The organism is Bradyrhizobium sp. CW1 (genome assembly GCF_023100665.1).
Taxonomy (GTDB): Bacteria; Pseudomonadota; Alphaproteobacteria; order Rhizobiales; family Xanthobacteraceae; genus Bradyrhizobium; species Bradyrhizobium canariense_D.
Map to the genome: position 1 here is coordinate 4,984,333 of NZ_CP064684.1, position 459,818 is coordinate 5,444,150.

Annotated in this window: 425 protein-coding genes, 5 pseudogenes and 3 riboswitches (2 of these 433 only partly in view); of the genes and pseudogenes, 199 read left to right on the forward strand and 231 right to left on the reverse strand. The window is 63.7% G+C overall.

Going from position 1 to position 459,818, the window contains the following annotated elements; genetic code table 11:
• A protein-coding gene (locus IVB54_RS24530) for an exopolysaccharide biosynthesis polyprenyl glycosylphosphotransferase (RefSeq protein WP_245288453.1) crosses the window boundary here: on the forward strand, positions 1–1,223 show its 3' portion. It extends 133 nt beyond the left edge of the window; the window shows 1,223 of its 1,356 coding nt (coding positions 134–1,356); its start codon lies beyond the left edge, outside the window; its stop codon occupies positions 1,221–1,223.
• 68 nt (positions 1,224–1,291) lie between these two features.
• On the opposite strand, the gene IVB54_RS24535 is transcribed toward IVB54_RS24530, so the two are convergent.
• Complete coding sequence (locus tag IVB54_RS24535; RefSeq protein WP_026233240.1) at positions 1,292–1,660, reverse strand: H-NS histone family protein; 369 nt, start codon at positions 1,658–1,660, stop codon at positions 1,292–1,294.
• A gap of 713 nt (positions 1,661–2,373) precedes the next feature.
• Between IVB54_RS24535 and IVB54_RS24540 the strand changes: the two genes are divergently transcribed.
• Entirely contained in the window at positions 2,374–2,760 is a 387-nt protein-coding gene (locus IVB54_RS24540) for an H-NS histone family protein (RefSeq protein ID WP_026233241.1), read from the forward strand.
• A 144-nt stretch (positions 2,761–2,904) separates the two neighbouring features.
• Here IVB54_RS24540 and IVB54_RS24545 read toward each other — a convergent pair whose 3' ends face one another.
• From IVB54_RS24545 to IVB54_RS24555, 3 genes are all read right to left on the reverse strand, one after another.
• Complete coding sequence (locus IVB54_RS24545; protein ID WP_083926444.1) at positions 2,905–3,984, reverse strand: nucleotidyltransferase family protein; 1,080 nt, start codon at positions 3,982–3,984, stop codon at positions 2,905–2,907.
• Positions 3,971–5,086 carry a hypothetical protein gene (locus IVB54_RS24550; protein WP_018456760.1) on the reverse strand — a complete coding sequence of 372 codons (1,116 nt, stop codon included), beginning with the start codon at positions 5,084–5,086 and terminating at the stop codon, positions 3,971–3,973. Before IVB54_RS24550 ends, IVB54_RS24545 begins: the two co-directional genes overlap by 14 nt.
• Positions 5,087–5,299: 213 nt before the next feature.
• Positions 5,300–5,545, reverse strand: a complete 246-nt coding sequence (locus tag IVB54_RS24555) for a hypothetical protein (RefSeq protein ID WP_018456761.1) — start codon at positions 5,543–5,545, stop codon at positions 5,300–5,302.
• Positions 5,546–6,242: 697 nt separating this feature from the next.
• On the opposite strand from IVB54_RS24555, the gene IVB54_RS24560 reads away from it, so the two are divergent.
• From IVB54_RS24560 to IVB54_RS24595, 7 genes are all read left to right on the forward strand, one after another.
• The gene (locus IVB54_RS24560; protein ID WP_083926445.1) at positions 6,243–6,458 is read left to right on the forward strand and encodes a hypothetical protein; all 216 of its coding nucleotides are present in this window, start codon (positions 6,243–6,245) and stop codon (positions 6,456–6,458) included.
• A 2,404-nt stretch (positions 6,459–8,862) separates the two neighbouring features.
• Positions 8,863–10,251, forward strand: coding sequence for a hypothetical protein (locus IVB54_RS24565; protein WP_247363387.1), 1,389 nt, complete (start codon positions 8,863–8,865; stop codon positions 10,249–10,251).
• A gap of 123 nt (positions 10,252–10,374) precedes the next feature.
• A complete protein-coding gene (locus IVB54_RS24570; RefSeq protein WP_026233243.1) occupies positions 10,375–11,394 on the forward strand; it encodes a TAXI family TRAP transporter solute-binding subunit in 1,020 nt (339 codons plus the stop codon).
• Complete coding sequence (locus IVB54_RS24575) at positions 11,391–11,942, forward strand: hypothetical protein (protein ID WP_157642984.1); 552 nt, start codon at positions 11,391–11,393, stop codon at positions 11,940–11,942. Before IVB54_RS24570 ends, IVB54_RS24575 begins: the two co-directional genes overlap by 4 nt.
• A gap of 34 nt (positions 11,943–11,976) precedes the next feature.
• The gene (locus IVB54_RS24580; RefSeq protein WP_026233244.1) at positions 11,977–12,573 is read left to right on the forward strand and encodes a DsrE family protein; all 597 of its coding nucleotides are present in this window, start codon (positions 11,977–11,979) and stop codon (positions 12,571–12,573) included.
• Positions 12,574–13,054: 481 nt separating this feature from the next.
• Positions 13,055–13,351 (forward strand): hypothetical protein, encoded by a 297-nt coding sequence (locus tag IVB54_RS24585; protein WP_026233245.1) that lies wholly within the window; start codon positions 13,055–13,057, stop codon positions 13,349–13,351.
• A 1,326-nt stretch (positions 13,352–14,677) separates the two neighbouring features.
• Entirely contained in the window at positions 14,678–14,836 is a 159-nt protein-coding gene (locus tag IVB54_RS24595) for a hypothetical protein (RefSeq protein WP_018456767.1), read from the forward strand.
• 672 nt (positions 14,837–15,508) lie between these two features.
• On the opposite strand, the gene IVB54_RS24600 is transcribed toward IVB54_RS24595, so the two are convergent.
• A complete protein-coding gene (locus IVB54_RS24600; RefSeq protein WP_018456770.1) occupies positions 15,509–15,724 on the reverse strand; it encodes a hypothetical protein in 216 nt (71 codons plus the stop codon).
• Positions 15,725–15,804: 80 nt separating this feature from the next.
• Here IVB54_RS24600 and IVB54_RS24605 point away from each other — a divergent pair, with 80 nt between their 5' ends.
• The 4 genes from IVB54_RS24605 to IVB54_RS24620 all read left to right on the forward strand — a co-directional run bounded on the left by IVB54_RS24605 (position 15,805) and on the right by IVB54_RS24620 (position 19,185).
• Positions 15,805–16,230 carry a hypothetical protein gene (locus tag IVB54_RS24605; RefSeq protein WP_157642985.1) on the forward strand — a complete coding sequence of 142 codons (426 nt, stop codon included), beginning with the start codon at positions 15,805–15,807 and terminating at the stop codon, positions 16,228–16,230.
• 772 nt (positions 16,231–17,002) lie between these two features.
• Positions 17,003–17,371 carry a hypothetical protein gene (locus IVB54_RS24610; protein WP_143274148.1) on the forward strand — a complete coding sequence of 123 codons (369 nt, stop codon included), beginning with the start codon at positions 17,003–17,005 and terminating at the stop codon, positions 17,369–17,371.
• Positions 17,371–17,586, forward strand: coding sequence for a hypothetical protein (locus IVB54_RS24615; RefSeq protein WP_143274149.1), 216 nt, complete (start codon positions 17,371–17,373; stop codon positions 17,584–17,586). The genes IVB54_RS24610 and IVB54_RS24615 overlap by 1 nt, the downstream gene beginning before the upstream one ends.
• A gap of 1,386 nt (positions 17,587–18,972) precedes the next feature.
• The gene (locus IVB54_RS24620) at positions 18,973–19,185 is read left to right on the forward strand and encodes a hypothetical protein (protein ID WP_018456774.1); all 213 of its coding nucleotides are present in this window, start codon (positions 18,973–18,975) and stop codon (positions 19,183–19,185) included.
• Positions 19,186–19,284: 99 nt separating this feature from the next.
• On the opposite strand, the pseudogene IVB54_RS24625 reads toward IVB54_RS24620, so the two are convergent.
• A pseudogene (locus tag IVB54_RS24625) lies at positions 19,285–19,480 on the reverse strand (cold-shock protein).
• A gap of 395 nt (positions 19,481–19,875) precedes the next feature.
• Positions 19,876–20,175, reverse strand: a complete 300-nt coding sequence (locus IVB54_RS24630) for a hypothetical protein (RefSeq protein ID WP_026233247.1) — start codon at positions 20,173–20,175, stop codon at positions 19,876–19,878.
• A gap of 1,138 nt (positions 20,176–21,313) precedes the next feature.
• On the opposite strand from IVB54_RS24630, the gene IVB54_RS41705 reads away from it, so the two are divergent.
• Entirely contained in the window at positions 21,314–21,619 is a 306-nt protein-coding gene (locus IVB54_RS41705) for a hypothetical protein (protein WP_345947049.1), read from the forward strand.
• A 1,676-nt stretch (positions 21,620–23,295) separates the two neighbouring features.
• On the opposite strand, the gene IVB54_RS24640 is transcribed toward IVB54_RS41705, so the two are convergent.
• Positions 23,296–23,775 (reverse strand): hypothetical protein, encoded by a 480-nt coding sequence (locus IVB54_RS24640; RefSeq protein ID WP_240543874.1) that lies wholly within the window; start codon positions 23,773–23,775, stop codon positions 23,296–23,298.
• Between the two features lie 629 nt (positions 23,776–24,404).
• Here IVB54_RS24640 and IVB54_RS24645 point away from each other — a divergent pair.
• Positions 24,405–24,743, forward strand: a complete 339-nt coding sequence (locus IVB54_RS24645; RefSeq protein WP_247335413.1) for an H-NS histone family protein — start codon at positions 24,405–24,407, stop codon at positions 24,741–24,743.
• Positions 24,744–25,872: 1,129 nt separating this feature from the next.
• Here IVB54_RS24645 and IVB54_RS24650 read toward each other — a convergent pair.
• Positions 25,873–26,121, reverse strand: a complete 249-nt coding sequence (locus IVB54_RS24650) for a hypothetical protein (RefSeq protein WP_158091481.1) — start codon at positions 26,119–26,121, stop codon at positions 25,873–25,875.
• Between the two features lie 1,233 nt (positions 26,122–27,354).
• Here IVB54_RS24650 and IVB54_RS24655 point away from each other — a divergent pair.
• Positions 27,355–28,095, forward strand: a complete 741-nt coding sequence (locus IVB54_RS24655; RefSeq protein WP_018458808.1) for a Crp/Fnr family transcriptional regulator — start codon at positions 27,355–27,357, stop codon at positions 28,093–28,095.
• 408 nt (positions 28,096–28,503) lie between these two features.
• The gene (locus tag IVB54_RS24660) at positions 28,504–28,695 is read left to right on the forward strand and encodes a hypothetical protein (RefSeq protein WP_026233663.1); all 192 of its coding nucleotides are present in this window, start codon (positions 28,504–28,506) and stop codon (positions 28,693–28,695) included.
• A 248-nt stretch (positions 28,696–28,943) separates the two neighbouring features.
• Here IVB54_RS24660 and IVB54_RS24665 read toward each other — a convergent pair whose 3' ends face one another.
• The gene (locus tag IVB54_RS24665) at positions 28,944–29,207 is read right to left on the reverse strand and encodes a hypothetical protein (RefSeq protein ID WP_007592736.1); all 264 of its coding nucleotides are present in this window, start codon (positions 29,205–29,207) and stop codon (positions 28,944–28,946) included.
• Between the two features lie 1,137 nt (positions 29,208–30,344).
• On the opposite strand from IVB54_RS24665, the gene IVB54_RS24670 reads away from it, so the two are divergent.
• On the forward strand, positions 30,345–36,224 hold the full coding sequence (locus tag IVB54_RS24670) for an AAA family ATPase (RefSeq protein WP_247363388.1): 5,880 nt from the start codon (positions 30,345–30,347) through the stop codon (positions 36,222–36,224).
• Positions 36,225–36,752: 528 nt separating this feature from the next.
• On the opposite strand, the gene IVB54_RS24675 is transcribed toward IVB54_RS24670, so the two are convergent.
• On the reverse strand, positions 36,753–36,953 hold the full coding sequence (locus tag IVB54_RS24675) for a hypothetical protein (protein WP_018458805.1): 201 nt from the start codon (positions 36,951–36,953) through the stop codon (positions 36,753–36,755).
• Between the two features lie 1,435 nt (positions 36,954–38,388).
• Here IVB54_RS24675 and IVB54_RS41565 point away from each other — a divergent pair.
• The 4 genes from IVB54_RS41565 to IVB54_RS24695 all read left to right on the forward strand — a co-directional run bounded on the left by IVB54_RS41565 (position 38,389) and on the right by IVB54_RS24695 (position 39,922).
• Complete coding sequence (locus IVB54_RS41565; protein ID WP_275991566.1) at positions 38,389–38,889, forward strand: dodecin family protein; 501 nt, start codon at positions 38,389–38,391, stop codon at positions 38,887–38,889.
• A 31-nt stretch (positions 38,890–38,920) separates the two neighbouring features.
• Positions 38,921–39,232, forward strand: a complete 312-nt coding sequence (locus IVB54_RS24685) for a hypothetical protein (RefSeq protein ID WP_018458802.1) — start codon at positions 38,921–38,923, stop codon at positions 39,230–39,232.
• A 152-nt stretch (positions 39,233–39,384) separates the two neighbouring features.
• Positions 39,385–39,555 carry a hypothetical protein gene (locus tag IVB54_RS24690; RefSeq protein WP_018458801.1) on the forward strand — a complete coding sequence of 57 codons (171 nt, stop codon included), beginning with the start codon at positions 39,385–39,387 and terminating at the stop codon, positions 39,553–39,555.
• A gap of 37 nt (positions 39,556–39,592) precedes the next feature.
• Positions 39,593–39,922 carry a GcrA family cell cycle regulator gene (locus tag IVB54_RS24695; RefSeq protein ID WP_018458800.1) on the forward strand — a complete coding sequence of 110 codons (330 nt, stop codon included), beginning with the start codon at positions 39,593–39,595 and terminating at the stop codon, positions 39,920–39,922.
• 128 nt (positions 39,923–40,050) lie between these two features.
• Here IVB54_RS24695 and IVB54_RS24700 read toward each other — a convergent pair whose 3' ends face one another.
• The 4 genes and pseudogenes from IVB54_RS24700 to IVB54_RS24720 form a co-directional block, all read right to left on the reverse strand.
• Positions 40,051–40,365, reverse strand: a complete 315-nt coding sequence (locus tag IVB54_RS24700; protein ID WP_157643069.1) for a hypothetical protein — start codon at positions 40,363–40,365, stop codon at positions 40,051–40,053.
• Between the two features lie 1,485 nt (positions 40,366–41,850).
• The gene (locus tag IVB54_RS24710) at positions 41,851–43,512 is read right to left on the reverse strand and encodes a cytochrome b5 domain-containing protein (RefSeq protein ID WP_247776482.1); all 1,662 of its coding nucleotides are present in this window, start codon (positions 43,510–43,512) and stop codon (positions 41,851–41,853) included.
• 551 nt (positions 43,513–44,063) lie between these two features.
• A pseudogene (locus IVB54_RS24715) lies at positions 44,064–44,384 on the reverse strand (MBL fold metallo-hydrolase); the annotation flags it as partial.
• Positions 44,385–44,398: 14 nt separating this feature from the next.
• Complete coding sequence (locus tag IVB54_RS24720; RefSeq protein WP_051113050.1) at positions 44,399–44,596, reverse strand: Myb-like DNA-binding domain-containing protein; 198 nt, start codon at positions 44,594–44,596, stop codon at positions 44,399–44,401.
• Positions 44,597–44,811: 215 nt separating this feature from the next.
• On the opposite strand from IVB54_RS24720, the gene IVB54_RS24725 reads away from it, so the two are divergent.
• On the forward strand, positions 44,812–44,964 hold the full coding sequence (locus IVB54_RS24725; RefSeq protein ID WP_157643068.1) for a hypothetical protein: 153 nt from the start codon (positions 44,812–44,814) through the stop codon (positions 44,962–44,964).
• A 141-nt stretch (positions 44,965–45,105) separates the two neighbouring features.
• On the opposite strand, the gene IVB54_RS24730 is transcribed toward IVB54_RS24725, so the two are convergent.
• The gene (locus IVB54_RS24730; RefSeq protein ID WP_018458793.1) at positions 45,106–45,324 is read right to left on the reverse strand and encodes a response regulator; all 219 of its coding nucleotides are present in this window, start codon (positions 45,322–45,324) and stop codon (positions 45,106–45,108) included.
• A 265-nt stretch (positions 45,325–45,589) separates the two neighbouring features.
• On the opposite strand from IVB54_RS24730, the gene IVB54_RS24735 reads away from it, so the two are divergent.
• Positions 45,590–45,883: a response regulator gene (locus tag IVB54_RS24735; RefSeq protein WP_345946553.1), complete on the forward strand. Its 294-nt coding sequence runs from the start codon at positions 45,590–45,592 to the stop codon at positions 45,881–45,883.
• Between the two features lie 92 nt (positions 45,884–45,975).
• Here the strand turns inward: IVB54_RS24735 and IVB54_RS24740 are convergent, their stop codons facing one another.
• Complete coding sequence (locus IVB54_RS24740) at positions 45,976–46,275, reverse strand: hypothetical protein (protein ID WP_143273925.1); 300 nt, start codon at positions 46,273–46,275, stop codon at positions 45,976–45,978.
• Between the two features lie 319 nt (positions 46,276–46,594).
• Between IVB54_RS24740 and IVB54_RS24745 the strand changes: the two genes are divergently transcribed.
• The 4 genes from IVB54_RS24745 to IVB54_RS24760 all read left to right on the forward strand — a co-directional run bounded on the left by IVB54_RS24745 (position 46,595) and on the right by IVB54_RS24760 (position 49,063).
• Positions 46,595–47,017 (forward strand): hypothetical protein, encoded by a 423-nt coding sequence (locus tag IVB54_RS24745; RefSeq protein ID WP_018458790.1) that lies wholly within the window; start codon positions 46,595–46,597, stop codon positions 47,015–47,017.
• Positions 47,018–47,025: 8 nt separating this feature from the next.
• Positions 47,026–47,451 carry a hypothetical protein gene (locus IVB54_RS24750; protein ID WP_247410094.1) on the forward strand — a complete coding sequence of 142 codons (426 nt, stop codon included), beginning with the start codon at positions 47,026–47,028 and terminating at the stop codon, positions 47,449–47,451.
• A 5-nt stretch (positions 47,452–47,456) separates the two neighbouring features.
• Positions 47,457–47,612 (forward strand): hypothetical protein, encoded by a 156-nt coding sequence (locus IVB54_RS24755; protein WP_018458788.1) that lies wholly within the window; start codon positions 47,457–47,459, stop codon positions 47,610–47,612.
• 248 nt (positions 47,613–47,860) lie between these two features.
• Positions 47,861–49,063 carry a hypothetical protein gene (locus tag IVB54_RS24760; RefSeq protein ID WP_018458787.1) on the forward strand — a complete coding sequence of 401 codons (1,203 nt, stop codon included), beginning with the start codon at positions 47,861–47,863 and terminating at the stop codon, positions 49,061–49,063.
• Positions 49,064–49,132: 69 nt separating this feature from the next.
• Here the strand turns inward: IVB54_RS24760 and IVB54_RS41480 are convergent, their stop codons facing one another.
• From IVB54_RS41480 to IVB54_RS24790, 7 genes are all read right to left on the reverse strand, one after another.
• Positions 49,133–49,264 (reverse strand): hypothetical protein, encoded by a 132-nt coding sequence (locus IVB54_RS41480; RefSeq protein ID WP_018458786.1) that lies wholly within the window; start codon positions 49,262–49,264, stop codon positions 49,133–49,135.
• Between the two features lie 105 nt (positions 49,265–49,369).
• Positions 49,370–50,995 (reverse strand): FGGY-family carbohydrate kinase, encoded by a 1,626-nt coding sequence (locus tag IVB54_RS24765; RefSeq protein ID WP_018458785.1) that lies wholly within the window; start codon positions 50,993–50,995, stop codon positions 49,370–49,372.
• A 24-nt stretch (positions 50,996–51,019) separates the two neighbouring features.
• Positions 51,020–51,748, reverse strand: coding sequence for an SDR family oxidoreductase (locus IVB54_RS24770; protein WP_018458784.1), 729 nt, complete (start codon positions 51,746–51,748; stop codon positions 51,020–51,022).
• Positions 51,749–51,775: 27 nt separating this feature from the next.
• The gene (locus IVB54_RS24775) at positions 51,776–53,032 is read right to left on the reverse strand and encodes an ABC transporter permease (protein WP_018458783.1); all 1,257 of its coding nucleotides are present in this window, start codon (positions 53,030–53,032) and stop codon (positions 51,776–51,778) included.
• On the reverse strand, positions 53,029–53,853 hold the full coding sequence (locus tag IVB54_RS24780) for an ATP-binding cassette domain-containing protein (RefSeq protein ID WP_018458782.1): 825 nt from the start codon (positions 53,851–53,853) through the stop codon (positions 53,029–53,031). The genes IVB54_RS24775 and IVB54_RS24780 overlap by 4 nt, the downstream gene beginning before the upstream one ends.
• Positions 53,854–53,913: 60 nt before the next feature.
• Positions 53,914–54,987: a sugar ABC transporter substrate-binding protein gene (locus IVB54_RS24785; protein ID WP_026233659.1), complete on the reverse strand. Its 1,074-nt coding sequence runs from the start codon at positions 54,985–54,987 to the stop codon at positions 53,914–53,916.
• A gap of 206 nt (positions 54,988–55,193) precedes the next feature.
• Complete coding sequence (locus tag IVB54_RS24790) at positions 55,194–56,081, reverse strand: AraC family transcriptional regulator (protein WP_018458780.1); 888 nt, start codon at positions 56,079–56,081, stop codon at positions 55,194–55,196.
• Between the two features lie 170 nt (positions 56,082–56,251).
• On the opposite strand from IVB54_RS24790, the pseudogene IVB54_RS24795 reads away from it, so the two are divergent.
• Positions 56,252–56,425 (forward strand): annotated as a pseudogene (locus IVB54_RS24795) (acetyl-CoA C-acetyltransferase); the annotation flags it as partial.
• Positions 56,426–56,443: 18 nt separating this feature from the next.
• On the opposite strand, the gene IVB54_RS24800 reads toward IVB54_RS24795, so the two are convergent.
• From IVB54_RS24800 to IVB54_RS24830, 7 genes are all read right to left on the reverse strand, one after another.
• Positions 56,444–56,740, reverse strand: coding sequence for a YciI family protein (locus IVB54_RS24800; RefSeq protein WP_018458779.1), 297 nt, complete (start codon positions 56,738–56,740; stop codon positions 56,444–56,446).
• Between the two features lie 152 nt (positions 56,741–56,892).
• The gene (locus tag IVB54_RS24805; protein ID WP_018458778.1) at positions 56,893–57,903 is read right to left on the reverse strand and encodes a nitronate monooxygenase family protein; all 1,011 of its coding nucleotides are present in this window, start codon (positions 57,901–57,903) and stop codon (positions 56,893–56,895) included.
• Positions 57,904–57,925: 22 nt separating this feature from the next.
• On the reverse strand, positions 57,926–59,113 hold the full coding sequence (locus IVB54_RS24810; RefSeq protein ID WP_018458777.1) for an acetyl-CoA C-acyltransferase: 1,188 nt from the start codon (positions 59,111–59,113) through the stop codon (positions 57,926–57,928).
• A gap of 14 nt (positions 59,114–59,127) precedes the next feature.
• Positions 59,128–60,258, reverse strand: coding sequence for an acyl-CoA dehydrogenase family protein (locus IVB54_RS24815; RefSeq protein ID WP_247776483.1), 1,131 nt, complete (start codon positions 60,256–60,258; stop codon positions 59,128–59,130).
• Between the two features lie 23 nt (positions 60,259–60,281).
• On the reverse strand, positions 60,282–61,463 hold the full coding sequence (locus IVB54_RS24820; protein WP_018458775.1) for an acyl-CoA dehydrogenase family protein: 1,182 nt from the start codon (positions 61,461–61,463) through the stop codon (positions 60,282–60,284).
• Between the two features lie 9 nt (positions 61,464–61,472).
• On the reverse strand, positions 61,473–62,210 hold the full coding sequence (locus tag IVB54_RS24825) for an SDR family oxidoreductase (protein WP_018458774.1): 738 nt from the start codon (positions 62,208–62,210) through the stop codon (positions 61,473–61,475).
• A gap of 14 nt (positions 62,211–62,224) precedes the next feature.
• Positions 62,225–62,470, reverse strand: a complete 246-nt coding sequence (locus tag IVB54_RS24830; RefSeq protein WP_157643067.1) for a hypothetical protein — start codon at positions 62,468–62,470, stop codon at positions 62,225–62,227.
• A gap of 229 nt (positions 62,471–62,699) precedes the next feature.
• On the opposite strand from IVB54_RS24830, the gene IVB54_RS24835 reads away from it, so the two are divergent.
• Both IVB54_RS24835 and IVB54_RS24840 read left to right on the forward strand, forming a co-directional pair.
• Positions 62,700–63,443 carry an SDR family NAD(P)-dependent oxidoreductase gene (locus tag IVB54_RS24835; RefSeq protein WP_026233658.1) on the forward strand — a complete coding sequence of 248 codons (744 nt, stop codon included), beginning with the start codon at positions 62,700–62,702 and terminating at the stop codon, positions 63,441–63,443.
• Position 63,444: 1 nt separating this feature from the next.
• Entirely contained in the window at positions 63,445–64,122 is a 678-nt protein-coding gene (locus tag IVB54_RS24840; RefSeq protein ID WP_026233657.1) for a glutathione S-transferase family protein, read from the forward strand.
• 33 nt (positions 64,123–64,155) lie between these two features.
• Here the strand turns inward: IVB54_RS24840 and IVB54_RS24845 are convergent, their stop codons facing one another.
• Together IVB54_RS24845 and IVB54_RS24850 are read right to left on the reverse strand one after the other, a co-directional pair.
• Positions 64,156–65,355 (reverse strand): CaiB/BaiF CoA-transferase family protein, encoded by a 1,200-nt coding sequence (locus IVB54_RS24845; protein ID WP_018458770.1) that lies wholly within the window; start codon positions 65,353–65,355, stop codon positions 64,156–64,158.
• A 98-nt stretch (positions 65,356–65,453) separates the two neighbouring features.
• Positions 65,454–66,086, reverse strand: coding sequence for a 2-hydroxychromene-2-carboxylate isomerase (locus tag IVB54_RS24850; RefSeq protein WP_018458769.1), 633 nt, complete (start codon positions 66,084–66,086; stop codon positions 65,454–65,456).
• 238 nt (positions 66,087–66,324) lie between these two features.
• Here IVB54_RS24850 and IVB54_RS24855 point away from each other — a divergent pair, with 238 nt between their 5' ends.
• Complete coding sequence (locus IVB54_RS24855) at positions 66,325–66,837, forward strand: helix-turn-helix domain-containing protein (RefSeq protein WP_018458768.1); 513 nt, start codon at positions 66,325–66,327, stop codon at positions 66,835–66,837.
• A 26-nt stretch (positions 66,838–66,863) separates the two neighbouring features.
• Here the strand turns inward: IVB54_RS24855 and IVB54_RS24860 are convergent, their stop codons facing one another.
• From IVB54_RS24860 to IVB54_RS24880, 5 genes and pseudogenes are all read right to left on the reverse strand, one after another.
• On the reverse strand, positions 66,864–68,666 hold the full coding sequence (locus tag IVB54_RS24860) for an AMP-binding protein (protein WP_018458767.1): 1,803 nt from the start codon (positions 68,664–68,666) through the stop codon (positions 66,864–66,866).
• A gap of 57 nt (positions 68,667–68,723) precedes the next feature.
• On the reverse strand, positions 68,724–69,923 hold the full coding sequence (locus IVB54_RS24865; RefSeq protein WP_018458766.1) for an ABC transporter substrate-binding protein: 1,200 nt from the start codon (positions 69,921–69,923) through the stop codon (positions 68,724–68,726).
• A gap of 430 nt (positions 69,924–70,353) precedes the next feature.
• A pseudogene (locus IVB54_RS24870) lies at positions 70,354–70,731 on the reverse strand (efflux RND transporter permease subunit); the annotation flags it as partial.
• Positions 70,732–70,801: 70 nt separating this feature from the next.
• Entirely contained in the window at positions 70,802–71,242 is a 441-nt protein-coding gene (locus IVB54_RS24875) for a nuclear transport factor 2 family protein (RefSeq protein ID WP_247776484.1), read from the reverse strand.
• A gap of 39 nt (positions 71,243–71,281) precedes the next feature.
• Positions 71,282–72,364: an efflux RND transporter periplasmic adaptor subunit gene (locus IVB54_RS24880; RefSeq protein ID WP_247299695.1), complete on the reverse strand. Its 1,083-nt coding sequence runs from the start codon at positions 72,362–72,364 to the stop codon at positions 71,282–71,284.
• Positions 72,365–72,450: 86 nt separating this feature from the next.
• Here IVB54_RS24880 and IVB54_RS24885 point away from each other — a divergent pair, with 86 nt between their 5' ends.
• From IVB54_RS24885 to IVB54_RS24895, 3 genes are all read left to right on the forward strand, one after another.
• Positions 72,451–73,029 (forward strand): TetR/AcrR family transcriptional regulator, encoded by a 579-nt coding sequence (locus IVB54_RS24885; protein WP_026233656.1) that lies wholly within the window; start codon positions 72,451–72,453, stop codon positions 73,027–73,029.
• 35 nt (positions 73,030–73,064) lie between these two features.
• Positions 73,065–74,225: an iron-containing alcohol dehydrogenase gene (locus IVB54_RS24890; protein ID WP_018458761.1), complete on the forward strand. Its 1,161-nt coding sequence runs from the start codon at positions 73,065–73,067 to the stop codon at positions 74,223–74,225.
• Positions 74,226–74,366: 141 nt separating this feature from the next.
• A complete protein-coding gene (locus IVB54_RS24895) occupies positions 74,367–74,663 on the forward strand; it encodes a hypothetical protein (protein ID WP_231188681.1) in 297 nt (98 codons plus the stop codon).
• Positions 74,664–74,888: 225 nt separating this feature from the next.
• Here the strand turns inward: IVB54_RS24895 and hydA (IVB54_RS24900) are convergent, their stop codons facing one another.
• Positions 74,889–76,298 (reverse strand): dihydropyrimidinase, encoded by a 1,410-nt coding sequence (gene hydA, locus IVB54_RS24900; RefSeq protein ID WP_026233655.1) that lies wholly within the window; start codon positions 76,296–76,298, stop codon positions 74,889–74,891.
• A gap of 11 nt (positions 76,299–76,309) precedes the next feature.
• Positions 76,310–77,050 carry an aspartate/glutamate racemase family protein gene (locus tag IVB54_RS24905; RefSeq protein WP_018458758.1) on the reverse strand — a complete coding sequence of 247 codons (741 nt, stop codon included), beginning with the start codon at positions 77,048–77,050 and terminating at the stop codon, positions 76,310–76,312.
• A 206-nt stretch (positions 77,051–77,256) separates the two neighbouring features.
• Here IVB54_RS24905 and IVB54_RS24910 point away from each other — a divergent pair, with 206 nt between their 5' ends.
• Together IVB54_RS24910 and IVB54_RS24915 are read left to right on the forward strand one after the other, a co-directional pair.
• On the forward strand, positions 77,257–77,973 hold the full coding sequence (locus IVB54_RS24910) for a GntR family transcriptional regulator (protein ID WP_018458757.1): 717 nt from the start codon (positions 77,257–77,259) through the stop codon (positions 77,971–77,973).
• The gene (locus tag IVB54_RS24915) at positions 77,970–78,719 is read left to right on the forward strand and encodes an aspartate/glutamate racemase family protein (RefSeq protein WP_018458756.1); all 750 of its coding nucleotides are present in this window, start codon (positions 77,970–77,972) and stop codon (positions 78,717–78,719) included. Before IVB54_RS24910 ends, IVB54_RS24915 begins: the two co-directional genes overlap by 4 nt.
• Here the strand turns inward: IVB54_RS24915 and IVB54_RS24920 are convergent.
• Positions 78,716–80,107: an amidase gene (locus IVB54_RS24920; protein WP_247776485.1), complete on the reverse strand. Its 1,392-nt coding sequence runs from the start codon at positions 80,105–80,107 to the stop codon at positions 78,716–78,718. The genes IVB54_RS24915 and IVB54_RS24920 overlap by 4 nt on opposite strands.
• A gap of 88 nt (positions 80,108–80,195) precedes the next feature.
• Here IVB54_RS24920 and IVB54_RS24925 point away from each other — a divergent pair, with 88 nt between their 5' ends.
• The 4 genes from IVB54_RS24925 to IVB54_RS24940 are packed head-to-tail and all read left to right on the forward strand — an operon-like array spanning position 80,196 to position 84,063.
• On the forward strand, positions 80,196–81,290 hold the full coding sequence (locus IVB54_RS24925) for an ABC transporter ATP-binding protein (protein ID WP_018458754.1): 1,095 nt from the start codon (positions 80,196–80,198) through the stop codon (positions 81,288–81,290).
• A 30-nt stretch (positions 81,291–81,320) separates the two neighbouring features.
• Positions 81,321–82,367: an ABC transporter substrate-binding protein gene (locus IVB54_RS24930; protein ID WP_007608710.1), complete on the forward strand. Its 1,047-nt coding sequence runs from the start codon at positions 81,321–81,323 to the stop codon at positions 82,365–82,367.
• Positions 82,368–82,384: 17 nt separating this feature from the next.
• Entirely contained in the window at positions 82,385–83,248 is an 864-nt protein-coding gene (locus IVB54_RS24935; protein ID WP_026233654.1) for an ABC transporter permease, read from the forward strand.
• Entirely contained in the window at positions 83,248–84,063 is an 816-nt protein-coding gene (locus tag IVB54_RS24940) for an ABC transporter permease (protein ID WP_018458752.1), read from the forward strand. Before IVB54_RS24935 ends, IVB54_RS24940 begins: the two co-directional genes overlap by 1 nt.
• Here the strand turns inward: IVB54_RS24940 and IVB54_RS24945 are convergent, their stop codons facing one another.
• On the reverse strand, positions 84,064–84,399 hold the full coding sequence (locus IVB54_RS24945; RefSeq protein ID WP_026233653.1) for a hydroxyisourate hydrolase: 336 nt from the start codon (positions 84,397–84,399) through the stop codon (positions 84,064–84,066).
• Between the two features lie 26 nt (positions 84,400–84,425).
• Between IVB54_RS24945 and IVB54_RS24950 the strand changes: the two genes are divergently transcribed.
• Entirely contained in the window at positions 84,426–85,622 is a 1,197-nt protein-coding gene (locus tag IVB54_RS24950) for an MFS transporter (RefSeq protein ID WP_026233652.1), read from the forward strand.
• The gene (locus IVB54_RS24955; protein WP_018458749.1) at positions 85,603–86,970 is read left to right on the forward strand and encodes an amidase; all 1,368 of its coding nucleotides are present in this window, start codon (positions 85,603–85,605) and stop codon (positions 86,968–86,970) included. Before IVB54_RS24950 ends, IVB54_RS24955 begins: the two co-directional genes overlap by 20 nt.
• A gap of 33 nt (positions 86,971–87,003) precedes the next feature.
• Here IVB54_RS24955 and IVB54_RS24960 read toward each other — a convergent pair whose 3' ends face one another.
• Together IVB54_RS24960 and IVB54_RS24965 are read right to left on the reverse strand one after the other, a co-directional pair.
• Complete coding sequence (locus IVB54_RS24960; protein WP_247299698.1) at positions 87,004–87,882, reverse strand: MurR/RpiR family transcriptional regulator; 879 nt, start codon at positions 87,880–87,882, stop codon at positions 87,004–87,006.
• A gap of 101 nt (positions 87,883–87,983) precedes the next feature.
• Complete coding sequence (locus IVB54_RS24965; RefSeq protein ID WP_247337525.1) at positions 87,984–88,181, reverse strand: hypothetical protein; 198 nt, start codon at positions 88,179–88,181, stop codon at positions 87,984–87,986.
• An 18-nt stretch (positions 88,182–88,199) separates the two neighbouring features.
• On the opposite strand from IVB54_RS24965, the gene IVB54_RS24970 reads away from it, so the two are divergent.
• The 25 genes from IVB54_RS24970 to IVB54_RS25090 all read left to right on the forward strand — a co-directional run bounded on the left by IVB54_RS24970 (position 88,200) and on the right by IVB54_RS25090 (position 116,021).
• Positions 88,200–89,741: an ABC transporter substrate-binding protein gene (locus IVB54_RS24970; RefSeq protein ID WP_026233651.1), complete on the forward strand. Its 1,542-nt coding sequence runs from the start codon at positions 88,200–88,202 to the stop codon at positions 89,739–89,741.
• 78 nt (positions 89,742–89,819) lie between these two features.
• Positions 89,820–90,764 (forward strand): ABC transporter permease, encoded by a 945-nt coding sequence (locus IVB54_RS24975; protein ID WP_018458746.1) that lies wholly within the window; start codon positions 89,820–89,822, stop codon positions 90,762–90,764.
• Positions 90,765–90,775: 11 nt separating this feature from the next.
• Positions 90,776–91,621, forward strand: a complete 846-nt coding sequence (locus tag IVB54_RS24980; protein WP_240543193.1) for an ABC transporter permease — start codon at positions 90,776–90,778, stop codon at positions 91,619–91,621.
• Between the two features lie 3 nt (positions 91,622–91,624).
• Positions 91,625–92,599 (forward strand): ABC transporter ATP-binding protein, encoded by a 975-nt coding sequence (locus IVB54_RS24985; RefSeq protein ID WP_026233650.1) that lies wholly within the window; start codon positions 91,625–91,627, stop codon positions 92,597–92,599.
• Between the two features lie 29 nt (positions 92,600–92,628).
• Positions 92,629–93,561: an ABC transporter ATP-binding protein gene (locus tag IVB54_RS24990; RefSeq protein ID WP_247363395.1), complete on the forward strand. Its 933-nt coding sequence runs from the start codon at positions 92,629–92,631 to the stop codon at positions 93,559–93,561.
• 339 nt (positions 93,562–93,900) lie between these two features.
• A complete protein-coding gene (locus IVB54_RS24995) occupies positions 93,901–95,151 on the forward strand; it encodes an ABC transporter substrate-binding protein (RefSeq protein WP_026233649.1) in 1,251 nt (416 codons plus the stop codon).
• Between the two features lie 130 nt (positions 95,152–95,281).
• A complete protein-coding gene (locus IVB54_RS25000) occupies positions 95,282–96,109 on the forward strand; it encodes an AraC family transcriptional regulator (protein WP_018458741.1) in 828 nt (275 codons plus the stop codon).
• A 200-nt stretch (positions 96,110–96,309) separates the two neighbouring features.
• Positions 96,310–97,320 (forward strand): branched-chain amino acid ABC transporter permease, encoded by a 1,011-nt coding sequence (locus IVB54_RS25005; RefSeq protein ID WP_018458740.1) that lies wholly within the window; start codon positions 96,310–96,312, stop codon positions 97,318–97,320.
• Position 97,321: 1 nt separating this feature from the next.
• Positions 97,322–98,443, forward strand: coding sequence for a branched-chain amino acid ABC transporter permease (locus IVB54_RS25010; RefSeq protein WP_018458739.1), 1,122 nt, complete (start codon positions 97,322–97,324; stop codon positions 98,441–98,443).
• A complete protein-coding gene (locus tag IVB54_RS25015; protein WP_007593014.1) occupies positions 98,436–99,218 on the forward strand; it encodes an ABC transporter ATP-binding protein in 783 nt (260 codons plus the stop codon). The genes IVB54_RS25010 and IVB54_RS25015 overlap by 8 nt, the downstream gene beginning before the upstream one ends.
• Complete coding sequence (locus IVB54_RS25020) at positions 99,211–101,424, forward strand: ABC transporter permease (protein ID WP_018458737.1); 2,214 nt, start codon at positions 99,211–99,213, stop codon at positions 101,422–101,424. Before IVB54_RS25015 ends, IVB54_RS25020 begins: the two co-directional genes overlap by 8 nt.
• Before the next feature lie 3 nt (positions 101,425–101,427).
• Positions 101,428–102,261 carry a phosphoenolpyruvate hydrolase family protein gene (locus IVB54_RS25025; protein WP_018458736.1) on the forward strand — a complete coding sequence of 278 codons (834 nt, stop codon included), beginning with the start codon at positions 101,428–101,430 and terminating at the stop codon, positions 102,259–102,261.
• 25 nt (positions 102,262–102,286) lie between these two features.
• Entirely contained in the window at positions 102,287–105,190 is a 2,904-nt protein-coding gene (locus tag IVB54_RS25030) for a flotillin family protein (protein ID WP_026233647.1), read from the forward strand.
• Positions 105,191–105,199: 9 nt separating this feature from the next.
• Positions 105,200–105,637, forward strand: coding sequence for an SRPBCC family protein (locus tag IVB54_RS25035; RefSeq protein ID WP_018458734.1), 438 nt, complete (start codon positions 105,200–105,202; stop codon positions 105,635–105,637).
• Between the two features lie 5 nt (positions 105,638–105,642).
• Entirely contained in the window at positions 105,643–106,092 is a 450-nt protein-coding gene (locus tag IVB54_RS25040) for an SRPBCC family protein (RefSeq protein ID WP_018458733.1), read from the forward strand.
• On the forward strand, positions 106,089–106,907 hold the full coding sequence (locus IVB54_RS25045; RefSeq protein WP_018458732.1) for an FAD binding domain-containing protein: 819 nt from the start codon (positions 106,089–106,091) through the stop codon (positions 106,905–106,907). The genes IVB54_RS25040 and IVB54_RS25045 overlap by 4 nt, the downstream gene beginning before the upstream one ends.
• A gap of 5 nt (positions 106,908–106,912) precedes the next feature.
• Positions 106,913–107,389, forward strand: a complete 477-nt coding sequence (locus tag IVB54_RS25050; RefSeq protein ID WP_007593025.1) for a (2Fe-2S)-binding protein — start codon at positions 106,913–106,915, stop codon at positions 107,387–107,389.
• 11 nt (positions 107,390–107,400) lie between these two features.
• Positions 107,401–108,996 (forward strand): molybdopterin cofactor-binding domain-containing protein, encoded by a 1,596-nt coding sequence (locus tag IVB54_RS25055; protein WP_247299701.1) that lies wholly within the window; start codon positions 107,401–107,403, stop codon positions 108,994–108,996.
• A gap of 1 nt (position 108,997) precedes the next feature.
• The gene (locus IVB54_RS25060; protein ID WP_247776486.1) at positions 108,998–110,020 is read left to right on the forward strand and encodes a molybdopterin cofactor-binding domain-containing protein; all 1,023 of its coding nucleotides are present in this window, start codon (positions 108,998–109,000) and stop codon (positions 110,018–110,020) included.
• A gap of 7 nt (positions 110,021–110,027) precedes the next feature.
• On the forward strand, positions 110,028–110,909 hold the full coding sequence (locus tag IVB54_RS25065; RefSeq protein ID WP_018458729.1) for a MoxR family ATPase: 882 nt from the start codon (positions 110,028–110,030) through the stop codon (positions 110,907–110,909).
• Positions 110,906–112,027 carry a VWA domain-containing protein gene (locus tag IVB54_RS25070; RefSeq protein WP_018458728.1) on the forward strand — a complete coding sequence of 374 codons (1,122 nt, stop codon included), beginning with the start codon at positions 110,906–110,908 and terminating at the stop codon, positions 112,025–112,027. Before IVB54_RS25065 ends, IVB54_RS25070 begins: the two co-directional genes overlap by 4 nt.
• Positions 112,024–112,908, forward strand: a complete 885-nt coding sequence (locus IVB54_RS25075) for an amidohydrolase family protein (RefSeq protein ID WP_018458727.1) — start codon at positions 112,024–112,026, stop codon at positions 112,906–112,908. The genes IVB54_RS25070 and IVB54_RS25075 overlap by 4 nt, the downstream gene beginning before the upstream one ends.
• A 41-nt stretch (positions 112,909–112,949) precedes the next feature.
• Entirely contained in the window at positions 112,950–113,798 is an 849-nt protein-coding gene (locus tag IVB54_RS25080) for an MBL fold metallo-hydrolase (protein ID WP_007593031.1), read from the forward strand.
• Positions 113,799–113,816: 18 nt separating this feature from the next.
• Positions 113,817–115,391, forward strand: coding sequence for an isochorismatase family protein (locus IVB54_RS25085; RefSeq protein ID WP_085394193.1), 1,575 nt, complete (start codon positions 113,817–113,819; stop codon positions 115,389–115,391).
• A gap of 3 nt (positions 115,392–115,394) precedes the next feature.
• Positions 115,395–116,021: an NAD(P)H-dependent oxidoreductase gene (locus IVB54_RS25090; RefSeq protein ID WP_026233646.1), complete on the forward strand. Its 627-nt coding sequence runs from the start codon at positions 115,395–115,397 to the stop codon at positions 116,019–116,021.
• Between the two features lie 23 nt (positions 116,022–116,044).
• On the opposite strand, the gene IVB54_RS25095 is transcribed toward IVB54_RS25090, so the two are convergent.
• The 6 genes and pseudogenes from IVB54_RS25095 to IVB54_RS25120 all read right to left on the reverse strand — a co-directional run bounded on the left by IVB54_RS25095 (position 116,045) and on the right by IVB54_RS25120 (position 121,909).
• Positions 116,045–117,094 (reverse strand): LacI family DNA-binding transcriptional regulator, encoded by a 1,050-nt coding sequence (locus IVB54_RS25095; protein ID WP_026233645.1) that lies wholly within the window; start codon positions 117,092–117,094, stop codon positions 116,045–116,047.
• Positions 117,091–117,735, reverse strand: a complete 645-nt coding sequence (locus IVB54_RS25100) for a ThuA domain-containing protein (protein WP_026233644.1) — start codon at positions 117,733–117,735, stop codon at positions 117,091–117,093. The genes IVB54_RS25095 and IVB54_RS25100 overlap by 4 nt, the downstream gene beginning before the upstream one ends.
• Before the next feature lie 10 nt (positions 117,736–117,745).
• Entirely contained in the window at positions 117,746–118,843 is a 1,098-nt protein-coding gene (locus IVB54_RS25105; RefSeq protein ID WP_247299704.1) for a Gfo/Idh/MocA family oxidoreductase, read from the reverse strand.
• 22 nt (positions 118,844–118,865) lie between these two features.
• Positions 118,866–119,713 (reverse strand): annotated as a pseudogene (locus IVB54_RS25110) (carbohydrate ABC transporter permease).
• On the reverse strand, positions 119,706–120,599 hold the full coding sequence (locus IVB54_RS25115) for a sugar ABC transporter permease (protein ID WP_088930799.1): 894 nt from the start codon (positions 120,597–120,599) through the stop codon (positions 119,706–119,708). Before IVB54_RS25115 ends, IVB54_RS25110 begins: the two are co-directional and overlap by 8 nt.
• A 50-nt stretch (positions 120,600–120,649) precedes the next feature.
• Positions 120,650–121,909, reverse strand: a complete 1,260-nt coding sequence (locus IVB54_RS25120) for an extracellular solute-binding protein (RefSeq protein ID WP_018458720.1) — start codon at positions 121,907–121,909, stop codon at positions 120,650–120,652.
• A gap of 163 nt (positions 121,910–122,072) precedes the next feature.
• On the opposite strand from IVB54_RS25120, the gene IVB54_RS25125 reads away from it, so the two are divergent.
• Positions 122,073–122,831, forward strand: coding sequence for an SDR family NAD(P)-dependent oxidoreductase (locus IVB54_RS25125; RefSeq protein ID WP_018458719.1), 759 nt, complete (start codon positions 122,073–122,075; stop codon positions 122,829–122,831).
• 34 nt (positions 122,832–122,865) lie between these two features.
• Here IVB54_RS25125 and IVB54_RS25130 read toward each other — a convergent pair whose 3' ends face one another.
• Complete coding sequence (locus tag IVB54_RS25130; RefSeq protein ID WP_018458718.1) at positions 122,866–124,014, reverse strand: ABC transporter substrate-binding protein; 1,149 nt, start codon at positions 124,012–124,014, stop codon at positions 122,866–122,868.
• Between the two features lie 1,067 nt (positions 124,015–125,081).
• Between IVB54_RS25130 and IVB54_RS25135 the strand changes: the two genes are divergently transcribed.
• Positions 125,082–126,218: a GNAT family N-acetyltransferase gene (locus IVB54_RS25135; RefSeq protein WP_018458717.1), complete on the forward strand. Its 1,137-nt coding sequence runs from the start codon at positions 125,082–125,084 to the stop codon at positions 126,216–126,218.
• 30 nt (positions 126,219–126,248) lie between these two features.
• Here the strand turns inward: IVB54_RS25135 and IVB54_RS25140 are convergent, their stop codons facing one another.
• Entirely contained in the window at positions 126,249–127,472 is a 1,224-nt protein-coding gene (locus IVB54_RS25140; protein WP_018458716.1) for an NAD(P)/FAD-dependent oxidoreductase, read from the reverse strand.
• 433 nt (positions 127,473–127,905) lie between these two features.
• Here IVB54_RS25140 and IVB54_RS25145 point away from each other — a divergent pair, with 433 nt between their 5' ends.
• The 3 genes from IVB54_RS25145 to IVB54_RS25155 all read left to right on the forward strand — a co-directional run bounded on the left by IVB54_RS25145 (position 127,906) and on the right by IVB54_RS25155 (position 132,295).
• Entirely contained in the window at positions 127,906–129,252 is a 1,347-nt protein-coding gene (locus IVB54_RS25145; protein WP_018458715.1) for a polysaccharide biosynthesis C-terminal domain-containing protein, read from the forward strand.
• Between the two features lie 301 nt (positions 129,253–129,553).
• Entirely contained in the window at positions 129,554–130,729 is a 1,176-nt protein-coding gene (locus IVB54_RS25150; protein WP_018458714.1) for a glycosyltransferase family 4 protein, read from the forward strand.
• A gap of 30 nt (positions 130,730–130,759) precedes the next feature.
• Positions 130,760–132,295 (forward strand): hypothetical protein, encoded by a 1,536-nt coding sequence (locus tag IVB54_RS25155; protein WP_026233643.1) that lies wholly within the window; start codon positions 130,760–130,762, stop codon positions 132,293–132,295.
• On the opposite strand, the gene mdlC is transcribed toward IVB54_RS25155, so the two are convergent.
• The 7 genes from mdlC to IVB54_RS25190 form a co-directional block, all read right to left on the reverse strand.
• On the reverse strand, positions 132,292–133,899 hold the full coding sequence (gene mdlC / locus IVB54_RS25160) for a benzoylformate decarboxylase (protein ID WP_018458712.1): 1,608 nt from the start codon (positions 133,897–133,899) through the stop codon (positions 132,292–132,294). The genes IVB54_RS25155 and mdlC overlap by 4 nt on opposite strands.
• A gap of 35 nt (positions 133,900–133,934) precedes the next feature.
• Positions 133,935–135,383 carry an aldehyde dehydrogenase gene (locus IVB54_RS25165; RefSeq protein ID WP_247776487.1) on the reverse strand — a complete coding sequence of 483 codons (1,449 nt, stop codon included), beginning with the start codon at positions 135,381–135,383 and terminating at the stop codon, positions 133,935–133,937.
• A 208-nt stretch (positions 135,384–135,591) separates the two neighbouring features.
• The gene (locus IVB54_RS25170) at positions 135,592–136,812 is read right to left on the reverse strand and encodes an IS701 family transposase (protein WP_247285483.1); all 1,221 of its coding nucleotides are present in this window, start codon (positions 136,810–136,812) and stop codon (positions 135,592–135,594) included.
• Positions 136,813–136,857: 45 nt separating this feature from the next.
• Positions 136,858–138,183 carry an MFS transporter gene (locus IVB54_RS25175; RefSeq protein WP_026233642.1) on the reverse strand — a complete coding sequence of 442 codons (1,326 nt, stop codon included), beginning with the start codon at positions 138,181–138,183 and terminating at the stop codon, positions 136,858–136,860.
• Positions 138,184–138,272: 89 nt separating this feature from the next.
• Complete coding sequence (locus IVB54_RS25180; RefSeq protein ID WP_026233641.1) at positions 138,273–139,982, reverse strand: FAD-dependent oxidoreductase; 1,710 nt, start codon at positions 139,980–139,982, stop codon at positions 138,273–138,275.
• A gap of 46 nt (positions 139,983–140,028) precedes the next feature.
• Complete coding sequence (locus IVB54_RS25185; protein ID WP_018458708.1) at positions 140,029–140,496, reverse strand: MarR family transcriptional regulator; 468 nt, start codon at positions 140,494–140,496, stop codon at positions 140,029–140,031.
• A gap of 43 nt (positions 140,497–140,539) precedes the next feature.
• Positions 140,540–141,463 carry a LysR family transcriptional regulator gene (locus tag IVB54_RS25190; RefSeq protein WP_018458707.1) on the reverse strand — a complete coding sequence of 308 codons (924 nt, stop codon included), beginning with the start codon at positions 141,461–141,463 and terminating at the stop codon, positions 140,540–140,542.
• Positions 141,464–141,571: 108 nt separating this feature from the next.
• Here IVB54_RS25190 and IVB54_RS25195 point away from each other — a divergent pair, with 108 nt between their 5' ends.
• The 11 genes from IVB54_RS25195 (at position 141,572) to IVB54_RS25245 (ending at position 152,446) form a co-directional block, all read left to right on the forward strand.
• Positions 141,572–141,895: a Dabb family protein gene (locus IVB54_RS25195; protein ID WP_018458706.1), complete on the forward strand. Its 324-nt coding sequence runs from the start codon at positions 141,572–141,574 to the stop codon at positions 141,893–141,895.
• Positions 141,892–142,971, forward strand: a complete 1,080-nt coding sequence (locus tag IVB54_RS25200) for a maleylacetate reductase (protein WP_018458705.1) — start codon at positions 141,892–141,894, stop codon at positions 142,969–142,971. Before IVB54_RS25195 ends, IVB54_RS25200 begins: the two co-directional genes overlap by 4 nt.
• A gap of 4 nt (positions 142,972–142,975) precedes the next feature.
• Positions 142,976–144,346, forward strand: coding sequence for an amidohydrolase family protein (locus IVB54_RS25205; RefSeq protein ID WP_018458704.1), 1,371 nt, complete (start codon positions 142,976–142,978; stop codon positions 144,344–144,346).
• Between the two features lie 20 nt (positions 144,347–144,366).
• Positions 144,367–145,269, forward strand: coding sequence for an NAD(P)-dependent oxidoreductase (locus IVB54_RS25210; protein ID WP_018458703.1), 903 nt, complete (start codon positions 144,367–144,369; stop codon positions 145,267–145,269).
• Positions 145,270–145,284: 15 nt separating this feature from the next.
• Positions 145,285–146,169, forward strand: coding sequence for an intradiol ring-cleavage dioxygenase (locus tag IVB54_RS25215; RefSeq protein WP_085352397.1), 885 nt, complete (start codon positions 145,285–145,287; stop codon positions 146,167–146,169).
• Between the two features lie 57 nt (positions 146,170–146,226).
• Complete coding sequence (locus IVB54_RS25220) at positions 146,227–147,621, forward strand: FAD-linked oxidase C-terminal domain-containing protein (RefSeq protein ID WP_026233640.1); 1,395 nt, start codon at positions 146,227–146,229, stop codon at positions 147,619–147,621.
• Complete coding sequence (locus tag IVB54_RS25225; RefSeq protein WP_018458700.1) at positions 147,618–149,144, forward strand: sugar ABC transporter ATP-binding protein; 1,527 nt, start codon at positions 147,618–147,620, stop codon at positions 149,142–149,144. The genes IVB54_RS25220 and IVB54_RS25225 overlap by 4 nt, the downstream gene beginning before the upstream one ends.
• A complete protein-coding gene (locus tag IVB54_RS25230; RefSeq protein ID WP_018458699.1) occupies positions 149,137–150,087 on the forward strand; it encodes an ABC transporter permease in 951 nt (316 codons plus the stop codon). The genes IVB54_RS25225 and IVB54_RS25230 overlap by 8 nt, the downstream gene beginning before the upstream one ends.
• Positions 150,084–151,061 (forward strand): ABC transporter permease, encoded by a 978-nt coding sequence (locus IVB54_RS25235; protein ID WP_018458698.1) that lies wholly within the window; start codon positions 150,084–150,086, stop codon positions 151,059–151,061. The genes IVB54_RS25230 and IVB54_RS25235 overlap by 4 nt, the downstream gene beginning before the upstream one ends.
• A 42-nt stretch (positions 151,062–151,103) precedes the next feature.
• Positions 151,104–152,078 (forward strand): sugar ABC transporter substrate-binding protein, encoded by a 975-nt coding sequence (locus tag IVB54_RS25240; protein ID WP_085352393.1) that lies wholly within the window; start codon positions 151,104–151,106, stop codon positions 152,076–152,078.
• A gap of 80 nt (positions 152,079–152,158) precedes the next feature.
• On the forward strand, positions 152,159–152,446 hold the full coding sequence (locus tag IVB54_RS25245; RefSeq protein WP_018458696.1) for a YciI family protein: 288 nt from the start codon (positions 152,159–152,161) through the stop codon (positions 152,444–152,446).
• A gap of 179 nt (positions 152,447–152,625) precedes the next feature.
• Here IVB54_RS25245 and IVB54_RS25250 read toward each other — a convergent pair whose 3' ends face one another.
• From IVB54_RS25250 to hydA (IVB54_RS25310), 13 genes are all read right to left on the reverse strand, one after another.
• The gene (locus tag IVB54_RS25250) at positions 152,626–153,618 is read right to left on the reverse strand and encodes an oligopeptide/dipeptide ABC transporter ATP-binding protein (RefSeq protein WP_018458695.1); all 993 of its coding nucleotides are present in this window, start codon (positions 153,616–153,618) and stop codon (positions 152,626–152,628) included.
• Positions 153,615–154,604: an ABC transporter ATP-binding protein gene (locus IVB54_RS25255; protein WP_026233639.1), complete on the reverse strand. Its 990-nt coding sequence runs from the start codon at positions 154,602–154,604 to the stop codon at positions 153,615–153,617. Before IVB54_RS25255 ends, IVB54_RS25250 begins: the two co-directional genes overlap by 4 nt.
• Positions 154,605–154,623: 19 nt before the next feature.
• The gene (locus IVB54_RS25260; RefSeq protein ID WP_247776488.1) at positions 154,624–155,547 is read right to left on the reverse strand and encodes an ABC transporter permease; all 924 of its coding nucleotides are present in this window, start codon (positions 155,545–155,547) and stop codon (positions 154,624–154,626) included.
• Positions 155,544–156,485: an ABC transporter permease gene (locus IVB54_RS25265; protein WP_085352392.1), complete on the reverse strand. Its 942-nt coding sequence runs from the start codon at positions 156,483–156,485 to the stop codon at positions 155,544–155,546. Before IVB54_RS25265 ends, IVB54_RS25260 begins: the two co-directional genes overlap by 4 nt.
• A gap of 17 nt (positions 156,486–156,502) precedes the next feature.
• Positions 156,503–158,104 (reverse strand): ABC transporter substrate-binding protein, encoded by a 1,602-nt coding sequence (locus IVB54_RS25270; RefSeq protein WP_018458691.1) that lies wholly within the window; start codon positions 158,102–158,104, stop codon positions 156,503–156,505.
• Between the two features lie 141 nt (positions 158,105–158,245).
• Positions 158,246–159,916, reverse strand: coding sequence for an ABC transporter ATP-binding protein (locus IVB54_RS25275; RefSeq protein WP_018458690.1), 1,671 nt, complete (start codon positions 159,914–159,916; stop codon positions 158,246–158,248).
• Positions 159,913–160,761 (reverse strand): ABC transporter permease, encoded by an 849-nt coding sequence (locus IVB54_RS25280; RefSeq protein WP_018458689.1) that lies wholly within the window; start codon positions 160,759–160,761, stop codon positions 159,913–159,915. Before IVB54_RS25280 ends, IVB54_RS25275 begins: the two co-directional genes overlap by 4 nt.
• A complete protein-coding gene (locus IVB54_RS25285) occupies positions 160,758–161,792 on the reverse strand; it encodes an ABC transporter permease (RefSeq protein ID WP_007593101.1) in 1,035 nt (344 codons plus the stop codon). Before IVB54_RS25285 ends, IVB54_RS25280 begins: the two co-directional genes overlap by 4 nt.
• A 54-nt stretch (positions 161,793–161,846) precedes the next feature.
• Positions 161,847–163,466, reverse strand: coding sequence for an ABC transporter substrate-binding protein (locus IVB54_RS25290; RefSeq protein ID WP_026233638.1), 1,620 nt, complete (start codon positions 163,464–163,466; stop codon positions 161,847–161,849).
• 119 nt (positions 163,467–163,585) lie between these two features.
• Positions 163,586–165,022: an NAD(P)/FAD-dependent oxidoreductase gene (locus IVB54_RS25295; RefSeq protein WP_018458686.1), complete on the reverse strand. Its 1,437-nt coding sequence runs from the start codon at positions 165,020–165,022 to the stop codon at positions 163,586–163,588.
• Positions 165,019–165,768 (reverse strand): SDR family oxidoreductase, encoded by a 750-nt coding sequence (locus tag IVB54_RS25300; protein WP_018458685.1) that lies wholly within the window; start codon positions 165,766–165,768, stop codon positions 165,019–165,021. Before IVB54_RS25300 ends, IVB54_RS25295 begins: the two co-directional genes overlap by 4 nt.
• Before the next feature lies 1 nt (position 165,769).
• Positions 165,770–166,744, reverse strand: coding sequence for an NAD(P)-dependent oxidoreductase (locus IVB54_RS25305; RefSeq protein ID WP_247776489.1), 975 nt, complete (start codon positions 166,742–166,744; stop codon positions 165,770–165,772).
• Between the two features lie 16 nt (positions 166,745–166,760).
• Positions 166,761–168,230, reverse strand: coding sequence for a dihydropyrimidinase (gene hydA / locus IVB54_RS25310; RefSeq protein WP_026233637.1), 1,470 nt, complete (start codon positions 168,228–168,230; stop codon positions 166,761–166,763).
• A gap of 56 nt (positions 168,231–168,286) precedes the next feature.
• Here hydA (IVB54_RS25310) and IVB54_RS25315 point away from each other — a divergent pair, with 56 nt between their 5' ends.
• Complete coding sequence (locus IVB54_RS25315; protein WP_094183570.1) at positions 168,287–168,949, forward strand: aspartate/glutamate racemase family protein; 663 nt, start codon at positions 168,287–168,289, stop codon at positions 168,947–168,949.
• Here IVB54_RS25315 and IVB54_RS25320 read toward each other — a convergent pair.
• From IVB54_RS25320 to IVB54_RS25350, 7 genes are all read right to left on the reverse strand, one after another.
• Complete coding sequence (locus IVB54_RS25320) at positions 168,946–169,614, reverse strand: flavin reductase family protein (RefSeq protein ID WP_026233636.1); 669 nt, start codon at positions 169,612–169,614, stop codon at positions 168,946–168,948. The genes IVB54_RS25315 and IVB54_RS25320 overlap by 4 nt on opposite strands.
• 5 nt (positions 169,615–169,619) lie before the next feature.
• Positions 169,620–170,552: an N-carbamoyl-D-amino-acid hydrolase gene (locus IVB54_RS25325; protein WP_018458680.1), complete on the reverse strand. Its 933-nt coding sequence runs from the start codon at positions 170,550–170,552 to the stop codon at positions 169,620–169,622.
• 137 nt (positions 170,553–170,689) lie between these two features.
• Complete coding sequence (locus tag IVB54_RS25330) at positions 170,690–171,985, reverse strand: aminotransferase class III-fold pyridoxal phosphate-dependent enzyme (RefSeq protein ID WP_018458679.1); 1,296 nt, start codon at positions 171,983–171,985, stop codon at positions 170,690–170,692.
• 10 nt (positions 171,986–171,995) lie between these two features.
• On the reverse strand, positions 171,996–173,576 hold the full coding sequence (locus tag IVB54_RS25335) for a hydantoinase B/oxoprolinase family protein (RefSeq protein ID WP_018458678.1): 1,581 nt from the start codon (positions 173,574–173,576) through the stop codon (positions 171,996–171,998).
• Positions 173,573–175,582: a hydantoinase/oxoprolinase family protein gene (locus IVB54_RS25340; protein ID WP_018458677.1), complete on the reverse strand. Its 2,010-nt coding sequence runs from the start codon at positions 175,580–175,582 to the stop codon at positions 173,573–173,575. The genes IVB54_RS25335 and IVB54_RS25340 overlap by 4 nt, the downstream gene beginning before the upstream one ends.
• A 469-nt stretch (positions 175,583–176,051) precedes the next feature.
• Entirely contained in the window at positions 176,052–177,488 is a 1,437-nt protein-coding gene (locus tag IVB54_RS25345) for a PepSY domain-containing protein (protein ID WP_018458676.1), read from the reverse strand.
• Positions 177,489–177,499: 11 nt separating this feature from the next.
• Complete coding sequence (locus tag IVB54_RS25350) at positions 177,500–179,857, reverse strand: TonB-dependent receptor (RefSeq protein WP_026233635.1); 2,358 nt, start codon at positions 179,855–179,857, stop codon at positions 177,500–177,502.
• Positions 179,858–179,972: 115 nt separating this feature from the next.
• Positions 179,973–180,175: riboswitch (cobalamin riboswitch) on the reverse strand.
• 72 nt (positions 180,176–180,247) lie between these two features.
• Between IVB54_RS25350 and IVB54_RS25355 the strand changes: the two genes are divergently transcribed.
• The gene (locus IVB54_RS25355; RefSeq protein ID WP_018458674.1) at positions 180,248–180,820 is read left to right on the forward strand and encodes a histidine phosphatase family protein; all 573 of its coding nucleotides are present in this window, start codon (positions 180,248–180,250) and stop codon (positions 180,818–180,820) included.
• Here the strand turns inward: IVB54_RS25355 and cobT are convergent, their stop codons facing one another.
• The 8 genes from cobT to IVB54_RS25395 all read right to left on the reverse strand — a co-directional run bounded on the left by cobT (position 180,821) and on the right by IVB54_RS25395 (position 188,027).
• Positions 180,821–181,873 carry a nicotinate-nucleotide--dimethylbenzimidazole phosphoribosyltransferase gene (cobT, locus tag IVB54_RS25360; protein WP_247300151.1) on the reverse strand — a complete coding sequence of 351 codons (1,053 nt, stop codon included), beginning with the start codon at positions 181,871–181,873 and terminating at the stop codon, positions 180,821–180,823.
• Positions 181,874–181,888: 15 nt separating this feature from the next.
• Entirely contained in the window at positions 181,889–182,638 is a 750-nt protein-coding gene (gene cobF / locus IVB54_RS25365) for a precorrin-6A synthase (deacetylating) (protein WP_018458672.1), read from the reverse strand.
• 45 nt (positions 182,639–182,683) lie between these two features.
• Complete coding sequence (locus IVB54_RS25370; protein ID WP_018458671.1) at positions 182,684–183,361, reverse strand: energy-coupling factor ABC transporter permease; 678 nt, start codon at positions 183,359–183,361, stop codon at positions 182,684–182,686.
• A gap of 36 nt (positions 183,362–183,397) precedes the next feature.
• Positions 183,398–183,618, reverse strand: a riboswitch (cobalamin riboswitch).
• Between the two features lie 45 nt (positions 183,619–183,663).
• Complete coding sequence (gene cobA, locus IVB54_RS25375) at positions 183,664–184,395, reverse strand: uroporphyrinogen-III C-methyltransferase (RefSeq protein ID WP_018458670.1); 732 nt, start codon at positions 184,393–184,395, stop codon at positions 183,664–183,666.
• Positions 184,392–185,702: a cobyrinate a,c-diamide synthase gene (locus IVB54_RS25380; RefSeq protein ID WP_018458669.1), complete on the reverse strand. Its 1,311-nt coding sequence runs from the start codon at positions 185,700–185,702 to the stop codon at positions 184,392–184,394. Before IVB54_RS25380 ends, cobA begins: the two co-directional genes overlap by 4 nt.
• A complete protein-coding gene (gene cobM, locus IVB54_RS25385) occupies positions 185,702–186,484 on the reverse strand; it encodes a precorrin-4 C(11)-methyltransferase (RefSeq protein WP_018458668.1) in 783 nt (260 codons plus the stop codon). Before cobM ends, IVB54_RS25380 begins: the two co-directional genes overlap by 1 nt.
• Positions 186,481–186,849, reverse strand: a complete 369-nt coding sequence (locus tag IVB54_RS25390) for a cobalamin biosynthesis protein (RefSeq protein WP_018458667.1) — start codon at positions 186,847–186,849, stop codon at positions 186,481–186,483. Before IVB54_RS25390 ends, cobM begins: the two co-directional genes overlap by 4 nt.
• Positions 186,846–188,027, reverse strand: coding sequence for a bifunctional cobalt-precorrin-7 (C(5))-methyltransferase/cobalt-precorrin-6B (C(15))-methyltransferase (locus tag IVB54_RS25395; RefSeq protein ID WP_018458666.1), 1,182 nt, complete (start codon positions 188,025–188,027; stop codon positions 186,846–186,848). Before IVB54_RS25395 ends, IVB54_RS25390 begins: the two co-directional genes overlap by 4 nt.
• Between IVB54_RS25395 and IVB54_RS25400 the strand changes: the two genes are divergently transcribed.
• On the forward strand, positions 188,026–188,772 hold the full coding sequence (locus tag IVB54_RS25400; RefSeq protein WP_018458665.1) for a cobalt-precorrin-6A reductase: 747 nt from the start codon (positions 188,026–188,028) through the stop codon (positions 188,770–188,772). The genes IVB54_RS25395 and IVB54_RS25400 overlap by 2 nt on opposite strands.
• Here the strand turns inward: IVB54_RS25400 and cobJ are convergent.
• From cobJ to IVB54_RS25435, 7 genes are read right to left on the reverse strand one after another with little or no spacing between them, the layout of a single operon-like run.
• Entirely contained in the window at positions 188,748–189,482 is a 735-nt protein-coding gene (gene cobJ, locus IVB54_RS25405; RefSeq protein ID WP_018458664.1) for a precorrin-3B C(17)-methyltransferase, read from the reverse strand. The two genes, IVB54_RS25400 and cobJ, sit on opposite strands and share 25 nt — an antisense overlap.
• Positions 189,479–190,210 (reverse strand): precorrin-2 C(20)-methyltransferase, encoded by a 732-nt coding sequence (locus IVB54_RS25410; RefSeq protein WP_026233633.1) that lies wholly within the window; start codon positions 190,208–190,210, stop codon positions 189,479–189,481. The genes cobJ and IVB54_RS25410 overlap by 4 nt, the downstream gene beginning before the upstream one ends.
• Positions 190,211–190,212: 2 nt before the next feature.
• Positions 190,213–190,842, reverse strand: coding sequence for a precorrin-8X methylmutase (locus tag IVB54_RS25415; protein ID WP_018458662.1), 630 nt, complete (start codon positions 190,840–190,842; stop codon positions 190,213–190,215).
• Positions 190,842–192,005 (reverse strand): precorrin-3B synthase, encoded by a 1,164-nt coding sequence (gene cobG / locus IVB54_RS25420; RefSeq protein WP_018458661.1) that lies wholly within the window; start codon positions 192,003–192,005, stop codon positions 190,842–190,844. Before cobG ends, IVB54_RS25415 begins: the two co-directional genes overlap by 1 nt.
• Positions 192,002–195,250: a cobaltochelatase subunit CobN gene (gene cobN / locus IVB54_RS25425; protein ID WP_018458660.1), complete on the reverse strand. Its 3,249-nt coding sequence runs from the start codon at positions 195,248–195,250 to the stop codon at positions 192,002–192,004. The genes cobG and cobN overlap by 4 nt, the downstream gene beginning before the upstream one ends.
• Positions 195,250–196,299: a cobalamin biosynthesis protein CobW gene (gene cobW / locus IVB54_RS25430; protein ID WP_018458659.1), complete on the reverse strand. Its 1,050-nt coding sequence runs from the start codon at positions 196,297–196,299 to the stop codon at positions 195,250–195,252. Before cobW ends, cobN begins: the two co-directional genes overlap by 1 nt.
• Positions 196,296–196,679: a DUF1636 domain-containing protein gene (locus IVB54_RS25435; RefSeq protein WP_018458658.1), complete on the reverse strand. Its 384-nt coding sequence runs from the start codon at positions 196,677–196,679 to the stop codon at positions 196,296–196,298. The genes cobW and IVB54_RS25435 overlap by 4 nt, the downstream gene beginning before the upstream one ends.
• A gap of 94 nt (positions 196,680–196,773) precedes the next feature.
• A riboswitch (cobalamin riboswitch) is annotated at positions 196,774–196,992 on the reverse strand.
• A 40-nt stretch (positions 196,993–197,032) separates the two neighbouring features.
• On the opposite strand from IVB54_RS25435, the gene cobO reads away from it, so the two are divergent.
• Both cobO and IVB54_RS25445 read left to right on the forward strand, forming a co-directional pair.
• Positions 197,033–197,668: a cob(I)yrinic acid a,c-diamide adenosyltransferase gene (gene cobO / locus IVB54_RS25440; protein ID WP_026233632.1), complete on the forward strand. Its 636-nt coding sequence runs from the start codon at positions 197,033–197,035 to the stop codon at positions 197,666–197,668.
• Positions 197,669–197,678: 10 nt separating this feature from the next.
• Positions 197,679–199,127 carry a cobyric acid synthase gene (locus IVB54_RS25445; RefSeq protein ID WP_018458656.1) on the forward strand — a complete coding sequence of 483 codons (1,449 nt, stop codon included), beginning with the start codon at positions 197,679–197,681 and terminating at the stop codon, positions 199,125–199,127.
• On the opposite strand, the gene cobD is transcribed toward IVB54_RS25445, so the two are convergent.
• Both cobD and cbiB read right to left on the reverse strand, forming a co-directional pair.
• Entirely contained in the window at positions 199,116–200,078 is a 963-nt protein-coding gene (gene cobD / locus IVB54_RS25450; protein WP_018458655.1) for a threonine-phosphate decarboxylase CobD, read from the reverse strand. The genes IVB54_RS25445 and cobD overlap by 12 nt on opposite strands.
• Before the next feature lie 11 nt (positions 200,079–200,089).
• Positions 200,090–201,031 carry an adenosylcobinamide-phosphate synthase CbiB gene (gene cbiB / locus IVB54_RS25455; protein WP_026233631.1) on the reverse strand — a complete coding sequence of 314 codons (942 nt, stop codon included), beginning with the start codon at positions 201,029–201,031 and terminating at the stop codon, positions 200,090–200,092.
• Between the two features lie 121 nt (positions 201,032–201,152).
• Here cbiB and cobU point away from each other — a divergent pair, with 121 nt between their 5' ends.
• From cobU to IVB54_RS25485, 6 genes are all read left to right on the forward strand, one after another.
• Positions 201,153–201,656: a bifunctional adenosylcobinamide kinase/adenosylcobinamide-phosphate guanylyltransferase gene (gene cobU / locus IVB54_RS25460; RefSeq protein ID WP_018458653.1), complete on the forward strand. Its 504-nt coding sequence runs from the start codon at positions 201,153–201,155 to the stop codon at positions 201,654–201,656.
• Complete coding sequence (gene cobS, locus IVB54_RS25465; protein WP_018458652.1) at positions 201,653–202,435, forward strand: adenosylcobinamide-GDP ribazoletransferase; 783 nt, start codon at positions 201,653–201,655, stop codon at positions 202,433–202,435. The genes cobU and cobS overlap by 4 nt, the downstream gene beginning before the upstream one ends.
• A gap of 4 nt (positions 202,436–202,439) precedes the next feature.
• Positions 202,440–203,072 carry a 5,6-dimethylbenzimidazole synthase gene (gene bluB, locus IVB54_RS25470; RefSeq protein ID WP_026233630.1) on the forward strand — a complete coding sequence of 211 codons (633 nt, stop codon included), beginning with the start codon at positions 202,440–202,442 and terminating at the stop codon, positions 203,070–203,072.
• 177 nt (positions 203,073–203,249) lie between these two features.
• Positions 203,250–204,281 (forward strand): ABC transporter substrate-binding protein, encoded by a 1,032-nt coding sequence (locus IVB54_RS25475; RefSeq protein WP_018458650.1) that lies wholly within the window; start codon positions 203,250–203,252, stop codon positions 204,279–204,281.
• Positions 204,278–206,953, forward strand: a complete 2,676-nt coding sequence (locus IVB54_RS25480; RefSeq protein ID WP_018458649.1) for a hybrid sensor histidine kinase/response regulator — start codon at positions 204,278–204,280, stop codon at positions 206,951–206,953. Before IVB54_RS25475 ends, IVB54_RS25480 begins: the two co-directional genes overlap by 4 nt.
• A 46-nt stretch (positions 206,954–206,999) precedes the next feature.
• Positions 207,000–207,911, forward strand: a complete 912-nt coding sequence (locus IVB54_RS25485) for an alpha/beta hydrolase (RefSeq protein ID WP_245288510.1) — start codon at positions 207,000–207,002, stop codon at positions 207,909–207,911.
• A 52-nt stretch (positions 207,912–207,963) separates the two neighbouring features.
• Here the strand turns inward: IVB54_RS25485 and IVB54_RS25490 are convergent, their stop codons facing one another.
• Positions 207,964–208,875 (reverse strand): LysR family transcriptional regulator, encoded by a 912-nt coding sequence (locus tag IVB54_RS25490; RefSeq protein WP_018458647.1) that lies wholly within the window; start codon positions 208,873–208,875, stop codon positions 207,964–207,966.
• Between the two features lie 130 nt (positions 208,876–209,005).
• Between IVB54_RS25490 and IVB54_RS25495 the strand changes: the two genes are divergently transcribed.
• Both IVB54_RS25495 and IVB54_RS25500 read left to right on the forward strand, forming a co-directional pair.
• Positions 209,006–209,944: a ring-cleaving dioxygenase gene (locus IVB54_RS25495; protein WP_018458646.1), complete on the forward strand. Its 939-nt coding sequence runs from the start codon at positions 209,006–209,008 to the stop codon at positions 209,942–209,944.
• Positions 209,941–210,567 (forward strand): alpha/beta hydrolase, encoded by a 627-nt coding sequence (locus IVB54_RS25500; protein WP_018458645.1) that lies wholly within the window; start codon positions 209,941–209,943, stop codon positions 210,565–210,567. Before IVB54_RS25495 ends, IVB54_RS25500 begins: the two co-directional genes overlap by 4 nt.
• Before the next feature lie 42 nt (positions 210,568–210,609).
• Here the strand turns inward: IVB54_RS25500 and IVB54_RS25505 are convergent, their stop codons facing one another.
• The 7 genes from IVB54_RS25505 to IVB54_RS25535 form a co-directional block, all read right to left on the reverse strand.
• Positions 210,610–211,584 carry a magnesium transporter CorA family protein gene (locus tag IVB54_RS25505; RefSeq protein ID WP_247776490.1) on the reverse strand — a complete coding sequence of 325 codons (975 nt, stop codon included), beginning with the start codon at positions 211,582–211,584 and terminating at the stop codon, positions 210,610–210,612.
• 354 nt (positions 211,585–211,938) lie between these two features.
• A complete protein-coding gene (locus tag IVB54_RS25510) occupies positions 211,939–213,435 on the reverse strand; it encodes an ABC transporter substrate-binding protein (protein WP_247776491.1) in 1,497 nt (498 codons plus the stop codon).
• 55 nt (positions 213,436–213,490) lie between these two features.
• Positions 213,491–214,495, reverse strand: coding sequence for an oligopeptide/dipeptide ABC transporter ATP-binding protein (locus IVB54_RS25515; RefSeq protein ID WP_018458642.1), 1,005 nt, complete (start codon positions 214,493–214,495; stop codon positions 213,491–213,493).
• A complete protein-coding gene (locus tag IVB54_RS25520; protein WP_026233629.1) occupies positions 214,492–215,505 on the reverse strand; it encodes an ABC transporter ATP-binding protein in 1,014 nt (337 codons plus the stop codon). Before IVB54_RS25520 ends, IVB54_RS25515 begins: the two co-directional genes overlap by 4 nt.
• Positions 215,506–215,507: 2 nt before the next feature.
• A complete protein-coding gene (locus tag IVB54_RS25525) occupies positions 215,508–216,401 on the reverse strand; it encodes an ABC transporter permease (protein ID WP_018458640.1) in 894 nt (297 codons plus the stop codon).
• The gene (locus IVB54_RS25530) at positions 216,398–217,348 is read right to left on the reverse strand and encodes an ABC transporter permease (RefSeq protein WP_026233628.1); all 951 of its coding nucleotides are present in this window, start codon (positions 217,346–217,348) and stop codon (positions 216,398–216,400) included. Before IVB54_RS25530 ends, IVB54_RS25525 begins: the two co-directional genes overlap by 4 nt.
• A 99-nt stretch (positions 217,349–217,447) precedes the next feature.
• On the reverse strand, positions 217,448–218,869 hold the full coding sequence (locus IVB54_RS25535) for an amidase (protein ID WP_026233627.1): 1,422 nt from the start codon (positions 218,867–218,869) through the stop codon (positions 217,448–217,450).
• A gap of 121 nt (positions 218,870–218,990) precedes the next feature.
• On the opposite strand from IVB54_RS25535, the gene IVB54_RS25540 reads away from it, so the two are divergent.
• Positions 218,991–219,878: a LysR substrate-binding domain-containing protein gene (locus IVB54_RS25540; protein WP_018458637.1), complete on the forward strand. Its 888-nt coding sequence runs from the start codon at positions 218,991–218,993 to the stop codon at positions 219,876–219,878.
• A 7-nt stretch (positions 219,879–219,885) separates the two neighbouring features.
• On the opposite strand, the gene IVB54_RS25545 is transcribed toward IVB54_RS25540, so the two are convergent.
• From IVB54_RS25545 to IVB54_RS25665, 25 genes are all read right to left on the reverse strand, one after another.
• The gene (locus IVB54_RS25545) at positions 219,886–220,821 is read right to left on the reverse strand and encodes a carbohydrate kinase (RefSeq protein WP_018458636.1); all 936 of its coding nucleotides are present in this window, start codon (positions 220,819–220,821) and stop codon (positions 219,886–219,888) included.
• Positions 220,822–220,826: 5 nt separating this feature from the next.
• On the reverse strand, positions 220,827–222,473 hold the full coding sequence (locus IVB54_RS25550; protein WP_026233626.1) for an FGGY-family carbohydrate kinase: 1,647 nt from the start codon (positions 222,471–222,473) through the stop codon (positions 220,827–220,829).
• A gap of 38 nt (positions 222,474–222,511) precedes the next feature.
• On the reverse strand, positions 222,512–223,285 hold the full coding sequence (locus tag IVB54_RS25555; protein ID WP_018458634.1) for an SDR family oxidoreductase: 774 nt from the start codon (positions 223,283–223,285) through the stop codon (positions 222,512–222,514).
• Between the two features lie 30 nt (positions 223,286–223,315).
• Positions 223,316–224,323 (reverse strand): ABC transporter ATP-binding protein, encoded by a 1,008-nt coding sequence (locus IVB54_RS25560; RefSeq protein ID WP_018458633.1) that lies wholly within the window; start codon positions 224,321–224,323, stop codon positions 223,316–223,318.
• A 16-nt stretch (positions 224,324–224,339) separates the two neighbouring features.
• The gene (locus tag IVB54_RS25565) at positions 224,340–225,170 is read right to left on the reverse strand and encodes a carbohydrate ABC transporter permease (RefSeq protein ID WP_026233625.1); all 831 of its coding nucleotides are present in this window, start codon (positions 225,168–225,170) and stop codon (positions 224,340–224,342) included.
• A gap of 3 nt (positions 225,171–225,173) precedes the next feature.
• Entirely contained in the window at positions 225,174–226,046 is an 873-nt protein-coding gene (locus IVB54_RS25570) for a sugar ABC transporter permease (protein ID WP_247776492.1), read from the reverse strand.
• Between the two features lie 90 nt (positions 226,047–226,136).
• Positions 226,137–227,447: a sugar ABC transporter substrate-binding protein gene (locus IVB54_RS25575; RefSeq protein WP_026233623.1), complete on the reverse strand. Its 1,311-nt coding sequence runs from the start codon at positions 227,445–227,447 to the stop codon at positions 226,137–226,139.
• Positions 227,448–227,818: 371 nt separating this feature from the next.
• Positions 227,819–228,769: a sugar-binding domain-containing protein gene (locus IVB54_RS25580; protein WP_247300158.1), complete on the reverse strand. Its 951-nt coding sequence runs from the start codon at positions 228,767–228,769 to the stop codon at positions 227,819–227,821.
• 8 nt (positions 228,770–228,777) lie between these two features.
• Entirely contained in the window at positions 228,778–229,437 is a 660-nt protein-coding gene (locus IVB54_RS25585) for an HAD family hydrolase (protein ID WP_018458628.1), read from the reverse strand.
• Positions 229,438–229,504: 67 nt separating this feature from the next.
• Complete coding sequence (gene mmsB / locus IVB54_RS25590; protein WP_018458627.1) at positions 229,505–230,695, reverse strand: multiple monosaccharide ABC transporter permease; 1,191 nt, start codon at positions 230,693–230,695, stop codon at positions 229,505–229,507.
• On the reverse strand, positions 230,692–232,269 hold the full coding sequence (mmsA, locus tag IVB54_RS25595) for a multiple monosaccharide ABC transporter ATP-binding protein (RefSeq protein WP_018458626.1): 1,578 nt from the start codon (positions 232,267–232,269) through the stop codon (positions 230,692–230,694). The genes mmsB and mmsA overlap by 4 nt, the downstream gene beginning before the upstream one ends.
• Before the next feature lie 185 nt (positions 232,270–232,454).
• Entirely contained in the window at positions 232,455–233,528 is a 1,074-nt protein-coding gene (chvE, locus tag IVB54_RS25600; protein ID WP_018458625.1) for a multiple monosaccharide ABC transporter substrate-binding protein, read from the reverse strand.
• Positions 233,529–233,598: 70 nt separating this feature from the next.
• Positions 233,599–234,477: an SMP-30/gluconolactonase/LRE family protein gene (locus IVB54_RS25605; RefSeq protein ID WP_018458624.1), complete on the reverse strand. Its 879-nt coding sequence runs from the start codon at positions 234,475–234,477 to the stop codon at positions 233,599–233,601.
• Positions 234,477–235,553: an aldose epimerase family protein gene (locus IVB54_RS25610; protein WP_247776493.1), complete on the reverse strand. Its 1,077-nt coding sequence runs from the start codon at positions 235,551–235,553 to the stop codon at positions 234,477–234,479. The genes IVB54_RS25605 and IVB54_RS25610 overlap by 1 nt, the downstream gene beginning before the upstream one ends.
• A 2-nt stretch (positions 235,554–235,555) precedes the next feature.
• Complete coding sequence (locus IVB54_RS25615; RefSeq protein WP_018458622.1) at positions 235,556–236,482, reverse strand: Gfo/Idh/MocA family oxidoreductase; 927 nt, start codon at positions 236,480–236,482, stop codon at positions 235,556–235,558.
• Positions 236,479–237,258, reverse strand: coding sequence for a FadR/GntR family transcriptional regulator (locus IVB54_RS25620; RefSeq protein ID WP_018458621.1), 780 nt, complete (start codon positions 237,256–237,258; stop codon positions 236,479–236,481). The genes IVB54_RS25615 and IVB54_RS25620 overlap by 4 nt, the downstream gene beginning before the upstream one ends.
• Positions 237,255–238,235 (reverse strand): galactofuranose ABC transporter, permease protein YjfF, encoded by a 981-nt coding sequence (gene yjfF / locus IVB54_RS25625; RefSeq protein ID WP_247776494.1) that lies wholly within the window; start codon positions 238,233–238,235, stop codon positions 237,255–237,257. The genes IVB54_RS25620 and yjfF overlap by 4 nt, the downstream gene beginning before the upstream one ends.
• A complete protein-coding gene (locus IVB54_RS25630) occupies positions 238,232–239,224 on the reverse strand; it encodes an ABC transporter permease (RefSeq protein WP_018458619.1) in 993 nt (330 codons plus the stop codon). Before IVB54_RS25630 ends, yjfF begins: the two co-directional genes overlap by 4 nt.
• Positions 239,221–240,765, reverse strand: coding sequence for a sugar ABC transporter ATP-binding protein (locus IVB54_RS25635; RefSeq protein WP_018458618.1), 1,545 nt, complete (start codon positions 240,763–240,765; stop codon positions 239,221–239,223). The genes IVB54_RS25630 and IVB54_RS25635 overlap by 4 nt, the downstream gene beginning before the upstream one ends.
• 119 nt (positions 240,766–240,884) lie before the next feature.
• Positions 240,885–241,850 (reverse strand): galactofuranose ABC transporter, galactofuranose-binding protein YtfQ, encoded by a 966-nt coding sequence (gene ytfQ, locus IVB54_RS25640; RefSeq protein ID WP_018458617.1) that lies wholly within the window; start codon positions 241,848–241,850, stop codon positions 240,885–240,887.
• A gap of 445 nt (positions 241,851–242,295) precedes the next feature.
• On the reverse strand, positions 242,296–243,468 hold the full coding sequence (locus tag IVB54_RS25645; RefSeq protein ID WP_026233621.1) for a fumarylacetoacetate hydrolase family protein: 1,173 nt from the start codon (positions 243,466–243,468) through the stop codon (positions 242,296–242,298).
• Between the two features lie 111 nt (positions 243,469–243,579).
• Positions 243,580–244,557 carry a HEAT repeat domain-containing protein gene (locus IVB54_RS25650; protein WP_085352336.1) on the reverse strand — a complete coding sequence of 326 codons (978 nt, stop codon included), beginning with the start codon at positions 244,555–244,557 and terminating at the stop codon, positions 243,580–243,582.
• A gap of 2 nt (positions 244,558–244,559) precedes the next feature.
• Positions 244,560–244,793 carry a ferredoxin family protein gene (locus IVB54_RS25655; RefSeq protein WP_007593252.1) on the reverse strand — a complete coding sequence of 78 codons (234 nt, stop codon included), beginning with the start codon at positions 244,791–244,793 and terminating at the stop codon, positions 244,560–244,562.
• A 28-nt stretch (positions 244,794–244,821) separates the two neighbouring features.
• Positions 244,822–246,564 carry a fumarate reductase/succinate dehydrogenase flavoprotein subunit gene (locus tag IVB54_RS25660; RefSeq protein ID WP_026233620.1) on the reverse strand — a complete coding sequence of 581 codons (1,743 nt, stop codon included), beginning with the start codon at positions 246,562–246,564 and terminating at the stop codon, positions 244,822–244,824.
• Between the two features lie 104 nt (positions 246,565–246,668).
• Positions 246,669–247,442, reverse strand: a complete 774-nt coding sequence (locus IVB54_RS25665) for a ferredoxin--NADP reductase (protein WP_018458612.1) — start codon at positions 247,440–247,442, stop codon at positions 246,669–246,671.
• A gap of 209 nt (positions 247,443–247,651) precedes the next feature.
• Here IVB54_RS25665 and IVB54_RS25670 point away from each other — a divergent pair, with 209 nt between their 5' ends.
• From IVB54_RS25670 to IVB54_RS25690, 5 genes are all read left to right on the forward strand, one after another.
• The gene (locus IVB54_RS25670; protein ID WP_018458611.1) at positions 247,652–247,948 is read left to right on the forward strand and encodes a gamma-butyrobetaine hydroxylase-like domain-containing protein; all 297 of its coding nucleotides are present in this window, start codon (positions 247,652–247,654) and stop codon (positions 247,946–247,948) included.
• Positions 247,949–248,143: 195 nt separating this feature from the next.
• Positions 248,144–248,920, forward strand: a complete 777-nt coding sequence (locus tag IVB54_RS25675) for a Crp/Fnr family transcriptional regulator (RefSeq protein WP_198293387.1) — start codon at positions 248,144–248,146, stop codon at positions 248,918–248,920.
• Positions 248,921–249,101: 181 nt separating this feature from the next.
• Positions 249,102–250,523: an ABC transporter substrate-binding protein gene (locus IVB54_RS25680; RefSeq protein WP_018458609.1), complete on the forward strand. Its 1,422-nt coding sequence runs from the start codon at positions 249,102–249,104 to the stop codon at positions 250,521–250,523.
• 68 nt (positions 250,524–250,591) lie between these two features.
• Positions 250,592–251,428 (forward strand): ABC transporter permease, encoded by an 837-nt coding sequence (locus tag IVB54_RS25685; protein WP_039800458.1) that lies wholly within the window; start codon positions 250,592–250,594, stop codon positions 251,426–251,428.
• A complete protein-coding gene (locus IVB54_RS25690) occupies positions 251,425–252,297 on the forward strand; it encodes an ABC transporter ATP-binding protein (RefSeq protein ID WP_026233618.1) in 873 nt (290 codons plus the stop codon). Before IVB54_RS25685 ends, IVB54_RS25690 begins: the two co-directional genes overlap by 4 nt.
• Positions 252,298–252,371: 74 nt before the next feature.
• Here IVB54_RS25690 and IVB54_RS25695 read toward each other — a convergent pair whose 3' ends face one another.
• Positions 252,372–253,430, reverse strand: coding sequence for a putative sulfate exporter family transporter (locus IVB54_RS25695; protein WP_247776495.1), 1,059 nt, complete (start codon positions 253,428–253,430; stop codon positions 252,372–252,374).
• Between the two features lie 149 nt (positions 253,431–253,579).
• Complete coding sequence (locus IVB54_RS25700) at positions 253,580–253,798, reverse strand: hypothetical protein (protein ID WP_007593267.1); 219 nt, start codon at positions 253,796–253,798, stop codon at positions 253,580–253,582.
• A gap of 201 nt (positions 253,799–253,999) precedes the next feature.
• Between IVB54_RS25700 and IVB54_RS25705 the strand changes: the two genes are divergently transcribed.
• Complete coding sequence (locus IVB54_RS25705; RefSeq protein WP_018458605.1) at positions 254,000–254,635, forward strand: DsbA family protein; 636 nt, start codon at positions 254,000–254,002, stop codon at positions 254,633–254,635.
• A gap of 9 nt (positions 254,636–254,644) precedes the next feature.
• Here IVB54_RS25705 and ald read toward each other — a convergent pair whose 3' ends face one another.
• A complete protein-coding gene (gene ald, locus IVB54_RS25710) occupies positions 254,645–255,760 on the reverse strand; it encodes an alanine dehydrogenase (protein ID WP_018458604.1) in 1,116 nt (371 codons plus the stop codon).
• Positions 255,761–255,894: 134 nt separating this feature from the next.
• Between ald and IVB54_RS25715 the strand changes: the two genes are divergently transcribed.
• The 4 genes from IVB54_RS25715 (at position 255,895) to IVB54_RS25730 (ending at position 260,230) form a co-directional block, all read left to right on the forward strand.
• The gene (locus tag IVB54_RS25715; RefSeq protein ID WP_018458603.1) at positions 255,895–256,374 is read left to right on the forward strand and encodes an Lrp/AsnC family transcriptional regulator; all 480 of its coding nucleotides are present in this window, start codon (positions 255,895–255,897) and stop codon (positions 256,372–256,374) included.
• Positions 256,375–256,513: 139 nt separating this feature from the next.
• Entirely contained in the window at positions 256,514–257,005 is a 492-nt protein-coding gene (locus IVB54_RS25720) for a (2Fe-2S)-binding protein (RefSeq protein WP_018458602.1), read from the forward strand.
• Positions 257,002–258,018, forward strand: coding sequence for a xanthine dehydrogenase family protein subunit M (locus IVB54_RS25725; RefSeq protein ID WP_018458601.1), 1,017 nt, complete (start codon positions 257,002–257,004; stop codon positions 258,016–258,018). Before IVB54_RS25720 ends, IVB54_RS25725 begins: the two co-directional genes overlap by 4 nt.
• A gap of 7 nt (positions 258,019–258,025) precedes the next feature.
• Positions 258,026–260,230 (forward strand): xanthine dehydrogenase family protein molybdopterin-binding subunit, encoded by a 2,205-nt coding sequence (locus IVB54_RS25730; RefSeq protein WP_018458600.1) that lies wholly within the window; start codon positions 258,026–258,028, stop codon positions 260,228–260,230.
• 60 nt (positions 260,231–260,290) lie between these two features.
• On the opposite strand, the gene IVB54_RS25735 is transcribed toward IVB54_RS25730, so the two are convergent.
• Together IVB54_RS25735 and IVB54_RS25740 are read right to left on the reverse strand one after the other, a co-directional pair.
• Entirely contained in the window at positions 260,291–260,503 is a 213-nt protein-coding gene (locus tag IVB54_RS25735; protein WP_007608382.1) for a hypothetical protein, read from the reverse strand.
• 185 nt (positions 260,504–260,688) lie between these two features.
• Positions 260,689–261,738, reverse strand: coding sequence for a hydroxyacid dehydrogenase (locus tag IVB54_RS25740; RefSeq protein WP_018458598.1), 1,050 nt, complete (start codon positions 261,736–261,738; stop codon positions 260,689–260,691).
• Positions 261,739–262,016: 278 nt separating this feature from the next.
• Between IVB54_RS25740 and IVB54_RS25745 the strand changes: the two genes are divergently transcribed.
• From IVB54_RS25745 to IVB54_RS25755, 3 genes are all read left to right on the forward strand, one after another.
• Entirely contained in the window at positions 262,017–262,583 is a 567-nt protein-coding gene (locus tag IVB54_RS25745; protein ID WP_026233617.1) for a thiamine pyrophosphate-binding protein, read from the forward strand.
• A gap of 11 nt (positions 262,584–262,594) precedes the next feature.
• Positions 262,595–263,197 (forward strand): thiamine pyrophosphate-dependent enzyme, encoded by a 603-nt coding sequence (locus IVB54_RS25750; protein ID WP_018458596.1) that lies wholly within the window; start codon positions 262,595–262,597, stop codon positions 263,195–263,197.
• 76 nt (positions 263,198–263,273) lie between these two features.
• The gene (locus tag IVB54_RS25755) at positions 263,274–263,651 is read left to right on the forward strand and encodes an antibiotic resistance protein VanZ (RefSeq protein ID WP_018458595.1); all 378 of its coding nucleotides are present in this window, start codon (positions 263,274–263,276) and stop codon (positions 263,649–263,651) included.
• Between the two features lie 43 nt (positions 263,652–263,694).
• Here the strand turns inward: IVB54_RS25755 and IVB54_RS25760 are convergent, their stop codons facing one another.
• The 11 genes from IVB54_RS25760 to IVB54_RS25810 form a co-directional block, all read right to left on the reverse strand.
• Positions 263,695–264,078 (reverse strand): DUF1236 domain-containing protein, encoded by a 384-nt coding sequence (locus IVB54_RS25760; protein WP_018458594.1) that lies wholly within the window; start codon positions 264,076–264,078, stop codon positions 263,695–263,697.
• Between the two features lie 115 nt (positions 264,079–264,193).
• On the reverse strand, positions 264,194–265,081 hold the full coding sequence (locus tag IVB54_RS25765) for a 2-hydroxy-3-oxopropionate reductase (protein ID WP_018458593.1): 888 nt from the start codon (positions 265,079–265,081) through the stop codon (positions 264,194–264,196).
• 12 nt (positions 265,082–265,093) lie between these two features.
• Positions 265,094–265,879: a hydroxypyruvate isomerase gene (hyi, locus tag IVB54_RS25770; RefSeq protein WP_018458592.1), complete on the reverse strand. Its 786-nt coding sequence runs from the start codon at positions 265,877–265,879 to the stop codon at positions 265,094–265,096.
• Positions 265,880–265,891: 12 nt separating this feature from the next.
• Positions 265,892–267,682, reverse strand: coding sequence for a glyoxylate carboligase (gene gcl, locus IVB54_RS25775; RefSeq protein WP_018458591.1), 1,791 nt, complete (start codon positions 267,680–267,682; stop codon positions 265,892–265,894).
• Between the two features lie 153 nt (positions 267,683–267,835).
• Positions 267,836–269,638: an adenine deaminase C-terminal domain-containing protein gene (locus IVB54_RS25780; protein ID WP_018458590.1), complete on the reverse strand. Its 1,803-nt coding sequence runs from the start codon at positions 269,636–269,638 to the stop codon at positions 267,836–267,838.
• An 85-nt stretch (positions 269,639–269,723) separates the two neighbouring features.
• Positions 269,724–270,524 (reverse strand): NYN domain-containing protein, encoded by an 801-nt coding sequence (locus IVB54_RS25785; protein WP_018458589.1) that lies wholly within the window; start codon positions 270,522–270,524, stop codon positions 269,724–269,726.
• Between the two features lie 52 nt (positions 270,525–270,576).
• Complete coding sequence (locus IVB54_RS25790; RefSeq protein ID WP_018458588.1) at positions 270,577–272,076, reverse strand: tripartite tricarboxylate transporter permease; 1,500 nt, start codon at positions 272,074–272,076, stop codon at positions 270,577–270,579.
• Positions 272,076–272,561 (reverse strand): tripartite tricarboxylate transporter TctB family protein, encoded by a 486-nt coding sequence (locus IVB54_RS25795; protein ID WP_018458587.1) that lies wholly within the window; start codon positions 272,559–272,561, stop codon positions 272,076–272,078. The genes IVB54_RS25790 and IVB54_RS25795 overlap by 1 nt, the downstream gene beginning before the upstream one ends.
• Complete coding sequence (locus IVB54_RS25800) at positions 272,558–273,526, reverse strand: tripartite tricarboxylate transporter substrate binding protein (protein ID WP_018458586.1); 969 nt, start codon at positions 273,524–273,526, stop codon at positions 272,558–272,560. Before IVB54_RS25800 ends, IVB54_RS25795 begins: the two co-directional genes overlap by 4 nt.
• Positions 273,527–273,629: 103 nt before the next feature.
• Positions 273,630–274,472 (reverse strand): IclR family transcriptional regulator, encoded by an 843-nt coding sequence (locus IVB54_RS25805; RefSeq protein WP_018458585.1) that lies wholly within the window; start codon positions 274,470–274,472, stop codon positions 273,630–273,632.
• A 61-nt stretch (positions 274,473–274,533) separates the two neighbouring features.
• Positions 274,534–276,663 carry an acetate--CoA ligase family protein gene (locus IVB54_RS25810; protein WP_018458584.1) on the reverse strand — a complete coding sequence of 710 codons (2,130 nt, stop codon included), beginning with the start codon at positions 276,661–276,663 and terminating at the stop codon, positions 274,534–274,536.
• 348 nt (positions 276,664–277,011) lie between these two features.
• On the opposite strand from IVB54_RS25810, the gene IVB54_RS25815 reads away from it, so the two are divergent.
• The 4 genes from IVB54_RS25815 to IVB54_RS25830 all read left to right on the forward strand — a co-directional run bounded on the left by IVB54_RS25815 (position 277,012) and on the right by IVB54_RS25830 (position 281,414).
• Positions 277,012–277,704: a GntR family transcriptional regulator gene (locus IVB54_RS25815; RefSeq protein WP_162496371.1), complete on the forward strand. Its 693-nt coding sequence runs from the start codon at positions 277,012–277,014 to the stop codon at positions 277,702–277,704.
• Between the two features lie 78 nt (positions 277,705–277,782).
• The gene (oxc, locus tag IVB54_RS25820; protein ID WP_007608367.1) at positions 277,783–279,516 is read left to right on the forward strand and encodes an oxalyl-CoA decarboxylase; all 1,734 of its coding nucleotides are present in this window, start codon (positions 277,783–277,785) and stop codon (positions 279,514–279,516) included.
• Positions 279,517–279,580: 64 nt separating this feature from the next.
• Positions 279,581–280,858 (forward strand): formyl-CoA transferase, encoded by a 1,278-nt coding sequence (frc, locus tag IVB54_RS25825; RefSeq protein WP_018458582.1) that lies wholly within the window; start codon positions 279,581–279,583, stop codon positions 280,856–280,858.
• A 373-nt stretch (positions 280,859–281,231) separates the two neighbouring features.
• The gene (locus tag IVB54_RS25830; RefSeq protein WP_007608360.1) at positions 281,232–281,414 is read left to right on the forward strand and encodes a hypothetical protein; all 183 of its coding nucleotides are present in this window, start codon (positions 281,232–281,234) and stop codon (positions 281,412–281,414) included.
• Positions 281,415–281,478: 64 nt separating this feature from the next.
• On the opposite strand, the gene IVB54_RS25835 is transcribed toward IVB54_RS25830, so the two are convergent.
• The 3 genes from IVB54_RS25835 to IVB54_RS25845 all read right to left on the reverse strand — a co-directional run bounded on the left by IVB54_RS25835 (position 281,479) and on the right by IVB54_RS25845 (position 282,307).
• A complete protein-coding gene (locus tag IVB54_RS25835; protein WP_026233616.1) occupies positions 281,479–281,703 on the reverse strand; it encodes a hypothetical protein in 225 nt (74 codons plus the stop codon).
• A gap of 54 nt (positions 281,704–281,757) precedes the next feature.
• Positions 281,758–282,000 carry a hypothetical protein gene (locus IVB54_RS25840; RefSeq protein WP_026233615.1) on the reverse strand — a complete coding sequence of 81 codons (243 nt, stop codon included), beginning with the start codon at positions 281,998–282,000 and terminating at the stop codon, positions 281,758–281,760.
• A 97-nt stretch (positions 282,001–282,097) separates the two neighbouring features.
• Positions 282,098–282,307: a cold-shock protein gene (locus IVB54_RS25845; protein ID WP_007593324.1), complete on the reverse strand. Its 210-nt coding sequence runs from the start codon at positions 282,305–282,307 to the stop codon at positions 282,098–282,100.
• Between the two features lie 398 nt (positions 282,308–282,705).
• Between IVB54_RS25845 and IVB54_RS25850 the strand changes: the two genes are divergently transcribed.
• Positions 282,706–283,149: an SRPBCC family protein gene (locus tag IVB54_RS25850; RefSeq protein ID WP_026233614.1), complete on the forward strand. Its 444-nt coding sequence runs from the start codon at positions 282,706–282,708 to the stop codon at positions 283,147–283,149.
• 39 nt (positions 283,150–283,188) lie between these two features.
• Here IVB54_RS25850 and IVB54_RS25855 read toward each other — a convergent pair whose 3' ends face one another.
• Positions 283,189–284,520 carry an Hsp70 family protein gene (locus IVB54_RS25855; protein WP_018458577.1) on the reverse strand — a complete coding sequence of 444 codons (1,332 nt, stop codon included), beginning with the start codon at positions 284,518–284,520 and terminating at the stop codon, positions 283,189–283,191.
• 278 nt (positions 284,521–284,798) lie between these two features.
• Between IVB54_RS25855 and IVB54_RS25860 the strand changes: the two genes are divergently transcribed.
• The 13 genes from IVB54_RS25860 to IVB54_RS25920 all read left to right on the forward strand — a co-directional run bounded on the left by IVB54_RS25860 (position 284,799) and on the right by IVB54_RS25920 (position 300,506).
• Positions 284,799–284,936 (forward strand): hypothetical protein, encoded by a 138-nt coding sequence (locus IVB54_RS25860; RefSeq protein WP_018458576.1) that lies wholly within the window; start codon positions 284,799–284,801, stop codon positions 284,934–284,936.
• Between the two features lie 251 nt (positions 284,937–285,187).
• Entirely contained in the window at positions 285,188–286,474 is a 1,287-nt protein-coding gene (oxlT, locus tag IVB54_RS25865) for an oxalate/formate MFS antiporter (RefSeq protein WP_026233613.1), read from the forward strand.
• A gap of 255 nt (positions 286,475–286,729) precedes the next feature.
• The gene (gene oxlT, locus IVB54_RS25870; RefSeq protein WP_018458574.1) at positions 286,730–288,052 is read left to right on the forward strand and encodes an oxalate/formate MFS antiporter; all 1,323 of its coding nucleotides are present in this window, start codon (positions 286,730–286,732) and stop codon (positions 288,050–288,052) included.
• A gap of 174 nt (positions 288,053–288,226) precedes the next feature.
• Positions 288,227–288,652, forward strand: a complete 426-nt coding sequence (locus IVB54_RS25875) for a CBS domain-containing protein (RefSeq protein WP_018458573.1) — start codon at positions 288,227–288,229, stop codon at positions 288,650–288,652.
• A gap of 103 nt (positions 288,653–288,755) precedes the next feature.
• Positions 288,756–289,775 carry a 2-dehydropantoate 2-reductase gene (locus IVB54_RS25880; RefSeq protein WP_018458572.1) on the forward strand — a complete coding sequence of 340 codons (1,020 nt, stop codon included), beginning with the start codon at positions 288,756–288,758 and terminating at the stop codon, positions 289,773–289,775.
• Positions 289,775–290,560 (forward strand): fumarylacetoacetate hydrolase family protein, encoded by a 786-nt coding sequence (locus tag IVB54_RS25885; protein ID WP_204510720.1) that lies wholly within the window; start codon positions 289,775–289,777, stop codon positions 290,558–290,560. The genes IVB54_RS25880 and IVB54_RS25885 overlap by 1 nt, the downstream gene beginning before the upstream one ends.
• Before the next feature lie 274 nt (positions 290,561–290,834).
• Complete coding sequence (locus tag IVB54_RS25890) at positions 290,835–292,241, forward strand: hypothetical protein (RefSeq protein WP_018458570.1); 1,407 nt, start codon at positions 290,835–290,837, stop codon at positions 292,239–292,241.
• A gap of 183 nt (positions 292,242–292,424) precedes the next feature.
• Entirely contained in the window at positions 292,425–292,625 is a 201-nt protein-coding gene (locus IVB54_RS25895; protein ID WP_007608336.1) for a hypothetical protein, read from the forward strand.
• 70 nt (positions 292,626–292,695) lie between these two features.
• Positions 292,696–293,343, forward strand: coding sequence for a hypothetical protein (locus IVB54_RS25900; RefSeq protein ID WP_085352311.1), 648 nt, complete (start codon positions 292,696–292,698; stop codon positions 293,341–293,343).
• Between the two features lie 1,027 nt (positions 293,344–294,370).
• A complete protein-coding gene (locus tag IVB54_RS25905; RefSeq protein ID WP_018458568.1) occupies positions 294,371–295,366 on the forward strand; it encodes a nitronate monooxygenase family protein in 996 nt (331 codons plus the stop codon).
• Between the two features lie 25 nt (positions 295,367–295,391).
• Entirely contained in the window at positions 295,392–296,360 is a 969-nt protein-coding gene (locus IVB54_RS25910) for a zinc-binding dehydrogenase (RefSeq protein ID WP_018458567.1), read from the forward strand.
• A gap of 214 nt (positions 296,361–296,574) precedes the next feature.
• Positions 296,575–297,948 (forward strand): cation-efflux pump, encoded by a 1,374-nt coding sequence (locus IVB54_RS25915; protein WP_085362399.1) that lies wholly within the window; start codon positions 296,575–296,577, stop codon positions 297,946–297,948.
• Between the two features lie 227 nt (positions 297,949–298,175).
• Complete coding sequence (locus IVB54_RS25920) at positions 298,176–300,506, forward strand: PAS domain-containing sensor histidine kinase (RefSeq protein WP_018458565.1); 2,331 nt, start codon at positions 298,176–298,178, stop codon at positions 300,504–300,506.
• Between the two features lie 3 nt (positions 300,507–300,509).
• Here IVB54_RS25920 and IVB54_RS25925 read toward each other — a convergent pair whose 3' ends face one another.
• The 14 genes from IVB54_RS25925 to IVB54_RS25990 all read right to left on the reverse strand — a co-directional run bounded on the left by IVB54_RS25925 (position 300,510) and on the right by IVB54_RS25990 (position 317,506).
• Positions 300,510–301,403: a LysR family transcriptional regulator gene (locus IVB54_RS25925; protein ID WP_018458564.1), complete on the reverse strand. Its 894-nt coding sequence runs from the start codon at positions 301,401–301,403 to the stop codon at positions 300,510–300,512.
• Positions 301,404–301,555: 152 nt separating this feature from the next.
• A complete protein-coding gene (locus IVB54_RS25930) occupies positions 301,556–304,546 on the reverse strand; it encodes a bifunctional [glutamine synthetase] adenylyltransferase/[glutamine synthetase]-adenylyl-L-tyrosine phosphorylase (RefSeq protein WP_247300167.1) in 2,991 nt (996 codons plus the stop codon).
• Complete coding sequence (locus IVB54_RS25935) at positions 304,543–305,997, reverse strand: ATP-binding protein (RefSeq protein WP_018458562.1); 1,455 nt, start codon at positions 305,995–305,997, stop codon at positions 304,543–304,545. The genes IVB54_RS25930 and IVB54_RS25935 overlap by 4 nt, the downstream gene beginning before the upstream one ends.
• Positions 305,981–306,661 (reverse strand): response regulator transcription factor, encoded by a 681-nt coding sequence (locus IVB54_RS25940; protein WP_035969420.1) that lies wholly within the window; start codon positions 306,659–306,661, stop codon positions 305,981–305,983. Before IVB54_RS25940 ends, IVB54_RS25935 begins: the two co-directional genes overlap by 17 nt.
• Positions 306,662–306,944: 283 nt before the next feature.
• Entirely contained in the window at positions 306,945–308,528 is a 1,584-nt protein-coding gene (locus IVB54_RS25945; protein ID WP_018458561.1) for a Do family serine endopeptidase, read from the reverse strand.
• A 232-nt stretch (positions 308,529–308,760) separates the two neighbouring features.
• Entirely contained in the window at positions 308,761–309,243 is a 483-nt protein-coding gene (locus IVB54_RS25950; RefSeq protein ID WP_026233610.1) for a cytochrome c-type biogenesis protein, read from the reverse strand.
• Between the two features lie 4 nt (positions 309,244–309,247).
• On the reverse strand, positions 309,248–311,230 hold the full coding sequence (locus IVB54_RS25955) for a heme lyase CcmF/NrfE family subunit (protein WP_018458559.1): 1,983 nt from the start codon (positions 311,228–311,230) through the stop codon (positions 309,248–309,250).
• Positions 311,227–311,736: a cytochrome c maturation protein CcmE gene (gene ccmE / locus IVB54_RS25960; protein ID WP_026233609.1), complete on the reverse strand. Its 510-nt coding sequence runs from the start codon at positions 311,734–311,736 to the stop codon at positions 311,227–311,229. Before ccmE ends, IVB54_RS25955 begins: the two co-directional genes overlap by 4 nt.
• A gap of 37 nt (positions 311,737–311,773) precedes the next feature.
• Positions 311,774–312,889, reverse strand: a complete 1,116-nt coding sequence (gene ccmI / locus IVB54_RS25965; RefSeq protein ID WP_026233608.1) for a c-type cytochrome biogenesis protein CcmI — start codon at positions 312,887–312,889, stop codon at positions 311,774–311,776.
• 131 nt (positions 312,890–313,020) lie between these two features.
• Positions 313,021–313,290 (reverse strand): hypothetical protein, encoded by a 270-nt coding sequence (locus tag IVB54_RS25970; protein ID WP_007593394.1) that lies wholly within the window; start codon positions 313,288–313,290, stop codon positions 313,021–313,023.
• Positions 313,291–313,390: 100 nt separating this feature from the next.
• Positions 313,391–314,791, reverse strand: a complete 1,401-nt coding sequence (locus IVB54_RS25975) for a hypothetical protein (protein ID WP_018458556.1) — start codon at positions 314,789–314,791, stop codon at positions 313,391–313,393.
• Between the two features lie 158 nt (positions 314,792–314,949).
• Positions 314,950–316,326 (reverse strand): sensor histidine kinase, encoded by a 1,377-nt coding sequence (locus IVB54_RS25980; protein ID WP_018458555.1) that lies wholly within the window; start codon positions 316,324–316,326, stop codon positions 314,950–314,952.
• A 121-nt stretch (positions 316,327–316,447) separates the two neighbouring features.
• Positions 316,448–317,119: a response regulator transcription factor gene (locus tag IVB54_RS25985; RefSeq protein ID WP_018458554.1), complete on the reverse strand. Its 672-nt coding sequence runs from the start codon at positions 317,117–317,119 to the stop codon at positions 316,448–316,450.
• A gap of 231 nt (positions 317,120–317,350) precedes the next feature.
• Positions 317,351–317,506, reverse strand: a complete 156-nt coding sequence (locus tag IVB54_RS25990) for a hypothetical protein (protein ID WP_007593402.1) — start codon at positions 317,504–317,506, stop codon at positions 317,351–317,353.
• Positions 317,507–317,739: 233 nt separating this feature from the next.
• On the opposite strand from IVB54_RS25990, the gene IVB54_RS25995 reads away from it, so the two are divergent.
• The 7 genes from IVB54_RS25995 to IVB54_RS26025 all read left to right on the forward strand — a co-directional run bounded on the left by IVB54_RS25995 (position 317,740) and on the right by IVB54_RS26025 (position 323,337).
• Positions 317,740–318,723, forward strand: coding sequence for a Ku protein (locus IVB54_RS25995; RefSeq protein ID WP_018458552.1), 984 nt, complete (start codon positions 317,740–317,742; stop codon positions 318,721–318,723).
• Positions 318,724–318,780: 57 nt separating this feature from the next.
• Entirely contained in the window at positions 318,781–319,017 is a 237-nt protein-coding gene (locus IVB54_RS26000) for a hypothetical protein (RefSeq protein WP_018458551.1), read from the forward strand.
• A 169-nt stretch (positions 319,018–319,186) separates the two neighbouring features.
• Positions 319,187–319,369 (forward strand): hypothetical protein, encoded by a 183-nt coding sequence (locus IVB54_RS26005; protein ID WP_018458550.1) that lies wholly within the window; start codon positions 319,187–319,189, stop codon positions 319,367–319,369.
• A 192-nt stretch (positions 319,370–319,561) separates the two neighbouring features.
• On the forward strand, positions 319,562–319,726 hold the full coding sequence (locus IVB54_RS26010) for a Flp family type IVb pilin (protein WP_018458549.1): 165 nt from the start codon (positions 319,562–319,564) through the stop codon (positions 319,724–319,726).
• Positions 319,727–319,911: 185 nt separating this feature from the next.
• Positions 319,912–321,474 carry a hypothetical protein gene (locus tag IVB54_RS26015; RefSeq protein WP_247776496.1) on the forward strand — a complete coding sequence of 521 codons (1,563 nt, stop codon included), beginning with the start codon at positions 319,912–319,914 and terminating at the stop codon, positions 321,472–321,474.
• A gap of 175 nt (positions 321,475–321,649) precedes the next feature.
• Complete coding sequence (locus IVB54_RS41710) at positions 321,650–322,645, forward strand: glycosyltransferase family 2 protein (RefSeq protein WP_018458547.1); 996 nt, start codon at positions 321,650–321,652, stop codon at positions 322,643–322,645.
• 8 nt (positions 322,646–322,653) lie between these two features.
• Positions 322,654–323,337 carry a class I SAM-dependent methyltransferase gene (locus IVB54_RS26025; RefSeq protein ID WP_018458546.1) on the forward strand — a complete coding sequence of 228 codons (684 nt, stop codon included), beginning with the start codon at positions 322,654–322,656 and terminating at the stop codon, positions 323,335–323,337.
• A gap of 1 nt (position 323,338) precedes the next feature.
• On the opposite strand, the gene IVB54_RS26030 is transcribed toward IVB54_RS26025, so the two are convergent.
• Entirely contained in the window at positions 323,339–324,718 is a 1,380-nt protein-coding gene (locus IVB54_RS26030; protein ID WP_247543045.1) for a hypothetical protein, read from the reverse strand.
• Positions 324,719–324,982: 264 nt separating this feature from the next.
• Here IVB54_RS26030 and IVB54_RS26035 point away from each other — a divergent pair, with 264 nt between their 5' ends.
• The 3 genes from IVB54_RS26035 to IVB54_RS26045 all read left to right on the forward strand — a co-directional run bounded on the left by IVB54_RS26035 (position 324,983) and on the right by IVB54_RS26045 (position 329,868).
• Positions 324,983–325,402 carry a hypothetical protein gene (locus IVB54_RS26035; RefSeq protein ID WP_026233607.1) on the forward strand — a complete coding sequence of 140 codons (420 nt, stop codon included), beginning with the start codon at positions 324,983–324,985 and terminating at the stop codon, positions 325,400–325,402.
• A gap of 215 nt (positions 325,403–325,617) precedes the next feature.
• Positions 325,618–327,252, forward strand: a complete 1,635-nt coding sequence (locus IVB54_RS26040; protein WP_018458542.1) for a thiamine pyrophosphate-requiring protein — start codon at positions 325,618–325,620, stop codon at positions 327,250–327,252.
• Positions 327,253–327,366: 114 nt separating this feature from the next.
• Positions 327,367–329,868: a GAF domain-containing protein gene (locus IVB54_RS26045; RefSeq protein WP_018458541.1), complete on the forward strand. Its 2,502-nt coding sequence runs from the start codon at positions 327,367–327,369 to the stop codon at positions 329,866–329,868.
• A 6-nt stretch (positions 329,869–329,874) separates the two neighbouring features.
• Here the strand turns inward: IVB54_RS26045 and IVB54_RS26050 are convergent, their stop codons facing one another.
• Entirely contained in the window at positions 329,875–331,455 is a 1,581-nt protein-coding gene (locus IVB54_RS26050; protein ID WP_018458540.1) for an MDR family MFS transporter, read from the reverse strand.
• Positions 331,456–331,610: 155 nt separating this feature from the next.
• Positions 331,611–332,126, reverse strand: coding sequence for a YcgN family cysteine cluster protein (locus IVB54_RS26055; protein WP_026233606.1), 516 nt, complete (start codon positions 332,124–332,126; stop codon positions 331,611–331,613).
• 295 nt (positions 332,127–332,421) lie between these two features.
• Between IVB54_RS26055 and IVB54_RS26060 the strand changes: the two genes are divergently transcribed.
• From IVB54_RS26060 to IVB54_RS26075, 4 genes are all read left to right on the forward strand, one after another.
• The gene (locus IVB54_RS26060) at positions 332,422–334,710 is read left to right on the forward strand and encodes a PBP1A family penicillin-binding protein (protein ID WP_247776497.1); all 2,289 of its coding nucleotides are present in this window, start codon (positions 332,422–332,424) and stop codon (positions 334,708–334,710) included.
• Positions 334,711–334,718: 8 nt separating this feature from the next.
• Positions 334,719–335,297 carry a DUF1214 domain-containing protein gene (locus tag IVB54_RS26065; RefSeq protein WP_018458537.1) on the forward strand — a complete coding sequence of 193 codons (579 nt, stop codon included), beginning with the start codon at positions 334,719–334,721 and terminating at the stop codon, positions 335,295–335,297.
• Positions 335,294–335,878 carry a DUF1254 domain-containing protein gene (locus IVB54_RS26070; protein WP_018458536.1) on the forward strand — a complete coding sequence of 195 codons (585 nt, stop codon included), beginning with the start codon at positions 335,294–335,296 and terminating at the stop codon, positions 335,876–335,878. The genes IVB54_RS26065 and IVB54_RS26070 overlap by 4 nt, the downstream gene beginning before the upstream one ends.
• Before the next feature lie 424 nt (positions 335,879–336,302).
• A complete protein-coding gene (locus tag IVB54_RS26075) occupies positions 336,303–336,479 on the forward strand; it encodes a hypothetical protein (protein WP_018458535.1) in 177 nt (58 codons plus the stop codon).
• A gap of 81 nt (positions 336,480–336,560) precedes the next feature.
• On the opposite strand, the gene IVB54_RS26080 is transcribed toward IVB54_RS26075, so the two are convergent.
• From IVB54_RS26080 to IVB54_RS26115, 9 genes are all read right to left on the reverse strand, one after another.
• Positions 336,561–337,463: a universal stress protein gene (locus IVB54_RS26080; RefSeq protein WP_018458534.1), complete on the reverse strand. Its 903-nt coding sequence runs from the start codon at positions 337,461–337,463 to the stop codon at positions 336,561–336,563.
• A 253-nt stretch (positions 337,464–337,716) separates the two neighbouring features.
• The gene (locus IVB54_RS41485) at positions 337,717–337,845 is read right to left on the reverse strand and encodes a hypothetical protein (RefSeq protein ID WP_018458533.1); all 129 of its coding nucleotides are present in this window, start codon (positions 337,843–337,845) and stop codon (positions 337,717–337,719) included.
• Positions 337,846–338,253: 408 nt separating this feature from the next.
• The gene (gene mnhG, locus IVB54_RS26085) at positions 338,254–338,604 is read right to left on the reverse strand and encodes a monovalent cation/H(+) antiporter subunit G (protein ID WP_018458532.1); all 351 of its coding nucleotides are present in this window, start codon (positions 338,602–338,604) and stop codon (positions 338,254–338,256) included.
• Entirely contained in the window at positions 338,601–338,882 is a 282-nt protein-coding gene (locus tag IVB54_RS26090; protein WP_018458531.1) for a K+/H+ antiporter subunit F, read from the reverse strand. The genes mnhG and IVB54_RS26090 overlap by 4 nt, the downstream gene beginning before the upstream one ends.
• On the reverse strand, positions 338,879–339,367 hold the full coding sequence (locus IVB54_RS26095; protein WP_018458530.1) for a Na+/H+ antiporter subunit E: 489 nt from the start codon (positions 339,365–339,367) through the stop codon (positions 338,879–338,881). Before IVB54_RS26095 ends, IVB54_RS26090 begins: the two co-directional genes overlap by 4 nt.
• A complete protein-coding gene (locus IVB54_RS26100; protein WP_018458529.1) occupies positions 339,364–340,995 on the reverse strand; it encodes a monovalent cation/H+ antiporter subunit D in 1,632 nt (543 codons plus the stop codon). Before IVB54_RS26100 ends, IVB54_RS26095 begins: the two co-directional genes overlap by 4 nt.
• Positions 340,992–341,333 carry a Na+/H+ antiporter subunit C gene (locus IVB54_RS26105; protein WP_018458528.1) on the reverse strand — a complete coding sequence of 114 codons (342 nt, stop codon included), beginning with the start codon at positions 341,331–341,333 and terminating at the stop codon, positions 340,992–340,994. Before IVB54_RS26105 ends, IVB54_RS26100 begins: the two co-directional genes overlap by 4 nt.
• The gene (locus tag IVB54_RS26110; protein WP_247776498.1) at positions 341,333–344,254 is read right to left on the reverse strand and encodes a monovalent cation/H+ antiporter subunit A; all 2,922 of its coding nucleotides are present in this window, start codon (positions 344,252–344,254) and stop codon (positions 341,333–341,335) included. Before IVB54_RS26110 ends, IVB54_RS26105 begins: the two co-directional genes overlap by 1 nt.
• Before the next feature lie 163 nt (positions 344,255–344,417).
• Complete coding sequence (locus IVB54_RS26115; protein WP_018458526.1) at positions 344,418–344,573, reverse strand: hypothetical protein; 156 nt, start codon at positions 344,571–344,573, stop codon at positions 344,418–344,420.
• Positions 344,574–345,051: 478 nt separating this feature from the next.
• Between IVB54_RS26115 and IVB54_RS26120 the strand changes: the two genes are divergently transcribed.
• From IVB54_RS26120 to IVB54_RS26130, 3 genes are all read left to right on the forward strand, one after another.
• Positions 345,052–345,543, forward strand: coding sequence for a GreA/GreB family elongation factor (locus IVB54_RS26120; protein WP_018458525.1), 492 nt, complete (start codon positions 345,052–345,054; stop codon positions 345,541–345,543).
• 9 nt (positions 345,544–345,552) lie between these two features.
• Positions 345,553–345,966 carry a nucleoside diphosphate kinase regulator gene (gene rnk, locus IVB54_RS26125; RefSeq protein WP_039800433.1) on the forward strand — a complete coding sequence of 138 codons (414 nt, stop codon included), beginning with the start codon at positions 345,553–345,555 and terminating at the stop codon, positions 345,964–345,966.
• A 657-nt stretch (positions 345,967–346,623) separates the two neighbouring features.
• A complete protein-coding gene (locus tag IVB54_RS26130; RefSeq protein ID WP_026233604.1) occupies positions 346,624–346,818 on the forward strand; it encodes a hypothetical protein in 195 nt (64 codons plus the stop codon).
• A gap of 36 nt (positions 346,819–346,854) precedes the next feature.
• Here IVB54_RS26130 and IVB54_RS26135 read toward each other — a convergent pair whose 3' ends face one another.
• From IVB54_RS26135 to IVB54_RS26145, 3 genes are all read right to left on the reverse strand, one after another.
• Positions 346,855–347,250 (reverse strand): response regulator, encoded by a 396-nt coding sequence (locus tag IVB54_RS26135; RefSeq protein ID WP_085352290.1) that lies wholly within the window; start codon positions 347,248–347,250, stop codon positions 346,855–346,857.
• A 264-nt stretch (positions 347,251–347,514) separates the two neighbouring features.
• Complete coding sequence (locus IVB54_RS26140) at positions 347,515–347,703, reverse strand: hypothetical protein (protein ID WP_018458521.1); 189 nt, start codon at positions 347,701–347,703, stop codon at positions 347,515–347,517.
• Between the two features lie 236 nt (positions 347,704–347,939).
• Complete coding sequence (locus IVB54_RS26145) at positions 347,940–349,901, reverse strand: PAS domain-containing sensor histidine kinase (RefSeq protein WP_247300173.1); 1,962 nt, start codon at positions 349,899–349,901, stop codon at positions 347,940–347,942.
• A gap of 408 nt (positions 349,902–350,309) precedes the next feature.
• Between IVB54_RS26145 and IVB54_RS26150 the strand changes: the two genes are divergently transcribed.
• Complete coding sequence (locus IVB54_RS26150; RefSeq protein WP_083926524.1) at positions 350,310–350,570, forward strand: DUF1127 domain-containing protein; 261 nt, start codon at positions 350,310–350,312, stop codon at positions 350,568–350,570.
• Positions 350,571–350,683: 113 nt separating this feature from the next.
• On the opposite strand, the gene IVB54_RS26155 is transcribed toward IVB54_RS26150, so the two are convergent.
• The 7 genes from IVB54_RS26155 to IVB54_RS26180 form a co-directional block, all read right to left on the reverse strand.
• The gene (locus tag IVB54_RS26155; protein WP_026233603.1) at positions 350,684–351,184 is read right to left on the reverse strand and encodes a heme-binding protein; all 501 of its coding nucleotides are present in this window, start codon (positions 351,182–351,184) and stop codon (positions 350,684–350,686) included.
• Positions 351,185–351,213: 29 nt separating this feature from the next.
• Complete coding sequence (locus IVB54_RS26160) at positions 351,214–351,807, reverse strand: hypothetical protein (RefSeq protein WP_039800453.1); 594 nt, start codon at positions 351,805–351,807, stop codon at positions 351,214–351,216.
• A gap of 238 nt (positions 351,808–352,045) precedes the next feature.
• On the reverse strand, positions 352,046–352,795 hold the full coding sequence (locus tag IVB54_RS26165; RefSeq protein ID WP_018458517.1) for a sulfite exporter TauE/SafE family protein: 750 nt from the start codon (positions 352,793–352,795) through the stop codon (positions 352,046–352,048).
• A gap of 90 nt (positions 352,796–352,885) precedes the next feature.
• On the reverse strand, positions 352,886–353,020 hold the full coding sequence (locus IVB54_RS41490; RefSeq protein WP_018458516.1) for a hypothetical protein: 135 nt from the start codon (positions 353,018–353,020) through the stop codon (positions 352,886–352,888).
• 403 nt (positions 353,021–353,423) lie between these two features.
• Positions 353,424–353,735: a conotoxin gene (locus IVB54_RS26170; RefSeq protein ID WP_240543400.1), complete on the reverse strand. Its 312-nt coding sequence runs from the start codon at positions 353,733–353,735 to the stop codon at positions 353,424–353,426.
• A gap of 153 nt (positions 353,736–353,888) precedes the next feature.
• Positions 353,889–354,797 carry a DUF1259 domain-containing protein gene (locus tag IVB54_RS26175; protein ID WP_018458514.1) on the reverse strand — a complete coding sequence of 303 codons (909 nt, stop codon included), beginning with the start codon at positions 354,795–354,797 and terminating at the stop codon, positions 353,889–353,891.
• A gap of 16 nt (positions 354,798–354,813) precedes the next feature.
• Positions 354,814–355,047: a hypothetical protein gene (locus IVB54_RS26180; RefSeq protein ID WP_026233600.1), complete on the reverse strand. Its 234-nt coding sequence runs from the start codon at positions 355,045–355,047 to the stop codon at positions 354,814–354,816.
• Positions 355,048–355,527: 480 nt separating this feature from the next.
• On the opposite strand from IVB54_RS26180, the gene IVB54_RS26185 reads away from it, so the two are divergent.
• From IVB54_RS26185 to fetB, 3 genes are read left to right on the forward strand one after another with little or no spacing between them, the layout of a single operon-like run.
• Positions 355,528–356,571, forward strand: a complete 1,044-nt coding sequence (locus IVB54_RS26185) for a Cj0069 family protein (RefSeq protein ID WP_026233598.1) — start codon at positions 355,528–355,530, stop codon at positions 356,569–356,571.
• Positions 356,565–357,161, forward strand: a complete 597-nt coding sequence (locus tag IVB54_RS26190; RefSeq protein WP_018458508.1) for an ABC transporter ATP-binding protein — start codon at positions 356,565–356,567, stop codon at positions 357,159–357,161. Before IVB54_RS26185 ends, IVB54_RS26190 begins: the two co-directional genes overlap by 7 nt.
• Positions 357,158–357,958, forward strand: a complete 801-nt coding sequence (fetB, locus tag IVB54_RS26195; protein ID WP_247776499.1) for an iron export ABC transporter permease subunit FetB — start codon at positions 357,158–357,160, stop codon at positions 357,956–357,958. The genes IVB54_RS26190 and fetB overlap by 4 nt, the downstream gene beginning before the upstream one ends.
• Positions 357,959–357,970: 12 nt before the next feature.
• Here fetB and IVB54_RS26200 read toward each other — a convergent pair whose 3' ends face one another.
• From IVB54_RS26200 to IVB54_RS26210, 3 genes are all read right to left on the reverse strand, one after another.
• Positions 357,971–359,152, reverse strand: coding sequence for an MFS transporter (locus tag IVB54_RS26200; RefSeq protein WP_018458506.1), 1,182 nt, complete (start codon positions 359,150–359,152; stop codon positions 357,971–357,973).
• A gap of 115 nt (positions 359,153–359,267) precedes the next feature.
• A complete protein-coding gene (locus IVB54_RS26205; protein ID WP_018458505.1) occupies positions 359,268–360,635 on the reverse strand; it encodes an NAD(P)-binding domain-containing protein in 1,368 nt (455 codons plus the stop codon).
• A gap of 50 nt (positions 360,636–360,685) precedes the next feature.
• A complete protein-coding gene (locus tag IVB54_RS26210; RefSeq protein ID WP_018458504.1) occupies positions 360,686–361,003 on the reverse strand; it encodes a helix-turn-helix domain-containing protein in 318 nt (105 codons plus the stop codon).
• Between the two features lie 129 nt (positions 361,004–361,132).
• Between IVB54_RS26210 and IVB54_RS26215 the strand changes: the two genes are divergently transcribed.
• From IVB54_RS26215 to arsC, 3 genes are read left to right on the forward strand one after another with little or no spacing between them, the layout of a single operon-like run.
• Positions 361,133–361,495, forward strand: a complete 363-nt coding sequence (locus IVB54_RS26215) for a metalloregulator ArsR/SmtB family transcription factor (RefSeq protein ID WP_018458503.1) — start codon at positions 361,133–361,135, stop codon at positions 361,493–361,495.
• On the forward strand, positions 361,488–362,192 hold the full coding sequence (locus tag IVB54_RS26220) for an MIP/aquaporin family protein (RefSeq protein WP_018458502.1): 705 nt from the start codon (positions 361,488–361,490) through the stop codon (positions 362,190–362,192). Before IVB54_RS26215 ends, IVB54_RS26220 begins: the two co-directional genes overlap by 8 nt.
• Positions 362,189–362,590, forward strand: a complete 402-nt coding sequence (gene arsC / locus IVB54_RS26225) for an arsenate reductase (glutaredoxin) (protein WP_018458501.1) — start codon at positions 362,189–362,191, stop codon at positions 362,588–362,590. Before IVB54_RS26220 ends, arsC begins: the two co-directional genes overlap by 4 nt.
• Before the next feature lie 34 nt (positions 362,591–362,624).
• Here arsC and IVB54_RS26230 read toward each other — a convergent pair whose 3' ends face one another.
• From IVB54_RS26230 to IVB54_RS26250, 5 genes are all read right to left on the reverse strand, one after another.
• The gene (locus IVB54_RS26230; RefSeq protein WP_247375655.1) at positions 362,625–364,004 is read right to left on the reverse strand and encodes a carbohydrate porin; all 1,380 of its coding nucleotides are present in this window, start codon (positions 364,002–364,004) and stop codon (positions 362,625–362,627) included.
• A 177-nt stretch (positions 364,005–364,181) separates the two neighbouring features.
• A complete protein-coding gene (locus IVB54_RS26235) occupies positions 364,182–365,159 on the reverse strand; it encodes a tripartite tricarboxylate transporter substrate binding protein (RefSeq protein WP_026233596.1) in 978 nt (325 codons plus the stop codon).
• 75 nt (positions 365,160–365,234) lie between these two features.
• The gene (locus tag IVB54_RS26240) at positions 365,235–366,140 is read right to left on the reverse strand and encodes a VOC family protein (RefSeq protein WP_018458498.1); all 906 of its coding nucleotides are present in this window, start codon (positions 366,138–366,140) and stop codon (positions 365,235–365,237) included.
• Between the two features lie 16 nt (positions 366,141–366,156).
• Positions 366,157–366,645, reverse strand: coding sequence for a zinc-binding dehydrogenase (locus tag IVB54_RS26245; protein ID WP_247776500.1), 489 nt, complete (start codon positions 366,643–366,645; stop codon positions 366,157–366,159).
• Complete coding sequence (locus IVB54_RS26250) at positions 366,642–367,148, reverse strand: alcohol dehydrogenase catalytic domain-containing protein (RefSeq protein ID WP_247776501.1); 507 nt, start codon at positions 367,146–367,148, stop codon at positions 366,642–366,644. Before IVB54_RS26250 ends, IVB54_RS26245 begins: the two co-directional genes overlap by 4 nt.
• A gap of 112 nt (positions 367,149–367,260) precedes the next feature.
• Here IVB54_RS26250 and IVB54_RS26255 point away from each other — a divergent pair, with 112 nt between their 5' ends.
• The 3 genes from IVB54_RS26255 (at position 367,261) to IVB54_RS26265 (ending at position 369,522) form a co-directional block, all read left to right on the forward strand.
• Positions 367,261–367,962, forward strand: coding sequence for an FCD domain-containing protein (locus IVB54_RS26255; RefSeq protein ID WP_018458496.1), 702 nt, complete (start codon positions 367,261–367,263; stop codon positions 367,960–367,962).
• Between the two features lie 93 nt (positions 367,963–368,055).
• Positions 368,056–368,919, forward strand: coding sequence for a fumarylacetoacetate hydrolase family protein (locus IVB54_RS26260; RefSeq protein WP_018458495.1), 864 nt, complete (start codon positions 368,056–368,058; stop codon positions 368,917–368,919).
• 9 nt (positions 368,920–368,928) lie between these two features.
• Positions 368,929–369,522, forward strand: a complete 594-nt coding sequence (locus IVB54_RS26265) for an amino acid synthesis family protein (RefSeq protein ID WP_018458494.1) — start codon at positions 368,929–368,931, stop codon at positions 369,520–369,522.
• A gap of 9 nt (positions 369,523–369,531) precedes the next feature.
• Here IVB54_RS26265 and IVB54_RS26270 read toward each other — a convergent pair whose 3' ends face one another.
• On the reverse strand, positions 369,532–370,359 hold the full coding sequence (locus IVB54_RS26270) for an MBL fold metallo-hydrolase (RefSeq protein WP_247776502.1): 828 nt from the start codon (positions 370,357–370,359) through the stop codon (positions 369,532–369,534).
• A 95-nt stretch (positions 370,360–370,454) separates the two neighbouring features.
• Here IVB54_RS26270 and IVB54_RS26275 point away from each other — a divergent pair, with 95 nt between their 5' ends.
• Positions 370,455–371,312, forward strand: a complete 858-nt coding sequence (locus tag IVB54_RS26275) for a LysR family transcriptional regulator (protein ID WP_018458492.1) — start codon at positions 370,455–370,457, stop codon at positions 371,310–371,312.
• Here IVB54_RS26275 and IVB54_RS26280 read toward each other — a convergent pair.
• Together IVB54_RS26280 and IVB54_RS26285 are read right to left on the reverse strand one after the other, a co-directional pair.
• Positions 371,309–372,070 carry a hypothetical protein gene (locus tag IVB54_RS26280; protein ID WP_247776503.1) on the reverse strand — a complete coding sequence of 254 codons (762 nt, stop codon included), beginning with the start codon at positions 372,068–372,070 and terminating at the stop codon, positions 371,309–371,311. The genes IVB54_RS26275 and IVB54_RS26280 overlap by 4 nt on opposite strands.
• A 15-nt stretch (positions 372,071–372,085) precedes the next feature.
• Positions 372,086–372,274, reverse strand: a complete 189-nt coding sequence (locus IVB54_RS26285; RefSeq protein WP_018458490.1) for a hypothetical protein — start codon at positions 372,272–372,274, stop codon at positions 372,086–372,088.
• A gap of 253 nt (positions 372,275–372,527) precedes the next feature.
• Here IVB54_RS26285 and IVB54_RS26290 point away from each other — a divergent pair, with 253 nt between their 5' ends.
• The gene (locus tag IVB54_RS26290; protein ID WP_018458489.1) at positions 372,528–373,514 is read left to right on the forward strand and encodes a DUF2336 domain-containing protein; all 987 of its coding nucleotides are present in this window, start codon (positions 372,528–372,530) and stop codon (positions 373,512–373,514) included.
• On the opposite strand, the gene IVB54_RS26295 is transcribed toward IVB54_RS26290, so the two are convergent.
• Genes IVB54_RS26295 through IVB54_RS26305 form a run of 3 tightly spaced genes read right to left on the reverse strand, consistent with a single transcriptional unit; the run spans position 373,511 to position 376,515 of the window.
• Positions 373,511–373,855 carry a DUF1491 family protein gene (locus IVB54_RS26295; protein ID WP_018458488.1) on the reverse strand — a complete coding sequence of 115 codons (345 nt, stop codon included), beginning with the start codon at positions 373,853–373,855 and terminating at the stop codon, positions 373,511–373,513. The genes IVB54_RS26290 and IVB54_RS26295 overlap by 4 nt on opposite strands.
• Before the next feature lie 55 nt (positions 373,856–373,910).
• Positions 373,911–374,606: a peptidoglycan-binding domain-containing protein gene (locus tag IVB54_RS26300; protein WP_018458487.1), complete on the reverse strand. Its 696-nt coding sequence runs from the start codon at positions 374,604–374,606 to the stop codon at positions 373,911–373,913.
• Positions 374,599–376,515 (reverse strand): PAS domain-containing sensor histidine kinase, encoded by a 1,917-nt coding sequence (locus IVB54_RS26305; RefSeq protein WP_088930786.1) that lies wholly within the window; start codon positions 376,513–376,515, stop codon positions 374,599–374,601. The genes IVB54_RS26300 and IVB54_RS26305 overlap by 8 nt, the downstream gene beginning before the upstream one ends.
• 384 nt (positions 376,516–376,899) lie before the next feature.
• Here IVB54_RS26305 and IVB54_RS26310 point away from each other — a divergent pair, with 384 nt between their 5' ends.
• Together IVB54_RS26310 and IVB54_RS26315 are read left to right on the forward strand one after the other, a co-directional pair.
• Positions 376,900–377,325, forward strand: a complete 426-nt coding sequence (locus IVB54_RS26310; protein WP_018458485.1) for a DUF5330 domain-containing protein — start codon at positions 376,900–376,902, stop codon at positions 377,323–377,325.
• 68 nt (positions 377,326–377,393) lie between these two features.
• Positions 377,394–377,825, forward strand: a complete 432-nt coding sequence (locus IVB54_RS26315) for a SufE family protein (protein WP_018456863.1) — start codon at positions 377,394–377,396, stop codon at positions 377,823–377,825.
• Between the two features lie 5 nt (positions 377,826–377,830).
• Here IVB54_RS26315 and IVB54_RS26320 read toward each other — a convergent pair whose 3' ends face one another.
• Together IVB54_RS26320 and IVB54_RS26325 are read right to left on the reverse strand one after the other, a co-directional pair.
• On the reverse strand, positions 377,831–378,247 hold the full coding sequence (locus IVB54_RS26320; RefSeq protein WP_018456864.1) for a MucR family transcriptional regulator: 417 nt from the start codon (positions 378,245–378,247) through the stop codon (positions 377,831–377,833).
• 189 nt (positions 378,248–378,436) lie between these two features.
• Positions 378,437–379,312: a hypothetical protein gene (locus IVB54_RS26325; RefSeq protein WP_018456865.1), complete on the reverse strand. Its 876-nt coding sequence runs from the start codon at positions 379,310–379,312 to the stop codon at positions 378,437–378,439.
• 313 nt (positions 379,313–379,625) lie between these two features.
• On the opposite strand from IVB54_RS26325, the gene IVB54_RS26330 reads away from it, so the two are divergent.
• Together IVB54_RS26330 and IVB54_RS26335 are read left to right on the forward strand one after the other, a co-directional pair.
• Entirely contained in the window at positions 379,626–381,275 is a 1,650-nt protein-coding gene (locus tag IVB54_RS26330) for a glycosyltransferase family 39 protein (RefSeq protein WP_247300178.1), read from the forward strand.
• Positions 381,276–381,462: 187 nt separating this feature from the next.
• Positions 381,463–382,242 carry a class II aldolase/adducin family protein gene (locus tag IVB54_RS26335; protein ID WP_018456867.1) on the forward strand — a complete coding sequence of 260 codons (780 nt, stop codon included), beginning with the start codon at positions 381,463–381,465 and terminating at the stop codon, positions 382,240–382,242.
• A gap of 196 nt (positions 382,243–382,438) precedes the next feature.
• Here the strand turns inward: IVB54_RS26335 and IVB54_RS26340 are convergent, their stop codons facing one another.
• The 4 genes from IVB54_RS26340 to IVB54_RS26355 form a co-directional block, all read right to left on the reverse strand.
• A complete protein-coding gene (locus IVB54_RS26340; RefSeq protein ID WP_018456868.1) occupies positions 382,439–383,833 on the reverse strand; it encodes a M20/M25/M40 family metallo-hydrolase in 1,395 nt (464 codons plus the stop codon).
• A 53-nt stretch (positions 383,834–383,886) separates the two neighbouring features.
• On the reverse strand, positions 383,887–385,215 hold the full coding sequence (locus IVB54_RS26345) for a glycosyltransferase family 87 protein (RefSeq protein WP_026233257.1): 1,329 nt from the start codon (positions 385,213–385,215) through the stop codon (positions 383,887–383,889).
• Positions 385,216–385,348: 133 nt separating this feature from the next.
• Complete coding sequence (locus IVB54_RS26350) at positions 385,349–386,977, reverse strand: helicase HerA-like domain-containing protein (protein WP_018456870.1); 1,629 nt, start codon at positions 386,975–386,977, stop codon at positions 385,349–385,351.
• 60 nt (positions 386,978–387,037) lie between these two features.
• A complete protein-coding gene (locus IVB54_RS26355; RefSeq protein WP_247363435.1) occupies positions 387,038–387,241 on the reverse strand; it encodes a hypothetical protein in 204 nt (67 codons plus the stop codon).
• Positions 387,242–387,323: 82 nt separating this feature from the next.
• Between IVB54_RS26355 and IVB54_RS26360 the strand changes: the two genes are divergently transcribed.
• From IVB54_RS26360 to IVB54_RS26430, 15 genes are all read left to right on the forward strand, one after another.
• Positions 387,324–387,689, forward strand: coding sequence for a hypothetical protein (locus IVB54_RS26360; RefSeq protein ID WP_018456871.1), 366 nt, complete (start codon positions 387,324–387,326; stop codon positions 387,687–387,689).
• A 26-nt stretch (positions 387,690–387,715) separates the two neighbouring features.
• Positions 387,716–388,123: a DUF4332 domain-containing protein gene (locus IVB54_RS26365; RefSeq protein WP_018456872.1), complete on the forward strand. Its 408-nt coding sequence runs from the start codon at positions 387,716–387,718 to the stop codon at positions 388,121–388,123.
• A gap of 271 nt (positions 388,124–388,394) precedes the next feature.
• Positions 388,395–389,255 (forward strand): dihydropteroate synthase, encoded by an 861-nt coding sequence (gene folP, locus IVB54_RS26370; protein ID WP_247776504.1) that lies wholly within the window; start codon positions 388,395–388,397, stop codon positions 389,253–389,255.
• Positions 389,252–389,620, forward strand: coding sequence for a dihydroneopterin aldolase (folB, locus tag IVB54_RS26375; protein WP_018456874.1), 369 nt, complete (start codon positions 389,252–389,254; stop codon positions 389,618–389,620). Before folP ends, folB begins: the two co-directional genes overlap by 4 nt.
• Before the next feature lies 1 nt (position 389,621).
• Positions 389,622–390,113 (forward strand): 2-amino-4-hydroxy-6-hydroxymethyldihydropteridine diphosphokinase, encoded by a 492-nt coding sequence (gene folK, locus IVB54_RS26380; RefSeq protein ID WP_018456875.1) that lies wholly within the window; start codon positions 389,622–389,624, stop codon positions 390,111–390,113.
• A gap of 81 nt (positions 390,114–390,194) precedes the next feature.
• Positions 390,195–392,066, forward strand: a complete 1,872-nt coding sequence (locus tag IVB54_RS26385) for a methylmalonyl-CoA mutase subunit beta (protein ID WP_018456876.1) — start codon at positions 390,195–390,197, stop codon at positions 392,064–392,066.
• Entirely contained in the window at positions 392,063–392,527 is a 465-nt protein-coding gene (locus IVB54_RS26390; RefSeq protein WP_007608185.1) for a GFA family protein, read from the forward strand. Before IVB54_RS26385 ends, IVB54_RS26390 begins: the two co-directional genes overlap by 4 nt.
• A gap of 9 nt (positions 392,528–392,536) precedes the next feature.
• A complete protein-coding gene (locus tag IVB54_RS26395) occupies positions 392,537–392,722 on the forward strand; it encodes a hypothetical protein (RefSeq protein WP_018456878.1) in 186 nt (61 codons plus the stop codon).
• Positions 392,719–394,875: a methylmalonyl-CoA mutase gene (gene scpA / locus IVB54_RS26400; protein ID WP_018456879.1), complete on the forward strand. Its 2,157-nt coding sequence runs from the start codon at positions 392,719–392,721 to the stop codon at positions 394,873–394,875. Before IVB54_RS26395 ends, scpA begins: the two co-directional genes overlap by 4 nt.
• A 366-nt stretch (positions 394,876–395,241) precedes the next feature.
• Positions 395,242–396,234 (forward strand): tripartite tricarboxylate transporter substrate binding protein, encoded by a 993-nt coding sequence (locus IVB54_RS26405; RefSeq protein ID WP_018456881.1) that lies wholly within the window; start codon positions 395,242–395,244, stop codon positions 396,232–396,234.
• A gap of 174 nt (positions 396,235–396,408) precedes the next feature.
• A complete protein-coding gene (locus IVB54_RS26410; protein WP_007608177.1) occupies positions 396,409–396,903 on the forward strand; it encodes a tripartite tricarboxylate transporter TctB family protein in 495 nt (164 codons plus the stop codon).
• 4 nt (positions 396,904–396,907) lie between these two features.
• Positions 396,908–398,422, forward strand: coding sequence for a tripartite tricarboxylate transporter permease (locus tag IVB54_RS26415; RefSeq protein WP_018456882.1), 1,515 nt, complete (start codon positions 396,908–396,910; stop codon positions 398,420–398,422).
• 51 nt (positions 398,423–398,473) lie between these two features.
• Positions 398,474–399,463 (forward strand): methylmalonyl Co-A mutase-associated GTPase MeaB, encoded by a 990-nt coding sequence (gene meaB / locus IVB54_RS26420; RefSeq protein ID WP_018456883.1) that lies wholly within the window; start codon positions 398,474–398,476, stop codon positions 399,461–399,463.
• Positions 399,460–400,113, forward strand: a complete 654-nt coding sequence (locus tag IVB54_RS26425) for a pyroglutamyl-peptidase I (RefSeq protein ID WP_018456884.1) — start codon at positions 399,460–399,462, stop codon at positions 400,111–400,113. The genes meaB and IVB54_RS26425 overlap by 4 nt, the downstream gene beginning before the upstream one ends.
• Before the next feature lie 103 nt (positions 400,114–400,216).
• The gene (locus IVB54_RS26430) at positions 400,217–401,587 is read left to right on the forward strand and encodes a TIGR03808 family TAT-translocated repetitive protein (RefSeq protein WP_018456885.1); all 1,371 of its coding nucleotides are present in this window, start codon (positions 400,217–400,219) and stop codon (positions 401,585–401,587) included.
• 27 nt (positions 401,588–401,614) lie between these two features.
• On the opposite strand, the gene IVB54_RS26435 is transcribed toward IVB54_RS26430, so the two are convergent.
• The 4 genes from IVB54_RS26435 to IVB54_RS26450 all read right to left on the reverse strand — a co-directional run bounded on the left by IVB54_RS26435 (position 401,615) and on the right by IVB54_RS26450 (position 405,748).
• The gene (locus IVB54_RS26435) at positions 401,615–402,256 is read right to left on the reverse strand and encodes a TIGR03809 family protein (RefSeq protein WP_018456886.1); all 642 of its coding nucleotides are present in this window, start codon (positions 402,254–402,256) and stop codon (positions 401,615–401,617) included.
• Positions 402,257–402,764: 508 nt separating this feature from the next.
• On the reverse strand, positions 402,765–404,471 hold the full coding sequence (locus IVB54_RS26440; protein ID WP_026233259.1) for a S8 family serine peptidase: 1,707 nt from the start codon (positions 404,469–404,471) through the stop codon (positions 402,765–402,767).
• 15 nt (positions 404,472–404,486) lie between these two features.
• A complete protein-coding gene (locus IVB54_RS26445; protein WP_026233260.1) occupies positions 404,487–405,182 on the reverse strand; it encodes a hypothetical protein in 696 nt (231 codons plus the stop codon).
• On the reverse strand, positions 405,179–405,748 hold the full coding sequence (locus IVB54_RS26450) for a sigma-70 family RNA polymerase sigma factor (RefSeq protein ID WP_007593582.1): 570 nt from the start codon (positions 405,746–405,748) through the stop codon (positions 405,179–405,181). Before IVB54_RS26450 ends, IVB54_RS26445 begins: the two co-directional genes overlap by 4 nt.
• Positions 405,749–406,183: 435 nt before the next feature.
• Between IVB54_RS26450 and IVB54_RS26455 the strand changes: the two genes are divergently transcribed.
• Together IVB54_RS26455 and IVB54_RS26460 are read left to right on the forward strand one after the other, a co-directional pair.
• Positions 406,184–407,341 (forward strand): GGDEF domain-containing protein, encoded by a 1,158-nt coding sequence (locus IVB54_RS26455; RefSeq protein WP_018456889.1) that lies wholly within the window; start codon positions 406,184–406,186, stop codon positions 407,339–407,341.
• Between the two features lie 63 nt (positions 407,342–407,404).
• Positions 407,405–408,508 carry a DUF2336 domain-containing protein gene (locus tag IVB54_RS26460; protein ID WP_026233261.1) on the forward strand — a complete coding sequence of 368 codons (1,104 nt, stop codon included), beginning with the start codon at positions 407,405–407,407 and terminating at the stop codon, positions 408,506–408,508.
• 10 nt (positions 408,509–408,518) lie between these two features.
• On the opposite strand, the gene IVB54_RS26465 is transcribed toward IVB54_RS26460, so the two are convergent.
• Both IVB54_RS26465 and IVB54_RS26470 read right to left on the reverse strand, forming a co-directional pair.
• On the reverse strand, positions 408,519–409,157 hold the full coding sequence (locus IVB54_RS26465) for a DUF1109 domain-containing protein (protein WP_018456891.1): 639 nt from the start codon (positions 409,155–409,157) through the stop codon (positions 408,519–408,521).
• Positions 409,158–409,159: 2 nt separating this feature from the next.
• Positions 409,160–409,705 carry a sigma-70 family RNA polymerase sigma factor gene (locus tag IVB54_RS26470; RefSeq protein ID WP_018456892.1) on the reverse strand — a complete coding sequence of 182 codons (546 nt, stop codon included), beginning with the start codon at positions 409,703–409,705 and terminating at the stop codon, positions 409,160–409,162.
• Positions 409,706–409,998: 293 nt separating this feature from the next.
• On the opposite strand from IVB54_RS26470, the gene IVB54_RS26475 reads away from it, so the two are divergent.
• From IVB54_RS26475 to IVB54_RS26500, 6 genes are all read left to right on the forward strand, one after another.
• Positions 409,999–410,655, forward strand: coding sequence for a hypothetical protein (locus IVB54_RS26475; protein ID WP_018456893.1), 657 nt, complete (start codon positions 409,999–410,001; stop codon positions 410,653–410,655).
• 150 nt (positions 410,656–410,805) lie between these two features.
• Positions 410,806–411,585 carry an enoyl-CoA hydratase gene (locus IVB54_RS26480; protein ID WP_018456894.1) on the forward strand — a complete coding sequence of 260 codons (780 nt, stop codon included), beginning with the start codon at positions 410,806–410,808 and terminating at the stop codon, positions 411,583–411,585.
• Positions 411,586–411,807: 222 nt separating this feature from the next.
• A complete protein-coding gene (locus IVB54_RS26485; RefSeq protein ID WP_247776505.1) occupies positions 411,808–413,205 on the forward strand; it encodes a TolC family outer membrane protein in 1,398 nt (465 codons plus the stop codon).
• Positions 413,206–413,229: 24 nt separating this feature from the next.
• On the forward strand, positions 413,230–413,787 hold the full coding sequence (locus IVB54_RS26490) for a hypothetical protein (protein ID WP_018456896.1): 558 nt from the start codon (positions 413,230–413,232) through the stop codon (positions 413,785–413,787).
• 51 nt (positions 413,788–413,838) lie between these two features.
• Positions 413,839–414,801: an amidohydrolase family protein gene (locus IVB54_RS26495; protein ID WP_018456897.1), complete on the forward strand. Its 963-nt coding sequence runs from the start codon at positions 413,839–413,841 to the stop codon at positions 414,799–414,801.
• 257 nt (positions 414,802–415,058) lie between these two features.
• On the forward strand, positions 415,059–415,628 hold the full coding sequence (locus IVB54_RS26500) for a LysE family transporter (RefSeq protein ID WP_247776506.1): 570 nt from the start codon (positions 415,059–415,061) through the stop codon (positions 415,626–415,628).
• 9 nt (positions 415,629–415,637) lie between these two features.
• Here IVB54_RS26500 and IVB54_RS26505 read toward each other — a convergent pair whose 3' ends face one another.
• The 3 genes from IVB54_RS26505 to IVB54_RS26515 form a co-directional block, all read right to left on the reverse strand.
• Positions 415,638–418,754: a CusA/CzcA family heavy metal efflux RND transporter gene (locus IVB54_RS26505; protein ID WP_018456899.1), complete on the reverse strand. Its 3,117-nt coding sequence runs from the start codon at positions 418,752–418,754 to the stop codon at positions 415,638–415,640.
• Between the two features lie 38 nt (positions 418,755–418,792).
• Complete coding sequence (locus IVB54_RS26510) at positions 418,793–420,037, reverse strand: efflux RND transporter periplasmic adaptor subunit (protein ID WP_018456900.1); 1,245 nt, start codon at positions 420,035–420,037, stop codon at positions 418,793–418,795.
• Between the two features lie 145 nt (positions 420,038–420,182).
• Positions 420,183–421,595, reverse strand: coding sequence for a CoA transferase (locus IVB54_RS26515; protein ID WP_018456901.1), 1,413 nt, complete (start codon positions 421,593–421,595; stop codon positions 420,183–420,185).
• A gap of 54 nt (positions 421,596–421,649) precedes the next feature.
• On the opposite strand from IVB54_RS26515, the gene IVB54_RS26520 reads away from it, so the two are divergent.
• Positions 421,650–421,937, forward strand: coding sequence for a hypothetical protein (locus tag IVB54_RS26520; RefSeq protein WP_007593600.1), 288 nt, complete (start codon positions 421,650–421,652; stop codon positions 421,935–421,937).
• Positions 421,938–422,113: 176 nt separating this feature from the next.
• Positions 422,114–422,884, forward strand: coding sequence for an SDR family oxidoreductase (locus IVB54_RS26525; protein WP_018456902.1), 771 nt, complete (start codon positions 422,114–422,116; stop codon positions 422,882–422,884).
• Between the two features lie 115 nt (positions 422,885–422,999).
• On the opposite strand, the gene IVB54_RS26530 is transcribed toward IVB54_RS26525, so the two are convergent.
• Genes IVB54_RS26530 through IVB54_RS26540 form a run of 3 tightly spaced genes read right to left on the reverse strand, consistent with a single transcriptional unit; the run spans position 423,000 to position 428,642 of the window.
• Positions 423,000–426,368 carry an error-prone DNA polymerase gene (locus IVB54_RS26530; protein ID WP_018456903.1) on the reverse strand — a complete coding sequence of 1,123 codons (3,369 nt, stop codon included), beginning with the start codon at positions 426,366–426,368 and terminating at the stop codon, positions 423,000–423,002.
• Positions 426,365–427,957 (reverse strand): DNA polymerase Y family protein, encoded by a 1,593-nt coding sequence (locus tag IVB54_RS26535; RefSeq protein WP_018456904.1) that lies wholly within the window; start codon positions 427,955–427,957, stop codon positions 426,365–426,367. The genes IVB54_RS26530 and IVB54_RS26535 overlap by 4 nt, the downstream gene beginning before the upstream one ends.
• On the reverse strand, positions 427,854–428,642 hold the full coding sequence (locus IVB54_RS26540) for a DNA replication/repair protein (RefSeq protein WP_018456905.1): 789 nt from the start codon (positions 428,640–428,642) through the stop codon (positions 427,854–427,856). Before IVB54_RS26540 ends, IVB54_RS26535 begins: the two co-directional genes overlap by 104 nt.
• A gap of 161 nt (positions 428,643–428,803) precedes the next feature.
• Here IVB54_RS26540 and IVB54_RS26545 point away from each other — a divergent pair, with 161 nt between their 5' ends.
• From IVB54_RS26545 to IVB54_RS26555, 3 genes are all read left to right on the forward strand, one after another.
• Positions 428,804–430,039 (forward strand): putative DNA modification/repair radical SAM protein, encoded by a 1,236-nt coding sequence (locus tag IVB54_RS26545; RefSeq protein WP_018456906.1) that lies wholly within the window; start codon positions 428,804–428,806, stop codon positions 430,037–430,039.
• Positions 430,039–431,481, forward strand: coding sequence for a UdgX family uracil-DNA binding protein (locus IVB54_RS26550; protein WP_247776507.1), 1,443 nt, complete (start codon positions 430,039–430,041; stop codon positions 431,479–431,481). Before IVB54_RS26545 ends, IVB54_RS26550 begins: the two co-directional genes overlap by 1 nt.
• Positions 431,482–431,579: 98 nt before the next feature.
• Positions 431,580–433,208, forward strand: a complete 1,629-nt coding sequence (locus tag IVB54_RS26555) for an inorganic phosphate transporter (RefSeq protein ID WP_018456908.1) — start codon at positions 431,580–431,582, stop codon at positions 433,206–433,208.
• An 87-nt stretch (positions 433,209–433,295) separates the two neighbouring features.
• On the opposite strand, the gene IVB54_RS26560 is transcribed toward IVB54_RS26555, so the two are convergent.
• The gene (locus IVB54_RS26560) at positions 433,296–434,468 is read right to left on the reverse strand and encodes a M20 aminoacylase family protein (RefSeq protein WP_018456909.1); all 1,173 of its coding nucleotides are present in this window, start codon (positions 434,466–434,468) and stop codon (positions 433,296–433,298) included.
• Positions 434,469–434,668: 200 nt separating this feature from the next.
• Between IVB54_RS26560 and IVB54_RS26565 the strand changes: the two genes are divergently transcribed.
• The 5 genes from IVB54_RS26565 to IVB54_RS26585 all read left to right on the forward strand — a co-directional run bounded on the left by IVB54_RS26565 (position 434,669) and on the right by IVB54_RS26585 (position 439,236).
• Entirely contained in the window at positions 434,669–436,288 is a 1,620-nt protein-coding gene (locus IVB54_RS26565) for a GMC family oxidoreductase N-terminal domain-containing protein (protein WP_018456910.1), read from the forward strand.
• Between the two features lie 186 nt (positions 436,289–436,474).
• Positions 436,475–437,419 carry a metallophosphoesterase gene (locus IVB54_RS26570; protein WP_018456911.1) on the forward strand — a complete coding sequence of 315 codons (945 nt, stop codon included), beginning with the start codon at positions 436,475–436,477 and terminating at the stop codon, positions 437,417–437,419.
• A gap of 23 nt (positions 437,420–437,442) precedes the next feature.
• Entirely contained in the window at positions 437,443–437,778 is a 336-nt protein-coding gene (locus IVB54_RS26575) for a cupredoxin family copper-binding protein (protein ID WP_018456912.1), read from the forward strand.
• A gap of 157 nt (positions 437,779–437,935) precedes the next feature.
• Positions 437,936–438,484: a sigma-70 family RNA polymerase sigma factor gene (locus tag IVB54_RS26580; RefSeq protein WP_018456913.1), complete on the forward strand. Its 549-nt coding sequence runs from the start codon at positions 437,936–437,938 to the stop codon at positions 438,482–438,484.
• Positions 438,481–439,236: an anti-sigma factor gene (locus tag IVB54_RS26585; protein WP_018456914.1), complete on the forward strand. Its 756-nt coding sequence runs from the start codon at positions 438,481–438,483 to the stop codon at positions 439,234–439,236. Before IVB54_RS26580 ends, IVB54_RS26585 begins: the two co-directional genes overlap by 4 nt.
• 15 nt (positions 439,237–439,251) lie before the next feature.
• Here IVB54_RS26585 and IVB54_RS26590 read toward each other — a convergent pair whose 3' ends face one another.
• Entirely contained in the window at positions 439,252–439,656 is a 405-nt protein-coding gene (locus IVB54_RS26590) for a GFA family protein (RefSeq protein WP_018456915.1), read from the reverse strand.
• A gap of 115 nt (positions 439,657–439,771) precedes the next feature.
• Positions 439,772–441,163: an aminobacteriohopanetriol synthase HpnO gene (hpnO, locus tag IVB54_RS26595; RefSeq protein WP_026233264.1), complete on the reverse strand. Its 1,392-nt coding sequence runs from the start codon at positions 441,161–441,163 to the stop codon at positions 439,772–439,774.
• A 141-nt stretch (positions 441,164–441,304) separates the two neighbouring features.
• Here hpnO and IVB54_RS26600 point away from each other — a divergent pair, with 141 nt between their 5' ends.
• Positions 441,305–441,937 carry a DUF2147 domain-containing protein gene (locus tag IVB54_RS26600; RefSeq protein WP_018456917.1) on the forward strand — a complete coding sequence of 211 codons (633 nt, stop codon included), beginning with the start codon at positions 441,305–441,307 and terminating at the stop codon, positions 441,935–441,937.
• Here IVB54_RS26600 and IVB54_RS26605 read toward each other — a convergent pair.
• On the reverse strand, positions 441,905–444,493 hold the full coding sequence (locus tag IVB54_RS26605) for an MMPL family transporter (RefSeq protein WP_018456918.1): 2,589 nt from the start codon (positions 444,491–444,493) through the stop codon (positions 441,905–441,907). The genes IVB54_RS26600 and IVB54_RS26605 overlap by 33 nt on opposite strands.
• Before the next feature lie 461 nt (positions 444,494–444,954).
• Between IVB54_RS26605 and ispH the strand changes: the two genes are divergently transcribed.
• Positions 444,955–445,881, forward strand: coding sequence for a 4-hydroxy-3-methylbut-2-enyl diphosphate reductase (ispH, locus tag IVB54_RS26610; RefSeq protein ID WP_035993095.1), 927 nt, complete (start codon positions 444,955–444,957; stop codon positions 445,879–445,881).
• 35 nt (positions 445,882–445,916) lie between these two features.
• Complete coding sequence (hpnH, locus tag IVB54_RS26615) at positions 445,917–447,077, forward strand: adenosyl-hopene transferase HpnH (protein WP_007593619.1); 1,161 nt, start codon at positions 445,917–445,919, stop codon at positions 447,075–447,077.
• A gap of 81 nt (positions 447,078–447,158) precedes the next feature.
• Here hpnH and IVB54_RS26620 read toward each other — a convergent pair whose 3' ends face one another.
• From IVB54_RS26620 to IVB54_RS26645, 6 genes are all read right to left on the reverse strand, one after another.
• Positions 447,159–447,908: a phosphorylase gene (locus IVB54_RS26620; RefSeq protein WP_026233265.1), complete on the reverse strand. Its 750-nt coding sequence runs from the start codon at positions 447,906–447,908 to the stop codon at positions 447,159–447,161.
• The gene (gene shc, locus IVB54_RS26625) at positions 447,905–449,872 is read right to left on the reverse strand and encodes a squalene--hopene cyclase (RefSeq protein WP_018456921.1); all 1,968 of its coding nucleotides are present in this window, start codon (positions 449,870–449,872) and stop codon (positions 447,905–447,907) included. The genes IVB54_RS26620 and shc overlap by 4 nt, the downstream gene beginning before the upstream one ends.
• Before the next feature lie 76 nt (positions 449,873–449,948).
• Entirely contained in the window at positions 449,949–451,202 is a 1,254-nt protein-coding gene (hpnE, locus tag IVB54_RS26630) for a hydroxysqualene dehydroxylase HpnE (RefSeq protein ID WP_018456922.1), read from the reverse strand.
• A complete protein-coding gene (hpnD, locus tag IVB54_RS26635; RefSeq protein ID WP_018456923.1) occupies positions 451,202–452,041 on the reverse strand; it encodes a presqualene diphosphate synthase HpnD in 840 nt (279 codons plus the stop codon). Before hpnD ends, hpnE begins: the two co-directional genes overlap by 1 nt.
• Positions 452,031–452,915 carry a squalene synthase HpnC gene (gene hpnC, locus IVB54_RS26640; protein WP_018456924.1) on the reverse strand — a complete coding sequence of 295 codons (885 nt, stop codon included), beginning with the start codon at positions 452,913–452,915 and terminating at the stop codon, positions 452,031–452,033. Before hpnC ends, hpnD begins: the two co-directional genes overlap by 11 nt.
• A gap of 193 nt (positions 452,916–453,108) precedes the next feature.
• Positions 453,109–453,342 (reverse strand): hypothetical protein, encoded by a 234-nt coding sequence (locus IVB54_RS26645; RefSeq protein ID WP_007593627.1) that lies wholly within the window; start codon positions 453,340–453,342, stop codon positions 453,109–453,111.
• 459 nt (positions 453,343–453,801) lie between these two features.
• Here IVB54_RS26645 and IVB54_RS26650 point away from each other — a divergent pair, with 459 nt between their 5' ends.
• Positions 453,802–454,299: a hypothetical protein gene (locus IVB54_RS26650; protein ID WP_018456925.1), complete on the forward strand. Its 498-nt coding sequence runs from the start codon at positions 453,802–453,804 to the stop codon at positions 454,297–454,299.
• A gap of 120 nt (positions 454,300–454,419) precedes the next feature.
• Here IVB54_RS26650 and IVB54_RS26655 read toward each other — a convergent pair whose 3' ends face one another.
• From IVB54_RS26655 to IVB54_RS26670, 4 genes are all read right to left on the reverse strand, one after another.
• Positions 454,420–456,786 (reverse strand): MMPL family transporter, encoded by a 2,367-nt coding sequence (locus tag IVB54_RS26655; RefSeq protein ID WP_018456926.1) that lies wholly within the window; start codon positions 456,784–456,786, stop codon positions 454,420–454,422.
• A 206-nt stretch (positions 456,787–456,992) separates the two neighbouring features.
• Positions 456,993–457,778 carry an ethanolamine ammonia-lyase subunit EutC gene (gene eutC, locus IVB54_RS26660; RefSeq protein ID WP_018456927.1) on the reverse strand — a complete coding sequence of 262 codons (786 nt, stop codon included), beginning with the start codon at positions 457,776–457,778 and terminating at the stop codon, positions 456,993–456,995.
• A gap of 6 nt (positions 457,779–457,784) precedes the next feature.
• The gene (locus tag IVB54_RS26665) at positions 457,785–459,371 is read right to left on the reverse strand and encodes a B12-binding domain-containing radical SAM protein (RefSeq protein WP_026233266.1); all 1,587 of its coding nucleotides are present in this window, start codon (positions 459,369–459,371) and stop codon (positions 457,785–457,787) included.
• 151 nt (positions 459,372–459,522) lie between these two features.
• A protein-coding gene (locus IVB54_RS26670; protein WP_247363438.1) for an ethanolamine ammonia-lyase subunit EutB crosses the window boundary here: on the reverse strand, positions 459,523–459,818 show its final stretch. Its footprint extends 1,087 nt past the window's final position; the window shows 296 of its 1,383 coding nt (coding positions 1,088–1,383); its start codon lies beyond the right edge, outside the window; its stop codon occupies positions 459,523–459,525.

The following is a 459,818-nucleotide window of genomic DNA, read 5'->3' on the forward strand; positions in this document are numbered from 1 at the left end:
GTCTGGTTTGCCTCTTGAAGACCCACGGCCTTTATCGGCCAGCTGAGCTTCTCGTCCTGCGAAGTCAGATGCGCGCCGTCTGGATTGCATGGACGTCATTGTTGCTCTTGATATGGGCCGTGTACGGCTTTGCAATTGGTCCGGGCTCTTCTCACCAAGCGGGCACACTTTTCGCGGTCCTGGGCCTCGGCTTGCTGATGGCCGAGCGGTGGGGAGTGAGAGCGCTTCTCGGGAGGGGCCTGAGCGGCAGAAAATTCGCTATCACAAACATTATTCTGGTTAGCGACCAGCCGCAATCGAAAAACGCCGGACTGTCTGAAACGCTCGCGATGCATGGTTATTGCGTCCGAGGCCGATTCAGCTTGCCCCCAATCGGCTTCGGTCCTGCCTGTCGAAGGCGGCTCACGACTCGCGTGATTGACTACATTCGCAGCTCCGAGCTCGACGAGGTGGTTGTGGAAGCGAACCCGGAACGATGGCCCGAACTCCGAGCCTTCGTTGCCGATTTGCGGGTCTTGCCGCTACCGGTTGTGTTCGTGCCGGTCGGTACGACATCCGAATTGCTTCGACACCCCACGCGAAGCCTTGGAAGTGCGGTTTGTGTTGAACTCCAGCGTGGTCCGCTTACGCAGCTGGACTGTGCGACCAAACGAATCATTGATCTTTTCGGCGCCGCGCTCGCCTTGACGATACTTGCCCCGCTGCTTGTGCTGGCCGCACTTGCAATCAAGCTGGACTCGCCCGGCCCCATATTCTTTCGACAGCAACGCTGTGGTTTTAATGGCCGGATCTTCCTGATCCGCAAATTCCGGACGATGCATGTGCTCGAGGACGGGCCCGCGATCCTTCAGGCCCATCGCCTCGACCGACGCGTCACCCGCGTCGGCAAATGGCTCCGTCGGACAAGCTTCGACGAACTGCCACAGCTGCTAAATGTTCTCGACGGCAGCATGTCGCTGGTCGGTCCCCGTCCTCATGCCTTGGCTCACGACGGAGAATTCGACAAGCTCGTGCGGAACTACGCCTTGCGCCGCAGGGTCAGGCCAGGATTGACCGGATGGGCCCAAGTCCATGGCTGCCGTGGTCCAACCCCCACATCCATCACGGTGGAAACACGCGTACAATACGATCTGTGGTACATCGACAACTGGAGCCTTCGGCTTGATCTCGTAATCCTGCTGCAAACTCCCATCGAAGTGCTGCGGGGACGCAACGCCTACTAGGCGCACAGGATTACGGCGCTGCCCCGGCCACTTGACCGCAACCATCCCGTCGAGCAATGCAGATTAGGTTATGCGCGCTGACGAAGCTTCGGACTTGCATCCCCTATGCGAAAGTCCTCAATTCTCCGGCCAGACTTCATAGCAGCAACCAACCACCGGGGCCGCTTGCCACGCCCCGACCAGGTCTCTGACGTCTGGGGGTTCCGGTATTTCGGCAGCACCCGCGGATATTTGCGTCTCGCTTTGGCGGCCGGAGACACGCCGGACGCGCTTGAACCCGCCAAAACGGCCGTCCCGCCCCCGAGAACCGCCAGGCGCTTCTCCAATTCGTGCTTTTCTGCCTTAATCCGATCCGATAGGATCCCGCTAATTTCCTCATGAAGCGACCAGAGATCGTCAAGGGACATTGATTCTAATTCGAGTTTCTTAGCTGGCATGCTCGCATCCTGTAGTTGCGCCAAACTTGATATGCCCCAGATCCACATTAATCAAGATGGTGAACTCGATTTACCCAACAAAATGTATGGAACCGCACTTAAATCCGCATTCCAGATAACTGCGTCGCAACAGTCAATCAAGGCAAAAAAATAGGCTATCCTCATAACTTAATCTCGGAGGGGTAAATTTCACACGTCCAGCGGGCAGCCGTGGAACCATTCAAGCGAACTGATATGACGGGATCACATCAAGCGCCCTACGCGTCATCGCGACGCAATGTTCTCGATGGATAGGTTGGCGTAGGCTGCCCTTTGTTCTGGGCAATCTCGATATTGCAGCCTTCGAATATGCGCCAGCGCCAACGAACTCAATGTCCCTCAGCGCTAGCTGCCTGACCGCGATTTGAGCTTCACGTCCCGAATATCCGAGGGTGCAGCCGGGGAAGGATGCCCCGAGTTGAAGACGCCGGGAGGAACTCGATTGAGATACTCCCCTTTCTTGCTTGCAGCAAGTCATTGGGCTGCCAAGCCCCCATTTAATAAAATAACCCTAGTAATAATTATTAAATCATATATTATTTATTTATTGTAGCGTCGATTTGAAGCACTGGCTTTGGTCCATCGTTTGATTTTGGGCGTTCGGGCAGATGATGTGCTCGTAAGCTGAGGATGACAGATGGATCAGGCGTCAGTCGAACGGTGACGAGAATGCTATGCGTCGGCAAGATCTCGAAGCCATGGACTTTGAGGAACTCTGGCTCCTTCACGAAGAGCTGACAAAGATACTTGCCGAAAAGATCACAGTCGAGAAGCGAGAGCTCGAAAAACGTCTTGCGCAACTCAACCAGCCGGATCAATTCGGTGAAGCTGAAAGCCGGGCCGCCAACGCCGGAACGAGCGAGCCGCCGCGCCGCAAATACCCGAAAGTCGTGCCAAAATACTTCAATCCACTCCGCCCGACAGAGACTTGGTCGGGACGTGGTAAACAGCCTCGCTGGCTAGTTGCCGCGCTCCAATCGGGGCACACGCTCGAAGAGTTCAGGATTCGCGAGAACGACGAGTCGTCTGATCGGAATGCGGGTGGTCAAGGGCATTCCTAGCACTGCGCAACTGCACAAATGTTGGGCCCTGAGGATTCCGAAAATCTGCCACCTGATGCGCGCTCTGGAGGCGGCTGATGGAAAACTCCGTTCCGTTGAGGAATCTCCAATCCCCCGAAGGCGCTCGTGTGACCGTTACTGGCATTAGACTTTTCCGGCACGAACCGTCGTGGTCGCGCTCAACAGAAACTGTAAAGTGGACCCTCTTGGCACAGACCACAATCCACGCACGCGCATGCCGGCTTGCGCGTAGCCAGAGGTCATCCTCCTCCGGTAATTTCTGAGGTCCAAGACCGTCATTGCGAGGAATGGCACACGTGTGGCCGGAAAGCGTGCTTGGATCAATTGTCGCATGAACTGCAGACGAGGAATCAGTCGGCACCGCATCGAGTGCGGGACCTCGACTCCAAGCAGCGCAGCGAGAGCAAGTAGCTGGGTTTCGACTGCGTTCTTCATCAATCCGCCCGAGACATGAGAGGTAAGCTCACTCCAATCGATGCCCCCGACGGAACTGTTCAGATCTCGCAATTCAAGAAGATGTCGCAGATCGAGGTCACCGAGCCAATAACCAAAGTCTTGAAACTGATCGTGGATGATCAACATAAGCGCTCGGTAGGTGGCCGTGGGAACATACGCGCTCCCCCGCCCCAAGCGCGCAGGGACGCAATGGTTCAGAGCATTTCCCGGGCCACGGTCAAAGTACGCCGGGTCTGAAGCGCCCTGCTGCAGATCAATGGTTCCGACATCCCGGGGCCGGTTCAACTCGACATACCATCTCTTGCTGTTGGGAAGGGTCCGCTCATGAATTTGATAGCCAATTGCGCCCAGAGCGGCGACCGCCCTTTCAGCTTCGTCCGGCACGACCATAATATCCAGATCACACATCAGCCGAACTCCTCGTCGCTCGACAGGTGCTGTGGCTAGCGTTGCCGCACCCTTGAGCAACACCGGCGTAACTCCCTGGCCGTTCATCGCAATGACGGCCTCTTCCAATTGACCGGCCAACCGATCGTTGCGCAGCACGTTTCGGCGATGGATCTGGCGGATATAGGTGCACACGTCCTCTGGCAACACCGATGCAAATTGATCGACGAAGTCAATGAGCGCAGGCGTCGTCAACGTCTGGTTTGCGAGCCCGATGACGGAGGTCCACTCCACTTCGACGGGCGGCAAGCCTCGCAAGCAGTTGCATAGGCTTGTCAGTGCCGCACTATGCCTTGTCATCGCACAAGTCCATCAGCAGCTGTCGAGCCTGCGCCGATTCCGAATAGATAAGTTGGAACGATCGTGCGCCCGCAACAATCCGCTTCAAAGCGAAAAAGCCGGACTGCGACAGCTTCCCGTCTGCGGCAAAAGCGCCCTCAATGAGCCGCTTGATCGAATCAAGCTGATCCAGGGGGGTCAGCTCGACGGGGCCGCTTGCAACCCGGTTCAGAAAGATGATCCAGTTGGCAGAGAGGCTCCCATTGTGCGCATCGGGAATCGGCAGATACCGCACGTCGGCGCCATCGGACCGGCGGTGCGTCACGTCGTTCCAATCGCCATACAGTCGGGATAGCAACCGCCACGATCCCTGCTTGAGGGTGAGGGCAAATGGGATGCCGCAGATCGTTCCGTCAGCCCCAATCAGCGCAACGTCATCGCCGGCATACTGAAATCCAGCGTCTACCAGTTCTAGTGCAAGAGTCGACTTGCCGGCTCCCGGTTGGCCGCACAGCAGCAAGCCCATGCCGCACTTTGCAAGAGAAGCGGCGTGGAGCGCGAAAGCCCACTGATTGCTTCGGATAAGTCGCTCGGTGATGTGAGCTTTGATTGTAGGGGCCAGAGCTGCGGCTTCACATCTTTGGATGCTCGCGTCATTCCCGCGGAAGAATACTCGGTCGCCGAGCATCATTGTCTCGATCGCAATATCCTCCTCCTCGCCGCTGTCGTCCGTAACACAAAATAGCGAAATCAACTGTTGCGAGAGCTCCCGATTTGCAGCCCGGACGCTGATCCTGCGCTGAGCAAGAACCGTTGAGAAGGCACAATCGGCCGACATTCGCCAATCGAGATCGAGCACCCCTCGATCGATCCAGACGTTCATCGCCTGCCACGTGAACTCGCGCGCTGCGCGCTCGCCAATGCCTAGCTGCACAAGCTCCTGATGGACGTCTTCCAAAGAAGCACATTGTGCCAACTTGCACCAAATGAATGCCCCTAGCTGGTCCAACTCATAGAGCTTCTGCCTTGTCTCGCTGAAAAGCACTGATCGACCGTCCACCAGCGCGAAGATTGCACCCGCGGCGGGTCTCAACACCATCTCTGCCGATGTTTTTTCCAGCATGGCTATTCCCGATAGCAACGATATCTGTTTCGCCGCCGTGTCGACGCGGTGGCGACAACATCCGGCACTGTCCTGTCCGCGGCGCGTTCAAACGAGCTGCAGTTGCCGAGGAAGTTCGGCTTGATGGCCGTGCTGCAGCGGCGTAAATCCACCTTCAGTGCGGATGCACATCGCCTGACTGAGATTCGTTTCGAATGACCATACGGCCCCGGGTCACGCCGCCAGCTGACCACCCTCGTTCACCCCAGATGGAGAAATATTCAACACTTGTCCTCCGAGAAAGGTCGCCCGCGCGGTCAACCGGTGAGAGTCCAGCAGATAGCGGTAAACTTCGCGAGCAGCACTCCGCTCTCGTAGAACGCGCTCCCTCTCGCTGATGCTCGCTAGCTTCTCGCGCATTTGAGCCAACTGCTTCGCAGCCGAGGTGGAGTTGCGCTTCTTCTGGACTGATTCCCACATCGTCTCCTCCGACCAAAAAATTGACGAAAACAGCTTACGTCATTGACAACAATTAACAACGAGATTTATATGATCCCAATATAATCAATATTTATTTCATGTTTGAACCGGATGCAACCATTCAAATACCAAGAAGCGGGCCCTGCGTCGAAATAACAGCCGACCGAGAAACAGCGTCGCAGAAATCGCCGCGATGATCTTGACCTCCCGCGTGCAGGGCAGCGCAAAATAAAACTCGACGAGAGTCGCAAACCAGACCGACAGCGCAAGGCGTAATTTGCAGGATTAAATCCTAACGAAAAATATTTCGCTGACGAGAGTGGAGTGAAACCGGTGATCGAATTAGCCAATTTGCCCATCACGGGCGATATGATCGTCTTCGTCGCGAGCGGCACAGCACGCGCAAAACTCCCACCCGCTCAGATTGGCCCATTTTCAGTGGCGCCCCAGGAGCTTTCGAGAGACGCATAATCAACGCCCGCGCTGCCGAGCCAAAGAGCGGCGGCGTCCAAGGAATCGCTCAAGCAGCGATCCGGCCGGTTGGAAAAACGTCGTCACGAGCAACCCGCCCTGCTCGAACAAGCACTCCCAGTGTGCGATGCCCCCCAAGTAACCCACACTGAGATGACGACGCACTCCAGCCGGCCGGGTTCTCTTTCGTTTGACAACGAATAATAATTTCCTAGGGAGGTCTCGCATGGGAATGATCATGGTCAAATGTCCGCAAACCGGTCGCGCGATTCCTACTGGTATTAGGTCGGACCGTGAGGCTTTCCTGCGGAGCGTTGTGTTTTATGGCAATACTCGTTGCCCGGTCTGTCGCGCCAATCACAACTGGTTCGCTCGCGAGGCCTGGGTCGATGAGCCGGTCGTGCGGCCAGGGGAGATATTCGAGGAAGCGCCGCTGGGTTGATCCGTCGCGGGCTTCGGCACAGACGCGGAGCCGAACTGACTAGCATTACACGAATTTGGGCCGACCGCCTCATTTGACGCCGCGTGTGCGGAGTTGATCTTTTGTGACATGGCTGCCGCACCAGCTGGGAACTAGTCTTGGCACGGACTGGATGCGCTCAATCATCGCGCAGCGTTCATCTATATTCCTGTCTCGGCGGCTATTTCTGCAGGGCTTACTGGAGGGATGCGAAATATTTTGGCCTATCGTCGTAAAGCGAACTGACGCCCTCATGAACCGTAAGTTAAGCGTCACACCGGCAGGTCGGCGCAACCTAACGATTCCGATCGCTGACCCTGCAAGGGCCTGTTTGGGGGTATTGTAGTGAGTAGTGGGGTTTGCAGCCGCTTGGCTGTTCTGCGTCAAACGGCGATGGAGCTCGTTAGCCTGCTTGCCCAATTGCACAGGCTACGAGAGCAAGTGCGAAGGGCGGAAGGGCGAAGCCTCGGAGAAAGAGCGAGACTAGGGCCGGTGTCACGGATGCGTAGGCCCCGGTTTGGGACGACTTGCCGCACGCGGATTCAATGATGGCGAGCGGCGCGCGTAGTTTCAGCGAACGCGAAGACGATCGTTTCACGGATCGATCTTGAAGCCTCCGGTAACCCTTTGGCACAGCTCCAAGCCGCCCGATCGCTCCCCAATGAGGCGTGCGCGCAGCGGAGTTTCAAGGCAGGCCGATGCGAGTGAAGGCTCTGCGCCAGGAAAAGTGCTGCACTTGGATCCGGCGTCCCTTTCCGGCTTCTGCCCGAGGTCATCCACGCGCGGCATGCTGCGGGTTATGTCCCGCACCTGAGTCTGATTTTTTTATCTGTTTTTAGTTTTATGAAGCAGCGCTTCATCTGAAAGACAACTTGGAAGCAAAGCGAAAGCCGTTCGCGTCAAATCGTTTCGCTAGTCGCGCCACGGAAGGCAAATTTAGTTATCCGGTATAATCATAATTAATATGACACAAAACAGAAAATAAGGTGGGGAAAAATAATGGGAGGAGTGGATGGAGACCGTACGCCGCTTGCGCGCGATGGCGTCGCTGTGCCGACAGACTTCTGCGCATCATCCAGATCGAAGCTGGAAGCTTCTCGCCGAAGCTGAGTTCTGGGAGCACTTGGCTAATGACGTGCTTCGCGATCATTTCGAACAATGCACGGCTGGCTCCTCGCTCCGGCCGATCGGACGTGATCCGAATGCCGCGGAATCGAGCGCTCGCATAACCGCGTGAATGCTCTCGCCTAGCCCAATCCCGCTCGGCCGTGTGCCGGGCGTCAGTCCTCTTCAAGGCGCCCCATGGAGAACCAAGCCCTGCCGGCGCCTTCGTCGGGCGGCGCGCAGACCTGAGCAGGGACGCCAAAGCGCGCTCGGCTGCCCAGCTCGGTCCGCTCAGACTACCGAGGTCTGTTTTCTGAGTCGGGAATGCGCTTATGCGAAACTGTCGTTCGCCGTTGGACTTGCACTTTGGCGTCCAGCACTTTTTCCCCAGGTCGTGCGGTGCGCGGCCGGCTCACCTGGTCCGAAAGGCTGGAGCCCCTACCAACTATTCCAGCGATATTTCCGTCGACCTTCGCTGCCGGTATTTTTCGGTTAGGTGAGGATCCAACGATCATCTGCTCCTCGTTGCTCGTGCCGGTGCCAATAGCTCCGATCGGCAGACCATTTTGAGCGTGGCCAGCGCCGGCATTTCTCTTGGCCTGCGCCGCCGCCCGCGACTTCGACGTGCTGGGTTGAACGTCCGGGCTGTTGGTTTGACTGGTGCGGTTCAGGTTTGCACCGGTACCAACGTCTCGTGTCCCTATTCCTAGAGGCGCCGATGGACCAGGGTTGGCGCTGCTCGCATTTGTACTCATGCCGGACGGAGCTGACCCACCAGTGTTGGCGCTGCCCGTGCCCGTCCCAGTGCCGGCACCCGCGGAGCCCGCCACTGCGCCGCCTGCTTGGGCCAGGGCCAGCACAGCTACGCTCGTGATAATCGCGATGATCAGCGAAGGGAGTCGGTGGAGCATTGGACGATCTCCTTCCCAAGCGACCGGCAGCACTGGCCGAACATTTAATTAGCGATAAATGATTGAATAAAATAAAATATGGTTTATTTTTTGCCTATGGGTAAATTGAAATTGAGAAACGGATTGACGCATTAATGTCGCGGATGTGGGCACAAGCGCCGATGCAGGCAGGGTCTGGCCTTGGATCGCCCGTTCGCCGCGCAGACGTGTGGATTGCCTCGGATTGTGTTCGTAACTGTGCGCGCACCTGCGCAACAAGGTCGGCGTGGGTTGCACCGACTGTCCTGACGGTAATATCGGTTTTGACCATACCCGTTCTCGCGCAGCAGCCTAATTGGCCGGCGAGCGACGCCCATGTCATGGCGACGCACTTGCGCGGCACGACCGGCTCGGGAGGGTGGCGCGCGGCGAGGCTGAAACCATCTGCCGACACGACACCCCTGAAGCTCGCACAAGCCACAACCAGCAATACCGAGCGATCGCGGCAAGTGCTCGCCACAGAACAGGAGAGGATACGGGCCCTTGCTGCTGACCTTCGAACATGCCGACGGGAGCAGGATACGGTGCTGGGGCTGTTGCAGCATGCACGCGAGCAATGGACCAGCATTGCGGAGGCCACCGAGAATGAAACCGATGAGCTGCAGAAATCGCTCCGGGAGGAGCGCTTGCACACGCAGCGTCTGGAACGGGAACTTGTCAAGGCGCGCAACGATTTCGAAGTGCAGGCACGGCTAAGCCGCGAAATAGGCACCGAGGGTCGCGAACCCGAACGCCGGGCACAGAATGATCCGAGAGAGCTGCAACAAGCTGTCGAGCGGGAGAAAGATCGGGCAAACCGGCTGGAGCAGAATCTGACAGCCGCTCATCACGACCTGGAGACCCAGTCCGCAGAGGTAACCAGACAAGCCGCAGAGATCAGCGCAAAAGAGGCAGCGGAGGCTCAGGTACAGGCAAGCCTCCGACAGGAGCACGATCGTACCAAACAGCTGGAGGAGACGCTCGCGACGACGCGAATCGAGCTCGACAACCGATCCCAGCAGATCGCGAAGGCAACCGAAGAAACGATGCAGACCAAACGAACAGCGGAGAATACCTCGGCTAAACTGGAGCTCTCATTAAAGGAGGAGCACGAAAGAGCAGATGCGCTGGCGCAAGAGCTCTCGTTGGCGCGTTCCAAGCTGTTCGCCTATGAAGCGCAAGCCGCGGCAAACGATGATCGAGCCGAACAGTTGAAAAAGCAGCTCCGGCGAGAATGCAAACAATCCGGCCGAGATGAGCAAGAACTTGCCGCAGCGCGCCCGAGTATCGGACCGTGGCTACCCGCCGGGGTGTCGGGTGAAGGCGGAGCCGGCAATTCGCCAACAAGGGAACTGCTCCGAACACTGCTGCTGGGATCGCCGCAGGCGCCGCCCGCGCAATTCGCGCGAGAGCTCGTGATCACAGCAGCTGAGCCGAAGGCGCCATCCCCGGTTCTCGGGAACGAAAACGCCGCCGAACTCGTGCGATTGATCGCTCGCGCAACCGGATTGCTTCGACAAGGCGATATTGGGGCGGCACGAGTTGTCCTGGAGCGTGCTGCTGAATTAGGGAGCGCACCGGCAAGTTTCGCCCTCGCGGAAACGTATGATCCGAGCCTGCTTGCAAAATGGGGCGCGAGCGGAACGCGCGGCGACACGTCCAAGGCGCGAGAGCTTTACGCCAGAGCAGCAGCCGGAGGGGTCAAGGAGGCAAGGGAGCGATTCGACGCACTTGGTCATTAGCAGCATCGGTGCAGACAAATGGTCGTGCGCTGTATCGACTAGCAGATCGAACTTAAACTTACGTGTCGAAGTGAAGAGCGCAGCGGACAAAACAGAGTAGACGTTCCTAGGGGAGCCGGATCGATGAAGCAGCTGGTTGGAATACGCTCTTGGTTTCTCCTCATCGTGATAGCCGCTCCGCTTTTGATCATGGGCTGTTGCCCAGCAATGGCCCAGCAGACTCCGCGGGCGCGTGCGGATCATGCAAGGGCGGAAATTGCGGCCATGAACGATTGGACTGTCGGAATAGCCGGAGGTCTGCTGGAAGGAGCTCCCATTCGGCTTGCCGCGGAAATGGCGCGAGTGGCCGATGATGGAACGGACCTCCACGTGCTGCCCATCGTGACCCGTGGCGCAACCGAAAACGTCAATTCGCTGCTGTATTTGCGGGGCATTGATGCAGCAATCATCAATTCCGACGCACTTGACGAGTACAAGAGCCAAGTGCCGGACATCCAGCGACGGATCACCTATGTGCTCAACCTGTTTCCATCTGAACTGCACGTATTCGTCAGGCCCGAAATTCAGAGCTTGAGTGATCTGGTCGGAAAGAAGGTCAATTTCAACACCCAAGGTACCGCCGCAGCTTATTCGGGCCCGCTGATCTTCAGCCGGCTGGGGATCGAGGTCGATAAGGCATTCATCCCCCATCAGGTTGCGATGGAACAAATGCGCAGGGGTGAGCTGGCCGCCGTCGTTTTCATAACATCGAAGCCGGTGGATGCATTCATACGTGGTCGCTGGGATGCCGGCTTCAAGTTCTTGCCGGTCCCCTACGAGAGCAAGTTCGAAGATTATTATCTGCCATCTTGGCTGGACGCAGCTGATTATCCAAACTTGATCAGGCAGGGGGAACGCGTGACAACTATTGCCGTTCCAACCGTGCTGGTCGCTTTCAATTGGCCGATCAAATCCAATCGCTTTCATCGTGTGGCGCGCTTTGTTGACCGCCTGTTCTCGCGGATCAACAAGCTGCAGGAGCCCGGTTTCGATCCCAAATGGAAGTCGATCAACTTGGCGGCGACGGTCCCTGGCCTGACGCGTTCTCCCGCGGCGCAGGCCTGGCTCGATCGTCTGCCGCGTTCGAGCCAGGCGGCACAATGACGTTCACCCTGATCGCTCTCGTCGTGACGCTCGCGATCGCAAATGACCTCGCTCGGGCTCGAGGCGCCGAAGACCCTGTGGCGCCGGTTCGCGTCTCTGATCGGCCCGCAAATGGAGCCGGGGCGTGGATCGTCAGCGAGACCACCTCGCCAGTTGATTATTCATCGATCATCAAGGCGACACTACCATCTCAAGGGGACGCAGCAATGAGCCTGTCGATACGCTGTCGCGGCGGCCTGACCGAAGTGTTGCTTGATGGAGCCGGCCTGTCGGGCCGTCGCGAGGATTACACCCTATCCCTGCGCATCAATGATGATCCACCTTTTCAGGTCTCAACAATTACGTCGGTGCGCGGTGTCGCGCTTGAAGGCGATGTCGTTCGCCTGTTGCAATCGATCCCCGGCCACACCAAACTTTCCGTGCATGTGTCACGCCGAACGGGGACCAGCGCCGGTGCAGTGTTCGCTCTCGATGGTATCGAGAGCGTACGTGCAAAATTTGCGGCAACATGCAAATGGCCACGCGCGATCGCGAAGCCCAACAATTGATCATGAACCTCAGCTTGCTTGGAGAAACAACATAATGCCAAAATTTCCGAAGATTATCACAGCGATGATCGCGACAATCATCTCGCTCCTGGTCGGGCTGTCTAGTTCCGCGGCACAGGAGACTCGCCTGCTCTCGGCACAGCCCAGTTTGCCTGCAGCCTCAACACATGGCGCGGCAAGAACGCACGCGAATTCATCAGCGCGGGCCGCGACGCCAAAACAATTTGAGCTGGCGCGCATCGCGCCATCGTCTGCTGCCAAGAAAGAGCACCGCTTAATCCTTCAGGTCAACACAAGCGACTCCGCGTCAATGAATCTTGCATTGAACAATGCACTCAACGTCGCGCAATACTACAAGGAGGTTGGTGAAGAAGTGAAAGTGGAGGTGATTACCTTCGGCCCCGGCCTCCATATGCTCCGCGATGACACGTCGCCGGTGAAAGCGCGAATTGAGGAAATGGCTCTGAGCACACCGGAAGTATCATTCAAAGCCTGTGGAAACACGCAAGAGAAAATGCAAAAGGCCGAAAATAAAGACATTCCGATCGTTGCCCAAGCCCAAGTGGTGAGGTCGGGCGTCGTTAGGGTGATGCAGTTGCAGGAGCAGGGATGGACCTACGTCAAGCCATGAAATGGCGACCAGACAATGCCTATTGAGCGGCTAGGTGCCGGCCTGCGGTCGCGACACCCCGATCGAGTGGGTCGCCGCAGCCGACGCAAATTGACTGGCCTCGATCGGGACAGATCTATCGCGCGCTATTGACCGGGCAGCGCCAGACCGACTGTCTGATCATGCGCACGAGAGCGACTTCGGGAGCGGGTTGAGCGAACATCGGTTCGTCTCAGTCACTTGCGAGGTCTGGTAGCAATTTTCCGGGGCAGCCCCTGCCCCGTCCATCCTACTCGGCCGCCTGCTAAGGTCGATTGTCCCGTAGCGCATAGGGTATCGGAGATGCAGGGCGGCGCGAGCTGTGACGCACGGTGCTTCGATTTACGTCAGTTCTGATGACCTCTTTTTCGAGGGCAAGCGATTAAATTCCACTGGATTTTATTTTGTTAACGCGTCAGATTTCTAAGCTTAAAGCGAGTCGATTTTACGTTGGGGATGTTAAATGGCAAAACCTGCCGTTTCCCGTAATGCCTTTCGAGGGTTGTTCGCTTTTTATGCGAAAGCTGATCACAAGCACGATGGCGATTATTGTGTGTTGAAGCTGCCTGGATCCGCTCAAGGCATTCCTGATCGGCTGCTACAGCAGTGGTCGCACCAGGCTGATCTACCCGGCGCTGAAGCCATCGCCAGCACACTGGAGCCGCGCACCCGGGAGATCGTGAATGGTCGTAAACGCTATGACCACGCCAGCGACTTTCTCCACGTGCTGCTGAGAGACCTAGAGCTAAGGGAACACTGAAGAGACGTCGCTGCGTCAGGCTCCGCGAGATCTTGCAGACCTGAATGATAACGCCTTTCGCCTCCGCGCTCTATATGCACCAGTCTGCTATTCCAATGCCGGGCAGCCGGCCCATTTTGTCGATATGGTGCTCGCATGCCGAGGTCGATTTACCAGCCATTGCATGAAAGGCTGCGAACGGAGAACGGTCAAAGTCTCCGCCTGACCTTTTCAGAAATTGAAGCGATCTTGGGGAAGCCTCTGCCGAGATCGGCCTACACCTTCACTGCGTGGTGGAGCACACTGAAGAGAGCAGGTCCTCAAGCGAGAGCGTGGATATCCGCTGGTTATCGTGTCCGGGTCTCAATGAAGCACCGCATCGTCGAATTCTATCGTTCTGATGTGAACACCAATGATCGTCATGGAACGCCCTGGCTGCATTGAAGCTTCCCATGATGGCGGACCTATCAACCTCGGTGTTCGGGACAAACTGCGAGAACAAGCCGACGCAGAATCAAGTTGCAACTTCAGGGCCGCAGCGAAAACTGCTGCGGCCCTGTTTTTGAGCGGAAGCCGCGAACCGGATGCTCCGGAACGTGGCGAGAAACTCTAACGGGAACGCTGCGCGATGGCTTTAGGCCGCATGAGGGTTGACGATGGTGTACCCTCGCAGGGAGCGCGGGTGAATTCGCGTTGCGTGCCCACCTGAGTTGGCATCGTACGCTTTCCAGATGTCACCAGCGATGTGCTGTTCAAGGACGAAGACGTGTCCACGTCGCGCGGCAACCATTCCCGGTGCTGGCGAGGTGCGGGGAAAGCGCAGCCAATTGGCTGCGAGGTTCAGTTCCGGTACTACCCGACCAAACACTCGGATCGCCGCACCACATCCGCAGAACGATCGAGGGCAACCGGCCGGACGACCGCTAACGATCTCACTACTTAAGGCCCCTGAGCTGGCCACAGACATCCGTAGGCTAGCAACGGCACCTCGCTGCAGGCGCGGTGCCGGTCTCGTGTATCTCTGCGCCTGCACCAGCGAAGATGAAAAGTCGCATGGCATAATCACGTTGCATTCAGGTGGCAAAGCGGCGCGCAAGGGGCGCGCCTCAGATGAAATGGATGTCGCAAAAGCGAGCAATAAAGCTACGACTACTCGAGTGAACATGCAGGACTCCGGGTTAATAGCCCTGCCCCAACGCGCAGAAAGCGCCTTTTAATTTGGCGAAAATAAGTTGCAAAACCAGCATTAAATAGGATTTTATGGCCGAATTAAATCAAGAAAGGAACGTTTCGATTTGCCTCGAGTCCTGCTTGGGCGACCGATCCCTTCTTGTCGTGGATCGATAGATGGAAAAGGCAGTCGCCTACGCAATCTCAGCGGCCCTCGTAGGTATCGGTGTTTTGATACTGGTCGTTGGCCTGTCCTCCAGCTCGCCCGCTTTGTGGGTGATGGTCGCGCTCGTGCCGATCACGATCGGGATCGTGAGCGCTTTTGGCCCCGTGTAAGGATGGGGAAAACGGCCGATGCGTCAGATCGTCTGCATTTTCCGAATCGCGCCTCTGTGCACGCTCTCAACTGGTTTCAGATTTGCGGGTACACGCGCGTGAGCCATTTCGTCTCTATGCTTCTGCTTGCCCTCGCCCTGACGCTGACCTTGTGCTTCGGGGTGGCAGCCTGGCGCGTGTCGGCCGGCAATGACGTCGAGATCACCGCAACGATTCCGCATGGGGAATACGGATGGAGATCGAGGTCGAGGAACTGAATGCCTTGCGCTCACCCTTCGGCTACATCCTGGCGACTATGAACGTGGACCTTGACGACTCGCCATCGAGCGGAGGCTGCCCCGCGTCTCCTACCGTTCCTGCCTCGGGCTCGCCGACGGGCCTTTAGGACCGCAGGTCGTCCGTTCGCAACATAGCGATCAGGTTCGCGACCGCCAGCTCCAGGTGCGGCAGGGCATCACAGGGCTCTGCGGCATCGAGATCGTCCACGTGCCAATTCTGGACCCGGTCCGCGATGGCCAGGAAAGCGGCGTTCGACCATCGATTGATGCTCCGCCTCTTTTAATCCTATGACGATATCTGCTTGCCGGAAGTCAGGTAAGGTGCACGGCAGCGGAAGTTCATCAGCATCGTTGCCGAAAAATCCCCGACACGCGGCGAGGTCATAGCTTACCGTCAACTATTCTGACGAAGGAGGAATGGCATCAGCTTCTCAAAGATTTCTATCCGAAAGCGATCAATCTCCCAACTGAGCGCATCGCTGAATCCCGCGGCATACGCATGGATGATCGCTCGGTCCGCAGTCACTTTGGTCGTCACGCCATTTACGACCACCGAGCCTGTCAGGATCTTTCCGTCCCATTCAACAGCGCGACCATAACCCACCGACATGGCAACTCCAAACACAAGAAGGGTTGGTCTTATGCCGCACCAGGCGGTTATCTCACACCCACGTCGTCGCTTGTTTGTTCGTGCTGCCGCTCATCGTCCTCATCTCGGATAAGTTTGTGAGATTAGCGCAAACCAAAGCAAGGCACGACTGCGCACCACAGTCAGTTCCTTCCGATTCTCTCGATGAATTCCAACGCGGCTGGCGCAATGTCATCGAACTCGACAAAGCAGCGGCGCAGTTCATCTGCGATCTCTACGGTTACATCACGCGACCATCCCTCAACCGTGTTGAAGACCACGATCCGAGCAGGGTGCTTGTATTGACCTTCCATTATTTGGCGCATCAGCGTCGCTCGACCAGTGTCGTCTTCGGAGGTTTCGCTCCAGGCACGGCCGAGCCCACCTCCATAATCCTCGAGCACAAGATAGACGTCACGTGGATATGGATGAGGCACGATGGACGGAGAATGAGGCATGATCCCAAAACTCTGAAAATCGTCATTTAATTTCTCTATTAAACTATATTAAATATGGAATTTCAATCTAATTTACAGCCGTCCGGCTGCGCTTTCGATCGGTCGACACTGCCTATCGAGCGACCCACTCGCCGGCACACGCGCTTTTGGAGGCGAGCAAAAAGCGAGCCGTGGGGTAACGGCGGCGGCGATGGCTGTTCCGACGGCAAGGACGACAGGGGCCGCTAACGTTTTTCGGAGGCACGGCGGTTGGTACGGGCTCGCCAATTACCGCGTTTGCCCGATTCCTCTCCCCAAGTGGGCGATGCAGTCGGGCCCCAGCTTTCCCCATTGCCCCAAGGCAAGGCTCATTTTGTTCGGCTTGGAACGACTTACTGATTGCCAAGTTTTCCCGTGCCTCCCCAAGGGGCAGCTGCCTTCACCAAGGCGGCTCGATAGCCCCAGCTTCACCGCCCTGAGGCTGGGGTCCTTTTGCTGTCTGGATAGCTGCAGACTCAGGAGGGCGTTGATGCAGGGTTATAGCTCGATCCTTCTTGTCCAACGGTTGAACGACCTCGTTTGTCAACTGTCAGAGCTGGAAGATCTGCGGCTTAAAGTCCAAGAGGCGGAGCGACGCGCCTCGGCTGTACCTGCATTGCAGTCGCCTCCGAGCACTCAATCGCAGCGACGGCGAGCCGCGGGGGAGCGGACCCCCGAGGAGTGACTGGAACCCGATTTATCCTGCGTTAGCGAACGAGCGTAGAGGCTGTGCAGCTCGACTGCCCTGAAGGGAGTGAACTTCACGATCCTCGCGTGGTGAGGCTTGAGCAAGGGGCTTCGCATTCCGCATTTATCTTCGGCTTTCTCGCGCGACAACACGCGCCAGTCAATTATCCGCGCAGAGCGACTGGCCGCCGAACTGATTGAAAATATCGATCGGCTGTTTGCCCCTCTTCCTCTCGATGAGGGAAATAGGGCGCAGCGCGCTCGAGCCGTCGACCAGCGCAAGCGTGTATTGGCGGATTGGCGCAGGCCGCACGCGACAGCAATGGCGATGAGACAGCATGGCGTTCTGAAGCCTTGCCCCACGCTGATGTTCGTCAATGGCGCCAGCGAACTCGACAAAAGCACGACCAGGACTTACGTGATACCTGCGTCATGCTGCTCGATCGGGCTGGCTGCGACTTGCTGATGACCTGCGACATCACTGGGCATTCATACCGAAGCGCGCAGACCATTGTGAAGCACTACCGCGCCCGGAAGGCGGCTCAGGCCGAGTCCGGCATCGCCTGGCTTGAATTGCAGGTGCGGAAGGAAGGGCTGAACCTGGATCGTCATTCTGTCGGTGTTTTTCAGCGGTGCATGGCTCCGGCCAAAGCCTTCGGCTATGCGCGCTCTCGGGCGTGAGAGAGGTGCGCGTGAGCTAGTTCATGTCCGCGCTGCTAGTGGTGACTGCGTTGACGCTGACCCTATGCTTCGGCCTGGCAGCCTCGCGCCAGTCCACCGGCAGGGCAGCCGATTTCACCATTGCCTCCCAAAATTCCAGACTGGGACGCGGATGGGATGCCCCTGAAGACTAATGGCCTCGCCTCGGAAGCAGTAGCATGGCTTCCATTGACGGGGGCTCCCCACCTATCGTGAGCACCGCATCATCAACCGGCAATAAAGGATCTGGAACTATCTTACACGTAGGTTCTTCCGTTCTGATTGGTCACTGGAGGCTAACAGATGACGGATGAACAGCTAGCTCTTCAGGCTGTGAGTGACGCCCAGCGCATTTTGGAAAAATACTTAGAACCGAGGCCGGAATAACGAGCGCATCATCTTGGACAAGCTGGTGGAGGTGCTCGAGCGGCCAGATCTTCTGGTCGCTGTTCATCGGATGCAGCGCGGCTCGTAAGCGCGCCGTTGCTGGTCGGCTCGTGCGAATTCGAGCCAGTCCTCAGCAAGCTTTAGCCACGGCTCCGCGTCGACGGGACTGACGGGCTTGCGCCGTCCGTTCCCTGCACACGTCAGCTAACTGGTAGAAGCGAAGTACATCTTCAGACATGCAAAATGACGCGACTAGGCCCATCACCCCGCCTCAAGAGTATCGCCACTTCCGACACTGCCTGTCGAGTATCTTACATATCATCCTGATTGGGTGACTCCTCGCCCACTGTGCTAACTGGCAACCCCGCCGGCCCGCAGACGCTTTCAAGTGCCGGCTTTGCCGGTTGCCAGCACCATATAGGCAGACGCCGCGTCACAACTCAGCAGGTGGCGTACCAGCCATCAGGAAACGGGAGCGGAGGCCATTCGCCCGCGGTGTCATTCGCGGCCTCCGGCTCGGCGTCGATTGGTCCACCTGCCGAAGGACGCCACGCAGGAGGCGCACCCGGCTCGCGATCATAGGGGTGCTGGTCGGAAGGCGCTGTGCTGCCGAAGTGCATAGACTCTATCGAGGGCATAAGTGCACCCCGCGCTCTTGATATCTCGCAATTAAATAGACAATGCATCTATTAAATATATTAAATGTTTGACTTGTTCAATCGCGAAATGATTGAATAGGTTTGTCCTACGGCGCCCGTGAGCGCGGTATTTTGAGGCCAGCGACCATGTCCTTGGCATTCCCGCACTGGCTGATGATCGCAGGGCGGGGTGACGGCTATATTGGTGTCCTCGTCAGCGGAAAGAAAGCGAACCGGGTTGATCGACCGCCAGGCGAGCCGATCGATGTGCCGGCTTTACCGCTCCTCAACTCGCATGACCCGCAGTAGCTCGCGCGCGTTCCGCTAAGAGCGAGGGTTAGCAATGGCTGTCAGAATTGAATGGGGTCCGCTTGAGGCGATAACGAACGTCCGCAACGAAGCCTGCAAGGCCCGAGACTTCATCATCCAATCCCATGATGGACACGTGCAGGGGCAGATTGTCGTGCCTGACGACGCCGATCAGTTCGTCATGGGGGCATGTGAAATCCGGCTTCTCGAGCTGCTAAAGGACGCCATCAAGGAACTGGAGCGGTGAAAGCGCCGAAGATTGCCGCCAAAGCGAGTACTAAATTCGATACGTGGTCAAAGCGCCCGGCCCGCCTGTGCGAACCGGCGGGCCCTGTCCCAGCCACGCCTACCGTCTCAGATTACCTGCGGACTGCTCGCCCCGATCGCTCACGATCTCGTAGCTCACCTTTGCACCTTCTGCCAAACCACTGAAGCCAGCCTTCTCCACCGCTGAAATGTGGACAAAGACGTCCTTCCCGCCGTCGTCGGGCTGAATGAAGCCATAGCCTTTGGTTGAGCCACTTCACAATACCTGTCGCCACGCACGTCTCTCCTAAATGACCGTCGCCACATGACAGAAGCTGATAAAAACGAAAAGCCACCAACTTAGGATTTAGTTCAAAATGCGAGTTGGATGAATGACCGCCTGTACTGGGACAGGCGTCATGTTGCCCACATGAGGAAGGCAGCCAACGTGAACCGGCGCCCTCCCGTCAATTTCCCACGGTGGACCAGCAGGGAACGAACACCTCGATAGGGAGCTTGAGAATCTTGCCGGCTCCTCGCGAGCTAACTGAGCGGCCGCGGCCACCCAAAAGTCGGCCTGAAGCCGGAGCAATCTCACTGCTGGCGCCTACACAGCCGGGACGAACTCGTCGGCTTGGAAATGGCCCGCAGTGTGAACCGGCGAATTTTTGTCGCAATCAAATGCGACGCGCTAACGCACTGAGCGCAGATAATGGTCTGGTCGGTTGGCGCGATTCATCTCAGCGAAGGCCTTCCCCAACTCTTCCGCCGTATGCTTCGCCTTGAAATTCTCCCATGCGATCATGAACCGCCCCTTCGCTTCATCGAGTGAGCCAGCTTTCCCGAACGGCGGACCGGGAAGCGTCACGATGCACGTCCACAACCAGAACCCCGGGGAGCATTCGTTGGCATAGCGGATGCGCCCGACTAGCTGCCGGTCCTCGTGAACCGTGTAATCATCCAGGCCTATCATCCGCAGTGTCAGAGGCATTGTGGCTTGCCGCAGGGTAGAAACGAAGATAAAGCGCGGCGGATTACATTGTGCCAATTAAACCTCGCCTGACCTGCGCGGCGAGGAACCCGTGTCCTCCACTGCGCCGTTGCTGTCTCGCTGGCTTGCCCAAGCTGGCGGAGCGGCTCCGGCGTACCTCAAAAGCCAACCCTGAGGCCGGGGCCGTCTCTCCGCCATCGGTCTTTTCGGAGCATATGCTGTTGCGCGGCGCACAACGCAGGTCCTACCGCCATAACCCCAGCTTGAGTCACGACCGCGTGCAGGAAACCGTTTCGAGCCTCACACGCAATGACGCGAAACAACGCCCTCCAAGACTGAACGGCATTGACGTCCTCTCGAGTAGAGTAAGATGAGGAAACTATTTTTCGGTGCGGCCTTACTCGCGATCGCATTCGTGGGGTGTTCAACGATTATCTCGGCCGCTCTTTCTGCAGCCCGGGAGCCAAGGCCGCAACATTCTCCGAACGCTTTGCGCCCGCGCTGAAGTCCGCCTCGAGCGGCTAAATGCACTCATAGCCGTTATGAACCTGATCTGGCGGCGCCTTACTTACATGATACTGGCCGGCATGCGGTCTAAGCTCGTGAGAGCAACGACTAAAACGACCGGTGTGACCGGCGGGTCATTTTTCCACTTTGACAAGATAAATCGACCGCACGATGCGGCGAGCTGACTGAGACGATCATGCGTGATCGCGCGCCGCTTCTCATCGGCTGTTAGTTTCTCGCGTCAGTCAAATCGTGACGAGAACAATAATAATTGCGATTTCAACCAGTAACACCGCTGCTGTCATGGTGGGGACGATAAAAACGTAGCCATGCGGAGGATGATCCGCCTCACCATCGGCCAAGAAACGGCCCCTCACATCTCATGGCGTAAGCAGGGGCGGGATGCGGGAGCCGTTTCTCGGTGGCCAGACGCGTTCGTCCGGCGCCAGGCACTCTCAAATTAATTCTATTTTAAATATCGGTCAACATTTAAATTGGCATTATATTATTTATTTATTTAAAAATGGCCCTGTGCTTTAAAATCGCCCAGCTTGCCTTAGAGCGAGCGCATCCGTCGTTCCCCATCCTTTGCTGCCTCGCAAGAGAGCAGGACGTATCCCCGGACAAACGCGTGCCGGCCGCTATCGCGCATGGCACGGATTGGATCGAGCGTTACCCATGCATTGCCGCGGCCGCTCTGAAGAACCGCCAGAAGCACTTCGTCGTCGAGGGTGAGGAGGTAGTGCTTGGCGTCGATGACGTTTCCGATTTCAACGCCCTGCACTCTCTGCCAGGCAGCTTCAATTTCCCGTCTCCGTTGGATTTTTTCAAAGATCCGGTGGCTATGGGCAAGCAGATCCTCGCGCAGTTCGACCCGTCGAAGATACTCCCGAAGGCACCGAATCTGCCGATGCCTGACCCCGCCCAATCCTACTAAAGCGGGCCGCGACCTGGACCAGGTTCAATTGCACTTTCAGCACGAGGACGAGAAATTGCTTCCTCGCTTCTTGTCAAGCAAAACGGCCTCGGGACTTAATGGCGCGGTTTCTGCATCCAGGCTCGTTTGTTTTAGGGACTGACCGCTCGATGAATCCCCGGCTCCATGCCTATGAACTCACTTCGGAGAACGACACGTATGGCGCACGAACTGCAATTTCTCTTTCTCCACGAGATCACGCAGGAGCAGCCCACTGGAGAGGTTCCGAAGCACGACCCAATCCCGCTCCTGATACTCTTTCTTGATCCTCCCAACCGTGTTTGCTGCAAAGTCTTGCGCAACCCGTTGGCTCCTTCGCTTAGGCCGCCCACATACGCCATGATGAGAACTGTCGGCGCGAAGCCCAGCAGGCACGCGACATCTATTGCTTCTGGCCCTCTTGATGCTGTCTTGGTTGCCATCACCTTGAAAGCCAAAGAAGGATAACTGTCTCGGTAGCCGTCGCACGTGCCCTGGAGGCCGGCGAGAAGAGTCCTCGGCTAGGATTTCTGACGTTCCGATGCTCGCGCACGAAGCTTCGCCTCTCGTGTTGCTGCCCCGCGCACGTTTCTCGTTCACTTGAGCGCGCAACAGCGCCCCGCGAGCAAGCATTCGAAATCCATGTGAAGCTTAAACCGAAACCAGTTCCCGGTCGGCTTACAAATGGAACCAAATTGACCGCCATTAAATGAGAAATTTGATTATGTCATATAATCATGATGACTCCATCGCAAAAACGAAAAATATGTTGGGGGAAAACATGGGAGGTCGAAATGGAAGCTGCCCGCCGCCTGCGTGCAATGGCGCTGCTTTGCCGACAGACTGCCGCACTCCAACCTGAGAGAAGCTGGAAACTGCTTGCAGAGGCAGAGTACTGGGAGCATCTGGCGGCTGCGGCTTCAGTTCATTGAGCTTCGGTGGAGTATTCTTTAGCTTTCGCTTTTCGTCGACTTCTTACTTCAAATCATTTCTGAGGCATGTGATGTCGAGTACGCGTCAGATTTTTTCTAGTGCTGTTCTGAATGAACGGCACCAGGCGCTTCTGGAGGAGCTTAGAGAGGTGGAAAAGCTTCGAAGTAAGCTCCGACATGTAGAAGCAAGAACAAGAAGAAAGCGTACCAAAGCGAGCGGCAGAGCAAGAGCCGTTTAGAGACGGCCGGGACCGCAGTAGCGAGCCCCGGTGACGACGTCGCTGCGACATGTCGGCAACCAGCCAGGCCGCGGTGCCTCACAATGCTCGAACTAACTCGGCGGCGAGACCGGCCGTCTATTCAGGATCGCGCGTTAGCTCCGACCTTCATTCGACGTTGCACTTCGGAACACAGCAACGAGTCGATCGCCTTGCCAAAGCTCAACGTCGTGCTCGTCATGCATTTGCTCGGCTCGGCGTCTCGCCGCCTGCTCGTCAATGCAGTCGAGCTTTGCAGCGCAGATCAGTTGCCGGCTGCCGTCCACCACGAACACCTTGTACCGCATAATGCAGTCCGATCCCAAAGGCGACCGTCATCGTACTCGAATGTCCGTCTAAGCCGGTGCCAAACTAGGCGTGGCGCACGGAATCTTTGTACGTGTGGCAGTTCGGCTATACCGGCTCGTGGAATCCATTGATTGCGCGGCGGATGTACCTCGCATCTAAGCTAACGTAATCTCCACGCATGCCGAAGCGTGCGGCTCGAGCTCAAGAGCGAGAGGCCACCAAGCGTCATCAGCAGTACACCGAACCAGGCCGTCCAGCTGCGCGCTTCGCCGTGCGCCTCTGCAGTGCGCGCGCCCAGCGGCATATCTTGAGGTGCGTCGGCGAGAAGCTGCCCAACGTCGACTTGGCCCGGCACGGAGTGTTCGGAGGTGATCTGGTTGGGAAGATCGACAATGGGGGCCGCCGACCCCGTGCCGAGATTGGAAGCGGCATCAGCTACCTTCATTTCGGGTACAGGCGGCTGAGATTGCTCGGGCGGTGCGGAGCGCAGCACCTCCGCGCGCGCATCAACGACCGCGCTCCACCTCGTCCCGTTCTCGTCCAAACTGGCGCTGCGGTCTTTGGCCATGCGAGCCCGAATGGGCTTCTTCACCGTCGCGATGCCCTCGGCCAGGAACCAGCATTTGCGGCGACCGTCCATTCGGTAGACCCAATGCTGTCCACCAGTGGTCGAGGTACCGGGACGCGGCACGCATTCGGCTTGCGGCGGAGAGGTTACCGTGGGTTGGGGCGTAGCAGTATTGAAGAAGTCGGCAAGAGGGTTGGCAGACGCAGGCGCCGCCGATAAACCTCCGACAAGCACCAAACTGGCGAAGTATAATCGCAAATGACCGGACATCGAAAACTCCCGGGTGCGCCCCACCCCCGCTCGAACCTTAGCGGCGACAACGGCTCCCATGCGGCTTAAATCGGGCGGCGCGATGAATTAATTAATTGTACTCTTGGCTACCTGATTAATATGCCGGTCACGAGGCAGTGCGATTCATCGAGCCGTCCGCGCCGCCGTCCGGTCGATCGCCATCTTTGCGCTCGTCCCCGAGCACGAAAGCGCAACTGGCCGAGGGTGAGTTTGTGGAGGTCACGAGACGTGGCTACCCCTTCGCAGAGAATTAAATACTCCGCCACGATATTACCACTGTCGCGCCTTTCTCCCTGCTACCTCTCGTATTAAATGTGGATTGCATGATCAATATTTCACTGAGGGCTTGTCTGCTCCCGGATTCCCGACTTGTCTGCCTGGGCCTTCTGCCCAAGATTAGGGATGGAGCCATGAACACCGCGCATTTCAATTCGCTCTCCGTTGACGAGCTCTGGATATTTCACCAAGAGGTCGCCGCCAAACTCACTCAGAAAATGTTGGTGCAAAAAGCACATTTGGAGGAACGGCTCCACAGGATTGGACTGGCCAACGAGGCCACGCGGTTCAATCGCGAGCGCCGTCCATACCCGCCCGTTCGTCCCAAATATCGCAATCCGAAGAACCCGGCGGAGACATGGTCGGGTCGCGGCAGGCTGCCTCGATGGCTGCGGCCGCAGCTTCGAGGCGGCCGAAAATTGGACGATTTCCTAATCGATCGGGCTTCAGCCGAAAAGCGGCAGACCAATTGAGCGCGCGTTGCGGCATTTTGGGATGGAAATGCTGGCGCCGGCTGTTCCCCCTGGGCTCTGAGCTTCTCACATCATCGTTGAAGCGCGGGTCATAACCATGCTTCGAGGCATGGCCATAGCGAGAGCGCTGGGCTGATGGTCTCGCTGAATCGCTCGGGGGGCCCGCGGCGCAGTGAGGACATCGACGAGACTCTCAAGCGCGCGATGGCCCGCATCTAGTCGTGGTGCCCTCTGAAGTGCCGCCTAACCGCATTCCACGCTCGAAGGACTGGAAGGATGAGGACGACGAAAAGAACCCTGATTGCAACCGGCGTCATCCCGCGCAGCAGGAGTGGTGGGTCGTGATCGTCCGAGCGACCGGCCGTCGTGTTAATCGTCACCGGAGATGGAATTCCTGCTCGCCGAGCAGGTGCCGGTCTGCGCGAGGGCAGGACAACTACAACGAACAGAACGTTCACCAGTAGCCATATTCCCACAATGAGAAGAAAAGTACGCACGAGAACGACCATCGTTGATCTAAATCTGCCGAGCTTACTCCTGCCTCATACCCGGCACGCAACCGGCAACACTGCGTTCGCGGACGGAGCCGCTTCAGCGCAGCCGGCACATTTTCGCATCTCCCCGAGGCCGTTGGGCCCCGAGCGCTTTGCGAGCGTCCAGGATCGCTCGCAGCCTAGTCCGGCGCAACACTCGCGTCTGTGCGCTTTCGAACATTCATGCCCCTTCAGGTATGCTAGTTCTATGCATCATCCGGCGAGAGCCGGACAGGGATGGCTCATCAGCCAAGACGGCCGTCCTCAGCCCGCAATCCCTGAACAGCGGCTGGGTCATGCAGCGGGGCCAAATATCGCAGAACGATGAGCGGCGAATTTGGCGGTCCGCATAGAACCAGTATCGAGTTTCGGCAGTTGACTCCGGGTGGATCCGAACCAGCAAACTGATTTGTTCGGGCCAAGGATAAGTTTAAGCTAAGCCGGCACACATGAAGGACCTCCGACGACGTTTGGAAAAGGTCCGCGCTGACGCCAGAGAGTTTATGCTGATGAGCCAGCAAGCGACGGACATAGAAAAGCGCGAGCTGTTTAAGCGCTTGGCGGATGAACTCGCCTTCGAGGCTCTCGAGCTTGAGCTAATCGTCAAGAAAAATGAGCGAGCTAATCCGTGCGACCAGCACGAGGTCGTGGAGTTTAAGCCGCCCTCTCAGCGAACGCGTGGCTGATGCGGAAGAGGTCAAGCCGGCTAGATCGGCGTGACAACGGAACTTTGCGCATGGCTCCGCCAGCGAACGCTGCTCCGCCTTCGCCGCATCGCATTGCGGTTGGGAGGGGCCCAATCCGGAAGCGGTGATGTCATTGTACGCCGCCAGCAGTTCATCCATGTGGTCCTTCCGTCGATTTCGAAGAACAGCGGGGTTTCAGGCAAGGCGCCGAGGCTACGGAAGTGGTCGACTATTTCTCGGTGAACCTCGATCGCAGCCCACGCGAAAGCTGAAGGGACCGGACCTGCCTCGGTAGAAGGAGGAAGCGTTCCCATGCGTCCGAGCCGGTCGAACTCGGCCGCCCGTTCTTCAGGCCCGCTGTCCCGCATCGCCCGCTTGTGGCATCGACCTGACTTTCAGAAAGTTCGCCGCGCTTTCGCGGCTGAGACAATCCGTACGAGCGCTCGAACCGCTGCCGTCAGAGTACAACATCGCAGAAGATCGTACTTTAGCGTACAAAGTCGTTGCCATGTTGGTGGCGATACGACTCGAATCCCGACCCGAACATTCTGGTTTTGGTTCTGCATCAACGGTATCTTTCTGCGGCAGACAGAACAGATCGTCCGTTTTGCCCGCTGCAATAGCCCCGCACGTCCGAACAATCCTTGCACCGCATGTAACGCTCCAACTCGTGGATCGGCGTCGTCTTCGTTCGTCGCACGACTGCGCTCACACCGTCTAATGGGACGTAAGCTCTGACAGATTGCGACGCGCGCAAGCAGGAGCCAGCGTGCAGCTTTAAACGTTTATGGGCGTGGATCGATCTCGAAGATGATCGACATGGACCGGACCGAGCGCTTCTTTGCCGGATGACTGTCGTGGGCACGATCTGCCTCTGCGCCGCGTTTACGATGTGGATGCTCGTTTGAGCCGCCACTCATGCGCCAACGGAGGCGCCCTATTTCGGTGGCTGCCATCTTGGCAAGGTCAGCCACTCGGTTATCTGAGACGTGAATTCGTTCTGCCGGGCCTTCCTAAGCAGACTGTCTCGTTTGTCCTGGCGGAAATGACCCGGCTTCATCACGTAGCTGTTGAGCTTCTAGGTCAAGCCGAGCCCCACACTTCCGAGATCGCCGCAGCGCTTGCCGCGTCCCGGAAAGCGGAACTCCCTATGGTGTTACCCATGCGCATTTCGCAATTGTGCAGCGGGGCGCTGGGACCTAACTCCTAAATCATCCTGAGAGACAACAATTCGCCTCCGAGGCGCGTGTGGTTGGAGTTTTTGAGATTGAGAGCTTCCGCAGCTGAATTGGACTTCGGGGCGCGAGGCGTAGGCGGATTCAAACAAAGTTCGAGTTGGCCGCCCTATGACGCTCGAAATGCGATGCGGCGGATCGTTCGAGGTAGGCCGCAGTGACGCTTCCCGCCGAAATTGGCAACCGACTTCTGGCAACACTGCCGGCGGCGGACCTCGAACTGCTGGCGCCCGAGCTAGAGATGGTAGCGCTCGATCGGGATGCGGTCGTCTCGCAGGCGGGTGACCAGACCGAGCACGTCCTCTTTCCTCATAGTGGCGCCATTTCTGTGATGATCGACATGGCCAACGGACAGACGGTCGCCAGCGCCGCAATAGGGCGCGAGGGAGCAGTAGGCACTCTTTCCGTGCTAGGGCCGTCCCCTTCGGCCGTTACCGCCGTCGTTCGTGCCGCGGGCATCGCCTCGCGGATCCCCTCATCGCGATTCCACGCCGCTTTTAGCCGAAGCCCCGCGATCCGCCACGCAGTCCAGATTCATTTCAAAGCGATGCTGATACAGCTACAAATCGGCGGCGCCTGCAATGCGCTGCATCCGGCCCAAGCCCGCATGGCACGCTGGCTGCTCCATCTTCGCGACCGTGCCGACCACGACGTCCTCGCACTCACCCAAGAGGCGCTTTCGCAAATACTGGGTGTGCGACGAACGACAGTGACGCTCCTGATGCGCAACCTGCGCGCTTCCGGAGCGATCAGATCTGAACGGCGAGGAGAAATCGAGATTGATCCATTGCGGCTCGCAGCGGTGGCGTGCGAATGCCACGATACCATGCGTCTCGAAATCGAGGGGATCTTCTCTATGAATGCAGCCCGGTCTCGCGCTTTGGTTCTGCCGACGTAGTAACTGAAACGGGGGGATGCCGCAAACCATCGCGCCTTTCGGCGTGATAGCCCGTTATCCCGGACATGGACGATGTGGCCAATGTGCAACGGGCGCCTAGCTTCTCCACGGCAATGTCCGCAACCGAACAATCCCGCTCATGAGGTACGCGTACTATCGGCGCGCCATGTACTGGAGGCCTGTGGATGACCTTTTCAAACGAAAGATCAGACCTTATTGTCTCTTTGGGAAAGCGTGCGGCGACAGGTGTTGGCTGATCGCGCAAATGGCGGACGCTCCCGCGTTGTTGGCGACAATCTGCGCACCTATGCTGAATCGCTCCGTTCGGAAATGGATCGGCGGGAGCTCAAGTACGCCTCAATCGGTTCAACTGAATGAAGCCGAGGGTGCCTTTGGGGCACACAGACGATGAGAGACATGCAAGAGCAGCTGGAGAACCTCCTCAAAGACGCAGCCGACTGCAAATCGATCAGCGATCTGGCCACCGACCTGCAAAAGCGAGAGTTGTTCGCGAGGCTTGCCGATCATCTGAGCGTGTTGGCTTCCGAGGTCGAGCGTGCAATTGCTGCGACAGCCTTTGGCACCAAATTGGAGCGATAAGAGGATATGGCCCGACACCGATGATTGGGAATCAGCATGCGATGAGCGGAGGAGGACATGACTGCGGAGCGGCCTCGCGTGCGAGTGTGCAATCGCGCGCTCGCCTGGCCACTAGTCGGAAGGCCTATCTGCGCGTGCAAGGCAATCAGCTAACTTCGATCGTCAGCTGCGACCGCGGGTAGGCGTACAGCCCCGACCTTGCAGGATATCCCCGGCCAGCGCGCTTTATTACGAAGGCTGCGTCATGCTCATTCGCTATAGGACCTGCGTTGCCCTGTTTCGGCAGCCTCATTCGAGGCCAAGCAACGCCGCGCCCGCTCGATCTGGGCGCCGGTGGCCCCGTGGTTACGGGCATACATCTCAGCCAGGGCCGCCGAATACTTAGCAACGTAGTATTTGACCTCTGAGCAAGAAATCCGCTCTCCCGGTCTGTGCTGGCGCGCAGCATAGGCTTCAGAGCTAAGCGTCATCAGAAACAAGGCAGCAGCGCCAATCGCACGCGTGACAGTCATTGTCATCCCCCGCAGCTACTAGGTTCGTTGCAGAGAGCAGGCCTGAATCGTCCCGATCGCGCAAATTAACAGTGGTGCGCTGGTGCAACGTGTTGTGGATTGTTGCTTTCATGCCCCAGCTTCGTGAGCACCGGCCCGCCTATGCTGGCGAACCCCGTACAAATCCAGGCTCGTCGACACAGATGTGCGACAATTGACGTCCCCATGTAAGCTGCATTGCGCAACGGGACAGGCCGCTCTGATCATCTCAGGAACCCAAGGGGGCGACACGCCGGCCGGCGCCGCTGTTAACGGGCTCTAACCTCTCCCGCGCCGCCTGGGGAGGACCTCACGATGCCGACCAGCAATTCAACCCTCTGCGCGGATGACCACCGGTACGATCATCCTCTCTCGCTCCGGTCCATCATGGCAAGTTTGAGCTACTTTCAGGAAGTGTCCTCGGACGTCGTACTATCTCACAAACGTTCGAACCAACGAACCAACGACACAGCCGCATAAGTGCAAATCAGGACCTGCAACTATCTCAATCTGCTATTTGAGGCTGTGGCCTGCACGGTCGACGGATCGGCCGATCCGCGCACAACATGAGAACCGAAACGCCAGCGCCGAAGCCAATCGACCCCGCGAGATGTAAAGGGCGCTGTCAGCGGCTGGCGCGCCTACATCCGATAGCTCTGAATTCTGAATGATGGTGACATTAACCACGGATTGTTACGACTGAGTAGGATGAAGGCCGGCGACCGAAATCAAAGGCGGTGCGCGTCCGCTTTATGAGCCAATCAGCTCGTGGGCCGCACCGCACAGCAATCCGGTGCCCAGACCACACCTGAGCCGCAGAAGCCGTTCGCATTCGAGCCGGTCCGGACGGCCAGCAGAAGTTGTGGCGACGCATCGGGCAGCATATTTCGAGTTCGATACACCGCTGAATTCGCCCGCCGGCTCGCGCGCGATCACGGTTGATGTCCGGCTAGCGCCGCTTCGGCTTTCTCGCCGTCATCTGCCTGGCGCCGCAGCTTACGCTGGGCAGAACCCCGCTTTTATGGCAGTGTCGATGTGGCCACAGAGCGCAACACAGTACCTCCTCACCTGACATTGGTCACGCGGAGGCTTCGGGGTTGAACCCAGTGTTTTGGGTTGATGCGCATGGACAGCAGGTTCCAAGTGCTATGGGAGGACGATGACCGCATCTTTTGTCGGCCATTGCGTCCGGCTTCCGATGGCGCATGCAGAACTGTATTGGCGGTACTTCCCAAGGCGAAACACGCTTCGTCCGGCCTCCTCGATCGTCTTGATCACGAGTTTGCGCTGAAAGACCAATTAGATGAGACCTGGGCAATGCGGCCGCTCGGGCTGGAGTGCGATGGTGACCGTCCAGTGCTGCTGCTTGAGGATCCTGGTGGCCAGCCGCTCGAACAGTTGCTTGGTGCGCCCATGGACATCGGACGCTTTTTGCAGCTCGCGATCGGCATCGCCGCAGCCCTGAACAAGGTGCACCAACGCGGCCTCGTCCACAAGGACGTGAAGCCGGCGCATATTATGGTGAACTGCGAGGACGAACGGGTCCGGTTCACCGGGTTCGGTATCGCCTCGCGCCTCGCCCGCGAGCGACGCGCCCCTGGGCCGCCGGAATTCATCGTGGGCACGCTGCCCTACATGGCGCCCGAACAGACCGGATGGATGAACCGCTCGATCGATTTCCGCAGTGACCTCTATTCACTTGGCGTTACGCTCTATCAGATGCTGACCGGCTCGTTGCCGTTCTCAGCGGCACATTCCATGGAGTGGGTGCATTGCCACATTGCGCGAAAGCCAGTGGCGCCCGGCGAGCGGGTAAGCACTGTACCGGCTGCAATCTCGACCATAGTCCTCAAGCTGCTCGCCAAATCCGCCGAGCAACGCTACCAGAGCGCTTCAGGCCTCGAACATGATCTACGCCGCTGCCTGATCGAATGGGAAACCGGAGGCCGCATCGAAGAGTTTGCGCTCGCACAATACGACACGCCCGACCGACTGCGGATCCCTGAGAAGCTCTACGGACGGGACCGCGAGATTGAAGCCATGCTGGCCGCCTTTGACCGGATGATCAAGAGCGGCGCGCCGGAATTGATGCTGGTTACCGGCTATTCCGGCGTTGGTAAATCCTCGGTAGTCAATGAGCTCCATCGTCGCCTTGTTCCGTCCCACGGGCTGTTCGCATCAGGCAAGTTCGACCAATACAAACGCGATATTCCCTATTCAACGGTAGTGGAGGCTTTTCAGAGCCTCGTGCGGTTCCTTCTGAGCAAGAACGAAGCCGAGCTGACGCACTGGCGCCAAGCGCTTCATGGTGCGCTGGGCGCCAATGGACGACTCGTTACCGACCTGATCCCTGAATTGCGGCTGATCGTGGGAGAGCAGCCACCCGTCCCTGAGCTCCCCCCGCAGCAAGCACAGAACCGCTTCCGTCTCGTGCTCCGGCGCTTCATAGGGGTGTTCGCACAGTCCGAGCATCCATTGGCGTTGTTCCTCGACGATCTCCAGTGGGTCGATGCCGCCACGCTCGATCTGGTTGAGGACCTTTTAACCCGCTCCGATCTGCAATACCTGATGCTCATCGGCGCCTTTCGCGACAACGAGGTCACTTTCGCTCATCCATTGTGGTACAGGCTTGAGGCCATAAAGAGTGCTGGCGCTAACGTGCAGCAGATCATTTTAGCGCCGCTTGCCAGCTCACACATTTCGCGTTTGATTTCCGATGCTCTTCGCTGCGATTCGAAGCGTGCCGCGCCACTCGCGAAGTTGATTCACGATAAGACGGCCGGCAACCCATTCTTTGTGATTCAATTCCTTCAGGCGCTTGCCGAAGAGGGATTGGTCCGCTTCGATCATGACGCACGGTTCTGGTGCTGGGATCTCGCTCGCATTCGCGTCAAGGGCCACACCGACAATGTCGTGGATCTGATGATCGCAAAGCTGACCCGCCTGCCTGCCGAGACGCAGATCACGCTGCAGCGGCTGGCCTGTCTCGGCAACGTCGCCGACACGAGGACAATTTCGATCGTCCTCGGTCGCTCCGAGCAGCGGGTACACGCGGATCTGTGGGAGGCCATTCGCCAGGAATTGGTCGAGCACCAGCCAGGAGTGTATCGGTTTGTCCACGATCGAGTGCACGAAGCCGCCTACTCGCTGATTGCTGATGATCAACGCGCGGCGCTGCATTTGCGAATCGGTCGGGAGCTACTGGCGCAGACCCCCCGGGAGAAGTGGGAGAAGGCTATTTTCGAGATCGTCAACCAGCTCAACCGTGGCGAGTCCTTGATCACCTCGCGAGACGAACGCGAGCAACTCGCAGAGCTTAATCTGACAGCCAGCCTGCGCGCGTGGGAGGCGGCGGCCTACGCGGCATCGCTCAACTATGCCGCTGCCGGTGCCGCATTGTTACCAGACGACTGCTGGGAACAACGCCAGCAGCTTGCCTTTGCGTTCGAGTTGCATCGCGCCGAATGCGAGTTCGTGACTGGCTCGGTCCTGGAGGCAGAACAGCGCTTACAGGAGCTGACGACGCGAACCGCGACCGCTGCCGACCTTGCTGTCGTCGCGCGCCGTCGGGTGGATCTGTATACGGCGCTCAGTGAGCCGGACCGCGCGGTTAGCGCCGGTCTCAGCTATCTGGAACAACTCGGGATTCGATGGGTAGTCCACCCAAGCGATGATCACGTCCGACGCGAATACGAGCACGTCCGATCTCGGCTCGGGAATCGGTCGGTCGAGGAGCTATTGGATCTGCCGCTAATGAGTGATGCACTCGCACTAGCGACCATAGATCTTTTGACGGCGCTCATGCCGCCGGCGTTTTTCACTGATGCGAACCTTCGCTCACTGGTGGCCCTAAAAGCGGTGGAGATCAGCCTCGAGTGGGGGAACAACGATGCTTCATGCGTTCCTTACGTCATGTTCGGCGCCATTGCCGGCGCGCGCTTCGGCGACTATCAGGCGGGCCTTCGATTCAGCCGTATCGGCACTGAGCTGGTCGAGCGGTGCGGATTTTCGCGCGTGCACGCCAGGACCTACCTGAACTATGGCAACCTTGTCCTTTCATGGACCAAGCACCTCCAGCATGCCCGAGACGCCTTTCAGCGGGCATTTGAGGCCGCGAGCAGCAGTGGCGATGTCACGTTCGCGGCCTTCAGTTGCGCCAGCTTGAATACGAATTTCCTTGCGGCGGGCGATGCGCTTGCAGAAGCGCAGCGCGAAGCCGAGCACGGGTTGCAGTTGAGCAAGAAGGCGAAGTTTGCGTTGGTGGCCGACATCATAATGCCGCAGGTTGCGCTAATCCGTATGCTGCGCGGCCTGACGCGGCGTTTCGGCGCTCTGCACGACGACCCGTCCGACGAGCTTCGGTTCGAACGGCGTTTGGCCGCCGATCCGGCATTCGCGCTGCCCGAGAGCTGGTATTGGATCCGCAAGCTGCAAGCGTGCTTCTTTGCCGGCGACTATTCGCTGGCCGTCGACGCCGCATCGAAGGCACGGAGACTGCCGTGGTCACCACCGCAGCTACTCGAGACGGTGGAATACGAGTTCTATGCAGCGCTATCGCACGCTGCATGCTGGAATTCGGCACACCCCGAACAACGTCAAGGGCACCTTGAGGCCCTGACTGGGCACCACACACAGCTCGATTTGTGGGCACAGAATTGCCCGGAGAATTTCGCGGACCGCGCTATTCTAACCGGCGCCGAGATCGCCCGTCTCCAAGGCAGAGAACTGGACGCGGAGCGTCTCTATGAACAAGCCATCCGCTCCGCTCGCGACAACGGCTTCGTCCACCACGAGGCGCTCGCTTATGAATTGGCCGCGCGGTTTTACGGCGAGCGTGGTTTCGAAGAATTTTCTGGCATCTATTTGCGGAGAGCGCGCGACTGCTATGTTCGTTGGGGGGCAGACGGCAAAGTGCGGCAACTTGAGGATATGCATCCGCACCTCAGGGAGGCGAGATCAGAGCCAGGCCCGATGAGCACGATTGGAGCGCCGGTCGAGCATCTCGACCTCGCCACTGTCATCAAGGTGTCGGAAGCGGTGTCAGGTGAGATGGTTCTGGAGACGCTTATCGAGACGCTCATGCGCACTGCCATCGAACAAGCAGGGGCTGAACGCGGTCTGCTGATCCTGTCGCACGACACCGAGCCGCGCATCGAAGCGGAAGCCACCACAACCGGCGATAAAGTTACTGTTGAAATGCGCAATACAGCGGTGACCGCGGATCTCCTTCCCGAATCCGTTCTCCATTACGTACTGCGAACCAGAGAGTGCGCGGTTCTCGAGGATGCCACGGTCCAGCCTCCCTTTGCCACGGACCCCTACGTTAATCAGCGCAACGCTCGTTCCATTCTCTGCATGCCCCTGATCAACCGTGCGAAAGTTATCGGCGTGCTTTACCTCGAGAATACACTGACGCCCTACGTTGTTGCACCGGCGCGAATTGCGGTGCTGAAGCTGCTCGCCTCACAGGCAGCAATCGCGCTGGAAAATGCGGCTTTGTACCGCGATCTCGGAGAACGGGAAGCGAAAATCCGACGCCTTGTCGATGCCAACATCATCGGAATCATCATCTGGGAGCTTGAAGGTTCGATTCTGGAGGCCAACGATGCGTTTCTCAGCATCGTGGGATACGACCGTGAGGATCTCGTCTCGGGCCGCCTGCGCTGGACTGACCTGACGCCGCCTGAATGGCTCGACCGCCACGAGCGATGGTGGATCCCGGAACTAAAAAAGATGGGTAGCGTGCAGCCGTTCGAGAAAGAGTATTTCCGCAAGGACGGAAGCCGCGTGTCGGTGTTGATCGGCATGGCTGCGTTCGACGAACAACGAGACCAGGGTGTCTCCTTTGTCGTTGACCTGACGGAGCGCAAACGATCGGAAGTGGCTCTGCAGGAGAGCGAGGAGCGTTTCCGGACTCTCGTACAGTTCTCTTTCGACGTGTACTGGGAATCCGATGCGCGGCATCGTTTCATTCGCCAGGAATTCGCCGAAGGCATGGTCGACGCACCCGCGTCGGTCTCTGAACTTGGTAAGACGCGCTGGGAAGTGCCCTACTTGGAGCCCGACGAGGAGGCTTGGCGCAAGCATCGGGAGACGCTCGATGCCCACCTGCCGTTCCGCGATTTCGAGCTCGCGCGCCCTACGCCCGATGGCGGCAAGCGCTACGTGTCCGTCTCCGGGCTACCGGTGCTCGACAAGTCCGGGCACTTCATCGGTTATCGCGGCGTTGGACGGCACATCACCGAACAGAAGCGGGCCGCAGAGGCGCTGCGCGAGATACAGAAGGAGCTTGCGCACGCTAACCGCCTCGCCACCATGGGCGAACTCACGGCCTCGATCGCGCATGAAGTGAGCCAGCCGATTGCCGCGGCATCCATGAATGCTGGTGCGGCCGCGCGCTTCCTGGACAGAAATCCGCCGGATCTTGACAGGGTCAGGGAATCACTGGACTGGCTTATGAACGATACCGCTCGGGCCAGCGACATCATCCAACGAATTCGCGATCTCGTAAAAAAAGCACCGCCCCGGAAGGATCGCTTGGACATCAATGAGGCGATCAGGGACGTTATTGAGCTTACCCGCGGCGAAGCGATGAAGAACGGCATCTCAGTGCAGACGGAATTTGCAGACAGCTTACCGCTTGTCGAGGGCGACCGCGTCCAATTGCAACAAGTGGTTCTCAACCTGATTATCAACGCTGTCCAGGCAATCGGCACGGTCGCGAATGGAGCCAAGAAAGTGCTGATCACCACCGCGCAGGGTGCACCGGACGGTGTTCTCGTCGAGGTGAAGGACTCGGGACCGGGGATGAGCTCTGAAACCTTCGAGCACGCCTTCGCCCCCTTCTACACGACGAAGCCCAGCGGTTTGGGGGTGGGACTGTCGATCTGTCGTTCGATTATCGAAGCGCATGCCGGACGCTTGTGGGTGACGCGCAACCAGCCCCACGGCGCAATTTTTCACTTCACCGTACCAGCCCACCCTGCCGACGCTTCTTGATTATGGCCGGATTGCTGGTTCCAACTTCGAGCACGCACCTCGCGCTTTGCGATCGAGAAGATCAAGTCGATCGCAGCCCTGCCGATCCTGGCTGCCGCGACGGGGATTAAATCACCAAGCTGTCGCAGAAACGGTCGAGGGATCACGAGGCGACTAGGCAAAACAGGTTGTGCATTTGCGCGCCTTAGTATCCTATTCTACGACGAGCGCGTAATCGACCTGTGCCGTTTAATCTGCACACCGTTTCGCATTGCGCGAAGATGCAGAAACAAAGGAAAAGCATAAGTCGCACTGCTATCCGGGGCACGATACGCAAAAAATGTCGCACGAGATCCGCCTTGTTCTCGTCGACCCCATCCGTAATTTAATTGAATACGAACAGTTTTGATATGGTTGGCGCACCAGGGCTCGAACCGGGGATCCGCTGATCCAACATCGCCGCTCGTTCTCATCGCTCTGTTCGCGCTCGTCACGTCAGCCACTGCGGCAATCGAGCCTATGGCCGACTCGGTGCCCGTAAGCCGTGCCTCAGGGGACCTCGATCACTGGCAATGGATCGATTTCCGCTTTTCCGAATTGCCCCGACGAAACAGGGCGCGGTTGGGCGTGATTGTTGCGATAGACCAGCGTGTCGATCTTGGCAGCGGACTTGTTGCTGAGCAGCGTCAGGCCGCCCCGCAGCGAGCCCTGAACCGCTCGCGCCAGTGCATCACTTCGTCCTAAGTGCATCCGCCTTCCACTAGATCGAGCATGGAAAGGCCATAGATCACGAGGAGGTAAGGATTAGTGGCCGCTCGCACACGGCTTCGATGGCAAACCACATCGATTCGGGGCACGCCCCCCAATCATCCTCACGCTGATTGGCGCGCGGCGCTGCAAACTGGTTGATCCGGTAACCCTAGGGCCCATTACGGCGCACACAGAGGAAATTGGCGCCCTGCGCGTCGGGCGCCCCTTGACACTCGTGTCAGTCGCCGGCGTTGCACGGCGCACCACATGGCGCGCGGTCGTAGGCGGCGCGGCCGTTGGCGCGGCCGCGGTAGGCACGGCATGTCTCCGCGTTCTGGTTAACGGTCGCTACGGCTGCCGCTGATAGCTGTCGGTTCTAGCTTCTGAAGAGCGCATCCTGCGGGATGAGGCTCATGCAGGATGTGCTGTTCAGGTTTCAGGGGCGCTAGCGACAGGGGCCAAGGCGCGACAGAGCAGAGATCGAGAGCTCCAGCGTCGCCAGCATCGCGAGCATGTCGCGTTGTCCTGCTCCAGGGCGGCGGGGATCGGCAGAACATCTTGACGCTCTTTGATCTCTGGCCGAGCCGAAAGGCATGAAGCTCGAGGCCGAGTGATCCATAAAGGTCGAACGCAAATCGCAAGCAAGAAGGAACGACGCGGCCACGGAGGGCTTCTGCTCCTCGTTCAAGACCGAATGGACAGTGAGCAAGATCTATTGCACTGCGAACACCGATATTCGCGCCAATGCGTCCCCACCGGCAAAGCCTTCGCGGCGATATGGGCCCCATGCGGCTTAAATCTGGCAGCGTGATGGATTAATTGCGGGCCTGGCCTCCGAATTCATAAGCTCACTTTGGCGGCAATACGCGGCAGCGCGCTCAATTAATCGAGCCGTCCACGTATCGCCGGGCGACGATCCTGTCCACGGTCCGCGACGCAACCACCCGGTTGATGGGCGACGCTGCGGTAAGATTTGGGCCGGTCTCCACGCTGGCATGGCAATGTGAAAGCGCAACCGGTCGGGAGGCAAGATTGTGGATATGATGCCGGTCTGCGGGCCTGAGCGAGGGTTGTCTCTAGCACTAAGTTAAATGCTCCGCCACGATGAGGTCGAAGACGACGATCATCGCCACGACGATCCTCGATCGCCAGATCAATGTAGTGCTCGTGCTTCCGCGGCAAGTCATGAGATCTGACCGATAGCTATCTACAGACCGTCGCTAAAGCAGGTGGACAAGGGCAAGCCTGCGCGGATGCGAATCCTGCCTCGTAGCAAGCGCCGGAGCCAGGGGCTTGGACGGCTTAGCCGGTCCGTATTTTTGGTTAGTCTCAGCAGCCGCGATCGAGTGACCCGAGACTGAAATGGTCGGCACCGGGTCAAACAGGAAAGTGACAGGCAATCGGACGTTTTTCCGTCTGCTCGCTAGGAGCGGACATGATGGCGCTGGCCCGGCAGATTGGCTCCGGCCAAAAGCTGCCCCCGCCAAATGCAATTTTGTCCCTTTCCGGCTCCGGACGGCATCCCCGTATCGGGGTCGAGATCCTGATGCTAGATTTCCTTCGTCATCCCGGACAGGAGGACGACACGCCTGATAGCGTCTACAAGGTCATTGAACTGGTCGGTACCAGCAACGACTCGTGGGAGAAGGCCGCCGCAAATGCGGTCGAGCAAGCTGCAAAATCTCTCCGAGATCTTCGCATTGCAGAGGTCGTCAAGCTGGATATGCAGCTCGATGACAAGGGAAAGGTCGAGGCCTATCGCGCCAAGCTCAACGTATCGTTTCAAGTTCGAGGGCTCCTGAGCCTCAGCACCTCGCCCCATGCGCAGGGCGAGGAGGACTCATTGGAAAAGGCGCGTTGCCCGGTTCGCCTAGCCGGACACTGTGGCCCGGTCTCGGAAGTTGGCCCTAGTCCGACCGGGACCGATATGCTTTGATGCGTCGAGGCGTGTGGTGCATGGTGGCCTCATGTACATGGTCATTCGCAAGTACACCAAGGTTCGTTCGGTAGCGGACGCCGCTCGCCGCGCCAAGAGCGGCGTTGGCCAGATCCTAAGGCAATCGCACGGCTTCAGATCTTACCAAGTTCTGGATGCGGGCGACGGCGTTGGTATCGCCGTGATGATATTTGACGATCGCGAAAGCGCCAATGCAGCGAACGCCAAGATACTCGCGTTTGTTCAAGCAAGTCTACATGACCTCGATCTTGGAGTTCCCGAAATCACCACCGGCGAGGTTTTGGTGAACATAGAGCCGAATGAGTTCTCGGGCATAAAGTAGCTGAAAACGCCGCCATTTGCGTGCCGGTTGCCCTCCTTTGCTCATGTCGTCGACTTGATGTTTCCATCTCGTTTGCACCGATCGCGCCCTGGACGCGCGTGCCGTCCGCCATGAATATGCGACTACGCGTATTCTCGAGGAGTAGCAGCCACATGAAGCAACATACCTTCGAAGCATTTTCCACCACCGCGATCTACTGGACACCGCTTGTGCTTATGGGCACCGCGATGCCGCCAAGAAATCCCGATGAAGACGACGAGGACGACGAAGAGGAAGATGACGCCGACGAACCGCCGGTCGTGCGCGAGCCAGACGAAGACTAGACTGGCGTGTTCGGCAGTCGGCGCTATAATATCTCTCATGGGCTGGAATGCGAAAGACATAGCGCTCCTCAACAGGCTCTGGTCCGCAGGACAGAGCGCGGCGCAGATTGCGCGTCGTCTCGGGTGCAGTCGTAATGCGGTCTGCGGCATGCTGACCCGTCTGGGCTTGAAGCGCGGCCACAAGCCGCCCACAGCAACGCCCGAGATAAGGCCGCGCCCGAAGCTGAGGCCGACCTCGTCGGCAGCCTGCGCCCGTCCAGTCGCACCGAAGGTGTCGCGGAACGCAGTGCAGAGGCAGCCGCCCAAGGAATTCAGCAAGCAGCAGCTCTACTCCATGCTGGCAGAGGCGGTCAGAAACACTGGCTAAGAGCTCACCAAGAATGTGGTTGTGCTCCCGCAAGTCCCCGGCCCAGTTCGACGGGTTCGGCAGTCGTATACCCATCCCAAGGCTTCATCTGCTTGGATTCAAAAGCAGCGGTAGATGCTAGGCTGAACTTACTTGTGGTTTGCCGCCGAAAGCCGACATGTCACCGATTCAAGAGATCTTCGACTAAGCGGCCTGAAGTGGAAGCCGTAATGCCGGATCTGGCCCTTTGAATGACCTGCCGTCGATATCGATGACGCCGCAACGTCGATGGCGATCGTCGTGCGCTCGAAAAGCGATGCTTGGCAACGATAAGGCGCTGCTTGCGGCCAACTCACCTGTTCCGCCGCGAGGAACGATTGCATCAGCCGTGCTTTAACCGTCCGCACCTTTAATTGTTCGATCAGCAGTTTGCGAAAGCCGCCGCCGATCGAAGAGCCAGTCAATGCGCATCCGTCTCGTTGGTGGCACGGGGCTTGTTCGATCGGCAATCCAGGCCAGACTGTCCGCCGAAGGGCCCGAATGCGCATTGGTGTCGCGCCACCCACCGCACCTGATACGCACCACATCACCCTCGATATGGTCGGACCACCGACGCTTTGGAAGGACGCTCTTGCCGGCGTTGATGTCGTTGTCAATGCGGCGGGTGCCCTGCAGGAACGGGACATGCAGGCGGTTCATGTTGCTGGCAGCGCGGCGCGGGGGCCAATGCAACAGTGCGAAGTCATTGGAGGTCTCAGCAGGCAGTTGCTGGGCCCGGCCCGGACCTAGCAGAATCCCGCGCTAGCTTCATTGTATGCGGCGCGCGAACCGTTGGGGCTGACTGACATCAGCGCCGAACTGAACCAAGGCTGGAGCCGAGTGACTTCCGCAGTTTGCCCGAAGCTGCAAATCAGAGTCCTCTGCTCTTGTCGCCGTTTGACCCTGAACGGACGTGCTAGGCATAAACAGCTGGACGCGGTGTGGTGTGAGGTCTTGGCTTTGGTTTGCTCGGACGTCCGCATCACGGACTGACGCGCTCGCACCAAACCCCTGTCTTACTGGGCTTGATCGCAGGCCTGCAGGATCCGGACAAAATCAGCCATGCTGGATCGATCTTCAGCCATAGCTGCAACCTGAGTATTGGACACGCGTTGGCTTCCCCGTCTGAACCACATCAGGAGGTCGGCGATGTTTCTCATGGCGAACACTCTGCACTAACTACGGCCGTAAGCGTCAGTTGAGCGGCGAAGCGCCGCTAGATCGGGAGAAGGGCCGGCGGGCGCTACGCCGCCGGTCTCGTCCCGCAACCGCCGGCTCGCAGGGCCGGTTCCGTTGCTTTTCAGTGAATGTATCAGTAACATTAGCCCTCGGCCGGCGCCATCGCGCGCAGGTATGAAGTGACCATACTTAGGTAGACTTGGGTTAGTGAATCGGGATCGGGAGCCATCCCGACCGGCACCGTTCGAATTGGAGGCTGCCGCCGACCAGGCCATCGCTGCCTGCGGTCGAGACACCCGGGAGGCGGTCAAGGCGCTCATTGTCGCGAACGGCTTCCTCGAGGCGCAGGTCGAGGATTGCGAGCCTCGGTTTCCCCCGGCTACTCGCGCGGCCGGTTCGTCGTCCGCGCGACCGTCCCCCGAATTGATCAAGTAGGACCTCGAAACCGCCGTCGAAAAGGCGTCCTCGATCAAGCTGCAGATCCGAGCTTCATCCTCCACGACCAGAACTCGAATGGCATTACTCGCCTCGGCGACCGATGCGGTCGTCTCGCGTGACGGTAAGTGCGTTGGCCCGCGAATGTCGTGCGCCTCAGCCGTCGCGAGCCGGCACGATATTTGAAAGTCTACCGGTTGTCGGAATGCTCTTCGCGATGTGCGAGGCGGGTCGACGGCGCGGCTCGGATGCGGCCTACGGCAGTGCCGCCAGGTGCCCGGCTACGACGAGGTGGTTCAATTCTCGACGAGAGCGCCCACGCAAAAATTTGCCATGTGCGCGACGGCCTCGGTGCTGTGATAGTCACCGAATTCGGCAGTGGCCTCCCTGCCAGCGTACATTCGTGCGATTCCAGCGCCGCCAGGGTGATGAGGGGCCCACTCGGTGATGTCATAAACTTTTCCCGAGATGATGATCCAGCAGTCGTTCTGTGTGTTGTGCAGAGCGATCTCTTCGCGCGTGACGCGGCGCGTACCCTTCGCCGGATTGGCGGGCATCCAGAGCTTGATCCCACCGTACCTTACCTTGGCGGTTCGGCGGAAGTCCCACGGACCTAGCCTCTTGGCAGGCAACTCGCTGCCGATCTTGCGGGCGTCATAGGCGTAGATCCAGGAATCGTCCTCGCCGCCGCGCTTATCATGGGCAAAGGCAGGACTCACACGCTCATCGAGTCTCTCCAGTAGCGCCTTCTGCTCAGCGGTGTCCTTCGCTCGCAAATGGTCGAAGGCGAATTTGGATCCCAATTGAAAGCGGGTAGCGCGGTAATGCCGCACGCGTTCGTAGTGCAACAAGGCTGTAGGCACATCGCGCTGGTGAAGCGCAAAGGCGCTGGCAAGGGCGCCGGCGTCTTCGAAGGACTGAGCAGCTCCTTGACCGAATGTGGGAAGCATCGGGTGCGCCGCGTCACCGAGCAGGCAGATGCGGCCCTGCACCCAGGTTTCGAGCGCATCGCGATCGTAGAGACCCCACTTGGTAGGACGAACGATCGCCCCCGACAGAGCGATGAGGTCGTCTCTGCTGGGATGGCCCGCGAATGCCTCGCCGACCTCGCGAACGATCTCCTGCTGACTGACGGGAAACCAGTCGCCCTCCTCCTGCTCGAACGCGGCGGACTCAGGCTCATAATGCGCGATCCACACGTTCAACAACTCGCCGCCGCGTACCCAGTACGTGGTCGCGCCGCTCCTATCCGCCCGATGGCGGTCCATGCTGAAGGAGTTGATGGGATTGTGGTCCAGCGGGTTACCGTTCGCTTTGCGGAGGGACGCAACCCCCGTCCGCGGAATGAGTCCTCGAAAGCAGGTTACCTCCGTCCAACGCTTGGGACGCGAATTCGGCCACGCCAGCTGTAACGTCGCAGAGTTGATCCCGTCCGCACCTACGAGAAGCTCTCCCGTGGCGGTTCGACCATTCGAAAAGGTCGCTAGTACCTCGCCTGCGGTCTGACGCAGCTGCGTCAGTCTGCAGTCCATGTGCACCGCGATCGGGCATGGCGCGCCGCTGTCGATACCGAAGTCGGACACTCGCTTGTACAGGCACATCAAAAGGTCCAGCCTGTGCATGTGATGAAAGCCGGCGCCGTCGCCTGCGGCGGTGACATGATCGAATGGCCTCTTTGTCACGCTCCCATCTGCGTTGAACTGTCGTGTCGACTCCAGGATTGCCGCGCGGCCGCCGTCAATGACCCCGTCGGGGCCTTTGGAATCTCCCCCATCCAGGTCGACGCCTAGCCAACGACATATTCGCGCCCCGTTGGGCGGGATGTTCAACCCGGCGCCTGCGGTGCTAGGCACCTTCGTTTGCTCGTAGACATAGACCGATGCGAACGCTCCCGACTGACGCAGCGCCAAGGCCGTCATCAACCCGCCCATTCCCGCACCGACGATCACTGCCCTCATCCATCTTCCTTCCGATGCAATCGAACGCCCCTCAACTCGCGGCTGGAATAAGTTTAAGGCGCCTCAATGGGCTCGAGACTAGCGCCGGGCTGATTGGCAATAAAGGATCTTGTGGCACGCCAAATAGAGTTCTGGAGTTCCTCGGTCATCGGCCTCCGTGAGCAAACACGCCGACCGAGCGCCAACTTCCATTGAGGATGAGCCAGTCGCGTCGGCTTGGCGCTGCGTTGCAAACCTCGGTCCTCGTCTACGAACCGACATTTGGCGCCGCCTTCCGAAGGGAGCGACCGGGCAGTGCGAAAGGTCGTCGGACCTACCCGATCCTTTCATTGGCCCTCGCAGCCAGCAGCCAGACGGTGCGGTATACTCGGCGGTACAGGCATCATCGGCAGCACCGGCACGAATGGCGGCGCCCTGGCGCCCGGCAGCGGGTCCGGTACCCTGCGGCCCAAGGCAGCCTGGTATTCACGGCAGCATCGAGCCATTTGGTCGAGGTCTCGTCGGCGAGCAGCGACCGCACCGATGTAACGTGCACAGCTACGCTTCCCGGCATCCTCGACTTCGAACGAATGCGACAGCCGAGGATAAAGCATGTAGCGCCCGGTCGCACAGGCAAGCTCGCGCTCCTGAAGGTGAAACCGCGCATGCGCAAATCGGTCGAAATTGCCGGCGTGGTCGTAGTGCAGATGCGTGAGAATCACGTCCTTGACGTGGGCAGCGTCGATATCGAACGCGGCAAGCGTCTCTACCGGGCAGCGCAGGTAATTTCGCCTGCGCTGCTTCGCGACCTCGGCATTGAACCCGGTGTCGATGACGAAGATGCGGCCGCCTCCCCTCGCCAGCCACACGAAATAGTCCATCGGCATTGGTCCAAACGCGCCCTTGATCATGGGCCGTTTCGCTTTTGCATCACCAGTCGCAGCGGGATGTTATGCAGGTTGGCGCGGCCTCGCACGGCCGGCTCTGTCCTGCCGAGCGCCTGGGCGATCTCGTCGGGTCGGCGCCCAGCCGCCGCCATCACCAGCAGCTGTTGATGCTCTTCCGGTGTCCACCTCCGGATCAACGGATAGCGTGACTGTGCCATCGTCCCGCGTCCCCAGCCTGTTGCCAGGTTATCGGGCTGCAATTGCTGAGTCGCGCTTTAACATATGATGCCTATCTCGCAGGACGAGGCGAGCGGATGGCGCCGGACTGAGCGAGCACAGGGCTTGGATGGAGGCTCCACGGCGGGGCAAGCCGGTAGTTTTCCGGGCCGTAAATTTTCGTCGGCTTTAATAATTCGAGCGAATGATCGCTCCGATGACCGGAGACCTTGACCATCAAGCAGAGGCCATCGCCGCAATGCGCAAAGCGGTCGCCGCGACCTGTGCTGCCGAGCGTTTGAAGTGGTTGAGGGCCGCTTTGGCGTGGAAACATCTTGAAAGCTTGGCGAAGGGCAAGTTGGCAGCGTGAAACTCCCCGCGAGCGGCCTGTTCGCTGGTCAAGACCTGGCGCAGTTTTCGATCATCTCCGCGAGCGCGGAGCAGAGGACGGGCTTCTCCAATCGGGGAGCATTGCGGAAGCCGCCCGGCAATCCATCGGATGCGTGGCCGGTCAGGAGAAAAATTGCAACCCGCGACCACGAGTGATCTCCGCCACCAGTTCAGTTGTTTCATCGGCAAGCCTCAGGTCGAGAATGGCCAGATCGAAGTCAGCCACCCGCGCGACTTCGATCGCTTCCTTCAGGGTGCCTGCTTCGGCGATGACCTTGTCGCCCAACTCCTCCAGCATGTCGCAGACCATCATGCGGATCGGCGCTACGTCCTCCACCACGGAAGATTGAGAGTGCGCCCATGCTCCGTCTCGTCGGCCTTGATATCCGCCATGCAGCCGGCCAGCTCCCTGGGGCCCTCGGATCGGCCTATGTTCACTTTTGGACACATTTTCAGGGAACAAAGCGCCGCAACATAGTAGGTTCAGCGTTCCGAGACGGAGTGAACATGACAGCGCCGTCGCCTCTCATCTTGGTGGTGGAGGATGAATACCCATTGCAGGCGGTGTCGAGGAAGCCCTGCTGGAGGCAGGCTTCGCGACTGACATCCTCTCGTCTGCCGAGGAAGCCCTGACTCTCTTCAGAAGCGGCATGAAGGAGTACCGGGCGGTCGTCGCGGATGTGAACCTCAAGGGCACGCTCAGCGGCTGGGAATTGGCCAGACAGCTCAGACAACGAGAGCCGACGTTTCCCGTGGTCTACATGACGGGCGCTGCAGCGAACGATTGGGGTTCGCAGGGCGTCTCAAATAGCATCCTGTTGCAGAAGCCGTTTGCACCGGCCCAGCTTGTCACTGCGGTCTCGAAGCTCCTCAATGAGGTCCCACCGACGCACAAGTAAAAACCGCCGCCGTCACTGGCTCGCACAGCAAGCCAGCGTCCCAACCGTCCATGGCGGCAGGAACGAAGCTCGGCAATGAACATTTTTTAGTCTCAGTTGCCTCGTTCGCTCCGCCTGCAATAGCGCAGGGTATGCTCACGTGCGGCAAATGCGATGAGATCGACAACAAGATCGCGCGCCATAGTCGGTTGTTGTCTCTTGTCACTGACAAGATCGCGAGAGACGGTATCGCCGACTTGATCCAGGAAATGACGACGGCGAAAGCGGCACTTCATCCCAACCAGAGGAGAAGTAAGCTCGCACTCGAACGCGCCAATCGGCGGTAGATCCTCGCCGACAGTTCCATCAACATTCTCTTTCTCGCGGCCGCGACCGCAGATCGATGCGAGCAATCAAACTCTCTCCTGAATTCTTGCAAATCTCTGCCATTTACCAAGGGCAGATTTGCTTCCGGTGAACCGTGTCGATCAAGCGTGTCGCAAGACTGGTGCACACGTCCGGCCCGCTACCGACATGAAATGGGAGTTACGCCATGCAGCATCTGCCGAACGATACCTTCGACGTCATCCTTGACCAGTTTGGTCAAATCGAGACCGTGTACGGAGATCTCGGATTTCCCGCAGCCAAGGACGTCTCGGGCGGCAACGACACCGTGACGGCAACGTCACCGAGCTCAATACGAGGCTCACGATCTTCGGCGATGACCAGTCGATGCTGCTTGGTCACTCGCAAGGCGGAAACGACACATTGTTCGCCGATATCGGCGGCGGCTGGAACACCGCTCTCGTGGTGGGCGATGCCAAATCGATGATCGACGACGCCAAGGGCGGCAATGACACCATCGTCGCGGATGCCCATGGCACGGCCTATACCACTGTCTCGGCCTTCGGCGACGTCGCGGGGGACATGTCGGGCAACGCGCAGGGCGGCCATGACGAGATAACCGGCTCGATCGCGTGGCGCGGTGGCGCCAACCTGTTCGCCGGCGATGCCGGCGGTTCCATGATGACACCTCGCACGGCGGCAACGACACGCTCGATGTCAGCGTGCTCACCACGGACGGCGTGGCGACCGTCAGTGGCGACGCCATCGGCGCCTTGCGCGGCCTCGCGCAAGGCGGCAATGACAATATGACGGTCACCTTGAACGGCGACAGCGCCATAGCCGGCGCGACCTTGTCGGGGGACTCGTCGACGTCCCTGATGGATCTTACCGAGGGCGGCGACGATGTCCTGACCGTCAAGATCGAAGGCCAGTACGCGGATGCGGTCTCGTCAGTGTACGGCGACGCGCCGATCATGGCCGGTCATTCTCATGGTGGCAACGATATCAATGGCGGCGTCGGCCGGGATTTCATGTATGGCGATGCAGGAATCTATGAACCGGCGGCGCCAGGCTCGATCACCGGCGGCAGCGACACGCTGAACGGCGGAGCGGGCGACGACTGGATGTGGGGCGGAGGAAACAGCGACTTCTTCGCCTTCAGCACCGGCTCCGGCAACGACACGATCGCCGACTTCGATCAGGGCACAAGGCCGTCGGCAGCACCGCAGCGGAACACGATCTGATCGATGTGCAGGATTACGGCTTCGCGGACTGGGCGGCGCTGTCGAGTCTGATCAGCGACAATGCTTCCGGCGATGCCGTGATTCATCTCTCCGGCAACGACTCGATCACGCTGGACGGGATTCACGCGGCGAACCTGCATCCGACCGACTTCATCATCTGAGGGAATAAATCAAAGCGGCGATGTCGTACCCCGACGCGCGGGGCGACATCGCAATCGCGAGTGCGCAACGACCAGTTTCGCCGCACGGCGCAGCGAAACCTGTCGCGAACAAACTCTGTCCCGAATTCCAGCAAATCTCCGCCATCGACCAAAACTAGATTCGTCTCCGTGAAGCGTGGTCACAGCACTTCGCGCAAGAGTTTTGCCGATGTCAGGCCCGCCTCCGACAATGAAATGGGAGTTACGCCATGCAGCATCTGCCGAACGACACCATCGACATCCTGCTCGACCAATTTGGCCAAATCGAAACCGTCATCGGAGATCCGAACTTTCCGACCACCACGGACGCCCGGGGCGGCAACGACACCGTGACCGCAACCATCACTCAGCCCGAAGCAGAGGTCACGATCTTTGGCGACGACAACACGACGCTGCATGGCCAGTCCCACGGCGGCAACGACACGCTCACGGTCAACGTCAACTACGGCTGGAACGCCGCCCTCGTGGTCGGCGATGCCCAGGCGATGACCGACGACGCCAGGGGCGGCAACGACACGATCGATACCCAAGACCACTCGATGTACACCAACGTGCATGCTTTCGGCGATGTCGCCGGCGACATGTCCGGCAATTCGCACGGCGGCAGTGACACCATCACGGGCGCTGTGGGCTGGCGAGGCTTCGACAATGTGTACGCCGGCGATGCCGGTGGCTCCATGAGCGGCCCGGCGCAGGGCGGCAACGACACGCTCGACATCAGCTTGAACACCCGGGAGGGTTCAGCGAGAGCCAGCGGCGATGCCATCGGCTCCATCAGCGGCGATGCGCATGGCGGCAACGACAACATCATCTTGACCATGAGCGGCGAAAACGTCTGGGCCGGTGCGTCGCTGTCGGGAGATTCCTCCACGTCCCTGACCGACAACGCACAGGGTGGCGATGACATCCTCACGGTCAAGATCAGCACCGAGTACACCGACGATGCGCGCGATCTGCTGTTCGGCGACGCTCCGACCATGTCCGGCAATGCCCATGGCGGCAACGATATCCTCACCGGCGGAGCGGCCACCGACTTTCTGTATGGCGATGCGAAGGTCTATGATCCCGCAACACCGGGCTCGATCACCGGCGGCAAGGATATGCTCAACGGGGGCGCCGGAAATGACCAGCTTTCGGGCGGCGGAAACAGCGACACCTTCGTCTTCAACACCGGGTCCGGCAACGACCTCATCACCGACTTCGATCAAGGAAACAAGGCGGCCGGCAGCACCGTGACCGAGCACGATCTGATCAACCTGCACGATTACGGCTTTACGGACTGGACGGCGCTGTCGAAGCTGATCAGCGACAATGCCGACGGCGATGCCGTGATTCATGTATCGGCGAGCGACACCATTACACTCGACGGTGTCCACGCCGCGAGCCTGCACCCGACCGACTTCCTCATCTGAGAAAAGCAGGCATCTCGCCCCGCCTACAGCGGGGCGAGACCCGGGTTCCTCCCCGCCCACAGGATCCCTTCAGCCGCCCCCTGACGCTGGCCACCCGCCTTTGGCCGCGACGAGCGAGTTGATGTCGTCGAACTTCTCCGTCAGGTCCGCGACCAGATGCGTCGTGCCGGGATGTAGCGGTCCTGCCTCATTGGCGGTCACCGTTCACGAACTTGCCCCATGGGCTCTCCGAACCGCGGATAGTCTAGGATCGCGGCTCGGCCCGGGTCAGATGCCGTGCTTGGTGCCGGGTCCAGTTGGCAAGAGCTAAGAAGCTCTTCTAATTGCCCGGCCGACCTTCTGCAGAGCCTCGAAGGCTCCCATGCGCTGATCAACCCAGCCTGCCAAAGCGGCCTGGGGTTGATGGATGTCTCCCAAGACCGACATCGCCTGCATCGCCTCACTGAGGTCGGAATGGTCGCCCGAGGCAACTGATCCAAGCATCGCGGAGCCGAGCAGGACGGCCTCCGGAGAGGCTGGCGCAGCGACCGTCAAACCCGTCATATCGGCGAGGACCTGCCGCACGAGGCGGCTCTTTGCGGCACCGCCGCTGACCACGATCGTATCGACCGCAATGCCCTTGTCTTGCTGAGCGCGAACGATCTGCCGGGCCCCGCAGCCGAGGCCGCAAAGCCCTGCAAGATAAAGCGCGAGCAGACTCTCCAGATCCGAGCGCATATCAAGGCCCGCAATCAGTGCGCGCGCGCCGGGATCGGCGAACGGCGCTCGATTGCCGAGGAATTCGTGGACGACATGAAGCTGGCCGACCAAATCCGGGAGCATTTCGGCACCGCCGCGTGATTCGATTTCCGAGGCAAGCCAATCGGCAAGCGTCTGCTGCTTCTGGCCCGCAGCCTGTGTCGCTTGCGCGGAATTCGGATGCATCTGCAACAGATGCTCGATCGCAGCGCCGGCGGCCGACTGTCCGCCTTCATTGAGCCAAAGCCCAGGCACCATGGCCGAGAAATAGGGTCCCCAAACGCCAGGGACGAAGAAGGGGTCCGGTGTGGTCGACATGGTGCAGGCGGACGTTCCGAATACATAGGCCATGCGCGTGAGCACCGTGCCCGCCGCTCCGCGCGCCCCCACCGTACCAACACCGCCGGCATGTGCATCGATGAGGCCGGCGGCGACCGGCGTACCCATCGCGAGTCCGAGATCGGCCGCGGCCTTCGCCGTCAGGCCCGCTGCCAGCCTGGTCCCGCCGGGCACGATCTCGGTCCCGATCCTGCGGAACTGCTCATCCGGCAGCACGCCGAGGCCAATCCTGCGGAAGAATTGATCGTCCCAGCGGTCTTCGTGGCCCAGATAGGTCCACTTGCACGTCACGGTACAAATGGAGCGGGACAAACTCCCTGTTGCACGCCAAGTGAGAAAATCAGTCAAGTCCATAAACTGCCACGCATGGGAGAACGTCTCGGGCATGTTTTCGGCGAGCCACAACAGTTTCGGCGTCTCCATCTCGGGAGAGATCGTTCCGCCGACATAGTCGAGAACTTTCTCGCCCGTCTGGTTGATACGGCGCGCCTGATCCGCAGCGCGGTGATCCATCCATACAACGACGTTGCGAGCAGGATCGCCGGACGGCCCGACGGGCAGCGGCACACCCGCCTCGCCAAGCACCACCAGCGAGCAGGTCGCGTCAAAGCCTATGCCGGCGATACTGTCCGCCGCGATACCCGCCTGCACCACCGCGCTACGCACGCTGCGGCATACGGCACGCCAGATATCCTCGCTCGACTGCTCGACGACGTCGCCAGCCTCCCGCCAAAGTGCAACAGGGGCGCTGTCACTCGCCAGGAGCCTGCCAGAGCGGTCGAAGAGTCCGGCCCGTGCGCTGCCGGTGCCGACATCGATGCCAAGGAAATGGCGGTTATCGGGTTGCTTGTTCATCTCAGGATCGCCGATCGGAAGATGTTACAGATCGTTGCTCTGCGGCAGAATGACGAGGTCGCGGATGGTGACGTTTCTCGGGCGCGTCAACATGAAGAGCACTGCCTGCGCGACTTCCACCGGCTGCATCAAGCCACCGGCCGCCATTTCCTCCTCGATCTTCTCTTTGGGCCAATCCTTGATGAGCGCGGTCACGACTGGACCGGGCGCAACGGCGCCGACGCGCAAACCGTGTTTCGCGACCTGCCGGCGCAGAGTATGCACAAAAGCCTGCACGGCGTGCTTGGACGCGGTATAGATCGGTTCCCAGACGACAGGCACGAGACCTGCGATCGAACTGGTGACGATGATGTCGCCGCTCTTGCGCTCAACCATGTGCGGCAGCACCGCATGGATCGACCGGAACAGCGCATTGACGTTCAAATTGAGCATGCGGTCCCACGCGTCGGGATCGCCGCCAAGCACCTCGCCGCCGACATAGGCACCAGCATTCGCATGGAAGATGTCCAGTTGACCCGCTTTCTCCAGCACCTGCGGCATCATCGCTTCCATGCTCAGGGGATCGGTGAGGTCGATACGTAACGGAATCGCCTGATCGCCCAGCGCAACGCAGGCGCTGCTCAGCGCCTCTTCCGCCCGATCGATCAGCACCACCCGCGCGCCGGCCCCGATCAATGTTCTGGCGCATTCGAGACCGATGCCCGATGCGGCGCCGGTGATCGCCGCGACTTTTTCTGCAAGTTCCTGGGCCAAGGCTTGTCCTTTTCCTATGAGAGTTGTTCAAGCTCGGCCGTGGGAAAGGCGCGAGCGCCGTGCCAGCGAATCGACGATGACTGCAATGGCAAGGACCGCGCCCGTAATCATGTACCGCAGCGACGAGGAGAGATCGAGCAGCGTGAGGCCGCTCGCGATGGACTGGATGACGATGACGCCGAGGAGCGCGGAATAGGCGCTCCCGCGGCCGCCAAACAGGCTTGTGCCACCGATGACCGCGGCGGCGATCGCGTTGAGGTTCACATCCCCGGTCCCGGCCTGCTGGCTGGAAGATGCCAGCCGCGCTGCGGCCAGAATGCCGCCGGCCGCGGCCAGCGTGGAGCACAGCATGAATGCGGTCGAATAGACCCGGCGAACGTTGATGCCAGCCCGACGGGCCGCCTCGCGATTGCCGCCGACGGCAGACATCGAGCGGCCCCATTTGGTTCTCGTCAATGCGTAATTCATGATCACGCACAAGCCGACGAACAGACCAAACATCCAGGGAATGCCGCGCCCGAGATTGAGATAATAGACAACGAATTCGAGCACGATGGTGACCAGCAGCGCCTTCAGCACCATGCGACCAAGCGAACTGGCCGATAGCCCCGCCGCCCGCCGGCGCGCGGCCGTTCGGTAGCCGGTCACGAACATAACCACGCTCGCGACCGCCGCCAGCACGTAGGATACGATCGACGGCATGACGAGCATCTGTCCGAAATTGACCAGCGCCGATCCATACGGAAGGTTGATCGAGCCGGAGGAGCCGAGCAGATACAGCTGCAGGCCGAGCCACGTCAGCAGGCCGGCCAGCGTCGAGACGAAGCTCGGCATACCCAGACGATTGAACAAAAATGCATAGAGCGCGCCGATGGCAGCGCCCAGCACCAACGCCGTGACGATCGCCACGGCGACCGGCCAATCCTGAGCGACCCAAAGCACGCCGACGAGCGCCGAAGAGAACCCGCTCACCGATCCGACCGACAGATCGATCTCGCCGACCATCAGGATACAGACGATGCCCAGCGAGATCACACCCACTGTCGCGCAATCGAAAAGCAAATTGACCAGATTGTTCGGCGCGAGAAAAACAGGGTTGAGGGTCTCGAACGCCGCGCAGATGACGATGAGCCCGACGACCACCGGCAGCGATCCGAGATCGCCCGACCGCACACGGTCCACAAAGGCGCCGATCGTGTTTCCAAGCGTGTCCGCGTGCTTGACTCGTTCGTCACTGCGGTCGAGCAACCGCGCCGTCGAAACCTGTTGCGTGTCGTCGGTCATCGCCCAAGCTCCGGCGACTGATGGGCGCGGCGCCGCCTGGCGCGGCGCGAGACAGAATTTTCGTCCGCTCCGGTAATCGCCGTAACGAGATCCTGATTGGACACGTCGGGATCGAACTCGCCGTTGTTGCGACCGAGGCGCAGCACCACGATCCGATCGGCAACCGCGCGGACGTCCTCCATGTTGTGACTGATCATGATGACGCCGAGACCGCGTGCGCGAACGCGTTCGACGAGGTCTAGCACCTCAGCGGTTTGGGCAACGCCGAGCGCCGCAGTCGGCTCGTCGAGCAGAATGAGTTTCGGCTCAGTCAGCAGCGAGCGCGCGATCGCCACGGTCTGGCGCTGTCCGCCGGAGAGCGACGCCACGGGCTCTCGCACGCTCGGGATCCGCGCTGACAGCTCGTTGAGCAAGGTACAGGCGCGAAGCTCCATGGAGACCTCGTCGAGCCGCAGCGGGTTGAGCTCGCGGCCGAGGAAGATGTTTGCGACCACGTCGAGATTCTCGCAGAGGGCCAAATCCTGGAAAACGGTGGCGATGCCGAGGCCGAGTGCCATGGATGGGTCGGACAGGACAACATGTTCACCGCCGAACGTGATCGTTCCGGAGGTGGGTTGGTGCACGCCGGCAAGGATCTTCACCAGCGTGGATTTTCCTGCACCGTTATCACCCACAAGTGCCACGACTTCGCCGGCATGCACATCGAGATCAACATCGGTCAGGGCGGACACGGCGCCGAAATGCTTGGAAATTCCGCGAAGACTCAAGACCGGCTTGCGCGGTCCGCCCTGCGCGTCATCGGCATCCGAGATCGTGGTCATGTCCCAATTCGCCCTCTCATCCTTCGTCCCGGCCGCCGGAAGCGGCCGGGACCGACGTCGTCACTGCGTGATGCCAAGCTTCTTGCAACCCGCGGCATATCGGCCCGTGCAGAGCTGATCGGCCGTCTGGATCTTCTTATCGATAATCTCCGCCTTCAGGTTCTCCTGAGTGACGACGGCCGGCACGAACAACTTCGATGGCGCATTGAATAGCGTAGCTTCCGCCTTGGGCATCTCTCCGGAGAGGAATTTCACCGCCGCTTGCGCCGCAGCAGCTGCCACGATCTCACTGGGTTTGGAGATCGTGTTGTACTGATCGCCTGCGATGACGAGCTGAAGCGCGGCAATCGTCGCATCGTTGCCCGTCACCGGCGGCACCGGCTCGATACCTGCGGCCTTGAAGGCGGCAATTGCGCCACCGCCCGTGCCGTCATTGGCAGCTACGACGCCGAGGATCTTCTTGCCGAAGCGGGTGATCTGGCCACTCGCCCATTGCTGCGCCTTCGGCGGCGCCCAGTCCGGCGTGTCGTATTCGGCCAGAATTGGATAGCCGCTCTTATCAAGCCCCTCGTGGATCCCCTTCTTGATGAGTCCCGCAGCGGCATCGGTCGGCGATCCATTGATTTCGAGTACGCCTTCGCCCTCCTTCGCCGTCGCGTTGGCGGCCTTAAGATGCTTGACGAGCGATTCGGAGATAGCCTTGCCGATGGCTTGATTGTCGAAGGACACGTAAAAATCGACCTTGGCGTCGGGGACCGGCCGGTCATAGGCAATGACCTTGATGCCTTGCGATTGTGCCATCTTGACCAGGGATGCCGCGGCAGTGGAGTCGACGGGGTCGAGCACGATTACCTTGGCGCCCTGCGAAATCACCGAGTTGAATTGCTGTTGCTGCCGCGCGGCATCCGCGCTGGCGTTCTGGTAGATCACCTTGCAACTGTCGCACAGCTTCTTCATCTCTGCGACGAAGCCCGGATAATCATGTTGTTCATAGCGGGTGGAGGCCTGGTCCGGCATCAGGAAGGCGACGGTCGCGTTCTTCACCTCTGCGGCCCGCGAAGAAATGGCTGTTGTGCCGAGCAGCGAGAGGGCTATGCCAATTGTGCCCGCATATTTAGCAGAGAACTTTCTCATTTCAGATTTCCTTTCCAGACTGGGTGTCAGGGTGTCGTCGTTGATCCTTCGAAGTCAGGCCCTCGCTGCTTCCGTTTCCGACGGCACGATGAGCGCCGGTGCTCGGAGCCGCGCAGAATTCTGGTCGAACGATTGCTGTCGCGGACCGCCGTCGGCGTGTCCGCGTCATTCTTCCGTAACGATCCTCCTTCTTTGCTCCTATGCGGCTAGGCCGCGTGCGCCTCATCGATGTTGTGCGCCAACAATCGTCTGAAGCGCGAAGGGGGCATGCCTTTCTCGGCCAGGAACTGCCGGTTAAAATTGGAGAGATTGTTGAAGCCGACCTCGAAGCAGATGTCGGTGATGGAAGCCTGCTCGTCGCTCATCAATATCTGACAAGCGAGATTGATACGCAGCCGCTTAACGTATTGCACCAATGACATGCCCGTGTGCCGGCGGAACGAGCGCGAAAATGCGCTTTGCGATTGACCGGCGATCGCAGCAAGCTCCGCTTCGCCGAAAGGTTGCGTCAGATTCTTCCGGATGAATGCGAGTGCCTTGTTCATTCCCACGGACATGTAGCCAGACGGATCGGGCAGATAGTTTGGGCTGGACAGCGGACGCGCCTGTCGCGCGGCGCGACAGAGTATCCCCAAGATCATCAAGAACAGCTCGATCCGGCGCACGCCGTTCGCCGTGACGATCTCCTCCATGAGTGGGACGAGCGCATCGCTCGTGCTGCGGGTGAACAGCGCACCACGCCGGGAAAAATCCAGCAGTGCGGCAAGGCCCGAAAGCTCAGGCATGACCTTCATCAGGTCGCCGATGAATTCTTCGCTGAATTGAAGGATGCGTCCGCGTAGCGGGATGGCGCACTCTGCCGGCAGATCGCTCACCCAATTGTGCGGCAAATTGGGGCCGGTGAGCACGAGATTACCTGGTTCGAAGTCGCCGATGAAGTCACCGACGAAATAGCGTCCGCTGGTGGCCACGACCTGATGGAGCTCGTACTCGGGATGGAAATGCCAGCGGACGGTGTGGAATGGGTAGCCGTGCGACCACGCCTTGAATGACTCGCCGCGCCGTATCTGGACAACTTCCAGGTCCGGTTCCATGTCCCCTCCCTTCAGGCCGGTGCGGCTTGTAATGATCCGCCTCCGCTCCCTTATCGGCTGATTGGTTCAGCGCTTCCTCTCGTTGGCAGAGTAGCGACCAGTACCTAGGCACGCCACCACCATTTCAGATGTGAACTGATACTTTTTTGACGTGCAGCACGCCGTCCGGCCAAGTTCCCGGATTGAAGGCAGCGTTCCGCACCAACGGCACTATTACGCCGGCCGCCTCCCCCGCCAATGCCGACGGCGCCGCGGCTCCCATCCTTGCAAAACGCTGTCTCGCCGATCGCGATGGCCTACCCGTGCTGGCACAGATCAAAGGTCATGCCACCCACGCTGCCAAATTGGTCCAGGGGAGGATCTCAGCCGCGCGCCTTCAAATGCATCATCGGGTAATGCTCATAGTGGCCGGCGCCGTTCTTCACGACAGGATCTTCCGAGGTGACCGCCTCGATGTCGAGATCGTTTGGGATCTGATAGAGCGACACGCCATAACCGCCACGCGGGTCCGTGACGGGACCGTGCGCGACGATCTGCCCCTTTGCGAGCAGATCATCCAGGAACGCACCGTGCTGCTTCATCCATTGTTTCTCAGCGGCGCTCATGGTCGCCAGGAAATCCGCCCGGGGCGGAATGTACTTGCAGAGATAGTACTTCATTGGCCGCTCCTCGGTGAAAACGACATTTCAGCTTGCTTGTCGGCCTGGCCCGCCCCCCCAACTTGAGAGATCAATCGGTCACGCCGATCCGCTGCTCAATGCGATCAGCGAGCATTGATCTCGGCACTGAAGCGCTCGCATGCAAACCTTTGTCAAGCAACGGCGCGCGTGGCCAGATCGGCGACAGTACCGTCAAGAAATCCAGTCAGCCGCTGCCGGATGATCTGCTCGGCTTCCCTCATGATGCGGTCGATCAGCTCCTTCACCGTCGGGATATCGTGGATCAGTCCGACCACCATGCCGCAGCTCCAAGCACCGGCATCCATGTCACCATCGACCATCACCCTGGGGTAGACACCCGCGACCTGCTCATGGATGTCCTCGATCTTGAGGCTCGCCCCCTTCTCGCGCTCGACCTCGAGCAATTGATCGACACCCTTGTTCTTCAGCACGCGCTCGGTGTTACGCAGCGCGCGCATGACCAGCACGGTATCGAGTTCGGTGGCTTTGACGAGGGCCTGCTTGACGTTGGCGTGGACGGGAGCTTCCCTGGTTGCGACGAAGCGGGTACCCATGTTCATGCCGGCGGCGCCCATCGACAGCGCAGCAACGAGGCTGCGCGCATCCGCCATGCCACCCGAGGCCACGAACGGAATCTTCAGTTCATCCGCCGCGCGCGGCAGCAGGATCATGTTCGGGATATCGTCCTCGCCGGGATGGCCGCCGCATTCGAAGCCGTCGACGCTGACGGCGTCGCATCCGATCTTCTCGGCTTTCAGCGAATGCCGCACCGAAGTGCATTTGTGGATCACCTTAATGCCGGCAGCCTTCAGCGCGGGCATGTACGCTTCCGGGCTGCGGCCGGCGGTCTCCACCGCCTTGACGCCACCTTCCTTGATGGCGGCGATATATTCCGGATAAGGCGGTGCAGTGAAGCTCGGCAGGAAGGTCAGGTTCACACCGAACGGCTTGTCGGTCATGTCGCGACAGCGCGCGATTTCCTTCGCCAGCAGCTCCGGCGTCCGCTGGGTCAGGCCGGTGATGATGCCGAGACCGCCGGCATTCGAGACCGCGGCGGCAAGCTCGGCAAAGCCGACATAATGCATGCCGCCCTGGATGATCGGATGCTGGATGCCGAACAGTTCAGTGATTGCTGTCTTCACGTGCGCTTTCTCCGCTTTCCGATCAGTTGACGAGTTCAAATAGGCCGGCCGCGCCCATGCCGCCGCCGATGCACATGGTCACCACGCCGTACTTCGCCTTGCGCCGCCGCCCCTCGATCAGGATATGGCCCGCAAGCCGGCTGCCCGTCATGCCGTAGGGATGGCCGATCGCGATCGAGCCGCCATTGACGTTCAGCTTGTCCGGATCGATGCCGAGCTTGTCGCGGCAGTAGATCACCTGGACAGCATAGGCTTCGTTCAGCTCCCAAAGATCGATGTCATCGATCCTCAGGCCGTGGCGCTTGAGAAGGCGCGGGATCGCCGCGACCGGACCGATGCCCATTTCGTCCGGCTCGACTCCGGCGGCGACGAAGCCGCGGAAGATGCCGAGCGGCTTAAGGCCCTTCTTGGTGGCGGTCTTGTCGCTCATGAGCACGCAGGCCGATGCTCCGTCGGAGAGCTGGCTGGCATTGCCGGCCGTGATGGTCTTGCCTTCGAATACCGGCTTGATCTTCGCCAATCCTTCCGCCGTGGTCTCGGGGCGCGGCCCTTCGTCCTTCGACAGCGTCACCTGCTGATAGGAGACCTCCCTGGTGTCCTTGTTGACGACGGCCATCGTCGTTGTGATCGGGACGATCTCGTCATTGAAGCGACCGGCCTGCATCGCGGCACCAATGCGGCGCTGACATTCGAGGCTGTATTCGTCCTGCCGGTCGCGACCGATCTTGTAGCGCTCGGCGACAATCTCGGCAGTGTCGAGCATCGACATGTACATCTCGGGCTTCATCGCCATCAGCTCGTCGTCGACGGCGTGGAACCTGTTCATGTGGTCGTTCTGCACCAGGCTGATCGATTCGATGCCGCCTCCGATCGCGATCTCGACGCCATCCAGCATGATCGAGCGGGCCGCGACCGCGATCGCCTGCAGGCCGGAGGCGCACTGCCGATCGATCGTGGTGCCGGCGACGGTGACCGGCAGGCCGGCACGAACCGCCCCCTTGCGTGCGACGTTCATCACCATGGTGCCCTGCTGCATCGCGCAACCCATCACCACGTCTTCGACCTCGTCCGGCTCAACGCCCGCGCGCCTCACCGCTTCGGCCATCACATGGCCAGCCATGGTCGGCCCCTCGGTGTTGTTCAGCGCACCGCGATAGGCCTTGCCGACGCCGGTGCGGGCGGTGGAAACGATAACTGCCTCTGTCGTCATGGCTGCCTCTTTGGTTACGCTGCCGCGTCGAGCTGCACATAACGCAGCAAGTGGTGAGCGGGATCGCCGAACTGGATATTGATCGAGGAGATTCGCTTAAAGTAGTGACCGACGTTCAATTCGTCGGTCATGCCCATGCCGCCGTGGAGCTGCACCGCCTGGTCGGCGATGAACTTGCCGGCATAGCCGACCCTCGACTTGGCGCCGGAGGCGAGGCGCGAGATGCCACTTTCGCCGGCACCGAGGCTGAGACTGAGATGCTGCATCAGGGAAAGCGCCTCCTGATGCGCGATGAACATGTCGACCATCCGGTGCTGCAACACCTGGAAGCTGCCGATGGTGACGCCGAACTGCTTTCGGGCCTTGGCGTATTCCAGCGTCGCAGAGTTCAGTTCGGCCATCGCGCCGACCGCCTCGGCGCAGAGCGCGCCGATGGCCCTGTCGCGGCAGCCTTCCAGCAGGGCGACGCCTTCGCCCTCGCTGCCGAGCAACTCGCCGCGCACATCGCGGAAAGTGATCTCCGCGGCACGGCGGCCGTCGATGGTCTTGAAGCTCCGCAATTCGAGATTCGCCGCCCGGGCGTCGACGACGAACAGGCTGACGCCGCCACAATCGTCGCGCTTGCCGGCAGTCCGGGCGGAGACGATGAGATAATCGGCCCAAGGCGCCGCTATGACGGCGGACTTCTCACCACTAAGCGTGTGGTCCTTTCCCTCTCGCCGCGCCGTGGCCGCGACATTGGCGAGATCGAAGCGCGAGTTTTTTTCGGTCCAGGCCAGCGCCCAGATCTTGTGTCCGGCGATGATATCGGGAATGAAGGCCTGCTTCTGCTCTTTCGTCCCTGCCTGCTCGATCAAGCCGCCGACCAGCACGACCGTCTCCACGTACGGCTCCACGACAAGGTGGCGGCCGAACTCCTGGGCAACGATCATAGTAGAGAGCGGGCCGCCACCAAGTCCGCCGCTCTCCTCGGAGAATGGCGCGGCGAGCAGGCCGAGCTCCGCAAAAGCGCCCCACTGCTTGCGGCTCCAGCCCTCTTCGCTGGCCACGATCTTGCGGCGCGCCTCGAAGCTGTATTGGTCGCGTAGCATACGCTGTACGCTGGAGCGCAACAGTTCCTGCTCTTCCGTGAACTGGATATCCATCCGATCCTCTTGTTGCGCTGTTGCTAGAGACCGAGCACCGCTTTGGCGATGATGTTGCGCTGGATCTCGTTTGATCCACCGTAGATGCTGAGCTTGCGCGCGTTCAGGTATTTCTCCGACGCTGTGTGGCCGTAATCGGCACCCGGCATGAACTGGTTTGCGCCCGACGGTTGCTCGCGAAGCGCCAGGCCATAGTTGCCGATGGCACGATGTGTGAGCTCGGTAATGCCCTGGAAGATCTCGGTGCCGCGGATCTTGAACAGCGAGGCCGCGGGCCCCGGATCGATGCCGCGCGCCATCTGGGCAACGACCCGCAGCTCGGTGGCCTCGAGCGCGAGCACATCGAGCTCGAGCCGGCCGATCTCCTTGCGAAATTCGAGATGCGCCGGATCGTCCGCTGCGATCTCCGCTTTCACGATCTTCTTCAACCGGTCGAGGTAGCGCGTCGACCGGCCGATCCCGGCCATGCTGGTGCGCTCGTTGCCCAGCAGGAATTTTGCGTAGGTCCAGCCCTTGTTCTCCTCGCCGATCAGGTTCTCGACGGGAACGCGGACATCCTCGAGGAAGACGTCATTGACCTCGTGCGAACCGTCGATCGTGATGATCGGACGCACGGTCACGCCTGGCGACTTCATGTCGATCAGGAGGAACGAGATGCCCGCCTGAGGCTTGGCGCTCGAATCAGTACGCACCAGGCAGAAGATCCAGTCGGCGTGCTGCGCCAACGTTGTCCAGGTCTTGTGACCGTTGACGATGTAATGGTCGCCGTCGCGCACAGCCTTGGTCCGGACGGTGGCGAGGTCTGAGCCTGAGCCCGGCTCGGAATAGCCTTGGCACCACCAGTCTTCACCCGACAGTATCCGCGGCAAGAACTTCTGCTTCTGGGCATCATTGCCGAAGGTGTAAATGACCGGACCAACCATGGTGACGCTGAACGCCAACGGCGGCAGCGTCCCGGCCCGGCTGGTCTCCTGCTCGAAGATGAAACGCCGGGTGATCGACCAGCCGGGGCCGCCAAATTCCTTGGGCCAAAGCGGCGCGATCCAGCCCTTCTCGTAGAGAATTTGGTGCCAGAGCAACGATTGCTCTTTGGTCAGGTCGGTCTCCGGATTAGGGACCCGCATTTCCTTCGGATAGTTTTCGGCGATGAAAGCGCGCACCTCATCACGGAAGGCCGCATCTTCGGGAGACAGTGCGAGTTCCATCTGCGCTTCCTACCACTTCTCACCGAAGGGGCGGATTTCCAGCTCAAAGGTCCAGGCGCTCTTCGGCTGCTGATACAGCTGCCAATAGGACGCCGCGACCGAGGCCGGCGGCATCAGCAGATCCGGATCGTCGAGCGCATTAGGCCCGAGCGCTTCCAGGCGCCGCTGGCGGACCCATTCGGTGTCGACGCCGGAATCGATAACGAGGTGCGCGACGTGGATATTCTTCGGGCCGAGTTCGCGCGCCATTGCCTGCGCCACAGCGCGCAGTCCGAATTTGGCGCTGGCAAAGGCGGCATAGCCGCTGCCACCGCGCAATGAAGCGGTCGCACCGGTGAAGAAGATGTTGCCCTGGCCGCGCGGCAGCATCAGCCGGGCCGCCTCGCGCCCGGCGAGGAAGCCGGAGTAGCAGGCCATCTCCCAGACCTTGCGGAACACGCGCTCGGTCGTCTCGAGGATCGGGAAGTTGACGTTGGCACCGATATTGAAGATGCAGACATCCAATGGTGCGTGCTTGTCGGCGTCGCTCAGAAAGGAGACGATCTCCTCCTCCTTGCGCGCGTCGAGCGAACGTGCGTGGATCTCGCCGCCGGCAGCCTCGATCTCCTTGACCAGCGGCGCCAGCTTGTCGCCGTTGCGGCGACCCGCGAAGACAGTAAAGCCCTCGGAGGCAAATTTCTTGGCGATCTCGCCGCCGATGAAATCGCCCGCGCCGATCACGGCGACGGTTGCATTTCTCTTTTTCAAGGAACTTCTCCCAGTTAGGTTAGGCGCGCTGTGTGCGAAGCAGTTCTATCGGCCCTGGTGGACCACATTTTTTGAGCGAGACCAGAACGATCGGGATTCGCCATCGCGCCGATCGAGGCTACCATGGTCGTGGCGCAGTCCTCGATCGGCCCGATCTGGTCCACCGCTTTGGCAAGATGGCGATCTGTCGATTGGTCGATGCGGCCAGCAAACCGAAAAGCGGTTTGATCGAGACCGAGTGCTTGCGACAGCTTCGCCACGACTAACCGCCTCCCGACTGAAAAACATCGGCGCCTTTTTCAGCATTGCGCCTCGAAGCGAAACATGCGTTCTTTTTTAGAACTCGTCAATCGCTATTTTGTTGTCACGATCGGATCAGAAAACGGCAAGCTTACTGCCCTGTTCCAGCGCTCTTGAGAACACCGTTTACAACCGGACTTCCAACCGATACCCATAGCGTATCAAATAAGAACTTATGGGAGAGGCAGCATGGGAGAAAGTCGCGGGGTCGCGATGCTGGTCGGCGCGGGTGATGCCATCGGCGCTGCCGTTGCGCGGCGGTTTGCCAGCGGCGGCTACACTATTTGCATCTGCAGACGCGATCCGACCAAATCTCAGGCGCTTGTCGACGAGCTCAGGGCGAAAGGCCACAACATCCACGCCTTCAGCGTCGACGCCCGTCAGGAAGCAGAAGTCCAGAAGCTATTCGCGGGCGTCGAGCGCGACATCGGTCCGATCGAGATCTGCCTGTTCAATGCCGGTTCGAACGTCAACAAGCCCCTGCTGGAGACTACCGAAAAGCTCTTCTTCAAGGCCTGGGAGCTGGCCTGTTACGCCGGCTTCCTGGTCGGACGCGAAGCCGCGCGCGTCATGCTGCCGCGCCGATGCGGCACCATTCTTTTTACCGGTGCGACCGCAAGCATCCGGGGCAGCAAGGGATTTGTCGCGTTCTCGTCGGCAAAATTCGGCCTTCGCGCGCTGGCCCAGGCGATGGCGCGCGAGCTCGGGCCCAAGAACATTCACGTCGTCCATCTCATCATCGACGCTGGCGTCGATAGCGAGGCTATTCATCAGCGCATGAAAGCGGCCAGGGGGATCGAGGCCAGTGAGATCCCGCCCGACAGCCTGACCAAGACCTCCTCAATTGCCGAAGCGTATTGGTTTGCCCATCAGCAAAGCCGCGACGGCTGGACCCATGAACTCGATCTTCGCCCCGCCGTAGAGAAATGGTGACATGAGCGACAATCCAGACCTCACTTTGTGGGGCGTCGGGACAAGCCGCACCGTTCGGCCGCACTGGGCGATGCACGAGCTGGGGCTGGCCTACGAGATCAAACCGATCGGCCCACGGACCGGCGAGACCAAGACCGCCGAATATACCAGGCTCAATCCGCGCCAGAAGATTCCGCTGCTGCAGGACGGTGATTTCCGCATCGGCGAGAGCGCCGCGATCGTCGCTTATCTGTCGCGGATGTACTCAACGCCGGAGCGTGCATTGATCCCTGAATCCACCCGCGACTATGCCGCGTGGCTGGAATGGTGCTTCTTTATCGTCACCGAGCTCGACTCGACTAGCCTGTATGTGATGCGCCGTCACAGCGCCGATGCGCTCGGCCCAATTTACGGCGTCGCGACGGAGGTCGTAGCTCAAGCCGCAGAATACTTTCGGGCGCAGCTGCGCCATGTCGAGGTCGCGCTGGCCGACGGCCGACATTTTATCATGGGCGAGCGATTCAGCAGCGCCGACATCCTGCTGACGACGTGCCTGGACTGGGCGGTCGCCTACGGGGTAGGCATCTGCGACAATGCGCGGCCCTATCTCGAGCGCATGCGAAGCCGGGAGGCTTACCAGCGAGCGGTTGCCGCGAATGCTCCGCGCGCACCAATTAAACCGACGCCTGCCAAGGCCTGAGAACCGTTCGCCGGACGCGCGAAGCGCTTCGACCTACATGGCCACGCGTAGCGTCCGTGCAGCGACCATATCGTCGATCGCGCCATCATCGTAGCCCAGTTCGCGCAGCACCTCGCGCGAGTGCTCCCCGACGCGCGGGGCCGGTCCGCCGATGGCAGCCTGGTTGACCTCGAAGCGGGCCGCGGGTTTGGGCTGGCGCACACGACCGACCTTCGGTTGGTCGAACTCCGCGATGATTCCTCGCGCCACGACCTGCTCATTGTGGATGATCTCGCCGCGCCGCAGGATCGGCGCGCAAGGGACATCCGCAGCGTCCAACCGCTCCAGCCATTCGGCGGTCGTGTGCCGGCCGATATACTCCGCCATCTTGTTGATGCGCGCCGTGGCGTTCACCGAACGCGCGGACGGGGTCGCAAACCGGGCATCGTTGGCGAGCTCGGGATCGCCGGACGCGCGGCAGAAGCCCTGCCATTCGGAATCTGAGATGGTGCCGGCCGTGATGTAACCATCGCTGGTCTTGAACACGAGATCCGGGCGGTCGTTGGGATCGGCGGCAGCGGCCTCGGCTCCGACCACCGTGTACTGCATCATGCCTTCCGGCCAGAGGTAGGAAATCATCGCGTCCAGCATCGCGACCTGGATATGATCCCCCTGCCCCGTCTTCTCACGCGCGTAGAGCGCCGCCGCCACCGCCTGCGCGGTGAACACGGCGGTGGTCTTGTCGCACACGATGGTGCGGATCATCTGCGGGCGATTGGTGACCGGCTGCGACTGGATATCGGCAAAGCCCGACAGGCCCTGAATGATTGGATCGTAGACGCGCTTCTTCACATAGGGCCCGGTGTCGCCGACGCCGCTGATCGAGACATAGATCAAGCGCGGATGACGCTGGCGCAGTTCTTCGACGCCGAGGCCGAGGCGCTCCATGGTGCCGGGCCGGAAGTTCTGCACCAGAACATCGGCCTGCGCGACCAGCTTGGCCAGCACCTCGTGCCCGGCGGGGCTCTTGACGTCGATCGAGAGCGAACGCTTGCCGCGGTTGGACGAGATGAACAGCGCGGAGAACTCGCCGTCCTTGTCGATGGTGGCCCGGCTGCGACGGGTGATATCGCCACCGATCGGCTCGATCTTGAGCACGTCGGCGCCCTGGTCCGCCAGAAACATGGTCGCAAACGGGCCCGACACCACGCCGGTCAGATCGAGGACACGAACGCCGCTAAGCGGACCAGCCATTTCACTCTCCTGGATTGTTTTTCTGCCGACGGGCTGAGGATAAACTCCGGCTTACCGTCAGCCCTTCGCCTCAACCCGCACGGACCGCAAGTCGGTAACTAGCCGGTCTTGGAAACGGGCTGCCGGGTCTGTTCGACGATCGATTCCTCGACGTCCCGGAGTTGATCCTTGCCGAAAAACATCTCCTTACCGACGAAGAATGTCGGCGAGCCGAAGGCACCGCGGGCGACCGCGTCATTGGTCAGGTCAATCAGCTTCTTTTTGACGTCATCCTGCTGCGCGCGCGTAACCAGCCTGTCGATGTCGATCCCCGAGGAGGCAAATGCGGTCCGGAACACTTCGGGATCATCCATCTTCTTGGGCTCCTCCCACATGTGATGATAGGCGGCGCGGAAATAGGGTTCGAATACGCCTTCGAACTGGGCCGCGACGGCGCCGCGCATCAGCATCAAAGTGTTGACTGGAAAGAAGGTATTCTGACGAAATTTCGTGATGTTGTGGCGGCGGATAAACCGCTGGGTCTCGAGCGCCTGGTATTCCGGCTTGTTCTTGATCCCGCGAAGCGAGTCGAACGGGGACATGTTGCCGGTCGCCTTGTAGATCCCGCCGAGCAGGACCGGGACGTACTCGAATTTTACCCCGGTCCGCCGCTCGATCCCGGGGATGGCGACCTCCGCCAGATACGCGTTTGGGCTGCCGAAATCGAACTGGAATTCAACCTTGAGGGTCATGACCGCTTCTCCCGCAGAGCGTATTGGATGGTCAGGGACCGGCGATCCAATCGCATGGCTTGCCTGTTCTCACTTCTACAGTTCTAAAAACGAACTGTCAAATTCGGCTAGATTTATGCTGGTTTGACCGTTTCATCGGGTATTGTTTGGAATTCAGTACCTATCTAGAATGCAAGGCAAACATGGCGGCCTCGGCAGCGATTCGAGCGGGTCTCGCTGGGATGACTGGAGAATACGGATGAAGTGGAAAGAACTGGAGGAAGAGCCGTGTTCGATGGCCCGGACCATCGGCGTGATCGGTGACCGCTGGACCCTTCTGATCCTGCGCGAATGTTTTTTGCGCACGCGGCGCTTCGAAGGATTCCAGTCGGCGCTCGGAATTACACGTCATCTCCTCGCCGAACGGCTGAAGAAGCTGGTCCGGCAGGGCATTCTGCGCCGCATTCCCTACCAGGAGGCGCCAAAGCGGCACGAATATATCCTGACCCAGAAGGGTCTCGATCTTTATCCGATCATGATGGCGCTCGTGCATTGGGGCGACACTCACATGGTCGACGAGCGCGGCCGGCCGCTGCTGCACCAGCACCGCAAGTGCGGAAAGGACTTCGACCCGGTCATGGTGTGCTCTGAATGCGGCGAGCCGCTCTCGGCCAAAGAGGTTCATACCCATCCAGGCCCCGGCGCCCAAAGCCCGCTGACGACAGCCGCACCTGACAAGCCGAAGGCAAAGGCGCGCCGCAGCGCCGCTTGAGCCGGCCACCGGCGTCAGGCACTGAATCAGACTCGAATCACGGCTGCGTCGGGTTCGTTGCAGTGGAGACGGTCCGCTTGTTCAGCCCGGTGCTTGAGCACAGCACGTTGATTGACATAGGCCTTGTCGGTGATTTCTCCCGCGGCCAATGAGGGCGGATCCTTCAGCAGGGTGAACGTGCAGATTTTTTCGCTGCTTCCGACGGCCTCATTGTATTCCTGCAAACGATGTCTCAGGAATTCGAGCACCTTGGGGTCGCAGGTCAAATCCGCAGCCGGCGCGTTCGAAATCCGCGCCGCCTCGGTTGGATTCAGCCAGCATAGCAGCGCGCAGGCATCACGGTTTTCTCCGGCAACGACAATGTCCAGTAGGACGCCGCGCGTTGCGGCCAGGATGGCGGCACGCATATTGCCGATCGCAACCCAGGTGCCGTTCGCGAGCTTGAAGTTCTCCGAAATTCTGCCGGTGAAACGCAGACCGAACTCCGGCTTCTCGGGATCGATAAACGACACGGTGTCGCCGATGCGGTAGAACCCCTCCTCGTCGAAAGCCTTCTCCGTCAGATCGGCTCTGCCGAGATAACCGGGGGTGACGTTGGGGCCCTTGACCCTGGCCTCGTACGTGTCGGAAACAGGGATCAGTTTCAGCTGCACGCCCGGCGCGGGAAGGCCAATCTCGCCCGGCCGATCCGTTGCCCAATGCGTCGTGCTGATTGTCGGCGCCGTTTCGGTCGTCCCGTACCCCGACATCACCGGAATCCGCCGGCCCGTGACCGATGAAGTCAGCCGATAGAGTTTTTCGAGCGTTCCTTGCGAAATGGCAGCCCCCGCGTAGCTCAATCGATCCAGCCGTTTGCAGATGCTGGCGCCGAGGGCGAAGTCGTTCTCGATGGCATCGCACAACAGGTTATAGCCGGCGGGAACGTTGAACATCGCCGTCGGCGAGATCTCCTTGAGGTTCGCCACCGATTTGTGAAAGAGCTGAGGCAGCGGCCGACCGTCATCGATGTAGAGCGTCCCGCCGTTCCTGAGAATGCCGTGAAGAATGACGTTGCTGCCCATCGTATGGTGCCACGGCAGCCATTCGACCTGAACCGGCGCCTCCGGAGGCGACACCAGCAGGCTCCCCATTTGCAGCGAGCTCGCCATCATGCGATGCGTGTTCAGCACGCCCTTTGGCAGGCCGGTCGAACCGGAGGTGAAGAGAATTTTTGCAACGGCGTCGCTGGGAATTGCACCCGACGCACGCGTGAATCCTTCACGGTCCGTTCGATCCGTCAGGACCCGGAAGGGCGTCGTCTCCGGCGCGCCATCGACGCTGATCCAGGTCGAGTCTGCCAATTCGGGAATGGAACGGGCCGCGGAAAAGTCGCGTCCACTCTGAACGAAAACGAAGTTCGGACGCAGCACCTGCGCGATGTCCTTGAGGCGCGCAAGGCCGCCGGGCATCAGCGTGTAGTTCGGCGATATAGGCGCCAGAATGACACCTATCGACATCGCCGCAAAGGAGATCACCGCGTTCTCGATGGAGTTGCCCGAAAGCACTGCCAGCCTGTCAGCCGGCTTTGCGCCCATGTCGATCAAGCTCTGGCCGACCGCCTGCACCTGCGACCATGCCTCGCTATAGGTGATCTCGTCCCATCCCCCTTTGGGATTGCGTTGCGCGAGGAATATTCTGTCCGGAGCCGCGTTTGCCCAGCGCGGCAGAAAATCGGTGACGCGCCAGTCGCATGGCCCCAATTCGAGCGGCGACCTCAATATGAGCGTGCCGTCGGTGCGGCGCTCGACAGAGAGCTCCCGTGGCGCAAACGTCAATGGCTTCGCCGACATCGAATACGATCTCCTGAATTACCGCGGATGGATAGAACGGGCGGGCTGCGCCAAGCGTCACTCCGACCTGGCGTCCAAGACGTCTCCGAACGCTTGCCACGTCGTGCCGGTCCAGCGCTGCAGCCGCATCTGCGTCCAGATCATGTTCTCGGTCTCGCTCGTGTTGACCTTGATCCCGGGCAGCACAGTCGGAACGACGACGTCTTTCAGGTTCTTCGCCTGCGCCAGAATATTCTTCCGCGACAGATCATCACCGCATTGCTTGAGGATCCGCTCGAGCAGGACGCCTTGCTGATAACCGGTCAGATAGCTGCCGTTGGTGATATCGGCGCCCATCAGATACTTTTCGAAAAACGCCCGGTAGGCCTGCATACCCCGGTCGTCTTTCCATGTCTCGTCCAGGACGTCCTTGTTGGTGGTCCCGACCATCACGCCGACCGATTTGTCGAGGCCGGCCGGTGCGAGCGTGCCTCCGACCGATCCGGACGGGAAATTGATGATTACGGTCGCCTTCCAGCCAATCACCGAAGCTTGCCGGATGGCCTGCGCCGCAAACTTCGGCGTCCCGGCGATCACCAAGGCCTCGGCACCCGAGCTCTTCAGATTGGTAATCTGTGAGTCAATCGTCGGTTCAGTGACCTCGTAGGAAGCACTGACGACCTTGCGGTCGAAATCCTTGCCGAGAAACGCCTTGAAGGCAGCGACGTAATCTTTGCCAAGATCGTCGTTCTGATAGAGGATGGCATACTTGGCGTTCGGTAGCGTTCTCGTCAGGTATTTGGCGTAGATTTTTCCTTCGGTGTCGTAGCTGACAAGACCCGTGGTGATCAGCGGGTAATTGGCGACGTCCGTGAACTTGGACGAGCCGCTGACGATGGCGACACTCGGTACCCCTTTGGCCCTCAGGTATTTTGCAGTGGCCGAGATGCCGGGCGTGCCGAGCTGGCCGAACATGAACGACACTTCGTCGCTTTCGACCAGCTTGCGGACGTGCTCCACCGCTTTGGGAGGACTATATCCGTCGTCATAGGCGATGTAGTTGATCTTGCGTCCTTTGACGCCGCCGCGGTCGTTCAACGCCTGAACGTAGGCCATGAGCCCCTTGCCCACGAGACCGATCGATGATGCCGGTCCGCTGAAGGGAAAAACCCCGCCAATCTTGATTTCGGTAGCAGAGATTCCCGGCTCGTCGGCGGCGAATGCGGGACCACTCAGGAATAGAGCCAGAGCCGCGACGATCTTCCATCTCACCAGCATTGCGTCCTCCCAAACTTGCACCCCTTCTCGAGTGTGCGGCTTTGTTTTGTTGCGCCGGTGGCGGCTCGTCGCGCCCTTTGCGAAGAGGCATCGCGCAGAACAGGTCCAGCCGCAAATCCGGCACGTCGCGGCCGTTGCGTTCGGCCATCTCGTGCGCAGCCTACAGTTCTTTTTTTGAACTCGTCAAGCGATTAGATGCTCACGTGCCGTGACTTGGACGACAGGCCCCGTCCTCGTACTTGGAAATAACTTGGTCTAAATCCTGCGTATAAGGCCGCGTTTTCGGCTGTTCTAGGACAGGATCGCTGGCGCATTTCCATGCTGCTGCACACATTCTTTTTTTGAACTATAAGGCCGCCGCGAGACCACGCAGTGCCTGGCTTATCTAGCCAGGCACCCACGGCGCAGCAGGGATAGATTTCGCCGAGCCCTACTCGGCGGCGATTGCTGTTCGCAATTCTGCATCCTTCGCCGAACGCTCATAGGGGGCTGGCTTGATGCGAAACCAGGCCACATAAAGCGCAGGAAGGAACAGCAGGATCAGGACCTTGCCAACTGCCGTGCCGCCAATCAGCGTATAAGCCGTCGATCCCCAGAACACGGAATGCGTCAGAGGAATGAAGGCCAGCACGGCGGCAAGTGCGGTCAGGATCACCGGCCTGGTGCGTTGCACGGTGGCTTCGATGACGGCGTGATAGTCATCGAGGCCGGCAGCACGATTCTCCTTGATCTGTTCGGTCAGGATCAGGGTATTGCGCATCAGGATGCCTGCCAGTCCGATCAGGCCAAGAATGGCGTTGAACCCGAACGCAGGATGATGAAGACAGGGTAACGGCCCGTTCGCGAACGGCGATCGCGGAAAGATTAAGGTTCATCTGCTAACTTACAATTGGCTGGGCGGCAGCTTCCTTGAGGCCAGCTGCCGCTTGGGCGGCAAGCCCGCGCGCGGCTTCCTGTGAATCTTGAAATTCCTCGAGGGCATGGACTCTGCCCCACCGCAGGGTGAACACGTGGAGACCGCGGTTGACGTACGAGCCGTCGCCATCGAGCAGCGTTGCGGTGCCGTCCCATTCGACAAACACGGTGGTGTTCCAGGGCCAGCCCTTCACCCAGACGTTGTTGACCCTGATATGGAGCGTGGGCAGGACGCGTCCGAGCCGCTCGAACCAGCGGCGCAGGGCCGCTTTGTCGTGGCGCTCCCCGCCCAACGCGTGATGGCCGGAAACACGGTGATGGATGTGCGGCGCGACCGCCTTCACCGCTTCATCCCAGCGATGGTTGTTGACATGGATTTCCTGCTCGACGATGTAGCTGTACATGTGCTTCTCCAGCGGCTGGGGCGGAACGATTGAGACTCTTCAGTTGCTCCGGCTTTCAGCGGCGGTCCTGACACGAGCGCCCTCCTGCAGGAGGTGAGCGCCGAGCGAAACAATTGGATCACCAGAATTCAAGCCGGAGATCACGGCGGTTTCGTCGGTCACCCGAACAAGCTTGATCGGCCGAAAGCGTACGGTTGAGGTGGCGCTGTCGAGGATCCAAACTCCGGTCTTGCGGCCATCATCGAGCACTGCTCGGAGCGGCACCTGAACTTGCGGCTCGCTCGTTTGGCTCGGTAGCCGAATGGTCACCGTCGCGCCAAGTGGTGCGGCCGCGGCTTCACCGTCCAGGACATACCGGGCTTCATAGGTTCGGGTCTGGGCATCGGCGGCGTCGGACAATTGCCGCAAACGCGCCGTATAGCGCCACCCTTCGGCTGCTCCGTACACGCTGGCCTCGGCCACGGAGTCGATTGCCGGCCGGATCGTTTCAGGGAGCGCGACCACCGCCTCGCGAGGACCGGCCTTGGCAATCCGAACAACCGTCTGGCCGGCCGAAACGACCTGCCCGGGCTCGCCAAGCGTTTCGACCACCGTTCCGTCCGCGTCCGCGACCAGGATCGAGTACGTCGCCTCGTTCTCGGCAACCCGTGCATCGGCTTCAGCGCTCGCAAGCTGCGCCTCGGCCGTATCCAGCGCGGCCTTGGCTTGCTCGTAGCGCTGTCGGGAAGCCCAGCCGTTGCTCACCAACTTGGCGTATCGCGGTTCGTCCGCTTCGGTCTGCACGACGGACGCGCGCGCGGCAGCAACGGCGTTGCGCTTCGCCGTGACCGCAAGACGAAGGTCGGTTTCGTCGATCCGCATCAGCGGCTGACCGGCTTTGACCTGCTCACCGGTATTCACAAGCCGCTCCACGATCTTGCCGGGAACGCGAAAACCGAGGCTGCTCTGCACCCGCGCCCCGATCCGGTCACCCGCGCCCGCGGCCGCGATCCTGACGATCGGGGCTTCTTGCCTCGGATCGCTCACGGCCGAGGCCGCCGGCGCGCGAAGCGTAACGAATGCGGCCACCGCGCATCCCGCGATCAGGACGCTCCCCAGCACGATCATCTGTCGCTTTTTCATAACGTGGCCTCATGCCAGATAGATTGCGTTCGAGCTCTATACCGGATAATAGATGTCGAACGCAATCTAAAATGGGGAGACCAATGATGCGAGTGAGTCGCATTCAGGCTGAGGAAAACCGGCAAAACGTCATCAATGTCGCAAGCCGCCTGTTTCGGTCGCGGGGATTTGACGGCATCGGCCTCAAGGACCTGATGGAAGCTGCCGGGCTGACCCAAGGCGCATTCTACAAGCAGTTTGAGTCAAAGGAGGACCTGGCCGCGCAGGCGTCGACGCGCGCGCTGGAGAGCGCCACGCTGCGATGGTCGACCGCCATCGCCGCGGCCCCTGAGGATCCCCTCGGGGCGGTGATGGGGTTCTATCTCAGCACGGATCATCGCGACGAAAAGATGGACGGTTGCCCGATCGTGGCGCTCGGCTCGGATGTGGCCAGACAGAGCAGCGAGGTGAAAGCGTCGTTCGAAGGCGGGATCAAAGCGCATATCGAAATCCTCAGCCGCCTGATTGCCGAAACGAGCGACGAGGAATCCAGGAGCAAAGCCATGGCCATTCTTTCGACGATGGTCGGAGCGTTGACACTCTCACGCGTCGTCAACGATCCCGATCTCGCTCAGGCCTTTCTGGAAACGGCGTCGCGACAGATTCGCGACACTGTCGCCGCTTGAAGATCGGTGCTTGATAACTCACAGGGAGAACGCAAATGCGCAAAGCAGGGATACACAATTTTCCGGCGATCGACCGTGTCGTTTACGGCAAAGCTGCGTCTGAGGCCTTGAACGATGAAGCGGTGCGGCTGGATGCCAAGCGCGTCTTCCTGATCGTCAGCCGCACCTTGAATACCAAGACCGACGAGATCGAGAAGATCCGGCGTGCGCTCGGCGAAAGACATGTCGCGACCTTCGATGGAATTGCAGAGCACACCACGCGCAAGCAAGCTGCCGAGGTTGCCCGTCAAGCCAAAGACGCCGGAGCCGACCTGGTGGTCGCCGTCGGGGGAGGCTCGGCGATCGATCTCGCCAAGATCGTCATCATGGCGATGGAACATGACATCCGTGACGAAGCGGGTTTCGATCCATTTCCCATGGGCCCGGGCGTCACCGTCTCTCCGTTCCGATCGCCAAAGGTTCGACAGATCGCGGTGCCATCCACGCTGAACGGCGGCGAATACAATGCAGCAGCGCTCGTCACCGATGAACGCAGCAGGCTGAAGCAGATCTTCTTCCATTCTCTGATGATGCCGGTGGCGATCATTCTCGACCCTGCCCTTACCGTCCATACGCCCTCGAAGCTCTGGATGGGATCGGGAACGCGCTCGATGGACCACGGCATCGAAGCATTGTGCTCACCCGCCGGCACGCCGCTTAGCGACGAGGTGGTCCTGGCCGGCATCCGCACGCTTCGGGAGGGAATGCAACGGACCTTGCAGCAACCCGATGATCTGGAGGCGCGTCGACTGTCTCAATATGGCGCGTGGCTCGCCGCTTTCGGCCTCCAGGCGCGGGTCCCGATGGGAGCCAGTCACGGCATCGGCCACGTGCTTGGCGGGACCTTCGGCGTACCACACTATTATTGCACACCGGTCATCATGCCGAGCCTACTTCGCTACAACAAGGCGTTCACAGAGGATGCGCAAACGCGCTTAGCAGCGGCTCTTGGCGAGCCGGGCATGGAAGCGGCAGCCGCCTTCGCAGAATTCACCAGGAGACTTGGACTACCCGGTCGCCTTGCCGACGTCGGGATCGGCGAAGACAATTTCGAGCAGATCAGCAAGATTGCGATCAATCATCGCTTCGTGCAGGCCAATCCGCGGCCTTTTAAAAGCGAAGCCGACATCGTCGATCTGTTGCGAATGGCCGCCTAGCCAAATCCGAATGAACTGATACTTGCCCAAATTGACGTGCGGGAGAATCCAGCCATGACATCAGCTCCGCGCCCACGCCGGCAAGTAGGGCCGGCGACGCGCCGGCAACCGTCTATCAACTGTCCATGCAGGAGAGCGCGGATGCTGCCCGCTGGCATGAACATCCACGGTGGAGAAAGCCGTAAAGACAAGGAGGCGATCCCTTGCTCAACCTGTCACATGACTTCGACGCAAGTAAACGAACCGGCTCCCGCTCCGCCCCGCGCCGGCATCGACTGGCAACTCGCTCCCGTTGACTTCATCCGGTTCGGAAAAAGCGGCGCCGAGATCTGCGCGCAAATGAAGGATCCCAAGCGCAATGGCGGCCGCGATGCCGCCGGGCTGGTCGAACATCTGCGCCATGACGCTTCGTTGAACGGCTTCATTCCGCACGGCTGAGCGCCCGGCACAGGTCGGACGACGCCACCAGGCAGCTTCGAGAATCGTGTCAAGGACGTCGCCTTATGGGGGACGGCCTGACAACCTTGTCCGAATTGATTAGATTCGTTTTGCTGCATGCGAAGGCTGGATACGAACATATGACCGGCATGATCTGTGGACTTGAGACGGCCGTCGCGCCGCGCGCACGGGCGCCATAGCTGAGCAGCAACGCGTTGAGTCCGATCAGATCAGGCTCGACCTGCCGCGGCTGAGAATGTCGCCTGCGCCTTTGTCGCCGACGATCCTGCCGTGTTCGTACACCACCCGGCCACGGGCGATCGTCGTTACCGGCCATCCGGTGACGTCGAACCCTTCCCATGGCGTGTAGTCCGAACCGTGATGCAGATCGGCCTGCCGAATAGGCTTCTTCAATTTGGGATCCCAGAGCACGATATCCGCATCGAAGCCGACGCCGATCGAGCCCTTGCGCGGATAGAGGCCGTAGATGCGCGCATGGTTGGTCGCGGTCAGCTCGACGAATTTTTGCAGGCTGATCCGTCCCTTCGACACGCCTTCGGAGAACAGAATCGGCAGCCGGGTCTCGACACCTGGAATGCCGTTCGGCACCCAGCGGAACGAGGTGCGGCCGTTCGGCGTCAGCTTGCCCCTGGGATCGTCGTAACGGAACGGGCAGTGATCGGACGAGAAAGTCTGGAACACGCCCGTGGTGATGCCTTCCCAGATCGCCTGCTGGCTTTCCGCGTCGCGCGGCGGCGGCGAGCAGACATATTTCGCGCCTGACATGTCCATGTTCAGACCCTTCATGTCGTCAGCCGTCAGCGTAATGTATTGCGGGCAGGTCTCGGCATGAACAGGCAATCCGCGCTGCTGAGCCCAGCGCACCTGCTCCATCGCCTCGCGCCCGGAGACGTGCACGATCATGATGGGAACGCCGATCACCTCGGCATGACTGATGGCGCGATGCGTGGCTTCGCGCTCGACCGCCTGTGGCCGCGACACGCCGTGATAATAGGGCGCGATATGGCCCTCGCGTTCCAGCTTGGAGGTCAGGAAACGGATGGCGTCGTAACCCTCGCAATGGACCATCACCAGCGCCTCCTCGCGGCGCGCGACCTCGAAGACCTCGAGCAGCTGCTTGTCACTGAGCACGAGGTCGTCATAGGTCATGAACACCTTGAACGAGGTGTAGCCGTCCTTGACCAGGGCCGGCAGCTCCTGCCCGAGCACGACCGCGGTCGGATCGGAGATGATGAGATGGAACGCCGTGTCGATATAGCACTCGCCTTCGGCAAGCTTGCGGTAGTTCTCGACGCAGGTCCGCAGCGACGTGCCCTTCTGCTGCAGCGCGAACGGCAGCACCATGGTGTTGCCGCCGGCGGCTGCCGAACGGGTCGCTGAGGCGAAGTCGTCGGCCATCACCACGTCGGGGCCGGAGGCCTGCGAGATGTGGACATGGCTGTCGATCCCGCCCGGCAGGGCCAGCAGCCCGGTCGCGTCGATCTCGCGCGCTGCGCCTTCGAGATGATCAGCAATGCTGACGATGCGGCCGTCGCGAATGCCGATATCGGCGCGGAACTCGTCGCTGGCCGTCACGATGGTGCCGCCGCGAATAGCAAGATCGAGCTGCGTCACAGGAGTCTCCATCACTTGATGACCGTCGATGTCTGGAAGATCCGCCCCCAGTCGGCAAGAGCCCCGGCATCGCCGCCGGCGAGCTCCAGGGTTCGCCACAGCGTGACCGCTACCGAATCGACCACCGCGACATTCAATTCCCGTTCGAGCGAAGCCGCCAGCGCGGCGCCGTCGAGGTTGGTGCAGAGGATGACGACAGCATCGGCGCCGTCAGCCGCCACAGCGCGGATCATGCCAGCAATCGTCGCAGGCGCGACCTCGCCGAAAGAGAAATTGTCGCGCAGTCCGAGGTGCCGCTCCGCGTGCGGGGCGATCCCCTCCTCGGCCCAGACGTGACCGATCCGCCGCTGCACGTCGTCGGTATAGGGCGAGACCAGGCCGACACGTTTGGCGCCGAGCGCGCGAGCGGCATCGATGCAGGCGAGCGTGGAGGTCGTCGCCGGCACGCCGGTGCGCACCGTGATTGCCTCGCAAAGGCTCCGGTCTCTGCCGATGCCGAGCCAGCTTGCGGACGTACCGTTCCAGGCGATGGCATCGACCTTCGCATCGGCCAGCAGGTCCGCCGCAGGCAGCATCACCGAGGCGTCGAACTGGTTCAGCGCGGCGGCGTCGAGTGCGATCTCGGTGACGCGGAAACGCGAGAAATGCGCGGTGACATCGGCCACGCCGGCGAGCATCGCACTGGTGACGGGCTCCAGCACCGAATTGGAGGACGGCGTGATCATGCCGAGGCGTTTGCGCACAATTGACATCGATCGCAGTCGCTCCGTTGCGGCGAAAGCGCTCCTCCGCTTCCTCAAAAGGATCATCCGCGTCCGCATCGGTCCACGCAACCCGCAATCTGCATGCTGCATACAATTTATTCGATATGCACGTGTTTTGAGCCACATACGTCTTCTATTTGGGCACCTCACGTGAAGGAAATTAGCTACGATCGCACGTCAGCAGGAAGGCCGGCGTGCCGCAAAAATCCGAACCCAACCCGGGCCGAAAGTCGCCCAAACTCAAACGGATGGGCCTGCATGAGCGCGCCGCCGCGCGGATGCGGACGATGATCATTCGCGGCGAGCTGCCGCCGGGATCGCAGACCCAGGAAACCAGGCTGTCGAAGGAGCTGGGCGTATCGCGCACTCCGCTGCGCGAGGCGATGAAAGTGCTCGCGGCCGAGGGATTGATTGAGCTCCGCCCCAACCGCAGCCCGCGCATCGCCGACCTCGCCGTCGACGGCATCTCGGAATTGTTCGAGGCGCTGGCCGGCATCGAGCGGCTGGCCGCCGAGCTCGCCGCCGAGCGCGCCACCGAGCGCGATCTCGCCCGCCTGCGCACGCTTCAGACCCGCATGGAAGGTCATCATCGCAACGGCAAGCTCGACGAGTACTTCGCCATCAACGGCGAGATCCACGACACCATCGTCCGCATGGCGCGCAACACGCCGCTGCGCGAGGCGCACGTGACGCTAATCTCCCGCGCCGAGCGCGCGCGTTACCTCGCGCTCGGCGCCGACCGGCGCTGGAGCAATTCGGTCGACGAGCACGCCGGCGTCCTTGCCGCGCTCGAGGCGCGCGATAGCGAAACCGCAGGACGCCTGCTCGGCGCCCATGTTCGGCGCACCGGCACGGCGCTGCTCGAAGTCATCGCGGCCTCTCAAGCCAAGCAGACGGCGGCGCAATCATGAAGCTGCTGCTGCTCAACCCGAACACCAGCACCGCAGTCACCCAGTTGATGACGGATGTCGGGCAGCGCGCGGCTGCGCCCGGGACCGAGCTGATCCCCTGCACCGCGACCCGCGGCGTGCCCTATATCTCGACACGCACCGAGGCACAGATCGGCGGTGCCATTGCGCTGGAGATGCTGGCCGGGCAGCATCGCAAGGTCGACGCCGCGATCATCGCCGCCTTCGGCGACCCCGGCCTGTTCGCCGCGCGCGAAACCTTCGACATTCCCGTGGTCGGCATGGCGGAAGCGGCGATGCTGACCGCCTGCATGGCCGGACGGCGTTTCGCCATCGTCACCTTCGCCCAGGCGCTCGGCCCCTGGTACGAGGAATGCGTCCGCGCCCACGGGCTGTGGGAGCGCTGCGCCGGCATCCGCATGCTCGATACGCCGTTCCAGGCGATCTCCGAGGTCGGCACCGAGAAGGAGGATGTGCTGGTCGATCTCGCCAGGCGCGCGATCGTGGAGGACGACGCGGACGTCTTGATTTTTGCAGGTGCGCCGCTCTCGGGCCTCGCCGAGCGCGTGGCCGACCGGATCCCCGTCCCAGTCGTCGATCAAGTCATCGCGTCGGTGAAGCAGGCCGAGGCCCTGGTCGCGCTTCGCCTGCGCAAGGCAACCGCAGGCACGTACCGCCGGCCCGCCGCCAAACCCACCCTTGGTCTTGCCGATGCGCTCGCCGCCCGGCTCGAGCATCGCGATAACTAGGGGAGCTGCGGCCAGCGATGCGAAAAACCAAGCTTGTTCTCAATCGTACGGCCGAAGGCAAACAGGCGGGATTCGCATCCCGGCGGTGCAATGATCTGGATACCGAACGGCAGCTCGTTCTGCGCTCGGGGGGCCGGCAGGGTCAGCACCGGGAAACCGACCAGCGACACGATGAAGGTGACGGCGAGATAATCGATCGGCGTCTCCAGCGCCGCGCCATCGATCGTGGTGACGTCGCTGATCTCATTCGGCCAGGGCAAAACGGACGCCGCCGGCGCTACCAGGAAATCGGCGCGGCTGAACAGCTCGCGAAAGCTGCGATAGATCGCGGTGCGGCGACGCTCGGCATTGAGATAGTCCTCCGCGGAGAGCTTTGCGCCCGCCTCGATATTCCAGATCACGGTGGGCGTCAGCTCGGCGCGGCGCGACTTCAGCAGCTCGCCATAGCCGTTGGCGATGTGCGCGGCGCGCAGCGTCCGAAATGCCTCGATCGCACCGCCGCAATCGGGCGCGGACGGCACCACATCGGCCACGGCTCCGAGCGCCTCGCAGGCCGCGGCGAAACGTGCACGGACATCGCGCGCGACGGCCGCGATCCCGAAATCGGGCGTCGCTGCGATCCGGGGACGCACTGCAACCGGCCGATCCTCATTGACGACACCGATCGAGAGTGGGTCGTGCACATCGCCTCCCCCACAGATCGACAGCGCAAGCTCGAGATCGTCGACGCCGCGGGCGAGAAAACCGTGGGTGGCGAGCATGTCCCAGCCGAGGGGGCGATGCGGCGCCGGGATGCGACCGGGCGTCGGCCGGATCGAGGCGACGTCGCAAAAACTTGCGGGCGTGCGCACGGAGCCACCGAAATCGGTGCCATGGGCCAACGGCACCATGCCGGCCGCGACCGCAACCGCGGAGCCACCGGAAGATCCACCCGAAGTCAGTACCGGATCGAACGGATTGCGCGTCGGCCCGCACAATTTGTTGGTACAGACCGCGCCGAAGCCGAATTCGGGTGTGTTGGTCTTTCCCAGAATGATCGCGCCAGCGCGCCGCAATCGCGCGACCACGAGATCGTCTTCGGCCGGAATATGATCGCGGAACAGAGCCGATCCGTACGTGGTCGCAACCCCCGCAGTGTCGGTGAGGTCCTTGATCCCTATGGGCACCCCATGCAGCGGGCCGACCCGCGTTGGCGCGGCGTCGCAGATATCAGCGGCACGGCGGGCCCCCTCCGCATCGACAGTCACGAAGGCCGCCAATTGGCTATCAAGACTCGCGATCCGCGCCAGATGCGCCTCGACCGCGTCGCGCGAGGAGAGTTCGCCCTTCGCGAGGGCGCCTGCGAGGGCCGTGGCAGTGAGGTCGCAAACCGATCGATCCGACGTCATCACCCCACCATGCCAAACCTCGCGGCGAAAAGCGACCGGTGCGGGCATGAGACTTGCTTTCTACTCCGGGGCAACGGGAGGCAACACCATGGCTGAAGCGCAAGGCGGCCGATCGCTCGTGGTCGACGCCGTCACCCACCGCTATCCGAGCGGCGCGCTCGCGGTCGAGAACATCAATCTCAACATCAAAGGGGGCGAGATCATCGCCCTGCTCGGCCCCTCCGGCTGCGGCAAGACTACCCTGCTGCGCATCATCGCCGGCTTCATCGCGCAGACGCAGGGGCGGATCATCATCGGCGACGACATCGTCGACGCGCTACCGCCGAACCGCCGCGCGGTCGGCATCGTGTTCCAGAACTACGCACTATTCCCCCATCTCAGCATCAGCGAGAACGTCGCTTATGGGCTTGCCGCGCGCGGGATCGACAAGGCGACCCGCCAGCGCGAAGCACAGCGCTTGCTGGATCTGGTGCAGCTGCCGACCATGTCGGAACGGTTGCCACGGCAGCTCTCCGGCGGCCAGCAGCAGCGCGTCGCGCTGGCCCGCGCGCTCGCGATCAAGCCGTCAATCCTGTTGCTCGACGAGCCCTTTGCCGCGCTCGACAAGAATCTGCGGCTCGACATGCAGATCGAGGTCAAGCGGCTCCAGCGCGTCTCCGGCATCACCACGCTGATCGTGACCCACGACCAGGAAGAAGCGCTGTCGATGGCCGACCGCGTCGCCGTCCTGAGCCACGGCAAGCTCGAGCAGTTCGGGTCGCCGTCGGACGTCTACGACCGGCCGCAGACCCTGTTCGTCAACACGTTCGTCGGCGCCAGCAACCGCATGCCCGGCGTGGTCGTCTCGGCAGACCGCACGGCCGCAAAAGTCCGCCTCGATGCCGGCGCGGAAATCATTGCGCGTCCCGCCGGCGGCGCTCTCACCGAGGGCGGCCGCGTCACCGTGTGCATACGCCCCGAGCATCTGCAATTCGTTGGCGACGAGACCGGCTTTGCCGGCGTGGTCGGCATGTCGCTGCCGTTAGGAGCCACCGTCGTCCACGAGGTCACCACCGCGGACGGCTCCGGCGTCAAGATCTCCCAGGCGCGCATCGGCGAGACGCGCACCCTGGAGAGCGGCGCCGCGGTGCGCCTCGCGCCGCTCGCCCCGTCGCTCGCAAACGCTTTTCCTGCAACGCTTTGAATTCAGTTTTTGTCCAGAGGGAGTTCGACCATGATCATGAACCGCCGAAGCCTGATGACGACCGCACTCACACTCGGCGCCATGAAGGCGTTTCCCGGACTGAGCTACGCCCAGGCCCGCCCGCTGGTGTTTGCGACCTTCACCGGAAGCTGGGAGGAGGCGCACAAGGCCGTGCTGGTGCCGGCCTTTCGCAAGGCGAACGCCGATGCCGCGATGGTGCTCGACCCCATGCTCTCGGTCGACCAGATCGCCAAGGTGAACGCCGCCAAGGCCAATCCGCCGATTGACGTCATGCTGCACGATCCCGGCCCGGCCCTGGTCGCAATCGGCCAGGATCTGGTCGAGCCATACCCCGTCGAGAAGAGCGCCTATTACAAGGACCTGATCGCCGAGGCCCAGGAGCCGATGGGCCCTGCCCCCTTCTTTCAGGTCGTCGGCCTCACCTACAATCCGGAAGCCGTCAAGACGCCGCCGACCTCCTGGGCCGATCTGTGGAAGCCCGAGTTCAAGGGCCGCGTTGGCATCACCAACCTTAACTCGACGCTCGGCACCGGCTGGCTGGTCGAGATCGCCAAGATGCGCGGCGGTTCGGAAGCCAATGTCGATCCCGGCTTCAAGGCGATCGAGGAGCTGAAGCCCAACCTCGCCGCGGTCGCCGCCAATCCCGGCGCGCTCGCCACCCTGTTCCAGCAGGGCCAGATCGATATCTCGCCCGGCAATTTCAACGCCATCCAGATCCTGAAAGCGCGCGGCGTGCCGGTCGAGTTCGTGGCCCCGAAGGAAGGTGCCATCGCCTTCAAGACCACGATCCACATCGTCAAGAACTCGCCCAACCGCGAGCTCGCCTTCAAGCTGATCGAGGCGTCGTTGACCCCGGAAGTGCAGACCACGCTGATGAACCCGCCCTACCTGATCGTGCCGACCAATTCCAAGGTGGCGATGGGCGGCGAGATCGCGCGCGTGCTCGCCAAGGACACGGCCGAGCTGAAGCAGAAATTCGTGTTCCAGGACTGGAAGAAGATCAACGAGCAGCGCTCGGCCTGGATCGAGCGTTTCAACCGCGAGATCAAGATCTAGAGCTTCAAGGACTCATGATGGGCACAGCACCGGCATCACGAGACGTCACGTCCTACGGGATGGGATTGGCAGCGCCGCTGGCGCTGTTCTTCCTAGTGTTCTTAGTGGCGCCGCTGCTGCAATTACTGTGGCTCTCGTTGCACAACGACACGGCCGCGCTCCATTGGGGACTCGGCCAGTATCTGCACTTCCTCACCGATCCCTTCAGCCTCAGCGTGCTCGGCTCGACGCTGCTGCTTGGGGCCGAGGTGACGGCCGTCTGCCTCGTGCTCGGCTTTCCCATCGCCTGGCTTTACCAGCGGGTCGGGCCGCGGCTTCAGACCATCATCATCCTGATCGTGCTGCTGCCGCTTTTGACCAGCGTCGTGGTCCGTACCTTCGCCTGGATCGTCATCCTGGGCCGCCAGGGCATCATCAACGCGACGCTGCAATCGCTCGGCATCATCGAGACGCCCCTGAAACTGCTCTACACCCAGTTCGGCGTCGTCCTCGCGCTGGCGCAGGTGCAGATGCCGCTGATGACGCTGCCGCTGATCACCGCGCTCGGCCGGATCGATTCCAATCTCGACGACGCCTCCTGCTCGCTCGGCGCTGGAAGCTGGCGCACGTTCTTCCGGATCGTGCTGCCGCTGTCGCTGCCCGGCGTGATCGCCGGCTGCACGCTGACCTATGCCGCCGCGATCACGGCCTTCATCACCCAGTCGCTGATCGGCGGCGGACAGATGCTGTTCATGCCGATGTATCTTTACCAGCAGGCTTCGACCCTGCAGAACTGGCCGTTTGCCTCCGCAATCTCGATCATCTTTTTGCTCGCGGTGCTCGCGGTCGTCTCCGTCTTCACCACGCTCGGCCGCCTGTCGCGCGGCTATGGAGGTGCGTGATGAGCGGGCGCAAGCGCACCCTGGAGGCGTTCAGTTTCGAGCTGGTCATGAGCCTGATCGCCGCGATTGCGCTGATCATCATCATCGCGCCGTCGCTGGTGGTGCTGATCGTCTCGTTCACCAGCGGCTTCTCGCTGCGTTTTCCGCCGCCGGGCTATTCGCTGCGCTGGTACGCCGAATTGTGGAACGCCTGGCAGCTGCACTTCGCAGCCAAGAACAGCCTCATCGTGGCACTGTGGGCGACGGGCCTGTCCGTGGTGCTCGGCGTTGCCGCCGCGCTCGCGATCTCGCGCTCACCGACGCTGTCGGCGCGGCTGCTCGATTCCCTCTTCATGTCGCCGCTGGTTCTGCCGGCGCTGGCCTTTGGCCTTGCCGCGTTGATGCTGTTCTCGCTGGTCGGCCTGCCGGTGTCGCCGTTGACGCTGGTAATCGGCCACACCGTGGTCTGCGTGCCCTATGTCGTGCGCAATACGATTGCGGCGCTTGCCCAGCTGGAGCCGACCCTGCTGGAGAGCTCGGCCGTGCTGGGCGCCGGCCGCATCTACACGTTCCGGCGCATCGTGCTGCCGCTGATCCGGCCGGGCATCATCGCGGGCGCCTTCATCGCCTTCATGTCGTCCTTCGACAACGTGCCGGTGTCGCTGTTCCTGCGTGATGCCGCCACCGACATGCTGCCGATCCGGATGTGGCAGGACCTCGAGGGCAAGCTCGACGTCACCATCGCCGCGCTGTCGGGCGTGCTGATCATTGCAACCGTCGCGTTGGTCGCGATTATGGAGCGCGTCACGGGGTTATCGCGGCGGCTGACCAACTGATCAGGCGCCGCGGAACAGCGAATAGCCCCAGCGCGTGAATTTCAGCGGCAGGTGAAAATGCTCGTCAACATTCTTGATGCGAAAGCGGAACGGCGTCACCGTGAGAAACCCGTCGCGCTCGCCAAAGAACTCGCCGAGATGAAACAGGACCTCATACTCGCCCGCCGTCACGCCCGCCCCCTGCGCAACGGGATGATCGAGCACGCCGTTGACACCAAGCCGTCCGTCGGCGACGCGCAGCGAGTCCGGATCGATCCGCCAGATCTCGACGCGCAGACCCTGCGCCGGGCGTCCGCTCGCCACATCGACCGCGTGAATGGAAATGCCACCTGCCACAATGTTCCCCCCGAGAGCGCTGCACCATGGTAGACGCAAACACGGCCGTTCGACCAGCGCCCGCATTGCTGCCCGCGCTTGGCGCCACGACCTCATTGCAGGCGCTGGTGGCTCTGGCTCTGTTCGCGCCGGGCGTGGTGGCACCGCGCGCCCATATCGAGGTCTGGCAGCTCTCGATGTTCTCCTGCGCCGTGTTCGCGGTCGGCATTCCCGCCTCGTTCTGGGGCGGCGGCTTCATCGCCCGCCTGGGCTCGATGCGGATCGCGAGCCTCTGCGCGGCGGCGATCATCGCCAGCATGGCGCTGGCTTCGCTCGGCTCGACGGCGGCCCTGCTCGCAGCCGGCCTCTGTCTTGGCCTCGCCTTCGGACCGGAGACGCCCGCAAGCGCGGTGCTGCTGGCGCGGCTCGTGACGGCCGAGCGGCGCGCGTTCGTGTTCTCGGTTCGCCAGACCGGAAACCAGATCGGCGCCGTCTGCGGCTCGCTGGTTCTGCCCGCGATCGCAATCTCGCTCGGGCCCGCCTGGTGCTATGCCGCCGTGGGCGCCTGTGCGCTGCTGGCGATAGCGTGGTTCGAGCGCCTGCGGCCCGCCTACGCCGTCAAGGTCGTGCCACTGCCGGAGCTTAGCCTTCGCACGCGGCTGGCACTGGTGATCGCGGACCGGCGCATCGCAATGCTGGCGCTGGCCTCGATGCCCTTCAGCGCGATGCAGGTGTCGCTCAATACGGTCTTCGTCACGCTCGGCACCCGCGAGCTCGGCCTCAGCCATGTCGAGGCCGGCATGGCGCTTGCTTGCGCCCAGGCCGGCGGCCTGATCGGCCGGCTCGGCTGGGGCTTCGTCGCAACGCGCCTCAATGCCTCGCGCGGAGTTCTCGTCGTCATCGGCCTCGGTATGACGTTCTGCGCCGCGCTGCTGGGTCTCGATGGCGTATCGCTCGGGCGGACCGGCCAGTTCGCGATTGCAACTCTGTTCGGCCTGACGGCCTCCGGGTGGAACGGTGTCTTCGTCGCCGAGATCGCACGCCTCGCCCCGCAGGACAGGATTGGCGAAACCACCGGCGCGGTGCTGACCGCATCCTACGCCGGCCTCTTGGCAGCACCGGCGCTGGTGTCCTTCCTGGACAGCGCAGCCAGTCTCGGTGCCGCCTTCTTCGCCTTGGCTTGCCTCGCCCTCTGCGGCACATTGGCACTGGTCTGGGGAGGCCATGACAAAGGGAAGAAGTAGCGCGTGCGAGATTGCGGCCGACGTCTCCGCCGGACGAACGAGTGCGGTCGAGACCGCCAAGGCCGCGCTTGCGCGCATCGAGGCCGCCAAGGCGCTGAACGCAGTGGTGACGACCGCTCCTGCGCGTACGCTTGCCGACGCCGCAGCGGTCGATGATCGCCTGCGTGCCGGCGAGACGATGCCGCTCGCCGGTGTCCCCGTCGTCGTCAAGGACAACATCTGGGTCCGTGACTGGCGTGTGACACAGGGCTCGCGCCTGTTCGCCGAATTCGTCGCGCCGCAGGATGCGATTGCGATCGAGCAGCTGCGCAAGGCCGGCGCCGTCGTCGTCGGCATCGGCGCAACGTCGGAATTCGCCTGCAAGGGCGTGACCACCTCGCCGCTGTATGGGCCAACGCGGCATCCGCTGGATCCCACGTTGACGCCCGGCGGCTCGTCGGGCGGCCCTGCCACGGCGGTTGCGGCCGGCCTCGTGCCGCTAGCGATCGGCACCGATGCGGGCGGCTCGAGCCGCAGGCCGCCGGCCCATGTCGGCGTCGCGGGGTTCAAACCGTCCTATGGCGCGATCCCCTATGGGCCAGGCTTCGCCGAACCGTTTTTCGGCCTCTCCGTCATCGCGCCGATCGCCACTGACGTTGCCGATATCGCGCTGGCGTTCGAGGCCATGGCCGGCGTCGATCCGCGCGATCCGGATTCAGCCGGCATCGCTCAAGAGGCCAAAAACATCGCCGGTCTGCGCATCGCGTTCTCGCCGCGCCTTGGGCTCGACGTCGCCGTCGACGATGTTGTCGCTGAAGGGCTCGCTTTCGCCATCGCGCGTCTCTCCGCCGCTGGCCTCAGCATCGCGCAGCGCGATCCCGTCTGGCCGGCGGGCGCGACGGAAGAGGCTATCATGCCGCTTCAGCAGGCCGGCCTCGCCGCACTCTATCGAGATGCCTTCCGCGAGGATCCGACCGTGTTCGATCCTGACATCGCCAGACAGATCGAGCGAGGGCTGTCGTGGTCGGGCGCCGACGTTGCCGGTGCGCTGCTGGCAAGCGCCGCAATCGCCAATGCTTTCGCGGCATTCTTCACCGAGGTTGATCTGCTGCTGGCGCCAACCGTTCCCTGTGTCGCCTGGCCATTCACCCAGCTCGGACCCGACATGATCGGTGGCCGCGCGGCGAGCCCGCGCGCGCACGCGGCGTTAACGCCCTTTGTCAATCATGCTCGTCTGCCGGCGATTTCGCTGCCGTGCGGAACGGATCGGTGCGAACTTCCATTCGGCCTTCAGGTCATCGCCGCGCGCGGACAAGACCGCACGCTGCTTGAAGCAGCGCAAGAGATCGAGGCCATATTGCGAACATAATCCCGAGAGGCGGGCGGTGGGCTAATTGCCCGCTCAGTCTCCCAGCGGCCCTTTGGCGTCCCCGTCGCTCCCCTTCAGCAACTCGTATTTGATCCGCCGCATGCGCGCCTGGGCTTCGAGCGGTTTGCAATAGGCAGTTGACGCCGCAAGCAGATCGATGGTGGCGAGAAATGCATAGCGCGACGCCGTCGGCTTGAGCGCGTCGGGCGCCTCGGGCACGTGTACGCCAAGCGCAATATCGGCGATCGAGGCCAGCCTGCTTTGCGGCTTGGTAATTGCGATGACCAAGGCGCCGTATTGCTTGGCGATACTGGCTGCCTCGATCACCTCGTTGGCTGCACCGGTGGTCGAGATGGCAACGACGACATCATCCCGTCCGAAGGTCGCGGCAATCATGCGCATCAAGCTCGGATCGGAGGCATGCGAGACGGCAATCCCAAGACGAAAGAACCGGTTCTGAACCTCCGCCGCCGCAAGAGTGGAACCGCCCCCCACCCCGAACGCTGCAAGCTTCGAACAGCGGGAGATAGCTTCGGCAGCCCGCTCGATGTCCTCCTTGCGAAGTCCCTCCTCGGCAGCGGCAATTGCACGGCGAATTTCCTGAAACACCGACCGCCAGAGCGCGGGGCGCGCCAGATCGGTCCCGACATGCGGGGGAAGCTCAACGTAAATCCGCCCGACCGCCATTGCTTGAGCCAGCCTCACCTTGAGGTCGCGGACGCCCCGGCAACCGACGGAGCGGCTGAACCGGGTTACCGTCGGCTCGCTGACGCGCGCCCGACGGGCCAACTCGGAATTGCTGGCGTGAACGGCAAACTCCATATCGGCCAGCAGCACCGTGGCAACGCGTTGCTCGGACGGGCTGAGGCTTAGAGCGCTCTGCCTGATGAGGGAGATGATGTCGCCGGCCACGACATTGTCGTCGCCGGGCGGCTTCGAGATTGCTGCACCAACGGCTCTCGCCGGGTGATTTCGCTTTGCACGCGCCATTGCCCGCCCTTTCCCAGGTCAGATCAACCTGCGCCCTTGGCAAGAAGCTGCCGTAAGAAACCTTCAGCATCGACCAAACGTATATCGGCATGCCACATCAATAACAGCATTTTCTGCTTGATAATTGCCAAATTGTGTATGTAACTTTCAAACAAGCAATAGCGTGCCGTCAGCCCAACAGCTGAAAGGCACATCCCTGCACCGGGAAGCAGGCGGCTCAACAAGGCGGGAGGGCGATCATGAGATACGGTCCAAGTGTCTTGATGCGTGGCGTCGTGGGGCTGGCCACCGCGTCATTTTTGATTGCGCAGGCCAATGCCGCCACCCTGCTACGCGAAGCCACCATCGGAGAACCGCCGCCGCTCGATGTCATGCTGACGACCGCCGACGTCGCATCGGTCATCGGCCGCCACATCTTCGAGACCCTGTATGCGCTAGACTCGACCTATACGCCGCGTCCGATGCTGGCCGAGAGCGATCGCACGGAAGACGGCGGTCGGACCATCGTCATCAAGCTCCGCGAAGGAGTCCTCTTCCACAACGGCAAGGAGATGACCGCCAAGGACGTAGTCGCCTCGATGACGCGATGGGGCAGTTTCGGTGCACGCGGCAAGCTCCTGATGGCGGCGGCTACGTCGGTCGAGGCGACCGGAAAGTATGAAGTCACGCTGAAATTGTCCGCGCCGAACGGCGCCTGGAAGGCTCTCATTGCGGACGTCAATGGCGGTCTTGCGATCTATCCGGAAGACATAGCCGCCAAAGCGGGGAACCGGCCGATCGAGCAGAAGGACTATATCGGCACCGGGCCCTACAAGTTCGTGGAGTGGCGGCCGAACCGCTATGTCGAGGTGGAGAGGTTCGAGGGCTACAAGCCGGTGAAGGAAAAGGGTGACGGCTTCGCCGGCGCCCGCGTTGCGAGCTTCGACAAGATCCGGTTCATTCCGGTGCCTGACGTCGGCACGCGCGTGAGCGGCGTGCAGGCGGGTGACTACGACTATGCGGAAATGATCTCCGGCGATCTGTACGAGTCCCTGAGCAAAGATCCATCGGTCCAGGTGCAGCGTACCAACGCGCCGATCTTCGGCCTTTTCTTCATGAACTCGAAGCAGGGAATCCTGAAGGACAATTACAAGCTCCGCCGCGCCATCCAGACCGCGCTGGACAAGTCGCAGGCGCTGCGCGTCGCCTTCGGTCCCAAAGACCTGTGGAATGCCGAAGGATCGATCTTTCCCAATGGCACCCCCTGGTACTCGACGGAAGGCGCCTCAAATTATAGTGCGCACGATCCGAAGAAGGCCAAGGAGCTCGCAAAGGAGGCGGACTACACGGGGACGCCGATCCGCCTGCTGGTCTCGACGAACTATCAGGCACACTATGACGAAGCCTCCGTCTTCACCCGTCAGCTGGCCGACGCCGGAATCAATGTTCAGATGATGGTCGTCGATTGGGCGACCCTTCTGAAGATGCGCGGCCAGCCGGAACAGTGGGACATCTTCGTCACGCACCATTCCTTCGCGCCGGACCCGCTGCTGCTCACGTTCCTGAATGCGAGTTATCCCGGCTGGTGGGACAGCCCCGAGATCGGCTCGCTTCGGGCCGAGTTGATCAACACGACCGATCCAGCCGCGCGCAAGTCGACATGGGACAAGATCCAGTCGCTGATCTATGAGCAGGTACCGGTGATGAAAGTAGGCGATGCCTACACCTACGACATTGCTTCTCCCAAGCTCAAGGGGCTCAACCCAAACGGTCCGGTGTTCTGGAATGTGTCCACGAAATAAGGACGGGCAATGAGGCCGCGAGGACTGTCGAGCGCCGGCGCCGGCGCGCATCGTTGCCGCTGACAGGCGCCCAATCACATGTGGTCTTACGCATTCAAGCGCGCAGGAACGACGGCGGTGACGCTGCTGGCAGCGTCCATCATCATCTTCGCGTTCATCCATATCGTGCCGGGTGACCCGATCTATGTTTTGCTCGGTGATACCGCGACTCCCGACCAGATCGACGCCTTGCGACACCAGCTCGGTCTCGACCAGCCGATCATCCTGCAATATCTCACTTGGGCCGGCCATGTGCTCGAGGGCGACCTCGGGCGGTCGATCTTCTTCCAGGCGCCCGTGCTGTCGATGATTGCCGATGGCGCCGAGACCAGCACCTTGCTCGCCACCATGACGATGATCTGGGTTGCCGTCATCGGCGTGCCGATCGGAATGATTGCGGCGGTCCGGCACGGCACGTGGCTCGATCAGGGATTGTCCGGTGGGGCGATGCTGATGGCCTCGATACCCACGTTCTGGGTCGGGCTCTATCTGATCCTGATCTTCGCCGCGTGGCTCGGCTGGTTTCCGAGCTCCGGCTATCCGTCGATCTTCGAAGGCGGTGTCGTCAATCTCCGCTATCTCGTCCTCCCCAGCCTGGCGCTTGCGGCTCCGAATGCTGCTTTGATCCTGCGGCTGACGCGCGCCAGCATGCTCGACGTCTCCCGGGAGGACTACGTGCGCACGGCGCGGGCAAAGGGAATCCGGCCGTGGCAGGTCGTGCGCCGCCACATCTGGCGCAATGCACTCCTGGCGGTCGTCTCGGCCTTCGGCTTCACCTTCGCCGCGCTGCTGTCCGAGGCGGTGGTGACCGAAACCGTGTTTGCCCTGCCCGGCATCGGCCGCCTCGTCGTTCAGTCGATCCTTCGCCGAGACTACCCTGTGATCCAGGGCGTCATCCTGGTCATCGTGGTGGTTTATCTCCTGATCAATCTGATCGTCGATCTGAGCTATCGTCTGCTCGATCCGCGGGTTGAACTTCAATGAGCAGCAACAGCGTGACATTGTGGCTCAAGCCGTTCATCGCCCGCCCGATCGCGCTGGCCGGGCTCGGCGTCCTTCTGGCGACTGTGCTCGCCGCGGTCTTCGCACCCTGGCTGTCGCCTTACGATCCGTATGCCATCGATCCCCTGATCCGCCTGACGCCCCCGAACATGACCCACTGGTTCGGCACCGACCAATTCGGCCGGGATACCCTGTCGCGCACCATTCATTCAGCACGCATGGCACTTTTGATCGGCTCGGGCGTGGTCGTCTTCGCTCTCGCGACAGGCGTTCCGGCCGGCGTACTTTCCGCACTGTTCCCGCGGCTGGGTCACCTGCTGATGCGCATGGTCGACGTGCTGATGGCCTTCCCGACTCTGCTTCTCGCACTTGGCCTGATTGTCATCTTGAGCCCGAGTGTGGCCACCGTCATTCTGGCCATTGGGATCGGCTACATGACGACGACGACCCGCATCGTCTACGGACTGACGCTGCGCTTGCGCGCGGAAACCTATGTCGAGGCGTCCCGCAGCATGGGCGCCGGAGCGGCATGGCTCATCAGTCGGCACATCTTGCCGAACCTGGTCTCGCCACTTCTCGTGCAGGCCAGCTTCGTCTTCGCGTTCGCGCAGCTCGGCGCGGCTTCACTCGATTTCCTGGGCCTCGGCGCCCCTCCGGACATTCCGAGCTGGGGCAATATGCTGGCGGAGTCACGGACCTTCATCACCCGCGCGCCGTGGCTGCTCTTCTTCCCGGGCATGATGATCGTGGCGACGGCATTTTCTCTGAACCTGGTCGGCGATGCATTGCGCGATCGACTCGATCCGCGGTTCCGTCAAGTCTTTGGTGAGAAGGGTTAGGCCGTGCTGACAGTTTGCGACCTTACGGTGTCAGTGGGGCCGGAAACCGCGCCGGTCGACATCGTCGCGGGCGTGTCCTTCGGCTTGGCCAAGGGCGAAATCCTCGGCCTCGTCGGCGAGTCCGGCTGCGGAAAGAGCATGACCTCGCTTGCGGTCATGGGATTGCTGCCGCAGCCCGGTCCCCGAGTCCGGGCCGGGCGCGTCCTGTTGGAGGGCTGCGACGTAACGCAGCTGCAGCCCTGGCAACGTGTCGAAGCGGGCCACGGCCGCATGGCAATGATCTTTCAGGAGCCGATGACCTCACTGAACCCTGTTCGTCGGATCGGCGATCAGATCGCCGAAGCCGTACGCGTGCATGAGGGAATTTCGGGCGCAGCGGCGCTGGTCCGTGCGCGCGAACTGCTCGAACTGGTACGTATGCCGGACCCCAAAATGCAGCTGTCCGCGTATCCCCATCAGTTGTCCGGAGGCCAACGCCAGCGGGTCATGATCGCGATTGCGCTGGCCTGCAGGCCACAGGTGCTGGTCGCCGACGAACCGACCACTGCGCTGGATGTCACCATACAGGTTCAGATTCTCGGGCTCTTGCGCGAGCTCTGCAATCGGCTCGATATGGCGATATTGTTCATCACTCACGACATGGGAGTCATTGCGCAGCTCGCCGATCGTGTCGCTGTCATGTACGCCGGCCAGATCGTGGAAACCGCTTCAGTCGATGCGCTGTTCGGCGCACCCCGTCATCATTACACCCGCGGACTGATGGATTGCATGCCGTCGCGAAATTCCGGCGCGCGCCGGCTGCCGACCATTTCTGGTCAGCCGCCGCTGCCAGGTTCGGTCGCCGCTGGCTGCGTGTTTGCCTTGCGTTGCGCAGCGGTGCGCGATGAGTGCCGCGTGGCGACCCCGCCCCGCCTGGAGGCTTCCCAAGGGCACGAGGTGCTCTGCGCGTTTCCGCTGGCCGGCGGAGAGCTGCCATGAGCGGCAATGTAATCCTCGAGGTCCGGGACATGATGGTCTCGTTCAGTGCCAGGCGGGCCGGTCGGAAATACCGGGTGCAGGCGGTGGATGGTGTATCGCTGTCGCTGGCCGAAGGCGAGGTCCTCGGGATCGTGGGCGAGTCCGGCTGCGGCAAGACCACGCTGGGCCGAGCCCTCGTCGGGCTGGTCCAGCCCGACAGCGGCAACTTCAATTTGAAGGGAACCGAAATGATCGGAGCCCGCGGCTCCGGCCTCCGCGAGATGCGTCTGAGCGTCCGGATGGTTTTCCAGGACCCCAATGCATCGCTCAACCCGCGGCGCGCAATTGGAGATTCGGTGGCGGAGGCGGCCGACATCAGCGGCTTCTTCAAGAACCGCGCCGAGCGCAGCGCGGCCATAGCTGCCACCTTGACGGCCGTCGGGTTGAACCCGTCTTTCGCCGCTCGCTACCCCTACGAACTGAGTGGCGGGCAACGGCAACGGGTCGGAATCGCACGCGCCATTCTTCCCACGCCGTGCATCATCGTCGCCGACGAGCCGGTCTCGGCCCTCGACGTGTCCGTGCAGGCCCAAGTGCTCAATCTGATGATGGATCTGCGTGACCAATTGAGACTGTCGATGCTCTTCATCTCGCACGACCTTGGCGTGATCGGGCAGATCAGCAGCCGCGTTGCTGTCATGTATATGGGCCGCATCGTGGAGCAGGCCGGGACGCGGACGGTCCTGGATCATCCGCTCCATCCCTATACGCGCGCGTTGGTGGCGGCAATTCCGAAGCCCGATCCATCGAAACGGATCCAGGGCGCGATCGAAATGGGTGAACCGCCAAGCCTCTTCACGCGACCGCACGGCTGTGCATATGCGCCCCGCTGCCCTATGGCCAGCGATCGCTGTCTCGTCGATGTGCCACAACTTCGATTTGTCGGTGCGGACGGTCGGACGATCGCCTGCCACAACGTATAACCAGCGAGTGCCGCGCGCCGCGAAATGACGCAACGCCTACGATTGATTTCTCCTCTATTCGAGCGATCCAATTCAAGCGGCGGCAGTCCGCGGCCGCCATGCGGCTGGCGGGTGCAAATCGGGAAGCCTGACGCCTGTTGCACCGCGATGTTAATCGCGACGCAACATTCAAAATGAGACTGCCCGTTAAGCCGCGCACGGCTCCAGCACGTGCGCTGCATCGGAGTTCGGTTAGCCTCCGTTTCAAGCACCGTTAGCCTTGTCCGAACGCCGCACCGCGCGGCGGGCGCGTCAAGGCGCGGTGAAAAACAGTGACAAGAACGCCCAGGGAGGAGAGCAATGTTGAAAGGCAGTCTAGGACTGATCGCGTTGAGCAGCCTGTTACTTTCGGGCACCGCCTTCGCACAGGAGAAGATCAAGGTCGGCGTCACCGCGACGCTCGAAGGCACCTACACCGTACTCGGCGAGGACGGCATCCGCGGCTTCCAGACGGCCCTCAACGTCCTCGGCAAGAAGGTCGGCGACAAGGAACTCGAATTTGTCATCGCCTCGACCGACGCGACGCCGGACTCCGCCGTACGAGCCGTGCGCAAGCTGATCGAGCAGGACAAGGTACAGATCCTGCTGTCGCCGCTCTCTGGTGACGAAGGCATCGCGGTCAAAAATTTTGCAAAGACCCATCCCGAACTGACCTTCATCAACGCCGCCTCCGGGGCCCAGGAAACGACCTATGTCGATCCGGCTCCGAACTTTTTCCGCTACAACATGGACGGTGCGCAGTGGCAGGTGGGCCTCGGCAAATATGCTTATGACGAAAAGAAGTATCGCAAGATCGCGACCGTCGGCGAAGACTACTCCTTCATCTATACGCAGGTGTTCGGCCTCGTGCTCGAGTTCTGCGGTGCCGGCGGACAGGTCACCAACCGGCAATGGGTGCCGCTCGGCACCAAGGACTTTGCCTCGGTCATCGCCGCACTGCCCGACGACGTCGACGCAATCTATCTCGGCCTCGGCGGCGCCGACGCCGTCAACTTCCTGAATCAGTACCAGCAGGCCGGCGGCAAGGCGCATCTGATGGGCGGCTCGATCATGATCGACCAGACCATCCTGTCGTCCAAGGGAAACGCCAAGAATGCCCTGATCGGCACGCTGGCCGCGAGCGGCCAGGCCGACACTTGGGAGAACCCAAGTTGGCAGAAGTTCGTGAAGGACTATCAGGACGCCTTCCCGCCCAACAAGCGCTTCCCGAGCCCATCGCTGCTCGCCACCAACTATTACGGCTCGACCATGGCGCTGATCCAGGCGCTCCGCCAGGTCAATGGCGATCTCTCCAACAATCAGGCCAAGTACAAGGAGGCCCTTGCCAAGATCGAGATCGACGCACCCAACGGCAAGATCAAGCTGGACTCCAACCGCCAGGCGATCGGCACCAACTTTGTCACCGAGGTCGTCGACGACGGCAAGGGCGCGCTGTTCTCAAAGGTCGTGAAGGTGATCCCGGACGTCAACCAAACGCTGGGCTACGATCCCGCGGTGTTCGCCAAAATCGGTTTGCCGAGCCGCACAGTACCGGAATGTAAGAAATACTGACCTAGTCTCATTCGCGAGCGATGACCGGCCGGGGAGAGATTTGCCAGAAGCGCGACACGTGCGCCCTTGCATTCTCTCCTCGGTTGTTGAACGCTACCAAAAAATACCAAGAGCTTTTGGGAGGAGAGGCATGAGCCGGGCGCTCGCCGTCTTCCACGGCCGCTTTGGTCGGGCGACGGTCTATCAGTTGAACCGCCCTTTCAACATCCACGCACATCGCGAAGGTCATTTGATCTTCCATGTCGGCGGGCGTTCCGCATGCATCGATGTCAGTGACGGACGTTACGAGCTCACCGAAGGTTCCGTCGTCGCGGTCAATCCGTGGGAGCCGCATAATTTCCTGCCGTCCGATCTCGAAGGCGGCGCCGTTTTCTTCGTGCTCTACGTCAATGCGGAGTGGTTTGCGCCCGACGCGCCCGGCGCCGACCGCCTGCGCTTCGGCCGCACCCAGTTCACGCGGTCCGTTGCGCTGGACAAGCACATCAGGCACGCAGCCGCCCTCGTGTGCGGCGCTCCCTCGCTCAACAGCCTCGATGGCGAGCTGAGAAGCCTGATCGACATCTGTTATGACGAAAGCTGGCAACAGGCGGTGACCGCGCGCGATCCGCGCGCAAACGGTTCCGTCACGGATTTTCGTGTGCGCAAGTGCATCAAGATGATGTCGGAGAGTCCTGGCGCCGAGATCGAGCTCGATACCATCGCGCGCGAATCTGGCCTTTCCCGGCCGCATTTCTACCGGCTCTTCCGCACCCAGACCGGCGTCACGCCACACCTCTATCTCAACACGCTGATGATGGAGCAGGCGCTGGAGGCGCTGGTGGCGAGCGAAGCGCCGATCGCCGATATCGGCTTCGATCTCGGCTTCTCGTCGCAGAGCGGATTCACCCGCTTCTTCGCTGCCAATGTCGGCATGGCGCCGACCGATTATCGCCGCGCGGCCAAGGTTTTGCGCGCCTGAGGTCACGCGAAAAGATACTCACGATCAAGCGCCTCCGTTACAGCCGCATTAGGATGCGACAAACGCGATCCCGAAACGAGGATCGCGCGCGATAGGGAGCGCACGTTCATGGCAGGGCTTGCGGCCGGCGACGGTCTGCGTGCCCCTCCGCCCCGCTTGCGGGGTGAGAGATGGGGTGACGCGAAGACGGAGCGGCGATCATGACCCGCTTTGTCGAACGCCATCCCGCCTGGGCACTGATTGTCATCATCGCAATCGCGGTAGCACTTTGGCTAATTTTCGCAGTGTGGCCGCAGAGCGTCGAAGATGCGTTCGGCCGCAAGCGGGTCTTCCTCAACGCGCTCTTCAACGGCATCACGCTCGGCGGTCTCTATTTCCTCGTCGCCAGCGGCTTTACGCTGATCTTCGGCTTAATGCGTAACGTCAACCTCGCGCACGGCTCGCTCTATTTGTTCGGCGGCTATGTCGGCTACGCCATCAGCGTCGCGACCGGTTCATGGGTCCTCAGCTTCATCGTCGCTTTCATCCTGACGGCACTGGTCGGCGTCCTGCTCCAGGTCCTCGTCTTCCGCCGCATGGAAGGCCAGGACCTGCGCCAGACCATGGTGACGATCGGACTCTCGATCGTGTTCGCCGATTTGATGCTGTGGGCATGCGGTGGCGATTTCTATCAGATCCAGACCCCGAACTGGCTGATCGGACCTGTGGAGCTGCCGCTGGTCACTGCGGTCAAGTCCTCAGGTGAGCCGGTCTATCTCCGCTATCCCCTGGTCCGACTCGTGATCTTCGTCGCCTCCGTCGTGATCGGCGTGGCGATGTGGCTGGCGCTCAACCGCACGCGCATCGGCATGATCATCCGCGCCGGGGTCGACGATCGCGACATCCTGGCTGCGACCGGAGTACGGATCCAACTCGTTTTCGTGGTGGTGTTTGCGCTCGGCGCCGGCCTCGCTGGCGTTGCGGGCGTTGTCGGCGGAACGTTCCAGTCGCTCTCACCCGGCGAGGATATCCGCTTCCTGCTCGCCTCCCTCGTCGTTGTGATCGTCGGTGGCATGGGCTCGATCCCAGGGGCTGCGCTGGGCGCGCTCATCATCGGCCTCGCCGAACAGCTCGGCTCGGTCTACATCCCGACCTACGCCATCGTCGTGACCTTCCTGATCATGGTTTTGGTGCTGGCAATTCGGCCGCAGGGCCTGTTGACGAGGCGCTGACATGTCCCTCGCCCACGACGCCCGCGTCCCGGTTCGTCCCGCCACTGCGGTGCAGCGCTCGAAATTGCGCGGATGGCCGGAGATCGACAATCCGGCGGCCTGGGCCGTCGCGGCCATTCTCCTAATCATGCCCCTGATCGCCAACGGCTTCTTCCTGATCGAGATCTTTGCGACCACGCTGATCCTCGGAACCATGGCGCTGAGTCTGATGTTTCTTGCCGGCTATGGCGGCATGGTCAGCCTGATGCAGCTCACCATCGCGGGTTTCTCCGCCTATATGGTCGCGGTGTTTGGCGTCAGCGGCAACGCCAATATCAGCCTGGGCTGGCCGTGGTGGCTTGCGGTCCCAATGGCGCTCGCGCTCGCGACCATATTCGGCACGCTCGGCGGCGCGCTGGCGGTGCGCACCGAGGGCATCTACACCATCATGATCACGCTCGCGATCGGCGCGGCGTTCTATTATTTCACTAACCAGAACTGGGCGATCTTCAACGGTCATACCGGCATCAATACCGTTGCCACACCGCATTTCTGGGGCGTCAACTGGCGCGCCGACATTCCATTCTACTATATCGTCCTCGCAGTAGCCGCGCTGTGCTACTTCGCCGTCGACTACATCTCCCGCGCACCGTTCGGCCTCGCGTTGCAAGGTGTCCGCGACAATCCCCGCCGCATGGCGGCACTCGGCTTCAACGTCAATGCGCATCGCGTCGCGGCCTACGTCTTCGCGTCCTTCGTCGCGGCGCTGGCAGGGGTACTCCAGGTCTGGAATTACCGGCAGATTTCGCCGGGATCCGTGAGCGTTGGGGCCTGCATCGATATCCTCATCATCGCAGTCGTCGGCGGCATCACGCGTCCCATCGGACCCTTTATCGGCGCGCTGATCTTCGTACTGCTGCGGACCTTCGCACTCGACTTCCTGGTCAAGCTGGGGCTCGACGGCAACCGCTTTCGGCTCCTGATCGGCCTCGGCTTCCTCGCTATCGTGTTCTGGTCCTCGGACGGCGTCATCGGACTCTGGCAGAGCTGGCGGCGCCGCCAACGCTCCGGCGCGGCAAGTTCAAGCGGACGACGTGGCCGAGAATCTGACCAAGGATCCAGCCAAGGATCCCACCATGGATAGCGTCGCGCAACGCCTCTCTGTCGTGGGCGCCGGCGCGGCGCTGGAGCTGCGCGGCGTGACACGTCTGTTCGGCGCGCTGGCGGCACTCACCGACATCACCATTACCGTCCGCCCCGGCGAACGGCGCGCCGTGCTTGGCTCTAACGGCGCCGGCAAGACTACGCTGTTCAACTGCATCACCGGCGACTTCCCACCTTCTTCCGGCACCATCCGCTTCTTCGGCGAGGACGTCACGCACTTCCCGCCCTATGAGCGCATCCGCCGTGGCCTGCGCCGGACTTACCAGATCTCCGCGCTGTTTCCGGGCCTTACCGTCCAGGACAATGTCTACCTCGCCTGCCGTGGCGTCTCACGGGGACGCTTCTCGTTTCTCCGCCCCGGTCAGAACGATGCGTTGATGCACGCGGCCGAAAATCTCGTACAGGCCGTCCATCTCTCGGGCGTGAAGGATCAGCGCGTTGCCGAGCTCGCGCATGGCCAGCAGCGCCAGCTCGAGATCGCACTTGCGCTTGCCGGCGCGCCGCGATTCGTCCTGTTCGATGAACCCGCCGCGGGGCTGTCGCCGACCGAGCGTGCCGAGCTGATCGAGATATTGACCTCCCTGCCCGCGCATATCGGCTACATCATCATCGAGCACGACATGGACGTCGCCCTGCGCGTCGTCGAGAGCGTCACGATGATGCACAACGGGCGGATCTTCAAGGAAGGCCGTCCGCAAGAGATCGAGTCCGATCCCGAAGTGCAGGAGCTTTACCTCGGAGGCGGCCATGAATGAGGTCCGCAGTACCGCCGCCGCGCTCGAAGTCCGCGGCCTGGACGTCTATTACGGCCATTCGCATGCGCTGCAGGGCGTGGATCTGACGCTCGAGGCCGGCGTGTTCTCGGTCGTTGGCCGCAACGGCATGGGCAAGACCACGCTATGCAAGGCCATCATGGGGCTGGTGCCGGTCAGCGGCGGCTCGATCCGCATCCGCGGGGATGAGATCACCCGACAGCCGCCTGCCCACATAGCCCGACTCGGCGTCGGCTACGTTCCGCAGGGACGGCGGCTGTGGCGTTCACTCAGCGTCGATGAGCATCTGCGGCTTGCCGCCGGCTTGCGCCGCGGCGCCTGGACGGTCGAGCGCATCTACAAGACGTTTCCGCGGTTGGCCGAGCGCAAGGATCACGGCGGCGGCCAGCTCTCCGGCGGCGAGCAACAGATGCTTGCGATCTCGCGCGCGTTGCTCACCAACCCGCGGCTCCTGATCATGGACGAGCCCACTGAGGGGCTCGCGCCCGTCATCGTGGCCCAGGTCGAGGAGATGCTGCTACGACTTGGCGAGGACGGCGACATGTCCGTGCTCGTGATCGAGCAGAATATCGGCGTGGCGACCGCCGTGTCGCGCAATGTCGCGATCATGGTCAACGGCCGCGTCAACCGCATCATCGATTCGGTGCGGCTTGCCGCCGATCGCGAACTGCAGCAGCGCCTGCTCGGTGTCGGAATGCACGCCGGACTCGAGCTCGACCTCGACGTGCCACCGGCGGATACGGAAGCGAAGCCTCGTCCGCAGCAGACGCGTCCAGGCGGCGCGATCCGCATCTACATGTCAAACCCGACGCCGCCGACACGGTGGTCGCAACCTGTGCCGATCGCCCGCATCGAGGCTGCGGCCCGCATGTTCTCGACACAGGTGATGCGACTCGACGAGACGGCACGGCGACGGCGCGAACCGGTCGCCGCACAAACGCAGGGCCCTCCGGTCGTCCTCGTCGTCGGTACGCTCGACACCAAGGGCACGGAGCTCCGCTTCATCCGCGACATCATCGCCGGGACCGGCCTGCGAACCCGATTGGTCGATGTCTCCACCAGCGGCAGGCACGCGGCCAGCGACGTCTCCGCCCAGGAGATTGCCTTGAACCATGGTCGCGGCGGATCGGCGGTATTCGGACCCGACCGCGGCGCCGCCGTCGCCGCGATGGCCGAGGCCTTCGCCAGCTGGTTGCGACGCCAGAACAATGTTGCCGGCGTGATTTCTGCCGGTGGCTCGGGCGCAGCGTCGCTGGTCGCGCCCGGTATGCGGATGCTTCCTGTCGGGGTGCCGAAGCTCATCGTCTCGTCCGTCGCCTCTGGCGACGTCGGGCCCTATGTCGGCCCCGCGGACATCACCATGATGCATTCGGTTACCGACGTTCAGGGCCTCAACTCGATCTCGCGCGCCGTGCTGGCCAACGGCGCCAACGCGCTGGCCGGCATGGTCAAGGCGCGCCTTGATCAGCATTCGCGGAAGGATCGCGGCGACAGCGGATTGCCGTCGGTCGGCATCACCATGTTTGGTGTCACCACGCCGGCGGGGCAGAAGATCGCGGCCGACTTGCGCGAGGATTTCGAGTGCCTGGTCTTCCACGCCACCGGCGTCGGAGGACGCTCAATGGAGAAGCTCGTCGATTCCGGACAGCTCGCAGGCGTCATCGACCTCACGACCACGGAGGTCGGCGATCTCCTGATGGGCGGCGTGTTCCCGGCCATCGACGACCGCTTTGGCGCCATCATCCGCAGCCGGGTGCCTTATGTCGGCTCGGTGGGCGCTCTGGACATGGTGAATTTCGGCGCCCCCGAGACCATCCCGGAGCGCTACCGCGGCAGGAAATTCCACGTCCACAACCCGCAGGTCACGCTGATGCGCACCACTGCAGAGGAGAACGAGCGCATGGGGCACTGGATCGCCGACCGGCTCAACCGGATGGACGGCCCGGTGCGCTTCTTCCTGCCTGAGGGCGGTGTCTCCGCGCTCGACGCGCGAGGACAGTCATTCTGGGATCCGGACGCCGATGCGGCGCTGTTCCGCACGCTGGAGCGCAACGTGCGGCAGACCGCCAACCGTCAGCTCATCCGCATTCCCAAGAATATCAATGACCCCGAGTTCGCCTCCACCATCGTCAGCGCGTTCCGAACATTGTTCGGCCGCATTGGGGCGCGCCGGAGACTAGCGAGGTGACCGATGGCCCGGTTTGAACGCGCTGCACTGTTGAATCGCTTCCGCGAGATGGCAAGGCGCGGCGAGCCCATCGTCGGCGGCGGCGCCGGCACCGGCCTGTCGGCCAAGTGCGAGGAGGCCGGCGGTGTCGACCTCATCGTCGTCTACAATTCCGGCCGCTACCGCATGGCCGGCCGAGGCTCGCTCGCGGGATTGATGGCTTACGGCGACGCCAACGCCATCGTGCTGGAGATGGCCGGCGAAGTGCTGCCCGTGGTGACCAGGACGCCAGTGCTCGCCGGCGTCAATGGCACGGATCCGTTCCGCGACATGGATCTTTTCCTGGACCAATTGAAAGCGCTCGGATTCGCTGGCGTACAAAACTTTCCGACCGTCGGCCTTATCGACGGCGTGTTCCGCGCCAATCTCGAAGAGACCGGTATGTCCTATGCCCTCGAGATCGACATGATCGCAAAGGCGCGCGAGAAGGACCTGCTGACGACGCCCTACGTCTTTAGCGAGAAGGAAGCTGCCGCGATGGCGATCGCAGGCGCGGATATCATCGTCTGTCATCTGGGCCTGACGACCGGGGGCAGCATCGGCGCGCAGACCGCACTCAAGCTGACCGATTGCCCAGCGCACATCGACACCTGGGCCTCCGCCGCGCTCGGCGTCAATCCGGACATTCTGGTGCTCGCTCACGGCGGACCAATCTCCGATCCGGACGATGCCGATTTCATCATGAGGAACACACGCAACTGCCACGGCTTCTACGGCGCCTCCTCAATGGAACGGCTGCCGGTCGAGCGGGCGCTGACGGATCAGGTTCGCAAATTCAAGGCGATCGGCGCGCGATAACGCCGAAAGGTCGAGGGAGAGAAACATGTCAGGGACTCTGGTCGGTGAATTGATCCTCTGGCTGATCGTCGCCGTCGTGGTGATCGTGGTCGGCGTCTACATCGTGAACTGGCTCTATCACCGCTCGTCCAAGGAGACCTCATTCGTCCGGACCGGCCTGCTCGGCGAGCGCGTTGTGATCAACGGCGGCGCCTTCGTGCTGCCGTTCATCCACGACTACACGCCCGTCAACATGAACGTGCAGCCGATGGGCATCGTGCGCTCCCGCCAGGACGCCGTGATCACCCGTGACCGCATGCGCGTCGACATCGAGGCCGATTTCTATGTCCGCGTGCAGGCGACCCGCGAAGCCGTGTCTATCGCGGCCGCCACACTCGGCCGCCGCACCATGGAGCCCGAACAGCTCCACGCCCTCCTCGCCGGCAAATTCATCTCGGCCATTCGTTCCGTTGCCTCGGAGATGACCCTCGAGCAGATGCACGAGCAGCGCGGTGAGTACGTCGCCCGCCTCAAGGCGAACGCCGCAGAGGCCCTCGCCCAGAACGGGCTCGAGCTGGAATCAGTCGCGATCACCGATCTCGACCAGACCGATCTCGAATTCTTCAACCCCTCGAACCGCTTCGACGCCGAAGGTCTGACCCGCCTGATGGAGGACATCGAGGCCAAGCGCAAACTGCGCAACGACATCGAGCAGGATTCGATGATCAAGATCCGCTCCCGCAACCTGGAGGCCGAGCGGCAGGCTCTCGAGATCGAACGCGAAAGCGAGACGGCGCGCCTCGAACAGGAGCGTGACATCGAGATGCGCCGCGCCCTGCAACGCACCGAGGTCGCACGCGAACGGGCCCTGCGCGAGACCGAAGCTGAGCAGGCGCAGATTTCCGCCCGTGAAACCATCGAGAAGGCGCGAATCGCCAACGACCAGGCGATCGCCGAAGCCCGTATCGCCTCGGAGCGTGAGACCCGCCAGCGGGAGATCGAGCGCACCCGCACCATCGAGGAGAAGGAACTGCTCGCACGGGAGGAAATCGAAAAAGCCCGGATCGCCAACCAGCGCTCGATCGATACCAGCCGCATCGCTTCCGAGCGCGAGGTGCGCCAGCGCGAAATCGAGCGGATGCGGACCGTCGAGGAAGCCGAGATCACCGCCCGCGAAGCGATCGAGAAAGCGCGTATCCAGCAGGACCGCGTCGTGACCGACGCCCGCATCGCTAACGAAGAGGAGACCCGGCGCCGCGAGATCGACCGGACCCGCGCCGTGGACGAAGCCGAGATTGCTGCCCGCGAGACGACCGAAAAGGCCCGCATCGCCCAGACCATGATTGTCAATGTCGAGCGCATCGCATCCGATGAGCGCACCCGTGCGCTGGAGATCCAGCAGGTGCGTAACATCCAGGAAGCCGAGATTGAGGCGCAGCGCGCGGTCGAGGCGGCGCGAATCGACCGGGAGCACAGGCTCGCCGTCGAGCGCATCGCGGTCGAGCAGAATACCCGGCAGTTGGAAATCGAGCGAAATCAGACGCTGGAAGTCGCAGAGGTCGCGGCGCGCGAAGCCACCGAAGCTGCCCGCATCACCCAGCAAGAGCGCGTGCGGTCGCTGGAAATCGCCCGCAACCGCGCCGTCGAGGAAGCCGACATTGCCTCGCGGGAAGCCATCGAAGCCGCCCGGATCGCGCAGGAGAAGTCCGTTGCAGCCGAGCGTATCCAGGCCGAGCGTGACACACGCGCGCTCGAGATCGAGCGCTCAGCCGTGCTCGAGGCGGCCGAGTTGAAGCGCCGCGACGCCATCGAGCGCCAGCGCATCGGCGTCGATCTCGCGCTCGAGGCCGAGCGGATCACGTCCTCCAAGAAGCGCGAAGTCCTCAATATCGAGCACAAGAAGGCGATCGAGATCGCGGATGAGGACCGCGTCATCGCGCTCTCGACCAAGAAGTCCGAGCGCATCGACGCCGACCGCCAGGTCAGGCAGGCCGAGATTGTCGCGCGCAAGGAGGTCGAGACCACCGACGTCTCGCGCGAGCATGCGCTAGAGGCGGCGCGAATCGAGCGCCGCCGTTCGATCGAACAGCTCGAAGTCGCTCGCGTCCAGTCGCTCCAGGAAGCCGAGATTGCCGCGCGGGAAGAGGTTGAGCGCTCCCGCATCGCCTCCGATCGCGGCCTCGACGAGGCCCGCATCGGCCGCGAGCGCGAGTTGCGCAAGCTCGAAATCAATCGCGAGAAGGAGGTCGAGACCGTCTTGATGGAAAAGGCGATTGCTATCCACCTCAAGTCGCTGGAGGAATCCGCGGCCAAGGCCTCGGCTGAGGAAGCGCGGGTGCATGCCACTGAAGCCACCGAGCGCGTCATAACCGCGCGCGAGAGCGAGATCGCGAAGCGTCGCAAGACCGTGGAGATCCTGATCGCCGAGAAGCAGGCCGAGGAGACGCGAATTGCCGCGGAAGCCGAACGGATCCGCGCTGCAGTCGAGGCCGAGGCGCAGCGTATGCTCAACGAGGCCGAGAACGTGCTGACCGACCAGGCGCGCTACTCGCTATTCCGTAGAAAGCTGCTCGACCGCATCGAGGGCATCGTCCGTGAGAGCGTCAAGCCGATGGAGAAGATCGAGGGCATCCGCATCCTGCAAGTCGATGGTCTCAACGGCAACGGCCATGGCGGGAATGGCGGCCGTAGCGCCACCGACGAGGTGATCGACTCGGCGCTGCGCTACCGCGTCCAGGCGCCGCTGATCGATTCGCTTCTGGCGGACATCGGCGTCGAAGGTGGCAGCCTCGCCAAGATGCCAGGCCTGATCCGGGAAGCTCGCGACATGCAGGGCATCAAGGACTCCGCGCGCAAGAGCGGCGGCGGTGGCGAGAAGCCAGCCGCTGCACCCTCGCCTGCAGCCGACGGCGAGCCGCCCGCCGAGCGCAGCCCCCGAAAGAAGAGCTGAGGTCGCACCATGGCCCGCGTCTACGTCTCGACCGTCGTCAAGGCGCGCAACGATCGCGTCTGGGCGCGAGTGCGCGACTTCAACGGTCTGCCGAACTGGCATCCCGCGATTGCGGAAAGCCGCATCGAGGGTGGCGAGCCCTCCGACAAGATCGGCTGCGTCAGGGATTTTCGCCTCCGCAACGGCGATCGCATCCGGGAAAAGCTGCTTGGCCTGTCCGATTACGACATGTTCTGCACCTACTCGATCCTCGAATCCCCGATGGGGGTCGAGGACTACGTCGCGACGCTTCGGCTGACGCCGGTCACGGATGGCGACCAGACCTTCATGGAATGGACCGCTGAGTTCGAATGCGCACCCGAGCGGGAGGCGGAGCTTGTCGCGAATATCGGCGGCGGCGTGTTCCAGGGCGGCTTCGACGCCCTCAAACGCCAGTTCGGAGGCTGAGCGCAGTGCCGCATATCGTCAAGAGCACGATCCTGGATGCGCCGACCGGGTCCGTGTGGGCGGTGCTGCGCGATTTCAACGGGCACGATCGCTGGCATCCGGCGGTCGCGGCCTCCACCATCGAGCGGGCGCAGGCCTCGGACAAGATCGGCTGCGTCAGGCGGTTCAAGCTGCAGGACGGCTCGGAGCTGCGCGAGCAATTGCTGACGCTGTCGGATCTGGAGCAGACCTTCAGCTACTGCCTGCTCGATACGCCGGTCCCGATGTTCAACTACGTAGCCCACGTCCGCCTGCTGCCCGTGACGGACGGCGACCGTACCTTCTGGCACTGGGAATCGCGCTTCTCGACGCGGCCGGAGGACAAGGATCGTATCACCCACATGGTCGCGGAAGATATCTACCAAGCGGGATTCGTAGCGATCCGCCGACACCTCAAGGAGGCTGTGTCAACATGACTGTGACGGTGAAGACCTTCACAAGCTCGAGCGAGGCCGCCGCCGCGCTGTCGTCCGATCGCACCGCTCGCTATCTCGGTGGCGGCACGCTCGTGATGCGCGCTCTGAACGAAGGCGATATCTCGCTCTCGACCATCGTGCGCGCCAATGACCAAGCCTTGACGCGCATCGACCCATCTGGTCCGCGGATCACCTTGGGTGCTGGCGTAACTTTCGCCCGGATTCTGGGCGAGCGTGACCTCGCTTTCCTGCACGCCCCTGCCCGCTCGATTGGCGGCCCGGCGGTGCGCAACATGGGTACGGTGGGCGGCAATCTGTTTGCGCCTAATCCCTATGGCGATTTCACCGTCGCCCTGCTTGCGCTCGATGCCACGGTGGCCCTGCAAGGCGGCTTTGGATCGCGCGACATTCCAATTGAGGAGTTTTTGCAGTCACGTGAAAGGCAGGCGGGCGCGCTCGTGCTGTCGGTGTCATGCACGCGACCGACTAGCGCGGAGGCTTTTCGCTACCGCAAGATCGCACGGATCAAGCCCAAGGGCGGCTCGGTCATCACGCTCGCCGCACATCTGCCCATCAGTGGCGGGCGGGTCGCCGGGGCACGAATCGCATTGGGATCGATGGCGCCGACGCAAATACGTGCGCGGGCGGCCGAACGCGCTCTGGAAGGTCGCTCGCTCGATGCCGCGACCGTTGCGGCCGCAGCCTCCGCAGCGGCGGAAGGAACATCGCCCTCCGACAACGCGCTCGGCAGCGCCTGGTACCGCCGCGAGATCGTCGGCGTCCATCTGCGTCGTCTTCTCTTGGGTCAGGAATAGATCGTATGGCCAAGACTGCCCTGCAATTTCGTCACAATGGCAGCGATGTCGCCATTTTCGTCGATGGCGGCACCAACCTGCTCGTCGCGCTTCGCGAATTGATCGGCGACATGACGCCGAAATTCGGCTGCGGCCAGGGGGGCTGCGGCACGTGTAGCGTCCTGATCGACGGCGAGCTCCATCTCTCCTGTCTGACGCTGGCCGAGACCGTCGCCGGCCGCTCTGTCGAGACGCTGGATAGCCTGAAGCAGGGACCGAACCTCCATCCGCTGCAGCGCGCCTTCGCCGAGAATTTTGCTGCCCAGTGCGGCTATTGCACGCCGGGCATGCTGATGGCTGCCAAGGCGCTGCTCGACCGCAATCCCTCCCCGAGCCGCGCCGAGATCGTGGAGGCGATCTCCGGCAACATCTGCCGCTGCACCGGCTACGAGCCGATCATCAACGCCATCCTCGCCGCCTCCGGCGGCAGGGTGAGCGCCTGAAGGACCAGATCATGCTGGAACTACGCAAGGACATCTTCGCCGACGAGCGCGACGATAATCTCAACGAGATCGGCAAGGGCACACAGCGCCAGGACATGCTTGGCCATGTCACGGGCACCTCGAGCTATTTCAACGACCACAAGCTCCAGGGCATGCTGCACCTGAAAGTCGTTCGCTCGACCCATTCGCATGCAAGGATCCGGCGGATCGATACCGCGGACGCCGAGCGCTCAGCCGGCGTGCGCCGGATCATCCGCGGCTCCGACGTGCCCCGCAACCTCAACACACTTTTGAGCCTGATCAATTTCGGCAAGGACGACGAACCATCGCTGGCCGTCGACAAGGTCCGCTACAAGGGTGAGCCGATCCTGGCCATCGTCGCCGACAGCGAGCGCGAGGCGTTCGAGGCGATCGCAAAGGTGCGGATCGACTATGAGCCGTTGCCAACCGTGTTCGACGTGGAAGATGCGCTGAAGGCCGGCGCGCCCGTCGTCAACGATACCTATCCGAAGAATGCCTTCATTTATCACGACACATACGACCACCAAAAGCTCCGCTTCGGCGATGCCGATGCCGCACTCGCGACCGCCGATCACGTGCTTGAACAACGCTACCAGATGTCACCAATCGAGCACGCGCCGACCGAAACCAATGGGTCGATCGCGGCGCCCGACACCAACGGGCGCTATGTCGTCTATACGTCGACGCAGGCGCTGTTCTTCTCGGTCGACACCTGCGCCAAGATCCTCGACGTCCCTTCCAACACCTTCCATTTCATTGGCGGCACCGTCGGCGGCGGCTTTGGCGGCAAGGTCGACACGCTGACCGAACCGTTATGCATCCTGGGTGCGATGCTGACGGGACGTCCCGTGCGCTACGTGTTCGGACGCGAAGAAGAGATGCAATACGGCCCGCCGCGCGGCGCCGAGCGCATCTACATCAAGGACGGCGTGATGCGCGATGGCCGCGTCGTCGCGAGAAAGATCCGCGCATATTTCGACAGCGGCGCATATACGCGGCTCTCCAGTTATGCAGCGGTGAAATGCGCAGCCCATCTGCCAGGACCCTACACCATCCCGAACGTCTATGGCGACGTCTACTGCGTCTTCACCAACCGTACGCCTGCAACCGCGATGCGCGGCTTCGGCGTCACCGCCATGGACTTTGCGATCGAATGCCAGATGGACAAGCTCGCGAACCTCGTCGGCATGGACCCGATGGAGTTCCGCATCCTCAATGCCTATCGCGACGGCGACATGAAGGCGCATCGGCGCGAGGCCAAGAACACGGCGCTGATCGAGTGCGTCCAGGTCGCGGCCGAGAAAGCCAAATGGCCGATCCGCGACGAGTTCAAGCGCGCCTCCTCCCGCAAAGACGGAGGCGGCAGCCGCGCTGCCATCCCGCGGACGCCTGCCGACATCCACGTACGGACGACCGCGCCGGCGCAGCAGCGCACGAGCTATGATCGCCTGCCAACGGCCGCGTCGCGCGAACCCCCGCGCGAGCCCCCACCGCCCGCGCCGCCACCGCCATCGCCACCGCGACCAACATCGCCCTCGCATGGGGCGGGCCGATTCTCATCCGTGTTCGGCACCAGGAGGCGTTGAGATGACGCGACATCGCGGACGCGGCATCGCGTCGGTCAACTATCCCATCGGCATGAACCTCGGCGGCGATCCCAGCCAAGCCCTGGTTCATTCCAATCCAAGCGGCAAGTTCACCGTAGCGCTGTCCTCGATCGACCTCGGCCAAGGCATGAAGTCGGTCACGCGGCAGATTTGCGCAGAGACGCTCGGCGTACCCGTCGAGGACGTCTATGTCGATACCGCCGATTCCGATACTGGCCCGCATTGCATGGGCTCGTTCGCCTCGCGCGGCACCCATCGCGTCGGCAATGCAGTGATGGCGGCGGCGCGCGAGGCGCGCGGCGTGATGATGGAGGCGGCCGCAGAAGAACTCGAGGTCAACGCCGCCGATCTCGAAACCGACGGACGTGGCAACATCCACCTCAAGGGCGCGCCGCACCGCTCGATCTCCACCAAGGACGTCGCCATCGCCGCGCAGTTCAAGCAGGGCAAGACCATCGCCGGCCGCGGCATCTTCCTGGTTCCTCTGTCCAATGTCGATCCGGAAACCGGCGAGATGTCGCCGGCGACCTGTTACGCCCATGCCTGTCTCGTCGCCGAGGTCGAGGTTGACGACGAGACCGGCGAGGTCACGATGATCCGCATGGATTCTGCCTATGAGCTCGGCCGTGCGCTCAACCCGCGCCTGGTCGAGCAACAGCTCGTCGGCGGCGCCTGGATGGGCGTCAGTCACACGCTCTACGAGACGCCAGAACCCTATTATCCCGACCCGGTCCACGGCCCTCGCGACTTCGTCGAATATGTCATGCCCGGTCCTGGCGATATCTGCCCGCACGACATCGCCGTATTGGAACGCCCCGCTCCCGATGGCCCCTTCGGCGCCAAGGGGCCCGGCGAAATGTGCGCGAATCCCGTATTGCCGGCCGTTGCGAACGCCATCTTCAACGCCGTCGGCGTGCGCATCGACGATCTGCCGATTACGCCGGAGAAGGTGCTGCGCGCGATCAAGGCCGAGGGCGGCGCGCGCCCTCAGGCGCGGCGCTGAGGTCTCGATGGCCGTCCGCAGCAACATCGTCGGCATCGACAGCCCAGAGGCACTGGAGAAAGCGCTTCGGGCAGCCTATTACCTTGCCGACGAGGGGCTGGCGACCGCAGCCTATCTCGGGCTGGCACTCGGCAAGCCATTGCTGCTCGAGGGCGCGCCGGGCGTCGGCAAGACCGAGGCCGCCAAAGCCATTGCCGCGGTCCTCGGCCGCCGCCTGATCCGCCTGCAATGCTACGAAGGCATCGACGCATCTGCCGCACTCTACGAATGGAACTATCCGCGCCAGATGCTCGCAATCCGCCAGGCCGGCGATGAGAGCGTCGACATCTACGGCGAAACGTTTTTAATCGAGCGACCGATGCTGGCGACGCTGCGCGCACCTGACTCAACTGTGCTGCTGATCGACGAAATCGACCGCGCCGACCAAGAATTCGAAGCCTTCCTGCTCGAGTTCCTGTCCGACTTCCAGATCTCGATTCCGGAGCGCGGTACGGTTCGCGCCTCTGAGCGCCCGGTTGTCGTCCTGACCTCGAACCGCACGCGGGATCTTCATGAAGCGTTGCGGAGGCGATGCGTCTATCACTGGATCGACTATCCCTCCGCCGAGCGCGAAGCGCGCATCGTGATGATGCGGGCCTCCAGCGTCGCCGAGGGGACCGCGCGGGCCGTCGTCGCCGCCGTCGAGAAGCTGCGACGCGAACCACTCAGCAAGGCGCCCGGGATCGCCGAGGCCGTCGACTGGGCCGAGGCCGCCACGCTGCTGCACAAGGGCGGCGCACGGTGGCCTGATGCCTTCAGGCGCTCGATCGGCGTTGCCTTGAAAGACGAGGAGGATCTGCACTTCATTTCGCCGCGCCTCGATGCCCTGCTGGCGGAGGCCTCTGCATGAGCGCCGAACCCGAACTGCCGCGCGCTGCGCGTGTATTCATCTCGTTCGTCGGCTTGTTGCGAACGAACGGATTTGCCGTCGCACCGGAACAGACGACGTCGTTCCTTGCCGCAATCCAGTTGCTCGGTCCCCGCAGCCTGGAGGACATTCGGCAGGCAGCCCTCGCAACACTGGCTCCTCCACCGGAGCGTCGCGCAACGTTCGACCGGCTGTTCGATCTGCACTTTCGCGGAAACGAGGCAATCGAGCGCGTCGATGACGGTGAGGACGACGAGACTGTTCGGCTGCAAGAGGAGGCCCGTGGAAACGACGAGCCGCTGTTGTCGGACGAGGCCAACGAGTCCGGTCTCGCAGCTGCGCGCGCCGAAACCCTGGTCGAGCGCCGCTTTGCGCAGCTCTCGACCACCGATGCGCTGCGCCGGCTGTCCCGCGAGGCGCCGAGGCGCCTGCCGAAGCGGCGCGGCCATCGCCGCATGCGGGCTCGCAGCGGACCCTACGCCGATTTGCGCCGCACCCTGCGCGACTCCGTTCGCAGCGATGGCGAAATTCTCCGGCTGGGGCGTTTGAAGCGGCGGCAGCGCCCACGCAAGATGTTGCTTCTGATTGACGTCTCCGGCTCGATGAAGACCCGCACCGAAGAGAATATGAAGTTCGCGCACACGTTGGTGCAGGCGGCGCCCAGCGTCGAGGTCTTCACCTTCGGCACGCGGCTGACCCGCATCACCCGCCCGTTGCGACTCAAACGCCGAGAGCAGGCGCTCAGGGCGGCGGCCCATGCGGTCAGCGACTGGGACGGCGGCACCCGAATCGGCGATGCGCTTCAGGCGTTTCTCGCCGTGCCCCGCTTCGGTGGATACGCGCGGGGCGCTGCCGTGATCATCGTTTCCGACGGCCTGGAACGGGGCGAACCCGATGCGCTGCGCGATGCGGTCGCGAAACTATCGCGCCGTGCGTGGCGCGTGAGCTGGCTGACACCGCTCGCGGCTGGTCCCGACTTTCGCCCGCAGACCGAAGCGCTGGTCGCGATCGAACGCTTCGTCGACGACCTCGTCGATGGTGGCTCGAGCGCGTCGATCGTCGCGCATGTGCTGGCGCTGGGACAAAGGAGAGTTGCGTGACCGACGTCGTCGATGGGCACCATCATATCTGGCGCCAGACCGACCTGCCCTGGCTGGTGGGTCCGATGCAGCCGCGCATCTTCGGTCCGTACGAGCCGATCCGGCGCGATTACCCGATCGAGGAATATCTCGGCGACATCGAGGGCAGCGGCGTTACCCGCTCGGTCTATGTCCAGACCAACTGGGCCAATGACCGCTTCGAGGACGAGGCCGCTTGGGTGCAGCAGACCGCCGAGGAGCACGGCTGGCCGCATGCCATCGTAGCTTACGCCGACTTTTCGGTGGACGACGTGCGTCCACAGCTCGACCGCCTGAAGCGTTATGCCCTCGTACGCGGCGTTCGCATGCAACTGCATTGGCACGAGAACCCGCTTTATCGCTTTGCCGCGCGGCCGGACCTTTGCACCGATCCCGTGATCCAGCGCAATATCGCCCGCCTTGCGGATTATGGCTGGAGCTTTGAGCTTCAGGTGTTCACGCCACAGATGCCTGACGCTGCGCGCCTTGCGGAATCCTGCCCGAAGGTGACCTTTATCCTCCAGCACGCCGGCATGCTGGAGGACCTTTCACCGGCAGGCCGCGCCGCGTGGCGCGCCGGGATGGCCCGCCTCGCCGCATGCCCGAACGTCGTGTCGAAACTATCGGGGCTCGGAACCTTCATCCACCGCAACGACCCCGCGCATATCGCATCCGTCCTGACCGATACGATTGCGATCTTCGGCGCCGAACGCTGCCTGTTCGGCTCGAATTTTCCGATCGAGAAATTGTGGACCAGCTATCGCGCGTTGATCGATGCATTCCGTGCCGCCGCGGCGCCGCTACGCGATGATCAGCGCGAAGCCATTTTCAAGACCACCGCTATGCGCGTCTATCGGCTCTGAGCGCCGAGGAAACAACGAGAACGGACACAGGGAGGGACGGAATGCCGCTGGAGATCAAGATTTTGGACTATGGCGATATTGAGCTGGAATCGAGCTTTTTGGTTCTCGGCCGCGATTGCGGCCGCACCCGCCGCGTCCTCACCCTCGGTTTCCTGATCCTCGGCGGCAAGTATCCGGTCGTGGTAGACACCGGTTACCGTTCCAACCAGATCATGGAAACGCTGGGGATGCGCGGCCTGCAGTATCACGAGCACATGATCGAGAACCAGCTTGCGCGGCACGGCGTGCGGATGGGCGATGTGCGTTTCGTCTGCCACACCCATCTGCACATCGACCACGCCGGCAAGGACGATCTGTTTCCGATGAACACGACCGTCGTCCTCAACCGTCGGGAGCTTGAATATTCTGTGTCCGGCCTGATGCATCCGCAATATCCGGCACCGGATATCAAGCATCTGATCGACCGTCTGCACACCAAGAGTGCGCTGCGCTTTCTCGACCTCGAGATCACAGGTCCCATCGAGTTGATGCCGGGTGTCTACTGCGACGCCGCGAATGCGCATACCGAGGGATCGATGAATATCATCGTCGAAACGGCCGACGGCATCGCCACCATCTGCGGCGACGTCATCTATGATTTCAACGACCAGATCGTGACGCCCTTCAACGAGATCCACGACTGGGAGCCGCGCACCACTGGCAACCACGGCACCACCAAGCGGGCCGAGAAGGCCGCCATCAAAAAGCTGCTCAGCAATTCGCGCTATCTGCTGCCGGTCCACGACCGCCCCGCCAAGATCGAAGGCGGCAACGTCGTCGGCCGGCTGCACGACCAGGTGCCTGGGCCGGTCGTGCAGTCTCTGCCCCAGCGCAACTGGTTTCCGGCCTAGACGCCAGAGGATCGACCGATGACCCACGTCACCTTGCGCTCCGAATTCGAGACCCTGATCGATCCCTACGCACCAGTCGCGCAAATCGGCACCGGTTTTGACTTTACGGAAGGACCGATCTGGCATCCGGTGGATCATTATCTGCTGTTCTCAGACATGCCGGGCGACGTGCGCCGGCGCTGGGATGCGCGGCGCGGCGTCGCCGAGGTCAAGCGTCCCTCGAACAAATGCAACGGCATGACCTATGACGCCGAGCTCAATTTGATCGTTTGCGAGCACGCGACATCGTCGTTGATCCGCGAGCGGCCGGACGGACGGCGCGAGGTGCTGGCCTCGCACTTTGGGGGACAGGAGCTCAACAGCCCCAACGACGTCTGCGTGCACTCCTCCGGCGCGATCTATTTCTCGGACCCCTGGTATGGCCGCATGCCGGTCTATGGCGTCGAGCGGCCGAGGCAGCTCGGTTTCCAGGGCGTCTATCGCGTCGTGCCCGGCGCCGACCCGAAGCTCGTCGTGGACCGCAATCTGTTCGACCAGCCGAACGGGCTGTGCTTCTCGCCCGACGAGAAACTGCTCTATGTCAACGACACCGTGCAGGCACTCATCCGCGTGTTTGATGTCAATTCTGACGGTTCCCTGTCGACCGCGCGGGTGTTCGCGAGCGCCATCCGCTCCGAGCTCGAGCCCGGCTTGCCCGACGGCATGAAGTGCGACCAGCACGGCAACGTCTGGGTTACGGCACCCGGCGGGGTCTGGGTCTATTCGCCGCGGAGCGAGCTGCTCGGCAAGCTCCGCCTGCCCGAACTCGTCGCCAACCTTACCTGGGGCGGGCCGGATTTCCGCACGCTGTACCTGACTTCGACGCACTCGGTCTATGCAATTCCCACCAGGGTCGGACCGCGCCACGAGCCCTATATGAGCGGCAAGCGAGGCAGCGGCACTGCGGCCGCGGGCTCTGCTTCCGCTGCCCCCATCCTTGCCGACGGCGAAATGCAGCTCGACCCGCGACGCTGCGCCATGATCATCCAGGATCTCCAGAACGACGTCATCATGGATGGCGGCGCCTTTGCCGATTCCGGCGCGCCAGGTCACGCGAAGCAGCAGCGCGTCGTCGAGAATGTCCGCCGCCTAGCCGAAACGGCGCGGGCGCGAGGCGTGGCCATCATTCATGTCTGGTTCGTCGTCGAGCCCGGCGCGCCCGGCGTGACGCTGAATGCGCCGCTGTTCGAGGGTCTCGTCGACAGCAAGGCGATGGTGCGCGGAAGCTGGGGGGCGGCACCGGTGTCAGGTCTCGAACCACGGCCCGGCGATTTCGTGGTCGAGAAGGTGCGAATGAGTGCCTGGGAAGGCACGAGGCTCGAAACGATCCTGAAAGCCACCGGCCGCGACATGATCATCAACACCGGCGCCTGGACCAACATGTCAGTTGAGCACACAGCGCGGACCGGTGCCGACAAGGGCTACTTCATGATCGTTCCCGAGGATTGCTGCTCGACCATGAACGCCGATTGGCACGCCGCGTCGATCAATTTCGCCATGCAGAACGTCGCCGTCGTGACCAAGGCCGATGCGGTCATCAAAGCGCTGGGATGAGCGGTGGCGAAGCTCCTGCACCTGTCTTGCTCGCCCCGCGGCGACTCCTGGTCAGGCGCCGGCGCATGCGTTTTCCTCGACGGCTTTCGCCGAGCTCGGCCCGACTGGGACGTGGACGTTATGGATCTCTGGCGCGAGCGCTTGCCGGAATTTTCAGGCCCCATTGTCGAAGCCAAATATGCACGGATGAAGGCGCAGGCCTTCAACGACGCGCAGCGGGACAGCTTCGCGGAAGCCGAGCGGATGGCGGTGCGCTTAGCGCTCGCCGAGCGGGTGCTGATTTCGACGCCAATGTGGAACTTCGGCATTCCCTATAAGCTCAAGCAATGGTTCGACATTATCGTCCAGCCCGGGCTCACCTTTCGGTTCGATCCGTCGCTGGGGTATATCCCGTTGCTGAAGGACCGGCCGACCATCGTCATCATTGCCAGTGGCAGCGATTTCGCCACCGGAATGAATCGCGGGCGCATCGACATGGCAGCGCCTTACCTGCGCGAAATTTTGCGTTTTGTCGGCATCAGCAATGTCCGTTTCATTCCGATCGGACCAACCACCGGACCGCAACAGCCCATTGAGGTGGCTCGCGAACGAGCCCATCGACGCCTGGCCGCAATGGCCGAGAGCTTCTGATGCGCCCCGCAGGTCAGTCGAGGCTACGGCAGATTGTCCCGCAGAAAAATGTCGATGCGGATGCGCTCCTGGTCGGGGCTGATCGGCTCACCCGAACAATGCGCGAGCAGGACTCGCGCCGCAGACCGTGCCTCGTGGCCGGGATCCTGGTTGATGATGGCATCGAGCGTGCCGCGGACCAGGAAACGCCGCGTGTATTGGGTCAGCTCATGGGCAATCCAGACCACCTCGCGCGCCCGTCCCGAGGCCTCAAGCGCGTCGGCGATGCCACGGTTCCCGGCGCCGCAGCAGTATATGCCGCGCAGATCGGGCTGGCGCGCGAGCAGTGCCGCAGTGAGCTCCCGGGTGCGCTCGCTGTCGTCGCGGCCCTCGATCACCGGCAGCGCGACTAGGCTCTGATATTCGCTGGACAGGATCTGGTGGAAGCCGAATTGCCGTTCGGTGTGATCGCGCAGCGACAACGATCCCGCGATGACGGCCACCGTCCCCTTGCGACCAGTGAGGAACCGTCCCATCAGCGTTGCAGCGGTGCGGCCTGCCGCCGGGTTGTCGATGCCGACATAGTGCAGCCGGCGCGAGCTCGGCGCGTCCGACACGAGGGTCACCACAGCGACCCCGCGCGCAGTGAGTTCGTCGATCGCGGCGCGCACCCTGGGATGGTCGAGCGCGATCACGGCGACGCCCTGATAGGCAGGCGAGAGATTTTCCAGCGCGGCGGCGAGTACGTCCGGATCGAACACGTCGACACGCAGGATATCAATGAAGCCGCGCTGGCCGGCGAGCCAGTCTGCGGTGCGCTGGACCTGCTCGGTCAGGTTGGTCATGAAGCTGTTGCTGCCCGTCGGCAGCACAAAGGCAAAGCGGAACGTCTGCCCGCGGGCAAGCCGCGCGGCCGCGACGTCGGCTCGATAGCCGAGTTTTGCCACCGCGGCCTCGACCCGCGCGACGGTCTTGGCGCGCACGCCCTCGCGCCGGTTGACGACGCGGTCAACCGTGGCGAGCGAAACACCCGCCGTGCGCGCAACGTCCTCAAGCGTGGCACGAATCACCGGCTGGCTCGCACCAGCATTCATTCGCGCGCCGCCCACAGCATGCCGCGGGTCATCAACGTCCGGATCTCCGGTACGTCGAGCTCGTAGGCGCGGTGGCCGAGCGAGGAATAGAACACCCTGCCCGCGCCGTATCGCTTCTTCCAGACCACGGGCATTACCACGCCCTCGATCCAGGGCGCGTGCTCGCCGGTGAAGGTCGTCGTCGCCAACACCTCGTTGGCGGGGTCGACATGCATGTAGTACTGCTCGGAACGATGCTCGAAACTCTTCAGGCCCTTCATGATGGGATCATCCGGCTTCGTCAAGTCGACCTTGTAGTCGATGATGTTGCCGGGATGCGCAACCCACTGCCCGCCGCACAGGAACTGGTAGTCGACGGAATCGCGGAACGCGTCACCCATGCCGCCATGATGGCCGGCGAGCCCGACGCCGCTTCGGACCGCAGCGCAGAGATTGAGCGCTTCCGCCTTCTCGATCTTCGACATGGTGTAGATCGGGATGATCAGTGACAGGTCGTGAATCGCGGGATCGGCGAACGCGGCGGTGGTGGTTTCGATCCGCACCTCGAAGCCTTCAGCCTTCAGCCAGCCGCGGATCATCGAAGCGCAGAGATCGGGATCGTGTCCCGGCCAGCCGCCCCATACAATCATTGCCTTGCGCATGGTCATTCCCTCAGTCGATCTGTCCGGTTTCGCGCCCGGCCGGCAGCATCGCCGGCCGCTCGACGCGGCTCTCGATCTTGACGCGCCGGCCTTCGTCGGCAGAGATCTGGAACGCCTCCATCACCTCCAGCACGTGGAAAGCGAGCGCGCCGCTCGCACGATGCGGCCGGTTGTTCAGTATCGCGGAGGCCATATCGGCGGCGCCAATGGAACGGAACTCGCCATCGACATGACCGTGGGTCAGCGGGACCGGCTCCCAGTCGCCGCCAGCCTTGGCGACCTGCACCTCGCCGCCGAAGCGGTTCGGGTCCGGCACCAGCATGCTGCCCTTGTCGCCATAAATCTCGATCGGCGCGTGCCGGTGCTTGGGCACGTCAAAGCTCATCGCGATCGAGACGATCGCCCCGCTCTCGAATTCGAGCGTGCCGGCGACATGGGTCGCAACTTCGACCGGGATCAGCGTTCCGTTCATCGGCTGGCTGGTGACCAGCCGTTCGGATTTCGGGCGCGCGGTCGAACCCATCACGCTCGCCACGGGGCCGAGCAGCTGCACGAGATCGGTGATGTAGTACGGGCCCATGTCAAGCATAGGCCCGCCGCCGCGCAAATAATAGAAACCCGGCGCCGGATGCCAGCGCTCGTGGCCGGGGCAGCCGAAGAAGGCGCTGCCGGCCACGGGCGTGCCGATCGCGCCATCGTCGATCAGCTTGCGCGCGGTCTGGTGCCCACCGCCAAGGAACGTATCGGGTGCGCAACCGACGCGAAGACTCTTCTGCGCAGCGAGCTCCATCACCTTGCGCGCTTCCGTGACGTTGATGCCGAGCGGCTTCTCGGAATGAACGTGCTTGCCGGCGTTCAGCACTGCGAGACTGACGTCGGTGTGGGCGAGTGGCACGGTGAGATTGATGACGATCTCGACGTCGTCTCGCTTGAGCAGCTGATCAACCCGCATCGCCGGCAACCCGAAGGCGGCGCCCTGCCGCTCTGCCGCATCGCTGCGCATATCGGCGAGCGCCTTGATTTCCATGACCGCGAAGCGCTGGGCCGCCTTCAGATAAGCGGTGCTGATATTGCCGCAGCCGATGATGCCGATGCCGACTTTTCTCATTGTGATCTCCGTGAGGTACCGTTCATCCCTTGACCGCGCCGGCGGTGAGGCCTGCGACGATGTGCTTCTGCGCCAGGAGGAAGAGAATGATCGTCGGCAGGATGGTCAACGTGATGAAGGCCAGGATCAGATGCCACTCGGACGAATACTCGCCCTGATAAATCATGATACCGAGCGGCCAGGGATAGAGCGCGTCGGTGTTGAGCATCACCAGCGGCAGCAGATAGGCGTTCCAGCTGTTGACGAAAGTGATGGTACCGACGGTCGCCCGATATGCCGGGACAAAGGCAGGGTCACATAGCGGAAGAATTTGATATAGCTGCAGCCGTCGACCAGCGCGGCCTCCAGCAATTCGTACGGGATGTCCTTGAAGAAACGCCGCAGCAGCAGCACGCTCATGGCGAGACTGAAAGCCGTCTGCGGCAGCGCAACGCCAAAGTATGTATCGAGCAATCCGAGATCGCGGACCTTGATGAAGAGCGGCAGCACCGCTGTCGCGGCTGGAAACAGCAGGCCCAGCGTCAGGTAGCTCAGCAGCATCGAGCTGCCATAGAACCTGATATGGGCGAAGGTGAACGCCGCCATCGAGGCGACGATCAGGGTCAGGGCCACCGTGAGGGTCGAGATGATCAGCGAGTTGCGCAAGAGCTGCCAGTAGCGTGCCGAGAACAGGATGTCGGCGTAATTCTGCCACTCCCAGTGACGTGGCAGGCCGAACGGATTGACGCGCAGCTCGCCGAGCGATTTGAAACCACCGAACAAGGTCGCAAGCAGCGGGACCACTACGATGATGGCGACGACGGCGAGGAACACCAGCTTGAACAGCATTGCGGGATCGAATGGCGCGCGGATCGCCTTGGCATTACTCATCGCGCATGAACCATCGCTTGTACGTGAAGGCAAAGGTCACGCAGATCGCAAACAAAATGACGCCGATGGCACTGCCGTAGCCGACCCGCATGCGCGAGATGCCGTTGTTGTAGAGAAAGCTCACCATCGTGTTCGAGGAGTCCGCTGGCCCCCCGCGCGTCAGCGGCATGACGAGGTCGAACAGCTGCAGCGAGCCGACGATGGCGAAGAACACGGATAGCCTTATCGTCGGATAGAGCAAGGGGATGACCACATGTCGCAAGGCTTGCGATCGGGTCGCGCCGTCGATACGCGCCGCCTCGACCAGGCTCTTGTCGAGGCCCTGGAGCGCTGCGATGAATAGCATCATGTGGAAGCCAAAGTACTTCCAGACGACCACGATCAGCACCGCCAGCATGGCCGTATCCGTCGATGCAAGCAGATGCGGCGGCTCGGCGCCGAAGCTGCGCCAGATCGAGGCCACAAGGCCGTAGTCGCCATCATAGACGAAGCTGAAGATCAGCCCGGTTGCGATCTCCGCCAGGATATAGGGCATGAAGACCAGCATGCGCAGCGCCACCGCCCCTCGAAAGCGTTCGGCGAGCATCAAGGCCAGGGTGAGCGCAAGCGGCAGCTGGATGGCGAGCGAAACAGCGATGATCAGGCCGTTGTTGCGCAGAGCGAGCCAGAAGGCGCGGGTCTCCAGCACAAAGCGGTAATTGTCCAGGCCAATCCAGTTGGTCGGCCTGCCGAATCCGTTCCAATTGAAGCCCGAGTACCAAGCTGCTTCGCCGATCGGCAGCACAACGAACAACGTGAACAACAGCAGCGCCGGCGGCAGGAACAGGATGAGCACCGTCAGCCTGCCGTCCCAACTCGGGCCACGGACCGTGACCTGCGGGACCATCTCGCCAGCAGCGCCGATCGCCGACACGCTCGCGGTCCGCCGCGTCACCGTCAGTTGCCCTGTTTCCACGCCGCCTCGATCGCCTTGGCAGCCTCTTGCGGGCTCATGCTGCCGCCGGCGATCTCGGCCGTGACGTCGTTGACGACGCGGCCGACGGACGGACCCAGGCTCTGGTCATAGAAGTTCTGGTGGTAGTTCGACTTCGCCAGATTGGCGGCGATCAGCTTCATGAAGCCGTTGTTGAGGCCGACATCCGCGCCCTGCACCACCGGGATGATGAAGTTGCCGGCGGCAAGCCGCGTCTGCACCTCTTTGGAGACGAAGTACTTCAGGAAATCGACAGCCTCCTTCGGCGAGCCTTTCGTAATCAGCCAACCGGTGATGCCCCCGAGCGTATCGGTCGGCGCGCCCTTACCGCCGGTCACGACCGGGAAGTCGAACCAGCACATCTTGTCCTCGGTCAATCCGATCTTGTCGGCGGCGAGAGCGCGCTGCAGATGATAGACCGTGCTGATCGCGAGCGTCATCGCCGCCTTGCCGTCGCCGAAATAGCCGACCGCCTGCGGGTTCTTGAAACCCAGGAAGCCATTCTGGAACGGTTGGAGATCCACGAGTTGCTTGAACAGCTCGCCGGATTTCTGGAAGGTTTCCCCGGCAAAGCCGCCGTTCTCGCCACGCAGCGCCGCATCGAACGCCGCCTTGCCGCCGATGCGCACAGCAAGATGCGTCCAGTAGAAGTGCAGTGGCCACTTATCGGCGCCGCCGACCACGATCGGGGTCACGCCGGCGGATTTCAACGTCTTCACGGCAGCAAGCAGATCGTCCCAGCTCTTGATCCCGGCAGGGTCGACCTTCGCCTTGGCCATCAGCTCCTTGTTGCAGAGGAAGCCGACCTGCGAGAGCGCCGTGGGCAGACCATAAACACGGCCGTTGCTGGTGAAGGCGGCGAGCGCCGCGGGTGTGAGACTGTCGCTGTAGCCCTTCACGGAATCGGTGATGTCGTCGAGCACGCCGGCCTCGATCTGCGTCTTCAGGACACCGCCGGACCAGCTGTAGATGATGTTGGGCCGGTCCCTGGATTGCAGGATGGTCGGCAGCTTGGCCTTGTAGGCCTCGTTCTCGAGGAACTGCATCTCGACCTTGACGCCGGGATGCGACCCCTCATAGGCGCGCGCAACCTCCTCCCAGATTTTGACCTGGGCCGGGTTGGCCTCGATGTGCAGCCACTTGACCGTCGTTTCGGCCGCAGCGAGTTTCGCTCCGAACAGGCATGCGACAACGGCTAGTCCCAGTTTCCCGAGCAGTCTCATCACATTCCTCCCAAGGGCCCTTATTCTTTGATGCAATCCTGCCTTCGATTTTTGAGGTACGCAACTGAAATTCTGACCTATGCACCTCACGAGGGAGGTCGCTAAGGTGAGCGGGAGAGTCGGGCCGCGTCGCGCTGCCCCCAACGCAAATCGAGGGATATCCATGGCTGCCGTTTATTCCGACCTCGCCGGCAAGGTCGTTCTCGTCACCGGAGGCGCATCGGGAATTGGCGCTGCGATCGTGCGGCGCTTCGCACAGCAGAAATCCAATGTCGTGTTCTTCGACATCAATGTCGACGCGGGCCAATCGCTGGCACGCGAGCTGTCGGATCAAGGTCTTAGCGCGCGTTTCATGCGTGTCGACTTGACCGATATTGCCGCGTTACGTGCCGGTGTCGCGGAGGCGCGCAATGTGCGCGGCGCGATCAACATCCTCGTCAACAATGCCGCGCATGACGAGCGGCACAGCACCGAGGAAATGACACCGGAATATTGGGACGACCGCATCGGGGTCAACTTGAAGCACCAGTTCTTTGCTGCGCAGGCCGTGTTGCCGGACATGAAGGCGGCGAACGCCGGCGCTATCATCAATTTCGGCTCGGTATCGTGGATCGCCGGACAAGGCGGCATGGCCGCCTACACCGCCAGCAAATCGGGTGTGATCGGTCTCACACGCTCTCTGGCGCGCGATTACGGCGCCTACAATATCCGCGTGAACGCGATAGCGCCGGGATGGATCATGACTGAGCGCCAGCTCGATAAATGGATGACACCCCAGGGCGAGGTCGAGCTCATGCAACGACAATGCCTGAAGCGCAAGCTCATGCCCGACGAGGTCGCGAAGTTCACCATCTTCCTCGCTTCCGACGAGGCTTCTGCCTGCACAGCCCAGCACTACATCGTCGATGGCGGCTGGGTCTGAGGCGGACCAGACCAGATCGTGCATCGGCGCGCCGCTACTTTGCCAGGCGGAACTTCCCGCCTTCGACCTTGATGAGAAAGGCCGAGCGCTCATCATAGCCGTTGTGATCGGCCTTGCTCATGTTCGACAGCCCATTGTTGAGATAGATGTTCTGCCCACGCTCGAGTGCGTCCCGCAGCGCCGCGCGAAATTCGATTGTGCCAGGCTTTGCCGTCTTCAGCGCATCCGGTGCAGCTTTTCCGATCAGTGCCACGACATCCCAGAGGTGAGCAGCGAACATGTTGGGCTTTTGTCCGTTCGCCGCTTCATACGCGGTCACGAACTCCTCCGTCGAACGACGGAACGGATCTCCTGCGGGAAGATCGGCGGCAATGGTAAAAGCTTCGCCCGCGAATACCGCACCTTCGACGTTCGCGCCGCCGAGCTTGATGAACTCCTCACTGGCCACGCCGTGTGTCTGAAATATCTTCCCGGCGTATCCGCGCTCGCGGAGCGCCTGCTGCGGCAGGACGGCCGGAGTTCCTGCGGACGCGATGAAGACGGCATCGGGATTGGTCGACATCACCTTCAGCGCCTGACCGGTGACGCTGGTGTCGGCGCGCGCGTAGACCTCATGTGTGGCTACGGTCAGCCCCAACGCAGGCGCGAGGCGGCTCACCTCCTTGTAGTAGCCCTCGCCGTAGCCATCCGAAACGCCGATATAGCCGAGCGTCTTCACGCCTGATGTCGCGATATGCTTGAGGATGGCGGCCGCCATGAGGTCGTCATTGGGAACGACCTTGAAAGCCCAGGCACGCTTCTCATCCATCGGTTGAACGATGGCCGTAGCGGCAGCGAGCGACAGCAGCGGCGTCTTCGATTCGAGCGCGACATCCAGCATCGGCATGGTCACCGGGGTCAGAGAGGAGCCGACCAGCACGTCGACCTTATCCTGGATCACCAGCCGGCGTGCGTTCTGGACCCCTTTGGTCGAATCCGACTCGTCGTCCAGGACGATATAGGTCACCTTCTCTCCACCGATCTCTTTCGGAAGAGCTGCAACCGTCTTGAGCTGCGGCTGTCCCAGAGCGGATCCCGGGCCGCTTGCCGAAATCACAATTCCAATTTTGATGTCCGCGTGAGCAGCATTTCCAAAAAGGACGCATGCCACAAGAAGCGAGGCTCGCGCGAAACCGATCTTCATGTCCCGTTCCTCCCTGTCCGCTTTGATGACTCCGCCGGCTGCATCGGGCGCCCCGGCTCGAGCTTGCACTGCTCTCCGGGACGCACCGACGCTGCCCAGAAGGCACGTCGTCCGACATACGCGTTCCCTCCTGCGGTCCCGAGCAAGCGGGCGGATCATGCTAAGCGGATCGCGGCAACGTGTCTGTCCCTAGCGTTAGGGACAAGACATCGGTGCTCGAACCGGAATCTCGAGGTAGACGGACACGCCTTCGCGTTCTCGCGGCGCATTTCGCCCGAGCTTTGCTTGGTCGCTTCACCCTCTTGTCCAAGAGGGCGCAGGGAAGGCCGGGTGCCGGCTGGCACCCGCGGTCCGCTGCGCGAAAAGCACACGCAGGAAAACCGCACAGCAGCATACAGGTGTAGCCAATCACTCGGCCTTCCCTGCGCGATGGTTGGACGGCTTATGCCGTGCTCTCCCGGGAGCCGAGTTCTCTTTGGCCTCCCTCGTCCCAACGAAAGTCACCGCCACCGCGCCGGTTGACGCAGATGCCGCATTCGCCAGGGCTTGACCGTAGCAACGACGGCTAGGACCACACGGTTTTTGCCGTACGCACGGTTCGCCATTTCGCCGCAGTTTTCCCAGCCCTGTCGACGGAGCCGGAAACTTACAGACGAGACGAAGCCTAGCAGCGCCGCTCGTCGGAACGCAGCCTGGGCTCACGGAGAGCAATCCGCCCTGCCCTTAGCCTCTCGCACCCGAACGCTGCCGCGTCCACCGCAAGCCCGGCTCGCGAACATGACGACCACAAGATCGCCCCTCAAGGATGAGCCGGGATGGACGACACATACGCTAAAACCGAATTTCGGTAAAGTGGAATATTTCTGACGAGGGGGGTTGACGCGGTCGTGGCTGTTTCGGCTGCGAGGCCGCTCGATGAGGAATTAGCGGTTTGGTAACCATACGCGCCTCGCTCGAAGGATTAATGCAAATCATACGCCGCCGGTGTCTCCCCCGTAACGACCCTGCTATAGAGCGTAGATCCGGCTCCATCAATCGTCCCGAGCCATCTGCTTTCTTGGTTGCGTATGAACAGACCTAGCAACACATTCGACATCGCCATCGAGCAGGGATTCGACTTCCTGTCGCCGGACTACGCGGAGCTGTTCGACAACTCGGCCGCCACCGCGTTCCAGCATCCGCTTTGGCTCGACACCCTCTACACCAGGCTCGCGTCTCATGTGAGCGCAACTCCTCTGGTTGTCGTGGTCCGCCACCGCGCGACGGGCGCCCTTGCGATGGTGTTGCCCTTGCTGCGGATCCGGCGCGGCCCGATACGGACCGTCGAATTCGCCGACCTCCGCGTTTCCGACTACCTCGCGCCCGTATGCAGCCCGCAGGTATTTTCCGAGCTGCTCAAGGACGAGAGTGCCTGCGCAGAAATCCGGTGCCTCGTCCGCCCGTTCGATCTGCTCCGGATGACCAAGCTGCCGGATGGACGGCTTCCGATCGAGAACCTGCTGGCTGCGCCCCGCCGCATAGCGATGGACACCAATGCCTATGCGACCGTTCTGGTCGCGCCGTTCGAGCAATGGCGCGCCAGTGCGCTGGACCGTTCCTACCAGAAGGAGCTCGCAAAGAAAGCCCGGCAGCTCCAGAAGAAGGGGGACTTGAGTTTTTCATGCTGCCGCGACAGTGCCGCTGTCTTGGAGGTGCTGGACGTGATGAAGAAATTTCGCGGGCCGCGCTTTCAGGCACACGGCGACGGAGATCTGCTCCAGCGCCCCGAATATTACGGCTTCTATTCCGACGTGGCGCAGCGCGGCCTCGGCTCCTTTGTCCGGCTCTATGCGATGAAGATGAACGGCGAGGTCATCGCAGCCGTGCTCGGACTCAGCCATCACGGCAGCTTCCTCGTGATCATGGGCGCCTTCGACATTGCCGGATACAAAAGCCAGTCCTTGGGCGCGCTGATGTTCGAGCAGGTGGCGAAGGATTGCATCGAGCGCGGGGATCAGATGCTCGATTTCACCATCGGCGACGAGCCCTACAAGAAGCAGTTCGGCGCTCAGCCTTCACCGATGTGGACGGTCACGCAGGCGGGCAGCACCACGGGCGCCATCTCCTTGTTCGCACTGAAACAGGCGCCTTGGCTCAAGCTGGCCGCCAAGCGGATGTCGGAGTTCAGGTTCCTGCCGACCCGGACCTCAACGCCGACGCGCTGACCGGTGCGAGGGGCCGACCGGGTGCCGCTCTCAGGCGCGTAGCGCGCTTCGAACCTGCGCGAGCCAGCCGGGCCGCATCTGATCGAGCCGGTGGGTGATACTGCGTCGCAGGAAGTGCAGCCGCCGCCGCACGTCCCAGCCAATATCGTTGCGGGACGTCAGGGCCTGCCGGAAGCGCGCCATCTTCAGTGACTGCTGGTCCGCCGCGACCTTGTCGGGATCGGAATAGAATTCAGAAATCTTCTCCCGACCCATGCCCTCGGTCCCGAGCCAACGCGGCGCATATTCGGTGCAGAGGCGCTCGACGTCGACCAGCAGACGGGCGACGCCCGTGCCGGCGGCCGGACAATTCGTTTGGAACGCATCACCGATGAGCACGACTCCGGGCTGGAGATGTCCTTCCACGACGGACAGGTGCATCACCCAATTCTGCACCCGGTCGATCACGTGGAAGTCGCCAAGGTAGGGCCGCAATCCCGGAAGCAGGCGCAAGACCGTCGCCTCCGGTTCACGGCGCAGCTCGCGCATGATCGGATCGGTCGGGTCTCGGAACATGAAGAGATTTGCCCGCATGCCGGCACGCACGGGAAACAGGCTGAGATAATCGATGCCGTCCGCTGTGCGCTCCCCATAACAGGTCAACGCCTCGAAATCGAACGGCGCGTGGTCGCGGCGGGCGATCGTGAAGCCGAACGAAACCGAATGGCGCTCGGCCAGCACGCGCCGCTTGATGCCGAGCTTGTAGCCGAGCACGCCCGCCATGCCCGTGGCCAGCACGACGAGGCGCGCAGTTATGCGCCCCCCTGACGCGAGCTCGACATGTTGGAGATCGTCGCGACAATTGACCGCAGTGACCTCATCGACAATGAGGCTGGACGGATCAGGCAGCTGGCTGCGCGCCATGGCGACGAGATCGGCATATGGAAGCCCGTAAGCCCGGCCGACGCTGACATCGACCACCTTGCCTTCCCTGATGTTGAGCACCTGATCATATCGACAGGCCACGTTGTCGAGCGCATCGAGGAAGCCCAGCTTGCGCAACATCTCCAGCTGACGGCCGCCTATTTTTTCGACCCGAAACTCGTCCGGATGGACCGCGCGCTTGTCGACGAGAGCGACACGATGCCCTGCCCGCGCGAGCACGGCCGCCGCGAGCGAGCCCGCAAGGCCGCCGCCGACGATCGCGATGTCGACGACGATCGCCGCGGTCGCAGATCCAGCGCTCGGCTCGGTCACGTTGCTATCCGCCGTCATGGTCCAGGCTCCCACGGTCAACGATGGTTGCCCGTGCAATTCTCTCGCCTGATGTCGCATCGCAGGACCAAACGCGATCATTTCTCGATATCTCGGTTAACGCAGCGGAGACCTGCCCGGCCCGATGAGATCCGGCACGCGCCTTGCTCGGGATGGCCATTCCCGCCGAGCCGGTCCGCATTCCAACGGCTCATCTCGCCTCATCGGCCGTCGATGCGGCGCTCTGCCGCCACGCGACCGGGCCGCACTTTGCTCTATCTGGGACAATGGGGTCAGCGATGTTCCATAGTGAAGCAACAGGCATGGCCGCGACGTCGCCGCGGCCGGCGGGATCATGGAGGCCGTCCATTAACACTCACGGTTTTTCGGCATGCTAGGCTGTCGCAGGTAATCGGAAAATGTCTCTTCAGGGGAAGTTGCCCCTTAAATCTCCATGATCGAATCCATCGTCCAGTTCATGCGGCGCGACGTGACGCGCGGTGTTGCCGGAACCATCCTTCTCAAGGTTGGTAGCGGCGCGCTTGCGTTCGCGTTGTTCTCGCTTGCGGCACGAACGATGTCGCCCGATGGGTTTGGCATCTTTGCGACCTGGCTTTCGGTCGCCCAGATGGCAGCGGTCGTCGGTCTGGTGGGCCAGGAATCGCTGCTGGTGCGATTTCTGAACGAGTATCGGGTGGGAAATCAGCCTGATCTCACCAAGGGCGTGCTGCTATCGAGCTTCAAGATTTCCTCCGTCGCGATGCTGATTGCGATCGGCGCAATCGCGATCGGCGCGAACATCAAAGGCGCCTCGTGGCTGCTGGTTGTCGCGGTGTCGGCCTACACAGCCGTGAATGCCGGACTGATGCTTGGCAGCCAGATCGCACGCTCGCTGGTCAGCATTCTCATGGGGGAAGGAAACAGGGAGTTCTTCTGGCGAGTCAGCGTGGTGCTGTTTCTGCTCGCAATCATGTTCGGCCATCGGCAGCTTGATCCCGCCGAATTGATCGCCGTGATGACGATTGCCATGTCGGTCGGACTGGTCGCACAGATCATCGCGATTGCGCGAGTTCTACCGGATTTCCGCGGCACGGCGGTGCGTTCCGAGCCGTCGCGCTGGAGATCGAGCGCGCTTCATTTCTGGGTCGCATCCATTCTCGAAGCCGCGAACCAGTATTTCGACGTCATTCTGGTCTACTGGATGCTGGACCCGGCAACCGCCGGAATTTATTTTGCCGCTTCGCGCCTGGCCAACATCTTCGCCATGCTGTCGGCCGCATTGTACAGCTTTGGCGCACGTCGGCTCCCCTCGCTGTACTTCAGCAAGAACCATCAGGAATTCGAGCGAACGTTGCGGCTCATGGCGGAAGTGACCGCGGTGTGCGTGGTCAGCGGACTCCTCCTGATCTGGGTTGGAGGTCCCCATCTACTCAACTTGTTCGGGCCACATTTCGCTGCGCAGCACTGGGTCCTGATCGTGCTCGCGATCGGAACGGCGGTCCAGGCGGCGGGCGGTCCGTCTGCGGCGATATTGCAACTGACCGGCCATGAGCGCGAGTATGTCCCCGTGATTGCCGGGAACGTAGCGCTACGGCTGGTTGGATTTCTCGTCCTCATTCCCTGGCTCGGCGTTCTTGGCGCAGCGATCTCGGCCACTGTGTCGCTCGCGTTAGCGACCATCGTCCTCAACATCCTCTGTCGCCGGCGAACCGGCGTCGATCCTTCGATTCTAGGGCTTCTGCGCTTCTCCGCATCGAAGCCCAGCGCCTACGCGGTCCGTGGCGCGGACTCCGGCGAATAGAGCGTCAGCATATGTCGCGCGTGTCCCGCATGAAGGAGAGCGCACCAGCAGCCGTCGGCGCACCGGCGGAATGTGCGTCGTTTTCATATGCTTTAGTGGGCCCGCTCCAACCCAAATATCGATGGTTAATCGGCGGTTGCCCGCGTCCTCTGCACTTCGTCGGAACCAGCGGAATTCCCTCATGCCCTTGCGGCAGGGCGCATTAACTCCGTTTATTGCTAGTCGGTGTCCGCGCGATGCCCGCATGGTAGATACGGAGTTAAGAAGGTGAAAAATTCGCTTCTCTAATGGGTCGGGATCCGTGCTGCATTACCAGCCAAACAAGGCGTTGGGCGAGACGACTGCGACAGCACTCCCGTCGCCCAACGGTGGCGGACGCAAGCCGCACGTGCTGCTCGTACAGACCCAGGCTGAGAACGCCGGTGCGCAGGAGATCTCGCGCCTGCTTGGCGCCGGGCTGACCGCCCGCGGCTATCGCGTCACCAATCTTTTCTTCTTCCGCAAGTCGGATTCGTTCGATGAGCCGCCCCACACGGTCTATTGCGCGTCGAGCCGGCCGGGAAATCCGCTGGCGCTGCTGCAAATGCTGTGGACGCTCGGCCGCCATATCAGGGCCACCAGGCCTGACGCCGTTCTGACCTTTCAGCACTTCGGCAATGTCATCGGCGCCGGTGTGGCGCGCCTGATCTGCCGCGCACCTGTCATCGCCAATCAGGTTTCATCCGCGCTGTCGATGAGCTGGCCGGTCCGTACGGCCGACATCGTCATGGGCAGCCTCGGCTTCTTCGACCGCATCACGCTCAACTCGCTGGACATGCAGCGCGAGTATTCGCGCTACCCCAGGGCTTATCGCGCGCGCATGGTGCATGTCCCGCACGGCTTCGACGACAAGGCGCTCACCCTGTCGAAGCAAGCTGCGCGACAGAAGTTCAATCTCCCGCCGGATAGCCCCCTGCTCGGCTGCGCAGCAAGATTGCACCCGCACAAGCGGCTCGACGCGGCGATACGTCTGTTGCCGGATCAACCATCCTGGCATCTCGCGCTGGCCGGCCAGGGAGCCGACGAGGCCCGGCTGCGGCAGTTGGCGGATGAGCTGAGAGTATCGGACAGGCTGCATCTGCTCGGCGAAATCACCCCGCGCCAGATGGCGGAGTTTCTCGCCGCTCTCGACGTGTTCGTATTTCCGACGCAGGCGGAGACCTTCGGCCTCGCCGCTGTGGAGGCTGCAAACGCCGGCGTTCCCTCGGTCGTCACCGATCTTCCGGTCTTGCGCGAAGTGTTGTCCGTCGAAGGGAAGCCGACAGCGCTGTTCGTCGATACCTCCGATCACGCCAAGCTGTCAGCGGCCGTCTCGAGGCTCCTGACGGACCAAAGACTGAGCGACGAACTGCGGCAAAACGCCAAAGGCCTGAAGCTGCGCTATTCAGTGGACGCCATGGTGGAGGAATACGTTCGAATTCTCGGCCAGGTCATTTGATCGGGGCGCATGGAAACGGATCGGCTCGACATGACCATCGAGTTTCGCTGTGAAATTGAGAATGCGCGGCGGTGGATGGGCCGCGAGACGCTGTCGATCGACGGGCGGGATGTACCGGTCCAGATCGCGTGGACGGCAACGGCGGAGCCGCGGCCGGCGGGTCTCGACATGCTGTTCGAGCTCGAACGTTTGGTGTTGCACAAGGGCAAACACAGCGGCACCGAAAGGCTGAAGATCAGTCCGGACCGGATGCAGGCTCGCGCCGGCACGGCAGACGTCGTCGTCGATTTCACCGGTGGCGCGCGGGATCCGAACTGCTCCGCCCGGCAGTATCTCCGCCCGCTGTTCAATGGAGTGGCAGGCGAAAACGCAGCTCTTGCCGCCATTCTCGCCGGCGATCTGCCGGTGATCGAAATCGTCGACGAGGTCGACGGTGCAGTCCTCGATCGTGGCCATCCCTCCGCCGAAATCGCGGCCGGTCTGAGCGGGGGCCTGGAAACGGTCATGGCGCGAACCCTGACCATGGTGGCCGCCATCCTGTCGGGACGACCGCGCATCGTGCCGCAGCTGGCACGACCGGCCCGAGCGGACAACGGCCGCCCGCCAACGGCTTATGTCGCGCGCGGCCTCACCATATCGATCGCCAAGGAGATCTATCGCCTCTGCTGCTATGCCCCGCATTGGCATGTCGGATGGCGCATCAACAAGGGCGCAGGCGTCTGGCAGACCGGAGACCTGTCAGGGCCTCGCTGGAACGTCCTTGCCGATCCCGGAAACCACTTCTACGCCGATCCTTTCCCCATCACGTGGCAGGGAAGAACATTCGTCTTCTTTGAGGATCTCGATCACCGGATTGGAAAAGGAATCATTTCCGCGATCGAGTTCGACGATAAGGGCCCGGTCGGAGCGGTCGTGCCCGTATTGGACGAGCCCTGGCACCTCTCCTATCCGTTCCTGATCGAGGACGATGGCGCATTGTGGATGATCCCGGAGAGCTCGACCAATGGGGACGTCGCCATCTATAAATGCGTTCGGTTCCCGGACAAATGGGAGCGCCACGCGACGCTGCTTTCAGGACTTGAACTCGCCGATGTGACGATCACGCGGCACAACGGCCTGCACTATCTGTTCGGAGCCTGGCGCGATGGCACTGGCGGGTATTCGGATTCGTTGGCGATCTATCACGCCGAGCACCTCATGGGCCCGTGGTTGCCGCATGCCAGCAACCCGGTCCTGATCGACCGCGCGAGCACGCGGCCTGCGGGGAATTTCGTCACCATCAATGACAAATTGTGGCGCCCGGTCCAGGATTGTGCCGGCGGATATGGGGCAGCGCTCGCCCTGGCGGAAATCGTCGAACTGTCGCCGACGACGTTCAAGCAGATTATCCGCCACTCTCTGCGGCCAGGGCCAGCATGGCCCGGCAGGAAGTTGCATACCTTGAATCGCTGCGGACAACTCGAGGTGATCGACGGGTCGCGTGTCCAACCGAAGACCCGTGCCTTCGGAGGCAAATTTCCATCGGCTGTCTTGTCGCCGCGGACCAGCCCCTCTGCCGCCAGCTAGCGCGGATGGCTGAACAGGTCCGTCGTGGCGTCGTCGACGGCGATATCGACCAGCGCGGGACCGCTTGATGCCAACGCTTCGGTCAAGATGGCGTCGACGTCGCCGACATCGGTCATGCGCTGCCCCGGACAACCCATTCCCCTTGCGAGCGCCACGAAGTCGAGCCCGGGCAGGTCGATCCCGGGCGGGCGATGCGCCTGCATCAGCTGGCTGAAGGCGCGCATCGCGCCATAGCCTGAATTGTTCATGATCACGAAAGTGATCGGCAGGCGGCGTTGCACCGCGGTCCAGATTGCCTGGATGCAATACATCGCCGATCCGTCACCGATCAGGGCGACGATGCGGCGGCCCGGCCGCGCCAGCGCCACGCCGACCGAGGCCGGCAGGCTATAACCAAGTCCGCCGCTCGCCATCGTGTAGAAGCTGTCCGCGCCGGGCCGAGGCAGGAATTGCTGAATGGCGGGGCGATGCGACGGCGCCTCCTCGACCACGATCGCATCGCCCGGCATCAACGCCGAGAGCCGGGCGAGCGCATAGCCCGGCGGAATCGGATTTTGCGCGGCAGGAGCGGCAGGCCGCAACCGCGCGGCCGGCACCTCGCGCTCCGCGATGTCAGGCATCACCGACAGCAGCCCAGCCAGCGCCTTCGGGAGCGTGCTGATGATGGTGTCACCGACAGAAGCGGATGCGGCTTCCGTCGGATCATCCGTGATCTGCCAGACCGGCGTTCCATCGTCGAGCAATTCGCATTGTCCTTCGACATGGAAAGTAAACACCGGCGCGCCGACCACGACGATCAGATCGGCGCCGCGCAATGCGCGGGCGAGCCCTCCCGGTGCTGCCGGAAGGAAGCCGGCGAACAGCGGATGCAATTCCGGAAAGCTCGAACGGCTCGACATCGGGCTTGCCCAAACGGCCGCGCTCGCCTGCTCGGCCACAGCGACCATCGCGTCGACGCAGCCGCTGCGATCGATCTCGGGTCCGACAACGAAGATAGGTTTTTTGGCGGCTCGGATCGCCGCGCCGAGCCGAACGATCGCCGCCGGATCGGGCGCAAACTCCGTCGCGATGCAGCGGACCGGTGGAGCGGTTGCGGGCCGCGCCCAATCATCCGACGGGACCGACACGAATGTCGGACCGCGGGGATGCTGCATGGCGGTGAGGAAGGCCTGCGCGATCGCCGCTGGAACATCTTCGGCGCGCGCCGGTTCGGCGCTCCATTTCACATAGGGCTTTGGAAACTGTGCGGCGTCCTCGGAGAAGAGATAGGGTCGCATCCGCAATAGGCTGCGCGCCTGCTGCCCGGCTGTCACGACCATCGGTGTCTTGTTGCGGAATGCGGTGAAGAGATTGCCGAGGGCATGACCGAGCCCAGCCGCCGAGTGCAGATTGACGAACGCCGCTCGTCCCGTGGCCTGCGCATAGCCGTCTGCCATGCCGACGACGCAGGCTTCCTGCAATCCGAGCACGTAGTCGATGTCGTCGGGCCAGTCGCCAAGGAAGGCAAGCTCGGTCGAGCCGGGGTTGCCGAAAACGCGATCGACGCCAAAGGAGCGAAGCACACCGAGGGTCGCTTCCCGAACCGTGAGAACTTTCGAATTCATGAATAGCGTCCTGATGGGCTTCGCTTGTTGCGCGGTCAGAAGGGATAGTGCTGCGGCTGGGTCTCGATGGTGATCCAGCGCAGATCGGTGAACTCGGCGATCCCGGCCTGACCTCCGAAGCGGCCGTAGCCCGATCCCTTCATGCCGCCGAACGGCATCTGCGCCTCGTCATGCACGGTCGAGCCGTTGACGTGGCAGATGCCGCTTTCGATCCGCTGCGCCACCGTCAGCGCACGCGCGACGTCGCGGCCGAACACGGCGGCCGAGAGGCCGTACTCGGTATCGTTGGCAAGCCGCACCGCGTCATCCACGCCACTTGCCCGGATCACCGAGACGACGGGACCAAAGCTCTCCTCGGTATAGATGCGCATGCCGGGCACCACGCGGTCGAGCACGGTGGCCGGGACGACCGTGCCAACCCGGTCGCCGCCCGCGAGCTTGACGGCGCCTTTGGCGACCGCGTCGTCGATCAACGCAACGACATGCTTGGCCGGCGCCTCGTCGATCATCGAGCCGACGACAACGGGACCGGAGCGCGGGGCGCCGGCCGGAAGCGCAGCCGTTTTCTTCGCGAGCTTGTCGACAAAGGACGCCGCTACCGCCTCGTCGACGATCACCCGTTCGGTCGACATGCAGACCTGGCCCTGATTGATGAAGGCGCCAAACGCCACGGCCGCGACGGCGGCATCGACGTCGGCATCGTCGAGCACGACCAGAGGCGCCTTGCCCCCTAGTTCGAGCAGCACTGGCTTGAGCTGGCGCCCGGCCAGCTCGGCGATGACGCGACCGACGCGGGTCGAGCCGGTGAAATTGATCCGCCGCACGGCCGGATTGGCGATCAGGCGCTCGACCAGAGCGGGCGCATCGGCCGGTGCGTTGGTCAGAACATTTACGACACCGGGCGGAAAGCCTGCGTCCTTGAAGACCTCGCCGATCAACCGGTGCGTCCCCGGGCATATCTCGGAGGCCTTGAGCACGACGGAATTGCCGCAGGCGAGCGCCGTCGCCACGGCGCGAACGCCGAGAATGATCGGCGCATTCCACGGGGCGATGCCGAGGCACACGCCGGCGGGCTGTCGAATGGAGATCGCGAGGCATCCCGGCTTGTCCGACGGGATCACCTCGCCGGCGATCTGCGTGGTGAGCGACGCCGCTTCGCGCAGCATGCCGGTCGCGAGCTTGACGTTGAAGGCCGACCAGATCTCCGTCGTGCCGATCTCGGCCATCATGAACCGGACGAAGGCGTCGCGCTTGGCCTCAAGCGCATCTGCGGCCTTCAGCAACAGGGCTCGCCTCGCATTCGGGCCGAGCGCCGACCATGCGGCAAACGCGGCGGAGGCCGCCGCCACCGCGGCGTCGGCATCGGAAGCGGTCGCGGCGGCCGCGCGGCTTGCGACCTCCTGCGACAGCGGATTGCGCCGCTCGAACACCTTGCCGCTGGAAGCGGCCTGATCCTGCCCGTTGATGAGAAGACTGACGTCCATGAAAAACCTCCCTGGGGTTGATAATGGCGCTCGCTCTAGCATTACAGTTGCTTTTTTGATTTGAAGTGGGCGCGTTGAGCGGCAGCCTGGTGAGCTCTGCGCCAGAAGGACCATGCGATGATGTGTGCGGGTTGAATCCGCTTCCGCGCAAGTCTGATAGCAATGCGGCGGATTTCCTGGATTGACCAACGGATCAGTGGTGGGGTGGTTATGTTTTGGCTTTTGCCGGGGGGCGCCGTTTCGTTTTTTTGGGCGGTGGCGGATTAGCGCGATGTCGGATCGCGGCCATCATGGCGAAGGCGAGCATCACCAAGGACACATGACGGTGCCAGCCATGCCAGGATCTGCTCTCGTTGTGATCGAGCCCGAACTCGTTTTTCGCCGTTTCAAAGCTGTCCTCGATCGCCCATCGATGGCCTTCGACCGCGACCAGCGTTTCAATGGCTGTTCCCGCTGGGCACCAGGTGGTGAAGAAGGCGAGGTCATCATCGGCAATGCGACGACGGATCAGTAGACCGCGTGTCCACAAACCGTCATTTGCACTGTTGGACTGCTCGGCCTCGAGATCCGCCAATTCGAGATAACACCAATCGTGCAGCCGCGGTCCTTTGGTTCCGGCTCCCGCCGACAGGCGCTTCCAGTCGGATGAGCGCCGCGTCCGGGCGAGGTCTGCAGCCGTACCGGCGACCGGCGGTCGCTTGCCCCAGGATCGAAACACATGAGCGCTGCTGACCCCAAGCACGTAGCCTTTGCCTGCCCGACGTAGTTGCTGTTCGATGTTGCCAACACCGTAGACGGTATCACCGGCAACCCACTTGAATGGTACAGACCCGGCTATCGCGCGTGCGATCATTCTCGTCGCAAGCTTTGGTTTGGTCGCAAAGCCGACATCGGCAGGCACATATGTGGCTTCCAGACGATCTGGATCGTCGGTCCATTCCTTCGGAAGATACAACGCGCGATCGATGAACGCATGGCCATGACGCGAAACGTAGGCAGCGAAGACGCCGATCTGGCAGTTCGTGATCTTTCCTGCCGAACCAGTGTATTGCCGCGCCACTCCGCATGACGCTTTGCCCTGTTTGAGAAAACCGGTCTCGTCGATCACGAGCACCGCATCGTCATCCGCCAAATGCTCGATGACATAGTCGTGCACGATATCGCGCAGGGCATCAGCGTCCCAGTCTCCACGACCCAGAATCGCCTGCTGCCGCCATGGGCCGGGATCGCCAGCCGCCTCCGCGCGCATCCAACCGGTCTTGCGCTGCTCATCTCCGAGCAGACCTTCCAGGAACAGACCTGCATTCGTCGCAACACGCTCTTGCGTGAACAACGGACGTATCCGTTGCTTGATCTCTCGAAGCGACGCCGCCCACAACGCAAGCGTCGCCTCAACCGACGCGGCCCGCGCCCACGACATTCGAATCATGGTTGCCCATGGATTCAGAAGCCCGCAACAAAAGCAACTGTAATGCTAGCCGAGCAGCCGCGATTTTCCGGTTTCACGCGCAAAGCCGAGCGCAATCATCGCCGCGAGCGCGAGCGCAACGTAGTATCCTGTGATCGCGTAGGTGGAGCCCGTCTGCGCAAACAGGCTGGTGGCGACCAGCGGCGCAATGCCGCCGCCGAGCACCGTCCCGAGCTGCTTTCCGATCGACACGCCGGTGAAGCGAATGCGGGTCGGAAACAATTCCGGAAAATAGCTTCCTTCGCTGCCGAACATCAGCGGATGGATCACCCCCGCGGCGAGGATCACCGCGCCCGTCACCAGCACCGTGTCGCGGCTCGCGACCACACCGTAGAATGCAAACATCGAGATGGCTGCAAGCACCACGCCGGCCAAGAACAGACGCTTTCGTCCGATACGGTCGGACCAGGCTCCGATGAGTGGCATCGCAACGAGCCCGACGAGATTGGCGAACAGCACGGCCTGCGTGATGACGTCTTTCTGGACGCCGAGCTGACGGGTCGCGAAGGAGATGGTGAAGATGGCTGTCAGATAGAAATAGGACGTCTGCGCCATCTCGGCGAAGAATACGATGAGGATCGGCCGCCAATGTTCCCGCAGCGCTTCGACCACAGGCGCTACTTCCGTCACCTTCGCCTTTCGGAATGTCGCGCTCTCCTCGATGCGCAGGCGCATATAGACGCCGAGCGCGACCAGAACCGCGCTGATCAGGAACGGCACGCGCCAGCCCCATGACAGCAGGTCCGCTTCCGGCAGCCGCGCGATCGTGAGCGCCGCAAACGAGGCGAGCACGACACCGACGGGTCCTGCGGCCTGGATCACCGCGGCCGAGAAGCCGCGCCGGTGCCCGGGCGCCGTCTCGATCGCCATAAGGATCGCCGCAGTCGATTCGCCGCCGAGCGCAAACCCCTGAACGAAGCGCAACGCCACGAGCGCGACGGTCGCAGCCACGCCTGCACTGGCGTAGGTCGGCAACAATCCGATCGACATGGTCGCAAGTCCCATCATGAGCAGCGTACACAGCAAGACGGACTTTCGGCCGAGACGGTCACCGAAATGGCCGAATACAAGCCCGCCGAGCGGACGCGCCAAAAATCCGACGGCAAACGTCGCGAACACCGCAATCGTCGCCGTGAGCTGGTCGAACTTCGGAAAGAACAATTGATCGAACACCAGCGGCGCGATCAGGCCGTAGATGAAGAAGTCGTACCATTCGATCGCGGTGCCGATGGTGCCGGCGATCAGGATACGCCGGCGGCTGCTCGCCGTCTGCTCGGCAGTGGCGCCGGCGGCGGCATGGTCGTCGTAGTGCTCCAATGCTCTTGTCGTCACGGTTTCCTCCTCCGGTGTCATTTGTCGTTTTGTTGTCTTGTTGTTATTGGCCGCCGCAGCCGCTGGTCGGATGCAACGGCGAGAGTCGATCAGCTTGCCAGCCGTGCGCCGTCGCTCGCGTTGTGTCCGAGTGCTCGGGCAAGGACGCGCCCGATCGTACCAGCCTGTGACGCGCTGCCGCGCCAAGCCACGATCTGGTCGGGGCGTATCAAAGCCAGATCCGCCTCATAGAGATCGCGCAGGGATTTCGGCAGCGTGACGAGTTTCACATCAACCCCGATCGCACGGATGGTCTCGACGACTGACGCTTGAGAGGTCATGACCTCGCCGAACTGGAGCAGCGTCCACTCGAACCCGAACAGGTCGTACAGCGAGACGCCGTCCTCCAACCACGTATGCGGGGCGCGGCCGCCGGGACAGGCGCTCGGAACGTAGACGTTCGCGGCATCGGGCGGCGGCTGGCTGCCGTCGGAGACGATGATCGGCGAGCCGTCGTAGCGCCCACCGAAGGTGACGCCGGGAATGTTGAATTCCGCGCGGGCGTGCTGTTCGAGATAGACGCCCGCCGTCCGCCGCGCCTCGTCGCCGGCCTCGGTGGCGTCCTCGATGTCAGGCGCGGGAGCGAACAGACCGAGCGAGTCGGCAAAGCGACGCGCATAATCGGTGTTGCGCAGCGCCACCGGACGCCGCTCGACCTCATAGCTGTCGAGCAGCCCCGCCGGGCTCACACCCTTGACGACGCTTGCGAGCTTCCAGCCGAGGTTGACCGCATCCTCGATCGCGGTGTTGTAGCCAAGGCCTCCGGTCGGCGTGAACAGATGCGCCGCGTCGCCGCCGAGGAACACTCTGCCCCGCTGCATTCCGTTCGCGACCAGCGCGTGGCCGGCGGTCCAGGTCACGAATGACAGCACTTCGCAGTCAATCGGCGCGTCGCAAGCGCGCTGGAACGCTGCTTTGGCCTCGTTGATTGTGATCGCAATCTCGTCTTCCCCGGGCCGAAGCTGCGTGTGAAACGCAAATTCGTCGCGACCATTCACGGATGCCATGAAGGCGCGGCGGTCGCCGTTGAAGCAATTGTACATCCACGCCTTGGCATGCGGGATGCTCGCGTAGAAGCCAGGCGAACGGAGATAGACCGCCAGCATGCGGCCGCCCATGAAATCGCGCTGCGTTCCGGTTTCGCCGCCGTAGACGATCTCGAGCGATTGCCGGACCATCGAGCGCGGCCCGTCGGCTCCGACCAGGAAGTCGGCCCGGACCTGAAAGCGGCTGTTGTCATCGAGACATTCGATCTCGGCGATAACGCCGTCACCGCTCTCGACGTAGCTGATCAGACGATGACCGTAGCTGAGCCGTATTCCGGGAAGCCGTTCGGCGTGGCGGCGCAGCACCGCCTCGACGTATTTTTGCGAGACCCGATGCGGCAGCTCGGCGGCGCTCCAGGAGCCCGACATGCCCTTGACGAGCTCGCCCGCGCGTGACGATGACGGCAATTGAAATCGGGCCAGCTCGTAACCGGTGTAGCGCGTGAAATACGCAACGTCGGTCGGATAATCCGCAGGCAGACCTTCGCGTCGGATCTCGTCGGCAAAACCCAGCCGCCGATAGTGCTCCATTGAGCGCGCTTGCGTCGCATTGGCTTGCGGATTGAATGCCGTGCCCGGCTTTTCATCGACCAGGATCGCGGACACGCCGCGCCGGCCGAGCTCGTTGGCGAGCATCAGGCCGCAGGGCCCCCCACCCACGATGAGCACCGAGGCCGTCAGACATGTTTCCAAGGCGCTTCTCCCAACCAGCATTATTCCGCATGGTAAGGTCGCCTGACGATGTCGTCAAGTAGCCTGACTACTTGGCGTCATCGAGCGTATCGAACGTCGCGCCATAGACCGCCAGTCCCTTCAGGATTGCATCCATCGTGGCCTTGCCGAGTTCGGCGCGCATCTCCTGCTCGGCGACGTCGACCGCGTCGCGGAACGCATCGAGCCATTTGCGCCCGGCCGGCGTGAACATGACGATGCGCGCGCGGCGATCGGTCGGATCGGCGATCCGATCGACCAAGCCGAGCTCGGCGCATTGATCGACCAGCTCGCCCATCGCCTGCTTGCTCATGGAGGCGCGGCGGGCGAGCTCCGTCAGTCTGGTCCCCTCCACGTCGAGATTACGTGTGAGGCCGACATGCGCGATCCTCGTTTCGCCATGCCCCTTCTCGCTCATCAGTTCGAGCACACGACCTTCGAAGCGCCGCACCGCGTTGTTGAGCAGCCGACCGATGTTGGCATGCCGCCATGCGGTGCCGGATGTCCTGGCTTTCAATGGATGTGCCTTCTACAAAGCCGCCTGAATTCGAAAATGTCGCTCACTTCGCCGCGTCGATCCAGATCCCCGGCTGCGAATGCTCGCGGATGTGGGTGACCAGGAAGTCGGAAAAGACCCTGATCTTGGCAGGCAGTCCGGCACGGTTCTGGTAGGCGATGTTCATCGTGAGCAGCGGCAGCTCCCAGTCCATCAGAACGGGGACGAGGCGGCCCGCAGCGATATCGCTTTGCACGATATAGAGCGGCTGGATGAGGATGCCGAGCCCCGCCAGCGCGGCGCCGCGGATGACCTGGCCGTCATTGCTGTCGAGCGTCGACGTGATGCGAACAGTCTGCGCGCCATTGCCCTTGCGCAGGCGCAGCGAATAGGGATCGTTGGCGAGATTGTAGATCAGCATGTTGTGGCGCGCGAGATCGGCGGGCTGCTCCGGCTCGCCGCAGCTTGCGAGGTAGGACGGCGCAGCAGCGAGCACCCGCCGCATCTGGCCGATGCGGCGGACGATGATGTTGGAATCCGGCTCCTGCTCGCGCGTCCTGATCGCCACGTCGATGCCGGCCTCGATGAAATCGGAGTACCGGTTGGCGGTGGTGATCTGCATGTTGAGCTTCGGATAGCGCGCGCGGAAGGCTGGCAGCATCGGCGCCAGATAGATCACCGCAAAGGACAGCGAGCTCGTGACCCGCAGCATGCCTTGCGGCGACAGCGCCCGATCGCTGACGATGTCCTCGGCCTCGGCCAACTCGCTCAAAACCCGGCTCGAGCGCTCCAGCAGCTCCTGCCCCGCCTCAGTCAACCACAGCCGACGGGTGTTGCGCTCGATCAGCCGGACTGCAAGGCGCTCCTCGAGAGCGCTGAGATGGCGGCTCGCGGCAGCATTCGACATCCGTAGGGCTTCGGCAGCTTTGGACATGCTGCCGAGCTCGGCCGTCTTGGCGAATACTTCCAACTGGAGCAGGCGGTCCATTTTTTCGCAAACAGGAAAAGAGACTTACGATTATTGAGCTTTATTTCCGTATCCCGCAAGTCAAAATGGCCTAAACACAAGCAAGATAGCAGGCGAGGAAACAGGGAAATGTCGGGCCCGATCAGGCACATCGTGATGTGGCGGCTGCGCGGCGAGACGCCGGCGGAGCGTTCTGCCGCCCGGGTCAAGGTCAAGACCCTGTTCGAGGGGCTGCGCGGCCGGATCGACGGCCTCACCCATATCGAAGTCGGTCTCGATGTCAGCGATGTCGACTACGCCTGCGACGTCGTTCTGTTCTCCGAATTCACCGACCACGCTGCGCTCGCGGCCTATGCCACCCACCCGGAACATCTGCGCGTGCGCGAGGCGCTGGGCGACTTGCGGATCGGACGCTTCCAGGTCGATTATCCCATCAAAGAGACCGGCGCATGATCGGTACGTTCACCTTTGAAAACCTGCCCTGCCGCGTCGTGTTCGGCAGCGGAGCTTTGGCCTCGGCCAAGGCCGAGGTCGAGCGGCTCGGTGGCAAGCGCGCCCTGGTGCTGACGACGCCGCAGCAGGAGGCGCAAGGCAAAAGTTTGGGCGCGGCGCTCGGTCCGCTCTACGGCGGCATCTTTCCGGGCGCGACCATGCACACGCCGGTCGAGGTCACGGAGCGGGCGCTCGCGGCGATGAAGGCGTGCGAGGCCGACTGCGTCATTTCCCTCGGTGGCGGATCCACGACCGGCCTCGGCAAGGCGCTGGCCTTGCGCACCGGCATCAACCAGCTTTGCATTCCCACGACCTATGCCGGCTCGGAGATGACGCCGATCGTCGGCCAGACCGAGAATGGCCTGAAGACCACGGTCCGCGACGCCGCCATCCTGCCGGAGACCGTGATCTACGATGTCGATCTCACTTTGACGCTGCCGGCGAGCCTGACCGCGACATCAGGCATCAACGCCATCGCACATGCGGTAGAAGCGCTCTACGCGCGCGACACCAATCCCGTCACCTCGCTGATGGCAGAAGAAGGCATTCGCGCCTTGGCGCGTGCCCTGCCCGCCATCGCCGCCAAGGGCGACGATCGCGAGGCTCGCACCGAAGCGCTCTATGGCGCCTGGCTGTGCGGCGTCTGCCTCGGCACCGTCGGCATGGCGCTGCATCACAAGCTCTGCCACACGCTCGGCGGCACCTTCGACCTGCCGCATGCCGAGACCCACACCATCGTGCTGCCGCACGCGCTGGCCTATAACGCGCCGGCCGTGCCCGATGCGATGGCGCGGATCTCACGCGCAATCGGCGCCGCCGATGCACCGCAAGGACTTTTCGAGCTCGCGAAGCGGCTGGGTGCGAAGGTCGCATTGCGCGACATCGGCATGCCCGAAGGCGGCATCGACAAGGCTGCCGACCTCGCGGTCACCAACGCCTACTGGAACCCGCGCCCGCTCGAACGCGACGCCATTCGCGACCTGATCGCGCGCGCCTGGGCCGGCGAGCCGCCCGGCGCCATCAAAACGGCAGTTTGATTCGATGCGGCGCACGCTCATCAAATCCGCCGTCATCATCAGCATGGATGACACGATCGGCGATTTACCTGGCGGCGACGTGCTGATCGAGGGCAGCCGCATCGTTGATGTGCGTCCATCGATCGACGTCGGCGGCGCGACCGAGACCGAGATCGTCGATGGCACCGGCCGCATCGTCATCCCCGGCCTGATCAACGCCCATATGCACACCTGGCAGACGGGCTTGCGCGGTTATGCCGCCAACTGGACGCTGCTGGAATATTTCCGCCGCATGCATGCTGGTCTCGCTACGGTCTTCAGGCCCGAGGACATTTATATCGCGACCTTGGTGGGTGTGCTGAACCAGATCAATCACGGCACCACCACGCTGGTCGACTGGTGCCACAACAATCCGACGCCCGATCATACCGACGCCGCGGTGCGTGGCCTGATCGAATGCGGTATCCGGGCGGCCTTCTTCCACGGCTCGCCCAAGCCCGAACCGAAACCGGGCGAACCGCATTTCTCGGAGATCCCGCATCCACGCCGTGAGGTCGAGCGACTGCTGGCGGGGCCCCTCGCCGACCGCGACGGCCTCGTCACGCTTGGACTCGCGATCCTCGGCCCGCACTATTCGACGCTGGACGTCGCCATGCACGATTTTCGCATGGCGCGGGAACTCAAGCTGATCGCATCGATGCATCAGGGCGGTGGTCCTGCGAAGACGCCCGGTGGCTGGGAGAAGCTGATCGAGGCGGGTCTCGTGGGCGCCGGAATCAACATCGTCCATGGCAATGACCTGCCTGACGAACTGCTGGACCGGATGGTCGATCTCGGCGTCTCCTTCTCGGTGACGCCGGAGAACGAAATGATCCAGGGCCACGGCTTTCCGATCACCGGACGGCTGCTCAAGCGCGGCGTGCGGCCGACCATCGGCATCGATCTGGAATCCGTACTGGCGGGCGACCTCTTCTCCGCCGCGCGCGTTGCGCTCTCGATGCAGCGGGCGCTCGACAACGCCGAGTCGCGCAAGGCCAGCGGCACCATTCCGGCGACGACCACGATCCCCGTCCGCGAGGCGCTGCGCTGGATCACGACGGAAGGCGCCCGCATGCTCGGCCGCGAGGACCAGATCGGCTCGCTGACACCGGGCAAGCTCGCCGACCTCGTCATCATCAATTGCTCCGATCTCAACCTCGTCCCGGTGCACGATCCCGTTTCCACCGTGGTGATGCAGACGAGCCTTGCCAATATCGAGGCCGTGATGATCGGCGGCGTGTGGAAGAAGCGGAATGGTCGGCTGCTGGCCGAGGGCCTGGGGGCGAAGAAGGAACTGCTCGTGCAATCCGGCCGGCGACTGGTGCACGACATCGAACGACAGGGACACGCCGCCTGAGGGCGTCAAGGACAACAACAATGACGGACGCTTCGAAACACATCGCTTTCATCGGGATCGGCAAGATGGGCTTGCCGATGTCGGTGCTCGTCGCCAAGGCCGGTTATGCGGTGACCGCGTTCGACCGGAGCGCCGCACGGCTCGAGGAGGCTCGCACGCAAGGCATTTCGATTGCCGCTTCACCGGCCGAGGCCGTGGACGGCAAGGCCGCGATCGTCACGTCCTTGCCCGATGACGCTGCCTTGCGCGGCGCATTGCTCGGCCCAACCGGCCTCATCGCCGCGATGGCGGCTGGATCTGTTGTGATCGAGACCAGCACCGTGAGCGTCGAGGCGTCCGCAGAGGTCGACGCCGCCGCCCAGGCGCGCGGTGTCTTCTACCTGCGGGCGCCGGTCTCGGGCAATGCCAGTATCGTCCACACCGGCGCGCTGAGCTGCTTCGTCTCGGGCCCGGAGGACGCCTACGAAAACGCAAAGCCGCTGCTTGCCGCCTTCACCCGCGCCCAGACCTATCTTGGGCCCGGCGAGGAAGCGCGATATGCGAAGCTTGCGGTCAATCTGATGATCGCGGTGTCGGCCGCGATGATGGCGGAGAGTCTGGCGCTGGCGCGCAAGGGCGGCATCGGCTGGCAGGACATTCTGAAAGTCCTCGACGACAGCGCGGTCGCCTCGCCGATGGTGAAATACAAGACCGCGCCGCTGCGCAGCCGCGATTTCGACTCGACTTTCTCCTGCAGGCAGATGGCCAAGGATCTCGACCTGATCCTCGGTGCCGGCCACGCCGTCGGCGTGCCGCTTCAGCTCGCGGCCCAGGTGCGCGAGACCTATGGCTCGCTGGTCGCGCAGGGCGACGGCGACGCCGACTTCATCGCGACCGTCAAGCACCTCGAGCGGCTGTCCGGCCTTGGCGAGCCCAAACTCTGATTCACGGAGGCACCTATGCGAAATTTCAACGAGAACACGATCACGGACGCGGTGCTGGATCGGATCGCAGGCGCGACCGATCCGCGGATCAAGCAGGTCAGCGAAGCGCTGGTGCGCCACCTTCATGCCTTCGTCCGCGAGGTGCGACCGACCCAGAAGGAATGGGAATACGGCATCGAGTTCCTGACCCGCACCGGCCACATGTGCGACGACAAGCGCCAGGAGTTCATCCTGCTGTCGGACGCGCTCGGCGTCTCCATGCTGGTCGACGCGATCAATCATCCCGTGCCGGAAGGCGCCACCGAAACCACGGTGCTCGGTCCGTTCTTCGTGCAGGCGTCGCCCGAGAAAGACAACGGCGCTGACATCTCCGGCCCGATGGAAGGCGATCCGATGCTCGTCACCGGCTCGGTGTCGACCGTCGACGGACGGCCGCTTGCCGGCGCCGTCGTGGATGTCTGGCATTCCGACGATGATGGCTATTACGACGTGCAGCAGCTCGACAAGATCGGCGACCTTGCGATGCGGGCGCGCTTCCACACCGACCAGAACGGCCGCTTCAATTTCTGGTCGATCAAGCCGGCTGCCTATCCGATCCCACATGACGGCACAGTTGGGGACATGCTGGCGGTCCAGGGCCGCCATCCCTGGCGCCCGGCGCACGTGCATTTCATGATCTCGGCGCCCGGCTTCGAGCAACTCGTGACCCATGTGTTCGTGGCCGGCGACCAGTATCTCGACAGCGACGTGGTGTTCGGCGTCAAGGACAGCCTGATCCGCGAATTTGTGCAGTGCCCGCCCGGCCGTGCGCCCGATGGTCGCATGGTAGACATCGAGTATTTTCACCTCAACTATGATTTCGGCCTGAAGCAGGTCGCTAGCAGCGCAAGAGCCGCTTAAGCTGAACGACGGCGGACCAGACAAGAGTCCGACAACAGGGCCAGACAGGGAGTAAGAATGGGACCGCGAGTCAGCACGAGCATATTGGCCGATCGCCTCACAGGCATGATCGGCCCGCGCGCGAGCGTCGCGCGTGGCGTGCTCGATCAGCATGGGCAGAGCGAGTCGCATTATCGCAACCTGCCGCCCGACATCGTCGTCTTCCCTGAAACCACGCAGGAAGTCGCGGAGATCGTCAAGCTGTGCGCTGGCGCGAATATGCCCATCGTACCGTTCGGCGCCGGGACCTCGCTCGAAGGCAATGCGGCCGCGGTCGCGGGCGGCGTCTGCTTCGACTTCGCACGCATGAACAAGGTGCTGACGGTGCACGATAGCGACATGGACGTCGTCGTGCAGCCCGGCATCACCCGAAAGCAGCTCAATGCGGAGCTGCGCGGCACTGGGCTTTTCTTTCCGATCGATCCCGGCGCCGACGCCTCGATCGGCGGCATGACGTCCACGCGAGCTTCCGGCACGATGGCGGTGCGCTACGGCACCATGAAGGACAACGTCATGGCGCTGGAGGTGGTTCTGGCCGACGGCCGCGTGATCCGGACCGCCAGACGCGCGCGCAAGTCAGCCGCCGGTTACGACCTGACGCGCATGTTCGTCGGCGCCGAGGGCACGCTCGGTTTAATCACCGAAATCACGCTGAAGGTGCATCCCGTGCCGCAGGCGATCTCGGCCGCGGTTTGCAGCTTCGACACCCTGCCCAACGCCGTGGACAGCGCGATCTCGATGATCCAGTCCGCGATCCCCGTGGCGCGTATCGAGCTGCTCGACGACGTCATGATGCGCGGCATCAACGCCTATGCGAAGCTCGGCTATCGCGAAGCCCCGACGCTGTTCTTCGAATTCCACGGCTCCGAGGCCTCTGTTGCCGAACAGGCCGAGGCCGCAGAGGCGATCGCCGCCGACCATGGCGGCCACGGTTTTGCCTGGGCCAAGGCGCCGGAGGATCGCAGTCGGCTCTGGCACGCCCGCGACAATACGCTCTATGCCGGCCTGGGCCTGCGACCCGGCGCGCGCGCAGTGATCACCGATGTCTGCGTGCCGATCTCGCGGCTCGCCGAATGCTTGACCGAAACGCGGCGCGACGCGGACGCGCACGGCTTCACCGCGCCGATCGTCGGCCATGTCGGCGACGGCAACTTTCACATGCTGATCCTGGTCGACCCGGCCAGGCCCGAGGAAGCCGAAGGCGCCAAGGCGCTGCAGGCCCGCATGGTCGCCCGCGCGATTGCCATGGACGGCACCTGCACCGGCGAGCACGGCATTGGGCTCGGCAAGATCGATTATCTCACCGACGAGCTCGGCGAGGCCGTCGATGTGATGCGGTCGATCAAGAGCGCGCTCGACCCTGACGGACTGATGAACCCCGGAAAGATCTTTGCAGGCGGAGCGCAGGCATGAGCACCGCCGCATTAGCCGTCGAGCCCGCCTCACCTGTCCCGCTCCTTGAGCTGCGCGGCATCAGTAAGGAGTTTCCCGGCGTCAAGGCGCTGGACGACGTCTCCTTTGCCGTCTTCCCCGGCGAAGTCCACATGCTGCTGGGCGAGAACGGCGCCGGCAAGTCGAGCCTGATGAAGGTGCTGTGCGGCGCCTATCGCGCCGATGCCGGCGAGTTCTACTACAGAGGCGAGCCGGTCGCGATCCACTCGGCCGCGGACGCGCAGAAGCTCGGCATTGCCGTGATCTTCCAGGAATTCTCCCTCGTCCCCCATCTCGATATCGCCCAGAACATTTTTCTCGGCCGCGAGCCGAAGGGCCGCATCCCCGGCACGATCGATCGCCGCAAGATTTTGGCCGACGCGGCGCGCGTGCTCGGCACGATCGGCTTTGACATCGATCCCTCCACCATCGTTGACAAGCTGGGGGTGGCGCAGCAGCAGATGGTCGAGATCGCGAAGGCGATCAGCCAGAACGCCCGCATCCTGGTGATGGACGAGCCGACTGCGGCGCTATCCGATCGCGAGACCGAGCTGCTGTTCGCGCTGATCGCGCGGCTGAAGGCCGACGGCGTCTCGATCGTCTACATCTCGCACCGCATGGCGGAGGTGTTCGCGCTCGGCGACCGCATCACCGTGCTGCGTGACGGCCGCCGCATCGACGGCGTCAAACCTGCTGACGTCACGCCGGACCAGCTCGTCCGCATGATGGTCGGTCGCAACGTTGACATGACCTACCCGCGCAATTTTGCCGACAAGCCCGGCGAGCTGCTGCTCGAGGTCAAGGCCTTGAGTTCATCGACGGGGATCGCCGACATCAACATCGAGGTGCGCCGCGGTGAGATTGTCGGCCTGTGTGGCCTGGTCGGCTCCGGTCGCAGCGAAGTCGCGCGCGCGATCTTCGGTGCCGATCCCGTGACATCAGGCGAGATCGTGTTCGACGGCAAAGTCATTTCCGGTGAGCCCGACCTCGCCGCCCGCCGCGGCATTGCGCTGATCCCGGAGAGCCGCAAGAGCGAAGGTCTCGCGCTGCTGCGATCGGTGAGCGACAATCTGGTAGTGTCGGCGCTGCGAAAACTGTTCCCGAGCGGGTTGTTCGACCAGCGCAGTGCGCAGCGCACTGCCGACGGCCTGATCCGTCAGCTACGCATTGCGACGCCTAGCGCACGGCAGACCGTCGGCCTGCTTTCAGGCGGCAATCAGCAGAAGGTCGTGATCGGCAAGTGGCTCGCCGCCGGCTCAAAGCTTTTCATCTTCGACGAGCCGACCCGGGGCATCGACATCGGCGCCAAGGCCGAAATCTTCGCCCTGATCGACCGCCTTGTCGCGGAAGGCGCGGCGGCGCTGATGATCTCGTCCGAACAGGTCGAGATCTGCCACGTCTGCGACCGCGCCTATGTGATGCGCGAAGGGCGCATCGCCGGGCATCTCGCGCGTAGCGAGCTGACCGAGGAGAACATCGTGCGACTGGGGATGCATCATGCGTGAGGCCGCGGTCGTCTCTCAACCGAATCCGCTGCAACGGATTCCCGGCGTTGCCATCGTGCTGGTGCTGCTGATCGCGCTGTTCAGCACGATCGCGCCCGGCTTCCTGTCGGTCGCCAACCTCTCCAACGTGCTGGTGCAGTCGACGATCCTGACCATGCTCGCGCTGCCGATGACCTTGATCATCATGACCGAGGGGCTGGACCTGTCGATGGGCGCGGTGCTGACGCTGACCTCGCTCTGCGTCGCCATCGTCTCGCTCACCACCCACTCGATGTTGCTCGGCCTCGGTGCCGGGCTCCTCGTCGGCGCGGCCTTCGGCTTCGCCAATGGCTGGCTGGTCGCCATCGTGGGCATCCCGCCCTTCGTTGCGACCTTGGGCACGCTCGGCATGGCGCAGGGCCTATCGCTGATCGTCAGCGACGGCCAGAGCGTGGTCGGCATCCCCCACAGCGTGCGCGACATCTATTCGGCGACGCTTTTGGGAATTCCCGTGCCGATCGTGATGGCACTCGTGACCTACGCGGTCTTCCACGGCCTGCTCTATCACACCCGCTTCGGCACCTACATCTTCGCGCTCGGCGGCAACCGCGAGGCGCTGCGCTACGCCGGCCTCTCACCGAATAAGCTGCTGATCGCGGTCTATGCGATCGGCGGCGCCATGGCCGGCATCGCCGGCCTCTTGATGACTGCGCGGATGAATTCCGGGCATCCAACCGCGGGCCTCGGTCTCGAATTCGATGCGATCGCGGCCGTCGCCGTCGGCGGCACGTCGTTCGAGCGCGGCAATGGCTGGCTGCTCGGCACGCTGCTCGGGGTGCTCTCGGTCGGCGTGCTGCGCAACGGGCTGAACCTGATCTCGCTGCCGTCCTCGGTGCAGGTCGCAAGCGTCGGCGTCCTCGTCATCGTTGCCCTCTTCCTTGACGGCCTGCGGAGCCGCGCATGACCGACATCAGCAAAGACGCCATCGCGCCGCCCCGCTCGTTCCTGTCGCAGGACGCGATCCAAATGTTCTATCGCCTGCTTGCGGCGCTGCTGATCTGTGCGGTGCTCGCCGTGCTCAGCGATTCCTTCCTGAGCCTCGGCAACATTCTCAATGTGCTCAGGCAGGCGAGCCTGACCTTCTTCATCGCCTCCGGCCTGACCCTGGTGGTGCTGACCGCGGGCCTCGATCTCTCCGTCGGCGCCAATGTGGCGCTGTCCGCCTGCATCGCCGGGACCGTGATCCACAAGACCGGCTCGCCGGCGCTCGGCATACTCACGGGGCTTGCCTGCGGCGGCATCGTTGGGCTCCTCAACGGCGTCATGGTCACCGCGCTGCGCATCCCCTCCTTCATCGCCACTTACGGCATGCTCTGGGTGCTGAACGGCCTCACCTATTGGTACATGGCGGGCGAAACCCTTCACGGCTTCCCGGCCGGCTTCCGCCAGATCGGCAGCGGCTATCTATTCGGCCTGCCGATCCCGGTCTATCTGCTGCTGGTGTTCCTCGGGATCGGAACGCTGTTTGCGCAGCGAACGATCTGGGGCCAGGAGATCTACGCGATCGGCGCCAATCCGGTCGCGGCGCGGCTCTCCGGCATTCCGGTCGCCCGACGCCTGCTGCTGGTCTACGCCGTCTCCGGCACCATGGCGGGGCTCGCCTCGATCATCTTCCTGTCGCGGCTCAATTCGGCCGAGGCCGACATCGGCGAAAGCCTGACGCTGCCCGCGATCGCCGCGGTGCTGATCGGCGGCACCTCGCTGTTTGGCGGCGTCGGTACCGTGTTCGGCACCTTCATCGGCGCACTGATCCTGACGCTGGTGCTGAACGGCATGAACCTCTTGTCGGTCAGCGCCAACTGGCAGCCGATCGTCACCGGCATCATCGTCATTCTCGCGGTCTGGCTCGACATGAAGACCCGCCGCCGCGCGCAATGAGTTCTTGAACGACCAACAAGCAAAACGAGGGATGGAGGCAACATGAAACAGACACTGGGCTATTTGGCGCTGCCGCTGCTGATGGCGGCTGCGCTCACCACGCAAGCGCGAGCCGACGGCGAGACCATCGCCGTCTTCACCAAGAACCAGACCAACCCGTTCTTCCAGACGGTGCGAGTCGGCGCGGACAACATGGCGAAGACGCTGAACGCCAAGACGCTGCAGTACATCCCGACCAAGCCCGACAGCATTCCGGAGCAGCTCAGCCAGATCGAAGACGTCGTGGTGAAGAAGCCGAGCGCCATCGTCTTCACGCCGGTCGACTACAAGGCGATGGTGCCGGGCGTCGAGAAGATCAACGACGCCAAGATCCCCGTCGTCAACATCACCGACCGCTCGGCCGGCGGCAAGTTCCTGTCCTTCGTCGGCGCCGACGATTACAGCCTCGGGCTCGAGACCGCGCGCTTCCTGCTCAAGACGCTCGGCGGCAAGGGCAACATCGTCATCATCGAGGGCGTCAAGGGCTCGCTGACCAATGTCGACCGCGTCCGCGGCTTCAACGACGCGTTGAAGGAAAACGCCGGTGCGAAACTGCTGGCCTCGCAGCCCGGCAATTACCAGCGGCTCCAGGCGCTCCAGGTGATGGAGAATCTGATGCAGTCGAACGCGCAGATCGACGGCGTGCTCGCCGCCAACGACGCCATGGCGGTCGGCGCGATCGAGGCCCTCGACGGCGCCAACCGCAAGGCGCAGGTGATCGGCATCAACGGCACCAAGGAAGCGATCGACGCGATCAAGTCCGGCAAGCTGCTCGCGAGCGGCGATTACAACGGATTCTTTCAAGGCTGCCTCGGCACCATGATGGCGATCCGCTCCTTGCGCAACCAGCCCGTCATTGCTGAGATCGTGCTGAAGCCGACCGTGATCACCAAGGACAATTACCAGCCGTTCGACGTGCCGCTGGAGCAACGGAGCTGCCCGACTTTCGAAGAAGCCAGCAAGCTCGGCGGCAAGTAACCAACCGCCGCCATCACGACAAGCCCGGACGGCCGCAGCCGCGGCCGTCCCAAGAAAACGTGATATAAACGGAGACCATCATGCTGTTCGCCATTCACGCCCTCGACCGCGCCGGCGCGCTGCCGATCCGGCTCGCCAATTACGACGCCCACAAGGCTTTCCTGAGCGACACCTCGCGCTTCGGCGTCAAGATCGTGATGTCAGGGCCGCTGGTCTCCGACGACGGCGAGAGGATGATTGGCAGCCTGTTCCTGATCGAGGCGCCCGGCCGCAGCGAGGTCGAGGCTTTCAACCAAGCCGATCCGTTTGCCGCGGCCGACATCTGGGAAAAGGTCACGATCACGGGCTTCCTGCGCCGCCAGGGTTGAAGGCGGCTAAAACAAAAAACGCGAAAACAACCCCATGCACAGTAGAATGAGGTTGTTTTTACACATGAATTTTCGTCGCAAACGTTTTTGACTCGTCGGGCAAAACAGGAGCAGAGTGTCATCCTCGCCCGATTGACGCCCCTGCGCCTCGATCCAGAGCTTTGCGACCGCCCAGACGGCTAGCCGCTCGTCACCGTCGCACCTTCTTCGAGATGACAGGCCACCCACTGCTCGGGTCCAGCCGCGCGCAATGTCGGCTCCTCGGTCCGGCAGCGATCGAATACGTATGGGCAACGGGTGTGGAAGCGGCACCCGCTCGGCGGGTTGATCGGACTCGGCACGTCTCCCTTGAGGATGATGGGATTGCGCTGAGCGCCAGGCTCGGGCAGCGGCACCGCCGAGAGCAGCGCCTTGGTGTAAGGATGCTTTGGCGCGGCGAAGATCTCGTAGCGCGGCGCCACCTCGACGATCTTGCCGAGATACATCACCGCGACGCGATGGGTCATGTGCTCGACGATCGCGAGGTCATGGCTGATGAACAGCAGCGCCAGGCCGAACTCGCGCTGCAGATCCTGCAGCAGATTGACGATCTGGGCCTTTACCGAGACGTCGAGCGCCGACACCGCCTCGTCGCAGACGATCAGCTCGGGCTCGGCGGCGAGCGCACGCGCGATGCCGATGCGCTGGCGCTGGCCCCCGGAGAATTCGTGCGGCCTGCGGTTCAGCGCCTCGCGCGGCAGGCGCACGGTGTCCATCAGCGCCGTCACGCGTGTCTCGAGATCGATCGCGGATTTGGCGAGGCCGAAATTGCGGATCGGCTCGGCCAGGATGTCGCGCACGCGCATGCGCGGATTGAGGCTCGAGAACGGGTCCTGGAACACCACCTGCACGCGGCGGCGCATCTGGCGCATCGTGCTCGGATGGGCGTCGTCGATTCGCTGGCCGTCGAGGATGACCTGCCCCGCCGTGATGTCGAACAGGCGCAGGATCGCGCGGCCGACCGTCGATTTACCGCAACCGGACTCGCCGACCAGCGACAGCGTCTCGCCGCGCGCGATCTCGAACGACACGCCATCCACCGCATAGACCCATTCGGACTTGCGGCTGAACAAGCCTTTTTTGACCGGGAAGTGCTTCTTGAGGTCGTTGACCTGGAGCAGCGGGGGACTCATGCCGCGACCGCTCCCTTGGCCGCATAGTGGCAGGCCGCAACGTGACGTGGCCCCTTCTCTTCGAGCCCCGGCGCATACTGCCGGCAGAGATCGGTCGCGAGCGCACAACGTCCGGCGAAGACGCAGCCGACGATGGGCTTGCGCAGATCAGGCACCTGCCCCGGAATCTCTGCAAGCCGCCTCGCGGTGCCGGTCAGCGACGAGCCGAGCCGCGGCACTGCGCCGAGCAGGCCCTGCGTGTAGGGATGACGCGGCGACCGGAACAGGTCCGCCACCGGCGCTTCCTCGACCTTGCGGCCGGCATACATGACCATGACGCGCTCGGCGATCTCGGCGACGACACCGAGATCGTGGGTGATCAGGATGATCGCCGCGCCAACCCGGTGCTTGAGATCCAGCATCAATTTCAGGATCTGCGCCTGGATCGTCACGTCGAGGGCTGTGGTCGGCTCGTCGGCAATGAGAAGCTTTGGATTGCAGGCGAGTGCAATGGCGATCATGACGCGCTGGCGCATGCCGCCGGAGAGCTGATGCGGATATTCCCGCACGCGCCGCTTCGGCTCGGGAATGCCGACCAGAATCAGCATCTCGATCGCGTGCGCCTCGGCGGCCTGCTTGTCCAGCCCCTGGTGAATCATCAGCGTTTCGCGGATCTGACGGCCGACGGTCAGGACCGGGTTGAGGCTGGTCATCGGTTCCTGGAAGATCATCGAGATGTCGTTGCCGCGGATCGCGCGCATCTCGCGATCCGACATTTGCAGCAGGTCCTTGCCCGCGAAGCGGATGCTGCCGGCGATCCTGCCGGGCGGTTCCGGGATCAGCCGCATCAGCGACATCGAGGTCACCGACTTGCCGCAACCGGACTCACCGACGATGGCGAGCATCTCGCCCTCGTTGACATGGAACGACACGCCTTCCACCGCGCGGTTGATGCCGCTGGGCGTGCGGAAGTGGGTCTGGAGATTTTCGACTTCAAGCAGTGCCATCGCGATCAACCCCTCGCCATCACAGGCTCTTGGCCGTGCGCGGATCGAGCGCATCGCGAAGGCCATCGCCGAGCAAATTCACGGCGAGCACGGTGACGGACAGAAACGCCGCCGGAAAGAACACGATGTAGGGCTTGACCTGCCACAGCGCCCGCCCCTCGGCCATGATGTTGCCCCAGGACGGAATGGTCGGCGGCGTTCCCGCGCCGATGAAGGACAGGATCGCTTCCGTGATCATCGCACTGGCGCAAATGTAAGTCGCCTGGATCAGCATCGGCGCCAGCGTGTTCGGCAGGATGTGGCGCAGGATGATCATCGGTGTGCGCGTGCCGCAGGCTACCGCTGCATCCACGTAAGGCTGCTCGCGCAGCGACAGCACCACACTACGGACAAGACGGGAAACCCGCGGGATTTCGGCAACCGTAATCGCCAGAATGACGTTGCCGACGCTGCCGCGTGTCAGCGCCATCAGCGCGATCGCCAGCAGGATCGGCGGGATCGACATCAGGCCGTCCATGAAGCGCATCAAGATGCCGTCGGCCCAGCGGATGAAGCCGGAGACGATGCCGATGGCGAGACCGGCCGCGGAGGCGAAGATCGCAACGGACAAGCCGACCGTGAGCGAGACGCGCGCGCCGAACAGCACGCGTGAATAGATGTCGCGACCGAGCACGTCGGAGCCAAACCAGTAAAGCGCCGACGGCGCGCGGGTGCGCTTGGCCGGCGCAAGTGCGGTCGGATCCACCGTGCCAAGATAAGGCGCAAAAATCGCGATCAGGACGAGTATCAGCAGCAACGTGCCACCGATGGCGACGGTGGGATGGCCCCGCAGCAGGCCGATGAAGCCGCGCCGGATCACGACGGGCCGAAGAATCTCCGGCAGTTGCGGCGCGAGGACGAAGCCCGCCGGCAGCGCTTGCGGATTGACGGTCGTGTCGGTCAATAGCGGATCCTCGGGTCAACGAGCGTATAAACGACGTCGATCATCAGATTGACGAGGACGTAGACGAAGCTGAACAGCAGCACGATGCCCTGGATGACGGGATAATCGCGGCGCAGGATCGCGTCGATCGTGAGCCGGCCGAGGCCGGGAATCGCGAACACGCTTTCCGTGACGACCGCGCCGCCGATCAGAAGCGCAATGCCGATCCCGATCACCGTGACGATCGGCACTGCCGCGTTCTTCAGCGCGTGGACGAACAGGATGCCGCCCTGCCCGAGGCCCTTGGCGCGCGCGGTGCGGATATAATCCTGTTGCAGCACTTCGAGCATGGTGGCGCGCGTGATACGCGCGATCAGCGCGATGTAGACACAGCCGAGTGCGATCGACGGCAGGATCAGGTTTTGCAGCCAGGGCCAGAGGCCCTGGGCGAGCGGCGTATAGCCCTGCACGGGAAGCCATTCGAGCTCCAGCGCAAAGACGTAGGCGAGGACATAGCCGACGACGAAGACCGGCAGGGAGAAGCCGAACACGGCAAAGGCCATGATGGCCCGGTCGATCAGGCTTCCCGCCTTCCAGGCCGCCAGCACGCCGAGCGGCACCGCGACCACGATCGTGAGCAGGAGCGTGACCATCATCAGCGACAGCGTCGGCCCGAGACGCTGGCCGATCATGGTCGAGACCGGCAGATTGGTGAAGATCGAGGTGCCGAGATCGCCGTGCAGAATGCGCCAGACCCAGCTGCCGAACTGGATCAGGAAGGGTCGGTCGAGCCCGAGGCTCTGACGGATGCGCTCCACATCCTCCGGACTTGCCTGATCGCCCGCGATCACCACGGCGGGATCCCCCGGCGCGATGTAGAGCAGGCTGAACACGAACAGCGCGACGATCGCCATCACGGGCAAGGTCGAGGCGATACGCCGGAGGATGTAGGAGAGCATCTGGCTTCAGCGCAGGGTCATGCGGATTTCGACACGCCCCAGAAGAACGGCAGCGGCCCTTTCGTGATGCCGGAGACGTTCTTGCGCCAGGCCGTGTAGCTGAGGAAGAAGCCGGTCGGCGCGTAGACGACGTCCTCGAGCGCGACCTTGTTGAGGCGAGCGACCGCGGCCTTCTCCTCGTCGAGGTTCTTGGCCTCGAACCAGGACGTGACCTCCTTCTCGGTGCCGGGGCTGCTCGGCCAGCCGAACCACGCCTTGTCGCCGTTGGCGCGAATGGCGGTGTAGGGCGCCGGATTGATGCAGTCCGAACCTGCATGCCAGGTGTGGAACATGTTCCAGCCGCCCTGCCCGGGCGGTGTCTTCTGCGCGCGGCGGGAGCCGACGGTGCCCCAATCGGTCGCGACGAAGTCGACATTCATGCCGAGCTTCTTCAGGAGATCGGCGGTCACATCGCCGAACGCCTTGGTGATCGGCTGATCCTGCGCCACCAGGCACGTCACCGGCTGGCCGGAATAGCCGCTCTCCGCGAGCAGCTTCTTGGCGGCGTCGAGATCGCGCTTGCCCTTCAAGACTTCGCCGCCCGCCTCGGTGTAGAGCGGCGTATCGGGCGTGAAGAAGCCCGGCAGCGACTTCCACAGCGAATTGTCGTCGCCGACGAGCGCACGCATATAGTCTTCCTGGCTCATCGCCATCAGCACTGCGCGCCGCGCCCGCACGTCGTTGAAGGGCGGATACAGGAAGTTCATGCGGAACGAGCCGACATTGCCGAGGGGATCGCCGATGTCGACGCTGATGTTCTTGTTCTTCTTCAGGACCGGGACGAGGTCCGCGATGGGGTTCTCCCACCAGTCGATCTCGCCGTTTTGCAACGCGGCCGCGGCGGTCGCCGGATCCGGCATCACGATCCATTCGACGCGGTCGAGCAGCATCTGCTTGCCGCCGGCGAGCCACGATGCCTTCTCCTGCCGCGGCACATAGTCGGCGAATTTTTCGAACACGGCTTTGGCGCCCGGGACCCACTCACCCTTGGCGAACTTCATCGGCCCCGAGCCGACATAATCGCCGATCTGCTTGAACGGGTCGGTCTGCGCAATGCGCTCCGGCATGATGAAGGCGCAAGGCGAATTGTTCTTGCCAAGCGCGTAGAGCATCTTCGGGAACGGCTGCTTCAGCACCCATTTGAAGGTGCGGTCGTCGACAGCGGTGAGTTCCTGCTGCAGCGCCTTGAGCATCAGCCCCATCGGATCGCGTGCCGCCCAGCGAGTGAGACTCGCAACGACGTCCTTGCTCAGCACCGGCTCGCCGTCGTGGAATTTGAGCCCCGGCCGCAATTTGAACGTCCAGGTGGTGCCGTCGTCGGTCACTTCCTCGGACTCGACCATCTGCCGCTGCGGCTGCAGCGCGGAATCGACGCCGTAGAGCGTATCCCAGACCAGCGCGGCGGCATTGCGCACGACATATTGCGTGCCCCAGATCGGGTCGAAATTGGCGAGATTTGCTTGCGGCACGAAGCGCAGGGTGCGCGCGGAGGCGCCTTGTGCGATCGCAGGGGCCGAGAGGCCGCTCAATGCCAGACCGCCCGCGCCGGCCAGTCCCTTCAATACGGTCCTGCGATCCATGAAATCCTCCCAATAGTGCCGTGATGCCGGCCATCGTTGGCCAAGAACAGGTGAAACCAGAGCTCATTGGCGTGCAAATGGTATGCCACTAACCAGACCTTCGCCAGCGCGATATCCGCACTAGCTGGGCCAGTCGAGACCTCAAAGCGCGGCCGCCAGCACCGGGCCGGTCTCGATATGCGGGATCGCCTCGACCAGCTTGCGCGTGTAGTCGGTCTTGGGATTGTCGAACAACGCCCGGCTCTCGCCCTGCTCCACGATGCCGCCATTGCGCAGCACGATGGTGCGGTCGCAGAGCATCCGCACCACGTTGAGATCGTGGCTGACGAACAGCAGCGCGATGTCGTTCTCGCGCCGCAGGCGGTCGAGCAGTTGCAGCACCACGGCCTGAACGGAGACGTCGAGCGCAGCGGTCGGCTCGTCCAGCACCAGAAGGCGCGGCCGGCAGGCGATGGCACGGGCGATGCCGACGCGCGCCTTCTGGCCGCCGGAGAGCTGATGCGGAAAGCGCGGCAACAGATCCAGCGGCAGCCCCACGCGATCGGCGCAGTCTTCCACCCGCTTGCGCAGCGCATCGCCCCCACGCATACGATCGAGCCGCATCAGGGGATGGGCGATGCAGTCGAAGGCGGTGAAGCGCGGATTGAGGCTCTCGTTCGGGTCCTGGAACACCATCTGGATATCTTTGCGGAACTGCGAGCGGTGAAAGTCGCGCGACGCCACATGGCCGATCGCCTGGCCGTCGAACACGATCTCGCCCTCGCTCGGGTCGATCAGGCGGCAGATCATGCGCGACGTCGTGCTCTTGCCGGAGCCGGATTCACCGACGAGGCCGACGCTCTCGCCGCCCGCCATCGTCATCGAGAAGTCCGCCACCGCCGCAGCGCCCTCGTCGAAGCGTTTTGCGAGCTTGCGCACCTCCAGCAGCGGCGGAGTCCCGTGGACGGGCTCCCGTCTGGGCCTGCCGATGACAGCCGCGTAGCCTTCCCGCTCCTCTTCCGTCACGAGGTCCGCGATCCCGGAGGTCGCGGTTGGCGACGCCGCCACCAGCCGCCTGGTATAGGCGTGCTGCGGCGCGCCGAAGAGCGTCCTGGGGCTTGCCTCTTCGACGATGCGGCCGCGTTCCATCACCGCGATACGGCGGCAATATCGCGCCGCTAACCCGAGATCGTGCGTGATCAGGATCGTCGCCATGCCGCGCGCGGCGGCAATCTCCGCCAGGAGGTCCATCACCACCTTCTGCGTGGTGACATCGAGTCCGGTCGTTGGCTCATCGGCGATCAAGAGCGCGGGATTGCAGGAAATCGCGATCGCGATCATGACGCGCTGGCACATGCCGCCGGAAAGTTCGTGCGGATAGGCGTTCATCCGCGTCTCGGGGTCGCGGATCTGGACGGCGCGCAACAGCTCCAGCGCTTCGGCGCGGGCGGCATCCTTCGATATCCGCTTGTGCGTGAGGATCGCGTCCGCGATCTGCAAACCGATCGCGCGGATCGGATTGAGCGCCGCCCGCGGGTTCTGGAAGATCATCGACATCGCGGCGCCCTGGAGCTGCCGGAGATCGTCACCCCTGAGTTTTGTGACGTCCTGCCCGCGAAACAGTATCTTGCCTGCGGTGACGCGGCCGGCCGCATCGAGCAGCCGCGTCGTGGCAAAACCGGTGACCGACTTACCAGAGCCGCTTTCGCCGACGAGGCCAAGCATCTCGCCGGCTTCGACCGTGAGCGTCACACCGCGCACGGCCTCGACCATCCCTCGTCGCGTCGAGAATTCGACGTGGAGGTCGTCGATCCTGAGCAATTCCTCGCTCATGTGCGCATGCGCGGATCGAGAATGTCCCGCATCCCGTCACCGAGGAGGTTGAAGCACAGCACGGCCATCATCAACGCGAGGCCCGGAAAGGCCACCAGCCACCACCGCCCCGTCGAAATGAAGCGCGCGCCCTCCGCGACCATGATGCCCCATTCCGGCGTCGGCGGCTTGATGCCAAGGCCGATGAAGGACAGGCCGGCGGCGTTCAGGATCGCCCAGCCGAGGTTGAGCGAGATCTGCACCGCCATCGCCGGCAGGATGTTCGGCAACAGGAAGCGCAGCACCACCGAGAAATGGCTCTCGCCGCAGGAACGCGCCGCCTCCACCCAGCCGACATTGCGCCGGACGTTGACCTCGGCACGGGCGAAGCGGATGTAGAAGGGCAGATTGATGATCGCGGTCGCAATCACGATGTTCTCGATCCGGTTGCCGAGCGCCGCAACCATCGCCATCGCCAGCACAAACAGCGGAAAGGCCATCATGACATCGACGAAGCGGCCGACCGAGCGGTCGAGCCTGCCGCCGGCATAGCCGCAGAACGAGCCCACGACGGCGCCGATGACGAAGGAGATGCCGACCGCCGAGACCGCGATGGCGAGGTCGAGCCGTGCCGCAACGACGAGGCGGCTGAACACGTCGCGCCCGAGCTGGTCGGTGCCGGCAAGGTGCGCCGCGCTCGGCGGCTGCAAGGCCTCCGAGACATTGGAGACGATGGGATCATAGGGCACGAGCCACGGTCCGAAGATCGCGACCAGGACGAACAGCAGGACACCGGCCGCGGCGACGCCGGTCAGCGGGTTGCCGCGCAAAATCCAGACCGAATGGCGGAGGGTTGCGCTGATCATCCGATCGACACCCTGGGATCGGCGATGCCGTAGCAGATATCGACGACCAGATTGACCAGCACGAAGATGCCAGCCATCAGCAGCACAAAACCCTGCACCGGCGCATAGTCGGACGACAGCAGCGCATCGAGCGCGTAGGAGGCGACGCCCGGCCAGGAGAACACCTTCTCCACCAGGACATTCGCGCCAAGCATGGTCGAGAACACGATGCCTGCAATGGTGATGACGGGAAGGATCGCATTGCGCAGCGCATAGGTGACGACGACCTTCTGCCAGGACAATCCGACGGAGCGCGCGGTGCGCACGAAATCGCTACCGAGCGAGACCAGCATCGAGGCACGTGTGATCCGCGCCAGCGGCGCGATGACGAACAGGGCCATGCTCAGCGCCGGCAGGATCAACTGCTTGCAGGCCGCCCACCAGCCTTCGATGTCCCCCGCGAGCAGGAAATCGATCGACAGGAACCCAGTGCGCTGCGGCGGCAGTGAGGTGAAGACGTCGATCCGCCCGGTCGGATCAGGCGCAAGACCGAGCAGATAGTAGAACACATAGATCAGCAGCAGGCCCGAGACGAAGGTCGGCACGCAGACGCCGAGCGCACAGAACAGCCGCACGCCGTGATCGACCAGCGATCCCGGTTTCAAGGCTGCGACCACGCCGAGCGGGACCGCCGCGATCAGCGCGATCAGCAGCGCCGTGAAGGTGAGCTCCAGCGAGGCCGGCAGCCGTTCGCGAAGGTCCTTCAGGACCGGCTGGCCGGTCATCATGGAGCGGCCGAGATTGCCGCGCCCGATATCGGACAGATAGAACACGAGCTGCTCCGGTACCGACTTGTCGAGCCCCATCTGCTTGCGGATCTGCTCGATCTCTTCCTTGCCGGCATTGGGCCCCGAGGCGAAGAACACCGCGGGATCTCCGGGGAGGACCCGCATCAGTAGAAAGGTGAAGACCAGCACGCCGAACAACGCCGGCAGCGACGACAGAAGCCGCCTCCCCGCCCGCGCCACCGTCGCACCAAGACCTGTCATCACCTTCAGAGCCTCTGGTTTGCAGACATGATTTCTTGCTCAAGTTACTTTTTGAAGTCACTTGCGGCTGACGTCGCGATAGTCGACCTGACGATGGAATTCATAGGTGTAGCCCTCGATCGACGAGGCCATCACGGCGTCCTGGTTGGGCTGCCACAGCGGGATCTGCGGCATCTCGCTGAAATGGATCGCGTTGAGCTTGCGGCCGGCTTCCTCGTACTTGGCCTTGTCGGGCTCGAAGCGCGCTTCCTGCGCGATCGTCGCCAGCTCCGGATTGTTGATCGAGCTGTAGTTCCAGCGCTGATTGCCGGTGTAGAAATTGCGGTAGAAGTAATCGGTCGAGGGCAGCCAGGCGACGATGCCTTCCGTGAACAAGGGCAGCTTCTTCTCGTTGATTTGCGTGGACATCTGCGCATCCGGCAGCTTCTGGATGTCGACCTTGATCCCGATCTTGGCAAGCGATTCCTTCACGAGGGCCGCCATCGGCTCGGCGGTCGAGGCCTGGCCGACGTTGAAGCTGAAGGTGGTCGAAAAACCCTCCGGGAGTCCAGCAGCTTTCAGATACTCCCTCGCCTTGTCGAGATCGGTCTTCACCGGCGCCTGGAACGGATAGATGCCGTTCAACGGCTTGCCATCCGGCCAAGTCGCACCGAACAGCGGGGCTCCGCGACCGAACAGGGCAGCCTTGAACATGTCCTCATAGGGCAGCGCGAAGGCGACGGCGCGGCGGACGTTGACGTTGTCGAAAGGCGGGATCTGGTTGTTCATCGAGACGAAGGTGATCGAATTGTATTGCGGCGTCGAGATCACCTTGAGCTTGCCCTTGACTTCGAGCGACTGCACGTCGCTGGCCTGGAGATCAACGACGAGATCGGCATCGCCACGCTCGACCAGATTGGCCCGGGTCGCGGGCTCCGGCACGGACTGCACGATCACGCGCTTGAAAAAGGCTGGCTTGTCGGGCGAGCCGCGGTTCCAGGCCTCGTTGCGCTTGATGATCACCTGCTCGCCGGGCTTGAAGCTCTCGATCACATAAGCACCGCTGCCGGCGGTGTGCTCCTTCAGCCAGGCCGTGGCCCATGGATCCTCTGGTGTCGCATGCTCCTTTGCGACTTTCGAGTTGATGATCAGCGGGTAGACGGTCGCGAGATTCGGCAGCGCGAGCTTGTCGGGTTTCGGCAGCGTCACTTCGATTGTGAGGGGATCGATCACCTTGAACTGGTCGGCCGACGTCAGCGATCCCGTCAGCAATTGCGCCTTGCCGAGGATCGGCGCGGTGACGCAGCGATCGAGCGACCATTTCACATCTTCGGCGGTCACGGGCGAGCCGTCCTGGAACTTGGCGTCCTTGCGCAGACGGAATGTCAGCTTCAGTCCGTCCGGACTGACGTCGTAGGATTCGGCGAGCTCGCCGGCGATCTTGTCGAGATCGAACACCCATTTGCCGTTGAGCTGCTTGCGGCCGAACGCCACAAGGCGGTCGTAAGTGCTCATGCTCAGTGCGAAGGATTCCCGCGTCGAGCCCGGGATGTTGGGATCGAGCGTGTTGACCGATGCACCGGTGACATAGCGCAGCGTCTCCACCCTGGTTTGCGCTTGCGCAGGCGCAGCGGCGACAAGCAGAAGCGCAGTGGTGGCGAGCACGGAGGATGCCATCCTGAAAGACACAAAACGCATTCGTTTTCCCCAAAATTTTCGACAAGAACGCCGACAGGACAGGTTAAGAAAGAAGCAAGTTGCGCGCCAGTCTCTTGATGCGCTCTTGTGGACGCTTTGTCGCGGCGGCGCATGGACGATCATCGCGATTCCTCCAAGTTTCGCGCTGCCCGCGTCACCACGGCCTGCGGCACGTCATAGGCGCGAAGCGAGGCCCAATGCCGTTCGACATCGGCACGAAACAGGCCGCGCGTCAGGCCATTCACCAGCTTCGGCGCCGCGGTCGTCATCGCGTTGATCGACGATCCCGACGGACCGAAACTCATGGTGGAGGCGATGGCGAAGAGATGGATATTCGAGATCCACGGCGTATCGCCCGCGACACGCTCGGTGAAGGCATAATCGTCTGCGAGATAGGGAAAGCGACCGAGCCGCGCGCTGCGCTCGCTCTCCGGGGGCTGGTAGCGGTCGGCCCAGGTTGCGATATTGCCGGCAAATGCGCGCAACTCGCCACGGCCGGAAAAATCCATGTCGATGCCGGTGCCGCAGATGACGAAATCCGCAGGTATGGCGCCGCGCGGCGTCTGCAATTCCACACCACGATCGGTCTCGCGGGCCGCCTCGATCGGCGCGCCCTCGTGCAATGTGAAATTGGCGTGATTTGCGCAGCGATCGTAAGTTGCCTGCGGAAAGCCCTCGCGCATCTCGAGGATGGTGCGCATGAAGCGCCAGCGCCAGGCATCGTCGAGATCGCTGAAATGGCGCAGGAAGCCGCGGAAGGTCAGCCAGCGATAGGGCTGGATCAGCTGGATCTGCGCACGACGACACAGCAGGTGCACCTCCGCCGCGCCAGCCTCCAGCGCGGTTGCCGCATTGTCGAAGGCGGATGCGCCGGCGCCGATCACGGCGACGCGCTTGCCGCGAAGGTTTTCGAAGTCGATGTCGTCGGCGACGGTTGCGACCGAGCTCATGGGCAGATGGCTCAGCGGCTCGGGGATCATCCAGTTCCCCATCCCCTCCTGCCCCGTCGCAAGCACGATCTTGCGCGCATGGAGTGTCTCGACGCCATCGCCACGTTTCACGCGTGCGGCCAGCAAACCATCCCGCGCCGGCCGGATTTCCAGAAGCTCGCTCCCGTTGCGCACCGGCAAGCCGACTGTGCGCCGCAGCCAGAGCAGATACTCAGCCCAGTGGCAGCGCGGGATCAGGTCGAGTGTCTGCCAGCTCTCCGTGCCGAAGCGGGCCTCATGCCAGGATTGATAGGTCAGGCTGGGGATGTCGAGGTCAGGTCCCGTATAGTCCTTCGGGCTGCGCAGCGTCGGCATGCGGGCATAGGCGAGCCATGGCCCCTCCTTCCCCTCCTCGGCCTTGTCCAGCAGCAGGATGTTGCTGACGCGGGAGCGCAGCAGGCCGAAGCCGATGGCGATGCCGGATTGGCCGGCGCCGATCACGAGCACATCCAGCGCCGGCTTGCCATCCGGTCCCGTCTTCGGTTCGAGCCAGGCGGCACCGGGATGCGCGATCCGCGCGAGATCGGCGCGAACGTTCGCTTCCAGTTCTGTCAGCGCATCACTCATGCCGCGAGCCAGCCTCCGTCGACCACCATCACGGTGCCGGTCGTAAACGAGGAGGCATCGCTTGCGAGGTGGAGCGCGGCCTGCGCGATCTCATCGGCCTGGCCGAACCGCTTCATGGCATGGCGGTCGCGGGAGGCTTCGCGCACCTCGTCCGCATTGGCGTGGCGCGCAAAGCTGCGGCGAAGCATCGGCGTGTCGATCGCACCGGGCGCGATGGCGTTGACGCGAATGCCGTCCGCCGCGAAATCCACCGCCATCGTCCGGGTCAGGCTGACAATCGCGCCCTTGGCGGCGATATAGGCACTGTTGCCCTTGCCGCCGGCAATCGCAAGCTGCGACGCCAGCGTGATGATCGAACCGCTGTTCTGCCGCTGCATCTGCGGCACGGCTGCCCTCGCCCACAGCCAGGTGCCGCCGACATTGGTGCGGAACACCGCATCCCAATCGGCGGGGTCCGTTGTCAACACGGTGCCGCCACAGGAGAAGCCAGCGGCAGTCATCAGGATATCGAGCTGGCCGTGCCGTGCTACCACATCATTTGCCACCGCCTCGGCGAAATCGGCATCGCCGACGTCGCCAATATGCGTCATGGCCTCGCCGACCAAGCTCAACGTTTCCTGAAGTCCGGCTGGATCGCGATCGACCAGAGCAAGACGTGCGCCCTCTTCCGCGAACAGCTTTGCACTGGCGCGGCCGATGCCGGAGCCTGCGCCCGTGATGATGGCCGTGCGCCCCTGCAGCCGCATCTCAGATCCACTCCTTATGCTGCGTCAACCAGGCGCTCATCGCGGCCGCCGACTCGGCGCAGCCGAACTGCGCGCGCCAGCCGAATTCATCCGCCATCCGGTTCACCGACAGCGGCGCGCGATAGGGCCCATGCAGCTTGATGACGGTTTTCTCGCCGGGCGCCGCGACCCGGCACTCCAGGCCTGGATGCAACGCCGCAAAGGCCTCGCCCCATTGCAGCGCAGGCCAAAGTTCTCCGCGGGAGATGTTGTAGAGCCGGTGGCGCGGCCGCTCGGCTTCGATCAGCAGTGCGACGGCCTCGGCCGCATCCGGCGCGTAGATCCAGTCCCGCATGCCCGCTTCAGGCATGATCGCCGGCTCGCCGCGCGCGAACGCGGCCAAGATCTGGAACTGGAGGCTTGGCGTGTCGCGCACGGAACTCGGTCGCTCCCACGGTCCGAATAGCGCGCTCAGCCGCACATTTAGGAAATCACCGCCGAAGAGCTCGGCGTGACGCGCAACCGATCGCTCCGATGTGAACTTGCTGATCGCGTAGAACGAGACCGGATCGCAAGGCGTGTCCTCGTCCAGAATCTCGACCCGCGCGCCCGCGGCGCCATAGGCCGATGCCGAGGAGAGATTGACGACCCGGCGCACGCCATGCCGGATCGCGGAGAGCAGGATCGGGATCTGCGCCATCACGTTGATCTCGAGAACGCGCGCGGTCGATGCCCTCTCCAGTTCATCACCGGCGGTGATGGCCGCGCCGAGCACGATCGCATCAACTCCTTCGGCGATGAGGGCATCGATGGCATCTGCGTCGGTGATATCGCCCTGCACCGCTTTGATCCGTGCGCCGTAGTCGGCAAGAGACCGCCGCGCGGATGGCGGCAACTCTGCACGGTCGTACAGCGTCACGTCATGGCCGCGCGCGAGCAGCGCCTCCGCAACATTGAGCCCGACAAAGCCGGTGCCGCCGAAGATGACGATCTTCATCGCGCGCGATCCACCGTCACAGTAGCTTCGCTCCGAAATTGCGCTCGGGATCCATGTCGGCCACGAGCCGCCCCGTCGGCATGGCCGCCTCGCCGCCGCTGCGTGCCAGGAACTGGCCGCTGCCTGCGCTCGCGAGGCACTTGTTGCCATCGATGATCACTCGGCCACGCGACAGCACCGACACCGGCCAGCCCTTCAGCTTGCGGCCTGCAAACGGCGTGTAGCCGGCAAGGTCGTGCATCATCTCATCGGCGATCTCGACCTCGCGATTAGGATCCCAGATTGCAATATCGGCATCGGCGCCGACCGCGATCGAGCCCTTGCGCGGATGCAGATTGTAAATCTTGGCCGGCGCCGTCGACGTCAGTTCGACGAACTTTTCCAGGCCCAGCCGCCCGTTCGACACCATCGCGTCGAACAGCAGCGGCAGGCGCAGCTCCAATCCCGGCAGGCCATTCGCGACCTGCTTGAAGTTCGGATTGGGGCCGGCGCGCAGCTTGCCGGTCTCGTCATAGCGATACGGCGCGTGATCCGACGAGATGGTCTGGAGATCGCCGAGCGACAGCGCCTGCCACAGCGCCTCCTGGTCTGAATGCGTCCGCGGCGGCGGGCTGCACATCCACTTGGCTCCTTCCACCTCGGGCTTGTCGAGATCGGCTGCGGTGAAGAACAGGTATTGCGGACAGGTCTCGGCAAACACCTTCAACCCCTGCCCGCGCGAATCGCGGATCACCTTGGCGCCTTCGGCGGTGGAGACGTGGAAGATCATGATGGGCTGGTCGATCAGCGCAGCCATGCCGATCAACCGGGTAAAGGCTTCCGCCTCCGACACGCGGGCGTGGCTGACGGCGTGATATTTCGGCATTGTGTAGCCGCGCGCGAGCAGGCGCTTCACCATCCAGGCGATGATGCCGTGGTTTTCGGCATGGGCGCACAACATCGCGCCGGACTGGCGCGCGGCAAGAAGGATGTCCAGCAGCGGCTCATCATCCACCTTGAGCCGGTCGTAGGTCATGAAAATCTTGATCGAGGCGTGGCCCTGCTTCACCAGCGCCGGAATGTGCTCCTCGACCGTTTCCCGGGTCGCATCCGCAATGATCATGTGAAAGGCGTAGTCGATCACTGCGCCCTTCTTGGCGAGGGCGTGATAATCCTCCACCACCTGCGGCAGCTTCATGCCGACATGCTGGGCCGCAAACGGGATCACCGTGGTCGTGCCGCCGAAGGCCGCCGAGACGGTCGCGCTCTCGAAGGTGTCGGCGTTCATGATGCCGGCAGCGGACAATTGCTCGATATGGGCGTGGCTGTCGACGCCGCCGGGTAGAACGAGTTTCCCGCGCGCGTCGATCTCGCGCTTCGCAGCCGGAAGCCCGCGGCCGATAGCGGCGATGGTCTCACCGGAGATGGCGACATCGGCTTCAAAGACGTCGGTCGTCGTCGCGACGCGCCCACCGCGAATGATCAGGTCGTAAGCGGGTTCAGTCATGAGGCACTCCATGATAGGCTCAAGTTAAGTGATCGAAATTTTGCAGGAAGACCAGCATGTCCCGACCGCGCATTCTCGTCATCAATCCAAATTCCAACCCTGCGGTCACGCGAGGGCTGGAGGACGCGCTGAAGCCGCTCGGTTTCGAGGGCGGGCCGGAACTGGTCTGCCAGACGCTGGCCGAGGGTCCCTTCGGCATCGAAAGCCAGGCCGATGTCGATGGCGTCGCCATGCCGCTGCGCCGGCTGGTCGAGGGCGACAACAGCTCGGCGGCCTTTGTCATCGCCTGCTACAGCGATCCCGGGCTTCAGGTCTGTCGCGAAGGCACCGACCGGCCCGTGTTCGGCATTGCCGAGTGCGGCGTGCTGACCGCGATGGCCCGCGCCGAGACCTTTGGCGTCATCGCGATCGCCCAGCGCTCGATCCCGCGTCACATGCGCTATCTCAGGCAGATGGGACTGACCGAACGTCTTGCCGGCGAGCGGCCGCTCAACATGAGCGTCGCGGAAACCGCCTCGGGCGAAGGCACGCTGGCCAAAATGATCGAAATCGGCCGCGCGCTGCGCGACGAGGACGGCGCCCGTGCCATCGTGATGGGCTGCGCCGGCATGGCACGGCACCGCCGCCCGCTGGAAGAGGCGCTCGGCATTGCCGTGATCGACCCGACACAGGCGGCCGTCACCATGGCGCTGGGTACGGTGCAGTTCTCGAACCACTAGGCGTCCTTCAGCTCTTTGGCGTCCTGCCGCGCGAGCCATTGCGCGTGGCTCTCCCGGACAAGCGCGAACGTATCCCGCTGCGTCGTGTAGAGATTGCCGAACATGCGGCCGATCGGCCGGTAGGCGTCGAGATCGACATACATGTTGGCCTCGTCGACGAGGCCCTCGCGGGCGTGAACCCGGAGCACCTCGCCGACCAGCAGTTCGCGATCGGGCGAAAAATTTAGGGCGACATGGCGCCGGCATTCGAGCGCAAAGGGTGCCGCGGCGAGGCGCGGCACCTTCACGTCTACAGAGGGAAGCGTCGCCAGCCCTGCCGCGGCGACCTCGCTGTCACCGGACGGGAAATCGACCGCGCAGTCATTCATCGCCGCGGAGAGCGCCTCATCAACCATGTGAACGACGAACTCGCCGTCGCGATGGATGTTGCGGGTGGTGTCCTTCGGGCTGTGATCCGGCTTGTGCTGAAGCCCGAGCACGATCAGCGCCGGAGTCTCCGAAAACACGTTGAAGAAGCTGAACGGCGCGGCGTTGACCGCCCCGTTGGCATCGAGCGTCGTCACCAGCGCAATCGGCCGCGGCACCACCACGCCGCAGAGCAGCTTGTAGCGGTCGCGCGGATCGAGCTCGCGCAAGGATATGCCGGATGTGCTCTGGCCAGTCATCGACGTCACGTCTCCGGCGGCGGCACCGCGCCGGTACGGCTGGTGATCAGGCCGTAATGCTCGATGCGGCGGTGCTGCGCGAAATTGAAGATCGTGGTCTTGCCGAAGGTGGTGGCATCGAGGTCGCAAGGATGGACCAGCAGTTCGTCCTCCTCCGTCTTCGCTTCGGCGACGATCTCGCCGTTGGGATCGACGATCAGGCTGCCGCCGAACAGCGGGTGTCCGTCCTCGTTACCGGCCTTGGCCACCGCGACAACCCAGGTCGCGTTCTGATAGGCGCCGGCCTGCGCCGAGAGGCGGTTATGGAACAACCGTTTCTCGACGCCTTCATCGCTCCTCTCCGCATTCACCGACGGCGTGTTGTAGCCGATCAGCACCATCTCGACGCCCTGCAGGCCCATCACGCGATAGGTCTCGGGCCAGCGCCGGTCGTTGCAGATGGCCATGCCGATGATGCCGCCCAGCTCGCGCCAGACATTGAAGCCGAGATCGCCCGGCTCGAAATAGCGCTTCTCCAGATGCTGGTGCGAGCGCTTGGTGTCGTATTCCACATGGCCCGGCAGATGGATCTTGCGATATTTGCCGACGATCTTGCCGGATTTGTCGGTGAGAACAGCAGTGTTGAAATGATGCCCGTCCGGCGTCAGCTCCGCATAGCCGAAATTCATCGCCATCTGGTGCTGCGCCGCGCGCTCGAACAACGGTTTCGTCGCCGCGTTCGGCATCTCGCGCTCGAACCAATTGTCGAACTCGGCCCGGTCCTCCACGTACCAACGCGGAAAGAAGGTCGTGAGCGCCAGTTCCGGATAGACGATTAGGTCGGCGCCCTTGCTCTTGGCCTCATCCATCAGCGCGATCATGCGCTTGACCACGGCCTCGCGGCTGTCCGCTTTCTGGATCGGGCCCATCTGGGCGGCGGCAACATTGACGATACGCATCAGCGATTTCCTGGTGATGTCTTTGAGCTAAGCTACAGTTTCAAGCACGTGCCGGCGCGCGCAGCATAACGCAGCATCGCCCGGACTTGCCAGCCGGCGCCTGCACATCGGCATCGTGTGCGCTGCACGCTCCATCCTCATGTCTGCTCCTCATCCGCAATATCGAGACCGTGGTCCAGCGCGTCCAGAAGCTGCCCGGCCTCATGCTCGGAAATCACGAGTGGCGGCGCGAGGAACAGGGAAGTCTGCTCGCCGCTGGTCCCGATCACGGCGCCCGCCTCCAGCGCCCGCTCCGCGACGCGCGAGGCAATCGGCACCTCGGTGGTGTCGGCATGCCAGGAGCGCCAGTCCGGCCCGTGCAACTCCACGGTCCAGTGCAGCCCCTGCCCCGCCAGGCGCTGCACGCTTGGATGTTTCTGCGCGATGGCCAGAAGGCGGCGGGTGAACAGCTTTTCGAGACCCCTGACGTGCTCCAAAATCTCGTCATCGCTGATGACTTTCAGATAGGCGCTGACGGCAGCCATGCTGATGGGATGCCCGCGCAACGTGCCGTAATTCTGCCAGCTCGTGCCCTTGAGCCGCTCGACGATGTCTTTCGACACCACGACCGCGGCAACCGCCGCCGCGCCACCGCCGAGCGATTTTCCGAGCGTCACGATATCGGGACGACTTTCGGCTCCCTGGAACGCGAACCAGCGCCCGGCACGGCCCGCACCAGTCACCACTTCGTCGGCGATCCAGTAGGAGCCGGCCTGCCGCGCGCACCGCGCCACCTCGTCCTGATAGGCGCCATCGTAGTAGATGCCGCCTTGCGTGTAGTCGATGATCGTCGCTGCCGTATCCGAAAGCAGGCGCGTGGCATCGGCCAGATATTCGCTGGGGGGAACATTGTTGGCCGGCGCGCCGTAGATCGCGCCCTGCGGCGCCGGCAATATCCGCACCGGCGCCATCGGCGCCGGCAGCTTCGAGCCGCCTGAGTGCACCGCGAGGCCGCCATGCCATTGCGGCTGCACGGTCATGCTGCGCGACAGGCCCGTAATGCCGTGATAGGCGCGTTCGCGCGTCGCCAGCGCGGACCGCTGCGTCAGGGCCTGACAGAGCGACAGCGCCATGTCATTGGCCTCGCTGCCGCTGATGCAGAAGCGCACCGCACCGACCCAATCGTCTTCGCCCTTGAACGCGGTGGCCATCAAGTCGTCAGCCGCCTGCTCGCGGCCGACCCAGGTCCAGCCCTCGTTCACGACGGGCGTATCCGCGGCGCGGCGGATCGCCTCCACCATCGCGGGATGACGATGTCCGAGACCGCCGCCGGTGTTGCTGCCGTCGATGAGCTTGCGACCATCCGAGAGATGAAAATAGACGCCCTCGCCGCCGACCACGTCCATGGGCGCGCTGTCGCCGGCATTCAGCCCGGTTCGCAACAATCTGCTCATTGCAATCCCCTCATTCCGCAGCCTCGGCGCCGTAGCCACCGCCACCACAGGTCTCGATCGTGACGAGATCGCCTTGCTGCAGCACCAGGTTCGACTTGCCGTCGATCGCGACGTTCGCGCCCTGCCGGATCAGCGAGATGCGGCAGGCCTTGCCGGGCTTACCGCCCTGCATGCCGAACGGCGCCATCACCATGCGCTCGATGCAGGTGGTCAGATGGATTGAGGGTGCCAGGATGCGATAGCTACGAATGACGCCGTCCCCGCCGCGATGGGCGCCCGCGCCGCCGGACTGCCAGCGAATGGCCTGCTGCTCGATTTGGATCGCGTAATTCGCCTCGATCACCTCGACCGGCGTGTTTGAGGTGTTGGACAGATGCACCCGCGTCGCCGAGATGCCGTCGCGATCATGCCGCGCGCCCTCGCCACCGCCGTGCACCTCGTAAAGCATCTTCCACGAACCGTTCTGCCGCGGTTCGGCGAAGAAGAGGACGCCCGCCGTGGTCGCCCCGCCCGCAGACAGGCGCTCCGGAATAGTGTCCTGCATTGCCCGAAAAATCGCATCGACGATGCGCATCGAGGTCTCATGATTGCCGGCAGCAACCGAGGCATTCCAGCCCGGCTCCAGGATCGAGCCAGGGCGCGTGATGATGGTCAGCGGCCGCAACGCGCCCGCGTTCTGGTTCATGTCGCGCCCGCTCATGATGCGCGCGGCATAGGCCACCGCCGAGCGCGCCATGAACGGCGTCGTGTTGCAGAAATTCGAGACGCGGTCGCAGCTTCCTGAAAGATCGAAGGTCGCTTCGTCGCCGGCGATGGTGATCTTGACATGAATGCGCGCGGGCGCGTCGTCGACGCCGCCGTCGTCCAGATAGTCCTCACCCTCGTAGACGCCATCAGGCAGATCGCGCAACGCCTCGCGCATCTCGATTTCGGAGAGATCGTGCAGGCGCGACTGCGCCGCCGTGAAGACCGCCTTGCCGTGCTCGCGGCAGAGCTCGACGATGCGCTTCTCGCCGGCTTTCGTTGCGGCGATCTGTGCGAGAAGATCGCCCTCGCAGGATTCGGGATCGCGAACATTGGCCTTGAGCAGCTGCACGATCGACGTATTGACGCCGCTTGCCGTGGCGATCAGAACCGGCGGAATGCGCATCGCCTCCTGGAAGGTGTCGATGGCTTTCGCAAAATAGCTGCCGGGCCAGGTGCCGCCGATATCGGGCCAGTGTGCGAGGCTGACCGCGAACGCGACGATCTCGCCATCGACGAAGACGGGCCGCACGACCTTGACGTCGTTGAGATGATTGCCGCCGAGCGGGCCGACATTGTAGATCAATGCGTCGCCGTCGTTCAGGCTGTCGCGCGGCACCACTTTCAGCAATTCGAGGACCGTGTAGGCCATCGCGCCGAGATGGATCGGGATGTCGCGGCCCTGCCCGACCAGGTCGCCGCGGGCGTCCGTGATCGCCGACGACAGGTCGCCGGCCTCGCGCAGCAGCGGCGAGCGCGCCGAGCGCGTCATCACCAGGCTCATTTCCTCGGCGGCGGCCGAAAGCCCGTGCCGGATGACTTCGACGACGAACGGATCGAGCTTCATGCGGCCCCCCGCGTCAGGAACAGATTGCCTGAAACATCAGGCCTCGCCTGCCAGCCGGGCGGGACCACCACGGTCGACCATGCGTCTTCAATGATGGCCGGGCCGCTGACGATTTCGGTCAGCGAGGCACGGTTGATGATGCTTGTGGCGATGTCGTGAAAGCCATCGAACGAGCAGATGCGCTCGCCTTTGGAGACCGTTCTGACCGCGATGGCCGGCCGGCTCACGACGGTCGTCGATGGACGGCGCGCCTGCACCCGCACGGACTCGATGACGCAGCTCTCGCCCGTCGCATAGCCGAACAGCTCGTGGTGCCGGGCCAGAAAATCCTTCTTCAGCGTGATGACGTCGAGCGGTCGCGCGAACGGCACCGGAATGGCGTCGTTCTGCGCCGCGTAGCGCATCAAGGCCACCAGCTCGATCTGAATCTCGGTCGCGGCAACCCCGTTGGCGATCAGCGGCGCCGAGGCATCGTCGATCAGCACCCCGATCCGCTCCGACACACGGGCGAGGTCGATGCCATCGAGCGCAGCGCGCAGAGTTTGCTGCTGGAGGAAGCTGAAATCGGCAGTGAGACAGCCCAGTGCCGAAAACGCACTCGACGCGCTGGGAACGACGACCTCGGCAATCCCGTAGAGATCTGCAAGGCCCGCGGCATGCATCGGGCCACCACCGCCAAAGGCGAGCAGCGTGCAGTCGCGCCCGTCGATGCCGCGCTCGACGGTGACGCGGCGGAGCGCGCGCGCCATTGTCGCGTTCGCGACCTTGATGATGCCGAGCGCGGTTTCGGTCAGGCTCAGCCCCAGAGTGCGCGCGATCGGCGCGATGACATCACTGGCTGCCTTGATGTCAATTCCGATCCGGTCGCCGAGTTTGGCGTCCGGATTGAGATAGCCGAGCACGGCGTTGGCATCGGTGATGGTCGGCTCGGTACCGCCGCGGCCGTAGCAGGCCGGTCCAGGCTCGGAGCCGGCGCTTTCCGGTCCGACCGTCAGGCCACCGGAGCCGTTGCGCACGATCGAGCCGCCGCCCGCCCCGATCGAGTGCACCGCGAGCATCGGCTGGCGCAGCGGCTTGTCGCCGAGCATGCGGCCGTCGGTCATCTCGGCCTGACCGTCGACGATCAGGCACACGTCGGTCGTGGTGCCGCCCATATCGAACGTCAGCATCCGGGACGTGCCGAGCTGGCGCGCGATGCTGACCGATGCGGAGACGCCGGCCGCGGGGCCCGACATCGCCATCACCAGCGGCCGCCGCTTCACGGCCGAGATCGGCACCATGGCGCCGGCCGAATGAAACACCTGCAGGCCGGGACCGATCGGCAGCCGCAGCTCCAGTTCGCTGAGATATTCCACCGCAATCGGCATCGCCGCGGCGTTGAACACGGTCGCCGAAGTCCGCTCGTATTCGCGCGCCTCGGGATTGACCTCGTGCGACAGCGAGACGTGGGCAACGACGCCCTTGAGCCGCTCGCCGAGCATCTTCTCGTGCACCGGATTGGCATAGGCATGCAGCAGCGCGACCGCGACACTCTGCACGCCGGTCCCCTTCAGCCAGGCCACCAGACGCTCGATCTCCGCGTCATCCAGCGCCTTCAGCACCCGGCCCTCGTGATCGAGGCGCTCAGCAAGCCCGAAGCATCGTTCCGGCGGCACCAGCGGCAGCGATTTTGGCGGGACGTCGAGACGATAGAGATCGCGGCGGCGATAGCGCGCGATCTCCAGCACGTCGGCAAAGCCTTCGGTCGCCACCAGTGCCACTTTCGGCAGCCGTCCTTCGACGATGGCGTTGGTCACGCGCGTGGTGCCGTGGACGAAGCGCTTGACCTCGCTCTTGCGCAGGCCGACCGCCTCGATCGCCTCCAGCATCGCCTGAACCGGAGCTTGAGGTCGCGACGGCACCTTCGCGATCCGTGCCTCCGCGGGGGAGTGTCGGATCGCGATGATGTCGGTGAAGGTGCCGCCGATATCGGTGCCAACTTCCCAGTGATTTTCGTCAGTGCTCATGTGTGGGTCAGCTGCGGACGACATTCGAACCGGACGCCGGGTGGTTCCCGTCCTTCGCGAGGTTCAATCGCAAACCGAGAGCGCTCATCATCATCCCCTGTCATGCCACCGCTTGCGAGCGTGGGACAGAGCGATGGCCTCGGGATAGGGCCAGAGTTGTCGCAATGCACTGGACCAGCCCGCGACCGGCGCGGCGCGGCGAGGCACATTTTAGTGCAGCCCTGCCCGCATGGAGAGCACGTCGGTGTGGATCGTTCGACGCGACATAAGTGCGGCGCACCACGAATTTTCCCGGACGAAACACCACATCCGCTGCAGCGCAATCCACGCGCCCCGCACGCACTGTCTAATTTGCAGGCGATCGACCGGCCCTACGGACCATGCGATTGCTTATGAGCTATGCATGGCAGTCGGCTCAGCCTCTCTTTATTGTACGATCAGTAAGCGGTGGTTTTGCCCGCTCCGGCTCTCAGGCCGCGAAGGACGGACGCAGGCGGCGCCAGCCGATGATGATGCCCGTGATGGAGAACAGAAAGCCAAGGGAGCAGAGCCCGACGACCAAGCCGTCGCGCAGCAACGGATGCGCGACGAGAACCGGAAAATCCAACGTATGCAGCGCGCCGTAGAACCAGCGATAAGCTCGCCGCGATGAATCCAGCCTTTGCAGCAAATTGCCGTCGGCGCCGTCGATGTCGAACCAGAGGTCACCGCAATACGAGCGGTAGACCGGGGCGCCCGGGACAGTGGACCGCGCGGGATAGTTGTCGTCCTCGGCAAGTACAGACGGACCGCCGCAGCCGGCCGCGAGGCGCGCGGTCAGCCCCTGGACCTCGTGCACATCCAGAGATCTCGTTGGTCCATCGCGGGGCGCATCCCCTGCCTCGATCAAGGTCTGACCGGCAAGGGCGATCCGATCCCGCCGATAGAGATTGCCGTTGAAGGCAAACCATTCGATCTCACGGGCCGACGGCGATACAGGCTGCCGATCGAACGATGGAGCCGTCGTCCAGTTCGGTGAGGCGTTCATCACGCGTGATTCAGCGGAGATCAATTGCCCACGCGAGAACAGCCGCCCGTGATCCATGGAGAGCCAGCCGCTGAAAATCCAGGTCAGCACGAACACCATCGCCGCGAGGCCGATGAGATGATGCAGCGCATGCCAGCCGCGACAGGGCGAGCCGATCAGACCGCTTCGAGGTTTGATCCGCGCAAGGCCGAGCACAGCGCCCAGCAAGGCCGCGATCAGGGCCAGCAGCGACAAGGTCCAGACCACGCGATCCCACAGCGACCAATTGCTTCGCAGGATCGTTGGATAGATCCAGTGCAGCACGCTGCCGACGAGATTCCAGGTCCGCTCGCTGCGCGTCGTATCCAGGACGATCTCGCCGGTGAGCGAGGAGACATAGACCTCCGTTCCAGCGGCGTCGCCCAGGGCAACCCGAAACAAGGGCCGGTGGCGGTCAAAGCCGTTCGGCACGCTCCATTGGTCATAGTCCGCGCGCGCAAGGATTGCGGCCCGCGCGGCATCCAGCCCGCGGCTGCGCGCGTGGTCTCGCGCGATGGCCAGCGCGACGTCGGAAGATGCGACCGAGGCGCCGGCTCCGTCGGAGGCACGCACTGCGCCCGCGCGCGACGGCCCCGAGACGACATAGACCGGTCCGTCACTGCGCTGGATCAGGCGAACGCGAGTCGCATCAGCAATGCCGCTCGCGGCCACGGCATCGGCGACCGCAAGCTGCCTCGTCTCGGCGCCATCCAGCGGCCCAAGCCCGGCGAAGCGTTCCGCTTCCGTCAGAGACGGAAACGGAACGAAGTGCATCACGATTCCCGTCGCGAACCACATCGCGAACAGCAGGCAGAACGCGATCCCGAGCCATCGATGCAGCAGGACGATCGCGCGCATCATCGATCAGCATCCTACCATTTGAATGCGGCCGAGAGTTCATAGGTGCGCGGTGCACCCAAGAGGATCTGGTCGGGATAGAACGGATCGCCCCAGATCGCATAGCGCTTGTCGGCGATGTTGCGCACCCGGAAAGTCAGGCGAGCCTGGTCGACCGCGTTGAACACCGTCTTCGGGATGTCGACGAAGGCATAGACGTCCGCGACAGTGTAGGCCTTCATCGTCACGACATTCGCATCGGTGTTGTAGCGGTCGCCGACGTGACGGCCGGTGACGCCGACTTCCACGGGCCACGGCGTGAAGAACCGATACGACGCTCCGGCATTCGCCACGACGCGCGGCACGTTCGGCGGCGTGTTGCCGGAGAACGAGCCGCCGACAAAATTAAAGTCGGCGTAGCGCGCATCGACATAGGCGATGTTGCCCCAGAGACGCAGGGGACCGATCGGACGCACGGACGCGGCAAGCTCGACGCCCTTCGATTCCTGCCGTCCGGCAAGGTTGAGCTGCATGCCGCCGGCCGCGGCATAGACGTTCTTGCGCAGGATGTCGTAGGCCGAGAACGACCACTCCGCCCGGTTGTCCCAGAACAGGTGCTTGACGCCGGTCTCGTAGGTGCGCGCGGTGGTCAGGTTCAGCGGATCGGTCGGATTGAGCAGGAAGATGTTGTTGGCCGAGATGTCTGCGCCGGTGGCGTATTGGCTGAAAAAGGTCAGGCCCGGTACGGCTTCCCAGGTGTAGCCGATACGGCCCGTGGTCGGGACCCAGGATTGCGAGAACGGGAAGTTCGCCTTCTCCAGACCGAACTTGTCGGTCGAATTGCGGTCGAGCCCGATATGCTCGACGCGCAGGCCGCCGACCAGCGCAAAGGTCCGTGTCAACTTCAACCGGTCCTCGAACGACAGCGCCTCATTGTCGATGCGCGCGGTCTGCTGCTGAATGGTGAGCAGGCCGTAATAGCCGCGAGGCGGATCGACCAGCGGAACGGAATCGCCGGGGAAATTTGCGGCGCCCGGCCTCACGAAATCAAGGTAGCTTGAGGAAAGCGTCGTGACCAAACGGTTGTCAAAGCCGGCGATATTCGCATCCCAGATCAAATCGGTGACGTTGCCGACCAAGCGTTGGCTGTGCGCGACATAGAAGCGCTCACGATCGACCATGTTGGTCCCGGAATTGAACGCCTCTATCTCATTGTTGAACCATGTGCGCTCAGCTCCGTAAGCATAGGCTTGACTTTTCAGCGTCAGGTCGGGCGCCAGATTCAGCTCGAAACCGCCGCGCAGCCACACCTCCTTCGCTACGTTCCTGTTGTCGAGGACGTTGTAGTTAGTATTGAAGGTGCGGTCGTCGATCGTGACGGCACCGAGATCGGTTTTGTTGTAGTTCGAGACGTAATTGCCGGAAACGATCCCCGTCGTCGCATGCGAGCCGCTGAAGGCAATCGGCACCAGCGGCGCACCCCAATAGGCTTTCGAGCGATCTTCCCGATACTCGATCGCGCCCCAGACCTTGAGGCTGTCGGAGATGCGGTAGTTGAGCTGGCCGGAGACATTGAGCGTCTTGGTGTTGGTGTCGTCGGCAAAGCCGTTGAGCGAGGAACGGCTGACGTCGAAGCGGTAGTCCAGCCCCTGCACATTGGTGCTGCCGCCCGAGCCGTAATGCGCCCGGAACGAGTTCAGCGAGTCCCAGGAGAAATCCGCCTCGTTCCGGATCGGACCGGTGTGCGGCTGCTTGGTGACGAAGTTGATCGCGCCGCCGGCGGCGCCCTCGCCTGACATCAGTGATGCCGGACCCTTCAGGAATTCGACAGCCTCCAGATTGGCCGTGTCCATGATCCGCGAGGTCATGTTCTGCGGACCGATCTTGATGCCGTTGTAGAGCGTGTTGATCTGGCTGTTGGTGAAGCCGCGCATGGAGAAAGCCGAAGGCTCGGCCGGATTGTCGCCGGCTGTGACGCCCACCGCTCCGTGCGCGACGTCGGAGACTGTGCGGTAGCCCTGCTCGCGCATGGTTGCGGCCGAGATCACCTCCACGGTCGCGGGTGTTTCTCGCACGGTCAGGCCGAGGCGCGAAGCGCTTTCGGCGACGGCATTGGTGTTGAGCGGCGTCTGTGCCGCCGTGGTCGGCACGACGGGCTTGGGCACTGCGGATGCAGTCCCCGGCCGGCGCGCTGCTGCGCGGCGTGAGCTCTGCGCGTCCCGTCCGGCCGGGCTGGACTGCCTGCGGGATTGTGGCGCCGACACCTCGACGGGCGGCAGTGGCTCGCGGGCCTGCTGCGCCAAGGCCGCTGGCATGTCGATGGCGACGAAAGATGTGAGAGCGGCGGATGCCAGTAGGAAACGGCGTGGTCGTACGATACGAAGGGAATACACGGTCTTGGACCTCGGAGTGACGTCAGTGGCACGTCACCGCGAACCAGGGTCCCATCGTCCGGCTTGCAGCCTTCCGATGAAGCCGAATGTCTGTACTCCCCGACCGACATCTTCGCGTGTGACCACGGCTGACGGCAGGTCTCCTGGCTCGCGGGTCAGTACCTTGCATCGCCTTCCCGGGACCGAGATACCCAGTGGCTCGTGACGCAAGATTCGCCGCTTACAGTTGCGGGGGCAGCCACGGCATTGGGGACAAACTCCCCGCACCGCATTCCCTTTTCATCCCCTCTCGGGGAAACCGTCGCGAGCATCTAGGATTACGATCCAGACAGAGTCAATGTGCCAGTTGCGGCGTTATTGCCACAACGACCAGTTTCCTTGGAGATAAGCATGGGAGGCGAGACCTTCCTCTGGCTGATACGGCACGCGCCCGTCGATGGCGTCGCGGGGACGATCCATGCGGCCGACGCACCGGCCGATCTCGGCGCTCGGGCGCAGCTGGAGGCACTGCGGCAGCGCCTGCCACGGGACGCCGCGAGCTATGCGAGCCCGTCGCGGCGCACCGTCGAAACGGCCCGCGCGCTGGGGCTCGAGCCGCTGCAGCTGGACGAATTCAGCGAGCAAGACTTTGGCGACTGGACCGGCCGTCGGCATGACGAACTCGCCGCGACCGGTGGCGAGGCCTATGCACGGTTCTGGAGCGATCCGGCGCGCGGACGGCCGTCCGGCGGCGAAAGCTTTGAGGAACAGGTCGCGCGGGTCCGCCTGGGTTTGTCGAAGATCGGCACCGGGGCCGCAACGCTCGTCGTGCATTCCGGCACGATCCGGGCGGCGCTGTGCATCGCGCTCGACCTGACGCCACAAGCGGCCCTGCGCTTCGTGATCGATCCGCTGTCGCTGACCAGGATTGACCGGCTCGCGACCGGCTGGCGCGTCGTCTCCGTCAATCAGCGGACGATTTGATCAGGCCGGACGATCAGGCACATTGGCCTGCGCAAAGGTCGCCATGCCGTTGTGGAGCGCGCAGGCCGACCGCACAAGCGGCAGCGCGATGGCCGCGCCCGATCCTTCGCCGAGCCTGAGATCCAGGCTGATCAGCGGCTGCACGTTCAGCGCGCGGAGCACCAGCCGATGCCCCTGCTCCGCCGACTGGTGCGAGGCCAGCAGGAACAGCTGGCACGAAGGGTTGAGCCGCACCGCCGCCAGCGCCGCGACCGACACGATGAAGCCGTCGATCAACACGGGGATGCGGTGCTGTGCAGCCGCGATAACGGCACCGCAGATGGCGGCGATCTCGAGACCGCCGACGGCGCACAGGATCTTTTCGGGCGCAGCGCCCGCAATGTCATGGCGTGCGATTGCAGCGTCGATCACCCGCGCCTTGTGCGCACGGCCGGCCGCGTCGATGCCGGTACCGCTGCCCGCGATCTCCGCGGCGCTCACGCCGAGCAAGCCGGCCGCGATCGCCGCCGATGTCGTGGTGTTGCCGATGCCCATCTCGCCGAAGATCAGAAGATCGGGCTGCCCGGCCTGTGCGCGCGTCACCGCACGTCGGCCGGCTTCGAACGCAAATGCCAGCTCCGTGGGGGTGAGCGCAGCTTCGACGCTGAAATCGCGCGTACCGCTGCGCGGCTTGTCGGTCACGATTCCAGCCATCTCCTCCTGCGCCAGCGTGCCGGCGTCGACGACCTCCAGGCTGGAGCCCAGCTCACGCGCCAGCACCGAGATTGCGGCACCGCCGGAGGCGAAGTTCGCCAGCATCGCGATCGTCACTTCCTGCGGATAGGCCGAGACGCCCTGCGCGACGATGCCGTGATCGCCGGCGAAGATGATGATCGGCACCCGCGCCGCGCGCGGCTGCTCGGTTGCTTGCAGGCCCGCAAGCTCGATCGCGAGCTGCTCGAGCCGGCCGAGCGCGCCGGTCGGTTTCGTCAGTTGCGCCTGCCGCGCCACCGCCGCCCCGCGATGGACTGCGGAGATATCGGGGCATTGTTGGGTGACCCATTCGGGGAGCATGCTGCCTCGCTTGCCTCACAGCCTGCGCTTGAGGATGTAACTGTCCATGATCCAGCCGTGCCGTTCGCGCGCCTCTTGCCGCACGGCGACGATGCGCGGGCCGATCTCGGCCAGCGCGCCGGACATCACGATCTGATCGGGCATGCCGAGATAGGCCCCCCACCAGATGTGCAGGCCCGCCGGATCAAGCGACTGGAACGCCGTGCCGCCGTCGAGCATCACCACCACGGTATCGACACCTGCCGGCCAACCGCCATCGCGCAAGCGGCGTCCGGTCGAAACTAGAAAGGGCTCGCCGATGTCGTTGAGCGGCAACGCATGCGCCGCACACAGCGCCTGGATCGAGGTGATGCCGGGCACGACCTCGATCTTTGGCGAGGGATTGAGCCGCCGCGCAATGCGCAGCGAGGAATCATAAAGCGAGGGATCGCCCCAGATCAGCAGCGCGACCTTGCCCTCTCCTTCGAGATGATCCCCGATCGTCTGCGACCAGACGGCGGCCACGGCATCATGCCAATCGTCCACGCCCTTGCGATAGTCCGCTTCAGCGGCGTCCCGCACGGGCAGATCGAACTCGGCAATGCGGGTCGTGTCGCTGGTGAGCAGATCGGCGCAGATCGTCCGCCTGAGATCGGCGAGGTCGGACTTGGCCGTCCCCTTGCGGGGGATCAGGACGAGATCGGCCGCGTTGATGGCAGTAATCGCGGCACGCGTGAGCTGCTCGGGATCGCCGCAACCGATGCCTATCAGAGAGAGCGTGAGCATGGTGGCTGCGAAGGGCGGCCATCATGGCCGCCCGTTCGCTTGTCTCTAGGCCGCGCTGTGCAAACGCGGCGTGACGAGACCGGGCGCGGTGACGCCGCGCAGCGACTTTGCCAGCGCGAGCACGCCGAGATCGGCGAGCGGCTCAATCACGATGACCAGCGCATAGGACGCCGCGAAGGTCGCGATGTTGGCGAGGTTGGTCGCGCCGAAGCCGGAGCCATAAATCGCCCAGAACGCCACCCAGGCGATGACGCCCGCCTGATAGGTCGTCGAAAGCGCCAGCGCCTGGCGGTACTTCAGATCGACATAGGCCGTGTTGCTCGAAATGATCCGCGTGGCGATCGCCTGGATTCCGAACAGCGGCACCAATAGCGTGGTGACGTTCATGCCATATTGCGGCAAGTCGGGCGGCTCGAAGAAGATGCCCTGGAACAGCAGGCCAAACGCGAGGCCGAAGGCCGCAGGCGCCGCGCCAAACAGCAGGAACAAGGTCGAGCCGAGGATGAAGTGCACTTCGGAGACGCCGACCGGGAAGTGCGGCAGGATCTCGAAGAAGATAAACACAAGTCCCGTGGTGGCGAGCGTCCGCGCCGCGAACGACGTGATGCCCTGCTCGCGCACGGTCTCAACCGCGAGCTTCAAGGCAACGCCGCCGACGGCAATGCCGGTTGCATAACTCAGCACGAGCTTGGCGTCCGAGACTAGTCCGGGTTCGATATGCATGGCTCAGATCCTTCTTGCCGTCACACCCGACGGCCTTGGCCTCAAAACATGCACGGCCGGTCTCCTGGCTCGCGGTTCACTGGGAGTCTCCGGCCTTCCCGGGCCTCGCGGCCCAGTGGCTGATCGAAGTCCCTCACCGCTTACAGTCGCGGGGGCGGCTGGGGTTTTGGGCGCCGCAACTGGGTCCGCCCATCCCCATTCCCGATTATGCTCCGGCGCTTTGCGCCGCATCGAGCACCATGCGTCTCCTGTGTGCCTCTTTCGCCGGCCGGGCGTCAAGGGGCGACGGGCGGACGAGGCGGTCATGACGGATAATTCCCCGCCAGCGCGCCGAACAGGATGACGGCCGCCGTGGAGGCCGCTCCGCCCCGCGCAAGCTGCTCTGCAAGTTCCGAAATGGTGGTGCGGACCAGCCGCTCATCGGGACGGCCGAGCGATTCGGCAAACAACGCCGGCGTGGTTGGGGCGAGCCCGTGCTCGATCAATTTGACGACCAACGCCGGAAACGTCCGCCGGCCCATATAGACCACGGTCGTCGCCTCCGGATCGGCCAGCGCCGCCCAATTGAGATCTGGCGGCAGCTCGCCGGTGACGTCCGCCCCGGTCACGAACTGCACGCGGCGCGAGGTGTGACGCCGGGTCAGCGGAATGCCGGCTTGCGCGGCGGCGACACAGGCCGAGGTGACGCCGGGAATGATCTCGTAGCCGATGCCCGCTTCACGCAGCGTCTCGAGCTCCTCCTCGAGCCGGCCAAAGATGCCGGCATCGCCCGACTTCAACCGGACCACGCGCGCGCCTGTCACGGCATAGTCGACCAGCAGGCGGTTGACATGGTGCTGCTTGGTCGAGGCCCGCCCTGCCCGCTTTCCCACCGCGACGAGATTGGCGCCGGGCCGGGCCAGATCGAGGATCGCGCCTGAAGCAAGATCGTCATAGAGCACAACGTCGGCCTCGCGCAGCCGCGCTGCACCCTTGAGCGTGAGCAGCTCGGGATCGCCGGGCCCGGCGGAGACAAAGGAGACAAAACCGCTCACCGGTCCTCCGCGATCAGATGGAAGAACGTGCCGGTGGCTTGTCCCCGCCGCGAGCCGGTCTCGGCAATGACCGCACCTGTCGCGTCGTGCACGACCGCCAGCGCCGTGTCGGGCTGCGCGACTATGGTCGAATAGTGGAATTCATGGCCACGCAGGCGTGCACCCGCCTGATGACCCGGCATCGGCGCGGCGAGCTCGGCCAGACGATAGCCCAGATGCATGCGGCGCTTGGCAAAGCTCGTCTCCAGGCCGAGCAGGCCCGTCATCTCGTGGCTGATGCCATCGGCGTCGGTCAAAGCGGTGCCCAGCACCATATAGCCCCCGCATTCGCCGTGCACCGGGCGCGTCTCGGCGAAGGCGCGCAATCCGCTGCGGAAGCGCGCATTGGCAGCGATCCTGCCGGCCTGCAGCTCGGGATAGCCGCCAGGCAGCCAGCACACATCGGCGACCGGATCAGGGGCTTCATCGGCGAGCGGCGAGAATGTCGAGATCTCCGCACCCGCCGCGCGCCACGCTTCCAGCATGTGCGGATAGACGAAGGAGAACGCGGCATCACGGGCAAGCGCAATGCGCTGGCCGGGCGGCGTCACGTTGACGCCGCTTGCGGCAGGTTGCGGCGACCAGGTGGCCGCCGAACGCAGCACCGCGTCGAGATCGACATGCTCGGCAACGAAGCGCGCGGCCTCGTCGATCAGCTTGCCGATTTCCGCCTGCTCCTCGGCCTGCACCAGTCCGAGATGCCGCTTCGGCAGGCTGATCTCGGCATGGCGCGGCAGCGCGCCGAATACGGCGATGCCGGCATCCAGCAGCGCGCGCCGCACGAGGGCTTCGTGGCGCGGGCTGGCAACGCGATTGAGCACGACGCCTGCAAGGCGCACACCGGGGCGGTAGTCGCGAAGGCCCGCCGCGATCGCGGCCGCCGTTTGTGCCTGTCCTGAGGGATCGATCACCAGCAGCACCGGCCAGTCCAGCATCTCCGCGATGTCGGCGGTCGCCCCGGTGCCGCAGACGCCACGCGCGGCGACGCCGTCGAACAGACCCATCGAGCCTTCGGCCAGCACGACATCGGCGTCAATGCCGCGACTGACGAGATGCGAGATTGTCCCGCGATCCATCGCCCAACTGTCGACATTGACCGAGGCGCGTCCCGTCGCGGCGGCATGAAACGCGGGATCGATGTAATCGGGGCCGCTCTTGAAGCACTGCACCCGCAATCCGCTGTTGCGCCAGGCGCGAGCAAGCGCCAGCGTCAGTGTGGTCTTGCCGACGCCGGAGGCCGGCGCGGAGATAACGAGCCCTGCCGCCATCACGACACCTCCGGAAAGCGCGGCTCGGCGCCGACCGGCCGATAGCGGCGGTCATAGTCGGCAGCATAGAGACGGCTCTCGGAAAAATCCGCCGAGCCCAGCGTCTTGCCGACCAGGATCAACGCGGTGCGCTCCATCTCGCCCCCGACCGCAGCGTCGAGTGTTGCGAGCGTGGCGCGGATGATGCGCTGCTCGGGCCAGCTCGCACGCCAGACGATCGCGACCGGGCAATCCGCGCCATAATGCGGCGTCAGCTCAGCGACGACCTTGTCGAGCAGATGAATCGACAGATGGATCGCGAGCACCGCGCCGGTGGCGGCGAAGGCGGCAAGCTTCTCGCCTTCGGGCATCGCGCTGGCGCGGCCCGGCGTGCGCGTCAGCACCACGGTCTGGGCAAGGCCGGGCAGCGTCAGCTCGGCCTCCAGCGCAGCCGCGGCGGCCGAGAAAGAGGGAACGCCGGGCGTGACCGTGTAGGGAATGTCGAGCGTGCGCAGGCGGCGGAGCTGTTCGCCCATCGCCGACCAGATCGAGAGATCACCGGAATGCAGCCGCGCAACGTCCTTGCCATCGGCATGGGCGGCGGCGATCTCCGCGACGATCTCATCGAGCGACAGCGGCGCGGTGTTGACGATCCGCGCCCCGGGCGGGCAATGCGCCAAGACGCCCTCGGGCACAAGTGAGCCAGCATAGAGGCAGACCGGACAGGCGGCGATGAGATCGCGGCCGCGCAACGTCAGCAAGTCAGGAGCGCCTGGCCCTGCCCCGATGAAATGCACCGTCATGCGCCGTCTCCTTCCGCGATCGCCGCGGTCGCGGTGCGATCCTGCGAGACCACCCGCGTCGCAATCAATCGCGCGCGAGGTCCGGCCGCTGCGAGCGCCGCCGCCTCGGCAACCGATCCCGTCCCGAACTTTTCCACGACGAGCTTTGACTGCGTCGGCGTGTCGATGCCAACAAGCATTTCGGCGGCAACCGCCTTGATCGGCAAGCCGCATTCGCGCGCGAGCTGCTTCAACACCTCCTCGTCGGCCTTATCGCTGACCGTCGCCACTGCTGCGAGGCCTTCGGGACCACCGGCCGCCAGAAGCGCCTCACGCAGCGAGGCCAGCGTGACGTCCCGCTTGAATCCGAGCCCGGCGACCTTCATCGGACCGCGCTCCATTGCACCACGGGCCGCACGGCCTCCCAGGACCGGTAGCGGCCGAGCGAAGCGGCATGCGCAATCTCGACCCGCATCAATTCGCCGCCCTGGCGCTGGTGCAGCTCACCGAGCAACGCTTCCGTCTCCAACGTTACTGAATGCGCGACCAGCCGCGTACCGGGCGAGAGCCGCGGCCAGATGGCGTCGAACATCGCGATGTCGAGACCGCCGCCGATGAACACGGCGTCAGGCCCGTCCAGCGTAGCAAGGGTTTCAGGCGCTTTTCCCGCGATGACTGTGATCCGATGTGCCAACCCGAACGCCGTCGCATTGCTGCGAATGTTCGCTGCGCGATCCTCGCGCGCCTCGACGGCGATCGCGGTGCCCCCGCACAGCGTCCACTCGACCGAGATCGAGCCCGAGCCCGCACCGATGTCCCATAGCCGTTCACCGGGACGCGGCGCCAGCGCCGAAAGCGCGAGCGCACGGACCGGACGCTTGGTGATCTGGCCGTCATGGACGAAGAGTTCGTCCGATAGTCCCGAGCTGTGGGGGATGCCCTGCGCGCCCGCCGCCTCAACGGCTACCGCGACCAGATTTCCGGCAAGATCGCCTGCGAAGCTGTCGGCGCGATGCGCGTTGATCCTTTCGCGCGGCCCGCCAAGCGCAGCGAGTGTCCAGAATGCCGAGGCACCCCATCCGCGCGCCGTCAGCCATTTCGCGAGATCGCCTGCCGCCTTTGCGTCGCGCACGAGACAAATGATGCGTGCCCCTCGCGCCAGGTGTGGCACGAGACGCTCGAATGGCGCGGCGTGGAGACCGAGACAGGCAACGGATTCCAGACGCCAGCCAAGCCGCGCAGCAACGAGCGAGAATGTCGAGGGAGCCGCATACGCGATCCATTCGTCGCCATGGAGCTTCTCGGCGAGGCTCGCGCCGGCCCCGTGCCAGAACGGATCGCCGGAGGCGAGCACCGCCGTCGGGCGACCACGGCAGCTCAACACGATTTCTGCATCGAACGGCACCGGCCATGGACGGCCGCGCCCGGTTATGCCGGCGAGTGCAAGATGCCGTTCACCGCCAAAGACAGTTTCGGCATCATCGAGCGCCTTTCGGCTTGCCTCGGACAGCCCGGCAAGGCCATCTTCGCCGATACCGATGATGGTCAGCCAGGGATCAGCCATGACGCGCGCCCTCATTCTGGGCGGAACGGCCGACGCGAGCCTGCTCGCGGCGGAGATCGCGCGCGCCGGCGTCGATGCCGTGTATTCCTATGGCGGCCGCACCCGCGCGCCCGCCGGTCAGCCGTTGCCGACGCGGATCGGCGGTTTTGGCGGCGCAAGCGGACTTGTCGATTACATTGGTCGGGAACACATCACGCATGTAATCGACGCGACGCATCCCTTTGCCGCCGAGATGAGCCGCAATGCGGTCGCGGCATGTGCGGAAACCGGCACGCCGCTGATCGCTCTCGAGCGAGCGCCGTGGACCAAAGCGCCCGGCGACAACTGGATCGAAATACCTGATGTCGACGCCGCGGTCACCGCACTGCCTGAAGTGCCGGCAAATGTGTTCCTCGCCATCGGCCGCCAGCACATCGCGCCGTTCGCGACCAAGCCGCAGCACGCCTACACGCTGAGATTCGTCGATCCGCCCGATGCGCCGCTGCCCTTCGCCGCGGACGTCATCGTGTCGCGTGGGCCGTTTACGCTTGAGGGCGAACTGGAGATGCTGCGCGCGCGAGGCATCACCCGGATCGTCGCCCGCAATTCCGGCGGCGACGGCGCGCGCGCCAAGATCGACGCCGCCCGCAGGCTCGGCCTGCCCGTGATCATGATCTCGCGGCCGCAACTGCCGGAACGCTTGCGGGTCGAGAGCGTGGCCGAGATCATGCAGTGGCTCGGTCATCGGGCCTGCCTCGGCGCATAGACCCAGCGGCCGACGCGGCGTGTCTGCGAGTTGCCGACGATCACCAGCGTGCGCATGTCGGCCATCTCGGGCCGGGCTTCGTTCAGCCTGACGGTCTCGATCTTTTCGTCGGCGGCGCTGATCGCGCGCGCGAAAATCACAAGACGGTCGCCACAGCCGGCCTCGTTCAGCACCGCGAGCGCACGGCCAAATCCTTCCGGCCGGCTCGCCGAGCGCGGATTGTACATCGCGATGGCAAAATCGGCTTCCGCGGCGAGCCGCAGGCGCTTCTCGATCACCGCCCACGGCTTGAGATTATCGGAGAGATTGATCGCGCAGAAATCATGGCCGAGCGGTGCGCCGGCGCGCGCGGCAGCCGCCAGCATCGCAGTGACGCCGGGCAGCACGCGGATCGGCAGCTCCTGCCATTGCGGCGCCTGTTCGAGCGCCTCGAACACGGCGGACGCCATCGCGAAGACGCCGGGGTCGCCGGAGGACACGATGACGACTTGGCCGCCTTCGGCGGCGAGCCGCAGCGCCTCGCTCGCGCGCTGCAGCTCTTCGCGATTGTCGGAAGGATGCAAAGTGAGCCCTGCCCGCGCTGGCACGCGCGCGACATAGGGCGCGTAGCCCAGAATGTCGGTCGCGGCGGCAAGCGCGGCGGAGACCTCGGGCGTCACCAGCGCAGCGCTGCCCGGGCCGAGGCCAGCGATGGTCAGCGTGCCCGTCATTCGGCGGCGTCCGGATGCCGGCCCTTGCCGTGCACGAGCACGATCGCAAAATAGGGGCAGTCGGCGGCGTCGATCTCCGCAAGCCGCACCACGCGCTCGCCCGGCATGGTGCCGCGCTCGACCAGCCACGCATCGTCCAGCCGTCCGGCGGCAGCGAGCGCGCGGCGCACTTTCGCGAGATTGCGCCCAGTCTTCATGATCACGAGCGCATCGGAATCGCGCATGCGGCGTTCGAGCTCGTCCTCGGCGAGCGTGCCCATGAGCACCGTCGTCACGTCGTCGCCGAGCGCAATCGGCTGTCCCACGCCATTCCAGCAGCCGACCATGCCGGGAATGCCGGCGATCACCTCGATCTCGACGCGGCCCTGCAGGCGCATGTGCAGATGCATGAAGGAGCCGTAGAAGTAAGGATCGCCCTCGCAGAGCACGACGACGTCGACCGCGCGCGCCAGCCGCGCCAGTCGCTCCGCCCATTCGTCGTAGAAGCCGGCAAGCAACTGGACATATTCAGGCGTGTCGAAGGCGATCTCGGTCGTAACAGGATATTCCATCGGATATTCGGTGACGTCGGCAGCCAGCATGCCCTCGACGATGCGGCGCGCCTGGCCGGGCCGGCCCTTTTTGCGGAAATAGGCGACATGCCTCGCGCCGCGCACCGTGCGATCGGCGCGCACGCTCATCATATCAGGGTCACCGGGGCCGAGACCGCAGCAGATGATGCGTCCCATCGCTATTCGCTCCGGCTCGCCAGCGCGTTCACGGCGGCGACCGTGATCGCGGAACCGCCAAGGCGGCCCTCGACCGTCAGCGCCGGCACCGGGGAAACGGCCATCAGCGCAGCCTTGGATTCGGCCGCGCCGACGAAGCCGACCGGACAGCCGATGATTGCCGCGGGCCGTGGGCAGTCCCGGTCCTCCAGCATGTTGAGGAGATGGAACAGCGCGGTCGGCGCATTGCCGATCGCCACGATCGCGCCGTCGAGATGCGGCCGCCACAGCTCCAGGGCCGCGGCCGAACGGGTGTTGCGCATGGACTGCGCGAGCGCGGGAACGGTCTCGTCGCCCAGCGTGCAGATGACGGCGTTGGCGGCGGGAAGCCGCGCCCGCGTAATTCCTTCAGAGACCATGCGCGCGTCGCACAGGATCGGTGCGCCCTTCTGCAAGGCCGCGCGTGCGGCGACCGCCATGCCTGATGTGAAGCGGATATGCGCTTCGAGGCCCACCATGCCGGCGGCATGGATCATCCGCACCACCACCTGCTCCTCGTCCGGCGTGAAGCGCGCAAGATCGGCTTCGGCCCGGATGGTGGCAAAGGACTGCCGGTAGATCGCAGCGCCGTCGGTCTCGTACGTGTGCGGCATCAGTGCCCTCCCATCAGGATGGAGGGATCTTTGACGATGTCGTCGCGATTCAGCCCGCGCAGGATGGGCTCATCGCGCGTCGACCCGGCGCGCACGAGATCGAAGCCTGCGCCGGTCGCGACCAGAGTGATGGCGGCGGGACCAGAATGGGCGCAGCCCTTGGCACAGCCGGAGACGTGTAGCCGTGCGGCCGCGCCGATGTTCGGCGCCAGGGCCGCGGCAAGGCCACGGGTATCGGCATGCGCCTCGCGACAGCGTGGCGCACCGCTACAGGCGATGACGCGCAGCGCAGGGTCGTAGGCCTCGGTGATCAGGCCGGTCGCGTTCGGCATCACGCGCTTGGCTTCGCTCAAAACCATCCGCCACGGCGTCATGCGCAGCGCATGTCCGCAACCGGCGAACTGGTTGAGCGTTGCATGCGCCATCTGTCCGAAGGCGACCCCGACCATCGCACCTTGCGCATAGAGGCCGGGACGCGCCGCGGCCATGATCGGCGCCGGCTCGGCCTCGCCGCGCAATGCCGCCGGCAAGATTGCACCGGCTGCAAGATGCGCCGCCATCCGCCCTCGCCCGCCTCTCGCGCCGCCGGAGGTCACGAACCAGCCGGCGAATGCGAGCGCGGTGGTCACGGCCTCGCCACGTGGGACCGAGCGGCCGAGTTTGTCGCCATCAGCCCGTACCAGCAGTCCGCCGGAACCATCGCGCTCGATCCGCACGTCGGCGGAATCGCCCGCAAGCACGCGTGAGGTGCCGTCGTCGATGGCGAAGCCGAACTTGGTTGGAAGTTCGAGCTGGCTGTCGGCGAGCGCCTCCTCGAGCTCGGCGGCGAGCGATTGGGTCTCGTCCCCGCTACGCCAGAACGGCGTCACAAGAATGTTGCGACGGGATTCGGTCTCCGCATCCGGGTCGAGCAGCGCCAGTTGGGAAAGGCCATCGAGCAGCAGCCTGTGGCTGGTCTCGTTGACGCCCCTGATCTGGAGATTGGCCCGGCTGGTCACGTCGATCAGGCCATTGCCATGGCGTTCGGCGAGATGAGCCAGTCCGGAGATCTGCGCCGCGTCGAGCCGTCCGCCGAACGGACGCACGCGGGCCACCAGCCCGTCGCCCGATTGCATCGGGCGCAGCGCGCCGGGACACCAGCCCTTGACCACGGAAGCACTCATGAGGCCTCCCGCAGCGCAGCCGCAATCGAGTTGCGGCGCGTTCGCCAGAGCGAGGCTTCATGCAGGCGCGTGAAACACGTTTCCATCGCGGCGAGTGCCGCCGGATTTTCGCGGGCCATGAAGGCGTGGACGTCGTCATGGCCGAGCGTCGCATCGTAGTAGAGGTCGAACAGATGCGGCGGCACGGCGCCGGCCAGATGCGCGAAGGCGGCCATGTGCTCGAGCGTCGCGGTGATCTCGGCCGCCCCGCGAAAACCGTGGCGCATCATGCCCGCGATCCAGGCCGGGTTGGCCGCGCGCGCGCGGACGACACGGGAGATTTCCTCGGTCAGCGTACGCGCATGCGGCTGCTCGGGGCGCGTCGCATCGAGATGATAGAGCGATGGTCCCGCCGCGCCGAGATGGGCCGCGGCAGCCGCAATGCCGGCCTCATGCGCGGCATAGTCGGCCGCGAGCAGAAGATCGGTTTCCGGCAAATCCTGCATGTGAACAAAAGCATCGGCCGATACGATCCGCTTCTCGATACCGGCACGATCGAGCTTGATTTCGCCATCGGCCGAGAACGCCCATGACGATGCCGAGAGCCACGCTTCGCCGGCGGCTTCGCGCGTCTCGGGCGTGAAGGCGTCCGGGATTGCCGAGAGACCCACGCCGTATTGTCCGGGACGCGGCGCGAACACGCGCGATGTGCGATGGCGATATGGATTTTCGTCGCCCTCGTCCTCGCGGACCGACAGCGCCGCGGCTGCCGCCTCGAACAATTGCGCAAGGCCTGAGAAGACGTCGCGGAACAGGCCCGAGACGCGCAGCGTGACGTCGATGCGGGGCCGGCCAAGCTCCGCAGGCGCGATGATGTCGTAGCCGGTCACACGGCCGGAAGCATGATCCCAGCGCGGTGCGAGGCCAGCCAGATGCAGCGCCATGGCAAACTCTTCGCCCGCGGTGCGCATCGTCGCCGAGCCCCAGAGATCGACGACAAGGCCCTTTGGCCAGTCGCCATGATCCTGCAAATGACGACGTAGCAGTTCTTCGGCGAGCTTGATGCCTTGCACGTGCGCCGACGGCGTCGGCACCGCGCGTGGATCGACGGCAAAGAGATTGCGACCCGTCGGCAGCACGTCCTGACGGCCGCGATAGGGTGAGCCTGACGGCCCCGGCGCGACGCGCCGGCCCGCAAGCGCGGCCCGCAAAGCGTCGCGTTCCGCGTCGCCGCAGGCGCCGCGGCCGAACACGTGCAGGCCGTCGCCGAACTGGCTTTCCTTGAGATCGCAAACGAAACGGTCGATCCGCGGGATCGCTTCGGCCGGCGCGGCCGCTGCATCGAGGCCAAGATCGTCTTCGAGGCCGGCCGCGCGTGCCTCATCGCGGATCGCGGCGATCAGACGCTGGCGGCGGGCGGGATCGAGGCCATCGGCCGTCGAGTACTCGTCGAGGAGCTGTTCGAGCCTGCGCAGCCCGTCCGGCACCGCTGATGCGGCGAGTTGCGGCGGCAGATGGCCGATCGTGACGGCACCCAGGCGCCGCTTGGCCTGCGCGGCCTCGCCGGGATCGTTGACGATGAAGGGATAGATGACGGGCAAATCGCCGACCAGGGCTTCCGGCCAGCACGCCTGCGACAGCGCCACGGATTTTCCGGGCAGCCATTCCAGCGTGCCGTGCGCGCCCATGTGCACGACGGCATCACAGCCCTGCTCGCGGAGCCAGAGATAGAACGCGACATAGGCATGGCGCGGCGTGCGGGCGAGATCGTGATAGTCGGCATCGCGCGCGGTCGCATCGCCACGCTCCGGCTGAACCGCGATGATCGACCGGCCGCATTGAATCGCAGCGAAATGGAACGCGCCGTCGCGACAACCCGGATCGGTCTCCAGCGCGCCCCAGGCTTGCGCGAGATCATCCTGCAACACTTGCGGAAGGCGCGACAGTGCAGCACGGTAATCGGCGACGCTCCAGCTCAAGGTCTGCTTGAGCAGCGTCTCACCGAGCGCATGGACCGGATCGAGATCGAAGCCGGCCTCCGCGAGATCGGACACCAGGGCCTCGACCGACGCCAGCGCATCGAGACCCACCGCGTGCGCGATCTGATGCGGACGGCCCGGATAGTTGGAGAGCACGAGTGCCATCCGCTTGTCAGCGGCCGGCGTCTCCGCAAGACGCCGCCAGGCCGCAACGCGCGCGGCCACGGCCTTCACGCGCTCCTCGTCGGGCTTGTGTGCCAGATGCGAAAATTGCAAATCGGGATCGCGCATCGCGGCAGACTTGAAGCTCACCACGCCCGCGAACAGGCGGCCGTCGACCTCGGGCAGCACCACATGCATCGCGAGGTCGCCGGGCGACAGGCCGCGGAGCGAGCTCGCCCAGTCCTCGCGGCGGGCCGTGGAGAGCGCGACCTGGAACACGGGGCAGGATGCGGCATCGAACGGCGTCGTGCCGTCGTCGCCCATCGCCGAGAACGCCGTCGCATTGACGATCGCGGCCGGAGGATTTTGCGCAAGATGCACCCGCAACCAATCCGCGACCCCCGCGGCTTTCAGCGAGGTGACGAACACACCAAACACGTCGAATCCCTTCTCGCGCAATGCGGCGATCAGGGCATCGACCGGGCCGGTGTCGGCAGCGGTGAGATAGGAGCGATAGAAGGTCACGAGCGCGCGCGGCCTGCCCTCACCCGACGTCGGCGCGGCGACGACGCCGCGCGCGGGGTCGTAAAAGCCCATCTCGGGCACTGTCATCTCGCCGATAACTGGCCCCGCATAGAGTCCGGAGGCCAGCGCAAGCTGCGCGATCGCGGCTTGCGCCGCGACGGGGCCGCCGGTGTCGCAGAGCACCTTGAGCCGCCGCAACGTCGAGACCGGCAGGGTCGAATACGCGTCCAGCCGCGTATCGTCGCGGCCGTCGGCCGGCAGCACGGCCAGCACGATGCCGCGCTCCTTCGCCAGCTGCTGCAGGGCCGCGAGCCCATACGGCCAATAGGATTCCCCGCCGATCAAACGCACGAGAATGCCGCGCGCGTGCGCAAGCGTGCGTTCGACATAGGTGTCGACCGAGAGCGGATGACGAAGTTCTGCGAGATTGACGAGCCGCAGCGACGGCAGGCTGTCGCGGCCACGGCGCCAGCCGGCCGCGAACGCGGCAAGATCGGAATCCGAATACGAGAGCACCACGAGATCGGCCGGGTCCTGGCCAATGTCCCTTGGTATCGCGGTCTCCTCGAGACCGCGGCTCTCGCGGAAGACGACGTGCATCAGATACCGGATCCTGAAAGACCGAGTCCCGCCTTGATCGCGGCCTCGTCGATATCGCCGTGCTCGCCGATCACGACCAGCTTTGACTGCCTCGCGCCCGCGCCCCAGGGCTTGTCGAACTGGTGGCGCACGCGCTCGCCCACCGCTTGCAGCAAGAGGCGCATCGGCTTGCCTTGCACCGCGATGTAACCCTTGACGCGCAGCACATTCTGCTCGCGCGCCAGACGCTGAACGGATGCAACCAGCGCTTCGATATCGGTGACCTCAGGAAGATCGATCACGACGGACGCAAAATCGTCGTGCTCGTGATCCTCTTCGCCGTCGTGATGCGAGGGACGCGCGGCGAGATCGTTCTCGGCGGCAGCACCGAGGCCGAGGATGAGGCGCGCGTCGATCGCGCCGTCGGTGATCGCCAGCATCGGCACGCGGCGCGACATCTCGGCGGTGATCGCCGCCTTGGCTGCTTCGAGGCCTGCCGCGCCCGCAAGATCGGCCTTGGTCAGCAGCACGATGTCGGCGCAGGCGATCTGGTCTTCGAACACTTCGGACAGCGGCGTCTCATGGTCGAGATTGCCGTCCGCCGCGCGCTGCGCTTCGACGGCGTCAGGGTCGGGCGCAAAACGGCCGGCGGCGACAGCTTCGGCGTCGGCCAGCGCGATCACGCCGTCGACCGTGATGCGCGAACGGATCTCCGGCCAATCGAACGCCTTGAGCAACGGCTTGGGCAGCGCCAGGCCCGAGGTCTCGATCAGGATGTGATCGGGCTTGACGGCCCGCGACAGCAGCTTCTCCATGGTCGGAATAAAATCGTCGGCGACGGTGCAGCAGATGCAGCCATTGGCGAGCTCGATGATGTTCTCTTCCGGGCAATTCGCATCGGCGCAGGATTTCAGAATCTCGCCATCGACGCCCTCGCTGCCGAACTCGTTGACGAGCACCGCGAGCTTCTTGCCATTGGCATTGGCAAGCAGATGCTGGATCAGCGTGGTCTTGCCGGAGCCGAGAAAGCCCGTGACGACCGTGACCGGGACTTTTGCGAGCGAATTCATTCGGCGGCCTCCGGCACGACGGCCAAGGGGGAAATGGGGGGAATGCGGGCAAGCGATTGCTTGCGGAATATCTCCGGGCGGCTGCGCCAGGGCACGAGGCCGTCGGGCGCGGCCGCATAGGCCGCGGCGCCCGCGACCACATCGCTCGCATTCGCATCCGACAGACGGCCATAGACATAGGACCAGCGGCCGGGCGCGCTGAGCGCGACGGAGCAACCCTGGTTGCATGCAGACAGGCATTCGACGGGAACCACGCTGACGCCGTCGGGCACGCCGGCCTCGAGGATCGCGCCATGCAGGCGCTTGCCGGGCGTCGTCTCGCCTTCGCCAAGTGTCTCGCCGGCGCGGCAGGTAATGCAGACATGAAGTGTGACGGTCATCGCTTCTTCCAGAATAAACAGCGGGAAGCGATGAGGCCCACGAACCGTTCTTGCGAAGGCCCGTTTCCCCGTCGCGGAACACCCCGTCCGCCGGTCCAAAATCGTCCGCGTTGGCAGGTCTCCCGGCTTGCGGAGCAGGGTTTCCCCTTCGATCCCCGCCTTCCCGATCCCCAGGGGATCAGTGGCTTCGGGCATCTCTCCGGTCACGGTCGCGGGGGCGGCTGCATTTTGGAACCAAATCTTGCCGATTCGGACCCTATCGCATTCCCTCTTCGCCTGTCGTAGGACAGGAACCAACGCCGGGCCACCATTTGCCCCCGACCGCCTCTTGTCAAGCCGAAGGACCCCGTCCGATGACGTCAGAACCGGATACCCAGACGGCCGACGAAACCGACGCCCGCCACGCCTCAAAAATGGCGAAGAAGAAGGTCGCCCGCGACAAGATCATGGCGACCAAGAGCGGCGAAAAGGGCCTGATCATCATCCACACCGGGGCCGGCAAGGGCAAGTCCTCTTCGGCCTTCGGCATGATCGTCCGCTGCGTCGCCCATGGCTTCCCCTGCGCGGTCGTGCAGTTCATCAAGGGCGCCTGGGACACCGGCGAGCGCCGCATGCTGACCGGCCATTTCGGCGACCTCTGCCAATTCCACGCCATGGGCGAGGGTTTTACCTGGGAGACGCAGGACCGCGCCCGCGACATCGCCGCCGCGCGCGCCGGCTGGGAGAAGGCCAAGGAGCTGATCCTCGACCAGAATCTCCGCATGGTCGTGCTCGACGAGATCAACATCGCGCTGCGCTACGACTATCTTGACATCGCGGAGGTCGTCGAATTCCTCACGACGCAGAAGCCGCCGATGACGCATGTCGTGCTCACCGGCCGCAACGCCAAGGACGAGCTGATCGAGATCGCCGATCTCGTCACCGAGATGACGCTGGTCAAGCATCCCTTCCGCTCGGGCATCAAGGCGCAAGCCGGCGTCGAGTTCTAAGAAACTCGCGATGGCGCGCGCATTGATGATCCAGGGAGCCGGCTCGGACGTGGGCAAGTCGCTCATCGTTGCCGGCCTCGCACGCGCCTTTGTGCGACGCGGCCTGCGCGTGGTCCCGTTCAAGCCGCAGAACATGTCGAACAATGCAGCCGTCACCGTTGACGGCGGCGAGATCGGCCGCGCCCAGGCACTCCAGGCGCTCGCCGCCGGCGTCGAGCCGCACACCGACATGAACCCGGTGCTGCTCAAGCCCGAGACCGATGTCGGCGCGCAGGTGATCGTGCAAGGAAAACGCATCGCGACCGCGCGCGCGCGTGAATATGCGGCGATGAAACCGTCATTGATGGGCGCCGTGCTGGAGAGCTTCGAGCGGCTGAAGGCGCGCGCCGATCTCGTTCTGGTGGAGGGTGCCGGCAGTCCGGCCGAAGTGAACCTGCGCAAGGCCGACATCGCCAATATGGGTTTTGCGCGCAAGGCCGATGTGCCGGTCGTGCTGGTTGGCGACATCGACCGCGGCGGGGTCATCGCGCAACTCGTCGGCATCAAGACGGTGATCGACCCGGACGATGCCGCGATGATCCAGGGATTTGTCATCAACAAGTTCCGCGGCGATCCCACATTGTTCGACGACGGCTACAGACTGATCGAAGAAAAGACCGCCTGGCGCGGCCTCGGCGTGCTGCCCTGGTTCGCGCGCGCCGGCGAGCTGCCGGCCGAGGATGCGCTGGGCCTGAGCGATGCGCGCAAACCGGGCCAATGCAAGATCGCCTGTCTCGCGCTGTCGCGAATCGCCAATTTCGACGATCTCGATCCGCTCAAGCTCGAGCCTGGCGTCGATCTCGTGATGGTGCGGCCGGGCGAGGCCATTCCCGGCGACGTGCGCCTCGTCATCATTCCCGGCTCGAAATCCACCCGCGGCGACCTCGCCTTTCTGCGCGCGCAGGGCTGGGACATCGATCTCCTGGCGCATTACCGCAGAGGCGGCCATGTGCTCGGCCTCTGCGGCGGCTATCAGATGCTCGGACGCAGCGTCGCTGATCCCGAGGGGATCGAGGGCCCCGCCGGCGACACACCGGGTCTCGGACTTCTGGATGTGGAAACGGTGATGAGCTCGGAGAAGACGTTGACACGCGTCGCGGCGCTGCATGCCGCCACCAATCAGCCGATCGAGGCTTATGAAATCCACATCGGCCGCACTGATGGGCCGGATCGCGCGCGGCCATTCGCAAGGCTGAATGGCGAACCGGAAGGCGCGATCTCGCGCGACGGACGCGTGCAGGGCAGCTATCTGCACGGCCTGTTCACGTCGGATGATTTCCGCAAGGCCTTTTTGGCGAAGCTCGACATTCCCGCCGGCGACGAGCCCTATCACGCCAGGGTCGAGAGTGCGCTCGACGCGCTCGCCGATCACATCGAGCGACATCTCGACGTCGGCGGCCTGCTCGCGCTAGCGCGCTAGAGCCTCGGCCAGGCGCGACCATTCGGGTTCGCCGCCCGGAAGCCCGAGGCGCAGCCATGTCGGCTCCCGCGCGAATACGCGCGACCAGATATGGCGACGCGCCAGCTTCTCCTGCGCGGCAAGGGCGTCGGGCGTCTCGTAGAGACGAAACAGCTGCGTCCCGCCAACGAGCGTCCAGCCTTGCGACTGAACAATGCGATCGAGGCGACCGCAGTCTCGCGCGAGCCGCGCGGAGGTGGCCTCGGCCCAGGCATCGTCACCCAAAGCGCGGCAACCGATCGCGATTGCCGCTCCCGAGACGGGCCAAGGTCCCGACATCGCCGCAAGCCTAGCGATATCGGACGAATTGCCGAGCGCGAAACCGAGCCGCAGGCCGGCAAGGCCGTAAAACTTTCCGAAGGAGCGCAGGATCAGCAGCCCCGGCCGATCCTCGGATGCAAGCGATAGCTGCGGGGCCACATCGGCAAAACTCTCGTCGACGACGAGACGGCCGACGCGCGGCAGCAGCGCCAGCAAATCCTTTGGCGTATGACATCGGCCGTCGGGATTGTTGGGATTGACGACAATGGCGAGGTCGGCGCCCGCGAGCGCGTCGAGCGCGCTGACCTCTTCCACCTCCCAGCCCGCGGCCGAGAGCACACCCGCATATTCGTTGTAGGTCGGCGCGAGGATGCGCGCGCGGCCGGGCGGCGCAAGTTGCGGCAGCAGTTGAATCGCCGCCTGTGCGCCGCCAAGCGCGACAACCGCCGCGCTCGTGCGGTAAGCGTGCCGCGCCGCCTGATGCAGCGCCTCGATCTCGGCGCGCGACGGCAACGCGCTCCACGCGCGCGAACTCACCTCGCCCACGGGATAAGGCAGGCGGTTGATACCGGTCGACAGATCGATCCAGTCCTCCGCGCGACCGCCGAAGCGCTGCTGGGCCTGATCGAGATTTCCACCGTGCTCGCGCATGCGCTGTTCTTTCACGCGAAGGCCAGGATCGCAAGGATGCCGGCGAGCAGCAGCATGGTGCGGCGGTAAACCGTCAAGCCTCGATCGATGTCGGCGGCAAGCGGATCGCGCGCAGCTTCATTCAGCCATGGCTCGTTCGTGATGCTGCCGTGATAGATCCGCGGACCGCTGAGCCGCACACTAAGCGCGCCCGCCATGGCCGCTTCCGGCCAGCCGGCATTGGGCGAACGGTGACGGCGTGCATCCCGCGTCATGCACGACAGCGCCTCTGATCGCCGTGGCGCCAGCAGCACGAACAGAAGTCCGGTCAGCCGCGCCGGAATGAAATTGGCGACATCGTCGATGCGCGCCGCGGCCCAGCCGAAGGCTTCGTGGCGTTCAGAGCGATGGCCGATCATGGAGTCCAGCGTGTTGATCGCCTTGTAGCCCAAAATGCCGGGCAGACCGAACAGCGCGCCCCAGAACACCGGTGCGACGATGCCGTCGGACGCATTCTCGGCGAGGCTCTCGATCGCAGCGCGCGCGATCCCGGCCTCGTCAAGCGCGGCGGGATCGCGGCCGACGATGCGCGAGACCGCCTCGCGTGCGGCGGCGATATCACCGGCCCGCATGGGATTTGCGACGGCAGCAACGTGGTCGTGCAACGAGCGCAAGGCGATCAGCGGCCAGGCCAGAACCCCGACCAGCACGAGCTGGATCAATCCCAAGGGAAGCAGAGACTGCAGCACCCAGCCGAGCGCGACAGCGAGCGCGATCACGACGAGTGCTCCGGCAAGACCCGCGGCGCGGCGAAATGCCGGCGGATCGGACGGTCGATTCCACGAGGTGTCGATGGCAGAGATCAGCCCGCCCAGCCAGGTGACGGGATGGCCGATCCGCGCGAACAACCACAACGGCCAGCCCAACAGGGCATCCACCACCATCGCCACCGCCATCGCACCCGCAAAACCCACACCCGCCTCCTGTCCCGCCCCTGTTGCGCAAACGACGGCCGGAGCGCAAGCCCCCGGCTGGCGGATTTCGGCTTTGTTTTTGGCCGCGTTTGGTGATTAGTCAGACCCACAGGAGATTTTTATGGCCGTCATCTTGATCACGGGCGGAGCGCGATCGGGCAAGAGCGCCCATGCGGAAAAACGCGCACGCAGCTTTCCGGGCCGACCCGTCTACATCGCTACGGCCGAGGCGCTCGACGCGGAAATGGAAGCACGCATCGAAAAGCATCGCAGACGCCGCTCAACCGATTGGATCGAGCGGGAGGTACCGCTCGATCTTCTGCAGGCGCTGATCGAGACCGATGGCGGCGGGCCTAGACTGGTGGACTGCCTGACCCTGTGGCTCTCCAACATGATGCTTGCGCAGCGCAACTGGGATCACGAAGTCATGAAGCTCGCCCTCTTCCTGCGCGGCCAGAAGAGCCCCGTCGTCTTCGTCACCAACGAAGTCGGCCTCGGCATCGTCCCCGACAATGCGCTGGCGCGGAGCTTCCGCGACGCCGCCGGCTTCATGAACCAGGCCATCGCCGCCGTTGCGGACGAGGCCGAGTTCGTCGTCGCCGGCCTGCCGATGAAACTGAAATGATGCCGCGCGACCAATTTTTGCGAGACGTCATCGCCGATCTCAGGATGGCGGCATCGTTCGTGACAATCCTCCCCGTCGCATTGTCGAAGCCCGCAGCTGACGGCGCCGTCGCACGCGCGACCTGGGCTCTTCCAGTCGCGGGACTGCTGGTCGGCCTTGCCGGCGCCTTGGTCTACAAGGTCGCGAGCCTGTTGGGTCTGTCGCCGAACCTTGCCGCCCTGCTCGCGCTGGCCGCGACCGCCCTCGTCACCGGCGCGCTGCACGAGGACGGCCTTGCCGATACCGCCGACGGGCTCGGCGGCGGCCGCACCCGCGAGCGCAAGCTCGAGATCATGCGCGACAGCCGGATCGGCACCTATGGCGTCTGCGCGCTGATCCTGTCGTTCGGCCTGCGCTGGAGCGCGCTCGCGACGATCGCCAATCCGTGGGCCGTCGCGCTCGCACTGTGCGCTGCGCACACTGCGGCCCGCGCGGGCTTGCCGGCCTTCATGTCGCAGGTCGCGCCTGCGCGACCTGACGGCCTGTCGGCGAGCGCCGGATCACCGCCGAGTCGAAGCGTTGCGATCGCATTCGCTGTTGGAATCCTCGCGCTCGTGCTCGCGCTTGGGCCGGGCAAGGCGCTGGTGAGCCTGATCCTGCTCGCCCTCTCCGGCCTGATGCTGGCGCGACTTGCCATCCGCCAGATCGGCGGGCAGACCGGCGACATCCTTGGCGCGTTCGAGCAGACCGGCGAGATCCTGATCCTGCTGGTTGCCGCAGCTGTCCAGATCGGAGGCTGACGTGATGGTCGAGTTCGACGACACCTTTCGCCAGCACTTGCGCGAGCTGTTCGTGTGGCGCCGCGACGTGCGCCGCTTTCGCGCCGATCCGTTGCCGGACGGCGCCATCGATCGCCTGATCGAGACGGCCTGTCTCTCGCCCTCGGTCGGCCTCAGCCAGCCCTGGCGCTTCGTCATCGTCGATGACGCCGCACGGCGTCGCGCCGTGATCGACGACTTCAAAGCGTGCAACGCGGACGCGCTGAATTCCTATGCCGGTGAGCGCGCAGCACGCTATGCCACGCTGAAACTGTCGGGTCTCGAACAGGCCCCCGGCCACCTCGCCGTGTTCGCGGACAAGGCCAGCGACACCGGTCACGGCCTCGGCCGCGCGACGATGCCGGAGACGACGGAATATTCCGTGGTTGCGGCGATCACCGCGATGTGGCTGGCCGCGCGCGCCGAGGGCATCGGGCTTGGCTGGGTATCGATCCTCCATCCGGATCGCATCCACGCCATTCTCGACGTGCCCGACACCTGGAAATTCATCGCCTATCTCTGTATCGGCTATCCGGAAGTCGAATGCGACCGGCCCGAGCTGGAACAGGCGAAGTGGGAGCAGCGGCGGGGGGCAGAGGAATTCACGCTGCAGCGTTAATCAGGCCACGCCGGAGATCCATCTTCTGTGTTGCGAGCGACTGCCGACGTAGGAATACGGTATCGGACTGCCAAACGCTGCGAATGAGCAGTCACAAACGCATTTTTTCGTCAATTGTGGATGCCGGCCGTTCGCGCTAAGCATGCGCCTGGGGCTAGCCACCATGCAAAGAATGTCATGACCGAACGGCCTTCCGCTCTCGCGGTCGATCGCCGCGGGTTCATTCGCCTTGCCAGCACGACCGCCGCGGGGTGGCTGGCGCTCGGCGCAACATCTGATCGCGTACGGGTCGTGGGATCGCTGACGGCATTGCCGCTCGACGACGAACTGACCAGAAGGAGCATGATCGACAGCCCGACCTCCCGCCTGGGTGGCCTCATCGTGGGCTTGAGGCAGCGAGGCTGGGTCGAAGGCGTCAATTTCCGCCTTGAGCTCCGTTCGACCTTCGGCGCGCCGGATAGACTGAAGACCGCGGTTCAGGAATTGCTGGCGCTCAAGCCGGATGTGATCCTGACCGGCTCGACGATAGAAACCGCAGCAGTCCTGGAAGCCACCAAAACCATTCCGATCGTATTCGCGACGGCCAACGATCCCGTCGGCAATGGCTTCGTCGAAAGCCTCGCCCATCCCGGCGGCAACGTGACCGGCTTCACCAACAGCAGCGCCGAGATGGGCGGCAAATGGCTTCAGCTCATCCGCGAGGCCGTGCCGGATCTTGCGCGCGTCGGTATCCTGTACAACCCGGCGACCACTCCTCGCGGCGGCCGTTTCTTCCTCGATTCCATCGAGCAAGAGGCAGCACTGGCCGGCGTGTCCGTGATCCCCGCCCCCGTCAGCGCGCCAACGGAGATCGACGAAGCCGTCAGGCCCTTTTCCGCTCCCCCCAAGGCGGCAATGATTGCGCTGGTCGACAGCTTCCTGGTGGTCCACCGGCAGGCGGCGGTGGCGGCGGCGGCCAAATATCGCGTCCCTGCGATTTACCCGTTCTATTATTTCATGGATGCGGGCGGGCTGATGAGCTACGGGCCGACGCTCGAAGTGCGCTCGGCCGACTATGTCGATCTCATCCTGCGCGGCACCAAGGCCGGCGATCTGCCGGTGCAATCGCCACGGAAATACGAACTCCTGATCAACCGCACGGTCGCCCGCACGCTGGATTTGACGATACCATTCACGCTGCTGGCGCGCGCCGACGAGATCCGCGAGTGAACGAGACGATCGACCAGGGAGATTTGCGGCCACCTCCCGGCCGGCTGTTCCGCAAATACCTCTACTCGATCGTCGCGCTCGCTTTCGCCGCGCTCGCCATCAACACCGGCTTCGACGTCTGGTTCTCCTATCGCGAGCAGAAGCAACTCCTGGCGGCGACCCAGCGCGAGCAGGCAGCAAGCGCCGCCGTCCAGATCGGCCAGTTCATTGGCCAGATCGAAAACCAGATCAGATGGCTCTCGCGCCTGCCCCCGGAGCTGTCCACGAACGAGGACCAGCGCCTGAACGCCATCCGCCTCCTGCGCCTCTCGCCTGCGATTGCGGACATCGCCGAGCTCGACGCCCAAGGCCGCGAGCAGGTGCGCGTGTCGCGCCGTGTCGCGGACAGGATCGGCAGCAAGACCGACCTCTCCGCCTCGCAGGCCTTCCGCGGCGCCAACGAAAGCCGCGCATATTACGGGCCGGTCTACTTCCTCGGCGACACCGAGCCGTTCATGACACTCGCCACGCGCGGAACGGGCCTGGCGCCGGATGTGATTGTCGCCGAGGTCAATCTTCGCTTCATCTGGGACCTCGTCGCCGGAATCAGGGTCGGCAACACCGGGAAGGCCTATGTGGTCGATCGCATGGGTATCCTGATCGCGCATCCCGATTTGTGGCGGGCGCTGCGCCGCAGCGATCTCTCCGGCCATCCCGACGTCCGGGCCGCGCTCGATGGCATCGGGCCGCCCTCCGGCGGCCTGGTCAAGGAGGATCTGTCCGGTCAACGCGTGCTGTCGACCTATGCGACGGTCCCCTCGTTGGGCTGGCTGGTGTTCGTCGAGCTGCCGCTCACCGAGGCCTATGCGCCGATCTATGCGTCGATCGGGCGCTCGACTTTTCTCCTGGTCATCCTGCTGGCATGTGCGGTGCTGGTCTCTCTCTTTCTGAGCCGGCGCATGACCGTGCCGATCCAGATCCTGACGCAGGGCGCGCGGCGGATCGGCAGCGGCGACCTCAGCCTGCGGCTCGCGATCAAGACCGGCGACGAGCTGGAGGCGCTCGGCGATCAATTCAACCGGATGGCCGCTCACTTGCGCGAATCCTATGCGACGCTCGAGCGCAAGGTGATCGAGCGCACCTCCGAACTGGAAAAGACCCGCGACCAGACCCTTGCCGAGCACGATGCCGCCGAGCGTGCGCGCAGCGCGGCGGTCGCGGCCAACGAGACCAAATCGCGCTTTCTCGCGGTCGTCAGCCACGAGCTGCGCACGCCGCTGAACGGCGTCATGGGCGTGCTGCAACTGCTCGACGACGGCAGTCTCGGCGAAGCGCAGCGGCGCCACCTCACGACCGCGGCCGCGTCGGGCGAAACGCTGATCGCGCTGGTCGACGGCATCCTCGAATATGCGCGCCTGGAGGCCAGCGCCGAGACTCTGGAGACCCGCGATTTCCGCCTCGACCAGCTCATCGAGACGGCCGCCGATCTGATGCGTCCGCAGGCCTCTGACAAGGGCCTGACTTTCGATCTCGCCTGCGATGCGACGGTCAATACCTCCGTGCACGGCGATCCGGTGCGGCTCAATCGCATCCTGCTCAATCTGATCGGCAACGCGATCAAGTTCACCCCGCGCGGCGGCATCGGCTTGAGCGCGGCCGCCGAGAGACATGACGATCATGTCCTGCTGCGCATCACCGTGCGCGATACCGGCATCGGCATCGCGCCCGACATGCACGAGCGGATTTTCGAGGATTTCGTCCAGGCTGACGACAGTATCGCGCGGCGGTTCGGCGGCACCGGCCTTGGACTGGCGATCGCGCGGCGCCTCACCCGCCTGATGCGCGGCGAGCTGACGGTGGCGAGCACGCCGGGTACGGGCAGCTCCTTCATGCTTGAGGTACCGCTTGGCCTCGCCACCACCGACATCGCGCAAGGCGCGGTTCAGCCGCCATCGCGGCAGCTTCGCGTGCTGCTGGTCGACGACGACCCCGTCAATTGCGAGGTCGGTGAAGCGATGTTGAAGAGGCTCGGCCACCGCGCCACCATCGCCACGAACGGCGCGTCGGCCGTCGCGCTCCCCCGCGATCAGGCGTTCGACATCATCCTGATGGATCTGCACATGCCCGACATGGACGGCGTCGAGGCGGCATCGCGGATCCGCAAGCTCGGTCTGCCGACCATGCCGCGCATCATCGCGGTAACCGCGGACATGTCGGGCCGCGCCCGCGAGCGGCTCGCGGGGGCAGGCATTGCCAGGATCGTCAGCAAGCCGATCCTGATCAATGCGCTGCGCGAGGCGATCGAGGACGATGCCCAGAACCAGCCGGCCGCGCCGCAACTCGCCGCAGGCGCATTGATCGACCGGCATTTCCTTGATGACCAGAAGGAGCTGCTGGGCGCGGCGCAGATCGCAAAACTCCACGACCTGCTGGAACTGACGAGCGAAAAGCTGGTCGAGGAGATTGCCAAGGCTGCGGCGACTGACGATCCCGCGCAGCTCGCGCGCTGCGCGCACCAGCTCGGCAGCGGCGCGAGTGCGCTCGGCCTCGTCCGCCTTTTCGAATTCTGCCGTGAGGTCGAGCTGGCGGCAGTCACGATGTCCCGGCCCGAATGCGAGAGAGCCGCCCGCGAACTCGCCGCGCTTCGAGAGGCCTCGATGAGCGCGCTGGACGATCTGCTCCGGCCGGCCTAACAGCGTTCGGTCACTGGACTGAAATACAAGATGATCGGAGGCGCCGGTGCGCGCAAGATGTCTCGCCATTCTTCTCATGCTGCTCGCCCCTGCCGCGCGCGCCGAGGTCGAACAGTTTCCGTCCGGCTTCAAGACCAAAACCATCGCGGCCAACGGCACGCAGATTCATGTTCGCGTCGGCGGTCAGGGGCCTGTCGTGATCCTGATCCACGGTTTTGGTGATACCGGCGACATGTGGGTCAAGCTCGCCGCTGATATCGCGCGCGACCACACCGTTGTCGTGCCCGATCTTCGCGGTATGGGCCTCTCGAGCAAGCCCGACAATGGCTACGACAAATGGACCCAGGCTGCCGACATGCGGGCCGTTCTCGCAGCGCTCGGCATCGAAAAGGCCGTCGTCGTCGGCCACGACATCGGAACCATGGTGGCCTATGCCTACGCGGCCCGTTATCGCGACCTGGCCGAGAAGCTGATCGTGATGGATGCCCCGGTGCCTGGGGTGCCGCCATGGGACGAGGTGGTTCGCAGCCCGCAGCTTTGGCATTTTGATCTCGGAGGCCCGGACATGGAGCGGCTGGTCAAGGGCCGCGAGCGCATCTACCTCGACCGCTTCTGGAATGACTTCGCGGGGACGCCTTCCAGGATCGCGGACGCAACACGCCGTCATTACGCAGCGCTCTATGCGCGGCCGGGCGCCATGCGTGCTGCGTTCGCCCAGTTCAGGTCGATCCGAACCGACGCCGAGGACAACAAGAAGGCGATCGCGACCAAGTTGACCATTCCCGTGCTGGCTGTCGGGGGCGAAAAATCCTTCGGTGCGACAGAGGCCGTCGTGATGCGAAACGCCGCGACTGACGTCACCGAATTGGTCATTCCGGACGCCGGTCATTGGCTGATGGAAGAGCAACCGGCGGTGACCGTGAAGGCGTTACGCCAATTCCTCGATACCAAAAAATAGAGCAGCGAGCCGCGCGGAGCCGACATATCTCGGCTCAGCCCTTCCGCGCGGGTCATTTTGATCGGGTTGACGCCTCGCCCTCCCGGCCAAAGCGCTCGACTAGGAAATCAATGAACAGCCGCACTTTCACCGACAGATGTCGGGTCGGCGGATACACCGCATAGAGCGCAAGCGGCGGCGCAGAATACTTGTCCAGCACCGTCCGCAGCTCGCCTGTCCTCAAGGCGTCGGCGGCGATGAACTCCGGGAGCAGCGCGAGCCCCCTGCCCTTGATCGCGACATCGCGCAGCACCTCGGCATTGTTGACGCAGAGCGACCAGGCCGGCTGGATCCAGTGGTCGCCGCCCGCTCCCGTGAGCTTCCACTGATTGCCAGTGAGCAGGAAGCCGTAGGTCAGCGAGACATGTTCGCGCAGATCCTGCGGATGTTTTGGGGTGCCGTGACGCGCCAGATAATCGGGCGAAGCGCAGATCATGCGCGCCACCGGGATGATCTTTCGCGCGATCAAACTCGACGATTCCAATTCCGCGATGCGCAAGGTCACGTCAAAACCGTCCTGCACGGGATCGAGCAGGTCGTCGCTGAGCACGAGCTGGAGCTGCAGCTCCGGATATCGCGCCATGAAATCGGCAAGCACCGGCCCGAGCCGCAGGGTGCCGAACGACATCGGCGCGTTGACGCGCAACAGGCCGCGCGGCGCCGATTGCGCTTGCGCCACGGCCTGGTCGGCCGCCTCGATCTCCGACAGGATCACGACCGCGCGCTCGAAATAGCGCTGGCCGTTCTCGGTCGGGCTCGCATGGCGCGTGGTCCGGTTCAGGAGCTGCACGCCGAGGCTTTCTTCGAGGTCGGCGATGTATTTGCTGATCGCCGAGCGTGACAGCCGCAACTGCCGGCCCGCCTCGGCAAAACTGCCGCTTTCGACCACCTTTACGAAGGCTCGCAGGCTGGCGACCTTATCCACGGGCTGGCGCCGGCGATTGTTTCCAAATCGTAGACATAGCCGTCATATTTGCATGGATTGTCTCCAATCCAAAGCGGAACGATATTTCCCTGCAGAGCAAGACCGCTCCCCGAGCTTTGGAGGACCGACAATGTCTGGACTGCACCATGTGACCGCGATCGCGGGCGACCCCATCAGGAATTTCGGCTTTTACACCCGTGATCTCGGTCTGCGCTTCGTCAAGAAGACGGTCAATTTCGACGATCCCGGCACCTATCACTTCTATTATGGCGACGAGACCGGCCGCCCCGGCACCATCCTGACGTTCTTTCCTTGGGCCGGCGTGCCGGCCGGGCGCCGCGGCGTCGGCGAGACGCACCAGACCGCCTTCCGCGTGCCGCAAAGCTCGCTCGGCTATTGGACGCAACGCTTCGTCGAGAAGGGCATCGCTTATGAGGCGCTGGAGAAGCGTTTTGGCGAGTCCGTGCTGCCGTTCACAGACCCTGATGGCATGGCGCTCGCGCTCGTCGGTATCCCCGGCGCCGAGAGCGAGCCCGGCTGGAGCAATGGCGAGGTGCCGGCCGAGCATGCGATCCGCGGCTTCCATGGCGTGACCTTGCTGCTCGACAGCGCGGCAAAAACGGCTGCCGTCCTCACCGACGTGTTCGGCTTCAAGGAGACGGCGCGCGAAGGCTCGGTGATCCGCTTCAAGGCACCGGGCGATGCCGAAGGCAGCGTCGTCGACATCTACGAAGCCAAGGGCTTCCTGCGCGGACACCAAGGTGGCGGCTCCGTGCATCACATCGCCTTCCGCGCGGCCGATGACGCCGAGCAGGGCAAGATGGCGCAAAGGCTCGTGAGCAATCACGGCCTGCACCCGACCGAACAGCGCGACCGCAACTACTTCCGCTCGATCTACTTCCGCGAGCCCGGCGGCGTGCTGTTCGAGATCGCGACCGACATCCCAGGCTTCGCCGTCGACGAGCCCGTGGCAACGCTGGGACACGACCTGAAGCTGCCGAGCTTCCTCGAAGCACAGCGCAAGCAGATCGAGGGCGTGTTGCCGAACCTGGAAGAGAGGGTGTCGTGACCGAGAGTTCATTCATCCATCGTTTCGAGCCCGCGCGTGACGCGGGCTCTCCTCCTCTCCTGCTGCTGCACGGCACCGGCGGCGACGAGAACGACCTGCTCGGGCTCGGCAAGATGATCTCGCCCGGCTCGGCCCTGCTATCGCCGCGCGGCCGCGTGCTCGAACACGGCATGCCGCGCTTCTTCCGCCGCCTCACTGAGGGCGTGTTCGACGAGGACGACGTGCGCCGCCGCGCCCTTGAGCTCGGCGACTTCGTTGCGGAAGCGCGGCAGCGATATGGCCTCGCCGCGCCGGTCGCGGTCGGCTTCTCCAACGGCGCCAACATCGCAGCCGCGCTGTTGTTGCTGAAGCCGGACGCGCTTGCTGGTGCGATCCTGCTCCGCGCCATGGTGCCGCTGTCGGATCCGCCCAAGGTCAACCTCGCAGGCAAGCCGATCCTGCTGTTGTCCGGGCAGGCTGATCCGATCGTGCCGGCGAGCAATTCGGCCCGGCTCGCATCACTGCTTTCCGAAGCGGGCGCGCAGGTCGGTCACAAGGTCCTGCCGGCGGGCCATCAATTATCGCAGGCCGATTTGACGCTTGCCCGCGACTGGATCGGCAAATTCGCCGCCGAAGTCGCCTGACAGAAGAAGCGGCGCATCGATTTCGAACGGTGCGCCGCGGCTTCATTCGAACCAGCCGCGCCGCTTGAACCAGATCAGCGGCAGCACGCCGCTGGCAATGATGGCGAGCCACGCCAGCGGATAGCCGAAGGTCCAGTCCAGCTCCGGCATGTGCTTGAAATTCATGCCCCAGATGCCGACCAGAATCGTGGGCGGCACGCCGACGACCGAGACGATCGTCAAGATCTTGAACAGCTCGTTCTGCTGGATGTTGATGAAGCCGAGCACGGCATCGAGCAGAAGCTGGATCTTGTCCGACAATCGCGTCTCGTAATCGCCGAGCGAAGCGACATCCTTGGAGACGGCTTCGAGCCGCTTCTTCGACGCGGCGGTGATCCATTCACCCCCGACATCGCCGGCGAATGAAGCGATGCGGCCAACGCCAAGCAGGACATCGCGCGCCTTGGCGAGCCGATCCGCCAACTCGCCGATGTTTTCCAGCGCCTCGCGCATCCGCCGGCTGGAGCGGACCGGCCGCTTGCTGCGAACGAGCCCGCCCTTGAAGACGTCCCGCGAGAGCCTGTCGACCTTCGCGCCGAGATGCTCAAGGACATCGGCGCCGCGCTCGACCATGGCCTCGATCAGGCTGGTGAACACGCACATGCCGTTCTCCAGGCTGTCATCGGAACCGATGCGCTTGCCGATGTGCTCGAAGATCGGCAGCTGCGCGAAACGCACCGTCACCAGCACGTGCGGTCCGATGACGAATCCCACCGGCGTGATCTCGGCCTCGTTGTTCTCGTTGAGCCGGACCGCCGGCGAGCTGAGATAGAGCGTGCCGTTGTCGAGGATCAGGCGGCTCGACGCTTCGATCTCGCTGAGCGAATCCTCGGACGGAACGCGTATCCCGAGCAATCGTTCGACGAACTGCTTTTCCTCCGCGGTTGCGTCCAATAGATCAGCCCAGATGATCTCGGAGGGCATCTCCGCGCCGATCTTCTGCCAGTCGTCGGATGGCCACCTGTATAGTTTGAGCAAGAACCGAACTCCGCATACCCTCGCGCCGGATCGCACGGCCTGCGGCCATCCTGCGCCGAGCTAACGCATGAGGGTTCCGAACGTTCAAAGTCGGGGGAGCATCGAGCGGCCCAATCAAACCAAGCGGGCGCGGCCTTCTTCGATGATGCCATCATGCCAGTGTTTTGCCCGACGCGTCAACGGCATCGCGCGACGCGCAACTCATCAATCGCGTCGCGCGCAAGTCATTGAAATCACTACCCTCGGCTACTGTGCATGGGGTTGTTCTTCAGGTTTTTTGTTTGGACCGGTCTCGTGACGATCTCTTCCGTTGGGAGAGATCGTCACCGACATCGCGCAATCGACATGCGCGCCCTACTCCCACGCCCATGTCGAGAAATCGTTCTCGTATTGGGGTACGTCCTTCCAGACGCCCTTCAGCTTCTTGTTGGTGATGGTGATCAGCTGCGGCTGGTACAAATAGCCCGAGACTGCATCGGTGGCCAGCATGCGCTGGGCGTCGCCGAGAAGCTTGGCACGGGCGGCTTCATCCGGCGTCGACACGATCTGCTTGTAGAGCGCATTGAAGGCGTCGTTGTTGTAGCCGAGATAGTAGTCCGGCTCGGTGATCTTGACGAGATCGAACGGCTCGACATGGCTGACGATGGTGAGGTCGAAATTATGCGGACCATTGCCGGCAAACACCTGCGACAGCCATTGCGCCCATTCGACGTTCTCGATCTTGGCGATGATGCCGACCTTGGCAAGCTGGGCCGCGAGGACCTCGCCGCCCTGGCGCGCATAGGACGGCGGCGGCAGCTTCAACGACAGCTCGAGCGGGGTGGTAACGCCGGCTTCGGCCAGCAGCTTCTTGGCCTTCTCGGGATCGTAGGGGTTGATGCCTGTCGTGTCGACATAGCCGAGCGCGCCCGGCACGTAGAAGCTTCCGATCGGCGTGCCGAAACCGTCGACCGCACCGTCGATCATCGCCTTGCGATCGATCGCGGCGAGGATGGCACGGCGCACGCGAACATCGTCGAGCGGCTTTTTGCGATGGTTGATACCGACGATGGTCTTGGCCCTGGAGCCGCCGACCATAACGTTGAAGCGCGGATCCGCCTTGAACTGCGCGATGGTGCGCTGGGCCGACACCCGGGGAAACGCGTCGACGTCGCCCGACAGCAGCGCCGCCGTCTGTGCGGACGGATCGGAGATGAAGCGGATCGTCACCTTCGCGAGCTTGATCGCGGCGGCGTTGCGATAGTCAGCCCATTTGGTCAGGGTCATCGAGGAGCCCTTGGCCCAGGCGCCCAGCTGATAGGGCCCGGTCCCGACCGGCTGCGTGATATTGGTGGCAGCGCTCTTCGGCTCGACGATCGAGCCGCTCGCCTGCCCCAGCAGGAACGGCAGGTTCGGCTCGGAATTTTTCAGGCTGATCACGACCGTGTCGGCGTCGGGCGCATCGACCTTCTCGAAGCTCTGGAACAGGCTCTTGTCCTTGTTGGTGCTGGTGGGGACCGCGTTGCGCTCGAACGAGAACTTCACGGCTGTGGAGTCAAACGGCTCGCCGTTGTGGAACTTGACGCCCTTGCGCAGCTTGAACGTATAGGTCTTCAGATCGGGCGCTGCAGTCCAGCTCTCCGCCAGCAGGGGCGAGGTGGTGCCGTCCTCGTTGATCTTGGTCAGGGTCTCATAGATGTTGTAGAGCGTGACCTCGGCGATCGCGGCGGCGGCGGCGTTGGTGGGATCGAGCCCCGGCGGTTCCAGCGCCATCGCCATGACGACGCTGTCCTTCTTGCTCTGAGCCAGCACCGGCAACGGAGCAGCGGCAAGTGCGGCGGCGAATGCGACGATCGATAGTTTCCTGAACATGCGTAACTCCCCGGCCTTGTCTTGTCTCAAGCCTACGCCAATCCTGCCGCGGACGCTAACCTTCCACGGGCAATTGCGGCAACGCCATCACGGCTTCCGCCTTGTGGCAAGCGGCCAGATGCGTCTCGCCCACCTTGCGTAGCTCAGGCAGAACCTCGCGGCAATGCTGGTCGGCTAGCGCGCACCGCGAAACATAGGGGCAGCCGGTCGCGGCCGCCGATTGCGAGGCGATCGCCTGGGCTCCGCGCCGCCGCCGGCCTCCGCCGGCGCGCACCCGCGGCACGGCCTCCAGCAGCGCTCGCGTATAGGGATGGGCGCAACGCTCGAACAAATCCTCAGGCCTGCCCTGTTCGACGATCCGGCCCAGATACATCACCGCGACCTCGTCGCAGAGATAGTCGACGACGGCCAGGTCGTGGCTGATCAGGACGTAACTGAGGCCGAACTGCTCCTGGAGGTCCTGCATCAGGTTCAAGACTTGCGCCTGCACGGAAACGTCGAGCGCGGAGACCGGCTCGTCGGCGACGATCAGCTTCGGCTGGGTGATCAGCGCGCGCGCAATGGCGATGCGCTGGCGCTGGCCGCCGGAGAACTCGTGTGGATATTTCTCCATGTCGGCATCGCGCAGACCCACCTGCCGTAGCACTGCGGAGACGCGGGCACGTAGCGTCGTGCGATCAATCCCCTCCAGCACGGTGAGCGGTTCGGCGACGATGCGCGCGATGGTCTGGCGCGGGTCGAGCGATCCGTAGGGATCCTGGAACACCATCTGGAAATCGCGGCGGGCGCGGCGCAACTCGTCGGCGGAGATGCGGTTGAGGTCGCGGCCGAGCAGCGCGACCTGCCCCGATGTCGGCCGCTCCAGCGCCATCACCACCCGCGCGAATGTCGACTTCCCGGAGCCGGATTCGCCGACGATGCCGAGGCTCTTGCCGGCGTCGACCCGCACGCTGACACCGTTGAGCGCGCGCACCTGCCCGGGCGGGCGGAACACGCTTTCGCGCGGCAACGTGTAGCGCTGCTCGAGATCCTTCACGTCGAGAAGAGGCGCCGTGCTCATACGGTCAGCGCTCCGACGCGTTCGGCCATCGACACGTCCGTCCGGATGCAGCGCACGAAATGGCCCGGTCCGACGTCCACCATTGCTGGAAGCGCAGCCCGGCACTGCTCGATCACGAGCGGACACCGATCGGCGAAGGTGCAACCGGAAGGCAGATCGGCGAGCTCCGGCACCGTGCCCGATATCGTCGTCAGCCGCGTCCCCTTGCGTGCGCCGAGTTTCGGTCGGGCGCGGAACAGGCCCTGCGTGTAGGGATGGCCCATCCGGCGGAACACCTCGTCGGTCGGTCCGCTCTCGATGATCGTGCCGCCGTACATCACCATCATGCGCTGCACGTTCTCGGCGATGACGCCGAGATCGTGCGAGATCAGGATCATCGACATGCCGCGCTCCTCGACGAGATCGGCGATGAGGTCGAGGATCTGGCCCTGGATGGTGACGTCGAGCGCCGTGGTCGGCTCGTCCGCGATCAGAAGGTCGGGCTCGCAGGCGAGCGCCATCGCGATCGTGACGCGCTGACGCTGGCCGCCGGAAAACTGGTGCGGATAAGCGTCGACGCGCCTGGCCGGATCAGGCAACCCGACGCGGTCGAGCAAGGCGATCGCCTCTCGCCGCGCCTGCGATGCCGAAAATTTCCTGTGACGCCGCAGCGGCTCGGCGACCTGGTTGCCGATCGTGTGCATCGGATTGAGCGCGGTCATCGGCTCCTGGAAGATCATGCTGATGCGATTGCCGCGCAGCCGACAATATTCCGCGTCCGACAAACCAGCGAGTTCGCCGCCATCCAGCTTGATGCTGCCGGTGACGGACGCGCTATCCGGCAGCAGCCCCATCAGCGACAACGCGGTGACCGACTTGCCGCAGCCGGATTCGCCGACGAGCCCGAGCGTCTCGCCGCGCTTCAGCGCAAAGCTGACGCCGCGCACGGCCTGCGCCGGCCCGCGGCTGGTGTTGAGGCGCACGCCGAGATTGACAACCTCGATCAACGGCATGGACGAGCGCTCGCTCATCATCATCGCTCCCGCGCCAGTCGAGGGTCGAGCAGATCGCGCAGTCCGTCGCCGAGCAGATTGAGGCCGAGCACCGCGATTGCAATCGCAGCACCCGGGTAGACGGCGAGCATCGGCGACTGGAACAGCAGCGACTGCGCGTCGTTCAGCATCCGTCCCCAGGACGGCTGCGGCGGCTGCGTGCCGAGACCGAGATACGACAAGGCGGCTTCGGCAAGGATCGCGAGCGCAAACTGGATCGTCGCCTGTACGATCAGAATCGACATGATGTTGGGCAGCACGTGCTCGATGGTGATGCGAAAGCGCCCTTTCCCCGCGGCGCGCGCGGCCAGCACGAATTCGCGCGCCCAGATCGCGTTGGCCGAGCCGCGCGTCAGCCGGATCAGCGTCGGGATCTGGAAGATGCCGATGGCGACGATCGAGGTCACCATGCCGGGCCCGACGACCGCGGCGAGCATGATCGCCGAGAGCACGGCCGGAAAGGCGAAGGTGAAATCGGAGAAGCGCATGATGATCTCTTCGGTCCAGCCGCGCCTGGCCGACGCGATGAGGCCGAGACAGACGCCGAAGGTGAGGCCGATGCTGACCGCGATGATGCCGACCATGATGGTGGAGCGGGCGCCGGCGAGCAGCAGCGAAACGATGTCGCGGCCGAAGACGTCGGTGCCGAGCCAGTGCGCGGCCGAGGGCGGCCGGAGCTTTGACGCGATGTCGATCTCATAGGGCGACCAGGGCGTCCACACCAGCGACAGCAGCGCCGAGGCGAGAACCAGCAGGCTCAGCGCGCCGCCGAGCACGAAGCTGCGATGACGCAGCGCGCGGCGCCAGAAGGTCCGGGCCGGCAGAGGGCGCGCTACGGCCGGCGCGTCGACGAGGGTGGTCAACGGCGCGCTCACAGATCGTGGACCTTGATGCGGGGATCGACGAAGGCATAGAGCACGTCGACCACGAAATTGACGATGACCACCATGGTCGCGAGCAGCATCACGCAGTTGCGCACCACGATGAGGTCGCGGTTGGCGATCGACTGAAAGATCAGGCGGCCGAGCCCCGGCAGATAGAACACGTTCTCGATCACGATGGTGCCGGCGAGCAGATTGGCGAATTGCAGGCCCATGACCGTCATCACAGGGATCATGGCGTTGCGCAGCACATGACTCCACAGTACCTCGCGCTTGCCGAGGCCCTTCGCGCGCGCCGTGCGGACGAAGTCTTCGCGCAGCACTTCCAGCACAGCCGAGCGCGTGACGCGTGCGAGGATCGCGGCCTGCACGACCGCAAGCGACACCGCCGGCAGCAGCAGCGACTTGATGCCGAGCCAGACGCCGTCCTCCCAACCGGGAAAGCCGCCCGCGGAGAGCCATTGCAGCCGTACCGAGAACAGTAGCACCAGCAGGATTGCGAACCAGAAATTCGGCAGCGCGATGCCGATCTGCGTCAGCGACATCACGCCGACGTCGCCGAGCTTGTTGTGGTTGGCGGCGGTGTAGATGCCGGCCGAGAGCGCCAGCGTCACCGTGATCAGCATGGACATCATCGCGAGCGGAATGGTCAACACCAGCCGCTCCACGATCAGGCTGGCGACCGGTGTGCCGTAGACATAGGAGTTGCCGAGATCGCCGACGAGCAGCCCTTTGATCCAATGCAGATAGCGAACCGCCAGCGGCTGGTCGAGCCCGAGCTTGACGGTGAGCGCGCGGACCGCATCTGGCGAGGCGTCGGCGCCCATCAGCATCTGCGCGGCGTTGCCCGGAAGCGCATCCAGCACCAGGAAAATGATCACGGACGCGCCGACCAGCGTCGCCAGCAGGGTCAGCACACGTCGGAGGACAAATACGCTCATGCGCGCTCGGATTCAGGGCTCATCCGCAGCACGATCAACATGTCCGAGCATCGGAGGCAAGTGCTTTGCAAACAAGTCCCTTGCGGCATGTGCCTCACCTCAGCCGGGCCAGCGGGACAGGAGGTCATGCGACGCCTCGAACAGCGCGCTCACGCGCAGCAAGTCCGCATCAGCGCGGAAGCGGCCGACGAGTTGCAAGCCGATCGGCAGGCCGTCGCGGCCGAAGCCGCAGGGCAGACTGAGCGCGGGGTGTCCGGTCATGTTGAACGGCATGGTCCAGGGGAACCAGTGCGGCCGGACGCTGTCAAACTGCTTGCCGTCGATCTCGATGGTGCCGAACAGGTCCTGATCGATCGGCAGGGCGGTGCGGGTGAGGGTCGGCATCGCCAGCAGATGCCCATGCGCAAGCAGGGACTGCACCCGGCGGAACAGCGCCGTGCGCGCGAACATCGCCTCCTGATAGGCAACGCCACTGAAGTCGGTGGCGAGCGCAAGCTGCCTGAGGAAGGCCTCGCTCAGCGCGTCCCCATGCTCGGCCGCGAATTTTGCAAAGCGCGTCCGCCAGACCGTGTGATTGATGGCGCGCCAGATCGGCTCGATGTCGAACCCCTCGCCCGAAAACTCCTCGAGCTCGGCACCTAGGCCCGCAAGTCGATCGAGGCTCGCCTTGAAGCCGGCCTCGACGTCGACAGATACCGGGCGTCCGGGTGGCGACAGGCAATACAGGATTTTCTGCCCACGCAGATCGCCACGCGGGGCGGCCGTGCCGATGAAGTCGGGCACGGGAACGCCGATCGACCAGGGATCGCAAGAATCCTCGCCGGCCATCGCCTGCATCATCAGCGCGGTGTCGGGGACGGACCGCGTCATCGGCGTGACATAGGTCTGGTTGCCGAACACGTCCAGCGCCTGGCTATGCGGGATGACGCCATTGCTCTGCTTCAGCCCGACCACGCCGTTGCAAGCGGCGGGAATCCGCGTCGAGCCGCCGCCATCGGTTGCGATCGCAAGCGGCGCGATGCCGCTCGCCACCGCCACCGCCGCGCCGCCACTGGAGCCGCCCGACGAGCGCTCGGCGCTCCACGCATTGCGGGTGCGGCCGAACAGCGGCGAGTCGGTCAGGCATTTGCTGCCGAATTCGGGCGTCGTGGTCTTGCCGATCAGAATGGCGCCTTCCGCACGCAGCCTTGCAACCGCGACGGCATCCTCGTTCGGAACATTATCCTTGTAGGGAATGGCGCCGAAACTGGTCGTGACACCCCTGGTGTTGACGATGTCCTTGACGGTTGCGGGGATGCCGTGCAGCAGGCCGAGCGGCTCGCCCGCCATCAGCTTGCGCTCGGCTTCGCGCGCGGCGGCAAGCGCCTCGTCGCCGCAGATCGTGATGAAGCAGTTCAGCTCAGGCTGGAGCGCTTCGGCGCGGGCGAGCACCGCGCGGGTGAGCTCGACGGGCGAGATCTGCTTTGTCGCGATGAGACCGCGCAGCACGGTTGCGGATAGCAGGCAAGGATCGCCGTTCATCGTCACATCGCTCCGAAGCGGGCCGCCGTTGGCCGATAGCATTGACAGCCAGGATGACAGTTTTGTTAACTCGCCGTCCAATACGATTTTGAGCACCAACCCATACGATTTCGGTATGCCAATGGATCTTCGCCGGCTCCGCTATTTCGTTGCCGTCGCCGAGGCGCGCAGCGTCGGCAAGGCGGCCGAGCGGCTGCGGATGGCGCAGCCGCCGCTCTCGGTCCAAATCCGCAAGCTGGAGGCCGAGGTCGGCGCGCCGCTGTTCCGCCGCGGCACGCGCGGCATGGATTTGACCGAAGCGGGCCAGGCGCTGCTGGCGCGCGCCGGCGAGGCGCTGGCGCTGGCGGCCGACGGCATCGAGGCCGCGCGCGCGGTCGCGGCCGGCAGCCGTGGTCGGCTGTCCGTCGGCTACATGTTCGTACTGGCGAACGCGATGCTGCCGCGTCTCATCCCCGAGTTGCGGCGATCCGTTCCCGGCGTCGATCTCGATTTCGCCGAGCTCAGTGCCACGACGCGCGAGCCGCGTCTGCTCGACCGTAGCGTCACGGTCGCGCTGTGCATGCCGGCGATCCACCATCCCGAGATCCAGGTGGCCCGAATCGGCGCGCAGCCGTTCGTGCTGGCGGTGCGAAACCGTTCGCCGCTTGCGCGCCTGAGCGCGGTGTCAATGACACGACTACAAGGCCGTCCGCTGATCGCGTTGCCGCCGCCGGAGCGCGACCCCTCCTCCTCCGCGGTCGCGGCCCTGCTGCGGCGGCATCAGATCGTGATGCCGATTGCGAGCCGGGTAGAGACAGTGCATTCGGCGATGAACCTGGTTCTCGCCGGTGAAGGCCTCGCCATCCTGCCCGCCTGCGCCCAGCTCGGGGCGCCGCGCGGCATCGTGTTCCGGCCGTTGCGGGATGCGACCGATTCCATCGACATCGCGGTCTGCTGGCGGCGGGATTCTCACAGCCCGCTGATCCGGACCTTCCTCAAATGCGCCGAGAAGGTCGTGGCACCGCTGTGACGCGACGCTACAAGCTCCAGATAATCTCGTGACTCCACGGCGGATCGGCACCGGGACGGGTGCAGGTGAGACCGGCGCAATTGGCAGCAAAGGATAGTGCACCGCGAAGCTCGTCCGCGCCGATATCCTTCAGTTGCTGTCGGGCGAGGCGTCCCTGCTTGTGCAGGGCGAACAACAACGCCGCCTGAAAACTGTCACCCGCGCCGATGGTGTCGGCGACCACGACCTTGGGGGCGGCGACCTCGATCTGTCCTGCCCCCGCATGCCACGCGATCGCACCGTTGTCGCCACGGGTGATGACGACGAGGCTCGCGCCGCGTGCAAGCAGCGTGCTCGCACGCTGGTGATACGGCTCGTCGGCGAACAGATAGGTAAAATCGACGTCTGACATCTTGATGAGATCGGCACAGCCGGCAAACTCGGCCATGCGGGCGAGATAAGCCGGCTTGTCCTTCACGAGGTTGGGCCGGCAGTTCGGATCAAAGGAGATTGTCGAGGACGCTCGTGCGTCCACGATCAGGGCCATGGTCTCGCTCGCGCCCTGGTCATTGACCAGCGTGGTCGAGCCGACATGGAGAACTTCGACCGTATCGAAGGGAATAGAGCCGCGCCGGTAGGTCCAATTCCGCGTCGCGGTCTCGGCGTCGTAGAAAGCATAATGCGACTCTCCCGCAACGATACGCACGAAGGCGAGCGTGGTCTGGTGATCGCTGCTTGTGGCGAGACCGAGCTCGACATTGGATACAGCGGCGTGGTCGGCGATCATGCGCCCGAACATGTCCGTCGAGATCCCGCCGACAAAGCCGGTCGGCGCGCCGAGCCGCGCCATGCCGATTGCGACGTTGAGGCAGGAGCCGCCGACCGCCGGCATCACCGCTTCGCGCCCGTCGGTATTTCGCGTCGGGACAAAATCGATCAGCGCGTCGCCGCAGGAAATCAACATCCGTTTCAACCTCCGGCCATTCCACGCATCGCCGCGCGGCTGCCGCGATCGACCTCGCGCAGCAACTTGTAGACCTCGCGCTTGCGGGCGTGAAAGGCGGCAATGTCGGGCGTAGTGGGCTCGCTCTTCCGTCCCAACGCCGACATCTTGGCCATGGTTTCGCCGATCGAGGCATAGGCGCCGCCGGCGACTGCGCCGAGCATCGCGGCGCCGAGCAGCACGGGCTCCCTGGTCTGCGGCAGCGCCACGGTGAGGCCAGTCGTATCCGCCATGATCTGCCGCACCAGCGGACTGCGGCTGGCGCCGCCGCCCATGATCATGATGCTGGAATGGACGCCATGCGCGGTAAAGGCCTCGATCACCTCGGCAAGCCCATAGGCGAGCCCGCACAGACCGGCGACGAACAGCCGTTCCATCGAGGCGATGTCGGTGTCGAGATCGAGGCCCGCGATCACCGCGCGCGTGTCAGGGTCGGCATAGGGCGAGCGGTTGCCGATGAACTCAGGAAGCACATGGACGTTGCGGGCCAGCAGCACGGCGCGGCTGGCGCCGCCTGCGCGCGCGATGATGCGGCGCTCGAGAAACTCGATGAGGTCGAGGCCCTCGCTGCGCGCCGCCACGCTCGCCTCGGCGTGGCCGGGATGCGACTTGAGAAGATGGTCGATCGCAGCGCCCGCAGCCGACTGCCCGCCCTCGTTGAGCCAGAAATTTGGTACCATGCCCGAATAGTAAGGACCCCACACGCCCGGTACGAAGCACGGTTCTTTCGTCGTCGCCATGATGCAGGCCGACGTTCCCATGATGTAGGCGAGGCGGTCGCAGACATCTGTCGCGCCCTCCGATTCATCGCGGCCGCCGATGGCGCCGATGCCGCCGGCATGGGCATCGATCAGGGACGCTCCGACCGGCGTGCCCGGTGACAAGCCGAGATCGGCAGCTGCCGTACCGGTTAGACCGGCGCCGAGCCGCGTGCCAGGCGCGACGATCTCGGTGCCGATGCGGGCGTATTTCTCGTTGACGAAGTCCGACAGGCCGATGCGCTTGAAGAATGGCGCGCTCCAGCCACCGCCGTCATGCGCGAGGTAGTTCCATTTGCAAGTGACCGTGCAGGTCGAGCGTTGCAACGAGCCGGTGGCGCGCCAGGTCAGGTAATCCGCCAGATCGAAGAAGTGCCCTGCGGCGTCGAAGCTCGTGCGCATGTGCCGCTTCAGCCACAGCAGTTTCGGCATCTCCATCTCGGGCGAGATCGAGCCGCCGACATAGCGCAGCACGGCATCACCGGTTTCGTTGATCAGCCGCGCCTCGGCCGTGGCGCGGTGATCCATCCAGACGATGACGTTGCGCTGCCGGTCGCCGGAGGCGCTGATGGTGAGCGGCTCGCCTTGCCGGTCGAGCACCACGAGGGAGCAGGTGGCGTCGAAACCGATACCGCCGACGCTGTCGGGCGCGATTGCAGCTTCCGCCATCACGGCCCGAACCGACGCCGTGCAAGCGTCCCAGATATCCTGGGACGACTGTTCGACGATGTCACCGGCCTCGGGCCATATCCTGATCGGATGCCGTGCGATAGCCAGCAAGGTGCCCGCCTCGTCGAACACCCCTGCCCGCGTGCTTGTGGTCCCTACATCGACGCCGATATACGCTCGCGGCATTGTCGCCCCCGGAAGCTCTCGTCAGTTTTGACGCAAGCCTACCAGCAAGTGTAGCCGCCATCCACCAGCACGATGCTGCCGGTCATCAGGCTCGCGGCCTCGGACGAGAGAAAGAGCACCACGGAGGCGATCTCCTCGACCTGCCCCATCCGCGCCATCGGGGTTCCACCGATCCAGGCGTCGTACATTCTCGGATTGCTCTTCACGAAGGCGTTGAGCGGCGTCTCGATATAGGTCGGCGCCACCGCGTTGACGCGGATGCCGCGCGCGCCCCATTCGGCGGCGAGCGATTTCGTCAGATGGTGCACGCCGGCCTTGGACGCATTGTAGAAGCACTGCTCCTGCGGCTTGTTGACGATGAAGCCGGACATCGAGCCGACATTGACGATGGCGCCGCTCTTCGCCTTGAGCATGTGCTTGCCGAACTCGCGGCAGCACCAGAAGGTGCCGTTGAGATTGACGTCGATCACATTGAGCCAGTGCTCGTCGGTCACGGTCTCCGCCGGCGTCTCGCTGCGGGCGATGCCGGCGTTGTTGACGAGGATGTCCACCTTGCCGTGCCGGGCAACGACGTCGTTGGCCACTTCCGCCACGCGCTTGGTATCGGTGACGTCCATGATCGCCGTCTCGGCGTCATACCCCTTCGCCTTCAGGCTGGCTTTTGCACTGTCGGCGACCTTACTGTCGCGATCGCCGATGACGACCCTGGCGCCGGCTTCAGCCAGCGCTTCGGCGCAGGCGAAGCCGATGCCTTGCCCGCCGCCGGTGATGAAAGCGGTCTTGCCGTTCAGCTTGAATTTTTCCAGGTACATGTTGCTTTTTCCGATTCTTGCCGTTTCTTGTCAGCCCCGGATGGCGCTGCCGCTTGCGTCGAAGCGATGGATGCGCGCGGGCTCCGGCAGCAGCGATACATGGTCGCCGGCGTGCAGGCTCAACTCACCGATGTAGCGCGCCGTCAGCATGCCGAGCTGACCGGCATCGACATAAAGGAAGGTGTCGCTGCCGAGGTGCTCGGCCACCGCGATCGTTCCCTGCCAGCCGCCGGCACCGTCGCGCTCGATCTTGAGATGCTCAGGCCGTACGCCGATCGTTGCTGCGCTCTTCTGCAAGGCGTGCTCGCCGGTCACGAAGTTCATCTTGGGCGAGCCGATGAAGCCGGCGACGAAGAGGTTGGCCGGCTTCTCGTAGAGCTCCAGCGGCGAGCCGTATTGCTCGATCTTGCCGCCGTTGAGCACCACGATCTTGTCGGCCATGGTCATGGCCTCGACCTGGTCGTGGGTGACATAGATCGCGGTGGTGCCGAGCTGCTTCTGGAGCCGCGTCACCTCGATCCGCATCTGCACGCGCAGCGCCGCGTCGAGGTTGGAGAGCGGCTCGTCGAACAAAAACGCCTTGGGCTCGCGGACGATGGCACGCCCGATCGCGACGCGCTGGCGCTGGCCGCCGGAGAGCTCGCGCGGCTTGCGATCGAGATAGGGCGTGAGGTTCAGCGTTGCGGCGGCGGCCTCGACCTTACGGTTGATCTCGTCCTTGGCCAGCCCCGCCATCTTCAGGCCGAAGCCGATGTTGCCGCGCACGCTCATATGCGGATAGAGCGCATAGGACTGGAACACCATCGAGAGCCCGCGCTTGGCCGGCGGCGTGTCGACCACGTTCTTGCCGTCGATCAGGATCTTGCCGCCGGAGACGTCCTCGAGCCCCGCGATCAGCCGCAAGAGCGTGGTCTTGCCGCAGCCCGACGGCCCCACGAACACCACGAACGACCCATCGGCGATCTCCAGGTCCGCGCCCTTGATGATGTGCACGGGGCCGAAGGATTTCTGCACGTCCTGAAGTGTGATCTGACCCATGATCCGGCAGCCCTTCCTACTTTACCGCGCCAAAGGTGAGCCCGCGCACGAGCTGCTTCTGGCTGAACCAACCGAGGACGAGAATGGGCGCGATCGCCAACGTGGAAGCCGCCGACAGCTTTGCCCAGAACAGCCCTTCCGGGCTCGAATAGGACGCGATGAACGTGGTGAGCGGCGCAGCGTTCGAGGTCGACAGATTGAGCGTCCAGAACGCCTCGTTCCAGGCCAGGATCAGGTTCAGCAGCATGGTCGATGCGAGCCCCGGGATCGCCATCGGCGTCAGCACGTAGATCAGCTCGCGGCCGATGGTGGCGCCGTCCATGCGCGCGGCTTCCAGGATGTCGCGCGGAATCTCCTTGAAATATGTGAACAGCATCCAGATCACGATCGGCAAGTTTCCGAGACACAGGATGAAGACGAGGCCGATGCGGGAATCGAGCAGGCCGAATGACTTGTAGATCAGGTAGATCGGCACCAGCACGCCGACCGGCGGCATCATCTTGGTCGAGAGCATCCAGAGCAGGATGTCCTTGGTGCGCTTGGTCGGCGAGAACGCCATCGACCAGGCCGCGGGGATCGCGATCAAAAGCGCGATCAAGGTCGAGCCGCCGGCGATGATGATCGAGTTCATCGCGTGGAGGACATAATCGCTGCGCTCCTGCACCGTCGCGTAGTTTTCCGTGGTCCAGTGGAAGAACAGGAAGGACGGCGGGATCGCGAAAGCCTCGAGCTCGGTCTTGAAGCTCGCCAATACCATCCAGAGGATCGGGAAGAAGATCAGGAAGCCGAAGAACCACGCCCCGATGGTCGAGACCACCACCCGCTGCCTCGTCGCCGTACGCGCCATGTCTTATGCCTCCAGGTTGCGACCGACGATACGGACGAGGAACAAGGCAACAACGTTGGCGATCACGACAGCGACGAGGCCGCCTGCCGAGGCAGTACCGACATCGTACTGGATCAGTGCCTGCGAATAGATCAGGAAGGCGATGTTGGTGGTCGAGAGTCCCGGGCCGCCGCCCGTGGTGACGTAGATCTCGGCAAAGACGGTGAGCAGGAAGATCGTCTCGATCAGGATCACCACCGTGATGGGGCGCGCGAGGTGCGGCAGCGTGATGTAGATGAAGGTCGAGACCGCGCTGGCACCGTCCATTTCAGCGGCTTCCTTCTGCTCCTCGTCGAGCGACTGCATCGCGGTGAGCAAAATCAGGGTCGCGAACGGCAGCCATTGCCAGGACACGATCAGGATCACGGCGAGCAGCGGCGCGTCGGTAAACCAGTCAATCGGCGTCAACCCGAACAGCGAGGCGATCCAGGCAAACAGCCCGGACACAGGATGCATCAGCAGGTTCTTCCAGACCAGCGCGCTCACCGTCGGCATCACGAAGAACGGCGCGATCACCATCAACCGCACGATGTTGAGGCCGATCACCGGCTGGTCGAGCAATAGCGCCAGCGGAATTCCGAGCAGGACGGTCAGCGCCAGCACCGAGCCGACCAGCACCAGCGTGTTCTGTAGCGAGGCGAGGAACGCGGGGTCGGTGAGGAAGTAGCGGAAGTTTTCCAGCCCGACGAACGCTTCCGAGCCGGGATCGAGTAAGCTGTAATGCAGCGTCGAGAAATAGATCGTCAACGCGAGCGGGACGATCATCCAGATGAACAGCAGCCCGACGGCCGGCGTCAGGAGCGTCCGTGCGAGAAGCTGCGTCTGCCGGGTTGCCATTCTTGGCTTCTCCGCTTGCGGGAAGAAGGCGGCCATCCACCTGGAGCGGTGGATGGCCGCAAGTCTGAGCTCAGGAGGGAGAGCTCGAGCTCACTTGATGTAACCCGCGCGCTTCATCTCGCGCTCGGTTGAAGATTGCGCCGCGGTGAGCGCGGCATCGACCGTCATCGATCCCGCAAGCGCGGCCGAGAATTGCTGGCCCACCTGCGTACCGATGCCCTGGAATTCGGGGATGGCCGCATATTGCACGCCGACGTAGGGCACCGGCTTCACCGTCGGCTTGTTCGGATCGGCGGCATCGATCGAGGCCAGCGTCAGCTTGGCGAACGGGGCGACCTTCAGATAATCAGGGTTTTGGTAGAGCGAGGTTCGGGTGCCCGGCGGCACGTTCGCCCAGCCCTCCTTCGCAGCCACGACCTTGGTGTAATCCTTGCTGGTGGCCCAGGCGATGAACTTCTCGGCGGCTTCGGCCTTCTTCGAGCCGGCGGGAATTGCGAGGCTCCAGGCCCACAGCCAGTTGGCGTTCTTGCCGAGCCCGGTGTTGGGCGCCAGCGCGAAGCCGACCTTGTCGGCGACCTTGGAGTCCTTCGGGTTGGTGACGAACGACGCCGCGACGGTGGCATCGATCCACATTGCGCACTTGCCGGCATTGAACAGCGCGAGGTTCTCGTTGAAGCCGTTCGAGCTCGCACCGGGAGGGCCGGCCTGCTTCATCAGGTCGACATAGGTCGTGAGCGTCGCCTTCCATTCCGGCGTGTTGAACTGCGGCTGCCACTTCTCGTCGAACCAGCGCGCGCCGTAGGAATTGGCCATGGCGGAGAGGAACGCCATGTTCTCGCCCCAGCCGGCCTTGCCGCGCAGGCAGATGCCGTAGACGCCGGCGCTCTTGTCGGTGAGCTTCTTGGCGGCGTCGACGACGAAATCCCAGGTGGGGCTTTCCGGCATCTTGAGGCCGGCCTTGTCGAACAGGTCGGTGCGGTACATCACCATCGAGCTCTCGCCGTAGAATGGCGCGGCGTAGAGCTTGCCGTCGACCGAGACCGCATCCTTGATCTTGGGCAGGAGGTCGGCGACGTCGTAGTCGGCGCCGAGATTGGCGAGCGGCACCAGCCAACCCTTCTTGGCCCAGATCGGCACCTCGTAGGTGCCGATGGTGAGGACGTCGAACTGGCCGCCCTTGGTGGCGATGTCGGTTGTGACGCGCTGGCGCAGCACGTTCTCTTCCAGCGTCACCCATTTGACGCTGATATCGGGGTTCTTCTTGGTGAATTCACCCGTCAGCCCCTGCATGCGGATCATGTCGCCGTTGTTCACGGTGGCAATCGTCAGGGTCGTTTCGGCCATCGCGGGGACAGCCAGCAGGACAGACGCGCCACAGACGGCGCCGAGGACGTGTTTCACGGTGACCTCCCTAAGCTCGCGCTTTTGAGCATATGCCCACGCGTTGGGCGTATGTTCGGCTGAGGGCGGGCCGTTGTCAAGCAGGCGCGCGGACGTTTCGGCAACTTATGAGTGCTGCGACGCGGGGGAGCTCGTGCGTCGCCCTCCCCGTCATGCCCCGCGAAGGGGCATCCAGTACTCCGTGCCGTCTGTCGGTTTGCCTCAGCGGCGCTGCGGCGTCCTGGATCGTCCGCCTGCCGCCTTCGCTAAACCTTCGGCGCCCCCAGACCTCAACCCCGGCGAAGCCTTGGCGTAGCCGGGTCGCGGACGACGACAGCGGCGTGGGTGGCGAAATCCCTGCCTCGCGCCCCGCGCGGAAACGACGAACCGCCTCAGCGCTCCAGAATCGCCCTTGCGGTCGCCTCGTCCGTAATCAGACCGTTGATCAGCCGCCCATTCAGCGCCGCCGCGATCGCCGGCACCTTGGCTGCGCCGACGGCGGCGCCGATCGTCGTGGTCTTCGCCGGGACCTCCGGCGGAATGCTGGTCAACCGTTTGTTGGTGCCGGCCTTCAGCAGGCGGCCCTTGGAATCATAGGCCCAGCCCGTGATCTCGCCGATCGCCCCTTGCCGCATCATCTCGAACAATTCGTCGCGGGTGACGAAGCCGTCGACATGGACCTGCGCCTTCTGGTCCATCTGGCCGATGCCGACGAGGCGCAAATCCGCCTTGGCCGCGACGGCCTTCACCTTCGCGATCGGCTCGATCCGGACCATCTTGTTGCGCTCGTCCTCGGACGACATCAGGAACGGTAGCGGCATCGGGTAATGCCGTGCGCCGGTGCGATCGGCGAGCCGGCCGACGGTATCGTAGAAGCTCGCAGAACCGTCGGCGGAGATGTTGCCGACGAGCGAGACGATCTGGTGATTGGGCCGGTCGATCGGCGTGACGCGCTCGACCGCGGCGCGCACGGCGCGTCCCGTCCCGAGCGCGACGATGACGGGGGTTTCCGAACGCAGAGTGGAATCGAGCAGGTTGGCGCAGCGTTCGGCTATGCCCGCTGTGGCCTGCGGCGCGGCGGGATCAGCCGGCACCACCTCGCAATAGGTAAGCTCGAAACGCTCCTTCAGACGCGCCGCCAATTCCATGCACGCGGCGATGGGGTGTTCGAGCCGGAAGGTGATGAGCCGTTCGGCGAGACATAGCGACACCAGCCGCTGCGCCGACGCGCGCGACACCTGGAGCATCTTCGCGATCTCGTCCTGGGTGTGACCGGCAATGAAATAGAGCCAGCCGGCACGCGCGGCGTCGTCGAGCCTGGACTTTTCGTTCTCGGCGGCCATGGCAGGCGTCAGTCATCCTTCCAGAAATCGATCATGCGCGCGAAGACCCGGTCGGCCCCCGCACCCGACAATATAGCCTGCCCGTCGCGTCCGCGATAATGGCTGCCGCCGGCAAATCCCCAGACCGTCATGCCGGCCGCCTTGCCCGCCTGCACGCCGCTCGCACTATCCTCGATCACCAGCGTGCGCGCAGGTTTCGCGCCCATCTGCTCGGCCGCGTAGAGAAAGAGATCGGGCGCCGGCTTGCCGTGCCTGACCATCTGCGCGGTGTAGATCCGGTCGCCGAAATGCGCCCGCAGGCCGGTGACGTCAAGGGAGAGCGCGACACGGTCGATGTCGCTGGAGGAAGCCACGCAGAATGGTGCCCGCAGGCCCGACAAGATCATATCGACATCAGAAACCGGATGAAGCGCCTTTTCGAACGCCATCAACACGCGCGACTTCAGCCGGGACGGAAAATCGACCGGCATTGCGTGGCCGAGCTCGCGATAATGCCGAGTAATTGCGCTCGTGCTTCGTCCAAGGAACAGCTCCAGCGCTTGTGCAAGTGTCAGCGATATCCCGGATTCGGACAGCTCGTCCGACAGGCATTGACAGCTCAACAGCTCGCTGTCGACGAGCACACCGTCGCAATCGAAGATAATGAGATCGAACTGACCAGGATCCATCCGGCCATTCGATCATATGCTCACCTGTTGAGCAATAGCTCACTGAAGCCGATCGTAGTCGGCGGCCTCATCTCCGCTGATTATAAACGTCGATGCACACCGCCCCGAGCAGGACCAGGCCCTTGATGACCTGCTGATAGTCGATGCCGATGCCGAGGATGGACATGCCGTTGTTCATCACGCCCATGATCATGGCGCCGACCACGGCGCCACCGACGCGGCCGACACCGCCATAGGCCGAGGCGCCGCCGATGAAGCAGGCCGCGATGACGTCGAGCTCGAAGCCGAGGCCCGCCTTCGGCGTTGCTGTGTTGAGGCGCGCGGCGAAAACGAGGCCGGCGAGCGCAGCGAGCACGCCCATGTTGACGAAGGTGAGGAAGGTCAACCGTTCCGTCTTGATGCCCGACAGGCTTGCCGCTTTCGCATTGCCGCCAACCGCGTAGACCTGCCGACCGATGACGGTGCGGCGGGTGACGAAACCGTACAGCGCGATCAGCGCGGTCATGATGACCAGCACGTTCGGCAGACCGCGATGCGAGGCGATCAGATAGGTGAAATAGAGCACAGCGCAAGCCAGGAGAATGCTCTTGCCGAGGAAGAACGCGTAAGGCTCGACCTCGATGCCGTGCAGCTGCTCGCGCGAGCGCCCCTTGGAGCTGGCGTAGACGAGGCCGAGCGCGAGCACCGCACCGACCAGCATCGACGTCGGATGCAGCGTGCCGGCCTCGGGCAGCATCTCCGGAATGAAGCCGGAGGACAGCTTCTGGAAGGTGGCCGGGAACGGTCCTAGTGACTGGCCTTGCAATACCGCAAGCGCGAGGCCCTTGAACACCAGCATGCCGGCCAGCGTCACGATGAAGGACGGTATCTTGAAATAGGCCACCCAATAGCCCTGCGCGGCGCCGATTGCCGCGCCCAGCAGCAGGCAGGCGATAAAGGCGAGCGTGTAGTCGACCTTGTAGGTCACCATGAGCACGGCAGCCACCGCGCCGACGAAGCCCGCGACCGAGCCGACCGAGAGGTCGATATGGCCGGTGACGATGACGAGCAGCATGCCGAGCGCCATGATAACGATGTAGCTGTTCTGGAGCACCAGATTGGTCAGGTTGAGCGGCTGCAGTAGCGTGCCGCCAGTCATGACCTGAAAGAACAGCATGATCGCGATCAGCGACATCAGCATGCCGTAATTGCGCAGATTGTTCTTGATGAAGCTGCCGTGCCGACCCTCCTCGGGCAGCGAAACCGTCTTGTCGGTCATGGCTGTGATCCTCCCATCTCCGCACCCGCAAGGGCGCTGCTTCCATAATTTCTGTCGTTGCGCATGATGGCGCGCATGATCTTTTCCTGCGTCGCATCACGTCCCTTGAACTCGCCGACGAAGGCGCCGTCGTTCATGACACAGATGCGGTCGCAGATGCCGAGTAGCTCGGGCATCTCCGAGGAGATCACCACCACGCCACGGCCGGCTTCTGCAAGCTCGTTGATGATACAGTAGATCTCGTATTTGGCACCGACGTCGATGCCCCGGGTCGGCTCGTCCAGGATCAAGACCTTGGGGTCGGTCATCAGCCATTTCGACAGCACGACCTTTTGCTGGTTGCCGCCGGAGAGCTGGCTGGTCTCCTGATAGACGTCGGAGCAGCGGATGCGCATCCGGTTGCGGTAGTCGCTGGCGACCTTCAGCTCGGCGATGTCGTCGATGACGTGGCGAGGAGCGACCTGGTCGAGGCTTGCGAGCGTGATGTTCTTGCGGACGTCGTCGGCGAGGATCAGTCCCAGCTGCTTGCGGTCCTCCGTGACATAGGCAAGGCCGGCGTCGATCGCGGCCGCCACGTTGGGCAGCACGATCTCATGATCCTCGAGCCGGATGCGACCGCTGATCGTGGTGCCCCACGACCGGCCAAACAGGCTCATGGCGAATTCGGTGCGGCCGGCGCCCATCAATCCGGCAATACCGACGACTTCGCCGCGCTTCACGCTGAAATCGACGTTCTTGATCACCTGCCGCTCGGGATGGATGGGATGGTAGACCGACCAGCTCTCGACGGTGAGAACGGGCTCGCCGATCTTTGCGCTGCGCTCCGGAAAGCGGTGGGCGAGATCGCGGTTGACCATGCTGCGGATGATGCGGTCTTCCTGGATCGGCTCGGCGTGGCAATCGATGCTGTCGACGGTGCGGCCGTCGCGCAGCACCGTGATGTGGTCAGCGACCTTGGCGACCTCGTTGAGCTTGTGCGAGATCAGGATCGAGCCGATACCCTGCGCGCGGAACGCCATCAGCCGCTCCAGCAGTGCGGCGCTGTCGGCCTCGTTGAGGCTCGCGGTCGGCTCGTCCAGGATCAGCATCCGCACCCGCTTGGACAGCGCCTTGGCGATCTCGACCAGCTGTTGCTTGCCGACGCCGAGATCGGTGATCAGCGTATCCGGCGATTCCTTGAGGCCGACCTGCGCGAGCAGGTCGCGCGTGCGCCGATACACCTCGTCGCGGTCGATGACGCCAAGCTTTGACGGCGGATGCGACAGGAAGATGTTTTCGGCAATCGACATCAGCGGGATCAGCGCGAGCTCCTGATGAATGATGATGATGCCGAGCGCCTCGGAATCGTTGATGTCGCGGAAGCGGCGCTCCTCGCCATCGAAGATGATGGTGCCCTCGTAGCTGCCGGCCGGGTAGACGCCGCTGAGGACCTTCATCAGCGTGGACTTGCCGGCACCGTTCTCGCCGACGAGGGCGTGGATCTGCCCGGCTTCAACCGAGAAGTTGACATCACGCAGCGCCTGCACACCGGAAAAGCTCTTGCTGACGTTACGCATCTCCAGCATTGCGGTCATGATTTCACGTCCCTCAATCAGTGTTAGATCACCTCTCCCCGCTCGCGGCGAGAGGTCGGATCGCATCGTTCGATGCGATCCGGTGAGGGGGAGTCTCCGCGAGACGCACTGCTTCCTTCCTCGCGGAGGCTTCCCCTCACCCTAACCCTCTCCCCGCAAGCGGGGAGAGGGAAAAGAAAAGAAGCCTACTGGAACTGCGACTTCTTGTAGTAGCCGCTGTCGACCAGGACCTTCTCCCAATTGTCCTTGTAGACCACGACCGGCTTGAGCAGATAGGACGGCACGGTCTTGGCGCCGTTCTCGTAGGTCTTGGTGTCGTTCACGGTGACCTGCTTGCCGGCAAGCGCAGCGTCGACCATGTCGGCGGTCACCTTGGCGAGATCGCGGGTGTCCTTGAAGATGGTCGAATACTGGTCGCCGCGCAGCATCGCCTTGATCGAGGGCACCTCGGCATCCTGGCCCGAGATGATAGGCATCGGCTGGCCGGCGCTGCCATAACCGACGCCCTTCAGTGAGGAGATGATGCCGATCGACAGGCCGTCATACGGCGACAGCACCGCGTTGACCTTCTTGTTGCCGTAGTAGGCACTGAGCAGATTGTCCATGCGGGCCTGCGCGGTGGCGCCGTCCCAGCGCAAGGTCGCGACCTTATCCATGCCCGTCTGGCCGGAGACGACGACGAGCTTGCCGCTGTCGATGTACGGCTTCAGCACGCTCATCGCGCCGTTGTAGAAGAAGTAGGCGTTGTTGTCGTCGGGCGAGCCGCCGAACAGCTCGATGTTGAACGGGCCCTTGCCGTCCTTAAGACCGAGGCCCTGCACGATCGATTCGGCCTGGAGCACGCCAACCTGGAAATTGTCGAAGGTGGCGTAATAGTCGACGTTCGGCGTGCCGCGGATCAGGCGGTCATAGGCGATCACGGTGATGCCTTTTGCTTTCGCCTGCTTGAGCACGTCGGAGAGCGTGGTGCCGTCGATCGCGGCGATTACCAGCGCTTTCGCGCCTTTGGTCACCATGTTCTCGACCTGCGAGAGCTGGTTCGGAATGTCGTCCTCGGCATATTGCAGGTCGGTGTTGTAGCCGCGCTCCTTCAGCACCTTCACCATATTGTTGCCATCGTCGATCCAGCGCGCCGACGATTTGGTCGGCATGGCGATGCCGACTGTTGCTTTGTCCTGGGCCGAGGCGGTGACGCCCGCGGCCATCGTCGCAGCGCCGGCCAGCGCCAGCGCGAGGAAGGTGGTCTTCAGTTTCAACATGTTTCACTCCCTTGGATGTCAGACTGTTTTTTCGTGTCGTCGAGAAATTTGGTGTGCGGCTTCTAGCCTCCTATGCGAGCTTGACGTCAGGCTCCGCGCGACCGCGCGCGGTGGCCTCCAACAGGAAGGTGTAGCCGGCTTGCGGATCGGCGGCACGCGCCGCCGCATCCATGTCCTGCCAGGCCGAGGTGACGAGGAGACGCGACAGACCAGGACCGACAAAAGCGGGGCAGCTCGCCTGCTTTGCCGGCACGCTCAGCGAACGCAGGCGTTCGCCTTGCGGAGAGTAGACGTCGATGCGGCTCGCGCCCCAGCACGCGTTCCAAATCTGCCCGTCGGCATCGCACACCGAACCGTCGAGGCCGCCAACGCCGGTGTGGCGCAGCAGCACCTCCGGCTCGCCGCGCGGCAGGCCGGTGACGGGATTGAGCGGCACCGCGTAGAGCACCGCGCGCGCCGTGTCGGCGAAGTAGCCCGTGGCGCCATCGGGCGAGAAGCAGATCGAGTTGGGAATGCTGATGCGCGGAAACAGCATCGATATCTCGCCGTGATGGAACGCGTAGATCGCGCCTGCCCCTGCTTCCGCCTTCCGGCCCATAGTGCCGATCCAGAACGTGCCGGAGGGATGCACGCGGGCATCGTTGGAGCGGGTCGCGGGATTGTCGGCTTCAAGCGGACAGAGCAGCCTCATCGCGCCGTCGGCAATTTTGCGGATATAGAGGCCGTCTTCCGCGACGATCAACTGCCTTTCGGCATCGATCCGCCCAAGCGCGCTCGCCATCCGGCCCAGCGCATGAACGCGAATGCTGCCGCTGCCGAGCTGCGCCTCGAACAGTCGCCCCTCCCGGATATCGAACCACCAGGCGGTGTCCGTGGTCACGTCATAGGTCGGCCCCTCGCCGAGATGGCAAGGATCGTCCGAAAGAACCGAGGTCGGCACCTGTTCCATCAGGACGTCCTCACCGCAAAGCGATAGACCGTATGATGGCGATAGACCTCGCCGGGCGCTAGGCGCGGGCTCGGGAAATCCGGCCGGTTCGGTGCGTCCGGCCAGATATGCGGCTCCAGGCACATCGCGTCCGACTGCCGGTAGAGCTTGCCGCCCTTGCCCGAAATCGTGCCGTCGAGATAATTGCCCGAATAGACCTGCAGACCGGGCTGATCGGTGAACAGCTCCATGATGCGCCCCGAGCGCGGCGCCTCCAGTCGCGCCGCGAGACTGAGCTTACCGTCGCGCGCGAGACAGTAGGTATGGTCGTAGCCCCTGCCGTTGCGCAATTGCTGGTCGCTCTCGCGGACGCGCTCGCCGATCGGCCGAGGCTCCCGGAAATCGAACGGCGTGCCGGCAACGCTGCGCGGCGGCTCCGGCAACGGAATGGCCGTGGGGTCGATCGCGAGGAAATGCCCGGCCGCGACCGTCAGCTTGTGATCGAGTATGGGCGTGCCTGATGTCGCGCCCTCCAGATTGAAGAAGCTGTGGTTGGTCAGGTTGACGATGGTCGGCCGGTCGGTCCGCGCCTCCATGATCAGGGATAGCTCAGCCGGGCCGGTAACACGATAGGTCAGGCGCACATCGAGCCGACCGGGATAGTTTTCCTCGCCATGCGAGCTCGTGTAGGTCAGCGTGACCGCGGGCTCGGCGCCATCGTCGACCTCCGCAATGTCCCAGAGCTTGCGGTCGAAGCCGTCGAGGCCGCCATGCAGCGCATTCGGACCGTTGTTGACGGGAAGCTGCACCGTCTCGCCGTCCAGCGAAAATTGTCCGTTGGCGATGCGATTGGCGTAGCGGCCGACGGTGGCGCCGAAGAACTTTCGTTCGGCGAGATAGCCGGCAAACCCATCATGGCCGAGCACGACGTCGTCGTGGCCGCCCTTGCCGTCCGGCGCGATCAAGGCCTGCAAGACTGCACCATGGGTGATGATGCGCGCCTCGAACCCGCCCTCGCCGCGCAGCACGATGCGGTCCACCTTGCGGCCGTCCGGCAGCGTTCCGAACACGTCTCTTTCTGCTTTCGATCCAGCCATGATCAACCCACAAACGGTTCGACGATCGTGCGCCTGCCGAGCAGGAAGGCGTCCGCGACGAGACGAAGCGGCGCCAAATCGACGTCGCTCGCGCCTGTCGCGGCGAGCGCGACGAAGTGCCGGTAAAGCTCCCGATATTCCTCATCGGGCGCCTCGGCAACGGTCTTGCCGTCGATCGCCATGATCCGGCCGCCGCGTGATAGCGTCATCCGGCCCTGGTCGGTTTCGACGAGGATATCCCAGCTCTGCGGCCCGGTCTGGCGGAAGTCGAACTCGGCGGTCACAGGTAGGCCGTCGATGTCGGTCAGCGTCAGCTTCGCGGCGATCGGCGCCTGGCAATTGGCGGGGAAGGCGAGCTCGGCCGCGTTGACGAACACGGGCTTCGGCAGGATCCTGGTCAGGATCGACAGCGCATTGATGCCGGGATCGAACACCCCGAGCCCGCCCGGCTCCCAGATCCATGCCTGCCCGGGATGCCAGACGCGGACGTCCTCTTTCCAGTTGACGTGCACGGAACGGATGCGGCGCGCGGCGAGCCACTCGCGCGCCGGCTCGACTGCCGGCGCATGGCGCGAATGCCAGGTCGCAAACAGCGTTCGCTTGGTCTCACCCGCCATCGCGATCAGCGGATCGAGCTCGGCAACGCCGGCGCCGGGCGGCTTCTCCAGCATGACGTGCTTGCCGGCCCTCAGCGCTGCGACCGCCTGGGCGCGGCGCACTTGAGGCGGCGTGCAGAGCGACACCGCGTCGATCGGCGGACCTTTTTCCAGCAGCTCCTCGATGGTCGCGAAATGCGGCAGATCCGGCAACGAGGCATTGCGGCTGGCGACGGCGGCCAGCGTCGCGCCGGGAACCGCTGCAATGGCGCCGACATGCTGGTCGCGCGCGATCTTGCCGAAGCCGACGATGGCGATGCGAAGTTCAGTCACGATGTTTCTCCAGCTTCCGCGGACGGCAGCGCTTCGGCCGGTACAGTCTCGATCACTGTACCCTCGTGGCGGCGCATGCCGTTGTGAATGACGTAGACCATCGCCTCCGACGCAGTCGTGGCATCACCGGCGGCGATGGCATCGACGATCTTCTGATGCCAGAGCAGAACGGTGTCGCGGTCCTCCGGTTCGACCGGTGCGCTGAGCAGGAATGAGGCGCGCAACGCAGCCTCGATGACGTGCCCGATCGAGCGCATGAACAGATTTCCGGAGGCGCGCGCTACGGCGACGTGGAGCGCGAGGTCGGCATCGGCGAAGCCAACGGAGTCGGAGGCTTCAAGTCGCATCCGCTCCATGCAGCGCCGAAGCTCGGATAGATCCTGCTCCGACCGCTGCGCCGCCGCCAACATCGCCGCGCGCGGCTCGACCGCGAGGCGGATCTCGGCCAGGTCGTTGAGGAAACGCTTGTCGATCCCGGCGTCCAGGTGCCAGGCCAGCACGTCGGCGTCGAACATATTCCAGGCGACGCGTTCGCGCACGACGGTGCCGACGCGGGCCTTGGTGGTGAGCAGGCCCTTGGCGACCAGCGTCTTGACGCTCTCCCGTAGTACCGGCCGCGACACCCCGAACATCGCGATCATTTCGGCATCGCCAGGCAGGCGCGTTCCCTCCGCGTAGCGACCGGCGATGATGTCAACGCCGATCGAGCGGGCCACCTCCGCGTGATTGGAGTGCGCCCGGCGCGTCGGGATGACGAGGATGCGCGAGGTGGTCATGAGACTGCTCCCAGGCGCTTTGCCACGGGTCGGCGCGCGAGCGCGACCAACCCCTGTTGCAAGGCGATGAAGGCGAACAGCAGCACGCCGGTCGCGATCTTGGTCCACCAGCTCGACAGTGTTCCGTCGAAATTGATATAGGTCTGAATCATGCCCTGGATCAGCACGCCCAGGAAGGTGCCGATCACCGAGCCCTGCCCGCCCGTGAGCAGCGTGCCGCCGATCACGACGGCCGCGATGCTGTCAAGCTCGACGCCGACGGCGGACAGCGAATAGCCGGCGCTGGTGTAGAAGGAGAAGACGATGCCGGCGATGCCGGCGAGCAGGCTCGACAGCATGTAGATCTTCACCGTCATCTTGCCGACGGCGACCCCCATCAGGCTAGCGGTCGCCCGGCTGCCGCCGAGCGCATAGACATTGGCGCCGAACCGGGTGAGCTGCAGCAGCAATGCGCCGCCGATCACGATCGCAAGCATGATGATCGCGACCGCCGTCAGCCGTCCACCGCCGGGTAGTCGCAGTGCGAAGTCCGACACGGTGGAATAGACAGGTGCTGTGATCGGCACCGATTCCGTCGAGAGCAGGAAGCTGGCACCCCGGGCCAAGAACATGCCGGCGAGCGTCACGATGAAAGGCGGCAAATCGAAGACATGGATCACCGCGCCCATCGCCGCTCCGAAGGCGGCCGAGAGCGCGAGAATGGCGACGAAGGCGACCAGGGGCGGCATTCCCCAGCGCTCGATCGCCAGCGCGACGAACACCGTGGTGAAGCCGATTACCGAGCCGACGGAGAGATCGATGCCACCGGAAATGATGACGAAGGTCATACCGGTCGCGACGATGCCGAGGAAGGCATTGTCGGTCAGGAGATTGCCGACCACGCGAGTGGAAGCGATGTTGGGAAACTGCATCGCGCAGAGCGCAAATCCCGCGACGAGCACGACCGCGGTAATGAGGACGGGCGGCAGGTCTTTCATGCCTTGGTCCTCCGCAGCCGCGTCACGACGCCGGCAAAGCCGGACAGCTTCGGCGATTGCAGCAGCAGCACGGCGAGCACCACCACCGCCTTGACCAGCAAATTGAACTCCGGCGGATAGCCCGACAGCAGAATGCCGGTGTTCATGGTCTGGATGATCAGCGCGCCAAGTACGGCCAGCACGAGACTGAAGCGGCCGCCGAACAGCGAGGTGCCGCCGATCACCACCGCGAGGATGGCGTCGAGCTCGAGCCAGAGGCCGGCATTGTTGGCATCCGCCCCCATGATGTCGGCCGCCGCGATGACGCCGGCAAGCGCAGCGCAAACGCCGCACCAGACATAGACCGCCAAAATCATCGCGCGCGTGCCGACGCCGGCGAGTTCGCTTGCCCGCGCATTGCCGCCCGTGGCCTCGATCAGCAATCCGAGTGCCGAGCCGCGCACCACCGCGCCGGTGAGGATCAGCATGCCCAGCGCAATCGCGACCGGCACCGGCACGCCGAGGATGGAGCCGTTGCCGAGCCAGACCAGATCGGGCGAGGAGAAGGTCACGATGCGGCCCTCGGTAATGAGCTGGGCGATGCCGCGCCCCGCAACCATCAGGATAAGGGTCGCCACGATCGGCTGCATGCCGAGCACCGCGACGAGAAATCCGTTCCACAACCCGCAGATCAGGCCGGTGCCGAGCGCAGCCGCCAGCACCACGACCAGACTGTGGTTGTCGGCGAGGCTCGCCGCGATCGCGCCCGAGATCGCCATCACAGCGCCAACTGACAGATCGATGCCGCGCGTCGCGATCACCAGGACCATGCCGAGCGAGAGCAGCGCCACCGGCGTGCCGCGGTTGAGCACGTCGATCAGGCTGCCGAACAGCCGGCCGTCCTGGAGGCGCAGATCGAAGAATTGCGGCGATACCACGCGATCGACCGCCAGGATGACGATCAACGCGAGGATCTGGGCAAGGCCGCGGCGCGGCAACAGCGCGGTCATGCCCTGCCCTCATGCGCGACACTGGCCCCATCGGCGGCGATCGCGGCGAGAATGCTGCCGACGTCGATGGCCTCGCCGGCGAGCTCCTCGACATGAGCGCGGTCGCGCAGCACCACCACGCGGTCGGAATAGGTCACGATCTCGTCGAGCTCGGAGGAAATCACGAGCAGCGCAAGTCCGTCGTCGCAGAGCTCGCGTATCAGGCGGATGATCTCGGCATGCGCGCCGACGTCGATGCCGCGGGTCGGCTCGTCCAGCACGAGCAGCCGTGGCGAGGTCGCAAGCCACCGTGCCAGCAGGACCTTCTGCTGATTGCCGCCGGACAGCAGGCCAACGGGACGCTCCGGATCGGGCGGGCGAACGTCGAGCATCTTGACGTAACGGCTTGCGATCTCGTCCTGCTCGCGTCGCGACAGCGGCCGATGTAGACCGCGCTTGGCCTGGAGCGCGAGCACGATGTTCTCGCGCACGGTGAGCTCGGCGACGATGCCGTCGGTCTTGCGCTCCTCAGGGCAATAGCCAAAGCCGTGGCGCACGCCGTCGCGCGGCGAGTGAAGCCGGACAGGCGCGCCTTCCACCCTCGCCTGCCCGCCATCGGCGCGCTCGGCGCCGAACACCAGCCGCGCCGTCTCGGTCCGGCCCGAACCGAGCAGGCCGGCGAGGCCGACGACCTCGCCATGGCGCAGCTGGAGATTGAACGGCGCGACATAGCCTGATTTGCCATAATTCTCGAAGCTTGCGCAGACTTCGCGGGCCTGATGGTCGCGCGTCGCGGCCCGCGCGCTGGTGGTCTCGGCCAGTTCGCGGCCGAGCATCATCCGGATCAGCTCGAGCCGCGACAGCGACGCGGTCTCGCGCTCGCCGACAAGGCGACCATTTCGCAAAACGGTGATTCGATCGGAGATCTCGTAGACCTGGTCGAGGAAATGGCTGACGAAGACGATGCCAATGCCGCGCTTGGCAAGCTGACGCATGATGCGAAAGAGGATCTCGACCTCATGGCGGTCGAGGCTCGCGGTCGGCTCGTCCAGGATCAGCACGCGCGCGGAGAGATCGACGGCGCGCGCGATCGCGGTGACATGCTGGATCGCCACCGAGTAATTGCCAAGCGGCGCTGATACGTCGATGTCGAGACCGAAATCCGCGAGCAGCGACTTCGCGCGCCGTCGCATCTCGCCCTCGAGCACGACGCCGAAGCGCGTCGGCTGCCGGTCCAGGAACAGGTTCTGCGCCACCGAGAGATTCGGCAGCAAATTGACTTCCTGGTAGACCGTCGCAATGCCGGCCTGAACCGCCGCCTTGGCCGAGCGCGGCGCGACCTCTTCGCCGCCCAGTCTGACGATGCCGGCATCGCGCGGAAATACGCCCGTCACGACCTTGATCAGCGTGGACTTGCCCGCGCCGTTCTCACCAAGCAGCGCATGGATCTCGCCGGCGCGAAGCGTGAAGTCGACCTCCTGCAACGCACGCACGGCGCCAAAGCTCTTGCTGATCCCACGCACCTCCAGCAGGGAAGCAGCGGAATCCTGGCTGTTCTCCATGACATTCACTCCCAAGGGCGCCCGCTGACAATGCGGACACGGAGCCTGTTCGTTCGCGCAGCGGTTTCGAGCGGGATCGCCGGACTGCCGAAGCACGGCCGTCCGGCGACACTCTCGCCTCAGTAACCGAGGCCCTTCTTGCTGTCGTAGATCTTCTGCGGATCATCGGTGGCGGTGTAGAGCTTGGATTCCGTCTGGATCCATTTCGGCGGAACGGTACCCTTGTCCTTGAAGGCCGCGATGGCATCGAGAGCGGGGCCTGCCATGTTCGGCGTCAGCTCGACCGTGGCATTGGCTTCGCCGGCGACCATCGCCTTGAAGATGTCGGGGACTGCATCGATCGAGACGGTGAGAATCTCCTTGCCCGGCTTGAGCCCAGCTTCCTTCATCGCCTGGATCGCGCCGACCATCATGTCGTCGTTGTGCGCATAGACCGCGCAGATCGACTTGCCGCCACCTTCGGCCTTGATGAAGCTTTCCATCACTTCCTTGCCCTTGGCGCGGGTGAAGTCGCCGGTCTGGCTGCGCACCACTTTCAGGTTCGCATGCTTGGCGATAGCGGTGTCAAACCCCTTCTTGCGGTTGGCGGCGACGCTCGCGCCGACCGTGCCCTGCAATTCGACGATGTTGCAGGCCTTGGCGCCGACGGTCTTCGCCAGCCAGTCACCCGCGACCTCGCCTTCGTGAACGCTGTCGGAGGTCACGGCGGTGAGATAGAGCTCCTTGCCGGAGGGATCGATGTCGCGGTCGAGCAGCACGACCGGGATCTTGGCCTCCTTGGCTTCCTTCAGCACCGAGTCCCAGCCGGTTGAGACGACGGGCGCGAGGAAGATCGCATCGACATTCTGCGCGATGAAGGAGCGGATCGCCTTGATCTGGTTCTCCTGCTTCTGCTGCGCGTCGGCGATCTTGAGATTGACCTTGCGCTTGGTGGCCTCCTGCTTGGAGACCGAGGTCTCGGCCGCGCGCCAGCCGGATTCCGATCCGATCTGCGAGAAGCCAATGGTGAGCTCGGCGGCATTCGCCGGCAGCGCGAGCAGCAACGCGGCCGTCGCGCTGGCCGCAAAGAGGGCTTTGACGATCATCAGGCGTGTCTCCCAAAATGTTATCCGGGGGCGCCGATTGGTAGCATCGCACCCACAGGCCGACCTTTGAGGTGGCGGGAGGGACTATTTCACGGAAGTTTGGTTCCGACTAGTCATATTATTTGACTATTGAGGGGGAAAGCGCGCGCGAGCGGATGAGCGACTTCTATGTCACGCGCAGCGCGATTTTATTCCACGGATGCAACGCGGAGATGAACGAAATGATGCGGCAGTTGGGGCGAAGACACTGTCTAGGAGGATGGTGAAAGGCGAACCCGCAACCCCTCCCCCCATCACCGCGAGCGCAGCGAAGCAATCCTGAGTCTTTCCGGGGAGGGATTCTGGATTGCTTCGCTGCGCTCGCAATGACGGTGGGGAGAGAGTTTCTGCGTCGATCGAGGCAAAGCGACTCGTGGAGAGTCCCCCACATCCGGCGTGCAGTGAGCTAGATCAGCTTGCGCTGCGCGAGATTCTTCATCAGCGCGCCGATGCCGAACGTCCAGGGCTCGCATTCGTCGCTGGCCCGCATGCGGTTGACGAGTTTGCCGAGCTGGGGCGCCGAGATCGTGACGATGTCGTCGCGTTTGTGGGTGAACCCCTGTCCCGGCGCGTCGCGATCCTTAACCGGCGCGAACATGGTCCCGAGGAACAGCACGAAGCCATCGGGATATTGGTGCACCTTGCCGATGGTCTGCTCGACCAGATCGGTCGGATCGCGGCTGATCATGCTGATCGAGGAATGGCCGTCGAGGACGAAACCGTCCTGCCCCTTGACGTTCAGGCTGATGTCGAGCTTGCGGGCGTCGTCGAGGGTAAAGCTGTCGTCGAACAGGCGCAGCAGCGGGCCGATGGAGCACGAGGCGTTGTTGTCTTTGGCCTTCGACAACAGCAGTGCCGAACGGCCCTCGAAGTCGCGCAGATTGACGTCGTTGCCGAGGGCGCCACCGACGATCGTGCCGCGGCTCGAGACGAACAGCACCAGCTCCGGCTCGGGGTTGTTCCAGGTCGACTTCGGATGCAGCCCCGCATCCATGCCGGTGCCGACCGACGACAAGGTCGGCGCCTTGGTGAAGACCTCGGCATCGGGGCCAATGCCGACCTCGAGATATTGGCTCCAGGCGTTCTGGTCGATCAGCACCTGCTTCAGGTGCATCGCCTTGTCCGAGCCCGGCTTGAGCTTCGACAGATCGTCGCCGATCAGCCGGGTCACTTCCTTCCGGATCGCTTCGGCCGAGGCCGGATTGCCCTTTGCCCGCTCCTCGATCACGCGCTCCAGCATCGAGATGGCAAAGGTGACGCCGGCCGCCTTCAGCGTCTGGAGATCGACGGGCGCAAGCAACCACGGTTTTTTCGGATCGCGCTGATCGGGAGGCGTGTTGGCGACGATGGCCTCGAGATCGCCGATGCGCTCGCCCTTGGTCGCGGCAAGCGCCTTCGCCGGATTGTCTTCCTCGCAGAGTGCGCTGACGGTCGGGAATTTTGCGGTGACGTCGAACACACCATCGCCGCGCACGGCGACCACGGCCGGGCCATTCGCCTGCGGCAGCCAGACGCGGCCGACGAGCGTTCCCCGCGTGCCGTCCTCGGGAAGAAGGTCCTTTACCGTCAATGTCGTCATGGGCGTATCCTCGCTCTTTTCGGATCGGCCTCGCTCGCGGAGGCCTATCACATTGGCGAAGACCAATAAACGTCTGGGACGGGAAGTCCAGCGCGGCAGCCCGCCGCGCTTCTATGCCCCCGCCCGCGCTTTTCGGGCCGCAATCTGCTGAAGCGCCCAGCGCGCGTTCTTGCGCACCTCGGGATCGGGATCGTCGGCGATGACGGCAAGGAACGCTTCGCCGTCGTGGTGGGCGATCTCGCCAAGCGCAGCCGCCGCCTCTTTCCGCAGATTGGCCTGCTCATGGTTCACGCAGTTGCCGATCGGGCGCACCGCGCGCTCGATTTTCATCCGGCCAAGGCTGCGGATTGCCTTCAGCCGCACCTGCCAGAACTCGTCACTGAGCGAAGCGATGAGCTGGTCGGCGGCAATCGATCCGTTGACGTTGAGGCCCAGCGTTTCCGCGGCCATCTCCCGCACCATCCAGTCCGAATCCTTCAACGCGCGCGTGATCATCTCGGCCGCGGGCTTCATCTGCGAGAAGGCGAGCGCGCTGACGGCGGCACGGCGCACATGCGCGTCGGGATCGTTGATCAGCGCGGTCAGCGCCGGAATTGATTCCTCCAGCTTGAGGAACCCGATCACGCCGATCGCCTGCACCCGCACGGCGGCATCGGAATCCTGGAGCGCTTCCAGCGCCGGTTTCAGTGTGTCCTTGCAGCGCAGCTCCTTCAGCGCACGCAACGCGCCCATGCGGACGAAGGCGTGGGCATGCTTGACCAGCGGCAGGATGATCTCGGCGCAAGCCGGATCCTTGAACTCCGCCATGCTGTCGGCCGCGGCGGACGCAACGATTCGTTCAGGATCGACGAGCAGCTTCACCAGCGCAGCCGCGGCCTCCGGCCCGTCGAACTCGCCGAGCGCCATCGCGACCTGCTGGCGGACGCCGGCATCAGGATCGGCGACCATTTTGGCGAGATGGCCGACGGCGGCGGGATCGCCGGAATGGCCGAGCGCGATGATCGCGACGCGGCGCTCCCCTGGATCGGCAGCCTGGAGCCGCTCGTCGGCGTCTTCGAGATCGTCGTAGGATTCGAACGGGCTCGACATGGCTACCTCAGGAGATAAGGAATGTTGACGGTGACGGCGCCGGTCGGGCAATCCGCCTCGCAGGGCATGCAGTACCAGCATTCGTCATAGGCCATGTAGGCCTTGTTGGTCATATCGCTGATACGCAGTACGTCGAGCGGACAGACGTCGACGCACACCGTGCAGCCCTTGTCCGCGATGCATTTGGCGTCATCGACGACCACCGGAACCGATGTCTGATAGGAAGCGAGAGGCATCGTATGTCTCCTGTATTTGTGCGGCGGGTCAGGCTGTCGCGCGGATGCGCTGCTTGTCGTAGAGATCCTTCTCATCGTCGGCGATCGGTACGATATAGGGCTCCACGGCACGCTTCTCGCTGGTCATCTTGCCATCCTGCTTGCTGAGCAACGTGTGGCAGAACCAGTTCTCGTTGTCCTTCTCCGGGAAATCCGTCCGCCAGTGATAGAGGCCCCAACGGCTTTCTTCGCGGTAGAGCGAGGCATGCACAGCCATGTCCGCGCAATCCATGATCGACTGGACTTCGAGCGCGCGGAGCAGTTCGTGCGCATTGCGCGCGATCATGCGCTCCTGCATGTCTTCCCTCGCTTCAGCGAGCCGGCGCATGCCGAGCTCGTATTTGCGCGTGACTTTCGGCGGCTGGAGATAGTCATTGACGAGACGCCGCGTCTTGTACTCGATCTGGTTCGGCGGAATACCGTCCTCGCGTTTGGTCGGCGCCATGACGCGGTCACGTTCGCGGGCGACCTCAGCCGCGTCGAATTCCGCGAAGTCGTGATTGTCCGCAAACTCCATCGCGTCGACGCCGGCGACCGAACCGTTGGTGAAGGCGCCGAGCATGTAGTTGTGCGGCACGCTCGCCATGTCGCCGGCGGCATAGAGGCCCGGGACGGTGGTGCGCGCGTTGTCGTCGACGAACACGCCCGACGCGCTGTGACCGGAGCAGAAGCCGATCTCGGAGATGTGCATCTCGATCGACTCGCTGCGGTAGTCGACCCCGCGCCCCTGCTGGAACAGGCCGCGCGTGGGACGTTCGACCTTGTGCAGCGTCGATTCGATCTCCGAGATGGTGTCGGGGTGAAGATGCTTGAGCTGGAGAAACACCGGGCCCTTCCCGGACAACAGCTCGTTGTAGAACTCCAGCATCATCTGGCCGGACCAGTAATCGCATTCGATGAAGCGCGATCCCTCGTTGTTGGCGGTGAAGGCGCCGAAGGGACCGGCGACGTAGGCGCAGGCCGGGCCGTTATAGTCCTTGATTAGCGGATTGATCTGATAGCATTCGAGGTTCGCCAGTGCTGCACCGGCGTGATAGGCCATGGAATAGCCGTCGCCGGAATTGGCCGCGTTCTCGTAGGTGCCGAACATGTAGCCCGAGGTCGGCAGGCCGAGACGGCCGGCGGCGCCCATGCACAGGATGACGGCCTTGGCCTTGATCACCAGCATCTCGGCGGTGCGGGTGTTGACGCTGATCGCGCCGGCGATGCGGCCATCGGCGGATTTGAGCAGCCGCGTCGCCATATAGCGGTTGGAGATCAGGATGCGGGCACGCCGGAGCTGGCGATACAGCGCCTTCTTCACGGTCTCGCCGTTCGGCATCGGCAGCACGTAGGTGCCGATGTGGTGCACCTTCTTGACGGCGTAGTCGCCGTTCTCGTTCTTCAGGAAGCGGATGCCGAAACTGTCGAGTTCCTCGATGATCGAGTAGCAGTTCTGCGCGTATTTGTAGACCGCCTTCTGATCGACGATGCCGTCATTGGCGATGGTGATTTCCTTGGTGTACTGCTCCGGCGTCGCGTAGCCGGGAATGACGGCATTGTTTAAGCCGTCCATGCCCATCGAGATCGCTCCGGAGCGCTTGACGTTCGCCTTTTCGAGCAGGACGACGTTGGCCTTCGGATTCTTCAGCTTCGCCTTCAACGCCGCCATCGGGCCGGCAGTGCCGCCGCCGATAACGAGCACGTCGCAGGAAACCTCCGAAAGTCCGTCGACGATCTGATCTAGTGACATCGCTTGCTCCTGGTCCGCCGGCAGATCCGGCGCCTTTGCATCAGATTTGTTCAGCAGGCGTCCCGGCGATAGCAATTAGTTGTCGCCGGGCTGCGATTTGCGCCTCAGCGCTCGACAAAGGCCTTTTCGATCACGAAATGGCCGGGCCGGCTGTGATTGCCCTCGACAAAGCCGCGCGCAGAAAGCATCGCGGGAAGTTCCTCCAACATCGCCGGGCTGCCGCACAGCATGATGCGGTCGGTCTCGATGTCGAGTCCCGACTGCCCGATATCGTCGAAGAGCTGGTTCGACGCGATCAGGTCGGAGATGCGGCCGCGATTCCTGAACGGCTCGCGGGTGACGGTCGGGTAGTAGACGAGCTTGTCACGGATAAGCGGCCCGAAGAACTCGTGATCTCGCAGGCCTTCCACGAGGTGCTCGCCATAGGAGAGCTCGGAGACCTGGCGGCAGCCATGGGCGAGCACGATGGTTTCATAATTCTCGTAGACGTCGGGGTCCTTGATCAGGCTGGCGAACGGCGCGAGTCCCGTTCCGGTCGAGAGCAGCAACAGGCGTTTGCCGGGAATGAGATTGCCCGTGATCAGCGTGCCCGTGGCCTTGCGGCCGACCAGGATGACGTCTCCCTCCCTGATCTTCTGAAGGCGTGAGGTCAGCGGACCGTCCTGTACCTTGATCGAGAAGAACTCGAGCGCCTCCTCGTGATTGGCGCTCGCCATGCTGTAGGCCCGCAGCAACGGCTTGCCCTCGACTTCCAACCCGATCATCGCGAACTGGCCGTTCTGGAAGCGGAAGCCCGGATCGCGCGTCGCGGTGAAGCTGAACAGGCTATCGGTCCAGTGCCTGACCGACAGGACCGTTTCCCTCTGAAATGCACTCATTGTCTCTCCTGATCTCGATTGCGCACAAGGTTTCGGAGAGACAGGAATCCGGCAACGCCGAACTGAAATTGCCGGTCGATTAGTTTCACATTTCGTGGGCGATGATCGAACAGCAGGCAGCGACGATCAGCGCCGCGCACCCTGCGCCTGGCAATTAGTTGCTATCGCGGCAGTGCTGCGGCAAGGTAGAGAAGGGTCGGAGACACGTCATGACCTTGGTGGGACCGACCGTGGCAGATTACGAAGCAAGCGCCGACCTCGCGACGCTCCGCGTCCGCACCGCTCAGGACGACACGCTGGACTTGGCGGCGGAAACGCTCCGCCTCTCCTGCAAATGCGCCCACTGCACCCGCGCCCGCTTCGACGGCCGCTTTCCCGAGCGGTTTCCAGGCATCGCGATCACCGAGATCGGCGATCTCGGTTACGGGCTGAACATCTCGTTTTCGGATGGGCACAATCGGGGGATTTACCCGAAGCCGTATTTGCTGAGCCTGGTGGGGCGGTAGACGCCACAGGTCGTCTTCCAAGCTTCGCTGTCATTCCCCGCGAAGGTGGGAATCCAGTACGCCGCGGCTTCTCGATAGCCCATTGACGTCTCTGGAATACTGGATCGCCCGGTCAAGCCGGGCGATGACAGCGGAGTGAATCTGGCACGGACATTGCTCCTCTTTAGAACGGTTTGAACGTTCCGGAGGCAGATGATGTTGCAGGCGGCGGCCAATGTGGTTCGCGGGACGGTTCCCGCAACGGTCCGGCCTACCGGCGGTTCCTCGCTGCTGCTCACCGAGAACCAGCAATGGATCGGCGGACCGCCGCCCTTGATGGACAAGCTCAGCCAGCGCGAGCGGGAGCTGGTGCTGAAGCAGGGCCGCCGAAAAGTGCTCAACCGTGGCCAGACGCTGTTCAGCCAGGGTGGCAAGCATGACGGTATCTGGCTGATCGAGAGCGGCCGGATCCGGGTGTTCTACACCTCTCCGCTCGGCCGCGAGATCACGCTGGCCTATTGGCATGTCGGCAATTTCGTCGGCGGGCCGGAAGTGTTCGAAGGCACCGTGCATCAATGGTCCGGCGTTGCATCCAGCAATTGCAGCGTGGTGCATCTGCCCGGAAAGGAGCTACGATCCCTTGCGGTCGAGATCCCGAACCTCGCGATCGGCCTGATCGAAGGCCTGACCTTCAAGGGCAAGTGCTATTCGGCGCTGGCCCAGATGTTGGGAACGCGCTCGATCACACAGCGCCTTGCGCATCTGTTGCTGCATCTCGTCGACCTCTATGGCGTCGATGACGCCGACGGCCGGGTGATCGCGGCCGCCTTCACCCATGCCGATATCGCCCACATGGTCGGTGCCACCAGGCAATGGGTCACGATCAGCCTGAAGCGCATGCAGGAAAAGGGAATCGTGCTGACCAAGCGCTCGCAGATCGTGGTCTGCCGGTCCGACGTGCTGGAAGAAATGCGAGGGCAGGCGGCCGACTGACCGAGCTTGCGACCAGGGCCGGTGCCCATGCAAGCGGCTTAATAGTGCAGGACTGCCCAAGGAGTATGCAATCAACTTTTCCCGGCAACTAATCGACTGTGGCGCTCATTCCGGATTTGCCCTGCCCACGCCCTCACCCAATCATGGCAACCACAGCACATCCAACCGAATGAGGATGAGAATGGTCCGCCATCTTCCCACGCTCTCGATCGCGATGTCGGTGACGTCGCTGGCGCTTCTCCTCGCGCAGCCGGCCGCGGCGGAAACCGTCACGCTGGGCATCGGAACGCAGGACACCACGACCAACACGGTGACCGCCGGCGTCGTCATCCGCCAGCTCCATCTCCTCGAAAAATATCTGCCGAAGGACGGCAAATACGCCAACATCAAGTTCGAGCTGGAGTGGCAGAACTTCACCTCCGGCCCGCCCGTCACCAACGCGATGATGGCCAACAAGCTGCAGATCGGCATGATGGGCGACTATCCGCTGATCGTGAACGGCTTCACTTTCGACAGCAATCCCGAGAGCAAGAGCCGGCTGATCGGTATCGCCGCCTACAGCCTGTCGGGCTCCGGCAACGGCATCGTCGTTCACAAGGATTCGCCCTACTACGATCTCGCCGATCTCAAGGGCAAGCTCGTGAGCGTGCCGTTCGGCTCTGCCGCGCACGGCATGGTGTTGAAGGCGATGCAGGACCGCGGCTATGCATCTGATTTCTTCCAGCTGGTCAGCCAAAGCCCGGAGGTCGGCTCGACCAATCTCCAGGAGAAGAAGATCGACGCGCATGCCGACTTCGTTCCGTTCGCCGAGTTGCTGCCGTTCCGCGGTTTCGCGCGAAAGATCTTTGACGGCGTCGAGACCAATCTCCCGACTTTCCACGGCATCGTCGTGCGAACCGATTTCGCCGAGAAATACCCGGAAGTCGTCGTCGCCTACTTCAAGGCGGTGATCGCCGCCAATCAATGGCTGCGGGACGATCCCAAGCTCGCCGCCGAGAAGATCCAGGAATGGACCGGCATCAGCAAGGAGGTCGTCTACATCTTCCTCGGCCCCAGCGGCAACATGACCACCGATCCCTCGATCAAGCCGGCGCTGATCGACGCCGCCGCGGCTGACGTCAAGGTGCTGCAGAACCTCGGCCGGATGAAGGAGTTCGAGCCGAAGAAATGGGTCGACGACAGCTACATCCGTAAAGCTTATTCCGAGATGAAGCTCGACTACGACGCGCAGCTTGCGAGCACCAAGAATTACGAGATCTCCGGCGACGATTCCTTCTGCAAGAAGCCGATCGCCGATCCGCGCAAGGCCGGCGAGGTCTGGGTCGACGATTCAGGCATCGTGCCCTTCTCGTCAGCCAGCTGCACGCTCGGCGCCTATGCCGACTACAAGGCCAAGGGCAGGAAGATCAACGTCGCCTACGTCTTCGATACCACCCGCGGCATCAAGCTGTTCGCAGACCAGGCTTTCTTCGCGGTCGGCAATGGTGAGGTTGCGCCGTTCCTGCTGAAGAAGGACGCCGAAGCCTATGCCGCCAAGATCAGCGGCAAGGTGCTCGGCTTCGACGACGCGGTGAAGGCGGCGGTCGGCGGGGGCAAGACGTGAGCAGTCCCGCCCTCCTCAGACATTCCGAGGACAGCATGCCGGCAAGTGCAATCGCGGAGGCAAGCGCCATGCCCGCCTCCACGCCACCCGCGTCTCCACCCTCCTTCGGCACGCTCGCACTGCGCTGGTACCGGCTCAACCGGGGCGGGCTGCGCGCGACCGCGATCGGCATCATCTCGCTGCTCGCCTTCCTGCTGGTCTGGCATCTGCTGACAACCTATCGCGTCGTGTTTTTCGTGCGCTTCACCAACGTGCCCTCGCCGCTCGCGGTCTATGCGAGCTTCACCAAGGCGATCCACGATCCAAAATTCCTGCTGCACGTCCTCTTGAGCTGCCGCCGCATCTTCTTCGGTTTCTCGCTCGCGGCGATCGTCGCGGTGCCGCTCGGCCTGATCATGGGCCGCTTCAAGCCCGTCCACGAGATCATCTTTCCCGTGGCGGAGGTGCTGCGGCCGATCCCGGCGATCGCCTGGGTGCCGATGGCGATCATGCTGTGGCCGACCAACGAGCAGAGCATCGTCTACATCACGTTCCTCGGATCGTTCTTCCCGATCCTGGTCAACACGCTGCACGGCATGTCGCTGGTCGATCCCGTGCTGGTGCGTGCCGCGCAATGTCTCGGCGCGCGGGAGCGCTCGATCTTCCGCGATGTGTATTTTCCGGCCTCGCTCCCGCACATCTTCACCGGCCTCACCGTCGGCATGGGCGTGGCCTGGGTGTCGCTGATCGCTGCCGAGATGATCTCCGGACAGTACGGCATCGGCTATTTCACCTGGGAGGCCTATTCGCTGGTCCAGTATGCCGACATCGCGCTCGGCATGATCGCGATCGGCGTGCTTGGCCTCGGATCGAGCATGTTGATCCGAGGCGCCGGACAATTGGTGATGCCGTGGAGGTCAAGATGAGTGAGATCGTTGTCAAGGCACCGCAGGGCCATATCGAGGTCAAGAACTTCTCCCTCAGCTACGACAGCATCGAGGGGCCGGTCGAAGCCGTCGCCGATACGCAGATTCATGTGAAGCCTGGCGAGTTCGTCTCGATCGTCGGGCCCTCCGGCTGCGGAAAGTCGACGCTGCTCAACGCGGTTGCCGGCTTCCTCAAGCCGACCACGGGCATCGTCACCGTCGACGGCGAGAAGGTGAACGGCCCCAGCGCGGAGCGCGGCATGGTGTTTCAGCAATATTCGCTGTTTCCCTGGAAGACCGTGCGGGAGAACGTCGAGTTCGGCCTGAAGATGCGCGGCATGCCGCGCTCGCAGCGCGAGCGCGCCGCCCGCACGCTGCTGGGACTCGCGGGCCTCGAAGCCTTCGAAAAGCATTACCCCGAGAAACTCTCAGGTGGCATGAAGCAGCGCGTTGGCATCGTCCGCGCGCTCGCGACGGGACCCAAAGTGTTGCTGCTCGACGAACCCTTCGGCGCGCTCGACGCGCAGACCCGGGTCATCATGCAGCAGATCCTCACCAACATGTGGCAGCGGCTGAAGATCTCGGTGCTATTCGTCACCCACGACATCGACGAGGCGATCTTCCTGTCCGACCGTGTCTACTGCATGACCGCACGCCCCGGCTCGATCAAGGCGGAGATTCCGATCCCGCTGGAGCGGCCGCGGCAGCAGTCGATGATGATGTCGTCGGAATTCCTGGCATTGCGCCGCGGACTGATGTCGCTGATCCGCGAGGAGAGCATCAAGGCGATGGGCGGCGAGCTCAACGACATGGGCATGCAGGGGCTGAACATCGAGCTGCACGGGCATTCGCTCGCGGATGTGATTTAGGGATCTTCGACTTGCGCGCTGACTTCCTTCTCCCCTTGTGGGAGAAGGAAGTGGAGTATGCGCAGCAGCTTGCCTTACTTGAACCAGTGCACCAGCGCGATGCTAATGCCGAGCAGCAGCAGTAGCGACAAGGTCACGGCCGCCGTCACCCGTCCCCCGACATTGGCAAGCACCTTCACATCGACGCCGAGGCCAAGCGCGGCCATCGATACCACCGTGAGAAAACCCGTGATCCGCGTGATCGGGGCAATCACCGTGGACGGCACGATCTCGAGCGAGCGCAAGGTCGCCAGCGCAAGGAAGCCGAGGATGAACCACGGGACCAGGCGGAAGAAGCCGACATTGGCCTTCTTGGCATCGCTGTGCCAGCGCGACGCCGTCAGCGAGAGGCCGACGACCACCGGCCCGAGCATCAGCACGCGCATCAGCTTGACGAGCGTGCCGATCTGCGTCGAGACGAGTCCCGCCGGCACCGTCGCAGCCAGCACCTGCGGCACGGCATAGACAGTGAGGCCTGCAAGGATGCCGTATTGCGTAGCCGATAGCTGCAGCAGCGGAATCAGCAGCGGCAGCCCGAGCACCATCATCACGCCGAGGATCGCGGTGAAGGAGATGGAGGATGCGATCTCGTCATTGTTGGCGCCGATGATCGGCGCCACCGCTGCAATCGCCGAATTGCCGCAGATCGAGTTTCCGCAGGCGATCAGGATCGAGAGCCGCGTCGAGAGACCAAGCAGCCGGCTGATGCCGAAGGAAACGCAGAGCGCGACCACAACGACGGCCGCGATCGAGGCCAACAGCGCGACGCCGGACGCCGCGATAGCAGCGAAGCTGATCGAGGCCCCCAGCAGCATGACGGCGACTTCGAGCAGCTGCTTGGCGCTGAAGGCGATGCCGGACTGCCAGCGCGGCGCGGGCTTCCAAAAGCTGCGCACAGCCATGCCGAGCAAGATCGCCATCACCAGCGCCTCGACATAGGGATGTTGGAAGATGCCCAATTCCGCCCGTTCGAGCAGGGCCGAAACGCCGGCCACGGCGATGCAGAGGAGGATCCCGGGAATCAGCGCGACGATGCGGCTGATGGCCGTGGTCCGCTTGGCGTCGGCCGGGCTGGATGCTTGATTCTGCGACACAAATCTCTCCCCAAGGAGAAGGATTTATACGCAGCGCCATCCGATTGGGGAATAAGTTTTCGACATATCAGGGCCGAGGGAAGTTCTATCCTCAATCCGGAATAATCTGGCTCGGAAGATCAGGCGCCCGTTGGAAGATCAGGCGCGCCTTAGAAGATCAGGCTCTTGGCCAGCGAGGCGACGCGGCTGAAGCCGTCATAGACGCCGGGCTCGAAGAAGGCCGCGCGCGCCAGCACGATACCGGCGACCAGCGACCAGAACAGCCCGGTGCCGACCCGCAGCAGCAGCTTTGACCCGCGCGAGCGCGGCTGGGTGTCCGTTGCGGACACCAATTGCTCGCCGAAAGGTTCAAACCTGGTGCGTTCCATGGCAGTCAATCCATCAATTTCTCACGGAAATGTCGTCGTTTCGGCCCCAAACAGCAATGGAAGCGATTGGCTTTTTTGCCTCCCGAAGAGGAAACTCCTTCCGCCGGACGGACCCGGGGCAATAGTTTTCTTCTTCCGGCCTATTTGAGCACCGGCGCCACGGCGAGCAGGTAGCGCCGCGCGTATGAAAGGAATCTGCCAATGCCAAACCCCCGCGTGCGCGTCTACACCGACTACAAGAGCTCCTACGCGTTCGTGGCCAACAAGCGCCTATTCGAACTGCAGGAGACGCACGGCGTCGAGCTCGAATGGCTGCCCTATACGCTGCGCGTTGCCGAATTCATGGGGACCGTGGAAGAGCGCACGCCGCATTTCTGGCGCAAGGTGCGCTACGCCTATATGGACGCCCGGCGCTATGCCAATGCGCAAGGGCTCGTCATGAAAGGGCCTAGGCGGATCTACGACGCGTTCTATTCCAGCGTCGGCATGCTGTTCGCCCAACAGCACCGCTTCTTCCGTCCGTATCACGACACGGTGTTTCGTCGGTTCTGGAGGCATGAGCTCGAGATCGACGATCTCGCCGCAATCACGGACGTCATCACGTCCTGCGGTGGCTCGGCCAGCGAGTTCGAAGCCTACGTCCATGGCCCCGCACGCGCCGAGCATGACCGCATCATCGACGAGGCCGAAGTGCTCGGCGTGTTCGGCGTGCCGACCATGGTGTTCAACGGCGAGCTGTTTTGGGGCGGCGACCGCATCGACATGTTGATCGAACGCATCGAGAAGCCCGGGACGATCGAGGCAGCTCTCGGCAGCCGCCATCGCAAGCCGGCATGAGCAGCAACGCTACGCCGCTAGCCCGCTCTCCACCGGAGCAAACTCCAGCCCGAGGCTCTCCGCCACCGCCTTGTTGGTGATACGGCCGCGATGCACATTCAGCCCGTTGCGCAGGTGTGGATTTTCCAAGATCGCAGCAAAACCCTTGTTCGCGAGCATCAAGCCGAACGGCAGCGTCGCGTTGTTCAGCGCCTGGCTCGACGTCACCGGCACCGCGCCGGGCATATTGGCCACGCAATAATGCACGATGCCGTCGACAAGATAGGTCGGATCGGCATGCGTGGTCGGGTGCGAGGTCTCGAAGCAGCCGCCCTGATCGATCGCGACGTCGACCAGCACGGCGCCTGGGCGCATCGATGTCAGCATCGCACGCGTGACGAGCTTGGGCGCACTCGCGCCCGGCACCAGTACCGCGCCGATCACGACGTCGGCGGCGAACACCTCCTCCTCGACCGACTCGATGGTGGAGAAGCGGGTGCGCACGCGTCCGACAAAGAGATCATCAAGCTCCCGCAACCTTGGAATGGAGCGGTCGATCACGGTGACTTCGGCGCCAAGGCCCGCGGCCATGCGCGCGGCTTGCGTTCCCACCACGCCGCCGCCGAGCACGACGACCCGCGCCGGCTGCACGCCAGGGACACCGCCCAGCAGCAGCCCGCGACCGCCAGCGGAGCGCTTGAGCGCGGCGCCGGCGGCCTCGATAGCGAGGCGGCCGGCGACTTCGCTCATCGGCGCAAGCAGGGGGAGGTGACCGGCCGCGTCGGTGACGGTTTCATAGGCGATCGCAGTACAGCCGGAGGCGAGCAAACCCCTGGCCTGTTCGGGATCCGGCGCAAGATGAAGGTAAGTAAACAGGATCTGGCCTTCGCGGAGCTGGGGCCACTCGCTTGTCTGCGGCTCCTTCACCTTCACGATCATGTCGGACTTCGCGAAGATGTCGCGCGCGCTCTCGGCAATGGTGGCCCCTGCCCGCCGGTAGTCTTCGTCGGAGGCGCCGATGCCGCCGCCCGCACCGGTCTCGACCGTCACCTCGTGCCCCGCGGCGACATATTCGCGGACCGCACCCGGGGTGAGCCCGACGCGATATTCCTGCACTTTGATTTCCTTGGGCACACCGACGCGCATCCCGGGCCTCCTTGTGATTCACCTCATGATCGTAGCGACGTGCCCTGTTTGGTTTCGTGCAAATATCCGCTAGCTTTGGCCTCCCTGCGCCGGTTTCCGGCGCGCAAACGCCCTTTCACGCTGGAAACGAAACCTTGGCCCTCGACAGGAAAGATCTCGCCATCCTCGCGGAGCTCACGACCAACGCGCGGGCCAGTCACACCGAGCTCGCGCACAAGGTCGGGCTATCAAGCACCGCGCTCGCGCGGCGGCAGAAGGCGCTGCAAGACGACGGCTATATCCAGGGCTATCAGGCCACGCTCGACCTCGCGCAGTTCGGCCTCACCACCACGGTGCTGGTCCGTATCGCGCTGGAAAGCCAGAGCGATGAGGCGCTGAAGGCGTTCGAGGCGGAGGTGGTGAAATGCCCGTCCGTCGTGCGCTGCTTCCTGATGTCGGGGACCGACGACTACATCCTGATCGTGCTCGCCCGCGATATCCAGGATTTCGAGCGCATCCACCGCATGGAGCTGTCGCGCCTGCCGCGCGTCGCGAGGGTACAATCGAGCTTCGCGCTGCGCGAAGTTGTCGACCGCGCCGTGCCGAATGTGGTGTTCGGCGAAGCAAAGCGCTGACCGCAACCTCTCGGAAAGGCGAACTGCTGGCAAGGAACCAACCGGTCGGTGGTCCGTTGGGCGCTATTGGCCGGCGGAGGCGTGCCCCCGCGTCAACACGGCTGACGTCCGGCACGGTCGCCGTCGCAGGGAGCAGGACATGGGCGATGTCACGCATCAGATTTCCGAACGCATTCCGATCCATCTTGTCGTCAACGGCGTCAGTCACACGCTCGATCTCGTGCCATGGACCACATTGCTCGATGCCTTGCGGGACCATCTTGCACTGAGCGGCACCAAGAAGGGCTGCGACCATGGTCAGTGCGGCGCCTGCACGGTGCTGGTGGACGGCCGGCGCGTCAATTCCTGTCTCACGCTCGCCGTCATGAAGGACGGCGCGGAGATCACGACTGTCGAAGGTCTTGCCAAGGATGGCGCGCTGCATCCCCTGCAACAGGCGTTCATCGACCATGACGCCTTCCAGTGCGGCTATTGCACGCCGGGACAGATATGCTCGGCGGCCGGACTGCTCGCCGAAGGCCGTGCCAAAGATACCGACGAGATCCGGGAGCTGATGAGCGGAAACCTTTGCCGCTGCGGCGCCTATCCAAACATCGTCGCCGCCATCCAGCAGGCAATGGGCCAGCCATGAACAACTTCCAGTACGCTCGAGCCACTGATGTCGCCGACGCCATCCGCTTGCTCGCCGCCGGTCCCGGCGCCAAACTGATTGCCGGCGGCACCAATCTGATCGACCTGATGAAAGAGAATGTCGAGCGCCCCTCCCGGCTGATCGACATTTCCCGCCTGCCGCTCCGCAAGGTCGAAGAGACGCCCGACGGGTCCTTGCGCATCGGCGCCTTGGTGCCGAACTCGGACCTCGCCTATCATCCATTGATCGAGCAGCGCTATCCCCTGCTCGCCAGCGCCATCCTGGCCGGCGCCTCGGCGCAACTGCGCAACATGGCATCGGTCGGCGGCAATCTGATGCAACGAACGCGCTGCGCTTATTTCTATGACACGGCCACGCCGTGCAACAAGCGACATCCCGGCAGCGGCTGCTCGGCAATGGACGGGCTGAACCGCAACCATGGGATCCTGGGCACGAGCGCCGCCTGCATCGCGACCAATCCATCCGACATGAGCGTGGCGCTCGCCGCGCTCGATGCGCTCGTGCACATCGCGGGTCCCTCCGGCGAACGCACCATCGCGCTGACCGATCTCCATCGGCTGCCCGGCGACAAGCCTCATGTCGATACCAATCTCGGCACCGGCGAGATCATCACCGGGATTGAGCTTCCGCCGCGCGGCTTTGCTCAAAACTACAGCTATCTAAAAATTCGCGACCGGATGTCTTATGCTTTTGCTTTGGTCTCGGTTGCCGCCGCGCTCGAATTGGAGGGCAACGCGATCAGCGGGGCACGCGTGGCGGTCGGCGGCGTGGCTCACAAGCCTTGGCGCAGCCTCGAGGCCGAAGCTACGTTGCGCGGCCAGGCCGCAACGCCCGATCACTTCTCGCACGCCGCGGATCTCTTGCTCCAGGGAGCAACAGCCCGCTCACATAACGGCTTCAAGGTCGAGCTCGCACGCCGCGCCATCGTGCGGACGCTGACACAGGCGGCGAACGCCACGCCGCAATCTCAGGCGCACAAGAAGATCGCGTGAGGACCCCATGAACGCTTATGTCGGAACGCCAACGTCGCGTGTCGACGGCCGGGCCAAGGTCACCGGCGCCGCCAAATACGCCGGCGAATTTCCAGCCGACAAGCTCCTCCATGGCTTCGTGGTCGAGGCCATCATTCCATGCGGGCGCATTGCCCGCCTCGACGCGAGCGAGGCGTTGAAGGTCGAGGGCGTACTCAACGTGCTCACGCATGCGAACCGTCCGCCGCTGGCCGACAAGGACGAGGCGTGGAAGGACGAGGTGGCGCCCGAGGAAGGCTCGCCTTTCCGTCCGCTTTATGATGACAAGATCAAGTTCAATGGCCAGCCGATCGCACTTGTCGTCGCAGAGGACTGGGAAACCGCGAAATTCGCCGCGACGCTCGTGCGGGTCGAATATGAGCAGCATGGTTTTGCAACCGACCTCGAAGGCGAACGCAGCAACGCCGCCGAGAAGAACGAGCCGCATAAACCGCGGGGCGACGCCGCAGCCGCCCTTGCGGGAGCTGATGTGCGCCACGAGGCGGACTACGTGATACCGACCGAGCATCACAACCCGATGGAGCTCTATGCGACCACGGCGGTCTGGGACAGCAATGGCAAGCTCACGATCTACGACAAGACCCAAGGCGTCCAGAACGTCCACAAATTTCTCTGCAGCGTGTTCGACAAGAAGCCGGACGACATTCGCGTGGTCTCGCCGTACGTCGGCGGCGCCTTCGGCTCCGGCTTGCGGCCGCAATATCAGGTGGTGTTGGCAACACTCGGCGCGCTCGCGCTGAAGCGGTCCGTTCGCGTCGTACTGACGCGGCAGCAGATGTACGGGCTCGGCTACCGGCCGATGACCATCGAGCGCGTCGGGCTCGGCGCAAGATCCGATGGCGCCCTCGACGCGGTCACGCACGAGGCGATTGCCGTCACCTCGCGCTATGAGGATTTTGCCCGCAACGATACCGGCTGGGCCGAACAGCTCTACAAGAGCCCGAACAGCCGCTTCTCCCACAAGCTGGTGCACCTTGACGTCTCCACCCCCTGCGACATGCGCGCACCGGGCGCTGCGTCGGGCGTCTGCGCGCTGGAATGCGCGATGGACGAGCTCGCCGTCGCACTCAAGCTCGACCCGATCGAATTGCGGCTGAAGTGCTACTCGGATCGCGACCAGAGCGAAAACCTGCCCTACACCAGCAAGCAGTTGCGCGAATGCTACGCGCGCGGCGCGGACGCCTTCGGCTGGAGCAGACGCGATCCTGCGCCGCGCTCGATGCGCGACGGCAAGGATCTGATCGGCTGGGGCATGGCGACGGGTGTGTGGGAAGCACTGCAGATGCCGGTCGCCGTCCGTATCGTGCTGACGTCGAACGGACATGCCGAGGTGTCCTGCGCCGCATCCGACATCGGCACCGGCACCTACACCATTGTGGCTCAGGTCGCAGCCGATGCGCTCGGCCTGCCGATTGAGAACATCAGCGTCCGGCTCGCAGATTCCAGTCTGCCGCAGGCGCCTGTGGAGGGCGGCTCCTGGATGGCCGCTTCGAGCGCGCATGCGGTGCTCGCAGCCGCCGAGGAAGTGCGCAAGGAACTGTTACGCCTGGCCGGGAAGATGCCAGGCTCGCCGCTCGCCGGCGCCGAGCTAGCCGATACGGTGCTGACCGACGGCAGCATTGCCAGCTCCAGCAACAACAGCCGCGCGGTCTCGATCGCCGACGCGATGCGTCACGGCGGCGTCGAACGCATCGAGAAGGAAAAGCTCAATCAATTCGGCGAGGACAAGAAGCACGCGCGTAACACCCACTCGGCCGTCTTCGCCGAGGTCAAGGTGGACGAAGAGCTAAACGTCATTCGCGTGACGCGGGTCGTGAGCGCCGTCGCGGCCGGGCGGATTCTCAACACCAAGACAGGCCGCAGCCAGATCATGGGCGGCGTGGTCTGGGGGATTGGGATGGCCCTGCACGAGGAGACGGTGATGGATCACCGCTTCGGGCGGATCATGAACGCGAACATCGCCGAGTACCACATTCCCGTGAATGCCGATGTTCACGACATCGACGTGATCTTCGTCGACGAGCCGGACGCGCACATCAACGCGCTCGGCATCAAGGGGCTGGGAGAGATCGGCATCGTCGGCGTTCCCGCCGCGATCGCGAACGCCGTCTATCACGCCACCGGCAAACGCATCCGTCGATTTCCGATCACACTGGACAAGCTGCTCGACTGAGACGGTGCAGCAGTCCCCTCTCGGCGCCGGCGTCACCTCACGGCGCCCGGCCGCCAGGCCTCACGAGGGAAAGTCAGCCGGTCTGACTTGGATGCGGTCGGCATGCAGCGACCAGTGGTGCAACGCCTGATCCTCGCAAAACCTCGCCTTCGCCCGCTCTCTGGCTTCGTCCTCGTCGGAAGCGTCGATCTCGAGCGTGCCCTGGCACACCTCGATCTGCCGGCCGTACTGGCCGAGCACGTCCTTCATGAACCTGACCACATAAGTTGACATGGGACCTCCTGCCTGCCCCGGCGGCGCTCACTCTTATCCCATTTAGGCGGAATCCGGGAGGGAGATTTTGACACGGATCAAAGTCGGGCGCGGTTCCCCCCGCCGATCGTTCCGTGGCGCGTAGCGCTAACCGGGACATTGGGCAGCAGGAGCATCGCACCCCGGAAGGACAGAGCGACTGTCAACTACGCCGGCGTCACACCAAACGCCTGCTTGAATCGCTCCACATAGCGTGGCCAGACCTCCGGATTGATGATGCGCGGCGGCCGCTTGCCATCGAGCGTATCCAGCACCTGCTCGGCCGCGATGCGGCCCATGTTCTGCCGCGCCTCGATCGTGACGCCCGCGGTATGCGGGCTCGCCAGCACGTTGTCGAGCTGGAGCAGCGGATGCTCCGGCGGCGGCGGCTCCTTGGACCAGACGTCGAGACCGGCGCCCGCAATGCGCTTCTCGCGCAAGGCCTGGAGCAGCGCATCCTCATCGTGGATGAAGCCGCGCGCCGTGGTGATAAAGTACGCATGCGGCTGCATCAACGCAAATTCGCGCACGCTGATCATGTTGCGGCTGCGCTTGTCGAGCGGGCAGGAGATGGAGACGAAATCGGCGCGGCGCAGCAGCTCGTCGAGCTCGACCTTCTCGCCGCCCCGCTCGGCCATCACCTCGGCCGTGAGGTAAGGATCGTAGGCCAGCACCTTCATGCCGAACAGGCCCTTGCACAGCGCGGCGATGCGGCGACCGACATTGCCGAGGCCGACGATGCCGACGGTCTTGTGCTCGATCTCGTTGCCGACGAGTTCGTTGCGGTTGACGTTGGACTCCCTGCGGAGCTTGCGGTCGGACTGGATGATGCGCTTGGACAGCGTCAACATCATCGCCAGCGCATGCTCGGCGACCGAGTGGGCGTTGCCGCCGGACTGGTTGACGACCAGCACGCCGGCATCGGTGCAAGCCTCGACATCGACAGGATCGAATCCCGCGCCGTTGCTGGAGACGAGCAGCAGGTTCGGCGCGCGCCTCAGGAAGGCAGCATCGACATGGAAGTGCGGGGCCAGTTCGTCACGGGCGGCGCCGATCTGGTAGACATGAGCCGCCTCGATGATCGGCGCGAAATATTCCTCGGGGCTCTCGTTCTCGATGCGATCGAGCCGGACGTCGGGCCGCGCCTTCAGGATGTCGATATAGATCGGATTGGCCAGATATTTGACGTAGAAGACGCGCTTGCTGTTGACGGACATCAGGACCCTTCCGGCTTTCTCCAGGAGATCCGCAGGGCCAGCGCTTCGCGCGCTGCTGTCATGCGTTCCTCCGTTCTCTTGTTGTTGCCGCTTATGACACGGCGGCACCGGCTGCGGCAGGCCGTCTGGCGCAGATCACGGTGCAGTCCGGACATGTTGACAATCCCGCTGCCTGCGTCAAGTTCGGCAGACCGCCGCGACGGCCAAGACAAGGGCTAAGACGACGCCTAAGACAATGGCAAAGACCAAGAAGCATGCGCGGCCGAAGGGAGAACGCAATGCCGATTGCGGAGCAACAAACCTCGTCCGAGGCGGCGCAGACCTCCAGTGACAAGAGCTGGCACGGCATCATCCTGCAAACCTTAAAGCGGAATGAGATCAGCCTCGTCCCTTACGTGCCCGACCGCGTGCTGACGCCGCTGATCAAGAACCTGCACGCCGATCAGTTCTTCACCACCTTTGCCACCGCCCGCGAGGAGGAGGCCGTCGGCATCGTCTCGGGCGCCTGGATGGGCGGACGGCGCGGTGCGGTGCTGATGCAGACCTCAGGCTTTGCGACGCTCGCCAACGTGCTGGCCTCGCTCGCGGTGCCCTACCAGATTCCGCTTATCATGTTCGTGTCCGAGCGCGGCACGCTCGGCGAGTTCAACTACGGCCAGTCACTGGTCTGCCGCACCATGCGTCCGGTGCTGGATTCGCTGGCGCTGGAGCATCACACCATCACCCGGCTCGACGAGCTCGAATTCATTGCCGATCGTTCGATCAAGCAGGCCGTCACGACGCAGGCGCCAGTCGCGCTGATCCTCAACCCGCTGCTCACGGGCGGCAAGGTGTTCGACAAGTGAGTCCGGCCCAAATGAATACAGACGTGCGCAACACCAAAGTGATGAACCGCTTCGACGTCACCTCGCGCCTGATCGCGAAACTCGAGCACGAGGAAGCCGTGATCGGCGGCATCGGCAACACCAATTTCGACCTCTGGGCCGCCGGCCACCGTGCGCAAAATTTCTACATGCTCGGCAGCATGGGGCTCGCCTTCCCGATCGCGCTGGGCGTGGCGCTGGCGCAGCCGGACCGGCGCGTCTTTGCGCTCGAAGGCGACGGCTCGCTGCTGATGCAGCTCGGCGCACTCTCGACGATCGCGGCGTTGAAGCCGAAGAACCTCATCATGATCGTGATGGACAACGGCATCTACCAGATCACGGGCGCGCAGCCGACACCGGCCGCGAACGTGGCTGACATCGTCGCCATCGCAACCGGCTCCGGGCTTGCCAACAGCGCCTGGGCCGCGGACGAGGCGGATTTCGAGCGTCTGGTCGAGGAAGCCATGTCGGCCGGCGAGCCCAGCCTGATCGCCGTCCGCATCGATGACAAGCCCGGCGTCGGCGCCACCCGACGCGATCCCGTACAAATCCGGGAACGCTTCATGCACGGCCTTGGCGTGCGCGAGCCACTTTAACGGTTCGTCATTAACTACACGGCGATCTGATCCTGGCGCCTCGGCAGGCTGCTGCAATCCGTGCTAAGCGGTGCGGATGTCCATTTTGCTTCGCTCCTCTGCCTGGCTGCTTGCCGCCGCCGTCGCCTTTGCAACCCTCGGCCCGCCAGGCCTACGGCCCCATTCCGACCTTGGCCAGGACGGCGAACATGCCCTTGCCTTCGTCCTGGTGGGACTAGCCTTCGGCCTCGCCTATCCGCGCCGCCGCCTGTCGGCCACAGCGATCGCCGTGGTGCTGATCGGCCTGCTGGAACTGATGCAATTCTGGGCACCGGGACGGCATGCGCGGCTGGAGGACTTTCTGGTCGATGCCGGCACCACCTGCATCGGTTTCGCGCTGGCGGCCATCGCCGATTGGGCCATGACGCGGTTTCGCGCAAATCCGGCCCTGACGAGTCAAGGCCCCGCGGAGTGACGCTCCGCAGGGCCCGTCTCTTCAAAGCTCACGCTCCGGTCGATCAGTCGATGATCTTAACGACGCGGCGCGTGCGCGGCTCCACGATCACGCGGCGATCGTTCACGACCGCATAGCGATATTCGGTGTAGTTCGGCACGGGCCGCAGCACCACGGTCGGCGGCAGTGGCTCGCCGACCACGACGCGCTCGTGGACCACGACGGAATCATCGCGCGGAATTCCGCCGAGGATCGCATTCGGGATTTCCAGACCAGCGCCGACCGCCGCACCGACGGTACCACCGACCATCGCTCCGACCGGGCCGCCGATGTCGCCGCCCGCGCGAGCGCCGTCCCTGGCGCCCTGTTCGGTCGTCGACTGGGCAAAGGCTGCACTCGACGCCAGCAGCGACGCGGCAGCGAACGTAATCGCAAGACGGGTCTTCATGTGCTTATGTCTCCAGTGATTGTTGTGCGCCTTCAACCGCGGGGCCGGATCATTGTTCCGGTTCCCCGCCGGATCTAGGCAGAACTACAAGTGGAGACTGTTACCTGGTAACAGTTCAGGCTGCGGCGATCTCGTGCCGCGCCATCAGTTCCAGCGCACGCACCATTGCCGAGTGATCCCAACCCTTGCCGCCATGTGCGGTGCAAGACGAGAACAATTGCTGCGCCACTGCCGTGCTTGGCAGTGACAGGCCGAGCGCGCGGGCGCCTTCAAGCGCGAGGTTGAGATCCTTCTGATGCAGCTCGATGCGGAAGCCGGGATCGAAATTGCGCTTCACCATGCGCTCGCCATGCACTTCGAGAATCCGCGACGACGCAAAGCCGCCCATCAGGGCCTGCCGCACCAGCGCCGGATCCGCACCGGCTTTCGACGCGAACAGCAGCGCTTCGCTGACCGCCTCGATCGTCAACGCGACGATGATCTGGTTGGCGACCTTCGTCGTCTGGCCGTCGCCATTGGCGCCGACCCGGGTGACGTTCTTCCCCATCCGGTCGAAGATCGGCTTCATGGTGTTGAAGGCGCGCTCGGGGCCACCCACCATGATGGTGAGGCTTGCCGCCTTGGCACCGACCTCCCCGCCTGACACCGGTGCGTCGAGATAATCCGCGCCGAGCGCCTCGATCTTCTTCGCAAACTCCTTGGTCGCCAGCGGCGAGATTGAGCTCATGTCGACCACGATCTTCCCCTTGGAAATGCCGCCCGCGACGCCGTCCTTGCCGAACAGCACGGCCTCCACATGCGGCGTATCCGGCACCATGATGATGACCGCATCCGCCTCCTCCGCGACCTCCTTGCTTGACTTGCAGCCAACGCCGCCGGCCGCGATCAGCCCGGGCGCGACCGGCCCGACATCGTGCAGGAGAACGCGATGGCCTGCGGTCAGAAGATGGCCGGCCATCGGCCGTCCCATGGTGCCAAGTCCGATAAAGCCGATGTCGATCATGTCAACGTTTCCTCAGGTCTCGAACGTCTGCGCCGCGTGCCAGGACAGGCCTTCCAGCGTCGTGGTGCGCGGCTTGTATTCGCAGCCGACCCAGCCGCGGTAACCGATCGCGTCGAGATGGCGGAACAGGAAGGGATAGTTGATCTCGCCGGTGCCAGGCTCGTGACGGCCGGGGTTGTCGGCGAGCTGGATGTGCGCGATCTGCGGCAGGTATTCCTGCATAGTACGGGCGAGGTCGCCCTCCATGATCTGCATGTGGTAGATGTCGTACTGGACGAACAGATTGTTCGAGCGCACCTCGGAGATCAGCTGCACGGCCTGCTCGGTGCCGTTCAGAAAGAAGCCGGGGATGTCGAGCGTGTTGATCGGCTCGATCAGCAGCTTGATGTTTTCCCGCGCCAGCGTCGACGCCGCAAAGCGCAGATTCCCGACCAGCGTTTCGTTGAGCTCACGCGGATCGGCATCCGCAGGCGCGATGCCGACGAGACAGTTGAGCTGCTCGCAATCGAGCGCCTTGGCATAGTCGATGGCGCGAAACACGCCGTCCCTGAACTCGCTGATACGATCAGGCAGGATCGCGATGCCGCGCTCGCCCGCCGCCCAATTGCCGGCCGGCAGATTGTGCAGCACCTGCGTCAGCCCATGGCCGTCGAGTTGCTCGCGCAGCTGCGCCTTGTCGAATTCGTAGGGGAAGAGGTACTCGACCCCGCCGAAGCCCGCTGCTTTGGCCGCTGCGAAGCGGTCCACGAACGGCATTTCGTTGAAGAGCATGGTGAGGTTGGCGGCGAATTTCGGCATGATGCTATCTCCCTATTCCGCCGGCTGCAGCACGCCGGGCCGCGCGGTCGCGACCTCGTCGAGCGGCAGATCCAGCACCTCCTCGAATTCGACGATGTTGTCGATTTCCGTGCCCATCGCGATGTTGGTGACGCGTTCGAGGATGAACTCGACCATCACGGGCACGCGATGCTTGGCCATCCATTCGCGCGCGGTCGCGAACGCCGCCTGCGAGTCCTTCGGGTCGGTGACGCGGATCGCCTTGCAGCCGAGCCCTTCGGCGACAGCGACGTGATCGACACCGTAGCCGCCGAGCTCGGGCGCGTTGATGTTCTCGAACGAGAGCTGGACGTGATAGTCCATGTCGAAGCCGCGCTGGGCTTGGCGGATCAGGCCGAGATAGGAATTGTTCACGACGACGTGGATGTAGGGCAGATTGAATTGCGCCCCGACTGCGAGCTCCTCGATCAGGAATTGGAAATCGTAGTCGCCTGAGAGCGCGACGATATCACGATCCGGACACGCCGCGCGCACGCCGAGCGCCGCGGGTAGCGTCCAGCCGAGCGGGCCCGCCTGCCCGGCATTGATCCAGTTGCGCGGCTTGTAGACGCCCAGGAACTGCGCGCCGGCGATCTGCGACAGGCCGATCACGGAGACGTAGCAGGTGTCACGGCCAAACGCCTTGGTCATCTCCTCGTAGACGCGCTGGGGCTTGATCGGGACGTTATCGAAATGGCTCTTGCGCAACATTGTCTTCTTCCGGTCGCGGCAGGCAGCGGGCCACGCCTGGCGCTCGCGCAACCTGCCGGACCGGCGCCACTCCCTGGCGACGGTGACGAAGAGTTCGAGAGCGGCCTTCGCGTCCGAGACGATGCCGAGATCGGGATTGAACACGCGCCCGATCTGCGTCGGCTCGATGTCGACATGCACGAAGGTGCGCCCCTTGGTGTAGGTCTCGACCGAGCCGGTGTGGCGGTTGGCCCAGCGATTGCCGATGCCGAGCACGAAATCGGATTCGAGCATGGTGGCATTGCCGTAACGGTGGCTGGTCTGAAGACCGACCATGCCGGCCATCAGCACGTGGTCGTCGGGGATGGCCCCCCAGCCCATCAGCGTCGGCACGACCGGCACGTTGGCAATCTCGGCGAATTCCACCAGCAGATCCGAGGCGTCGGCATTGATCACGCCGCCGCCCGCGACGATCAGCGGCCGTTCGGCCGCATTGAGCATCTCCAGCGCCTTCTCGACCTGCTTGCGGGTCGCGGTCGGCTTGTAGACCGGCAATGGCTCATAGGTCTCGTCGTCGAACTCGATCTCGGCGAGCTGCACGTCGAGCGGCATGTCGATCAGCACCGGGCCGGGCCTTCCCGAGCGCATCACGTGAAACGCCTGGCTGAACACGCGGGGCACCAGCGCCGGCTCGCGCACCGTCACCGCCCATTTGGTCACGGGCTTTGCGATCGACTCGATGTCGACGGCCTGGAAATCCTCCTTGTAGAGCCGCGCGCGCGGCGCCTGCCCGGTGATGCAGAGGATCGGGATGGAATCAGCGATCGCGGAATAGAGCCCGGTGATCATGTCGGTCCCGGCCGGCCCCGAGGTGCCGATGCAGACGCCGATATTGCCGGCCTTGGCCCGCGTATAGCCCTCGGCCATGTGCGAGGCACCCTCGACATGGCGCGCCAGGATATGGCGGATCGAGCCGCGCTTCTTCAGCGCCGAGTAAAGCGGATTGATCGCGGCCCCGGGAACGCCGAAGGCAGTCGAGATGCCCTCCTTCTCCAGAATTCGCACGGCAGCATCGATGGCTCGCATCTTCGCCATATCGGACCTCGCTTGAGTTGCATTGGCTTGAGCGAGATCATCGGGCCCGCGAGGGCTTCACTCAACGAGATCGATTTTATTTTCCACGATGCGGCAGCCGCGGAAAAAACGTGGCGGTCTCAATCGGTTAGATCGAGATATCCGTGAAAGCGATCACTCGAACAGCGGCGCCAGCTGCATCTGCGGCACCAGCACGAGGCCCTTGTCGGTGATACGAATTTCCGGAATGACCGATAGCGGAATCAGATTGAAACCCATGTAGGGGATGGTGCAGCCGGCCTCCGCCCATTCCTTCTTCAGCGCCTTGACTTCTTCCGCCACCTCCGTGACGCGCTTGTCGGACAAGAGCCCAGCGATCGGCAGCGGCACTAGCGCCCTCACCTTGCCCTCGGCGACGAGGCAGACGGCGCCCTGTTGCTCCTTGATGGCGGCGACCGCGACCTGCATATCGGCCTCGTTGGTGCCGGCAACGATGATGTTGTGGCTGTCGTGCCCGACGCTGGAGGCGACCGCGCCGCGCTTCAGTCCAAAGTCCTTCAACAGGCCGTAGGCGACATTGCCGGCCGACTTGCCGTGGCGTTCGACCACCGTGACGAAGCATAGGCCGTAGCGGGCGAACAGTGAGGGCCAGTCCTTTGCGGGCTCGATCGCGATCTTCTCATGGATCAGCGTGATGCCGGGCAACGCGGTCTTGATCGCGTTGACAGTGCAGGCCTTCGCCGGCAGCTCCGGCGTCAGCTTGACCTTCTCGGGCAGCTTCACCGTCGCATAGGCCGCCTGCGGATATTGATAGCGCTGCGACAGCGCCTGCTCGAGCTTCGGCGTGATCTTTCGGTTTTCGACCACGAGTTCGCCGCCATACCAGGTGCATTGCGGCTTCAGATTGTCGTCCATCAGCACCAGATCGGCGCGGCGCCCGCCGCCGAGCCCGCCGATATCGCTGTCCATGTTGAAGCGCGTCGCGCCATGCAGCGAGCCCATCGACCAGGCCTGCTCCGGCGACATCCCTGCTTTCACGGCTTCGCGCACCACCCAGTCGAGACCGAACAGCAGGAGATCGTCGGCGTCGCGATCGTCGGTGCACACGGCCGTGCGCTTGTGCGAGGCGCCGAGCTCGGTGATGGTCCGGATCGCCTGCGGCAGCGAGTGCCAGGGCGTGGTCGGCGGTCCCCCGCGCAGGAACACCCAGACCCCGGCATCGAGCAGATCGTCGGCGATGTCGCGGTCGATCGCCTCATGGGTGTCGGTGATGCCGCTCGCCGCATAGGCCGCAACGAAGTCGCGGCCATAGATATGGCCGGACACCGGCCGGCCGCGCTTCAGGGCGGCAGCGAGGATGGCGTGGCTTCGCTCATCGCCCATGGTGACAGGCACGAAATCCATCTTCTCGCCGAGCCCGACGGCTTCCGGCCAACGGTCGAACAGGCCGGCGATCTTGTCGGGCGTCAGATCGCCGCCCGCAGTCTCCAGTGCGGCCGAAGTCGCAGGAACCGTCGAGGGCACCGTCAGGAAGATCGAGAGCGGAGCCTCGCGTGCGTCCTCCAGCATCGCCTCGACGCCGACGACGTCCATGACGTTGCCGATCTCGTGGCTGTCGCAGAAGATTGTGGTGGTGCCGTTGAGCAGGGCGGCCTCGGCATAGGCGCAGGCCGTCACCATCGAGGATTCGATGTGGATGTGCGGGTCGACCAGCCCCGGCGCGATGATGCCGCCCGCCGCGTCGTAAACCGGCACGTCGCCGAAGACATTCTTCGCAGCGCCGGCCGGCTTCATCGCAGCAATGCGGCCGCCGGTGATCCAGATTTCGCGGTTCGCAAGGATGCGCTCCGAATAGGTCGAGAGCACCCGCGCGCCGGTGACGACGAGATCCGGCGCGACACGCGCCGAGGCCACATCGGCGAGACGCCGGGTCATCGAATGCAGCGGTGCGACGGCGAAGCGGGTAAGTCTGGTCATCAGAACCCTCGCGTGGCGTTATGGCCCTGCGATGGTTACGCCCTGCGCCCGACCGGGCAAGCGCAAATATAACGGCAGGCTCTGCTTACGCTTTAGGCGGAGAAGCGCCTGCCGCCGCTGGCCTCGCAGGTCTGCGCGAGTTCCGTCGTCGCGGGGCCGGTGCGGCAGCGGGCTTGACCCGAATCCGCATCGACCTCCCGTTCTGCTCGTCAATCTCGAACGCATTCGTCTTGCGCACGAGGTCACTCAGCTTGCGGAAGCCGAACGTTCGCGGATCGAAATCGGACGCGAGATTGGCGAGCTGGCGGCCAACTTCCCCGAGCGTCACCCAGCCGTCCTCGCTTTCCATCTGGGTGATGACCTTCTTGATGATGGGGGTTGCGGCATCGAGCGGCTGAAGCGACGTCGATCTCGAGGCGGCGTCCTGGGTGTTCGCTGGGGCGGCAAGCAAGTTCTCCGTGTAGACGAACCTTCGACAGGCCTGCCGGAAGCTCTCCGGCGTCTTCTGTTCGCCGAACCCAAAGACGTCGATGCCCTGCTCCCGGATGCGGGCGGCCAGACGGGTGAAATCGCTGTCCGACGACACCAGGCAAAAGCCATCGAACCGGCCGCTGTGAAGCAGGTCCATTGCGTCGATGACCAGCGTGATGTCGGAGGCATTCTTCCCCGTCGTATAGGCGAACTGCTGCTGCGGGATGATGGCGTGTTTGGACAGGATGTCGGCCCAGCCCCTCGACCTGGCATTGGAGAAGTCGCCGTAGATGCGGCGAACGCTGGCCTCGCCGATCTTGGCAATCTCGTCGAACAGCCCATCGGCGATTTTTGCCGAAGCATTGTCTGCATCGATCAGGACAGCGAGACGGGGCGAACGGAGCTCTGACGGCATGACTTTTCCCACGAGATGAACGTAACATTAGAAGACGCTCGCGGCGGAATGGCTAGTCCTCGTTCGCCTTGAAGCGTCCCATCCCTTTCAGCACGAAGGGTGCCAGCAGCGCGATGAACGCCAGCGCAAGCAGCGTCGCCGAGATCGGGCTCTGGAGCAACGTCATGGGATCGCCGAGACTGATCGCGAGCGCGCGACGCAGCTGGCTCTCGGCGATCGGGCCGAGGATCAGGCCGACCACGACGGGCGCGATCGGAAAATCGAACCGCCGCATCAGAAAGCCGAGCACGCCGAAGCCGGCCAGCATCGACAGTTCGACCACCGACGGCTTTGCGGCGATGGTGCCCATGGTCGCGAACACGAGGATGCCGGCATAGAGCCACGGCTGCGGGATCGCCAGCAGCCGCACCCACAGGCCAACCAGCGGCAGATTGAGCACCAGCAGCATGCAATTGGCGATGAACAGGCTCGCGATCAGGCCCCACACGAGGTCGGGCCGCTCGGCGAACAGCAGCGGCCCCGGGTTGAGGCCGTATTGCTGGAAGCCCGCCAGCATCATCGCGGCCGTCGCCGAGGTCGGCAATCCCAGCGTCAAGAGCGGCACCAGCGTGCCGGCAGCCGAAGCGTTGTTGGCGGCCTCCGGTCCTGCGACACCTTCGATCGCGCCCTTGCCGAATTCTTCGGGGTATTTGGTCAGTCGCTTCTCGCAGGAATAGGACAGGAAAGTCGGGATCTCCGCGCCGCCGGCAGGCAGCGCACCGATTGGGAAGCCGAACATGGTGCCGCGCAACCACGGCTTCCACGATCGCTTCCAGTCTTCCTTGGTCATCCACAGCGAGCCGCGCACCGGCTCGAGCTTCTCTTCGGTGTGGTGGCGGCGCGATGCGACGTAGAGCGCCTCGCCCACCGCGAACAGGCCGACCGCGAGCGTCGTCACCTCGACGCCGTCGAGCAGCTCGGGCACCCCGAACGCAAGCCGCGCCTGACCGGTCAGCTTGTCTATACCGACGAGACCTAATGTCAGACCAATAAATAGGCTGGTCAGGCCGCGGATCGGAGAATCGCCGAAGGTCGCCGACACCGTGACGAAGGCGACGCACATCAGCGCGAAATAATCCTCCGGACCAAAGCGCACGGCGAAATCGACCAACCACGGCGCGAGAAAGGCAAGCCCGATGGTGGCAATGGTGCCCGCGACGAAGGAGCCGATCGCGGAGGTCGCGAGCGCCGGTCCGCCGCGGCCGGCCTTGGCCATCTTGTTGCCTTCGAGCGCCGTCGCCATCGAGGCGCTCTCGCCGGGCGTGTTGATCAAGATGGCCGTAGTCGATCCGCCATACATGCCGCCGTAATAGATGCCGGCAAACATGATCAGCGAACCGCCGGGATCGAGCTTGTACGTCACCGGCAGCAGCAGCGCGACCGTCAACGCCGGGCCGATGCCGGGCAGCACGCCCACGGCCGTGCCAAGGAACACGCCGATCAGGGCGTAGAGGAGATTCATCGGCTGGACGGCGACCGCCATGCCGTGGGCCAGCGCCGCGAAAGTTTCCATCACAGCAGTCGCTCCAGGGGGCCGGCCGGAAGGCTCAACGTCAACAGGCGGTCGAACGCGAGGTAAATGAGGGTCGACATCACGAGGGCGATGGCGGAATCGACGAGGACAGCCCGGCGCCCAAATGCCGCCGAGGTCGTGACGAACAGCGCCGACGTCGCCAGGATGAACCCGCCGCCGAAGCCGATGATGCCGATCAGCAGCGCAAGGCCGGCGAGGATGAAGACCACAGGCACGGGATCGGCGCTTTCGCGCTCTGGCAGATTGCCGCGCAGCGCGTCAACGAGATTGCCGATCGCGAGCAGCGCGAGGCCGGAGGCGATCACGACCGGCATGGCTTCCGGCCCCATCCCGTACATCGCGGTCGATTGCAGGCCGTGCGCATCCCAGACCAGCACCGCGGCAAGACCTGCGAGCAGCGCGGCGATGACGACGCCGGCGCGATCGATGCGCCGCGGTGGCTGGACGGGATCGCCTGTGGTCATGACTTGACCAGGCCGACTGATCTCAGCACGTCCGTCACACGCACCGTTTCTTTCTTCAGGAAATCGGCGAAGGCGTCACCGCCGAGATAGGCATCCTCCCAGCCCTTCTGCTTGAGGATGTCTTTCCAGGCGTCCGACTTCACCATCTTCTCGACCGCGTCGCTGAGCGTCTTGCGCTGCTCCGGCGTGATTCCGGGAGGCGCGACCACCGAGCGCCAGTTGGCGATCACGAGGTCGATGCCCTGCTCCTTGAAGGTCGGGATGTCGCTGCCTGGAATGCGCTTCTCCGAGGTCACGCCGATCGCGCGCAGCTTGCCCGACTTGATCTGCCCATCATATTCGCTGAGGCCGGAAATGCCGGCAGTGACCTTCGCGCCGAGAATGGCGGCGAGCGACTCGCCGCCGCCCGAGAACGGGATGTAGTTGATCTTCTTCGCGTCGGCGCCGACGGCACCAGCGAACAATGCCGCCATCACGTGATCGACGCCGCCGGCCGAGCCGCCGGCGAAGGTCACCTTGGCGATGTCGGCCTTCACCGCGGCGGCCAGATCCTGCGCGGTCTTGATCGGCGAATTGGCCGGCACCACGATCACCTGGATTTCCTCGGTGAGGCGCGCGATCGGCGTCACCTGCTCGAGCGTGACGGGTGATTTGTTCATGGCGAGCGCGCCCACCATGACGAAGCCGTTGACCATCAGCTGGTTGCCGTCGCCCTTGGCGCCGTTGACGAACTGCGCGATGCCGACACTGCCGCCTGCGCCGGGAACGTTGGTGACCTGCACGCTGCGTGCGACGCCGGCAGCGACCAGCGCCTGCTGCATCGAGCGCGCGGTCTGGTCCCAACCACCGCCCGGCGCCGCAGGTGCCATCAGCTTGAGCTCGAGCTGCTGGGCAAAGGCCGGCGTGGCTGCCGCAAGGGTCAGCGCGACGGCTGCGCCGACGAGGCGCGCGGGAAGTTGAAACATGGGACGTCTCCGGGCTCATGCGGACGTTTGCCGCATCGTGTCGTTTGGTCGCATATCAGCCAAAACGGCCGACACTGTCCAGTGACATACCCCCGGTTTCCGATTAGCGGGGCGTCGGAATTGCCCCGCCGAGCGCTGCCGTCAGTTCGGCGGCAACATCACGGACGATTTGCCCGATTTCCGGTAACCGCTGATCGGTCAGCCGGCTGGTCATGCCGGACACCGAAATCGCAGCAAGCGGCTCGGCGCAGGCGTTGTAGACCACCGCTGCAACGCAGCGCAGGCCCATGCAGGCCTCTTCATCATCCAGCGCGTAGCCTTGCTTGCGGATCTTTTCGAGCTCCTTGAACAGGTCGCTCGGCCGCACGATCGACTTCTCGGTCAGGCGTGGCATGCCGTGATGGCGGATGACGGCGCCGACGTCCTCGTCGGAATAGGTCGCGAGCACCGCCTTGCCGACGCCGGAGGTCACCATCGGAACGCGGCCGCCGACTTGGGTCAGCGAGCGCATGATCTCGCGGCTCTCCATCCGGGTCAGCACGATGATGAACTCGTCGTCGACCACGGCGAGATTGGCGGTCTCGCGGGTAAGATCACGCAGCTTGCGCAAGTAAGGAATGGCCTGGGCACTGAAATTGCGCCGCCGCGCAAAGCTCGCGCCCACCGTGAAGCTGCGCACGCCGACATGCCATTTGGATTCGGCGCGGTCGAACTGCACGAAGCGGCGGCTTTCCAGCGTCGCCAGCAGGCGATGCACGGTCGAGGCCGAGAGCCCGGTGCGGACGGCGAGATCGCTGAGGCGATAGCCTTCGTCGTCTTCGGACAATGTCTCGAGGATCGACAGCGCGCGATCGACGGACTGCACGCCGCCGTCGCGCGCGTCGTGATCGGCCGCCGATGGCGATCGGGGCTCGATCGATTTGCGCCGGATCACGTTCCTGCCCATCGCGACCTGACTGTTCTCACCTCTCCCCGCGCGCGGGGAGAGGTGAAGCGGCATCGTCGGCTCAGAGCAGCCCTGCTCCGCGCGCCCATTTGTACTTGGCACCGAGGACCTCGACCGGCAGTTCGGTCGAGTAGGCATAGGCCGGAATGCCGTTCTGGTAGAGATATTCGGCGGCTTCCTCAACCTCGACGTCGCCGGCGAGCGAGGCGACGATCGGCTTCACGAAGCCCTTGGCCTCCATCTCCTTCTTCACCTCGACCATGTTGCGGGCGAACACCATCGGCGGCGTGACGATGGTGTGCCAGTAGCCGAGGATCAGCGAGTGGATGCGCTCGTCCGTCAGGCCGAGTTTTACGGTGTTGACGTAGGTGATCGGCGGCTCACCGCCGGTGATGTCCACGGGATTTCCGGCCGCGCCAAACGGCGGGATGAACTTGCGGAAGGCCGCATCCAGATCCGGCGGCATCGACATCAGCGACAAGCCGTTGTCGACGCAGGAGTCCGACAACAGCACGCCCGAACCGCCTGCACCGGTAATGATCAGCACGTTCTCGCCCTTCGGCGTCGGCAGCACCGGCACGCCGCGCGCGAATTCGAGCAGCTGCCGCAAGCTACGGGCGCGGATCACGCCGGACTGGGCCAGGACATCCTCGTAGATCTTGTCGTTGCCGGCGAGCGCGCCGGTGTGCGACGAGGCCGCCTTGGCACCGGCGGAGGTGCGGCCGGCCTTGAGCACGATGACCGGTTTTTTCTTGGAGACGCGTTTTGCGGCTTCCGCAAAGGCGCGGCCGTCCTTGAGGTCTTCGCAGTGCTGCGCGATCAGGTTCGTGTTCGGATCCTGCTCGAAGAAGGCGAGCAGATCGTCCTCGTCGATGTCGGACTTGTTGCCGAGGCCGACGATCGCCGACACGCCCATCTTGGCCGAACGGGAGAAGCCGATGATGGCCATGCCGATGCCGCCCGATTGCGAAGACAGTGCCGCGTGGCCCTTGACATCATAGGCGGTGCAGAAGGTCGCGCAGAGGTTGGCAGGCGTATAATAGAAGCCGTAGATGTTCGGTCCCATCAGGCGGATGTCGTACTTCTTGCCGACTTCGACGATCTCGGCCTGGAGCTCCGGCGCGCCGGCTTCCGCGAAGCCCGACGGAATCAGAACCGCGCCGGGAATTTTCTTCTCGCCGCATTCGGTGAGCGCCGCGGCCACGAACTTCGCGGGAATTGCGAACACCGCGGTGTCGATCACGCCGGGCACGTCCTTGACGCTCTTATACGCCTTGTAGCCGAGGATCTCGGCGGCCTTGGGATGAATCGGGTAGATGTCGCCCTTGTAGCCGCCGTTGATGAGGTTCTTCATCACGGAATTGCCGATCTTGCCGTCTTCGGCTGAAGCGCCGACCACTGCAACCGCCTTCGGCTGCATGATGCGGCTCATGGCCGCGACGATCTCTTCGGTCGGGCGCGGCTTCGGCTTGGGCACGTAAGCGAAGTCGACGACGATGCGGACGTCGGCCGCGATGGCGTCCTTGGCCGTCGCGAACACCGGGTTGAGATCGAGCTCGACGATCTCGGGGAAATCCGTGACGAGCTGCGAGACCTTGACGATGACATCCGCAAGCGCGGTGCGGTTCACCGGCTCGCCACCGCGAACGCCCTTCAAAATCTCATGCGCCTGGATGCCGTCGAGCATCGACAGCGCATCTTGCTTGGTCGCGGGCGCGAGGCGGAAGGTTATGTCCTTCAGAACTTCGACCAGCACGCCGCCGAGGCCGAAGGCAACCAGCTTGCCGAACGAGGCGTCGGTGATCGACCCCACGATCACTTCGGTGCCGCCGGCCAGCATCTGCTGCACCTGGACACCCTCGATCTTGGCATCGGACTTGTACTTCCTGGCGTTGGAGAGAATCGTCTCGTAGGCCTTCTCGGCGTCTTCGGCCGTCTTGAGGCCGACGATGACACCGCCGGCTTCGGTCTTGTGGAGAATGTCCGGCGAGACGATCTTCATCACCACCGGAAACCCCATCGAGGCGGCCATTTTGCCGGCCTCGCCGGCCGACTTCGCCACACCCTCCTTCGGCACCGCAATGCCGTAGGCGTCGCAGACCAGCTTGCCTTCCGGCGCGGTCAGGCTGGTGCGCTTGTCCGCCTTGACCTGGTCAAGCACCTTGCGGACGGCATCTTTGGAATTGGACATGTGGCTCTCCCTTGACCTTGGTTCTTGCGTTCTCAAAGCGCGCGCGCGTTGCGGCTGCCCGTGATGCTTTCCATTCGCCGCGCTCTGTTCCATGTCGCGGAACGGAGTGGCATAAAGCCGAGATTACTCCGCCGGCTTGGATCAAAAATGGCTGGCGATGGCATTTGGTATGCCAGAAGCCAACTTGTCAAGCTGCAGCGCACCTTAGAACGCTGCAAAAAATAGGCAGCTTGACATTCTGGTATTTGGTATGCCAAAAACTTTCCCGTTAATAATCCTGTAAAAGACGACTCCCACTGGAGGAGATTCGTCGTGTCACTGCGGAAACCAACCAAGGCGTTGCCGAACATGGCCGAGGCAGATATCGCAATCGTTCGTATTGCCCCGGAGTCGAGCTTCAAGAACAAGGCGTATGACGCCTTGAAGGAAGCCATCCTCAAGATGGACATCTACTCGACGCCCGAACCCGTCATGCTCGACGAGCGCGCGTTGTCCGAGCGCCTCGGCGTGAGCCGCACGCCGATCCGCGAAGCCATCGCGATGCTAGAGCAAGACGGTTTCGTGAAGACGGTTCCTCGCCGCGGCATCATGGTGGTCCGAAGGACCAAGAGCGAGATCGTCGACATGATCCGCGCCTGGGCGGCGCTGGAGAGCATGGCGGCTCGCCTCATCACCGCCACAGCGCGCAAGAAAGACATCACGGCGCTGCGCGACTACTTCAAGGAATTTGGCAAGGATCGCCTGCCCGAGGATCACGTCGAGGAATATTCGCGCGCCAACATCGCCTTCCACCAGGCGCTGATCTCGCTGTCGGAATCACCGGTGCTGGTCGATCTCACCAACGACTTGCTGCTGCATGTGCGTGGCTATCGGCAATTGACCATCGGACGCAAGGACCGCACCGCGACGTCGCTTCCCGAGCATCTCGGCATGATCGAAGCCCTGGAGGCGCGCGATACCGAGCTCGCCGAGAAGCGCGCCCGCGATCACACCCTTGGCCTTGCCGCTTACGTCGAAGCGCATGGTCAGGAACTCTTCTAGCCGGCAACGTTCACCAAAGGGCGAGGCATCGCCCCCAAAAGCCTGAAACGGCATCTTGAGACCAGGGAGACAAGGCCCATGCTGAATACCGCGACCAAGTCCGAAGCACCGGGCACCGAGCAGGAATTGACGGATGGTTTTCATCTCGTCATTGACGCGCTCAAGCTGAACGGCATCAACACCATCTATAATGTGCCGGGCATCCCGATCACGGATTTGGGCCGCATGGCGCAGGCGGCCGGTATTCGCATGATTTCGTTCCGCCACGAGCAGAACGCCGGTTATGCGGCGGGCATCGCCGGCTACCTCACCAAGAAGCCCGGCATCTGCCTCACCGTCTCCGCGCCCGGCTTCCTCAACGGTCTCACCGCGCTCGCCCACGCCACCACCAACTGCTACCCGATGATCCTGATCTCGGGCTCCTCCGAGCGCGAGATCGTCGACCTCCAGCAGGGCGACTATGAAGAGATGGACCAGCTCGCGATCGCCAAGCCGCTGTGCAAGGCAGCCTACCGTGTGCTGCACGCCCAGGACATCGGCATTGGTCTTGCCCGTGCCATCCGTGCCGCCGTCTCCGGCCGTCCGGGCGGCGTCTATCTCGACCTGCCGGCAAAGCTGTTCGGCCAGGTGATGAACGCCGATGCCGGCCAGAAGTCGCTGGTCAAGGTAATCGACGCGGCTCCCGCGCAGATCCCCTCGCCCGCTTCGATCAAGCGCGCGCTTGATGTTTTGAAGAGCGCAAAGCGCCCTCTCATCATCCTCGGCAAGGGCGCGGCCTACGCGCAGGCCGACGAGGAGATCAAAACCTTCGTCGAGAAGAGCGGTATCCCCTTCCTGCCGATGAGCATGGCCAAGGGTCTCCTCTCAGACACCCATCCGCAGTGCGCAGGCGCTGCCCGCTCGACGGTGCTGAAGGAATCCGACGTCGTCCTGCTGATCGGCGCCCGGCTGAACTGGCTGCTCTCGCACGGCAAGGGCAAGAACTGGGGCGAAGCGCCCAAGAAGTTCATCCAGGTCGACATCGAACCGCGCGAGATGGACTCCAACGTCGAGATCGTCGCGCCCGTCGTCGGCGACATCGGCTCGGTCGTCTCCGCCTTCAACCAGGCGATGGCTTCGGGCTGGACCGCCCCGCCTGCCGAATGGACCAAGGCGATTTCGACCAAGCGCGAAGAGAACGTCGCCAAGATGGCGCCGAAGCTCATGAACAACAAATCGCCGATGGACTATCACGGCGCGCTCGGCGTGCTGAAAAACGTCATCAAGGATCATCCCGAGGCGATCCTCGTCAACGAGGGCGCCAACACGCTCGACCTCGCCCGCGGCGTCATCGACATGTATCGCCCACGCAAGCGTCTCGACGTCGGCACCTGGGGCGTGATGGGCATTGGCATGGGCCAGGCGATCGCGGCTGCTCTCGAGACCGGCCATCCCGTGCTCGCGGTCGAAGGCGACTCGGCCTTCGGCTTCTCCGGCATGGAGGTCGAGACCATCTGCCGCTACAATTTGCCGATCTGCGTCGTCATCTTCAACAATGACGGCATCTATCGCGGCACCGACGTCAACGGCGCCAACGCCGATCCGGCGACGACGGTGTTCGTCAAGGGCGCCCGCTACGACAAGATGATGGAAGCCTTCGGCGGCGTCGGCGTCAATGCCACCTCACCGGACGAGCTCAAGCGCGCCGTCAACGAGGCCATGGCTTCGGGCAAGCCGACGCTCATCAACGCCGTGATCGATCCGGCCGCCGGTTCCGAGAGCGGCCGCATCGGCAACCTCAATCCGCAGAGCGTTCTGCAGAAGAAGAAGTAAGCATCCCCGTCAACCCACAAGGTCCCTGCGGGTGCAGGGGTAGATCAGAGTACGGAGCAACACGATGACAAAAGCGCTCGAGGGCGTTCGCATTCTCGACTTCACCCACGTCCAGTCCGGGCCGACCTGCACGCAGTTGCTCGCATGGTTCGGCGCCGACGTGATCAAGGTGGAGCGCCCGGGCGTGGGTGACATCACCCGCGGCCAGCTGCAGGACATCCCGAATGTGGACAGCCTGTATTTCACCATGCTCAACCACAACAAGCGCTCGATCACGCTCGACACCAAGAACCCCAAGGGCAAGGAAGTCCTCACCGAGCTCATCAAGAAGTGCGACGTGTTGGTCGAGAATTTCGGCCCCGGCGTGCTCGACCGCATGGGCTTCCCCTGGGAGAAGATCCAGGCGATCAACCCGAAGATGATCGTCGCCTCTATTAAGGGCTTTGGTCCCGGACCATACGAGGACTGCAAGGTTTATGAGAACGTCGCCCAGTGCACCGGCGGCGCCGCCTCCACCACCGGCTTCCGCGACGGCTTGCCCCTCGTGACCGGCGCGCAGATCGGCGACAGCGGCACCGGTCTGCATCTGGCGCTCGGCATCGTCACCGCACTCTATCAGCGCACCCATTCCGGCAAGGGCCAGCGCGTCACCGCCGCGATGCAGGACGGCGTGCTCAATCTCGCGCGCGTCAAGCTGCGCGACCAGCAGCGCCTCGCCCATGGTCCGCTCAAGGAATACAGCCAGTTCGGCGAAGGCATTCCGTTCGGCGATGCCGTGCCGCGTGCCGGCAACGATTCCGGCGGCGGCCAGCCCGGCCGCATCCTGAAGTGCAAGGGCTGGGAGACCGATCCCAACGCCTATATCTACTTCATCACCCAGGCCCCGGTCTGGGAGAAGATCTGCGACGTGATCGGTGAGCCCTCCTGGAAGACCGATCCGAACTACGCCAAGCCGGCCGTCCGCCTGCCGCGCCTGAATGAGATCTTCGGCCGCATCGAACAATGGACGATGACGAAGACGAAGTTCGAGGCGATGGAAATCCTCAACAAGGACGACATTCCCTGCGGCCCGATCCTGTCGATGAAGGAGATCGCCGAGGACCAGTCGCTGCGCGCGACCGGCACCGTGGTCGAGGTCGACCACCCCACCCGCGGCAAGTACATCTCCGTCGGCAACCCGATCAAGCTGTCGGACTCCCCGAGCGAGGTGGAGCGATCCCCGCTGCTCGGCGAGCACACCGACGAGATCCTGCGCACCGTGCTGGGCTTCTCGGACCATCAGGTCGCCGATATCCACAAGTCCGGCGCGCTCGATCCGCCGCAGAAGCAGGCCGCCGAATAAGCGGGCTTATCTCACGACGCGAAAGGCCGCCGGCTTCGGCGGCCTTTTTGTTGGCGCGCAAAGGCTGCATCGCACGATCGGCGCGCTTGCCGCGCCGCCAAGGCTGGATTAAAGATTGGTTCGCGAGGAACAGATGCGGTGGCCGGCCGTTGCTCCCTCGACCGGTGTGCTCCCGGAAATGCGAGCATGCCGGAAATGCCAGCATGCCATCTCCACGGCGAGTGCAGTACGCCTCGCAAAGACCCTGCCCCACGCTGAAGAACTGGTCGCCTTCGCTTCCGAGGATGGCAAGTCGGCCTTTCAGTTCGGGCACGGGTGGCGTCGCGTCCGGCACTCGCCAGGACCACGCTCGTTGATCAAATTGAGGGCTTAAATGTCGAAAGATCAATCCTCTGATCGCGCCAAGCGTGAAGCCAACAAGGCGTTCAAGCCTGCGACAACGCAGAAGCCGATCAATGACTATGCGAAGGACCAGAACTCCTTCAACGAGAATCGCGAACGGCTGAAAGCGGAGCGATTGGCCCGGGAGGCGAAGCCGGGAAGCGGCTCCGAATAGGCACGACGATCCCAGACTCCGACCGCGAATTCCGCTAAAGGCGGGGCGCCGAAATCCGCCTGGTCTACAGCATCGAGAGCACGACGATTCCGTCTTCGACTGCACCAGAAGCGAGCTGCGCCCGCGCCATGCGCTCGAACTCGGTCCGGTTCTTGCGAAGATAACTGAAAGCCTGCTTCTGCGTCAGGAACGTCGTCGCAAGACGGCACATCTGTCGTCCCGCGCCAAGCGCGAGAAAGAAGGTGATGGTGCCACCGCCATCCGACTTTATTCTAGGCACGACCCGCACTCTTTGGCATGTGATCGGCCCTCTCCAAATTGTCCTCGGCGCAATGGAAGCCAGTTATGGCGTCACCTTCTTCTTGCGCTTCGTCGGGACGGGCGGCGGCAGCGACGCCTGAAGGGCGGCGTCTGCCGCTTCCTTGGCCTGGCGCAGCTCTCGAAGCCGCGCCATGTTCTTGCGAACATCGACGGCTTGCTTTCCAACGTCCACCATCGCCCGCGCGCCTTCCTCAGCGGCCAAACGCTGACGGTTAGAACGCGCGATGCTTTCGGGTGACGGTTCGGCCGGTCTCTTGGCGCTCATTATTCACCCTGCTCTGCAACGGACAAAAACCCGCTCAATCCTGGGATCGAGCGGGTGGCATGGCCGTTTCAGTACATCCGTGAAACGGCACCAAGGCTTAGGCCAGCGAGAGATTCTCAGCGCTGACCTTGCCCCGCATCTTGTCGGTCTTGAGTTCGAAGTTGACCTTTTGGCCTTCAGCGAGACCTGCAAGACCAGCCCGCTCGACCGCGCTGATGTGAACGAACACATCGTTGCCGCCGTCGTTCGGCTGAATGAATCCAAAGCCCTTCTGGCCGTTAAACCACTTTACAGTACCTGTCGTCATTTTCTTCTCCAAAGCGCATACGCGCAGGTTCCGCGTGATCGTCACGCAGAACAAATTCTATTCGTCGATGTCTATGGAAAAGGAGCCCGCGGGCGCATTCAACAAGGCACAGCGGCTGAACGAACAGCCTCAACGTATACCTCATCCTCGCCATTTGCAAGGCTTGACGGAATTTAACGGCTCGGGAGCCCGGCGGTAGGTGCAGGACGCGCGCTATTCAGCGCTCATCTTTCGCCCCCCGGCGAGCTGCTCTCGAAGGCTGCCGAGCGCCCCATGCGTGGATCCATCAAAAAAAATCGAGACGCCGCGTCGGATCGGCAGCATCTCCTTCGTCATCTGGACATGAACGGGCAGTAGACGCCCACGTCGAGCCCGGCGATTCATGAGGAAGAATGATCATGCCCAGCACTGTCCGCCTGCACCGCGTTCTCACGACCAGCCCGGAGAAAGTCTATCGCGCCTTCCTGGAGGCGGATGCGTTGGCAAAATGGCTTCCGCCGAATGGCTTCACCTGCACCGTCCATCATTTCGAGCCGAAGGTCAGGGGCACGTTCAAGATGTCGTTCCGTAACTTCACGACGGGCAACAGCCACGCCTTCGGCGGCGAATATCTCGAGCTCGTCCCCGGCGAACGTCTCCGTTACACCGACAGGTTCGACGACCCCAATCTGCCGGGAGAGATCCAGGTCACCGTGATCCTGAAGAAAGTATCCGTAGGCACCGAGCTGGATATCACGCAGGCCGGCATCCCCGACGTCATCCCGCCGGAGGCTTGTTATCTCGGCTGGCAGGAATCGCTGCGCAATCTGGCGAAGCTCGTCGAGCCTGAGATCAAGCAATAGCGATCGGACGCGACTTAGGGGCGGCCGCGTGACCGTAGGCTACGCGCCCGCCCTCGACTGGAGCCCGCCGCTTGCGGTCCAGCGGTCCGGGTCCGGGCTGTGTCCGATCAAAGCAAGGCCGTACGCAATCGACTCGAACTGATCGCCCGACATCAGCCGTTCGTTGCCGAACCGCTCGGCGAACAGTTTTCGAACGGCCGGCACGAAAGACGTGCCGCCGGTCAAAAACACCTTCTCGACCTCGCGCGCGGTGATGCCGGCTTCGCCCAGCACCTTGTCGACGGTGGCCCCGAGCCTCGCGATGTCGTCGGCAATCCAGGCTTCGAAATTCTTCCGCGTGATAGTCGAGCCGATATCGACCCCGCCTCCTTTGAAGCGGAACTCCACCTGATCTTGGGCCGACAGCGCGACCTTGGCGTCGGACACCGCGCGGTACAGCGCAAAGCCGAGGTCGAGATCGACGATGGTGATGAAATCCTCGAGCAGAGCCGGCTTCACCGCGGTGCGCGCAAGCTCCCGGAGTTCGCGCAGGTCGCCGTTGCTCTTCATCATCGCGAGCTGATGCCAGCGCGCGAGATTAGTGTAGTGGCCGGTGGGGATCGGCAGCACCTTGTCGAACGAGCGGAAGCTCGAGCCCTTGCCCAGCCGCGGCGAGACGACGTGATCGACGATACGGTAGTCGAAGGTGTCGCCCGCAATCCCGATGCCGGCATGGCCGAGCGGCTCGGCGCGCAAGGCGCCGCCGGCACGCGAGAACCGCATCACCGAGAAATCGCTGGTGCCGCCACCGAAATCCGCGACCAGCACGGTCGCATCGCGCTCCAGCCGGCGGGCGAAGGAGAACGCCGCGCCCACGGGTTCGTAGACATAGCGGGCGTGGCCGGCGCCGAGGCGCTCGAACGCGGCCCGGTAGCGCTGCATCGCCAGCGCTTCGTCGGGATTGCCCCCGGCGAAGCGGACGGGGCGACCGACTGTAATGGTGGACGTCTCGAAGCCGAATTTATCGCCGCCATGCCGCGCCAGCGTCCGCAGGAACGCCGCCAAAATATCCTCGAACTTGTAGCGCTGCCGGAACACCTGGGTGGTGTTGAAGCTGGAGCTTGCGGCAAAGGTCTTGAACGACTGGAGGAAGCGGTAGACATGGCGTCCTTCCAGGAACTGCTCGATCGCCCACGGGCCGCCTTCAGCCTGGGCGCCGGCTCCCGGCCGGTCCTCCCAGAAGCACAGCGCTGACACGAAGACGCTGTGGCGCTGCTCACCATGGTCGAAGCGGATGGCCTCGACCCGGCGATCGTCCGCCGCAAGGGCCACGACCGTGTTGCTGGTCCCAAAATCGATGCCGATCGAGACGGCGGGCGAGGCGCTCGACATGAACCACTCTGACAGATGATTGGAGGGGGCAGACCACTAACGGCTTCATGTGCCGCTGCCAAGGCTCCGTTTTTGGATATCGACGGTCAAATGGTTCAGTTTCGGCCGGCTTTGGGCATATCCCGCTCAAATCGGCCCATTTAACTGATTATTATGCTGCAATGCGAAAAGCTAAATGCTGCTATGCAATGGCATGCATAGACATTGGCATCTGGTATACATAAATTCCCTTTCGAAATGAGACAGCACTACTGACCGTCTCGAGAAAGGGATTTCCGATGTCCAAGACCGCTTCCGTCGCTCTCGCGCCCTCCTCCACGCTGTTCGCCCGCCTGATGGCAACGATCGACCGCCTCCTGATGGCGAGCGCCGAGATCTCGAATCACAACGGCGACCTGCCGCGCTTTGGCCTGTAGGCCGGACAGCCGCCCGCGCCTGCGCGCGCAGCGGGAGACGGTTTTAGATCAGTCCGCATACTACTTTTGATGAATGGCCCCGGATCACGGGGCCATTTCTACTTGTGCTGTCCTGAGTCACAGCCGCAACCGGGCAAGGTCCTGCGGCATTTGCGCACGGTGACCGGACCAGCGCTTGAAGCTTGGCATAATGCATACAAGAATGCCGTTCCAGCGCTCGCAGAAAAATGAGAGGCGCCACGGGAGGCTTTATGACGGACATGGTGCAAGCAACCGCCCCGACAGCCGCGCGCGTTAGCGACACGTATCGCTGGACGCAATTGGCAGTTGGCGTCGCGGCGATGGTAATGATCGCCAATTATCAATACGGCTGGACGTTCTTCGTCCCCGACATCCAGAAGAAGTTCGGCTGGGATCGTGCGTCGATCCAATGGGCCTTTACGCTGTTCGTGCTGTTCGAGACCTGGCTCGTGCCGATCGAAGGATGGTTCGTCGACAAATACGGTCCGCGCATCGTGGTGCTGGTCGGCGGCGTGCTCTGTGCCGCCGGCTGGGCGATCAACGCGGAGGCGACCACGCTCAACGGCTACTATCTCGGCATGATCATCGCAGGCATCGGCGCCGGCGGCGTCTACGGCACCTGCGTCGGTAACGCGCTGAAGTGGTTTCCGGACAAGCGCGGTCTTGCCGCGGGCATCACGGCCGCTGGTTTCGGTGCGGGCTCCGCGCTGACCGTCGCGCCGATCCAGGCCATGATCAAGGACAGCGGTTTCCAGACCACCTTCCTTTATTTCGGCCTCGGACAAGGCATTATCATCTGCATCCTCGCCTTCTTCCTGCTCGCGCCGAAAGCAGGTCAGGTGCCGAACGCGGTCGTGAACGCCAATCTGCAGCAGACCCGGCGCAACTACCAGCCGACCGAGGTGCTGCGTCAGCCGATCTTCTGGCTGATGTACTTCATGTTCGTGATTGTCGGCGCTGGCGGCCTGATGGTGACGGCGAACCTGAAGCCGATCGCGGCGGACTGGAAGATCGACAACGTGCCGGTCACGCTGATGGCGGTGACGATGACCGCGGTGACCTTCGCGGCCACGATCGACCGCGTGCTCAACGGCCTGACGCGTCCGTTCTTCGGCTGGATCTCCGACATGATCGGCCGCGAGAACACGATGTTCATCGCCTTCGGCATGGAAGGTATCGGCATCTGGATGCTCTACCTCTGGGGCCACGATCCGCTCTGGTTCGTGCTGCTCTCGGGCTTCGTGTTCTTCGCTTGGGGTGAGATCTACTCGCTGTTCCCCTCGACCTGCACCGACACGTTCGGCGCCAAGTTCGCGACCACCAATGCCGGCCTGCTCTACACCGCGAAGGGTACGGCCGCGCTGCTGGTCCCGATCGGCAACTACATGCAGCAGTCGTCGGGCAGTTGGGACAACGTGTTTATCATCGCAGCCGGCGCCAACATCCTGGCCTCGGCGCTGGCGATCGCGGTGCTCAAGCCCTGGCGCAAGGTCGTGGTCGCGCAATCGACCGTCTGACGCGCTCCAAAAGCGCTTCTCGCGCAAAACGCCCGGCCTCGCGGCAGGGCGTTTTCGTTGTGCGCGACGTTTTCGTGAACCCGCCGTCCCTAAAGGAACTCCGCAAATTTTCAGGCGCGCGCCAAGATAGGGCTTGCAATCTGGAATATGGTATACCAAGGTCGCCACCGCGCTTGCGACGATAAGCCACAATATTGCGACATCAGGTCATCTTGCGACCGGTGTCGAACCAGACAGGCGCTTGGGAGGTTCTTGATGATTTCCAGCACCGATGGCGCTGTCACGGCCGCGCCTCTCCGCACAGGTTTCCGCTGGCTCCAGCTGGTCATGGGCATCGTCTGCATGGCGATGATCGCCAACCTGCAATATGGCTGGACCCTGTTCGTCGATCCGATCGATCACGCGCACCATTGGGGACGCGCCGCGATCCAGCTCGCCTTCACCATCTTCGTCGTCACCGAAACCTGGCTGGTGCCGATCGAGGCCTGGTTCGTCGACAAATACGGCCCGCGCATCGTCATCATGTTCGGCGGCGTCATGATCGCGCTGTCGTGGATTCTCAACTCCTATGCCGATAGCCTCACCTTGCTCTACGCGGCCGCGATCATCGGCGGCATGGGCGCGGGCGCCGTGTACGGCACCTGCGTCGGCAACGCGCTGAAATGGTTTCCCGATCGCCGGGGCCTTGCCGCCGGTGCGACTGCCGCCGGCTTCGGCGCAGGCGCTGCACTCACCGTCGTGCCGATCGCAGCCATGATCGCAACGAGCGGCTATCAGCACGCGTTCCTCACCTTCGGCATCGGCCAGGGCGTGATCGTCTTCGTGCTCGCCTTCTTCATTCAGCCGCCGCGGATCTCGATCCCGCCGAAGAAGAAGCAGCTCAATCTGCCGCAGACCAAGATCGACTTCACCCCGCCCCAGGTGCTGCGCACCCCTATTTTCTGGGTCATGTATCTCGTGTTCGTCATGGTCGCCTCCGGCGGCCTGATGACCGCGGCGCAGATCGCCCCGATCGCACACGACTTCAAGATCGCCGACACGCCGGTCACGCTCGCCGGATTCCAGATGGCGGCATTGACGTTCGCGATCTCGCTCGACCGCATCTTCGACGGTTTCGGACGGCCGTTCTTCGGCTTCGTCTCCGACACGATCGGCCGCGAGCACACCATGTTCATCGCCTTCGGCACCGCCGCGCTGATGCTGCTGACGCTGTCGGCCTATGGCCACGTCCCTGTCGTCTTCGTGCTCGCCACCGCGGTCTATTTCGGCGTGTTCGGCGAGATCTACTCGCTGTTCCCAGCGACCTGCGGCGACACCTTCGGCTCGAAGTTCGCAACCACCAACAACGGCATGCTCTACACGGCGAAGGGGACCGCGTCCCTGCTCGTTCCGCTCGCCAGCGTGATCTCGGCCACGTATGGCTGGAAGGCCGTGTTCGTGGTCGCAGTCGCGCTGAACGCGACGGCGGCCCTGACGGCGCTGTTCGTGATCAAGCCGATGCGCCGCTCCTTCATCCTCGGCAAGGAAGCCGAGAGCGCCAACGCCGCGACGGGGAACGCCAAGACCGAGACGGCATAACGAACACTCCTTGCACGGTGAGACAGGGGGCGCAGCGATGCGCCTCTTTCTTTTTGGCTCACGGCAAACGTCAGCATTGTTGCCTCAAGATTTTTCGGAACAGCCAAATCGAGTGCTTGACGATTGGCATTATGTATACCACACTTGCCGCATCATTCACCCAGGGAGGTTGCAATGCTGGTCGGAGACATTCTGCGCAAGAAGACACCGCGCGTTGTCACGGTGCGAATGAACGAAACGGTGGGTATCGCCGCCAAGCTGATGCGCGCCAACAATATCAGCGCACTTGTGGTGAAGGACGTGGTCCGCTCCGAGGGTAACACCGCGGTCGGCATGTTCACCGAGCGCGACGTCGTGCGCGCCGTCGCCGAGCACGGCGCCAATGCCGTCAACGTCAAGGTTTCGCAGCTCGTCTCGGTGCAGCAGCTCGTATCCTGCACCTCAAACGACACGATCGAGCACGTCCGCCATCTGATGAACCGGAATCACATCCGGCACCTGCCTGTCATCGACGATTACAGCCTCGTCTCGGTCATCAGCATGCGTGACATCGCCTCCTTCGTGGACGAAGCGATCAACGGCACGCCGCAAGCAGCTTAAAGCGTCTCACTTCCCCTGCGACTACCGTCCCCGGCTCGGACCTTCCGAGCCGGACCGGATCTTTCGTCCCGAAATCCGGCTTCCGCTGCTTCGCGAGGATTCCATGAAGATCTGCATCTACGGCGCCGGCGCAATCGGCGGATATCTCGGGGTTCAGCTCGCGCGCGCGGGCGCCGACGTCAGCCTCGTCGCACGCGGCGCGCACCTTGCCGCGATGCGCGAGCGCGGCCTGACGTTGCTCGCGGGCGAGGAGAAGCACACCGTGCATCCGCGCTGCACCGACGATCCCGCCGAGCTCGGTGTGCAGGACTACATCATCATCACGCTGAAGGCGCACTCGATCACCGGCGTGATCGAGACAATGCAGCCGCTGCTCGGACCCCACACCCGCATCGTCACCGCCGTCAACGGCATCCCCTATTGGTACTTCTACAAGCACGGCGGCCAATACGAGAATTCGACGCTGGAGAGCATCGACCCCGGCGGACGGCAGTGGCGCGAAATTGGCGCCGAGCGCGCCATCGGTTGCATCGTCTATCCCGCCACCGAGATCGAGGCGCCCGGCGTGATCCGTCACGTCTACGGCAACAACTTTCCGCTCGGCGAGCCCTCCGGCGAGATCACCCCGGACGTGCAACGCCTCGCCGATCTCTTCGTCGCAGCCGGGCTGAAGGCGCCGGTGCTCGACCGCATCCGCGACGAGATCTGGCTCAAGCTGTGGGGCAATGTCTGCTTCAACCCGATCAGCGCACTCACCCATGCAACGCTCGACGTGATCTGCACCGATCCGGCCACTCGCGCGCTGTCGCGCGCGATCATGATGGAGACGCAAGGCATCGCCGAAACGTTCGGCGTCAAATTCCGCGTCGACGTCGAGCGCCGCATCGAAGGTGCGCGCAAGGTCGGCGCGCACAAGACCTCGATGCTCCAGGATCTCGAGCGCGGCCGCCCGATGGAGATCGACCCGCTCGTCACCGTCGTGCAGGAGATGGGCCGCCTCACCGGCGTCGCCACCCCCGCCCTCGATTCAGTGCTGGCGATGGTGACCCAGCGCGCCCGCATTGCCGGTCTCTACGACGGCATCCCGACCCCATCGGATCCGCGCGCACTGGCGGTGGCGTGATGGCTGGCGAGATCAAACAATGGCTCCGCTTCCGGAATAGCGGTGCGACCGGCTTCGGCACGCTAACGTCGTCGGGTATCAGCGTCCATGAGGGCGAGATGTTTGGCCGCCATGCAGCCACCGGCAAGACGCTGGCGCTGTCGGAGGTCGAACTGCTCGCGCCCTGCGTGCCCAGCAAGATCGTCGCGCTCTGGAACAATTTTCATGCACTCGCGGCCAGGCTCAACCAGCCCGAGCCACCGGAGCCGCTCTACCTCCTGAAGGCCACCACCAGCATTACGACGCCAGGCGCGGTGATCCGCCGTCCCTCTTATTACGATGGCAAGACCACGTATGAAGGCGAGCTCGGCATCGTCATCGGCAAGACCTGTGCCCGGGTGTCGCCGGCGGAAGCGGACAGCTTCATCTTCGGCTACACCTGCGTCAACGACATCACCGCCAACGACATCCTGACCAGCGACCCGACCTTCCCGCAATGGGCACGGGCCAAAGGCATCGACGATTACGGCCCGTTCGGCCCCGTCATCGCGACCGGTCTCGATCCGGTCAGGCTGGTGGTCCGCACCATCCTCAACGGTGCGGAGCGACAGAACTATCCGATATCGGACATGATCTTCACCGCGCAGGAGCTGGTCAGCAGGATCTCCCACGACATGACCCTGCTCCCCGGCGACCTCATTGCCGTCGGCACCTCGGTCGGCGTCGGCGTGATGAAAGAGCCGGTGAACATTGTGACCGTCGCGATCGACGGCATCGGCGAGCTGACCAACGAGTTTCGGCTGTAGCTTCTCTCTCCGTCATGGCCGGGCTTGTCCCGGCCATCCACGTTCTGTTGGCGCGGAGGCGCGTGGATGCCTGGGACAAGCCCGGGCATGACCAGCGCCCTGAACGTCTGCCCCCAACACGGGAAACGCGCCTCTCCCCCTCCACCGATCGGCTGACGCATTCAGCCGTGGATCGTGAGGCCGGACCTATCCAGCAAGCTCCCGCCGCCCTTGATCTCGGTTCCGCTCTCCAATAGCAATTATGGCGATAATGTGCCGGCGTGAGGAAGTCACGATGTGGCTGTTTTTCCTGGTTGCCTGGTTTGTTCTGCTCACTGCCATCGCGATCTTCGCCCAGCAGGCGCTCGGTTACGATGTCGGCCACCTGCCTGCCTGGTTCGGAGGCCTGCCCGTCCCGCAGCGTGTTGCGACCGGCGCGATCCTGGCCTTGGCGTTGGCACTGATCGGCGCCTCCGCCTGGCGGCTCTCGCGCCAGGACCGGCGCCTCGACACATTGCGCGACCGCCTCAAGAAGACCCGCGAGGACGTGGTCGTCGCCCACGCCCTGCAGAACCACCTCGACGCCACCGTCCAGCACCTGATCGAGAGCGATCCCCGGGAGGCCGTTTCCGCCCTGCACGACAAGCTGGGCGAGACCGAGCAGCGCGCCCTGCTGCAGCGGGGCCGCAACGAATCCACCGACATGCACGACCAGCTCGCCGAAATCCGCCGCCGCCAGCAGGAATTGCGCGATATGGTCGGCAAGATCGCCGAGCAGCGCCGCGCGGTCGAGCCGGTTTTCACTGAGATCCGCGACCGCCAGAACCAGCTCGAACGCTCGCTGCACGACCTCGAGACCGACGACCGCAAGAACAACCTCGCCGACCGGCTCAAGGACATCGCGGGCGACGTATCGACGCTGCTGTCCCGGGTCGGCGCGGTCCAGGACACCTTTGCGACCCTGAACCAGTACAAGGACGATCTAGCGAAGTCCCACGCTGAGCTGGTGCCGCTGCGCGCGTCGGACGCTGGCCTCAATGCGTTGATCGGCGAGCTGAGCCTCAGCCATGAGCGCCTCGCCAAGAGCGTCGACGAGCTCGAAACCGGCGGCGAAGCACCGCTCGGCGCCCGCGTCGAGACGCTGTCGAAGAACAAGATCGAGATCGAGCAGCGCCTGGCCCGCATCGACGACAGCTTCCACATCCTGAAAGGCATCGGGCTCGACTTCGAAGAGCTCGGCGAGCGCCGGGCCCAGCTCGAACGCTCGCTCGCCCGTGTCGAGATCGACGCCGAGGGCAAGACGCTTGCCGACCGCCAGAATGCGTTGAACGATTTTGTTCTCCAGTCGCGCCAGCGCCTCGGTGCGTTACAGGAAACGCTGGCGACGCTGAACGCCTTCAAGACAGAGCTGTCGAAGTCGCAGGCTGACCTCGTCCCGCTGAAGGCGCCCGTGTTCGGAATCGAGGCCATGATCGCGGACGTCGGCACGACGCACGACCTCCTCGCCAAAACCGTCGGCGAGATCGAGGCAAACGGCGACGTCACCCTCGCCTCGCGCGTCGACGCGCTGACCAAGAGCAAACGCGAGGTCGAAGACCGCCTCGCCCGCATCTTCGACAGTTTCAACGCGCTCGACGGTTTGCGAAAAGACATCGGCGGCATCTTCTCGACGATCAGGAACAGCCTGAACGGGATCGGGTGAGGCCGAGTCGCGTAGGCTGGGCAGAGCGCGCCGAAACATCCAGACACATCACATCTCCGCGCGGCCGGCAGATGCCGCCAACATGTCGCGCCGATGCCGCACTGTGGACGCATTCGGCCGCCCTTCTGTGAGGCGTGTCTGGGGGCACGGCGGTGCCGTGTTTGGACCAAACCTTCTAGGGGTATGACTGTGAAGAAGATTGTATTTGTCGTGGGTGCTACGCTTGCTCTGGTAACGGTCGCGAATGCCGCGGATCTGCCGCGCCGGCAGCCCGTTCCCGTCTATTCGGAGCAGGCGCCGATCGGCAAGATGCCGATTGGCAAGAGCCCGGTTGGAAAGGCCCCGATCGGCAAGGCGCCCGGCCCCGTCGCAGCGCGCTACTGACGCGTTAGCGAAATACCCGCAGAAGCAAGCGTAGACTCTGCGTGAGTGGCCGACAGTCGAGGGGCACAGCGTGACGAACAAACCTGATCGATCGGGACCCTGCATCCTTGCGGGATTCGCGCTCGCGGCCATGCTCGCGTGTACGACACCTTCGGCCTCGGCCCACGAAGCGAACAAGCGCGTTGCTGACGCAAACGCGCTTGCCACGACCGACACCGTATCACGGCCGGCGCCATCGACCCGGCGCCCGGTCGCGCGCGCGGAAAAAGGTCCGTACTACGTCGATTTCCGCGCCCGCACGGCGGCGAGCTGGGGCCACGCCTTCGTCTGGTACGGCAAGACCAGCGAGCGCGCCGTCGAAGTGGCAGGGCTCACGCCCGCCGGCGACACCTGGGCCTATGTGCTTGGTCACCTCACCTGGGTGCCGGCGGAGACCGGCGCGAGCTACGGCGATCTCGACCCGGAGTATCTGACCGCGAACTACCGCGTATATCTGAACGAAGCCGACGCCAAGCGCGTGTTTGCCTATATCAAGAAATTGCAGGCGAGCTCGCCGGTCTGGAACGCCGAGACCACCAATTGCACCGGCTTCATCGGCGACATCGCCGAGTACATGGGATTGAAGGTCCCCTACCGCTGGCAGCGCCCCGAAAACTTCGTCAACAGCCTCAAGGAAATGAACGGCGGCCGCCAGATGGTGCGGCTGTCGACGGAATAGCCCGGCAGGGTTCGCCCGTCGGGCAAAACAGCCGCACAAATTTCGCGCGCCGCCTGTCAATCCCCGTCTGCCAAAATATTCCACTTTACCGAAATTCGGATTTGGCGCACCTACGACACACCCTGACCCGGGACAAGGGGCGGATCGCGATCGTCACGGACCGCGGGTGGGGCAGCGATGGACGCGACGGCGTCGGGCGCGGCGAGCCTTGCAGGGCGGGAAACCGTGAGCACAGGCTTTCGCGCCTACGACACGGCGCCGACAGCGTCTTCGCATGGCTTCGGGTGCGAGCACACGCCAGCTCCCGAAGACCCAGCGAGGACGTGCGCGGACGGCGAAGTCGTGTGGTCCTGACGCCCGGGGTCTGTGCGTCAAGTCCTGTGGTGATGCGTGCTGCCCGACCGGGCGCTTGCATCAGCCATCTGCGGGGCGACGGGGGCAATAGTGCATCGCTCCCCGGGGAGAGCACGAAGTAAGCCGTAAACCACCGCGCAGGGAAGGCCGGGCGATTGGCTGACCTGTGGTCCACCCCGTGTGCATTCTTCTGGCGCACGGACTTGCGGGTGCCAGCCGGCGCCCGGCCTTCCCTGCGCCCTTGTCACGACGAGGGCGATGCGATCAGGCAAAGCTCGGGCGAAATGCGCCGCGAGGATGCGAAGATGCGTCTGCTGTTTGCAAGTCGGATCGAGATTGATCGGAAGATTGTGCGTCCGTGCCCCGGACGCAGCGCAGCATCCCCCGGCAGAGCGAAGCATCGTCCGGTTCGACGGTGCGCTGCAGAGCCGGCGCCCATCTTTCAGAGCGCTCGCTGGGCATGGGTCGCGGCTCTGCGCGGCAACGCGAAGAGGCGTTGCAGCGCGTCCGGGACACGAGCCCGCGTCAATTATCCGCCTCACGGAATCCCCCCACTCCCCGCATGATCGCCCCGCCTCCACCGCACGCCCTCGCAATAGACTTTTCCCGACCCGGGCGGCATCCTGCCGGCATCGACCGATAAAAGAGCGCCACGCAAGCGGGGAAACAGATCATGCTGCAGACACGGTTCACCAAGCTCGTCGGAGTCGAGCACCCGATCGTCCAGGGCGGCATGCAGTGGGTCGGGCGCGCCGAGCTGGTCGCCGCCGTCGCCAATGCCGGCGCGCTCGGCTTCATCACGGCGCTGACCCAGCCGACACCGGAGGACCTCAGGAAGGAGATCGCCCGCTGCCGCGATCTCACCGACAAGCCGTTTGGCGTCAACCTCACCATCCTGCCCGCAATCAAGCCGCCGCCTTATGCCGAATATCGCGCCGCCATCATCGAGAGCGGCATCAAGGTGGTCGAAACCGCCGGCAACAAGCCGCAGGAGCATGTCGACGAGTTCAAGAAGCACGGCGTCAAGGTCGTGCACAAATGCACTAGCGTCCGTCACGGGCTCTCGGCCGAGCGCATGGGCGTCGACGCCATCTCGATCGACGGGTTCGAATGCGCCGGCCATCCCGGCGAGGACGACACCCCCGGCCTGATCCTAATCCCGGCCGCCGCCAACAAGATCAAGATCCCGATGATCGCCTCCGGCGGCTTTGCCGACGCCCGCGGCCTCGTCGCCGCACTGGCGCTCGGCGCCGAAGGCATCAACATGGGCACCCGCTTCATGGCGACCAAAGAGAGCCCCATTCATCAGCTCATCAAGGAGAAGATCGTGGCCAATGACGAGCGCGAAACCGAGCTGATCTTCCGCACCATGCGCAACACCTCCCGCGTCGCCAGGAACGAGATCTCGACCAAGGTCGTAGCGATGGAGAAGGAAGGCGCCAAGTTCGAGGACATCCGCGAACTCGTCGCGGGCGCCCGCGGCAAGATGGTCTACGCGACCGGCAACTCGGACGAAGGCATCTGGTCGGCGGGCCAGGTCCAGGGCCTGATCCAGGACATCCCGACCTGCGCGGAACTGATCTCCCGCATCGTGCGCGAAGCGGAGGCCATCATCCGCAGCCGGCTCGAAGGCATGATCGTTCATCCGACAGCGCAGGCTGCTGAATAATCACTGCAAGAAGCGAGAGCAATTCATGAAGGCTTATGTCTACGGCCCTGGTGGCGCTACGATTTCCGACGTCGCTCAACCAAAGCCTGAAGGCACGCAGGTGCTGGTCCGGGTCCGCGCCTGTGGCCTCAATCGCGCCGACACCGGCATGCGCAAGGGCCACGCCCATGGCGCGGCCGGCGGCGCCGGCACCGTGCTCGGCATGGAATGGGCCGGCGAGGTCGCCGCGCTCGGACCGGATGCCAAGGGCCTCAAGGTCGGCGACCGCATCATGGGCTCGGGCGGCGCGGCGTTTGCCGAATACACGCTGGCCGATCACGGCCGGCTTTTCCACGCGCCCTCGAACATGAACTTCGAGGAAGCCGCCACCCTGCCCGTCGCACTCGCGACCATGCACAACGCCGTCGTCACCATCGGCGGCGTGCAGCCCGGGCAAGCCGTGCTGATCCAGGGCGCAAGCTCCGGCGTCGGCCTGATGGCGATGCAGATTGCGAAGCTCAAGGGCGCCAGGCTCGTGATCGGCTCCTCGACCGATGCTTATCGCCGCAGCCGGCTGAAGGAGTATGGCGCCGATCTTGCGGTCGACTCCTCTGACCCCTCATGGGTCGACGAGGTGCTGAAGGCGACGAACGGCGAAGGTGTCGACCTCATCGTCGACCAGGTCTCGGGCAAGGTCGCGAACCAGAACCTCGCGGCGACCAAGGTCAAGGGTTGCATCGTCAATGTCGGCCGGCTCGGCGGCACCCATGCCGATTTCAACTTCGACCTGCACGCGGCCCGCCGCATCGATTATGTCGGCGTCACCTTCCGCACCCGCACCGTCGCGGAGGTCCGTGAGATTTTTGAGGAGGTCCGCAAGGACATCTGGGGCGCCGTCGAGTCGCGAAAGCTGCAGCTGCCGATCGACAAGGTGTTTGCCTTCGACGACATCGACAAGGCCTTCGAGCACATGGAGGCCAACAAGCACCTGGGGAAGATCGTCGTGACGGTGTAGTGGCCGCGACGACCAGAGAGAGCGGCAGCGCACCAGTCTCTCCACTCGTCATGGCCGGGCTTGTCCCGGCCGTCCACGTCTTTGTCGCTCCGAAGAACGTGGATGCCCGGGACAAGTCCGGGCACGACGGAGTTCACCCGCTCCTGCAACTCACTAGCGTCTACGCCTGTGGATCGTCGCTTGATGTTCACCCGCGGCCTGCTAAATCCCCGCCATGAGCTCCCAACACAACAAGACCTCAGTCGCAGCGATCTCGATATTCGCCAGCGGCGGCATGGCGGCGGCCAAGTTCGCGGTCGGGATCGCGATCGGCTCGCTGGCGCTAATCTCCGAGGCGCTGCATTCGTCGATCGACCTGGTCGCCACCATCATCACCTGGGCGGTGGTGCGGGTGTCCGACAAGCCGGCGGACGAAGAGCATCATTACGGCCACGGCAAGCTCGAAAGTGTCTCGGCACTGGGCGTCACCGCCCTGCTCTACGTGCTCGCCGGTGGAATCCTGGTCCAGTCCTACAGCCATCTCCGAGAGGGAGTTGCGCCGCCGACGATCTCCGCCGTCCCTTTCGTCGTGCTGGTGATCGACATCGCCGTCAATTTCTGGCGCGCCCGTGCCCTGCACCGTGCCGCACGGGAGACCAGGAGCCAGGCGCTCGCCGCCGATGCGCTGCATTTCGCCTCCGACGTGATGGGCTCGTTCGCCGTGATCGTGGGCCTGATCCTCGCCGGCCTCGGCTTCTGGTGGGGCGACGCGGCTGCCGCCGCCGCAGTGGCCGTGATGATCGCCCTGCTCGGCCTGCGCATGGCCGGCTCGACCGTGCAGACGCTGGTGGACCGCGCTCCGGAAGGCGCGCATGAGACGGCCACGGCCGCGATCCGCAGCGTGCCGGGCGTGATCGACATCGAGCGGCTCCGCGTGCGCATGGTCGGTGCCACCACGTTTATCGACACGATCGCAAAGGTGCCGCGGACCTACCCCATCGACCGGGTCGAGGACATCAAGCGCAACGCGCAAGCAGCCGTCGAGACGGCCTTCGGCGATACCGACCTCACCTTCACCGCAGTCCCCGTGGCGCGCGACAACGAGACCGTGCGCGACCGCATCATGGTCATCGCCCACAATTCGGGCCTCGCCATCCACCACGTCACCGTGCACGATCTCGGCGCCAAGCTGATCGTCAGCATCGACCTCGAGGTCGACGGGGGGATGCAGCTCTACGCCGCCCATGACGTCGCCAACACGCTGGAACGCAACATCCAGGAAGAGTTCGGCGCAGATGTCGAGGTCGACGTCCACATCGAGCCGCTGGAACCGGAACTGCCGTTCGGGGTCGATGCCGAACCGGAACGGGTGCGGGCCATCGCCGCAGCCTTGACGGAATATGCCGCCAGCGGCGAGATCCACGACATCCATAATGTTCGCGTCCGCAACACCGACGCCGGCGAGATCGTGAATTTCCACTGCCGCGCCGAGCCGTCGATGAGCGTGATCAAGGTGCACGAGCATGTCGATGCGATCGAGCGCGCGTTGCGGCGCGCGTTCCCGAGCGTGAAGCGCGTCATCAGTCACGCCGAACCGCCGCGCGCGTGACAGAGAATGTGCGAGGAGTCACACGTTCTCGTTTCGGACTCGCCGCGCACGTAAGTTTGCGGACGCACGACGCACAAACTGCGCGTTGGATAAGAATAAATTCGCGTTAACGATTCGTTGACTCTCGACAGCCCGCGAAATCTGGATTCAAATCGACCATGATTCGGAAGCGATGTGGGGCTGCTTCCGAAGTCCAGTTGCAAGCAGGTTTCCAGGGGGCTTTAGGCATGTCGCGTGCAGACGCCGCGAACGCGTGCGTCCAATCCGATTCGATCAAAGGATTGGCGCAATCGATCGCGAAACCTGCCTATCATCGGCTCCTGATAGCGGAGCCTGCGCTGCGCCGCGCCGTGCCGACGCTCATCATCGCATTCCTGATCACGATCTGCCTCGGCGCGTTCGTGCAGGTCGTCGACCAGACGCGCCAGAAGCGGCTGGTGATCCGCCACGACATCTCGGCGCTCGCCGACCTGCTCGCCGAGCGTATCGACCGCCTCACCTCCGGGCGACAGGAGCGGCTGAAGAACATCGAGAGCCTCCCGGCGTTGCTGCCCGACCTCATTCCAACCTGGGGCACCGCCTCGGGCCGCCACGTCATCGTCACCTCGGCTGGAATCGACCGCCGCATCCTCGCTCGCATCCCGATCGACAGCGATCCCTCGGGCAACGACCGCCTGCTCGACGCAATCACGACGGCGCAACTGCTGGCGGCACCGCCGCGCGACGACAACATCTCCGATATGACGCTGCCGAACGGCAACGCCGCAATGGCGACCGCGCGGCAGATCAAATCGTTGCCCGGCTTCGTGACCGTGATCCAGGAGCGCAACGAGCCGATCTGGGGCTCGGACGCCGCGCTATCGGTGACGCTGTCGGCCACCACCGGCTTCGTGGTCCTGATCCTCGGCTTCGCCTTCCACTGGCAGTCCACCCGTGCCCGCGAGGGCGACCTGATCAACGACGCCGTGCGCGGCCGGATCGACACCGCGCTCAACCGCGGCCGCTGCGGGCTGTGGGACTGGGACCTGTCGCGCGGCCGCATCTTCTGGTCGCAGTCAATGTTTTCAATGCTCGGCCTCGACGGCCGCAACGAGCTCCTCACCTTCGGCGAGGTCAACGCGCTGGTGAAGTCCGACGACATCGACCTGTTCGAGATCGCCGACCAGCTCATCTCCGAGAAGATCGACCACATCGACCAGACCTTCCGCATGCAGCATGTCGACGGCCACTGGATCTGGCTCCGCGTCCGCTGCGAGAAGACCAGCGGCGCGACCGATTCCAGCGTTCACCTGATCGGGATCGCGGTCGACATCACCGAGCAGAAGAGCCTCGCCGAGCGGACCGTGGAAGCCGATTTGCGCCTGCGCGACGCGATCGAGACCATTCCCGAAGCCTTCGTCCTGTGGGACGCCAGCGACCGCTTGGTGCTCTGCAATTCGCACTTCCAGCGCCTGCACAAGCTGCCCGACAGCGCCGTCATCCCCGGCACCTCCTACGAGACCGTGCTGGAGGTCGGCCGCATGCCGGAGGTTCGCACCCGGCACAACGAGACTGCGAGCCAGGGCCCCGGTGCGCGGACCTTCGAGGCGCAGCTCGACGACGGCAGCTGGCTGCACATCAGCGAGCGCCGCACCAAGGACGGCGGCTACGTCTCGGTCGGCACCGACATCACCCGCATCAAGGAGCACGAGCAGAAGCTGGTCGACAACGATCTACGCCTGCGCGCCACCGTCATCGACCTTAAGCGCTCGCAGGCAGCCCTGGAGCGCCAGGCGGGCGAACTCGCCGATCTCGCCGAGAAATACCAGCGCGAGAAGACCCGCGCCGAGGAAGCCAACCAGACCAAGTCGAAATTCCTCGCCAATATGAGCCACGAGCTGCGCACGCCGCTGAACGCGATCATCGGCTTTTCCGAAATCATGGGCTCGGGCATGTTCGGCGAGCTCGGCTCGGAGAAGTACCAGGAATACTGCCACGACATCCTGACCAGCGGGCATTACCTGCTCGAAGTCATCAACGACATCCTCGACATGTCCAAGATCGAGGCCGGCCGCATGAAGCTCGACATGGAAGAGCTCGACCTGGCGCAGACGCTGGCGGAATCCCTGCGGGTCGTCACCGGCCGCGCGCAGGACAAGCACCTGACGCTCGACGCCGACATCGCAAAGTCCATCTCCGTCGTCGCCGACCGTCGCGCCACCAAGCAGATCATCGTCAATTTGCTCTCCAACGCCGTGAAGTTCACGCCCGACGGCGGACGCATCGTGGTGCGCAGCCGGCAGCTCGACGACAGGATCGTGCTGATGATCGCCGACACCGGCATCGGCATCGCGCCGCATTCGCTGGCGCGGCTCGGCCGCCCCTTCGAGCAAGTCGAGAGCCAGCTCACCAAGACCTATCACGGCTCGGGACTGGGGTTGGCGATCGCCCGCTCGCTGGCGCAGCTTCATGGCGGCTCGATGCGGCTGCGCTCCAAACTCGAGGTCGGCACCGTCGTGCGCGTCACCCTGCCCCGCAACGCGATCAAGTCGGCGTCCGGAATATCGGCCGCGGCCTGAATTCTACGATTGCAGCGACGGCGCGACTTCTCGCGCGACATTGACCAGCGCCGCGATCAGCGGCGTCATCGGATCACGCTGCGGGATCACCATGCCGATGCTGTAATTGACATCGGGATCGATGATCGGGATCGAGCGCACCGTATCGGACAGGCCGAGCGTCTCGGCGAGCTTGGCCGGCATCACGCTGGCCCAGCGCCCCGTCTTCACATGCGTGAACAGCACCAGCAGCGAATTCGAGGTCAAGGTCGGCGTCGCCTCGGCGCCGACCGAACGTAACGCGCGGTCGATGATGCGGCGGTTCTGCATGTCGGGCGTCAGCAGGCACAGCGGCACCTGTCCGACCTCCCGCCACGTCACCGTCTCGCGATCACCGAACATTCCATCCGGCGCGGTGAGCAGACGATAGCTCTCGCTGTAGAGCGGAATGGTGCGCACCTTGCCGATCGGCTCGTTCTCGATATAGGTCAGGCCTGCATCCACCTCGAGATTCTCGAGCAACCCCAGCACCTCGGATGAGGTGGTGGACTGGATGCGGAAACGCACCTCGGGATGCCTGGCGCGGAACGGCGTCGTCAGCGCAGCGACCATACCGAGCACGGTCGGGATTGCCGCAATTCGGATCTCGCCGGAGAGCTGATGCTTCAGCCCGTTGATCTCGTCACGCATCGCGCGGGCATCGCCCACGATCCGCCGCGCCCAATCCAGCGCCCGCTCGCCTTCCGGCGTAAAACCCTGGAAGCGGGAGCCGCGCTGGACCAACATCACGCCGAGGATCTCCTCGAGCTGCTTCAGCCCGGTCGACATCGTCGGTTGCGTCACGCCGCACATTTCGGCGGCCCGGCCGAAATGCCGTTCCTTCGCCAGCGCCAGCAATAGTTCAAGCTTGTCGAGCAACCGTTCGTTCCCTCGGATCGTATGGTGGCATGCAAGCTAGCATGCCCTACCCCTTGCGACACGCAAAAACCGCCACGAATGCCTAGCGCTGCATCCAGCGCGTCGCCGCGACGCCCGCGGCGCGGGCTTGGAGCCGAACGTGCGGGAGGCGCTCACCTCGCTGAAGCCGACGACGACGTCCCTTCCAGCAGCGCCCTGAAGACACGGCGCACCTCGCTCTGCGTCTCCTTCACGCGCGCCTCCAGCGAGGAGAAATGCGGCGCATCGCCGGCGCGTGCCATCACGCGCAGAAGGTCGGTGCCGGCGGTCTCCGGCTTGAACCGGTCGCTGACGCAGAGCCGCAGGATCTGCGTCAGGTCGTGATACAGCCGCGCCGCGGCCCGCAATATCTCGGTCTCCGATTGCGCCAGCACGCCCAGCCTGCATGCATTTTCCAGCACCTGCATGGTGCCGGCGTCGAGAATCTCCGGCTTCTCGTGCGCATGCACGAGCTGGAGATATTGCGCGATGAAATCGATGTCGACCATGCCGCCGGCGGCATATTTGAGATCCCAGCAATCGGCCTCGCCCTTCTCCTGGGCGATCGCGCGCCGCATGTCGGCAACATCGTTGGCGATGATTCCGGGATCGCGGCGGCGGGTCAGGACATCGCGGATGACGCGCTCGATCCGTTCCCGGAATTCGGGCGAAGCGGACACGACGCGCGCGCGCGTCAGCGCCATGTGCTCCCAGGTCCAGGCCTCGTTGGCCTGGTAGTCCGCGAACGAGACGAGGCTCGAGGCCACAGGGCCGGCACGCCCCGAGGGGCGCAGCCGCATGTCGATCTCGTAGAGCACTCCGTAATTGGTGCGCGTCGTGAACGCGCTGATCAGGCGTTGGGTGAAACGCGCGAAGTAATGTGCACCTTGCAGCGACTTCGCACCGTCGGAGTCCGGACTGTCGCCGTCGAAATCGTAAAGCAGGATCAGGTCGAGATCGGACGACGCGGTCATCTCGCGGCTGCCGAGCCGGCCCATCGCGATGATCGCGGTCTCCTGCCCCTTGATCCGGCCATGCTGGGCGGCGAAGCGGTCGGCGACGAGGCCATGCACGGTATGGACGATGCCCTCGGCGACGTCAGCAAAGGCCGTGCTCGCTTGCTGCGCCGAGACCGTGCCCGAGAGAATGCGCGTGCCGATCAGGAACAGGCTCTCCTGCCCGAACAGGCGCAGGCGGTCGAGGAACTCTTCGTAAGAGCCGGCATCCTGCACCGTGCTCGCAAGCCGCCCCGACAATTCCTGCCTGTCGGGCATGGCACCGAAGAAGCGCGGATCGATCAGGCCGTCCATGAGCTGCGGCTGCCGCGCCAGCATCTCGCCGAGTCGGGGCGCCGCGCCCAGCACCAGGGCGACCAGTGCGACGAGATCGCGGTTCTGCCCGAGCAGCGTGATCAGCCGGCCGCCGCGCTGAAGCGCTCCAAGGAAATGGTCGAACGCCACGACGGCCCGATCCGGCTCCTCGGCATGAGCGAGACCGTCGATGAGAGCCGGCACGAATTCGACGAATGCGTTGCGCGTCGCTTCGACGCGGAACACGCGGTACTCGCCGGTGATCCAGTCACGCACGGTCTGCGCGACGGCGGCAGGCTTCTTGAAGCCGAGCGTGGCCAGATACTGAAGCAGCCGCGGATCGTCGGGACCCGCACTGTAGTCGAGCGCCGGCAGCTTGGCCGTGCCGGTCGGATCGTCGCCTTCGAACAGTTTTTCGTAGTGGCCCTGGACGATCTCGAGCTGCCGCAGAAGGTCGCGGGCAAAGGCCTCGCGATCCGGATAGCCGAAGAACCAGGCGAAACGCTCGACCGCCTCCTTGTCCTCGGGCAGCGTGTGGGTCTGCTCGTCTGCGATCATCTGGAGGCGATGCTCGACCCGGCGCAGGAATTGGTAGGCCGTGGTCAGCTCGTCACGCGCCGAAACCGTGATCCAGTTGCTGGAAGCAAGCACGCCGAGCGCGGCGAGCGTCGGCCGCACACGCAGTTCGGGATGTCGCCCCCCGGCGATCAATTGCTGGGTCTGGGCGAAGAACTCGATCTCGCGGATTCCGCCGCGCCCGACCTTCACGTTATGCCCTTCGACCGCAACCTCGCTCTGGCCGCGATAGGTCTGCATCTGCCGCTTCATGTCGTGAACGTCGGCAAGCGCGGCAAAGTCGAGATGCTTGCGCCAGACGAAGGGCGCGATCTCCGCGAGTAGCGCCGCGCCCGCCCTGGGATCGCCGGCGCAGACTCGCGCCTTGATCATCGCGGCGCGCTCCCAGGTACGCCCTTCCCGCTCATAATAGTTCAGCGCGGCATCGCGCGAAATCGCCACCTGCGTCGAGGATGGATCGGGACGCAGGCGCAGATCGACGCGGAAGACGTAGCCGTCATAAGTGCGCTGCTGGAGAATGCGTGCCATCCCCTGCGTCACCCTCACGAAGAACGGCTGGGGTTCGATATCCGCGGCAAGCGTCGTATTGTCGGGATCGAAGAACACGATGAGATCGATGTCGCTGGAATAGTTCAGCTCGCCTGCGCCCATCTTGCCCATCGCAAGCACGATCAGCCCGCAGCCCTCCTCCGGCGCCTCGGGATTGGGCGGCGAGAGCTTGCCGCGCGCGGCTTCCTGCCGCAGGAGGTATTGAAGCGCCGCCCGCACCGAGGCCACCGCGAGATCGGTGAGCGCTGCGGTCACCCGCATCACCGGCCAGACCCCGCCGATGTCGCACAGTGCGATCAGGAGCGCGGCCTCCGCCTTCATGCGGCGAAGCAGCCGCATCACCTCGGCTTCATCGGATGCCGCGAGCACGGCGCCGTTCGCCTCCGCGATCAGCGTGGCGAGATGCGCATCCGGATCGCATTCCAGCAGCCGGATCAGGCGCTGCGGATCAGCGCGCAGCAGCTCAAACAGATAAGGCGAGAATTCCGCGATGCCGGCCAGGATGTCCCGCGCGAAGCGGTGAGCCAGCAGCGTTTCAAGACGGGTGAATTGCGCTGGCTCGAGCTCGGCCAGCCAGCTTTCAAAACGTCCTTGGTCGGTGACGGAAGCGGCAATATGGGGAGCCTCCGCGAAGCGTGCGGCAAGTCTCTCACCATGCTTGTCCGCGTTTCCCGGCGCGGAGTGGTTCATGCCACCTTCTGTGGCACATCCGGCATTGGCGGAGCAACCCTGTCGCCCGCGCGCGCCGGCAGCACCAGCGTGGCGACAAGACCGGGCTGGGCGTCACCCAACCTTAACTCACCGCCATGCAATGTCGCGACCGCGGAGGCGAGACTGAGACCGAGGCCGGATCCAGGCAGCGTGCGGCTCGCTTCCAGCCGCACGAATCGTTCCACCACATGCTTGCGGTCGCCTTCGGGGATTCCGGGACCGCGATCGGTGACGCTGAGCAGCACCTGATCGCCCTCGCGCCTCGATTCGATCGTGATCTGCCTGCCCTCCATGCTGACCACGGTTCCCGCGGATTGCGCGACCGGCTTGCCGTATTTGATCGCATTCTCGACAAGATTGGCGAGGGCCTGGCTGATCAATTCGCGGTTGGCGTGAACCGGGGTCGGCTCGCACCTGACCTTCAAAGTCATGCCGTCGTCTTCGGCCAGCGGCTCGTAGAGTTCGTGAATGCCGTTGGCGACATCGGCCGCGTCGAAATCATCCATGTTGCCGCGCGCCTGCCCGGACTCGGCGCGCGCGATCATCAGAAGCGCGTTGAAGGTACGGATCAGCCCGTCGGATTCCTCGATGGTCCGTTCCAGCGCGGCGCGGTAATCGGCCTCGCCGCCGGATTTCGCCAGCGCCTCCTCGGCGCGGTTGCGAAGTCGCGTCAGCGGCGTCTTGAGATCGTGGGCGATGTTGTCGGAGACCTCCTTCAGCCCCGCCATCAGCGCCTCGATCCGCTCCAGCATGGCGTTGAGATTTTCGGCGAGGCGGTCGAGCTCGTCGCCACTGCGCCCTACCGGCAGGCGTTCGCTGAGATCGCCGGTCATGATCCGATGGGCGGTGCCGCTCATCGCATCAATGCGCCTCAAAACCCTGCGCGCCACAAAGATGCCGCCGCCCAGGCCGAGCACAACGACGATCAGGATCGACCATTGCGCGGCCTTCGCCACGATGCCGAACAGCCGTCGCCGCTCGGCCAGATCGCGTCCGATCAGAAGCCGGAAGCCGTTTTCCAGTTCGGTGACGCGGACGAGCGCAAGGTGGTCGCGATCGTCGGTGTCCTCGATACGCCGGTAGGCGGTCTCGGACCAGCCGCGCTTCGCCATCACGCCGGGCGCCAGCGAGCCGACATTGCCGGCGATCGCCTGCCCGGTCGGCGTCGTCACGAGATAGAGGTTGGCACCCGGACGCAGCGCCCGGTACTCGATCGCGAGCACGAGAGCGCGCAAGCCGCGGCGGCCGTAGATCTCGCTGATCTCCGAGGTCTCGGCATTGACCGTCTGCGTGATCTCCTCGGTGATCAGCCGCCGCGTATTCCAGGCGAAATAGGCCAGCAGCGAGGCCGCGAACATCGCGAACAACAGCAAATAGACCAGCGTCAGCCGGAATGCCGTGGTGCGGACGAGTTTACCGAATGCCGTCACGGATCATGTATCCCGCGCCGCGGATCGTGTGCAGCAGCGGCCGCTCAAAACCCTTGTCGATCTTGGAGCGCAGCCGCGAAATGTGCACGTCGATGACGTTGGTCTGCGGATCGAAATGATAGTCCCAGACGTTCTCCAGCAGCATGGTGCGGGTCACCACCTGGCCCGCATGCTTCATGAGGTATTCGAGCAGGCGGAATTCGCGCGGCTGGAGCGTCAGCTCGTCCTTGCCGCGCGCGACGCGATGGGAGAGCCGGTCGAGCTCGAGATCGCCGACGCGGTACAGCGTGTCCTCGGCCGGACCGCCGCGGCGGCGCGACAGCACCTCGACCCGGGCCAACAGCTCGGCGAAGGAATAGGGTTTCGGCAGATAATCGTCGCCGCCAGCGCGCAGGCCCTTGATGCGGTCGTCGACCTGGCCGAGCGCCGAGAGAATCAGCACTGGCGTCGAATCGTCCTTGTCGCGGAGCGCGCCGATCACCGACAGGCCGTCGCGCTTGGGCAGCATGCGGTCGACCACCAGCACGTCGTAATCGCCGTTCTCGGCCATGGCAAGGCCTTCCTCGCCGTCGGCGGCGTGGTCGGCAATGTGCCCGACCTCACGAAAAGCCTTCACGAGGTAGTCGGCGGATTCGCGGTCGTCTTCGATGATGAGGAGGCGCATCGTGCGTTCGGCAACGGTCAAGGGAGTGAACCTTCTCTAAACATGGCGCGAGCGGCAATCGCATGCAAGCCGAGTGAGAGACTCTGGCATCGAGAAAAAGGCGGGCGGTGAAGCTGGGGGGACTTCACCGCCCTAGGCCTTCCGACGGAGGGGGGCGTATTCCACCGGAAGGTAGATAGGGGAAGCAAACGTTGCGCTGCTCCCCCGAAGGGCGCCGTCGGCGGGGGCGACTGATGCCGGCGACACCCTTCATCTCGGAGGCCTCCTGAGGCCGAGCCCTTGGTTAGCCCTTCGCGATGGGCACGGCGACGAAGCGCGACTGACCGCCGCTCTTCACCCGCATCAGGACGCTGTTCTTGTTGTCAGTCCGCGCCGTGTTGATGGCGTCGCGAACTTCGCCGGCGGTGCTCACGCTCTTGCCGCCGACTTCGAGAATCACGTCACCTTCCTTGAAGCCGCGTTCGGCTGCGGCGCTCTTCGGATCGACTTCGGTGACCACGACGCCTTCCTTGCCGGCGCCGGCCACGGAATCGGCGGGCGCGACGGTCATGCCGAGCTTGGGCACGTCGGTGCCGCGGCTCGCGCCCTTGCCGCTGTCCTTGTCGATGTCGGCCTTTGCTTCGATCGTGTTCGGCAGCTGGCCGAGGGTGAGGTTCACCACCTTGTCCTGGCCCTTGTGCAGCACGTTGAGCTTCACGGTCGCGCCGGGCGCCAGGCCGCCAATGGTGCGGGCGAGCTCGCGCGCGTCCTTGACCGATTCGCCGTTGACCGACGTGATCACGTCACCGGACTCGATGCCGGCCTTGGCCGCCGGACCATTCGCCTGCGGCTCCGCAACCAGCGCACCTTCGGCCTTCTTCATGCCGAGGCTGTCTGCGATGTCGGGTGTCACCGGCTGGATCTGCACGCCGATCCAGCCGCGGCTGACCGAGCCCTTGTCCTTGAGCTGCGCCACCACGCTCTTCACGGTGCTGGCGGGGATCGAGAACGCGATGCCGACGCTGCCGCCGGAAGGCGAGTAGATCGCGGTGTTGACGCCCATCACCTCACCATTGGTGTCGAACGCGGGACCGCCGGAATTGCCCTTGTTCACGGGGGCGTCGATCTGGATGAAATCGTCGTAGGGGCCGTTGCCGATGTCGCGGCCGCTGGCCGAAACGATGCCGGCAGTCACGGTGCCGCCGAGGCCGAACGGGTTGCCCACCGCGAGCACCCAGTCGCCGATCCGCGGCTTGCCGTCGGCAAGCTTCGCGAACGGGAAGTTCGAGCTGCCCTCGACCTTGATCAAGGCAAGGTCGGTGCGCTGGTCGGTACCGATCACCTTGGCGGTGTAGGTCTTGCCGTCGTCGGTGGTGACCTCGACCTTGTCGGCGCCGTCGACCACGTGGTTGTTGGTCACGGCAAAGCCATCAGCCGAGATGAAGAAGCCGGAGCCCTGGCCCTGCACGACGCGGCCACGACCGCCACCACCCTTCAGGCCCGGGACGCCATCCGGACCGCCGAAGCGGCGGAAGAACCGCTCCATCGGCGAGCCCGGCTGGAACGGCGAGGAGGAATCATCGCCGTCGTCGTTGCTCGCGGTCTTCTCCTTCATGTTGACCTTCACCGAGATCACCGACGGCTTCACGCGCTCGACAATGTCGGCGAAACCGATCGGGCGTTCGACCTTGCGGACCTCGTTGTTGACCTGCGCAAGCGCCGGGGTCGAGAACAGGTCGGCGGGCGAGGTTGACGTGCCGAAGCCGTAGACGGCGGCGCCGAGGCCGGCGACGACCGAGGCCATCAGCGCGATCTTGCGGGCCGAGAAAACGGGCCGGCGGGGCTGCCGGTAGGACGGAAGGTTCGAGAGGTCGGAACGGTCGGTCATGCAGAGATCTCCAGGGCCTTGAAATCCATTTGGCGCCTGACGGCGGCACCTTACGGACCTGAAGATGGGGGCTGTCGCCTTACCGTGCGCTGGCGGCGGGGTTAAACTTTTGTAATGAACCGGACATGCGGATGCGGCAGTTTATCGCGGCCAAAATTAGTGAACCTGCAGGAACTTAACCAAGTTCCAGGAACCCCCGCGCAGTGCCGGCTTGATGCGCGCAGCAACGTAGCTAGCTGGATTTGGCTTCATCCGCCATCAATGCGGCGAGCCGCGCTTCCTCGTCGGGCGTGAGCGGCGGAGCCGGTAGGTCTGCACCATTTCGCGCGCGCCGGCGGATTTGCAGCCATAGCGCCAGGCTGCCGCCAATCAGCAGCAACGGCGCGAGCAGCCACAGCAGCATGTTCTGGCGCTCGAAGCGCGGCTTGAGCAGCACGAACTCGCCGTAGCGCGCGACCAGGAAATCGAGCACTTGCGAATTGCTGTCGCCGGCCGCGATACGCTCGCGCACCAGGAGCCGCAAATCGCGCGCCAGCGGCGCATCGGAATCGTCGATCGACTGGTTCTGGCAGACCATGCAGCGCAGCTCACGCGACAGATCGCGTGCACGCGACTCCTTCACCGGATCCGACATGATCTCGTCCGGCTGCACGGCATGCGCCGCAGGCAAGGCCAGCAGCATCAGCGCGATGAACGCGACCATCATTCGGCGCATCAGATCACTCCGCCGGCTGCAGGCGCTGCTTGGCACGCGCCGGTTTCGGCGCGCCGACTCGCAGGCGCCGGTCCGACAGCGATAGCACGCCGCCGAACGCCATCAGCACCGGTCCCCACCAGATCAGCAGCACCAGCGGCTTGTGATAGATGCGCACGGCAATGGCGCCTTCGGCAGTGGCGTCGCCGAGCGAGATGTAGAGCTGGCTGGCGCCGCGCGTCAGCAGCGCGGCCTCGGTGGTCGAGGAGCCGCGGGTGGTGAAGCTGCGCTTGGACGGCGTCATCACGCTGAGCATCTCGCCGTCGTGGCTGACGTTGAATTCGGCGATCATCTCGTGGAAGTTCGGTCCCTGGCGCTGAAACAGGCCGTCCAGCTTGACGTCATAGCCGGCGACATGGGCGACGTCGTTCTGCTTCATCGTCGCGATATATTCGCTGTTCCAGGTGGTCTCGCAGACGATTCCGATCAGCGCAACGCCGAGGCCGGCATGCGCAAATACCGAGCCCCAGGCCGAGCGCGGCAGACCGCGGGCACGATGCAGCGTCGTCGCGAACGGCAGCCGGAACAAGCCGGTTCGTTCGGCCAGATCCGTGACGGCGCCGGCAATGACGAAGACGCCAAGTCCGATTGCCAATGGCGCGAGCGCGCTGCCGCCGCGCACCCAGCCCCAGACCATCGCGACGGCGATAAGCCCGGCAACGCCGGCCGCCAGCAGGCGTTGGGTGACGCCTAGCAGATCGCCGCGTTTCCACGCCAGCATCGGCCCGAACGGCACGGCGAGCAGCAATAGCGTGAACAGCGGAGCGAAGGTGAGATTGTAGAACGGCGCGCCGACCGACATCTTGAAATCGGCGAGCATCTCCATCGCCAGCGGATAGAGCGTGCCGAACAGCACCACCGCGCAGGCCACAGTGAGCAGCAGATTGTTCAGCACCAGCGCACCCTCGCGCGAGATCGGTGCAAACAGGCCGCCCTGCTTCAACGACGTCGCGCGCCCCGCGAACAGCGACAGGCTGCCCCCGATGAACAGGCAGAGAATCAGGAGAATGAACACCCCGCGGGTTGGATCGGTCGCGAAGGCATGCACCGAGGTGATGACCCCCGAGCGCACCAGGAAGGTCCCAAGCAGCGATAGCGAGAAGGTCAAGATCGACAAGAGGATGGTCCAGACCTTCAGCGCGTTGCGCTTCTCCATCACCAGAGCCGAATGAAGCAGCGCGGTGCCGGCAAGCCAAGGCATCAGCGAGGCGTTCTCGACCGGGTCCCAGAACCACCAGCCGCCCCAACCCAGTTCGTAATAGGCCCAGTACGAGCCCATGGCGATACCGAGCGTCAGGAAGATCCAGGCGACCAGCGTCCACGGCCGCACCCAACGCGCCCAGGCGGCATCGATCCGCCCCTCCAGCAACGCCGCGATCGCGAAGGAAAACGAAATTGAGAAGCCGACATAGCCGAGATAGAGCATCGGCGGATGCACGGCGAGACCGATGTCCTGAAGCACCGGATTGAGATCGCGTCCCTCGATCGGCGGGTTGGTGATGCGCAGGAACGGGTTGGAGGTCACCAGGATGAAGAGATAGAAGGCGCTGGCGATCCACGCCTGTACGGCCAGCACGTGCGCGCGCAGCGACAGCGGCAGATTGTTGCCGAAGGCCGCGACCAATCCGCCGAACAGCGCGAGGATCGACACCCACAAGAGCATCGAGCCTTCATGGTTTCCCCACACGCCAGTGATCTTGTAGAGCAGCGGCTTCATGGAGTGGGAATTCTCGTAGACGTTGACGACGGAGAAGTCCGACTCCACGTGCAGCATCACAAGCGCGATGAACGACGCACCGACGAACAGAAGCTGCGCCAGCGCAGTGGAGCGCGCCACATTCATCAGCGCGTCATCGCGCAGCCGCGCGCCGATCAGGGGCACGATGGACTGGATCAGTGCCAGTCCGAGCGCCAGCACCAGCGCGTAATGTCCTGACTCCGCGATCACCGAACTGCTCCCTGCGGATTGCCCTGCGCGGTCGTGGCCGCGGGCTTGACGCCGTCGGAAGCTTTGGCGCCGTAATCATCCTTCCAGTGCCCCTGCTTCTTCAGGGCATCGGCGACGTCCTTTGGCATGTAGGTCTCGTCGTGCTTGGCGAGCACGGTGTCGGCCTTGAACACGCCGTCAGCATCGAGCGCGCCTTCGGCGACGACGCCCTGCCCTTCGCGGAACAGATCGGGCAAAATGCCCTTGAAGGCGACCGGAAGCTTTGCGCCGCCGTCGGCGACCTCGAAGGTCACAGCGAGATTGTCGCCGCGCTGGAGCGAGCCGGGCTGCACCAGGCCGCCGAGGCGAAACCGCTTGCCGGGCGCAACGTGCTTCTCGGCGACCATGGTCGGCGTCGAGAAGAACACGATGGAATCGCGCAGAGCGTTGAGCACCAGCGCGGCCGCGAGGGCGAGCACGGCAAGCGAGCCGCCGATGATGGTCATACGTCGCTGCTTGCGCGTCATGGCGTATCCATTCCCTGCCCGTCTCGTCCTGACATCATCATCCGTCGAGCCCGAGTGTCTTGAGGCCTTCATCAAGCTGGCGCAACCGTGCTGCATCGTTGGCAACCGCCTGGCGGGCATCGGTCGATGCCCCCACCGCCTTGTCGCGATCACCCATGACGAGATAGGCGCGCACCAGGCGCAGCCAACCCTCGACGTCGTCGCCGTTCTGCTTGAGGCGCGTGGCGAGCCGTTCGACCATGCCGCGAACCATCGCGTTGCGATCGACCTCTTTCATGTCCTTGGAAGCTGCGAGGGTCTCATCCGACAGCGCCGGCATCGTCGCGCCACCGCCACCGACCCGCGCGAGCGAGGTCTGCACCAGAGGTCGCCACGGCGCATCCGCCGGCGCTTTCGCCAGCAGCGCGCGCCAGATATTGGCGGCATCGGCCTTGCGGCCGTCCTGCTCGGCGGCGAGACCGAGAAAATAGTTCGCCTTGGGGTCGTCGGCGCTGAGCGCGCGCGCGCGCTCGAACTCGGTCTTGGCTTCGGCGGTCACGACGCCGCCGGCGGCGGCCGAGATCGCTTCGCCGAGATCGGACCGGCGCTCCGCGCTCTCGCCATTGTAGGTGAGCGAGTTGCGATAGGCGCGCACGGCGTCGTCGAAGCGACCGAGCCGTTCCAGCACGGGCGCGATCACGTTCCAGCCGCGCCCGTCGGTCGGATTCTTTTCCAGATGTTGCTCGACCTGTACGACCAGATTCTCGAGCGACTGCGCCATGCCGGACCCGGATCCGCGCTCCCGCTGCGCCAGTGGAAAGTCCTGAAGCCTGGGCGAGCCGAGCGGCACATAGACACCAATCGCAACCAGCGGCAGGCCGGCAAGCGCCAGCACGGCCGCCGCGCGGCGCCATTTGAGGCTGGATTTCGGTGCCGTTGCGGGCTCGCTGCCGGCCGCGGCAAGCAGCCTGCGGCTGACCTCGACGCGCGCGGCCTCGGCTTCGGGCGCGGCGATCAGCCCTGCGGCAAGATCACGCTCGATCTCGGCGAGTTGGTCCTTGTAGACCGCGACCTCGCTGCCCTGATTTTGCGCGCGTCCGCTACGGCCGAGCGGCAAAAGCACGGCGAAGATCGCCGCGACCGTCATCAGCGCGAACACGAACCATAGCATCATCTGGCAAGCTTCCGGCAGCGCGCAAGCCGCGCCCACAGGTCGCTTTACACCACGGCCGGACGATGCGGCAATTGACAATTGTCAATTCGGCGCGACCGCGCACAGTCCCGAAATGGTGAAAATCCAACGGCTTAGCCGATCTCGAAGTCCGCGCTTTGAGCGGCGTCCTCGCCATGCCCGTTGAAGGCCTTCAGGAAATATGTTCCCGGCTCGATAGCGTCGGGCAATCTGATGCGCAACGCCCCGACGGGAACGGGTGATGCAACCCTGGTGACGGTCTCAGGAAGCTGCCGACCGCTTGCCTTCTCGACCAGCACCACCTTCGCGCCGACCATCAGCCTTTGATATTTGGCAACAACGACGCGATTCTCGATTTCGATGGAACTGATAACGGATTTCATGCGCCCACAGATAGAAATATAAAAAACCTGCACGGCGACCGTAGGGCCAGCCACCGACACCGTCAACCTGAAATTGTGACTACTGAAATATGCGCCTGGATCAGCTAGCGCGCGACGATTTGCGCTCGCCCGTGGCCGCGTTCTCCGCGGCGCGGCTCATCAGCGAGGCATAATCATCGCCGAACAGCACCTGGCAGAAGCGGATCGCGGCCTGCACCTGCTGCTGCCGATAGGTGCGGACCTTGTGATCGGCGCCGCGCAGCGACTGCACCAGCTGCTCAGTCGAACGCTCGACATATTGCTGGAGGTCGGAATAGGTGCGCAGTGTCACCTCGTTGATCGCAAGCTCGCTCGCATAATTGCGGCAGGTGGCGACGAAATCGATCAGCGCGACGGTTTCCTCGACCTCGGTGCTGTCGATCCGCGCGCCCGGCGGAATGTCCTTCTCGGCGCGCTGGCGCAGGATGCGGCGGACGCGGCCGGGAACACTGTCGATCTCGGATTGCAGCGCGTTAGAGATGTCGGCCCGGATCGAGGTCAACTGCTTGCCCCAGGCGGAATCGTTGCGCAGGTCGAGCTCGGTACGCAGGCCTCGCACGCCGTCGTGCAGCGTCTTGAGATTGGCGGCGACATTGTCGAAATGGCCGCGCTTGATGTCCATGCGCAGGATGGCCGCCACGCAGGACAGATCATGCAGCGCGATCGTGACGGCGACGCCATAGGGCGTTGCCGCAACACGGATCTCGTCGTCGGATGCGGCAATCTTGATGGCGAGGCGGATGATCTGCCACGGCGCGGTCATCCGCTGCACGACGATGGAGAGCGCGAAGGGCAGCATCTGCGGGGTCTGGAGGACGGGAATGTTGAGCGCTGCAGTCACCGATGCGATCTGGGCATCGCCGAAGGCGCGCAAAGAGCGCGGCAGCTTCTCGTTCAAGGTGGCAATGGCGTCGCGGACCGCGAGCACCGCCCCGCTCGAATAGAAGTCCTCGATCACGTTGGGCGGGCCAACGCGTGCGAGCGCACGCGACTTGTCGCCCCCGCCCGGCCCCGTCAGCTCGAAGATGGCATCCGCAGCGACCGCCTGGAGCTTCGAGGTCAGCGCTTCGACCTGGCCTGCGCTGTCGGCCGGCGTGCGCGCCAGCGCCGCCTCGAGTTCCTTCAGCTTGTCCGGAGCACCGTCGCGGCCGAGCCATTGCCAGATCGGAGCCAGCGAGGAGCGGCGGACCTGCCCGACCCGGATCGGAGCGCCTGCTTCGACGAGGAATGGTTCCAGCACCTGGAACAGCAGCCGCGACAGATCGTCCGTACGCGGCGGTGCGGCCTCGTCGGCTTCCGTCTTGCGGACAATCTTGCGCAGCTGATCGAGCACGAGGGTTGCCACGGCCGTGTCCTGGCCGCGCTCGAGCGCACGCTCGAACTCTCGCATCAGCAGCGCCTGCGCCTGCGGCGGGAGCTGCGCGAGATAGTCCCTCAGCCGCTCGATCGATGTCTGGCTCATGCGCCCGGGTAATGAACGGTAAATGGCGGACGTGGGATCCGTCCTCCTCGATCATAGGTGGGGCCACTTAAGAAGCCGTTTAGGAAGTCGCTCCGAATACCCCTGGTTTCGTCCGGATCGGGGTGCCGCAAGCCAAATAGTCGCGTCGGAACAAGGGATTATATTCCGGGGAGGACCAGCTCCGCCCGCAGGCCCCCCGTCGGTGCGCGGCCGAGGGAGAGGCTGCCGCCATAGAGCGCAGCGAGCTCGGTCACGATCGACAGTCCCAGGCCCGATCCGGGCTTGGACTCGTCGAGCCGCTGGCCGCGCCGTGAGACCTGGGTGCGCTCGGCCTCCGACAGGCCGCGGCCGTCATCGTCGACGATGATATGCAGCCGCGGACCGATGCTCGCCTGCTGCGGCGCTTCCGCCAGAACTTCGATGAAGACCCGCGACGCCGCCCATTTGCAGGCGTTGTCGACGAGGTTGCCGACCATCTCCTCCAGATCCTGCCGCTCGCCGCGAAATTTCGCCGACGGATCGGCCTCGGCCTCGACCACGATGCCGCGGCCGCGGTGGATCTTCTCCATGGTCCGCCGCAGTGCCTCGATGGCCGGTGCCACCTCCGTCACCGTCGCAACGACCGAGACCCGCGCCGCGATGCGCGCGCGCTCGAGATGATGGGCGACCTGGTCGCGCATCACGTCGGCCTGCTCCATCACCTTGGCCGCGAACGGATCGGTGGCATGCGCGCCGGCCTCGTTCACGATGACCGAGAGCGGCGTCTTGATGGCGTGGGCGAGATTGCCGACATGGGTGCGCGCGCGCTCCACGATCTCGCGATTGGCGTCGATCAGCGCGTTGGTCTCGCGCGCCAGCGGTGCGATCTCGACCGGGAACTCGCCCTCGAGCCGCTCCGCCCGCCCGGACCGGATGTCGGCGATGGATTCGGAGATGCGCTTGAGCGGCGCGAGACCGAAGCGGACCTGAAACACGGTGGTCAGCAGCAACACGATACCGAGCGCGGTGAAGGTGCCGCCGAGGTAGTAATCGAAACTGCGCGTCTCGTCGAAAATCTCGGTGTCGTCACCGGCGACACTGACGAGAAATTTGCCGTCCGCGCCGAGATCGACCGGCCGCTCCACCATGCGCAGGTTCTGTCCCTCTGGACCGTCGACATAAGCGATCCGGATGCCCGCGGCTGTGAGCTCGGTGCCCTGCTCTTCAAGCTTTGGCAGCTTCTTGTCCCAGAGCGAGCGCGAGGAGCGCACCTCCGGCTTTTCGGTGTCGGTCCGCGTGATCTGCCAGTACCAGCCGGACAACGGCAATTCGAACAAGGGCTCGCCGAGCGACTGGAACTGGCGGTCCGGCGGCTCGTCGGGGGTGGCGACCTCGGCGATCAGCGTGCGGAGATAGAGATTGAGCCGGCGGTCGAAGGCGCGCTCGGTGGCGTTCTTGTAGACCGACGACAGCACCACGCCGGTGATGGCCAGGATCACGACGAGCCACGCGGTCGCCGACAGAAACAGGCGGTTCGCAAGCGAGCTGGCGGGCATCGGAATGATCCCGGAGGCGCGGGGTGGCATGGCGTCGGAACTCATGACCCGAACAAGGCCCCTGCTGCGCCGCCCGTCAAGCCAAGATACGTCTAGACGAGATAGTTCGAGACACCGCGCTTCAAGCGCCGGGGGCCGGCGGGGTCAGGAGATAGCCGAGGCCACGGACAGTCTGGATGATGTCGACGTCGAGCTTCTTGCGGATGCGGCCGACGAAGACCTCGATCGTGTTGGAGTCGCGGTCGAAGTCCTGGTCGTAGAGATGCTCGACCAGCTCGGTACGGGACACGACACGCCCCGAATGGTGCATCAAGTAGGCCAGAAGCCGATATTCGTGCGACGTCATCTTGATGGGATTACCCGACACGCTGACCCGGCCGGTCCTGGTGTCGAGCGTGACGGGGCCGCAGGTCAGCTCGCTCTGGGCGTGGCCGGTGGAGCGGCGCAGCAGCGCGCGGATCCGCGCCAGCACCTCCTCCAGGTGGAACGGCTTTGCGACATAGTCGTCGGCACCGGCATCGAAGCCCTGGACCTTGTCGCTCCAGCGGTCGCGCGCGGTGAGGATCAGGACCGGCATGGTGCGGCCGTTGCGCCGCCAGGCCTCCAGCACCGAGATGCCGTCCTTCTTCGGCAGGCCGATGTCGAGCACCACGGCATCGTAGGGCTCGTTGTCACCGAGAAAATGCCCCTCCTCCCCGTCGAAGGCGCGATCGACGACATAGCCGGCGTCGGTCAGCGCCTTGGTAAGCTGGCGATTGAGATCGGGGTCGTCCTCAACGACGAGCAGGCGCACGCTTCTCTCCAGAATTAGGCCGCATGAACACCTGCACAGATGAGCAATTCCGGCGTGAACTGAATATGAACACCGGGGAACCGGCCGCGTTACTTTTTGGTCATATCCGACCAGTTCGCAGTCAACGCACTGCGCCCGCCATGCCACCGGACGAACCGACGGCATGGCGGGCGCAATGTGCCGCGTTACGCGGCGAGTCGGAAGGTGCAAACCGTCCGGTCGATCTGCCGATCAGGTCCGGAAGAACACGAACCAGATGACCGCGAGGATCAGGATCGCGAGCCCGGTTGATATGGCGAGCAGCGCCGCCACCGACGGCCCAGGCTCGCCCTGGCGCGCCTCCGTCGGAGTTTCCACGATCTGACGTTGGTCTCGCGTGGTTGCCATGGTGACCTCAATTTCTGGCCGTCGCATCGGATGGCCGCGACTCCTCGCGGCGAATGTCCAGTGGCAACGCATGATCGGATATGATGTTCCGGTTTTTGCAGCCGGATCGGGCTGCAACCGCGCGCCGGGCGGCCGATTAACGCAGTTGCAAGATTCAGCGATCCGCCTTGCTATGATTCGGTGTTCCCCGATGGTATCTTCGTCTTCTGTCCCCGTTGCGTTTGGAGTAGCCCATGGCCCCCCGCGCCAATTGGAAGGGTTTTCTGCGTTTGTCGCTCGTGACCTGCCCGGTCGCGCTCTATCCGGCCACTTCGGATACCGAGAAAGTCTCGTTCAACCAGATAAACCGCAAGACCGGCCACCGGATCAAGTACCTCAAGGTCGACGCCGAGACCGGTGACGAGGTGACTTCGGAGGACATCGTCAAGGGCTACAAGGTCGACACCGACACCTATATCGAGGTCACCAAGGACGAGCTCGACGACATCGCGCTGGAGTCCACCCACACGATCGAGATCGACGAGTTCGTACCGAAGACCGACATCGACAGCCGCTATCTGATCCGCCCCTACTATCTCGTGCCCGACGGCAAGGTCGGCCACGACGCATTTGCGGTGATCCGCGAGACGATCCGGAGCATGGACAAGGTCGCGATCGGCCGCGTGGTGCTGACCAACCGCGAGCACATCATCGCGCTGGAGCCGCTCGGGAGCGGCCTGATGGGGACGCTGCTGCGCTACCCCTACGAGGTGCGCGGCGAGAAGGACTATTTCGACGACATCCAGGACGTGAAGCTGACCAAGGACATGCTCGACCTTGCAAAGCACATCGTCGAGAAGAAGTCCGGCGCGTTCGAGCCTGAGCTGTTCGAGGACCATTACGAGACCGCACTGATCGACCTCATCAACAAGAAGCGCAGCGGCGCGCCCATCGCAGCAAAGGCCGCGCCCAAGACCAGCGGCAACGTTATCAACCTCATGGACGCGCTGAAGAAGAGCATCGCGAACGAGAAGGACGCAGGCCCCGCGGCGAAGGTGGCCAAGGACGTGACCAAGGACGCCGTCAAGGGCAAGAAGCCGAAGAAGCGCGTCGAAGGCCAGCGTGAGATGCTGCTGCCGATCACCGGCAAGGGCGGCAAGGACACTGCTGCGAAAGCCGCTCCCAAAAAGGCGGACAAGCCGGTGCGCGCGCCGGCCCGGGCGAAGAAGGCCGGCTAGCGGCATCGCACAGCGCCGACGCCGTGATGCTGCCCCTCGTCGATCGGCCGACCTGACATGCCCTGGTCGACCGCGTTCGACGAACCCATCTCGTTACGTGGCGGGCGCAAGCTGCGGACGCTGCAAGAAGCTGCCGATCACATCATGCGACTGCCCGAGGATACGCAGGATGCGAGCCACTGGCAGACCGCGATCGAAACCCTGATCAACGCGGCCGAGACCGGCGGCGGCTGGATGATGTTCGCCCGCATCGCGGTGTTGCGGGCGCTGAATGCGGACGGTCGGCGCGAGTGAGCCGGGCGCCCCGCTCGAGAACAGGCTCAACAATCCGTTAAGTCAAGCCGCGCTTTCAGCGTCTGCCTGCGGCCGGAGGGCACGTAATCCTACGGAAGACAAAATTAACCGACGCTTCCCGCTCAGCGCAGCATCGTCGCCCCTCGATTGAACTCGGGGTTGCAGGCTCGTGAAGCAGCAGGACGCCAGAAAGAATTACATCGGCATCGTCAACGACGCGGCCGAGGAAGAAAGCCTGGCCGGCAGCTCCGCGCGAGCGCAGCCGTCCGTGGTCAGCTATCTGGTCGGACGTCTGGCGATAGTGCTGAAACGCTCCAGCAAGGCCGCACCGGAACGCCAGATCTCGTCCTGAGACGGGATGACGACATCGCCAAATGCGTCCGAATTGGGTGACGAAACCTTAAGTCAATCGATGTCACCATATCAAACGGCAGGTGAGGACCATCCGCCCTGCGTTTTGGCGCGCTCACGAAAACTTAGTGAATCAATTTACCATTCCGAAAACGGCACCGGCCTAGGTTGGACGGATGAACAGGAGTTGACGATGACTTTGCTCAAGTCATTTCTTGCCGACGAAAATGGTGCCACCGCCATCGAGTATTGTCTGATCGCCACCGGCATCGCGTTCGCGATCATCACGGCCGTGAACAACACGGGCAGCGCACTCCTGAGCAGCAAATTCAACTCGATCAGCGCGGCGATGAAGTAGCCGGCATAGCCGGCGCGCCGCAATCGCATCAGCACGAATCCGCGTGCAGCGCGCCGGATGATAGGCTCCTCCTTCCGATGCGGCGGCGACCCCAGTTTGATTTTCGCGAAGTTCGCATTATTGGCGTTGTGTCGCGCGGTTGCGCTGTCGTAGAGCGTAAGCTCAAACTCTAGCGGCCCTATGACATGATTCCTTCCGACAAGCCGACCTCGACAATCTGGGCTCGTCTTGGCTCGGACCGATCGACGCCGATCAGCGTTCTTGCTGTCCTGGCGGCCCTGTCGTTTCTTCCGGTGCTGCTGACCGCTATCCCCGCGATGGTCGACTATCCCAATCATCTCGCCCGGATGTACATTCTGAGCCAGAACGGCACTCCCAATGCCAATCCGTATTACGAAGTGGCCTGGGCATTCTATCCCAACCTTGGAATGGATCTGCTGGTCCCGCAAATGGCGCGGCTGATCAACGTCGAGAACGCCACGCGCCTGTTTCTGCTCCTGAGCCAATTGCTGATCGTCGGAGGCGCGCTTTTGCTCGAATGGGCCCGGAAGGGACGGGTCCATCTCGCCGGCTTTGCGGCGCTCGCTTTCCTTTATTGTCTGCCGTTCAGCTGGGGCTTCGTGAATTTCGAGTTCGGACTGGGCCTCGCTCTTTGCGGCATCGCCGTCTATCTGATGCTCGCGGAGCGCCCATGGCCACTGCGTTTCGTCGTCAACATGGTCTTCGTCGCTGCGCTGTTTGCAGCACATTTCTTCTCCCTCGGCGTCTATGGCGCGACGCTCGGCGTCTACGAGCTCTCGCGCATCCGCCATGGGCGAAGGTCGTACGGGGTCGCCGCCGCGCGGCTCGGCGCGTTGGCCATACCGGCGCTTGCCCTCTTTGGGATCATGCGCATGACCGCGGGATCGATCGGAAGCGAAGGAACGAGCTGGTTCATCGGATTCAAGCCGATCTGGCCGTTGCGCATCATGAACGGTTACAATCTGACAATCGCAGCGGCGACCGGGCTTACGCTGATGGTCTCGCTGTTCTTCGCCGCAAGACGCGGCGTCCTCAAGCTCGAAACAGCCGGGACCTGGCTCGCGATCGGCTTCGCGCTGCTCTACGTCGTCATTCCCTCGAAGCTGTTCGGAACCTCGTTCGTCGACCTGCGCGTCATTCCCGCTGCGGCTCTGATCCTGCCGGCCTTCTGCTCGCTGACGCTGCCCAGCCGGGCGTGGAGAATGGCAGCGCTCGCCGCGATCAGTGGCGTCATACTGATCAATCTCGCCGTCGTGCTCACGGTGTGGCTGCCTTACCGCACCGACTATGCGGCCATCGTCGAGTCGTTCCACAAGATCGATCGCGGCTCGCGCATCCTCGTCGCCAGCACGGACGACAATGGAGACCCGCCCTTCGCCGACCTCACCTCATATCCGATGTACTATGCACCTACGCTGGCCGTGCACTATGCCAACGCGTTCGTGCCCAATCTATTCACGGAAGCGGGCAAGCAGCCCGTGCGGCCACGCGAGGACGTGCGCCGTCTTGCCATTCCCTACGGGGGGCCGGTGCCGCTGGGCGTGCTTACCGCGATTGCGGCAAGCCGGCCGCCGGCAGGCGTTCCGCCGTTCGTCCGCACCTGGCATCAGGACTTCGACTATCTCTATGTCCTCGGGCCGCGAGCCGCAAACCCGCTGCCGGATGTGCTGGAAGCGCTGGACACCTCTGAGCGATTTGTTCTCTACAAGATCCGCCGCAAGTCCTAGACCGCAAGTCCTAGGCCGAAGCCGCGGCTGCCCAGCGTGGTTAATCGGGCATCACCATCTGCACCCGCCTTTTGGAAGCCACCGCGGTGCCCCATATCCTTAATGGTTGTGGCAAGGCGACCTTAACCACCGCCGGCATAGACTTCCGCTCCTGCAACGAGTTGGACTCTCTCGCATGGCGGCCAATTTCCAGTCGATCCGCTACAGCCTCGTCATCCCCGTGTTCAACGAGGAAGCCGTGCTGCCGGTGCTGCTGCGCAGGCTCGACCTCGTCTTGTCCCGGCTCGACGGGCCGGCAGAGGCGATCTTCGTTGACGACGGCAGCAGCGATTCCAGCTCGATCGTGCTACAGGCACTCGCCACGCGCGACCCGCGCTTTCGCTATATCGGCCTGTCGCGAAATTTCGGGCATCAGATCGCCATCACCGCCGGCATGGACGCCGCGCAAGGTGAAGCGATCATCGTCATGGATGCCGATTTGCAGGATCCGCCCGAAGTGATCGAGCAATTGATCGCAAAATGGCAGGAAGGCAACGACATCGTCCACGCCCGCCGCCTGTCGCGCGACGGCGAAAGCCGATTCAAGCGCGCGACCGCGCATCTGTTCTACCGGCTTCTCGGCAGGATGTCCTCGGTCGGCATCCCCGCCGACGTCGGCGACTTCCGCCTGATCGATCGCAAGGTGCTCGACGCGCTTCGGCAGATGCCGGAGCAGGACCGCTTCGTACGCGGCATGATCGCCTGGCTCGGCTTCCGGCAGGCGGAGGTCACCTTCCACCGCCTCGAGCGAGCAGCGGGCGAGACCAAATATCCGCTGTTCAAGATGCTGCGGCTCGCGATGAACGCCGCGCTCGGCTTTTCCGATCTGCCCTTGCGCCTGGCAATCTGGTGCGGATTGACGGTCTCAGGTCTGGCACTGCTCTATGGCGGCTGGGTGATCCTGTTGTGGCTCAGCAACGATAGTCATCTCGTGACCGGCTGGTCCTCGACGATGGTCGTCATGTCCCTGCTGTGTGGAATGAACATGCTGATGACGGGTATCGTGGGGCTTTACGTCGGCCGCATCCATGCCGAGGTGAAACGTCGACCGCTCTACGTGGTGCAGACCCGCGCTGGCTTCGACCGCAACGAGGCGGCAGCCGCACCCGCGATCCACGCCGTCAACGAGTGACACAGCGCATGACCGAGCTCTTCGACGGCTATCACGACAACTACCGTGACGTGGTCCAATCCTCGATCGACTTCTCCGGCTTGCCGCATCATTTCTTCATGCGCGCCAAGGCCGATCTGCTGGGCAACCTGATCGCGCAGCGGCTCGACACGGAGAGGCCCGACATGCTGGACGTCGGCTGCGGCGTAGGCAGCCTTCATCCACTGCTGCACGGCATGGTCGGCCGCTTGAGCGGCATCGACGTCTCGTCGGCCAGCCTGGCGCAGGCGCGCGCTGACAACGGCAGGGTCGACTACCGTGAGTTCGACGGCCGCACCTTTCCTTTCGACGATGCCAGCTTCGATCTGGTCACGGCCGTCTGCGTGATGCACCATCTCGTGCCAACGGAATGGGCGCAATTCATCGCGGAGATGCGGCGCGTGACGCGCCCCGGTGGACTCGTCTGCGTCATCGAGCACAATCCGTACAACCCGCTGACCCGTCTTGCCGTCGCGCGTTGTGAGTTCGACCGGGACGCCGTCTTGCTCGGGGCCGGCACAACCCGAAAATTGATGGCTGCCGGCGGCTTGCGCGAGATCGGTGCGCGCCATTTCCTGCTGCTGCCCTGCGACACCAAGCCGTCGCGGCGTCTCGAAGCGACCCTGAGCGGCGTGCCGCTCGGCGGCCAATACGCCGCCTACGGGACCGCTTGATCTATCTTTGCGGTATATCTCGCCGCTTGTGCACGACCGCCACGTCGTCGCTGTAGACGCGCTGCCATTGGGGCAGCCGGTCCAGCATCGCTATAGCCGGCGTCCCCGGCGCGAGCAACGTCGCGCCGATGCTGTATTCGTCGAGCAATCTGAGAAAGTCGCCGAGATCGACGAGCGCCAGGGCGCGATTGTAGCGGTTGATGAACGCTCCCCCGTACAGTTCACCGCGACCGTCGATAAAGGTGGGAATGCCGGCAAAGATCAAATAGCCACCGAAGGTATAATCGTTGAGCACGTGCCCCGCTGCGGCGAGGTTGGCTTCAGCGATGGCAGCCTGAGGGGTCATGGCCGGAGCCGGCCGTATATCACGGGCCAGCGTCGCCCCGCTCACCGCAATCAACACACCGAGGGCGGCCAGGTTCAGGCGGCGCGACGAGCCGGCCGCATCTTTCCCAATCGGTCCGCCGAACTTTCGCCCCAGCGGAGCCGCCAGATAGAGCGGCGCCAGCATGGCCAGCAGATCCGCATTGCGGATCTGGGCCAGCGCGAAATGCAGCAAGCCGATCACGACCAAGGCCCGGACCACCGGCAGCGTCACGCCGCGCGAGAGCGCGAAGATCCCGGCCAGCAGCAACAGCTCGAAGAAGCCTATATGGCTGAAATCCTGCGGCCGCCATTCCGCGATCCAACCGAGCGCGGGGCCGAGGCCGAGCGTGGTCAGCGGCATCAGCAGCGGTTCCGGCCCGTAGGGGGTCAGGCAGGACGCCGCGACCGCAAGCGCCGTGAACGGCAGCCAACGCAGGAATACGCGTGGCCATTCACTACGCTCCTCGCAGAGCAGCGCCTCGAGCCCTGCAGGGCCGATCAGTCCAAGCGCCAGCACCACACTGCCGTGCAGATTGGCCCACACGACCAGCAGCGGAAGGGCCCAGTACGGCGGAGGCCCTCGACAATCCATGCAGCGTACCAGGGCCGCCGCCCAGGTCACCATCAGCGGCAGCACCAGTACATGTGGCCGCGCCAGCATATGCGGCGCCAAGAGGATGACGGCCACGATCACCATGAGCAGCGTCTGGGTCGGCGAAAGCTCGCGCAGCAGGAAGAAGGTGAACAGGCCAAAGGCGAGCGCTATCGCCGCGGCGCCGACGACGAGGACGCCTGGCCAGCCGGCGAGCGCGTAGGCTGCGGCGTAGATCACCTCCGAGAGCCATTCGAAGGTGATCCAGGGAGCGCCGTGCCTCGAAAAGGAAAATGGGTCGGTCGCTGGCAGCGTGCCATGCGCGATGATCCAGCGCCCGACCTCGATGTGGGAATAGCTGTCGGGATCATTGAGCAGCCGCGGTCCAAGGATCAGCAGCAGGCCATAGACGCCAAGGCTCACCAGCCAGGGAAGCGCCGCACGCGCCGAAAACGGTTGAACCTCGCTGTGGACGACCTGGTCACTCATGGCGAGCGCAAGTTAGGGCGCAAGCGTTAAATTCCTCTTTGACTTGACAGGGCCTGGCTTGGTGCGCGGCGGGCCGGTCACGCTTTGTGAACTATATTCCCGGTAGCGAAATCCGGGCTGCGGCGCTTTGACGACCATGCGGGTCCTGATACGCTTCACACTGTCAATCGACGAACCACGGCGGCTTGAAGGATGCGGATGAGAAGCGTGATGCTCTTGGCTTTCAGCCTCATCTTTGTTGGCGTCTGGTCGCAGGACAGCGCGAGAGGGCAGACTTCGGCCGCGCCGTCGGTTTCGCTTTCTCCGCCCAATGCATCGCCGCCGCATGCGGGCGCCAAAACTTCCAGACCTCCGCCGGCAGCATCCATCAGAGAAGCTTCGCCGCCGGTGATCGGCGGGCTTCCATCGGCGCCGAACCCAGCTGCCGACTACGATGGCTTCAGCGTAGGTATCGGCGACGGCAACGACACCTCGAGCCAGGTAGTCCCGCCTGTGAGGTCACGCAATGCGAAGGGCTCCAGGGCCGATCCGGGTGCGAAAGGCGCCGCTGAGCAATTGATCGATCAAGAAGACGAGTCGCTGAAACGCAAGCTGATGATCTGCCAAAGCTGCAAGTAGCGGTCGTAGTCCGGATGGAGCGCAGCGAAATTCGTCACTGGTCTATCCGGGTGGAACGGCCCCGGATTGCGCTGCGCTCCATCCGGGCTATGGCACTCGCTGCATAGCTGACCCACCGCGACTCTCATCGTCCGCGCTTTACCCTCCCCGGATTTCCTGATCCTCTCTCCCCTAATCGGCCGGAGCAACCGGCCTACGCCAGGGAGAGAGACGCCATGAAGCTCGGCACCGCGATTGCGGAAATCATGAAGCGCGAGGGGATCGGGATCCTCTGCGGCTATCCGGTCAACCATCTGATCGAGCATGCGGCCAAGGCCGATATCCGGCCGGTGATGGTGCGGCAGGAGCGCGTCGGCATCCACATGGCGGATGCGATCTCGCGGGTGACATCGGGACGCTCGATCGGCGCGTTCTGCATGCAGCATGGCCCCGGTGCGGAGAATGCGATGGGCGGCGTTGCGCAATGCTACGGCGAATCCGTTCCCGTACTGGTGCTGCCAATGGGCTATCAGCGCAGGCTTGCGCATATCGAGCCGAACTTCAATTCCAGCGAGGCGATGAAGGCGTTTTCGAAATCGTCGGAGCCGATCATCCTGGCCGCGGAAGTCGCCAACATTTTTCGCCGCGCCTTTACCAAGCTGAAGAACGGCCGCGGCGGCCCTGTGATCGTCGAGATCCCTGCGGACATGTGGAACGAGGAGGTGCCGGAGCCGCTGAACTACACGCCTGTGCTGCGCACCCGCTACGGCGCGGATCCCATTCATATGAAGGAGGCGGCCGACCTGCTCGTCAACGCCAAGCGCGCGGCGATCTATGCCGGCCAGGGCGTGCATTACGCCCAGGCGTGGCCACAACTGAAGCGGCTGGCCGAACGGCTCGCCATTCCCGTCACGACCAGCCTTGGGGGCAAATCGTCCTTCCCGGAAACGCATCCGCTCTCGCTCGGCTCCGGCGGCCTTGCGGTGCCGCGCGCCGTGCCGAAGTTTCTGGCTGAGGCCGACCTCATTTTCGGCATCGGCTGCTCCTTCACTGAAACAAGCTTCGGCATCGCGATGCCCAAAGACAAAACCATCATCCACTCCACACTCGATCCGAACCATCTCAACAAGGACGTGGAAGCCAGGATTGGCCTCGTCGGCGATGCCGGGCTTGTGCTCGACGCGCTGCTGGAGGAGATCGGCAAGACCGTCAGCGCGGATCGCGACGCGTCGGCGGTGGCAGCCGAGATCGCGGCTTCGCACAAGGAGTGGCTGGCGAAATGGATGCCGAAGCTCACCAGCAATGATGCGCCCTTGAGCCCCTATCGCGTGCTGTGGGACCTGCAACATACCGTCGACATCCGCAACACCATCATCACCCACGATGCCGGCAGCCCCCGCGACCAGCTTTCGCCGTTCTGGAAGTCGGTCGAGCCCCTCACCTATCTTGGCTGGGGCAAGACGACGCAACTCGGCTACGGCCTTGGGCTGGCCATGGGCGCAAAGCTCGCAAAGCCTGACAAGCTCTGCATCAATGTCTGGGGCGACGCCGCGATCGGCTTCACCGGCATGGATTTCGAGACCGCGGTGCGCGAGCGCATCCCGATCATGTCGATCCTGCTGAACAATTTTTCAATGGCGATCGAATTGAAGGTGATGCCGGTCTCGACCGAGAAATATCGCTCGACCGACATTTCCGGAGACTACGCCGCGATGGCGCGCGCCTTCGGCGGCTATGGAGAGCGGGTGACGAGACCTGAGGACATCACCCCCGCGATCAGGCGCGGCATCCAGAAGACGCAGGAAGGCGTTCCCGTGCTGCTGGAGTTCATCACCAGCAAGGAGACCGAGGTGTCGCGGCCGGGCACGTGAAGCGGGCCGGATTCCGGCAGCAAAACTCGCTGTCGCGGAGGCTGGCTCCGGCCGCAGGAGATGTGATAATCCGCCTCGGTGCCGCGCTTGTCGCGGCATCAAGCCGGATTGCGAATGACCGCCCCTTCCAACGACATCGCGGAATTTAAACGCCTGTTGCAGGCGGCCACAGCCGAGAACGCGCAGCTTCGCAGCGAGCTCGCGATTGCGCGCGATCGTCAGAACGCCAGCGCCGGGATTCTGCGCACCATCGCGGCCTCTCCGTCCGATGCCCGGCCGGTCTTCGAGGCGATCGCGTCCAGCTCCCGGCGCTTGCTCGGCGGCTTCTCCGCCACCGTGCTTCAGTTCATCGAGGACGAGCTCCACCTCGTGGCGTTTACACCAACGAGCCCCGAGGCGGACGAAGGGCTCAAGGCGTCGTTCCCGCGCAAGATTGCCGACTTTCCGACCTTTGCGCTGGTGCGTGGCGGCGAGACGATCCAGTTTCCCGATAGCGAAGCCGCGGAGGTCCCGGAGCTGAATCGGAACCTTGCGCGGCTGCGCGGCTTCCGCAGCGTGCTGTTCATGCCCCTGATGAATCGGGCGACGCCAGTCGGCATGATCAGCGTCACGCGCGCCGAGCCCGGCGCGTTCGCAGCCGACCACGTCCAGCTGCTCCAGACCTTCGCCGATCAGGCAGTGATCGCGATCGAGAATGCGCGCCTGTTCAACGAGACACGCGAGACGCTGGAGCGTCAGACCGCCACCGCCGACATTCTGAAAGTGATGGCCGCCTCGCCGTCCGACGTACAGCCGGTGTTCGACGCCATCGCGGCCAATGCCAACCGGCTGATCGGCGGCTTCTCCACCGCGGTGCTGCGCTACATTGGGGGCGCGGCGCACCTTGCGGCGTTCACGCCGACCGATCCGGCCGGCGATCGCGTGCTGCAGGCCTCGTTCCCGGTGCCATTCGCGCAGTTCCCGCCCTACCGGCTCGTGGCCAATGGTGTGGCGGCGCAATTGCCCGACACCGAAGTCGAACCCGCAGCCCGCGACATCGCGCGCGCCCGGGGCTACCGCAGCATGCTGTTCGCGCCCTTGATGAGCGACGGCGCGGCGATCGGCGTCATCATCGCCACGCGGCGCGCGACCGGCGCGTTCGGCGAGCATCACGTGCGGCTATTGCAGACCTTCGCTGACCAGGCGGTGATTGCGATCAAGAATGTCAGCCTGTTCAACACCACGAGGGAAGCGCTGGAACGGCAGACCGCGACCGCCGACATCCTCAAGGTGATCGCGGCCTCGCCCGCGGATGTGACGCCGGTGTTCCAGGCGATCTCCGACAGCGCCAAGTCCCTGGTCGGCGGACATTCCTCCACCGTCACGCGCGTCATCGACGACCTGCTGCACCTGGCCGCCTTCAGCACCGACAACGAAGCCGGCAATGAAGAGCTGCTCAATTCGTTCCCGGTGCCGCTGTCGGCATCCGGCATTCACAGCCGGGTGGCAAGAAGCGGAGAGTTCGCATTCCGCAGCGACATGCAGAACGAGCCCGACCTCACGGACGCCATGAGAGAGCTGGCGCGGACGCGAGGCTATCGCAGCATCCTCGTGATCCCGATGCTACGCGACGGCGTCGCGATCGGCACCATCGGCGTGACGCGGCCGGAGGCCGGTCCTTTCCCGGACAAGGCGATCGCCCTGCTCAAGACCTTTGCAGACCAGGCCGTGATCGCCATCGAGAACACGCGCCTGTTCAACGAGGTGCAGGACCGCACCCGGGACCTCGCCAAATCGCTCGACGATTTGCGCGCTGCCCAGGACCGGCTGGTCCAGACCGAGAAGCTGGCTTCGCTCGGCCAGCTCACCGCCGGCATCGCGCACGAGATCAAGAACCCGCTCAACTTCGTCAACAACTTTGCATCGCTCTCCGCCGAGCTGACGGACGAGCTGAACGCGGCGCTCGCGCCTGTCCCGCTCGCGGACGACGTTCGTAGCGAGGTCGACGAGCTGACCGGACTGTTGAAGGACAATCTCGCGAAGATCGTGCAGCATGGCAGGCGCGCCGACTCCATCGTCAAGAACATGCTGCTGCATTCCCGCGAGGGCGGCGGCGAGCATCGGCTGAGCGACATCAACGCACTGGTCGAGGAGAGCCTCAACCTCGCCTATCACGGCGCCCGCGCCGAGAAGCCACAGTTCGACGTGACGCTGAAGCGCGAGCTCGATCCGGCGGCCGGACAAGCGGAAGTGTTTCCGCAGGAGATCACCCGGGTGCTGCTGAACCTAATCTCGAATGGCTTCCACGCGGTCGCCAAGCGCAAGTCGGATGACGGCGCCGCCGATTACGAGCCGGTAGTGATCGCCGCGACACGCGACCGGGGCGACAGTATCGAGATCCGCATCCGCGACAATGGCACCGGCATTCCGCACGAGGTGAAGGAAAAGATGTTCGATCCGTTCTTCACCACCAAGCCGGCCGGCGAAGGCACCGGCCTCGGATTGTCGATGAGCCACGATATCGTGGTGAAGCAGCACGGCGGCACAATCGACGTCGCGACGGAGCCCGGCGCGTTCACCGAGTTCACGATTCGATTGCCGCGAAGCAGCAGCTTTCCGGACGGACGCCGCGGCTAGCGGTTCTTATTCCGCCATCTCGACGGGTTGCGTCGTGGACGGACCGGCCAGCGGCCGCTCCTCCATCATGATCAGGCAGAGCGCGGCGCCAGCCATCAGCGCGGTGGCGGCGCCGAAGACGTAGCGGAACGCATGCCGCATGTCGTCCGCGGGGATCGCATTGACGGCGCCGTGATGCTCGCCGGCGAGCGGAACGTCGGCACCGAGCGCGATGAGCAGGATGGCCGCGAACGCCGCAACCGTGAACGAGGACATAAGCGAGCGGAAGAAGTTCAACGCGCCCGTGATGGTGCCGACCTGCGGACGGGCGACCGAATTCTGCACCGAGACGACGCAGACCGGAAAGGTGGTGCCGAGGCCAAGCGCAAACGCAGCCATCAGCGTCAGCAGCGCCCAGAGCGGCAACGTCGTCAACGTGAGGCCGAGGCCGCACAGCGCTGCCCAGGACGTTCCTACGATGGCGACCCGCTTGTAGTGCTTGGCCCGCGCCATGGTGCGACCAGCGATGGCCGCGCCGCAGGTCGAGACCGCCGCGAGCGGAATCAGCGCGAGGCCCGCTTCGCTGGCGCTGAGGTGATAGACCGCCTCGTAATAGAGCGGCAGCTGCACCGTGAGGCCCGTGATCGCACCGAGCGCGCAACCGCCGGCCGTCAGCCCGAACGGCACAACCGATCCTCCGAGCAGCGGCAGCGGCAGGAACGGCTCTTCCGCCCGGCGCGCGTGCCACACGAAGGTGACCGCGAGCGCTACAGCGCCGCCCACCATCGCAAGCACGGTGGGCGAGAGCCACGGGAAGCGCGTGCCCCCCCAGGTCAGCACCAGCATGAAGACGACGGCAGAGGCCATCAGCAGCACGCCGCCGATCCAGTCGACCTTGCGCTTGCGGTGGAACACCGGAATCTTCTTCATCCTGGGCAGCAGCAACGCGATCGCCGCCGCCGCGAGCGGCACATTGATCCAGAAGATCATCGACCAGTGCAGATGCTCGGCGAACACGCCGCCGATGACCGGGCCGAGAATGCCGCCGACCATCCAGACGCTGGAGAAATAGGCTTGATACTGGCCGCGCTCGCGTGGGCTCACGACGTCGGAGATCACGGTCTGCACCACCGGCATGATGCCGCCGCCACCCAGTCCCTGGAGACCGCGTGCAAGAATCAGCATCGGCAGGTTCGGAGCGATCGCGCACAGCACCGAGCCCGCGACGAACAGGCTGAGCGAGATGATGATCATCACACGGCGCCCGTAGATGTCGCTGAGCGTGCCGAAAACCGGCGCGACCGCGGTCGAGGCGAGCAGATAGGCGGTGATGACCCAGGAGAGATTGGAGACGTCGTGGAACTGGCGTCCGATGGTCGGCAGCGCGGTGGCGACGATGGTCTGGTCCAGTGCGGCCAGGAACATCGTCAACATCAGGCTGATGACGATGGTGCGGACCTCGTCCTGCGACAGCGGCGCCGGCGGCGCGAGCGAAGGAGCGTCATCGACGCTCAAGACCTCGCTCGGAAGGCGCGACAATTCCTCGGCGATGTCGTCGGGCAATGTCTGGGTGTCGGCAGAACTGCTCTGCCGCTCGAACTTGTTCATCTCGACCGGAAGCCATGAGGCGGCGCAACACCGCGAAGGATTCGTTCTATGCAGTCAATGTAGACAGCAAAGTTCTTCTCAGGCAGGCACCGCGGCGCATGGGAGCATCCCACCCCACGGCCATCGCGAGGACGTGATCTACCTGGTGCGGCGGATCAGTCCTTCGGACGTCGCTTCAGGCGCGCCCGTTTTGGCAGCTGCGCCGGCCACTGCACGATGTGGTTCTCGAGCTCATCGTCCGGAATCTCGACCTCGCTGCCTTCGACCCGCCCGCGTACGGAGACGCCCGCGTCATGCACGGTGTCGGGATCGCCTGACACCAGGGGATGCCACCAATAGAGGTCGCGGCCTTCCGCAACAAGCTTGTAGCCGCAGCTCGGCGGCAGCCAGTTCAGGGTGCGGACATTGGCCGGGGTCAGGCGGACGCAGTCCGGAACCTTGTCGGAACGATTCGCGTAGTCCTTGCAGCCGCAGGTCACCCCATCGAGCAGCTTGCAGCCGACATGGGTGAAATAGATGTCGCCGGTGCCATCTTCCTCGAGCTTGTTCAGGCAGCAGCGGCCGCAGCCGTCGCACAGGCTCTCCCATTCGGGCCCCGACATCTCTTCCAACGTCTTGGTTTTCCAGAAGAATCCTTCCTGGCCTGAAGGTCGTTTGGGAGCTGCGGTCATGCGCCTCAACAAAAGTTCGAAAGAGCTACGGTTGGTGCCATCTAGGGCGTGCGGCCGTGGGGCTGCAAGCAACGCCCGCGTGAGGCCCGTAATGAACCGGGGTCAATTAGGCCTGTTGTTCAAAATCGCAAGCGTGACCATTGGTTTATAGGCCCTGCTCGGCTAGAAGGAACAGCGAGTCCCCACCGTCGCTGGCCGGGCGCCTTGGGTTTGCCGCAACACTCCCGCAAGACGTCTCGATGCCGCCCCCGGCCGGGTGCTTGAACGCTTTCGAACCAAGCCGCAAGGGTTCTAGGTGCGCCAGATCATACCACCGCATTGGAAGGCCCGGATCCGGAATTTCTTCCTGGACCTCGATGCGCGCATCGACTCCTCGCTGTTCTCCTCGGCCAAGGGCATCCGCGAGCTCTACGAGCGCTACTCGACCTTCATGGACCGCTTCTATGTCGGGCGTTGGAAGCGCTGGGTGTTCATCGAGCCGCTGTCGGAGGCCGCGACGCTGGGCCTCGGCGGCCTGGTTGTGATGCTGACCCTGGCCATCCCCGCCTTCCGCGAGACCGCGGACGAGGACTGGCTGAAGAAGTCCGACCTCGCGGTGACCTTCCTCGACCGCTACGGCAACCCGATCGGCAGCCGCGGCATCAAGCACAACGATTCGATCCCGTTGGAAGATTTTCCGGACGTGCTGATCAAGGCGACGCTCGCGACCGAGGACCGCCGCTTCTACGAGCATTTCGGCATCGACATCGCCGGCACCGCGCGCGCGCTCGTCACCAACGCCCAGGCCGGCGGCGTCCGCCAGGGCGGCTCTTCGATCACCCAGCAGCTCGCCAAGAACCTGTTCCTGAGCAACGAGCGCACCATCGAGCGCAAGGTCAACGAAGCCTTCCTCGCGGTCTGGCTGGAATGGCGCCTGACCAAGAACGAGATCCTCAAACTGTATCTCGACCGCGCCTATATGGGCGGCGGCACCTTCGGCGTCGACGGCGCCGCGCATTTCTACTTCAACAAGTCGGCACGTGACGTGACGCTCGCCGAAGCCGCGATGCTCGCCGGCCTGTTCAAGGCGCCGACCAAATACGCGCCCCACATCAACCTGCCCGCCGCCCGCGCCCGCGCCAATGTCGTTCTCGACAATCTCGTCGACGCCGGCTTCATGACCGAGGGCCAGGTGTTCGGCGCCCGCCGCAACCCCGCCTTCGCGGTCGACCGCCGCTACGAGGCGTCGCCGAATTATTATCTCGACTACGCCTTCGACGAGATGCGCAAGCTGGTCGACACCTTCCCGAAATCCTACACTGAGCGCGTCTTCGTGGTCCGGCTCGCGATCGACACCAACGTGCAGAAGGCGGCGGAGGACGCGGTCGAGAACCAGCTGCGCCAGTTCGGCCGCGACTATCACGCGACGCAGGCCGCGACCGTCGTCTCCGATCTCGACGGCGGCATCCGCGCCATGGTCGGCGGCCGCGACTACGGCGCCAGCCAGTTCAACCGCGCCACCGACGCCTATCGCCAGCCGGGCTCGACGTTCAAGCCTTACGTCTACACCACCGCGCTCCTCAACGGCTTCACGCCGAATTCGATCGTGGTCGACGGCCCGGTCTGCATCGGCAATTGGTGCCCGCAGAACTATGGCCATTCCTATTCCGGCGCGGTGACACTGACGCAGGCGATCACGCGCTCGATCAACGTTGTACCAGTCAAGCTGTCGATCGCGATCGGCCAGAAGGAGCAGCCGAAGGCGCCGAACCCGGCCAAGATCGGCCGCGCCAAGATCGTCGAGGTCGCGCGCCGCTTCGGCCTCAAGGCACCGCTGCCCGACACGCCGTCGCTGCCGATCGGCTCGGACGAAGTCACCGTGCTCGAGCACGCGGTGGCGTACGCGACTTTCCCCAACCGCGGCAAGGCAGTGACGCCGCATTCCGTGCTGGAAGTGCGCACCGGCGCGGGCGATCCGGTCTGGCGCTGGGACCGCGACGGGCCGAAGCCGCGCCAGGCGATTCCCGCCTCCGTAGCCGCCGACATGGCCGGCATGATGAGCCACGTCGTCAGCGAAGGCACCGCGCGCCGCGCAGCCCTCGACGGCATTCCGACCGCGGGCAAGACCGGCACGACGAATGCGTATCGCGACGCCTGGTTCGTCGGCTACACCGGCAATTTCACCTGCGCGGTCTGGTACGGCAATGACGACTATTCGCCGACCAACCGCATGACCGGCGGCTCGCTGCCGGCGCAGACCTGGCACGACATCATGCTCGCGGCGCATCAGGGCGTCGAGGTCCGGGAGATCGCCGGTATCGGCATGGGCCAGAAGCTGCCGCCCGAGCGGATCACCAACGCACAGGCCAATGCGGCGCCGAAGGTGCTGGAGACCAAGCCCGGTCCGCCGCCCGTATTGACCAAGCGCGGCGCCGACGTTTTGGTGCGCGTCGAGAAGCTGCTGGATGACGCGGCCAGGACCGCGGCCAAAGCGGCCGCCACCGACCCCAAGCAAGCCAAACCGGCATCGTCCACGAGCGCGCTCGCCTTCCCGCAGAACTATGCGGAAGAGAATGCGAACGCATCCGCCCCGCGCAAGAACTGACCGAACAAGTGCGGCTGATCCTGATCACATTGACGGCCCTTCTGCTCGCAACCGTGGTGGGCGTCGGCGCGACCTGGATGACGACGACGCGCGGCACCGAGATCGGCGCGCTGACCATCGGCCCCTGGACCGCGCGTCCGCGCACCGGCACCGCCGACGTCGATCCCTATTCGCGCGCCACCATCGTGCGCAACGGCGAGCTGCCTATCGGCACCGGCGACGGCGTCGCCTTCACCGCCACCGCCGACGACAAGAAGAAGGTGCTCGACGGCCGCTGCGACGTCGTGGTCTCCGGCGTGACACCGCCGGCACGGTTCTGGACGCTGACGCTCTATGACCGCAAGGGTCATCTCGTTCCCAATTCGCTGCAGCGCTACGGCTTCACCAGCCAGGAGATCGTGCGGCAGTCCGACGGCTCGTTCGAGATCCGCATCGCCTCGCGCTCGCGCGCCGGCAACTGGCTGCCGACTGGCGGCATCGAACGCTACACGCTGATGCTGCGGCTCTACGACACCCCGGTCGGCGTTGCCACGCGCACCCAGCGCGACGCGCCGATGCCCACGATCACGACGGCGGGCTGCTCATGATCCGGCTGTTGTTCACCATCGTTGCCGGCGTGGTGCTGGGCCTCGTGGTCCATCTCGTCAGCGTGCTGGCGTTGCCGCGGATCGCGACCCAGGACGCCTATTCGCGGCTGACGCCGATGACGAAACTCAACGCCGTCACGCAGCTTCCGCTCGCCGATCCGCAGACCTCGCCGATGCCGTTCATGGACCCGGCCTTTGCGCTCGCGATCTGCCGCTACGATCTGTCGAACGGGCCGATCAAGCTGACGGTCCCCGTCAGCCAGGCCTACACGTCGGTGTCGTTCTACACCCGCAACGAGATCGCCTACTACGCCATCAACGACCGCTCGGCCGGCAAGAAGGTGATCGAGCTCGACCTGATGACCGAGCCGCAGCACAACGAGCTGCCCGAAGACGAAGAGATCACCGCCGCCGACCGCCTGATCATCGATTCCCCCAGCACCACCGGCCTGATCGTGATGAAGGCGCTCGCCCCCGAGCCCGGCCTGATGCCGCAAGCGCAGTCAACCCTCGCTGCCGCGAGCTGCGGACCGCAGACCGAGCCGCCGGCCAAGGCGGAAGCACCGCGCGGACGGCGCTGAGGTGCGGCTTCGGCGGCGCAAAAACAAAAAAACGAAAAACAACCCCATGCACAGTAGCGGGGGTATTGAAATCATTAGCCATTTTGATTGCACCAACTAGGCGTTTGCCGAACCGATACATCCCTGCCCGTCGTGCTGTTCAGCTTTGACACGTCGGGCAAAACACTGGCAGAATGGCATCATCGAAAGTTCACCCGCGCGGAGCAATCCGCCGCGGGTTTTTTCATGCCGGAGCGCAGGTGCCATGATCGAGAAACACTATTGTCCCCCGTGCGGGCGGGACTAGCGACGCTGATGTCCCGAGCACCGGTCTGTTACTTCAAGATCCGTGCTGATTCCAAATCCTCAATTCCGCTCGGTTTGGCGTCAACTGTTCCCGATCACGGACGGCCGGTCACCAAGTGCTAAACGCGGAGATTGAGCAATGCCAAAGCATGACGAAACATCGAAGCAGCGGGAGAAGCGGGAACTCGACGAGGAATTGGACCGGCAATTGCAGCAAACCTTTCCGGCCAGCGATCCGCTGAAGATCACGCGGGGCTCAACCAAACCACAAGCAGCAAAGCCGGCTGCGCGCGACAGCGAACGACGGCGCCGCTAGTCTATCGATCAGCCGACAGAGCGGGAGCCGTGGTCTCGCGGAAAGAAGGGTTCGCCGGCGAGCGATGAGCCGCGGTACGCGTCACGCCTTCGGGTCGGTGCCGATCAGCGGATTTGACATTGTGCGTTCAGAGCCGGCGGGAGGAACAACGAGAACGTCCACACTCAACGAACGCAGGACTTCTTCCGTTACGCTCCCGATCAAGGCCCGAACCAATCCAGATCGCCCGTGCGTCCCCATCACCAGCATGTCAGGCTGCCTCTCCGAAACAGCACGGGTGATGACCTGCATGGGCCCGCCCTCGCCGACCTGGAGAGACCATCGTTGCGTGCCGAGCTTGTTCGCCACCAGAAACTTCGTCAGCTCCTCCGTTGCCTTCAGACGCTCGCTATCGACATATCCGCTGATGACGGCCGCGCTCGCACCGGAGCGGACCAATCGCGCTTTCGTCATCGGCGAGAAGGCGTGAAGGATCGTTGTTGCGCCCTGTGTCAAGAGTCCGGTGGACAGCCCCACGCGGATTGCATCGGCGGATGTATCCGACATATCGACCGGCACCAGAGCGCGTTCATAGCGCCGCTGCGCCTCGTTGTTCACCATCAGAACCGGATACCTTCCTCCGCGAATTACACGCTCGATTGTGGTGCCTGTGAAGATGTCGCGCAGAAACTGCTTACGATGGGCTCCCATTACAACGAGATCCGCGTCGGCTGCTGCAGCCGCTCGCAATATCCCGTCAAAGGGATGGCCCTTGACCACGATCGGGTAGCACTGAACGTTTTGCAGCTCCGGCATGGATGCGATCTGCTCAACCAGCACCCGCTGTGCCTCACGCTCTTCGATGCGGATCAGCTCGGCTGGCTGATCCTCGTCGACGACATGAACAAGGTGCAGAGTTGCATCAGGGGAGCGCGCCAGGAGGCCGGCCTGCCGCAAAGCGCGATTGGACCGCGTCGAGAAATCTGTCGCAGCGACGATATTCATGTCAGAATCCTTACAATTGCGAACGGCCGCCGGCCCGATGGCCTGCCAAGCTCGACCAGCGCGGCAATTCGGTTGCCTTGCGGAGGGCCTATGACGCTGTTGCCTGCCAGCTTCGTTCGTCCGGTTTGGCCTGGACCGACGATCTGGAGCCGAGAAGCAACCAAGCATCGCGCCCCGCGAACATGCGGCGCACGATATCTTTCTCGCTCATAAGCAACTGTTGTACGCGGTGACGGAGGTGAACCTCCCAACGTCACCTTTTAGGATCGTGAGGAATTGGCGCTCGGCGGCGAGCGAATGCCTCGCGGAAGCCATCGGGATCTGAAATCCAGATGAACATGACCCATGAGGTCAGGACGAGCAGCGCGAAGAACACCGACATGAGAAACTCCCGGCTTTGGTTGCAGAAATGTTGAGGTACCATCCCGGACGATCTGAATCGTCCGGGTTACCGGCGGATCTGCAGCTGGGTCCTATAAATCCGGCGTCGCAGCGTTGTAGTCATCACTGCCTCTGTTTGCGGTGCGGCTCGCTTGCGAGCGGCATGTGCATTGCTCGCTCTGCCGGGCACCGAGCTTCCAGCCCTCGCGAACGCGGCATGGACTGAGTTCGGGGCTGATTGCCTCCGATCAGGCGGCCAACATGCAAAGACTTCGGCGAACTCGCCTACTACTCAGCGTCATGCATCATGTACTTAGAGGTGGGCATGCGATGCAGGAAATCAAATGCGACATTTAGCCTGGATTGACCGACTGGCCGGTCAAGGAACCAAAAAATCGCGCGTCTCGCGCTAATTGCCCTCTGGTCCGCGAACTTGCGCACTCTTTTCGGCGGTATCGCGAAATCGCGCTGCGCCCACCAATACGGTCAGCGCAATAGGCGTGGTTACCACGCCAAGCCCGATGATCAGGATTTCGTGCAGCACGGGCCTGCTCTGAAGTACCGAAAAGCAAACGATTGAAGCAGCTGCAATGAATACGGTGCCCAGCGTTGTCCCGAGCGTCGGCGCGTGGACCCGCTCGTAGAATGTGCCGAACCGCAAAAGGCCCAGCGAACCGACCAGTGTGGCGGCGGCGCCGACAAGAAGGAGAAATGCCGTGAGAGCCGCAGCCCAGGGCGGCAGGTGTTCGATGCCGTTCATTCCATCACCTCGCCGCGCAGCAGAAACTTCGCTAGCGCAACCGTACCAACAAAACCGAAGAGGGCCATGGCCAGAGCCGCCTCGAAATAGAGCGTTTCGCCGGATCGAATCCCGAACGTCAGAAGCAATAACATCGCGTTCACGGACAGCGTGTCGAAACCCAGAACGCGATCCTGTGCTCGCGGCCCCCGAAAGATGCGAGCCGCGCCACAGCCGATAGCCAACACCAGAAGTACCTGTGCGGCGACAAGCGCGTAGATCAGCAAGAGCTGGCTCATTCGAATATCTCCAGCAGATGGCGTTCGTAGCGCTGCTTGATCGTGCGGATCCACTCGGCTTCATCGACCAGGTCGAGAACATGGATCATCAACAAGCCCTTCTGTGCATCGAAATTCACCCACAGCGTTCCGGGCGTCGAGGTGATGATGCAAGCCAACATGGCCAGTCCGTAGGGATTGCGCATGTCGAGCGGAATGTTCACGAACCCGGATTTTCGCTGCCGGCGCCCAAAGCCGAGAATGATCCGGCCAACCGCCAAGTTGGAGCGGATGATATCAATCGCTACCAATCCCAACAGGCGGAGAAGGACGCCGGGTCGCCTGACGTGCGTGCTTGGCAGCTCCAGCACGGTGAGGATCCGCCCGCCGACGAGCGCGATCACACAACCGAGGAGGACATGTCCGACCGTGACTGCTTGATTGAGCAGCAGCCACAATGCGAGAAGACAGAAGCTCACCCGCGGAAAGGGCAGGAATCGCGTCATTCGCCACCCGCCTTTCGGCTGCCTTGGACGCTGATCTCCAGGACGTCGCTGACGTAGCCCGCCGGGGCGTGCAGCGATTGCGCCGTTGCCTGCATGAAACGCATCACCGGACCGGCGAGCACTGTCTGGGTCGCGCAAATGATCAACAGGAACATGATGGGCGCCATTTCGATCAGGCGCACACGCGGCACGGTGCGATCTGGCGAGGCCCAGAAGGAGCGGATACCTGCTCGGGTCAGCGCGACCAACGCCGCAAAACTGGACACGAGGAGCGCCAACAGGAGCGCCCATCCACTGCCGGGAACGGCACCGCCCGGATGCATGTCTGAAGGATGAAGCGCCGCCGTCAGCAGCGCGAATTTGGCTATGAACCCCGACAGCGGCGGAAGCCCGGCGATGACCAGGGCGCATCCGATAAAGGCGACGCCGAGCAATCCCATCGTGGCCACAATGGCCATGCCGACTTCCTCTTCGGTATCGTCCGCACCGTGGTCTTCTCCGTAAGCTTCTCGCGTGACGGCGATCACGTCAGCTCCGGGTTCGCGGCCGCGCTCGATGAGTTCGGCCAGAAGGAAGAACGCGCTGATGCCGAGAGTCGAGCTGACCAGGTAAAACAGTGCTCCGCCGGCGACACTGACTTGCCCGGTCCCGGTGGCTGCCAGCACGGTTCCGGAGGATACGAGCACCGAAAAGCCGCCGAGACGGGCGGTGTCCTGGGATGCCAATGTGCCGATTGCTCCGAAGGCGATCGTCGCCACCCCGCCCCACAACAGCCAGTCACTGCCGAAGCCCGCTGACGCGCCGCTGCCCTCACCGAAAAGCAACAGCGATAGACGCAGGATGATATATACGCCGACCTTGGTCATGATCGCAAAGATCGACGCCACCGGTGGACTCGCAGATGCGTAGGCCGTCGGCAGCCAGAAACACAGAGGCCACATGCCGGCCTTGAGCAGGAAGGCCACGGCCAGCATGCCGGCGCCTGCTTCGAGCAAACCGCGGCTCTCCGCAGCGATTGCAGGTATCCGCGCCGAGAGGTCCGCCATATTGAGCGTCCCGGTGACGCCATAGATCAGGCTGACCCCGATCAGGAACAATAGAGACGCGACCAGATTCACGACGATGTAGTGCAACCCGGCCTTCACCCGTGCAAGACCGGAACCATGCAGCAGAAGTCCGTACGAAGCGGCCAGCAACAACTCGAAGAAGACAAACAGGTTGAAGAGATCGCCGGTCAGGAAGGCACCATTGAGGCCCATCAACAGAAATTGAAAGAGCGGATGAAAATGCGCGCCTGTCCGGTGCCAACGGGCAAGAGAGAACACAACCGACGCCAACGCCAGGATGCTGGTCAGGAGCAGCATGAGCGCGGAGAGCCGATCGAGAACGAGGACAATTCCGAACGGAGCAGGCCAATCGCCCAGGCGATAGACTTCCCTGATTCCGGGGTGACCCGAATCAGACATTCCGAGCAAGATCACCGCGACGCAAACGAGTGCAACCGTTGCGGCGACATTGACCGCAGCCACGATGTTGCGGTGCCGCTCTCCATTCAAGAGCAGCATGCCTGCGCCGGCAAGCAGGGGCAGGACGATAGGCGCAACGACGAGATTTGCGATTCCGCTCACGCCTCGGGCTCCTGACCATCGACGTGATCGGTGCGAGCCAGGCCGCGCGACGCGAGGAGAACGACAAGGAACAACGCCGTCGTCGCAAAACTGATGACGATTGCAGTCAGTACGAGCGCCTGTGGTAGCGGGTCAGCATGTTTCGTTGCATCCCCGATCTCCTTTGCGATCAGCACCGGCGCTCCCGTCCGCACCCGTCCCATGGCCACGATGAAGAGATTGACGGCGTAAGAGAGCAACGAAAGCCCGATGATGACTTGAAACGTGCGCGGCCTGAGGATCAGCCACACTCCGGACGCCGTAAGCGCACCTATGCCGATGGCCAGGCTAAGCTCCATTACACCAACTCCTCTTTCGCTCGCTCATCGTGCGCGCGTTGCCCCGCCTGGAGCGGCACGCCATAGCGACGCAGCGATTGATGCGCGATTGCGATGAGCATCAATACCGTGGCGCCGACGACGAGCGAGAACACACCGATATCGAAGAGAAGAGCGCTGGCCGTGGGGACGCGACCGAGCAGAGGCAGTTCGGCATATGCAAAGTACGAGGTCAGGAAGGGGTGTCCGAAAACGCAGGCGGCAGCTCCCGCACACCCTGCCAGCAAGAGGCCGAAACCCATCCAACGCACCGGCATGACGTGAAGACGAGCTTCCACCCACACCGTGCCGCGAGCCATATACTGCAGGATGAATGCTGTTGCCATGGCGATGCCGGCGATGAAGCCGCCGCCCGGAAGGTCGTGCCCGCGCAAGAGAAGGAAAATGGAAACGACGCCGATCACGGGAAACAGCAGCCCCATCATCAATGCCGCGGTAGCAAGCGTGTCTTTGGCAGTGTCGCCCTTCTGTCGATCGGGATGAGCCTCGTCGTGGGCATCCTGGGCATGCTGCTGTTCGGGAACGGGAATGCTTTCGGGGGCCGGACGGAAACGGCGCAAAAGCGCAAAGACGGTCAGTGCGACGACCGCAAGCACGGTGATCTCGCCGAGCGTATCGAACCCGCGAAAATCCACCAGGATGACGTTCACCACGTTGGTTCCGCCCCCCTTCGTGTAGGCGTTTTCCACGAAGTATCGCGAAATGCTGTGGTTGTCCGGGAGCTGCATGGCCGCCAGCGCAAGCGTGCCCAAACCGAGCCCGGCGAGGAGCGCGATGGAGAAATCGCGAACGCGGTGCCACCGAATGCTGTCGGGCGCCTCTGCCGGGCCTGGTCGCGCGATGCGTTTCGGCAGCCACCGCAAGCCGAGCAACAGGAGAACCGTCGTAACCGTCTCAACGACGATCTGCGTCAGCGCGACATCGGGAGCGGATAACCAGACGAAGCTGACGCAGGTGACGAGACCCGCGGTCCCGAGCAGTATCAGCGCCACCACCCGATGAAATTTGGCCTGGACCGCGGCCGCCACCGCGCAGCCAACGCCCACCACCCAGAGTAGTCCAAAGACGAGGTCGAATTCCCTCCTTGACGGTCCCGTCAGCGAGAGGCCGCGGGCGTAGAGGGGCAGCAGAGCAGCGACGAACGCCACGCCAGCCAACAGTCTCAATTGTGGTTGGAGACGCCTCGTGCCGAGATTGGTGGCGAGCCATCGCGCAAACCGCCAGGACAATGTCACCAACACCCAGTCAAAGATCCGCTTGCCATTGATGCGACCGAGCAAGGGCGGTCCCTCATGCGCGAGCAGGTAGGAGCGCAGCATGACGTAGACGCCCAACCCACCGGCCATCGCTACGATGCTCATCAGAAGTTCAGGCGTAATTCCGTGCCAGAGACGAAGGCTGTACTCCGGCATCGCGGAGCCGAGAACCGCCCGGGCAGCCGTATCGAGGATCGGCGCCACTGTGAGAGCCGGCGCGACACCGACGATGAGGCATGCCAGCACGAGCAGTTCGGCCGGAAGTCGCATCAACAGGGGCGGCTCATGTGGAACGCGTGGCAAGCCGGTTGGAGCCGGGCCGAAGAACACGTCGCGAATGAAGCGCAGCGAATAGGCAACCGTGAACGTGCTGGCGAGAGTGACGATGTACGGCAGCGCCTGATCGACGAGGGAATTGTCATGGACCTCGATCGTCTCGGCAAAAAACATTTCCTTCGACAGAAAACCATTCAGCAACGGCACTCCCGCCATTGCCGCGGCAGCCACCATGGCCAGCGTCGCCGTAATCGGCATGAAGGCCCATAGCCCGCTAAGGCGGCGGATGTCGCGCGTGCCGGTTTCGTGATCGATGATGCCGGCCGCCATGAACAGCGATGCCTTGAAGGTCGCGTGGTTCATGATATGGAAAATCGCCGCGATCTGTCCGAATGGGGTATCGAGTCCGGTCAAAAGCGTGATCAATCCGAGATGGCTGATCGTCGAGTAGGCCAATAGCCCCTTCAGATCCTGCTGGAACACGGCGAGAAAGGCGCCCAGAAAAAACGTGATCAGGCCGATCGAGCCCACCAGCCACAGCCATTCATTCGTTCCACCCATTGCCGGCCAGAGCCGCACTAGAAGGAACACTCCGGCCTTCACCATTGTTGCCGAATGGAGATAAGCTGAAACGGGAGTTGGAGCGGCCATCGCGTGCGGCAGCCAGAAATGAAACGGGAACTGGGCGCTTTTTGTGAGAGCGCCGAGAAGGATCAGAACGAGTGCGGGGACATAAAGCGCGTGCGAACGGATCGCGTTTCCGGAAGCCAGCACCTGCTCCAGGTCATAGCTGCCGACGATGTGCCCGATGAGCAGCACGCCGGCGAAGAGGCAAAGCCCACCCGTCGACGTGATCACCAGCGCCATCCGCGCGCCGTCTCTCGCCGCCGCGTTGTGGTGCCAGTAACTGATCAGCAGGAATGAAAAGAGACTGGTCAGCTCCCAGAAAAAAACCAGTTGGAGCAGGTTGCCGGAGAGCACGATTCCCAGCATTGCTCCCATGAAGGCGAGCAGCAGGGAGAAGAACCGCGGAACGGGATCACTGGGTGACATGTAGTACCGGGCATACAGCACCACCAGAAAACCGATGCCGGTGATCAGCATGGCGAAGGCCCATGCGAACCCGTCAAGCCGCAGCACAAATGCGAGTCCAAGTTCAGCGACCCAGTCCGTTCGCCACCCGACAACGCCACCATTCGTCACGTTCGGATAAGCCGCGCCGATGAGGCAAAAAGCTGTAAGTGCGACCGCTCCAGCGAGCCATGCCTCAGCGTTGCGTGCATTGACCCGCAAGAGTGCCGCAATAAAGCTTCCCGCGAAAGGAAGGACGAGAACGGCAAGCAGGAACATTTGCGTTCATTGCCCCAGGCTGCGAGGTGGAGAGATGCTTTCGCTGATCCTCAATTGCTTAGCCGAGGCGGATCGATATCTCCACTGCTAGATTTTAGCGCCATTGTGATGGTTTGGCCGGAAACCGCCATTCCCGCGGACACTGGCTCCGCGATCGAGCGGTTCAGATCCAGTGTGGAAGGGTGCCAGTCGCGGCGGCAACGACGGCGGCGAGAGCGCCCAGCAACGCACAGAATCCGCAGAGCGCGATCCCCCGCCAGCCACTCATCTCGACCGGCTCGGTGTCCTCAGCTGGGCTGACCTCGAAGCGGTATCGCATGTCATGGCGCCCGTTCAGTGTTCCATCGCCAGGTGCAAGCGATCGATGCCGACTATAATAATGGTTCTGTAGAACTACGGCTCACATTCACGTCAAACCGCCGCCCGGGGCCTACCGGTGCGACAAGAGCGTTCGCCTGCAGCAACGTCAGCCTGTCCATCCCACGCGATGTAATCTTCGACGCACGTTCTTGCGCAGCTGGGTAGACCCGCGTGATTGTTCGATGTCTCACTTCAATGACGCTCCTTGTCTCCTCTCGATATTTCGCGTGTACAGGTGCTGTGCGGTTTCGTCGCAATGTTTCCAGGGAAATGAACCACTATAGTCAGAGCAACATGGCTTATGACATCGACATTGATGCGCGCACCGCGCGTTTTGCTCTTCACGCCGGCCGCCTCCAAGCAGGCGGTTAGCCGGACGGTGTTCGCGCCGTCCGGGCTCTTTTCCAGCTTTCGTGACCTCCACTCGAGAGGTCGTCTTGAAGCAGAAGGAGTGCGCCGTGCTGCCTCTTCCGAAAATCGCACTGACCTCATCAGACTATCCGCGGCTCGAACAGCTCGCCCGCCTCGCCGTCCAAAAAGGAGATTTGGACGGGATATTCCTCATGGGCGAAATCAACCGCGCCGATATCGTCGCGGACGAAACGGACAACGTCCGTCCTTTCGTGACGATCGGATCATGGGTCACCCATTGCACGAATTGGGGCGTTCCGCGTCGCACCGTGCAACTGGTCTGGCCCGAGGAGTGCTGGTCGGATCCCGCCTGCATTTCGGTGTTGACCCCGCTGGGTACAGCTTTGATCGGACTGCGGGTCGGCGATCAGATGCCGTACTTCGTCGCCGGATGTCTGAATGTCGTCAGGGTCCAAAGCCTGACCCCATCGGATTCAAAGGTCGTCCCATTCTTCCGGAGAGGGCCGACGCGGTCAGGCAACCCGTTCGATGACGACCCCGGACCAACTGCAGCATAGGAGCGACCAATGCGCAATTTCGAAGCTGAGAGCCGGCGAGAACAGTCGGCGTTGCCGCCGATCAAGATTACTGAGGACGAATCACGGCGCCTCAGTTCCTTGGCCAATTCGAGCATGGATCTGTTTCCGCGAGTGGCCCATTTTCTGGCTCGAGAGATGGAACGTGCCACGGTGACGGACGAGAACAACTTGCGAGGCGTGATCAGGATGGGATCGAAAGTGACCTATCGCGATGACGAGACGGGTGCGAGCCGAGAGATCGTGCTGGTCTATCCGCATGAGGCAAACATCGAGCTCAGTCGGATTTCGGTCCTGACGCCTGTTGGAGCGGCTTTGATCGGCCTATCGCCGGGGCAGCGGATCGACTTCGAGACGCCCCACAAGCGCACCAGGGGCCTGACCGTTCTCGCTGTGTCCGAATAAGGCACGTACGTTAAGTCAGACCGAGCATCGCCGTCTTGCGATGTGGGCGCGTAGTCCCGGGGGCGTCGCGCCCGGATCTGGCCCTTTCGTATGAATTCGACAGCGCACACGCCTTGGTTTCGTAGCGCTGTGGATCACCGCGCCTCTCACTATTGCAGGACTGGTCGCCCAACGACTCTGCGCGGCTTCGATCCATCATAGCGAGTTTGCAACGCGGTGTGTCCCCGGAGGACCGGGGCTCAGGGGGTCATGAAGTCCTTCACGAGGACGTCTCAAGTCGCGGCCGTGCGGTTGATCTACACACTCGCTCTTTGGAAAAGACAGGAACATTCCTGCGATTGCCAAGTTTTCCCGATGCCCTTCCCCAAGGGCGACCCCGAGTGGCCCCAGCTCCATGCCCCCCAATAGCCCCGCGAGCTGGGGCCCGTTTTTTTCTCGAAATTTGGGCTGATAACCGGGAACCAAGAACCACCTCTTTAGTTGGGCATCATTCGGAACCGCGCTCCAATAACGTGGTGCCGACACACGAAGGACCTCAGCTGGCCCAGCCCCGAGCTGAAGCCCTTCTTGTGTCGTGCGCGCATTTTTAAGCCGAATTCGGAACGAATATTCGACCCTTGAATCATTCCACGTCAGCTAAGTGTCGGATGTCCAACCGTGTCGCGCTTAAATCAGTTCGCCCGTGAGGCCGCAGCGGCATTGCTGCGCATGGCAAAAACAACAAAAAATCCCACGGTCGCTGCTGGCTTGGTCCAGCGTGCGGCAGACCTGAAAGACCGCACTGGCGAGCTTCCTGCCATTGATGTCGAGGCCATGGCCGAAGAGCCGCCCAAGCCCTTGACGAAGAACTAAGGCTGCCTCGGTCGGAGAAGGCTTCGTCCACTCCCCTCAGGACTGAGCGGGCGGAGTTCCGGTATTCAGAAGTTGAGCTACGGCGGTCACGATTTGCGCAGGTGCAAATGGCTTGGTCAGCAAGATGCTGTTGGGCACGCCGTGGGCGGGCCATTGATCGGCCGCCGCGCCTGTCATGTAAATCACAGAGATGTCCGGATTTAGCTCCCTGGCGCGATGGCCGACTTGCCAGCCATCGAGCTTTCCGAACAAATTTATATCGGTAACGAGTGCGCGATACTTGGTTTGGTTGCCCTGCAGAAGACTAACTGCATCCTCCCCGCTGACGGCGACTTCGGCTTCAAAGCCGCCATCTGACAATGCGTCGGCCACCATGTCGCGGATAAGCTGTTCGTCTTCGACGACGAGGATAGTAACTCCCGTCCCTTGCATGCTGGCCCCCTGCGCACCCCGCTGTGCGATCGGGAAGGAACTCGCGATAAAGAGTTATGTTCCATTTTGAACACAGGGAGCAAGGGTCCCCCGCCCAACGGATGTCAGCTCGACTTCGGGAGTGCAGCTTCTTGCGCAACTTCCCGATCAATTCGCGAAAGCCCGCGACATACTCTTGGAGGATGCGTCACCGGGCCTCGTCGCCCTCGCTGACCAGCCGCACGGCCGCAGGCGGCCCTGATCCAGATCGATCTTTTAACTCTCTCAGGGCTGCGGCGGGTCTTCTGGCGGGCTTGGTGGCGGCAGTCCGTATTCCAAGGCGCGCTTTGCCGCCAGCTTTCTGTAAGCCGCGGCCTGGTTCAACAGCTGAGTTTTGAAGGTCGAATCCTGCTCGCCCGCCGCCAATTTCTCCAGACCGACGGCACGCTCCAGGTATTCGTTCAACAGTTTCATCGCCGCCCCCGGCTTTTTTCGGACCCTTAAAAATCTCACGGCGCGAAAAAAGGTCAAGCGGGGAAGTCCGGCTACCGATCCACTCCCTCAGGGTGAGCGCAGTATGGGAATCCTGGTGCCCGTTGAGGCACCAGGCAGTCAGGGAAGGGATGACGGCTAAGGCCCCAGAGAACGGACGGTGCTACGGTGGCCGCCGCCGGCCAGCGGTCAGGATAGTACCGCTGGTCAGACCCTGGTCATTCAAACTGATCCAGAATCTCTCGCACCTTCAGCGCCAGTTTTGCTTGCGAGATTGGCTTCTCCAGCAGGTTGACACCTTCATCAAGCCTTCCCTGATGGACCACGGCATTACGCGAATAGCCCGTCATGTACAGGATCTTCAGTCCCGGTCTAATTTGATGCGCGCGCCTGCCGAGTTCGCGACCATTGATCCCCGGCATGACCACGTCAGTGAGAAGAAGGTCCACCTTCGAGTCGTCTTGCAGGAGAATGGTCAGAGCGGCCTGAGCGCTGCGGGCCGAGAGGACGCGATAGTTGAGATCCCGCAGGACGTCAGAAATATAGACGCGCAGATCCTCATCGTCCTCGACGACGAGAACGGTCTCGGATAGCTCACCCTCGGCAATTTCCTCAGGTGCGATTTCTTCGGGCCGTGTGCTTCCGGAGAAGCGCGGAAAGTACATCTTGATGGTGGTGCCCTGCCCCACCTCGCTGTAGATTTTTGCGTGGCCTCCGGATTGCTTGACGAAGCCGTAGACCTGGCTCAGGCCAAGGCCGGTGCCGTGGCCCGGCTCCTTTGTCGTAAAGAAGGGCTCAAAAGCGTGACTGAGAACGTCGCGCGACATTCCGCCTCCGGTGTCAGTCACGCAAATGGCGACGTACTGACCGGGCGCCAGTTCAGGATTGAGCCGGCAGTAATCATCGTCGGCGGAGATGTTGGCTGCTTCCAAAGTCAGCTTTCCGCCGTCGGGCATGGCGTCACGAGCGTTGATTGCCAGGTTGACGATGGCTGACTCCAGATGATTGGCGTCGGCTTCGATTTCCCAAAGACCCGCACTTCCGACGGTCTGGACTTCGATGCGCTCTCCGAGCGTGCGCTGAAGGAATTCCTGCAGGCCATTGACGTAGTTGTTTACGTTGATTGGCTTGGGATCGAGCGCTTGTCGGCGCGAAAATGCCAACAAGCGACTGGTTAACGCCGCGGCTCTCTGTGCGCCGCGCTTCGCGTTTGCGAGCGCCCGGTTCAGATTGGCTCCGGGCGCCTTGGCGTGCCGCTCAGCTGTTTCGAGATTGCCAAGGACGATCATGAGCAGATTGTTGAAGTCGTGCGCGATGCCACCGCTGAGTTGCCCCACCGCTTCCAGCTTTTGGGATGCGGCGAGTTGCTCCTGAACGTGCTTGAGCTCGTCCTCGGCGCGCTTCCGGTCCGTAACGTCGCGCGTGACTTTGGCAAACCCGACGATGTTTCCGGCCTCGTCCGTGATGCGATCGATGATGACCGACGCCCAGAAGCGGGAGCCGTCTTTTCGCAAACGCCAGCCTTCCGCCTCGAAGCGACCATGCTCCGCCGCCTCTGAAAGCGCACGCTTGGGCACACCGAGTTCGATGTCTTCGGGCGTGTAAAAAGCGCTAAAATGCTGACCGATGATCTCCGGCGGCGCGTAGCCCTTGATCCGCTCTGCTCCGGGATTCCAGGTTGTCACGTTGCCCAGTGGGTCGAGCTGAAAGATCGCGTAATCGACCACGGCCTCGATTAGCTGGCGATAGCGCCGCTCACTATTGAGAAGCTCTTCATGGGCTTCCTGACGTTCGGTAACATCTCGCGTGACCTTGGCGAAGCCGATCACTTCGCCGGCTTGATTGCGGACGGCATCGATGATGACCGATGCCCAGAAACGGCTTCCGTCCTTGCGGACTCTCCATCCTTCGGCGCTGAAGCGGCCTTCTCGTGCTGCGACGCTCAAGGCGCGCTCTGGAAGCCCATTGGTGCGATCATCTGGCGTATAGAAGGATGCGAACGACTTGCCGATGATTTCGTCGGGCGAGTAGCCCTTCAACCGCTGGGCACCGGAGTTCCAGCTGCGGACTGTGCCGTCGAGGTCGATCATGTAGATGGCGTAATCAACGATTGCGTCGATGAGCAGTTGAAGGCGCGCAGTATCGTCGATCCCGTCAAGTTTTGACTGATGGGCTTGCAAATGGTCGACTCCGGTGTCGGGGGAGACCGTTTAACCGCGAAGTCTTTTTATTGTTCCGTGGTGCTGCTTCGTGCGTTGCATGCCTCTGTCGGAATCTGGATCTCAGTTGCACCACTGAGGGAGCGAGGATCTTAACCATCAGGCGGCGCTCCGATCAGTGCTCCTCGGTCGGATACACTCATTTGCAGGGTGTGATGCTTCGCGTTGCGGTCAGCTTGATCCAGTGGACGGGCGGCGCCGAACGTTCCTTTCAGCATGACCGGCACTCCAGCGACGCCTCCAGCTTCCAGATCAGCGGATCGCTTGTGCGGCAGAGACGAGCATGATAGAAAAGGCCATCGGGTCAAACACAACCGCCCGACCAGCTTTCGAGCCAAGCGTTGTTTCGCTCCATTATGGAGGTGAAACATGTCTTGCGACAGCACCACTGGCTCAATCGGCACATCCAGCGCAGCCTTCGTTCCTTCTCCAAGCCCTGCATGGTTCTGGAAACTCACGCTCGCGCTGCTGGACGGCATCACACGGCGCCGCCAATACGACGAGCTTCTCGAACTGGATGACCGGCTTCTCGCGGACATCGGCTTGTCGAGAACAATCGTTGGGGAAGCTCGACGGTGTTACTTCTCAGGTTGGCGCGACAAATCGGATATTGTCGATTCCTGTCGGTGAGCGCCCCACACCTGCGCGTGCGAAGGCGGCGCGTCTGCTTGTCCCTGTGGATCAGACGGCCGCCAGGCTCGTGAAAGGCCGAAGGACTTTTTGACCGCGATCTTGACGTCTTCTCAGAAGTCCAGCTTGTCGCGTATGGCATCAATTCCGGCTTTCGCGCACGCTTCGTCCGCGTCACCGCCCGGCGCGCCGGACACGCCGACCGCTCCGACCAGGGAGCCGCCGGCTTCAACGATCAGTCCTCCGGCAATGACGACCGCTCCGGGAAGGTTGCGAATGCCCGCCTGCATCATCCCCGGCTGGCTGATCGCATTGAGCTCGGTCGTGCTGGTCTTGAACGAGGCTGCTGTCCACGCCTTGCCTGCTGCCGTCGAGGGCGTGTGAGGGCCTGCAAAGCGATCGCGCAACATCACTTGCGTGACGCCGAAGCGATCGACGACGGCAACTGCAACCTGGTATCCACGGGTGCGGCAGTTCGCCAACGCAGCGCGCGCAAGATCGAGCGCCAGTTCTGGACCGAGCGATTTGTAGGCGACCAGACCTTCCTCCGCCCGTACTGGGCAGATGGACGCAATCAGCAGGGCCGTCGCGACCGACAGGCATCGAACGTTCATGGCAATCTCCGGCATAGGTGACCAAAGGCCTATTTGCTCTCACCATATGTCAGATCATCGAACAGGGTCACGCTATCTGCCTTGGTCCACAGGCCGATCATGCCCGCGTCCGGAATGGTGGCGTCTTCCACCTCGAACAATTGCTTTCCGTCATAGCTCACCTTGAACCGACTTCCTGCAAAGTCGCAGCGCAGCAGGTGCCATTGCCCGGACGACACCGGCGCGCTGACGCCATAGCCGCCTCTGCGACCCACGATCTCGAGCGACATTCGAACGCCATTGATCGTCTTGTAGAGAACGACATTGTCCTCCAGCGCGTTAGCCCGGACCACGTAGTAATTGTCGGCATCCTTCGCACGCCAAATGACTCCCGCGGCGCGATCCTCGGAGCCGGCAACGGCCTTGAATTTCACCTCGACGAAGCCGTCACGGATGGACGTATCGCGCTTGATGGCGAGGGGAAACGTCGCCCGTCCGGATTGCTTGAGAACGTTCGGCTTGCTTGGCGCCGTAGCCTCGGCCTCGACGGTCCATTTCGGCTGTCCCTTGCCGGTCATCGTCAAAGTCCACCCGTCGGGCGAAGTTCCGACAGCAGCGCTGTCGAAATTCAGGGTCTCGGCCATGGCATTTCCTCCCATCAACAAAGCCAGCATGGATGGCAGCGCAAGCCTGGCCCATGCAGAAGATTGAATTCGCGCGCGGCCTGCCGCGCTCGATCTGCACTCATCACTCATCGGAGAATGCGAGGAGGCCCCCGTGAAGACGCGGCGCGTCTTCGGATCGAACGCGGCGTGATCGAAATCGCTGTTCAGTCCGTTCGGGATGGCGATGGCGCCCAGTCGCTTCAATAGCATGATGCCCTTATCGATCAGCGGAAAAAGGGAGGGTCGAGACGACCAGCGAGAGCCCCGCCAACAGCAACAGTGCCAACACAGCCTTGCGAAAGGTCTCGTCCTGGATGGTCCCGAACATCTTGAAGCCGGACCAAAGGCCGGCGACCATGAAGGGAACGCCCAACGCGTACAGCACCAGTGTTTCCCTGGTAATGGAGCCGGCCGCTGCCTGGGACAAGGAGATGACCACGAAGGCGATGAACAGCACCGGCTGAAACACGGCCCGCTGCAAATCCTTCGGCCAACCGCGCCATTGGCACGATATCGTGGAGATCACGCCGCCGAGCCCCGTCAACCCGCCAAGCATCCCATTCGAGATGCCTATTGCGATGTCTGCTCCGGTGCCGATTCTCATGGGCGCGAACACAGGGCGCGCCAAGCCGTAAATGGAGTAAATCATCAACAACACACCGACTCCGAACCTCAGATAGAGGGGATTGAGATAGACGAGAATTTCAACGCCAATCGGAATGCCGATGACTGTTCCAAGCGCGAGAGGCCATGCCTTGCGCAGATCCAGGACATGTCGCAGCCTATAAATGCCGTAGCCTTGGGTGAGCAGACCGTACCCCGCGATCAAAGTGGCGGTCTGGATCGGCGTGATGATGTGCAGCCAGACACCAGAGACGACCAGGCCCATCGCGAAGCCAGAGAAGCCGCTGACGAAGCCACCGGCAAGGGCGGCAAGAGCAAAGATAGCGAAGCCAAGTGCGTCCATATGATCGTCCCCGGATCGAGGTGGCGAGCGCTTGGATGGGACTCCATCTCACGGGGAGGTCTCGGTATCCCCGAATCGTCAGTTGTTATGTCAGATGCTTCGCTCGCCCATCGAATAGCTTCGAAGCGTGCCGTCCTGGTCGTAGACGAAGCGATAATGGACTTCGTCCGACATGCCGCGGATTCGACTCGGGTCGCACGACAGCGGCTTCATGACGTAGGTCATGGCAGTCCTCCGTTGAGATCACGGATGAATTTCGAGTTGGATGGTTCACGATCGCTGCCCGCCCGGCAGAGTCCGTCGGCACGGTGATCCCACCGCCGACAGCGAGGCCCTGGCGGGCGCGAGACGGATAAAGCGGCTTGGAGAGGGGATCGGAAAACGGAAGACATGCAGCGTCCTTGTCGAAACCGGGACGCGATTCTTGGGCATGTCGCCTCGCGGGGAGATCGCTTCCCCGTGAGGCAAATATTACGCGCCGGTCGAATTTGTCAATGCCGTCGAAGCTTTGTTTCTAACCACTAGACGGCGCGGATCCGACCAAGCTTCTCGTCACCTGCTGGTGCTCGTGATCGTGTCACCCATATATGTCGCTGTCGGCTTGGACCGCAGAGGATTCGATTTTGTCTCAACGACGCTCGGCGTTGTCTGGCCGGGCCCGCCAATCACGTCCCACCGTTTGATGATCCTGATCCGATTGATTGGCTCGGCCGGCGCGATCGCCATCGGTGCCGCCTTGCGCCTTCCAATCACGTTCGATCTTAACGTCTTCGGCGTTCTTCCTGTCTTGGTCTCGGGCCTGTTCAGCTTGCTCGGGAGTTCGATCCGGCTGCACCGGAACGGTCGCCTGCGCCTGACGTGCAGGAGCCGTCTCGTCGGCGCGTGAGGGACTGAGCGTACAAGACAGTAATACTGCCGCGGTGATCACTAGGACACGCATGCCTACCTCCTCCGTTCGTAGAACGGTAACGACCGATACAAGCTTGGGTTCGGAACGGTCGGAGCCGTTTCAGTGCTGCAATGCGATACTTGCGCGTGAATTTGGCCGGCTCGCATTTCACCGAACCTCTTCGCGCGCAGCTCCCGCCTCGCATCAGCTCTTCGTGCTCGCCGTCTTGTCGAGCGCCGCGCGGAGGCCTTCGGCAAGCTTGACGGCATCGTCGTTGGCCCAGAAGTGCATGAAGAAGAGCCGAGGCTGTTCGTCCAGCATGTGGCTGTGCAGCGCGGTCACCTCGATGCCGTGCGTCCGAAGCGCGAGGATGACCTGGTTCACTTCGTCGCTGGTCAGCACGAAGTCGCCCGTGATGGCCGCCCTACCCGCGCCCGTCGGCTGGAAGTTGATGGCGATTGCGACACCCATGGCGGCGACGGGCGTCAACAGCATGCCGTCCTCCGTGATGGGGTCGCGCCGCTTCACGTTGAACTGGTAGACGCCGCCGTTCGCCTGCCCCTTGACGCCGATGATCTGGTCGAGCTTCGCCGTGTCGAGGTCGATGGCGGGCGGCGGATTCGCCGGCGCCGTGACCGTCAGCGGGGTCTTGCTTTCGGCCAGGGCATCATGGATCGCCGCGGCCAGCTTGACCGGGTCGCCATGTCCGGCGACGTGCATGTAGAACGTCGCCGGGCTCGCACGCAGCAGATGATTGTGCACGGCGGTGATCTCGAGCCCGCTCGCGATCATCTTCGCCATCACCGGATTGATCTCGGTTTCGAGCAGCACAAGATCGCCCATGACCATGGCGCCGCCATGCGCAGGCTTGAACGCGATCCAGCCACCGAGCGCCAGCGCCGGCTTGATCGCGACGCCGTCCAATGTCACGGAGAGATCGGTGCGGGGAAAGCCGAAACGGCGGACGTCGTCCGAGACGGCGGGCTTGCGGCCCAGGGTCTCGTCCACCTTCTGCCAGTCGGCATCCTGGGCATATGCCGGGATGAAGGGGCCGAAGCGAAATGCAAGAAGGCAGACGCCAATGCCGACCACGGCCCAGATGATTCTTTTCATCGTGCTACTCCTCGGCTTAGTTTCGCTCTTTAACCCGACCACTGCTGTCGACGACCAGCGTCACCGCCTTGCCGTTCTTCACCGCCTTGGCGGTGACGCCTTCAGCCGTCGACTTGATATCGCTGACTTGCGCGTAGCCGGCCGCCTGGATCTTGGCGACCAACTCCTCCTGTGTCAGAGCGTGCGCGCTCGACAGCACGCCCGCGATCGCAAGCAACAGGACCGTGCGGAAGATTGCTCGTGTTCGCATGATCATTCTCCTGGTCTTGTCCTGCCCCAAGTGAAGTCCGTTTCGCGATCTTCCCCTACTCGGTGCCAACACGGCGCAACAGGCCGCGGGCATCAATGCGCACAGCGATGCGACCGGCGCGGACGCCGTGCCGAGAAATCGAGCCAGTCTGCTGGATGCAATCGAGGAAAGTATGATGACATGGTGCGCCCTTGGTGATCAGGACGCGATGCTTGGGCATGTCGCCTCACGGGGAGATCGCACATCCCCGAACCCCAAGTAAAAACCCGAGGGCGGCGGCTGTCAACGGGCGTAGGCTTCGGGCGGCCCACCGAGTCGCCGACGAACGTCACAAAGAATTCACCGCTCCGCGGAACCGCGCCAGCCATGTCTTGAAACTCGCGGACGGCCCCGCTAGTGTCCTTTGCGTGGGGACAAAGCAGACTCCCCGTGAGGCCTCGGTCCAAGCTCTGCGCAGCACGCCATTCGTGGAGCTTGCGCATGGACATCGAACGACACCCTTCTCATCGACACACCGTCGCCATCCTCTCACGCGGAGACGCTGCCGCGCGGCGGGATGCGACGGCGCAAAAAAGCCGCTTCGTACACGTCTTCGAAGCACTCGCCGCCGTCGGCATTGAAGCCCAGCCGGCGATCTATGATGAAAGCTTCGCCGAGGACGTTCGTGAACAATTGCTCGCGATTGACGGCGTGCTGGTCTGGGTCAACCCCATTCAAGACCGTCGAGATCGCGCTGGTCTCGACGCATTGCTGCGAGACGTCGCGGCTCAGGGCGTGTGGGTCAGCGCTCATCCCGATGTCATCCTCAAGATGGGCACCAAGGAGGTACTCTATCGTACCCGCTCGATGGGCTGGGGATGCGACACGGCGTTATATCAAAGCGCCGAGGCCATGCGCGCCGAGTTGCCGACACGGCTCGCCGCTGGTCCGCGCGTGATCAAGCGCAACCGGGGCAATGGCGGCCAAGGCGTCTGGAAGGTCGAGAGTCTGCCGACCTCCTCCATGATAAAGGTGCTGGACGCGACGAAAGACGCGCCCGAGGAACTGACGCTGGATGATTTTCTCCGTCGTTGCGCGGAGTATTTCGAGAACGGCAGCGTGATCGACCAACCATTCCAGCCTCGCTTAAGCGAAGGCGTGGTGCGTTGCTACATGGCGGGCGATCGCTGTGCCGGCTTCGGCTATCACAAGGTCAAAGCCCTGGTCGACTCGCCGGCCGCCCGTTCCGAGGCCGGACCGCGCCTCTACACCTCGAACGCAGAGCCGCGTTTCCAGCGGCTGCGTCGGTTGATGGAAGACGAGTGGACGCCCCAGCTGACGTCGTTGCTGGATATTGCGCGACTTGACCTGCCTGCGATTTGGGACGCCGACTTCATGCTTGGTCCGGTCCTTCCCGACGGGACCGACAGCTATGTCCTCGGCGAGATCAATGTCAGCTCGGTGCATCCTTATCCGGACGAGGCGCCGGCGGAGATCGCGAGGCGAGTTGCCGATCGGCTCCGGCGAAGCTTTGACACATGCTGACGGTCCGCGCGCTCAAGCGCTTGCACCTCTCCGTTTCATTCGACTTGCAGGACGGCGAATGCGTCGCCCTGCAAGGGCCTTCTGGCGCCGGGAAGACCCAGCTCCTTCGCTCGATCGCGGACCTCGATCCCAACGAAGGAATGGTCGAACTGGACGGAACGCTCAGGGAGGCCATGCCCGCTCCGGCTTGGCGCAAGCGGGTGACCTACCTCGCTGCCGAGCCGGGCTGGTGGTCAGACATCGTGCAAGATCACTTCAGCTGCTGGGATGATGCCTTACCGCTGGTCATGAGACTGGGCTTGCCGTGCAGTTGCGGTCCCTGGCCGGTCCAAAGACTGTCGACCGGCGAGCGACAACGGCTGGGGCTAGTGCGGGCGCTGATGCTGCGGTCGCGGGTTCTTCTCCTGGACGAGCCGACATCGGCCCTCGATTCGGCATCGACGGCGGCAGTGGAATCTTTGATCGCGGAACGCATTTCGAACGGAACGAGTGTCGTCTGGAGCACTCACGACAACGCCCAGGCCTGCCGCGTCGGGTCGAGGGTCATTGTGATGAATGCCGACGGCGGGATCGAGGACAATCGGCCGTGAATTACATTCACTTGGCATACGGCGATTTGGTTCTGCCCGCGCTCCTTGTCGTCATGGACGGCGCTCTCTCGCTCGCTCTCCGCCTCAAGCTTGAAAAGCAGCTGGCCATCGCCACCGTGCGGATGGTGCTTCAGCTGGTGCTCGTTGGATACGTATTGACGTTCCTGTTTGCCGCGGTCTCGCCGCTCTGGACCGCCCTCGCCGCCGTCATCATGGTTCTCTTCGCGTCACGGGAAATCGTCGCTCGGCAAAAGCGACGCCTGCCGGGTATCTGGAGCTATGGCTTAGGAGCGGGATGCATGCTGCTGGCGGCCGGTACCGTCACGATGTTCGCGCTCCTGACGGAGCTACGTCCGGATCCGTGGTATCATCCGCGCTATGCGCTGCCATTGTTGGGCATGATCCTGGGCAACACCATGACGGGAATAAGCCTGGGCCTGGACGTGCTGACGAATACACTGGTGCGCGAACGAGCCGCCGTCGAAGCTTGCCTTGCTCTTGGCGGTTCCCGGTATCAGGCGTTGCTGCCGGTCCTGCGGGACGCATTGAGAAGCGGCTTCACGCCAATCATGAACAGCATGGCTGCGATCGGCCTTGTCTCTTTGCCGGGGATGATGACCGGTCAAATCCTTGCAGGCGTCGAACCGATCGACGCCGTCAAGTATCAACTCTTGATCATGTTCTTGATCGCCGGCGGGACGGGATTGGGGACGCTCGCCGCCGTGACGGGAGGCGCTCGCCTTCTGACCGATCATCGGCATCGATTGCGCCTCGATCGATTTTCCACCGCCGAGTAGAATTGCGCGACCTCATATCGACTTCGCCCCACCAGGCTGCACCTTCCGCGCCCACAGCAGCGCCAGCGGCCCCAGTGCAATCCCGACCGCGAGGACGCTGAACGCCAAGAGCCAGCCGGTCGCGCTCTGCGGGCCGCCGGCTGCATCGAGGGCGGCGCCGGTGCCCCAGGCGCCGACCGCCGACAGGCCGAAGCCGACCGTCGAATGCAGAGCCAGGGTCGCGCCGCGATGTTCGGACACAGCCGCGGCCGACATGCCGGCGGTCAATGCGCCCGAATCCGCCGGCACGGTCAGGCCATAGACGAGCAGCAGCAGTGCCAGCACCCATGCCGGCGCTGTCGCGTTGAGGCCGATGACCAGCGCGACGCAAGCCGACGCGATCATCACGACCGTGATCGCGCGATGGCGCCCGAATTTCAGCGCGGCCTCGTTGCCGAGGATGCTGGCCGGCATCGAGATCACCGCAAAGCAGAAGCTCAGCACGACGGGGCTCAACCACGACGGGGCGCCTTGATGGGCGACGACGAAGGTCCAAAACCCGACCAGCCAGGTGCGGATGCCGTAGAGCTCGAAGCAATGGGCGCCGTAGCCGAAGATGTATCCGAGCGCCTCGCGATTGGCGAAGACGGGCGCGAAGTTGAGCAGACGCCCCGCCTTCGGCGCGGGCCGCTGCTCCTGCATCAGAAGGCACGCGACGACCATCGCGATCGGACCGAAGCCGGTGACAAGAAAGGCGGTCCGCCATCCCCAACGGTCGGCGATCAGCTGCGCGACCAGGAACGAGAGACCGACGCCGACCGAGAAGCTCGACGTGTATAGCGTGACGGCGCGTGAACTATCGCCGGCGGGAAGCCGATCCGTCAGCGCCTTCAGGCCCGGCATGTAGGCGCCGGCAAATCCAAGCCCTGCCAGGGACCAGATCGCGGTCGCGGACCAAAACCCTTGCGCGAAGATTCCGAACGCTGCGGTCGCCAGCCCGCTGACGATCGAACCCCAGAGCAGGACGAGCCGTGCGTCGATCCGGTCGGTCAATGTCGTCAGCACGGGCACGGCGAGCATGTAGCCGAACGCGTAACCGCTCGCCATCAAGCCGCCTTCGGCCGCCGAGAGGCCCCACGTCGGCATCAGATGCTGCGCCAGATTGGCGGATAGCGTCACGTGCGGCAGCAGATTGCCGACCTGGCCGATGCACATCACCGCGATCAGAGACCGGCCGCTCAAGTTACGAATGCTGTCCTCCCGCCCCCACGCCGAAACGGCGCACGAACCACAATGGATAACTCTCCGGCATCAGCTGCAAGAACCGACTTCATAAACAACCGCACCCCGAAGCGCCGGCCTTCTTTGCTGCTTCGTCGGCGGCGCAACAGGCCGTTGATTCCTGCTTCGCCGGCCCACCGCAACATCCTGATACGGCGCCGGCGGCTTCGACGCCGCCGCGCGTGCAGACGCCGGTCTCCGGTAGCACGAGCTCCACCCTTGCGGCGGCTTTCTTGTCGCCGGCGAGATCGGCCGCAATCGAGCGCACCTGCTCATATCCTGTCATCATGAGAAAGGTTGGCGCGCGACCATACGACTTCATGCCCGCCATGTAGAAGCCCGGCTCTTCGTGCGCGAGCTCGCGGGCGCCGTGCGGGCGCACGGTGCCGCAGCTGTGCTCGTTAGGATCGATCAGCGGCGCCAGGGCGACCGGCGCCTCGATAGCGGGATCGAGCCGCAGGCGCAATTCGGACAGGAACGAAAAATCGGGACGAAAGCCCGTCGAGACGATCAGCTCGTCCACGATCACGCTCCGTCCGCTGCAACCCGAGCCGGCCGCGATCTCGAGGCGGCCCTCGGTCTCAGCCAGATGCGTGACGCCGAATTCGGTTTCCACCCTGATCTTGCCGGAGGCAACGAGCGCAGCGAACGCACTGCCGAGCTCTCCGCGTGCAGCGAGCTTGTCATTCCGGCCGCCACCAAACGCCTTGGCGGGATCGGCGGCGCGCAACAGCCAGATAGCTTGCGTCCCCGGCGCCTCGCCCGCGAGATGCACGAGATCGATCAGTGTGCCCACCGCGGAGTGGCCAGCGCCAAGCACCGCAACGGTCCTCCCGGCATATCTGGCGCGACCGGCCCCCCGGACATCGGGCATGCCGTAGGCGATGTGGCCAGCGCATTCACGCTCGCCGATCGCGGGCAGACCATTACCTCCGGCAGGATTGGGCGAGAACCATGTACCTGATGTGTCGATCACCGCATCGGCGCGCAGCACTTCGGGGCCCTTGCCGTTCTGGTAGCGGATTTCGAAAGGGGCCAGCTCACGCCCCTTCGTCTTCGCCTTGTCGAAGCCGACGCGGCTGATAGCGGAGACACGGCTGGATGTCCGGATCACCTCGCGCAATGGCGTTCGCGTCGCAAGCGGCGTCAGATATCGATCGATCAGCTCGCCGCCGGTCGGATAGGCGCTCGGGTCCGGCGAATTCCATCCCGTCGGCGCGAGCAGGCGCGCGGCGGCCTTGTCGACATTGTACTCCCACGGCGAGAAGAGCTGGACCTGCTGCCACTGGCGCACCGCGTGCCCCGCTTCGGATCCTGCCTCCAGAACGATGGGTGACATGCCACGCTCCAGGACGTGCGCAGCTGCTGCGAGTCCGACAGGCCCTGCCCCGATGATGGCGACCGTCTTAGCGTTCATTCGGCTTCTCCCATACTTCTAAATTCATCGAACAATATCAGCCAAAAAAATCACGCCGCCGTTTGCGTCGTCTTGCATCCGACTTCGTCTGCGCAGCACTCCGCCGCCAGGAAATCGACCAGACCCCGCATCGCGTCGAAGTTTGCGTGGCAAATCAGAGTCGTCGATTCCCGGACCTGGCTGACGAGCCCGACCGAGACCAGGGTCTTGATGTGATGCGACAGGGTCGACGCCGGTACCTTCAGCTTGTCCTGCAAGCGACCGACGGGCATGCCGGAGTGCCCGGCCCGGACCAGGGCCCGGTAGATCTGGAGTCGCGTCCGGTTACCCAAAGCTTCGAGGCGTGCTGCTGCGTCGTCGATCTTCATGGCCGCCACGATGCGCCTGCCGATGTCAACTGTCAAACCATATTTCTAGAATATTCGAAATAACTATTCGGTCGCCCACCATGGAATTCCGGATTGACGCGTTCCAATTAGTTCCATAAGTCTGGATATATGGAAACAGAAGAAGCCGTCCTGGCGCTCGCCGCGCTGTCCCAGCCGACCCGACTGGAGGCGTTCCGAACGCTTGTCCGGCACGAGCCCGATGGCCTTGCGGCGGGCGATCTCGCCCGCCTGCTGGAAGTCCCATCGAACACGCTATCTGCCCATCTGTCGATCCTGACGCGCGCGCGCCTCGTCACCTCCGAGCGGCACAGCCGTTCGATCGTCTACCGCGCCAACCTCACCGAATTCCGCGACGTTGCGGTCTTCCTGCTGCGGGATTGCTGCGGCGGGCGGCCGGAAGTTTGCGAGCCGGTCGTCGAAACCCTGCAAGCCTGCTGCAAGCCGAGACGAAGGGAGCGGAGCCGTGCCTGATCAATTCGATCTTCCGCGCCGCCTCGCGGCCGAGGCGCTCGGCACGGGCATTCTCGTCGCCACCGTGGTCGGCTCCGGCATCATGGCGGAGACGCTGACCAAGGATGTCGCGCTTGCGCTTCTCTGCAACACGTTGCCGACCGGCGCCATTCTGGTCGTCCTGATCACCGTGCTCGGACCGATCTCCGGCGCGCACTTCAATCCGGCCGTCACGCTGGTCTTCACCGGCAAGCGCGAGCTACCGGTGAACGACGCCGCACTTTACGTCGTCGCGCAGATTGCCGGCGGCATCGCGGGAACGATGGCGGCGCATCTGATGTTCGGGCTGCCGCTGCTCGATTTCTCGGCGAAGGTGCGAACCGGGGGACCGCAATGGTTCGCCGAAGCCGTCGCCGCCTTCGGTCTGGTCGCGACGATCGTCGCGGGCATCCGTTTCCAGCGGGCGGCCGTCCCCTGGCTGGTCGGCCTGTACATCACGGCGGCCTATTGGTTCACGGCCTCGACCTCGTTCGCCAATCCGGCCGTGGCTATCGCGAGGTCATTGACCAACACGTTCGCGGGCATACGTCCCACCGACCTGCCCGGATTCATTCTCGCGGAGCTCTGCGGAGCCTTTGCCGCCATGCTGTTGATGAACTGGCTGCTCGGACCGCCCCAGGCGCGAGGCCCCATCCCAATCGCGGAGACTACCTTATGAGCGTCACGATCTATCACAACCCCGCCTGCGGCACCTCGCGCAACACGCTGGCGATGATCCGGCAAAGCGGCGTCGAGCCCGACGTGATCGAATATCTGAAGACGCCGCCGTCGCGCGAAAAGCTCGTCGAGCTCGTCAAGGCCCTCGGCATCTCCGTTCGCGCGCTGCTGCGGGAAAAAGGCACGCCCTACAAGGAGCTCGGCCTCCACGACCCCAAATGGTCGGACGACGAGCTGATCGACCAGATGCTCGCGCACCCCATCCTGATCAACCGTCCAATCGTGGTGACGCCCAAGGGCACACGCTTGTGCCGGCCCTCGGAAGCCGTCATCGATCTCCTGGACAATCCCGTCGGCCGGTTCGTGAAGGAGGATGGCGAGGTGGTCGAGGCGCGATGATTGCCGACATGGCCTCACTCGCGTTTGCCTCGACTTAAAATTTCAGGGTCGTGCGCAATCCGAAAACCGAGGCATTGCGCAATGCCCGTCCCGGCAGCGGACTAGCCGGAGCCGTCGCGCCGCCACCGGGATGGACGATGTATTGAAAGTTCGGCTGAACGGTCCAGCCATCCTTGATCTGGTATTGATAGACGGCCGTGAGCAGCCCCTCGAAGCTTCGCACCGGCCAGCGCGGATCGACGAACCTGGCATAATCGGCGTCGAGCGTCTGGGCCCGTTTTGAGACATGCGCATACCCGGCGGCAATGCCGAACTTGTCGTCGGGGCGTGCATTGCTGAGCCCGATGAGCTCGACGCCGCCATCTGCATAGACATCGACCAGATTGCGGTCAGCCGGCGCGCCGGACACGCGTGCGAAAATGCCGATGCCGCGATCGTCGCTGTTCGGCACCCGATAAATCTGCTGCTCGAAGACCGCCCAGGCTCCAATATCGCCCGACAAGAGCCGCGGTTCCCCGCTGCTCGTTGGCGCGGCCAGCGAGACGCCGTTGGATGCGAAGCGCTGATCCCCGAACGATCCGAAATGACGCCAGCCACCGACCTTGAACTGGCCGGTCAAGTTCGGGTCACCCTTCCTGTTATTCCAGGCATATTGAACCTGGCCGAGCAGAAGCGGCGGATCGTTGACCCGGAAATTGACGCCATACCGGTTACGCTCCTGCGGATCGCCGGAACCGGGCCCGGCCTGGTCGCCATCGAAAATCGCGCCAAGGACGGACAACTGGTCCGTCACGTTCCACAGGAGGCGCGCGCCCACGGCCGCCAAGGGCGGCGACGGCCCGCCGCTTGGCAAAGCAAGCGACGTGATCGCCGGCCAACCCATCGAGGCGTTGGTGAACACATCCGTGTACTTGGTATTGAAGAACTCGCTGTCGGCCGCCAGCTGCCCGAGCTTGAGCGATAGTTTCTTGTCGCCCCACTGCTTCTCGAAATAGGCCTCGTAGAGTCGCGTCGAGGGCAACGCTTCGATCCCGCTGACGACGAAGAAATTCTGCAGATTCGAGCGCGAGAGGCCTTCGCCGTGGATCTGAAACATGTTGGCGTGAAAGGTCAGCTTGTCGATGCCGACGAGTTTTTCGAAATCCAGATCGACGGCGAGATTGAGCCTGCCTTCGTAGACCGCACCTTTCTTCAGACCGCCGGTCGGATTTCCGAGCACCTCGCCGATATAGGTGGCCGCAAACTTCACCCCGTACTTTTGCCAGGGGTTCGGCAGCAGCCCGAGCGTTTTCTCCTCGATGGTGCTCTCGCCTGTATCGGGATCGGCAGGCTTGTCGTCGTCGGTTTTCTTGTCTTCCTGAGCCGCGGACTGGGCAGCCGCGACCAGGCAAGCCGCAACGATCAACGCCCGCATCGAATACCTGATTGCTCTGGCGGCCACGCTCACCTCCCGAGCGATCAATGACGCACGCCGCTGCCCGACATTCAAGCGGGCCGTCGAACAATGTGCGCCGGCGCGGAAATCCGATTCGCGCGCTGTTAACTACCGCATGCGCGAGGCGGTACTATGTTCACTTTTGCACTTCGACCATCAGATCTTCGGGATCTTCGCCCGCTCCACCACGCCGATCCATTTGCTGATCTCGGTCTCGATCAGCGTCTTCATCTCCTCCGGCGAGCTGCCGCGAACCTCGCCGCCGACGGCGGTCTCCAGGCGCTGCTTGAGGTCGGGATCCCTGAGTGCATCCAGCGTCGCCGCATTGAGTGCGGCGATGATGCCGGGCGGCGTTCCCTTCGGGGCCAGCAGGCCGGCCCAGGTGCGCACGTCATATCCCTTGATCCCGGCTTCCTGAACGGTCGGCACGTCGGGCAACAATGCGGTGCGCGTCGGCGAGGTCACCGCCAGGCCGCGGATCGCACCGGCCTGGATCTGCGGGGCGAGCAGGACCGGCGTGCCGACGATCACCGGAACCTCTCCGCCGAGCAGCGCGGTGACGGATTGGGAATCGCCGCGATAGGGCACGTGCACGATCTCGACGCCGGCGGCTGCGTTCAACAGCTCTCCTGCAAGATGGTGCGTGCTGCCGAAACCGACCGATCCAAAGCTGAGCGCACCGGGCTTCTGCTTTGCCATGGCGACGAGCTCGCCCAGCGATTTTGCCGGATAGTCGCTACGCACGGCAATGACGAGCGCGTAATAGACCAGCGTCGAGATCATCTCGAAGCTCTCGGCCGGCTGGTAGGCGAGGCTCTTGTAGGTCGCCGCGGAAATGGCGTGAGCGCCGGTGACGAGCCCGATCGTGTAGCCGTCGGGCGCCGCCTTCGCGATGGCATCCGCGGCGATGTTGCCGCCGGCGCCCGGCTTGGCCTCGACAATGATCGGCTGCCCGAGCTTTTTCGAGAGCCCGTCGGCGATGATGCGCGACAGCGTGTCGGCCGCGCCGCCGGCGGCAAATCCATGCAACAGCCGGATCGGGCGCGACGGATAATTCTCCGCCGACGCCGAAGTGGTTGCGAAAAAACCGCCAAACAGAAAAATCGCCGCAGCAAGCCGCTTCATCCGTTGCATGGATGCGTCCTCCCTTTTGGTTGTTCTATCGTTGGCCGCGACGAGGCGGCGTTTCTTCAACTCGCGTTTGATCCGCTAGCGGGCGAACTCCGTGCATTCAGGCGATGGCGGCATGCCCCAGACGTCGCGCGGCAGGCCGACCCAGACTTTTGGCCGCTGCGGTCGATCGCGATGCCAGGGACGCGGCTCGAAATAGCCGAGCGCCTCGTCGGTCATGCGGTCGAGATCGAAGAACAGCTCGACCACATGCCCGTCGGGATTGCGGTGGTAGATCGCGGTGTTGTGCCCGGGGCCATGACGCACCGGCCCCCAGAGAACCGGCAGCTTGTGCCGCGCGAGATGATCGCAGGCCTCGTGCATGTGGGCGGCACCACGCAGCTCGAACGCGACATGATGCAGGCCACGGACGGGCGCGCGGGCGAAGTTCAGCGTGTGATGTTCGAAGCCGCTGCGCATGAACACGAAGCGATCCTCGATCCAGTCGGAGACGCGCAGGCCCATCATGTTCGCGTAGAACTCCGAAGCCGCGCGCGGATCGGGCGTAGCAAGCGCGACATGGCCGATCTTGCTGACGGCAAGCGCTCCGATCCGCTCCTGCGCGGGCGTCGGCGTCCAGCCCTGGATCAACTCGAAGCGCGTTCCTTCGGGATCGCTGAACGACAGCAGCCTGGAAACGCCAGGCAGGGGATCGCTCTGAAGTTCGGGCCGCAGATCGGCCTGCTTCAGCGCCGCGCCGAGCGTCTCGATCTGGACATCGGGAGCTATCTCGAAGGCGATGCTCGTCAGCGCCGCGTGGCCGGGTTCGATCACCAGCGAAAGCTGCTCGGCATCGTTGGCGAGGAAGATGCGGTTGCCGTCGCGGCCGACGAGGCCAAGACCGATCGCGGCGCGGTAATAGTCGAGCAACCGCTCGGGATCTGGCGAGGCAAAGCTCGCGTGCCGGAGCCGGGTGAAGCGTGCAATGGGTGCTTGTGTCGTCATTGTGCGATCCACCCCCTCATGGCGTCATGATGATCTTGCCGAGCGCGGAGCCCTGCTCGAGCAGCGTGTGGGCCTGCCTGACCTCGTCGAGCTTCAGGACCGCCGAGATCGCCGGCTTGATCGCATTGCGGCTCAGCGCGTCAATCACATTGCGCATGAGCGCGCGACGCCCGTCGCGATCGTGGTCGTAGATATGAAAGGAGAAGCAGCGTATCGCCGGGCAGATGTCGAGATGGTCGCGCATCGCCGCCATCAGGTTTTCTTCCGGCAACCCGGCGAAGGCGTTGTACGACAGCAGCGTCCCCCATTTGCCGAGCGCGCCGAGATAGCCGGTGAACTCAGGCCCACAGACGTGATCGAGCACGAGGCCGACGCCCTCGCCCTTGGTCAGCTCGCGGGCCCGCGCCACCACGTCTTCGCGGCGGTAGAAGATGATCTCATCGGCGCCGTTGCCCCGCGCGAATGCGGCCTTCTCCTCGGTGGAGACCGTGCCGATGACATTCATCTGTGCGAGCTTGGCAAGCTGTACCAGCGCGTGCCGACACCACCCGCCGCCCCGATCACCAGCACGCTCGCCGGTGCGCGCGGATGGCGGCACTCGTGCAGCAGCGCGTAAGCGACCTGGTAGTTCGACAGGCACACGGCCGCCTGCAGATCGACATTGTCGGGCAGCACATGAATGGCGTCCGCAGGCGCGACCACATAGTCGGCGTAGCAGCCGCCGCGCTGCGACAGGTCGCGTGCGCTCAGCAGCACCTTCTGGCCGATCGCAAGCCCCTCGACGCCGGACCCGAGCGCGGCGATGCGGCCGGCGACGTCGTTGCCCGGATTGGCCGGCAGTGGCGGCATCCATTTGTAGACGCCACGCCGGATCAGCACATCGGGCTGCCCAACGCCGAACGCTTCGGCGCGAATCTGCACCTGGCCTGGTCCGGGCACAGGCACCGGAAGCTCAACCAACTCGAGTGCATCCGGCCCACCCGGCTGACGCACCAGCACCGCTCTCATGATGTCACACGCCTCCCCAGCTATATTTTCGAAAATCATACCGTTTACGAAAATTATTGCAAGATGGTCGTTGGCGCGGCATGTTGAGCCATCGATTCAAATGACAGAAATCATGTCCGAAAGCGCCATTCGCTCCCGCAAGGAATTCGGCAAGACCGTTGCCGCCGACATCACCCATCGGCTGCGCGAGGAGATCATTGCCTGCGGCCTGGCGCCGGGCGAGCCGCTGCGATTCGACGTCCTGCGCGAACGATTCGGCGTAAGTTTCACGACGCTGCGCGAGGCGCTGACGGCGCTTACCGCCGAAGGCCTGGTCGACGCGCAGGAGCAGCGCGGATTTCGGGTGGCGCCGGTCAGCCGCCAGGACCTGGTGGAAGTCACCGATGCCCGGGTGCTGATCGAGGTGGAATTGATCCGCCGCGCGATCGAGCGGGGCGACGACGACTGGGAAATCGCCGTCATCTCGACCCTGCACAGATTGAAGCGAATCGAGCAGCGCGATCCGGAACATCCCCTGCGCGATCCCGAATGGAAGATCGCCCACCGCCAATTCCACCAGGCGCTGGTGTCCGCCTGCGGCTCCGCGACACTCCTCGCCATTCGCGCCGATCTGTTCGATCGCGCCGAGCGCTATCGGCACCTTTCGGCCAATTTCCGCCCCCGCCCGCGCGACAAGGCCGGCGAGCACCAGGCGATCATGCAAGCCGCCATCTCGCGCAATCCGGATCTCGCGGTGCAGCTGATCGAGGCGCATATCCGCACGACCGCCGACAACGTGGCGACCTACGCCGCGCATCTGCTCGATACCGAATAGGCGGCAACGGCTTTTTATCGCCGCGGGCTTGCGCCTCGCCTGATTTTCGAAAATAATAGGCAAGATCGAAAATGCCAACCTTTTAGGCGTACCATGAAGCTGCTGTCGTTCTTGGATGGGAATCGGGAGAGCTGGGGCGCCGTTGCCGAGAATGGCGTGGTGGATCTCGGTCGCGCCCTGCCCCAGTATCCTGTTCTCGCGGACTTCCTCGGCAGCGACGACTATGCGCGGCGCGAGGCCATCGTCGCCGGGCACAAGCCCACAATGGCGCTCAGTGACGTCAAATATCTGCCGGTGATCCCGCGTCCGGAGAAGATCGTCTGCGCCGTGCGCAATTATCTCGACCACCACAATGAAGCCGTGGCGTTCGGGATGAAGCGCGAGATCACGGAATTTCCGCCGATCTTCCTCCGGGTCTGGCGCTCCCAGGTCGCGCACAACGCGCCGGTGATCCGGCCGAAAGTCTCGGACAATTTCGACTGGGAGGGCGAGCTTGCCGTGGTCATCGGCAAGAGCGGCCGTCACATCAGCCAGGCCGACGCCTGGGATCACGTGGCAGGCTATTCGATCTACAACGACGTCAGCGTGCGCGACTGGCAGCGTCACGCCCAGCAGATCGCCTCCGGCAAGAACTTCGTCGGCACCGGCCCGTTCGGACCATGGCTGGTGACGCCGGACGAGATCGGCGATCCCACCAAATTGAAGCTCGAGACGCGCGTCAACGGCGCGGTGGTGCAGTCGTCCGACACCTCGATGCTGATCTTCTCGATTCCGCGGCTGATCGAGTACAGCTCGACCATCTTCGACCTCGTCCCCGGCGACGTCATCGCCACCGGCACGCCGGCCGGCGTCGGCTTCACTCGCAAGCCGCCTGTTTTCCTCACGCCCGGCGATGTGGTCGAGGTCGAGATCGAGAACATCGGCGTGCTGCGCAATCCCGTCGTCGACGAAGCATAGCGCCTGCGCATGTCGTCTCAAGACGTGTCCCATGACATCCGCAAGACCGCGCTTAGCGTCGAGACCACCTGGCACGAGCGCGGTCCCCGGCTGGAGAAGCCTCTGCTGGTCGGGACGGCCATTGCGGTGATCCGCAATCCTTTCGCGGGCCGCTTCGAACCCGACCTGATGCCGTTTCAGGCATCCTTGCGCGAACTCGGGCGCGAGCTCGCAACACGGCTGATCGCGCAGCTCGGCGGCGCCGCGCAGATCGAAGCCTATGGCAAGGGCATCATCGTCGGCGAGGACGGCGAGCTCGAGCACGGCGCGGTCTGGCACGAGGCCGGCGGTCAGGGCATGCGCGAGGTGCTCGGTCAGCCCAAGGCGATCGTTCCGGCGGCGAAGACCATCGGCGGTCCGGGCACGCGGCTCATGGTTCCGCTCGGGCACATCCACGCCGCCTATGTCCGCAGCCATTTCGGCACCGCGGAGATGACGCTGTGGGATTCACCACGGCGCGACGAGATCGCCTTCGGGCTCGTGATGGCGACCGGCGGCCGGCCTCACGCGCGCATCGGAGGCCTCGCGGCATCCGCGATCTCCGCGCACGACGGACAGCGCTGACGGGCGCGATCAATGCGCGTTGCAGCGGCAACGCTCGTAATCGACGGGATCATGGCTGTTGACGATCGTGACGCTTTCGCCGTGGTTCAGCTTCAGCGCGCGCAGTCGCACCTGGTTGGCGATCCGCATGCCGCGGTCCATGTCGGCGCGACGCTGGAAATAGCCCAGCACCAGCGGCATGCGGGGCGATGCGTCGAGCTGGCCGTGATGGAAATAGCTGTCGCCGGCGTGCAGCAGCCATTTGTCGCCTGATCGCACCGCGATACCGCAATGGCCGAGCGTATGGCCGGCGAGCGGGATCATCAGGATGTCCGCCTCTGCGTCGCCGAGGGCGCGCACGCCCTTGAAACCGAACCAGTCTTCGCCGGCTTCGCCATAGAATGTCCAGCTCGGTCCATGGCTCCACTGCCCGGTGACATAGCGCCCTTCCGGCGGCGCCGGCTTGCGCTGCACCGCCATGTCGTATTCGGCGCGATGGACATGGATCGCGGCATGCGGGAAGTCCGGCACGCCGCCAGCGTGATCGCGGTCGAGATGGGTCAGCAGCACATGGCGCACGTCCTTGGGGGAATAGCCGAGTGCCTTCACCTGTTGCACCGCCGTCTCCGCCGGATCGAGCCTTGGCGCGGTCTGCCGCAGCCATCGTCGTCCCAGCCGATCGGGCGTTGCGATATCGCCAAGTCCAATGCCGGTATCGACCAGGGCGAGCCCGTCATTGGTCTCCACTAGCAGGCAATGGCAGACCATGCGGGCGCGCTGGAACAGGCTGCCGGTGCCGTTCACGAGGCGCCGCCCCATCGGGCACATCGTGCCGGTGTTGAGATGGTGAATTTTCATCGCGCGTTCCCTGCCTGTTGTGAGCAGAGCGTTCTTGTCATCGTTAGATCCATAGGTAAAATATCGAATATTGATAATATCTCTAGGCATATCCTATGGACATACGCGAACTCCGCTACTTCGCCGCCGTCTACCGCGAGCGCAACCTGACCGCGGCGGCGCGCGTCTGCTTCGTTTCGCAGCCGTCGATCTCCACCGCGATCACCCATCTGGAGGCCGAGCTCGGCACCACGCTGTTCATCCGGCACAAGAAGGGCGTCGCGCCAACCGCCTCGGCCGAGCAGTTTCACACGCTCGCCCGCCGCATCATCGACGAGACCGACGCGGCGCGCAGCCTGTTCAGGAGACCGAGCACCAAAACCAATGTGACGCTCGGCCTGATGCGCACGCTCGACGTGCCCCGGACGATCGCACTGCTCAAGCCGCTGACGGCGCGCGCCGACATCGCACTCCGCCTCGTCGGCAGCGACGAGCGCGCCGACGCGCGGATCATCTCCAAGAGCGTGCTGCGCGCTGACGAACATTTCGTGGCGCTGTGGAGTGAGCGCTATGTCGCAGCGCTGCCGCCGTCGCATCCGCTGGCCCTGAAGGAGAAGCTTCGCACCGCCGATCTCGCCGGCGTCCCCTTGATCGACCGCTGCCATTGCGAGCAAAGCGAGTTCTTCCGCCGCAACCCGCAGGCCCGACAGACCGCGGCGATCGCGCAATCAGAGGATTGGGCCATGGCGCTGGTCGCAGCCGGCGTTGGCATCGCCATCGTCCCGGAAGGCGTAGCGCGCGGCAATCCGGATGTCGCGGTGCGCGAGATCGAGGTCAAGGTCAAGCGCGAGGTCGGGCTCGCCTATCGCGCATCCGTGCCGCTACCGGATGCGCTGAAGGATCTTGTCAGCAAGCTCCGGAAGCAGCGGCGCAAGCCCGCGGGGCAACGATCGCGCGCCCGCGGAAAATCCTAACCCATCGAGACGACCGCACGGCCGTAGGGCGGCTGGGCCGCGACCGGCGGGTTGGCGGTCTGGGCGGCGAGTTCGCCGATCAGGCGGTCGGCATCGGCGGCCATGCCGTCGGGCGCCTGGATCACCAGCCGCTCCAGACCCCAGCGATAGGACGACACGCGCTGCTCGAGGCACTGCTGCACCCACTGGATGATCAGCGAATTCTCCTGCATGCGCTCGACCGCGTCCTCCTTCTCCTTCGGCGAGAGGGAGGAGACGCGCGCCATGCTGGCATTGCGCTTCTTGTCGAGGTCGATGACGCGGATCGCGGAGGCGAAGAACGGCTCGAAGCGGGTGATGTCGTTGCGCACGTCTTCCATCAACTGCGTATAGCGCGAAGAATGCGAACGGTGCGGCTCGTCGATCAGCGTGCGACCATACATGGTGCGGTCGAACACGATCGTTTGCCGCCAGGGCGAGGGCAGCGCTTTGTAGTCGCCGAACACGCTCTTCCAGGCGGGCCGCGACAGCGGCGGCTCGATCAGGGGATAGGCGAGGTCGCGAAGCTGGCGCTCCTCGTCGGTGAGCTGGAATTGGGATGGCTTCAGGCCAACGCTGGAGGTGACTTCCGCGCCCAGCCAGCGATGCATGTCGTCGCTGCGCATGTCGGCACGGGTCCGGCCGAAATCGCCGCCACTACAGGCGGCAAGCGTCGCGCCCAGCACTGCGAGCATGAGGGCCGTTACGATGGGCCGGATCTGACGGAGGTTCTCCGGCATTGCAAAGTCCGAAGGCTAACGGCGACGACGACGGCGCCCCGGCGCTGTGCCCTGCTCCGGCCCGTGATCGCCGCTGGTTTCGTCGCTCTCGCGCTCGATGCGGATCACGGGAAGGATCAAAATCGTGCCCATGTCCGCGCGCGGAGCCACGTCCACCGACGCGCCCACCCGGCGACCGGCCGGAAATTCGATGATGGTCCCCATATCAGCTCTCTTCAATTGCCGCGCGACCCGGCGCGCCTCTGCAACATGGGGATCATTAAGATCAGTTCATGGTTAACGGGGTGTAAACGTGCCGGCGGCACCGTAACCGCACGGGCGGGACCCACCGTCCCGTTGCGGCACGAGAACGCTTCAAAGCAGGCGTTCGGCTTCACGCCTCGTTTTCCTTAACGAGCCTTTAAAGGAGCCCGCGATAGGCTCCGGCGAGTATCTCTTCCAGGTCGCGTATCTCTCCATGACCAAGTCGTTGTTTCCAGGATTCGACGGGCTGATGACCCTCTCCCGTCGCGAAGGCGTCGATGTTCGTCCGACGCTGCTGCGCGTGCTGACCGACCTCTATGTCCAGTCGAGCACCCACAGCGACGACGAGCAGCGCCAGTTCGTCGAGCTCGCCACACGACTGATCGACCAGGTCGACGACGCGACGCGCGCGGCCGTCAAGGCGCGGCTTGCGATCTATCCGTCGACGCCCGCCCCGATCATGCAGAAGCTCGGACTGTCGGCCGCGCAGGAGGGCCGCAGGGTTCCGCTCGCGCGCGAAACCCCGGCGCCCGCCTCTGCTCCCCCTCCTGCCCCCTTGCCGGTTCGCACGCCAAGCGACGCCGAGCTGCGCATGGCCTCGAACATGGCAATGCAGCCAACGGACGCGGCCGATATCCACGACATGTTCTTCCGCGCCGGCGCCCCCGAGCGCGCGCTGATCCTGCACAATCTGGCGCAGACCCCGCTGAAGGCGGCGCCGCGGATTCCGATCGTGCGCGCCAAGCGCGCGATCCAGATCCTCGAGATGGCGGCGATCGCGGGCGATGTCGAGAATTTCACCTCCGAGCTCGGCGACAGCCTGATCCTGCCCTCGCGCGTCGCAGCCCAGATCGTCGACGATGCAAGCGGCGAAGCGCTCGCAGTCGCCGCGCGCGCGCTCGACATGCCGAGCCCGGTGTTCCAGCGTATCCTGCTGTTCTTCAAGCCGGAGATCGGCAACTCCGTGACCGACGTGTACCGGCTGTCGCGTCTTTACGATCGCCTCAGCGATCGCGCGGCGCTGGTGATGCTGGCCGCCTGGCGCGGCTCGACGCTCGCCGTCACCCGCGCAAAGTACCAGCCCTCGCTGCATGACAGCGAGCGCCAGCGCGCACGTGTGGGCGCAAGCCAGACGCGCCCGGGCGTGCAGCCCGGCTCCGCGCCCGCGGTGCGGACAGGGACTGACGGATCGGATCGTTAGGCCTTCGCCAGCTCGAGAAAATGCCGCCCGGCGCGGTCTTCGGTCTCGACGATCCAGATATCGGAGTCGAAGCGGATTTCCTTGGTCAGGCGCTCCTCCACCGCGGGCTCCGGCATCGGTTGCGGCGCAAGCGGCACAAAGAAGCGATCGACCGGCCGACCGTCGTCATAAGAGGTCTGCGGCGCCGGCACATAGAGCATCGCATTGCCGTCAAGCAGCGAGACCTTCACGAACACCGCACCCGCCTCCTCCGCGCCGCGACGCCGCACCGCGCCGTACACGCCCTCGGTCTGGCACCGGCGCAGATAGGCTGAGACCCAGATATTTGATTTCAAACGCATGGAGCGCACGATAGGACAGCGCTGCAATCAGCACCAGCCTTCGCAACAGTCACGACTATTCGACGGGGTGTCCGATCGCGGCGCCGAGCTCGCGGAGCAGGCGGTCGGACAGCTGGCCGGTGACCTGCATCTTGTGCTCGCGCTCGAATTTCTGGATCGCGGACTGGGTCTCGGCGCCCATCGCCCCCGTGATCTTCAAATTCCCGTAGCCATATTCGGACAGCGCGCGCTGCACGCCGGCGATGCGCCGCGCGGCCGGGCTCTGCTGCACGGGGATCGGCGCCGGAGGACGCGTGACGGAGGGCGGCGCCGAAATCGTTTGCTTGACCAGATTGGTCATGGGATCGCCCGAGCGCGGCGTCGATGCGGTCGCCTCGACGGGCCTCTCCGGCGGCTTTTCCGCAGGTCTGGGTTCGGCACGAAACTCCGTCGCTCTCGGCTCGAGCGGCGAGGTATCGGCGCCGACGGGACGCGGACGCGGCAAGGGGTTCGACAGCGCCAGGGACGACGGTGCGGGAAGATTGATCACGGTGCCGAACATCGGCGCTGGATGCCGGCCGGTCTGCAGGAACAGCGCATTGGCAACGATCGCGCCGATGGCGGCAACGGCGACGAGACCGGCCAGGGTATCCTTGGGGCTATGCAGCAGCACGCGCAGCACGAGATTGCGCTCGGTCTCGACATCGATGACCGCGGCCTTGGCGCCACGGCGGCGCGGAGCGGCTTCGTCCTTGGCAGACTTTTTAGGCACTTTTCTTCACCAGAGCGGGTTGGTCCTGAACTTGGTCGTGAGGATGGTCCTGAACTTCCTGGCGTAGCACCGGCGTCAGGGTCGCGATCTTGCTCTCGCTCGCCTTGCTGTCGGACATCTTGCCATCAGAAGTCTTCATATCAGACGTCTTGGCTTGCGGCGTGTAGACGAGCGGCAGCTTGACGGTGACGGCAGTGCCCTCGCCGAGCCTGCTTTGTACCGTCAATTCGCCGAGATGCAACGCCACCAGGCTCTTCACGATCGAAAGTCCGAGGCCGGTGCCTTCGTGACGGCGCTGATAGGTCTTGCCGGCCTGGAAGAACGGCGCGCCGATGCGCTTGAGATCGTCAGGCGCGATGCCTATACCGGTGTCGCTGACGCGCAGCGCAAGCTGCGAGCCCGAGACCGCGGCCGTGACGGTGACCTGACCGCCACGCTCGGTGAACTTGACGGCGTTCGCGACGAGGTTGAGCACGATCTGCTTGAAGGCGCGCGGATCGCCGGTCATGACAGGCAGGTCCTGCGGCGCATCGGTGACGAGATCGACGCCGTTCTCCCGCGCCTTCAGCGCCAGCAGATTGCAGCAATGCATCAATGATGCACGCGGCGCGAACGGTTCGGACGCCATCTCGAAATTGCCCGACTCCATCTTGGACATGTCCAGGATGCCGTTGACGACCGAGAGCAGATGCTGGCCGGAATCGTTGATGAGCTGGGCGTATTCCCTCCGCTGGGCCGCGCCCAGCATCAAGGTCTGCTCCTGCGTGATCATCTCGGAGAAGCCGATGATGGCGTTCAGCGGCGTGCGCAGCTCATGGCTCATGGTGGCGAGGAAGCGCGTCTTGGCGGCGTCCGCCGCCTCTGCAGCGCTGCGCGCCTGATCGAACGCCTGCTCCCCCAGCTTGCGGTCGGTGACATCGCGCATCACGGCGACGACATCGGCCTCGCGCGTGGCATCACGGCCCAGATCCTGATCGAGCGGGCGGCAGCGCATCTCGACCCAGATGAAATCAACCTGGCCGCGCTCCGAGCCGGCACGCTCCCGGCGCAACCGGAACTCAACGCTACGCACGTCGCCGCGCGCGGCATCGGACAGCGCCGTCAGATACGCCGGCCGATCGGCGACATGGACGCGATCGAACAGGCCGTGGCCGAGCAGCTGCGCGACGGGCACGCCGAGCATGGCTTCCACCGCCGGTGAAATGAACTGCACCGCGCCGTTGCGCTGATGCCGCGAGATGACGTCGCTCATGTTCCGCGCCAGGAGGCGGTAACGCTCTTCCTCACGCAACAGGAGCGCAACGCTGGTGCGCGCGAGCGATTCCGCTCCGAAGGCCAGACCTGCGGCATAGAGCGTCGCCGAGGCGACGCCGAACGCTATCAGCACGCCGCGTTCCGCAGCGCTGGTATCGCCAATCGTCAGCCAGCCGAGCTGGCTGACGAGGATCAGGATGCCGGCGCAGGACAGCGCCAGCAGCGAGGCAAAGGCCGCGACGCGGCGCGAGGCCGACAGCGCAGCTTCGAGGGGAACGACAACCAGCCAGATTGCGGCGAATGATTCGATGCCGCCGGTCGTCACCGCAACCGCCATGATCAGGCCCGAGAGCGCCAGCGACGACAGCACATGCGCGCCTTCGTAACGGCCGGTGCGCGACAGGAACCAGGACAACAGGATCGGCGCAATCAGCCAGGCGAAGGCTGCCACCTCGATCGCGCTCGGCGCGCCGCGCATGGCGAGATAGACCGGGAATGCGGCAAAGGCGGCTAGGCTGCCGAGCAGCCGCGGGGCCATGAAGGCACGATGGCGCGCTCGCGTCAGCGCGTCGTAACGCGCGGAGGGATGCAGCAGCGCATCGAGACAATCGCGGATGATACTCAAAACTGTCACGGGTCTCGCGCTTCGGCTCATTCGTCGGGAAGACGCGCCGGAACGCCTCCTTATCGTTGAGCCACCGTGTCAGAGCGACCTTAAACGAACACTAAGGCATCGCGGCGCGCCGCCGGACACCCCGTCATCGCAGGGCTTTTTAGACGATTTGACGACGTCATCGGCGAGGATGGTGAACACAGGGTTTCACCGTGATGCGCATGGTTTCGAAATGGTGGACGGGCGTGGCGGCAGCGCTCACGGCACGGACGTCAATCGAAAATTTACGACACCATCGATAGCAAAGATTCTTGAGTCAATTTTCCGCGAATTAAGCGGAAGGCAATCACTTGCGATTTATCGAGAGTTGCTAGGTCCGACATCCGCGGAGATCGCCGCGGCGGGATCTAACATACAGGTCGCAAGATGCGCTTTCTGCTTCGCATCACATTCTGGCTCGGGCTGGTGCTGGTGCTCCTGCCGCGGGACAAGACGCCCGAATCGGACAAGCTGCCGCAGATCGGCGCTGCCGACGCGGTGCAGGCTGCGACCGCGGCCGTCTCCGACATGACCCAGTTCTGCAAGCGCCAGCCAGCGGCCTGCGAGGTCGGCGGACAGGCCGCCACCATCATCGGCCAGCGGGCGCAGGACGGCGCAAAGAAGATCTACCAGATCATCAACGACAAGAAAGAGCAGCTCGAGAAGCCCGACAAGAAGGCGCCCGACCACACCGGCTCGATCGCGCTGGCCGGCGAAGGCGATCTTGCTGCGAGCGAGGCGCCGCGCGACACCCTGTCCCAGGACGACCTCGCGCTGGAATGGCGCGGCCCGGCGCCCGCGACAGCGAATTAGGGCCCAAACCCTATCGATTTCGGCGCTTTGCGTCCCTATATTGGCCTGAACGGGAACTTTGGGCCAGCATGACGACGATCGATGAAATCAGGGATAATTTCGAGATTCTGGACGAGTGGGACGACCGCTATCGGTACGTCATCGAGCTCGGCCGCACCCTGGAACCGATGTCCGAAGCCGAGCATTCGGCCGAGAACAAGGTGAATGGCTGTGTCAGCCAGGTCTGGCTTCAGAAGCTGATTGATCGTCGCGATGACGGCGCGCCGATCCTGACATATCGCGGCGACAGTGACGCCCACATCGTGCGCGGGCTGGTCGCGATCGTGCTGTCGCTTTACTCCGGCCGCACGCCACAGGAGATTCTTGCGACCGACGCCATTGCCGTATTCGACGAGTTCGGCTTTCGCGACCATCTGACGCCGCAGCGTTCCAACGGCCTGCGCTCGATGGTCGAGCGGATCAAGACCGACGCGAAAGAGGCGCTCGCGGAAGCGTCGTAGAAACTCTACTTCCGCTTCCGCTGCTGCTGTCCCAGTCCCATCTGCTTCGCAAGCTGCGAGCGGGCCACCGCATAGTTCGGTGCGACCATGGGATAGTCGGCCGGCAGGCCCCATTTCTCGCGATATTGCTCCGGCGTCATGTTGTATTGGGTGCGCAGATGGCGCTTCAGCGACTTGAAGCGCTTGCCGTCTTCCAGACAAACCAGATAATCGGGCGCGATCGACTTCTTCAGCGAGACCGCCGGCTTCGCTGGCTCGAGCGGCGCCGTCTCGGTGCGGCCTGACGAAACGCGCACCAGCGCGCCATGCACCTGGCTGATCAGATTCGGAATCTCAGCCGCAGGCGTTGGATTGTTGCTGAGATAGGCCGACACGATGCCCGCCGTCAGCTCAACGAAATTCTTAGCCCCAGCATCCGACATAAGCCCCGCCTTTCTCCACCTTGCGTCTCACGCGAGAGACGACGCCAAAGTATTCCGTGTCAACAATACGTTCGGCTGAAATGGGACGACTAAGGAATCCGGGCTGATTACTGACGAAGTGACAAGAACACCACCGCTTTACTTGTCTACGCTAGCCTTTGCCTGCACCAGATTTGCCTGCGCCCGCTCTCAAGCGCCGCGCTGGTCGAGGTGGGAGCGCAGCTCGTCGATCGAGGCAAAGCGCATCATCCCCTCAGGCATCTGGGCTTCGATCGAGCCATCGGAATAGAGCGAATAAGCCATGCCGTCGACGATGCCGGATTTGAGCACGGTCACAGGCGCCTGCTCGGCCGCAGCCGCAGGCTCGGGTGCGGGCGGCGGAGCAGGCTCAGCGAAGGTCGACGGCGAGCGCGGTGGCGGGCGCCGCGCGGCGGCCGGCGGCTCCGGAGGCCTCATACGGTCCGGCTTCGGCCAGGCGTCGTCAAAGCTCGCAGGCGGCGTCTCCGGGGCGGCAGGCTCCGCCGACGGCTCGGCATGCGGCAGCGGCGGCAAGCCCTCGCCGGTCTTCGCTTCCGCGCGCTCACGCTCCTTGCGGGAGGTCGAGGCGAACAACAGGTTGCGCCGGCGCGGCGGTTCCGGAACCTCAGGCGGGCTCGGAGCTTCCGGCGCTGGCGGCGGCTCGACGCGCGGACGCTCGCGCGCGGCTGCTTCGTTCTGCCAAGGCGGCGGTCCTGCGGCCGGCAATGGCGGCGCCGGCTCCATCTTCTCGGCGCCCGCCGGCTCAGGCGCGGGGGCAGGCGTCCCGGCCATCCCGAGACCCGGCAGCACGGGCCTGACCCGAACGTCGGATGGTGCAATTGATCCAGCCAGCCGGCGAGCGATGCCCTTCAACTCCGCGACCACCACGTAGAGGCCGGCCAGTAACAGTCCGGAGCAGACGCCGATGGTACCGGAGATTATGAGGGTACTGCCGAGACTGAATTCCCTGACGGTGAAGCCGAACAGGATCGCAAGGAGGCCCGCCAAAACGGCGAAAATCCCCGCGATCAACAATGCCAACGCCATCGAACTCACCCCCGGCCGCGCAGCCATACGCGACACTCGTCACGCCACGATACCGTCATCCGGTGTTCCACGCCAACGTCGAATTATAGGCTGCGTTCCTAAAGGAAAGGAAATCAGGGACTTATTCACATTCCCTTCAGCTACGGCTCGCTACTTCTAGGCTGCTCTCAAGTTGGTCGGATTTGCTGCGTTGCATCAGGAATTTAGCCATAATGCCCAATTACTTGGTAATGGAACTGCGCTATAGGGATTCCGGGGAGCAGGCCCGCGCGCACCAGCAGGGCCAAGAGGGGATTCCGGGTCACCAATAGCCATGACATCCATCACGACTTCGGCGATCGACACGCCTCTGCGGCGCTCGGTTGAACGGACTTGCGACGATCTCGCCATGCTGGTGCTGGCTGCGGTCGCCGTCATTGCAGGCTTGACCTTCCGCGACTATGGGCTCGGCTGGGACGACTACACCCACGCCGAATATGCCGACCTGCTGCTGCGCATGTTCGGTTCCGGTTTCAAGGACACCGCGGCACTCTCCTTCGCCAACCTCTATATGTATGGCGGCGGCTTCGACATGGTCGCGGCCCTCCTGCACAAGGTGATTCCGCTCGAGCTGTTCGAGACGCGCCGTCTGGTCGGCGCCGTCGTCGGCGTGATCGGACTTGCCGTGACGTGGCGGCTCGGCCGCCGTATCGGCGGCCCGCTTGCGGGACTTGCCTCACTCTTGCTGCTCGCGCTCTGCCCCATCTTCTACGGCCACATGTTCATGAACCCGAAGGATGCGCCCTTCGCCGTGGCCATGATCATCCTGATGCTGGGCCTTGTGCGCCTCGCCGAGGAATATCCGCGGCCTTCGCCGCGCACGATCTTGATCGTCGGCCTTGGTGCCGGCCTCTCGCTCGGCACCCGCATCCTCGGCGGCCTTGCGCTGGTCTATGCCGTAATCGGCTTCATGCCGCTGTTCCTGGAGGAACTGCGCAGCGAGGGCCTGCGCGAGTCGGTCCGACGCTTCGCTCATGTCGTCTACGTGCTGCTGCCCGGCCTCGTGCTCGGCTATCTCGTGATGGGGCTGATCTGGCCGTGGTCGATCATGGAGCCCGGCAATCCCTTCGAGGCGCTGACCTACTTCTCGCACTTCTTCGAGAAACCCTGGAAGGAGATGTTCGACGGCGCGATCGTATCCGTGCCTGACATGCCCTGGTCCTATCTGCCGACGCTGTTCGCACTTCAGTTGCCCGAGGTGATGCTAGTGCTGACGTTCGGCGCCGTGATCGGCACCTTGGTTATGCTGCCCCGCCGCGAGGTCCCAGCCCGCCGCAAGACCATCCTGCTGATGCTCACGCTCGCCGCGACGCTGCCGCTCGCGATCGCGATGGTGAAGCGACCGGCGCTGTACAATGGCATCCGCCATTTCGTCTTCGTGATCCCGCCGATGGCGGTGCTCGGCGGCGTCGCCTTTGGCTGGGCCATGGAGCGCCTGCGCGCCAATCATCGCACCTGGCAGCCGGTCGTGCTCGCCACCTTCTGCTTTGGCCTTGCGCTCTCGCTCGCCGAGATGATCCGCCTGCATCCCTATCAATACACCCACTTCAACCACATCGCCGGCACCGTGCGCGGCGCCGACGACCGCTTCATGCTGGATTATTGGGGCCTCGCGCTGAAGCAGGCCTCCGACGAATTGCGCGAGCAGCTGGTCGAACGCCAGGAAGTGCCGCCGCGCAACCGGAAATGGAAGGTCGCCGTGTGCGGTCCGCAGCGTCCCGCCCAGGTCGCGCTCGGCCCCGACTTCACCATTGGCTGGGATTCCAATGCCGCCGATTTCGCCATGACGCTCGGTGAGTTCTACTGCAAGGGCCTCACCGCCCCCGTGCTGGTCGAGATCAAGCGCGACGACGTGGTGTTCGCCCGCGTCTACGATATCCGCGGCAGCAGCATTTCCAGCCTGCTCTCGATCCCGGCGCCGTAAAAATTCTTCTCTCTTGTAGGACCGTAGCCCGGATGAGCGCAGCGACATCCGGGGCCTATCAGGCAGCCCCGCATGTCGCTTCGCCCATGCGGGCTACGCTGGACTGCCGCGCTTTGTGTGCCTTGCTGGCAGGTCGCGGCAGGACTACGCTCCCTCCCTGCAACAACGATGTTCGGAGAGATCAGCCATGTCGCCAGCGGAAGCGCGCCTGAAGGAAGTGCCGTCGAACATGACGGAGGCCGAGTGGCAGCAACGGGTCAATCTCGCCGCCTGCTATCGCCTCGTCTCGCTCTACGGCTGGGACGACTTGGTCGACACCCACATCTCAGCGCGCGTGCCCGGCCCCGACCATCATTTCCTCATCAACCCCTACGGGCTGATGTTCGACGAGATCACGGCGTCGAGCCTCGTCAAGGTCGATCTGCACGGCAACCAGCTCTCCGAGAGCGAATACAGCGTCAACCCCGCCGGCTTCACCATCCACTCGGCGATCCACGAGGTTCGCGAGGACGCCATCTGCGTGCTGCATCTTCACACCCTCGACGGCACCGCTGTCTCGAGCAGCGCCGAAGGCCTGCTGCCGCTGAACCAGACCGCCCAGCTCGTCACCCACGACCTCGCCTATCACGACTATGAAGGTATCGCCCTCGACCACGACGAGCGGCCGCGGCTGCAGAAGGACCTAGGCGACCACAACCACATGCTCTTGCGCAACCACGGCACGCTGACGGTCGGGCGCTCGGTCGCCTCGGCCTTCGAGCGCATGTATCACCTCGAGCGAGCCTGCTCGATGCAGGTGCGTACGCGCGCGCTGGGCACGCCGGTCTACCCGGTCGACGATGTCGCGATCGACAAGAACACCGAGCTGCTCGCCAACCGCGACCGCGCCGAGCTGCGCGCCACCAACCTCGTGTGGCCACCGCTGCTACGCAAGCTGGACCGCGAGCTTCCGGGCTACCGCTCTTGAAATTTTCGGGATTTGGTGTAGGGTAACGGTCAACGAACCTCTACGCCTTTTGGAATGAAACGCCGCCCAATTCCGGGCGGCGTTTTTATTTGGCCCCGTCATTGCGAGGAGCGAAGCGACGAAGCAATCCAGGCTGGCGCCGGAGAGAGATTTCTGGATTGCTTCGCTACGCTCGCAATGACGAGGAAAGAGCGCCCTACTTCACCTCCGCCAGCGCCGCGAGGATGCGGGCCCAGGAACGGATGCCTTTCTGGAAACTGCGGAGGTCGTACTTCTCGTTCGGCGAGTGGATATTGTCGTCGTCGAGGCCGAAACCGACGAGCAGCGAATCCAGCCCAAGCGTACGCTTGAAGTCCGCGACGATCGGGATCGAGGCGCCCGAGCCCATCAACACGGTCTCCTTGCCCCATTCCTCGGTCAGCGCGGTCTTGGCCGCGGCGAGCGGCTTCATGTTCCAGTCGAGCGCAATCGCAGGCCCGGCAGAGTGGTCGCCGAACTCGACCTTGCAGTCTCCCGGAATGCGCGCCGTCACGTACTCACGGAAAGCCTTGCGGATCTTTTGCGGATCCTGCCCTTCGACCAGTCGGAACGAGACCTTGGCCGAGGCGTGCGACGGGATCACCGTCTTCGAGCCCTCACCGATATAACCGCCCCAGATGCCGTTGACGTCGCAGGTCGGACGCGTGGAAGCTTGCTCGACCAGGAGCCTGCCCTTCTCGCCGGCCGGTATCGATAGCCCAACGGGCTTGAGGAATGTGTCCGGCGTGAAATCGAGCTTCTTCCACTGCGCGAGAATATCCGGCGGCGTGTCCTTCACCCCATCATAGAAGCCCGGAATGGTGATGCGATTGTCGTCGTCGAACAGCGCGCCGAGAATTTTGGTCAGCACCCGGATCGGGTTCATCGCGCTACCGCCGAACACGCCGGAATGCAGGTCGCGATTGGCGGCGGTGATCTTGAGCTCCTCATAGAGCAGGCCGCGCAGCGAGGTCGTGATCGCCGGCGTGTTGCGGTCCCACATGCCGGTGTCGCAGACCAGCACGTAGTCAGCCTTAAACTCGTCCTTGTTGGCTTCGATGAAGGGCACGAAGTTCTTCGAGCCGACTTCTTCCTCGCCTTCAATCAAAAACGTGACGTCGATCGGCAGCGACCCCGTCACCTTCTTCCAGGCGCGGCAGGCCTCGACGAAGGTCATGACCTGGCCCTTGTCGTCCTCGGCGCCGCGCGCCACGATGATCTTGCGGCCATCGGCATGGTCGGTCACAACAGGCTCGAATGGCGGGCGGTGCCAGAGCTCGAGCGGATCGACCGGCTGCACATCATAGTGGCCGTAGAACAGCACATGCGGACGGCCGCCCGCGAAGCTCTTGCCGACGACCGCGGGATGGCCGGCGGTTGGCCTCACTTCAGTGGCAACGCCGAGGCTCGCGATGTCCCTGGCAAGATGCTCGGCCGCCGCCTTGCAATCGGCCGCGAAGGCCGGATCGGCGGAGATCGACTTGATCCGCAACAGCGAGAACAGGCGCTCCAGGCTGTTGTCGAACTCCTTATCGATGTGGTCGAGCACGGATTGAAGCTGCGCATTTGCCATTGGTCGTATTCCCTGCGTTCGAATCCCAAGACGTCGGGGCTCAAGATGTCTTCTCAAGAACTATCGGCTTTTAGCGCTGCCGCGGCGTTGGGGCCAGCCGCAACCGGCGGATGCCGGATGTGCCATGCGAGACTAGCTGCGAGCACCGCCGTGGCGACGAGGTTGTTGCCCCAGGCCTGCAAGACATTTGGAAACCACGGCAGCGCCAGCAGCATGAGGATGCCGGCGGCGCCAAGGGCGAGCCAGGTTCCAAGGCGCACGTTCGCCCGCTCGTCGAAGGCGGCACGATGCATCAGCACCGTCATCGGGAAGAACAGCCACATGAAGTAGTATTGCCGCGCCAGAGGCGATGCCACCGTCATCAGGCAGAACAGGATGCCGAGTTCCTCGGCGTCCGAACGCGCCGTGCGCCGCGCTTGCCGTGGCATGACCGCGACGAAGCCGAGTCCGAGCAACGCCGACAGCGCCAGCACGATCCAGTTCGCCGTCCTGTAATCGACGTCGATGACATTCATCGTGCGCGGCGGCTTGCTCGGATCCTCCTGATTGTAGTTGATTGGCCGGACCAGCCGGTGCGTGACAGCAATGAGTGACTGGTTCACCCACGACCAGTTCTGCTCGTCGCGCTGGCCAAATCCTTTTTCCGAACTCGACCCGACCATGCCCTGATACCAGGTCTTGACCTCGGCGGCGTTGCGCTCGAAGCCGCGAATGGGGGCCGGCACGATATAGAGAAGTATGCCGGCGAACGCGACCGTAGCGACGGCGGCTCCCCACTTTCGCCGCCAGACCAGATAGGGCAGCACCGCAATGGGAAACACCTTGATGGCGGCGGCGAGCGCGAACATGAAGCCTGCGAGCCAGGAGCGCTGATGCTGCAAACTCCAGAAGCCGTAGAGCATCATCGCCAGCAAGACGAGGTTCGGCTGGCCAAGATCGAACATGTCGAACACGAAGGTCACGGTGACGAGAGCGGGCAGCGCCTCCAGCCAAGGGCCAGGCGTCCGGCCCGAACCGCTCATGGCATTGGAGAGCATCCCGGTGTACCACCACGCCGCAATATTCAGGATCGACAGCACGCTGTAGAGCGCGATCTTGCCGAACCAGCTCGGGACTGCCAGCAGGATCGCCGGCAGCGGTGGGTAGATGAACTCGAAGTACTGGTGGATATCGCCGGGATAGAGCGGCCCACCCTTCAAGACCTGCTGCCCGGCCCAGTACCACAGGCCGTAGTCCTTGGTCTTGCCGTGCCCGAAGATCTCGGGACCAAGGACATCGGCAGCCAGGATGAAGCAGCAGAGCAGGAAGAGCAGGTCGAGTGGCGCACGCAACGACAGGGTTCGGAGTGCGCCGGATCGAACGAAAGATTTAGGTGAGGTCACGATGTGGTCCAGTCAGGGGCCATAGCACCTAGCAGACCAACGAACGCTTGGAGAGTCCTGATCACCCGAATTTGTACCCGCCGCGCACAAGCGGCGGGTTTGCGGAGGAGTTGCCTCAAACGAGGCTTTCTGCCTACCTGCGCAGCAAGCCGCCGAGCGCGCCGCGGACCAGCGTGCGGCCGATCGAGCCACCAAGCTGGCCGGCGACGGACTTGCCGATATTGGCCGCCATCCCCCCGATTACCTGATTGGTGACCGATCGGGTCACGTCGCGGGCGATGACCTGGCCCGTCGAGAGGCGGCCGCGCTTGACGTTCGTGCCGAAGATGGTGCCGACCATCGAGCCGATCTGGCCGAGGATGCCACCGCCTCCAATGCCGCCGGCCGCGCCGGGATCGGCAGTCGCCGCCGTGCCGGCAATGCGCTTCTGGATGATCTCGTAGGCGGACTCTGCATCAACGGCGGTGTCGTATTTGCCCTTCACCGGGCTTGCATCCATGATCGCCTTGCGCTCTTCCGGCGTGATCGGTCCGATCCGGGCCGATGGCGGCCGGATCATCACCCGCTCGACCATCGCCGGCGTGCCGTTGCCTTCGAGAAAGGACACCAGCGCCTCGCCCTTGCCGAGCTCCATGATCACCTTGGCGGTGTCGAGCTTCGGGTTGGGGCGGAAGGTCTGGGCCGCAGCGGCGACCGCCTTCTGGTCGCGCGGGGTGAAGGCGCGCAGCGCGTGCTGCACCCGGTTGCCCAATTGTCCGAGCACGCGGTCGGGCACGTCGACCGGGTTTTGAGTCACGAAATAAACGCCGACGCCTTTGGAGCGGATCAGGCGCACCACCTGCTCGATCTTGTCCATCAGCGCCTTGGGCGCGTCGTTGAACAACAGATGCGCCTCGTCGAAGAAGAAGACCAGCTTCGGCTTGGGCAGGTCACCGGCCTCGGGCAGCTCCTCGAACAATTCCGACAGCATCCACAGCAGGAATGTCGCGTAAAGCCGTGGGCTCTGCAGCAGTTTGTCGGCGACGAGGATGTTGACCATGCCGCGGCCGTCGCGGTCGGTCTTCATGAAGTCCTTCAGCGTCAGCGCCGGCTCGCCGAAGAATTTGGTGGCGCCCTGGTTCTCGAGCACCAGAAGCTGGCGCTGGATGGTGCCGACCGTGGCCTTGGTGACATTACCAAAACCCTGCGCCGCCTTCTTGATCTCGGCAAGCGGACTGTCCTCGGCATCCGTCCCCTTCTTGCCCGCATCGGGCACGATGGCATCGAGCAGCGCGCGCAGATCCTTCATGTCGATCAGGGTCAGCCCGTTGTCGTCGGCGACGCGAAAGGCGACGTTGAGCACGCCTTCCTGCACGTCGTTCAGGTCCAGCATACGTGCGAGCAGCAGCGGGCCCATTTCTGTGACGGTCGCACGGACCGGGTGGCCCTGCTCGCCGAACACGTCCCAGAACACCGTCGAGAACTGGTCGGGCTCGAACGTCAGTCCCATCTCGGTGGCGCGCTTGACGATGAAATCCGCGGGCACGCCGACCTCGGAGATGCCCGAGAGGTCGCCCTTGATGTCGGCCGCGAAGACCGGAACACCGGCGCGCGCAAATCCTTCCGCCATAACCTGCAGCGAGACCGTCTTGCCGGTTCCGGTTGCACCTGTGACGAGGCCGTGGCGATTGGCGAACGCCAGCGTCAGCCAAGCCTGCTCGTTTCCTTTACCGACGAAGATTTTGTCGTCGGTATCACCGAGCTTGCTGTCCTGTGCGGTCATTATTCCCTGATCTCTCTGCCCTGTTTCGCATATCGAAACTCGAATGCACAGTTCCGTAGTTTAACGCATGTCGCGCGCTGATTGAAACCATTCGACGCGCTCCGGGCATGCGACATCGTCGGAAATATGCAGGTGGACATCCGCCGAAAGTAGGAAGGACGCATTCGCATCGCGGCATTTTTTTGCCGATTTCATCTCCGCTCTTGCATCACTGCAACACTTCTCGCGCGTTCGAGAATGAATCGGAACGTTGATGGCGTTCATCGCTTGTATTTCACACCACACCGGCTCAAGATCATTTTCGAAAGCAATACTCCGGCATGTGAACCGGCTGAGGGGCGGCCATATGGACGAGCTAATCGGGCGGCTGGCGACAAACGCCAGCATAGATAGTGCTGTCGCCGAAAAGACCGTCGGCATTATCTTGGGCTTCCTCCGCAACGAGGGTCCTTCCGACAGCGTCCAGGTCCTGATCGACCAGATTCCAGGTGCAGAAGCGGCAATCGAGGCATCCGGCACCGGCGGAGGACTGTCGCGGCTGATGGGCGGCGGCCTGATGGCGGTCGGCACGCGCCTGATGGGCCTGGGACTTGGCATGTCCGAGATTCAGAACATCGCCCGTGAACTTTTTCGCTTCGGCCGAGACAAAATCGGAGCGGATCAGATGGGCAAGATCATCGCGGGGACCCCGGGCCTCAGCCAGTTCGCCTGACGCCTGCGCATTTCACATCGAGTATCATGACATATCCGATCTCCGAGATTGAGGGCCTGTCGGCCTTTGCCGCCAACAAGTTGAAGGCGCAGGGTATCCGCACCACCGACGCGCTGCTTGAGGCGGCTTCGACCGTGAAGGGCCGCAAGGCGCTCTCCGTGAAGACCGGCATCAGCGAGCAGTTGCTGCTGGAATGGGCCAACGTCTCCGACTACATGCGCATCCCCGGCATGGGCAGGGCCAAGGTCGGTCTGGTCCGCGCCGCCGGCGTCACCACCGTGCGCGAGCTCGCCTACCGTAACCCGGCAAGGCTCGCCCAGAGCATGCGGGACGCCAACGAGAAGAAAAAGCTGCTCCGCATCCTGCCCTCGGAGAAGTCGGTCGGCGACATCATCGCCAAGGCGAAGAAGCTGCCGCCGAAGATTTCGTATTAGGACTGCTGCTCTCCGCATACGGGGTGGGCGCTACTCTCTCGGCATTGTTTTGCCCGATGAGCAACAATGCATCCCAACTCTGCCGTCATACCCCGCGAAAGCGGGGTATCCAGTACGCCGCGGCTCCTCCGTATCGCGGCACTGTCTCTGGATACTGGATTGCCCGCTTTCGCGGGCAATGACAGCGAGGGTGTGCGACGCCCTGTCCAAACGCTGGCAACCCACGCCTTCCCGTCTTGACTCCCCCTCCCCGACCGCTAAAGCGGGCCGCATGAATGCCTCGCCCTCCCCATCCGTCCCGGCGGCCGGTTCAGTCGGGCTTGACGTGCTGCGGACGTTACTGGAGCGGCCGATCCCGGCGGTGATGGGCGTGCTCAACGTCACCCCGGATTCATTCTCCGACGGCGGCGAATTCATCACGCCCGAGCAGGCACTCGCGCGGGCGCGGGCGATGATCGAGGTGGGGGTCGACATCATCGATATCGGTGCCGAGTCCACCCGGCCCTACAAGGGCGCCCGGCCGGTCACCGCGGCAGACGAACTGGCCCGGCTCAAGCCGGTGCTATCGGACATCGTGGCGCTCGGCGTGCCGGTCTCGATCGACAGCATGAAGGCCGAGGTGGTGGCCTTTGCGCTCGATCAGGGCGCTGCGATCGCCAACGACGTCTGGGGCCTGCAACGCGACGCCGGCATGGCGCCGCTGGTGGCCGCGAGGAGCGTCCCTGTCATCGTCATGCATAACCGCGACAGGGTCGATCCCGCCATCGACATCATTGCGGACATGAAGGCGTTCTTCCAGCGCTCGCTGGATATCGCGGCACAAGCCGGCATCGCCCGCGACAAGATCGTGCTCGATCCCGGCATCGGCTTCGGCAAGACGGCAGAACAGAGCATGATTGCACTGGCACGACTTCGCGAGCTCGACATGTTCGGCCTGCCGATCCTCGTTGGTGCCTCGCGAAAACGCTTCATCGCCTCGGTGTCGCCGTCGGAGCCGACCGAGCGGCTCGCCGGCTCGATCGCCGCACATCTGCTCGCCGCACAACGCGGCGCGAAAATCATCCGCACCCACGACGTCGCCGAGACCTTGCAGGCCCTGCGAGTGGCGCACGCAATCGAGAGCAAGCCATGACCGATACGATCTTCGTAACCGGCCTGTCGATCCATGCCCGCCACGGCGTGATGGAGCACGAGACCGAGGTCGGCCAACGCTTTGTCATCGACCTCGAGCTCTATACCGACCTGTCGGAGCCTTCCCGCAGCGACCGGCTCGCCGACACCGTGTCCTACGCCGACGTCGTGGCGACCACCACCGCGGCCTTCAAGAACACCAATTACAAGCTACTGGAGCGCGCGGCCGGCGCGGTGGCCGACGCCATCCTGTCGCACTTTCCGCGCATCCGTGCGGTCAAGATCACCGTGCACAAGCCGCATGCGCCGATCGCCGCGATCTTCGACGACGTCGGCGTCATGCTGACGCGCTCGCGGCACCCCTGACATGGCGAGCGTCCTGATTGCGCTCGGCGGCAATGTCGGCGATGTCCGCGCGACCTTCCAGAAGGCAATCGCCCATATCTGCGGCATGGCGCAGGCCGCTTTGATCGCGCGCTCGTCGGACTATGCGACGCCGCCCTGGGGCGACGAGGACCAGGCTCCCTTCATCAACGCCTGCATCGAGATCGAGACCAGCCTTGATCCGCATGCGCTCCTGTTCGTGATGCAGAAGGTCGAGCAGAAATTCGGCCGCACGCGCGATAAAGAGCGGCGCTGGGGCCCGCGCACGCTCGATCTCGACATGATCGCCTATGACGATGTGTCGATGCAGAAGCCTGACCTGACCCTGCCGCATCCGCGCCTATTCGAGCGCGCCTTTGTGCTGGTGCCGCTGGCCGAGATCGCGCCCGACCGCGTGATCGCAGGCATTCGTGTCCATGACGGTCTCGCCAGCGTCTCGACACAAGGCATTGAGCGGCTTCCGGATACCGGTTAACCAAAAACAACCGTTTGCAGGGACGGCCGGCCGTGGCAATTTCGCCTGCGAACAACAAGATTTTCGGGAGCCCTTCGCCGCATGACCTCCGCGACTGACGACCTGCCGCTGGCGGCGGATTTTCCCAAGGCGACCGTCGACGACTGGCGCAAGCTGGTCGATGGCGTGCTAAAGGGCGCGCCGTTCGAGAAGCTGGTCGCCAAGACCTATGACGGACTCAAGATCGATCCGCTCTATCCGCGCGCCAAAGGTGTTGCGCCCGTGGTGGGCCGGCCGGCGGCGGCGCCCTGGCGGATCATGCAGCGGATCGACCATCCCGATGCAAGTGCGGCGAATGCGCAGGCACTGACCGATCTCGAAAATGGCGCGACGGGTCTGGCGCTGGTGTTCGCCGGCGGCAATGCCGCTCACGGTTTCGGGCTGGAACCGACCGCCGACGCAGTCGCAAGGATCTTGAAGGACGTCCATCTCGATGCCGGCATCGGCCTCGAGCTCGAGATCGGTCCGCAATCGCGGATGGCGGCGATCCACGTCGCGGAATATGTGAAGAGCAAGGGCATCGATCCCGGGGCCTGCGACATCCGCTTCGGGCTCGATCCGCTCGCGGCCTGCGCGGTGTGGGGCCACAGCCCCTATACCTGGGATGAGATCGTTCCGGCCATCACCGGCGGCGTCAAGGGCCTCTCCGCGCTCGGCTTCAAGGGGCCGTTTACATCGGCCGACGGACGCGTGATCCACGATGCCGGTGGCTCGGAGGCGCAGGAGCTCGCCTTCGCGCTCGCCTGCGGCGTCGCTTATTTCCGCGCGATCGAGGGCGCGGGCGTTCCTCTGGAGCAGGCGCAGGGCATGGTCTATGCGCGGCTTGCCGCGGATGCAGACCAGTTCCTCACCATGGCAAAATTCCGCGCATTGCGGCTGCTGTGGGCGCGTATCGAGACGGCGTGCGGGCTCACGCCAAAACCGCTGTACATCGCCGCCGATACCGCTTGGCGCATCCTGACGCAGCGCGATCCCTATGTGAACATGCTGCGCGCGACCATGGCGACGTTTGCGGCCGGACTTGCCGGCGCCAACGCGGTCACCGTGCTGCCGCATACGCTGGCGCTCGGCCTGCCCGATCCATTCGCACGGCGCGTGGCGCGCAATACTCAGCTCGTGCTGCTGGAAGAGAGCAACCTCGCCAAGGTCAGCGATCCCGCGGCAGGCGCAGGCGGCATCGAGACGCTGACCGGCCAGCTCTGCGACGCGGCTTGGGCGCTCTTCCAGGAGAGCGAGAGAGCCGGCGGCGCCTTCGCTGCGCTTCAGCAGGGCCTGTTCCAGAGCAAGGTCGCGGCTGCGCGAAAAGCCCGCGACGCCAACATCGCAAAACGCCGCGACGTGCTGACCGGCGCCAGTGAGTTTCCGAACCTGCACGAGAACGAGACTGCGGTGCTGAAGGCGACGCCGATCGCGCTGGCGCCCTATGGCGAGCAAAAATACAAGTTCGACCCGCTGCCGCCGATCCGGCTTGCGGAACCGTTCGAGGCGCTGCGCGACAAATCCGATGCGGCCTTGAAGGCACACGGCGCGCGGCCGAAAGTCTTCTTGGCCAATCTCGGCACGCCCGCTGATTTCACGGCGCGCGCGACCTTTGCCAAAAGCCTGTTCGAGACCGGCGGCATCCAGGCTGTCGACAGCGAGGGCTTCGCTGATCCGGCCCAGCTAGCTGCGGCCTTCAAGGCCTCCGGCGCCGGGCTCGCCTGTCTTTGTTCCAGCGACAAGGTTTATGCGGAACACGCCCAAGCCGCGGCGCAGGCCCTGCAAACCGCCGGGGCCCGACTTATCTATCTGGCAGGCCGCCCGACCGATGTCGAGGCGGCGCTGCGTGCAGCCGGCGTCACCGGCTTCGTCTTTGCCGGTGCCGATGCGCTTGCGACGCTGCAAGACACGTATCGACGGATGGAGCAGCCATGACGGAAGCAGGCAAACCCGTTCTCACCGGCGGCTGCCAATGCGGGGCAGTGCGCTTTGGAGTCATGACGGCGCCGAACAGGGTTTCGATCTGCCACTGCCGGATGTGCCAGAAGGCCAGCGGCGCGCCGTTCGCCTCTTTTGCCGACATCAACAAGACGGACTTCGCCTGGACCAAGGGAAAGCCGTCGTTCTTCCGCTCCTCCTCCATCGCCGAGCGCGGCTTTTGCGCCGCCTGCGGCACGCCGCTGAGCTTTGGCCGCATCGACGGCGATCGGATCGAGATCATGACCGGCGCGTTCGACCGCCCGGACCACGTGGTGCCGACGCGGCAGTTCGGCACCGAGTCCCGTCTCGGCTGGGTGGTCGGGATCGCCAATCTTCCAAGCCAGACCACGCAGCAGAATTACGGACCGGAGAAGATGGCGACCATCGTCAGCCATCAGCATCCGGACCATGATTGAGGCGCCGCCATGTTTCAGCTGCTCGGACAAACGTTGCTCGGTCTGGCAGAATGGAAGATTGGGAAGCTGTTCGCGCGGCTGCTCTGGGTTGGGACCGGCCAAATTACTCAGAGCCGCTTGGACGATCCCGTCTACAAGAAAAATGTGCAAAAGCTGATTGAGCGCAATCGCAGGTTTGAGGATCCCAAGGAATGACCCGCATTCCCAATTTCGCCGACGTCGCCTTCGAGCGCGCCGCCGCCGGCGCCCCGACCGGCAGCGCCGAGCCGTGGCTGACGCCCGAGGGCATTCTGGTGAAGCCCGCTTATAGCGAGGCCGATCTGGCCGGGCTCGACTTCCTCGATACCTATCCGGGCATCGCGCCTTATCTGCGCGGCCCCTACCCGACCATGTATGTCAACCAGCCTTGGACCGTCAGGCAATATGCCGGCTTCTCCACCGCGGAGGATTCCAACGCGTTCTACCGCCGCAATCTCGCGGCCGGACAGAAGGGCCTCTCGGTCGCGTTCGATCTCGCCACCCATCGCGGCTATGACAGCGACCATCCGCGCGTCGGCGGCGACGTCGGCATGGCCGGCGTTGCCATCGATTCCATCTACGACATGCGCACGCTGTTTGCGGGCATTCCGCTCGACCAGATGAGCGTGTCCATGACCATGAACGGCGCGGTGCTGCCGATCCTCGCGCTCTACGTTGCGGCCGCCGAGGAACAGGGCGTGCCGCCGGAGAAGCTCTCAGGGACCATTCAGAACGACATTCTGAAAGAGTTCATGGTGCGCAACACCTACATCTATCCGCCCGCGCCTTCGATGCGGATCATCTCGGACATTTTTGCGTATACCTCGCAAAAAATGCCGAAATACAATTCGATCTCGATCTCCGGCTATCACATGCAAGAGGCCGGCGCGACGCAGGACCTCGAGCTCGCCTATACGCTGGCCGACGGCGTCGAATACCTTCGTGCCGGCCTTGCGGCGGGCCTCGATGTCGACCGCTTCGCGCCGCGGCTGTCGTTCTTCTGGGCGACCGGGATGAACTTCTTCATGGAAGTGGCCAAGATGCGCGCCGCGCGGCTGCTCTGGGCGAAGCTGCTGAAGCCTTTCAATCCGAAGGATCCGCGCTCGCTGTCACTGCGCACGCATTGCCAGACATCCGGCTGGTCGCTGACCGCGCAGGACGTCTTCAACAACGTGATGCGCACGACTGTGGAAGCGATGGCGGCGACGCAAGGCCACACCCAGTCGCTGCACACCAATGCGCTCGACGAGGCGCTCGCTTTGCCGACCGACTTTTCGGCGCGCATTGCCCGCAACACCCAGCTCTTCCTGCAGCACGAGAGCGGCACCACCCGCATCATCGATCCCTGGGGCGGCTCGTATTATGTCGAGCGTCTCACCCGCGACCTCGCCGCCAAGGCCTGGGGCCACATCCAGGAGGTCGAGGAGCTCGGGGGTATGGCCAAGGCGATCGAGGCCGGCGTACCGAAGCTGCGCATCGAGGAAGCCTCGGCCAAGACCCAGGCCCGCATCGACGCCGGCAAGCAGGCGGTGATCGGCGTCAACAAATACAAGCCGACGGACGAAGCTCCGATCGATATCCTCAAGGTCGACAATACCAATGTCCGCCGGCTCCAGATCGACAAGCTGACGCGGCTGAAGTCCGAACGCAACCAAAAGGACGTCGAGGCCGCGCTCGCCGCGCTGACGCGCTCGGCGGGCGAAGGCAACGGCAATCTGTTGGCGCTGGCCATCGACGCTGCGCGCGCGAAGGCAACCGTCGGCGAGATCTCGGACGCGATGGAGAAGGTGTTCGGCCGGCACCGCGCCGAGATCAAATCCATCACCGGCGTCTACAAGCGGGAGGCGTCCAGCATGGGTAACCGGGTCGAGAAGGTTCAGGCGCTGATCGACGCCTTCGAGGAGGCGGAAGGCCGCCGTCCGCGCATCCTGGTCGCAAAAATCGGTCAGGACGGTCACGACCGCGGCCAGAAGGTGATCGCGTCGGCCTTCGCCGATATCGGCTTCGACGTCGACATTGGGCCGCTGTTCGCGACCGCCGACGAAGCCGCGCGCCAAGCGGTCGAGAACGACGTCCACATCCTCGGCGTCTCCTCGCTTGCCGCCGCCCACCTCACCGCAGTGCCGGAGCTCAAGGCCGCGCTGAAGAAGCAGGGCCGCGACGACATCATGATCATCGTCGGCGGCGTGGTGCCGCCACAGGATTACGATGCGCTCTACGCGGCCGGCGCGGAAGCCATCTTCCCGCCGGGCACGGTGATCGCGGACGCGGCCGAGGAGCTGATCCGCAAGCTGAACGCCCGGCTCGGGCATAGCGAGGCGGCAGAGTAATTCGGCCGCCGCTCGGCAATCCGCCCATTCTTCACCGAGACCGCCGACAACGACGCCGCCATGACCGCAATGGTGAAGGGGGTGACTGCATCGCTCATGGTCGCAAAGATGAAGCGCGATGCGAGCGCGACTGCGACGACTGGTTCGCGGAATTGAAGCGGAGCCTGCTCAGATGGGCGCGGTGACGTTTGCGTCCTCAACCGAGGCGGGCAAGACTCCCGGCCTCGCCTTCCACTATTCCACGCATGAGGGCCGCGTTGCCCGCAGAGCGCTGGTAGCGCTACCTTGCAGCCGCGCTGCAAAGCCGACTAGAATGTCGCCATAGACAAGAGCGCCCGACGTCGTGGGCGCCGCTGGGAGGCATTGATGTCCAAGATTACGCGCCGCAGCTTTGCGGCTTCATCTGCCGCAGTCGCGGCATCCGCCGCATTCGGTCTCACACCCGTACGCGCGCAAGCCTATCCAGCGCGGCCCGTCACCGTGATCGTTCCCTGGGGCGCGGGCGGCGGCACTGACGCGACCGCGCGCATTGTCGCAGCGCTTCTGGAGAAGGATCTCGGCCAGCCCTTCAACGTGGTCAATCGCACCGGCGGCTCCGGCGTCGTCGGCCATACCGCGATCGCGACCGCGCAACCTGATGGCTACACCATCGGCATGCTCACCGTCGAAATCTCGATGATGCACTGGCAAGGGCTGACCGAGCTGGCGCCGAAGAGCTACACCCCGCTGGCGCTGATGAACGAAGACCCCCCGGGCATCCAGGTCTCCTCCTCCTCGCCCTACAAGACGGTGAAGGAGCTCGCGGAAGCCATCAAGGCGGCCCCTCCCGGCAAGTTCAAGGCCTCCGGCACCGGCCAGGGCGGCATCTGGCATCTGGCGCTGGTCGGCTGGATGCAGGCGATGGGCCTGCCTGCCAACCAGGTCGCCTGGGTGCCGTCCAACGGCGCCGCACCCGCGATGCAGGACCTCGCCGCCGGCGGCCTCGACCTCACCACCTGCTCGGTGCCGGAAGCCCGCGCCATCATCGAGGCCGGCAAGGCCAGGAGCCTTGCTATCATGGCGCCGGCGCGCAATCCCATCTTCAAGGACGTGCCGACGCTGAAGGAGGCGATGGGCATCGACTACGCGACCGGCGCCTGGCGCGGCATCGCCGGGCCGAAGAACCTGCCGCCGGAGATCGCAACGAAGCTCACCGCGGCGCTGCAGAAGGTCTACGACTCCGCCGAGTTCAAGGACTTCATGAGCAATCGCGGCTTCGGCACCGTGTGGGGCGATGCCGGCCAGTTCGCAAGCTTCATGGACAAGGGCGACGCCCAGATGGGCGAAGCGATGAAGGCGGCGGGTCTGAGCAAGGCGTGATCTTGTCACCTCTCCCCGCTTGCGGGGAGAGGTCGAATTTGAGCGCAGCCCAAATTCGGGTGAGGGGGAGTCTCTCCAAGTCCAGCTTTCACCGCCAACGCGGACGCAGCCCCGGACTCCACCCTCTCTCCGTAAGAACGGGGTGAGGGATAAGAAATCTCATAGGATCCTCCCATGCGCCTTCCCGACTCCGTCACGGGATCGTTTCTCGTCGTGCTCGGCACCGCAGCCGCCTATGGCGGCTGGCTGCTGCCGCCGGTACCCGGGCAGCCGGTCGGCCCCAACGTATTTCCGCTCGTGATCGGCATTGGGCTTGCGCTGTGCGGGCTCGCGATCGTGTTCGGGATCGGTCACACCTTCGAAGAGGCGGAAGAGCTGATCCCGCTCGAGGATGGCCAGGCAGCGGCTGCCCCGCCGCCTCAGGGAAAGTTGTACGGCCTGCGCGCGCTGCTGCCGCCGGCGCTGTTGCTGTTCTACGTGGTCGCGGCCGACCGGCTCGGCTTCATCATCACCGCGGCGATCATGGTCTACGTCACCTCGACCGCGTTGGGGGCAAAGTGGAAGCTGGCGCTGCCGCTCGCAGCGCTGGCGCCGTTCGCCATCCACCTCATCTTCGGCAAGCTGCTGCGCGTGCCGCTTCCCGCCGGCCTGTTGCCGACACCCTGGTGACCCCATGCTGAAAACCCTGATTGAAGCGTTCGCACTGATCTCCACCTGGGAGGTCATCATCGCGATGTTCGCAGCCTCGGTGTACGGGCTCGTGATCGGCTCGCTGCCGGGCCTGTCGGCGACGATGGCAACCGCCCTGCTCGTCCCCGTCACCTTCTATCTCTCGCCGATCGCGGCGATTGCGACCATCGTGGCGGCCTCCTCGATGGCGATCTTCTCCGGCGACATCCCCGGTGCGCTGCTGCGCATCCCCGGCACGCCCGCCTCCGCCGCCTATGCCGACGAGGCTTACGCCATGACCCGGAAGGGACAGGCCGAGTTGGCGCTCGGGGCCGGCGTGTGGTTCTCGGCCGTGGGCGGCATCGCCGGCGTGCTGTCGCTGATGATTCTGGCGCCGCCGCTAGCCGAGATCGCGCTCTCGTTCTCGACCTTCGAGTATTTCTGGCTGGCGCTGCTCGGCCTGATGTGCGCGACGCTGGTGGCGCGCTCCTCGCCGGTGAAGGCGATCGCCGGCATGTTCCTCGGTCTGCTGGTCTCCTGCGTCGGCATCGAAAATCCCGGCGGCGTGCCGCGCTTCACCTTCGGCCTCACCGATCTGTTCGGCGGCATCGAGCCGATCCCCGCGCTGGTCGGCGTGTTCGCGGTCGCCCAGGTGATGCGCGCGATGCTGACGCCCGAGCCGCCGCCGCTGCCGCGGCGCAAATTCGGAAGCATCATGGCCGGTCAGTGGAAGCTGACCAAGAAATACCATTGGCAGATGACGCGCGGGAACATCGTCGGCATCATCATCGGCGTGCTGCCCGGAGCCGGCGCCGACATGGCCGCCTGGGTGTCCTATGCGATGTCGAAGCGCTTCTCCAAGGAACCGGAGAAATTCGGTACCGGCCATGTCGAGGGCCTGGTCGAGGCCGGCGCCAGCAACAATGCCAGCATCGCCTCGGGCTGGGTGCCATCATTACTGTTCGGCATTCCCGGCGACACCATCGCTGCGATCGCGATCGGCGTGCTCTACATGAAGGGGCTCAACCCCGGACCGACGCTGTTCACCGAGAAAGCGTCGAGCATGTACGCGATCTATCTGATGTTCATCATCGCGAACATTTTGATGATCCCGCTCGGAATCGCCATGATCCGGGTTGCCGCCTACATCCTGCTGGCACCGCGCTCCGCCATCATGCCCATCATCATGCTGTGCTGCGCAGTCGGCTCGTTCGCTATCGGCAACAACATGTTCGGCGTCGTCACCGTCGCCGCCTTCGGCGTGATCGGCTATGTCATGGAAGCCAACGGTTATCCCGTCGCCGCGATGGTGCTCGGCATCGTCATGGGCACCATGGTCGAGCAGGCCTTTGTCACTTCGCTGATCAAGTCGGACGGCAGCATTTTGCCGTTTTTCGAGCGCCCCGTGGCCGCGATCCTCGCCGCCATGGCGATCGGGGCGCTGCTGTGGCCGGTGATGGTCTGGGCGTGGCGAAAGCTGAAACCGGTGCGGACCGGAGTGGCGGCGACATCCCGGTGATATCGGGCGGGCGGCCCTCGCCTGCCCCACGCGGGCGTTGTAAAGCAGGGCATGGTTGAGAAAAAGCCTTCACTGGACATCAAATCCCTCGCCCATGACCTTCGCGCCGGCAGCCGCGCGGCGCTGGCGCGGGCCATCACGCTGGTCGAGAGCCGGCGCAGCGACCATCAGGCGCTGGCGCGCGAGCTGGTGCAGATGCTCTTGCCTGACACCGGCAGAGCGCTCCGCGTCGGCATCACCGGCTCGCCCGGCGTCGGCAAATCCACCACCATCGACGCGCTCGGCATCCATCTGATCGAACAGGGTCACAAGATCGCGGTGCTCGCAGTCGATCCGTCCTCAGCCCGCAGCGGCGGCTCGATCCTCGGCGACAAGACGCGGATGGCCCGGCTCTCGGCTTCCGACGATGCCTTCATCCGACCCTCGCCGTCCTCGGGCACGCTCGGCGGCGTCGCGGCCAAGACACGCGAGGCGATGCTGCTGTGCGAGGCGGCCGGCTTCGACGTCGTGCTGGTCGAGACCGTCGGCATCGGCCAGTCCGAGACCGCGGTCTGCGACATGACCGATTTCTTCCTGGCCTTGATGCTGCCAGGCGGCGGCGACGAATTGCAGGGCATCAAGAAGGGCCTGGTCGAACTCGCCGACATGATCGCGATCAACAAGGCCGACGGCGACAATCTCAAGCGCGCCAACATCACCGCCGCCGATTATCGCGGCGCGCTGCATATCCTGACGCCACGCTCCGAGCACTGGCATCCGCCGGTCGAGACCTATTCGGCGCTGACTGGCGACGGCATTGCGAAGATCTGGCAGAAAGTCCTCGATCACCGCAAGGCGATGAATGCCTCCGGCGACTTCGCCGCACGGCGGCGCGAGCAGCAGGTGAAATGGATGTGGTCGATGCTGGAGCAACGCATGCTGGCGCGGTTGCGCAGCGAGGCGTCGGTGCGAACCAAGGTCCGGAAGATCGAGACCGAGGTGGCCGACGGCCATCTCACGCCGGCGCTCGCCGCCGAAAAGATCCTGGAGTTGCTGCAATGAGCGACAAGCTCCGCGTTCTCCTCACCGCCTTCGGCCCGTTCCCCGGCGCGCCCTACAATCCGACCCAGCCGCTGGTCGCCCGGCTGGTGCAATTGCGCCGTCCCGCACTCGACGATGCCGCGATCTCCAGCCACATCTTCCCAGTCACCTATGCCGCGGTGGACCGGCAATTGCCGGAGGTGCTCGCGAAAGAGAAGCCCGACGCGCTGCTGATGTTCGGCCTCGCCGCACGCACGCCCTATCTGCGCATCGAGAGCCGCGCGCGCAACGCCGTCACCATGCTCTGGCCCGATGCCGCCAACACCCGCTCGAGCAAGCGCGGCATCGCCGGTAATGCGGACGCGCTGATTTTCGGCCCGCACACCGCAAGGCTGCTGCGCGCCGCCCGCCTCACCGGCATCGACGCGCGGCCCTCGCGCGACGCCGGCGCCTATCTCTGCAATTACCTGAGCTGGCGCGCGATCGAAAACGTCAGGGGCGGCGGGCCAAAGCTCGCCGCATTTATCCATATTCCCCTGCTCGCGCGCAGTGGCGCCGTGCGCCGCAAGGGCGCGCCGCGGATCACGCTGGAGGAACTGGTGGACGCCGGGGAAGCGATGCTGATGGAGATGGTACAGTTGGCACGGAAGGCTCGGAACACGACTGTGTAAACATTTAACCCTACCGCGAACAATCCTCACGGCCCCAGCCGCGCGGTCCCGTTTTTGCGCTACCTAACCGCTGCGGACCCCCGCGTCCGCCGGAGGACGCGTCATGGACCTCAATCGCCGCCATCTCATTGGAGCATCGACCGCAGGCCTCGCCGGCGCGCTCGCGATACCAGCCGACGCCGCGCGTGCGGCGCCGCTGACGTCGCTGCTCGGCCGCGATGCCACGCAATATGGCGTGCGGCCCGGCAGCAGCGAGGATCAGACCCGCGCGCTCCAGCGGGCGATCGACGAGGCTGCGCGGGCGCAGATGCCGCTAGCGCTGCCACCCGGCATCTACCGCAGTGGGTTGCTACGCTTGCCAAACGGCGCGCAACTGATCGGCGTGCGCGGCGCGACAAAATTCGTCTTCACCGGCGGGGCCTCGGCGATCCAGAGCGACGGCTCCGATGCAATCGGCCTTTCCGGCATCACCTTTGACGGCGGCGGCATTCCGCTGCCGACGCGGCGCGGGCTGATCCAGATCCTCGGCGGACGCGACGTCCGCATCACCGATTGCGCGATCACCGGCTCCGGCGGCAGCGGCATCTGGCTCGAGCAGGTCTCCGGCGACATCTCGGGCAACATCTTTACCAACATCGCGGTGACGGCAGTGGTGTCGTTCGACGCCAGGGGTCTCAGCGTCTCCCACAACACCATCACCGGCACCAACGACAACGGCATCGAGATCCTGCGCACGGCCATCGGCGATGACGGCACGCTGGTCACCGATAACCGCATCGAGGACATCAAGGCCGGCCCCGGCGGCTCCGGCCAGTACGGCAACGCCATCAACACGTTCCGCGCCGGCAACGTCATCGTGCGCGGCAATCGCATCAAGAACTGCGATTACTCCGCCGTGCGCGGCAACTCGGCCTCGAACATCCACATCACCGGCAACAGCGTCAGCGATGTGCGCGAGGTCGCGCTCTATTCGGAATTCGCTTTCGAGGCCGCGGTGATCGCCAACAACATTGTGGACGGCGCCGCGGTCGGCGTCTCCGTCTGCAATTTCAACGAAGGCGGCCGCATCGCCGTGGTCCAGGGCAACATCATCCGCAATCTGATCCCGAAGCGGCCGATCGGCACCGCGCCGGATGACGATGCCGGCATCGGCATCTACATCGAGGCGGATTCATCTGTCACCGGCAACGTGATCGAGAACGCGCCGTCCTACGGCATCGTCGCCGGCTGGGGCAAATATCTCCGCGACGTCGCGATCACGGGCAACGTGGTCCGCAAGGCACTGGCCGGCGTCGGGGTGTCCGTCGTGCCCGGCGCCGGCACCGCGCTCGTCAACAACAACATGATCTCGGAAACCCCGCGCGGCGCCGTGGTCGGGCTCGATCATGCGCGCGCCGTGACGTCCGATCTGTCGGTGGACGGCGCCCAGCGGTTTGCGCAATTGGTGGTCGGCGGGAATGCGGTGCGGCGATAGCTGCCGCTGCTCGCCTCCTCCCGAACGCTAGAACGCGTTCCGCAGCAGTGGATACTTCGCTTCGAGCCCGTCGAGGCTGAAGGTGAACTCAACCAGGCGCTCGGGGGCTGCGACAATTTCGGCTGCCGGCGGAGAGAACTGCGGCAGAAGCGCCGCCATCGCAGCCAGCGCCTTGGGCGCTGCCGTCGCGGCCGGCACCTTGGGCCCCGTCATCGCGACGGGCGCGGTGGGCGGCGCCATGGCAGCCGGCACTTGGAGCGGTGCCATCGGGGCAGGCGCGGCGACCCGCGCGGCCGGGGCTTCGGAGATGTCGGCGAGAACGCCCGGCTTGGGATCGAGCCTGACCGGCACGGCGGTCTCCGGGACGATGTGCACGGCCTTCGGTTGCACTGTCTGCGCCTGCTGCTCGCGCGGAAACATGCGGGGCATGGTCGCCGGCGACCAGCCGAATGCGGGCGACACGCTCGCGGCCGCCGTGGCGACGTCAGCGCCGGTGGCAAGGGCGCGCCAGGTCTGGACGGCGAGCTTCGCTTCCTGGATGTTTTCGAGAAATGCGATCTCGGAGTGATAGCGGCGCCAGCGCCCGGTCTCGAACATCTCGGAGAGATGCACCAGCCGCTGCTCGGCGAGAGCGCACCAGCGTGCCGCAATGTCGCGGCCAATAGCCACGTCGCGAATAGCCTCTTGGCGATGTGTCATAAATCAGCCCGTCAGGAGAAAATACGGACGCGACGCAACGCACACGAATCAATTTAGACGCGACGTGAATATTTTGTGGAAAAGTTTTGACTTGTCCAGCAACGACGATGTTTTCGTCGCCAAACTCCGTAGTCGTGCGGAGATTCAAGCGGTTTTGGAGTCAAGCTTCGCACAAGCATAGCGCGCTTGCGGCGTGCCGGCGGAGCAGTGGCGATGAGTGAGCCACGATCTCTCAACCGGAAGCTGATCTCGCGCAGGCTTCGAGGGATTGGACGCCCAAAAAGAAAAGACCCGTCCGGGGGGACAACCGGACGGGTCGAGCCATATGGGCGCTTGGGGTGGATGGGCGCTCGCGCCTGATATGACTTATGGGGAGGGATAACCGCTCCCACATAATTTGGTCGTGGCAGCGGGCCGAACGTTCAATGCGGCGTTTGATTTTTCAACCTTCGCGCCGCGCGCAAAGTTGTCGCAGCCGCTATCGCGTCGCCGGCCTATCCGCCTGAGAAACCGTGGCTTTATCCTCGGTGCTCGACAACGAGGGTTGCTCTAATGCGCGGATGCCAGGCTCGTCGCGACGCTTCTCGATATCTTCACGTTTTGTTGTACCGGATGCGGCCGCGACCGGCGTCGCGCCGGCGGCGGGAACGGCCATGACCGCGGCAAACGCGTCGGCCCCGCCATCGCCGAACAGATCATCACGCCCGGGTGAACCGAGGTCACGCGCCGTCTTCGCCAGCGTCGTGCGCAGCGCTTCCGGCTTCAAGGCGGAGTTGCGCTCGAGCAGCAGCGCTGCGACGCCGGAGACATACGCGGCCGAGAACGAGGTGCCCGACGTCATCTGGTATTTGCCGTCAGGCGCTGGCAGGAAGATATCGACGCCGGGAGCCGCGACCGCGATGTAGTTGCCACGGTTGGAGGCGGTGAACAGCCGGTCCTGCTGGTCGGTTGCGCTGACCGCGATCACGTTGGGATTGGCGGCCGGATAGAGCGGCGGCGACTTCGCGCCGGCATTGCCGGCGGCTGCGATCAGCACCAGGCCACGCGCGGCGGTCGCCGCGATGGCCCGCTCGATCACCGCGTCTTTGGGACCGGCAAAGCTCATGTTGACGATCTGCGCGCCGTGCTCGGCGGCATAGTTCAGAGAGCGCAGGATGATGTAGGACGAGCTCTCGGCCCCGCCGGTGGTGCCGCCGAAGGCGCGGATGGCGATGATGCGCGCCTCGGGCGCGCTGCCCATCAGCTTGGCATGCGCCACGATGGCGCCTGCAATGCCGGTGCCATGAATGTGCGGGCCTTCGGCGCTACCGAGCGCATCGAAATTATCGGCAATGGAATTGGCAAGTTCCGGATGTCGGGCGTCGATGCCGGAGTCGATCACAGCAACCGTCACATTGGCGCCATGCGCGAGAGTATGTGCCTGCGGCAGGCGGAGCTTGGCCAGCGCATATTGCGCGGGATCTCCCTCGGTCGGCACCGACGATTTCTGGTCCTGAAGCAGGTAGCGGAAGTTCGGCTGGACCGAACGCACGCTGCCGTCGGCCGCGAATTCACGCCGCACCGTCGCGGAGGGCCGGCCGTCGGTGATGCGGAACAGTCCGAACGTCGCCCCGATCAGCGGAAAATTCTCGGAGGACACGCGCGTCAGGCCATGGCGACGCGCAAGCTCGTCGGCCTCGGTCGACGACAGCCCGCCATCGATCTCGGCGACGAATTCGTCGGCGAAGGTACGCAAATCCGCGGCGACGGGCGCGTTGTTGCCGCGCCGCTTTCCGGCGGTCTTCTTGCCCGATTTGCCCGAGCCATCGCCGCCTGCGTTCTGCTGCGCCAGGCATTCGCCGGCGGCGTCGCGATCGGGCGCGGTACAGGCGGGATAGAGGTTCGGGGAGTAGCGCGCATAAGGCAGCACCGGCGTCGGCCCCATCCGCGCCGAAATCCTCGTCGTCACGATCGGACCGGGACCGCGGCCGACGGCCACCGCTCTGGCTGCAACGCCCGGACTGACGCGTGCGGCGATGCCAGGAGAAATGGTCGGCATTCGGGAGGGGACGCTGATCGTCGGCGTGCGCATGATCGCCTGCGCCTGCGCAACCTCGACGCCGAGACAGGCGGCGAGCAAAAGCGCGGCTGCGACCGACGAAGCGCAGACCCCGGCTCTTACTCCACTTTCGGACTTGCGCGTCATCAGCTTGGAAGCGCCTTACGGCGCCGCGACGGCGAGGTTGACGAACTTCTCGCGCTGCATCTTGCCAAGCAGCGAGTTGAGTTCGTCACGGCTCATCGCCTTGTCGAACTGGAGGCGGAACATGCCGCCCTTGGCATCACCGATGATCGAAGCCTGGTAGCCGTCGAGCAATGCGGTGATGTCGGCGACGCGCGCCTCGGGCGTGAAGCGTACCAGCGCGCGCGCTGGCGGGACGGTCGTGCCGAGGTCGCGTGTGATCGGAGCGCTGGTCGAAAGCGAAGCAGTCTGGAAGGTCGCAGTCTGGGTCTGCGTCAACACCGCGCCGATGATTCCGGCTTGCAGCACGAGGGCCATGGCGCCAAGGCTCGCCGACCAGGCGAGAGTGCGCGGCGACAGGCTCGCAAAGAAGGTGGCGATGCGCGCCGACAGCGGCAGCGAACCGGCCGCCCGCGCGGGCTCGGCGTCGATCGCCGCGAATAGCTTCTGCATCGCGCGCGCCGACGGAGCACCCAGGCTCTCGTTCAGATGAATGGTCTCTTCATACTCGCCGCGGATCGCGGCATATTGCTTCGCGAGCTCGGGATCGCGCGCTAGCGCCTCGTCGACGCGGCGCGCATCGCGCGGGTTCAGCGTGCCGGCGGCGTGCCACGGCAGCAGCAGTTCAATTTCACCGGGCTCTTGCTCCAGCATCTTCTTGCTCAAAGCCATCATGGCCAGCCTCGCTCAATGCCGGCTGCCTTCAGCAGTTCGGCCAATTTCTTGCGCGCATAGAACAAGCGCGTCTTCACAGTGTTCTCCGGGATGCCAACGATTTCGGCCACCTCTTCCACGGATTTCTCGTGGTAGTAGACGAGATCGACGATTTCCCGATGATCCGGCGAGAGGCCCGTCAGACACTCCCGCAACGCTTCACTGGTATCCTTCTTCTGCACCGCCGTTTCCGGATTGTCGGACGTGTCCTCGATCGCGTTCGCGGCGTCGTCGTCCAACTCAAAATCCTTCCTGCGCCGAAGCGCAGACAGGGCCTTGAATCGGGTAATGGCCAGCAGCCAGGTGGAAACGGCGGATCGGCCCTCGAACTTGCCGGCTTGACGCCAGACGTCGAGAAATACCTCACTGATGAGGTCTTCCGCCGCCTGCTCGTCCCGCACGAGCCGAAGGCCGAACCGATACACCCTTACATGGTGCCGCCCGTACAGCACCTGCATGGCGAGCCGGTCGCCTTGAGCGATCCTGGCGATCAGGATCTCGTCCGAAGCCGCTTGTGTCACGCTCAAAGGCCGTCTCGCAAGATTGGTCGGGTCGATGCGGCAGACGGTTCGACGGGAGGGGTAAAATTGTTCAGCCTACCGCAGTCATACGGGAGGCTGTGTGATCTACCCCACATACGCGAAATTTCCTTTTGCCACCCGCGGCTGGGCGCCGCGCTCAAGAACGGTAACATAGTAATGAAGCACTTTCCTGAGCAATGCCGTCCAGCATAGAGAAGCCGACGTGCATGGAACCTTAGCAGCCTAGCACGACATATGTCTTCCGAAGCCCTGCTTTGGCTCGACCGCGTCGCACACGACGCCTCACGGCCGGCAAATTCCTCGGGGCCGCTCGACGTCCCCGCTCCTGCGCTGCACAGCGTGGATTCGGTTTCGAAGGATACCAAACCTAAAGGCTTGCCACGTAGATTTTTGGGCTGACATCCACCATTGGGCGGGACCATGAGCACGGCTGCGACGTCCTTTCCCGAGAGGAATGCCGCTGAGGCCGCGGATCTCGCCCTGACGACCGCGGCTGCGGCACCCGAGGTCCTGGCGCGCCGGATCCGGCAGCGGCGCCAGATGTATGTCGGCCAGGTGGCGAGCTACTCGCTCGGCGCCTCCGTCCTGCTGCTCTACGCCTATGACGGCGTCATCTCCATGGGCGTTCCGTCACTGTTCTGGCTCGGCGGCCTTCTGACCATCGGAACCTTCACCGTGCTGTCGGAAGCGGGCTTCGGCGACCGGTTCGAGGATCATTACCTCACCGTCTTCCAGATCTCGGCGCATATGTCGCTGCAGCTGCTGTTCCTGCTCGCGGTGCCGACAGTCGGAGTTGCGTTCCTTGCCGTGCTGTTTCTGATCTTCGCCTTCGGCACGCTTCGTATGACATCGAGCCAGGCGATGCTCACCTGGGGCCTCGCCACTTGCGGGCTCGCCTTGGTCTTCCTCGCCTCGGACTTGCCAATCGGACTGCCGGTTACGACCCAGCTGCAACGGGCCGCCTCGATGCTGTGCTTCGTGCTGGTGATTGGCCAGTGCGCCTTCCTCGGCCTGTTCGGCGCCACGCTGCGCAAGATCCTGTACCGGCGCAGCATCGAGCTGAAGGCCGCCTATCAGCGCATCGAGGAGCTGGCGGAGCTCGACGAACTCACCGGCTCCTACAACCGCCGCTGCATCATGCGGCTTCTCGACGCCGAGATCGAAAAATCGCGGCAGACATCGACCCCTTGCGCGATCGCACTCATCGATCTCGACTGGTTCAAGCGCATCAACGACGCCCATGGCCATCCCGTCGGCGACGAGGTGCTGCGCACCTTCGCAATCACCATTTTCGCCAACATCCGCCCGGCCGACTGCTTCGGCCGCTACGGCGGCGAGGAATTCTTGCTGCTGCTGCCGGGGACGGACGGCGATGCGGCATCGCGCACGCTCGATCGGCTGCGCGGCATCGTCGCCGATCTGGACTGGAGCGCATTCTCCCCGGGCATGCGCGTGACCATTTCCGCGGGCGTCGTGACGCTGCGCGACAACGATACCGCCGACACGTTTCTCGTGCGCGCCGATAGCGCGCTCTATTCCGCCAAGGCACAGGGGCGCAACCGCATTGCAACCAGCTGATCAATCCATTTTCTCCCGGCGCGACCGAAGCCGCTGCCGGGCCGAACGCGCCAGGACAGGGCAATGAGATCTAAATCCGCCAAATCATCCGAGAATCTGCTCGAGGAATTGCAAACCGCGCTCTCGCACGGCACCGTCGCGCACCGGGTCGAGACGCTGCGCCGCGTCACAGATCTCTTCGTGGGCAACGCCTCGGACTATTCCGACGACCACGTTCGTGTGTTCGATGACGTGTTCCAATGCCTGATCGAGCAGATCGAGACGTCCGCCAAGGCGCTGCTCGCCGACCGCCTCGCACCGATCGCGGCTGCGCCGCCGAAGATCATCCGCACGCTCGCGCTCGACGAGGTGATTGAGGTTTCCGGCCCGGTGCTGTCGAAATCCGAACGGCTGGACGAGGAGATCCTGATCGAGATCGCGCGCACCAGGGGTCAAGCCCATCTCAAGGCGATCTCGCTACGGCGGGTGCTGTCGGAAGCGCTGACCGACGTGCTGGTGACCCGCGGCGACGAGGACGTGGTGCAATCGACCGTCAGCAATCCGGGTGCGCAACTGTCGGAGGGAAGTCTCGCCGACCTCGTGACCCGCGCCGAGCGTGACGACGACCTCGCCAGTTGCATCGGCCTGCGGCCCGACTTGCCCCGCCATCATTATTTGAAGCTGGTCGCAAAGGCCTCCTTGGCCGTGCGCAGGAAGCTGGAGGCCGCGCACCCCGAGTTCGCGGACGACGTGTCCAGCGTGGTCCAGGAAGCGGCCCAGCGAATCCGCGCCGCCAGCATGACCAGGCAGACCGAGAGGGCGCGCGCGCTGGTGAAGTCGCTGCATGAGGACGGCCGCCTCACCGAGCTCCAGGTCGCCACCTTCGCGGAGCAGGGCAAGTTCGACGAGACCAATGCGGGGCTCGCGGCGCTTGCGGGCGTCGCAGTCGAGACCGCCGAGACCATGATGATCGAAAGCCGGATCGAGGGCGTGATGATCCTCGCCAAGGTCGCGGCCATGCAATGGTCGAGCGTCCGCGCCATCATTGCCCTGCGCGAGAAGCTCTCAGGCGGCTCGCAGACCGACATGCTGACGCTACGCGACGCTTACGAGGCGCTGCGCAGCTCGACCGCGCAGCAGGTGCTGCGCTTCCACCGCATGCAGCAGGGCGCGACGCCGGCGGCGTGAAGCCGGCGAGCTAGTAGCGTAGGACCCTCGCCCCCACGAGCGCGCCAATTGCCGCCACCAACGCGGTGGCGAGCGTGTACCAGGTCGCGACGAACAGCGGCGAGTCGTCGGTGCAGTGTGAAGCGTACAGCGTCGCGGCGAGCCCGGCCGACACCAGGCCGGCGAGAGCCCCGGCGAGCGCCGGATGGGACGGCGCGCCGTGACGCAGGCCGAACAGGGCCCCAGCAAGCAGCGGCAGCGACATCGCAGGGATTGCGAACAGGCATACCCTGGAATTCTTGCCCACCAGTCGCATCGTCATCGGCATGGCCGGCGCCATCATCGCCTCGCTGCCGATCGCCACCGCGAGCAGCCCGACCGGCAGCAGCAGTAGCCAGCCCCAGCCACGCAGCAAGGCCTCGGGACGCGACAGATGCAGGCTGACGATGATCGCCGGGATCGCGAGCGACAGCGTGACCGCGAACTTCATGTCGAAGAACGGGTTGTGCATCGCGCTCATCACGTCGTGACGCACACCGAGAAAGGTGGCGAAGATCAGGATCGACAGCGGCGCAGCGACCAGCAGCGCCATGGTCAGCACCGCGCCGACGCGCGGCGGACGATGGGCGTTGTCGGCCGCGAGCGAGCGAATGAGTTGATCGGTGTCCATGACTACTGGTCCCGCAGTTTGGCAGTCAGCGCGGCAAGTCCGCGATGTAGCGCGACCCGCACCGCGCCCTCGCTCATCGAATATTTCACCGCCGTGTCCTTGATCGACGTGCTGTCGACCGCGATCGACTGCAACACGTCGCGCTGGCGCTGCGGCAGCGTATTGAGCTGGCTGGCGACTTCGCCGGCCGAGACCGTCTCCTGCGGCGCCTCGCCCGGCAGGGTCTCGGCGAAATCGTCGATGTTGACGAAGATCCGCCTGCCCCGTCGCCGCAGCATGTCGATCAGCTTGTTGCGGCCGATCGCAAACAGCCACGGGGCGAAGGGGGCTTCGCTGTCCCAAGTGTGCCGCTTCAGATGCACCGCCAACAAAATCTCCTGCACGATATCCTCGGCCTGGTCGGGAGGCTGCCCGGCCCGAGCCAGGCCGCGCCTCGCGGCAGCGCGCAGCACAGGCGTGACCGCCTTCAACAGGCGCTGATACGCCGCGTCATCGCCTGCCATGGCCGACCGCATCAGGCCGGTCCACTCGTCCTCACGTCCGCGCACGCGCGCCCCTCACCATGCAATTCGGCCGCTCTTTCAGTTTGTTACGCTGGCATCAGCCAGATCACGAATTCGTGATCTTGCTTGGCCACGCGACCGATGCGGCCGTCAGGATCTGCGACGGCTCATAACACCGATCGGTCCAGTCCGCACCCCGCGGCCGGCTGCGAAGGCAGCGGTTTTGCCGCGCTTTTGCCCGGTGTGGCCCGAAGATTCCCATTTTCTGCCCCGCTGTGGTCACGCCCCAGGGTCTCTGTTCAGTCCCGGGACGGGCGGAATTTGGGGAGATCGTCAACATGATGAAAGCCAGCGGGCGCGCGGCCCTGATTCTCCTGGCCGGGCTTTTCTTGCTGTTCGGGGGCGTTGCACAGGCGGCGCCGAATTCAGCCGCAAGCAGCAAGTCGGACAGCGCGGGCAAACAGGCCGACACGGTCAAGCCGACCAAGCAGCGGCATCACACGTCGCGTCACCGCGACAACACCAAGACGGCAGAAAAATCCGACGACAAGGCCGACAAGAAGGACGCCGCGGCAACGGCCGATGAGACGAAGGCCGACAATCGTGACGCGCCGACCTCGAGCCAGATGCCGCCGGAAATCGCCAACGCCAACGCGCAACTCGCCGCCGCCGATACGCCGACCGCGGCTGCCGCTTCCGCAATGACGGGCCGGGCCAACGACAACGTCCAGGCCGCGGCCGATAATACCGCCGCCCCGAACGCCGAGAGCCAGGTCGTCGCACCCGATCAGCTCAACGACATCGACCGCGCCCTGCAACAGGACAACACGCCGGCGCAGAGGGCGGTGATCGACGCGCAGCCGCGTCCGGCGCCGGTGATGGCAAGCAGCCAGCAGAGCTCGGCCTGGGACCAGAGCTCCCTGATCGGAAAAATCTTCATCGGCGTCGGCACGCTGCTGACGCTGGCCTCCGCCGCGCGTATGTTCATGGCGTGATTTTGGCCTGATCGCCGGCCCGCGGGACCTGGTCCGGAACGCGCATCTGGCCGCGTGTTCCGGCCGTCCTCGCGCCGATGGCTTTGCGGCCTCTTGAAGCCCACCGCGCGAGCGGGCACATTGCCCGCTCAACCAAAGCGTGGGTGGAGCATGAGCACGTTCGAACACATCATCGTCGAAAGCAAAGGCGCGGTCGGCATCATCAAGCTGAACCGGCCGAAGCTGCTCAACGCACTCTCCTTCGGCGTCTTCCGCGAGATCGCCGCGGCCGTCGACGATCTCGAAGCCGATAACGCCATCGGCTGCATCGTCGTGACCGGCAGCGAGAAGGCGTTTGCTGCCGGCGCCGACATCAAGGAGATGCAGCCGAAAGGCTTCATCGACATGTTCTCGGAGGATTTTGCCGCGATCGGCGGCGATCGGGTCGCGCGCTGCCGCAAGCCGACGATCGCCGCGGTCGCAGGCTATGCGCTCGGCGGCGGCTGCGAGCTCGCGATGATGTGCGACTTCATCATCGCCGCCGACACCGCCAAATTTGGTCAACCCGAAATCACGCTCGGCACCATCCCCGGCATCGGCGGCACCCAGCGCCTGACCCGTGCGATCGGCAAGTCCAAGGCGATGGACCTTTGCCTCACCGGCCGCATGATGGATGCGGCCGAAGCCGAGCGCAGCGGCCTGGTCAGCCGCATCGTTCCCGCCGACAAGCTGATGGACGAGGTGATGGCCGCGGCCGAGAAGATCGCCGCGATGTCGCGGCCCGCGGTCGCGATGGCCAAGGAAGCGGTCAACCGCGCCTTCGAGACCACGCTCGCCGAGGGCATGAGCGTCGAGCGCAACCTGTTCCACTCGACCTTCGCACTGGAGGACCGCTCCGAGGGCATGGCGGCGTTCATCGAGAAGCGGAAGCCGGTGAACAAGAACAGGTAAAGGCAGGCGAGCGGTCAGCCTGGTGTAAGGCTCTGCCGCTTTCCCGCAGAATCCCTGTGACGTGCCTGCAACAAGCACGGAATACATGGGGGTTTCCCCCGCGGCAGTTTGCCTGCGGGACCTCGGCTGGTTAAACAGCTAAGAGAGCCGCCGTCGGCGGGGGCGGACAGCCGGGATTTGCGGGATTACATGATTGGGCGTGCCGCCAGAGCTGGTCGCGTGATGACGCGGCATCGATCGGGCGTGGCTCCTGTGCTCGCGACATGGACCACGCTGGCGCTGTGTTGCGCCCTGCCCTCGGCCGCACGGGCGGAAGCGCTGCCGGAGGCGCTCGCCAAGGCCTACCAGACCAATCCGCAACTCAATGCCGAGCGTGCGCGGCAGCGCGCCACCGACGAGAACGTGCCGCAGGCGCTCGCCGGCTACCGGCCACAGATCGTGGCAAGCCTCAGCGCCGGGTTGCAGTCGGTGCGCAACCTGCTGCCCGACAACACCATCCAGACCGCCAATCTGAAGCCATGGATCATCGGCGTCACCGTGTCGCAGACCCTGTTCAACGGTTTCCGCACCGCCAACAACGTGCGCGCCGCCGAACTCCAGGTGCAGTCTGGCCGCGAGGCGCTGCGCAACGTCGGCCAGGGTGTGCTGCTCGACGCGGTCACCGCCTACACCAATGTCCTCGCCAACCAGTCGCTGGTCGAGGCGCAGCGCTCCAACGTCGCCTTCCTGCGCGAAACGCTCTCGGTCACCCAGCGGCGCCTCAACGCCGGCGACGTCACGCCGACCGACAGCGCCCAGGCCGAGGCGCGGCTCAACCGCGGGCTTTCCGATCTCAACGCCGCGGAAGTCGCGCTGGCGGTGAGCCAGGCGATCTACGCGCAGGTGATCGGCAATGCGCCGTCGCAGCTTCGGGCCGCCGAAGTCGTCGACCGCTATCTGCCGAAGAGCCGCGAAGACGCGCTGACGATGGCGATCCGCCAGCACCCAGCGGTGATGGCGGCGGGCTTCGACGTCGATGTCGCCTCCACCAACATCCGCGTCGCCGAAGGCGCGCTGCTGCCGAGCGCCAGCGTCCAGGGCAGCGCCAGCAAGAGCCGCAACAACGACCCGACGCTCGGCACCTCCGCCGAAGATCAGGCCTCGATCGTCGCCAATGTCACCGTGCCGATCTACGACGGCGGCCAGGCCGCCGCACAGACCCGGCAGGCCAAGGAAATCAGGGCGCAGAGCCGGCTCGTGCTCGATCAGGTGCGCAACCAGGCGCGCACGGCGGCGGTCAGCGCCTGGGTTGCCAATGAAGGCGCCAAGATCGCGGTCTCGGCTTCGGAGTCCGAAGTGAAGGCGGCGACCGTCGCGCTCCAGGGCGTGCAGCGCGAGGCCGCCGGCGGACAGCGCACGACGGTGGATGTGCTGAACTCGCAGGCCGATCTGATCCAGGCCAAGGCCCGCCTGATCGGCGCCAATCGCGACCGCGTGATCGCTTCCTACACGCTGCTCAGCGCCGTCGGCCATCTCGACGTCAAGACCTTGAGCCTGAACACGCCGGACTATCTGCCCGAGGTGCACTACCAGCAGGTCCGCGACGCCTGGCACGGCCTGCGCACGCCATCGGGGCAGTAGTTTCAATCGTCTGGCTTGGTGCCGATGAAAAGCCGCCGCATCCATCTGATGGGAGCCTCCGGCTCCGGCGTGACGACGATCGGCCGCGCGCTCGCGAGCCGGCTTGCGCTGCCGCATCACGACAGCGATGATTATTTCTGGCTGCCGACGGCGCCGCCCTACCAGACCACGCGCCCCGCTGCCGAGCGTCTGCGCCTGATGCGCGAGATGTTTCTGCCGCGGCTCGATTGGGTGCTGAGCGGAACGGTCACCGGCTGGGGCGACGAGTTCATCCCATTCTTCGATCTCGTCGTCTTTGTGACGACGCCGCGCGAGCTTCGCTTGCAGCGCCTGCGTGACCGCGAGGCTACGCATTTCGGAGCGGATGCCGTCGCACAGGGCGGCTGGCGTCATGAGGAGGCGGAGTCGTTCGTCGACTGGGCCTCGCACTACGAAGCCGGCGATCGCGAGGGTCGCAGTCTCGCAAGAGATGAGGCGTGGCTCGCGAAGCTGCCCTGCCCGGTCGTGCGCGTCGACGGCTCACGCCTGCTTGCGGACCTCGTCGAGCAGCTATGCAGCGAAGCGCAGCGGCTGCCGGGCTGATGTGATACTGTCACGATGCCACTGCCAAATAATAATACAGGGAGAGAAACCATGCTCAGCCGACGCAGCGTCCTGCTTGCCTCCCTTGCCGCCGGAGTTGCCATGTCGAACAAAGCCCACGCACGTGCCGCGCAGCCCGCCACTCCGGTCAATTTCGACGTCCCGGCCCATGCCTGCGACTGTCACACCCACATCCATGGCGATGTCGAAAAATTTCCGTTCTTCGCGGGCCGCGTCTACACGCCGGAACCGGCTTCGCCGGAGGAGATGGCCGCGCTGCACAAGGCGCTGCATATCGAGCGCGTGGTGATCGTGACGCCGAGCGTCTACGGCACCGACAACTCGTCGACGCTGTTCGGCATGAAAGCGCGTGGCGCGGCCGCGCGCGGGGTGGCCGTGATCGACGACAAAACGACCGAGGCCCAGCTTGACACGATGCAGGCAGACGGCTTTCGCGGTGTCCGCCTCAATCTCGCGACCGGCGGCGTCAACGACCCCAATGTCGGCCGGCCGCGCTTCACCGCCGCAGTCGAGCGCATGAAGGCGCGCGGTTGGCACGTGCAGCTCTACACGACGCTTCCCATGATCTCGGCGATCAAGGACCTCGTCGAGACGGCGCCAGTACCCGTTGTATTCGACCATTTCGGCGGCCTTGAGGCCTCGCTTGGGCTGGAGCAGCCGGGATTTTCCGACCTGGTCGCGCTGGTGAAATCCGGCAAGGCCTATGTCAAGATTTCCGGCGCCTATCGCTCCTCGAAGCTCGCGCCCGATTATCAGGACATGGTGCCCTATGCCCGCGCACTGATCGCGGCGAATGCGGACCGCATCGTCTGGGGCACGGACTGGCCGCATCCGGATTCGAGCCGTGTCGAGGGACGCAAAGCCACCGACATCGCGCCGCTCTACCAGATCGACGACGGCCGCCTGCTCAACCAGCTTCCGGTGTGGGCGCCGGATGCAGATGTGCGCAAGAAGATCCTGGTCGACAACCCGGCGCAACTCTACGGGTTCTGAGTCGCGCCAAGCGCAATTCGGTTCAACGACCGCGACACGGTTCCACAATGAGGCGTGGAACTGTTGTCGCGAAGGCACAAACTCGTTGGACTCACACGAACGTGTTTGTGCTCTCGTCCGTTTCTCACCCTTCTGGTTGAGGCGGCGATTCTTTTTCGGGGCTACGCACACGCACAGATTTCATTTGTTCGTGCGGGTGCATGCCTTTATCGCATTATCTTGCCGCGCTTTTTTCCGGCATTGGAATTGGTTTCACCGTGGCCGCCCCCATCGGACCGATGGGCATGCTGTGCATACAGCGCACATTGGCATCCGGCATGGCCACGGGCCTCGCAACCGGCTTCGGCGCCGCGACCGTGCATCTCACCTACAGCGCTCTCGCGGTTTTAGGACTGGGCTCGCTGGCACAGCCCCGGGTCGAGGCCAATGCCGCCGGCTTCGGCACCGTCTCGGCGCTCACGCTGCTGTGGTTCGCGATCCGGACCCATCGCGGCTCGGTCGCGCTCCAGACGACCGACGTCGTCGACAACGTGCATCTGGCGCGGGCCCATCTCAGCGCCATCGCGCTTGGGTTCACCAATCCGCTGACCGTCATCCTGTTTCTGGCTGCGCTGCACGCCTTTTCAATGCAGACCGCGGCAGCCCCGCTGATCGCCGGTGTCTTCGTCGGTTCCGCGATCTGGTGGACCGTGCTCAGCACGATCGTGGCAATGGCGCGGTCACGGCTGACGCCGCGCATGCTGTCGATGAGCAGTCGGTTGGCCAGCTTGATGCTGCTGGGCCTCGGCACCATGATGCTGGTGCGGATCGCGCAGCGGATGCTGTGATTGGCGGCGTCAGCGTGCGCGGCGGGAGAAGAAGGAGATCAACACCGGCAGCGTCACCAGGATCACGATAGGGGCGAGCATCATGCCTGTCACCACGACGACCGCAAGCGGCTTCTGCACCTGCGAGCCGATGCCTTCCGACAGCGCGGCCGGCAACAGGCCGATGCCGGCGACGACGCAGGTCATCAGCACCGGCCGAAGCTGCAATTCGCCGGTGCGTATCACCGCGGTCATGCGGTCCATGCCCTCTTCGATGAGTTGGTTGAACTGCGACAGGATGATGATGCCGTCCATCACGGCGATGCCGAACAGCGCGATGAAGCCGATCGCCGCCGAGACACTGAAGGCGGTACCTGTGATCAAGAGACCGAGCACGCCGCCGAAGATGGCCATCGGAATCACGCTCATGGCGAGCAGCGTGTCGGTCATCGAGCCGAAATTGAACCAGAGCAGGACGCCGATCAGCGCCAGCGAGATCGGCACCACGATCGACAATCGCCGGATCGCGTCCTGGAGATTGCCGAATTCGCCGACCCAGTCCATGTGCGCGCCGGGCGGCAGTTGCACCTGAGCGGCGATCTTCTGCTGCGCCTCGCGGATGGCGCTGCCGAGGTCGCGTTCACGTACCGAGAACTTGATCGGCAGATAGCGCTCCTGCTGCTCGCGATAAATGTAGGCCGCACCCGAGACGAGGCTGATGGTGGCGACCTCGCTCAGGGGGATCTGCGTGACGGTGCCGTTCGGTCCGGGCGCACCGATCCGCAAATTCTGGATCGCCTCGGCGCTCCTGCGGAATTCCGGCGCAAGACGAACGATGATCGGGAAGTGGCGGTCGCTTCCTGCCTCGTAGATGTCACCGGCGGTGTCGCCGCCGATCGCGACCTTGATGGTGGCGTTGATGTCGCCCGGCGCGAGGCCATAGCGCGCGGCCTTGGCACGGTTGATATCGATCTGGATGGTCGGCTGCCCCAGTGAGGTGAACACGGCAAGGTCGGTGACGCCCTGCACGGTTGATAGCACCGACTTGATCTTGTTGGCGGTGTCGGTCAGCGCCTGGAGATCGCTGCCGAACAGCTTGATCGAGTTCTCGCCCTTCACGCCGGAAACGGCTTCGGAGACATTGTCCTGGAGATATTGCGAGAAGTTGAACTCGACGCCGGGGAAGCGATCGTCAAGCTGCTTGAGCAGTTGCGCGGTCAACTCTTCCTTGTCGCGGGTGCCGGGCCATTGGCTGGCGGGCTTGAGGGGCGCGAAGAACTCGGCGTTGAAGAAGCCGGCGGCGTCGGTGCCGTCATCGGGGCGGCCGTGCTGCGACACCACGGATTCCACTTCAGGCCGCGCGCGGATCACCTTGCGCATTTCGTTGACGTAGGAGTTGCCTTCCTGAAGCGAGATGGTCGGCGGCAGCGTGGCGCGGATCCAGAGATTGCCCTCCTCCAGCTTCGGCAGGAATTCGAGGCCAAGCAAGCGGCTGAGCGCAACCGTCATCAGTACGAGGCCGAACGCGCCACCGAGCATGATGCCGCGGTTGGCGACCGCCCAATGCAGCACCGGCATGTAGATCCGATGCAGGATCAGCATCACCCTGGTCTCGGTCTCATGAACATGCGCCGGCAGAATGATCGCCGACAGCGCAGGAGTGACGGTGAACGTCGCAAGCAGACCGCCGGCCAGCGCGTAGGCATAGGTCCGGGCCATCGGTCCGAAGATGTTGCCCTCGACGCCGGAGAGCGTGAACAGCGGCAGGAAGGCCGCGATGATGATGGCCGCGGCGAAGAAGATCGAACGAGAGACATCGGCCGCCGCGCTGAGAATGGCGTGGCTTTTCATGCCGAACAGCGTCTCGGACGACATCTGCTCGGATTCCGACATCGGCGTCGTCTGCGTCAGGCGCCGGAAGATCGCCTCCACCATGATGACGGTGGCATCGACGATCAGGCCGAAATCGATCGCGCCGACCGACAACAGGTTCGCCGATTCCCCCCGTAGCACCAGGATGATCACCGCGAAGAACAGCGCGAACGGAATGGTGGCGCCGACGATCAGCGCACTGCGGAGATCGCCGAGGAATATCCACTGCAGCAACACGATCAGCAGAATTCCGATCACCATGTTGTGGAGCACAGTGTGGGTCGTGAGGTCGATCAGGTCGCCGCGGTCATAGATGCGCTCGATGCGCACGCCGGGCGGCAGGATGCTGGAGTCGTTGATGGTTTGAACGAGTTGGTGGACGCGCTTGATGGTTGGCGAGCTCTGCTCGCCGCGGCGCATCAGGACGATGCCTTGCACGATGTCGTCGGACTCATCGAGGCCGGCGATGCCGAGACGGGGCTTCTGGCCGACGGTGACGGTGGCGACGTCCTTGACCAGCACCGGATTGCCGTTGGTCTGCGAGACCATGGTGTTGGCGAGGTCGTCGATCGAGCGGATCAGGCCGACGCCGCGCACCACGGCCGATTGCTGACCGATATTGACGGTGTTGCCGCCGACATTGACGTTGGAATTGCCGACCGCCTGGAGCAATTGCGGCAGCGTCAGGCCGTTGGCGACCAGCTTGTTGAAGTCGACCTGGAGCTCGTAGGTCTTGCTCTTGCCGCCCCATCCGGTGACGTCGATCACGCCGGGCACGGCACGGAAGCGCCGCTGGAGGATCCAGTCCTGGATGGTCTTGAGGTCGAGCACGCTGTAGTTCGGCGGGCCGACGAGACGGTAGCGGAAGATTTCGCCAATTGGACTGAGCGGCGAGATCTGCGGCTGCACATTGCCGGGCAGCGGCGCGAGCTGCGCCAGGCGGTTCAACACCTGCTGCAATGCCTCGTCATAGGTGTAAGCGAACGAGAACTGCAGTTTGACGTCGGAGAGGCCGTAGAGCGAGATGGTGCGAATGGTCGTCACGTTCTTCAGACCCGCGACCTGGGTCTCGATCGGAATCGTGATGTAGCGCTCGATCTCCTCCGCCGACAGGCCCGGGCTCTGCGTCACGATGTCGACCATCGGCGGGGTCGGATCCGGATAAGCCTCGATGTTGAGCTGGTTGAACGCAATCAGGCCGCCGATGAGCACGGCGACGAACATCCCGACCATCAGGAAGCGCCGGTTGACGGCAAGGGCGACGAGGCGATCCATTCAGGTCTTCAGCTTGTCTTTTTTTCCCGGCCCGTCGATCAGCTGCCGGACGCCGCGCGGTCGATGAACAGGCTGCCTTTGGTGACCACCTGCTCGCCGGGCTTCAGATTGCTGGTGACCTCGACGAGATTGCCATTGATGAGACCGATCTTGATCTCCCGCAGCTCGACCGACTTGTCCTCGCGTGCCACCCAGAGCCGGACCTTGTCGGCTTCGTAGATCAAGGCCTGCTTCGGTACCGCCGGCGCGGCGCGGTCGCCGGACGAATAGATCGTTACGTTGGCGAACATCTCCGGCTTCAGCAGACCGTCCTTGTTGTCGATGGTGGCGCGGACCAGCAGGCGACGGGTGTTCGGATCGATCGCGGCGGCGACGTAGTTGACCTTGGCGGTCAAGGGACGGCCCGGGAGCGCCATCACGTTGACGGTGATGTCCTGCCCGATGCACACGGCAGCCGCATCGCTCTCGCGCACGAAGGCGGTGAGCCAGACCGTGGAGAGGTCGCCGACGACGAAGACCGGATCGCTGGCGCCCGAATTGACGTACTGGCCGGGGCCAATTTTACGCTGCACGACCGTGCCTGCGATTGGCGAATAGATCGTGACTTCCGGATTGATGACGCCCTTGTCCTGGAACGCCTTGATGGTCTCGTCGGTGAAGCCGAGGATCCGCAGCTTGTTGCGCGCGGCTTCCAGCGCTGTCGCCGAGGAGCGCATGTCGTTCAGCGCTTGAACCTGGGTCGCTTCCGCCTGCTGATAGTCCTTCAGTGGGATGGCATGGCCCTCGTAGAGGTCCTTGGCGCGCTTGAACTGGATATCGGCAAGATCGATCGCCGACTTGGCCTTGTTCTGCGAGCTCATCGCCGCAATGAAATCGTTCTGGGCCTGCACGGTGTCGGCGGCCTCGATCGTGAACAGCGGTTGGCCTTGCTTCAGCACCTCGCCTGGCTTGGCGAGCAGCTTGGTCACCCGGCCTGCATAGGGTGAAAACACCGGCGTCGAACGGTCCTCGTCGACTGCGACCTTGCCCTCGGTGACATACTCGGCGCGGAAGGTCTTGGCCTTGACCGGCTCGATCGTCAGCGTCGCCCATTCGGACGGCGTCGGCGTGAAGTTCTGCGCATTTCTGCGCGATTGGCTGGAGATCTCGGAGTGGCTCTTCTCCTTGGCTCCCGCATAGAGGAAGCCGTAGGCCCCGGCACCGGCAAGAGCTAGTAAAACTACGGATGTAATTACCCGTTGTTTTGTAAGCACCTGCAAACGCTTGGTATTTTCAACTACCATGGGGCCCGGTCATGTCTGCGATGATACCAGCGGATGCCAGCGTCATCGGTCGCGCTAATAGTGCCGAATTGTGATTTCAAACAACCTAAAAAACGCCGGCCGCCTTTCGGTTTGCGTTAAAAATTTGCGACACGTCAGCTTCACGTCAGTTTGTCACCGGCCACTCTGCCGGATGACTGCCGAGCGGCATCGCCGGACGGCTCCATTGCGCAGGCGTCTTCGACAGCAGCGCCGAATGGCGCACCGCCTTCAACGTGCCAAAGCCAGATGGCATGCTCTCGATGAATGCAGCGTGTACGGCCTCGCCCGTAATATCCGGGGTATTCAGGCCCTTTTCGAGCCGTCCGAGATTCCACAGCCAGCGCCCGGTCTGCGCCAGCGACACGCGCACGTGCCAGCTGCCGCCTTCGCGGGCCTGGCGGGCCTTGGCCATCATCGCGCCGAACGCCATCAGATAGCCGGTGGCGTGGTCGAGCATCTGCGCCGGCAATTCCTTCGGTCCATCGATGCCGGCAGCCTGTCCTTCGGCATGGTTGAACCCGGTCGTGGTCTGCACCAGCGAATCGAAGCCGCGCCGTTCAGCCCAGGGACCGGCATGGCCATAGGCTGACAGCGTTAGGTAGACGATGCCGGGGTTGATTGTCGCTGCGTCCTCCGGCGTGAAGCCGAGAGCGGCAAGCGCGCGCGGGCGATAGCCTTGCGAGAAGATATCGGCGTCTCTCAAGAGCTCGCGCAACTGCGCACGCCCGGCCTCGCTTTTCAGCTCGATGAAGGTGGTGAGCTTGCCGCGCCCGGTGTCGATGGTCAGCCACGGAATGGCCGGCAGTTCGGGGCCTGACACGAGCAGCACATCCGCGCCATGCGCGGCGAGCGTGCGGCCGGCGACGGGCCCCGCGATGACGCGAGAGAGATCGAGCACGCGCAGGCCTGCGAGCGGGCGATCGCCTTTTGGCAATCGTTGCGGCCATGGCTTCGGCGGGGCCTCGCCGATCTTCTCGATCGAGACCAGCGGCAATTCGGCGAGCGCGCGGGCCTGCGGCAGCGCCGACCATTCGTCGTACGAACGCATCAGGGCAACGACGCCGCCCGCGGCGTAGGTCGCAGTCTCGAAATCCTCGCTCTTCCATTGCATCAATGCGGCCTGCACCTTCTCGCGCTCGGGTTCGCAGCCGAGCACCTTGCAGACGGCGTCGCGATGATGCGGGAAATTGGTGTGGCAGCGGACGAAGCGGTTGTCGCCGGTTCTGTAGACGCCGGCGATGGCGTCCCAAGCGGGCGGCGGCGGCTTGTCGTCGACGCGCAAGTAGCGCTCGGAGCGGCATTCGGCGACGGCATGGCGCAGGTCGACGCTGACGTCCTGCGCTTCGCCGCTGCGCAATCTCCAGATTTCGGCGGCGGCAAGGCCGGCGGCGGCGATCGTTGTCTGGCCGGCAATTGCGACGCGAAATGAGGACGGGATCTGCGGCTCCTCGCCCGTCAGCCGGACGCGCGCGAGCGCGGCGGCGTCACCGCCAGCGGAGGTCCAGATGTTGCTGAGAATCTCGGTGGGGCTTTGCATGACCCTTCTCTCCCTTTAGTTTGCGACCATCGCATTAGCACACAAGGACATGCAATGGCCGCCATCGATCCTCTCACCGCAGGCGCCGTGTTCATCGCAACGGCGGCCACCGACGCGGTCTATGTCATGTTCACCTCGGCCGTGATCGCGCGCAAGCGCGTGCCCGCGGCGAACTGGAGCGCGGTCTGGTACATGCTCTCCTCCTATGCGGTGATCAGCTACACCGAAAACGCTTTCTATGTGGCTTTCGCGGCGATCGGCTCCTGGGCCGGCGCCTACGTCTCACTGACATTCCTGCACCGCCCGCCCGGCGGCCCGCCGGTGGGGGCGGCACCGGAGTGAGGGCCGCTGTTTCCACACGGTCATTGCGAGCGAAGCGAAGCAATCCAGAGTCTTTCCGCGGTGGCAGTCTGGATTGCTTCGTCGCAAGAGCTCCTCGCAATGACGATGTGGAGGCTTTTGGGCATCTCTCGAAACAGCTACACTAGCTGCGACCAACAAAAAAGGAAAACCAACCAATGGATCTCGGTCTCAAAGGCAAGAACGCCATCGTACTTGGCGGGACGCGCGGCATCGGGCGGGCGATTGCGGCGACGCTGGCCGGCGAAGGCAGCAATGTCGCGGTGTGTGCACGCAACGCGGACCAGGTTGCCGCCACGGTTACGGAGTTGAAGGCCAGCGGGATCCGCGCGACCGGCGGTCCGGTGGATGTCACGGACGGCGCGGCACTGAAATCCTGGATCGAGAATGCTGCAAAGGAGCTTGGCGGCATCGACATGCTGTTCTCTAACGCGGGCGCAATGGCACAAGGCCATGATGCCGCGTCGTGGGAGCAGAATTTTCGACTCGACCTGCTCGGCGCCGTGCACGCGTTCGACGCCGCGCGGCCGTTCCTCGAGGCTAGTGGCGACAAGGGTGGCGACGCCGCCTTCGTGATCATCTCATCGATCTCCGCGGCGCAAGCGGACACGGCGAGTTCCTACGGCCCGATCAAGGCTGCGTTGATCCACATGGCCAAGGGGCTGGCACGGCAGTACGCGAAGAAGAAGATCCGCGTCAACGTGGTCTCGCCAGGCACGGTCTATTTCAAGGGCGGCGTCTGGAATACGATCGAGCATAACATGCCCGAGCGCTACAATGATGCGATGAAGCGTAACCCCACCGGCCGCATGGCGACGCCGCAGGAGATCGCGAGCGCAGCGGTGTTTCTGGCGAGCCCGGTGTCGGGGTTCACCACGGGCTCCAATCTGGTGGTGGACGGCGCGATCTCGAACCGGGTGAATTTTTAGAACAAACTCGTCATTGCGAGCGTAGCGAAGCAAATCCAGTATTTCTCCGCGGTGACAGTCTGGATTGCTTCGCTGCGCTCGCAATGACGGGGCGAGAGGGGCGCGGCCCCCACCCTCAATGAAAATCCCGCGACGGCGGCAGGATGCGGACATTGCGGGGATGACGGATTTTTTGCGCGGGCGCATCCGTGTGGGCGCGGGGGTCGTCGTTGAGCGGTTCGACCACGGTGGCGCCTGCCGGCACCGGATGCTTGCGGCCGAGGGCGTCGTTGGCAAGGCCGACCAGATCGTGCGAACGGTCGATCATCCGCTGGGCGATCAGATGCGTCACCTTTTCGGGACTGCTCTGGATGTAGCCCTCGACCAGGATGAGGCGTGCGCCCATCACCTCCTTCCGGTACTGCTCCATGATCTTCGGCCACACCACGACATTGGCGATGCCGGTTTCGTCCTCCAGTGTCATGAACACGACGCCGCTGGCGCTGCCCGGCCGCTGCCGTACCAGCACGACGCCGGCACAGCGGACACGGCGCCGCTCGTTGTCGTGATTGATGTCCTTGCAGGCGACGATGCGCTCGCGCGTAAACATCTCCCGCAAAAATTCAATCGGATGGCCTTTGAGCGAAAGGCGAATGGTCTGGTAGTCCGCGACCACCTGTTCGGCGCGCGGCATCACCGGCAACGGCCTGGCGTGCTCGTCCGGCTGCTCGCGTGCGGTGGCCACCTCGAACAGCGGCAGCGGCACATCGTCGGGCAGGCGCCGCACCTGCCACAGCGCCTCGCGGCGATCGAGCCCGAGCGAGCGAAACGCGTCGGCATCGGCAAGCAGGATCAGCGCGCGCTTGGGCAGTCCGGTGTCGCGGGCGAAATCTTCCAGCGAGGTGAAGGGCCGGCGGTTGCGCGCGGAGACGATGCGGTCGGCCCAGTCGGGCGCTCTCTCCACACGGTCATTCCGGGACGCGCCTCTTTTCAGCCTTTCCTCATCCTCATCGAGCCAATGAAAACCGTCGATCTGGCGGAAGCCCAGGCGCACGGCGCAATATTTGCTACTTCCTTCTTCCAGCGTGTTCTGCGCAAAACTGTAGGACACATCGATATCGCGCACCTCGACGCCATTCTTGCGAGCGTCGCTGACGATCTGCGCCGGGGCGTAAAAACCCATCGGCTGCGAGTTCAGGAGGCCGCAGCAGAATGCATCAGGGTGATAATGCTTCAGCCATGAGGAGATATAGACAAGCTGCGCGAAGCTTGCGGCATGGCTCTCCGGAAAACCGTAGCTGCCAAAACCCTTGATCTGTTCGAAACAGTTCCTGGCAAAATCAGGCGCATAACCGCGTGCGATCATGTTGCCGATCATCTTGTCTTCGAACTTGCCGATGGTGCCGACATTGCGGAACGTTGCCATCGCACGGCGCAGGCCGTTGGCCTCCTCGGCCGTGAACTTCGCGGCCTCGATCGCGATCCGCATCGCCTGCTCCTGGAACAAGGGCACGCCGAGGGTCTTGTGCAGCACCCTGTAAAGCTCGTCCTTGTCGCCATGCTCCGGTGACGGCGATGGATAGTTCACTTTTTCCAAGCCGTTCCGCCGCCGCAGATAAGGATGCACCATGTCGCCCTGGATCGGACCAGGCCGCACGATCGCGACCTCGATGACGAGATCGTAGAAGGTCCGTGGCTTCAGCCGGGGCAACATGTTCATCTGGGCGCGGCTCTCGACCTGGAACACGCCGAGCGACTCCCCGTCGCACAGCATGTCGTAGACTTTGGAATCATCCTGCGGGACGCTCGCCAGCATCCAGCGTTCGCCCTTGTGCTGCTCGATCAGATCAAAGCACTTGCGGATGCAGGTCAGCATGCCCAGCGCGAGCACGTCGACCTTCATCATGCTGAGTGCGTCGACATCGTCCTTGTCCCATTCGATGAAGGTGCGATCGTCCATCGCGGCATTGCCGATCGGCACATAGGTGTCGAGCCGGTCCTGCGTGAGCACATAGCCGCCGACATGCTGGGACAGATGACGGGGGAATTCGATCAGCTCGGTCGCGAGCTCGACTGCGAGGTTGATCATTGAATTTTGCGGATCGAGGCCGGCCTGCCTGACCTGCATGTCGTTGAGGCCCTTGCCCCAGCTTCCCCAGACGGTGTCGGCAAGGGCCGCGGTGACGTCCTCGGTCAGGCCCAGCGCCTTGCCGACGTCGCGGATGGCGCTGCGCGGGCGATAATGAATGATGGTGGCGATGATCGCAGCGCGATGGCGGCCGTAACGGCGATAGACATATTGCATCACCTCCTCGCGCCGCGAATGCTCGAAATCGACGTCGATGTCGGGCGGCTCCAGCCGCTCCTTGGAGATGAAGCGCTCGAACAGCAGATCGACCTTGGTCGGGTCGACCGAGGTGATGCCGAGCACGTAGCAGACCGCCGAATTCGCCGCCGATCCCCGCCCCTGGCACAAAATGTTCTGGCTGCGGGCGTAATGCACGATGTCGTGCACGGTGAGGAAGTAATGCGCGTATTTCAGATCGGCGATCAGCGCGAGTTCTTTCTTCAGGGTGGCGCGCAGCTTGTCGTCGATCTTGCCGCCGAAATATTTGTCGACACCGGCCCAGGTCAGATCCTCCAGATGCCCCTGCGCGGTCTTCCCCGGTGGCACCGGCTCATCCGGATACTGGTATTTGAGCTGGTCGAGCGAGAAGGTGATCTTGTCCGCAAAGCGCATGGTCTCCGCGATAGCTTCGGGGAAATCGCGGAACAGCCGCGCCATCTCCCTGGGCGTCTTCAGAAATCGCTCGGCATTGGCTTCCAGCTTCCGGCCGACCGCCTCGATCGTGGTCTTTTCCCGGATGCAGGTCAGAACGTCCTGGAGGGGACGGCGCGCGGGGTGGTGATAGAGCACCTCGTTGGTCGCAAGCAGCGGCACTTTTGCTTTTGCGGCGAGATCATCGAGCTGCGCGAGGCGACGGCGATCGTCGCCGCGATAGACCAGACTCGCCGCCAGCCACACGCCCTCGGCGCGACTTGCCTTCAGCTTGGCGAGGATGTCCTGCGCTTGCGCCGCATCGAAGCGATGCGGCAGCGTCAGGATCAGGAGCTGGCCTTCGGAAAACGCAAGGAGATCGGCGAAGGTGAGATGGCATTCGCCCTTCGCGATCCGCGTGATGTCGTCGCCGCGCTTGCCCCGGGTGAGAAGCTGGCACAGCCGGCCATAGGCGGCGCGGTCACACGGATAGACCAGGATATCCGGCGTGCCGTCGATGAAGACGATGCGGGTGCCGATCAGAAGCTTCGGCTTGTGCAGCACCTTGTCATTGTCGAGCTCCTTGTAGGCACGCACCACACCGGCGAGCGTGTTGTGATCGGCAATGCCGATCGCGGGAATGCCCAGGATGCTGGCCTGGTGTACATAGTCGCGCGGATCCGAGCCGCCGCGCAGGAAGGAGAAATTCGTGGTGATGCCGATCTCGGCATAAGCGGGCGTGTTCATGCGAAGAGACCGTGCACATACCAACCGGGAGGAGCGGGCTTGCCGTCGTCGTCGAAGCACTCCCCCTCGTAAAGACCGTCGCGAAAGATCCAGAAGCGTAGGCCTTCGGCATCCTCGATACGAAAATAATCCCGTGTCAGTTGCTTGCCGTCCTGCCGCCACCATTCCATGGCGATGCGCTCGGGGCCCTCCACCCGCACCACCGCATGCTGCGCGCGGCGCCAGGTGAATTGATGCGGCGGCCCGTCGGGCACGGTCGCGAACGGCACATTGATCGGCTCAGGCTTGTCGAACAACCGCAACGGACGCAGCGGCGGCTCACCCTCGGTGCGCGCGGGCCATTCGGCCTGCATGGCCACGGCGAGATGATGCTGGGCAGGCGCCGCCAGCACCGCACATTCAGGGATATGGGTATCCTCAGGCAGGTGCACGACGACGCGCTTTCCGCCGATGCGCGCGGCGATGCGGTCGATCAGCGCGGCAAGCTCGTCATTGTCGTGGACATGGGCGTCGAGATCGCGCTGCTCCTGCACCACGATCTCGGTGCGGCTTGCCGACAGCCGCACCATGTCGAAGCCGAAGCCGGGATCGAGGGGATCGGCGAGTGCATCGAGACGCTCGCGGAACAGCCGGTCGACGACCGCGCTCCGCGTCACGGGACGTCCGGTTTCGACCATGATGGCGCGCACCGCGCCGTCGGTACGGAAGAATGTGGCTTCTAACCGTCGCGCGCCCTTGCCCTGCTTCTCCATCGACGCGATCAGCGTGTCGGCGAGGCGCGACAGCGTCATCGCGATCATGGTGTCGGTCGCGATCGGCTCGGCAAAGCGTTTCTCTACGATGTAATCGGGCAGCGGCTTTCGTGGATTGATCGGCGCATCGCCCTGTCCCAGCGCGTGCGCAAGCAGCGTGGAGAACCGCGCACCGAACCGCGCCGTGATTTCGCTCGGCGTGCGCGAGGCGACATCGCCGATGGTTTTCAGGCCGGCGCGGCGCAGGCCGGTGCTGATGGCCTCACCCGCACCAAGCGCGGACACTGGAAACCGGCTGATTGCCGCCGCCTCCCCGCCATTGGCAACGATGCTACCGGATGCCTGCCGCGTCAGCGTGCGCGCGCAGACCGAGGTGCCGGCGATCGCCGCGCTGACGGCAAAGCCCTGGCGATCGAGGGCACGGACAAGGGTTTGCAACAGCGTAGCCTCGCCGCCGAACAGATGCGCGCAGCCGGTGATGTCGAGGAACAGCCCGTGCGGCGGATCGAGCGCCACCAGCGGCGTGAAGCGGTCGCACCAGTCGGCGATGTCGCCGATCGTCTTGGCATCGGCCACGGCATCGGCATCGAACACCTTTAGATCCGGACACATCGCCCGGGCATTGGCCAAGGGCTGGCCGATATGCAGCCCGAGGCGCTCGGCGGCCTCGTCCAGCGCATGGATCACCAGCGCGTTGCTGTCCTTGGCGACGACGATGCTGGGCTCATTGTTTTTATGCAGTCCGACGTTGCCGAAGAACCGCTGGATCCGGTCGATAGGCAGGCGCGGCAGCCACAGGCTGAGGATACGTCGACGATTCAGAGAACTGGCACTCATCACATTTCCATTCCATGATCCACCGGCCGCACGGGCCATGACGATTGCGCAAGAGCTCGGCATCGAAGCGCGGCGCGCCCCAGGCGCTCCACATCGCGCCCGGCGGCGAATGCGCCGCGCGCAGCATCCATCTGGTCTCCGCGGTCGATGGCAAAGGTTGTGCGGCCATCCGCAGCAGCAAGCCGGTGACACCGGAAGACTGCGCAGCCAGCGTCAGCTTGCGGCTCGCCACAAGATCGAACTGCCTGGTCTCACCCCAGAGCTCGAGCACGACGGCGCCCAGCGCGTCGCAGGCGAGCGCATCGGCCGACGTGCGCAACGCACTCTCCACGTCGGCGGCGCGCACCATCACCATACGGCGCGGATCGAGACCGATCTCGGTGAGCCCGCTCATCGACAGCGCACCGGTTTCAATTTCTGAAAAATCCTGCCGCACCCACAGCAGCGGTTTGCGTGCCGTCATGCGCCCCGCAAGTCCGGTGACAAAGCCGGTCGCGGCCGCGCCCTGACGTCCTTCGCAAAATACCTCGTGGATTGCCGCGCGTGCGAGCCCGCCCTTTAGCGCGCTGTCGGCCTCGCGATGGCCGAGCGCGACACGGTCGCGATGATGCACGACCTCCGCCGTCTCGATGCGCTCGATCTGGCCGCGCAAGGCTGCAAGCGCGCTTGTTCGTGCGCCGCTCATATACGCCGCTCCTCAGGAGTGATTGCCGGTGGCTCTCAAAAAGAGAACCAGCGGCTAGCTCATTTGTTCATGATATGTTCTAATATAAAGCTAACGACGCCCCAGGAGTCAATCGAATTGACGGGCCTTGGGATTCATGAGCTGAATCAAAGGGATCCAATATGGACGTGCAACGCAAGCTGGAAATCCTGGCCGACGCCGCCAAGTACGACGCGTCTTGCGCCTCCAGCGGCACCGAGAGGCGGGATTCCAGCGACGGCAAGGGCATGGGATCGACCGCGCCCGGCATGGGCATTTGCCATTCCTACGCGCCGGACGGTCGCTGTATCTCGCTGCTCAAGGTGCTGCTGACCAACGCCTGCAATTACGACTGCCTCTATTGCGTCAACCGGGCCTCTTCCAACGTGCCACGCGCCCGCTTCACCATCGACGAAGTCGTCAAGCTGACGCTCGACTTCTACCGGCGCAATTACATCGAAGGACTGTTCCTCTCCTCCGGCATCATCCGCAACCCCGACTACACCATGGAGCAGGTGGTAAGCGTCGCGCGCAAACTGCGCGAGGAGCATCACTTCCGTGGCTACATCCATCTCAAAACAATCCCCGAGGCCGACGATACATTGATCTCCGAGGCCGGCAAATATGCCGACCGTCTCTCTATCAACATCGAGATGCCGCAGGAGACGAGCCTGCAGCAATTCGCGCCCGAGAAGGACGTGCGCGCGATCCGCCGCACAATGGGCCGACTGCGGCTGAAGCTGGACGAGGCCGAGGAAAGCCGTAGCGCGAAGACGAAAGCCAAGCCGCAGCGCTTCGCACCGGCCGGCCAAAGCACGCAGATGATCGTCGGCGCCGACGCGGCCTCCGACCACACTATCCTCCACACCAGCGCCAATCTCTACAGTTCATACAGGCTGAGGCGCGTCTATTATTCCGCGTTCAGCCCGATCCCCGATGCCAGCCGCGCGCTGCCTCTGCGCGCGCCGCCCTTGCTGCGCGAGCACCGACTCTACCAGGCCGACTGGCTGATGCGGTTCTACGGCTTCGACGTCGGCGAGATCGTCGACGACAGTGCGATGCTGCCGCTCGACATCGATCCAAAACTCGCCTGGGCGCTGCGCCACCGCGACCGCTTCCCGCTCGACGTCAACCGGGCCAGCCGCGAGGAATTGTTGCGCGTGCCGGGCTTCGGCACCAAGGCGGTCGAGCGCATCATCGCGGCGCGCCGCACGACCACCATCCGCGTCGCCGATCTCGCGCGGCTGCATGTGCCCCGGAACAAAGCGCTGCCGTTCATCGTGCTGAGCGATCACCGGCCCGCGCCGCACCGCCTCGACGAGGCACGGCTGATCGAACGGTTCAAGCCGAAGGCCACACAACTGGGATTTGGCTTCTGATGCAGTACATCACCCTCGAGAACGAAACCGATTTCGACGGCTGGCGCAAAGCCGCGCGTAGCCTCGTGCTTCACCAAATGAAACCGGTCGATGTCACCTGGACCGTGCAGGGCGGCGAAGCGGAGCTGTTCGCGCCACCCTCGCCGTCTCCGCTGCCGGCCGGTGGCGATAGCACCTTCAACGTGCCAGCAAAATTCGTCGAGCTCGCCAAGGCCGCGATCCTGCATCGCGATCCCGAGCGTTTCGCGATCCTCTATCGCCTGCTGTTTCGGCTGAACGACAATCACGACCTCATCGAGGTCGCGACCGATCTCGATGTCGCGCAAGTCACGGCCATGGCAAAGGCGGTCTACCGCGACGAGCACAAGATGCATGCCTTCGTGCGCTTCCGCGAGATCGGCAGGGAACGCGAAGCACACTACGTCGCCTGGTTCGAGCCGGAGCATCATCTCGTCGAGCTCGCCGCGCCGTTCTTCGCCAAGCGCTTCGCCGATATGCCCTGGTCGATCCTGACGCCGGATTTGTGCGCGCATTGGGATGGCCACGCGCTCTCGTTCACGTCAGGCGTCGGCAAGAGCGAGGCGCCGAACGAAGACCGGCTGGAGGAAACCTGGCGGCGCTACTATGCCAGCATCTTCAATCCGGCCCGCCTGAAGGTGAAGGCAATGCAGACCGAGATGCCGAAGAAATATTGGAGGAACCTGCCCGAGGCTTCGATCATTAAGCCCCTGATTGAGGACGCCGAGCGCATGACCGGCGCCATGATCGCCAATGCCCCAACCGATCCGCACAAGCCTCAAAAGCGGCCGGAGGCTCCGATGAAACGCAAGACCGCTGCCGACGATCTCGAAGCGCTCCGCGAGGAGGCCGCCCACTGCCGCGCCTGCCATCTCTACAAGGACGCCACCCAGACCGTGTTCGGCGAGGGTCCGAAGTCCGCCAATATCATGCTGGTCGGCGAACAACCTGGCGACAAGGAAGACCTCGCCGGCCATCCCTTCGTCGGTCCAGCCGGCCAGATGCTCGACAAGGCGCTGCAGGAGGCCGGCGTCGACCGCAAGAAGGTCTATGTCACCAACGCGGTGAAACACTTCAAATTCGTGCCGCGCGGCAAGATTCGCCTGCATCAGAAGCCGAATACGCCGGAGATAAAGGCCTGCCGGCAGTGGTATGAGCGGGAGGTCTCCGTCATCCAGCCCGATCTCATCGTCGCGATGGGCGCGACCGCCGCGCAGAGCGTGTTCGGCAAGATCACCCCGATCGGAAAGAACCGCGGCCGGCTCATCGACCTGCCCGACGGTCACAAGGCGCTGGTGACGGTGCACCCGTCCTATCTGCTGCGGCTGCCCGATCCGGAAGCCAAGGTGCTGGAATATCGGCGCTTTGTCGAAGATTTGAAGATCGTCGCCGGGTTGCAGAAGAAAGCCGCGCGCGCCGCCTGAATACGGGCGGGAAAACCCCTTTCATGCCTCGCCTGTCATCCAGCCTTCAAATCCATCGCGGACAATAGCCCCTACAGAAAGTTAAGGGGCCTCCAGACATGACCGATGTTGCATTCGACCGCGCGGTAGCCGATCCCGCGCCGATCCAGCCGGCCTCGCGGCCAAATCTCGACAAGGGCTTCAATCCGCTGACGATGATCCTGTTCTTCGGCATCCTCGCCGCGGGCCTGCTCTATGTGGCCTACAGCATCTATTCGGATGTCGATGCGACCGGCACGCGGGTCACGAGCTATCTGCCCTACATCCTCTTGTTTGTCGCGCTGCTGATCGCGCTCGGCTTCGAATTCGTCAACGGCTTCCACGACACCGCCAACGCGGTAGCGACCGTGATCTACACCCATTCGCTGCCGGCCGAAGTCGCGGTGATGTGGTCGGGTTTCTTCAACTTTCTCGGCGTGCTGCTCTCGTCCGGCGCGGTCGCCTTCGGCATCGTCTCGCTGCTACCGGTCGAGCTGATCCTGCAGGTCGGCTCCAGCGCCGGTTTCGCGATGGTGTTCGCGCTGCTGATCGCCGCGATCCTTTGGAACCTCGGCACCTGGTATTTCGGCCTGCCGGCCTCCTCCTCGCACACGCTGATCGGCTCGATCATCGGAGTCGGCGTTGCGAACGCGCTGATGCGCGGCCGCGACGGCACCTCGGGCGTGGACTGGGGCAAGGCTACGGAGATCGGCTATGCGCTTCTGTTGTCGCCACTGGTCGGCTTCATCTGCGCCGCCGGCCTGCTTCTGCTGCTCAAGCTGATCATCAAGAACCCGGCGCTCTATGCCGCCCCTGAGGGTCACAAAGCCCCACCGATCTGGATTCGCGGCCTGCTGATCCTGACCTGCACCGGCGTCAGCTTCGCCCATGGTTCGAACGACGGCCAGAAGGGCATGGGCCTGATCATGTTGATCCTGATCGGCACCGTGCCCACAGCCTATGCGCTCAACCGCGCATTGCCGGAGTCGCAGGTCGCCCAGTTCGCGAAGGTCTCAGATGCCGCCTCCAAGGTGGTTGCGGCCAAGGGCGCCGGCCATGCGATCATCGGCGATCCCCGTCCTGCGGTGACGCAGTACGTCACCTCGCATCACATCAGCGAAGGCACCTACCCTTCGCTGTCAGTGCTGGTGAAGGATGTCGGCGAGCAGGTCGCGAAATACGGTTCGCTGAACAAGGTGCCGGCGGAAGTCGTCGGCAACACCCGCAACGACATGTACCTGACTTCGGAAGCGATCCGATTCCTGATGAAGGACAAGGAAAACGACCTCAGCAAGGAAGAGGTCGCGACCTTGAACGCCTACAAAGGCGGGCTAGACAGCGCGACCAAGTTCATCCCGACCTGGGTGAAGGTCGCGGTCGCGATCGCGCTCGGTCTCGGCACCATGATCGGCTGGAAGCGCATCGTCGTCACCGTCGGCGAGAAGATCGGCAAGACCCATCTCACCTACGCGCAGGGTGCCTCCGCCGAGCTCGTCGCCGCCGCCACGATCGGCGCCGCCGACGCGTTCGGCCTGCCGGTCTCGACCACCCACGTGCTGTCGTCCGGCGTCGCCGGCACCATGGCCGCGAACGGTTCGGGTCTCCAGGTCGCCACCATCAGGAACATGGTGATGGCCTGGGTGCTGACCTTGCCCGTCGCTATCCTGTTGTCGGGCACGCTGTACGTGATCTTCTCGCGGATCTTCTGAAGCCGATCAGTCACTCGAAGACAAAGGGCCCGTGCGATGCGCGGGCCCTTTTTCGTTTGTGCTTTCGGCTTGATCTTGCGCTTGGCCTTACGATGCCGCGAGCGATTCCTCGACCAGCTTAACCCAATACGATGTGCCGTAAACGATGGCGTCGTCGTCGAAATTGTAGGCGGGGTGATGCAGGCCGGCGCTGTCGCCGTTGCCGCAGAAGATGAAGGCGCCGGGGCGCGCTTCCAGCATATAGGCGAAATCCTCGCCGCCCATCAGCGGCGACATCTCGAGCACATTGGCCTCGCCCGCAACTTGCCCCGCGATGCGACGTGCGATCTCGGTCTCCGCGGCGTGATTGTTCACCACGGGATAATTCCGCTTGTAGTGCAGATCGATCTTGGCGCCTGTGATCTGCGCCACGCCCGCCACAACCTCGTGGACGCGCTTCTCCACCAGCTTGCGCACCTCCGGCGACAGCGTGCGGATGGTGCCCCTCAGTGTCGCGGTTTGTGGAATCACGTTACGGGCATTGCCTGCGTGGAACTCGCAGATCGAAATCACGGCCGATTCCAGCGGATCGACGCTGCGCGCAACGATCGACTGCAGCGCCGTGATCACCTGTGCACCGACCAGAACGGAATCCACACATTTGTGCGGCCGCGCGGCATGGCCGCCGAGGCCCTCGATCATGATATCGACCTCATCGGTCGCCGCCATGATCGGACCCGGCCGGATCGCGAACGAGCCCACCGGAATGCCCGGACCGTTGTGCATGCCGTAGACCTGCTCGATGCCGAAGCGCTCCATCATGCCGTCCTTGACCATGGCCAAGCCACCCGCGCCGCCCTCCTCGGCCGGCTGGAAGATCACCACCGCATCGCCGGCGAAGTTGCGGGTCTCGGCGAGATAACGCGCAGCACCGAGCAGCATCGCGGTGTGGCCGTCATGGCCGCAGGCGTGCATCTTGCCGGGAGTCTTCGAAGCGTAAGGCAGGTTGGTCTGTTCCTCGACCGGCAGGGCATCCATGTCGGCACGCAGGCCGATGGCCTTGAGGCCCTCGCCGGCCGGCTTGCTGCCCTTGATCACGCCGACCACGCCGGTCTGGCCGATGCCCGTCACGACCTCATCGCAGCCGAATTCGCGCAGGCGGTCCGCGACGAATGCTGCGGTGCGGTGGACGTCGTAGAGCAGCTCCGGATGCTGGTGGATGTCCCGGCGCCAGGCCTGAATATCGGGTTGAAGGTCGGCGACGCGGTTCACGATGGGCATGGAGGGTCTCAAGCTTTGTTGAAAATGCAGGCCTGTCTACCATGCAAGCACCAGTCCACCCAACTGGCGGGGATCTGGGGTAGCTCTGTCCTCCCGTCATGGCCGGACTTGTCCCGGCCATCCACGTCTGACTATTAGAACGGAAAGTGCGTGGATGCCTGGGACAAGCCTGGGCATAATGCCTATTGGGTGGAAGCAGAATGCCAAGGCGGCTCGAAGGTGAGTTTGACTATATTGTCGTTGGGGCCGGCACGGCGGGCTGCATCGTCGCCAACCGGCTGTCGGCCAATTCCAGCAATCGCGTCCTCCTCCTCGAAGCCGGCGGCGACGACAACTGGATCTGGTTCCACATTCCCGTCGGCTATCTCTTCGCCATCGGCAATCCGCGCTCGGACTGGATGTTCAGGACCGAGGCCGAGCCCGGCCTGAACGGCCGCTCGCTCGCCTATCCCCGTGGCAAGGTGATCGGCGGCTCCTCGGCGATCAACGCCATGATCTCGATGCGTGGACAGGCCGCCGATTACGATCACTGGCGCCAGCTCGGCATGACCGGCTGGGGTTATGACGACGTGCTGCCGCTGTTCAAACGGCTCGAGGATCACTTCCTCGGCGCAAGCGAGCATCACGGCGCCGGCGGCGGCTGGCGCATCGAGGCGCCGCGGCTGTCCTGGGACATACTCGATGCCGTGGGCGATGCGGCCGAGGAGATGGGCATCAAGCGCATCCCGGATTTCAATACCGGCGACAACGAAGGCACCAGCTATTTCCACGTCAATCAGAAGCGCGGCCGGCGCTGGTCGTCGGCGCGCGGCTTTCTCAAGCCGGTATTGAACCGCCCGAACCTGCGGCTCGAAAAGCATGTGCTGGTCGATCGTCTGATCATCGAACAGGGCCGCGCCGTCGGCGTGCGCTTCATCCAGAATGGCGAGATCATCGAGGCGCGTGCGAAACGCGAGGTGGTCCTCTCGGCAGGCGCGATTGGCTCGGTACAGGTGCTGCATCGCTCCGGCATCGGACCTGCCGACTGGCTGTCGCCGCTCGGCATCGACATCGTGATGGACAAGCCCGGCGTCGGCCGCAATCTGCAGGATCATCTGCAGCAGCGCGCGATCTACAAGGTCGAAGGCGTGCGCACACTGAACGAGACCTATTACAACCTGGTTCGACGCGGCCTGATGGGCCTCGACTACGCCTTCCGCCGCCGCGGGCCGTTGACCATGGCGCCGTCGCAGCTCGGCATCTTCACCCGCTCCGATGCGACGCGCGCACGCGCCAACATCCAGTTCCACGTGCAACCGCTGTCGCTCGACAAGTTCGGCGATCCCCTGCACCGCTTTCCCGCGATCACGGTGAGCGCCTGCAATCTCCAGCCGACATCGCGTGGCACCGTACGTCTGCGTTCGGCGGCGCCGGACGAGAAGCCCATCATCGCGCCGAATTATCTTTCAACGGACGACGACCGTCAGGTCGGCGCCGATGCCATCCGCACCACCCGCCGCCTGATGCAGCAGAAGGCCTTGGCAAAATACCGCCCAAGCGAATATCTGCCCGGCCCCGCCGTCGGCGACGACGATGCCTCTCTTGCCAAGGCCGCCGGCGACATCGGCACCACCATCTTCCATCCCGTCGGTACCGCGAAGATGGGCGCAGCAAATGATCCGATGGCGGTGGTCGACGAACGCCTGCGCTTCTACGGTCTCGGCAGCCTTCGCATTGTCGATGCCTCGATCATGCCGACCATCACGTCTGGCAACACCAACACGCCGACCGCGATGATCGCCGAAAAGGGCGCAACAATGATTTTGGAGGATTCGAAGTGAATGCGTAGCCTGATGGGGCGTAGCGAAATCCGGGAGAGGACGCTCGATTGGTCCCGTATTCCGCTACGCTCCATACGGGCTACGCGTCCAACCACCTCACGAAAACGTCATCGCGTCCGGGAATAACACCCCCGCTCCCCCAATCACCTCCCCGAAGCCCAATTCCGGGCGAAGTGGAGCTGCGCGATGAGCGGACACGATCACGGCGAGGACGGCTTAAGCCGCCGCAAGGTGTTGGAATGCATGACCTGGGCCGGCACCGGGGTGCTCTGGACCATCACCGGTGGCGTCCCGCGCTCGCTCGGCATCATCGATTCCGCGCAAGCCGCGACCGCGGCCGCGCCCGGAATGACCTTCCTCCAGATCAGCGACAGCCATGTCGGCTTCGACAAGCCGGCCAATCCCAACGCGCTCGGCACGCTCGAGGAAGCCATCAACAAGATCAACGCGATGCCGGTCAAGCCGTCCTTCATGATCCACACTGGCGACATCACGCATCTCTCCAAGGCCGCCGAGTTCGACAATGCCGATCGCATCATCTCGCAGAGCAAGCTCGACGTGCATTACGTGCCCGGCGAGCATGACTTCCTCGACGAGGACGTGAAGTTCTATCGCGAGCGCTACGGCCGCGGTACCAAGGGCGCAGGCTGGTATTCGTTCGACGCCGGCGGCGTGCACTTCATCGGCCTCGTCAATGTCGTCGACCTCAAGGCCGGAGGCCTCGGCAATCTCGGCGCCGAGCAGCTCGCCTGGCTCGAGGACGATCTGCGCGGCAAGTCGAAATCGACGCCGATCGTGCTGTTCGCCCACATCCCGCTCTGGACCGTCTACCCCGAATGGGGCTGGGGCACCGAGGACGGCGCCCGCGCGCTGGAACAGGTGAAAGGCTTCGGTTCGGTCACCGTGCTCAATGGCCACATTCACCAGGTGATGCAGAAGGTCGAAGGCAACGTCACCTTCCACACCGCACGCTCCACCGCCTTTCCGCAGCCGGCGCCGGGAGCTGCCCCCTCGCCCGGACCGATGAAGGTCGAGGACGCAAAGCTCCGCGCGATGCTCGGCGTTGCCAGCATTAACTTCAAGCAGAACGAGCAGCGGCTCGCGATCATCGACACGCCGCTCCAGAGTTGATGCAGGACTAACGGAAGCTGACAATGAAGACTCTCAATCGCCGCGACCTCGGTGTCGCCTTCGGTCTTGCTTTGGCCGCGGCCATGCTGTTACCCGCCACAACCGCCCATGCCGACGACATGGAGGTGCATATCGACAATTTCGTCTTCCAGCCGGCCGAGCTCAAGATCAAGGTCGGCACCACCGTGACCTGGACCAACCGGGACGACATCCCCCACACCGTGGTGTCGGCCGGGAAGTTCAGGTCCAAGACCCTGGACACTGACGACAAGTTCTCGTTCACCTTCACCAATGCGGGCGACTACAAATATTTTTGTTCTCTGCACCCGCACATGACGGGGATGATCAAGGTTGAGTAACACCTCGAACCAAGGCATCAACGTCTTGCCCGGCCGGTGGTCCCACACCGGCCGGGCCCGTGTGCCTTCGGTCACACTCAGGGACGAAACGAATAGGGACGAGACGAACAGCGACGAAACCAAGCAACGAGCAGAACAAGAGGCAAAGCGAGGAGCGATGCCCGCCAACGACGATTTGCAGAAGGCGCAACGCTTCCGCGAGGCGGCGCTCCCCCATCTCGACGACGTCTACACGCTCGCGCGCTATCTCTTGCGTGACCCCTCCGATGCCGAGGACGCGGTGCAGGAGTGCTATCTGCGCGCGCTGAAGCATTTCGACAGCTATCGCGGGCCGGCGATAAAGCCTTGGCTATTCGCGATCCTGCGTAACGTCTGCAATGCCGAATATGCACGGCGCGCACACAGGCACAGCGCGATCGAGGATACGCCCGGCGCTGCCGAGCAGACGCCGATCTGGCAGGAGACCGAGGCCAGCCCCGAAACCGAAGTGCTGCGCAGCCGCGATGCGGGCGCGATCCGCAAGCTGATCGACGCGCTCGCCGAGCCGTTCAAGGAAACGTTCGTGCTGCGGGAGATCAACAACCTGTCCTATCGTGAAATCGCCGAGGCCGCCGGCGTGCCCGTCGGCACTGTGATGTCCCGCCTCGCCCGCGCCCGTGCCATGCTGCGCGCGGCCTGGACGGCGGATGAGGAGCAAGCAAGATGACCTGCGACGAAGCAAGAATCCTGCTTCACGCGCTGCTCGACAACGAGCTCGATGCCGGCCACGCGCGCGAGGTCGAAGCCCATATCGCCGGCTGCCCGGCCTGCGCTGCGGAGTTCGCCGCGCAGCGCGAGATGCAGCGCGTGCTCGCAGACGCCGATTTGCGCTACACCGCACCGGCGAGCCTGCGTGCGCGTATCGAGGCCTCGCTGCCGCAGCCGCAGCATCAACAGCCGAGCCGCCGCTCCGTGCTGCGCGGCTTTGCGATGGGCTCGGCAGTCTCCGCGCTCGCCGCCTCCGGCGTCGTCGCATTGGTGCTGCGCCAGGACGACCAGCAGCGCATCCTGTCGGAGGTCGTCTCCGCGCATCTGCGCTCGCTCCAGGCCGGCCACCTCATCGACGTGGTCTCGACCGACCAGCACACGGTGAAGCCGTGGTTCAACGGCAAGCTCGACGTCGCCCCACCCGTGATCGACCTCACCGCGCAAGGTTTTACGCTGGTCGGCGGCAGGCTCGACTATATCGACGCCCGTGCCATCGGTGCCGTCGTCTACAAGCGCCGGCAGCACGTCGTCAATCTGTTCGTGTCGCAGACATCGAACGCGGAATACCGCGCGCCCAAGACCGAAACCATGCAGGGCTTCAACTGCCGGCGCTGGGGCAATCGCGGCCTGAGCTTCTGGGCCGTCAGCGATCTCGGCGCAGACGAGCTTGCCGAATTCGTCGACAAGTTCGAGGCGGCGATGAACGGTTAGCCTCTGCGCATCCAGTCATTCGAGCGGAGGAAACCGTTCGAAGACGGGCAGTTCGTGAGCCCGCTCCATCCAGCCAATCCGCTCGGCGACTTGAATGTGCATCGTCGCCGGTATGGCATCGGGGTCATCATAGGTGCCGCTCTGGACATCGATGATATCAGGCATCAGGTTTTCGTTGATATAGAACAGCCCCGTGCCGCAATCGGCACAGAAGTGACGTCGTCCATGCTCGGATGATCGATAGATCTTCGGCTGACCGCGCACGACTTTGACGGCTTTGAGCGAATACATCGCCCAGCCCACCATCGGTGCCCCGGAGTGACGGCGGCAATCCGCGCAATGGCAGAGCGCATGCACCATCATGTCGCCGTTCACTTCATAGCGGATGGCGCCGCAATGACAGCCGCCAGTCAAAGGCATCGCCCACACCTCTCCCGGTTAGGTCAATGCCGGAAAATAAGCGTCGATTTGGAATTTCGGGAGACGGACTGCTTCAGCAGGTCGCACGTCGCGACATCAGGCCGCAGCAGAGGCCTCACGCAGACCTTCGCACCGCATTGTCCACCAGCGTCTTGCCGAGCGACCAGATCGCGCCGGGAACCTTGTGGCTGCCGGCGATGACGTCGTCGAACGCGCGCTCGATCCAGCCGCAATCTTCCTCGGTGATGGTGAGCGGCGGCAGAAGCTTGATGGTGTGGCTGCCATGGCCGGCGACTTGCGTGAGGATCTTGTGGTCCTTGAACAGCGGCACGGTGATGAGCTGGCAGAACAGGCCCTTATTGGCCGCCTCCAGCACGTTCCAGGACGCCCGCAGCCGCAGCGATTTCGGCGGGCCGAACTCGACGCCGATCATCAGGCCCTTGCCGCGGACTTCCTTCAACAGCTCGTAGCCAGGCACCATGCGCGTGAGCGCGAGGCGCAGCTCGGCACCGCGCTTGGCGGCGGACTCGATCAGCTTCTCGGACTCCATGATGTCAAGCGTGGCGATGCCCGCAGCCATCGCCAGGTCGTTCTTGGAGAAGGTCGAGCCGTGCACGACGGCGCGGTCCATCTGGTTGAATATCTTGTCGAAGATGCTTTTGCGCGTCAGCACCGCGCCGACCGGCACATGGCCGCCGGACAGCGACTTCGACAGCAGCACCATGTCGGGCTCGACGTTCCAGTGCTCGACCGCGAGGAAGCGGCCGGTGCGGCCCATGCCGGTCTGGATCTCGTCGGCGACGAACAGCGTGCCGTATTTCTTGCAGAGCGCAGCTGCACCCGGCAGGAACTCGTCGGTGGGCATGTTGACGCCCTTGCCCTGGATTGGCTCGACGACGAAGGCCGCCACCTCGCGCGAGGCCAGCGCCTTTTCGAGCGCGGCGAGATCGTTGAACGGGATCGAAGTGCATCCCGGCAGCAGCGGCTCGAAGCCGGTGCGGAAGTTCGAATCACCGGTCAGCGACAGCGCGCCATAGGTCAGGCCGTGATAGCCGTGGGCACAATAGACGATCCCCGGACGACCGGTGGCGCCGCGGGCGAACTTGATCGCCGCTTCGACGCATTCGGCGCCGGAATTGGCGAAGAACGCCTTATCAAGATAGGGGACGTATTTCAGGAGCCGCTCGGCGAGCACGCCGGCGAGCACCGAGACGTCGAACTGGACGAGGTTGGGCAGGTCGGCATCGAGCACGCTCTTGAGCGCCTCGCGCATGACAGGATGATTGCGCCCGATCGCAAACACGCCAAAACCGGACAAGAGGTCGAGATAGCGCGCCCCGTCGCGGTCGTAGAGATACTGTCCCTGCCCCTTCTGGAAGCCGACATCGTAGCCGATGGTCTTCAGAACCCGAACGAACTGCTCGTTCAGATGCCGATTATGCAGGGCGCTGCGCTGGGCCTGGCGGTCCGCGAACAGCTGAGACATGTCTGGATTTGGGCTGTGCATCCGCTACATACTTCGGTTGAGGGCCGTCTCGTCAACTGAAAACGGAACGTCGCTGAAAACGGTCTGTGCGGCCTTTTGCCCTTTTTCGGACCATCTTCGCAAGCAGAGCTTTAGACCATGTTGCACTGCCAAGGAACTATCATGCGTTTAGCCCTTTACACCGGACTAATACTGGCTGGCGGTTACACCTGCCTGAACCCGGCGCTCGCGGCCGATCCGACCGGCGACTGGCGGGTTGCCGACGGCGTCGCCAACATTCGTGTCGCCCAATGCAATGGCAGCATGTGGGGCGCGGTTTCCTGGGAAAAACAGCCCGGGGGCCGCGACGAGAACAATCCGGACGCGTCGAAAAAGACCCGGCCCACGCTGGGCATGGCGACCCTGATCGACATGAAGAAAAAGCCCGGCGCCGATCAATGGGAAGGTCAGGTCTACAATGCCAAGGACGGCCAGCTCTACAGCGCAACCATCACGCCGGTTGGCACCGACCAGCTCGAGATCAAGGGCTGCGTGATGGGGTTCCTGTGCGGTGGCGAGACCTGGACCCGGGTCAGCCCCCCGATTCCCTTGAGCTCCGCCAACGCCATGGCCAAGGGCGCGCCGAAGCCCACCGGCGCGGCGTCGAAAGCCCCGGGAACGACCGGCGCTACGGTGGCGCAGCCTGCGCCCGCAGCCCCGAAGGCCGCCGGCACCGCCAAACCCGGTCAGAAGGGCGCCGCCGACCAGGTCGGCGACATCTGCCTACTCCCTGAGATTGCGGGGTTTGCCCATTAGGGCAGGCTGAAACAGCAGCACGGCGGCGAGCGTCGTCACCAGCGACAACGCCAGCAGCTTGCCCATGCTGGACGTGCCGGGATGGCTCGACAGCCAAAGGCTGCCGAACGCGGTGGCCGTTGTCAGCGCGCTGAAAAAGATCGCGCGCGTCAGGCTGGTCTGGAGCAGGTTTGTCCTGCCCGAGCGCCAGGCCACGACATAGTAGATCTTGAAGGCCACGCCGACGCCGAGCAGCAGCGGGAACGCGACGATATTGGCGAAGTTGAGCGGCAAGCCGATCAGCACGCAGATCTCGAGCGTGACCGCGCCTGCCACCAACAGCGGCACCAGCGTCATCAACACGTCGACGAACCGGCGCAGCGTGATCCACAGTAATAGGCCGATCACCAGCAGCGCATAGATTCCGGCATGGATGAACGCCTTCACCACGGTGTCGCCGGATTTCAGGATCGAGACCGGACCGCCGATCGCGGTCGGCTCGGCAACGAGCACCGCCGCCGCAAATTTGCGTAGCGTGTCGTTGTCGTTGGGATCACCCTTCGGCAGCGCCTCGACGCGGATGATACCGTCCTTGCTCTTCCAGGCGCTGACGAGATCTGCCGGCAATGACTTCAGGGTGACCGGCTCGGCCTGCAACGCGTTCCGGAGCTGGTCGAACACGATCTTCATCGGCGCGACGAACACGTCCTGCGCCTTGTTCCGTGTGGCTTCATCGGCATTGGCGAGCTTTTCCAGCGCATCCGCGAGCCGACGCGAGGCAACCGCACCCGGGCCCTTCGCATCGCCTGCGGTCCGGCGCAGATTGTCGACCGACGATTTCAGCGCATCGACGTTTTCCTTGTCCGACGGCGCGGCGTCGATCTGGTCGGGATTGAGCGCGGGGTTCAGCACCTTGGCGCCCTGCGCGAGCAGCTTCAGCTTCGGCGGCTGGTCTTCAGGAACGAAGCTGTTGAGCGACATCACCCGCAACACCTCCGGCACCTTCTCCAGCTTCGCCTCCACCTGCCTTGCCTGCTCTTCCGACGTGGTCATCACGTTGATGGCATTGGCGCCCGTGTTGGGATCCTTGCGCAAGTCGAGGAAGGTCGCGATCGACTCTGCCTTCGGGTTGCGCAGATTCATCGGGTTGAAGTCGAACTTCATGAAATAGAGCAGCGGCAGGCCGGCGACCGCCAGAAACATGGTGCCACCGACGACCAGCACGCGGTGCTTCTCCAGGAAGTGATCGAGCGGCGCCAGGAAGGCATAGCCGACCGGCTCTTTCTCACCGGGCGGGTTCAACAGCTTCAGCATCGCCGGGAGCACGGTGATGCTAGTGAGGAACGCGACCAGCATGCCGACGCCGGCGATCTGGCCGAGTTCGGCGATACCCTTGTAGTCCGTGGGGATGAAGCAGAGGAAGCCAGCCGCGGTCGCCATTGCCGCCAGCGACAACGGAATTGCCGAGCGCTTGGCGGCCAGGATCAGCGCACCGGAGAGATCGTTGTGCTTGTAGCGCTCGGAGCGATAGCGGACGCTGTACTGGATGCCGAAATCGACGCCGAGGCCGACGAACAGCACGGCGAATGCGATCGACAGCAAATTGAGCGAGCCCACCATCATCAGGCCGGCGGCGGTGGTCAGCGCAAGACCGACGAAGAGATTGACGAACACCGCGAAGATGATCTTCGCCGAATGCAGCGCCAGCCACAGGATGAGCAGCACGACGAGGACCGTGCCGATGCCATTGACGACGGCGCCTTCCTGGACGGTTGCATATTCCTCGTTGGCGATCGGGACCGGCCCGGTCAGCCGGACTCGCGCCTGATATTTGGTGGCAAAATCCAGATCGGCTGCGGCCTTGCGGATCGCGTCGGTTGCGCCCTTGCCGGGCTCAAGCGCGTTGTAGTCGAGGATCGGCTTGAACTCGATGAAGGCGCGCTTGTCCGAATCCGTCAGCGGCTCGTCACTGACGAGCTGGCGCCAGGAGAACGTCGCATTGCCCTTGTTGAGCACGGTCTCGACCGTTTGCGCGATCTGGTTGAAGGGCCGTTCGGTGTTGTCGAGCTTGACCTGCCCGCGCTTGACGCCGGCAAGTCCCGTCTCGAGCGCGCCGGTCAGGCCGCGGATCGAGGGATCGCCCGCCATGATCTCGATCAGGGGTGCTGCGGATTCGAACTGGCCGGTGACCTTGGCAACTTCCTCTGTCGGCAGGAACAACAGACCATTCTTCTCGAAGAACTCGCCGGTGCCGAGCTGCTGCATCGACTGGAATTCGGTCTTGTTGTCCTTCAGCTTGGCATAGAGCGCGTCCGACGCCGCGGTCGCCATCTCCGGCGTCTTGGCTTCGACCACCGCCGTAATCGTCGCATCGCGGTCGAAGGCGCGATCGAACTGCTGGTCGCGTTGGCGCCAGTCCAGATTTTGGGCAATCAGCGAGTTGATGTCGGTGTTGATGGCGAAATGCTGGGACGTGTAATAGCCCGCCCCCACCGCCAGCAGGAGCCCGAGAACGACGACGAGGGAGGCAAACCGGGTGCAGGCCCTGACGATGGCAACGACGACGCTTTGCAGCACTACTTTTCTTTCTGCGGTTAACAGCTTGCCGGAAACGCCCGCTGTTTAACGGAGTTCCCGGCCGAAACCTATTGCTGTTTTGAGTGGTTATCGCCGTCAGAAGCTTCGAGGTAAACGGCGGAAGACCATGGCATTATCATGCGGGCCATCGGTATAGCCGAGGAGTTGAGGCGGGAAAGTGACGAAGCGTGCGCACAAATGTCGCCACGTTGCTGCCACGGGCACCCTCTACTATAATACCGCCAAACTGATCCGGCAGGGAACCAAAGTTCATTCCACCTTTCCTTACTGCCGATTTTTTGACACAAAGTACTGCACCTCCATGCACCGGGGCCCCGGCAGGGGTGGGCGGCTACCGCGTGCGCCGAACCGATGGTGCGGATATTGCAACTCATTGGTTCGTATCGGGGTGTCCCCTGAACTTGAGAGCGGATTGGTGCAACTTGCGTGATGGCCGTCCAATGGAAGTTTATCTGGCGCAACCGCGCGGCTTTTGCGCGGGGGTAGTGCGTGCGATCGAGATCGTGGAACGGGCGCTGGAGAAGTACGGCCCGCCCGTCTACGTGCGCCATGAGATCGTGCACAACAAGTACGTCGTCGAGAGCCTGAAGAACAAGGGCGCGATCTTCGTCGAGGAACTGTCGGAGGTGCCGCCGAAGGCGGTGACGGTCTTCAGCGCTCATGGCGTCGCCCGCAGCGTCGAGGAAGAAGCGGCCGCGCGCGACCTTCCGGTGCTCAATGCCACCTGCCCCTTGGTCACGAAAGTTCACAATCAGGGGAAGCGCTACATCGCCAGGGGCCGCACCCTGATCCTGATCGGCCATGCCGGCCACCCCGAGGTCGAGGGTACGATGGGCCAGGTTCCCGCCCCCGTACTGCTGGTCCAAAGCGTTGAAGAGGTTAAGGCCCTTGAGCTGCCGGCGGATACGCCAGTGGCCTATATCACCCAGACCACCCTGTCGGTGGATGACACAAAGGACATCATTTCGGCCCTGCAGGCCCGCTTTACAGATATTCAAGGCCCGGATATCCGGGATATCTGCTATGCGACACAGAACCGCCAATCTGCGGTAAGGGACTTGAGCAAGCTGGTCGACGTGATCTTGGTGGTGGGCGCTGCCAATAGCTCGAATTCGAACCGGCTCCGCGAAATCGGCACTGAGGCCGGTGTCGCGAGTTATCTGATTGCCGACGGCAGCGCGCTCAATCCGGAGTGGTTGAAAGATGCCAGAACCGTCGGTGTCACGGCTGGCGCTTCGGCGCCCGAGGTACTCGTGGATGACGTGATCGAAGCAATGCGGCGGATCGGACCGGTCAAGGTCTCGGTGCTCCCGGGCCGCGAGGAAAACATCGAATTCCGGCTTCCGGCCGAACTGGCTGCGAGCTGACCCACCCGAATTTCAAGCCCAGAAAGAAACTTGTAATGGCTATCCCCTTCTTCAAGGAAATGCGTATCGGCGGCTATTTGATCAAGCAGAAGCTGCTTGGCCGCAAGCGCTATCCGCTCGTGCTGATGCTGGAACCGCTGTTTCGCTGCAACCTCGCCTGCGTCGGCTGCGGCAAGATCGATTATCCGGATGCGATCCTCAACCGCCGCATGACGGCGCAGGAGTGCTGGGACGCGGCCGACGAGTGCGGTGCGCCTATGGTCGCCATTCCCGGCGGCGAGCCGCTGATCCACAAGGAGATCGGCGAGATCGTGCGCGGCCTCGTCGCGCGCAAGAAGTTCGTCTCGCTCTGCACCAACGCGCTGTTGCTCGAGAAGAAGCTCGATCTGTTCGAGCCCTCGCCCTACCTGTTCTTCTCCGTGCATCTCGACGGCCTGAAGGAGCACCACGACAAGGCCGTGTCGCAGAAGGGCGTGTTCGACCGCGCCGTCTCCGCGATCAAGGCGGCCAAGGCCCGCGGCTTCACCGTCAACGTCAACGCCACCATCTTCGACGGCCACCCGGCCGAAGAGATCGCCAAATTCCTCGACCTGACCGTCGAGCTCGGCGTCGGCGTCTCGATGTCGCCGGGCTACGCCTATGAGCGCGCGCCGGACCAGGAGCACTTCCTCAACCGCACCAAGACCAAGAAGCTGTTCCGCGACGTCTTTGCGATGGGCAAGGGCAAGAAGTGGAATTTCATGCATTCCGGCCTGTTCCTGGACTTCCTCGCCGGCAACCAGGAATACGAGTGCACGCCCTGGGGCATGCCCGCGCGCAACATCTTCGGCTGGCAGAAGCCCTGCTATTTGCTCGGTGAAGGCTATGCAAAAACCTTCAAGGAGCTGATGGACACCACCGACTGGGAGACCTACGGCACCGGCAAGTACGAGAAGTGCGCCGACTGTATGGCCCATTGCGGCTACGAGCCGACGGCGGCGACCGCCGCCATCAACAACCCGCTGAAGGCGATGTGGGTGTCGCTGCGCGGCATCAGGACCACGGGTCCGATGGCGCCCGAGATCGACATGTCCAAGCAGCGTCCTGCGCAGTACATCTTCTCCGCGGAAGTGCAGAAGCGCCTGTCGGAGATCCGCAAGGACGAGGCCGCCGCCGCACAGGAGAAGGCCGCACGGAAGGCGTCGACCGCCGCGTAAGCGCGCTAGTCCCACCAACAAGAAAAGGCCCGATCGCCAATGGCGACCGGGCCTTTTGTTTTTAGTGATCGCAGAACCCGCTCAGGCCGCCTCGGAGACCAGCGCCTCGCTGTCGACCAGTTCGGTGCCGATCAGGAAGTCGCGGCAGCCGCGCAGGCTGCGTAGCGCGCGGTTGAAGTCGAGGCCGGTCGAGACCAGTCCGTGCAGCGCAGTCGGGTTGCGCGCGATGCCGCGCAGCACGGCCAGCACGTCGATCTGGCCATTCGGCTTGATGGCGGCGCGGGCGAGCGCCGGCAGCGCGCGATGGGCGGGATCGCTGATGACGCGGACCGCGGCGAACGGCAAGCCGGCCTCGGCGGCGTAGGCCGCCGCGATGTGGCTTTCCATGTCGACGGCGGCCGCTCCCGTCTCCGAATGCAGCGCCGCCTTGCAGGAGCGCCCCGTGACCACTTCCTCGGCACCCGCGAGGCTGCCGCGCACAACGCGGCGGCGCCCCGACGTCAGGCGGTCGATGAGGTCGTCGCCGAGCGAGAGGCCAGCGGCCCAGCGGGTATCGCCCGCGAGCACCTCGGTCGCCAGCACGACGTCGCCGGAGCGCAGCGTCGGGTCGAGCCCGCCGGCCACGCCGAAGGAGATCACACCGCGAATCGTCTCGGGATCCAGCACCGTCAACAGCGCCCGCAACTGGGTGGGGCTGCTCGACGAACAGATGACCGCCATGCCAGGCCCGGCCGCGATGCGGGCCTCCTGAACCAGTCCAGTCACGATCAATATCGGCCGCGGATCAACGGTTTGACCCGCGGTAAGATAGTCCCCCGTCCCCAAAGTCACATTCCGACCCCTACCACCCTGCTGTTGGTGTTCCGCAAGTTCCGATACCGCGCCAACGCCCACAGCGGGAAGAACTTCGGATAACCATGGTACCGTAGATAGAATACACGGGGAAAGCCTGTGGCGGTGTACCGCTGTTCGTCCCACAGTCCTTTTTCGTTCTGTGTTGCAATCAGGTACTCCACCCCGCGGGCGACGGCCGGGTGATCAACCTCGCCAGCAGCCATCAAGGCAAGCAAGGCCCATGCCGTTTGCGAGGCGGTCGAGGGGGCGGCCTCCCATCCCCGATAGTCCAGCCGGTAGCTGACGGCATCCTCGCCCCAGCCGCCGTCCTGGTTCTGGATCGAGGCCAGCCAGCCGGCCGCTTTCCGCATCATCGGGTCGTCATGGCGGACGCCGGCCATGTTGAGGGCGCACAGCACCGACCAGGTTCCGTAGATGAAGTTCATGCCCCAGCGGCCGTACCAGGACCCTTCCGGGTGCTGGGTCTTGCGGAGGTAGGCGATCCCGTCCGCGACATGCTTGCTGGTCTCCGCGGTCTCGCCGAGCTGGGCCAGCATCGAGATGCAGCGCGCGGTGACGTCCTCGGTCGGCGGATCGAGCAGCGCGCCGTGGTCGGAGAACGGGATGTTGTTCAGATAATATTCGAGGTTGTTGACGTCGAAGGCGGCCCAGCCGCCGTCGTCGCTCTGCATGCCCTCGATCCACTCCCGGGCACGGTCGATCGCGGCGTCATAGCCGGTCGCACCGTGCTCCCGGCGCATCCGGTCCATCGACATCACGACCACCGCGGTGTCGTCGAGATCGGGATAATGGGCATTGTTGTACTGGAAGGCCCAGCCGCCCGGGCGTACGTCGGGCCGCTTCACCGCCCAGTCGCCCTTCACCTCGAGCTCCTGCTTCGGGATCAGCCAGTCGAGACCCTGCTTGGCGGCCGGCACCGCCTTGTCGCCGCCGGCTTCGAGCAGCGCGTGGGCGGTCAGCGTCGTGTCCCACACCGGCGAGACGCAGGGCTGGCAATAGGCTTCGTCGTCCTTGATCACGAGCAGCTTGTCGATGCCCCGGCGCGTGATCGCGCGCGGCGGGAAGTTCTCGTCCTTGCCGAGCGCGTCGTACATCATGACGATGTTGGCCATCGGCGGATAGATCGCGCCCATGCCGTCCTCGCCGTTCAGCCGCTCCTCGGTGAAGGCGAGCGCCGCGTCGATGGCGCGTTTGCGCAGGCTCTTGGGAAACATCGGCTCGACCACGCGCAAAATGCCGTCGAGCGCGCGGAACAGCACGAACCAGGCCATGCTCTGGTGCGGCGCCTTGGCGGTCATGCCGATCGAGCGCGGATCCTGCAGGAACAGCTCGTCGATGCCGACGCCCTTGGGATTCTTCGCCCGTGGCTTCAGCGCGGCGATGACCATCAGCGGCACCATGGTGGTGCGCGCCCAGTAGGAGATCTTGTTGATGTGGAACGGCGACCAGAACGGCAGCAGCACGATCTCGATCGGCAGCACCGGTACCGCGCGCCAGGTCACGACGCGAAACATCGCAAGCATGAAGCGCGTGAAGACATTGCTGTGAATGGCGCCGCCGCGGGAATGGATCGCCTCGCGCGCACGCACCATGTGCGGCGCGTCGATGGAATCCCCGATCATCTTCAGCGCGAAATACGCCTTGACGCTGGCGCTCATGTCGAACTCGCCGTCATGCACCAGCGGCCAGCCGCCATGGGCGCCCTGCACGCGGCGAAGATAATTGGCGATCTTGGCTTCGAGCACGGCATCGACCGGCTCGGCGAGATAATGGCGCAGCAGGACGTATTCGGCCGGAATCGTGCAATCTGCCTCGAGCTCGAACACCCAATGGCCGTCGGGTTGCTGGAAGCCGAGGACGCCTTCGGTGGCCGACGCAATGCTCGATTCCAAGTTCCTGAATTCTTGGGCTTCGCGGCTGGTCGCGTTCACGGAATCCATCTCGCTCGATTGCTCCGATAGTCGATTGAATGGGCCGAAATTGACCGGGACAAATGCCCGTCAGGGCCGCCTGTCACTATCCCTTGGCGGCCAGAACCAGATCGGCGGCGCGATCACCGGATCGGACCGATCCCTCGATGGTTGCAGGCAATCCCGTAGCAGTCCAATCGCCTGCAAGAAACAGGTTTTTCAGCGCAGTGACCGGCCCTGGACGCAGGGCATTCTGCGCCGGCGTCGCCGCAAATGTGGCACGGCGCTCGCGCACGATCTGCCAAGGGGGCAGCTCGCCGGAAACACCGCCCGCCTTGCAGACGTCGTTCCAGATCGCCTGCGCGAGTTCCTCGCGCGGCATGTCGACCAGACGGTCGCCGTTGCTGATGGTGACGGACAGCCGGTTCGGGAACGAAAACAGCCATTCCACGACGCCGCCGATCACGCCGAGGATCGGTGCCGATCCCGCCGGCGGCTCGACGCGGAAATGCGCATTCACGATGGCGCGGAATTCGGTCGGCGTCTTCAGGCCCGGCAGCAGGTTGGAGGCAGCGCGCGGCGGCACCGCCATCACGACGACGTCGCCTTCGCTGATCTGGATCACATCCTCGCCGCCGAAATTCAGCGCGCCGACCTTGCCGTCATGGGTCGCAAACGAGCGCAGCTCATGGCCGAGCTGAACGCTGTGCCCGCGCCCCTGCAGGAACGTCACGGCGGGCTCGATCAGTACCGCGCTGAGCCCGTCGCGCGCGATCAGGGGACGGCAGGCCTGCCCGCCGGCGAGCAGCGTCTCGCGCACGATCGCGCCGGCAAGCCCCGCCGAGCCTTCGGGTGGATCGACGTTGAGGGCCGCGAGCAGCAGAGGCTGCACCAGGCGCTGATAGAGAACGCCTTCGCACGGAATTGACTTGCCGACCAGCGTCTCTTCCGATGCCCAGATCAGCGGCGCCAGCTTCAGATAATCGGTCAGCCCAGTGTCGGGGACGCGGCGGCTCTCGTCGAGCACCCAGGTCGGGAGCCGGCCGTCGCCGAGGTCGATCTGCCAGCGCTGCCCGGTCTTGAGATCGACGAAGGGAAACTGCGCGCGCTCCGGACCGACGAGGCCCGCCTCGGTCCCGATCGAACGCGCATAGGCGCGCGCATGGCTATTGCCGGACAGCAGCAGATGGTTGCCGTTGTCGATGGTGAGATTGGTGGCGCCGTCGTAATAGGAACGGCAACGGCCGCCGGCCTGCTGCGTCGCTTCGTGCACGGCGACCTTGAAGCCGGCATTGGCAAGTCGCACGGCGACGGAGAGGCCGGAGATTCCAGCGCCAATGATGTGAGCTGTTTTTTGCATCAGATGAGAGCGTATCGGAGCAGGATGGCGATACGTGTGATCTTCGACACACGCACCGGCTCGCGCGGCGCGTTGAACCCGCGCGCGATCAGGAGATCCAGAATGGCATGATAGTATTTCGACATCATCCGCGGCGCGCGCACCGCGCGGCGCCGGTTGCGGTTCATGATCTCGTCCGACTTCTCGAAATACACCTTTGCGCGCTGCGCCAGTGGCAGGCAGACCTTCGGCAGCGCGCGCTCGACGATCACGCGGTCCGGATCGTTGGAGGTGATGCCGGCATGCAGCAGCGCTTCGCGCGGCAGATAGAGCCGGCCGAGGCCCGCGTCCTCGTCGATGTCGCGCAGGATGTTGGTGAGCTGGAGCGCGCGGCCGAGATGATGGGCGAGCTCGATGCCGTCTTCTTCTGGCAAGCCGAAGACCCGGACCGACAGCCGCCCTACGGCGCTCGCGACGCGATCGCAGTAGAGATCCAGCGTCGCCATGTCGGGCGCGCGGATGTCCTGCGGCACGTCCATCTCCATGCCGTCGACGATGGCGAGGAAATCCTCGCGCTTGAGGCCGAAGGTCTTCACCGAGGTGACGTAGTCCTTCAGCCGCGGCGGCGGATTGCCCTGGTAGAGCGCATCGATGTCGTTGCGCCACGCCTGAAGGGCGGCGAGCCGTTCGTCGCGCGGGCCATCGGAATCGGCGATGTCGTCGACCTGGCGGCAGAAGCTGTAGATCTGGAACATCGCTTCACGCTGGTCGTGCGGCAGGATGCGCATCGCGGCGTAGAACGAACTGCCGGATGCGGTCGAGCCATAATTGGCGCCGGGCGAGGTCGCCTCAAGCGTCATGTGCAGTCCCCGGTCTGGAAATGGCCTTGCGTCCGACCGTGCGGCGGCCGACTTCGCCGATCATGCCGGCGAGGCTGAAGGTGAGGAGCTCGAGCTTGTTCAGGTGCACGCGCTCGCGCAGGGGATCGCGCACCTTCAACAGGCGCACGATGCGGTCGGCATAGGCCTGGATCACCGAGACCTCGACGCCGAGGCGGAAATCCCGGATCTCCGCAGCTAGCGACCTGCCCTCGGCGAGCAGCGCTTCGTTGCGGACGGCGAGAGCCTGAAGGCAGGCCAGCATCGCCGGTGGCGACTGCGCCAGTCCGAGCTGCTCGACCGAGGCGCCACTCGCGGCCAGCGCATCGCGCGGCAGATAGACGCGGTTGAGCTCGCGGAAATCCTTGCCGCAATCCTGGAGGTGGTTGTTGATCTGCAGCGCTGCGCAGAGCGCATCTGACGCGGCCCAGGTCGAGGTGCTCTCACCATGGACGTCGAGCATGAAGCGGCCGACCGGCATCGCCGAGTAGCGGCAATAATGGATGACCTCGTCCCAATTCTCGTAGCGCAACTTGGTCACGTCCATACGGAACGCGATGAGCACGTCGAGCGCGTGGCGCGACGCCATGCCGCGTTCGGCCAGTGCGTGCCGCAGGCTGACGGCCTCGGCCTGGGTGTCGCCTTTGCCGAGCAATTCCGCCTCGAGCAGGTCGAGATAAGCGAGCTTCTCGTCCGGCGGCAGCGTGGCGTGGTCGGCGATGTCGTCGGCGGTGCGGACGAAATTGTAATACGCCAGGATCAGCGCGCGATGACGCGGATGAATGATCCAGGACGCGACGGGAAAATTCTCGTCGCGCTCACCCTTGCCGGATCGCAATTCGCTCGCAGAGGTCATCGAGGGCTGGTCTACAATCGTTTGGACAGGAAGGGCTTTTTCGCTCGCGCGAGCCCGTGCGGGCGATGCCGCCGCGGCCCCCATATAGGGGAATACGGCCGCAAAACCAATCCTGTCTCTCGATGGCTGCCCTTTGCGGATCAGGTCCGAAAAGGCGGCCCCGGGGCCGCCTTTTGTGGGCCAGTGGCCGAGCTTACTGGTTGTGGTTCTTCAGGACCTGGTCGCAGGCCTGAGAGATCTTGGCCCGGTTCTCCTTGAGGCAGGCCAGGATGGTGAAATCACCCTGGTCGATGACCGGACGGCAGAGCTTCTGCACATCGCGCGAGCAGGCCTTCTGCTCGGCGTCCGTGCCGCGCCCTTGCTGGGCGAACGCTGCGGTCGAGAGGGAGGCCGACAGCAAGGTGAGAGCGACGAGAAGCTTACGCATTGTATTCCTTCATTCTGACGGCAGAATCGCACCAATCCCGGACAGCACAGGGCGACGACCGGAGCGGATTGTTCTGATGGCAAGTCGCCGCGGGAGGAGCGGCGTCGGAGAAGGCACAAGCACTGGCAAATGCGGCCAAATTGGCGCCACGTCCACCAAATCAGGGCTTCCCTGCGTCTTCTCTGGCAAATGTAAGAGACTGATACTACGTCATAATTCAGGTGCGCCGCGTTTTGCTGCGCACCTGTTGCAGAGCTGCATCTCTCGATACCGCCTCGGGACCAAGAAACATGCCGAAATACGACAAATCGAGAGGTGGAAGCATGGCGCAAGGCGTCGTGAACTGCCATCTCTGGCAGTCGGGCATTGAACCTGTCACTGGCTCGGAACACTAAACTTTCGATGTAGCGAGACGTTCTTCGTGAGAAGCGGACGTCGTTCTAAACGGGATATTTTGAGATGAAATTCTTTGGACGGACTGAACTGGCAATCAAGGCGGCCGGCATCGGCGCTGCGCTGCTCTTCTCGGTTTCGACAAGTCAGGCTCAGTCGTCCGGACCGTTTGCAGGTTTCGAGGGCGCATGGACCGGGACGGGTACGGTGTCGCTGTCCGACGGCTCGACCGAGCGCATCCGCTGCAAGGCGGACTACAAGGTTGCCGGCACCGGTCTCAGTCTCAAGCAGGCGTTGCACTGCGCCTCCGACAGCTACAAGTTCGACCTCACCAGCGATGTGACCAGCCAAGGCGAGCGCATCTCCGGCAATTGGAGCGAGACCAACCGCAACATCTTCGGCAATCTCCAAGGCACTGCCGGTGGCGGCCAGATCGAGGTGTTCGTCGAGGCCAACGGCTTTGCCGCCAATTTGTCGCTGCGCACCAACGGCACCAAGCAGACGGTGCAGATCTCATCCAAGGGCGAGATTCGCGGCGTCAACATCACGATGACGAAGGGCTGACAGCTCTTACCGCTTCGAAGCGACAAGCCCCGGTTCTCGCGAACCGGGGCTTGTTGTTTTTCGGAGGCGCGGCGCAATCGTCCGGACCGCGCCGATTCCGTGTCCGATGGATGCAGCCGCTCAGATCGCCGGCTTGTCGGTGCCCTGAAGCTTGGCGTGCAGATTGATCAACCACATCGCCGTCGGCCGCAGGATGAAGAGGTCGGCGACGAGCGCCATCACCATCGAGAAGGCGCTGAGCCAGCCGAACAGCCGTAGCGACGGCAGATCGGAGAACACCGTGACGACGAGACCGCAGGCCAGCACCAACGTGGTCAGGATCAACGCCGGGCCGACCAGCACGGTCGCGCGCTCCACTGCGAGCGCCGAGCCGACGCCCGGCTTGCTCTCGAGCCTGAGGCGGTTGAGGAAGTGGATGGTGGCGCTTAAGCCCAGGCCGAACGAAACGGTCAGAGCTACGACACTGGCAAATTGCAGTCCCTCGTCCATCGCCCACAGCACTGTTCCCGACATCACGACGGGGAAGATGCCCGGCAGGATGCAGGCGAACATCACGACCCAGGAACGGAAGGCAAGGCCGATGAAAATCGCGACCAGCGCGAATTCGACGGTGAGCCCGCGGTTGAGCTTCTCGATCATGCCGGCCGAATTGCGCGCGGCAATCGCGGCAAGACCCGTGACCGCCACTTCATAGCCGGGATGCTTCTTGCGGACGGCGTCGAGCTCGGTATCGAGCTTGTCGACGATCGGCAGGAGCTGGCTGGAATCCTTGTCCGGCACGCGACCTGCGACCACGACCGCGTCCTGCTCGGCATCGATGAACCGGCGCACCAGATGCTCCGGAATGACGCTGACATATTCCTTCAGGGTCGCGACGTCGGCGCTGCCGGCCTTGTCCGCGAGCCAGCGGCGCAGGGTCTCGACCGACCAGACATTGCCGACACCGGCGGCCTTCTCCACCGTCGCGTGCACGTCCGCGATGGTCTGCAGCGTCTCCGGCGAATAGAGCGATTCACCCTTGGGGAACTGGATCAGAACGTTGACCGGGTTGGCGCCGGTGAGCTTGGCGTCGAGCCGGTCGCTGGCCGCGACCGCTTGGCGCTTGTCCGGCACCTGGTCGGCGAGCCGGTAGCGCGGCTCCAGATTTGCGTAGATGACGCCGAGGCCCGCCACGAACACCACCGCGATCAGGCTGAACAGGCCGGGACGGCCCACCATGCGCACCGCGATCCAGTAGCAGAAATTACGCAGCGCTTGTACGCCGGCATCCGCGCTCTGGAACTTGGTCGCAAAGACCTTCTCGTTGCGCACGAGCAGCACGCCGAACACCGGCACGAGCGACAACACCGCAACCAGCGCGATGATGGTGGCGGCGAGACCCGCCTCGCCGAACTTGCGGATCAGATCGGAGTCGGAGAACTGGAGCGCGATGAAGGAAATGCCTGCGGTGCCGTGCGTCAGCACGCAGGCCGGTCCCACCACCAGCACCGCGTTCTTGAATGCGGTGAACTTGTCCTGGCCCGCGATCAGCCGGTCGCGCGCGGCGAAGGTGAGCTGCATCGAGTCCGAGAAGCTGATGACCATGATGAGCGGCGTCATTACGTTCAGGAACATGTTGAGATTGAAATTGGCCCAGCCGAGCGCGCCGAGCGCCAGCAGGATCGCGATCATCGGCGGGAACGCCGCCGCCACCATGAACGAGATTTTGCGGAAGAAGATGATGGCGATGACACAGCCGGCGAGAATGCCGAGGATGTTGTAGGTGAGCCCGTCGCGCTCGACCGCGTTGCGGATCTCGAGCTGCATCACCGGCACGCCGGAAAGCTGCACGTTGAGCCCGGTGTCACTGAGGTCTTCCTTTATCAGCGCGCGGATGTCGGCGACGGTCTTGGTCAGCTTGTTGGAGGCGACCACCTCCGGATCGAGCGACAGCACGATCAGCGCCAGCGTGCCGTCCTCGGACAACAGCTTGCCGCGGATGATCTCGTTGGCTTTGACGCCCTCGATGAACTTGTCATAGGCCTCGCCCTCGGGCAGCTCGGGCGGGAACAGTGCGGCGGGAAGCTTGCCCGGAGCGGGCGCCTGACGCGCGGAGAACAGCGAGACCAGTCCGCGCGTACCCTCGACCAGCTGCATGTCGGTGACGAAGTCGCGCAGCTTCTCGAGGTTGTTCCGGGCCAGCAGGGTCTTGCCCTCGACTACGACGAGGACGTCGAATTCCTCGGCCGGGAACTTCTTGGTCACCGCTTCGTACTGGCGGAATTCCGGCGTGTTGGACCGGAACAGCTGCGAGAGCGAATCGTCGATCTTGATCCGGTGGATGCCGAACACGGCGCCGACGATCAGCACGAGCAGGACGACGCAGGAGACGATGGGCGCCCGGACTGCGATCAGCCCGATGCGCTCCAGCCCGAAGGCGATCGAGGACGCAGGTCCCTGCTCGACCTTGTCGACATGAACCTCACTCTCGCTGTGCTTTTCGAGCATGCCTTGTCCAGTTCCTAAATCGGCTCGGGTCTGTGAGCTTGTCGCGCCCCGCGAACGGCTTGAAAATGCCATACCAATGGGAGGCTTGCCCTTTGAAAATGCGCAGAAAATCGCTGCGAGGGGTTTAGCAGGTCAATCGCCCTTCTCGCAAGCAGGCGGAGTGTGGCCGAATCGATCAAGATGTGGCGATTTTGCCTTAATGCCCTTCATTCGGGCAAAGCCGTGCCAATTCGACGCGGCGCGCGGTCTGCGCTCTCGTCCTTCAGCGCCACACCGGTCACTTCCCGCGCGAGCCCCTCGCGGACCAGCCAGGCGATCTTGAAGGCAGCCTCGTCATAGCTCAACCCGGCCTTGTGGATGTTCGACACGCAATTGCGCTCGGCATCAGTGCGACCCGGCTTGGGGGCGAAAGTTAGATAGGCGCCGAGACTGTCGGGCGCCGACAGGCCCGGCCGCTCGCCGATCAGCATCGCGACCATGCGCGCGCCGAGAATGGCGCCGATCTCGTCGCCGAGCGCGACGCGCGCGCCTGAGGCGACGACGACATGGCCGATCGCGACACCATCGTCGGCCGCGAGCAACGGCAGCAGGCGCATCACCAGCGCGGCCGCATGGGCGTGGACCGCCGCCGCCGACAGGCCGTCGCCAATCACGAGTGCGAGTTGGCACGGCTCCGAGGCGCTCCGCGCCAAGGACTCGGCTGATCCGGCATCGAGCCGTCTGCCCAGATCGGGCCGCCGCAGATAGTCCCCGCGGTCGACCGCCCGGCTGTTCGCCTCGGTGACGACGAGGCCAAGCGCGCAGAGATCCGCGACCAGCCGCGGCGCATCGAACACGGCGTGTACGGCATCGCGGGCGCGGGCGTGGTCCAGTGTGAAATCGAGCAATGCCCGCGTCGGCAGGCTCGCGCCGCTGCGCCCGAGCGCGACGCGCGCGGGCGTAAGCGACCGCAGATCGAGGGTCGGACGACGCGGGATGGCCGGATCAGACATGTTGTGTCATTCGGCGGGAACGGAGGCCTCGCGTAGCCGGATCGAATAGTTCGAGGCGTTCTGCTGGCCGGTCGAGGCCGCCCGCGCAAAGGTGATGAGATGGTGCGCGATCAGGGTGCAGCCGATCAGGCCTTCGAGATCGCCGCGCTTGATGCGGCCCAGCGCGAACTTCCAGAACACGCGCTTGTAGTCGCCGAGCACGCCGACCTTCCAGAAGATGTTTCGCAGCATGACGAGGCCGCGCCTGATGTTGGTCCAGGTCTTCATCTCGTCCGGCGTTGGCATCTTGAGGCGGTGCACGTAAACGTGGTCGCATTGATACTGGAAGCGCCCGTAGACCTTCTCGGGCTCGTAGGCGACGGCCATGGCGTGCTTCCAGGACGCAACGACGTCGTCGTAGGGCAACAGGAAGTCAACATTGGAATCGCGCCCGTCGTCCTCGACCAGGCGCCCCTCGCGCTCCAGACGGTCCCACAGCGGCGTCTTCGGCAACGCCTGAAGCAGGTTGATCGTGAGCAGCGGAATTCGGGACTCCTCGACAAAGGCGAGCAGCGCCTCCGAAGTGTTCGGCTTGTCGGTGTCGAGCCCCATGATGATGCCGGACACGACCTCCATGCCGTAGGAGTTGATGGTTTGCACGCCCTCGAGGATCGGGACCATCATGTTGTGGTCCTTGTGCATCGCCTTCAGCGCATCGGGGTCGGGCGTCTCGATGCCGCAGAAGATGGTGACGAAATAGGCCTCGCGCATCTTCTCGAGGATTTCCGGCCGCTTGGCGATGTTGAGCGTCGCCTCGCAGGCGAGCCGCACCATGTAGCCGGTCCTCTTCTGCCATTCGATCAGATGCGGCAGGAGGTCGAGCGCCGCCTTGCGGTTGCCGATGAAATTGTCGTCGACGAAATAGACCGTGTCGGTCATGCCGCATTCCCGCAGGCGGTCGAGTTCGGCGATGATCTGCTCCGGCGACTTGAGGCGCGGGTTGCGGCCATAAAGGCCGGGGATGTCGCAGAACTCGCACTGATAGGGGCAGCCGCTGGAATACTGGATGCTGCCGAGGAAGTATTTCTTCACGTCGGCGAGCTCGTAGGCCGGGATCGGAAACTCCGTCATCGGCACGCGGTCCTTGGTGGTCAGAACCACCTGGGTCTCGGGACGCGAGATGTCGCGCGACAGTATTTCGAGCAGCTGATTGGTGGCGTCGCCGAGCTCGCCGACATGGAGATAGTCGAACGACGGATAATAATCCGGGCAGGCGCTGACGGAGGGGCCGCCGAGCGCGACCGGCAGATCGAACTCGTGGGCGCGGCGGCAGATATCGTTCATCTGCTGGCGCTGGATGTGCATGCCGCTGACGAAGACCGCCTCGGCCCATTCGAACTCTTCTCTGGTCGTACGGCGAAGGTTCTCGTCGACGAATTTGACCTGCCATTCCTCGGGCAGATAGGCCGCGAGCAGCAAAAGTCCCTGCGGCGGCATGAAGGCGCGGACGCCATCGGTTAGTGGGTAGGAATGCTCGAACGTCCCGAACGACGATGTGTATCGCGGAAACACGCAGAGAATCCGCCGGGACGTCCCGTTACTTTCAGCTCGCATCAAAGCTCCCCCGCCACGCTCGACTTAGCTGCGGAAATTGCCAGACAGCTACATAGCGTAATGCTGCCGCCGGAATTTCTCAATATTGTGGCAGAGCTTAATTCCCTTGGGCACCAATGGTTTCCTCGGGCCGCCGGGTGCTTCCGCCACGTCACGCGATCAACCGTGAGGCAAAATCGGGCAGCAGGCCTGCATCGCCGGCAAGACGGAAATCGGGGCCCGCAATGCCCGACTGCGCCAGCCAGTCGTCGAATTCCGGCGCACGACGCAATCCGAAGACGTCGCGGACATAGAGCGCGTCGTGAAAAGACGTGGATTGATAGTTCAGCATGACGTCATCGGCGCCGGGGACACCCATGATGAAGGTAACGCCGGCGGCAGCGAGCAGCGTCAGCAGATTGTCCATGTCGTCCTGGTCCGCCTCGGCGTGGTTGGTATAGCAGATGT

Bases quoted from the DNA above. Each gene is read 5' to 3' on its own strand.
- IVB54_RS26330 (WP_247300178.1), top strand. From the start codon at position 379,626: ATGACATCCATCACGACTTCGGCGATCGACACGCCTCTGCGGCGCTCG.
- IVB54_RS25910 (WP_018458567.1), top strand. From the start codon at position 295,392: ATGAAGGCTTATGTCTACGGCCCTGGTGGCGCTACGATTTCCGACGTC.
- IVB54_RS25830 (WP_007608360.1), top strand. From the start codon at position 281,232: ATGTCGAAAGATCAATCCTCTGATCGCGCCAAGCGTGAAGCCAACAAG.
- IVB54_RS26270 (WP_247776502.1), bottom strand. From the start codon at position 370,359: ATGAAAATTCACCATCTCAACACCGGCACGATGTGCCCGATGGGGCGG.
- mnhG (WP_018458532.1), bottom strand. From the start codon at position 338,604: ATGAACGGCATCGAACACCTGCCGCCCTGGGCTGCGGCTCTCACGGCA.
- hydA (WP_026233637.1), bottom strand. From the start codon at position 168,230: ATGACTGAACCCGCTTACGACCTGATCATTCGCGGTGGGCGCGTCGCG.
- IVB54_RS25515 (WP_018458642.1), bottom strand. From the start codon at position 214,495: ATGAGCACGGCGCCTCTTCTCGACGTGAAGGATCTCGAGCAGCGCTAC.
- IVB54_RS25170 (WP_247285483.1), bottom strand. From the start codon at position 136,812: ATGATTCGAATGTCGTGGGCGCGGGCCGCGTCGGTTGAGGCGACGCTT.
- IVB54_RS26490 (WP_018456896.1), top strand. From the start codon at position 413,230: ATGAAAAGCCGCCGCATCCATCTGATGGGAGCCTCCGGCTCCGGCGTG.
- IVB54_RS26010 (WP_018458549.1), top strand. From the start codon at position 319,562: ATGACTTTGCTCAAGTCATTTCTTGCCGACGAAAATGGTGCCACCGCC.
- IVB54_RS25335 (WP_018458678.1), bottom strand. From the start codon at position 173,576: ATGAAGCTCGATCCGTTCGTCGTCGAAGTCATCCGGCACGGGCTTTCG.
- IVB54_RS26290 (WP_018458489.1), top strand. From the start codon at position 372,528: ATGACCAAGTCGTTGTTTCCAGGATTCGACGGGCTGATGACCCTCTCC.
- IVB54_RS25120 (WP_018458720.1), bottom strand. From the start codon at position 121,909: ATGAGACTGCTCGGGAAACTGGGACTAGCCGTTGTCGCATGCCTGTTC.
- IVB54_RS26340 (WP_018456868.1), bottom strand. From the start codon at position 383,833: ATGGCAAATGCGCAGCTTCAATCCGTGCTCGACCACATCGATAAGGAG.
- IVB54_RS25990 (WP_007593402.1), bottom strand. From the start codon at position 317,506: ATGGCAACCACGCGAGACCAACGTCAGATCGTGGAAACTCCGACGGAG.
- IVB54_RS25395 (WP_018458666.1), bottom strand. From the start codon at position 188,027: ATGGCTGATCCCTGGCTGACCATCATCGGTATCGGCGAAGATGGCCTT.
- IVB54_RS24970 (WP_026233651.1), top strand. From the start codon at position 88,200: ATGAGATACGGTCCAAGTGTCTTGATGCGTGGCGTCGTGGGGCTGGCC.
- IVB54_RS26190 (WP_018458508.1), top strand. From the start codon at position 356,565: ATGCTGACGGTCCGCGCGCTCAAGCGCTTGCACCTCTCCGTTTCATTC.
- IVB54_RS25950 (WP_026233610.1), bottom strand. From the start codon at position 309,243: ATGCGCCGAATGATGGTCGCGTTCATCGCGCTGATGCTGCTGGCCTTG.
- IVB54_RS25765 (WP_018458593.1), bottom strand. From the start codon at position 265,081: ATGATCGACATCGGCTTTATCGGACTTGGCACCATGGGACGGCCGATG.
- IVB54_RS26530 (WP_018456903.1), bottom strand. From the start codon at position 426,368: ATGAACACGCCCGCTTATGCCGAGATCGGCATCACCACGAATTTCTCC.
- IVB54_RS24660 (WP_026233663.1), top strand. From the start codon at position 28,504: ATGAGAGACATGCAAGAGCAGCTGGAGAACCTCCTCAAAGACGCAGCC.
- IVB54_RS26200 (WP_018458506.1), bottom strand. From the start codon at position 359,152: ATGTGCATCGGCCAGGTCGGCAATCTGCTGCCGCACGTGACGCTATCC.
- hpnC (WP_018456924.1), bottom strand. From the start codon at position 452,915: ATGACCTCTGCGAGCGAATTGCGATCCGGCAAGGGTGAGCGCGACGAG.
- IVB54_RS25915 (WP_085362399.1), top strand. From the start codon at position 296,575: ATGAGCTCCCAACACAACAAGACCTCAGTCGCAGCGATCTCGATATTC.
- IVB54_RS25645 (WP_026233621.1), bottom strand. From the start codon at position 243,468: ATGACGACATTGACGGTAAAGGACCTTCTTCCCGAGGACGGCACGCGG.
- IVB54_RS25180 (WP_026233641.1), bottom strand. From the start codon at position 139,982: ATGCTGGTTGGGAGAAGCGCCTTGGAAACATGTCTGACGGCCTCGGTG.
- frc (WP_018458582.1), top strand. From the start codon at position 279,581: ATGACAAAAGCGCTCGAGGGCGTTCGCATTCTCGACTTCACCCACGTC.
- IVB54_RS26415 (WP_018456882.1), top strand. From the start codon at position 396,908: ATGCTGAAAACCCTGATTGAAGCGTTCGCACTGATCTCCACCTGGGAG.
- IVB54_RS25115 (WP_088930799.1), bottom strand. From the start codon at position 120,599: ATGGTCCCGCAGGTCACGGTCCGTGGCCCGAGTTGGGACGGCAGGCTG.
- IVB54_RS24790 (WP_018458780.1), bottom strand. From the start codon at position 56,081: ATGGAACCGGACCTGGAAGTTGTCCAGATACGGCGCGGCGAGTCATTC.
- yjfF (WP_247776494.1), bottom strand. From the start codon at position 238,235: ATGAAAGACCTGCCGCCCGTCCTCATTACCGCGGTCGTGCTCGTCGCG.
- IVB54_RS25905 (WP_018458568.1), top strand. From the start codon at position 294,371: ATGCTGCAGACACGGTTCACCAAGCTCGTCGGAGTCGAGCACCCGATC.
- IVB54_RS24620 (WP_018456774.1), top strand. From the start codon at position 18,973: ATGGCTGTCAGAATTGAATGGGGTCCGCTTGAGGCGATAACGAACGTC.
- IVB54_RS26310 (WP_018458485.1), top strand. From the start codon at position 376,900: ATGCGCTTTCTGCTTCGCATCACATTCTGGCTCGGGCTGGTGCTGGTG.
- IVB54_RS25380 (WP_018458669.1), bottom strand. From the start codon at position 185,702: ATGGCGGCAGGGCTCGTTATCTCCGCGCCGGCCTCCGGCGTCGGCAAG.
- IVB54_RS26150 (WP_083926524.1), top strand. From the start codon at position 350,310: ATGTCTTGCGACAGCACCACTGGCTCAATCGGCACATCCAGCGCAGCC.
- IVB54_RS26455 (WP_018456889.1), top strand. From the start codon at position 406,184: ATGAGCACGGCTGCGACGTCCTTTCCCGAGAGGAATGCCGCTGAGGCC.
- IVB54_RS25800 (WP_018458586.1), bottom strand. From the start codon at position 273,526: ATGTTTCAACTTCCCGCGCGCCTCGTCGGCGCAGCCGTCGCGCTGACC.
- IVB54_RS25210 (WP_018458703.1), top strand. From the start codon at position 144,367: ATGACGGACGCTTCGAAACACATCGCTTTCATCGGGATCGGCAAGATG.
- IVB54_RS26280 (WP_247776503.1), bottom strand. From the start codon at position 372,070: ATGCCGGAGAACCTCCGTCAGATCCGGCCCATCGTAACGGCCCTCATG.
- IVB54_RS24775 (WP_018458783.1), bottom strand. From the start codon at position 53,032: ATGACCGACGACACGCAACAGGTTTCGACGGCGCGGTTGCTCGACCGC.
- IVB54_RS26180 (WP_026233600.1), bottom strand. From the start codon at position 355,047: ATGCGAACACGAGCAATCTTCCGCACGGTCCTGTTGCTTGCGATCGCG.
- IVB54_RS26560 (WP_018456909.1), bottom strand. From the start codon at position 434,468: ATGCCCATCGTGAACCGCGTCGCCGACCTTCAACCCGATATTCAGGCC.
- IVB54_RS26350 (WP_018456870.1), bottom strand. From the start codon at position 386,977: ATGACCGCACAGGACAGCAAGCTCGGTGATACCGACGACAAAATCTTC.
- IVB54_RS26360 (WP_018456871.1), top strand. From the start codon at position 387,324: ATGGACGAGCTAATCGGGCGGCTGGCGACAAACGCCAGCATAGATAGT.
- IVB54_RS24665 (WP_007592736.1), bottom strand. From the start codon at position 29,207: ATGACTGTCACGCGTGCGATTGGCGCTGCTGCCTTGTTTCTGATGACG.
- IVB54_RS24695 (WP_018458800.1), top strand. From the start codon at position 39,593: ATGGGCTGGAATGCGAAAGACATAGCGCTCCTCAACAGGCTCTGGTCC.
- IVB54_RS26080 (WP_018458534.1), bottom strand. From the start codon at position 337,463: ATGAATATCGTCGCTGCGACAGATTTCTCGACGCGGTCCAATCGCGCT.
- IVB54_RS25200 (WP_018458705.1), top strand. From the start codon at position 141,892: ATGATCGGTACGTTCACCTTTGAAAACCTGCCCTGCCGCGTCGTGTTC.
- IVB54_RS24650 (WP_158091481.1), bottom strand. From the start codon at position 26,121: ATGGATGAACTGCTGGCGGCGTACAATGACATCACCGCTTCCGGATTG.
- IVB54_RS26260 (WP_018458495.1), top strand. From the start codon at position 368,056: ATGAAGCTGCTGTCGTTCTTGGATGGGAATCGGGAGAGCTGGGGCGCC.
- IVB54_RS24725 (WP_157643068.1), top strand. From the start codon at position 44,812: ATGACCGGAGACCTTGACCATCAAGCAGAGGCCATCGCCGCAATGCGC.
- oxlT (WP_018458574.1), top strand. From the start codon at position 286,730: ATGATTTCCAGCACCGATGGCGCTGTCACGGCCGCGCCTCTCCGCACA.
- IVB54_RS41485 (WP_018458533.1), bottom strand. From the start codon at position 337,845: ATGTCGGTGTTCTTCGCGCTGCTCGTCCTGACCTCATGGGTCATGTTC.
- IVB54_RS25945 (WP_018458561.1), bottom strand. From the start codon at position 308,528: ATGACCGACCGTTCCGACCTCTCGAACCTTCCGTCCTACCGGCAGCCC.
- IVB54_RS24875 (WP_247776484.1), bottom strand. From the start codon at position 71,242: ATGTACAGCTACATCGTCGAGCAGGAAATCCATGTCAACAACCATCGC.
- IVB54_RS25940 (WP_035969420.1), bottom strand. From the start codon at position 306,661: ATGCGCCTCCTCATCATCGAAGACGACCGCGAATCCGCCGACTACCTC.
- IVB54_RS25475 (WP_018458650.1), top strand. From the start codon at position 203,250: ATGACCGAACGGCCTTCCGCTCTCGCGGTCGATCGCCGCGGGTTCATT.
- meaB (WP_018456883.1), top strand. From the start codon at position 398,474: ATGGTTGAGAAAAAGCCTTCACTGGACATCAAATCCCTCGCCCATGAC.
- IVB54_RS25415 (WP_018458662.1), bottom strand. From the start codon at position 190,842: ATGCCGCACACGTACGAGACCGACGGCGCTGCGATCTACCGGCAGTCC.
- IVB54_RS25390 (WP_018458667.1), bottom strand. From the start codon at position 186,849: ATGAAGGTCGCCGGGCTCGGATTCAAGCGGGACGTCACGCTGGCCTCG.
- IVB54_RS25975 (WP_018458556.1), bottom strand. From the start codon at position 314,791: ATGAGCCAGACATCGATCGAGCGGCTGAGGGACTATCTCGCGCAGCTC.
- IVB54_RS25135 (WP_018458717.1), top strand. From the start codon at position 125,082: ATGAACAGACCTAGCAACACATTCGACATCGCCATCGAGCAGGGATTC.
- IVB54_RS24940 (WP_018458752.1), top strand. From the start codon at position 83,248: ATGAGCGGGCGCAAGCGCACCCTGGAGGCGTTCAGTTTCGAGCTGGTC.
- IVB54_RS25730 (WP_018458600.1), top strand. From the start codon at position 258,026: ATGAACGCTTATGTCGGAACGCCAACGTCGCGTGTCGACGGCCGGGCC.
- IVB54_RS26075 (WP_018458535.1), top strand. From the start codon at position 336,303: ATGCCAAAGCATGACGAAACATCGAAGCAGCGGGAGAAGCGGGAACTC.
- IVB54_RS24600 (WP_018456770.1), bottom strand. From the start codon at position 15,724: ATGTCGGTGGGTTATGGTCGCGCTGTTGAATGGGACGGAAAGATCCTG.
- IVB54_RS25355 (WP_018458674.1), top strand. From the start codon at position 180,248: ATGGGAGGCGAGACCTTCCTCTGGCTGATACGGCACGCGCCCGTCGAT.
- IVB54_RS26460 (WP_026233261.1), top strand. From the start codon at position 407,405: ATGAGATCTAAATCCGCCAAATCATCCGAGAATCTGCTCGAGGAATTG.
- IVB54_RS25270 (WP_018458691.1), bottom strand. From the start codon at position 158,104: ATGGATCGCAGGACCGTATTGAAGGGACTGGCCGGCGCGGGCGGTCTG.
- hpnD (WP_018456923.1), bottom strand. From the start codon at position 452,041: ATGACGCTTGAGGCGACCTCGCCCGGCGCCAATTATGGCTCGACCGCA.
- IVB54_RS24845 (WP_018458770.1), bottom strand. From the start codon at position 65,355: ATGGCTGGTCCGCTTAGCGGCGTTCGTGTCCTCGATCTGACCGGCGTG.
- IVB54_RS25100 (WP_026233644.1), bottom strand. From the start codon at position 117,735: ATGCGCAAGGCAATGATTGTATGGGGCGGCTGGCCGGGACACGATCCC.
- mdlC (WP_018458712.1), bottom strand. From the start codon at position 133,899: ATGAATTCGAAAGTTCTCACGGTTCGGGAAGCGACCCTCGGTGTGCTT.
- IVB54_RS25190 (WP_018458707.1), bottom strand. From the start codon at position 141,463: ATGGACCGCCTGCTCCAGTTGGAAGTATTCGCCAAGACGGCCGAGCTC.
- IVB54_RS25070 (WP_018458728.1), top strand. From the start codon at position 110,906: ATGAGCGCCGAACCCGAACTGCCGCGCGCTGCGCGTGTATTCATCTCG.
- IVB54_RS25410 (WP_026233633.1), bottom strand. From the start codon at position 190,210: ATGGGACGCATCATCTGCTGCGGTCTCGGCCCCGGTGACCCTGATATG.
- IVB54_RS26565 (WP_018456910.1), top strand. From the start codon at position 434,669: ATGCCAAGGCGGCTCGAAGGTGAGTTTGACTATATTGTCGTTGGGGCC.
- IVB54_RS25000 (WP_018458741.1), top strand. From the start codon at position 95,282: ATGAGCCGGGCGCTCGCCGTCTTCCACGGCCGCTTTGGTCGGGCGACG.
- IVB54_RS24920 (WP_247776485.1), bottom strand. From the start codon at position 80,107: ATGACGTCGGATCGATCGGTTTGCGACCTCACTGCCACGGCCCTCGCA.
- IVB54_RS26365 (WP_018456872.1), top strand. From the start codon at position 387,716: ATGACATATCCGATCTCCGAGATTGAGGGCCTGTCGGCCTTTGCCGCC.
- IVB54_RS26445 (WP_026233260.1), bottom strand. From the start codon at position 405,182: ATGATGGCTTTGAGCAAGAAGATGCTGGAGCAAGAGCCCGGTGAAATT.
- cobO (WP_026233632.1), top strand. From the start codon at position 197,033: ATGACGTCAGAACCGGATACCCAGACGGCCGACGAAACCGACGCCCGC.
- IVB54_RS24745 (WP_018458790.1), top strand. From the start codon at position 46,595: ATGCTGCTTGGTCACTCGCAAGGCGGAAACGACACATTGTTCGCCGAT.
- IVB54_RS25920 (WP_018458565.1), top strand. From the start codon at position 298,176: ATGTCGCGTGCAGACGCCGCGAACGCGTGCGTCCAATCCGATTCGATC.
- IVB54_RS24675 (WP_018458805.1), bottom strand. From the start codon at position 36,953: ATGCACTTAGGACGAAGTGATGCACTGGCGCGAGCGGTTCAGGGCTCG.
- IVB54_RS26135 (WP_085352290.1), bottom strand. From the start codon at position 347,250: ATGCAAGGGACGGGAGTTACTATCCTCGTCGTCGAAGACGAACAGCTT.
- IVB54_RS26090 (WP_018458531.1), bottom strand. From the start codon at position 338,882: ATGAGCCAGCTCTTGCTGATCTACGCGCTTGTCGCCGCACAGGTACTT.
- IVB54_RS26390 (WP_007608185.1), top strand. From the start codon at position 392,063: ATGACGGAAGCAGGCAAACCCGTTCTCACCGGCGGCTGCCAATGCGGG.
- IVB54_RS25305 (WP_247776489.1), bottom strand. From the start codon at position 166,744: ATGAAGATCGTCATCTTCGGCGGCACCGGCTTTGTCGGGCTCAATGTT.
- IVB54_RS24835 (WP_026233658.1), top strand. From the start codon at position 62,700: ATGGGAGAAAGTCGCGGGGTCGCGATGCTGGTCGGCGCGGGTGATGCC.
- IVB54_RS25745 (WP_026233617.1), top strand. From the start codon at position 262,017: ATGCCGATTGCGGAGCAACAAACCTCGTCCGAGGCGGCGCAGACCTCC.
- IVB54_RS25540 (WP_018458637.1), top strand. From the start codon at position 218,991: ATGGATCTTCGCCGGCTCCGCTATTTCGTTGCCGTCGCCGAGGCGCGC.
- IVB54_RS25855 (WP_018458577.1), bottom strand. From the start codon at position 284,520: ATGTCGAGCGCCTCGCCCGCCGTCTCGATCGGCATCGATTTTGGGACC.
- IVB54_RS26305 (WP_088930786.1), bottom strand. From the start codon at position 376,515: ATGAGCCGAAGCGCGAGACCCGTGACAGTTTTGAGTATCATCCGCGAT.
- cobS (WP_018458652.1), top strand. From the start codon at position 201,653: ATGATGCCGCGCGACCAATTTTTGCGAGACGTCATCGCCGATCTCAGG.
- IVB54_RS25155 (WP_026233643.1), top strand. From the start codon at position 130,760: ATGACCATCGAGTTTCGCTGTGAAATTGAGAATGCGCGGCGGTGGATG.
- IVB54_RS24785 (WP_026233659.1), bottom strand. From the start codon at position 54,987: ATGAGAAAGTTCTCTGCTAAATATGCGGGCACAATTGGCATAGCCCTC.
- IVB54_RS26555 (WP_018456908.1), top strand. From the start codon at position 431,580: ATGACCGATGTTGCATTCGACCGCGCGGTAGCCGATCCCGCGCCGATC.
- IVB54_RS25685 (WP_039800458.1), top strand. From the start codon at position 250,592: ATGCCCGCCTCCACGCCACCCGCGTCTCCACCCTCCTTCGGCACGCTC.
- IVB54_RS26665 (WP_026233266.1), bottom strand. From the start codon at position 459,371: ATGCGAGCTGAAAGTAACGGGACGTCCCGGCGGATTCTCTGCGTGTTT.
- IVB54_RS25560 (WP_018458633.1), bottom strand. From the start codon at position 224,323: ATGGGTCAGATCACACTTCAGGACGTGCAGAAATCCTTCGGCCCCGTG.
- IVB54_RS24760 (WP_018458787.1), top strand. From the start codon at position 47,861: ATGCAGCATCTGCCGAACGACACCATCGACATCCTGCTCGACCAATTT.
- IVB54_RS25840 (WP_026233615.1), bottom strand. From the start codon at position 282,000: ATGAGCGCCAAGAGACCGGCCGAACCGTCACCCGAAAGCATCGCGCGT.
- IVB54_RS25245 (WP_018458696.1), top strand. From the start codon at position 152,159: ATGCTGTTCGCCATTCACGCCCTCGACCGCGCCGGCGCGCTGCCGATC.
- IVB54_RS24585 (WP_026233245.1), top strand. From the start codon at position 13,055: ATGGCAAAACCTGCCGTTTCCCGTAATGCCTTTCGAGGGTTGTTCGCT.
- IVB54_RS26245 (WP_247776500.1), bottom strand. From the start codon at position 366,645: ATGAATGTCATCGGCACGGTCTCCACCGAGGAGAAGGCCGCATTCGCG.
- IVB54_RS25675 (WP_198293387.1), top strand. From the start codon at position 248,144: ATGTTGCAGGCGGCGGCCAATGTGGTTCGCGGGACGGTTCCCGCAACG.
- IVB54_RS26335 (WP_018456867.1), top strand. From the start codon at position 381,463: ATGTCGCCAGCGGAAGCGCGCCTGAAGGAAGTGCCGTCGAACATGACG.
- IVB54_RS25330 (WP_018458679.1), bottom strand. From the start codon at position 171,985: ATGAGCAGATTGTTGCGAACCGGGCTGAATGCCGGCGACAGCGCGCCC.
- IVB54_RS26580 (WP_018456913.1), top strand. From the start codon at position 437,936: ATGCCCGCCAACGACGATTTGCAGAAGGCGCAACGCTTCCGCGAGGCG.
- IVB54_RS25050 (WP_007593025.1), top strand. From the start codon at position 106,913: ATGGCCAAGACTGCCCTGCAATTTCGTCACAATGGCAGCGATGTCGCC.
- IVB54_RS26440 (WP_026233259.1), bottom strand. From the start codon at position 404,471: ATGACGCGCAAGTCCGAAAGTGGAGTAAGAGCCGGGGTCTGCGCTTCG.
- IVB54_RS26050 (WP_018458540.1), bottom strand. From the start codon at position 331,455: ATGAACAAGTTCGAGCGGCAGAGCAGTTCTGCCGACACCCAGACATTG.
- IVB54_RS25605 (WP_018458624.1), bottom strand. From the start codon at position 234,477: ATGGAACAGGTGCCGACCTCGGTTCTTTCGGACGATCCTTGCCATCTC.
- IVB54_RS24950 (WP_026233652.1), top strand. From the start codon at position 84,426: ATGGTAGACGCAAACACGGCCGTTCGACCAGCGCCCGCATTGCTGCCC.
- IVB54_RS26015 (WP_247776496.1), top strand. From the start codon at position 319,912: ATGATTCCTTCCGACAAGCCGACCTCGACAATCTGGGCTCGTCTTGGC.
- cobD (WP_018458655.1), bottom strand. From the start codon at position 200,078: ATGCGCGAGCACGGTGGAAATCTCGATCAGGCCCAGCAGCGCTTCGGC.
- mmsA (WP_018458626.1), bottom strand. From the start codon at position 232,269: ATGACCGCAATGCTGGAGATGCGTAACGTCAGCAAGAGCTTTTCCGGT.
- IVB54_RS26250 (WP_247776501.1), bottom strand. From the start codon at position 367,148: ATGAGAGCGGTGCTGGTGCGTCAGCCGGGTGGGCCGGATGCACTCGAG.
- IVB54_RS25030 (WP_026233647.1), top strand. From the start codon at position 102,287: ATGTCAGGGACTCTGGTCGGTGAATTGATCCTCTGGCTGATCGTCGCC.
- IVB54_RS26540 (WP_018456905.1), bottom strand. From the start codon at position 428,642: ATGAGCGGCGCACGAACAAGCGCGCTTGCAGCCTTGCGCGGCCAGATC.
- IVB54_RS25880 (WP_018458572.1), top strand. From the start codon at position 288,756: ATGAAGATCTGCATCTACGGCGCCGGCGCAATCGGCGGATATCTCGGG.
- IVB54_RS25520 (WP_026233629.1), bottom strand. From the start codon at position 215,505: ATGAGCGAGCGCTCGTCCATGCCGTTGATCGAGGTTGTCAATCTCGGC.
- IVB54_RS24990 (WP_247363395.1), top strand. From the start codon at position 92,629: ATGATGGTCTCGTTCAGTGCCAGGCGGGCCGGTCGGAAATACCGGGTG.
- IVB54_RS26115 (WP_018458526.1), bottom strand. From the start codon at position 344,573: ATGCGATACCGCTTCGAGGTCAGCCCAGCTGAGGACACCGAGCCGGTC.
- IVB54_RS25550 (WP_026233626.1), bottom strand. From the start codon at position 222,473: ATGCCGCGAGCGTATATCGGCGTCGATGTAGGGACCACAAGCACGCGG.
- IVB54_RS24685 (WP_018458802.1), top strand. From the start codon at position 38,921: ATGTACATGGTCATTCGCAAGTACACCAAGGTTCGTTCGGTAGCGGAC.
- scpA (WP_018456879.1), top strand. From the start codon at position 392,719: ATGACCCGCATTCCCAATTTCGCCGACGTCGCCTTCGAGCGCGCCGCC.
- IVB54_RS24905 (WP_018458758.1), bottom strand. From the start codon at position 77,050: ATGTCAATTGTGCGCAAACGCCTCGGCATGATCACGCCGTCCTCCAAT.
- IVB54_RS24595 (WP_018456767.1), top strand. From the start codon at position 14,678: ATGGAAAAGGCAGTCGCCTACGCAATCTCAGCGGCCCTCGTAGGTATC.
- IVB54_RS24540 (WP_026233241.1), top strand. From the start codon at position 2,374: ATGCGTCGGCAAGATCTCGAAGCCATGGACTTTGAGGAACTCTGGCTC.
- IVB54_RS26285 (WP_018458490.1), bottom strand. From the start codon at position 372,274: ATGGGGACCATCATCGAATTTCCGGCCGGTCGCCGGGTGGGCGCGTCG.
- IVB54_RS26325 (WP_018456865.1), bottom strand. From the start codon at position 379,312: ATGGCGTTGGCATTGTTGATCGCGGGGATTTTCGCCGTTTTGGCGGGC.
- IVB54_RS26070 (WP_018458536.1), top strand. From the start codon at position 335,294: ATGATCCGGCTGTTGTTCACCATCGTTGCCGGCGTGGTGCTGGGCCTC.
- IVB54_RS25015 (WP_007593014.1), top strand. From the start codon at position 98,436: ATGGATAGCGTCGCGCAACGCCTCTCTGTCGTGGGCGCCGGCGCGGCG.
- IVB54_RS25065 (WP_018458729.1), top strand. From the start codon at position 110,028: ATGGCCGTCCGCAGCAACATCGTCGGCATCGACAGCCCAGAGGCACTG.
- IVB54_RS25230 (WP_018458699.1), top strand. From the start codon at position 149,137: ATGCGTGAGGCCGCGGTCGTCTCTCAACCGAATCCGCTGCAACGGATT.
- IVB54_RS26585 (WP_018456914.1), top strand. From the start codon at position 438,481: ATGACCTGCGACGAAGCAAGAATCCTGCTTCACGCGCTGCTCGACAAC.
- IVB54_RS25755 (WP_018458595.1), top strand. From the start codon at position 263,274: ATGTCCATTTTGCTTCGCTCCTCTGCCTGGCTGCTTGCCGCCGCCGTC.
- IVB54_RS25020 (WP_018458737.1), top strand. From the start codon at position 99,211: ATGAATGAGGTCCGCAGTACCGCCGCCGCGCTCGAAGTCCGCGGCCTG.
- IVB54_RS25315 (WP_094183570.1), top strand. From the start codon at position 168,287: ATGTCCCGACCGCGCATTCTCGTCATCAATCCAAATTCCAACCCTGCG.
- IVB54_RS25165 (WP_247776487.1), bottom strand. From the start codon at position 135,383: ATGGACGTCAGTCTTCTCATCAACGGGCAGGATCAGGCCGCTTCCAGC.
- IVB54_RS26210 (WP_018458504.1), bottom strand. From the start codon at position 361,003: ATGAAGATCGACGACGCAGCAGCACGCCTCGAAGCTTTGGGTAACCGG.
- cobT (WP_247300151.1), bottom strand. From the start codon at position 181,873: ATGCTCCCCGAATGGGTCACCCAACAATGCCCCGATATCTCCGCAGTC.
- IVB54_RS26110 (WP_247776498.1), bottom strand. From the start codon at position 344,254: ATGTTCCTGCTTGCCGTTCTCGTCCTTCCTTTCGCGGGAAGCTTTATT.
- IVB54_RS26385 (WP_018456876.1), top strand. From the start codon at position 390,195: ATGACCTCCGCGACTGACGACCTGCCGCTGGCGGCGGATTTTCCCAAG.
- IVB54_RS26255 (WP_018458496.1), top strand. From the start codon at position 367,261: ATGTCCGAAAGCGCCATTCGCTCCCGCAAGGAATTCGGCAAGACCGTT.
- IVB54_RS25535 (WP_026233627.1), bottom strand. From the start codon at position 218,869: ATGAACGGCGATCCTTGCCTGCTATCCGCAACCGTGCTGCGCGGTCTC.
- cobM (WP_018458668.1), bottom strand. From the start codon at position 186,484: ATGACGGTGCATTTCATCGGGGCAGGGCCAGGCGCTCCTGACTTGCTG.
- IVB54_RS26590 (WP_018456915.1), bottom strand. From the start codon at position 439,656: ATGCCTTTGACTGGCGGCTGTCATTGCGGCGCCATCCGCTATGAAGTG.
- IVB54_RS24930 (WP_007608710.1), top strand. From the start codon at position 81,321: ATGATCATGAACCGCCGAAGCCTGATGACGACCGCACTCACACTCGGC.
- IVB54_RS25300 (WP_018458685.1), bottom strand. From the start codon at position 165,768: ATGCGGCTGCAGGGGCGCACGGCCATCATCACGGGCGCAGGCTCCGGC.
- IVB54_RS25295 (WP_018458686.1), bottom strand. From the start codon at position 165,022: ATGAGTGATGCGCTGACAGAACTGGAAGCGAACGTTCGCGCCGATCTC.
- IVB54_RS25545 (WP_018458636.1), bottom strand. From the start codon at position 220,821: ATGTTGATTTCCTGCGGCGACGCGCTGATCGATTTTGTCCCGACGCGA.
- IVB54_RS26095 (WP_018458530.1), bottom strand. From the start codon at position 339,367: ATGACGCGATTCCTGCCCTTTCCGCGGGTGAGCTTCTGTCTTCTCGCA.
- IVB54_RS25060 (WP_247776486.1), top strand. From the start codon at position 108,998: ATGACGCGACATCGCGGACGCGGCATCGCGTCGGTCAACTATCCCATC.
- IVB54_RS24975 (WP_018458746.1), top strand. From the start codon at position 89,820: ATGTGGTCTTACGCATTCAAGCGCGCAGGAACGACGGCGGTGACGCTG.
- IVB54_RS25845 (WP_007593324.1), bottom strand. From the start codon at position 282,307: ATGACGACAGGTACTGTAAAGTGGTTTAACGGCCAGAAGGGCTTTGGA.
- IVB54_RS24925 (WP_018458754.1), top strand. From the start codon at position 80,196: ATGGCTGAAGCGCAAGGCGGCCGATCGCTCGTGGTCGACGCCGTCACC.
- IVB54_RS26170 (WP_240543400.1), bottom strand. From the start codon at position 353,735: ATGCGTGTCCTAGTGATCACCGCGGCAGTATTACTGTCTTGTACGCTC.
- IVB54_RS26105 (WP_018458528.1), bottom strand. From the start codon at position 341,333: ATGGAGCTTAGCCTGGCCATCGGCATAGGTGCGCTTACGGCGTCCGGA.
- IVB54_RS41710 (WP_018458547.1), top strand. From the start codon at position 321,650: ATGGCGGCCAATTTCCAGTCGATCCGCTACAGCCTCGTCATCCCCGTG.
- IVB54_RS25930 (WP_247300167.1), bottom strand. From the start codon at position 304,546: ATGAACCACTCCGCGCCGGGAAACGCGGACAAGCATGGTGAGAGACTT.
- IVB54_RS25495 (WP_018458646.1), top strand. From the start codon at position 209,006: ATGTCTGGACTGCACCATGTGACCGCGATCGCGGGCGACCCCATCAGG.
- IVB54_RS25585 (WP_018458628.1), bottom strand. From the start codon at position 229,437: ATGGATCCTGGTCAGTTCGATCTCATTATCTTCGATTGCGACGGTGTG.
- IVB54_RS24550 (WP_018456760.1), bottom strand. From the start codon at position 5,086: ATGCTGGAAAAAACATCGGCAGAGATGGTGTTGAGACCCGCCGCGGGT.
- IVB54_RS26525 (WP_018456902.1), top strand. From the start codon at position 422,114: ATGGATCTCGGTCTCAAAGGCAAGAACGCCATCGTACTTGGCGGGACG.
- ccmI (WP_026233608.1), bottom strand. From the start codon at position 312,889: ATGATGCTATGGTTCGTGTTCGCGCTGATGACGGTCGCGGCGATCTTC.
- shc (WP_018456921.1), bottom strand. From the start codon at position 449,872: ATGGATTCCGTGAACGCGACCAGCCGCGAAGCCCAAGAATTCAGGAAC.
- IVB54_RS26320 (WP_018456864.1), bottom strand. From the start codon at position 378,247: ATGTCGGATGCTGGGGCTAAGAATTTCGTTGAGCTGACGGCGGGCATC.
- IVB54_RS25735 (WP_007608382.1), bottom strand. From the start codon at position 260,503: ATGTCAACTTATGTGGTCAGGTTCATGAAGGACGTGCTCGGCCAGTAC.
- IVB54_RS26025 (WP_018458546.1), top strand. From the start codon at position 322,654: ATGACCGAGCTCTTCGACGGCTATCACGACAACTACCGTGACGTGGTC.
- cobW (WP_018458659.1), bottom strand. From the start codon at position 196,299: ATGAATTCGCTCGCAAAAGTCCCGGTCACGGTCGTCACGGGCTTTCTC.
- folB (WP_018456874.1), top strand. From the start codon at position 389,252: ATGACCGATACGATCTTCGTAACCGGCCTGTCGATCCATGCCCGCCAC.
- IVB54_RS26155 (WP_026233603.1), bottom strand. From the start codon at position 351,184: ATGAACGTTCGATGCCTGTCGGTCGCGACGGCCCTGCTGATTGCGTCC.
- IVB54_RS24545 (WP_083926444.1), bottom strand. From the start codon at position 3,984: ATGACAAGGCATAGTGCGGCACTGACAAGCCTATGCAACTGCTTGCGA.
- IVB54_RS24955 (WP_018458749.1), top strand. From the start codon at position 85,603: ATGACAAAGGGAAGAAGTAGCGCGTGCGAGATTGCGGCCGACGTCTCC.
- ccmE (WP_026233609.1), bottom strand. From the start codon at position 311,736: ATGACGCGCAAGCAGCGACGTATGACCATCATCGGCGGCTCGCTTGCC.
- rnk (WP_039800433.1), top strand. From the start codon at position 345,553: ATGCGCAATTTCGAAGCTGAGAGCCGGCGAGAACAGTCGGCGTTGCCG.
- IVB54_RS25445 (WP_018458656.1), top strand. From the start codon at position 197,679: ATGGCGCGCGCATTGATGATCCAGGGAGCCGGCTCGGACGTGGGCAAG.
- IVB54_RS24810 (WP_018458777.1), bottom strand. From the start codon at position 59,113: ATGACGACAGAGGCAGTTATCGTTTCCACCGCCCGCACCGGCGTCGGC.
- IVB54_RS25875 (WP_018458573.1), top strand. From the start codon at position 288,227: ATGCTGGTCGGAGACATTCTGCGCAAGAAGACACCGCGCGTTGTCACG.
- hpnO (WP_026233264.1), bottom strand. From the start codon at position 441,163: ATGCACAGCCCAAATCCAGACATGTCTCAGCTGTTCGCGGACCGCCAG.
- IVB54_RS26600 (WP_018456917.1), top strand. From the start codon at position 441,305: ATGCGTTTAGCCCTTTACACCGGACTAATACTGGCTGGCGGTTACACC.
- IVB54_RS24555 (WP_018456761.1), bottom strand. From the start codon at position 5,545: ATGTGGGAATCAGTCCAGAAGAAGCGCAACTCCACCTCGGCTGCGAAG.
- IVB54_RS26215 (WP_018458503.1), top strand. From the start codon at position 361,133: ATGGAAACAGAAGAAGCCGTCCTGGCGCTCGCCGCGCTGTCCCAGCCG.
- IVB54_RS26175 (WP_018458514.1), bottom strand. From the start codon at position 354,797: ATGAAAAGAATCATCTGGGCCGTGGTCGGCATTGGCGTCTGCCTTCTT.
- IVB54_RS25025 (WP_018458736.1), top strand. From the start codon at position 101,428: ATGGCCCGGTTTGAACGCGCTGCACTGTTGAATCGCTTCCGCGAGATG.
- ytfQ (WP_018458617.1), bottom strand. From the start codon at position 241,850: ATGATCGTCAAAGCCCTCTTTGCGGCCAGCGCGACGGCCGCGTTGCTG.
- IVB54_RS26240 (WP_018458498.1), bottom strand. From the start codon at position 366,140: ATGACGACACAAGCACCCATTGCACGCTTCACCCGGCTCCGGCACGCG.
- IVB54_RS26230 (WP_247375655.1), bottom strand. From the start codon at position 364,004: ATGCGGGCGTTGATCGTTGCGGCTTGCCTGGTCGCGGCTGCCCAGTCC.
- IVB54_RS26650 (WP_018456925.1), top strand. From the start codon at position 453,802: ATGAAATTCTTTGGACGGACTGAACTGGCAATCAAGGCGGCCGGCATC.
- cobJ (WP_018458664.1), bottom strand. From the start codon at position 189,482: ATGACGGGCACGCTGACCATCGCTGGCCTCGGCCCGGGCAGCGCTGCG.
- IVB54_RS25220 (WP_026233640.1), top strand. From the start codon at position 146,227: ATGGGACCGCGAGTCAGCACGAGCATATTGGCCGATCGCCTCACAGGC.
- IVB54_RS26055 (WP_026233606.1), bottom strand. From the start codon at position 332,126: ATGACCGCAGCTCCCAAACGACCTTCAGGCCAGGAAGGATTCTTCTGG.
- IVB54_RS26315 (WP_018456863.1), top strand. From the start codon at position 377,394: ATGACGACGATCGATGAAATCAGGGATAATTTCGAGATTCTGGACGAG.
- cobN (WP_018458660.1), bottom strand. From the start codon at position 195,250: ATGCACGTCGTCTTCCGCGAGAGCCGCGGTCTCGAGGAGACCGCGATA.
- IVB54_RS26645 (WP_007593627.1), bottom strand. From the start codon at position 453,342: ATGCGTAAGCTTCTCGTCGCTCTCACCTTGCTGTCGGCCTCCCTCTCG.
- hpnE (WP_018456922.1), bottom strand. From the start codon at position 451,202: ATGCAAAAAACAGCTCACATCATTGGCGCTGGAATCTCCGGCCTCTCC.
- IVB54_RS24720 (WP_051113050.1), bottom strand. From the start codon at position 44,596: ATGGCACAGTCACGCTATCCGTTGATCCGGAGGTGGACACCGGAAGAG.
- folP (WP_247776504.1), top strand. From the start codon at position 388,395: ATGAATGCCTCGCCCTCCCCATCCGTCCCGGCGGCCGGTTCAGTCGGG.
- IVB54_RS24800 (WP_018458779.1), bottom strand. From the start codon at position 56,740: ATGAAGTACTATCTCTGCAAGTACATTCCGCCCCGGGCGGATTTCCTG.
- IVB54_RS25970 (WP_007593394.1), bottom strand. From the start codon at position 313,290: ATGAAATCCGTTATCAGTTCCATCGAAATCGAGAATCGCGTCGTTGTT.
- IVB54_RS41565 (WP_275991566.1), top strand. From the start codon at position 38,389: ATGATGGCGCTGGCCCGGCAGATTGGCTCCGGCCAAAAGCTGCCCCCG.
- IVB54_RS25105 (WP_247299704.1), bottom strand. From the start codon at position 118,843: ATGAGAAAAGTCGGCATCGGCATCATCGGCTGCGGCAATATCAGCACC.
- IVB54_RS25740 (WP_018458598.1), bottom strand. From the start codon at position 261,738: ATGTCCGTCAACAGCAAGCGCGTCTTCTACGTCAAATATCTGGCCAAT.
- IVB54_RS26570 (WP_018456911.1), top strand. From the start codon at position 436,475: ATGAGCGGACACGATCACGGCGAGGACGGCTTAAGCCGCCGCAAGGTG.
- IVB54_RS25085 (WP_085394193.1), top strand. From the start codon at position 113,817: ATGACCCACGTCACCTTGCGCTCCGAATTCGAGACCCTGATCGATCCC.
- IVB54_RS25035 (WP_018458734.1), top strand. From the start codon at position 105,200: ATGGCCCGCGTCTACGTCTCGACCGTCGTCAAGGCGCGCAACGATCGC.
- IVB54_RS26205 (WP_018458505.1), bottom strand. From the start codon at position 360,635: ATGAACGCTAAGACGGTCGCCATCATCGGGGCAGGGCCTGTCGGACTC.
- IVB54_RS25620 (WP_018458621.1), bottom strand. From the start codon at position 237,258: ATGACCACCTCGCGCATCCTCGTCATCCCGACGCGCCGGGCGCACTCC.
- IVB54_RS24640 (WP_240543874.1), bottom strand. From the start codon at position 23,775: ATGGACGGTCGCCGCAAATGCTGGTTCCTGGCCGAGGGCATCGCGACG.
- IVB54_RS25810 (WP_018458584.1), bottom strand. From the start codon at position 276,663: ATGTCCAATTCCAAAGATGCCGTCCGCAAGGTGCTTGACCAGGTCAAG.
- IVB54_RS24820 (WP_018458775.1), bottom strand. From the start codon at position 61,463: ATGGAACTCGCACTGTCTCCCGAAGATGCGGCCTTCCGTGATGAGGTG.
- IVB54_RS25565 (WP_026233625.1), bottom strand. From the start codon at position 225,170: ATGGCGCGTACGGCGACGAGGCAGCGGGTGGTGGTCTCGACCATCGGG.
- IVB54_RS25700 (WP_007593267.1), bottom strand. From the start codon at position 253,798: ATGGAACGCACCAGGTTTGAACCTTTCGGCGAGCAATTGGTGTCCGCA.
- mmsB (WP_018458627.1), bottom strand. From the start codon at position 230,695: ATGACCGACAAGACGGTTTCGCTGCCCGAGGAGGGTCGGCACGGCAGC.
- IVB54_RS25225 (WP_018458700.1), top strand. From the start codon at position 147,618: ATGAGCACCGCCGCATTAGCCGTCGAGCCCGCCTCACCTGTCCCGCTC.
- IVB54_RS25705 (WP_018458605.1), top strand. From the start codon at position 254,000: ATGCCAAACCCCCGCGTGCGCGTCTACACCGACTACAAGAGCTCCTAC.
- IVB54_RS25790 (WP_018458588.1), bottom strand. From the start codon at position 272,076: ATGGAAACTTTCGCGGCGCTGGCCCACGGCATGGCGGTCGCCGTCCAG.
- IVB54_RS25890 (WP_018458570.1), top strand. From the start codon at position 290,835: ATGTGGCTGTTTTTCCTGGTTGCCTGGTTTGTTCTGCTCACTGCCATC.
- IVB54_RS26355 (WP_247363435.1), bottom strand. From the start codon at position 387,241: ATGAACGCCATCAACGTTCCGATTCATTCTCGAACGCGCGAGAAGTGT.
- IVB54_RS25370 (WP_018458671.1), bottom strand. From the start codon at position 183,361: ATGCATATCGAACCCGGACTAGTCTCGGACGCCAAGCTCGTGCTGAGT.
- IVB54_RS25510 (WP_247776491.1), bottom strand. From the start codon at position 213,435: ATGTTCAGGAAACTATCGATCGTCGCATTCGCCGCCGCACTTGCCGCT.
- IVB54_RS25670 (WP_018458611.1), top strand. From the start codon at position 247,652: ATGACCTTGGTGGGACCGACCGTGGCAGATTACGAAGCAAGCGCCGAC.
- IVB54_RS25885 (WP_204510720.1), top strand. From the start codon at position 289,775: ATGGCTGGCGAGATCAAACAATGGCTCCGCTTCCGGAATAGCGGTGCG.
- IVB54_RS26655 (WP_018456926.1), bottom strand. From the start codon at position 456,786: ATGCTCGAAAAGCACAGCGAGAGTGAGGTTCATGTCGACAAGGTCGAG.
- IVB54_RS26475 (WP_018456893.1), top strand. From the start codon at position 409,999: ATGATGAAAGCCAGCGGGCGCGCGGCCCTGATTCTCCTGGCCGGGCTT.
- IVB54_RS25995 (WP_018458552.1), top strand. From the start codon at position 317,740: ATGGCCCCCCGCGCCAATTGGAAGGGTTTTCTGCGTTTGTCGCTCGTG.
- IVB54_RS25895 (WP_007608336.1), top strand. From the start codon at position 292,425: ATGACTGTGAAGAAGATTGTATTTGTCGTGGGTGCTACGCTTGCTCTG.
- IVB54_RS26160 (WP_039800453.1), bottom strand. From the start codon at position 351,807: ATGGCCGAGACCCTGAATTTCGACAGCGCTGCTGTCGGAACTTCGCCC.
- ispH (WP_035993095.1), top strand. From the start codon at position 444,955: ATGGAAGTTTATCTGGCGCAACCGCGCGGCTTTTGCGCGGGGGTAGTG.
- IVB54_RS24630 (WP_026233247.1), bottom strand. From the start codon at position 20,175: ATGCCTCTGACACTGCGGATGATAGGCCTGGATGATTACACGGTTCAC.
- IVB54_RS26425 (WP_018456884.1), top strand. From the start codon at position 399,460: ATGAGCGACAAGCTCCGCGTTCTCCTCACCGCCTTCGGCCCGTTCCCC.
- IVB54_RS24885 (WP_026233656.1), top strand. From the start codon at position 72,451: ATGCGAGTGAGTCGCATTCAGGCTGAGGAAAACCGGCAAAACGTCATC.
- IVB54_RS25400 (WP_018458665.1), top strand. From the start codon at position 188,026: ATGACGCGCGCCCTCATTCTGGGCGGAACGGCCGACGCGAGCCTGCTC.
- IVB54_RS25580 (WP_247300158.1), bottom strand. From the start codon at position 228,769: ATGGCCGCCGAGAACGAAAAGTCCAGGCTCGACGACGCCGCGCGTGCC.
- IVB54_RS26035 (WP_026233607.1), top strand. From the start codon at position 324,983: ATGAGAAGCGTGATGCTCTTGGCTTTCAGCCTCATCTTTGTTGGCGTC.
- IVB54_RS25610 (WP_247776493.1), bottom strand. From the start codon at position 235,553: ATGGCTGGATCGAAAGCAGAAAGAGACGTGTTCGGAACGCTGCCGGAC.
- IVB54_RS26510 (WP_018456900.1), bottom strand. From the start codon at position 420,037: ATGGTAGTTGAAAATACCAAGCGTTTGCAGGTGCTTACAAAACAACGG.
- cobF (WP_018458672.1), bottom strand. From the start codon at position 182,638: ATGCTCACGCTCTCTCTGATAGGCATCGGTTGCGGCGATCCCGAGCAG.
- IVB54_RS24570 (WP_026233243.1), top strand. From the start codon at position 10,375: ATGAAGCAGCTGGTTGGAATACGCTCTTGGTTTCTCCTCATCGTGATA.
- IVB54_RS24615 (WP_143274149.1), top strand. From the start codon at position 17,371: ATGACCTGCGACATCACTGGGCATTCATACCGAAGCGCGCAGACCATT.
- IVB54_RS26045 (WP_018458541.1), top strand. From the start codon at position 327,367: ATGACCGCCCCTTCCAACGACATCGCGGAATTTAAACGCCTGTTGCAG.
- IVB54_RS25650 (WP_085352336.1), bottom strand. From the start codon at position 244,557: ATGTCGAGCCCGTTCGAATCCTACGACGATCTCGAAGACGCCGACGAG.
- IVB54_RS25690 (WP_026233618.1), top strand. From the start codon at position 251,425: ATGAGTGAGATCGTTGTCAAGGCACCGCAGGGCCATATCGAGGTCAAG.
- IVB54_RS25205 (WP_018458704.1), top strand. From the start codon at position 142,976: ATGCGGCGCACGCTCATCAAATCCGCCGTCATCATCAGCATGGATGAC.
- IVB54_RS26535 (WP_018456904.1), bottom strand. From the start codon at position 427,957: ATGAGTGCCAGTTCTCTGAATCGTCGACGTATCCTCAGCCTGTGGCTG.
- IVB54_RS26495 (WP_018456897.1), top strand. From the start codon at position 413,839: ATGCTCAGCCGACGCAGCGTCCTGCTTGCCTCCCTTGCCGCCGGAGTT.
- IVB54_RS24575 (WP_157642984.1), top strand. From the start codon at position 11,391: ATGACGTTCACCCTGATCGCTCTCGTCGTGACGCTCGCGATCGCAAAT.
- IVB54_RS26505 (WP_018456899.1), bottom strand. From the start codon at position 418,754: ATGGATCGCCTCGTCGCCCTTGCCGTCAACCGGCGCTTCCTGATGGTC.
- oxc (WP_007608367.1), top strand. From the start codon at position 277,783: ATGCTGAATACCGCGACCAAGTCCGAAGCACCGGGCACCGAGCAGGAA.
- IVB54_RS25255 (WP_026233639.1), bottom strand. From the start codon at position 154,604: ATGGCACTGCTTGAAGTCGAAAATCTCCAGACCCACTTCCGCACGCCC.
- IVB54_RS25240 (WP_085352393.1), top strand. From the start codon at position 151,104: ATGAAACAGACACTGGGCTATTTGGCGCTGCCGCTGCTGATGGCGGCT.
- IVB54_RS24895 (WP_231188681.1), top strand. From the start codon at position 74,367: ATGCTGCCCGCTGGCATGAACATCCACGGTGGAGAAAGCCGTAAAGAC.
- IVB54_RS25725 (WP_018458601.1), top strand. From the start codon at position 257,002: ATGAACAACTTCCAGTACGCTCGAGCCACTGATGTCGCCGACGCCATC.
- IVB54_RS25570 (WP_247776492.1), bottom strand. From the start codon at position 226,046: ATGGCAACCCGGCAGACGCAGCTTCTCGCACGGACGCTCCTGACGCCG.
- gcl (WP_018458591.1), bottom strand. From the start codon at position 267,682: ATGGCGAAGATGCGAGCCATCGATGCTGCCGTGCGAATTCTGGAGAAG.
- oxlT (WP_026233613.1), top strand. From the start codon at position 285,188: ATGACGGACATGGTGCAAGCAACCGCCCCGACAGCCGCGCGCGTTAGC.
- IVB54_RS25530 (WP_026233628.1), bottom strand. From the start codon at position 217,348: ATGAGCGTATTTGTCCTCCGACGTGTGCTGACCCTGCTGGCGACGCTG.
- IVB54_RS25055 (WP_247299701.1), top strand. From the start codon at position 107,401: ATGCTGGAACTACGCAAGGACATCTTCGCCGACGAGCGCGACGATAAT.
- IVB54_RS24915 (WP_018458756.1), top strand. From the start codon at position 77,970: ATGAAGCTGCTGCTGCTCAACCCGAACACCAGCACCGCAGTCACCCAG.
- IVB54_RS26405 (WP_018456881.1), top strand. From the start codon at position 395,242: ATGTCCAAGATTACGCGCCGCAGCTTTGCGGCTTCATCTGCCGCAGTC.
- IVB54_RS25750 (WP_018458596.1), top strand. From the start codon at position 262,595: ATGAATACAGACGTGCGCAACACCAAAGTGATGAACCGCTTCGACGTC.
- cobU (WP_018458653.1), top strand. From the start codon at position 201,153: ATGGCCGTCATCTTGATCACGGGCGGAGCGCGATCGGGCAAGAGCGCC.
- IVB54_RS25850 (WP_026233614.1), top strand. From the start codon at position 282,706: ATGCCCAGCACTGTCCGCCTGCACCGCGTTCTCACGACCAGCCCGGAG.
- hyi (WP_018458592.1), bottom strand. From the start codon at position 265,879: ATGCCGAAATTCGCCGCCAACCTCACCATGCTCTTCAACGAAATGCCG.
- IVB54_RS25345 (WP_018458676.1), bottom strand. From the start codon at position 177,488: ATGATGCGCGCGATCGTCCTGCTGCATCGATGGCTCGGGATCGCGTTC.
- IVB54_RS24780 (WP_018458782.1), bottom strand. From the start codon at position 53,853: ATGACCACGATCTCGGATGCCGATGACGCGCAGGGCGGACCGCGCAAG.
- IVB54_RS24860 (WP_018458767.1), bottom strand. From the start codon at position 68,666: ATGTCGGCGAAGCCATTGACGTTTGCGCCACGGGAGCTCTCTGTCGAG.
- IVB54_RS26575 (WP_018456912.1), top strand. From the start codon at position 437,443: ATGAAGACTCTCAATCGCCGCGACCTCGGTGTCGCCTTCGGTCTTGCT.
- IVB54_RS25680 (WP_018458609.1), top strand. From the start codon at position 249,102: ATGGTCCGCCATCTTCCCACGCTCTCGATCGCGATGTCGGTGACGTCG.
- IVB54_RS25005 (WP_018458740.1), top strand. From the start codon at position 96,310: ATGACCCGCTTTGTCGAACGCCATCCCGCCTGGGCACTGATTGTCATC.
- IVB54_RS25145 (WP_018458715.1), top strand. From the start codon at position 127,906: ATGATCGAATCCATCGTCCAGTTCATGCGGCGCGACGTGACGCGCGGT.
- cobG (WP_018458661.1), bottom strand. From the start codon at position 192,005: ATGAGTGCTTCCGTGGTCAAGGGCTGGTGTCCCGGCGCGCTGCGCCCG.
- IVB54_RS24850 (WP_018458769.1), bottom strand. From the start codon at position 66,086: ATGACCCTCAAGGTTGAATTCCAGTTCGATTTCGGCAGCCCAAACGCG.
- IVB54_RS25130 (WP_018458718.1), bottom strand. From the start codon at position 124,014: ATGAAGATCGGTTTCGCGCGAGCCTCGCTTCTTGTGGCATGCGTCCTT.
- IVB54_RS25785 (WP_018458589.1), bottom strand. From the start codon at position 270,524: ATGCCGTCAGAGCTCCGTTCGCCCCGTCTCGCTGTCCTGATCGATGCA.
- IVB54_RS25780 (WP_018458590.1), bottom strand. From the start codon at position 269,638: ATGACCAGACTTACCCGCTTCGCCGTCGCACCGCTGCATTCGATGACC.
- IVB54_RS24690 (WP_018458801.1), top strand. From the start codon at position 39,385: ATGAAGCAACATACCTTCGAAGCATTTTCCACCACCGCGATCTACTGG.
- IVB54_RS25140 (WP_018458716.1), bottom strand. From the start codon at position 127,472: ATGACGGCGGATAGCAACGTGACCGAGCCGAGCGCTGGATCTGCGACC.
- IVB54_RS26165 (WP_018458517.1), bottom strand. From the start codon at position 352,795: ATGGACGCACTTGGCTTCGCTATCTTTGCTCTTGCCGCCCTTGCCGGT.
- eutC (WP_018456927.1), bottom strand. From the start codon at position 457,778: ATGTCTGATCCGGCCATCCCGCGTCGTCCGACCCTCGATCTGCGGTCG.
- IVB54_RS24840 (WP_026233657.1), top strand. From the start codon at position 63,445: ATGAGCGACAATCCAGACCTCACTTTGTGGGGCGTCGGGACAAGCCGC.
- IVB54_RS25630 (WP_018458619.1), bottom strand. From the start codon at position 239,224: ATGACCGCGCTGTTGCCGCGCCGCGGCCTTGCCCAGATCCTCGCGTTG.
- IVB54_RS25720 (WP_018458602.1), top strand. From the start codon at position 256,514: ATGGGCGATGTCACGCATCAGATTTCCGAACGCATTCCGATCCATCTT.
- IVB54_RS25275 (WP_018458690.1), bottom strand. From the start codon at position 159,916: ATGAGCGAGGAATTGCTCAGGATCGACGACCTCCACGTCGAATTCTCG.
- IVB54_RS25815 (WP_162496371.1), top strand. From the start codon at position 277,012: ATGGCCGAGGCAGATATCGCAATCGTTCGTATTGCCCCGGAGTCGAGC.
- IVB54_RS25215 (WP_085352397.1), top strand. From the start codon at position 145,285: ATGCGAAATTTCAACGAGAACACGATCACGGACGCGGTGCTGGATCGG.
- IVB54_RS26000 (WP_018458551.1), top strand. From the start codon at position 318,781: ATGCCCTGGTCGACCGCGTTCGACGAACCCATCTCGTTACGTGGCGGG.
- IVB54_RS25665 (WP_018458612.1), bottom strand. From the start codon at position 247,442: ATGAGTGCATTTCAGAGGGAAACGGTCCTGTCGGTCAGGCACTGGACC.
- IVB54_RS24710 (WP_247776482.1), bottom strand. From the start codon at position 43,512: ATGAGGGCAGTGATCGTCGGTGCGGGAATGGGCGGGTTGATGACGGCC.
- IVB54_RS24865 (WP_018458766.1), bottom strand. From the start codon at position 69,923: ATGCTGGTGAGATGGAAGATCGTCGCGGCTCTGGCTCTATTCCTGAGT.
- IVB54_RS25635 (WP_018458618.1), bottom strand. From the start codon at position 240,765: ATGGAGAACAGCCAGGATTCCGCTGCTTCCCTGCTGGAGGTGCGTGGG.
- IVB54_RS26395 (WP_018456878.1), top strand. From the start codon at position 392,537: ATGTTTCAGCTGCTCGGACAAACGTTGCTCGGTCTGGCAGAATGGAAG.
- IVB54_RS24670 (WP_247363388.1), top strand. From the start codon at position 30,345: ATGCGCATGGACAGCAGGTTCCAAGTGCTATGGGAGGACGATGACCGC.
- IVB54_RS26140 (WP_018458521.1), bottom strand. From the start codon at position 347,703: ATGAAACTGTTGAACGAATACCTGGAGCGTGCCGTCGGTCTGGAGAAA.
- IVB54_RS26485 (WP_247776505.1), top strand. From the start codon at position 411,808: ATGACGCGGCATCGATCGGGCGTGGCTCCTGTGCTCGCGACATGGACC.
- IVB54_RS25980 (WP_018458555.1), bottom strand. From the start codon at position 316,326: ATGCCCGCCAGCTCGCTTGCGAACCGCCTGTTTCTGTCGGCGACCGCG.
- IVB54_RS25795 (WP_018458587.1), bottom strand. From the start codon at position 272,561: ATGACCACAGGCGATCCCGTCCAGCCACCGCGGCGCATCGATCGCGCC.
- IVB54_RS25250 (WP_018458695.1), bottom strand. From the start codon at position 153,618: ATGAGTCCCCCGCTGCTCCAGGTCAACGACCTCAAGAAGCACTTCCCG.
- IVB54_RS25265 (WP_085352392.1), bottom strand. From the start codon at position 156,485: ATGCTCTCCTACATCCTCCGGCGTATCGCCTCGACCTTGCCCGTGATG.
- IVB54_RS25095 (WP_026233645.1), bottom strand. From the start codon at position 117,094: ATGAATGCTGGTGCGAGCCAGCCGGTGATTCGTGCCACGCTTGAGGAC.
- IVB54_RS25660 (WP_026233620.1), bottom strand. From the start codon at position 246,564: ATGTCACTAGATCAGATCGTCGACGGACTTTCGGAGGTTTCCTGCGAC.
- IVB54_RS26040 (WP_018458542.1), top strand. From the start codon at position 325,618: ATGAAGCTCGGCACCGCGATTGCGGAAATCATGAAGCGCGAGGGGATC.
- IVB54_RS26235 (WP_026233596.1), bottom strand. From the start codon at position 365,159: ATGCAACGGATGAAGCGGCTTGCTGCGGCGATTTTTCTGTTTGGCGGT.
- IVB54_RS26515 (WP_018456901.1), bottom strand. From the start codon at position 421,595: ATGCAAAGCCCCACCGAGATTCTCAGCAACATCTGGACCTCCGCTGGC.
- IVB54_RS26275 (WP_018458492.1), top strand. From the start codon at position 370,455: ATGGACATACGCGAACTCCGCTACTTCGCCGCCGTCTACCGCGAGCGC.
- hpnH (WP_007593619.1), top strand. From the start codon at position 445,917: ATGGCTATCCCCTTCTTCAAGGAAATGCGTATCGGCGGCTATTTGATC.
- IVB54_RS24535 (WP_026233240.1), bottom strand. From the start codon at position 1,660: ATGCCAGCTAAGAAACTCGAATTAGAATCAATGTCCCTTGACGATCTC.
- IVB54_RS26545 (WP_018456906.1), top strand. From the start codon at position 428,804: ATGGACGTGCAACGCAAGCTGGAAATCCTGGCCGACGCCGCCAAGTAC.
- IVB54_RS26185 (WP_026233598.1), top strand. From the start codon at position 355,528: ATGGACATCGAACGACACCCTTCTCATCGACACACCGTCGCCATCCTC.
- IVB54_RS25290 (WP_026233638.1), bottom strand. From the start codon at position 163,466: ATGCGTTTTGTGTCTTTCAGGATGGCATCCTCCGTGCTCGCCACCACT.
- IVB54_RS25320 (WP_026233636.1), bottom strand. From the start codon at position 169,614: ATGACTGGCCAGAGCACATCCGGCATATCCTTGCGCGAGCTCGATCCG.
- IVB54_RS24560 (WP_083926445.1), top strand. From the start codon at position 6,243: ATGGGAATGATCATGGTCAAATGTCCGCAAACCGGTCGCGCGATTCCT.
- IVB54_RS26465 (WP_018456891.1), bottom strand. From the start codon at position 409,157: ATGGACACCGATCAACTCATTCGCTCGCTCGCGGCCGACAACGCCCAT.
- IVB54_RS25325 (WP_018458680.1), bottom strand. From the start codon at position 170,552: ATGCGTATCGTCAATGTTGCCGCCGCCCAGATGGGCCCGATCCAGAAA.
- IVB54_RS25235 (WP_018458698.1), top strand. From the start codon at position 150,084: ATGACCGACATCAGCAAAGACGCCATCGCGCCGCCCCGCTCGTTCCTG.
- IVB54_RS25195 (WP_018458706.1), top strand. From the start codon at position 141,572: ATGTCGGGCCCGATCAGGCACATCGTGATGTGGCGGCTGCGCGGCGAG.
- IVB54_RS24815 (WP_247776483.1), bottom strand. From the start codon at position 60,258: ATGGATATCCAGTTCACGGAAGAGCAGGAACTGTTGCGCTCCAGCGTA.
- IVB54_RS25010 (WP_018458739.1), top strand. From the start codon at position 97,322: ATGTCCCTCGCCCACGACGCCCGCGTCCCGGTTCGTCCCGCCACTGCG.
- IVB54_RS26430 (WP_018456885.1), top strand. From the start codon at position 400,217: ATGGACCTCAATCGCCGCCATCTCATTGGAGCATCGACCGCAGGCCTC.
- IVB54_RS26265 (WP_018458494.1), top strand. From the start codon at position 368,929: ATGTCGTCTCAAGACGTGTCCCATGACATCCGCAAGACCGCGCTTAGC.
- IVB54_RS24880 (WP_247299695.1), bottom strand. From the start codon at position 72,364: ATGAAAAAGCGACAGATGATCGTGCTGGGGAGCGTCCTGATCGCGGGA.
- IVB54_RS41490 (WP_018458516.1), bottom strand. From the start codon at position 353,020: ATGACCTACGTCATGAAGCCGCTGTCGTGCGACCCGAGTCGAATCCGC.
- chvE (WP_018458625.1), bottom strand. From the start codon at position 233,528: ATGTTGAAACTGAAGACCACCTTCCTCGCGCTGGCGCTGGCCGGCGCT.
- IVB54_RS24855 (WP_018458768.1), top strand. From the start codon at position 66,325: ATGAAGTGGAAAGAACTGGAGGAAGAGCCGTGTTCGATGGCCCGGACC.
- IVB54_RS24995 (WP_026233649.1), top strand. From the start codon at position 93,901: ATGTTGAAAGGCAGTCTAGGACTGATCGCGTTGAGCAGCCTGTTACTT.
- IVB54_RS25435 (WP_018458658.1), bottom strand. From the start codon at position 196,679: ATGACCGTCACACTTCATGTCTGCATTACCTGCCGCGCCGGCGAGACA.
- IVB54_RS26295 (WP_018458488.1), bottom strand. From the start codon at position 373,855: ATGCGTTTGAAATCAAATATCTGGGTCTCAGCCTATCTGCGCCGGTGC.
- IVB54_RS24890 (WP_018458761.1), top strand. From the start codon at position 73,065: ATGCGCAAAGCAGGGATACACAATTTTCCGGCGATCGACCGTGTCGTT.
- IVB54_RS25280 (WP_018458689.1), bottom strand. From the start codon at position 160,761: ATGATCAGCGCAACCCTCCGCCATTCGGTCTGGATTTTGCGCGGCAAC.
- IVB54_RS24645 (WP_247335413.1), top strand. From the start codon at position 24,405: ATGAACACCGCGCATTTCAATTCGCTCTCCGTTGACGAGCTCTGGATA.
- arsC (WP_018458501.1), top strand. From the start codon at position 362,189: ATGAGCGTCACGATCTATCACAACCCCGCCTGCGGCACCTCGCGCAAC.
- IVB54_RS25555 (WP_018458634.1), bottom strand. From the start codon at position 223,285: ATGTACCTGGAAAAATTCAAGCTGAACGGCAAGACCGCTTTCATCACC.
- IVB54_RS24580 (WP_026233244.1), top strand. From the start codon at position 11,977: ATGCCAAAATTTCCGAAGATTATCACAGCGATGATCGCGACAATCATC.
- folK (WP_018456875.1), top strand. From the start codon at position 389,622: ATGGCGAGCGTCCTGATTGCGCTCGGCGGCAATGTCGGCGATGTCCGC.
- IVB54_RS24935 (WP_026233654.1), top strand. From the start codon at position 82,385: ATGGGCACAGCACCGGCATCACGAGACGTCACGTCCTACGGGATGGGA.
- IVB54_RS25125 (WP_018458719.1), top strand. From the start codon at position 122,073: ATGGCTGCCGTTTATTCCGACCTCGCCGGCAAGGTCGTTCTCGTCACC.
- IVB54_RS25860 (WP_018458576.1), top strand. From the start codon at position 284,799: ATGTCCAAGACCGCTTCCGTCGCTCTCGCGCCCTCCTCCACGCTGTTC.
- IVB54_RS25080 (WP_007593031.1), top strand. From the start codon at position 112,950: ATGCCGCTGGAGATCAAGATTTTGGACTATGGCGATATTGAGCTGGAA.
- IVB54_RS25655 (WP_007593252.1), bottom strand. From the start codon at position 244,793: ATGCCTCTCGCTTCCTATCAGACATCGGTTCCGGTGGTCGTCGATGAC.
- bluB (WP_026233630.1), top strand. From the start codon at position 202,440: ATGGTCGAGTTCGACGACACCTTTCGCCAGCACTTGCGCGAGCTGTTC.
- IVB54_RS25045 (WP_018458732.1), top strand. From the start codon at position 106,089: ATGACTGTGACGGTGAAGACCTTCACAAGCTCGAGCGAGGCCGCCGCC.
- IVB54_RS25340 (WP_018458677.1), bottom strand. From the start codon at position 175,582: ATGAGCACTGACGAAAATCACTGGGAAGTTGGCACCGATATCGGCGGC.
- IVB54_RS25760 (WP_018458594.1), bottom strand. From the start codon at position 264,078: ATGAAGACCCGTCTTGCGATTACGTTCGCTGCCGCGTCGCTGCTGGCG.
- IVB54_RS26520 (WP_007593600.1), top strand. From the start codon at position 421,650: ATGGCCGCCATCGATCCTCTCACCGCAGGCGCCGTGTTCATCGCAACG.
- IVB54_RS26550 (WP_247776507.1), top strand. From the start codon at position 430,039: ATGCAGTACATCACCCTCGAGAACGAAACCGATTTCGACGGCTGGCGC.
- ald (WP_018458604.1), bottom strand. From the start codon at position 255,760: ATGCGCGTCGGTGTGCCCAAGGAAATCAAAGTGCAGGAATATCGCGTC.
- IVB54_RS25805 (WP_018458585.1), bottom strand. From the start codon at position 274,472: ATGGGCAGGAACGTGATCCGGCGCAAATCGATCGAGCCCCGATCGCCA.
- IVB54_RS26480 (WP_018456894.1), top strand. From the start codon at position 410,806: ATGAGCACGTTCGAACACATCATCGTCGAAAGCAAAGGCGCGGTCGGC.
- IVB54_RS26410 (WP_007608177.1), top strand. From the start codon at position 396,409: ATGCGCCTTCCCGACTCCGTCACGGGATCGTTTCTCGTCGTGCTCGGC.
- IVB54_RS24765 (WP_018458785.1), bottom strand. From the start codon at position 50,995: ATGAACAAGCAACCCGATAACCGCCATTTCCTTGGCATCGATGTCGGC.